427 protein-coding genes, 2 tRNA genes, 5 pseudogenes and 1 riboswitch (1 of these 435 only partly in view) are annotated in these 452,438 nt (G+C 72.0%); of the genes and pseudogenes, 241 read left to right on the forward strand and 193 right to left on the reverse strand.

Features of this window, described 5'->3' with window-relative positions; translation table 11 throughout:
- The 3 genes in view from FB470_RS18015 to mtnA are tightly spaced (at most 60 nt apart) and all read right to left on the reverse strand, a layout consistent with a single transcriptional unit that may run on beyond the window.
- Positions 1-169 carry the 5' portion of a hypothetical protein gene (locus FB470_RS18015; RefSeq protein ID WP_306993025.1) on the reverse strand. It extends 350 nt beyond the left edge of the window, so 169 of the gene's 519 nt are visible here — the first part of the coding sequence; it begins with the start codon at positions 167-169; the stop codon falls past the left edge of the window.
- Between the two features lie 58 nt (positions 170-227).
- Entirely contained in the window at positions 228-2,150 is a 1,923-nt protein-coding gene (locus FB470_RS18020; RefSeq protein ID WP_306993027.1) for a S53 family peptidase, read from the reverse strand.
- 60 nt (positions 2,151-2,210) lie between these two features.
- Positions 2,211-3,230 carry an S-methyl-5-thioribose-1-phosphate isomerase gene (gene mtnA / locus FB470_RS18025; protein ID WP_306993028.1) on the reverse strand — a complete coding sequence of 340 codons (1,020 nt, stop codon included), beginning with the start codon at positions 3,228-3,230 and terminating at the stop codon, positions 2,211-2,213.
- 73 nt (positions 3,231-3,303) lie between these two features.
- On the opposite strand from mtnA, the gene FB470_RS18030 reads away from it, so the two are divergent.
- Together FB470_RS18030 and FB470_RS18035 are read left to right on the forward strand one after the other, a co-directional pair.
- Entirely contained in the window at positions 3,304-4,656 is a 1,353-nt protein-coding gene (locus tag FB470_RS18030; protein ID WP_306993029.1) for a TrpB-like pyridoxal phosphate-dependent enzyme, read from the forward strand.
- Positions 4,653-5,399: a tryptophan 2,3-dioxygenase gene (locus FB470_RS18035; RefSeq protein WP_306993031.1), complete on the forward strand. Its 747-nt coding sequence runs from the start codon at positions 4,653-4,655 to the stop codon at positions 5,397-5,399. Before FB470_RS18030 ends, FB470_RS18035 begins: the two co-directional genes overlap by 4 nt.
- Here FB470_RS18035 and FB470_RS18040 read toward each other — a convergent pair.
- A complete protein-coding gene (locus FB470_RS18040) occupies positions 5,373-6,101 on the reverse strand; it encodes an alpha/beta fold hydrolase (RefSeq protein ID WP_306993033.1) in 729 nt (242 codons plus the stop codon). The genes FB470_RS18035 and FB470_RS18040 overlap by 27 nt on opposite strands.
- Before the next feature lie 153 nt (positions 6,102-6,254).
- Between FB470_RS18040 and FB470_RS18045 the strand changes: the two genes are divergently transcribed.
- Entirely contained in the window at positions 6,255-7,331 is a 1,077-nt protein-coding gene (locus FB470_RS18045; RefSeq protein ID WP_306993034.1) for a Glu/Leu/Phe/Val family dehydrogenase, read from the forward strand.
- Between the two features lie 98 nt (positions 7,332-7,429).
- Here FB470_RS18045 and FB470_RS18050 read toward each other — a convergent pair whose 3' ends face one another.
- Entirely contained in the window at positions 7,430-7,621 is a 192-nt protein-coding gene (locus tag FB470_RS18050; protein WP_306993036.1) for a DUF5302 domain-containing protein, read from the reverse strand.
- A 127-nt stretch (positions 7,622-7,748) separates the two neighbouring features.
- On the opposite strand from FB470_RS18050, the gene FB470_RS18055 reads away from it, so the two are divergent.
- Positions 7,749-8,468, forward strand: a complete 720-nt coding sequence (locus tag FB470_RS18055) for a TetR/AcrR family transcriptional regulator (RefSeq protein ID WP_306993037.1) — start codon at positions 7,749-7,751, stop codon at positions 8,466-8,468.
- 53 nt (positions 8,469-8,521) lie between these two features.
- Here the strand turns inward: FB470_RS18055 and FB470_RS18060 are convergent, their stop codons facing one another.
- Positions 8,522-10,306 carry a VanW family protein gene (locus tag FB470_RS18060; RefSeq protein ID WP_306993038.1) on the reverse strand — a complete coding sequence of 595 codons (1,785 nt, stop codon included), beginning with the start codon at positions 10,304-10,306 and terminating at the stop codon, positions 8,522-8,524.
- Between the two features lie 96 nt (positions 10,307-10,402).
- Between FB470_RS18060 and FB470_RS18065 the strand changes: the two genes are divergently transcribed.
- Positions 10,403-10,903, forward strand: a complete 501-nt coding sequence (locus FB470_RS18065) for a metallophosphoesterase family protein (RefSeq protein WP_306993039.1) — start codon at positions 10,403-10,405, stop codon at positions 10,901-10,903.
- A gap of 405 nt (positions 10,904-11,308) precedes the next feature.
- Here the strand turns inward: FB470_RS18065 and FB470_RS18070 are convergent, their stop codons facing one another.
- The gene (locus FB470_RS18070) at positions 11,309-11,986 is read right to left on the reverse strand and encodes a TetR/AcrR family transcriptional regulator (RefSeq protein WP_306993041.1); all 678 of its coding nucleotides are present in this window, start codon (positions 11,984-11,986) and stop codon (positions 11,309-11,311) included.
- 79 nt (positions 11,987-12,065) lie between these two features.
- Positions 12,066-13,220, reverse strand: a complete 1,155-nt coding sequence (locus FB470_RS18075) for a saccharopine dehydrogenase family protein (RefSeq protein ID WP_306993043.1) — start codon at positions 13,218-13,220, stop codon at positions 12,066-12,068.
- Between the two features lie 34 nt (positions 13,221-13,254).
- Here FB470_RS18075 and FB470_RS18080 point away from each other — a divergent pair, with 34 nt between their 5' ends.
- From FB470_RS18080 to FB470_RS18095, 4 genes are read left to right on the forward strand one after another with little or no spacing between them, the layout of a single operon-like run.
- Positions 13,255-13,605, forward strand: coding sequence for a VOC family protein (locus FB470_RS18080; RefSeq protein ID WP_306993045.1), 351 nt, complete (start codon positions 13,255-13,257; stop codon positions 13,603-13,605).
- Between the two features lie 45 nt (positions 13,606-13,650).
- Positions 13,651-14,163 (forward strand): GNAT family N-acetyltransferase, encoded by a 513-nt coding sequence (locus FB470_RS18085; RefSeq protein ID WP_306993047.1) that lies wholly within the window; start codon positions 13,651-13,653, stop codon positions 14,161-14,163.
- Positions 14,164-14,203: 40 nt separating this feature from the next.
- Complete coding sequence (locus FB470_RS18090) at positions 14,204-14,533, forward strand: WhiB family transcriptional regulator (RefSeq protein ID WP_306993049.1); 330 nt, start codon at positions 14,204-14,206, stop codon at positions 14,531-14,533.
- Positions 14,512-15,495: a TIGR03557 family F420-dependent LLM class oxidoreductase gene (locus tag FB470_RS18095; RefSeq protein WP_306993051.1), complete on the forward strand. Its 984-nt coding sequence runs from the start codon at positions 14,512-14,514 to the stop codon at positions 15,493-15,495. The genes FB470_RS18090 and FB470_RS18095 overlap by 22 nt, the downstream gene beginning before the upstream one ends.
- 191 nt (positions 15,496-15,686) lie before the next feature.
- Here FB470_RS18095 and shbA read toward each other — a convergent pair whose 3' ends face one another.
- Together shbA and FB470_RS18105 are read right to left on the reverse strand one after the other, a co-directional pair.
- Entirely contained in the window at positions 15,687-16,355 is a 669-nt protein-coding gene (gene shbA / locus FB470_RS18100) for an RNA polymerase sigma factor ShbA (protein ID WP_370876488.1), read from the reverse strand.
- A gap of 302 nt (positions 16,356-16,657) precedes the next feature.
- A complete protein-coding gene (locus FB470_RS18105) occupies positions 16,658-17,107 on the reverse strand; it encodes a GtrA domain-containing protein (protein ID WP_306993055.1) in 450 nt (149 codons plus the stop codon).
- A gap of 123 nt (positions 17,108-17,230) precedes the next feature.
- Here FB470_RS18105 and FB470_RS18110 point away from each other — a divergent pair, with 123 nt between their 5' ends.
- Together FB470_RS18110 and FB470_RS18115 are read left to right on the forward strand one after the other, a co-directional pair.
- Positions 17,231-17,626 (forward strand): hypothetical protein, encoded by a 396-nt coding sequence (locus FB470_RS18110; RefSeq protein ID WP_306993057.1) that lies wholly within the window; start codon positions 17,231-17,233, stop codon positions 17,624-17,626.
- A 133-nt stretch (positions 17,627-17,759) separates the two neighbouring features.
- Positions 17,760-18,068 (forward strand): HesB/IscA family protein, encoded by a 309-nt coding sequence (locus FB470_RS18115; protein WP_306993060.1) that lies wholly within the window; start codon positions 17,760-17,762, stop codon positions 18,066-18,068.
- Positions 18,069-18,121: 53 nt separating this feature from the next.
- On the opposite strand, the gene FB470_RS18120 is transcribed toward FB470_RS18115, so the two are convergent.
- Genes FB470_RS18120 through FB470_RS18130 form a run of 3 tightly spaced genes read right to left on the reverse strand, consistent with a single transcriptional unit; the run spans position 18,122 to position 19,999 of the window.
- Positions 18,122-18,814: an HAD family hydrolase gene (locus FB470_RS18120; RefSeq protein ID WP_306993062.1), complete on the reverse strand. Its 693-nt coding sequence runs from the start codon at positions 18,812-18,814 to the stop codon at positions 18,122-18,124.
- 9 nt (positions 18,815-18,823) lie between these two features.
- Positions 18,824-19,798 carry a 2-hydroxyacid dehydrogenase gene (locus FB470_RS18125; RefSeq protein ID WP_306993064.1) on the reverse strand — a complete coding sequence of 325 codons (975 nt, stop codon included), beginning with the start codon at positions 19,796-19,798 and terminating at the stop codon, positions 18,824-18,826.
- Positions 19,799-19,822: 24 nt separating this feature from the next.
- Entirely contained in the window at positions 19,823-19,999 is a 177-nt protein-coding gene (locus FB470_RS18130; protein WP_306993066.1) for a hypothetical protein, read from the reverse strand.
- 86 nt (positions 20,000-20,085) lie between these two features.
- Between FB470_RS18130 and FB470_RS18135 the strand changes: the two genes are divergently transcribed.
- Genes FB470_RS18135 through FB470_RS18180 form a run of 10 tightly spaced genes read left to right on the forward strand, consistent with a single transcriptional unit; the run spans position 20,086 to position 28,007 of the window.
- Complete coding sequence (locus tag FB470_RS18135) at positions 20,086-20,904, forward strand: CoA transferase subunit A (RefSeq protein ID WP_306993067.1); 819 nt, start codon at positions 20,086-20,088, stop codon at positions 20,902-20,904.
- A 35-nt stretch (positions 20,905-20,939) separates the two neighbouring features.
- Positions 20,940-21,668: a CoA-transferase subunit beta gene (locus FB470_RS18140; protein ID WP_306999338.1), complete on the forward strand. Its 729-nt coding sequence runs from the start codon at positions 20,940-20,942 to the stop codon at positions 21,666-21,668.
- On the forward strand, positions 21,668-22,843 hold the full coding sequence (locus FB470_RS18145) for a thiolase family protein (protein WP_306993069.1): 1,176 nt from the start codon (positions 21,668-21,670) through the stop codon (positions 22,841-22,843). The genes FB470_RS18140 and FB470_RS18145 overlap by 1 nt, the downstream gene beginning before the upstream one ends.
- Positions 22,844-22,862: 19 nt before the next feature.
- The gene (pcaH, locus tag FB470_RS18150; RefSeq protein ID WP_306993072.1) at positions 22,863-23,606 is read left to right on the forward strand and encodes a protocatechuate 3,4-dioxygenase subunit beta; all 744 of its coding nucleotides are present in this window, start codon (positions 22,863-22,865) and stop codon (positions 23,604-23,606) included.
- Positions 23,603-24,148: a protocatechuate 3,4-dioxygenase subunit alpha gene (gene pcaG / locus FB470_RS18155; RefSeq protein ID WP_306993075.1), complete on the forward strand. Its 546-nt coding sequence runs from the start codon at positions 23,603-23,605 to the stop codon at positions 24,146-24,148. Before pcaH ends, pcaG begins: the two co-directional genes overlap by 4 nt.
- Positions 24,141-25,475: a 3-carboxy-cis,cis-muconate cycloisomerase gene (gene pcaB, locus FB470_RS18160; RefSeq protein WP_306993077.1), complete on the forward strand. Its 1,335-nt coding sequence runs from the start codon at positions 24,141-24,143 to the stop codon at positions 25,473-25,475. Before pcaG ends, pcaB begins: the two co-directional genes overlap by 8 nt.
- Positions 25,472-26,242, forward strand: a complete 771-nt coding sequence (gene pcaD, locus FB470_RS18165; RefSeq protein WP_306993079.1) for a 3-oxoadipate enol-lactonase — start codon at positions 25,472-25,474, stop codon at positions 26,240-26,242. The genes pcaB and pcaD overlap by 4 nt, the downstream gene beginning before the upstream one ends.
- Entirely contained in the window at positions 26,239-26,643 is a 405-nt protein-coding gene (pcaC, locus tag FB470_RS18170; RefSeq protein WP_306993080.1) for a 4-carboxymuconolactone decarboxylase, read from the forward strand. Before pcaD ends, pcaC begins: the two co-directional genes overlap by 4 nt.
- 10 nt (positions 26,644-26,653) lie before the next feature.
- Entirely contained in the window at positions 26,654-27,451 is a 798-nt protein-coding gene (locus FB470_RS18175) for an IclR family transcriptional regulator (RefSeq protein ID WP_306993082.1), read from the forward strand.
- Positions 27,444-28,007 (forward strand): nucleotidyltransferase family protein, encoded by a 564-nt coding sequence (locus FB470_RS18180; RefSeq protein ID WP_306993084.1) that lies wholly within the window; start codon positions 27,444-27,446, stop codon positions 28,005-28,007. The genes FB470_RS18175 and FB470_RS18180 overlap by 8 nt, the downstream gene beginning before the upstream one ends.
- Before the next feature lie 4 nt (positions 28,008-28,011).
- On the opposite strand, the gene FB470_RS18185 is transcribed toward FB470_RS18180, so the two are convergent.
- Positions 28,012-28,569, reverse strand: coding sequence for a class I SAM-dependent methyltransferase (locus FB470_RS18185; protein WP_306993085.1), 558 nt, complete (start codon positions 28,567-28,569; stop codon positions 28,012-28,014).
- A gap of 78 nt (positions 28,570-28,647) precedes the next feature.
- Here FB470_RS18185 and FB470_RS18190 point away from each other — a divergent pair, with 78 nt between their 5' ends.
- Positions 28,648-29,232, forward strand: coding sequence for a helix-turn-helix domain-containing protein (locus FB470_RS18190; protein WP_306993087.1), 585 nt, complete (start codon positions 28,648-28,650; stop codon positions 29,230-29,232).
- A 39-nt stretch (positions 29,233-29,271) separates the two neighbouring features.
- On the forward strand, positions 29,272-30,141 hold the full coding sequence (locus tag FB470_RS18195) for an AAA family ATPase (protein WP_306993089.1): 870 nt from the start codon (positions 29,272-29,274) through the stop codon (positions 30,139-30,141).
- Positions 30,142-30,371: 230 nt separating this feature from the next.
- Here the strand turns inward: FB470_RS18195 and FB470_RS18200 are convergent, their stop codons facing one another.
- Together FB470_RS18200 and FB470_RS18205 are read right to left on the reverse strand one after the other, a co-directional pair.
- Positions 30,372-31,010 carry a class I SAM-dependent DNA methyltransferase gene (locus FB470_RS18200; protein WP_306993091.1) on the reverse strand — a complete coding sequence of 213 codons (639 nt, stop codon included), beginning with the start codon at positions 31,008-31,010 and terminating at the stop codon, positions 30,372-30,374.
- A gap of 262 nt (positions 31,011-31,272) precedes the next feature.
- Positions 31,273-32,412: an FAD-dependent monooxygenase gene (locus FB470_RS18205; protein ID WP_306993093.1), complete on the reverse strand. Its 1,140-nt coding sequence runs from the start codon at positions 32,410-32,412 to the stop codon at positions 31,273-31,275.
- Between the two features lie 32 nt (positions 32,413-32,444).
- Between FB470_RS18205 and FB470_RS18210 the strand changes: the two genes are divergently transcribed.
- From FB470_RS18210 to FB470_RS18255, 10 genes are all read left to right on the forward strand, one after another.
- Positions 32,445-33,029 carry a TetR/AcrR family transcriptional regulator gene (locus tag FB470_RS18210; RefSeq protein WP_306993095.1) on the forward strand — a complete coding sequence of 195 codons (585 nt, stop codon included), beginning with the start codon at positions 32,445-32,447 and terminating at the stop codon, positions 33,027-33,029.
- Positions 33,030-33,251: 222 nt separating this feature from the next.
- On the forward strand, positions 33,252-34,619 hold the full coding sequence (locus FB470_RS18215; RefSeq protein ID WP_306993097.1) for an MFS transporter: 1,368 nt from the start codon (positions 33,252-33,254) through the stop codon (positions 34,617-34,619).
- 40 nt (positions 34,620-34,659) lie between these two features.
- Positions 34,660-34,947: a hypothetical protein gene (locus FB470_RS18220; RefSeq protein WP_370876490.1), complete on the forward strand. Its 288-nt coding sequence runs from the start codon at positions 34,660-34,662 to the stop codon at positions 34,945-34,947.
- Positions 34,948-34,957: 10 nt separating this feature from the next.
- Positions 34,958-36,067: a vWA domain-containing protein gene (locus tag FB470_RS18225; protein WP_306993101.1), complete on the forward strand. Its 1,110-nt coding sequence runs from the start codon at positions 34,958-34,960 to the stop codon at positions 36,065-36,067.
- Positions 36,060-37,172, forward strand: a complete 1,113-nt coding sequence (locus FB470_RS18230) for an XdhC family protein (RefSeq protein WP_306993102.1) — start codon at positions 36,060-36,062, stop codon at positions 37,170-37,172. The genes FB470_RS18225 and FB470_RS18230 overlap by 8 nt, the downstream gene beginning before the upstream one ends.
- Positions 37,173-37,362: 190 nt before the next feature.
- Positions 37,363-37,905: a (2Fe-2S)-binding protein gene (locus FB470_RS18235; protein ID WP_306993104.1), complete on the forward strand. Its 543-nt coding sequence runs from the start codon at positions 37,363-37,365 to the stop codon at positions 37,903-37,905.
- 1 nt (position 37,906) lies between these two features.
- Positions 37,907-40,345 (forward strand): xanthine dehydrogenase family protein molybdopterin-binding subunit, encoded by a 2,439-nt coding sequence (locus FB470_RS18240; RefSeq protein WP_306993106.1) that lies wholly within the window; start codon positions 37,907-37,909, stop codon positions 40,343-40,345.
- Positions 40,342-41,199, forward strand: coding sequence for an FAD binding domain-containing protein (locus FB470_RS18245; protein WP_306993108.1), 858 nt, complete (start codon positions 40,342-40,344; stop codon positions 41,197-41,199). Before FB470_RS18240 ends, FB470_RS18245 begins: the two co-directional genes overlap by 4 nt.
- 809 nt (positions 41,200-42,008) lie before the next feature.
- Positions 42,009-42,689, forward strand: coding sequence for an SRPBCC family protein (locus FB470_RS18250; RefSeq protein ID WP_306993110.1), 681 nt, complete (start codon positions 42,009-42,011; stop codon positions 42,687-42,689).
- 296 nt (positions 42,690-42,985) lie between these two features.
- Complete coding sequence (locus FB470_RS18255; RefSeq protein WP_306993112.1) at positions 42,986-44,068, forward strand: NAD(P)-binding domain-containing protein; 1,083 nt, start codon at positions 42,986-42,988, stop codon at positions 44,066-44,068.
- Between the two features lie 780 nt (positions 44,069-44,848).
- On the opposite strand, the gene FB470_RS18260 is transcribed toward FB470_RS18255, so the two are convergent.
- Both FB470_RS18260 and FB470_RS18265 read right to left on the reverse strand, forming a co-directional pair.
- Positions 44,849-45,661, reverse strand: a complete 813-nt coding sequence (locus FB470_RS18260; RefSeq protein WP_306993114.1) for an amidohydrolase family protein — start codon at positions 45,659-45,661, stop codon at positions 44,849-44,851.
- Positions 45,654-46,253 carry a TetR/AcrR family transcriptional regulator gene (locus FB470_RS18265; protein ID WP_306993115.1) on the reverse strand — a complete coding sequence of 200 codons (600 nt, stop codon included), beginning with the start codon at positions 46,251-46,253 and terminating at the stop codon, positions 45,654-45,656. The genes FB470_RS18260 and FB470_RS18265 overlap by 8 nt, the downstream gene beginning before the upstream one ends.
- A gap of 88 nt (positions 46,254-46,341) precedes the next feature.
- Between FB470_RS18265 and FB470_RS18270 the strand changes: the two genes are divergently transcribed.
- From FB470_RS18270 to gcvT, 5 genes are all read left to right on the forward strand, one after another.
- Positions 46,342-47,673: a glutamine synthetase family protein gene (locus FB470_RS18270; protein ID WP_306999340.1), complete on the forward strand. Its 1,332-nt coding sequence runs from the start codon at positions 46,342-46,344 to the stop codon at positions 47,671-47,673.
- Positions 47,674-47,725: 52 nt separating this feature from the next.
- The gene (locus FB470_RS18275) at positions 47,726-48,400 is read left to right on the forward strand and encodes a gamma-glutamyl-gamma-aminobutyrate hydrolase family protein (RefSeq protein WP_306999342.1); all 675 of its coding nucleotides are present in this window, start codon (positions 47,726-47,728) and stop codon (positions 48,398-48,400) included.
- A gap of 32 nt (positions 48,401-48,432) precedes the next feature.
- Positions 48,433-49,197 (forward strand): 3-oxoacyl-ACP reductase, encoded by a 765-nt coding sequence (locus FB470_RS18280; RefSeq protein WP_306993117.1) that lies wholly within the window; start codon positions 48,433-48,435, stop codon positions 49,195-49,197.
- A gap of 33 nt (positions 49,198-49,230) precedes the next feature.
- Positions 49,231-49,322, forward strand: a riboswitch (glycine riboswitch).
- Between the two features lie 122 nt (positions 49,323-49,444).
- Positions 49,445-52,267 carry an aminomethyl-transferring glycine dehydrogenase gene (gcvP, locus tag FB470_RS18285; protein WP_306993119.1) on the forward strand — a complete coding sequence of 941 codons (2,823 nt, stop codon included), beginning with the start codon at positions 49,445-49,447 and terminating at the stop codon, positions 52,265-52,267.
- 2 nt (positions 52,268-52,269) lie between these two features.
- Positions 52,270-53,346, forward strand: a complete 1,077-nt coding sequence (gene gcvT / locus FB470_RS18290) for a glycine cleavage system aminomethyltransferase GcvT (protein WP_370876493.1) — start codon at positions 52,270-52,272, stop codon at positions 53,344-53,346.
- 50 nt (positions 53,347-53,396) lie between these two features.
- Here the strand turns inward: gcvT and FB470_RS18295 are convergent, their stop codons facing one another.
- From FB470_RS18295 to FB470_RS18305, 3 genes are read right to left on the reverse strand one after another with little or no spacing between them, the layout of a single operon-like run.
- The gene (locus FB470_RS18295; RefSeq protein ID WP_306993121.1) at positions 53,397-53,783 is read right to left on the reverse strand and encodes an NUDIX hydrolase; all 387 of its coding nucleotides are present in this window, start codon (positions 53,781-53,783) and stop codon (positions 53,397-53,399) included.
- The gene (locus FB470_RS18300; RefSeq protein WP_306993123.1) at positions 53,780-54,436 is read right to left on the reverse strand and encodes an O-methyltransferase; all 657 of its coding nucleotides are present in this window, start codon (positions 54,434-54,436) and stop codon (positions 53,780-53,782) included. The genes FB470_RS18295 and FB470_RS18300 overlap by 4 nt, the downstream gene beginning before the upstream one ends.
- Before the next feature lie 11 nt (positions 54,437-54,447).
- The gene (locus tag FB470_RS18305; RefSeq protein ID WP_306993125.1) at positions 54,448-55,269 is read right to left on the reverse strand and encodes an ABC transporter ATP-binding protein; all 822 of its coding nucleotides are present in this window, start codon (positions 55,267-55,269) and stop codon (positions 54,448-54,450) included.
- Positions 55,270-55,328: 59 nt separating this feature from the next.
- Here FB470_RS18305 and FB470_RS18310 point away from each other — a divergent pair, with 59 nt between their 5' ends.
- Positions 55,329-56,333, forward strand: a complete 1,005-nt coding sequence (locus FB470_RS18310; protein ID WP_306993126.1) for a glycoside hydrolase family 172 protein — start codon at positions 55,329-55,331, stop codon at positions 56,331-56,333.
- 1 nt (position 56,334) lies between these two features.
- Here the strand turns inward: FB470_RS18310 and FB470_RS18315 are convergent, their stop codons facing one another.
- The gene (locus FB470_RS18315) at positions 56,335-56,535 is read right to left on the reverse strand and encodes a hypothetical protein (RefSeq protein WP_017984299.1); all 201 of its coding nucleotides are present in this window, start codon (positions 56,533-56,535) and stop codon (positions 56,335-56,337) included.
- Positions 56,536-56,666: 131 nt separating this feature from the next.
- Here FB470_RS18315 and FB470_RS18320 point away from each other — a divergent pair, with 131 nt between their 5' ends.
- Both FB470_RS18320 and FB470_RS18325 read left to right on the forward strand, forming a co-directional pair.
- Positions 56,667-57,887, forward strand: a complete 1,221-nt coding sequence (locus FB470_RS18320) for an NAD(P)/FAD-dependent oxidoreductase (protein ID WP_306993130.1) — start codon at positions 56,667-56,669, stop codon at positions 57,885-57,887.
- Between the two features lie 43 nt (positions 57,888-57,930).
- Positions 57,931-59,268 carry an FAD-dependent oxidoreductase gene (locus tag FB470_RS18325; RefSeq protein ID WP_306993132.1) on the forward strand — a complete coding sequence of 446 codons (1,338 nt, stop codon included), beginning with the start codon at positions 57,931-57,933 and terminating at the stop codon, positions 59,266-59,268.
- Positions 59,269-59,384: 116 nt separating this feature from the next.
- Here FB470_RS18325 and FB470_RS18330 read toward each other — a convergent pair whose 3' ends face one another.
- Positions 59,385-60,605, reverse strand: a complete 1,221-nt coding sequence (locus FB470_RS18330) for a Bcr/CflA family multidrug efflux MFS transporter (RefSeq protein ID WP_306993134.1) — start codon at positions 60,603-60,605, stop codon at positions 59,385-59,387.
- A gap of 153 nt (positions 60,606-60,758) precedes the next feature.
- Between FB470_RS18330 and FB470_RS18335 the strand changes: the two genes are divergently transcribed.
- Together FB470_RS18335 and FB470_RS18340 are read left to right on the forward strand one after the other, a co-directional pair.
- On the forward strand, positions 60,759-61,073 hold the full coding sequence (locus FB470_RS18335; protein ID WP_306993136.1) for a hypothetical protein: 315 nt from the start codon (positions 60,759-60,761) through the stop codon (positions 61,071-61,073).
- A gap of 69 nt (positions 61,074-61,142) precedes the next feature.
- Entirely contained in the window at positions 61,143-62,357 is a 1,215-nt protein-coding gene (locus tag FB470_RS18340) for a cation:proton antiporter (protein WP_306993138.1), read from the forward strand.
- Here the strand turns inward: FB470_RS18340 and FB470_RS18345 are convergent.
- Positions 62,245-63,246: a MerR family transcriptional regulator gene (locus tag FB470_RS18345; protein WP_306993140.1), complete on the reverse strand. Its 1,002-nt coding sequence runs from the start codon at positions 63,244-63,246 to the stop codon at positions 62,245-62,247. The two genes, FB470_RS18340 and FB470_RS18345, sit on opposite strands and share 113 nt — an antisense overlap.
- Positions 63,247-63,280: 34 nt before the next feature.
- Positions 63,281-63,919, reverse strand: a complete 639-nt coding sequence (locus FB470_RS18350; protein ID WP_306993142.1) for an HNH endonuclease family protein — start codon at positions 63,917-63,919, stop codon at positions 63,281-63,283.
- A 67-nt stretch (positions 63,920-63,986) separates the two neighbouring features.
- Between FB470_RS18350 and FB470_RS18355 the strand changes: the two genes are divergently transcribed.
- On the forward strand, positions 63,987-65,150 hold the full coding sequence (locus FB470_RS18355) for a lactate 2-monooxygenase (RefSeq protein WP_306993144.1): 1,164 nt from the start codon (positions 63,987-63,989) through the stop codon (positions 65,148-65,150).
- Here FB470_RS18355 and FB470_RS18360 read toward each other — a convergent pair.
- Positions 65,083-65,958 carry a phosphotransferase family protein gene (locus FB470_RS18360; protein WP_306993145.1) on the reverse strand — a complete coding sequence of 292 codons (876 nt, stop codon included), beginning with the start codon at positions 65,956-65,958 and terminating at the stop codon, positions 65,083-65,085. The two genes, FB470_RS18355 and FB470_RS18360, sit on opposite strands and share 68 nt — an antisense overlap.
- A 44-nt stretch (positions 65,959-66,002) precedes the next feature.
- Here FB470_RS18360 and hrpA point away from each other — a divergent pair, with 44 nt between their 5' ends.
- The 4 genes from hrpA (at position 66,003) to FB470_RS18380 (ending at position 74,851) form a co-directional block, all read left to right on the forward strand.
- Positions 66,003-69,875 (forward strand): ATP-dependent RNA helicase HrpA, encoded by a 3,873-nt coding sequence (gene hrpA, locus FB470_RS18365; RefSeq protein ID WP_306993147.1) that lies wholly within the window; start codon positions 66,003-66,005, stop codon positions 69,873-69,875.
- Between the two features lie 39 nt (positions 69,876-69,914).
- On the forward strand, positions 69,915-71,582 hold the full coding sequence (locus tag FB470_RS18370) for a bifunctional 3'-5' exonuclease/DNA polymerase (protein ID WP_306993148.1): 1,668 nt from the start codon (positions 69,915-69,917) through the stop codon (positions 71,580-71,582).
- Between the two features lie 1,011 nt (positions 71,583-72,593).
- Positions 72,594-74,222, forward strand: coding sequence for an acyl-CoA synthetase (locus FB470_RS18375; protein ID WP_306993150.1), 1,629 nt, complete (start codon positions 72,594-72,596; stop codon positions 74,220-74,222).
- A 269-nt stretch (positions 74,223-74,491) separates the two neighbouring features.
- Positions 74,492-74,851, forward strand: a complete 360-nt coding sequence (locus FB470_RS18380) for a hypothetical protein (protein WP_306993152.1) — start codon at positions 74,492-74,494, stop codon at positions 74,849-74,851.
- 10 nt (positions 74,852-74,861) lie between these two features.
- Here the strand turns inward: FB470_RS18380 and FB470_RS18385 are convergent, their stop codons facing one another.
- The gene (locus FB470_RS18385; protein WP_306993153.1) at positions 74,862-75,767 is read right to left on the reverse strand and encodes a hypothetical protein; all 906 of its coding nucleotides are present in this window, start codon (positions 75,765-75,767) and stop codon (positions 74,862-74,864) included.
- A gap of 814 nt (positions 75,768-76,581) precedes the next feature.
- On the opposite strand from FB470_RS18385, the gene FB470_RS18390 reads away from it, so the two are divergent.
- The 4 genes from FB470_RS18390 to FB470_RS18405 all read left to right on the forward strand — a co-directional run bounded on the left by FB470_RS18390 (position 76,582) and on the right by FB470_RS18405 (position 79,331).
- Entirely contained in the window at positions 76,582-77,007 is a 426-nt protein-coding gene (locus FB470_RS18390) for a hypothetical protein (RefSeq protein ID WP_306993155.1), read from the forward strand.
- Complete coding sequence (locus FB470_RS18395; RefSeq protein WP_306993156.1) at positions 77,008-77,535, forward strand: DUF3558 domain-containing protein; 528 nt, start codon at positions 77,008-77,010, stop codon at positions 77,533-77,535.
- Between the two features lie 447 nt (positions 77,536-77,982).
- Entirely contained in the window at positions 77,983-78,633 is a 651-nt protein-coding gene (locus FB470_RS35765) for a S8/S53 family peptidase (RefSeq protein WP_370876495.1), read from the forward strand.
- Positions 78,634-78,668: 35 nt separating this feature from the next.
- Complete coding sequence (locus tag FB470_RS18405) at positions 78,669-79,331, forward strand: histidine phosphatase family protein (RefSeq protein ID WP_306993157.1); 663 nt, start codon at positions 78,669-78,671, stop codon at positions 79,329-79,331.
- Here the strand turns inward: FB470_RS18405 and FB470_RS18410 are convergent.
- Together FB470_RS18410 and FB470_RS18415 are read right to left on the reverse strand one after the other, a co-directional pair.
- Positions 79,318-79,938, reverse strand: a complete 621-nt coding sequence (locus FB470_RS18410) for a TetR/AcrR family transcriptional regulator (RefSeq protein ID WP_306993158.1) — start codon at positions 79,936-79,938, stop codon at positions 79,318-79,320. The genes FB470_RS18405 and FB470_RS18410 overlap by 14 nt on opposite strands.
- A gap of 190 nt (positions 79,939-80,128) precedes the next feature.
- The gene (locus tag FB470_RS18415) at positions 80,129-81,184 is read right to left on the reverse strand and encodes a LacI family DNA-binding transcriptional regulator (protein WP_306993159.1); all 1,056 of its coding nucleotides are present in this window, start codon (positions 81,182-81,184) and stop codon (positions 80,129-80,131) included.
- 169 nt (positions 81,185-81,353) lie between these two features.
- Here FB470_RS18415 and FB470_RS18420 point away from each other — a divergent pair, with 169 nt between their 5' ends.
- From FB470_RS18420 to FB470_RS18445, 6 genes are all read left to right on the forward strand, one after another.
- Entirely contained in the window at positions 81,354-81,758 is a 405-nt protein-coding gene (locus FB470_RS18420) for a nitroreductase family deazaflavin-dependent oxidoreductase (protein ID WP_306993160.1), read from the forward strand.
- A 65-nt stretch (positions 81,759-81,823) separates the two neighbouring features.
- On the forward strand, positions 81,824-83,221 hold the full coding sequence (gene lpdA / locus FB470_RS18425) for a dihydrolipoyl dehydrogenase (RefSeq protein WP_306993161.1): 1,398 nt from the start codon (positions 81,824-81,826) through the stop codon (positions 83,219-83,221).
- A gap of 236 nt (positions 83,222-83,457) precedes the next feature.
- Positions 83,458-83,955, forward strand: coding sequence for a zinc-binding dehydrogenase (locus FB470_RS18430; RefSeq protein ID WP_306993162.1), 498 nt, complete (start codon positions 83,458-83,460; stop codon positions 83,953-83,955).
- A gap of 41 nt (positions 83,956-83,996) precedes the next feature.
- Positions 83,997-84,734 (forward strand): SDR family oxidoreductase, encoded by a 738-nt coding sequence (locus FB470_RS18435; protein WP_306993163.1) that lies wholly within the window; start codon positions 83,997-83,999, stop codon positions 84,732-84,734.
- An 84-nt stretch (positions 84,735-84,818) separates the two neighbouring features.
- Positions 84,819-84,892 (forward strand) — tRNA-Arg (locus FB470_RS18440).
- Between the two features lie 1,409 nt (positions 84,893-86,301).
- Positions 86,302-86,526, forward strand: a complete 225-nt coding sequence (locus FB470_RS18445; protein WP_306993164.1) for a hypothetical protein — start codon at positions 86,302-86,304, stop codon at positions 86,524-86,526.
- 414 nt (positions 86,527-86,940) lie between these two features.
- Here FB470_RS18445 and FB470_RS18450 read toward each other — a convergent pair whose 3' ends face one another.
- Entirely contained in the window at positions 86,941-88,257 is a 1,317-nt protein-coding gene (locus FB470_RS18450) for an outer membrane protein assembly factor BamB family protein (protein ID WP_306993165.1), read from the reverse strand.
- A gap of 150 nt (positions 88,258-88,407) precedes the next feature.
- Between FB470_RS18450 and FB470_RS18455 the strand changes: the two genes are divergently transcribed.
- Both FB470_RS18455 and FB470_RS18460 read left to right on the forward strand, forming a co-directional pair.
- Positions 88,408-88,758 (forward strand): cupin domain-containing protein, encoded by a 351-nt coding sequence (locus tag FB470_RS18455; protein ID WP_306993166.1) that lies wholly within the window; start codon positions 88,408-88,410, stop codon positions 88,756-88,758.
- Between the two features lie 114 nt (positions 88,759-88,872).
- Positions 88,873-89,688 (forward strand): NAD(P)H-binding protein, encoded by an 816-nt coding sequence (locus FB470_RS18460; protein ID WP_306993167.1) that lies wholly within the window; start codon positions 88,873-88,875, stop codon positions 89,686-89,688.
- 66 nt (positions 89,689-89,754) lie between these two features.
- On the opposite strand, the gene FB470_RS18465 is transcribed toward FB470_RS18460, so the two are convergent.
- From FB470_RS18465 to FB470_RS18495, 7 genes are read right to left on the reverse strand one after another with little or no spacing between them, the layout of a single operon-like run.
- Entirely contained in the window at positions 89,755-91,611 is a 1,857-nt protein-coding gene (locus tag FB470_RS18465; protein ID WP_306993168.1) for a sialidase family protein, read from the reverse strand.
- 25 nt (positions 91,612-91,636) lie between these two features.
- Positions 91,637-93,610, reverse strand: a complete 1,974-nt coding sequence (locus FB470_RS18470; RefSeq protein ID WP_306993169.1) for a beta-galactosidase — start codon at positions 93,608-93,610, stop codon at positions 91,637-91,639.
- Positions 93,607-94,530 (reverse strand): dihydrodipicolinate synthase family protein, encoded by a 924-nt coding sequence (locus tag FB470_RS18475; RefSeq protein WP_306993170.1) that lies wholly within the window; start codon positions 94,528-94,530, stop codon positions 93,607-93,609. Before FB470_RS18475 ends, FB470_RS18470 begins: the two co-directional genes overlap by 4 nt.
- Complete coding sequence (locus FB470_RS18480) at positions 94,527-95,513, reverse strand: oligopeptide/dipeptide ABC transporter ATP-binding protein (RefSeq protein ID WP_306993171.1); 987 nt, start codon at positions 95,511-95,513, stop codon at positions 94,527-94,529. The genes FB470_RS18475 and FB470_RS18480 overlap by 4 nt, the downstream gene beginning before the upstream one ends.
- Positions 95,510-97,486: a dipeptide/oligopeptide/nickel ABC transporter permease/ATP-binding protein gene (locus FB470_RS18485; RefSeq protein ID WP_306999346.1), complete on the reverse strand. Its 1,977-nt coding sequence runs from the start codon at positions 97,484-97,486 to the stop codon at positions 95,510-95,512. The genes FB470_RS18480 and FB470_RS18485 overlap by 4 nt, the downstream gene beginning before the upstream one ends.
- Positions 97,486-98,445: an ABC transporter permease gene (locus FB470_RS18490; RefSeq protein ID WP_306993173.1), complete on the reverse strand. Its 960-nt coding sequence runs from the start codon at positions 98,443-98,445 to the stop codon at positions 97,486-97,488. The genes FB470_RS18485 and FB470_RS18490 overlap by 1 nt, the downstream gene beginning before the upstream one ends.
- A 16-nt stretch (positions 98,446-98,461) precedes the next feature.
- Positions 98,462-100,063, reverse strand: a complete 1,602-nt coding sequence (locus tag FB470_RS18495; RefSeq protein ID WP_306993174.1) for an ABC transporter substrate-binding protein — start codon at positions 100,061-100,063, stop codon at positions 98,462-98,464.
- Between the two features lie 164 nt (positions 100,064-100,227).
- Here FB470_RS18495 and FB470_RS18500 point away from each other — a divergent pair, with 164 nt between their 5' ends.
- Positions 100,228-100,938, forward strand: a complete 711-nt coding sequence (locus FB470_RS18500; RefSeq protein WP_306993176.1) for a FadR/GntR family transcriptional regulator — start codon at positions 100,228-100,230, stop codon at positions 100,936-100,938.
- Positions 100,939-101,111: 173 nt separating this feature from the next.
- Here the strand turns inward: FB470_RS18500 and FB470_RS18505 are convergent, their stop codons facing one another.
- Positions 101,112-102,074, reverse strand: a complete 963-nt coding sequence (locus FB470_RS18505; protein ID WP_306999348.1) for an acetylxylan esterase — start codon at positions 102,072-102,074, stop codon at positions 101,112-101,114.
- Between the two features lie 142 nt (positions 102,075-102,216).
- Between FB470_RS18505 and FB470_RS18510 the strand changes: the two genes are divergently transcribed.
- Positions 102,217-102,606, forward strand: a complete 390-nt coding sequence (locus FB470_RS18510) for a winged helix-turn-helix transcriptional regulator (protein WP_306993177.1) — start codon at positions 102,217-102,219, stop codon at positions 102,604-102,606.
- A gap of 62 nt (positions 102,607-102,668) precedes the next feature.
- Here the strand turns inward: FB470_RS18510 and FB470_RS18515 are convergent, their stop codons facing one another.
- Genes FB470_RS18515 through FB470_RS18525 form a run of 3 tightly spaced genes read right to left on the reverse strand, consistent with a single transcriptional unit; the run spans position 102,669 to position 105,105 of the window.
- A complete protein-coding gene (locus FB470_RS18515) occupies positions 102,669-104,117 on the reverse strand; it encodes a multicopper oxidase family protein (protein ID WP_306993179.1) in 1,449 nt (482 codons plus the stop codon).
- On the reverse strand, positions 104,114-104,527 hold the full coding sequence (locus tag FB470_RS18520; RefSeq protein WP_306993181.1) for a hypothetical protein: 414 nt from the start codon (positions 104,525-104,527) through the stop codon (positions 104,114-104,116). The genes FB470_RS18515 and FB470_RS18520 overlap by 4 nt, the downstream gene beginning before the upstream one ends.
- Positions 104,524-105,105 carry a hypothetical protein gene (locus tag FB470_RS18525; RefSeq protein WP_306993182.1) on the reverse strand — a complete coding sequence of 194 codons (582 nt, stop codon included), beginning with the start codon at positions 105,103-105,105 and terminating at the stop codon, positions 104,524-104,526. The genes FB470_RS18520 and FB470_RS18525 overlap by 4 nt, the downstream gene beginning before the upstream one ends.
- A 136-nt stretch (positions 105,106-105,241) precedes the next feature.
- Between FB470_RS18525 and FB470_RS18530 the strand changes: the two genes are divergently transcribed.
- From FB470_RS18530 to FB470_RS18540, 3 genes are all read left to right on the forward strand, one after another.
- A complete protein-coding gene (locus FB470_RS18530) occupies positions 105,242-107,278 on the forward strand; it encodes a sensor histidine kinase (RefSeq protein ID WP_306993184.1) in 2,037 nt (678 codons plus the stop codon).
- Positions 107,271-107,942 carry a response regulator transcription factor gene (locus FB470_RS18535; RefSeq protein ID WP_306993186.1) on the forward strand — a complete coding sequence of 224 codons (672 nt, stop codon included), beginning with the start codon at positions 107,271-107,273 and terminating at the stop codon, positions 107,940-107,942. Before FB470_RS18530 ends, FB470_RS18535 begins: the two co-directional genes overlap by 8 nt.
- A 74-nt stretch (positions 107,943-108,016) precedes the next feature.
- Positions 108,017-108,775 (forward strand): dienelactone hydrolase family protein, encoded by a 759-nt coding sequence (locus FB470_RS18540; RefSeq protein ID WP_306993187.1) that lies wholly within the window; start codon positions 108,017-108,019, stop codon positions 108,773-108,775.
- Positions 108,776-108,819: 44 nt separating this feature from the next.
- Here FB470_RS18540 and FB470_RS18545 read toward each other — a convergent pair whose 3' ends face one another.
- Positions 108,820-109,431: an RICIN domain-containing protein gene (locus FB470_RS18545; RefSeq protein ID WP_306993189.1), complete on the reverse strand. Its 612-nt coding sequence runs from the start codon at positions 109,429-109,431 to the stop codon at positions 108,820-108,822.
- Positions 109,432-109,613: 182 nt separating this feature from the next.
- Here FB470_RS18545 and FB470_RS18550 point away from each other — a divergent pair, with 182 nt between their 5' ends.
- Complete coding sequence (locus tag FB470_RS18550) at positions 109,614-110,558, forward strand: ArsR/SmtB family transcription factor (protein WP_306993191.1); 945 nt, start codon at positions 109,614-109,616, stop codon at positions 110,556-110,558.
- A gap of 143 nt (positions 110,559-110,701) precedes the next feature.
- On the forward strand, positions 110,702-111,481 hold the full coding sequence (locus tag FB470_RS18555; RefSeq protein ID WP_306993193.1) for an SAM-dependent methyltransferase: 780 nt from the start codon (positions 110,702-110,704) through the stop codon (positions 111,479-111,481).
- 73 nt (positions 111,482-111,554) lie between these two features.
- On the opposite strand, the gene FB470_RS18560 is transcribed toward FB470_RS18555, so the two are convergent.
- A complete protein-coding gene (locus tag FB470_RS18560; RefSeq protein ID WP_306993195.1) occupies positions 111,555-112,742 on the reverse strand; it encodes an MFS transporter in 1,188 nt (395 codons plus the stop codon).
- A 111-nt stretch (positions 112,743-112,853) separates the two neighbouring features.
- Here FB470_RS18560 and FB470_RS18565 point away from each other — a divergent pair, with 111 nt between their 5' ends.
- Together FB470_RS18565 and FB470_RS18570 are read left to right on the forward strand one after the other, a co-directional pair.
- Positions 112,854-114,317 carry a CYTH and CHAD domain-containing protein gene (locus FB470_RS18565; protein WP_306993197.1) on the forward strand — a complete coding sequence of 488 codons (1,464 nt, stop codon included), beginning with the start codon at positions 112,854-112,856 and terminating at the stop codon, positions 114,315-114,317.
- A gap of 19 nt (positions 114,318-114,336) precedes the next feature.
- Complete coding sequence (locus FB470_RS18570) at positions 114,337-114,732, forward strand: MmcQ/YjbR family DNA-binding protein (protein ID WP_306993198.1); 396 nt, start codon at positions 114,337-114,339, stop codon at positions 114,730-114,732.
- 107 nt (positions 114,733-114,839) lie between these two features.
- Here the strand turns inward: FB470_RS18570 and FB470_RS18575 are convergent, their stop codons facing one another.
- Positions 114,840-115,616: an IclR family transcriptional regulator gene (locus tag FB470_RS18575; RefSeq protein WP_306993200.1), complete on the reverse strand. Its 777-nt coding sequence runs from the start codon at positions 115,614-115,616 to the stop codon at positions 114,840-114,842.
- A 147-nt stretch (positions 115,617-115,763) separates the two neighbouring features.
- Here FB470_RS18575 and FB470_RS18580 point away from each other — a divergent pair, with 147 nt between their 5' ends.
- On the forward strand, positions 115,764-116,480 hold the full coding sequence (locus FB470_RS18580) for a CoA transferase subunit A (RefSeq protein ID WP_306993202.1): 717 nt from the start codon (positions 115,764-115,766) through the stop codon (positions 116,478-116,480).
- A 2-nt stretch (positions 116,481-116,482) separates the two neighbouring features.
- On the forward strand, positions 116,483-117,124 hold the full coding sequence (locus FB470_RS18585) for a CoA transferase subunit B (protein ID WP_306993204.1): 642 nt from the start codon (positions 116,483-116,485) through the stop codon (positions 117,122-117,124).
- Positions 117,125-117,774: 650 nt separating this feature from the next.
- Here FB470_RS18585 and FB470_RS18590 read toward each other — a convergent pair.
- Both FB470_RS18590 and FB470_RS18595 read right to left on the reverse strand, forming a co-directional pair.
- Positions 117,775-118,335, reverse strand: coding sequence for a hypothetical protein (locus FB470_RS18590; RefSeq protein ID WP_306993206.1), 561 nt, complete (start codon positions 118,333-118,335; stop codon positions 117,775-117,777).
- Positions 118,336-118,385: 50 nt separating this feature from the next.
- A complete protein-coding gene (locus FB470_RS18595) occupies positions 118,386-119,345 on the reverse strand; it encodes a GlxA family transcriptional regulator (protein WP_306993208.1) in 960 nt (319 codons plus the stop codon).
- 142 nt (positions 119,346-119,487) lie between these two features.
- Here FB470_RS18595 and FB470_RS18600 point away from each other — a divergent pair, with 142 nt between their 5' ends.
- A complete protein-coding gene (locus FB470_RS18600; RefSeq protein WP_306993209.1) occupies positions 119,488-119,946 on the forward strand; it encodes a hypothetical protein in 459 nt (152 codons plus the stop codon).
- A gap of 23 nt (positions 119,947-119,969) precedes the next feature.
- On the opposite strand, the gene FB470_RS18605 is transcribed toward FB470_RS18600, so the two are convergent.
- The gene (locus FB470_RS18605; protein ID WP_306993211.1) at positions 119,970-120,377 is read right to left on the reverse strand and encodes an STAS domain-containing protein; all 408 of its coding nucleotides are present in this window, start codon (positions 120,375-120,377) and stop codon (positions 119,970-119,972) included.
- Positions 120,378-120,410: 33 nt separating this feature from the next.
- A complete protein-coding gene (locus FB470_RS18610; RefSeq protein WP_306993213.1) occupies positions 120,411-121,373 on the reverse strand; it encodes a sigma-70 family RNA polymerase sigma factor in 963 nt (320 codons plus the stop codon).
- A 64-nt stretch (positions 121,374-121,437) separates the two neighbouring features.
- Between FB470_RS18610 and FB470_RS18615 the strand changes: the two genes are divergently transcribed.
- Both FB470_RS18615 and FB470_RS18620 read left to right on the forward strand, forming a co-directional pair.
- Positions 121,438-122,250: an alpha/beta fold hydrolase gene (locus FB470_RS18615; RefSeq protein ID WP_306993215.1), complete on the forward strand. Its 813-nt coding sequence runs from the start codon at positions 121,438-121,440 to the stop codon at positions 122,248-122,250.
- A 126-nt stretch (positions 122,251-122,376) separates the two neighbouring features.
- Positions 122,377-123,705, forward strand: coding sequence for an MFS transporter (locus FB470_RS18620; RefSeq protein WP_306993217.1), 1,329 nt, complete (start codon positions 122,377-122,379; stop codon positions 123,703-123,705).
- On the opposite strand, the gene FB470_RS18625 is transcribed toward FB470_RS18620, so the two are convergent.
- Together FB470_RS18625 and FB470_RS18630 are read right to left on the reverse strand one after the other, a co-directional pair.
- Positions 123,706-124,695, reverse strand: coding sequence for a YihY/virulence factor BrkB family protein (locus FB470_RS18625; RefSeq protein WP_306993219.1), 990 nt, complete (start codon positions 124,693-124,695; stop codon positions 123,706-123,708).
- A gap of 58 nt (positions 124,696-124,753) precedes the next feature.
- Complete coding sequence (locus FB470_RS18630; protein ID WP_306993220.1) at positions 124,754-125,152, reverse strand: MarR family winged helix-turn-helix transcriptional regulator; 399 nt, start codon at positions 125,150-125,152, stop codon at positions 124,754-124,756.
- Positions 125,153-125,237: 85 nt separating this feature from the next.
- On the opposite strand from FB470_RS18630, the gene FB470_RS18635 reads away from it, so the two are divergent.
- From FB470_RS18635 to FB470_RS18645, 3 genes are all read left to right on the forward strand, one after another.
- A complete protein-coding gene (locus FB470_RS18635; protein WP_306993223.1) occupies positions 125,238-126,662 on the forward strand; it encodes an MFS transporter in 1,425 nt (474 codons plus the stop codon).
- Between the two features lie 176 nt (positions 126,663-126,838).
- Complete coding sequence (locus tag FB470_RS18640) at positions 126,839-127,795, forward strand: ATP-binding cassette domain-containing protein (RefSeq protein ID WP_306993225.1); 957 nt, start codon at positions 126,839-126,841, stop codon at positions 127,793-127,795.
- Positions 127,795-128,574 carry an ABC transporter permease gene (locus tag FB470_RS18645; protein WP_306993227.1) on the forward strand — a complete coding sequence of 260 codons (780 nt, stop codon included), beginning with the start codon at positions 127,795-127,797 and terminating at the stop codon, positions 128,572-128,574. Before FB470_RS18640 ends, FB470_RS18645 begins: the two co-directional genes overlap by 1 nt.
- Here the strand turns inward: FB470_RS18645 and FB470_RS18650 are convergent.
- Entirely contained in the window at positions 128,552-131,677 is a 3,126-nt protein-coding gene (locus FB470_RS18650) for an ATP-binding protein (RefSeq protein WP_306993228.1), read from the reverse strand. The genes FB470_RS18645 and FB470_RS18650 overlap by 23 nt on opposite strands.
- The gene (locus FB470_RS18655; protein ID WP_306993230.1) at positions 131,674-132,078 is read right to left on the reverse strand and encodes an MmcQ/YjbR family DNA-binding protein; all 405 of its coding nucleotides are present in this window, start codon (positions 132,076-132,078) and stop codon (positions 131,674-131,676) included. Before FB470_RS18655 ends, FB470_RS18650 begins: the two co-directional genes overlap by 4 nt.
- Positions 132,079-132,132: 54 nt before the next feature.
- Here FB470_RS18655 and FB470_RS18660 point away from each other — a divergent pair, with 54 nt between their 5' ends.
- Positions 132,133-132,489 (forward strand): ArsR/SmtB family transcription factor, encoded by a 357-nt coding sequence (locus tag FB470_RS18660; protein WP_306993232.1) that lies wholly within the window; start codon positions 132,133-132,135, stop codon positions 132,487-132,489.
- Positions 132,470-132,958 carry an SRPBCC family protein gene (locus FB470_RS18665; RefSeq protein ID WP_306993233.1) on the forward strand — a complete coding sequence of 163 codons (489 nt, stop codon included), beginning with the start codon at positions 132,470-132,472 and terminating at the stop codon, positions 132,956-132,958. The genes FB470_RS18660 and FB470_RS18665 overlap by 20 nt, the downstream gene beginning before the upstream one ends.
- Positions 132,959-133,964: 1,006 nt before the next feature.
- Here the strand turns inward: FB470_RS18665 and FB470_RS18670 are convergent.
- Entirely contained in the window at positions 133,965-134,447 is a 483-nt protein-coding gene (locus tag FB470_RS18670; RefSeq protein WP_306993235.1) for an NUDIX domain-containing protein, read from the reverse strand.
- Positions 134,448-134,451: 4 nt separating this feature from the next.
- A complete protein-coding gene (locus FB470_RS18675; RefSeq protein WP_306993237.1) occupies positions 134,452-135,087 on the reverse strand; it encodes a nitroreductase family protein in 636 nt (211 codons plus the stop codon).
- Positions 135,088-135,372: 285 nt separating this feature from the next.
- Here FB470_RS18675 and FB470_RS18680 point away from each other — a divergent pair, with 285 nt between their 5' ends.
- The gene (locus FB470_RS18680) at positions 135,373-135,588 is read left to right on the forward strand and encodes a dodecin (RefSeq protein ID WP_306993238.1); all 216 of its coding nucleotides are present in this window, start codon (positions 135,373-135,375) and stop codon (positions 135,586-135,588) included.
- Positions 135,589-136,300: 712 nt separating this feature from the next.
- Here the strand turns inward: FB470_RS18680 and FB470_RS18685 are convergent.
- On the reverse strand, positions 136,301-136,717 hold the full coding sequence (locus tag FB470_RS18685; RefSeq protein ID WP_306999350.1) for a CBS domain-containing protein: 417 nt from the start codon (positions 136,715-136,717) through the stop codon (positions 136,301-136,303).
- 116 nt (positions 136,718-136,833) lie between these two features.
- Here FB470_RS18685 and def (FB470_RS18690) point away from each other — a divergent pair, with 116 nt between their 5' ends.
- Positions 136,834-137,463, forward strand: a complete 630-nt coding sequence (gene def / locus FB470_RS18690) for a peptide deformylase (RefSeq protein WP_306993239.1) — start codon at positions 136,834-136,836, stop codon at positions 137,461-137,463.
- Here def (FB470_RS18690) and FB470_RS18695 read toward each other — a convergent pair.
- Positions 137,423-138,802, reverse strand: coding sequence for a CHASE3 domain-containing protein (locus tag FB470_RS18695; RefSeq protein ID WP_306993241.1), 1,380 nt, complete (start codon positions 138,800-138,802; stop codon positions 137,423-137,425). The genes def (FB470_RS18690) and FB470_RS18695 overlap by 41 nt on opposite strands.
- A gap of 446 nt (positions 138,803-139,248) precedes the next feature.
- Between FB470_RS18695 and FB470_RS18700 the strand changes: the two genes are divergently transcribed.
- Together FB470_RS18700 and FB470_RS18705 are read left to right on the forward strand one after the other, a co-directional pair.
- A complete protein-coding gene (locus FB470_RS18700) occupies positions 139,249-139,593 on the forward strand; it encodes a YciI family protein (protein ID WP_306993242.1) in 345 nt (114 codons plus the stop codon).
- Positions 139,590-140,798, forward strand: a complete 1,209-nt coding sequence (locus FB470_RS18705) for an RNA polymerase sigma factor (RefSeq protein ID WP_306993244.1) — start codon at positions 139,590-139,592, stop codon at positions 140,796-140,798. Before FB470_RS18700 ends, FB470_RS18705 begins: the two co-directional genes overlap by 4 nt.
- A gap of 9 nt (positions 140,799-140,807) precedes the next feature.
- Here the strand turns inward: FB470_RS18705 and FB470_RS18710 are convergent, their stop codons facing one another.
- Positions 140,808-142,343 carry an alkaline phosphatase D family protein gene (locus FB470_RS18710; RefSeq protein ID WP_306993246.1) on the reverse strand — a complete coding sequence of 512 codons (1,536 nt, stop codon included), beginning with the start codon at positions 142,341-142,343 and terminating at the stop codon, positions 140,808-140,810.
- Between the two features lie 170 nt (positions 142,344-142,513).
- Between FB470_RS18710 and FB470_RS18715 the strand changes: the two genes are divergently transcribed.
- From FB470_RS18715 to ligD, 4 genes are read left to right on the forward strand one after another with little or no spacing between them, the layout of a single operon-like run.
- Positions 142,514-142,897 (forward strand): hypothetical protein, encoded by a 384-nt coding sequence (locus tag FB470_RS18715; protein ID WP_306993247.1) that lies wholly within the window; start codon positions 142,514-142,516, stop codon positions 142,895-142,897.
- 33 nt (positions 142,898-142,930) lie between these two features.
- On the forward strand, positions 142,931-143,923 hold the full coding sequence (locus FB470_RS18720) for an NAD(+)/NADH kinase (protein WP_306993248.1): 993 nt from the start codon (positions 142,931-142,933) through the stop codon (positions 143,921-143,923).
- Positions 143,924-143,944: 21 nt separating this feature from the next.
- A complete protein-coding gene (locus tag FB470_RS18725; RefSeq protein ID WP_306993250.1) occupies positions 143,945-146,833 on the forward strand; it encodes a helix-turn-helix transcriptional regulator in 2,889 nt (962 codons plus the stop codon).
- 46 nt (positions 146,834-146,879) lie between these two features.
- Positions 146,880-147,836 carry a non-homologous end-joining DNA ligase gene (gene ligD, locus FB470_RS18730; RefSeq protein ID WP_306993251.1) on the forward strand — a complete coding sequence of 319 codons (957 nt, stop codon included), beginning with the start codon at positions 146,880-146,882 and terminating at the stop codon, positions 147,834-147,836.
- Positions 147,837-147,845: 9 nt separating this feature from the next.
- Here the strand turns inward: ligD and FB470_RS18735 are convergent, their stop codons facing one another.
- Positions 147,846-148,733: a DMT family transporter gene (locus tag FB470_RS18735; RefSeq protein ID WP_306993253.1), complete on the reverse strand. Its 888-nt coding sequence runs from the start codon at positions 148,731-148,733 to the stop codon at positions 147,846-147,848.
- A 37-nt stretch (positions 148,734-148,770) separates the two neighbouring features.
- On the opposite strand from FB470_RS18735, the gene FB470_RS18740 reads away from it, so the two are divergent.
- From FB470_RS18740 to FB470_RS18760, 5 genes are all read left to right on the forward strand, one after another.
- On the forward strand, positions 148,771-150,159 hold the full coding sequence (locus FB470_RS18740) for an aminotransferase-like domain-containing protein (protein WP_306993255.1): 1,389 nt from the start codon (positions 148,771-148,773) through the stop codon (positions 150,157-150,159).
- 54 nt (positions 150,160-150,213) lie between these two features.
- Entirely contained in the window at positions 150,214-153,210 is a 2,997-nt protein-coding gene (locus FB470_RS18745; RefSeq protein ID WP_306993257.1) for an ATP-binding protein, read from the forward strand.
- Positions 153,211-153,282: 72 nt separating this feature from the next.
- A complete protein-coding gene (locus FB470_RS18750) occupies positions 153,283-154,680 on the forward strand; it encodes an FAD-binding oxidoreductase (RefSeq protein ID WP_306993258.1) in 1,398 nt (465 codons plus the stop codon).
- Between the two features lie 7 nt (positions 154,681-154,687).
- Positions 154,688-155,326 (forward strand): HD domain-containing protein, encoded by a 639-nt coding sequence (locus FB470_RS18755; protein ID WP_306993260.1) that lies wholly within the window; start codon positions 154,688-154,690, stop codon positions 155,324-155,326.
- Positions 155,327-155,420: 94 nt separating this feature from the next.
- The gene (locus FB470_RS18760) at positions 155,421-156,047 is read left to right on the forward strand and encodes a class I SAM-dependent methyltransferase (RefSeq protein WP_306993262.1); all 627 of its coding nucleotides are present in this window, start codon (positions 155,421-155,423) and stop codon (positions 156,045-156,047) included.
- Positions 156,048-156,231: 184 nt separating this feature from the next.
- On the opposite strand, the gene FB470_RS18765 is transcribed toward FB470_RS18760, so the two are convergent.
- The 3 genes from FB470_RS18765 to FB470_RS18775 all read right to left on the reverse strand — a co-directional run bounded on the left by FB470_RS18765 (position 156,232) and on the right by FB470_RS18775 (position 159,292).
- On the reverse strand, positions 156,232-157,014 hold the full coding sequence (locus FB470_RS18765; RefSeq protein WP_306993264.1) for a cytidyltransferase: 783 nt from the start codon (positions 157,012-157,014) through the stop codon (positions 156,232-156,234).
- 146 nt (positions 157,015-157,160) lie between these two features.
- Positions 157,161-158,648, reverse strand: a complete 1,488-nt coding sequence (locus FB470_RS18770; protein ID WP_306999352.1) for a 4-hydroxyphenylacetate 3-hydroxylase family protein — start codon at positions 158,646-158,648, stop codon at positions 157,161-157,163.
- Positions 158,649-158,749: 101 nt separating this feature from the next.
- Positions 158,750-159,292 (reverse strand): flavin reductase family protein, encoded by a 543-nt coding sequence (locus FB470_RS18775; RefSeq protein WP_306993266.1) that lies wholly within the window; start codon positions 159,290-159,292, stop codon positions 158,750-158,752.
- Positions 159,293-159,404: 112 nt separating this feature from the next.
- Between FB470_RS18775 and FB470_RS18780 the strand changes: the two genes are divergently transcribed.
- Both FB470_RS18780 and FB470_RS18785 read left to right on the forward strand, forming a co-directional pair.
- A complete protein-coding gene (locus FB470_RS18780; protein WP_370876497.1) occupies positions 159,405-160,226 on the forward strand; it encodes an IclR family transcriptional regulator domain-containing protein in 822 nt (273 codons plus the stop codon).
- Between the two features lie 266 nt (positions 160,227-160,492).
- Complete coding sequence (locus FB470_RS18785) at positions 160,493-161,479, forward strand: LLM class F420-dependent oxidoreductase (RefSeq protein WP_306993270.1); 987 nt, start codon at positions 160,493-160,495, stop codon at positions 161,477-161,479.
- Here the strand turns inward: FB470_RS18785 and pip are convergent.
- Positions 161,460-162,434 (reverse strand): prolyl aminopeptidase, encoded by a 975-nt coding sequence (gene pip, locus FB470_RS18790; RefSeq protein ID WP_306993271.1) that lies wholly within the window; start codon positions 162,432-162,434, stop codon positions 161,460-161,462. The genes FB470_RS18785 and pip overlap by 20 nt on opposite strands.
- A 38-nt stretch (positions 162,435-162,472) precedes the next feature.
- Between pip and FB470_RS18795 the strand changes: the two genes are divergently transcribed.
- The 3 genes and pseudogenes from FB470_RS18795 to FB470_RS18805 all read left to right on the forward strand — a co-directional run bounded on the left by FB470_RS18795 (position 162,473) and on the right by FB470_RS18805 (position 164,567).
- On the forward strand, positions 162,473-162,949 hold the full coding sequence (locus tag FB470_RS18795; RefSeq protein WP_306993272.1) for a MarR family transcriptional regulator: 477 nt from the start codon (positions 162,473-162,475) through the stop codon (positions 162,947-162,949).
- A gap of 128 nt (positions 162,950-163,077) precedes the next feature.
- Positions 163,078-163,560 carry a MarR family transcriptional regulator gene (locus FB470_RS18800; RefSeq protein ID WP_306993274.1) on the forward strand — a complete coding sequence of 161 codons (483 nt, stop codon included), beginning with the start codon at positions 163,078-163,080 and terminating at the stop codon, positions 163,558-163,560.
- Positions 163,561-163,669: 109 nt separating this feature from the next.
- Positions 163,670-164,567, forward strand: a pseudogene (locus FB470_RS18805) (IS5 family transposase).
- On the opposite strand, the gene FB470_RS18810 reads toward FB470_RS18805, so the two are convergent.
- The 7 genes from FB470_RS18810 to FB470_RS18840 all read right to left on the reverse strand — a co-directional run bounded on the left by FB470_RS18810 (position 164,564) and on the right by FB470_RS18840 (position 171,339).
- Complete coding sequence (locus FB470_RS18810) at positions 164,564-165,754, reverse strand: RtcB family protein (protein ID WP_306993275.1); 1,191 nt, start codon at positions 165,752-165,754, stop codon at positions 164,564-164,566. The pseudogene FB470_RS18805 and the gene FB470_RS18810 overlap by 4 nt on opposite strands.
- A 66-nt stretch (positions 165,755-165,820) precedes the next feature.
- Positions 165,821-166,228 (reverse strand): hypothetical protein, encoded by a 408-nt coding sequence (locus FB470_RS18815; RefSeq protein WP_306993277.1) that lies wholly within the window; start codon positions 166,226-166,228, stop codon positions 165,821-165,823.
- Positions 166,229-166,807: 579 nt separating this feature from the next.
- A complete protein-coding gene (locus FB470_RS18820; protein WP_306993279.1) occupies positions 166,808-167,965 on the reverse strand; it encodes an MFS transporter in 1,158 nt (385 codons plus the stop codon).
- Positions 167,966-168,044: 79 nt separating this feature from the next.
- Positions 168,045-168,686, reverse strand: coding sequence for a TetR/AcrR family transcriptional regulator (locus FB470_RS18825; RefSeq protein WP_306993281.1), 642 nt, complete (start codon positions 168,684-168,686; stop codon positions 168,045-168,047).
- 22 nt (positions 168,687-168,708) lie between these two features.
- Positions 168,709-170,055, reverse strand: coding sequence for a phenylacetate--CoA ligase PaaK (gene paaK, locus FB470_RS18830; RefSeq protein ID WP_306993283.1), 1,347 nt, complete (start codon positions 170,053-170,055; stop codon positions 168,709-168,711).
- A 13-nt stretch (positions 170,056-170,068) separates the two neighbouring features.
- Positions 170,069-170,458, reverse strand: coding sequence for a hydroxyphenylacetyl-CoA thioesterase PaaI (paaI, locus tag FB470_RS18835; protein WP_306999354.1), 390 nt, complete (start codon positions 170,456-170,458; stop codon positions 170,069-170,071).
- 89 nt (positions 170,459-170,547) lie between these two features.
- Entirely contained in the window at positions 170,548-171,339 is a 792-nt protein-coding gene (locus tag FB470_RS18840; protein WP_306993285.1) for an enoyl-CoA hydratase/isomerase family protein, read from the reverse strand.
- An 82-nt stretch (positions 171,340-171,421) separates the two neighbouring features.
- Here FB470_RS18840 and paaZ point away from each other — a divergent pair, with 82 nt between their 5' ends.
- Genes paaZ through paaE form a run of 6 tightly spaced genes read left to right on the forward strand, consistent with a single transcriptional unit; the run spans position 171,422 to position 177,135 of the window.
- Positions 171,422-173,443 (forward strand): phenylacetic acid degradation bifunctional protein PaaZ, encoded by a 2,022-nt coding sequence (gene paaZ / locus FB470_RS18845; RefSeq protein ID WP_306999356.1) that lies wholly within the window; start codon positions 171,422-171,424, stop codon positions 173,441-173,443.
- Positions 173,443-174,390, forward strand: coding sequence for a 1,2-phenylacetyl-CoA epoxidase subunit PaaA (paaA, locus tag FB470_RS18850; RefSeq protein WP_306993287.1), 948 nt, complete (start codon positions 173,443-173,445; stop codon positions 174,388-174,390). The genes paaZ and paaA overlap by 1 nt, the downstream gene beginning before the upstream one ends.
- Positions 174,387-174,674, forward strand: a complete 288-nt coding sequence (gene paaB, locus FB470_RS18855) for a 1,2-phenylacetyl-CoA epoxidase subunit PaaB (RefSeq protein WP_306993289.1) — start codon at positions 174,387-174,389, stop codon at positions 174,672-174,674. The genes paaA and paaB overlap by 4 nt, the downstream gene beginning before the upstream one ends.
- Positions 174,675-174,681: 7 nt before the next feature.
- Positions 174,682-175,566 (forward strand): 1,2-phenylacetyl-CoA epoxidase subunit PaaC, encoded by an 885-nt coding sequence (gene paaC / locus FB470_RS18860; protein ID WP_306993291.1) that lies wholly within the window; start codon positions 174,682-174,684, stop codon positions 175,564-175,566.
- A complete protein-coding gene (paaD, locus tag FB470_RS18865; protein WP_306993293.1) occupies positions 175,560-176,051 on the forward strand; it encodes a 1,2-phenylacetyl-CoA epoxidase subunit PaaD in 492 nt (163 codons plus the stop codon). The genes paaC and paaD overlap by 7 nt, the downstream gene beginning before the upstream one ends.
- 1 nt (position 176,052) lies before the next feature.
- Complete coding sequence (gene paaE, locus FB470_RS18870; protein ID WP_306993296.1) at positions 176,053-177,135, forward strand: 1,2-phenylacetyl-CoA epoxidase subunit PaaE; 1,083 nt, start codon at positions 176,053-176,055, stop codon at positions 177,133-177,135.
- Here the strand turns inward: paaE and FB470_RS18875 are convergent.
- The gene (locus FB470_RS18875; protein WP_306993298.1) at positions 177,113-177,331 is read right to left on the reverse strand and encodes a hypothetical protein; all 219 of its coding nucleotides are present in this window, start codon (positions 177,329-177,331) and stop codon (positions 177,113-177,115) included. The genes paaE and FB470_RS18875 overlap by 23 nt on opposite strands.
- 184 nt (positions 177,332-177,515) lie before the next feature.
- Here FB470_RS18875 and FB470_RS18880 point away from each other — a divergent pair, with 184 nt between their 5' ends.
- Positions 177,516-178,805, forward strand: coding sequence for an MFS transporter (locus FB470_RS18880; RefSeq protein WP_306993300.1), 1,290 nt, complete (start codon positions 177,516-177,518; stop codon positions 178,803-178,805).
- Between the two features lie 2 nt (positions 178,806-178,807).
- On the forward strand, positions 178,808-179,173 hold the full coding sequence (locus tag FB470_RS18885) for an RNA-binding S4 domain-containing protein (protein ID WP_306993301.1): 366 nt from the start codon (positions 178,808-178,810) through the stop codon (positions 179,171-179,173).
- On the opposite strand, the gene FB470_RS18890 is transcribed toward FB470_RS18885, so the two are convergent.
- Positions 179,161-180,276: an amidohydrolase family protein gene (locus FB470_RS18890; RefSeq protein ID WP_306993303.1), complete on the reverse strand. Its 1,116-nt coding sequence runs from the start codon at positions 180,274-180,276 to the stop codon at positions 179,161-179,163. The genes FB470_RS18885 and FB470_RS18890 overlap by 13 nt on opposite strands.
- Before the next feature lie 25 nt (positions 180,277-180,301).
- A complete protein-coding gene (locus tag FB470_RS18895; protein ID WP_306993305.1) occupies positions 180,302-180,703 on the reverse strand; it encodes a DnaJ family domain-containing protein in 402 nt (133 codons plus the stop codon).
- A 74-nt stretch (positions 180,704-180,777) separates the two neighbouring features.
- On the opposite strand from FB470_RS18895, the gene FB470_RS18900 reads away from it, so the two are divergent.
- Positions 180,778-181,581 carry an acyl-CoA thioesterase gene (locus FB470_RS18900; RefSeq protein WP_306993307.1) on the forward strand — a complete coding sequence of 268 codons (804 nt, stop codon included), beginning with the start codon at positions 180,778-180,780 and terminating at the stop codon, positions 181,579-181,581.
- A 10-nt stretch (positions 181,582-181,591) separates the two neighbouring features.
- Positions 181,592-182,611, forward strand: a complete 1,020-nt coding sequence (locus FB470_RS18905; RefSeq protein ID WP_306993309.1) for a TIGR03617 family F420-dependent LLM class oxidoreductase — start codon at positions 181,592-181,594, stop codon at positions 182,609-182,611.
- A gap of 133 nt (positions 182,612-182,744) precedes the next feature.
- Here FB470_RS18905 and FB470_RS18910 read toward each other — a convergent pair whose 3' ends face one another.
- From FB470_RS18910 to FB470_RS18930, 5 genes are all read right to left on the reverse strand, one after another.
- On the reverse strand, positions 182,745-182,918 hold the full coding sequence (locus FB470_RS18910; RefSeq protein ID WP_306993311.1) for a hypothetical protein: 174 nt from the start codon (positions 182,916-182,918) through the stop codon (positions 182,745-182,747).
- A gap of 65 nt (positions 182,919-182,983) precedes the next feature.
- Positions 182,984-183,316: a YnfA family protein gene (locus tag FB470_RS18915; protein ID WP_306993313.1), complete on the reverse strand. Its 333-nt coding sequence runs from the start codon at positions 183,314-183,316 to the stop codon at positions 182,984-182,986.
- Positions 183,317-183,600: 284 nt separating this feature from the next.
- On the reverse strand, positions 183,601-185,334 hold the full coding sequence (locus tag FB470_RS18920; RefSeq protein ID WP_306993315.1) for a pyruvate dehydrogenase: 1,734 nt from the start codon (positions 185,332-185,334) through the stop codon (positions 183,601-183,603).
- Between the two features lie 149 nt (positions 185,335-185,483).
- On the reverse strand, positions 185,484-185,609 hold the full coding sequence (locus tag FB470_RS18925) for a hypothetical protein (protein ID WP_306993317.1): 126 nt from the start codon (positions 185,607-185,609) through the stop codon (positions 185,484-185,486).
- Between the two features lie 222 nt (positions 185,610-185,831).
- Positions 185,832-188,117: an ATP-binding protein gene (locus FB470_RS18930; RefSeq protein WP_306993319.1), complete on the reverse strand. Its 2,286-nt coding sequence runs from the start codon at positions 188,115-188,117 to the stop codon at positions 185,832-185,834.
- A gap of 163 nt (positions 188,118-188,280) precedes the next feature.
- On the opposite strand from FB470_RS18930, the gene ku reads away from it, so the two are divergent.
- Positions 188,281-189,138, forward strand: coding sequence for a non-homologous end joining protein Ku (gene ku / locus FB470_RS18935; RefSeq protein WP_306993321.1), 858 nt, complete (start codon positions 188,281-188,283; stop codon positions 189,136-189,138).
- A gap of 94 nt (positions 189,139-189,232) precedes the next feature.
- Positions 189,233-189,436 (forward strand): hypothetical protein, encoded by a 204-nt coding sequence (locus FB470_RS18940; RefSeq protein WP_306993323.1) that lies wholly within the window; start codon positions 189,233-189,235, stop codon positions 189,434-189,436.
- Here FB470_RS18940 and FB470_RS18945 read toward each other — a convergent pair whose 3' ends face one another.
- Positions 189,437-190,327, reverse strand: a complete 891-nt coding sequence (locus FB470_RS18945) for a 2-hydroxyacid dehydrogenase (RefSeq protein WP_306993325.1) — start codon at positions 190,325-190,327, stop codon at positions 189,437-189,439. It lies immediately after the preceding gene.
- Positions 190,324-191,607: an MFS transporter gene (locus FB470_RS18950; RefSeq protein ID WP_306993327.1), complete on the reverse strand. Its 1,284-nt coding sequence runs from the start codon at positions 191,605-191,607 to the stop codon at positions 190,324-190,326. The genes FB470_RS18945 and FB470_RS18950 overlap by 4 nt, the downstream gene beginning before the upstream one ends.
- 101 nt (positions 191,608-191,708) lie before the next feature.
- Between FB470_RS18950 and FB470_RS18955 the strand changes: the two genes are divergently transcribed.
- Positions 191,709-192,449, forward strand: a complete 741-nt coding sequence (locus tag FB470_RS18955; protein ID WP_306993329.1) for an IclR family transcriptional regulator — start codon at positions 191,709-191,711, stop codon at positions 192,447-192,449.
- Between the two features lie 377 nt (positions 192,450-192,826).
- Positions 192,827-194,578 (forward strand): proline--tRNA ligase, encoded by a 1,752-nt coding sequence (locus FB470_RS18960; RefSeq protein WP_306993331.1) that lies wholly within the window; start codon positions 192,827-192,829, stop codon positions 194,576-194,578.
- Positions 194,579-194,736: 158 nt separating this feature from the next.
- Here the strand turns inward: FB470_RS18960 and FB470_RS18965 are convergent, their stop codons facing one another.
- On the reverse strand, positions 194,737-195,438 hold the full coding sequence (locus FB470_RS18965; protein ID WP_306993333.1) for an HAD family hydrolase: 702 nt from the start codon (positions 195,436-195,438) through the stop codon (positions 194,737-194,739).
- 105 nt (positions 195,439-195,543) lie between these two features.
- Here FB470_RS18965 and FB470_RS18970 point away from each other — a divergent pair, with 105 nt between their 5' ends.
- Positions 195,544-196,578 (forward strand): ABC transporter permease, encoded by a 1,035-nt coding sequence (locus FB470_RS18970; RefSeq protein WP_370876498.1) that lies wholly within the window; start codon positions 195,544-195,546, stop codon positions 196,576-196,578.
- On the opposite strand, the gene FB470_RS18975 is transcribed toward FB470_RS18970, so the two are convergent.
- Complete coding sequence (locus FB470_RS18975; RefSeq protein WP_306999358.1) at positions 196,563-196,973, reverse strand: secondary thiamine-phosphate synthase enzyme YjbQ; 411 nt, start codon at positions 196,971-196,973, stop codon at positions 196,563-196,565. The two genes, FB470_RS18970 and FB470_RS18975, sit on opposite strands and share 16 nt — an antisense overlap.
- 90 nt (positions 196,974-197,063) lie before the next feature.
- Here FB470_RS18975 and FB470_RS18980 point away from each other — a divergent pair, with 90 nt between their 5' ends.
- Positions 197,064-198,170 (forward strand): LLM class flavin-dependent oxidoreductase, encoded by a 1,107-nt coding sequence (locus FB470_RS18980; RefSeq protein WP_306993334.1) that lies wholly within the window; start codon positions 197,064-197,066, stop codon positions 198,168-198,170.
- Positions 198,167-199,492, forward strand: a complete 1,326-nt coding sequence (locus tag FB470_RS18985) for an NtaA/DmoA family FMN-dependent monooxygenase (protein ID WP_306993336.1) — start codon at positions 198,167-198,169, stop codon at positions 199,490-199,492. Before FB470_RS18980 ends, FB470_RS18985 begins: the two co-directional genes overlap by 4 nt.
- A gap of 71 nt (positions 199,493-199,563) precedes the next feature.
- On the opposite strand, the gene FB470_RS18990 is transcribed toward FB470_RS18985, so the two are convergent.
- Positions 199,564-200,592, reverse strand: coding sequence for a histone-like nucleoid-structuring protein Lsr2 (locus FB470_RS18990; RefSeq protein WP_306993339.1), 1,029 nt, complete (start codon positions 200,590-200,592; stop codon positions 199,564-199,566).
- Positions 200,593-200,676: 84 nt separating this feature from the next.
- Here FB470_RS18990 and FB470_RS18995 point away from each other — a divergent pair, with 84 nt between their 5' ends.
- Both FB470_RS18995 and FB470_RS19000 read left to right on the forward strand, forming a co-directional pair.
- Positions 200,677-202,071 (forward strand): dihydrolipoyl dehydrogenase family protein, encoded by a 1,395-nt coding sequence (locus tag FB470_RS18995; RefSeq protein ID WP_306993340.1) that lies wholly within the window; start codon positions 200,677-200,679, stop codon positions 202,069-202,071.
- Positions 202,072-202,114: 43 nt separating this feature from the next.
- Positions 202,115-202,954 carry an alpha/beta fold hydrolase gene (locus tag FB470_RS19000; RefSeq protein ID WP_306993342.1) on the forward strand — a complete coding sequence of 280 codons (840 nt, stop codon included), beginning with the start codon at positions 202,115-202,117 and terminating at the stop codon, positions 202,952-202,954.
- Here FB470_RS19000 and FB470_RS19005 read toward each other — a convergent pair.
- On the reverse strand, positions 202,951-204,297 hold the full coding sequence (locus tag FB470_RS19005) for a hypothetical protein (protein WP_306993343.1): 1,347 nt from the start codon (positions 204,295-204,297) through the stop codon (positions 202,951-202,953). The two genes, FB470_RS19000 and FB470_RS19005, sit on opposite strands and share 4 nt — an antisense overlap.
- 315 nt (positions 204,298-204,612) lie before the next feature.
- On the opposite strand from FB470_RS19005, the gene FB470_RS19010 reads away from it, so the two are divergent.
- On the forward strand, positions 204,613-205,104 hold the full coding sequence (locus tag FB470_RS19010) for a DUF3145 domain-containing protein (protein WP_306993344.1): 492 nt from the start codon (positions 204,613-204,615) through the stop codon (positions 205,102-205,104).
- A gap of 1,242 nt (positions 205,105-206,346) precedes the next feature.
- On the forward strand, positions 206,347-206,931 hold the full coding sequence (locus FB470_RS19015) for a hypothetical protein (protein WP_306999360.1): 585 nt from the start codon (positions 206,347-206,349) through the stop codon (positions 206,929-206,931).
- A 60-nt stretch (positions 206,932-206,991) separates the two neighbouring features.
- Here FB470_RS19015 and FB470_RS19020 read toward each other — a convergent pair whose 3' ends face one another.
- From FB470_RS19020 to FB470_RS19040, 5 genes are all read right to left on the reverse strand, one after another.
- Positions 206,992-208,239, reverse strand: a complete 1,248-nt coding sequence (locus FB470_RS19020; protein WP_306993346.1) for a beta-ketoacyl-[acyl-carrier-protein] synthase family protein — start codon at positions 208,237-208,239, stop codon at positions 206,992-206,994.
- A 41-nt stretch (positions 208,240-208,280) separates the two neighbouring features.
- A complete protein-coding gene (locus FB470_RS19025; RefSeq protein WP_306993348.1) occupies positions 208,281-208,526 on the reverse strand; it encodes an acyl carrier protein in 246 nt (81 codons plus the stop codon).
- 62 nt (positions 208,527-208,588) lie between these two features.
- Positions 208,589-209,566, reverse strand: a complete 978-nt coding sequence (locus FB470_RS19030; RefSeq protein WP_306993350.1) for a beta-ketoacyl-ACP synthase III — start codon at positions 209,564-209,566, stop codon at positions 208,589-208,591.
- Positions 209,563-210,483, reverse strand: a complete 921-nt coding sequence (locus FB470_RS19035) for an ACP S-malonyltransferase (RefSeq protein WP_306993351.1) — start codon at positions 210,481-210,483, stop codon at positions 209,563-209,565. The genes FB470_RS19030 and FB470_RS19035 overlap by 4 nt, the downstream gene beginning before the upstream one ends.
- Before the next feature lie 140 nt (positions 210,484-210,623).
- Complete coding sequence (locus FB470_RS19040) at positions 210,624-211,835, reverse strand: PucR family transcriptional regulator (protein WP_306993353.1); 1,212 nt, start codon at positions 211,833-211,835, stop codon at positions 210,624-210,626.
- A gap of 248 nt (positions 211,836-212,083) precedes the next feature.
- On the opposite strand from FB470_RS19040, the gene FB470_RS19045 reads away from it, so the two are divergent.
- Positions 212,084-212,713: a nicotinamide mononucleotide transporter family protein gene (locus FB470_RS19045; protein WP_306993354.1), complete on the forward strand. Its 630-nt coding sequence runs from the start codon at positions 212,084-212,086 to the stop codon at positions 212,711-212,713.
- Here the strand turns inward: FB470_RS19045 and FB470_RS19050 are convergent.
- The 4 genes from FB470_RS19050 to FB470_RS19065 all read right to left on the reverse strand — a co-directional run bounded on the left by FB470_RS19050 (position 212,694) and on the right by FB470_RS19065 (position 216,011).
- The gene (locus tag FB470_RS19050) at positions 212,694-214,307 is read right to left on the reverse strand and encodes an L-lactate permease (RefSeq protein ID WP_306993356.1); all 1,614 of its coding nucleotides are present in this window, start codon (positions 214,305-214,307) and stop codon (positions 212,694-212,696) included. The two genes, FB470_RS19045 and FB470_RS19050, sit on opposite strands and share 20 nt — an antisense overlap.
- A 632-nt stretch (positions 214,308-214,939) precedes the next feature.
- Positions 214,940-215,011: transfer RNA gene (locus FB470_RS19055), tRNA-Val, on the reverse strand.
- 41 nt (positions 215,012-215,052) lie between these two features.
- Positions 215,053-215,517: a peroxiredoxin gene (locus FB470_RS19060; RefSeq protein ID WP_306993358.1), complete on the reverse strand. Its 465-nt coding sequence runs from the start codon at positions 215,515-215,517 to the stop codon at positions 215,053-215,055.
- A gap of 62 nt (positions 215,518-215,579) precedes the next feature.
- Entirely contained in the window at positions 215,580-216,011 is a 432-nt protein-coding gene (locus FB470_RS19065) for a DUF3052 domain-containing protein (RefSeq protein WP_306999362.1), read from the reverse strand.
- 369 nt (positions 216,012-216,380) lie between these two features.
- Between FB470_RS19065 and aceE the strand changes: the two genes are divergently transcribed.
- The 4 genes from aceE (at position 216,381) to FB470_RS19085 (ending at position 222,258) form a co-directional block, all read left to right on the forward strand.
- Positions 216,381-219,188 carry a pyruvate dehydrogenase (acetyl-transferring), homodimeric type gene (gene aceE / locus FB470_RS19070; protein ID WP_306993360.1) on the forward strand — a complete coding sequence of 936 codons (2,808 nt, stop codon included), beginning with the start codon at positions 216,381-216,383 and terminating at the stop codon, positions 219,186-219,188.
- A gap of 74 nt (positions 219,189-219,262) precedes the next feature.
- Positions 219,263-220,474 (forward strand): alpha-hydroxy acid oxidase, encoded by a 1,212-nt coding sequence (locus tag FB470_RS19075; RefSeq protein ID WP_306993362.1) that lies wholly within the window; start codon positions 219,263-219,265, stop codon positions 220,472-220,474.
- 94 nt (positions 220,475-220,568) lie between these two features.
- Positions 220,569-221,285, forward strand: coding sequence for an SAM-dependent methyltransferase (locus FB470_RS19080; RefSeq protein ID WP_306993364.1), 717 nt, complete (start codon positions 220,569-220,571; stop codon positions 221,283-221,285).
- 31 nt (positions 221,286-221,316) lie between these two features.
- On the forward strand, positions 221,317-222,258 hold the full coding sequence (locus FB470_RS19085) for an ADP-ribosylglycohydrolase family protein (RefSeq protein WP_306993366.1): 942 nt from the start codon (positions 221,317-221,319) through the stop codon (positions 222,256-222,258).
- On the opposite strand, the gene FB470_RS19090 is transcribed toward FB470_RS19085, so the two are convergent.
- The 3 genes from FB470_RS19090 to FB470_RS19100 are packed head-to-tail and all read right to left on the reverse strand — an operon-like array spanning position 222,194 to position 225,065.
- Entirely contained in the window at positions 222,194-223,036 is an 843-nt protein-coding gene (locus FB470_RS19090) for an alpha/beta fold hydrolase (RefSeq protein WP_306993368.1), read from the reverse strand. The genes FB470_RS19085 and FB470_RS19090 overlap by 65 nt on opposite strands.
- The gene (locus tag FB470_RS19095) at positions 223,033-224,184 is read right to left on the reverse strand and encodes a macrolide family glycosyltransferase (protein ID WP_306993371.1); all 1,152 of its coding nucleotides are present in this window, start codon (positions 224,182-224,184) and stop codon (positions 223,033-223,035) included. Before FB470_RS19095 ends, FB470_RS19090 begins: the two co-directional genes overlap by 4 nt.
- Positions 224,181-225,065 (reverse strand): alpha/beta fold hydrolase, encoded by an 885-nt coding sequence (locus FB470_RS19100; RefSeq protein ID WP_306999363.1) that lies wholly within the window; start codon positions 225,063-225,065, stop codon positions 224,181-224,183. Before FB470_RS19100 ends, FB470_RS19095 begins: the two co-directional genes overlap by 4 nt.
- A gap of 209 nt (positions 225,066-225,274) precedes the next feature.
- Here FB470_RS19100 and FB470_RS19105 point away from each other — a divergent pair, with 209 nt between their 5' ends.
- On the forward strand, positions 225,275-225,580 hold the full coding sequence (locus tag FB470_RS19105) for a PDDEXK family nuclease (RefSeq protein ID WP_306993373.1): 306 nt from the start codon (positions 225,275-225,277) through the stop codon (positions 225,578-225,580).
- Here FB470_RS19105 and FB470_RS19110 read toward each other — a convergent pair.
- Genes FB470_RS19110 through FB470_RS19120 form a run of 3 tightly spaced genes read right to left on the reverse strand, consistent with a single transcriptional unit; the run spans position 225,549 to position 228,600 of the window.
- Positions 225,549-226,367 carry a carbohydrate ABC transporter permease gene (locus FB470_RS19110; RefSeq protein WP_306993375.1) on the reverse strand — a complete coding sequence of 273 codons (819 nt, stop codon included), beginning with the start codon at positions 226,365-226,367 and terminating at the stop codon, positions 225,549-225,551. The genes FB470_RS19105 and FB470_RS19110 overlap by 32 nt on opposite strands.
- Positions 226,367-227,299, reverse strand: a complete 933-nt coding sequence (locus tag FB470_RS19115; protein WP_306993377.1) for a carbohydrate ABC transporter permease — start codon at positions 227,297-227,299, stop codon at positions 226,367-226,369. Before FB470_RS19115 ends, FB470_RS19110 begins: the two co-directional genes overlap by 1 nt.
- On the reverse strand, positions 227,296-228,600 hold the full coding sequence (locus FB470_RS19120; RefSeq protein WP_306993378.1) for an extracellular solute-binding protein: 1,305 nt from the start codon (positions 228,598-228,600) through the stop codon (positions 227,296-227,298). Before FB470_RS19120 ends, FB470_RS19115 begins: the two co-directional genes overlap by 4 nt.
- Positions 228,601-228,757: 157 nt before the next feature.
- On the opposite strand from FB470_RS19120, the gene FB470_RS19125 reads away from it, so the two are divergent.
- Complete coding sequence (locus FB470_RS19125) at positions 228,758-229,777, forward strand: LacI family DNA-binding transcriptional regulator (protein WP_306993381.1); 1,020 nt, start codon at positions 228,758-228,760, stop codon at positions 229,775-229,777.
- Positions 229,774-232,065: a beta-xylosidase/alpha-l-arabinosidase gene (locus tag FB470_RS19130; protein ID WP_306993382.1), complete on the forward strand. Its 2,292-nt coding sequence runs from the start codon at positions 229,774-229,776 to the stop codon at positions 232,063-232,065. The genes FB470_RS19125 and FB470_RS19130 overlap by 4 nt, the downstream gene beginning before the upstream one ends.
- 661 nt (positions 232,066-232,726) lie before the next feature.
- Here FB470_RS19130 and FB470_RS19135 read toward each other — a convergent pair.
- The 3 genes from FB470_RS19135 to FB470_RS19145 form a co-directional block, all read right to left on the reverse strand.
- Positions 232,727-233,914, reverse strand: a complete 1,188-nt coding sequence (locus FB470_RS19135; RefSeq protein ID WP_370876499.1) for an aminotransferase class V-fold PLP-dependent enzyme — start codon at positions 233,912-233,914, stop codon at positions 232,727-232,729.
- Entirely contained in the window at positions 233,911-234,828 is a 918-nt protein-coding gene (locus tag FB470_RS19140; RefSeq protein ID WP_306999367.1) for an asparaginase, read from the reverse strand. The genes FB470_RS19135 and FB470_RS19140 overlap by 4 nt, the downstream gene beginning before the upstream one ends.
- A 101-nt stretch (positions 234,829-234,929) precedes the next feature.
- Positions 234,930-235,502 (reverse strand): TetR/AcrR family transcriptional regulator, encoded by a 573-nt coding sequence (locus FB470_RS19145; protein WP_306993384.1) that lies wholly within the window; start codon positions 235,500-235,502, stop codon positions 234,930-234,932.
- Between the two features lie 164 nt (positions 235,503-235,666).
- Between FB470_RS19145 and dnaE the strand changes: the two genes are divergently transcribed.
- From dnaE to FB470_RS19160, 3 genes are all read left to right on the forward strand, one after another.
- A complete protein-coding gene (gene dnaE / locus FB470_RS19150; protein WP_306993385.1) occupies positions 235,667-239,242 on the forward strand; it encodes a DNA polymerase III subunit alpha in 3,576 nt (1,191 codons plus the stop codon).
- 124 nt (positions 239,243-239,366) lie between these two features.
- Positions 239,367-240,767, forward strand: a complete 1,401-nt coding sequence (locus FB470_RS19155) for an MFS transporter (RefSeq protein ID WP_442320558.1) — start codon at positions 239,367-239,369, stop codon at positions 240,765-240,767.
- A 299-nt stretch (positions 240,768-241,066) separates the two neighbouring features.
- The gene (locus tag FB470_RS19160) at positions 241,067-242,257 is read left to right on the forward strand and encodes a low temperature requirement protein A (RefSeq protein WP_306993389.1); all 1,191 of its coding nucleotides are present in this window, start codon (positions 241,067-241,069) and stop codon (positions 242,255-242,257) included.
- 24 nt (positions 242,258-242,281) lie between these two features.
- Here FB470_RS19160 and FB470_RS19165 read toward each other — a convergent pair whose 3' ends face one another.
- The 3 genes from FB470_RS19165 to FB470_RS19175 form a co-directional block, all read right to left on the reverse strand.
- Positions 242,282-243,034: an SIR2 family NAD-dependent protein deacylase gene (locus FB470_RS19165; protein WP_306993391.1), complete on the reverse strand. Its 753-nt coding sequence runs from the start codon at positions 243,032-243,034 to the stop codon at positions 242,282-242,284.
- A gap of 38 nt (positions 243,035-243,072) precedes the next feature.
- Positions 243,073-244,299: a L,D-transpeptidase gene (locus tag FB470_RS19170; protein WP_306993392.1), complete on the reverse strand. Its 1,227-nt coding sequence runs from the start codon at positions 244,297-244,299 to the stop codon at positions 243,073-243,075.
- 126 nt (positions 244,300-244,425) lie between these two features.
- Positions 244,426-245,295: a patatin-like phospholipase family protein gene (locus FB470_RS19175; RefSeq protein WP_306993393.1), complete on the reverse strand. Its 870-nt coding sequence runs from the start codon at positions 245,293-245,295 to the stop codon at positions 244,426-244,428.
- Positions 245,296-245,359: 64 nt separating this feature from the next.
- Here FB470_RS19175 and FB470_RS19180 point away from each other — a divergent pair, with 64 nt between their 5' ends.
- The 3 genes from FB470_RS19180 to FB470_RS19190 are packed head-to-tail and all read left to right on the forward strand — an operon-like array spanning position 245,360 to position 249,083.
- Positions 245,360-246,388 carry a hypothetical protein gene (locus FB470_RS19180; protein ID WP_306993395.1) on the forward strand — a complete coding sequence of 343 codons (1,029 nt, stop codon included), beginning with the start codon at positions 245,360-245,362 and terminating at the stop codon, positions 246,386-246,388.
- 42 nt (positions 246,389-246,430) lie between these two features.
- A complete protein-coding gene (locus tag FB470_RS19185) occupies positions 246,431-248,356 on the forward strand; it encodes an acyl-CoA dehydrogenase family protein (protein ID WP_306993396.1) in 1,926 nt (641 codons plus the stop codon).
- 19 nt (positions 248,357-248,375) lie between these two features.
- The gene (locus FB470_RS19190) at positions 248,376-249,083 is read left to right on the forward strand and encodes a copper homeostasis protein CutC (RefSeq protein WP_306993399.1); all 708 of its coding nucleotides are present in this window, start codon (positions 248,376-248,378) and stop codon (positions 249,081-249,083) included.
- Between the two features lies 1 nt (position 249,084).
- Here the strand turns inward: FB470_RS19190 and FB470_RS19195 are convergent, their stop codons facing one another.
- The 4 genes from FB470_RS19195 to FB470_RS19210 all read right to left on the reverse strand — a co-directional run bounded on the left by FB470_RS19195 (position 249,085) and on the right by FB470_RS19210 (position 252,408).
- Entirely contained in the window at positions 249,085-249,741 is a 657-nt protein-coding gene (locus tag FB470_RS19195; RefSeq protein ID WP_306993400.1) for a DedA family protein, read from the reverse strand.
- A gap of 101 nt (positions 249,742-249,842) precedes the next feature.
- Positions 249,843-250,844, reverse strand: coding sequence for a lipoyl synthase (lipA, locus tag FB470_RS19200; protein ID WP_306993402.1), 1,002 nt, complete (start codon positions 250,842-250,844; stop codon positions 249,843-249,845).
- Positions 250,845-250,880: 36 nt separating this feature from the next.
- Positions 250,881-251,825 carry an oxidoreductase gene (locus FB470_RS19205; RefSeq protein WP_306993403.1) on the reverse strand — a complete coding sequence of 315 codons (945 nt, stop codon included), beginning with the start codon at positions 251,823-251,825 and terminating at the stop codon, positions 250,881-250,883.
- 73 nt (positions 251,826-251,898) lie between these two features.
- On the reverse strand, positions 251,899-252,408 hold the full coding sequence (locus FB470_RS19210) for a hypothetical protein (RefSeq protein WP_306993405.1): 510 nt from the start codon (positions 252,406-252,408) through the stop codon (positions 251,899-251,901).
- 128 nt (positions 252,409-252,536) lie between these two features.
- On the opposite strand from FB470_RS19210, the gene FB470_RS19215 reads away from it, so the two are divergent.
- The gene (locus tag FB470_RS19215) at positions 252,537-253,130 is read left to right on the forward strand and encodes a TetR/AcrR family transcriptional regulator (RefSeq protein WP_306993407.1); all 594 of its coding nucleotides are present in this window, start codon (positions 252,537-252,539) and stop codon (positions 253,128-253,130) included.
- Between the two features lie 16 nt (positions 253,131-253,146).
- Entirely contained in the window at positions 253,147-254,079 is a 933-nt protein-coding gene (locus tag FB470_RS19220) for an LLM class F420-dependent oxidoreductase (protein WP_306993408.1), read from the forward strand.
- Between the two features lie 56 nt (positions 254,080-254,135).
- On the opposite strand, the gene lipB is transcribed toward FB470_RS19220, so the two are convergent.
- The 5 genes from lipB to lpdA (FB470_RS19245) form a co-directional block, all read right to left on the reverse strand.
- On the reverse strand, positions 254,136-254,879 hold the full coding sequence (lipB, locus tag FB470_RS19225; RefSeq protein WP_370876500.1) for a lipoyl(octanoyl) transferase LipB: 744 nt from the start codon (positions 254,877-254,879) through the stop codon (positions 254,136-254,138).
- Between the two features lie 10 nt (positions 254,880-254,889).
- Positions 254,890-255,522, reverse strand: a complete 633-nt coding sequence (locus tag FB470_RS19230; RefSeq protein WP_306993411.1) for a phosphatase PAP2 family protein — start codon at positions 255,520-255,522, stop codon at positions 254,890-254,892.
- Entirely contained in the window at positions 255,519-256,400 is an 882-nt protein-coding gene (locus FB470_RS19235; RefSeq protein ID WP_306993413.1) for a TIGR01777 family oxidoreductase, read from the reverse strand. Before FB470_RS19235 ends, FB470_RS19230 begins: the two co-directional genes overlap by 4 nt.
- Positions 256,401-256,512: 112 nt before the next feature.
- Positions 256,513-258,309, reverse strand: a complete 1,797-nt coding sequence (gene sucB, locus FB470_RS19240; RefSeq protein WP_306993415.1) for a 2-oxoglutarate dehydrogenase, E2 component, dihydrolipoamide succinyltransferase — start codon at positions 258,307-258,309, stop codon at positions 256,513-256,515.
- A 41-nt stretch (positions 258,310-258,350) separates the two neighbouring features.
- Entirely contained in the window at positions 258,351-259,724 is a 1,374-nt protein-coding gene (gene lpdA / locus FB470_RS19245) for a dihydrolipoyl dehydrogenase (protein WP_306993416.1), read from the reverse strand.
- A gap of 139 nt (positions 259,725-259,863) precedes the next feature.
- On the opposite strand from lpdA (FB470_RS19245), the gene FB470_RS19250 reads away from it, so the two are divergent.
- A complete protein-coding gene (locus FB470_RS19250) occupies positions 259,864-260,205 on the forward strand; it encodes an oxidoreductase (RefSeq protein WP_306993418.1) in 342 nt (113 codons plus the stop codon).
- A gap of 198 nt (positions 260,206-260,403) precedes the next feature.
- Here the strand turns inward: FB470_RS19250 and FB470_RS19255 are convergent, their stop codons facing one another.
- Positions 260,404-261,909, reverse strand: coding sequence for a leucyl aminopeptidase (locus FB470_RS19255; protein WP_306993420.1), 1,506 nt, complete (start codon positions 261,907-261,909; stop codon positions 260,404-260,406).
- Between the two features lie 98 nt (positions 261,910-262,007).
- On the opposite strand from FB470_RS19255, the gene FB470_RS19260 reads away from it, so the two are divergent.
- Positions 262,008-262,985 (forward strand): hypothetical protein, encoded by a 978-nt coding sequence (locus FB470_RS19260; RefSeq protein WP_306993422.1) that lies wholly within the window; start codon positions 262,008-262,010, stop codon positions 262,983-262,985.
- On the opposite strand, the gene FB470_RS19265 is transcribed toward FB470_RS19260, so the two are convergent.
- Entirely contained in the window at positions 262,954-263,262 is a 309-nt protein-coding gene (locus FB470_RS19265; protein WP_306993424.1) for a hypothetical protein, read from the reverse strand. The two genes, FB470_RS19260 and FB470_RS19265, sit on opposite strands and share 32 nt — an antisense overlap.
- Before the next feature lie 60 nt (positions 263,263-263,322).
- Here FB470_RS19265 and FB470_RS19270 point away from each other — a divergent pair, with 60 nt between their 5' ends.
- A complete protein-coding gene (locus FB470_RS19270) occupies positions 263,323-264,426 on the forward strand; it encodes a branched-chain amino acid aminotransferase (RefSeq protein ID WP_306993425.1) in 1,104 nt (367 codons plus the stop codon).
- Between the two features lie 53 nt (positions 264,427-264,479).
- On the opposite strand, the gene FB470_RS19275 is transcribed toward FB470_RS19270, so the two are convergent.
- From FB470_RS19275 to FB470_RS19295, 5 genes and pseudogenes are all read right to left on the reverse strand, one after another.
- A complete protein-coding gene (locus FB470_RS19275; RefSeq protein WP_306993427.1) occupies positions 264,480-265,202 on the reverse strand; it encodes a MerR family transcriptional regulator in 723 nt (240 codons plus the stop codon).
- A 71-nt stretch (positions 265,203-265,273) separates the two neighbouring features.
- Positions 265,274-266,317, reverse strand: a complete 1,044-nt coding sequence (cobT, locus tag FB470_RS19280; RefSeq protein ID WP_306993429.1) for a nicotinate-nucleotide--dimethylbenzimidazole phosphoribosyltransferase — start codon at positions 266,315-266,317, stop codon at positions 265,274-265,276.
- A gap of 15 nt (positions 266,318-266,332) precedes the next feature.
- A complete protein-coding gene (locus FB470_RS19285) occupies positions 266,333-267,322 on the reverse strand; it encodes an aldo/keto reductase family protein (RefSeq protein ID WP_306993431.1) in 990 nt (329 codons plus the stop codon).
- A gap of 47 nt (positions 267,323-267,369) precedes the next feature.
- Positions 267,370-267,495, reverse strand: a pseudogene (locus tag FB470_RS19290) (aldo/keto reductase); the annotation flags it as partial.
- 57 nt (positions 267,496-267,552) lie between these two features.
- Positions 267,553-267,714 (reverse strand): hypothetical protein, encoded by a 162-nt coding sequence (locus FB470_RS19295; RefSeq protein WP_306993433.1) that lies wholly within the window; start codon positions 267,712-267,714, stop codon positions 267,553-267,555.
- Positions 267,715-267,925: 211 nt separating this feature from the next.
- Between FB470_RS19295 and FB470_RS19300 the strand changes: the two genes are divergently transcribed.
- Entirely contained in the window at positions 267,926-268,303 is a 378-nt protein-coding gene (locus FB470_RS19300; RefSeq protein ID WP_306993435.1) for a DUF3558 domain-containing protein, read from the forward strand.
- 120 nt (positions 268,304-268,423) lie between these two features.
- Here the strand turns inward: FB470_RS19300 and FB470_RS19305 are convergent, their stop codons facing one another.
- Positions 268,424-268,873 (reverse strand): winged helix-turn-helix transcriptional regulator, encoded by a 450-nt coding sequence (locus tag FB470_RS19305; protein WP_306993437.1) that lies wholly within the window; start codon positions 268,871-268,873, stop codon positions 268,424-268,426.
- 97 nt (positions 268,874-268,970) lie between these two features.
- Here FB470_RS19305 and FB470_RS19310 point away from each other — a divergent pair, with 97 nt between their 5' ends.
- On the forward strand, positions 268,971-270,152 hold the full coding sequence (locus FB470_RS19310) for a thiolase family protein (protein ID WP_306993439.1): 1,182 nt from the start codon (positions 268,971-268,973) through the stop codon (positions 270,150-270,152).
- On the opposite strand, the gene FB470_RS19315 is transcribed toward FB470_RS19310, so the two are convergent.
- Positions 270,149-270,805, reverse strand: a complete 657-nt coding sequence (locus FB470_RS19315; protein WP_306993441.1) for a DUF3043 domain-containing protein — start codon at positions 270,803-270,805, stop codon at positions 270,149-270,151. The genes FB470_RS19310 and FB470_RS19315 overlap by 4 nt on opposite strands.
- A gap of 172 nt (positions 270,806-270,977) precedes the next feature.
- Here FB470_RS19315 and FB470_RS19320 point away from each other — a divergent pair, with 172 nt between their 5' ends.
- Positions 270,978-271,352, forward strand: a complete 375-nt coding sequence (locus FB470_RS19320; RefSeq protein WP_306993443.1) for a HesB/IscA family protein — start codon at positions 270,978-270,980, stop codon at positions 271,350-271,352.
- Positions 271,353-271,414: 62 nt separating this feature from the next.
- Here FB470_RS19320 and FB470_RS19325 read toward each other — a convergent pair whose 3' ends face one another.
- Complete coding sequence (locus FB470_RS19325; protein WP_306993444.1) at positions 271,415-271,585, reverse strand: hypothetical protein; 171 nt, start codon at positions 271,583-271,585, stop codon at positions 271,415-271,417.
- A gap of 141 nt (positions 271,586-271,726) precedes the next feature.
- Between FB470_RS19325 and FB470_RS19330 the strand changes: the two genes are divergently transcribed.
- Complete coding sequence (locus tag FB470_RS19330; protein ID WP_306993447.1) at positions 271,727-272,713, forward strand: carbohydrate kinase family protein; 987 nt, start codon at positions 271,727-271,729, stop codon at positions 272,711-272,713.
- Positions 272,714-272,797: 84 nt separating this feature from the next.
- On the opposite strand, the gene asnB is transcribed toward FB470_RS19330, so the two are convergent.
- Positions 272,798-274,732 (reverse strand): asparagine synthase (glutamine-hydrolyzing), encoded by a 1,935-nt coding sequence (gene asnB, locus FB470_RS19335; protein WP_306993449.1) that lies wholly within the window; start codon positions 274,730-274,732, stop codon positions 272,798-272,800.
- Between the two features lie 166 nt (positions 274,733-274,898).
- On the opposite strand from asnB, the gene ctaC reads away from it, so the two are divergent.
- Together ctaC and FB470_RS19345 are read left to right on the forward strand one after the other, a co-directional pair.
- Positions 274,899-275,840 carry an aa3-type cytochrome oxidase subunit II gene (gene ctaC / locus FB470_RS19340; RefSeq protein ID WP_306993451.1) on the forward strand — a complete coding sequence of 314 codons (942 nt, stop codon included), beginning with the start codon at positions 274,899-274,901 and terminating at the stop codon, positions 275,838-275,840.
- Between the two features lie 52 nt (positions 275,841-275,892).
- Positions 275,893-276,312, forward strand: coding sequence for a cytochrome c oxidase subunit 4 (locus FB470_RS19345; RefSeq protein ID WP_306993452.1), 420 nt, complete (start codon positions 275,893-275,895; stop codon positions 276,310-276,312).
- Between the two features lie 74 nt (positions 276,313-276,386).
- On the opposite strand, the gene trpD is transcribed toward FB470_RS19345, so the two are convergent.
- From trpD to FB470_RS19360, 3 genes are read right to left on the reverse strand one after another with little or no spacing between them, the layout of a single operon-like run.
- Positions 276,387-277,412: an anthranilate phosphoribosyltransferase gene (gene trpD, locus FB470_RS19350; RefSeq protein WP_306993454.1), complete on the reverse strand. Its 1,026-nt coding sequence runs from the start codon at positions 277,410-277,412 to the stop codon at positions 276,387-276,389.
- Positions 277,413-277,464: 52 nt separating this feature from the next.
- Positions 277,465-277,875, reverse strand: a complete 411-nt coding sequence (locus FB470_RS19355) for a response regulator transcription factor (RefSeq protein ID WP_306993456.1) — start codon at positions 277,873-277,875, stop codon at positions 277,465-277,467.
- Between the two features lie 41 nt (positions 277,876-277,916).
- Positions 277,917-278,342 carry a hypothetical protein gene (locus tag FB470_RS19360; RefSeq protein ID WP_306993458.1) on the reverse strand — a complete coding sequence of 142 codons (426 nt, stop codon included), beginning with the start codon at positions 278,340-278,342 and terminating at the stop codon, positions 277,917-277,919.
- Positions 278,343-278,438: 96 nt separating this feature from the next.
- Here FB470_RS19360 and ctaE point away from each other — a divergent pair, with 96 nt between their 5' ends.
- Genes ctaE through qcrB form a run of 4 tightly spaced genes read left to right on the forward strand, consistent with a single transcriptional unit; the run spans position 278,439 to position 282,777 of the window.
- On the forward strand, positions 278,439-279,068 hold the full coding sequence (ctaE, locus tag FB470_RS19365; protein ID WP_306993459.1) for an aa3-type cytochrome oxidase subunit III: 630 nt from the start codon (positions 278,439-278,441) through the stop codon (positions 279,066-279,068).
- Between the two features lie 54 nt (positions 279,069-279,122).
- Complete coding sequence (gene qcrC, locus FB470_RS19370) at positions 279,123-279,941, forward strand: cytochrome bc1 complex diheme cytochrome c subunit (RefSeq protein ID WP_306993461.1); 819 nt, start codon at positions 279,123-279,125, stop codon at positions 279,939-279,941.
- Positions 279,942-279,946: 5 nt separating this feature from the next.
- Positions 279,947-281,110, forward strand: coding sequence for a cytochrome bc1 complex Rieske iron-sulfur subunit (qcrA, locus tag FB470_RS19375; protein ID WP_306999369.1), 1,164 nt, complete (start codon positions 279,947-279,949; stop codon positions 281,108-281,110).
- On the forward strand, positions 281,107-282,777 hold the full coding sequence (qcrB, locus tag FB470_RS19380) for a cytochrome bc1 complex cytochrome b subunit (protein WP_306993463.1): 1,671 nt from the start codon (positions 281,107-281,109) through the stop codon (positions 282,775-282,777). Before qcrA ends, qcrB begins: the two co-directional genes overlap by 4 nt.
- A gap of 60 nt (positions 282,778-282,837) precedes the next feature.
- Here the strand turns inward: qcrB and FB470_RS19385 are convergent, their stop codons facing one another.
- The gene (locus tag FB470_RS19385; RefSeq protein ID WP_020421862.1) at positions 282,838-283,125 is read right to left on the reverse strand and encodes an Lrp/AsnC family transcriptional regulator; all 288 of its coding nucleotides are present in this window, start codon (positions 283,123-283,125) and stop codon (positions 282,838-282,840) included.
- A gap of 53 nt (positions 283,126-283,178) precedes the next feature.
- Positions 283,179-284,888 (reverse strand): DEDD exonuclease domain-containing protein, encoded by a 1,710-nt coding sequence (locus FB470_RS19390; protein ID WP_306993466.1) that lies wholly within the window; start codon positions 284,886-284,888, stop codon positions 283,179-283,181.
- Between the two features lie 81 nt (positions 284,889-284,969).
- On the opposite strand from FB470_RS19390, the gene FB470_RS19395 reads away from it, so the two are divergent.
- The 4 genes from FB470_RS19395 to FB470_RS19410 all read left to right on the forward strand — a co-directional run bounded on the left by FB470_RS19395 (position 284,970) and on the right by FB470_RS19410 (position 290,481).
- On the forward strand, positions 284,970-286,340 hold the full coding sequence (locus FB470_RS19395; protein ID WP_370876501.1) for an NYN domain-containing protein: 1,371 nt from the start codon (positions 284,970-284,972) through the stop codon (positions 286,338-286,340).
- Positions 286,341-286,486: 146 nt separating this feature from the next.
- Positions 286,487-286,717 carry a hypothetical protein gene (locus FB470_RS19400; RefSeq protein ID WP_306993467.1) on the forward strand — a complete coding sequence of 77 codons (231 nt, stop codon included), beginning with the start codon at positions 286,487-286,489 and terminating at the stop codon, positions 286,715-286,717.
- 1,434 nt (positions 286,718-288,151) lie between these two features.
- Positions 288,152-289,207 (forward strand): C40 family peptidase, encoded by a 1,056-nt coding sequence (locus tag FB470_RS19405; protein ID WP_306993468.1) that lies wholly within the window; start codon positions 288,152-288,154, stop codon positions 289,205-289,207.
- A 119-nt stretch (positions 289,208-289,326) separates the two neighbouring features.
- Positions 289,327-290,481 carry a glycosyltransferase family 4 protein gene (locus FB470_RS19410; protein WP_306993470.1) on the forward strand — a complete coding sequence of 385 codons (1,155 nt, stop codon included), beginning with the start codon at positions 289,327-289,329 and terminating at the stop codon, positions 290,479-290,481.
- Here FB470_RS19410 and FB470_RS19415 read toward each other — a convergent pair.
- Positions 290,468-291,097 (reverse strand): nucleoside/nucleotide kinase family protein, encoded by a 630-nt coding sequence (locus FB470_RS19415; RefSeq protein WP_306993472.1) that lies wholly within the window; start codon positions 291,095-291,097, stop codon positions 290,468-290,470. The two genes, FB470_RS19410 and FB470_RS19415, sit on opposite strands and share 14 nt — an antisense overlap.
- 145 nt (positions 291,098-291,242) lie before the next feature.
- Here FB470_RS19415 and FB470_RS19420 point away from each other — a divergent pair, with 145 nt between their 5' ends.
- A complete protein-coding gene (locus FB470_RS19420; protein WP_306999372.1) occupies positions 291,243-292,463 on the forward strand; it encodes a cytochrome P450 family protein in 1,221 nt (406 codons plus the stop codon).
- Between the two features lie 4 nt (positions 292,464-292,467).
- On the opposite strand, the gene FB470_RS19425 is transcribed toward FB470_RS19420, so the two are convergent.
- On the reverse strand, positions 292,468-292,860 hold the full coding sequence (locus FB470_RS19425) for a hypothetical protein (RefSeq protein ID WP_306993473.1): 393 nt from the start codon (positions 292,858-292,860) through the stop codon (positions 292,468-292,470).
- Between the two features lie 89 nt (positions 292,861-292,949).
- Between FB470_RS19425 and FB470_RS19430 the strand changes: the two genes are divergently transcribed.
- The 4 genes from FB470_RS19430 to FB470_RS19445 all read left to right on the forward strand — a co-directional run bounded on the left by FB470_RS19430 (position 292,950) and on the right by FB470_RS19445 (position 297,724).
- A complete protein-coding gene (locus tag FB470_RS19430) occupies positions 292,950-293,576 on the forward strand; it encodes a MerR family transcriptional regulator (RefSeq protein ID WP_306993475.1) in 627 nt (208 codons plus the stop codon).
- A 329-nt stretch (positions 293,577-293,905) separates the two neighbouring features.
- Positions 293,906-296,209 carry a bifunctional SulP family inorganic anion transporter/carbonic anhydrase gene (locus FB470_RS19435; protein ID WP_306993477.1) on the forward strand — a complete coding sequence of 768 codons (2,304 nt, stop codon included), beginning with the start codon at positions 293,906-293,908 and terminating at the stop codon, positions 296,207-296,209.
- A gap of 50 nt (positions 296,210-296,259) precedes the next feature.
- Positions 296,260-296,982, forward strand: coding sequence for a dethiobiotin synthase (bioD, locus tag FB470_RS19440; protein WP_306993478.1), 723 nt, complete (start codon positions 296,260-296,262; stop codon positions 296,980-296,982).
- 145 nt (positions 296,983-297,127) lie between these two features.
- The gene (locus FB470_RS19445) at positions 297,128-297,724 is read left to right on the forward strand and encodes a DUF2567 domain-containing protein (protein WP_370876502.1); all 597 of its coding nucleotides are present in this window, start codon (positions 297,128-297,130) and stop codon (positions 297,722-297,724) included.
- 58 nt (positions 297,725-297,782) lie between these two features.
- Here the strand turns inward: FB470_RS19445 and FB470_RS19450 are convergent, their stop codons facing one another.
- The 3 genes from FB470_RS19450 to FB470_RS19460 all read right to left on the reverse strand — a co-directional run bounded on the left by FB470_RS19450 (position 297,783) and on the right by FB470_RS19460 (position 299,704).
- Positions 297,783-298,046, reverse strand: a complete 264-nt coding sequence (locus tag FB470_RS19450; RefSeq protein WP_306993480.1) for a WhiB family transcriptional regulator — start codon at positions 298,044-298,046, stop codon at positions 297,783-297,785.
- Between the two features lie 243 nt (positions 298,047-298,289).
- Positions 298,290-299,003, reverse strand: coding sequence for an LON peptidase substrate-binding domain-containing protein (locus FB470_RS19455; protein WP_306993481.1), 714 nt, complete (start codon positions 299,001-299,003; stop codon positions 298,290-298,292).
- A 44-nt stretch (positions 299,004-299,047) separates the two neighbouring features.
- Positions 299,048-299,704, reverse strand: a complete 657-nt coding sequence (locus FB470_RS19460) for an NUDIX hydrolase (protein ID WP_306999375.1) — start codon at positions 299,702-299,704, stop codon at positions 299,048-299,050.
- A gap of 92 nt (positions 299,705-299,796) precedes the next feature.
- Between FB470_RS19460 and nadA the strand changes: the two genes are divergently transcribed.
- The 4 genes from nadA (at position 299,797) to FB470_RS19480 (ending at position 304,646) form a co-directional block, all read left to right on the forward strand.
- Positions 299,797-300,807 (forward strand): quinolinate synthase NadA, encoded by a 1,011-nt coding sequence (nadA, locus tag FB470_RS19465; protein WP_306993483.1) that lies wholly within the window; start codon positions 299,797-299,799, stop codon positions 300,805-300,807.
- Positions 300,804-302,450, forward strand: a complete 1,647-nt coding sequence (locus tag FB470_RS19470) for an L-aspartate oxidase (RefSeq protein ID WP_306993485.1) — start codon at positions 300,804-300,806, stop codon at positions 302,448-302,450. The genes nadA and FB470_RS19470 overlap by 4 nt, the downstream gene beginning before the upstream one ends.
- On the forward strand, positions 302,447-303,295 hold the full coding sequence (nadC, locus tag FB470_RS19475; RefSeq protein ID WP_306993487.1) for a carboxylating nicotinate-nucleotide diphosphorylase: 849 nt from the start codon (positions 302,447-302,449) through the stop codon (positions 303,293-303,295). Before FB470_RS19470 ends, nadC begins: the two co-directional genes overlap by 4 nt.
- A gap of 61 nt (positions 303,296-303,356) precedes the next feature.
- Entirely contained in the window at positions 303,357-304,646 is a 1,290-nt protein-coding gene (locus FB470_RS19480) for a sensor histidine kinase (protein ID WP_306993489.1), read from the forward strand.
- A gap of 91 nt (positions 304,647-304,737) precedes the next feature.
- Here the strand turns inward: FB470_RS19480 and FB470_RS19485 are convergent, their stop codons facing one another.
- On the reverse strand, positions 304,738-305,808 hold the full coding sequence (locus FB470_RS19485; protein ID WP_306993491.1) for a dihydrofolate reductase family protein: 1,071 nt from the start codon (positions 305,806-305,808) through the stop codon (positions 304,738-304,740).
- 103 nt (positions 305,809-305,911) lie between these two features.
- Here FB470_RS19485 and FB470_RS19490 point away from each other — a divergent pair, with 103 nt between their 5' ends.
- Together FB470_RS19490 and FB470_RS35770 are read left to right on the forward strand one after the other, a co-directional pair.
- Complete coding sequence (locus tag FB470_RS19490) at positions 305,912-306,952, forward strand: ROK family transcriptional regulator (RefSeq protein WP_306993493.1); 1,041 nt, start codon at positions 305,912-305,914, stop codon at positions 306,950-306,952.
- Between the two features lie 46 nt (positions 306,953-306,998).
- Positions 306,999-307,622: pseudogene (locus FB470_RS35770) on the forward strand (transposase).
- Positions 307,623-307,699: 77 nt separating this feature from the next.
- On the opposite strand, the gene FB470_RS19495 reads toward FB470_RS35770, so the two are convergent.
- Positions 307,700-308,767 carry a type VII secretion protein EccE gene (locus tag FB470_RS19495; RefSeq protein ID WP_306993494.1) on the reverse strand — a complete coding sequence of 356 codons (1,068 nt, stop codon included), beginning with the start codon at positions 308,765-308,767 and terminating at the stop codon, positions 307,700-307,702.
- Positions 308,768-308,851: 84 nt separating this feature from the next.
- Between FB470_RS19495 and FB470_RS19500 the strand changes: the two genes are divergently transcribed.
- Positions 308,852-309,487 carry a LuxR C-terminal-related transcriptional regulator gene (locus tag FB470_RS19500; protein WP_306993496.1) on the forward strand — a complete coding sequence of 212 codons (636 nt, stop codon included), beginning with the start codon at positions 308,852-308,854 and terminating at the stop codon, positions 309,485-309,487.
- Positions 309,488-309,516: 29 nt separating this feature from the next.
- Here the strand turns inward: FB470_RS19500 and FB470_RS19505 are convergent, their stop codons facing one another.
- Together FB470_RS19505 and FB470_RS19510 are read right to left on the reverse strand one after the other, a co-directional pair.
- Positions 309,517-309,849 carry a nuclear transport factor 2 family protein gene (locus FB470_RS19505; RefSeq protein WP_306993498.1) on the reverse strand — a complete coding sequence of 111 codons (333 nt, stop codon included), beginning with the start codon at positions 309,847-309,849 and terminating at the stop codon, positions 309,517-309,519.
- Positions 309,850-309,863: 14 nt separating this feature from the next.
- Entirely contained in the window at positions 309,864-310,646 is a 783-nt protein-coding gene (locus FB470_RS19510; RefSeq protein WP_306993499.1) for an SDR family oxidoreductase, read from the reverse strand.
- A gap of 80 nt (positions 310,647-310,726) precedes the next feature.
- Here FB470_RS19510 and FB470_RS19515 point away from each other — a divergent pair, with 80 nt between their 5' ends.
- Complete coding sequence (locus tag FB470_RS19515; protein WP_306993501.1) at positions 310,727-311,569, forward strand: MerR family transcriptional regulator; 843 nt, start codon at positions 310,727-310,729, stop codon at positions 311,567-311,569.
- Here FB470_RS19515 and FB470_RS19520 read toward each other — a convergent pair.
- Positions 311,566-312,360, reverse strand: coding sequence for a carbon-nitrogen hydrolase family protein (locus tag FB470_RS19520; RefSeq protein ID WP_306993503.1), 795 nt, complete (start codon positions 312,358-312,360; stop codon positions 311,566-311,568). The genes FB470_RS19515 and FB470_RS19520 overlap by 4 nt on opposite strands.
- 49 nt (positions 312,361-312,409) lie before the next feature.
- Here FB470_RS19520 and hisD point away from each other — a divergent pair, with 49 nt between their 5' ends.
- From hisD to FB470_RS19540, 4 genes are read left to right on the forward strand one after another with little or no spacing between them, the layout of a single operon-like run.
- The gene (hisD, locus tag FB470_RS19525) at positions 312,410-313,735 is read left to right on the forward strand and encodes a histidinol dehydrogenase (RefSeq protein WP_306993506.1); all 1,326 of its coding nucleotides are present in this window, start codon (positions 312,410-312,412) and stop codon (positions 313,733-313,735) included.
- Complete coding sequence (locus FB470_RS19530; protein WP_306993508.1) at positions 313,732-314,829, forward strand: histidinol-phosphate transaminase; 1,098 nt, start codon at positions 313,732-313,734, stop codon at positions 314,827-314,829. Before hisD ends, FB470_RS19530 begins: the two co-directional genes overlap by 4 nt.
- A complete protein-coding gene (gene hisB / locus FB470_RS19535) occupies positions 314,826-315,425 on the forward strand; it encodes an imidazoleglycerol-phosphate dehydratase HisB (RefSeq protein ID WP_167112405.1) in 600 nt (199 codons plus the stop codon). Before FB470_RS19530 ends, hisB begins: the two co-directional genes overlap by 4 nt.
- The gene (locus FB470_RS19540; RefSeq protein ID WP_306993511.1) at positions 315,422-315,580 is read left to right on the forward strand and encodes a hypothetical protein; all 159 of its coding nucleotides are present in this window, start codon (positions 315,422-315,424) and stop codon (positions 315,578-315,580) included. Before hisB ends, FB470_RS19540 begins: the two co-directional genes overlap by 4 nt.
- Here the strand turns inward: FB470_RS19540 and FB470_RS19545 are convergent.
- Complete coding sequence (locus FB470_RS19545) at positions 315,577-317,748, reverse strand: MMPL family transporter (protein WP_306993513.1); 2,172 nt, start codon at positions 317,746-317,748, stop codon at positions 315,577-315,579. The genes FB470_RS19540 and FB470_RS19545 overlap by 4 nt on opposite strands.
- Positions 317,749-317,932: 184 nt before the next feature.
- Between FB470_RS19545 and FB470_RS19550 the strand changes: the two genes are divergently transcribed.
- Positions 317,933-318,520 carry a TetR/AcrR family transcriptional regulator gene (locus tag FB470_RS19550; RefSeq protein ID WP_306993515.1) on the forward strand — a complete coding sequence of 196 codons (588 nt, stop codon included), beginning with the start codon at positions 317,933-317,935 and terminating at the stop codon, positions 318,518-318,520.
- 618 nt (positions 318,521-319,138) lie between these two features.
- On the opposite strand, the gene FB470_RS19555 is transcribed toward FB470_RS19550, so the two are convergent.
- Together FB470_RS19555 and FB470_RS19560 are read right to left on the reverse strand one after the other, a co-directional pair.
- Positions 319,139-319,552 carry a GNAT family N-acetyltransferase gene (locus FB470_RS19555; protein WP_370876682.1) on the reverse strand — a complete coding sequence of 138 codons (414 nt, stop codon included), beginning with the start codon at positions 319,550-319,552 and terminating at the stop codon, positions 319,139-319,141.
- Entirely contained in the window at positions 319,438-319,923 is a 486-nt protein-coding gene (locus tag FB470_RS19560) for an RNA 2'-phosphotransferase (protein ID WP_370876503.1), read from the reverse strand. Before FB470_RS19560 ends, FB470_RS19555 begins: the two co-directional genes overlap by 115 nt.
- A gap of 80 nt (positions 319,924-320,003) precedes the next feature.
- Between FB470_RS19560 and FB470_RS35775 the strand changes: the two genes are divergently transcribed.
- Positions 320,004-320,363, forward strand: coding sequence for a DUF2695 domain-containing protein (locus FB470_RS35775; protein ID WP_370876504.1), 360 nt, complete (start codon positions 320,004-320,006; stop codon positions 320,361-320,363).
- Between the two features lie 546 nt (positions 320,364-320,909).
- On the opposite strand, the gene soxR is transcribed toward FB470_RS35775, so the two are convergent.
- Positions 320,910-321,371 carry a redox-sensitive transcriptional activator SoxR gene (soxR, locus tag FB470_RS19565; protein WP_306993519.1) on the reverse strand — a complete coding sequence of 154 codons (462 nt, stop codon included), beginning with the start codon at positions 321,369-321,371 and terminating at the stop codon, positions 320,910-320,912.
- A 52-nt stretch (positions 321,372-321,423) separates the two neighbouring features.
- Here soxR and FB470_RS19570 point away from each other — a divergent pair, with 52 nt between their 5' ends.
- Together FB470_RS19570 and FB470_RS19575 are read left to right on the forward strand one after the other, a co-directional pair.
- Positions 321,424-322,131 (forward strand): thiamine pyrophosphate-dependent enzyme, encoded by a 708-nt coding sequence (locus FB470_RS19570; RefSeq protein ID WP_306993520.1) that lies wholly within the window; start codon positions 321,424-321,426, stop codon positions 322,129-322,131.
- Between the two features lie 3 nt (positions 322,132-322,134).
- On the forward strand, positions 322,135-323,028 hold the full coding sequence (locus FB470_RS19575) for a transketolase family protein (protein WP_306993522.1): 894 nt from the start codon (positions 322,135-322,137) through the stop codon (positions 323,026-323,028).
- 1,033 nt (positions 323,029-324,061) lie between these two features.
- On the opposite strand, the gene FB470_RS19580 is transcribed toward FB470_RS19575, so the two are convergent.
- On the reverse strand, positions 324,062-324,388 hold the full coding sequence (locus tag FB470_RS19580; RefSeq protein ID WP_306993524.1) for a hypothetical protein: 327 nt from the start codon (positions 324,386-324,388) through the stop codon (positions 324,062-324,064).
- A 110-nt stretch (positions 324,389-324,498) separates the two neighbouring features.
- Between FB470_RS19580 and hisH the strand changes: the two genes are divergently transcribed.
- Both hisH and priA read left to right on the forward strand, forming a co-directional pair.
- Positions 324,499-325,128 (forward strand): imidazole glycerol phosphate synthase subunit HisH, encoded by a 630-nt coding sequence (gene hisH, locus FB470_RS19585; RefSeq protein WP_306993526.1) that lies wholly within the window; start codon positions 324,499-324,501, stop codon positions 325,126-325,128.
- A gap of 34 nt (positions 325,129-325,162) precedes the next feature.
- Positions 325,163-325,903 carry a bifunctional 1-(5-phosphoribosyl)-5-((5-phosphoribosylamino)methylideneamino)imidazole-4-carboxamide isomerase/phosphoribosylanthranilate isomerase PriA gene (gene priA / locus FB470_RS19590; protein WP_306993528.1) on the forward strand — a complete coding sequence of 247 codons (741 nt, stop codon included), beginning with the start codon at positions 325,163-325,165 and terminating at the stop codon, positions 325,901-325,903.
- Here the strand turns inward: priA and FB470_RS19595 are convergent.
- Genes FB470_RS19595 through FB470_RS19610 form a run of 4 tightly spaced genes read right to left on the reverse strand, consistent with a single transcriptional unit; the run spans position 325,887 to position 328,622 of the window.
- Positions 325,887-326,267 (reverse strand): PPOX class F420-dependent oxidoreductase, encoded by a 381-nt coding sequence (locus FB470_RS19595; protein WP_306993529.1) that lies wholly within the window; start codon positions 326,265-326,267, stop codon positions 325,887-325,889. The genes priA and FB470_RS19595 overlap by 17 nt on opposite strands.
- A gap of 19 nt (positions 326,268-326,286) precedes the next feature.
- Positions 326,287-327,018 (reverse strand): ABC transporter permease, encoded by a 732-nt coding sequence (locus tag FB470_RS19600; protein WP_306993530.1) that lies wholly within the window; start codon positions 327,016-327,018, stop codon positions 326,287-326,289.
- Positions 327,015-327,740 (reverse strand): ABC transporter ATP-binding protein, encoded by a 726-nt coding sequence (locus FB470_RS19605; RefSeq protein WP_306993531.1) that lies wholly within the window; start codon positions 327,738-327,740, stop codon positions 327,015-327,017. The genes FB470_RS19600 and FB470_RS19605 overlap by 4 nt, the downstream gene beginning before the upstream one ends.
- A gap of 33 nt (positions 327,741-327,773) precedes the next feature.
- On the reverse strand, positions 327,774-328,622 hold the full coding sequence (locus FB470_RS19610; RefSeq protein WP_306993533.1) for a DMT family transporter: 849 nt from the start codon (positions 328,620-328,622) through the stop codon (positions 327,774-327,776).
- 43 nt (positions 328,623-328,665) lie between these two features.
- Here FB470_RS19610 and hisF point away from each other — a divergent pair, with 43 nt between their 5' ends.
- Both hisF and hisI read left to right on the forward strand, forming a co-directional pair.
- Positions 328,666-329,439: an imidazole glycerol phosphate synthase subunit HisF gene (gene hisF / locus FB470_RS19615; RefSeq protein WP_306993535.1), complete on the forward strand. Its 774-nt coding sequence runs from the start codon at positions 328,666-328,668 to the stop codon at positions 329,437-329,439.
- Complete coding sequence (gene hisI / locus FB470_RS19620; protein ID WP_306993537.1) at positions 329,436-329,789, forward strand: phosphoribosyl-AMP cyclohydrolase; 354 nt, start codon at positions 329,436-329,438, stop codon at positions 329,787-329,789. Before hisF ends, hisI begins: the two co-directional genes overlap by 4 nt.
- Here hisI and FB470_RS19625 read toward each other — a convergent pair.
- Positions 329,786-330,400: a TetR/AcrR family transcriptional regulator gene (locus FB470_RS19625; protein WP_306993539.1), complete on the reverse strand. Its 615-nt coding sequence runs from the start codon at positions 330,398-330,400 to the stop codon at positions 329,786-329,788. The two genes, hisI and FB470_RS19625, sit on opposite strands and share 4 nt — an antisense overlap.
- A 94-nt stretch (positions 330,401-330,494) precedes the next feature.
- Here FB470_RS19625 and FB470_RS19630 point away from each other — a divergent pair, with 94 nt between their 5' ends.
- The 11 genes and pseudogenes from FB470_RS19630 to FB470_RS35780 all read left to right on the forward strand — a co-directional run.
- A complete protein-coding gene (locus FB470_RS19630; RefSeq protein ID WP_306993541.1) occupies positions 330,495-332,057 on the forward strand; it encodes an anthranilate synthase component I in 1,563 nt (520 codons plus the stop codon).
- Positions 332,035-332,586: a Trp biosynthesis-associated membrane protein gene (locus tag FB470_RS19635; RefSeq protein ID WP_306993542.1), complete on the forward strand. Its 552-nt coding sequence runs from the start codon at positions 332,035-332,037 to the stop codon at positions 332,584-332,586. Before FB470_RS19630 ends, FB470_RS19635 begins: the two co-directional genes overlap by 23 nt.
- 147 nt (positions 332,587-332,733) lie before the next feature.
- Positions 332,734-333,543 (forward strand): indole-3-glycerol phosphate synthase TrpC, encoded by an 810-nt coding sequence (trpC, locus tag FB470_RS19640; RefSeq protein WP_306993544.1) that lies wholly within the window; start codon positions 332,734-332,736, stop codon positions 333,541-333,543.
- Positions 333,540-334,760, forward strand: coding sequence for a tryptophan synthase subunit beta (gene trpB, locus FB470_RS19645; RefSeq protein WP_370876505.1), 1,221 nt, complete (start codon positions 333,540-333,542; stop codon positions 334,758-334,760). Before trpC ends, trpB begins: the two co-directional genes overlap by 4 nt.
- Positions 334,757-335,545, forward strand: coding sequence for a tryptophan synthase subunit alpha (gene trpA / locus FB470_RS19650; protein ID WP_306993546.1), 789 nt, complete (start codon positions 334,757-334,759; stop codon positions 335,543-335,545). Before trpB ends, trpA begins: the two co-directional genes overlap by 4 nt.
- 74 nt (positions 335,546-335,619) lie before the next feature.
- A complete protein-coding gene (locus FB470_RS19655) occupies positions 335,620-336,123 on the forward strand; it encodes a DUF3291 domain-containing protein (RefSeq protein WP_306993548.1) in 504 nt (167 codons plus the stop codon).
- Positions 336,120-336,791: an MOSC domain-containing protein gene (locus FB470_RS19660; RefSeq protein ID WP_306993550.1), complete on the forward strand. Its 672-nt coding sequence runs from the start codon at positions 336,120-336,122 to the stop codon at positions 336,789-336,791. Before FB470_RS19655 ends, FB470_RS19660 begins: the two co-directional genes overlap by 4 nt.
- Before the next feature lie 61 nt (positions 336,792-336,852).
- A complete protein-coding gene (locus tag FB470_RS19665; RefSeq protein ID WP_306993552.1) occupies positions 336,853-337,020 on the forward strand; it encodes a hypothetical protein in 168 nt (55 codons plus the stop codon).
- Positions 337,021-337,057: 37 nt separating this feature from the next.
- Positions 337,058-337,996 (forward strand): prolipoprotein diacylglyceryl transferase, encoded by a 939-nt coding sequence (gene lgt, locus FB470_RS19670; protein ID WP_306993554.1) that lies wholly within the window; start codon positions 337,058-337,060, stop codon positions 337,994-337,996.
- 44 nt (positions 337,997-338,040) lie between these two features.
- Entirely contained in the window at positions 338,041-338,364 is a 324-nt protein-coding gene (locus tag FB470_RS19675; protein ID WP_306993556.1) for a hypothetical protein, read from the forward strand.
- Positions 338,365-338,384: 20 nt separating this feature from the next.
- Positions 338,385-338,562, forward strand: a pseudogene (locus FB470_RS35780) (IS481 family transposase); the annotation flags it as partial.
- 45 nt (positions 338,563-338,607) lie between these two features.
- Here FB470_RS35780 and FB470_RS19680 read toward each other — a convergent pair.
- Genes FB470_RS19680 through FB470_RS19700 form a run of 5 tightly spaced genes read right to left on the reverse strand, consistent with a single transcriptional unit; the run spans position 338,608 to position 343,204 of the window.
- Positions 338,608-339,675, reverse strand: coding sequence for an NAD(P)H-dependent amine dehydrogenase family protein (locus tag FB470_RS19680; RefSeq protein ID WP_306993558.1), 1,068 nt, complete (start codon positions 339,673-339,675; stop codon positions 338,608-338,610).
- On the reverse strand, positions 339,672-340,454 hold the full coding sequence (locus FB470_RS19685; RefSeq protein WP_306993559.1) for an SDR family oxidoreductase: 783 nt from the start codon (positions 340,452-340,454) through the stop codon (positions 339,672-339,674). The genes FB470_RS19680 and FB470_RS19685 overlap by 4 nt, the downstream gene beginning before the upstream one ends.
- Positions 340,455-340,474: 20 nt before the next feature.
- On the reverse strand, positions 340,475-341,251 hold the full coding sequence (locus tag FB470_RS19690; protein WP_306999380.1) for an ABC transporter ATP-binding protein: 777 nt from the start codon (positions 341,249-341,251) through the stop codon (positions 340,475-340,477).
- Positions 341,248-342,279: a FecCD family ABC transporter permease gene (locus tag FB470_RS19695; protein WP_306993561.1), complete on the reverse strand. Its 1,032-nt coding sequence runs from the start codon at positions 342,277-342,279 to the stop codon at positions 341,248-341,250. Before FB470_RS19695 ends, FB470_RS19690 begins: the two co-directional genes overlap by 4 nt.
- Positions 342,272-343,204, reverse strand: coding sequence for an ABC transporter substrate-binding protein (locus tag FB470_RS19700; protein WP_370876506.1), 933 nt, complete (start codon positions 343,202-343,204; stop codon positions 342,272-342,274). The genes FB470_RS19695 and FB470_RS19700 overlap by 8 nt, the downstream gene beginning before the upstream one ends.
- A 534-nt stretch (positions 343,205-343,738) precedes the next feature.
- Between FB470_RS19700 and gltB the strand changes: the two genes are divergently transcribed.
- The 3 genes from gltB to FB470_RS19715 all read left to right on the forward strand — a co-directional run bounded on the left by gltB (position 343,739) and on the right by FB470_RS19715 (position 350,863).
- Entirely contained in the window at positions 343,739-348,313 is a 4,575-nt protein-coding gene (gene gltB / locus FB470_RS19705) for a glutamate synthase large subunit (protein ID WP_306993563.1), read from the forward strand.
- On the forward strand, positions 348,306-349,814 hold the full coding sequence (locus FB470_RS19710) for a glutamate synthase subunit beta (RefSeq protein WP_306993564.1): 1,509 nt from the start codon (positions 348,306-348,308) through the stop codon (positions 349,812-349,814). The genes gltB and FB470_RS19710 overlap by 8 nt, the downstream gene beginning before the upstream one ends.
- 110 nt (positions 349,815-349,924) lie before the next feature.
- Entirely contained in the window at positions 349,925-350,863 is a 939-nt protein-coding gene (locus tag FB470_RS19715; RefSeq protein WP_306993566.1) for a trypsin-like serine peptidase, read from the forward strand.
- 4 nt (positions 350,864-350,867) lie between these two features.
- Here FB470_RS19715 and FB470_RS19720 read toward each other — a convergent pair whose 3' ends face one another.
- On the reverse strand, positions 350,868-351,887 hold the full coding sequence (locus FB470_RS19720; RefSeq protein ID WP_306993568.1) for an aldo/keto reductase: 1,020 nt from the start codon (positions 351,885-351,887) through the stop codon (positions 350,868-350,870).
- 107 nt (positions 351,888-351,994) lie between these two features.
- Here FB470_RS19720 and FB470_RS19725 point away from each other — a divergent pair, with 107 nt between their 5' ends.
- Both FB470_RS19725 and FB470_RS19730 read left to right on the forward strand, forming a co-directional pair.
- Complete coding sequence (locus FB470_RS19725; RefSeq protein ID WP_306993570.1) at positions 351,995-352,675, forward strand: TetR family transcriptional regulator; 681 nt, start codon at positions 351,995-351,997, stop codon at positions 352,673-352,675.
- Between the two features lie 69 nt (positions 352,676-352,744).
- A complete protein-coding gene (locus FB470_RS19730; RefSeq protein WP_306993571.1) occupies positions 352,745-354,136 on the forward strand; it encodes a class II 3-deoxy-7-phosphoheptulonate synthase in 1,392 nt (463 codons plus the stop codon).
- A 2-nt stretch (positions 354,137-354,138) separates the two neighbouring features.
- On the opposite strand, the gene FB470_RS19735 is transcribed toward FB470_RS19730, so the two are convergent.
- From FB470_RS19735 to pknB, 3 genes are all read right to left on the reverse strand, one after another.
- Complete coding sequence (locus FB470_RS19735; protein ID WP_306993572.1) at positions 354,139-354,717, reverse strand: 2'-5' RNA ligase family protein; 579 nt, start codon at positions 354,715-354,717, stop codon at positions 354,139-354,141.
- A gap of 32 nt (positions 354,718-354,749) precedes the next feature.
- On the reverse strand, positions 354,750-356,069 hold the full coding sequence (locus FB470_RS19740) for a wax ester/triacylglycerol synthase family O-acyltransferase (protein ID WP_306993573.1): 1,320 nt from the start codon (positions 356,067-356,069) through the stop codon (positions 354,750-354,752).
- Positions 356,070-356,235: 166 nt separating this feature from the next.
- Positions 356,236-358,236 (reverse strand): Stk1 family PASTA domain-containing Ser/Thr kinase, encoded by a 2,001-nt coding sequence (pknB, locus tag FB470_RS19745; RefSeq protein ID WP_306993575.1) that lies wholly within the window; start codon positions 358,234-358,236, stop codon positions 356,236-356,238.
- 124 nt (positions 358,237-358,360) lie between these two features.
- On the opposite strand from pknB, the gene FB470_RS19750 reads away from it, so the two are divergent.
- Positions 358,361-358,729 carry an Rv2175c family DNA-binding protein gene (locus FB470_RS19750; protein ID WP_306993577.1) on the forward strand — a complete coding sequence of 123 codons (369 nt, stop codon included), beginning with the start codon at positions 358,361-358,363 and terminating at the stop codon, positions 358,727-358,729.
- Between the two features lie 39 nt (positions 358,730-358,768).
- Here the strand turns inward: FB470_RS19750 and FB470_RS19755 are convergent, their stop codons facing one another.
- Both FB470_RS19755 and FB470_RS19760 read right to left on the reverse strand, forming a co-directional pair.
- Positions 358,769-359,554: an LLM class F420-dependent oxidoreductase gene (locus FB470_RS19755; protein WP_306993579.1), complete on the reverse strand. Its 786-nt coding sequence runs from the start codon at positions 359,552-359,554 to the stop codon at positions 358,769-358,771.
- A 105-nt stretch (positions 359,555-359,659) separates the two neighbouring features.
- Positions 359,660-360,730, reverse strand: coding sequence for a polyprenyl synthetase family protein (locus FB470_RS19760; protein WP_306993581.1), 1,071 nt, complete (start codon positions 360,728-360,730; stop codon positions 359,660-359,662).
- Between the two features lie 78 nt (positions 360,731-360,808).
- On the opposite strand from FB470_RS19760, the gene FB470_RS19765 reads away from it, so the two are divergent.
- Positions 360,809-361,603 (forward strand): PIG-L family deacetylase, encoded by a 795-nt coding sequence (locus FB470_RS19765; RefSeq protein WP_306993583.1) that lies wholly within the window; start codon positions 360,809-360,811, stop codon positions 361,601-361,603.
- On the opposite strand, the gene FB470_RS19770 is transcribed toward FB470_RS19765, so the two are convergent.
- The gene (locus FB470_RS19770) at positions 361,600-362,037 is read right to left on the reverse strand and encodes a VOC family protein (RefSeq protein ID WP_306993585.1); all 438 of its coding nucleotides are present in this window, start codon (positions 362,035-362,037) and stop codon (positions 361,600-361,602) included. The two genes, FB470_RS19765 and FB470_RS19770, sit on opposite strands and share 4 nt — an antisense overlap.
- Positions 362,038-362,071: 34 nt before the next feature.
- Here FB470_RS19770 and FB470_RS19775 point away from each other — a divergent pair, with 34 nt between their 5' ends.
- The gene (locus FB470_RS19775; protein WP_306993587.1) at positions 362,072-362,797 is read left to right on the forward strand and encodes a helix-turn-helix domain-containing protein; all 726 of its coding nucleotides are present in this window, start codon (positions 362,072-362,074) and stop codon (positions 362,795-362,797) included.
- Here FB470_RS19775 and FB470_RS19780 read toward each other — a convergent pair.
- Together FB470_RS19780 and FB470_RS19785 are read right to left on the reverse strand one after the other, a co-directional pair.
- Positions 362,798-363,730: pseudogene (locus FB470_RS19780) on the reverse strand (DDE-type integrase/transposase/recombinase).
- 28 nt (positions 363,731-363,758) lie between these two features.
- Positions 363,759-364,316, reverse strand: a complete 558-nt coding sequence (locus FB470_RS19785) for a helix-turn-helix domain-containing protein (RefSeq protein WP_306993589.1) — start codon at positions 364,314-364,316, stop codon at positions 363,759-363,761.
- A gap of 68 nt (positions 364,317-364,384) precedes the next feature.
- On the opposite strand from FB470_RS19785, the gene FB470_RS19790 reads away from it, so the two are divergent.
- The gene (locus tag FB470_RS19790; protein WP_306993591.1) at positions 364,385-365,047 is read left to right on the forward strand and encodes an AzlC family ABC transporter permease; all 663 of its coding nucleotides are present in this window, start codon (positions 364,385-364,387) and stop codon (positions 365,045-365,047) included.
- Positions 365,044-365,361: an AzlD domain-containing protein gene (locus tag FB470_RS19795; RefSeq protein ID WP_306993592.1), complete on the forward strand. Its 318-nt coding sequence runs from the start codon at positions 365,044-365,046 to the stop codon at positions 365,359-365,361. Before FB470_RS19790 ends, FB470_RS19795 begins: the two co-directional genes overlap by 4 nt.
- Here FB470_RS19795 and FB470_RS19800 read toward each other — a convergent pair.
- On the reverse strand, positions 365,358-366,215 hold the full coding sequence (locus FB470_RS19800) for a LysR family transcriptional regulator (protein ID WP_306993595.1): 858 nt from the start codon (positions 366,213-366,215) through the stop codon (positions 365,358-365,360). The genes FB470_RS19795 and FB470_RS19800 overlap by 4 nt on opposite strands.
- Before the next feature lie 84 nt (positions 366,216-366,299).
- Between FB470_RS19800 and FB470_RS19805 the strand changes: the two genes are divergently transcribed.
- The 4 genes from FB470_RS19805 (at position 366,300) to FB470_RS19820 (ending at position 371,003) form a co-directional block, all read left to right on the forward strand.
- A complete protein-coding gene (locus FB470_RS19805; RefSeq protein WP_306993597.1) occupies positions 366,300-367,307 on the forward strand; it encodes a bile acid:sodium symporter family protein in 1,008 nt (335 codons plus the stop codon).
- A 59-nt stretch (positions 367,308-367,366) separates the two neighbouring features.
- Positions 367,367-368,251 carry a methylenetetrahydrofolate reductase gene (locus FB470_RS19810; RefSeq protein WP_306993598.1) on the forward strand — a complete coding sequence of 295 codons (885 nt, stop codon included), beginning with the start codon at positions 367,367-367,369 and terminating at the stop codon, positions 368,249-368,251.
- A 31-nt stretch (positions 368,252-368,282) separates the two neighbouring features.
- Positions 368,283-369,944 (forward strand): DUF885 domain-containing protein, encoded by a 1,662-nt coding sequence (locus tag FB470_RS19815; protein WP_306993600.1) that lies wholly within the window; start codon positions 368,283-368,285, stop codon positions 369,942-369,944.
- A 165-nt stretch (positions 369,945-370,109) separates the two neighbouring features.
- Complete coding sequence (locus FB470_RS19820) at positions 370,110-371,003, forward strand: DMT family transporter (protein ID WP_306993602.1); 894 nt, start codon at positions 370,110-370,112, stop codon at positions 371,001-371,003.
- Here the strand turns inward: FB470_RS19820 and FB470_RS19825 are convergent.
- Complete coding sequence (locus FB470_RS19825) at positions 370,988-371,557, reverse strand: GNAT family N-acetyltransferase (protein WP_306993605.1); 570 nt, start codon at positions 371,555-371,557, stop codon at positions 370,988-370,990. The two genes, FB470_RS19820 and FB470_RS19825, sit on opposite strands and share 16 nt — an antisense overlap.
- On the reverse strand, positions 371,554-372,054 hold the full coding sequence (locus FB470_RS19830) for a YbaK/EbsC family protein (RefSeq protein WP_306993607.1): 501 nt from the start codon (positions 372,052-372,054) through the stop codon (positions 371,554-371,556). The genes FB470_RS19825 and FB470_RS19830 overlap by 4 nt, the downstream gene beginning before the upstream one ends.
- A 566-nt stretch (positions 372,055-372,620) precedes the next feature.
- Between FB470_RS19830 and FB470_RS19835 the strand changes: the two genes are divergently transcribed.
- The 4 genes from FB470_RS19835 to FB470_RS19850 all read left to right on the forward strand — a co-directional run bounded on the left by FB470_RS19835 (position 372,621) and on the right by FB470_RS19850 (position 375,861).
- On the forward strand, positions 372,621-373,133 hold the full coding sequence (locus FB470_RS19835) for an SAV_6107 family HEPN domain-containing protein (protein ID WP_306993609.1): 513 nt from the start codon (positions 372,621-372,623) through the stop codon (positions 373,131-373,133).
- Positions 373,130-373,894 (forward strand): maleylpyruvate isomerase N-terminal domain-containing protein, encoded by a 765-nt coding sequence (locus FB470_RS19840; RefSeq protein WP_306993611.1) that lies wholly within the window; start codon positions 373,130-373,132, stop codon positions 373,892-373,894. Before FB470_RS19835 ends, FB470_RS19840 begins: the two co-directional genes overlap by 4 nt.
- Positions 373,895-373,943: 49 nt before the next feature.
- Positions 373,944-374,672, forward strand: a complete 729-nt coding sequence (locus FB470_RS19845) for a VOC family protein (protein ID WP_306993613.1) — start codon at positions 373,944-373,946, stop codon at positions 374,670-374,672.
- A 94-nt stretch (positions 374,673-374,766) separates the two neighbouring features.
- On the forward strand, positions 374,767-375,861 hold the full coding sequence (locus FB470_RS19850; protein WP_306993614.1) for a GNAT family N-acetyltransferase: 1,095 nt from the start codon (positions 374,767-374,769) through the stop codon (positions 375,859-375,861).
- A gap of 873 nt (positions 375,862-376,734) precedes the next feature.
- On the opposite strand, the gene def (FB470_RS19855) is transcribed toward FB470_RS19850, so the two are convergent.
- Together def (FB470_RS19855) and FB470_RS19860 are read right to left on the reverse strand one after the other, a co-directional pair.
- Positions 376,735-377,235 (reverse strand): peptide deformylase, encoded by a 501-nt coding sequence (def, locus tag FB470_RS19855; RefSeq protein WP_306993616.1) that lies wholly within the window; start codon positions 377,233-377,235, stop codon positions 376,735-376,737.
- A 79-nt stretch (positions 377,236-377,314) separates the two neighbouring features.
- The gene (locus FB470_RS19860; RefSeq protein ID WP_306993618.1) at positions 377,315-381,946 is read right to left on the reverse strand and encodes an ATP-dependent helicase; all 4,632 of its coding nucleotides are present in this window, start codon (positions 381,944-381,946) and stop codon (positions 377,315-377,317) included.
- 111 nt (positions 381,947-382,057) lie between these two features.
- On the opposite strand from FB470_RS19860, the gene FB470_RS19865 reads away from it, so the two are divergent.
- The 4 genes from FB470_RS19865 (at position 382,058) to FB470_RS19880 (ending at position 386,045) form a co-directional block, all read left to right on the forward strand.
- Positions 382,058-383,905 (forward strand): Hsp70 family protein, encoded by a 1,848-nt coding sequence (locus tag FB470_RS19865; protein ID WP_306993620.1) that lies wholly within the window; start codon positions 382,058-382,060, stop codon positions 383,903-383,905.
- 159 nt (positions 383,906-384,064) lie between these two features.
- On the forward strand, positions 384,065-384,259 hold the full coding sequence (locus FB470_RS19870; RefSeq protein WP_306993623.1) for a DUF3046 domain-containing protein: 195 nt from the start codon (positions 384,065-384,067) through the stop codon (positions 384,257-384,259).
- A 205-nt stretch (positions 384,260-384,464) separates the two neighbouring features.
- A complete protein-coding gene (recA, locus tag FB470_RS19875; RefSeq protein ID WP_017983956.1) occupies positions 384,465-385,505 on the forward strand; it encodes a recombinase RecA in 1,041 nt (346 codons plus the stop codon).
- Between the two features lie 3 nt (positions 385,506-385,508).
- Complete coding sequence (locus tag FB470_RS19880) at positions 385,509-386,045, forward strand: regulatory protein RecX (RefSeq protein WP_306993627.1); 537 nt, start codon at positions 385,509-385,511, stop codon at positions 386,043-386,045.
- 472 nt (positions 386,046-386,517) lie between these two features.
- Here the strand turns inward: FB470_RS19880 and FB470_RS19885 are convergent, their stop codons facing one another.
- The 5 genes from FB470_RS19885 to edd all read right to left on the reverse strand — a co-directional run bounded on the left by FB470_RS19885 (position 386,518) and on the right by edd (position 393,173).
- Positions 386,518-387,591, reverse strand: a complete 1,074-nt coding sequence (locus FB470_RS19885; protein ID WP_306993629.1) for a pyridoxal phosphate-dependent aminotransferase — start codon at positions 387,589-387,591, stop codon at positions 386,518-386,520.
- Positions 387,509-389,029, reverse strand: a complete 1,521-nt coding sequence (locus FB470_RS19890; RefSeq protein ID WP_306993631.1) for an aminotransferase-like domain-containing protein — start codon at positions 389,027-389,029, stop codon at positions 387,509-387,511. The genes FB470_RS19885 and FB470_RS19890 overlap by 83 nt, the downstream gene beginning before the upstream one ends.
- A gap of 12 nt (positions 389,030-389,041) precedes the next feature.
- Complete coding sequence (locus FB470_RS19895) at positions 389,042-390,484, reverse strand: lipase maturation factor family protein (protein ID WP_306993632.1); 1,443 nt, start codon at positions 390,482-390,484, stop codon at positions 389,042-389,044.
- A gap of 173 nt (positions 390,485-390,657) precedes the next feature.
- The gene (gene eda, locus FB470_RS19900; RefSeq protein ID WP_306993634.1) at positions 390,658-391,281 is read right to left on the reverse strand and encodes a bifunctional 4-hydroxy-2-oxoglutarate aldolase/2-dehydro-3-deoxy-phosphogluconate aldolase; all 624 of its coding nucleotides are present in this window, start codon (positions 391,279-391,281) and stop codon (positions 390,658-390,660) included.
- 23 nt (positions 391,282-391,304) lie between these two features.
- On the reverse strand, positions 391,305-393,173 hold the full coding sequence (edd, locus tag FB470_RS19905; protein WP_306993636.1) for a phosphogluconate dehydratase: 1,869 nt from the start codon (positions 393,171-393,173) through the stop codon (positions 391,305-391,307).
- A gap of 237 nt (positions 393,174-393,410) precedes the next feature.
- On the opposite strand from edd, the gene FB470_RS19910 reads away from it, so the two are divergent.
- From FB470_RS19910 to FB470_RS19925, 4 genes are read left to right on the forward strand one after another with little or no spacing between them, the layout of a single operon-like run.
- Positions 393,411-393,701, forward strand: a complete 291-nt coding sequence (locus FB470_RS19910) for a hypothetical protein (protein WP_306993638.1) — start codon at positions 393,411-393,413, stop codon at positions 393,699-393,701.
- Positions 393,698-394,498: a hypothetical protein gene (locus FB470_RS19915; RefSeq protein WP_306993640.1), complete on the forward strand. Its 801-nt coding sequence runs from the start codon at positions 393,698-393,700 to the stop codon at positions 394,496-394,498. The genes FB470_RS19910 and FB470_RS19915 overlap by 4 nt, the downstream gene beginning before the upstream one ends.
- A gap of 22 nt (positions 394,499-394,520) precedes the next feature.
- Entirely contained in the window at positions 394,521-396,434 is a 1,914-nt protein-coding gene (locus FB470_RS19920; RefSeq protein ID WP_306993641.1) for a fumarate reductase/succinate dehydrogenase flavoprotein subunit, read from the forward strand.
- Entirely contained in the window at positions 396,431-397,186 is a 756-nt protein-coding gene (locus tag FB470_RS19925) for a succinate dehydrogenase/fumarate reductase iron-sulfur subunit (RefSeq protein ID WP_306993642.1), read from the forward strand. The genes FB470_RS19920 and FB470_RS19925 overlap by 4 nt, the downstream gene beginning before the upstream one ends.
- A gap of 79 nt (positions 397,187-397,265) precedes the next feature.
- Here the strand turns inward: FB470_RS19925 and FB470_RS19930 are convergent, their stop codons facing one another.
- Together FB470_RS19930 and FB470_RS19935 are read right to left on the reverse strand one after the other, a co-directional pair.
- Positions 397,266-399,557 carry a GmrSD restriction endonuclease domain-containing protein gene (locus FB470_RS19930; protein ID WP_306993644.1) on the reverse strand — a complete coding sequence of 764 codons (2,292 nt, stop codon included), beginning with the start codon at positions 399,555-399,557 and terminating at the stop codon, positions 397,266-397,268.
- A 122-nt stretch (positions 399,558-399,679) separates the two neighbouring features.
- Positions 399,680-400,843 (reverse strand): ROK family transcriptional regulator, encoded by a 1,164-nt coding sequence (locus tag FB470_RS19935; protein WP_306993646.1) that lies wholly within the window; start codon positions 400,841-400,843, stop codon positions 399,680-399,682.
- A gap of 79 nt (positions 400,844-400,922) precedes the next feature.
- On the opposite strand from FB470_RS19935, the gene FB470_RS19940 reads away from it, so the two are divergent.
- Genes FB470_RS19940 through ggh form a run of 6 tightly spaced genes read left to right on the forward strand, consistent with a single transcriptional unit; the run spans position 400,923 to position 406,434 of the window.
- Positions 400,923-402,077: an ABC transporter substrate-binding protein gene (locus tag FB470_RS19940; protein WP_306999384.1), complete on the forward strand. Its 1,155-nt coding sequence runs from the start codon at positions 400,923-400,925 to the stop codon at positions 402,075-402,077.
- A complete protein-coding gene (locus tag FB470_RS19945) occupies positions 402,004-402,243 on the forward strand; it encodes a hypothetical protein (RefSeq protein ID WP_306993648.1) in 240 nt (79 codons plus the stop codon). The genes FB470_RS19940 and FB470_RS19945 overlap by 74 nt, the downstream gene beginning before the upstream one ends.
- Positions 402,243-403,112 carry a carbohydrate ABC transporter permease gene (locus tag FB470_RS19950; protein WP_306993649.1) on the forward strand — a complete coding sequence of 290 codons (870 nt, stop codon included), beginning with the start codon at positions 402,243-402,245 and terminating at the stop codon, positions 403,110-403,112. The genes FB470_RS19945 and FB470_RS19950 overlap by 1 nt, the downstream gene beginning before the upstream one ends.
- The gene (locus FB470_RS19955; RefSeq protein ID WP_306993651.1) at positions 403,109-403,957 is read left to right on the forward strand and encodes a carbohydrate ABC transporter permease; all 849 of its coding nucleotides are present in this window, start codon (positions 403,109-403,111) and stop codon (positions 403,955-403,957) included. The genes FB470_RS19950 and FB470_RS19955 overlap by 4 nt, the downstream gene beginning before the upstream one ends.
- 9 nt (positions 403,958-403,966) lie before the next feature.
- On the forward strand, positions 403,967-405,046 hold the full coding sequence (locus FB470_RS19960) for an ABC transporter ATP-binding protein (RefSeq protein ID WP_306993652.1): 1,080 nt from the start codon (positions 403,967-403,969) through the stop codon (positions 405,044-405,046).
- On the forward strand, positions 405,043-406,434 hold the full coding sequence (gene ggh / locus FB470_RS19965; protein WP_306993655.1) for a glucosylglycerate hydrolase: 1,392 nt from the start codon (positions 405,043-405,045) through the stop codon (positions 406,432-406,434). The genes FB470_RS19960 and ggh overlap by 4 nt, the downstream gene beginning before the upstream one ends.
- 89 nt (positions 406,435-406,523) lie before the next feature.
- Here the strand turns inward: ggh and FB470_RS19970 are convergent, their stop codons facing one another.
- The 4 genes from FB470_RS19970 to FB470_RS19985 all read right to left on the reverse strand — a co-directional run bounded on the left by FB470_RS19970 (position 406,524) and on the right by FB470_RS19985 (position 409,815).
- Positions 406,524-407,384, reverse strand: coding sequence for an amino acid ABC transporter permease (locus FB470_RS19970; RefSeq protein WP_306993657.1), 861 nt, complete (start codon positions 407,382-407,384; stop codon positions 406,524-406,526).
- Positions 407,381-408,028: an amino acid ABC transporter permease gene (locus FB470_RS19975; protein WP_306993659.1), complete on the reverse strand. Its 648-nt coding sequence runs from the start codon at positions 408,026-408,028 to the stop codon at positions 407,381-407,383. Before FB470_RS19975 ends, FB470_RS19970 begins: the two co-directional genes overlap by 4 nt.
- Before the next feature lie 89 nt (positions 408,029-408,117).
- Entirely contained in the window at positions 408,118-409,029 is a 912-nt protein-coding gene (locus tag FB470_RS19980; protein WP_306993661.1) for a glutamate ABC transporter substrate-binding protein, read from the reverse strand.
- 57 nt (positions 409,030-409,086) lie between these two features.
- A complete protein-coding gene (locus FB470_RS19985; protein WP_306999386.1) occupies positions 409,087-409,815 on the reverse strand; it encodes an amino acid ABC transporter ATP-binding protein in 729 nt (242 codons plus the stop codon).
- Between the two features lie 257 nt (positions 409,816-410,072).
- Here FB470_RS19985 and FB470_RS19990 point away from each other — a divergent pair, with 257 nt between their 5' ends.
- The 3 genes from FB470_RS19990 (at position 410,073) to FB470_RS20000 (ending at position 412,339) form a co-directional block, all read left to right on the forward strand.
- A complete protein-coding gene (locus FB470_RS19990; RefSeq protein ID WP_306993663.1) occupies positions 410,073-410,315 on the forward strand; it encodes a hypothetical protein in 243 nt (80 codons plus the stop codon).
- A 78-nt stretch (positions 410,316-410,393) separates the two neighbouring features.
- Complete coding sequence (gene miaB / locus FB470_RS19995) at positions 410,394-411,878, forward strand: tRNA (N6-isopentenyl adenosine(37)-C2)-methylthiotransferase MiaB (RefSeq protein ID WP_306993665.1); 1,485 nt, start codon at positions 410,394-410,396, stop codon at positions 411,876-411,878.
- The gene (locus tag FB470_RS20000) at positions 411,875-412,339 is read left to right on the forward strand and encodes an Rv2732c family membrane protein (RefSeq protein WP_306993666.1); all 465 of its coding nucleotides are present in this window, start codon (positions 411,875-411,877) and stop codon (positions 412,337-412,339) included. Before miaB ends, FB470_RS20000 begins: the two co-directional genes overlap by 4 nt.
- Here FB470_RS20000 and FB470_RS20005 read toward each other — a convergent pair.
- Positions 412,223-413,221: a LysR family transcriptional regulator gene (locus FB470_RS20005; RefSeq protein WP_306993668.1), complete on the reverse strand. Its 999-nt coding sequence runs from the start codon at positions 413,219-413,221 to the stop codon at positions 412,223-412,225. The two genes, FB470_RS20000 and FB470_RS20005, sit on opposite strands and share 117 nt — an antisense overlap.
- 141 nt (positions 413,222-413,362) lie before the next feature.
- On the opposite strand from FB470_RS20005, the gene FB470_RS20010 reads away from it, so the two are divergent.
- Complete coding sequence (locus FB470_RS20010) at positions 413,363-414,541, forward strand: MFS transporter (protein ID WP_306993670.1); 1,179 nt, start codon at positions 413,363-413,365, stop codon at positions 414,539-414,541.
- 7 nt (positions 414,542-414,548) lie between these two features.
- Positions 414,549-415,277, forward strand: coding sequence for a DinB family protein (locus FB470_RS20015; protein ID WP_306993671.1), 729 nt, complete (start codon positions 414,549-414,551; stop codon positions 415,275-415,277).
- Here the strand turns inward: FB470_RS20015 and FB470_RS20020 are convergent.
- Complete coding sequence (locus FB470_RS20020; protein WP_306993673.1) at positions 415,250-415,828, reverse strand: TetR/AcrR family transcriptional regulator; 579 nt, start codon at positions 415,826-415,828, stop codon at positions 415,250-415,252. The genes FB470_RS20015 and FB470_RS20020 overlap by 28 nt on opposite strands.
- A gap of 62 nt (positions 415,829-415,890) precedes the next feature.
- Between FB470_RS20020 and FB470_RS20025 the strand changes: the two genes are divergently transcribed.
- A complete protein-coding gene (locus FB470_RS20025) occupies positions 415,891-416,895 on the forward strand; it encodes a hypothetical protein (protein ID WP_306993675.1) in 1,005 nt (334 codons plus the stop codon).
- A 59-nt stretch (positions 416,896-416,954) separates the two neighbouring features.
- Here FB470_RS20025 and FB470_RS20030 read toward each other — a convergent pair whose 3' ends face one another.
- Positions 416,955-418,265 (reverse strand): DUF349 domain-containing protein, encoded by a 1,311-nt coding sequence (locus FB470_RS20030; protein WP_306993677.1) that lies wholly within the window; start codon positions 418,263-418,265, stop codon positions 416,955-416,957.
- A 246-nt stretch (positions 418,266-418,511) separates the two neighbouring features.
- On the opposite strand from FB470_RS20030, the gene FB470_RS20035 reads away from it, so the two are divergent.
- From FB470_RS20035 to dapF, 3 genes are read left to right on the forward strand one after another with little or no spacing between them, the layout of a single operon-like run.
- Positions 418,512-419,192: a class III extradiol dioxygenase subunit B-like domain-containing protein gene (locus FB470_RS20035; protein ID WP_306993679.1), complete on the forward strand. Its 681-nt coding sequence runs from the start codon at positions 418,512-418,514 to the stop codon at positions 419,190-419,192.
- A complete protein-coding gene (gene miaA, locus FB470_RS20040; RefSeq protein WP_306993681.1) occupies positions 419,189-420,088 on the forward strand; it encodes a tRNA (adenosine(37)-N6)-dimethylallyltransferase MiaA in 900 nt (299 codons plus the stop codon). Before FB470_RS20035 ends, miaA begins: the two co-directional genes overlap by 4 nt.
- 9 nt (positions 420,089-420,097) lie before the next feature.
- Positions 420,098-420,919, forward strand: a complete 822-nt coding sequence (gene dapF, locus FB470_RS20045) for a diaminopimelate epimerase (protein ID WP_306993682.1) — start codon at positions 420,098-420,100, stop codon at positions 420,917-420,919.
- Here the strand turns inward: dapF and FB470_RS20050 are convergent.
- On the reverse strand, positions 420,825-422,144 hold the full coding sequence (locus FB470_RS20050; RefSeq protein ID WP_306993684.1) for an MFS transporter: 1,320 nt from the start codon (positions 422,142-422,144) through the stop codon (positions 420,825-420,827). The genes dapF and FB470_RS20050 overlap by 95 nt on opposite strands.
- Positions 422,145-422,204: 60 nt before the next feature.
- Here FB470_RS20050 and FB470_RS20055 point away from each other — a divergent pair, with 60 nt between their 5' ends.
- Genes FB470_RS20055 through FB470_RS20065 form a run of 3 tightly spaced genes read left to right on the forward strand, consistent with a single transcriptional unit; the run spans position 422,205 to position 425,233 of the window.
- Positions 422,205-422,702, forward strand: a complete 498-nt coding sequence (locus FB470_RS20055; protein WP_306993686.1) for an ArsR/SmtB family transcription factor — start codon at positions 422,205-422,207, stop codon at positions 422,700-422,702.
- A 43-nt stretch (positions 422,703-422,745) separates the two neighbouring features.
- On the forward strand, positions 422,746-424,179 hold the full coding sequence (hflX, locus tag FB470_RS20060; protein ID WP_306993688.1) for a GTPase HflX: 1,434 nt from the start codon (positions 422,746-422,748) through the stop codon (positions 424,177-424,179).
- A 40-nt stretch (positions 424,180-424,219) separates the two neighbouring features.
- Positions 424,220-425,233, forward strand: coding sequence for an SdiA-regulated/phytase-like domain-containing protein (locus FB470_RS20065; RefSeq protein WP_370876683.1), 1,014 nt, complete (start codon positions 424,220-424,222; stop codon positions 425,231-425,233).
- Between the two features lie 25 nt (positions 425,234-425,258).
- On the opposite strand, the gene lexA is transcribed toward FB470_RS20065, so the two are convergent.
- On the reverse strand, positions 425,259-425,960 hold the full coding sequence (lexA, locus tag FB470_RS20070; RefSeq protein WP_370876684.1) for a transcriptional repressor LexA: 702 nt from the start codon (positions 425,958-425,960) through the stop codon (positions 425,259-425,261).
- Positions 425,961-426,204: 244 nt separating this feature from the next.
- On the opposite strand from lexA, the gene FB470_RS20075 reads away from it, so the two are divergent.
- The 4 genes from FB470_RS20075 (at position 426,205) to FB470_RS20090 (ending at position 431,097) form a co-directional block, all read left to right on the forward strand.
- On the forward strand, positions 426,205-426,663 hold the full coding sequence (locus tag FB470_RS20075) for a LysM peptidoglycan-binding domain-containing protein (RefSeq protein WP_306993691.1): 459 nt from the start codon (positions 426,205-426,207) through the stop codon (positions 426,661-426,663).
- 259 nt (positions 426,664-426,922) lie between these two features.
- Positions 426,923-427,405: a transcriptional regulator NrdR gene (gene nrdR / locus FB470_RS20080; protein ID WP_027936105.1), complete on the forward strand. Its 483-nt coding sequence runs from the start codon at positions 426,923-426,925 to the stop codon at positions 427,403-427,405.
- A 29-nt stretch (positions 427,406-427,434) separates the two neighbouring features.
- Positions 427,435-430,260 (forward strand): vitamin B12-dependent ribonucleotide reductase, encoded by a 2,826-nt coding sequence (locus FB470_RS20085; RefSeq protein ID WP_306993694.1) that lies wholly within the window; start codon positions 427,435-427,437, stop codon positions 430,258-430,260.
- An 84-nt stretch (positions 430,261-430,344) separates the two neighbouring features.
- A complete protein-coding gene (locus tag FB470_RS20090) occupies positions 430,345-431,097 on the forward strand; it encodes an SDR family oxidoreductase (protein WP_306993696.1) in 753 nt (250 codons plus the stop codon).
- A 519-nt stretch (positions 431,098-431,616) separates the two neighbouring features.
- On the opposite strand, the gene FB470_RS20095 is transcribed toward FB470_RS20090, so the two are convergent.
- Positions 431,617-432,447 carry a LysR family transcriptional regulator gene (locus tag FB470_RS20095; protein WP_306993698.1) on the reverse strand — a complete coding sequence of 277 codons (831 nt, stop codon included), beginning with the start codon at positions 432,445-432,447 and terminating at the stop codon, positions 431,617-431,619.
- Positions 432,448-432,662: 215 nt separating this feature from the next.
- Here FB470_RS20095 and FB470_RS20100 point away from each other — a divergent pair, with 215 nt between their 5' ends.
- Positions 432,663-433,970 (forward strand): MFS transporter, encoded by a 1,308-nt coding sequence (locus FB470_RS20100; RefSeq protein ID WP_306993700.1) that lies wholly within the window; start codon positions 432,663-432,665, stop codon positions 433,968-433,970.
- Here FB470_RS20100 and FB470_RS20105 read toward each other — a convergent pair.
- Complete coding sequence (locus FB470_RS20105) at positions 433,919-435,925, reverse strand: prolyl oligopeptidase family serine peptidase (RefSeq protein WP_306993702.1); 2,007 nt, start codon at positions 435,923-435,925, stop codon at positions 433,919-433,921. The genes FB470_RS20100 and FB470_RS20105 overlap by 52 nt on opposite strands.
- Positions 435,926-435,954: 29 nt before the next feature.
- Entirely contained in the window at positions 435,955-436,515 is a 561-nt protein-coding gene (locus tag FB470_RS20110; protein WP_306993704.1) for a TIGR03086 family metal-binding protein, read from the reverse strand.
- A gap of 81 nt (positions 436,516-436,596) precedes the next feature.
- Between FB470_RS20110 and pdxR the strand changes: the two genes are divergently transcribed.
- Together pdxR and FB470_RS20120 are read left to right on the forward strand one after the other, a co-directional pair.
- On the forward strand, positions 436,597-438,021 hold the full coding sequence (gene pdxR / locus FB470_RS20115; RefSeq protein WP_306993706.1) for a MocR-like pyridoxine biosynthesis transcription factor PdxR: 1,425 nt from the start codon (positions 436,597-436,599) through the stop codon (positions 438,019-438,021).
- A 35-nt stretch (positions 438,022-438,056) separates the two neighbouring features.
- Positions 438,057-438,485: a CBS domain-containing protein gene (locus FB470_RS20120; RefSeq protein ID WP_306993708.1), complete on the forward strand. Its 429-nt coding sequence runs from the start codon at positions 438,057-438,059 to the stop codon at positions 438,483-438,485.
- A gap of 4 nt (positions 438,486-438,489) precedes the next feature.
- Here the strand turns inward: FB470_RS20120 and FB470_RS20125 are convergent, their stop codons facing one another.
- On the reverse strand, positions 438,490-439,500 hold the full coding sequence (locus FB470_RS20125) for a DUF2293 domain-containing protein (RefSeq protein ID WP_306993710.1): 1,011 nt from the start codon (positions 439,498-439,500) through the stop codon (positions 438,490-438,492).
- A 600-nt stretch (positions 439,501-440,100) separates the two neighbouring features.
- A complete protein-coding gene (locus FB470_RS20130; protein WP_306993712.1) occupies positions 440,101-441,030 on the reverse strand; it encodes a hypothetical protein in 930 nt (309 codons plus the stop codon).
- Between the two features lie 254 nt (positions 441,031-441,284).
- Here FB470_RS20130 and FB470_RS20135 point away from each other — a divergent pair, with 254 nt between their 5' ends.
- Positions 441,285-442,385 carry a DUF4192 domain-containing protein gene (locus FB470_RS20135; protein ID WP_306993714.1) on the forward strand — a complete coding sequence of 367 codons (1,101 nt, stop codon included), beginning with the start codon at positions 441,285-441,287 and terminating at the stop codon, positions 442,383-442,385.
- A gap of 1,148 nt (positions 442,386-443,533) precedes the next feature.
- On the opposite strand, the gene galE is transcribed toward FB470_RS20135, so the two are convergent.
- From galE to FB470_RS20150, 3 genes are all read right to left on the reverse strand, one after another.
- Complete coding sequence (gene galE / locus FB470_RS20140) at positions 443,534-444,523, reverse strand: UDP-glucose 4-epimerase GalE (protein WP_306993716.1); 990 nt, start codon at positions 444,521-444,523, stop codon at positions 443,534-443,536.
- 93 nt (positions 444,524-444,616) lie between these two features.
- The gene (galK, locus tag FB470_RS20145; protein WP_306993718.1) at positions 444,617-445,789 is read right to left on the reverse strand and encodes a galactokinase; all 1,173 of its coding nucleotides are present in this window, start codon (positions 445,787-445,789) and stop codon (positions 444,617-444,619) included.
- The gene (locus FB470_RS20150) at positions 445,786-446,481 is read right to left on the reverse strand and encodes a metal-dependent transcriptional regulator (RefSeq protein WP_306993720.1); all 696 of its coding nucleotides are present in this window, start codon (positions 446,479-446,481) and stop codon (positions 445,786-445,788) included. Before FB470_RS20150 ends, galK begins: the two co-directional genes overlap by 4 nt.
- A gap of 104 nt (positions 446,482-446,585) precedes the next feature.
- On the opposite strand from FB470_RS20150, the gene FB470_RS20155 reads away from it, so the two are divergent.
- A complete protein-coding gene (locus FB470_RS20155; protein ID WP_306993721.1) occupies positions 446,586-447,755 on the forward strand; it encodes an acetoin utilization protein AcuC in 1,170 nt (389 codons plus the stop codon).
- 700 nt (positions 447,756-448,455) lie between these two features.
- A complete protein-coding gene (locus FB470_RS20160) occupies positions 448,456-451,200 on the forward strand; it encodes a bifunctional acetate--CoA ligase family protein/GNAT family N-acetyltransferase (protein ID WP_306993723.1) in 2,745 nt (914 codons plus the stop codon).
- 561 nt (positions 451,201-451,761) lie between these two features.
- Here the strand turns inward: FB470_RS20160 and FB470_RS20165 are convergent.
- A complete protein-coding gene (locus tag FB470_RS20165) occupies positions 451,762-452,091 on the reverse strand; it encodes a DUF1330 domain-containing protein (protein ID WP_306993725.1) in 330 nt (109 codons plus the stop codon).
- Between the last annotated feature and the right edge of the window lie 347 nt (positions 452,092-452,438).

Consider the following 452,438-nt stretch of genomic DNA (forward strand, 5'->3'; position numbering starts at 1 on the left):
GCACGTCGAACACGTCGCCGGGCCGGCCGATCCACCAGTGGTCCCACTCGCCCTCGCGCGGGGCCGGGCCGCCGTTCACGTCGAACGGGGCCATCGCCTCCTCGAGCGCGGCCCGCAGGTCCTGGTGCGCGTCGGGCGGCAGGCAGACGGTGACCAGCTCGTGGGCCATGTGCTCGAACCCTACCGCGGAGGCCACCGGTTTCCCGGCGGCCTCCACGGCGGCCCCGTTACGGCAGGAGCAGGAACGCCGGGCCGTTGGGCACGCCCAGACCGGTGACGTTGTCGTAACCCGCCGTGGTGTGGATCGACAGGTTCTGCCAGTCCAGTTCACGCGCGGACGTGATCAGGCCGTCGGTGGCGTCCACCGAGTTGGCGTAGTCCACCCGCATCACGGCCCCGTCGACGTGCTGGACGTCGCGCACCGCGGGCGACCGCGAGCCGATCTGGTACAGCACCGGGTTGATGAACCCGTGGTGGAACCCGTCGAGGTTGTCCGACACGGCCATGATCCCGGCCAGCAGCGGCGAGGCCAGGCTGGTCCCGCCGATGCGGTACTGGTCGTAGTACACGCCGTCCGGGAAGGTCTGCGTCTGCCCGATCAGGAACCCGGTGTTCGGGTCGCCGACCGCCGAGATGTCGGGCACCACGCGGCCCTTCGCCTTGCCGTGCTGGTTCTGCGACGCGAGCGCGTCCGGCACGACACCCTTCTGGTAGAAGGGCTCGTCGAACAGCACGCTGGTGCCGCCACCGGAACCGGAGGTGTACGCGGGCGGCGTGTAGACCCCGCCGGTCAGGGTGCTCTTGCCGGTCTCCCACCCGGTTTCGAACAGCGTCCGGCCGTCCTTGCCGATCGCGAGGCTCGTCCCGCCGACCGCGGTCACCCACGAGTCCGACGCCGGGAAGTCCGCCGACGGCGAACCGAGCCTGGCCGCCTCGTCACCGCTGTCGCCGGAGGAGAAGTAGACCCCGATGCCCTCCAGCGCGGCCTGCTGCGCGATCTGCGTCCACACCCGCACCTCGGCGGCCGGGATGTCCTCACCCGCGTCGCCGTAGGAGTTGGAGATGATGTCGGCCCGGTGCCCGGCGACGATCCAGTTCAGCGCCTCGTCGAGCGAGGCGTCCTGGCAGTCGGACCCGCCGACGTACAGGACGTTCGCGCCCGGCGCCATCGCGTGCACGGCCTCGACGTCGAGCGTCTGCTCGCCGTACCAGCCCGCGGCGTCGCACTGGTCCGGCGGCTCCTGGTCCACGTTGGCGGGGAACACCTTCTCCGCGAACTGGGACTGCCGCAGCGGGTGCGACGGGTCGTTGCGCCGGGCGTACTCGGCCGCGTCGGCGTACAGCGTGGGCGAGGCGAAGGCATCCACGATGGCCACCGTGGTGCCGCTGCCGTCGGCGCGGACCTTGTCCAGCCCGTACGCCGAGCGCAGCTGCGCCGGCGTGTAGCCGCACGGCGCGTACGGCCGCTGCTGCCCGTTGTACGCCGGGTCGGTCGTGTCGATCTTCTCGCCGTAGTACGTGCTGCACGGCGGCGCGTTGCGGAAGCCGCCCGGGGGCGGCACGTCCGCCGGCGATCCGTCCGTGGTGTCCGGCTTCATCAGCGCGGTCGCCTGGTCGACCCCGATCACGCCGAGGACGTCGCCCGCCAGCGCGGCCGGAACCGACAGCTCCTTGTCGGCCGCGCGCAGCACCTGGCCCTCGACCCGGTACTTCGCCAGGTCCACGCCGAAGGCCTGCTCCACCTGGCCGGTGGTGCCGGTCGCTTCGACGTAGGCGCGGTTGGCGGGGACGTCACCGATGGCGAACCCGCTGCCGGACAACCAGTTCCGCACCGCACCGAGCGTGGCGTCGCTCGCCGCGAAGGAGTCCCGGACCTGGTCGGGCGAGAGGTAGTGCCGGAAGGAGGGGCTGGACGGGTCGGACACGGCGCGGGCGGCGGCGTCCGCGCCGGCCTGGTCACGCATGGTGAGGTAGACCCGGAAGCTCAGCTTCGCGGACGGGGACGAGTCGGCGACCTTGGACTGCGGGGTCGCCCACAGCGGGTGGGACAGCGGGATCACGGCGCGCCCTTGTGCGGCGGCGGTGGCCGGAGCGGCGAGCACGCCACCCGCCAGCGCCAGTGACGCGACAACGGTCAAAGCTCTTCGCATTGGGCCGAGATTAGAACCGCGTGCCGGAAAAGCCAGGGGGGCGGCGAATTCGTTACCGGGTTACCGAAGAAAGTCGGGAAACCGGCAAATGGGGTTTCCCGGCACCATCGGGCCCTTTTCGGTGACCACCGCGGTGATCAAATCGGCCGGTGTCACGTCGAACGCCGGGTTGAACACTTCCGTTCCGGGCGGTGTGACCGGAATGCCGGAAAACGTGGTGATCTCTTCCGGTGCTCGTTCCTCGATCACGATCGACTCGCCCGACGGCAATTCCGGGTCCACAGTGGACGACGGCGCGACCACGACGAACGGCAGCCCGTGCCGGGCGGCGGCCAGTGCCAGGCCGTACGTGCCGATCTTGTTCGCGACGTCCCCGTTCGCGGAGATCCGGTCCGCCCCGACGACGACGCAGTCCACCATCCCGCGGGCCATCGCCGACGCCGCCGCGGAGTCGGGCAGCACCCGGTGCGGCACGCCCGCCTCGGCCAGTTCCCACGCGGTCAGCCGCGCGCCCTGCAGCAGCGGCCGGGTCTCGTCGGCCAGCACGTACTCCAGGTGCCCGGCCGCCTGGAGGTGCCAGACCACGCCGAGCGCCGTGCCCCAGCCGACCGTCGCCAGCCGCCCGGCGTTGCAGTGCGTGAGCAGCCGCAACGGCCGCCGTTCGCAGTGCTGGAGGATCAGTTCGGTGGCGCGGGCGGACGCTTCGCGGTTGAGCCGTTCGTCCTCGTCGAGGAGGGCGAGCGCTTCCGCGAGCACCGCGTCGGGACCCTCGGCGAGCCGGGACAGCGCCCGCGCGACGCCCCAGCCGAGGTTGACCGCTGTCGGGCGGGCGTTCGCCAGCCGCGCCGCGTCGTCGCGCACCGCGGCCGGGTCGTCGTGGGCGAAGGCCGCGAGTGCCGTGCCGAGCGCACCGGCCCCGCCGAGCGCGGGCGCGCCGCGCACGGCCAGTCGCCGGATCGCGTCGATCAGTTCGTCGACGGTGCTCAACCGCAACGTCCGGTACTCACCCGGCAGGGCGACCTGGTCGATGATCTCGACCGCGCCCTTCACCCAGTCGATGGTTCTGCGCACGCCCTCCATTCAACGCCATCTGGACGCCGCTGCCGACCAGGCCTAACTTGGGGAAACCGCGCGAGGGGAAGGGGTGCCGCCCATGACCGGCCGGACGAAATACCTGCTCGACGAATCGGACCTGCCGACCACCTGGTACAACGTGGTCCCCGACCTGCCGGAGCCGCCACCACCGCCGCTGCACCCGGCCACCCGGGAGCCGGTCGGCCCGGACGACCTCGCGCCGCTCTTCCCGCAGGCGCTCATCGCCCAGGAGGTCACCCAAGATCGTTATGTCGACATCCCAGGCGAGGTGCTCGACGTCTACCGGCTCTGGCGGCCCTCGCCGCTGTACCGGGCGCGGCGGCTGGAGAGGGCGCTGGGCACACCGGCGCGCATCTACTACAAGTACGAGGGCGTCAGCCCGGTCGGGTCGCACAAGCCGAACACCGCGGTCCCGCAGGCGTACTACAACGCGGCCGAGGGCATCCGGCGGCTGACCACGGAGACCGGCGCCGGGCAGTGGGGCAGCGCGCTGGCGTTCGCCTGCGCCACGTTCGCGCTCGACTGCGAGGTCTGGCAGGTGCGCGCCTCCTACGACCAGAAGCCCTACCGCAAGATCATGATGGAGACCTTCGGGGCGACCGTGCACCCCAGCCCGTCGAAGGAGACCGCGGCCGGCCGCGCCGTGCTGGAGAAGGACCCGGATTCGACGGGCAGCCTGGGCATCGCGATCAGCGAGGCCGTCGAGCAGGCCGCCGCCGACCCGGACACCCGCTACGCGCTGGGCAGCGTGCTCAACCACGTCCTGCTGCACCAGACGGTCATCGGGGAGGAGGCGCTGCTGCAGTTCGAGCAGGCCGGGGACAGCCCGGACGTGATCGTCGGCTGCACCGGCGGCGGCTCGAACTTCGGCGGGCTGGTGTTCCCGTTCCTGCGGGAGAAGCTGGCCGGGAAGATCGCCCCGGTGATCCGGGCCGTCGAGCCGGCCGCGTGCCCGTCGCTGACCCGTGGCCGCTACGCCTACGACTTCGGCGACACGGCGGGCCTGACCCCGCTGATGAAGATGCACACGCTCGGTCACGACTTCATCCCGGACCCGATCCACGCCGGCGGCCTGCGCTACCACGGCATGTCGCCGCTGTTGTCGCACATCTACGAGCTGGGCCTGCTCGAGGCGATGGCGGTCGGGCAGCAGGAGTGCTTCGCGGCCGGGGTGCGGTTCGCCCGCGCCGAGGGCATCATCCCGGCACCCGAGCCGACGCACGCATTGGCCGCGTGCGTCCAGGAGGCGTTGCGCTGCAAGGAAACCGGCGAGGAGAAGGCGATCCTGACCGCGCTGTGCGGGCACGCGCACCTGGACCTGCCCGCCTACGCCGCGTTCCTGTCCGGCCGGATGACCGACAACGAGCTGCCCGAGTCGGTGCTGGCCGAGTCGCTGGCGGGGCTGCCGTGACCGACGAGCACGCGTCGCTGACCTACACCTCGTACCTGGCGCTGGACGACCTGCTCTCCGCCCAGCACCCGCGGTCGGCCGAGCACGACGAGCTGTTGTTCATCGTGATCCACCAGGTCTACGAGCTGTGGTTCAAGCAGATGCTGCACGAGCTGGGGTTCCTGCAGGAGAAGCTGGTCGCGGGCGACACCGCGCACGCGATCCGCACGTTGCGGCGAGTGTTGACGATCATGAAGGTGGTGGTCGCGCAGATCGACGTGCTGGAGACGATGACGCCCAGCCAGTTCACCAGCTTCCGCACCCGGCTGGACGCGGCGAGCGGGTTCCAGTCGGCCCAGTTCCGCGAGCTGGAGGCGGTGCTCGGCCGGCGCGACCGCGGGGCGTTCGCGCACTACCCGGAGGGCAGCGAGGCGCGTGGCCGGATCGAGGCGGCCATGGAGCGGCCGTCGCTGTTCGACTCGTTCCTGGCCTACCTGTCGGTGCACGGTTACGACGTCACCGGCGACCGCCGGAAGGTGCTGCTGCGGGTCTACACCGACGACGCCGGCCCGGCGACGGTCGCCGAGCACCTGGTCGACCTGGACGAGGGCGTGCAGGAGTGGCGGTACCGGCACGTGAAGATGGTCGAACGCACGATCGGCGACAAGGCGGGAACCGGCGGGTCGTCCGGGGCGAAGTACCTGAAGGGGACGCTGTTCAAGCCCCTGTTCCCCGACCTATGGGCGGTGCGCGCCGACCTGTAGGCGGTCCAGCAGCGGGTCCAGCGCGGCCGGGTCCTCGACGTGCGCGTTGTGCCCCAGCCCGGGCAGGACCACCGCGTCCGGTGGCAGGTGCCCGGCGGGGCACATCGGGTCGTGCTCGCCCGCCGCGAGGACCACCGGCGCTCGCGCGGCGGCCAGCAGCCCGTCCAGATCCGGTGCGCCCACTCCGAACGCGGCCTGGTCCAGCGCCAGCCGCCGGCCCCCGGCCAGCCCGCTGTCCACGATCGGCGAGTCCTCGGGCACCAGGCCGTCCAGCCCGGACACCTTCAGCCACCGCGCGGCCGCCTCGGCCCGCGACTCGAAGGTCTTCGCCGGGCGCGTCGCCTGCGCGGCCGCGCGCGCCAGCTCCTCGGACGTCCAGCGCACCTTGATGCCCAGACCGCAAGCCCCGCTCACCCGCACGCCGAACCAACCGCTCGCCAGGGTGAGGGCCACCACCCCGCCGAGGGAGTGCCCCAGCACCGCGACCGGCGTCCCGGAGGGCACCTCCGCCGCCACCGCCGCGGCCAGACCGCCGAACGAGTACCGGGGGAGCGGGTCCGACCGCCCGTGGCCCGGCAGGTCGGGCGCGATCCACCGACCCGGCCACCGCTCCACCAGGCCCTCCCACACGGCGCCGGTCGCGCCGAGACCGTGCAGGACGAGCAGCGTCGGCCCGTCCGTACCACCGGTGCGCACGTACATCGTTCGATCTTCCCATGGCTTTTCCGCCGAAGACCGCTAAGTTTTCCAGTGGAAGCCGACGGGAACGACCTTCCCGGCAGCTCCACCACAACCGCACCTCCGCCACGGCGCCACGAACGCCGCCCGGCGGGTCGCAGATGAGGAGTCACCACCGTGACGGATGGAGTGTTCGGCCGCGAAAGCGGTCACGAACAGGTCGTGTTCTGCCAGGACCAGGCGACCGGCCTGAAGGCGATCATCGCCGTCTACTCGACCGCGCTGGGCCCCGCGCTCGGCGGCACGCGCTTCTACCCCTACCGCAGCGAGAGCGACGCGCTCGACGACGTCCTCGCGCTGTCCAAGGGCATGGCCTACAAGAACGCCCTCGCCGGGCTCGACCTCGGCGGCGGCAAGGCCGTCATCATCGGCGACCCGTCGACCACCAAGACCGAGGCGCTGCTACGCGCCTACGGGCGCTTCGTGCAGTCCCTCGGCGGCCGGTACTACACGGCCTGCGACGTGGGCACCTACGTCCCCGACATGGACGTCATCGCCCGCGAGACCCGCTACGTCACCGGACGGTCCCGCGACGACGGCGGCGCGGGCGACTCGTCGGTGCTGACCGCGTTCGGCGTCTTCCAGGGCATGCGCGCCGCCGCCGAGTTCCGGTGGGGCAGCCCCGACCTGGCCGGGCGTCACGTCGGCGTGTCCGGGGTCGGGAAGGTCGGGCACATCCTCGTCGGCCACCTCGTCGAGGCGGGCGCCCGCGTGTCGATCACCGACGTGTCCTCCGCGGCGATCGAGCGCACCCGGGCCGCGCACCCGTCGGTCGAGGTCGTCGCGGACAACGCGACCCTCGTCCGCACCCCGCTGGACGTCTTCGCGCCCTGTGCGCTCGGTGGTGCCCTCAACGACGCCACCGTGCCGGAACTGGCGGCGGAGATCGTCTGCGGCGCGGCGAACAACCAGCTCGCCCACCCCGGGATCGAGAAGTCGCTGGAGGACCGCGGCATCCTCTACGCGCCGGACTACCTGGTCAACGCCGGCGGGGTGATCCAGGTGAGCGACGAGCTGCACGGCTTCGACTTCGAGCGGGCCCGGCGCAAGGCGGCCGGCATCTTCGCGACGACGAAGGCGGTGTTCGAGCTGGCGCGGTCCGAGGGCGTCCCGCCGGCGACCGCCGCGGACCGGCTCGCGGAGCGCCGCATGTCCGAGGTCGGACGGCTGCGGTCCATCCTCGCCGTTTCTTGATCCACTTCGGATCCCCGCGCGGAAAACCGAAACACATTCAGGATTCCTGACGTCCCCCATGTGGCGTGGCGACCCACCGCCACATGGGGGACCGGTGGTCAGCCGCTCTTGCGGCGGAAGGTGCGCTTGCCGGCGGCGGGACCGTGGCCGTGCACGTGGCCGCCCTTGCCGCCGCCGTGGTCCTGGCGTCCGGCGGACCGGGCGCTCGCCTGCTTGCGGTCGAGCGCCTCGCGGAACCTGCGCTTGACGTCGTCTTCCGATTCGCCCGGTGAAGCACTGTCTTCGGACATACGACCTCCTGGGTGTCGCGCTTGCCGGTCCAGCCTCGCAGGCCGGCCCCGCCTTGGCGAGCCGTTTTCGTCACGATTGGCCACCACGCTGACTGGCGGTGGGACACGGGGGAGCTAGTGTTACGCCATGGCGAAGTCTGCTCCCGTGCCCGGCCGCCCGCGATCGCGGGACGCGGCGGGTCTGCCCGCGGTCACCCCGGATCGCATCATCGATGCCGCACTCGAGCTGACCGCCAGGCACGGTGTCGAATCCTGGACGCTGCGCCAGCTCGCCGGCGCGGTCGACGCCTACCCGGCCGTCATCTACCACCACGTGGGTGACCGGGACACCGTCGTCACGGCGGTCGTCGACCGCGTCATCGCCAAGTACGAGCTGCCGCCGGCCGACCTGGAGTGGCGGGACTGGTGGCGGCAGTTCCTGACGAACCTGCGCCTGGTGTTCATGCAGTACCCGGGTGTCGCCCGGCGGGTCGCGCTCAACGGCCCCTCCGTGCAGGCCGGCGGGGCCACTGTGGACCGTGCGATGAGGACACTGCTGGGCGCGGGGTTCGAGCAGGAGGAGGCCACGATGGTGTGCCGCCTGCTGGTCAGCCAGGCCTGCCTGTTCATCTCGCTGGAGGACGACCAGCGCAAGGCCGCCGAGGTGAAGGACCAGATCAAGGGCGGCTGGGGCGCGCCGCCACCCGACCCGGACCTGTCCGGGCTGGCGACCCTCACCGAGGCCGTGCACGAGCGGCTGGAAGACCCGCAGCGCAACACCGAGTACTTCGGCGAGCTGTTCGACTACGCCGTGGACCGGGTGCTGGACGGCGTTCAAAAGCGCCTGGACGAGATCAAGGGCGCCTGAGACGCGACAACGGGCCGCGCCGGAGGAACGGCGCGGCCCGTTCGCGTACCCGGTCAGGGGCAGGTGATCTTCGGCTGCGGGTTGTAGTGCACGGTGCGGGTCTCCCGCTTGACCTCGCGACCGCTCGTCGCGTCGCGCAGCACCCGCGTGTCGCTCGTGGTGAAGCCCGGCGCGCCGGCCGAGGCGTGGCAGTTCTCCGGCGGGCCCGGCTTCTCCTGCGGCGGCACGAAGTCGACCTTCTGGCCCGGGATCGACTCCACCGTGTAGCGCTTGGTGCCCCACAGCTTCACCGTGATCGACGACGGGGTCCAGACCGTCTGGATGGCCACCCCGGTGTCGGAGTCGTTGGTGAACTTCAGGTCGATGACGCTGCTGCCGTTCGGGTTCTGGAACACCGTCGCCTCGCGCGCGGCGGGGTAGCGGCTGATGTAGTAGCTGTGCTCCTTGTGCCCGGCGTCCTTCATCCCGGCGAAGTAGGCCGCGTTGTACAGCGTCGTGGCGAACTGCGAGATGCCGCCGCCGACCTCGCGGGCCGGTGCGCCGTTCTCGATCACGCCCGCCTCGACGTAACCCTGAGCCGCGCCGCGCGGTCCGGTGAAGCCGTTGAGGCTGAACGTCTCGCCCGGCTTGACGATCGCGCCGTTGACCTTCTGCGCGACGGTCCGGATGTTCACACCCGAGTCGGCGGCGAAACCGCCGGTGGTGAACTCGCCGATGACCTCGGTGATGCCGAGCTGGTTGGCCTGCTCGGTGGTCACCTTCGCCGGGGTCGTCTGGTACTTCGCGACGAGCTCGTGGGCGCCCGGGGTCTTGAGGACGTCGAACACCGGCTGCAGGGTCGGGTTCCAGTCGACGCCCTTGCCGTCGACCGACGGCTCCACCGTGGGGCGGCCGCCCTCGAAGACGATCTGCGCGTCCTTGCCCGCCTTCTCGGACGGCTTGAGCTGCGGACCGGCCGCCTCGATGATCTTGTTGTTGTCGACCTTCGGCACGAGGGTGCCGCCGTCGCCGGGCTCGAAGGTCAGCGCCGCGGCGACCGCCTCCGGCTTCAGGGTCGCGTCGGCGCCCTCGCCGCGGATGACCAGCGGGGTGGACACGGCCGGCTTGGCGAAGCCGTCGAGGGTGGCCTGCACGGCCTCGGGCGAGACCTGCACCGGCGTGGTGGTCACGGGCAGGACCAGGGTCTGGCCGGCGGCCCAGTTGCGCAGCACCTCGCGCTCGGCCGCCGCGATGTCGAGCTGCTGGCCCGGCCGTGGCGGCACGGCGACCGGCTGGGCGCCCTCGAAGCGGATCGTGCCCTCGACGGGCAGCCGGTCGGTGCGGGACCGCATGTCCTCGATGGCCGCGGTCAGCTTCGCCTCGTCGGCGTGGGTCACCACGCCGACCTCGCGGTCGCTGAAGAACGACGCGATGCGGGTGAACGGGTTCAGCGGCTGGTCACCCGCCTGGTCCAAAGTGGACGGCCAGTCGAGGGTCAGGCCCGCGGTGCCGGGGTCGATCGCGGCGGTGGCGTCACCGGCGCGCACGGGGATGGTCTGGGTCAGGCGCGGTTCGATCTTCTCGCGGAGCGCGTCCTCGGCCGCGCTGCGCTTGAGCCCGCCGACGTCCACCCCGGCGACGGTCACGCCGCGCGGCACGGTGCCCTGGCTGACCAGCAGGTCGACGGCGTAGAGCGCGGCGAGCACCCCGAGCACCGATCCGGCGATGATCGCGGTGCGGCGGACGGTCTTCTTCTTGCGCGGTGGTTCCTGCGTCACCTTCGGCAGCACGTCGGTGACCGCGGCCATCACTTCGGTCCGCTCGTCGTCGGACGTGGGCCACGCGGGCTCCTGCGTCAAGGCTCACCCCTCCTGATCCGGACAACCCGGATGAAGGTTACGGGCGGCGGTGCCGGCGGCCTGCCCCGGGTGGGGCCCCGTGATACACCGGTGACCATGCGGCTGCTCATCATGTCCGACACCCACGTGCCGAAGCGGGCGCGTGATCTGCCGGAACAGGTGTGGCGGGAGGTCGGGCGGGCCGATGTGGTGGTGCACGCCGGGGACTGGGTGGACGTCGCGCTGCTGGACGAGCTGGAGGCGCGCAGCAGGCGGCTGATCGGGGTGTACGGCAACAACGACGGCCCCGAGTTGCGGGCGCGGCTGCCCGAGGTGGCGCGGGCGGACCTGGACGGCCTGCGGTTGGCCGTGGTGCACGAAACGGGCCCCGCGAAGGGCCGCGAGCAGCGGTGCGCGCGGGAGTACCCGGATGTCGACGTGCTGGTGTTCGGGCACAGCCACATCCCGTGGGACACCGTGGCCGAGGGTGGGTTGCGGCTGCTCAACCCCGGATCGCCGACGGACCGCCGCCGCCAGCCGGAGCACACGTACCTCACGGCGCGGGTCAGTGCGGGGCGGTTGAGCGAGGTGACGCTGCACGCGCTCCCGGCGCGGTGACGCCCCGGCCCGGGATCCGACCAGCCCGCCGCTGCGCCTGCGAGCGGCATCGCGCAGGCGTGGGGTGCGTCGCAGCGCGGTCCGCACGCCGCCGGCTGCCGGGGGCGCCGATCCCCCCCCGGTCCGGAGAGGGCCGCGCTCGCGCGAGGTGGCCGGCCGTTGCGGGGCCTGATTGGCGCTGGCGGTGTGGGGTCCGCGGGCCTGGTTCGGCGAGGCCGGTCTTCGCAGTCGGAGAGGGCTCGGCAGTGCGGACCGGTCTGGCGAGGGGCAACGCCCGCGCAGGCCGCCCAGCCCCTCCGCGGCCGGCACCGCCCGACCGGCGCCCCACCGGCGCCAGACCGGCGCCCCACCGGTGCCCGACCGGCGCCCCACCGGTGCCCGACGGGCGTCGCGGGCTGTGGCCCCTCAGTCCCGGTTCGGGGAGCGGTCGGCGCCCGCGGCGGGCGCGTACGGCCCCGGCGTCCCGTGGCCGCGCGCCTCCGGCACGCTCACCTCCGCCGGCTGGGCCAGCATGCGCACCACCGCGGTGAACGGCTCGACCCCGATACCGGGGTCGGCGGAGCGCAGCAGGCCGAGCCCGACGGTGAGGCTGAACAGCGCGTACGCGGCGTGCCGGGGCTCCATCGGCAACCGCACCCCCAGCCGCCGGGACTGGGCGTCCAGCAGGGCCGTGATCTGCTCGGCGATCTCGGCGTTGCTGCGCGCCAGGCGGGCCAGCAGCTCCGGGTCGCGGCGGCAGTTGAGCAGGTACTCCGTCTCCAGCCGGATCCACTCCGGGTCGCCCGCGCTGCCCTCGGCCCACGACGCGAACACGCGCAGCAGGTCCTCCAGCCCGTCGCTGCCGGACACGGCCGCGCCGACCGCCGCCGTCTTTTCCGCCCGCACCCCCTCGAGGACGGCCAGGCACAGCTCGTCCTTGTTGCGGAAGTTCGAGTACACGGCGCCCTTCGAGTACCCGGCGGCGTCGGCCACGCGCTCCAGTGACGTGGCGGTGTAGCCGTCGCGCAGGAACAGCTCGGTGGCCGTGGCGAGCAGCCGGCGACGCGTGTGAGCCTGACTTTCGGTGCGGGACAGTCGAGCCATGCGATCACTGTAAAGCCCGCTTTGAACTGTGTTTAAGCGGGCCGGGCTTCGTGTCGGCGGTATCCCCCGTCCGGGTGGTTCAGGAGGGGAGCGTGCGGAACGCGAGCCCGGCGTTCTTCAGGCGCGTCAGCAGGGCGTCGCCCATCGCCGCGGCGGGGGAGAGCTGCCCGGCGCGCTCCGGCAGATCGTCCACCGCCAGGCAGAGCGCGGACTCGGCCAGCATCTTCGCCGTCTCGTCGTAGCCCGGGTCGCCGCCGGAGACCTCGGTGACCACCCGCTTGCCGCCGCCGTCGGCGGTGAACCGGACGGTGAACCAGGACTTCGCGCGCCGCTGCTCGCTCGGGCCCTCACCGGGTTTGCGCAGGTTTCCCAACGCCCTGCGCACCGGCGGCAGTTGCACGAGCGCGACCGCCGCCCCCAGCCCGGCCAGCCCGCCGGCCAGCACCGGCAGGTGCTTGACCGCCGCGTAGTGGCTGTAGGTGAAGTCGGGGCCGTACTCCGGCAGCTCGCGGGCCGACCCGACGACGATCTGCGGGTCGATGGTCGGCAGCGGCACCAGCCAGTGGCCGGTCTCGCCGTCGCGCCGCGGGGTGCCGGTCACCGCGCGCACCCGGCGGCCCTCGGGGCGGTGCTGCACCTTCTGACGTTCCCGCGCGGCCTGGATCATCGGCACCAGCCGGGAGGCGGCGCCGAGCGCGGAGGCGTAGGTGCCGCCGGAGAAGGTCGCCCCGACGCGGACCTGCCCGCGCACCCGGATCGGCACGTCGTCGGGCAGTTGCTTGACCGTGTAGTACACGCCGAGGTCGTGCGGGATGGAGTCGAAGCCGCACGCGTGCACGATGCGCGCGCCGGTCTCGGCGGCGCGGGCGTGGTAGCGCACGTACATGAGGTCGGTGAACTCGGGCTCGCCGCACAGGTCGACGTAGTCGGTGCCGGCCTCGGCGCAGGCCGCGACCAGCGGCTCGCCGTACTGCACGTACGGGCCGACGGTCGTGATGACGACCTTGCTCGACTCCGCAACCGCTTTCAGCGAGGCCGGGTCGGTGACGTCGGCGTAGAGCAGCGGCAGGGTCTCGAACCCGGGCCCGAGACCGGCGCGCACGTCCTCCAGTTTGGCGCGGCTGCGGCCGGCGAGCGCCCAGCGGCAGCCCTCGGGGGCGTGCCGGGCCAGGTACGCCGCGGTGAGCCGCCCGGTGAACCCGGTGGCGCCGAACAGAACCACGTCGTGAGCCATGCGGGCCACCCTAACGGCTCCCTACGCTGGGTGGATGATCAACGGCGCTCATGTGATCCTGTACAGCCACGACGCCGAGGCCGACCGCGCCTTCCTGCGCGACGTGCTCGGGCAGCCGCACGTCGACGCGGGCGGCGGCTGGCTGATCGTCAAACTGCCGCCCGCCGAGATCGCGGTGCACCCCACCGGCGGTGCGCAGGTGCACGAGTTCTACTTCCTCTGCGACGACGTGGCGGCGACGGTGCGCGACCTGACCGCGCGGGGCGTCGAGTTCACGGCACCGGTCACCGATGCGGGCTGGGGGCTGCTGACCAGGCTGCGCCTGCCCGGCGGCGGGGAGGTCGGCCTGTACGAGGCTCGCCACGAGCGCGCCGCGGACCTCTGACAGCGGCCGGCGATAATCGGTGGACCGCGGGGCCAGCATGGATCCATGTGGACGATCAAGGCGGTCCCCGTGACCGACCCCGAAGCGCGACAGGTCCTGCGCGACTACTTCGACGACGTGGCCAGCCGGTACTACGGCCGTCCCGTGACGGCGGCCGAACTCGACGCCGCGATGGCCGACGAGCCCAGCGACGACCTCGTGCCGCCCACCGGGCTGTTCCTGCTCGCCCGGTCCCACGATGCGGTGACCGGCTGCGTCGGCATCAGGGTGCTCGACGTCACGACGGCCGAACTGACGCGCCTGTTCGTCCGCCCCTCCGCGCGCGGCCGGGGAGGCGGTGACCAACTGCTGAGGGCCGCCGAAGCCGCAGCTCAACAGCTGGGTGTGCGCCGGATGCGACTGGACACGCGGCGCGATCTGGTGGAGGCTCGTGGGCTCTACGCCAAACACGGCTACCGCGAAATCGAAGCCCCGGCACAGCGCTTGTACGCCGATCACTGGTTCGAGAAGCAGCTGACGTTGCGCCACCCAGGTGTAACCGCCGGAGAACCGGGGTAGTCCGCGCGCAACTTGAGATGGTCGCGGAGGTGAGGTCGAGATGGCGGACACGTCACGGCTCCCGGCGCCGGTTGCCGAAACCTGGGAGTGGCAGCGCCACGGCAACTGCCGGAACTTGGACAGCTCGGTGTTCTTCCACCCGGACGGGGAACGCGGGTTCGCCCGCGCGGACCGCGTGGCGCGCGCCAAGCAGATCTGCATGTCGTGCCCGGTGATCGTGGAGTGCCGGCACCACGCGCTCACCGCGGAAGAACCGTTCGGTGTGTGGGGCGGTCTGGACGAGACCGAGCGGCGGGCGATGATCACGCGGCGCAAGCAGTTGCTGTCGAGCGCTGAGAAGGAGCAGGAGTGCGTTTCGGTTACACCCTGATGACCGAACAGGCCGGGCCGAGGGAACTGGTCCGGCACGCGGCCGCCGCCGAGCAGGCGGGGTTCGCGTTCGAGGTGTGCAGCGACCACTACTCGCCCTGGCTCGACGAACAGGGGCACGCCCCCTACGCCTGGAGCGTGCTGGGCGCGGTCACGCAGGTGACCGGACGCGTCGAGCTGCTCACCTTCGTGACCTGCCCGATCATGCGCTACCACCCGGCGGTGGTGGCGCAGAAGGCCGCGACCATCTCCCTGCTGTCGGGCGACCGGTTCACGCTGGGGCTGGGTGCGGGCGAGAACCTCAACGAACACGTCGTCGGCCGCGGGTGGCCGCCGGTGAACGTGCGGCACGAGATGCTGGGCGAGGCCGTGGCGATCATCGGCGACCTCTTCGACGGCGGTTACGTCAACTACTCGGGCCAGCACTACCGGGTCGACTCGGCGAAGCTGTGGGACCTGCCGGAGCGGCGCACCCCGATCGGGGTCGCCGTGTCCGGCAAGCAGTCGGTCGCGAAGTTCGCCCCGGTGGCCGACGCCCTCATCGCCACCGAACCCAAGCCGGAGCTGTGCCGGGCGTGGGACGAGGAGCGGGCCCAGGTGGGGCAGGACACCTCGCGCAAGTACGCGCAGCTGCCGGTCTGCTGGGACCCCGACCCGGAGGCGGCCAAACAGCGCGCGCACGAGCAGTTCCGCTGGTTCGGCGGCGGCTGGAAGGTCAACGCGGAACTGCCGGGCACGTCGGGGTTCGCCGGCGCGACCCAGTTCGTCACGCCCGACGAGGTCGCGCAGTCCATCCCGTGCGGCCCGGACGTCGAGCCGATCGTGAAGAGCGCGCAGGCCTTCGCCGAGGCCGGGTTCACCGATCTGGCGCTGGTCCAGATTGGTGGTGACCACCAGGACGGGTTCTTCGAGTTCGCCTCCGCGGAGCTCCTGCCCGCCCTGACCGAGGCCTACGGCGGCTAGCTGTAGTGCCCGTGGGCGTTGTTGATGGTGTGGTCGGCGCGTCCGGTTGATCAGGCCGGGCTGGCCGGGTCGTCCCGGTGGTGGGTCCGCGGCCGCGGCAGCGATCAGCACCAGACCGACCGCCGCGCACCCCGAGCGGGATACGAGTACGTGCACTGCGCCCGCCTCGACGACCTCACTGGGCACTACAGCTAGCCGAGCAGGTCTCCTTCGCGGGTGATCATCGCGCGGAGCTTGCCCAGCGCGCGGTGCTGGGTGACGCGGACGTTGCCGGCCGAGATGCCGAGCGCCTCGGCCGCCTCGTTCGCCGACAGCCCGACCGCGATGCGCAGCGTCAGGATTTCCTGCTGCAGCTGCGGCAGCGTCGCCAGCAGCTTCGTCATCCGGTCGCCGAGGTCGACCTCGAGCGCGTGCTTCTCGGGCTCGTTGTCGGCCAGCGGCCGCTCCGGCAGTTCGGCCACCGGGTCCGACCGGTCGCGCGAGACCAGCCGGTAGGCGTCGGCGACCTTGTTCGACGCGATGGCGTGCACCAGGTAGAGGAACGATCCGCCCCGGTCCTGGTACTGCGGCAACGCGTGCAGGACGGCCAGGCAGACCTCCTGGGCGACGTCGTCCGCGGACAGGTAGGACAGATCACGGCCGCCCAGCCTGGCGCGGCAGTACCGGACGGCGACCGGCTTGATCATCTCGATCAGCCGGTCGACGGCTCCGCGCGCGCCGGTCGCGGCTTCACGGACGACCGGGTCGAGCTCTTCTTTCGTCAGCCGCTGTGATGCCCGAGGGAAAGCCTGGGGGGTCAACCCAGGCGGCTCGGGCTCGGTTCTTCCGGCGGCAGCATTCGGCGGGACACTCGTTCGCATGGTCGGCTCCCCAACGACACAACGAAGACCCGTCGACCGGTCGCCGTCGGGGGCCCGCGTTTCGTGTTACTCACGGTGAACGGGTACTCCCTCAGGTCCCTGCCGACCCGTCACCGATGAAACTGTGCGTAATCGTAAGTGGTGGGCGCCCGACAGTCCAGAATTCAACTAGACATCCCGGGTACATGCCCCATTTGCAGCAACTCGGCGCTCGATGGCGCTCCCGGAATGCGTGAACCGAGCACCCACGATCAACGCGGCGCACACGTGACACGTTTGGTCAGCGTGTGACAACGTGCAGGTCATCCCCGGTCGAATACCCACCATCGCAGGAGCGCGAAGCGGAGGATCCCGCCCAGTCCGCTCGTCACCGCGAGTGCGACCGCCTGCAGGGTCGCCGACGGTTCCGCGGTGAACAAGTGCAATGACACCAGGACCAGCGACCCGTAGCCCGCGTAGAAGGCGAATGTGCCGACCGATTGCAGGTGCAGCCGAACGGGTGATGCGGAAATCCCGGCGAACGTCACGCGGCGCTGGAACTCGGTGTTGGCGATCGTGGTCAGCGCGATCGCGACGACGTTCGCCGTGAGGGCGCCCAGGAGCGGCCGCGCCCCGACGAAGAGCAGTTCCTGGAGCGCGGTCGTCAGGGCTCCGGCGACCACGTACCAGACGACCGGGTGGTGGTGCTCGGCCGGACGGCGGGAGTCGGCCGTCCGCCCCGGCGCCGGCCCGCTCATCCACGTCGCGGTCATACCTCGAAATTTACCGACCCTCAGCAATCATTTGTACTGTACAAGCACGTGAGCTTGATCTCGGGTTTGCCCGTTCGACGGCTCGGGTATCGCCACCGCAGCGACAGCAGGTGAGGAGGACCGATGAGTGAGGCTCATGGCCATCCCGTCCCCGACGCGGCGGAGAGCGATCCGGCCGCGCTGAACAGCGCGGAGGACCTCGACGAGGACCGGTTGCGCGTCGACCCGCTCGAGGAGGGCGTCGAGCCGCCGGAGCGGTACCTGGCCTCCGACCGGCACGGCACGACCCCGAACGAGGTCCGCGAGGGCGAGAGTCTCGACCAGCGCCTGGCGGAGGAGCGGCCCGACGTCCGGCCGGAGGACGTCCCGGCCGACGAGGCGGACGCCCGGGACGACACGGGCCGGTACGGCCCCGACGCGGGCCAGAGCCTCGGTGACGCCGAGGACCAGATGGCGGACAACCCGCCGGGCTCGGTCCCGGACGCGATCCGCACCCCACCCGACGAAGACCCGGTGTGACCGCCATCACAGCAGGGGTGACCTGGTGAAACCCAGGGTGATCACCGATGACGGCTGGTGCTGGGCGGCACCGCGGGAAGTGTGCCCCTACGGTCGGAGGTACGAGTGCACGTGACGCGAAGGGACTGACACGATGCTCGCATTGACCGATGCCGCCGCCGAGGCCATCAGCGCCCTGACGGCTCAGGAAGGCCAGACCGACAACGGTGGCCTGCGCTTCGCCGTGCAGGCCCAGCAGGACAGCGGGGCACAGCTGGCGCTGTCCGTCGCCCCGGCTCCCCAGGACGGGGACCAGGTCGTGGGTGCGGACGGGGGCGCGAAGGTGTTCCTGGAGCCGCAGGCCGCGATGTTCCTGGATGACAAGGTGCTCGACGTCCAGCAGGACGAGCAGGGGCAGCTCAACTTCGCCGTCCTGCCGCAGCCGGACGCCCCGACCGCCTGACCAACGACTTCCGCTGAGGGAGGGTGCCGGATCCGGCGCCCTCCCTCAATGCGTCAGAAGTGCCGCAGCAGCTCCCGGAACGAGCCGAGCCGCAGCACCCGCTCGTCGGAGTCGTCGAGCTCGTCGTGCTCGAGGACCCAGGTGTGGGCGTTCGGGATGAACACCGCGTTCAGGCCGGCCGCCCGGGCGGGCCGGATGTCGGACTTCGGCGAGTTGCCGATCATCCACGTCGACTCCGGCGCGAGCATCCGCGCCGACGCCAGGCCCCGGTACACCTCGACGTGCTTCTCCGGCACGATGTGCACCTCCTGGAAGTGCTGCGCCACACCGGAGGCGTCGATCTTGCGCTGCTGCTCCTCGCGGTCGCCCTTGGTCAGCAGCACCAGCTCGTGCCGCGTGCCCAGCTCGCCGAGCGTCTCCGCGACACCGGGGATCAGCTCGACCTCGTGGTGGATCAGCGCGGCGGCCAGCTCCTCGATGCGGGCGCGGTCGGCGGCCGTCGCGGGCCGCTCGTGCAGCTTCTCGAAGCACTCGGCGAGGCTGCGCAGGAACACCGCGGTGCCGTAGCCGTGGGTGACCGCGTTCGCCCGTTCGATGTCGTCCAGGATCCCGCGCACCGCGGCGCGGTCCAGGGTCGGATGGGCGATCCAGTCCAGGTAGTCGTCGATCACCCGCTCGAAGATGACGTTGTTCTCCCACAACGTGTCGTCGGCGTCGAGGATCAGGACCTGGCTGTCGAATCGCACGCGCGAACCCTATGAGCCGCCGCCGGCCGGCCGCACCTCATTAATGGCCGCCTCGCCGGACAGCACCGCTTCCACGTTCCGGGCCGCGAGCAGGGCCATCTCGGTTCGCGTCTCCACGGTCGCGGAGCCCAGGTGCGGGGTGACCACCACGTTGTCCATCTCCAGCAGGCGCGGCTCGACCTCGGGCTCCTTCTCGAACACGTCCAGCCCGGCGCCCGCGATCTCGCGACGCAGCAGCGCGTCCGCCAAAGCGGCCTCGTCCACAACCGGGCCGCGGGTGGTGTTGATCAGGAACGCGCTGTGCTTCATCGCGCCCAGCGCCTCGGCGTCGATCAGATGCCGGGTCTCCGGCGTGAGCGGGCAGTGCAGGGAGACGACGTCGGCGCCGCTGAGCAGGTCCACGAACGGCAGGTAATCGGCCTGCAGTTCCGAAGCCACCTCCGGCTTCGCGCGGGACCGTCCGCTGTAGACGATGTGCATGCCGAACGCGCGGGCGCGGCGGGCCATCGCCTGCCCGATCTGCCCCAGCCCGACGATGCCCAGCGTCTTGCCCTGCAGCCCGGAGCCGAGCATGAACCCGAGGTGGAACGACCAGGGCCGGCGCGCCCGCAGCAGCCGCTCGCCCTCGCCGATGCGCCGGGTCACCGCGAGCAGCAGCCCGAACGCGAGGTCGGCGGTCGCGTCGGTCAGCACGCCCGGCGTGTTCGTCACGGTCACGCCGCGCGCCGCCAGCGCCGGGACGTCGACGTTGTCGTAGCCGACCGCGACGTTGGCCACCACCTTGAGCCGTGGCCCGGCCGCGTCGGCCACCGCGCCGTCGATGCGGTCGTGCAGCATGCTCACCACCGCGTCCGCGCCGCGCACCGCTTCGCGCAGCTCTTCAGGCGTGAGGGGCCGGTCCTCGTCGTTGACCCACACCTCGCCCGCTTCGCGGAGCACCACCATCGCCGCTTCCGGAACCCGCCGCGTCACCACGATTCGCATGGGCTCAGCTTTCCACGCCGGACGTCATCCGGGGTCCATCCCGCCTGGACCGCCCTCACCTCCGGGGGCGGACTCGTCGCTGCCGACGTCGTCGCCGGTGGGGGCCTGGTCGCGATAGGTGGGTTCGGTGTGCTCGTCGCCGACGTCGGCGTCCTGCTGTTCGCTCTCGGCGGTCACCGGGTCGATTTCTGGTGAGTTCATGCATCCACCTTTCCTTGCGCCGCTCTCGTCGGCCAGCTATGTTCATATGAAGAACTTGTGTGCGGAATGCGAACGGAAGCAGCTCAATGGCCGAGATAACGTCACTGCGTGACGCCGTCGCCCAGCTGGTGCACGACGGCGACACGGTCGCCCTCGAAGGGTTCACCCACCTGATCCCGCACGCGGCGGGGCAGGAGATCATCCGCCAGCGGCGCCGGGACCTCACCCTGGTCCGGATGACGCCGGACATCGTCTACGACCAGCTCATCGGCGCCGGGTGCGCGAAGAAGCTGATCTTCTCGTGGGGCGGCAACCCCGGCGTGGGCTCGCTGCACCGGTTCCGCGACGCCGTCCAGAACTCGTGGCCGGTGCCGCTGGAGATCGAGGAGCACAGCCACGCCGGCATGGCCAACCGCTACGTCGCCGGCGCCTCCGGACTGCCGTTCGCGGTGCTGCGCGGCTACCGGGGCACCGACCTGCCCAAGCACACGGACACGATCAAGACGATCACCTGCCCGTTCACCGGTGAGGAGCTGGCCGCGGTGCCGGCCATCAACCCGGACGTCTCGATCATCCACGCGCAGCGGGCCGACCGCGCCGGAAACGTGCAGATGTGGGGCCTGGTCGGCGTGCAGAAGGAGGCCGTGCTGGCCGCCCGGCGCAGCCTGGTCACGGTCGAGGAGGTCGTCGACGAGCTGACCCCGGTGCCGGGTCAGGTCATCCTGCCGACCTGGGCCGTCACCGCGGTCGCGGAGGTCCCGGGCGGCGCACATCCGTCCTACGCGTCGGGGTACTCGGAACGCGACAACGAGTACTACGCGTATTGGGATTCCATTGGGCGGGAGAGGGACTCGTTCCAGCGCTGGCTGGAGGAGAAGGTGTTCACGACGGAGGTGGCCCAGTGACAGCGACGGTTGAGCGGACCTACACGTCCGACGAGATGATGTCGGTCGCCGCGGCCCGCGCCCTCTCCGGTGGCCAGCGGGTGTTCGTCGGCATCGGCCTGCCCTCCACCGCGGCCAACCTCGCGCGCCGCACCCATGCCGGGGACCTCGTCCTCATCTACGAGTCCGGCACCCTCGGCTCGAAGCCGACCCGGCTGCCCGCGTCGATCGGCGACGGCATCCTGGCCGACACCGCCGACGCCGTGATCAGCGTGCCGGAGGTGTTCAACTACTGGCTGCAGCCCGGCCGCATCGACGTCGGGTTCCTCGGCGCGGCCCAGCTGGACAAGTTCGGCAACATCAACACCACCGTCATCGGCACCGACTACGCCGACCCGAAGGTCCGCCTGCCGGGTGCCGGCGGCGCGCCGGAGATCGCCGCGAACTGCCACGAGGTCTACGTCGTGGTGCGGCAGAGCAAGCGCAGCTTCGTCGAGCAGGTCGACTTCATCACCTCCTTCGGCCACGGCCGCGGCAAGGGCGACCGGGAGAAGCTGGGCCTGCCCGGTGCCGGCCCGACCCTGGTGATCACCGACCTCGGCGTGATGCGCCCGGACCCGGACACCGCCGAGCTGGTGCTGACCCAGATCCACGAGGGCGTCACCGTCGAGCAGGTGAAGGAGGCGACCGGCTGGGACCTCAAGGTCGCGCCGGACCTGACCACCACGCCCGCACCCACCGAGGCCGAGCTCACGGCCCTGCGCGAGTTGAAGGCGGCCAAGTGATGAATGAGGCATTCGTTCTCGACGCCGTCCGGACCCCGTTCGGCCGCTACGGCGGTGCGCTGGCGAAGGTCCGCCCGGACGACCTCGCCGCGCACGTGCTGCGTGAGCTCGCCGCGCGCAACGACCTCGACCCGGCGGGAGTCGACGAGGTCGTGCTGGGCGACGCCAACCAGGCCGGTGAGGACAACCGCAACGTCGCGCGCATGGCCGCGCTGCTCGCCGGCTGGCCGACGTCGGTGCCGGGCACGACGGTGAACCGGCTGTGCGGTTCCGGTCTCGACGCCGTGATGCAGGCCAGCCGCACCATCGCCACCGGTGACGCCTCCCTGGTCGTCGCGGGCGGCGTGGAGTCGATGACCCGCGCGCCGATGATCCTGCTCAAGCCGGAGAAGGCGTACTCGCCGGCCACGCAGACGCTGCACTCGAGCACGCTCGGCTGGCGCATGGTCAACCCGGAGATGCCCGAGCAGTGGACGATCTCGCTGGGCGAGAGCACCGAGCGGCTGGCCGAGAAGTACGGCATCAGCCGCGAGGCCCAGGACGAGTTCGCGCTGCGCAGCCACCAGAACGCGGCCAAGGCGTGGGACGCCGGCTTCTACGACGACCACGTGGTGCCCGTCCCCGGCACCGACCTGACCCGCGACGAGGGCATCCGCGCCGACTCGTCGCTGGAGACGCTGGGCAGGCTCAAGCCCGCGTTCCGCAAGAACGGCACCATCACCGCGGGCAACGCCTCGCCGCTCAACGACGGCGCCTCCGCCGTCCTGCTGGGCGACCAGGCCGCGGCCGACCGGCTCGGCAAGACGCCGCTGGCCCGCATCGCCGGCCGGGGCGCGGCGGGTGTCGACCCGGACGTGTTCGGCATCGGCCCGGTGCGGGCGGCGGAGATCGCGCTGGAGCGCGCCGGGATCGGCTGGGAGCAGCTGGCCGCGGTCGAGCTGAACGAGGCGTTCGCCGCGCAGTGCCTGTCCTGCTTCGCCGACTGGCCCAAGCTCGACCCGTCGATCGTCAACGTCAACGGCGGCGCCATCGCGATCGGGCACCCGCTGGGCGCTTCGGGCGGGCGCATCCTCGCCTCGCTCGCCTACGAGCTGCGCCGCCGCGGCGGTGGCTACGGGCTGGCCGCGATCTGCATCGGCGTGGGCCAGGGCCTCGCGGTCGTGCTGGAAGCCTGAGAAGAAAGGAAATCGTGCGATGGCAGCACCGACGAGCAACAAGCTGATCCTGCCGAGGTACCGGCGGGACCCGGAGGGCACGCACCCACCCCTGGACTCGCCGGGCTACCGCTCGACCGCGCTGCGGCACCCGAAGCAGCCGCTCGTTCTGCTGCCGCAGATGCTCACGGAGGTGACCGGGCCGCTGCTCGGGCCCGGCCGCCTCGGTGAGCTCGACAACGACCTGACCCGCCAGCACGCCGAAGAGCCGCAGGGGCAGCGCATCCTGGTGCACGGACGGCTGCTCGACGGCGACGGCCGCGGCATCCCGAACTCGCTGATCGAGATCTGGCAGGCCAACGCGGGCGGCCGCTACCGGCACACCGGCGACAACTGGCCGGCCCCGCTCGACCCGAACTTCGACGGTGTCGGCCGCACGATCACCGACTCGGAAGGCCGCTACGAGTTCACCACCATCAAGCCGGGCGCCTACCCGTGGAAGAACCACGACAACGCCTGGCGCCCCGCGCACATCCACTTCTCCGTGTTCGGGCAGGCGTTCACGCAGCGCCTGGTGACCCAGATGTACTTCCCGGACGACCCGCTGTTCTTCCAGGACCCGATCTTCAACTCCATCCCGGACGAGAAGGCGCGGCAGCGGATGATCTCGCGGTTCGACTACAGCCGCACGACCGACCACTGGGCGCTGGCGTTCGAGTTCGACATCGTGGTGCGCGGCCGTGAGATGTCCGTCTTCGAGAACGAGGAAGAGGAAGACGAATGACCACCCCTTCGCAGACCGTCGGCCCCTACCTCGCGATCGGCCTGCCCTGGGAGGACGGCCCGACCGTGGTGCCCGAGGGCACGCCGGGCGCGGTGTGGATCCGGGGCGTCGTCACCGACGGCGAGGGCAACCCGATCCCGGACGCGATGATCGAGACCTGGCAGGCCGATCCGCGGGGCCGCTTCGACCACCCGGACGACCCGCGCGGCCGGGTTCCGGGGTTTCGCGGTTTCGGCCGCTGCCCGACCAAACCGGACGGCACCTACGAGATCCTGACCCTGCTGCCGGGCGCGATCCCGGGCGAGAACGGCGCGATGCAGGCGCCGCACATCGACGTGTCGGTGTTCGCGCGCGGGCTGCTGAACCGGGTCGTCACGCGGATCTACTTCCCGGAGAACACCGAGGCCAACGCCGCGGACCCGGTGCTGAACTCGGTGCCGGAGGAGCGGCGCGGCACGCTGGTCGCGGACAAGACCGACGACGGGTACCGCTTCGACGTGCGCCTTCAGGGTGGGGCTGAGACAGTGTTCTTCGATGTCTGACCTGTTCGACCCGATGCTGGCCGCCGGCCCGGTCCGCGCCGAGGTGTCCGACACCGCGTGGGTGCGCGGTCTGCTCGACGCGGAGGCGGCGCTGGCGGAGGCGGAGGCGGACGCGGGGGTGATCCCGCGCGAGCACGCGGACCGGATCGCCGAGGTGGCCCGCGCGGGCCGCTTCGACGCCGCCGCGATCGGCGAGAAGTCCGTCGGCGTCGGCAACCCCGCCGCGCCGCTCGTGCGGGAGCTGACCGCCCGGGTGGGCGGCGAGGCCGGCCGGGTCGTGCACCTGGGCGCCACCAGTCAGGACATTGTGGACACCGCGGCGATGCTGGTGTCCGCACGCGCGGTCGACGTGCTGCTCGGCGAAGTGGACGCGTGCGCCGACCGCCTCGCCGAGCTGGCGCGCGAGCACGCCGGGACCGTCCAGGCGGGACGGACGTTGCTGCAGCAGGCGTTGCCGGTGACGTTCGGGTTCCAGGTCGCGGGCTGGTTGTCCGGTCTGGACGCGGCGGCGGACCGGTTGCGGTCGCAGCGCTTCGCGGTCCAGCTCGGTGGAGCCACCGGAACGTTGGCGTCACTGGGTGAGCAGGGGTCGGCCGTGCTGTCGGCGTTCGCCCGTCGCCTGGGGCTGGGGGAGCCGGCCCTGCCCTGGCACACCGAGCGCACCCGGATCGCCGAGCTGGCCGGCGTGCTCGGTGAGGTGTCCGGGGTGGTCGCCGGGATCTCGCGGTCGCTGGTCCTGCTGGCGCAGACCGAGGTCGGGGAGATCGCCGAGGTCGCCGAGGGCAGCGGTGGCTCGTCGACCATGCCGCACAAGCGGAACCCGGTCGCCGCGGTGGCGGCGAACGCGGCCGCGCAGCAGGCGCCCGGGCTCGTCGCGACCCTGCTCGGGGCGATGGCGCAGGAACACCAGCGCGCCGCCGGATCGTGGCACGCCGAGTGGCGCCCGCTCGCGGAACTGTTCCGCAGCACCGGATCCGCCGTGCACTGGCTGCGCACCAGCGTGGACCGGCTCCAGGTCGACGCCGAGCGGATGCGGGCCAATCTGGACATCACGCGCGGTGCCCTGTTGTCCGAGCGCGTCACGACGGCGCTGGCCGCCGAGACCGGACGGCTCGAGGCGCACGACGCGGTCAGCGCGTGCACCCGCCGGGCACTGGCCGGGGAGGGCGAGCTGGCCGACCTGCTGGCCGCGGACGAGCTGGTGGGCAAGCACCTGACCCGCGAGCGCATCGGCGAGCTGCTCGACCCGGCGGGCTACCTCGGCAGCGCGCGGGTGTTCGTCGAGCGCGCACTGGCCGCGCACGAGAAGCGAAAGGGAACTTCGTGAAGGTCCACCACGAGACCACCGGCGACGGCAGTGCCGCCGAGGTCGTCGTCCTGAGCAACTCCATCGGCAGCAACCTGCACATGTGGGACCCGCAGGTGAAACCGTTGACGGAGAACGGGTTCCGCGTCGTCCGCTACGACACGCGCGGGCACGGGAACTCGCCGGTGCCGCCGGGCCCGTACTCGATCGCCGACCTCGGCGGCGACGTCGTCGAGCTGCTGGACACGCTCGGCGTCGAGTCCGCGCACTTCGTCGGCCTGTCGCTGGGCGGCATGACCGGCGCCTGGCTCGGGCAGCACGCGCCGGAGCGGATCCGGTCGCTGGTCCTGACGTTCACCTCGGTGAAGCCGGGCAACACCGACATGTGGACCGGCCGCGCGAAGCAGGTGCGGGCCGAGGGCATGGAGCAGATCGCCGCGGGCAGCATCGGCCGCTGGTTCACGCCGGACTGGATCGCCGCGCACCCGGACCTGGCCGCCGAGCTGCGGCAGATGACCGCGACCACCCCCGCCGAGGGCTACGCGGCGTGCTGCGAGGCCATCGCCGGACTGGACCTGACCGGCGGGCTGTCCACGATCACGGCGCCGACGCTGGTCGTCTCCGGCGCCGACGACGCCGCCCTGCCCCCGTCGCACGGCCAGGTCATCGCCGAGGGCATCCCGGGGGCGCGGTTCGAGGTCCTCGACCACGCCGCCCACCTGGGCAGCTACGAGCAGGCGGACAAGTTCACCGAGCTGGTCCTGGAACACTTGAAGGGGACGCGATGAGCGACGCGCTGTACGACGCCGGGATGCGGGTCCGGCGCGAGGTGCTGGGCGACGCGCACGTCGACCGCGCCGCCGGGAACGCCACCGAGTTCACGCAGAAGTTCCAGGACTACATCACCCGCGCCGCGTGGGGCTCGATCTGGACCCGCGAGGGCCTGGACCGCAAGACGCGCAGCTGCATCACCCTCGCCGTGCTCACCGCGCTGCACTGCCACGGCGAGATCGCGATGCACGTCCGCGCCGCCGTCGGCAACGGCCTGACCGCCGACGAGATCGGGGAGGTCCTCCTGCACGCCGGCGTGTACGCGGGTGTGCCGGCGGCCAACGAGGCGTTCGCCATCGCGCAGAAGACCCTCGCCGAGATGGGAGAGCCCACCGCCCAGCCGCGCACCGCCCAGTAGGTTGTCGGGTATGGCGGAACCGGTCGAGCGCGGCGCGCACCACGTCCAGTCGCTGGAACGCGGCCTGGCCGTGATCCGCGCGTTCGACGCCGGGTCGCCCGAGCTGACGCTGTCCGACGTGGCGCGCTCGACCGGCCTGACCCGCGCGGCGGCCCGCCGGTTCCTGCTCACGCTCGTCGACCTCGGGTACGTGCGGACGGACGGCAAGTACTTCTCGCTGACCGCGCGGGTGCTGGAGCTGGGGTACGCGTTCCTGTCCAGCATGACGTTGCCGGAGGTCGCGCAGCCGCACCTGGAACGGTTGTCGGCGGAGGTGCGCGAGTCCAGTTCGGTGTCCGTGCTGGAGGGCGCCGACATCGTCTACGTCGCGCGCGTCGCGGTGTCGCGGATCATGACGGTCAGCATCAACGTCGGCACCCGGTTCCCGGCCTACGCCACGTCGATGGGGCACGTGCTGCTCGCCGGCCTGGACGACGCGGGCTTCGCCGAGTACCTCGAGCAGGCCGACCTGCAGCGCCTGACCTCGCACACCCTGACCTCCCCGGCGCAGCTGCGCGCCGAGCTGGCCGCGGTCCGGCAGCAGGGCTGGGCGCTGGTCGACCAGGAACTGGAGGAGGGCCTGCGCTCGGTCGCGGCGCCGATCCGGGACCGGCACGGCAAGGTGATCGCCGCGGTGAACGTGTCCACCCACGCGAGCCGGACGTCGCGGGAGACGGTGGTCGAGGAGATGGTGCCGCCGCTGCTGGCCGCGGCGAAGCGCATCGAGGACGACCTGGCCGTCGCACCCGCGCAGGCGCGCCGTGGCTGAGTGCGCCGGCCTGCTGCTCGCGGCCGGCGCCGGGCGCCGGTTCGGCAAGCCCAAGGCGCTGGTCGAGCTCGACGGGGAACCGTTGCTGCGCCGCGCGTTGCGGGTCCTGACCGACGGCGGGTGCGCGCCGGTGCGGGTGGTGGTCGGCGCGCGGGCGGAGGACGTGCGTGCGCTGCTGCCGTCGCCGGACCTGGCGGTCGATTCGCCGGACTGGGCCACCGGGATGGGCGCCTCGCTGCGGGCGGGTCTGCGGGCCCTGCCGGAGGCGGACGCCGTGCTGGTGCACCTGGTCGACCTGCCGGGCGTGGACGCCCGGATCATCGCCCGGCTGCGGGCGCTGGCCGCGCCGGACGCGGTGGCCCGCGCGGCGTACGACGGTGTTCCTGGCCACCCCGTGCTGCTGGGCCGCCGCTGGTGGGCGGAGGTCGCGGACAGCGCCTCGGGCGACCGCGGCGCCCGCGACTGGCTGCGCGGCCGGCCGGACCTGACGCTGGTCGAGTGCGCCGACCTCGGCGGCGGCGGCGACGTCGACCGGCCCGCGGACCTGCGCGCCTGAGGGATCACCGCAGCCGCTGCGCGCGCAGCACGGTGTCGTGGGTGTGGTGCGTCCCGGGCGGTGGGGGCGTGGTGCGCGGCCGGGTTTCGTCGACCAGGACCTTCCACTCGTCGCCGAGGAGCCTGGCAACGTCGGCCGGCTGATGATGGCCGGCGGCGGGCGCGGCCAGGTCGTGGCTGACGACGAGCAGGGTCCCGCCCGGTGCGACGGCCGCCAGGAGGCCGCGGAGCGTGCTGCCCGGCAGCGGGAAGTACTGGGCGGAGACCAGGTCGAACGCGCCCGCCGGAAGTGGCGTGCGGGACAGGTCCGCGCGGCTCCACGCCACGCGACCGGTCGTGTCCAGGCGGGCGGCGCGCTCCAGCGCGGTCCGGGAGATGTCGACCGCGGTGACGTGCCAGCCGTGCTCGGCCAGCCAGCGCGCGTCGGCTCCTTCCCCGCAGCCCACGTCGAGCGCCTGTCCCGGCGAGAGGCCGGTGACCTCGGCGACCAGCACGCCGTTGGGGTTGCCGCTGAAGACCTGCTCGCGGCTGCGGTACATCGCGTCCCAGAACTCTGCGTCCATGCGCCCAACCTGCTCCCGGTGGCGGCGGTTTGACAAAGGTCTTTGCGGAAACCGCAAATCGCGGGGGACAGTGGGGTGATGAGCGACGACTTCGAAGCCGTCCTGGCCGCCGTCGGTCCCCGGCTGCGCGAGTTGCGCCGTCGCAGCGGGGCCACGCTGGCCGAGTTGTCGGCGAGCATCGGGATCGCGATCAGCACGTTGTCCCGGCTCGAGTCCGGGCAGCGCAAGCCGGGCCTGGAACTGCTGCTGCCGCTGGCGAAGGCCCACCAGGTGCCGCTCGACGAACTCGTGGGGGCCCCGGCCGGCGGCGACCCGCGGGTGTACCCGAAGCCGTTCACCCGCAACGGCATGACCGTCGTGCCGTTGACCCGCCACCCCGGCGGGCTGCAGGCGTTCAAGCAGGTCCTCCCGGCCGGCGGGGCCGGCGGCGAGCCCGAACCGCGCTCGCACGAGGGCTACCACTGGCTGTACGTCCTCAGCGGACGGCTCCGCGTCGTGCTCGGCGACCAGGACCTCGTGCTGTCCACCGGTGAGGTCGCCGAGTTCGACACGCACCTGCCGCACTGGTTCGGCAACGCCGATGCGCGTCCGGTGGAGTTCCTCAGCATCCTCGGCCCGCAGGGCGAGCGGTTCCACATCCGGGCCCGTTACCGGCGTGACTGATCCGGGACAGGCACCCGCCGACCCCTTAGGGTGGGAGGGGTGAAGGTCAACTCACCCGAAGAGCTGGCGACGGAGCTGGACCGGGTCGGCTACCTGGCCGACGAGGGCGTCGCCACCGCCGCGTTCCTCGCGTTGCGCATGCAGCGCCCGCTGTTCTGCGAAGGCGAACCCGGGACCGGGAAGACCTCGCTGGCGGTGTCGCTGTCGGAGGCGCTCGGGCTGCCTCTGGTGCGGCTGCAATGCCACGAGGGCATCGACGCGGCGCAGGCGCTGTACGAATGGGACTTCCCGCGCCAGCTGCTGCACCTGCGGGCGCTGGAGGCCGGCAGCGAGCACCTGGACGTGGACACGGCGGAGCAGTCGCTGTTCACCGAGCGGTTCCTGCTCGCCCGGCCGCTGCTGCGGGCGCTGAAGGAGTCGCCGTGCGTGCTGCTGGTCGACGAGATCGACCGCGCCGACGACGAGTTCGAGGCGTTCCTGCTGCAGTTGCTCGACGAGAACGCCGTGACGATCCCCGAGTTCGGCGAGATCCGCGCCGAGCGGCCGCCACTGGTGCTGCTGACCTCCAACCGCACCCGCGAGGTGCACGACGCGCTCAAGCGCCGGTGCCTCTACCACTGGCTGGAGCACCCCGACCTGGCCCGCGAGGTGGCCATCCTGCGTCGGCGCGTGCCCGGCATCGGCGACCGCCTCGCCACCCAGGTGGCGGTGGCCGTGCGCCGGCTGCGCGAGCTGGAGCTGCTCAAACCGCCGGGGATCGCCGAGTCGCTGGACTGGGCGCAGGCGCTGCTGGCCCTCAACCGCGACGAGCTGGACGCCGAGATCGCGGCCCGCACGCTCGGCGCGGTGCTCAAGTACTCCGAGGACCTCGACCGGGTCCGCGCCAAGCTCGACACCGTGCTCGCCTGAGCGTCGCGCCGAGCCCGGCCGGGGGTGCGCGGTGAGCACCAAGCCGGAGACGGCGGACCCGGTCCGCAGCTTCGAGGGCCGCGCCGAGCGCCGCGCAGCTACCCGCGCCAGGAACACCACGGCCACCGGTGCGCGCAAGGCCGCGCCGCGTGAGACCCCGGCCCGGCGCACCACCACTCGTCGCAAGGCGAAGCGGCTCGCGAGTAGCCGCCGTCGTCTTCCGCTGCTCGTCACCGCGCCCGGCGCGCGAGCAGGTAGGCCTGCGGTGTCGTCTCGTACTCGAACGCCGGCTCTCGCACCAGTTGCGCGGTCACCGGAATCCCGGCGTCCGCCAGCAGCTCCGCGATCCGGTCGGGCGGGAGGCGGTACGCGTCGTAGGACACGGTGTGCCCGTAGGCCTGCTCGAGCCGCCTGCGCTCGTCGCCGGCCTGGAACGCCACCATGAGGTGCCCGCCGGGCACGAGGACCCGTGCGAACTCGGCGAACACCGCGGGCAACAGCTCCGGCGGCGTGTGGATGATCGAGTACCACGCGAGGATCCCGCCGAGGCTTTCGTCCGCCAGGGCCAGATCCGCCATCGCGCCGACCTCGAACCGCAGGTGCGGGTACCGCCGCCGGGCCTCCGCCAGCATGCCGGGTGACAGGTCGATGCCGAACACCGGAACCCCCAGCGAGTCCAGGTAGGTCGTCACCCGCCCCGTGCCGCAGCCGATGTCGGCCACCTGCCCGCCGTCCCTGCGCACGTACTCGGCGAACAGCCCCAGCATCGCCAGGTCCTCGGGGGTTTGCTCCAGAAGGCCTTCGAGGAGCCGGGCGTAGTCGACCGCCACGGTGTCGTAGGCCGTGCGGGTGGCATCCAGATACGTCACGCGGCGACCGTAGCGGTCCGCACCGGTCCCGCCGGTGCGACGCGCCGCGGAAACCGTTGGCCCACAAGAAGGTCAGTGTCCCAGGCCGCAGCCGCGCCTCCACCGGGTCCCCGGTCGCGACGTCCTGCCCCGCCGGCCGCCCCCGGACGACGTGCTCCAGCTCGTGGAGCCGGTCGTCGTGCTGGTCGAGGAGAGCGGCGGACCGGGATCGCCCCGACCCTCAAGGCGGGCTCGATCAACCACCAGACGAACCCGCTCGGTCTCACACAGCGGTCAACGGTCCGGGAGGGGTCCAGCGGGCGGCGGCGGTGGACGCGCGGACCGACAGCCGGGCCGGCATGAGCCGGAGCACCGCGTTGCGCGCCGCGACGGCCAGCGGGTTCTTCAGCTGGGCGCCCAGCCGCCCGGCCTGGTCGGACCTGCGCGCGATCGCCTGGCTGCGCGGCCGGCGTTCGCGGTCGTACGCCCTCAGCGCGTCGGCGATCGACGTGTGCCGGACGGTGGCGGCGGCGAGCACGACTGCGTCTTCGATGGCCTGGCAGCCGCCCTGACCCAGGTACGGCGACATGGCGTGGGCGGCGTCGCCGAGCAACGCGACCCGCTCGCGCACGTACGTCGGCAGCGGGGTGCGCAGCGCGAGCAGGTCGTTCTGGAGGAACCGCTCGTCCGGCGTCGCCTCGATCAGGCTCGGCAGCGGTTCCGGCCAGTCGCCGAAGTGGCGCCGCAGGAAGGCTTTCGGGTCCGCGTGCCGGACATCAGGGGACGACTCGCACGCCAGGTACCAGTACAGCCGGCCGCCGGTCAGCGGCAGCATCCCGACCTCGGTGCCCGGTCCGAGGAGACCGGACAGTTCGAGCGGTCCCGGATCGTCGAGGATCGCCCGGAACGCGGTGTGCCCGGTGTGTGCCGGGCCGGGGTGACCGGGCCAGAGCGCCGAGCGGACGGCGCTGTGGACGCCGTCGGCCGCCACGACCAGGTCGGCGGTGAGCTCGCCGCCGTCCCAGCGCACCCGGCCGTCGCCGGTCACCGCGGTGATCGTGGTGCCCGCCCGCAGATCCGCGGCCGGGATGGCGTCGCGCAGCAGGTCGAGGAGCTGGGCGCGGGCGATGCCGAGGAGCGGTTTGCCCAGCGCGCGTTCGAACCGGGCGCCGTCGACCTCGGTCAGCAGGCGGCCGTGGTGGTCCCGCAGCCGTCCGCTGACCTGCGGCACGGCGAGCGGCGCCAGGTCGAGGCCGAGTGTTTCCAGGGCGCGCAGAGCGTTGGGCCACAACGTGATGCCCGCGCCGACCTCGGCGAACCGCGGCGCTCGCTCGAAGACGGCGACCTCCCAGCCCGCCCGGCGCAGCCCGATCGCCGCGCTCAACCCGCCTATGCCGCCGCCGATGACCGCTGCTGTTCTCATGCCGGTGACTCTACACCTGTAGAGTGATCGGCATGAGAGTGGCATCGATCGCGGACGCGGCCATCGAGGTGGTCGCGGCGGACGGGATGCGCGGCCTGACCCACCGGGCCGTCGACAGGGCCGCGGGGCTGCCGCCCGGATCGACCTCGTACTACGCCCGCACCCGGGCGGCGCTGCTGGAACTGGCGGTCACCCGGATCGCCGAACTCGACGACGCGTCGCTGACGGTGGCGGACGACGAGCTGGCGCCGGCGCTCGCGCGTTTCCTGCACAGTGCGATGACCGCTGGCCGCACGCGCCTGGTGGCGCGCTACGAGTTCGCGCTGGAGGCCACGCGACGGCCCGAGCTGCGGGCGATCTACGACCGGGTGGGGCAGCGGTTCCGCGACAGCTGCGCCGAACTGCTTGCGCGCGCGGGCTCCCCGGACCCGGCACGGCACACCCGGATGCTGATCGCCTGGTGCGATGGGGTGCTGTTCGATTCGGTGGCCGGGGCGGGGGCGGCTCGCGCGCCGGAGCCGGCGGAGCTGGAGCTCAGCACGGCGGAGTTCCTGGCGGCGCTGCTGCCTGGGGCGCGTGCTCAGCGTCCGGCAGCTGGGTCTTCCGGTGGGGAGTAGTCCTTCTGTTGATCACTTGGTGCCGTGCGCCTCAGCCCAGGTTGCGCACGCTGCCGAGGCCGAGCCGGACCCAGACGTTCGTTGTCCATGACAGCTATCTGATGCCCAGTCGGCACGAGATGGCAGAAACCACTTTCGGGAGAAGGCGTGGCCCTCACTCACTCGGACCCGGCAGCAGCCTCCGCGGCGGTGCAGCCGCCACCCGGATCCCGTGAGTGGCGTGTGCTGTCCGTGGCGCTCATCGCCGCGTTCATGGCGGTCTTCGACCTGTACGTGGTCAACATCGCCGCTCCGACCCTGCGCAGCGACCTGCACGCCGGCGACGCCTCCCTGGAACTCGTGGTCTCCGGCTACGCGTTCACCTATGCGGCGGGCCTGGTGACCGGTGGCCGGCTCCGCGACCGCTTCGGCTACCGCACGATGTTCGTGGCCGGCATGGCGGCTTTCTCCGCCGCTTCCCTGCTGTGCGCGCTCGCCACGACCCCGGGCCAACTGGTCGCCGCCCGGCTGCTGCAGGGCCTGACCGCCGCCGCGATGGTCCCGCAGGTCCTCGCCCTGATCACCGTCACCTTCCCGGCCGCCCACCGCGCGCGGGCGACCGGCTGGTACGGCGCGGTCAGCGGGCTGGGCGCCCTGTGCGGGCAGATCCTCGGTGGCCTGATCCTCAAGGCGGACCTCTTCGGCCTCGGCTGGCGCGGCATCTTCGTGGTCAACGTGCCCGTCGGGGCGGTCGCGGTGGCGCTGGGACTGGCCGTCCTGCCGCGCACCCCGGCGGCGCAGAGGGCCAAGTTCGACCCGATCGGCGCGCTGGCCGTCTTGTTGGCCCTGGCCCTGGTGCTGGTCCCGCTCTCCCTCGGCCGTGAGTCCGGCTGGCCGCTGTGGACCTGGCTGTGCCTGATCGCCTCCGTCCCGGCGATGTTCGCGGCGATCGCCTGGCAGCGGTCCCTGCTGCGGCGCGGCGGTGCGCCCATCATCAACACCGCCCTGTTCCGCAACCGGCCCTACTCACTCATGCTGTCGGCCGCCTCCGCGTACCAGCTGTACTTCGGCAGCTTCCTCTTCGCCCTCACCCTGGTGGTGCAGAGCTGGCTCGACACCTCCCCCGACCGGGCCGCACTCGTCTTCCTGCTCCAGGGCGTTCTGTTCACGGTCGCGTCCATGGTCGGCGGAAAGCTGGTCGCCCGGTACCGCACCGGTGTGCCGGTCGCCGGAGGCATCCTGGTGATCGCCGGTCTGTTGCTGGTCTCCGGCGAACTGGTGGCGGGCGGGCACGCGTTGTCCGCCTGGTGGCTCGTACCACCGCTGGCCGTGATCGGCCTGGGCAACGGCCTGCTGCTGCCCCCGCTGATCGGCGGTGCGCTGTCCCGGGTGCAGCCGGAGCAGGCGGGCGCCGCGTCCGGAACCCTCAACACCGCCCAGCAGTTCGCCAACTCGCTCGGCGTGACCGTGATCGGCACCGTCTTCTTCGCGCTCGCCGGGCCGGCGCTGCACTCGGCGGGCCACGCCATGGAGATCCTCGACGTGGTGTACGTCGTCCTGACCGCCGCCGTGATCACCCTCGTGAAGCTGGCGGACCGGGCGGGCCGCTGAGGCGCCCGCCGCCCGCCCAGCAGCTCTCGCGGGCCTGTTGGTGGCCCTGCGCGCCCAGGGCGGGACGGCTCCGACAGCGTCATCGTCTCCACGATGTCGGCGATGGTGGCGGCGGGCGCCGGGGGCCCGGGTGGTCAAGCACGGCAACCGTTCCGCGTCCTCCGCCTGCAGCTCGGCCGACGTCCTGGAGAAACCGGGCGTGGTGCTGGACCCGTCCCCGGGGACGTCCGGGATCGCGGCGGCGACCCCGCCCACAACGCCCGGGTGCCCCGCGACCTTCGCGACCTGGTTCGGCACGCGGAACCCCTCACATCGGATTTTCGCGTAACAATGGTCGGGTGAGTACCACTGACCCGCTGGCCGGATTCGTCGGCTTCGCCACCGCCCTGCGCGAGGCGGGCGTGGCCTGCGGACCCCAGCGGGTGCAGGCCTACCTGGACGCTGTCCAGCGGCTCGACGTCGGCGAGGCGGACCAGCTGTACTGGGCGGGGCGGCTGACCCTGTGCTCCGATCCGGACGACCTGATCCGCTACGACGACGCGTTCGCACAGTGGTTCGCCGCCGCGCCGCCCGAACCGCGGCCGGCGACGGTCCGTCGCGAGCAGCGGTCCCGCATCGCGGCGATGGTCTCCCAGCCTGGCGGCGAGGGCGACGGCGACACGGACAACGATGAGCTGCGGGTCGCGGCCACCGATGCGGAGGTGCTGCGCGAGCGGGACCTCGCGGAGCTGACGAAGGCCGAACGGGAGCACCTGCGCGAGCTGATGGCGGTGCTGCGGCCGCAACCACCGAGGCGGAAGTCCCTGCGCAGCAGGCCCGCGCGGCGCGGATCGCTGGACCCGGGGCGGACCCTGCGGGCGATGCTGGCCGGCGGCGGCGAACCGGTCCGGCTCGCCCACCGCCACCGGGCGAACCGGCCCCGCCGGGTCGTGTTGCTGCTGGACGTGTCCGGCTCAATGAGCCCCTACGCCGACTCGCTGCTGCGGTTCGCGCACGTCGTGGTGCGGCGGGCGCCGGCCGCGGTCGAGGTGTTCACCCTCGGCACGCGGCTCACCCGGGTGTCCCGCCAGCTGCGGCAACGCGACCCCGAACGCGCGATGCTGGCCGCCGGCACCGCGGTGCCCGACTTCGCGGGCGGCACGCGGCTCGGCGAGACGCTGCGGATCTTCCTCGACCGCTGGGGGCAGCGCGGGCTCGCGCGCCGCGCGGTCGTCACCGTGTTCTCCGACGGGTGGGAGCGCGGAGACCCCGGGCTGCTCGGCGAGCAGACGGCGCGGATGCGCCGTCTGGCGCACGCGGTGTTCTGGGTCAACCCGCACGCGGGCCGCGAGGGCTACGCTCCGGTGCAGTCCGGCATCGCGGCCGCGCTCCCGCACGTCGACCGCCTGCTGGCGGGCCACAGCCTGGCCACCTTGGAACGACTGCTGCTGGAGATCCGCGATGCATGACGTACTGGACGAGTTGTACAAGCGCTGGCGCGACGGTGAAGCGGTCGGCGTCGGCACGGTCGTGGCGACCTTCTCCTCGGCGCCGCGCGCCCCGGGCGCCGCGATGCTGGTCACCGAGGACGGGACGGCGGTCGGCAGCGTGTCCGGCGGCTGCGTCGAGGGCGCGGTGTACGAGCTGGCCCAGCAGGTCGTGGCCGACCGCGCGCCGGTGCTGCAGCGCTACGGCGTCAGCGACGACGACGCGTTCGCGGTGGGCCTGACCTGCGGCGGGATCATCGACATCTACGTCGAGCGGGTCGACCGGGAGACCCTGCCCGAGCTGGGCGACGTCGTCGACTCCGTCCACAGAGGAGAGCCGGTCGCCGTGGTCACGGTGATCGAGCACGAGGACCCGGAGCGGCGCGGGCGGCACATGATCGTGTGGCCGGACCGCACCGCGGGCACCCTGGGCACCGACCGGATCGACGACGCGGTCGCCGACGACGCGCGCGGCCTGCTCGCCAACGGGCGCACCGGGACCCTCCACTACGGGCTGGAGGGCGAGCGGCGCGGCGAGGGCATGTCGGTGTTCGTCAACTCCTTCGAACCGCAGCCGCGGATGCTGGTGTTCGGCGCGATCGACTTCGCCGCGGCCATGGCGCGCATGGGCGCCTACCTCGGCTACCAGGTCACCGTGTGCGACGCGCGGCCGGTGTTCGCCACCGCGTCCCGCTTCCCGGAGGCCGACGACGTGGTCGTGGACTGGCCGCACCGGTACCTCAAGGCCGAGGCCGAGGCGGGCCGGATCGACCGGCGGACGGTGATCGCGGTGCTCACCCACGACCCGAAGTTCGACGTGCCGCTGCTGGAGGTCGCGCTGCGGCTGGACGTCGGGTACATCGGGGCGATGGGCTCGCGGCGCACGCACGAGGACCGCCTCACCCGGTTGCGGGAGGCGGGATTGACCGAGGACGAACTGTCGCGATTGGCCTCCCCGATCGGGCTCGACCTCGGGGCCCGCACGCCCGAGGAGACCGCGGTCTCCATCGCCGCGGAGATCATCGCGATGCGATGGGGCGGGGGCGGGCAGCGGCTCACGGAGCTGTCCGGGCGCATTCACGGCTGACCCGTTCGCACCTTCACGACTGGACACTTGGTGGAGCCCTGTTCCGCGTTTGCGGTTGTGCACCAGGCGTTTCTCGTGCAGGTGCGATGGACGGGTTGAAGCGTCACCCAACGAGGACTTGTCGGATCGGCACGGACGTAGCACGCTCGCTTGTGAAGCCGATCACCCAGCTCCCACCACTGGAGGCCTCATGCGCATCACCGTCACCGTGGACGGAACCAGCTACACCGACGAGGTCGAACCCCGCACGTTGCTCGTTCACTACCTGAGGGAGACGCTCGGGAAAGTCGGCACCGTGATCGGGTGCGACACCAGCAACTGCGGCGCCTGCACCGTGCACCTCAACGGGCACAGCGTGAAGTCCTGCTCGGTCCTGGCCGTGCAGGCCGACGGTGCCGAGGTCACGACCATCGAGGGTCTGGCTCGCGACGGCGAGCTCCACCCGGTGCAGCAAGCGTTCCACGACAACCACGCCCTGCAGTGCGGTTTCTGCACGCCGGGCATGATCATGCAGTCCATCGACCTGCTGGCCGACAACCCGGACCCGGACGAGCACGCCGTGCGCGAAGGGCTCGAGGGCAACCTGTGCCGGTGCACCGGCTACCAGAACATCGTGCGGGCCGTGCGCGACGCGGCGCAGCGGATGAGCCCGGGCGCGGGTCCGGAGGCCGAGCGCGTGTCGGGTGAAGACGTCACCCGCACGTCCGGCGCGTTCGCGGGCGGGGGTGAATGAGATGACGTCGACGATCGAGCCCGAGGTCGGCAAGGCGCGCACCCGCAAGGAGGACGCGCGGCTGATCACCGGCCGCACCCGCTGGACGGACAACATCACCCTGCCCGGGATGCTGCACGTGGCGATCCTGCGCAGCCCGTTCGCCCACGCGCGGATCAATTCCATCGACACGGCGCCGGCGCGGGACATGCCGGGCGTCGTCGCCGTCTACACCGCCCGCGACCTCGACCCGGACAGCGCGATCGGCATGCCGTGCGCGTGGCCGATCACGCCGGACATGAAGCAGCCGCGGCGGCCCGTGCTGGCCGCCGACCAGGTCAACTTCGCCGGTGAGGGCGTCGCGGTGGTCGTGGCCCGCAGCAAGGCCGAGGCCGCCGACGCGCTCGAGGCCATCGACGTGGACTACGAGGAACTGCCCGTGGTCCTCGGCCTCGAGAACGCCATCGCCGAGGACGCGCCGCTGGTCCACGAGGAGCTCGGCACCAACAAGCAGGCGACGTGGGTCTTCGACTCGGCCGAGGCCGGCACCGGCGAGAACGTCGAGGACGCGCTGTCCAGCGGCGAGGTCGTGCTCAAGCGCCGGTTCCGCCAGCAGCGCCTGGTCCCGGCGTTCATGGAGCCGCGGTCGGTCGTGGTCGACCCGACCGGCACCCAGATCACCATGTGGTCGGCCACCCAGGTGCCGCACATCCTCAAGACGATGACGGCGCTGACGCTGGGCATCCCGGAGCACAAGCTTCGGGTCATCGCCCCGGACGTCGGCGGCGGCTTCGGCGGGAAGATCGCGGTGCTGCCCGAGGAGACCATGGCGGTGCTCATCGCGCAGAAGCTCGGCAAACCGGTCAAGTGGACCGAGACCCGCTCGGAGGCCATGCAGACCGCGCACCACGGTCGCGACCAGATCCAGGACATCACGATCAGCGCGACGCGGGACGGCAGGGTCACCGGCTTGAAGGTCGAGCTGCTGGCCGACATGGGCGCCTACAACGGCCTGGTCGGCCCGGGCGTGCCGATCCTGGGCGCGTTCATGTTCAACGCGATCTACAAGATCCCGGCCTACCACTTCGCCTGCACCAACGTGTTCACCAACACCACGCTCACCGACGCCTACCGCGGCGCCGGCCGGCCGGAGGCCACGTTCGCGATCGAGCGGATGATGGACGAGCTGGCCGCCGAGCTCGGCATGGACCCGCTGGAGCTGCGCGAGAAGAACTGGATCAAGCACGACGAGTTCCCGTTCACCACGGTCTGCGGGCTGACCTACGACTCGGGCAACTACGAGGCCGCCACCGAGCGGGCCAAGGAGCTGTTCGACTACGAGGGCCTGCGCCGGGAGCAGCGGGAACGCCGCGAGCGCAACGATCCGGTGCAGCTGGGCATCGGCATCTCGACGTTCACCGAGATGTGCGGCCTGGCGCCGTCGCGGGTGCTCGGCTCGCTCGACTACGGCGCGGGCGGCTGGGAGCACGCGGCGATCCGGGTGCTGCCCACCGGCAAGGTCGAGGTCGTCACCGGCGCGTCCGCGCACGGGCAGGGGCACGAGACGGCGTGGAGCCAGATCGTGGCCGACCGGCTCGGCGTGGCGTTCGAGGACATCGAGGTCCTCCACGGCGACACGCAGTCCTCGCACAAGGGCATGGACACCTACGGGTCGCGGTCGCTGGCGGTCGGCGGCATCGCGGTGGTCAAGGCCGCCGAGAAGGTCGTCGACAAGGCCCGCACGATCGCCGCGCACCTGCTGGAGTGCTCGCCGGACGACCTCGAGTTCGAGGGCGGCAAGTTCACCGTCCGCGGCACCGACACCTCGACGACGATCCAGGACGTCGCGTTCGCGACGTTCGCCGCACACAACCTGCCGGAGGGCATGGAGCCCACGCTCGACTCCGAGGCCGTGTTCGACCCGGAGAACTTCTCGTTCCCGCACGGCACGCACCTGTGCGCCGCCGAGGTGGACACCGAGACCGGGCGGGTGCGGTTGCGGTCGTACGTGTGCGTGGACGACGTCGGCAAGGTGGTCAACCCGCTGATCGTGGAGGGTCAGGTGCACGGCGGGCTCGCCCAGGGCATCGCGCAGGCCCTCTACGAGGAGGCGGTGTTCGACGAGAGCGGCACGCTGACCACCGGCACGTTCGCCGACTACCTGCTGCCCTCGGCAGCCGACCTGCCCTCGTTCGTCACCGACCGCACGGAGACGGCGGCGACGTCCAACCCGCTGGGCGTCAAGGGCGTCGGCGAAGCCGGCACCATCGCGTCCACCCCGGCCGTGGTCAACGCGGTCGTCGACGCCGTGCGGCACTTCGGAATCAACGACATCGAGATGCCGTGCTCGCCCATGCGGGTGTGGTCGGCGATCCACCGCGGCCGTGCCGATGCCGGTGGCGTCGGCGCGGAGGCCGGCGGCGGACTGGGTTCCATCGACGCTTCGGGAGGTGCGCAGTGATCCCCGCTGCCTTCGACTACGTCGCTCCATCCACTGTGGATGAGGCGGTGCAGGCGCTGGCCTCGGCCGGCGAGGACGCCAAGATCCTGGCGGGCGGGCAGAGCCTGCTGCCGGTGCTGCGGATGCGGCTGGCCGCGCCGACGACGGTGGTGGACCTGGGCAAGGTCAGCGAGCTGCGTGGCGTCCGCGAGGACGGCGACGCGATCGTGATCGGCGCGATGACCACGCACTACGACGTGCAGCGCGACCAGCTGGTCGCCGAGCACGCCGCGTTGCTGGCCAGGGCGACCGACACGGTGGCCGACCCGCAGGTGCGGCACCGCGGCACGTTCGGCGGTTCGATCGCGCACGCGGACCCGGCGGGCGACCTGCTGGCCCCGGCGCTCGCGATGGACGCCGAGATGGTGATCGCGAGCAGCAGCGGCCGGCGGACGGTCCCGGCGGCGGAGTTCTTCCAGGACTTCTTCACCACGGCCTTGGGGCCGGGCGAGATCCTGGTGGAGGTCCGGGTGCCGAAGCACACCGGCTGGAAGGCGCACTACGAGAAGTTCAACCGGGTCGCCCAGGCCTGGTCGATGGTCGCGGTGGCGGCCACGGTCCGCACGGACGGCGACTCGATCGCCGAGGCTCGTGTCGCGCTGACGAACATGGCCTCGGTGCCGGTGCGCGCCACCGCGGTGGAGGAGGCCCTGATCGGCCGCCCGGCCACAGCCGAGTCGATCCGCTCCGCGGCGGCCCACGCCGCCGAGGGAACCAGCCCGACAGCGGACGGCAACGCGGACGTCGAGTACCGGCAGGAGCTGGCCAAGGTACTGACCGGCCGGGCGGTCTCGGCCGCCCTGGCCGCCGTCTAACACCCCCCACCCCGCGGCCAGCCGGCGAGCCCCCGGCCGGCCGCGGGGCACGGCCAGCCCACCCCGGCCGGAGGCGGGCACGGCCGGCGCACCCCGGTCGGCCGCGGGGCTCGGCCAGTCCACCCCGGCTACGGGCACTACTGGCCCGCCCCGGCCGCCGGGCGCGCCCCGTTCCACCCCGGGCAGTCGCGGGGCCGCGGCCAGTCCACCCGGTCGGCCACGGGGCGCGCTCCGTTCCACCCCCCCGCTGGAACGGGCGAGCTCCATTCACCTTGGGCACGGCGGGCTCCACCCCCTGCCGGGGCGATAGCCAGCCCCCACTGCACGAGCAGCCACCCACGCGGATTCCGCACGGCAGCGGCCTCACATCGCAGCTCGCTCCGCGCGGGCCGTCGACAGGGCGCCGTCCGGCTCGGCGACGGGCACTACCGGCCCATCCCGCCCGCGGGGCGCGCCCCGTTCCACCCCGCCGGTGGGACGGGGCGAGCTCCATTCACCGTGGGCACGGCGGGCTCCACCCCCTCCCGGGGCGACAGTCAGCCCCCACTGCACGAGCAGCCACCCACGCGGAGTCCGCACGGCACCGGCCTCACATCGCGGCTCGCCCCGCGCGGGCCGCCGACAGAGCGCCGTCCGCCCCGGCCGGTCTCCCCGTGATTGCCGCCCCGGGACACACCAACGTGATCAACGACCCCGTTTTCCGCCTCGCCCACAACGGGCACTGGTGCTTCGGAATCACCCACATGCCCGTTCCGGCACTAAGGTGGCTCAGAGGGACTTGAAGCTGTCTGGAGAAGGGAGGTCGGCCCGTGCGGCTCGACCATGAATTCACCGTTCCGGCCCCGCCTGCCGAAGTGTGGAAGGCGGTCACCGACCCGGAGCGCGTTGCCCCCTGCATGCCGGGCGCGACCCTGACCAAGGTCGAGGGCGAGACGTTCACCGGCACGGTCAAGGTGAAACTGGGGCCGATCTCCCTGCTGTACAAGGGCTCCGGCGAGTTCCTGGAGACCGACGAGCAGGCCCGCAAGATCGTGATCAAGGCGTCCGGCAAGGACTCCCGAGGCGCCGGTACCGCGGCGGCCACCGTCACGGTGACCCTGTCCGAGGAGAACGGCGGCACGAAGGGCACGGTGGCCACGGACCTCAACGTCACCGGCCGCCCGGCGCAGTTCGGCCGCGGCATGATTTCCGAGGTCGGCGGCAAGATCCTGGACCAGTTCGCCACCAACCTCGCCGACCGCCTGGGCTCCGCGGAGACCCCGTCGGCCCCCGCGACCGAGGACAAGCCGGCCGAGTCCGGGGTGACCACCGAGCCGGCCCCGGAGAAGCCCAAGCTCGAAACGGTGAAGCCCCAGGCCCAGGAAGCCGAGGCGATCGACCTCTTCGAGTACGCCGGGAGCTCCATCACCAAGCGGCTGGCGCCGGTGCTGGCCGGACTCGCCGCGGTGCTCGGCGTGGTCGCGATCGTGCGCTTGCTTCGCCGCCGCTAGTCGCGCGGGAGGCCTCGTCGGCGCGCCAGACTGCGCGGGTTCGCCGCGGTCGCGGCGCGGTGGCGCTCGTCGGTCTGGTCCGCCGTGGTCGCGCCTGGGGTGGGCGCCGGTCGTGGTGAGTGGCTCCGCGGTGTGCGGGGTTCGTTGCCGTGCTCGGCGAGCGCCCCGGCCCCGCTTGGTCCGACAGTGCCTCGCGAACGAGCCGTCGCCACATGCCCCGCGCCACGGTGGCGAAGCGGCGGTGCCCTGCGCCACGGGTGGGGAAGCGGCGCGCCCCCTGATCGGTTGTACTGGGCGTGCACAGCGAGACGGATGTGGTGGTCATCGGGGCGGGGCAGGCCGGGCTGTCGGCCGCCTACTTCCTCCGGCGGGCCGGCCTGCGGAACGGCTCGGGGTTCGTCGTGCTCGATCACAATCCCGCGCCGGGCGGGGCGTGGCAGCACCGCTGGCCCTCGCTGCGCCTGGACAAGGTCCACGGGTTCCACGACCTGCCCGGCCTGGCCTTCGACGAGCACGACGAGCACCGGAAGGCGTCCGACGTCGTCGCCGAGTACTTCGCCCGCTACGAACGCCTCTTCGACCTGCCGGTCCGGCGCCCCGTGGAGGTGCTCGCCGTGCGGGACGGGGGTGCGCGCCTCCTCGTCGAGAGCGCCGACGACACCTGGGCCGCCCGCGCGGTCATCAACGCGACGGGCACCTGGGGCCGCCCCTTCTGGCCGCACTACCCGGGCCAGGAAACCTTCACCGGCCGCCAGCTGCACACCGCCGACTTCCGCGACGCCGAGGAGTTCCGCGGCAAGCACGTCCTCGTCGTCGGCGGCGGCACCTCCGCCGTGCAGCTCCTCATCGAGATCGCCGACTTCGCGAGCGGCACCACGTGGGTCACCCGCCGGCCGCCGGTCTTCCGCGACGTCGAATTCGGTCCCGAGCTGGGCCGCGAGGCCGTCGCGAAGGTCGAGCGCCGGGTGCGGGCCGGCCTGCCGCCGATGAGCGTCGTGAGCGTGACCTGCCTGATTCGGACGCCGCAGGTCCGCGCGGCCGAGGCCCGCGGAATCCTCGACCGTAAGCCGATGTTCGACCACATCACCCCGACCGGCATCGTCTGGCCCGACGGTAGTGAGCAGCGCGTCGACGTGATCCTGTGGGCCACCGGTTTCCGCGCCGCCCTGGACCACCTGGCGCCGCTCCACCTGCGTGAACCCGGCGGCGGCATCCGCATGGACGGTACCCGCGTGGTCAAGGAGCCCCGCCTGCACCTGGTCGGCTACGGCCCCTCGGCGAGCACGATCGGCGCCAACCGCGCGGGACGCACCGCCGTACGCGAGGTCCGGCAGCTCCTGGCCGCGACGCAGGCGGACCAGGTAGCGGCCGCGAGCTGAGGCGCCGCCGGCTCGGCGGGTGGTCACGCGCTCCAACGCGCCGCGCGAGGCGTCCCAGCCTCCCGCGCGTGGGCTGGGTGGCCGGAGCGGATGCGTCGAGCTGGCGCCTGGGGTACTGCAAGGGCGGGCGGCGTGGCCGGGTCTGGGGTGCCGCCCGCGCATCCGCTGGGTGGGCTGGGTGGCCGGAGCGGATGCGTCGAGCTGGCGCCTGGGGTACTGCATGGGCAGGCGGCGTGGCCCGGTCTGGGGTGCCTCGCGTGCGCTGGGTGGCTGCGGTGACCGGAGCGGATGCGTCGAGCTGAGGCGTCGGGTATCGCACGGGCAGGCGGCGTGGCCGGGTCTGGGTGCCTCCTGCGCGTGCGCCGGGTGGCGGCGGTGACCGGAGCGGATGTGTTGAGCTGGCGCCTGGGTGCCGCACGGGCAGGCGGCGTGGCCGGGTCTGGATGCCTCCTGCGCGTGCGCCGGGTGGCGGCGGTGACCGGAGCGGATGTGTTGAGCTGGCGCCTCGGGTGCCGCACGGGCAGGCGGTGTGGCCCGGTCTGGGGTGCCTCCCGCGTGCGCCGGGTGGCCGGGGTGGCCGGAGCGGATGTGTCGAGCTGGCGCCTGGGTGCCGCACGGGCAAGCGGTGTGGCCTGGTCTGGGTGCCTCCCGCATCGGCTGGGTGGCCGGGGTGGCCGGAGCGGTTGCGTCGAGCTGGCGCCTCGGGTGCCGCACGGGCAGGCGCCGTGGCCCGGCCTGGGGTGCCGCCCGCGCATCCGCTGGGCGCAGGCCCGCCCCGGTCTAATTCGGCAGTGCGAACACCTTCCGGGCGTTGCCGCCCAGGTACAGCTCGCTCGCGGTCGCCCCCAGCTCCAGGTCCGGGAGCCGCTTCAGGGCCCCGGCCGGGGTCAGCATCGGGTAGTTGCTGCCGAACAGCACGCGCCCCCGCCCCCGTCCCCGCATGAACTCCACCAGCTCGCCGGGCAGCCGGTGCACCGCGTAGGCCGACGTGTCCACGTAGAAGTTCGGGTACTTCGTCGCCAGGGAGAGGACCTCCGCCATCCACGGGTAGCCCACGTGCCCACCCACCACGACCAGCTCCGGGAAGTCCAGCAGCACCTCGTCGAGGTACGGGATCGGCCGCCCGGGCTCCGACGGGCACAACGGCCCGGTGTGCCCGATCTGCGTGCAGAACGGCACGTCCTCCTCGACGCACGCCACGTACACCGGGTAGTAGCGCCGGTCGTTCGGCGGCAGGTTCCACAGCCACGGCACCACCCGCACCCCGACGAACCCGTTCCGCACGCACCGCCGGATCTCCCGCACCGCCCGCACCGGGTCGGTCAGGTCCACCGAAGCCAGCCCGGCGAACCGGTCCGGGTGCGCCGACACGATCTCCGCCACTTCGTCGTTCGAGATCAGCGCCCCACCGGGCCCGTGCCACGCCGACAGCAACCCGACCCGCACCCCGGCCTCGTCCATCGCGTCCAGAGTCGCCTGCAGCCGGGGAGCGCGGCGCGACATGTCCGTCCACCGCAGCAGCGTCTCCAGCCACGGCTGGTCCATGAAACGCTGGTTCGGCTGCTGCATCCACACGTCGATCACGTCAGCCATCGGTTCTCCCTCCACTGGTCAACAAGGTGTGCGCGGCGCGGGCCACCAGATCCGCGACGGATACCGGCGGGGGACGGCCCTGCGCCAGGTAGCGCCGGACAGCGGCGTAGGGCAGGTCGATCAGCACCAGCAGCAGCTCGTCGGTGCCCAGCCCGGTCGTCGCGCGCAGCGGCCGCAACGCCGTCCGCAGGATCCGGCCGAGCTCCTCGTCGGTCCGGTCGCACGCGGCCCGGTCGTCCGGCGACCAGGCGTCCTCGCCGAGCACCCGCTTGCCCGCGTACAGCACCTGCGCCTGCCCGGGGTTCTCGCGGCACCAGCGCACCACCGACGCCGTCGCCGCGACCACGTCCGCCGCCGACGGCTCCTCGCCCAGCACGGCGCGGTAGTCGTGCTGGAACCGCCGGACCGTGCGCAACCACAACGCGGCCAGCAGCGCGGGCCGCCCGGCGAACCGGTGGTACACCGATCCGCTCGGCGCTCCCGCCTCCCGCGCGACGGCCGACATGGTCACCGCCTCCGTCCCGCCCGTGGCGAAGAGGCGGACGGCCGCGTCCAGCAGGTCGTCCGCCGAAAACCGCGGTGGCCTCCCCATGATATTGGAGACTACTGTCCAAAACCGGGGTGTCAACCGCTTGACAGCGTTCCGCCCGCCCTCAAAGGTTTGTCCCATGAACAAGGGCATGCTCACGCTCGACCAGCTCCGGGAACTGGTCGAGGAGGGCGCCGTCGACACCGTTCTGGTCGCGATGACCGACATGCAGGGCCGCCTCCAGGGGAAGCGCTGCGCGGCCCCGTACTTCCTCGACGAGGTCGTCTCGCACGCCACCGAGGCCTGCGACTACCTCCTCGCCGTCGACGTGGACATGAACACCGTCGACGGCTACGCGATCTCCTCGTGGGAAAGCGGTTACGGCGACTTCGTCCTGCGGCCGGACCTGTCCACGCTGCGCCGCGTGCCCTGGCACGAGGGCACCGCCCTGGTGCTCGCCGACGTGGAGCACGTCGGAGGTGGTGAGGTGAGCGTCTCGCCGCGCCAGGTCCTGCGCCGCCAGCTCCACCGGCTCGCGCAGCGGAACCTCGCCGCCTACGTCGGCACCGAGCTGGAGTTCATCGTCTTCGACGACACCTACGAGCAGGCCCGGCAACGCGGCTACCGCGACCTCGAACCCGCCAATCAGTACAATGTGGACTATTCGTTGCTCGGCACGGCGCGGCTGGAACCGTTGCTGCGCCGCATCCGCAACGGCATGACCGGCGCCGGCATGTACGTCGAGTCCGCGAAGGGCGAGTGCAACCCCGGCCAGCACGAGATCGCGTTCCGCTTCGACGAGGCCCTGCGCACCTGCGACAACCACAGCATCTACAAGACCGGCGCCAAGGAGATCGCCGCCCAGAGCGGCCGCAGCCTCACCTTCATGGCGAAGTACAACGAGCGCGAGGGCAACTCCTGTCACATCCACCTCAGCCTGCGCGGCACGGACGGTGCTCCGGTGTTCGGCGAAGATCCCGCGCTGATGCGGCACTTCATCGCCGGGCAGCTGGCCTGCCTGCGCGAGCTCACCTGCTTCCTCGCCCCGAACATCAACTCCTACAAGCGTTTCGTGCCCGGCAGCTTCGCGCCGACCGCCGTCGCGTGGGGCACCGACAACCGCACCTGCGCGCTGCGTGTCGTCGGGCACGGGCCGTCACTGCGGGTGGAGAACCGGGTGCCGGGTGGGGACGTCAACCCGTACCTCGCCGTCGCCGCGCTCGTCGCCGCCGGACTGCACGGCATCGACAACGAGCTGCCGCTGGAGGACGAGTTCACCGGCAACGCCTACCGCTCGGACAAGCCGACCGTGCCGGCCACACTCCGGGAGGCGGCGGAGCTGCTGGCCGACAGCAAGGTCGCCCGCGAGGCGTTCGGCGAGGACGTCGTCGAGCACTACCTCAACGCGGCGCGGGTCGAGCTCGCCGCCTTCGATGCCGCCGTCACCGACTGGGAGCGCCGGCGTGGGTTCGAACGACTCTAGGCCCGCCACCACGCGCAACGGAGGCGACGGGCGCCGCTGTTCTCGACCGGTCATCGGCATCACCTCCTACCTGGAGAAGGCGAGCTGGGGCGTCTGGCACACCGACGCCGCCCTGCTGCCGCGATCCTATGTGGACTCCGTGCGCAACGCGGGCGGCGTCCCCGTTCTCCTGCCGCCGGCCGGCGAGGACGCCGACGTCCTGTCCGCGGTGGACGCCCTGGTCCTCGCCGGGGGAGCGGACGTCGAGCCGGAGCGCTACGGACAACCGGCCCAGGGCAAGACCGTGACCCGCCCGGAGCGGGACGCGTTCGAGTTCGCCCTGGCGCGGGCCGCCCTCGACCGCGGTCTGCCGGTCCTCGGCGTGTGCCGCGGCATGCAGGTCCTCACCGTGGCCCTCGGCGGCAGCCTGATCCAGCACCTGCCGGACCGCGTCGGCCACACCGGGCACCAGCCCGCGCCCGGCGTCTACGGGCCGAGCCGCGTCGCGCTCGCCGGGGGCAGCCGCCTGGCGGGGATCCTCGGCACCGAAACCAAGGGCCAGTGCTACCACCACCAGGCCGTCGACCGGCTCGGCGACGGCCTGGCAGCGGTCGGCTGGGCCGCCGACGGCACGATCGAGGCCGTCGAGCTGCCCGGCGACGACTTCGTGGTCGGCGTGCAGTGGCATCCGGAGCAGGACACGCAGGAGGTCCGGTTGTTCGCGGCGCTGGTGGCGGCATGCCGCTGACCGGCCCGCCCGAGGAGCACGGAGGTACAGGGATGCGGCGGTTCGACGGCCGGGTCGTGGTCATCACCGGCGGCGGCAGCGGGATCGGCCTGGCGACCGCGCGCCGCCTGGCGACCGAGGGCGCCACGGTGGTGGTCGCCGACGTCGACGCCGAGGCGGGCAAGGCCGCGGCGGACGAGGTCGGTGGCGAGTTCATCGCCACGGATGTGACCAGCGAGGAGCAGGTCGAGGCCCTGTTCGCGACCACCGTCGACCGCTTCGGCTCGCTCGACGTCGCGTTCAACAACGCCGGGATCTCGCCCCCGGAGGACGACTCGATCCTGACCACCGGCATCGACGCGTGGCAGCGGGTCCAGCAGGTCAACCTGACCTCGGTGTACCTGTGCTGCAAGTACGCCATCCCGCACATGCGGCGGCAGGGCCGGGGCTCGATCGTCAACACCGCGTCGTTCGTCGCCGTGATGGGTGCGGCGACCTCGCAGATCTCCTACACGGCGTCCAAGGGCGGGGTCCTGGCGATGACCCGTGAGCTGGGCGTGCAGTTCGCCCGCGAGGGGATCCGGGTGAACGCCCTGTGCCCCGGACCGGTGAACACCCCGCTGTTGCGCGAGCTGTTCGCCGAGGACCCGGAGCGCGCCGCCCGCCGTCTGGTGCACGTGCCCCTGGGCCGGTTCGCCGAACCGGAGGAGATCGCCGCCGCCGTGGCGTTCCTGGCCAGCGACGATGCGTCGTTCATCACGGCGTCGCAGTTCCTGGTGGACGGCGGTATCTCGGGCGCGTACGTTACCCCGCTGTAGACTGAAGCCGGACAACTGAACACCAGGCCGTCACGAGCCGGAGCGGGAGAGTCCCCAGGTCACTGGGGCACCGAAGGAGCAACTTCCCCGTCAATCTCTCAGGTACCAGTTACCGCTCCGCGCCAGGCCACTCTGGAAAGCAGGCGCGCATCGCGCCTCACCCAAGGTGAAAGCCGCGAGCGCGGTGAAACTCTCAGGTGCCGATGACAGAGGGGGAGTTCCCGCACCCGTAGATGAGGAGCTCCCGATGTCCTTCGCCGATCGTCACATCGGACCTTCCGAGCACGAACAGGCCAAGATGCTCGCCGAGTGCGGGTACGGGAGCCTGGACGCCCTGGTCGAGGCCGCCGTCCCGGCGTCCATCCGCACCACGGGTGCGCTGGACCTGCCCCCGGCCTCCGAGCAGGAGGCGACCGCCGAGCTGCGGGCGCTCGCCGCGAAGAACCGCCGGATGACGCAGATGATCGGCCTGGGCTTCAGCGACACCGTCACCCCGCCGGTCATCCGCCGCAACGTGCTGGAGAACCCGGCCTGGTACACCGCGTACACGCCGTACCAGCCGGAGATCTCGCAGGGGCGGCTCGAGGCGCTGCTCAACTTCCAGACCATGGTGTCCGGCCTGGCCGGCCTGGACATCGCCAACGCCTCCCTGCTCGACGAGTCCACCGCGGTCGCCGAGGCCGTCCTGCTCATGCGCCGCGTGTCGAAGGCGAAGTCGTCGCGCGTCGTCCTGGACGCCGAGTGCCTGCCGCAGACCATCGCGGTGGTGCGGACGCGGGCCGAGGCGGTCGGCATCGAGGTCGACGTGCGCGACCTGGGCACCGGGCTGCCCGAGGACTTCTTCGGCGTCGTCGTGCAGTACCCCGGCGCGTCCGGCGTGCTGCGCGGCCGGGGCTTCTACGAGGCGATCGGCACGGTCGCCAAGGACGCGGGCGCGCTCTACACCGTGGCCGCCGACCTGCTGGCGCTGACGCTGGTCACCGCGCCGGGGGAGTTCGGCGCCGACATCGCGGCCGGCACCACCCAGCGCTTCGGCGTGCCGCTCGGCTACGGCGGCCCGCACGCCGGGTACCTCGCGGTGCGCAAGGGCCTGGAGCGGTCGCTGCCCGGCCGCCTGGTCGGCGTCTCGGTCGACGCGGACGGCAACACCGCCTACCGGCTCGCGCTGCAGACCCGCGAGCAGCACATCCGTCGCGAGAAGGCGACCTCGAACATCTGCACCGCGCAGGTGCTGCCCGCCGTGCTGGCCGCGATGTACGCCGTCTACCACGGGCCCGAGGGGCTCACGGAGATCGCGCAGCGGGTCCACGGCCTGGCCGCCGGGCTCGCCGGCGCGCTGCGGTCGGCGGGCGTCGAAGTCGTGCACGAGGGCTTCTTCGACACCGTGCTCACCCGGGTGCCGGGCCGCGCGGCCGCGGTGGTCGCCGCCGCCCGCGAGTCGGGCATCAACCTGGGCCGGGTGGACGACGACCACGTGCGGATCGCCTGCGACGAGGTGACCACTGTGGACATCGTGGACCGGGTGCTGCGGGCCTTCGACGTCCGGCCGGGCATCGCCGGCGACGCGACCGCGCTGCCCACCGGGCTCGCGCGGACCAGCGAGTTCCTGACGCACGAGGTGTACCACACCCACCGCTCCGAAACGGCGATGCTGCGCTACCTGCGCATGCTGTCCGATCAGGACTACGCGCTGGACCGCGGCATGATCCCGCTCGGCTCCTGCACCATGAAGCTCAACGCGACCGCCGAGATGGAGCCGATCAGCTGGCCGGAGTTCGCGGGCCTGCACCCGTTCGCCCCGGCCGAGGACGCGGCGGGCTACCGCGAGCTGATCGACCAGCTGTGCGGCTGGCTCGCCGAGGTCACCGGGTACGACGAGGTGTCGCTGCAGCCCAACGCGGGCAGCCAGGGTGAGCTGGCCGGCCTGCTGGCCATCCGCGCCTACCACCGGGCCAACGGCCGGCCGGAGCGCGACGTGTGCCTGATCCCGTCGTCGGCGCACGGCACCAACGCCGCGTCCGCCGTGCTGGCCGGGATGCGCGTGGTCGTGGTCGCCTGCAATGACGACGGTGACGTGGACCTCGACGACCTGAAGTCCAAGGTCGACGCCCACCGGGACACGCTGTCCGCGATCATGGTGACCTACCCGTCGACGCATGGCGTTTACGAGGAGGGCATCGGCGAGATCGCCCGCATCGTGCACGAGGCCGGTGGTCAGGTCTACGTGGACGGGGCGAACCTCAACGCGCTGCTGGGCCTGGCCAAGCCGGGCGAGTTCGGCGGCGACGTGTCGCACCTGAACCTGCACAAGACGTTCTGCATCCCGCACGGCGGTGGCGGCCCCGGCGTCGGCCCGGTCGCGGTGCGCGCGCACCTCGCGCCGTACCTGCCCAACCACCCGCTGCTCGACGGTGCGGGCCCGGCGAGCGGGGTCGGCCCGATCTCCGCGGCGCCCTTCGGGTCGGCGTCGATCCTGCCGATCTCGTGGGCCTACATCCGCATGATGGGCGGCGCGGGGCTGACGAGCGCCACCAAGGTCGCCGTGCTCGCGGCGAACTACGTCGCCGCGCGGCTGTCCCCGCACTACCCGGTGCTCTACACCGGGCGCAACGGGCGGGTCGCGCACGAGTGCATCCTCGACCTGCGCGCGCTGACCAAGCGCACCGGCGTGACGGTCGACGACGTCGCCAAGCGCCTGGTGGACTACGGGTTCCACGCGCCCACGATGTCGTTCCCGGTCGCCGGGACGCTCATGGTCGAGCCGACCGAGAGCGAGGACGTCGGCGAGCTGGACCGGTTCTGCGACGCCATGATCGCCATCCGGCGCGAGATCGAAGAGGTCGCCGACGGTGTCTGGCCGGTCGAGCAGAGCCCGCTGCGCAACGCACCGCACACCGCGGAGATGCTCACCGCCGACTGGGACCTGCCCTACGACCGCCAGACCGCGGTCTTCCCCGCGGGGGTTTCGCCGAAGAACAAGTACTGGTCCCCGGTCCGCCGCATCGACGGCGCGCACGGCGACCGCAACCTCGTCTGCTCGTGCCCGTCCATCGAAGCCTACGGGAGCTGACCATGCGCACCGCACTGCACTCCGTCCACAAGGGACTGGGCGCGCTGTTCACCGACTTCGCCGGCTGGGAGATGCCGGTGCGGTACGGCAGCGAGCTGGCCGAGCACCGCGCGGTGCGCGAGGCGGCCGGGCTGTTCGACCTCTCCCACATGGGCGAGATCGAGGTGTCCGGGCCGCGGGCGGCCGACGCGCTCGACTTCGCGCTGGTCGGCAAGCTGTCCGCGGTCAAGCCGGGCCGCGCGCGGTATTCGATGATGTGCACGCCCGAGGGCGGGGTGGTCGACGACCTGGTCGTCTACCGGCTCGAGGACGAGAAGTACCTGGTGGTGGCCAACGCGGGCAACGCGCCCACGGTCGCGGCCGAGCTGACCTCGCGGGCGTCCGGGTTCGACGCGCGGGTCACCGACCGCTCGGCCGACGTCGCGCTGATCGCGGTGCAGGGCCCGAAGGCGGTCGACGTGGTCGGCGCGGTCACCGACGCGGACCTGGCGGGCCTCAAGTACTACGCGAGCATGCCGGCGACCGTGAAGGGTCACGAGGTGCTGCTCGCCCGCACCGGCTACACCGGTGAGGACGGCTTCGAGCTGTACCTGCCGGCCGGTGAAGCGGCTGAGGTGTGGCACCTGCTGACCGACGCCGGGCAGCCGCACGGGCTGGTGCCGGCCGGTCTCGCGTGCCGCGACACGCTGCGGCTGGAGGCCGGGATGCCGTTGTACGGCAACGAGTTGTCCACCGAGCGGTCGCCGTTCGAGGCGAACCTGGGGCGCGTGGTCAAGTTCGACAAGCCGGACTTCGTGGGCAAGGCGGGGCTCGAGGGGCGGCAGGAGCCGTCCGAGGTGCTGGTCGGGTTGCGCGGCGGCGGACGACGCGCGCCGCGGCACGGGTACCGCGTGCTCTCCGGTGACCAGCCGGTGGGCGAGGTGACCAGCGGCGCGCTGTCGCCGACGCTCGGCTACCCGGTGGCGATGGCCTACGTGCCGGTCGCGCTGAGCGAGCCGGGTACGGAGCTGGCGGTCGACATCCGCGGCCGGGTGGAGCCGGTCGAGGTGGTCGCGCTGCCGTTCTACCAGCGCGGCTGAGGTCCGGCCTCGGCGCGGGAGGGCCCACCCGCGCCGAGGCCGCGCAGCCGCTAGGAAACCTGCCCCGCAGAGTGCAGCGAGTCGAGCACGAGCTGAAAGGCCCGGGACCCCCGCTCCCGGTCCGCGTACCCCAGCCAGGCCACCTCGGCCACCTCGGCGGACGGCGTCAGCACGCCGCGGTACTCGGCCGTGTAGCAGGTCATCCGCACCACGTCGGCGCGCCCGTCGGCTGGTGCTTCGAACACGCCGGCCGGCTCCGCCGTCTCCGGGTCGAGCGCGACGGCCAGCTCTTCGGCGACTTCACGCACGAGCGTCTGCACATCGCTCTCGCCCGGCTCCCGCTTCCCGCCAGGCAGGTACCACGCCGTCTTGCCGTGCGAGCGCGCCGCGAGGACCCGGCCACCCTCCACTCGCAGCCAGGCCACCTTGTCGATCACGACGTCACCAGCGCCAGCGTGAAGCCGTCGTACCCCTTGGCGCCCACGGTCTGCACGGTCGTCGCCTCGACCCGCGGCTCCGCGGCGATCAGCTCGTGCATCTCCCGGGTCGCCACGACAGCCGGATCGGAAGTCCCCGGATCCGCGACCGCGCCGTCGCGCACCACGTTGTCCACGATGATCACCGAACCGGGTCGCGCCAGCCGCAGCCCCCAGCGGAAGTACTGCGGGTTGTTGACCTTGTCGGCGTCGACGAACACCAGGTCGAACGGGCCGTCGAGCGTCGGGAGCGTGTCCAGCGCCGGCCCGACCTTCACCTCGACGATCTCGCCGAAGCCGGCGGCGTCGAGGTTGCTCTCGGCCACCTGCGCGTGCTTGCGGCTCGCCTCGAGCGTCACCAGCCGCCCGTCCGGCGGCAGGGCCCGGGCCAGCCAGATCGTGCTGTACCCGCCGAGCGTCCCGATCTCGAGGATCGACCGGGCGCCGTGCATGCGGGCCAGCAGGTGCAGCAGTTTGCCCTGCGCCGGCGACACCGAGATCTGCGGCAGGCCCGCGTCGGCGATCGCGGCCAGCGCGTCGTCGAGCGCCCGGTCGGACGGCACGAACGTGGCGTTGATGTAGTCGTCGACCCTGTTCCACACGTCCTGGCTCACAAGAGCCGAAACTACCTGCGTGCCTTGGGGATCACCAACGGAGTGCCGGTCTCCGGGTCGGGGATGACCGAACACGGCAGGTCGAAGATCTCCTCGACGCGTTCGGCGGTGACGACCTCCTCCGGCGTGCCCGTCGCCAGCACCTCGCCGCCGCGCATGGCGATCAGGTGGGTGGCGTAGCGGGCCGCGTGGTTGAGGTCGTGCAGCACGGCGACCAGGGTGCGGCCCTGCTCGGCGTGCAGTTGCGCGCACAGGTCGAGGATGTCCATCTGGTGCGCGATGTCCAGGAACGTCGTCGGCTCGTCGAGCAGGAGCAGCTCGGTCTCCTGCGCGAGCGCCATCGCCAGCCACACGCGCTGCCGCTGCCCGCCGGACAGCTCGTCGACCATCCGGTCGGCCAGCTCGGTGACCCCGGTCGCGGCCATCGACCGCTCGACCACCTCGGCGTCCTCGCGCGACCACTGGCGCAGCAGCCGCTGGTGCGGGTACCGGCCGCGGGAGACCAGGTCGGCGACCGTGATGCCGTCCGGCGCGATGGAGCTCTGCGGCAGCAGGCCCAGCTTGCGCGCGACGTGTTTGGCCGGCAGCGACGTGATGACCTCGCCGTCCAGGTAGACCGTGCCCCGCCGCGGCTTGAGCAGCCGGCTCAGCGCCCGCAGCAGCGTCGACTTGCCGCACGCGTTCGGACCGACGATGACGGTGAACGACTGGTCGGGGATGGTGACCGAGAGATCTTCGGCGACGACCCGTCCGTCGTAACCCAACGTCAGACCGTCCCCGTGCAGTCGGGTACCCGTGGTCGGCTCGGCGACGAGATCAACGGTCTGGGCCATACAGGTTAGGCTAACCTACAAGTCTGGCGATCGGTAAGGACCGTGCTTACCTTGGCAGGGTGTTCGACGTCACGGATCTGACCAGGGTCACGCCCGTGCTCGACTCGCGGGCCGTCACGTTCGAGAACCCGACCGGTGAGCGCGGCGCGGGTGGCCGGGCCGGCGGCGGTCGCAAGGGCGCCCCCAGCCGGGTGATCGAGGGCGGCCAGCGCGTCACCCTCGCGGACCTGGCCGGCCCCGGCACGATCCGGCACATCTGGATGACGTTCCCGCCGGACAAACCGGTGCGGATGCGCTCGGTCTACCTCGAGGTCCGCTACGGCGGCCTGTCCTACCCCAGCATCTCGGTGCCGTGCGTGGACTTCTTCGGCTCGCCGCACGGCCGCCCGGTCGCCTACTCCAGCGCGCTGACCAGCATGCCCGAGGCGCGCGGGTTCAACAGCTACATCCCGATCGCCTTCGGCGAGCGCGTCCACGTCGACCTGGTCAACGGCAATCCCGACCCGATCGTCCTGTACTTCCAGATCGACTACACGCTCGGCGAGTCCGGGGCCGGGCGGCTGCACGTCGGCTTCCGGCGCGAGAACCCGACGGTGTCGAGGCGGGATTTCGTGGTCACCGAGGGGTTGCGCGGGCCAGGCCGGTTCCTGGGCTGGGTCGGCGGGGTGCGGCCGATCGACGGCGGCCAGTGGTACGGCGAGGGCGAGGTCAAGATCTACCGCGACGGCGACCGCGAGCTCCCCACGATCTGCGGCACCGGACTGGAGGACTACGTCGGCTCGGCGTGGGGGATGGGCCCGCACGCCGGCCTCTACGCGGGTGCGCCGCTGGAGGTGCCGGGGCGGGGGCCGATCCCGAAGTTCGTCGGCTTCTACCGGTGGCACGTGCCGGACCCGGTCATGTTCAGCACCGATCTGCGGGTGACGCTGCAGCAGATCGGGGCCGACCGGGGCGGGCTCGTCGAACGGGTCGACGACTACTGCGCGGCCGCGTTCACGGTGTGCGAGAACGCCCAGCCGGTGCCGCCGGTGGACGTCGCCGCGGCCGTCGCGGATCTGGAGTGACCTACTGGGACCGTTCGCCCACCACGACCACGGCGTCGCGCAGTGCCGCGCGCAGCCGGCCGACGTCGAGTGGTTCGAGCACCGCGGCTTCGCCGGGCGGTGCCACGAGGACCACCCGCCCGCTGCTCACGAACACCGTCAGGTCTCGTCGCCTGCCGGCCAGGTCCCGGCAGCTGATCGACCATTCGTCTCGAGCCGCCACGTCCGTCGCCTTCCTTCGGTTGAGGTGCAGGTGACAGAGGGACTCCCGGGCGGTCGCCGCGTGACGCGCTGGCGCGAAAAAAATGTCCGCAGTAGCGTCAGGTGACCCCGATCACACGGATGGAGTGGCTGATGCCCGAGCCGAAACGGATCCTGATCATCGGCGCCGGCCTGGCCGGTGCCTCGGCCGCCGCCGCGCTGCGGGAGAACGGCTTCGACGGTGCGGTGACGGTGCTCGGCGCCGAGGCGCACCCGCCCTACGAGCTGCCGCCGCTGTCGAAGAAGATCCTGCTGGGCGAGGCGGACGAGCCGGACTGGGTGCGCGACGCCGGTTTCTGGCGCGAGCACGACGTCGACCTGCGGTCCGGCACCAGCGCGTCCCGCATCGAACTCGGCTCGAAAGCGGTGCTCGACGCGCGCGGCGAGCGGCACGAGTACGACCGGCTGTTGCTGGCGACCGGTTCGCACCCGCGCACGTTGCCCGTGCCGGGGGTGGACCTGCCCGGCGTCTACACGCTGCGCACCCTGGACGACGCGCTCGCGCTGCGGTCGGCGTTCTCCGGTTCGCCGCGCGTGGTGGTGATCGGCACGGGCTGGATCGGGACGGAGGCCGCCGCGGCGGCCCGTCACCACGGCGCCGACGTCACGATGGCCGACCTGCTGCCCGGTCCGCTGTGGGCGCTCGGCCCGGAGATCAGCCGGGTGTTCGCCGACCTGCACACCGAGCACGGCGTGCGGTGGAAGCTGGGCAGCGGGATCGAGCGCGTCACCGGCGGCCCGGGCGGGGTCACCGGGGTGCGGCTGGCCGACGGGACCGAGCTGCCCGCGGACGTGGTGCTGGTCGCGGTCGGCGCGGCGCCGCGGGTCGGGCTGGCGCACGCGGCCGGCCTGGAGCTGTCGGACGAGGGCGGGGTGGCGGTGGACGCCGCGCTGCGCACGTCCGCGCCGGACGTGTACGCGGCGGGCGACATCGCGGCGCAGTTCCACCCCCGCTACGGGCGCCGCGTCCGCGTCGAGCACTGGGCGAACGCGAAGAACCAGGGCACGCACGTCGCGGCCAACCTGGCGGGCGGGCACGAGCAGTACACGCGCCGCCCGTACTTCTTCACCGACCAGTACGACCTGGGCTGCGAGTACCGCGGACTGGCCGACCCGGGTAGCGACGAGCTGGTCGTGCGCGGCGACCTGGCCAAACGCGAGTTCACCGCGTTCTGGCTCCGGGAGGGCCGGGTGATGGCCGCGATGAACGTGAACATGTGGGACGACGGCGACGCCCTCCAAGCCCTCGTCGACGGCGACGCGCAGGTGACGCCGCAACAACTGCGCGAAGGAGACCTGGCGTCACTCGGGTGACTGCGCGGTTGTCCCCACCACGACGCGGAGCTACCGTCCCCCGATGAGGTTCGTCGTCGCCGGTGGCGGCGTCGCGGGACTGGCTTCGGCGCTCGCCCTGGCCCGGGCGGGCCAGGATGTCGTCGTGCTGGAGCGGGACGCGCCCGACCCCGCCGGACCTCCGCAGAGCGCGTTCGCGGTGGACCGCCGTGGCATCCCGCACTACTTCCAGCCGCACGCGTTCCTGCCCCGCGGGCGGAGGCTGCTCGCCGAGTGGGCGCCGGACGTCCTCGACCTGCTCACCGAGGCCGGCGCGGCGCCCCAGGACCTGGCGGAGAAGCTGCACGGCCCGCGCGAGCCCGGCGACGAGGACCTGGTCTACCTGTGGGCGCGGCGGCCGCTCATCGAGTGGGCGCTGCGGCGCGTGGTCGCGGGGGAGCCGTCGGTCGAGCTGCGCGGTGGGTCCCGGGTGGACGGTCTGACCGAGGACGGTCTCGTGGTGGCCGACGGCAACCCGGTGCCCGGCGACGTCGTGGTCGACGCGCTCGGCCGCTACCGCCGTCCGCCGGGGTGGCCCGAGGCCGGTGGCGAGCCGACCGACTGCGGCGCGGTCTACTACTGCCGCTACTTCCGCCTCGAACCCGGCGTGGACTACCTGGACGCGCCGGTGCTCAACCCGCGCGGCGACCTGGGTTACCTCGGGTTCAACACGTTCCGCGGGGACAACCGCACGCTCGCGGTGATCGTGCTCGCGCCGGCCGCGGACCGGGAGCTGCGCGTGCTGCGGTACGACGCGGCGTGGCTGGCCGCGTGCGCGGCGATCACGCCGTTGAACGTGATGACCGCGCCGGACTTCGCCCTGCCGATCACGGACGTGATGCCGATGGGCGGGCTGCGGAACGTCGACCGGACTCGGGCGGCGGCGCTGATCGCGGTCGGGGACGCCTTCTGCCACACCGATCCGGCCTTCGCCTACGGGTTGTCCTTCGCCCTGGTGCACGCGCAGGCACTGGCGCAGGCCGCGGTGGAGGCGCCGGACGCGCTCGCCGAGTGCTACCACGCGAACGCCGGCCCGGAGTCGCGCGAACGGCACGCCCTCGCCTGCGCGATGGACGCGGACCGCTCGGCGCGGTGGCGCGGCGAACCGGTGGACCCGTCGCGGCGGGACGGCAGTTATCCGCTGTTCTCGTTCGCCGGTGCACTGGCCGCGGCGCCGCACGACGACGTGGTGCTCAGGCGCACCCTCCGGCGGATCGGGCTGCTGGACCGGGTCGCGGTGTTCGACGACGACCCCGGCCTGCACGCCCGGATCGAACGGATCCTCGGGGAGCTGGGGCCGCCGCCGTCACCCGGCCCGCCGCGCGACGAACTGCTGGCCCGCCTCGCCGAGGTCGTGGGCTGAGCCCGGATCTTCACGGTCTCCTTGCCGGTGCCCACGCGCGGGTGGACGCGGCGCGGGTGGACGCGGCGCTCGCGGCGGAAACCGCACGACACCGCGGCCGACGGCCCGGGCGCGCGCTAAGCCGCCCGCCGGCGGGTCAACGTGGCGAACGTCAGCAGCGCCACCACCGCGAACGAGGTCATCACCGCGCCCATCGGCACGGCGCTCGTGTCGCCGCCGATGCCGACCAGCGGCGTGGCCAGCCCGCCGACCACGAACTGCATCACCCCGAGCAGCGCGGACGCCGACCCGGCGTGGTGCGGGTGCTCGGCCAGCGCCAGGGACGACGCGTTCGGCATGACCAGCCCGATGCTCGACACCATCACCAGCAGCGGCACCAGCAGCACCCCCAGCGGCACACCGGTCAGCGCGGCCAGCAGCACACCGGCCCCGCCGGCCGCCGAGGCGCACAGCCCGGCCGTCAGCAGTGCCCGTTCCCGCACCCGGCCCACGATCCGCCCGTTGACCTGCCCGGCGATCACGATCCCCAGCCCGTTCGCGCCGAACACCAGGCTGTACTCCTGCGGGCTGAGCCCGTAGACGCCCTGCAGCACGAACGACGACGCCGAGATGTAGGCGAACAACCCGGCGAACACCAGCCCGGCCGAGGCCGAGTAGCCGAGGAACGACCGGTCCCGCAGCAGGCCCGCGTAGCCGCGCAGGGTGGCACCGATCCGGGCCGGCCGCCGCCGCTCCGCCGGCAGCGTCTCGGGCAACGCCACCGCGGCCGCGATCAGCAACACCGCGCCGAACACGGCCAGCACCACGAACACCCCGCGCCACGACGTCAGCCGCAGCACCTGGCCGCCGACCACCGGCGCCAGGATCGGCGCCAGCCCGCTGACCAGCATCAACATCGAGAAGAACTTCGTCATGGCCGAGCCGCTGAACAGGTCGCGCACGCACGCCCGCGCGATCACGATCCCGGCCGCCGCGCCCAGCGCCTGCACGCACCGCCCCGCGATGAGCAGCTCGGCCGACGGGGTCACCGCGCACAGCACCGACGCCACGGCGTACAGCGCGAGCCCGGCGAGCAGCGGACGGCGGCGGCCGAGCGAGTCCGACAGCGGCCCGGCGATCAGCTGCCCCACGGCCAGCCCGATGACGAACGCGGTCAGCGTGAGCTGCAGCGTCGGCGCCGAGCTGTGCAGGTCAGCGGCCATCCGGGGGAGCGCGGGCAGGTACATGTCGATCGACAGCGGCGCGAACGCCGACAGCCCGCCGAGGATGAGCGCGTACCGCAGGGTTCCGGGTGTCCGTCCGGTCTTCGCCGTCGCCGTCACCGCTGCCGTGCTCACACCGCCTCCTCCACGCGTGAAACCATCCCGCCGACGCAACAACGGTCCCCGGACGCGCATTCCCGGGGTGAGCGGAACCGCGCATCCCAGGCTGTCCATTGTGGACAAAATTGTCTGGTACAGTGGACACCGGCCCGCGTCGAGGGGAGAAGTGTGCGGCGGAAGCTGGGGACCACTTCCCGGCACCGGTCCGTCCGCAGCCTCGCCGTGCTGGTGCTGTTGCTGCTCAGCCTCACCACGCCGACCACCGAGACCGTCCACCCGCACCTCACCGGCGGCGTCGCCGCGCTCGCGGCCGAGCCGTTGCCGCACGCGACGGTCACGGCGTTGCCGGCCGCCGACCTGCCGCCCGCCGCGGTCGCCGACCCGCCGGCCGGTCCCGTCCGGACCCCGCCGCCCGCCGAAGGTCCCGCCACCTCCCGCGACCCGGGCACCACCGTCGGCGCCCGCGCGCCGCCCTCCAGGTAACCGCCCCGGACTCGTCCAGCACACCGCCTCGCCGCGGTGCGCTTCGCCCTGCCCTGGAGGGACACACCCATGCACACCGGACACGCCCTGCTCGCCGTCGGCGGCGCCTTCCTCGCCGCCGGCGTGCTGGCCAGAGCCGGCGCCCGGATCGGGCTGCCCACGATTCCCCTGTTCATGCTGGCCGGGTTCATCTTCGGCCCCAACACACCCGGCCTGTCACTGGTCCACGACCCCGGTGAGCTGAGCGTGCTCGCCGGGCTCGGCCTGGTCTTCCTGCTCTTCTACCTCGGCCTGGAGTTCTCGCTCGACGACCTGGCCCGAGGCGGCCGCAAGCTCGTGCTCTCCGGCCTGGTCTACCTCGCGCTCAACATCGGCGGCGGGATCGCGTTGGGGTTCCTGCTCGGCTGGGGCACCAGTGAAGCGCTGGTGATCGCGGGCGCGATCGGGATCTCGTCGTCGGCCATCGTGACGAAACTGCTCGTTGAAACCGGCCGGATGCGGCGCCCGGAATCGCGCCTGGTCATGGGCATCATCGTGATCGAGGACCTGTTCCTCGCGCTCTACCTGGCGCTGCTGCAGCCGGTGCTCTCCGGCGCCGGATCGTTGTGGCCCGCGCTCGCCGACTTCGGCAAGGCGCTCGGCTTCCTGCTGGCTCTGGCCGCAATGGCCCGCTGGGGCGGACGGGTGGTGTCGAAGCTGTTCGGGTCGGCCGACGACGAGCTGCTGACCGTGTGCTTCGTCGGTGTCGCGGTGCTGGGCGCCGCGATCGCCGAGGAGCTGGGTGTCTCCGACGCGATCGGCGCGTTCATGGTCGGCATGATGCTCGGCGGGTCGAAGGTCGCGCCGCGCATCCACAAGCTGGTGCTCCCGCTTCGCGACGCGTTCGGCGCGTTGTTCTTCTTCATCTTCGGGCTGAGCATCGACCCGGGCGCGGTCGGCACGGTCGTGGTGCCGGTGCTGATCGCCGTCGCGCTGACGATCGTGCTCAACTTCGCCGCCGGCGCCGTCGCGGCGAAACTGCACTCGTTCGACGGGCAGGCCGGGGTGGACATCGGGCTGACCGTCCTCACCCGCGGCGAGTTCTCGCTGGTCCTGGCCACCCTCGCGACCGCGGCCGGCCTGGACCCGCGGGTCGCGCCGTTCGTCGCGGGCTACGTGCTGCTGCTGGCGATCATCGGCCCGCTCGCGGTGCTGCGGTCGGAGAACCTGGCCCGGCTGCTGCGAGTGGCACGGGCATCACCAGCGTCTCGAACGACCCCTGATCGGCAGAGCGAACGCGCGTGACGTCCGCCGGACCGGCGAATTCGAGGAGGACGTCGGGTCCGACGCTCGCCTCCAGCGCGGCGCCCAGCACGGCGGGGTCGAAGCCGATGCGCAGCGGCCCGTTGCCGATCGCGGGGAGGGCGGCGCCGCCGACCGTCAGCCGGTCCGCGCTCACGACGAGTTCGACCGGGCCGGACTCCGGCAGGGCGTCCCGCAGTGCGGCGCGGTCGACGACGACCCGGTGCCGCGGGGCGGGCAACGCGTCGAGCACGGCGCGGTAGGCCGGGAACTCCACGTTCAGCAGGTCCAGCGGCCGGGAGTCGCCGTCCGCGTGGAGGGCGCCCTCGGCGAGGGTCACCTCGTCGTGGCGCGCCGCCCACGGGCCGAGCGCGGCCAGGTTCGGTGCGGGCACCACGAACCGCCCCGTGCCCGGGTGCCGCGGGCGCAGGACCCGCAGCGCGAGGCGGTATCGGTCGGTGGCGACGAGGCGGACCTCGTCGCCGTCGGCCTCGATCAGGACGAAGTCCACCGGCGCGCCCGCGGTGGGGGTGACCTGCCGGATCGCGCTCGCCAGGTCGAGGCCGGCCAGGCGCACCGGCCCCGGCAGCAACCGGCCGACCGCGCGCGACGCGGCGTCGAAGTCCTCCCGCAGCCGTCGCCGGTGGGCCTCCAGGACGGCCCGCGCGTCCTCCGGCGGGCCGTCGAGCACGGTGGTGACCTGCGCCAGCGGGAGGCCCGCCGCGCGCAGCTCCCGCAGCCGGACGGCCCGGCCGACCTGGTCCTCGCGGTAGTAGCGGTAGCCCGTGACGTCGTCGACGCGGGCGGGCGGGAGAACCCCGCAGTCGTCGTAGAACCGCAGTGCGCTGGGCGTGAGCCCACAGCGGCGGGCGAACGCGCTGATGGTCAGCATGGTGCCGATTCTGTGCCGCCGCCTCGCCGATCGGTCAACAGTGGTTCAGCATGTCGTTCAGGGCCGCCTGCTCCGCGGTCGTCACGGAGAGCTGGTAGTAGTGCTTCACCGCGATCCAGTCGGTGGCGTAGGTGCACCAGAACGACTCCAGCGGCGGCTTCCACTCGTCCGGCGCCTTGTCGCTCTTGGACTGGTTGACGTTGTCGGTCACCGCCCACAGCTGCGGGCGCTCCAGGTCGTTGGCGAACGCCTCGCGCTGCGCCTGGGTCCACGCCGAGGCGCCGCTGACCCAGCTCTGCGCGAGCGGCACCATGTGGTCGATGTCCACATCGGACGGGCTGGTCCACGTCGCCCCGTCGTAGGGGCTCACCCAGGTGCCCGAGGTCGGTGCGCAGTCCTTGCCCACCACCACGTTCGTGCCCGCGCGCTTGAGGACCTCCTCGCGCGTGTTGCAGGCGCCCTCGACCGTGTCCCAGTGCGGGTACTTCTCCCGCGAGTACCCGTTGAGCGTGCCCCGCGGCTTGACCGCCAGCTCGGCCAGCTGCTGCCGGGCCACGCCGGGATCGGTCCCCGGGTTCGCCTTCGACGGGGCCACCTCGCCCGACCGCCACACCACCACCAGCGCCGCGATCGCCACCACGACGACCAACGGCAACCACATCCGCACCTTCACGCGCCGAGGCTATGTGATCGACTTCCGGCGGTAGGCTGCGGTCTCCGGCGTCGACGAGGAGGAGCGTGTGGCCGAGCGGTTCGGTGGCTACCAGAACGAGATCTACCTGCACGGACTCGGCGGGACGAAGCCGCCGTTCACGACCGACCCGACGCGGCTGGCGGAGTCGGCCCGCGAGGTGCTGACCCCGGAGGCCTACGGCTACGTCGCCGGTGGCGCGGGCTCGGGCGCCACGATGGCGGCCAACCGCGCGGCGTTCGACCGCTGGAAGCTCGTGCCGCGCATGCTCACCGACGCCACCGCGCGCGACACCTCGGCCACCGTCCTCGGCGCCGCGCTGCCCGCGCCGGTGCTGCTCGCGCCGGTGGGGGTGCAGTCGATCGTGCACCCGGACGCCGAACTGGCGACCGCGCGGGCCGCCGCGGCGCTGGGCCTGCCGATGATCCTGTCCACCGCCTCGTCGAAGACGATCGAAGAGGTGGCCGAGGCCTCCGGCGAGGGGCCACGCTGGTTCCAGCTGTACTGGCCCGCGGATTCGGACGTCACGGCCAGCATGCTGACCCGCGCGAAGGAGGCCGGCTACACCACGCTCGTCGTCACGCTCGACACGTGGACCCTGGCCTGGCGCCCGCGTGACCTGGACGCCGCCTACCTGCCGTTCCTCACGGGCGAGGGCCTGGCCACCCCGCTGTCCGACCCGGCCTTCCGCGCGCTGCTGGACAAGGCGCCCGAGGACGACATGCCCTCGGCCATCCTGCGGTGGGTGTCGCTGTTCACCGGCACCGACCACAGCTGGGACCAGCTGCCGTTCCTGCGGGAGCACTGGGACGGCCCGATCGTGCTCAAGGGCATCCAGCACGTCGACGACGCGCGGCGCGCGGTGGACGCCGGGGTGGACGGCATCGTGGTGTCCAACCACGGCGGCCGCCAGGTCGACGGCGCGATCGCGTCGCTGGAGGCGCTGCCGCCGATCGTCGGCGCGGTCGGCGACCGCGTCGAGGTGCTGTTCGACTCCGGCGTGCGGACCGGCGCGGACATCCTCAAGGCGCTGGCCCTGGGCGCGAAGGGCGTGCTCGTCGGACGGCCCTGGGTGTACGGGCTGGGACACGCGGGCGAGGACGGCGTGCGGCACGTGCTGCGCAGCCTGCTCGCGGACCTCGACATCAGCCTCGCCCTGACCGGTCACCGCTCGATCGGCGAGCTGGGCCCGGAGTCGCTGCAGCGGTCCTGATCACACCCAGCAGCCGCGAGGCGAGCGGCTCCTGAGGCGGACGCGTGAGGAAGTCCGCGAGCGCGAACAGGTCCAGCGCGCGGGCCGCTTCCCGCCAGCCCTCCGGCCGCGGGCCGAAGCCCTCCACAACGCCGTCGGTGAACGGGGTGTCCCCGAACCGCAGGACGTTGCCGAGATCGGTGAGCGGGCTGCCGCTGTGCGCGAACTCCCAGTCCAGCACGGTGACCCGCCAGCCGTCGCCGGTGCGGGCGGCGAGCAGGTTCTTCGGGTTGAAGTCGGAGTGCACCAGGCGCGCCTCACCGTCCGGCACCAGCGGCGCCCGTTCGCGAGCCCGCACGAGGAGCCCGCGCACTTCCGCCTCGGTGAGCCGCCAGCCCGGATGCAGCCGCGCCAGGCAAGCCGCCACGAACACGGCGAGATCGCCCGGCATCCCGCCCAGCCGCAGCTCGTGGTCGAGGAACCAGCCCGGTCCCGTGAAGTGGATCTCGCCGATCCGGGCGAGGGTGCGCCCCGCCGCGACACCCAGCTCGCGGGCGTCGGCGGGACCCAGGCGGGACAGCAGCACCTCGGCGCTCACACCGGGCACGAACGTGGACACGGACGCGCCGTTCGTGACAGCGATCACCTCGGGCGCGATGCCGGGCAGCAACCGGGCGAGCGCGGCCTCCACCGCGGGCCGTCCGCCCACCTTGAGCACGAACCGGTCGCCCAGCGACCAGGCCGCGTTCCGGTATCCGCCGGACAGCTGCCGCCGGGGCAGACCGCCCAGGCCCAGCTCGTCGAGCCACTCCAGGTGCGGTGCGGGCATATTCGCAGGCTAGCCGGATCACGCGGAGCTATCCTGGAAACCGTATGTCTACGCGATCCCCCCTCGAGGACCTCCGGGCCCGGCTGCCCGGCTTGATGCTGCGCGACGAGCACCGGCTCCGCCGCCGGCTCGACGGTGCCCGCAAGGCCCGCGACCGGGACCGCGTCGCGCGGGAGATCGCCGCCGACATCGAGGCCGCCGAGGCCCGCGTCCAGCGCCGCCGGGCGCCGGAGATCCGCTACCCCGACGAGCTGCCGGTCAGCCGGCGCCGGGACGACATCGCCGCCGCGATCCGCGACCACCAGGTCGTGATCGTCGCCGGCGAGACCGGCTCGGGCAAGACCACCCAGCTGCCGAAGATCTGCCTCGAGCTGGGCCTGGGCGTGCGCGGCCAGATCGGGCACACCCAGCCGCGGCGGCTGGCGGCGCGCACGGTCGCCGAGCGCATCGCCGAGGAGCTGAAGACCGAGCTGGGCAGCACGGTCGGCTACAAGGTGCGGTTCACCGACTCCTCCGGCGACGACACGATGGTCAAGCTGATGACCGACGGCATCCTGCTCGCCGAGATCCAGGGCGACCGGATGCTGCGCCGTTACGACACGCTCATCATCGACGAGGCCCACGAGCGCAGCCTCAACATCGACTTCATCCTCGGCTACCTCAAGCAGCTGCTGCCCAGGCGGCCCGACCTGAAGGTGATCATCACCTCGGCGACCATCGACCCGGAGCGGTTCTCGAAGCACTTCGACGACGCGCCGATCGTCGAGGTGTCCGGCCGCACCTACCCGGTCGAGGTCCGCTACCGCCCGATCGTCGACCCGGACGACCCCGAGTCGGAGGACCGCGACCAGGTCACCGCCATCGCCGACGCCGTCGAGGAGCTGTGCGCCGAGGGCCCGGGCGACATCCTCGTGTTCCTCTCCGGCGAGCGGGAGATCCGCGACACCGCCGACGCGCTGAACAAGCTGGACCTCCCGGGCACCGAGGTGCTGCCGCTCTACGCGCGGCTGTCCGCGGCCGACCAGCACCGCGTGTTCAGCCGCCACGCCGGGCGCCGGATCGTGCTCGCCACCAACGTCGCCGAGACGTCGCTGACCGTGCCGGGCATCAAGTACGTCATCGACCCCGGCACGGCGCGCATCTCCCGCTACAGCCACCGCACCAAGGTGCAGCGGCTGCCGATCGAGCCGGTGTCGCAGGCCTCGGCCAACCAGCGCAAGGGCCGCTGCGGCCGCACCTCCGACGGCATCTGCATCCGGCTCTACAGCGAAGAGGACTTCCTGTCCCGGCCGGAGTTCACCGACCCGGAGATCCTGCGCACCAACCTCGCGTCGGTCATCCTGCAGATGACCTCGCTGGGGCTCGGCGACCTGTCCGCGTTCCCGTTCGTCGACCCGCCGGACCGCCGCCAGGTCACCGCCGGCGTCCAGCTGCTGCAGGAGCTCGGCGCGCTGGCGGAGTCCACGAAGGAGCGGCGGCTCACCGAGATCGGCCGTCAGCTCGCGCAGCTGCCCGTCGACCCGCGTCTGGGCCGGATGGTGCTGGAAGGCGCGCGCACCGGGTGCGTGCGCGAGGTGATGATCATCGCCGCCGCACTGTCCATCCAGGACCCGCGCGAGCGCCCGGCGGACAAGCAGGAGGCCGCGGCCCAGCAGCACGCCCGCTTCGCCGACAAGTCGTCGGACTTCCTGGCCTACCTGAACCTGTGGGAGTACCTGCGGGAACTGCAGAAGACGCTGTCGAACAACCAGTTCCGCAAGCGCTGCAAGGCCGAGTTCCTCAACTACCTGCGGGTGCGGGAGTGGCAGGACATCTACAGCCAGCTGCGCCAGCTCGCCAAACCGCTGGGCGTGACGCTCAACTCCGAGCCGGCCGACCCGCAGCGCGTGCACACCGCGCTGATCGCCGGGCTGCTGTCGCACATCGGGCTCAAGGACCCGGAGAAGGGCGACTACCTGGGCGCCCGCGGCACCCGGTTCTCGATCTTCCCCGGGTCGTCGCTGTTCCGGAAGCAGCCGCGCTGGGTCATGTCCGCCGAGCTGGTGGAGACCTCGCGGCTGTGGGGCCGGGTCAACGCGCGCATCGAGCCGGAGTGGATCGAGCCGCTCGCCGGGCACGTCGTCAAACGCACCTACTCGGAACCGCACTGGGAGCGCAAGCGCGGCGCGGTGATGGCGTCCGAGCGGGTGACGCTCTACGGGGTGCCGCTGGTGGCCGGGCGCAAGGTCAACTACGGGCGCATCGACCCCGCGCTGTCGCGGGAGCTGTTCATCCGCCGCGCGCTCGTGGACGGCGACTGGGACACCAACCACCGGTTCTTCACGGAGAACCGGGCCCTGCTCGACGAGGTCGAGGACCTGGAGAACCGGGCGCGCCGCCGCGACCTGCTGGTCGACGACGAGACGCTGTTCGAGTTCTACGACCAGCGCGTCGGCGACGAGGTCGTCTCCGCGCGGCACTTCGACAGCTGGTGGAAGAAGGTCCGCGGTGAGCAGCCGGACCTGCTCAACTTCGAAAAGGCCATGCTGCTCAACGAGGCCGCCGGGCAGGTGTCCGAACAGGACTACCCGGACAGCTGGACGCAGGGCTCGCTGCGGTTCCCGTTGACCTACCAGTTCGAGCCGGGCGCCGACGCCGACGGCGTCACCGTGCACATCCCGGTCGCGGTGCTCAACCAGGTGACGCCGGACGGGTTCGACTGGCAGGTGCCCGGTCTGCGCGAGGAGCTGGTGACCGCGCTGATCAAGTCGCTGCCCAAGCAGCTGCGGCGCAACTTCGTGCCGGCGCCGGACACCGCTGGGCAGGTGCTGTCCCGGGTCGGCCCGGCCGACGGTCCGCTGCTCGACGTGCTGGCCCGCGAGCTGGAGGCGTTGCGCGGGGTGGCCGTGCCGTTCGACGCGTGGCAACTGGACGCGGTGCCCGACCACCTGCGGATGACGTTCCGGGTCGTCAACGACCGGGGCCGGAAGATCGCCGAGGGCAAGGACCTCGCGGTGCTGAAGGACGAGCTCAGCGGCGAGGTGCGGGCGACGATCTCCGCCGCCGCGGACAGCATCGAGCGCGAAGGCCTGACCACGCCCGCGTTCGGGGAGCTGCCGCGGGTGTTCGCCGGGAAGCGGCGCGGGCACCAGGTCAAGGCGTACCCCGCGCTGGTCGACGAGGGCGAGACGGTCGCCGTGCGGATGCTCGACACGCCGGTGCAGCAGCGGCAGCGGATGTGGCAGGGCACGCGCAAGCTGCTGCGGCTGAACCTGCCGTCGCCGATGAAGTTCATCAACCGCAGCCTGACCAACCAGGCGAAGCTCGCGCTCAGCCGCAACCCGCACGGCAGCGTGGCGGCGCTGCTGGAGGACTGCGTGGACTGCGCGGTCGACAAGCTGATGGCCGCCGCGGGCGGACCGGCCTGGGACGAGACCGGGTTCGCGGCGCTGCTGGACAAGGTGCGGGGCGAGCTGAACCCGACGGTGCTCGACGTGCTGTCCGAGGTCGAGAAGATCCTGACGGTGGCCAACGAGGTCGAGGCGGCGCTCGAGGGTGCCCGCGGTCCGGCGGAGTCGCTGGCCGACATGCGCCAGCAGCTGTCGCGCCTGGTGTACCCCGGTTTCGTGAGCGGCACGGGCTTCGACCGGTTGCCGCACGTGGCCCGCTACCTGCGGGGGATCGGCCGGCGGCTGGAGAAGCTGCCGTCGATGGGCGCCAAGGACGTCGAGTTGCTGCGCGACGTCGAGTGGGTGACGGGCGAGTACGAGGCGGCCGTCGCGGCGCTCCCGCCGGGTGTCGAGCCGGGGCCGGAGCTGCTGGACGTGCGCTGGATGATCGAGGAGCTGCGGGTGAGCTTCTTCGCCCAGACGCTCGGCACGGCGCACCCGGTGTCGTTGAAGCGGGTCATCCGGGCGCTGGACAAGGCCGCCGCGTAGGTCGCCGGAACTGTCGGTGCCGCGGCGCACAATGGGACCGTGCAGGTGATCGTCGCCCGGGAGGATGAGGGTGTCTTCGTGGTGCTCGATTCCTCCGGGCGGCGTGCGCTGCCGGAGGCGGGCTTCGTCGAGTACCTGACCAGGGTCGAACGGGCGGACGCGCCGCGGTGGGTGTTCCCGTCCGTCGACCGGCTGTACCCGGTGCTGCTGCGTGCCGGGCTGCGCATCAGCCGGTGCCACGACCTGTCGCTGACCGAGGGGCTGTTGCTCGCGGCCGAGGGGAGGGCCGGTCAGCCGAAGGCGCTGCCCGCGGCCTGGGCGCGCCTCCACGGTCTGGAACCGCCGCCGGACGAGCCGTCGGCGGCCGATGCCCAGCCGGCGCTGTTCGAGACGCGCGGGTCCGGCCTGCCGGCCGGGGTGGGCGTCGCCGAGGCGGCGCGGGAGGTCCTCGCGGACCAGGACCGGCGGATGAAGCGCGTCGAGCACCCGGAGCGGTTCCGGTTGCTGGCCGCCGCCGAGTCGGCGAGCGCGCTCGTCGCGGCCGAGATGCGGGCCGACGGGTTGCCGTGGCGGGCGGACGTGCACGACGCGTTGCTGACGGAGCTGCTCGGGCCGCGGGTGCCGGCCGGTCAGCGGCCGAAGAAGCTCGTGGAGCTGGCGGCGCGGATCAGCGAGGCGTTCGGGGGCAAGGCGGTGAACCCGGACAGCCCGCAGACGATCGTGCGCGCGTTCGGGCGGGAGGGGATTTCGATCCCGTCGGCGCGGGCGCACGTGCTGCGGAAGGTCGATCACCCGGCGGTTCCGCTGCTCATCGAGTACCGGGAACTGGCGCGCCTGCACTCGGCGAACGGGTGGGCGTGGCTGGACGAGTGGGTCGCCGAGGGGCGGTTCCGGCCGGCGTGGGTGGTGGGCGGTGTGGTGTCCGGGCGGTGGGCGAGTTCGGGCGGCGGGGCGTTGCAGATCCCGAAGACGTTGCGGGTGTGCGTGCGGGCCGATCCGGGGTGGAAGCTGGTCGTGGCCGACGCCGCCCAGTTGGAGCCGCGGGTGCTGGCGGCGTTGTCCGGGGACCGCCGGCTGGCGGAGGCTTCGGCGTCGACGGACCTGTACGCGCGGCTGTCGGAGGCGATGTTCGCGGGGACGATGAGCGCCGAGGAGGGCCGGCCGCGGGCGAAGATCGCGATGTTGTCCGCGATGTACGGCGGCACGGCGGGGGAGGCCGCGTCCCTGCTCGCCCTGCTGCGCCAACGCTTTCCGGACGCCGTGTCCTATGTGGAGCATGCGGCGCAGGCGGGCGAACGCGGTGAGCGGGTGCGCTCCCGGCTCGGCCGGGTGTCGCCCGCGCCGTCGGAAGCGTGGCGAGCCCTGACCGGCGGCGCGAACGACGACTCGGCGACGGAGAGCCGAGCCCGCCAGGCGGCCCGCAACTGGGGCCGGTTCACGCGGAACTTCGTCGTCCAGGCCAGCGCGGCCGACTTCACGGCCGTGCTGCTCGCCACCCTGCGCCGGAAGCTGCCCGAGCCCGCGCAGCTGGTCTTCTTCCAGCACGACGAGGTGATCGTGCACACGCCCGGGCAGCTGGCCGCGCAGGTGGAGGCCGCCATCGCGGAGTCGGTGGCGGAGTCCACGGCGCTCACCTTCGGCCCAGCGTGCCCCGTCCACTTCCCCATGCCCGCGGCGACAGTGACCACGTACGCCGACGCCAAGTGATGACGGCGCGGCTGTGAAGATCAAGGGCTGTCCTCGCCGGACGGCCTCAGGCGGCGGGAGGACCACCCAGCATCTTCTTGATGGCAGCGGCGTGTCCGCTGAGGCGCGGCGCTGGCGCGTCGCGCCCGTGACCCACCTGCGCCCCCGCCCGACCATCCGCGCCCACCCGCCAGCCACCCGTCCCCCATCACCGGGTGCCCCTGCCGAGCCGCCGCTGTCCCGCGTGGAACCCCGCTTAGCCGTCCCCGACCCATTACCCGAGCCACCGCGCCCCAGCATCCAGCCACCCCTGGCCCGCGACCCCACCCGCGCCCATCACCCAGCCTCACCGTTGCGGGGCCTGGCCGGTCACCCCGCCCGGGCCGATCGTCGGGGCTCGCCGTTGCGGCGCCTGGCCCGCCACCCGCGCGCGTCCATCACCCCGGCTCACCGTCCCGGCGCCTGGCCCGTCGCGCGCGCCCGCGCCCATCACCCAGGCTCACCGTTCCGGCGCCTGGCCCGTCGCGCGCGCCCGCGCTCGTCGCCCAGTTTCACCGTCGCGGTGCCTGGCCCGTCACCTCGCGCGCGCCGATCACCCAGGCTCACCGTCCCGGCGCCCGGCCTGTCACCCCCACTCGAGCCCATGCTCACCGTCCCGGCGCCCGGCCTGTCACCCCCACTCGAGCCCATCACCCAGCCCCACCATCCCGGCGCCTGGCCTGGTCACCCGCGCCCGCGTCCATCACCCAGGCTCACCGTCCCGGCACCCGGCCTGTCACCCCACCCGAGCCCATCACCCAGCCCCACCATCCCGGCGCCTGGCCTGGTCACCCGCGCCCGCCACCAGCTGCCGACCACCATCCAGCCACGGCGCCCACCACCCGGTCACCCGGCCCCACCGGCCGCCGCATCAGCCGAGCCCCACCAGCCGCACCCGCTCGAGCCCGCCGCTGGCGCACTACCTCGCTGGTCGGCTACTGTCCAGTAACAACACATACTGCCAGTACGGCCGGCCCAATGGAGGTGCTGTCCATGCGTATGCCGCCCCACCTGTCCGAGCTTCCCGGCAAGCTGGCGGAGACCGCCCGCGGCCTGGAGGTCATGTGGCGCGCCGGGCTGGTCCCGTTCCCGCGCCTCGACGAGGGGCTGCGCAGTGTGCTGGCCACGCGCAGGGTCGGCCCGTTCGCCGCCGCGGCGCAGACCTCCGCGCGGCGTGATCCGGACGCGATCGGCATCGTCGACGAGCTCGGGCCGCTCACGTTCCGGGAGCTGGACCTCCGTTCGAACGCCCTCGCGCGCGCCTGGCGCGACCGCGGCGTCGAACCGGGAACCGTGATCGCTGCCCTGTGCCGCGACCACCGGGGTCTCGTGACGGTCATGATCGCCGCGGGCAAGGTCGGCGCGCGCCTGCTCCTGATGAACACCGGATTCGCGAAACCGCAGCTCACCGACGTCGCCGCGCGCGAGAAGGTCCAGGCGCTCGTCTACGACGAGGAGTTCACCGGCCTGCTCTCCGGCATCCCGGACACCGTCGATCGCTACCTGGCCTGGGTGGACCACCCCGACCCCGACCACGGGATCCCCGTCCTCGACGAGCTCATCGCCAGCACCGACGACCGCCCCCTGCCGGCCCCACCGCGGCGCGGCGGGTTCGTCCTGCTCACCAGCGGCACCACCGGCACCCCGAAGGGCGCCCCGCGCGAGCGGACCTCCGTGCTGGCCACCGTCCAGTTCCTCGACCGCATCCCGTTGCGCGCGGGTGAAGCCACATTCCTCGGCGCGCCGATCTTCCACGGCACCGGCATCTCGCAGTTCATCCTGTCGTTCGCGCTCGGCTGCAAGGTCGTGCTGCGGCGCCGGTTCGACCCCGAGGCCACGCTGAAGGGTGTCGCCGAGCACCGGTGCACCGCGCTGGTCCTCGTGCCGACCATGCTGCAGCGCATCGTCGACCTCGGGCCCGAGGTGCTGGCCAAGTACGACACGTCGTCGCTGCGGATCATCTTCGTCGCGGGCTCGGCCCTGTCACCCGACCTGGGCAACCGGGCCACCAAGGCGTTCGGCGACGTCATCTACAACCTCTACGGCTCCACCGAGGTCGCCGTGGCCACCGTCGCCACCCCGGAGGACTGGCGCAAGGCCCCCGGCACCGTGGGCCGCCCGCCGGTGACCTGCAGGGTCCACCTGTACGACGAGCAGGGCAACCGCATCACCGAGCCGCACGTGACCGGGCGCGTGTTCGTCGGCAGCGGCCTGTCCTTCGAGGGCTACACCGACGGCAGGCACAAGGAGGTCATCGACGGCCTGCTCTCCACCGGCGACGTCGGTCACTTCGACGAGGACGGTCTGCTGTTCATCGACGGCCGCGACGACGAGATGATCGTCTCCGGCGGTGAGAACGTCTTCCCGGTCGAGGTGGAGAACCTGCTGGTCGAACACCCGGACGTGCTGGAGGCCGCGGTCATCGGCGTGCCGGACGACGACTTCGGCCAGCGCCTCAAGGCCATCGTCGTGACCACGAAGGACTCCAAGCTCGACGCCGACGCGGTCCGCCAGTACGTCAAGGGCAACCTCGCGCGCTACAAGGTCCCGCGCGACGTCGAGTTCGTCCCGGAGCTTCCCCGCAACGCGACCGGGAAGGTGCTGCGCAACAAGCTGAGCTGACGGTCCACGGCGGAGGAGAACCGCCCGGTCGGCGCGCTGGCATGGTCGTCCTGGCCGCTCTCACCTGATCGGGGACCGCAAATCTACCGAGACGAGCCGTTCGGCGACGCGATCTGGCCGGTGGGCGCTCAAACCCCGCGATGCCGTGACGGTGCCGAGCCGGATAGGCACTATGAGTGAGGACGCGGCATGCCGCGACATGCAGCGCGGCCCCCTGCTGCCACAGGGAGCCGCGTGGTTGTTGAGCATCCGGAGAGGGAGGCAACAACGTGACCACCGTACAGCCGCCGCGGGACACGTCGCAGGAACGGCACAGAATCGTGCTCGACGAACAGTTCTACGCCGCCCTCGACCCGGCCGCCGCGGACCCCCAACCGGCCCGTCGCCGCGGTGCGGGGCGGTGGCGTTTCCTGAACCGGTCCGCGGAGAGCTGGGTGCGGGTGTGGCACGTCGTGCTGCTGGGGATGACGGCGGTGTCGGCGCTGGCGATGATCACGTTCGCCCTGATGAAGGCGATCCCGTCGACGGCGCTGTGCATGCTCGCGCTCGTCGCCGTGAAGATCGCCGACCACTGGAACTCCCGACGGGTGAGCGTCCAGTCGCGCGCGTCCGCCCGGCGAGCCCGCTGACCGACGCCGGTCACTCCCAGGAGATGCCGAACACCCCGGGCCCGTAGTCCAGCGCCACCGCGTGCACCCCGCCCGCGGTGTCGAGGTGCAGTTCGCGACGCTCCTCGCTCTCGGCGTTGCCCCGGCGCGCGTACTGCCAGCACCCGCGCAGCGCGTCGGCCTCGTCGAAGCGGATCTCCAGCAGGTACTCGCGGATGGGGCGGCGGAACTCGCGGTAGTAGGTGTTCTCGCAGTCCGGGTAGGGCGGCCCGCTGTTGGTCAGCGTGTACTCGATCAGGCACGTCTCGCCGCGGTTGATCGGGCGGTCGAACAGCAGCTCGGCGACGGTCAGGCCGTGCTCGGGGTCGATCTCGACCCGACCGCTCCGGCAGTTGCGCAGCTCGTGCAGCGTCGGGGCGGGGGCGCCACCGTGGTCGTAGACCAGGATCCACCGGTCCTGCTGGTCGGCCGTCGCCTGGAACACCGACCGCGTGGTCAGCGACCGCTGGCGTCCGCCGGCCGCGATCTCGCACCGGTCGTGCAGGTTCAGCAGGTTCAGGCGGTGCTGCTGCTCGAGCGCGTGCGGCGCGCCGACCCGCTCCAGCAGCAGGCGTAGCGCCTCCATCGGGAACTGCACGACCCCGTCGGCCTGTCGCCGGGACGGCAGCCCGCGTGGCCGGGGCGGCGGGAGCAGCGACAACAGCTCGCCGCGCTGCAGGCCGAGGACGTCTTCGAGGACGCGGACGGCCGAGATCGAACTCTGCCGCTCCGGCTGCCGCTTCCCGGACTGCCAGTAGCTCAGGGCGGTGACGCTGATCGGCACCCCGCCGGCCTGCAGGCGCGCCTGGATGCGGTCGAGGCTCAGCCCGCTACGGGCGATCGCGGAGCGGAGGGTCTTGGCGAACGGGCTCGGCACCGCGCGCTCGGACGTGGACACCTGCTACCACCTGGAAATCGACTTCGCCACCGCCGATGGTAGCAGTCAGTGACCTCTACCCGTAGGAGAATGGCGATCAAGGTGTCACCCTTTCAGGTGGATCTTCCATAACTCGTCCAGGCGAGTACTGGTAACTGTGGATCGTGGTCCTCCTCGCGGGGCACGAACCTTGACTTGACCTGGGGATTTGTGGGTACAGGGTCGTGAGCGTGTGGGCGGGCCGCGAGGCTGTATGGATATCGGGCTGCCGGGTCGAGCGCTGCCAAGATCACCCGATCGGGTGTGGACTACGTCGCGCTCTCGGCTCACCGAGGAGACCGAGATCGACCGGAGCCTCTCTTGGTCTCAAACCGCCCAAGCTCGATACGCAGATCGCAGATACCTTCACCGATGATCGGTGTACGGCCGCGTTTGAAGCATGTCAGGGTTACATTGCGGACCCGCGGGACGAAGTTGTCGAGATGATGGTGCGGACCCGGAACTGGATGGCCACGAATTTTGACGAATCTCAATCTTCGCACCGAGACTGCCGTGATTTCCGGCCGAAGAACCGCGCCGAGTGCCCTAACGGCGTGAACCGCGCGATTTTTCCGGCGCGACCTGGTGGGCCCAGTTGGCTAACACCGACGGGTTCGCCGCATCGGAGTAGCTGTTGGCGCCGCATGACGAGTGGGTTGCGCGCTTCCGCCTCACGCCGGGGCCAGGCGTGCTCGGCCGAGGGGCGAGGACACTGCCACTTCGTGCCGACGGTATGTGCGGAATCTGCTATCGTGCGTGCCGTAAGACTCAGCGCACCGGGGGGAGCGGTCGAACCATGACAGACTGGACCGGTGCGGGTCTGGCCAGCGCCTTGGGCGATCGGGAACAGATCAAAGCGATGGGAGACCAAGCGCGGCGATTACTGGCCGACGCCAAGTCCCGCGGCTGGGCAGTGGATGAAGAGACTGGGACGCATCTTCGCAACGCGATCACGCAAGCCGAGGACCGACTCTCGCGAATTTCGCTCAACATCGAGCGATTGCGCCGCAAACCCAAGTTTGGGAATGACGACTATGCTCAACGGGCCGCGGCGCATTTTCAGGCAGCTATGGACTCCGATGATCGGTCACTAATTCCGGTCTATCAGACGGTTTTGGAAAACCTGAAGCCCGTCAGAGAAGCGCTCGACATCGCTATGAGTAAGTATGACGCGTCGAATGATTCGGCGACGCAGTACCTTGGCAAACCCAAAGAGGACTGAGTGTTGCAAATCAGTACGCGAGGCGGCTTTGTGGTAACTTCGTCCGCAATTCTCGCCGCGGTAGTGGTCGGATGCACGTCCACGGTGCAAGGCACACCTTCACCCGCGACAAGCGGGACACCGACGTCGGCGAGCGCCGTTGATCCGTTTGTCGGTTTGGTCGCGTGTCAGGTGCTCGACCAACTCAATGCCGGACAAGGTTTCAACCCCGGTGACAATATCAGCCATCGCAACGAGTGCACGGCAACGAAACCTGGTATCGGTAGTAATGGACTGGCACTCGATCCTGTGCAAGGGCTGGCCGAATTCCGCGAAACCGATCCGGGTGCGACTGAAACGACCGTCAACGGCCGGAAGGCGTTGGAGGTGCAGAACGCCCTCGGATGCACCGTCGCATTCGAGGTGAAAGAGCACGCCCGTGTCCTCGCTCAGATGGCAATGTCCCAGCCCGAGAACAATTCGCAGGCATGTCCGCTGGCGCGAAACCTGGCGGACCGGGTGGAGGCGTTGCTACCGAGGATACGGTGATTGATCTCCGGGCAATGGGGGCCCGGTGCGCCTCGTATGGCCGGAGGGGTACTCCAGGCTCCGGGGAGACCTCACGGTCGGTCGAATCCGCCTTCCTTTCCCGCTGCCGTTCGCCGGTGACCCCACGTGTTTCCGCATCAAAAGCTCTCTACGAGCACATCAAGAAGTTGTGCGAATGGTCCGGCCTGGGGTGATTACAGCAGGTGCATCCGGAGCGGCTGTAACTCTCATGTGGGTGAAACGCGCAGTGTCGGATCATCTTCCGGAAGTAGAGGATGCCTGCTGGTAAGCCGTTGCGCCCGGTGATCTCACCTTCCCCGTTGCCGCTGGTCAGAGTGCTGTGAGGCAAGTCGCCGGCTGGTTGGTAACTGTGAATCGTTGCCCCCGCTCTGGCCGCGGGATTACCTGTGTTCGAACCACCCGGTCGGGGAGAGGAGAGGGCGGTCCATGCGGATGCGCGCGATGTGGCCCGCGGCGACGCCGGCCTGTGCCGGTCCCGCGCGGGCCCGGGAGGGGCAGGTGCTGGAAGCCGGCACGCCGGGATCGGTCGCGGGCAGCTGCCTCGTGGTCCTCCAGCAGACCGCCACCTCGCGGGCGGACGACCTCGCCGGCCGCTACGTCGCCGCCGCGACGCGCGGGACCCGCTGTCGTGGGGGCTGGACCGGATCGACCAGGCGAGCCCGCCGCTCGGCTCGTGCTACAGCCACGCCACCACCGCGGCCACCGTCACTCGACGACGCCGTCCGCGGCGCGATCGCCAAGGGCGTCAACTCCGCTATCCCCGCCGCTAACGAGGGCACCGACGCCGGCAACGATTCCCCGGCGCGGGTCACCGAGGCGATCACCGTCGCGGCCAGCGATGATCTGGACCGGCTGGCCGCCTTCCCCCACTACGGCAGCGTCGTCGACCTGTACGCGCCGGGCGTGGACACTACCCCGCACGTCGCCGGCGCCGCCGCGACGCGCACGTCCGGCGCCGGGCACCCGGGCGCGAGCCCAGCACAGGTGTCCGACGCCCTGGTCAACGCGGCCATCCCGGGCAAGATCAGCAACGCAACCGCGGGTACGCCCAACCGTCTCCTGTTCGCCGCTGGCTAGGCTGCGGGCGGGGACGGCGAGCGAAAGGACGGCCGATGGGTGCCATCTACCTGATCCGGCACGGCCAGGCCTCCTTCGGGGCGGCCGACTACGACAAGCTGTCCGGCACCGGGGTCGAACAGGGTTCGGTGGTAGGGGCGGAGTTGCTGCGCCGCAAGATCCGGTTCACCGAGGGACGGACCGGGTCGATGGCCCGTCAGCGCGCCACCGCCGACCTCGTCCTGGACTGGCTCGGCGCGGACGCCGTGGCCAAGGAGGACCCGCGCTGGAACGAGTACGACCACGTCGACATCGTCGCCCGGCACGGCGGCGGGGTGCCGCAGCAGGCGGGCGATCCGCGGGGCTACCAGGAGGTGCTCGACGCGTCGCTGGCCGCGTGGGTCCGCGCCGGTGAGACCGGTCCGTGCGCGGAGACGTGGCCGGCGTTCGCCGAGCGGGTGCGCAGTGCGCTGGCCGACCTGGTCGCCGTGCTGCGCAAGGGCGAGAGCGCGGTGGTGTTCACCTCCGGCGGGGTCATCGGCACGCTCGCCGGGCACCTGCTCGGCAACCCGGAGATGGGGTTGCTGCAGCTCAACCGGGTGACGGTGAACGGCGGGATCACCAAGCTGGTGTCCGGGCGCGGCGGGGTCACGCTGGTGTCGTTCAACGAGCACGCGCACTTCGAAGGCCGCGCGGCCCGGCTGCTCACCTACCGCTGACCGCGGGGAAGACGTCCTCGATCAACGTCACCAGCGACCGGGACAGCAGGGTGTGGACCTGCTCGCGGTCGAGGTCGCCGCGCAGCAGCCACTCGCGGCCGGCGGCCTTGACCATGCCGCCGTAGGCGCGGACGAGGGCGTTGAACGTCTCGGCGTGGGCGGTGTCGACCTTGACGCCGAGGGCCTCCAGCACGCGTGCCGCCGAACGCCGTTCGGCTTCGACGAGGATCTGCTCGACCTCCGGATCGCTGCCGAGCCCCTCCGGCGCGGTCGCCACCAGCCACGTCCGGCCCTGTTTCGTGACGAGCGTCAGGAACCAGTCGACGGCGACCCGGACTTTCTCCTCGAGGGGCCCGTCGGTGATGACGTCGAGCGCGGCGCCGGGAATCGTGACCGTTCGGCGCAGCACGGCCAGGTAGAGCTGCCGCTTGGTGCCGAAGTAGTGGTTGATCAGCCCGCGGGCGACCCCCGCCGACGCGGCGATGTCTGATGTGGACACCTCCGCGTAGGGGCGCTCGCCGAACAGCCGGGCCGCGCAGGTGAAGATCTGTTCCCTGCGTTCGTCCGGTTCGAGTCTTCGCCACCGGGGCTCGGAGTCCGACGTCATGGGCGACATGCTGGCACGGGTCACCCTGCGGAGTTGTTCTTTTCCGACAAGTCGGCGACTACGTCATTCGATCGGAGGCACGTGTCGAGGGCGTCGTCGGCTGCGCGGGGTCGCCAGAGCATGCGCGACCCACCTCCGGCGCCCTCACGCCACCTACGAACAACCCGCCGCCGCTCCCGAGCAGCTCCACCTACCGGCGCCGTCGCCGCCGCGGCTTCGCCGTGCTCTCGCGCAGCAGGACCTCCCCGGCCAGCCTCCGGACGCGGCCCCGCGCACCACCGCCGCCGGCGCTCGTGTCCAGCGCCAGCTCCATCGCCTCCTCGCCGAGCCGTTCCAGCGGCAACGCCACCGTGGTCAACGGCGGAGTCAGGTCCCGGACCAGCGGCACGTCGTCGAAACCGGTGACCGACACGTCGTCGGGCACGGACACCCCCGCCGTGCGCAGCGCGGCCACCACGCCGACCGCCATCACATCCGACGCGGTCAGCACGCACGTGGCCTTGTGACCGGCGTCCAGCAGCTCCTCCGCCGCCCGAAACCCGCCGTCCCGGTCGAACGAGCCCTCGAAGACGTCCCGTTCGGACAGTTCGACCCCCAGTCCGGCCAGTCCGTCGCGGAACCCGGCGACCCGGTCGGCCACTGTGGTCAGTCGCGCCGGGCCCGCGACCACCGCGAACCTCCGGTGGCCCAGCCGGTGCATCGCCTCGGCCATCGCCCGCGCGCCCGCCCGGTTCTCCGGCGCCACCGTGTCCGCCTTGAGCGACCGGTGCCGCGTCACCACGGCCACCCGTCCACCACCCCGCCGGTACGGGTCCAGCTCCGCGGCCATCGCCCGCTCCCAGGCCCGGTCCTCGAACGCCGAACCGGTCAGCACGATCGCCGACGCCCGCTGAGCCCGCAGCGTCGACACGTACGCCAGCTCCCTGTCCGGATCCGCGAACGTGCCGGCGAGCATCACGAGCAGGCCGTTGCGGTCGGCCACCCGCATCACTCCGCGGGTGACGGCGGCGAAGTAGGGATCACTGATGTCGTGGCAGATCACGCCCACCGTCCTGCGCGAAGCCCCGGCAAGCGCTTGCGCGTGCGCGTTGGGCGTGTAGGCCAGCTCCGCGGCGGCGGCCAGCACCCGGTCCCGCAGGTCGTCGCGCACTCTCGTGGTGCCGTTGAGCGCGCGGGACGCCGTCGCGAGCGAGACCTCCGCGGTCCTCGCCACGTCCTCGAGCGTCACATGTGGCCGGTCGCTCATCGTCCCTCCCGCGGTCGGCGTTGGGCCGAATTCTAGGTTGAATTCCGGCTTTTGCCTGGTCAGGACCACCCGAGCGAGTGGCAGTCACCGAAAGTGTCGAAGGAAATACCGACGGCCTCCTCCGCGTTGGGCCCCTACGGAGACGTCTGTGCCCACGAAAGGAGCGCGCATGCTGTTCGGCGATGAACACGTCCGCCGGTACGAGGAGACCGATGGTGAAGTCGGTCACGACTGGGAGAAGGGCGCCCCGATCCTGATCCTCACCACCACCGGCCGCAAGACCGGGCAGGAGCGCAAGTTCGCCCTGATCTACCAGGAGCACGAGGGCGCGTACGTGATCGTCGCGTCCAAGGGCGGCGCGCCCCAGCACCCCGGCTGGTACCTCAACCTCCAGGCCCACCCCGAGGTCAAGGTGCAGGTCAAGGCCGACAAGTTCACCGCCAAGGCCCGCACCGCCACCGACGCCGAGCGCGAGGTGCTGTGGCCGAAGATGGTGCGGGTGTGGCCGGACTACGACGAGTACCAGAAGAAGACCGACCGGAAGATCCCCGTCGTGATCCTCGAGAGGTCCTGATCACGGCCGGTCGCGGGGCCGGAGCACCCACGACCGGCCCCTCCGGGAGGGCATAGGGTGGCGGTATGAGTGCGCATTTCGACGTTGTGGTGCTGGGTGCCGGGCCCGGCGGGTATGTCGCGGCGATCCGGGCGTCACAGCTCGGCCTGAAGACGGCGATCGTCGAGGAGAAGTACTGGGGCGGCGTGTGCCTGAACGTCGGGTGCATCCCGTCGAAGGCGCTGCTGCGCAACGCGGAGCTCGCCCACCTGGTCACCAAGGAGGCGAAGACCTTCGGGATCAGCTCGGACGGGCCCATCACCTTCGACTACGGCGCCGCGTTCGACCGCAGCCGCACGGTCGCCGAGGGCCGCGTCAAGGGCGTGCACTTCCTGATGAAGAAGAACAACATCCAGGAGTTCACCGGGCGCGGCAAGTTCACCGACGCGCACACCATCGAGGTCACCGGTGAGAACGGCAGCGAGACCGTCACCTTCGACCACTGCATCATCGCCGCCGGCGCCACCACCAAGCTGCTGCCGGGTACGCAGCTGTCCGAGCGCGTGGTGACCTACGAGGAGCAGATCCTCACCCGCGACCTGCCCGGCAGCATCATCATCGCCGGCGCGGGCGCGATCGGCGTCGAGTTCGCCTACGTGATGCACAACTACGGCGTCGACGTGACGATCGTCGAGTTCCTGGACCGGATGGTGCCGCTCGAGGACGCCGACGTGTCCAAGGAACTGGCCAAGCGCTACAAGAAGCTCGGCATCAAGGTCCTGACCGGCACCAAGGTCGAGAGCATCGACGACAGCGGCGACAAGGTCAAGGTCACCGTCTCCAGCGGCGGCAACCAGCAGACCCTGGAGGCCGACAAGGTCCTGCAGGCGATCGGCTTCCAGCCGCGCGTCGAGGGCTACGGCCTGGAGAACACCGGCGTCGAGCTGACCGAGCGCCGCGCCATCGCGATCGACGGCCGGTGCCGCACCAGCGTGCCGCACATCTACGCGATCGGCGACGTCACCGCGAAGCTCATGCTGGCCCACGCGGCCGAGTCGATGGGCATCGTGGCGGCCGAGACGATCGGCGGCGCGGAGACCATGGAGCTGGACTACACCATGATCCCGCGCGCGACGTACTGCCAGCCGCAGGTCGCCAGCTTCGGCCTGACCGAGGCGCAGGCGCGCGAGCAGGGCTACGACGTGCAGGTCGCCAAGTTCCCGTTCACCGCCAACGGCAAGGCCCACGGCCTGGCCGACTCGGGCGGTTTCGTGAAGATCCTGTCCGACGCGAAGTACGGCGAGCTGCTGGGCGCGCACCTGATCGGGCCGGACGTGACCGAGCTGCTGCCGGAGCTGACGCTGGCGCAGCAGTGGGACCTGACGGTGCACGAGGTGGCACGGAACGTGCACGCGCACCCCACGCTCGGCGAGGCGGTCAAGGAGGCCATCCACGGTCTCGCGGGCCACATGATCAACTTCTGATCGTCGACGAACTCCCCGCGTCTGCGGACGCGGGGAGTTCTCTTTTCGCGGCTCAATTGGAGCTCCCGGATACGCAGGCGGGTCCGGGTCCGCGTGCGCGCGGCGGGCGTGCAGCCGTTCGACGCGGTGGTGCGGGCGGGCTGGGAGCCGCCGTACGCGACGGGGCTGGCCTGGCCGCGCATCCCGGGTAACGAGTTCGCCGGCGGGAGGACCAGGTCACCGCGAAGCCGGCTGGCATGCCGAGGACCGTCGCGGGCGCGTTCACCGCCGGGACCCAGACGGCGTACCTCGCGCTGCGGCAGCTGGGCGTTTCGGCCGGTGACACGGTGCTCATCCACGCCGCGGCGGGTTCGGTGGGCACGGCCGCGGTGCAGCTCGCGCGGCGGTGGGGCGCGACTGTCATCGGCACGGCGAGCGAGGCGAACCAGTCGTACGTGCGTTCCCTCGGCGCCGCGCCGGTCGTCTCCGGCGAGGGCTTGGCGGAGCGTGTGCGAGCGCTTTCACCCGGTGGTGTGCACGCGGCCCTGGACGGTGCGGGCGGGGAGGCGCTGGACGTTTCACTCGCCCTGGTGAAGGAGCGCGGTCGCGTGCTCACCCTGGTGGACCACGACCGGGCCGAGGCGCTGGGTGTCCAGCTGGTGCGGGGGCAGCGCTCACAGCTGGACGAGGCCGCGCAGGCGCACCGGGACGTCGAGACCGGGCACGGGCGTGGCAAGGTCGTGTTGACTGTGTAGGTGCGTGCCGATCACGCGGTCGCGGGCAGGAGGTGGTGGTGATGGGTGGGGTCGCCGTCGTGACGGGCGCCGGTTCCGGCATCGGGCGGCAGGTGGCCCGCGCGCTGCTGGGCGACGGCTACCGCGTGGCCCTGGTCGGCCGCAGAGCCGCGGCACTCGAAGAGACCGCCGACGGCGTTGCGGACGCGATGGTCCACCCGGCCGATGTCACCGATCCCGCCCAGGTCAGGGCCGTGTTCGAGGCCGTCGCGTCCCGCTGGGGCCGGGTCGACGTGCTGTTCAACAACGCCGGCACCTTCGGCCCGGCGGGCGATCCGGACGAGATCGACGTCGAGGCCTGGCACCAGACGGTGGCGGTCAACCTGACCGGTGCGTTCCTGTGCGCGCGAGAGGCGTTCCGCCAGATGAAGCGCCAGGACCCGCGTGGCGGCCGGATCATCAACAACGGCTCGATCTCCGCGCACGCGCCGCGCCCCGGGAGCGTCGCGTACACGGCGACCAAGCACGCCATCACAGGTCTGACGAAGTCGTTGTCGCTGGACGGGCGCCCCCACGACATCGCGTGTGGCCAAATCGACATCGGCAACGCGGCGACGGAGATGACGGCGGGCATCGCGCGGGGCGCCCGCCAGGCCGACGGCCGTGAGCTGCCGGAACCGACGTTCGACGCGAGACACGTCGCGGAGGCCGTGCGGTACATGGCGGGCCTCCCACTGTCCGCGAACGTGCAGTTCATGACGGTGACAGCCACCAAGATGCCGTTCATCGGCAGAGGCTGAAACGTTCCCCCGTCGTCTGGCGATAGGGGAAGTGACGTTGACTAAACTGCAGGTCAGGACGGCCTGCGGGGTCGTCGGCGCCAGGCCCTCGTAGCTCAGCCGGATAGAGCAAGAGCCTTCTAATCTCTAGGTCGCAGGTTCGAGTCCTGCCGGGGGCACTTCTTGGCTGGTCAGGACCCCGATATCCGATCAAGGCCCTGACCGGCCCGTGCTCAACCCTCTTTTCGGCGACTGGATCGCCGGTCGGGTTTTCAGAGCCGGCCCTGCCTGCTCACCCACGACCGCGTTCCACGTAGGCACCACCGGAAGCTGCTCACCATGCGCTCGTCGAGCGTCGGCCGGTGTCCGAGGTGCCCTGGGCGTCCTCGCCACTGACGGCGCGTACGAGACGTGACCGACGTTGGGCCTAACCGACTGGCCGGCGGTCGCCCACGCCGATCCCAGCGAGCTTGCCGTCATCCTCGACTGCTGCCAGCAGTGGGAACGGGACGAGGACCCCGACGCGCGCCAGTTCCCCAGCCAAGCGGCATGACGACAAGGCGATCGCAGCCGTAGGGCTCCACGCCTGGTTTCCTTACTTGTTCAAGGCGGGGCCGCTGATCCGGCCCTCATCCTGTCGAAGCGCCAAACGCGGGCGTGCGGCTGGCGGTTCCACGGAGGCCGGGCGGCCCTGCAGCTGCCGCGACAGCAAGAGAAAGATGCCCTCGCCGGGCAGGCAGGCTCCGGGATGACCGGGGATTGCAGGCCCGGTTGCGCTGGCAGGGTGGGCGCTTGGTGGTCATCCCGTCGCCTGATCTGATGGCTATCACGCCGCGCTGGGACCGCAAGGTTGGCAAGTTCGGCGGCGGTTGAGTACGGAGGTTGCGGCCCCAACACGGCGTGATCGAGACGCCATCAGGCGACGGGATGACCACCAAGCAGCAGCGGGTGCAAAGGCAAGGGCGGTGGCGCGTCCCCTGCAGACACACCACCGCCCAATGCACACTGCTGCGCTACGCCAGCCGGATGAGCCGCCAGGTGACCGCCCGATTGTTGTACGGCGGGATGACGTTGCCCTTTGCGATAGGCGCGCTGGTGCTCGGCGTACCTACCACCTCCCAGACTCCGCTCACGGGGCAACGCTCCCCAGTCCGAGCGGTGGTTCCGATCTGTGTCGTCATTTAAGGGGGCTCCCTTGTTCGCGAGTGCCGTGAACCTGCGCCACAGCCCCTCCACTTTCGAGAATTACAGCCATGGAAGATCGACTACAGAGCGTCTCGACAACCGGTCAAACCGGGACGTTGAACGGCGCACGCACTCCACAGAGTGACCAGCGACGGTGCATTCGATCTACCCTTGGTCGAACATCTGATCGGACGAACGGTCGGCGGCCAGTGCGCCGGGTGGTTCGCCGATCCATGCCACATTTGCGCCACATGCACCAGGCAGGGACGGCAAACGACAGTGATCAACAAGCACCCGAGTCGCAGGCCGGGCAACTCGTCGTGGTGGTCCTTATATCGAAGCGACTTCCCTGTGAATGCCGTCGAAGCCGAAAGCGTGCACGACCCCGCCGTAGCATCAGCGGGTGCTGAAGCTCGTCGCAAGTGATCCGCGGCTGGTCCTGGATGAGAACCAGGTGCGGCGACTGCGGTACTGGATCCTGGAGATCCTCCCGTCCAGCGACTACTTGATCGAGCCAGGGCCGGGCGCCGTCATCACGGCATACGACCGGACGCCCGATGAGTTGGCCCCAGCGCTGCGGGCCAAATTCGAGGAGATTGCGGGGTGCCACTGGCTCGACGCGCCTTGAGGTGCGGCCACGCCCACGCTTTACCCCACCAATTGATGAGAAACCACCTCAGCTGCTGGGCAACTTGGTGCATTTGCGCTCGTGAATCATGCAGGTCACGGTGAACGTCATCGAGGTATGAGTGGCATCGGCAGACCTTCAGCGCAAACCTCCAGGTCGCAGGTTCGAGTCCCGCCGGGGCCCACAACAGAGGGGTACCGCAGCCCGACTCGCCAGGTGTCTCGTCCTTCGCGTTCCGTAGCCCACGGCCGGGGCGAGTCGTGGGCGAGGATGCAGCCGTGGCGTGGCCACGCGGTGCCCGGGTTCGGGGATGACCGCGGCGCACACCAGCAGCATCAACCGATCCCGCGAATCGCGGCGGGGGTACCGGGGTGGACAGGCTCGTGGCGCGGGGTCGGGCCGCCGCCGGTGGGCTCACTTCTTCACGGGGTACGCGACGGGTGTGCCGTCGTCGTCGGCGGTGATGCCTGCGTACTTGCTGACCTGGACCGGCGCGGCGCCGGCTTCCGTGGACCTGTCCTTGCCCGTCTTGGCGTCCAGCACGATCGGCGTGCCGCCCTGCGTCGTGCCGTACACGGCACCGTGCCAGGCGACGGTCACGCTCGCGGGCGCGACGCGGTTCGCGGCCTCGTCGGGCAGGCTCCACAGCTTCTGGGCGCTCTTCGCGTCGTACCCGGTGAGCACGCCGTCCTGCTGGCACAGCAGCACGGACTGCTGGTCGTAGAGGCACTCGCCGTACGCGCTCGACCCGAAGCCGCCCTCACCGGCGATCTTGGCCTTCTCCGCACCCGTCGCCGGGTCGAGGAACAGCAGGAACGGGTGGCCCGTGCCGTAGTCGGTGCGGTTGACCACCACCAGCGCCGGGTCGGCGGGGATCATGGTGAGCTGGCTGGACTGGAGTGCGCCGACCCACTTCTGCTGCCCGCTCGCCACGTCGAGCGCCGTGGCCTGCGTCATCGAGGAGTTCTCGGGCACGTCGTAGTCGGTGCCGACGACGATGTCACCGTGCACGCTGCCGGCGTCGTAGTCCTTGCGTTCCCACAGGGTCGCACCGGTGGCGGGGTCGAGCCCGACCGTGACGTGCTCCTCGTCCTGGTGGCTGAAGTTCGCGATGACCGCCTTGTCGGTGACCGCCACGACCTGGGTCACCGCGTTCTGCGCGTCGGCGTACGGGCTGTCGGACACCTGGATGTCCACCTGCCACTTCTTGGTGCCCTTGGCCGCGTCCGCGGCGACGACCGACAACGCGACGGACGCCGGCGTGGTGCCCTTCTCCGGCAGCACGACCGGCACCGCGGCGACGGCGAGCTCGTCGGTGACGGCCGGCGGGCGCGGACCGGTGGGGTTGACGAACGGCCCGCTCTGCCCGTTCGGGTCGCCGGGCTCGCCCTCGATCGGCACGGTCCAGTTCTGCCGCCCGGTGAGCACGTCCACCGCGCTCATCTCCGTGGGCGTGATGATGTAGGCCGTCCGATCACGGAGGGTGACGAATCGGGACACCACCGAGCCGGCGACGTTGGTGCGCAGCGCGGTGGCGGGCAGGGCGACGGCGCCGTTGACGTCGAACGCCATGGGCGGGTCCGCGGTCTTGGCCTCGGGCGCGGCGGACGTCGACGAGGGCGCGCCCGGTACCGAGGTCGGCCGCGACGCCGGGTCGTCGCCCGGCCCACCGCAACCACCGGCCGTGACCACCACACCGAGGCACGCCACAGCCGCCAGAGTTCGCCGCACGTGTGTCCACCTTCCCCCAAGACGAGTCGCCGGTGAACCTTAGCGAACAGCGCGGCGAGGTGGGGCCGGTTTCACACAAACGCGGCAATCCCGAAGGGGCTGGGGTCTACCGTGGTGAGCGGCAAGGGAGCCTGGGGAAAGGAACTCGCCATGTCCGTGCGCGAACTCGTCGTCAGCCGCCGGGACGGGGGTACCGGCGGGGAGGACTGGACCGAGAACTTCGAGGACCTCCCCGGTGGTGCGGGGATTTCGATCATCCTCGAGTCCACCTCGCGCGCCGGGGTGGGGCCGCGGCTGCACAAGCACCCCTACGCGGAGACGTTCGTCATCAAACGGGGCAGCGCGACCTTCACCATCGGCACGGAGGAGATCGTCGGCGAGGCCGGTCAGGTGCTCGTCGTTCCCGCGGAGACGCCGCACAAGTTCGCCACGGGGCCCGATGGGTACGAGGCGGTGCACATCCACGCCGCTCCGCGGTTCGTCACCGACTGGCTCGAGTGACGGGCGCGCCTGTGGTCCCGGTCACCCCACCCCCCACTTTCCTCTAGGTACCTACTACCCCGGCGTCAGTAGCGTGCTCGTGTCTTCACAACGCCGAACACGAGGAGCACGAACATGATCGTGGTAACCGGGGCGACCGGGAACGTCGGGCGGGCGCTGGTACGCGCCCTCGCAGGGGAGCGGGTGACCGCGGTGTCGCGCAGGGCCGCGGAGGTGCCCGCGGGCGTCCGGCACGTGCGGGCGGACCTGGCCGATCCGGCGAGTCTGGAGCCGGCCCTCGACGGGGCCGGCGCGCTGTTCCTGCTCACATCGGGCGAGTTCCTGGGCACTGGCGGAGACCTCGGTGCGGTCGTCGCGCTGGCGCGCACAGCCGGGGTGCGGCGGCTCGTTCTGCTGTCCTCGCTCGGGGTCGCGACCGGGCGGCACCCGGACGCGCTCGAGGCGTCCGTCGAACACTCGGGTCTCGAGTGGACGGTGCTGCGGGCGGGCGGCTTCCACACCAACACGTTCGCGTGGGCGGACGTGGTTCGCGCGCAGCGGATGGTGGCGGCGCCGTTCGCGGACGTCGCGCTGCCGGCGGTCGACCCCGCGGACATCGCGGAGGTCGCCGCCACCGTGCTGCGCGAGGACGGCCACCACGGCCGGACCTACGTGCTGACCGGACCGGAACCCGTCTCGCCGCGGCAGCAGGCCGCCGCGATCGCGGAAGCGCTGGGTGAGCCGGTCCGGTTCGCGGAGCTCAGCCGGGACGAGGCCAGGGAGCGGATGCTGCGGTTCATGCCCGAGCCGGTGGTGGAGTCCACGCTGGACATCCTCGGCGCGCCGAAGCCGGTCGAGCAGCGGGTGAGCGGGGACGTGGAGCGGATCCTGGGACGGCCGGCGCGCCGCTTCGCCGAGTGGGCCGCGGACAACGCCGCGGTGTTCAAGTGAACCGCAGCCGGCACGACTGAGAGAGGTCCCGCCCCCACGGCCGGGGGCGGGACCTGGCAAGCGAACTCAGAACGGCAGCCGCAGCACCAGACCGTCCCGCACGGGCTCGTTCGCCACCCGCACGGCGTCCAGTTCGGACGGTGACAGCGCCCGGCGGTAGAGCCGGACGTCGTCCAGCGACCCGTCGAGGCCGAAGGCGCCGTCGAGGCGGCGGCCCAGCCAGAACTGGAACGACACGGTCTGCGTCACCGAACCCGCCGCGGCCGGGCCGGACGCCACCTGCGTCCCGTCGACCCACAGCAGCAGCTGCCCGCCGGTGCGCTGCAACGCCACGTGGTGCCACTGCTGGTCCGCGTAGGCGCCCACCGACGTCACCTGCTTCGTGCCGGCCGTGGTGGTCATCGACGCGATCAGCCGGTTCGCCGCGGGCTCACCGCGCAACCAGATCTGCGGCGCGGTCGAGCCCATGCCGCCCATCCAGAAGAACACCTGGTTGCCCGTCGAGGCGCCGTAGTTCACCCAGCCCGTCCAGGTGAAGTCCTCCGAACCGACCAGCTGCGAGCTGTCGTAGGGCACCCGGACGAAGTCGTCCACACCGTCCAGCTCGAGCGCGTCACCGTAGCGGCCCGGTACCGGAACCGGCCCGCCCACCAGGTAGGCGTCCGACCGCTGACCCGACACGTCCCGCGTCGTCGGGCCCGCCGGGTTGTGCCAGCCGAGCACGTTCTCGTCGAAGCGCGCGAACCGGATCTCGTCACGCGCGTCGACCGGTCCGCCCTCGTACATCAGGCCGATCTCGGTCGTCCGGTCGAACCGGCCGCTGATCTGCACCATGTCGGAGTAGCCCGACCAGTCGTCGGTCACCCGCGTGCCCTGCTCGGCGTTCTCCCAGCTGCGGCCGCTGTCGTAGGACGAGCGGATCATCATCCAGCGCCGCCGGTCGGTGTCCGACGGCGAGGAGAACAGGACGCGGTCCGGCCCGGGGCGGTCCAGGCGCAGCAGCGAACCCTGCACCATCGGCGTCACCAGGTCGGGGATCGTGGTGAAGTCCGCGCTGAACGTCTCCCCGCCGTCCCGGCTGATCGCGTAGTCGCGGTTGCCGATGTCGGTGCCGCTCTGCTCCCGGCCCCCGGCGTAGATCGAGCCGTCGGCGAGTTCGACCACGCTGATCTCGGACGGCTTCTGCGAGAACGGTCCCTTGGCGGTGAACGGGTAGCTGTCGACGGCGCCGATGTGCCAGCTCTGGCCGTGGTCGTCGCTGTAGACGAGGGCGCCGTGGTTCACCACCGAGTCGGTGCCCTGCGCGGTCTCCGCGTTCACGCCGAACACCAGGCGCCCGCGGTGCGGGCCCTGGGTGAGCTGGATCCCGTGCACCGGACCGGAGGCGTACCAGGCGTCCCACTCGGGCCGGCTGGCCTGCGCGCTGATGTCGACGGGAGTCGACCAGGTGAGGCCGTCGTCGTCGCTGTACTGCACGTGCGGGGTCCGCGGGCACGGTACGGCGCAGCCCTTGCCGTCGGTGCGGCCGGGGTTGTAGGTGGTGATCAGGACGATCCGTCCGGTCGTCGAGTCGACGATCGGCACCGGGTTGCCGTGGGTGTCGCCGTCGCCGGAGTTGATCACCTGCAGCGGCGACCAGGTCTTGCCGCCGTCGGTGGACCGCTTGAGCACCAGGTCGATGTCACCCGCGTCGCCGCAGTCGTTGACCCGGCCCTCCGCGAAGGCGAGCAGGGTGTTGTGCGTGCTCTTGACGATGGCCGGGATGCGGAAACAGGAGTACCCCTGCTCCTGCTTGGGGTTGAACAGCGCCTGCTGGTCGAACCCGGGTTTGGCGGTGTCGGCGGTGGCGGTGCCCCCGAGCAGTCCGGCGAGCAGCACCGCTACCAGGAGCGGGACCGTGCGCCACGCTGCGGACGATCTCATGTGCCTTCCCTTCGATGGGTGGGGATCAGCGGATTCGCACCACGGCCACGCCGCGGGGCGCCAGGGTGTGCCGGGCCGAGGTCCGGCCGGTGAGCAGGTCGGGCGCCGGGGACGGCAGGTCGACGGCGACCTCGCCGCTGTCGTGGTTGAGCAGGAACAGGAACTCGCGGTCCGGACCCTCCCGGCGCACCGCCTGGACCCCGGCAGGCAGGCCCTCGAGAACGGGCGCGACACCCGCCCCGGCCGCGATCCGGTCCACCAGCCGGCGCATCTCGCCCGGTTCCGGCCGGGTGCCCAGGTACCAGGCCACGCCGTCGCCGTACTCGTGACGCGTGATCGCCGGCGCGCCGGCCAGGTCACCGGAGGCGAACGACGCGACGACCTCCGCGCCCTGGAGCGACATCGCCTCCGACCACAGCGTGCCCGCCGAACCGGAGCTCAACGCCACCGAGGTCCCCGGTGCCAGCGGCCAGAACTCCTCCACGCGCACCCCGAGCGCCTCCCGCAGCGGGGCCACCGGGTAACCGCCCAGGTGGGCGCGGTCGGCCGAGTCGACGATGCCGGAGAAGAACGACACCACCAAGTGCCCGCCCGACTCCACGTAGCGGCGCAGCCCGTCGGCCACCTCCTCGTCGAGCAGGTACAGGTTGGGCACCACGACCAGCTTGTACGCCGAGAGGTCACCGGTCGGTGGCAGCACGTCGCAGCTCACCCCGGCGTCGAAGAACGGGGCGTAGTGCGCGAGGTGCGAGTCCAGCTGCGTGACGTCCTGCGACGGGTGCGCGTCCAGTTCCAGTGCCCACCAGCTGTTCCAGTCGTGCAGGAAGGCCACTTCGGACCGCACGCGGGTACCGGCCACATCGGACAGTGCGGCCAGGTCCTGGCCGAGCGAGCACACCTCGGCGAAGATCCGGGTGTCCGCGCCGGCGTGCGGCACCATCGCCGAGTGGAACTTCTCCGCGCCGCCCCGGCTCTGCCGCCACTGGAAGAACAACGCGGCGTCGGCGCCCCGCGCGACGGCCTGCAGCACACCCTGCCGCATGACGCCGGGCGCCTTGGCCCCGTTGTGGGTCCGCCAGTTCACCGCGCTCGGCGCGTGCTCCAGCAGCAGCCACGGCTTGCCGTCCTTGAGCGAGCGCACGACGTCGTAGCCGAACGCCGCCTCGACATGCCCGCGCGGGTCGTAGGGCTCCGGGTACGAGTCGAGCGAGACGACGTCCTCGTGCGCGGCCCACGAATGCCAGTCCAGCGCCTTCTGCACCAGGCCGACGAAGTTCGTGGTGAGCGGGACGCCGGGCGTCACCCGGCGCAGGATGTCCGCCTCGGTCCGGTAGCAGGCCAGGATCGCGTCCGAGGAGAACCGCTGGAAGTCCAGCTGCTGGGCCGGGTTCCGGAACGACGGCGCGACCCGCGGTGGCTGGATCTCCGCCCACTCCGAGTAGCCCTGCGACCAGAAGGTGGTCGACCACGCCGCGTTCAGCGCGTCCAGCGTGCCGTACCGGGCGCGCAGCCAGGTGCGGAAGTCAGCGGCGGAGGTGTCGCAGTAACACTGCCGGATGTGGCAGCCGTACTCGTTGCCGACGTGCCAGATCGTCAGCGCCGGGTGGTCGCCGTACCGCGCCGCGACCTGCTCGACCAGCCGGGCCGCGTGGTCCCGGTACACCGGGCTGGACGGGCAGTACTGCTGGCGCGAACCCGCCGACAGGCGCGTCCCGTCCTCGCGGACCGGCAGCACCTCCGGGTGGCGGTGGGAAAGCCACGGTGGCGGCGAGGCGGTCATCGTCGACAGGGACACGCCGATGCCGTGCGCGGCCAGCTTGTCCATCACCGCGTCGACCCAGCCGAAGTCGAACTCGCCCGGCCGCGGCTCTACCTTCGCCCAGGAGAAGATGCCGAGGCTGACCAGGTTGACCCCGGCCTCGGTCATCAGTTTGACGTCTTCGTCCCAGACGTCCTCGGTCCAGTGTTCGGGGTTGTAGTCGGCGCCGTAGCGGATCACAGCAGTCCCGCCTCCGTCAGGGTGCCCTTGATGCTCAGCAGTTCTTCGTCGTTGAGGGGCAGCTGCGGCGGCGCCATCACCGAGTTGTCGATGAAGCCGCGCATCTTCATGGCCGCCTTGAACGCGCCCAGCCCGGCCGACCCGCGGCCCATCCGCTCCGGCGGCGCCGCGCTGGTGATCGCGAACAGCCGCAGCAGCCGCTCCTGCTCCCGGCGGGCGCCGTCGAGATCTCCCGCGCGCACCCGGTCGAAGATCGACACGTACCCGGCCGGGTCCACGTTGGCCAGCCCGGGGACCGCGCCGTCGGCGCCCATCCGCAACGCGAGGTCGACGACCAGCTCCGAGCCGGTGAACACCGCGAGGTCGGTCAGCCCGCGGTCGCGCCGGCCCAGCAGCAGGGCGCTGAACCCGGCCTCGTCGCCGCTGGAGTCCTTGACACCCGACAGGACGCCGTCCCCGGCCAGGCGCAGGATCATCGCCCGGTCCAGCTTCGTGTGCACCGCCATCGGGATGTCGTAGGCGAAGATCGGCAGCTCGGTCCGCGACCGCAGCAGCCGGAAGTGCTGCTCGATCTCCGCGGTGTGCGTCCGCGTGTAGTAGGGCGCGGTGACGACCAGCGCGTCCGCGCCGGCCTCCTCGGCGACGCGGATGTGCTCGGCCACGCGCAGGGTGGTCATGTCGATGCACCCGGCGAGCACCGGGACGCGGCCGGCGACGTGCGCCACCGTCGTCTCGATGACCACGCGCCGCTGCCGGTCGGGCAGGAACGCCACCTCGCTCGACGAGCCGAGCACGAACACCCCGTGGATGCCGGCCGCCAGCTGGACGTCCAGGTGCCGGCGCAGCGAGTCGACGTCGATCGTGAAGTCGTCCCGGAACGGTGTGCACAGCGGGGGGATGATGCCGGTGAATCGTGTCATCGCACACTCACTTCGATGGTGTCGGGGACCTCGGGATGGATGCAGTGGTAGAGGTGACCGTCGCCGGCCGTCGACGCGGGCGGCACCGCCAGCGCGCACTCGTCCGTCGCTTTCGGACAGCGGGTGCGGAACGCGCAGCCGGTCGGCGGGCTGACCGCCGAGGGCACCGGGCCGGTCAGCACGATCGGGTCGTTCGGGTTCAGCAGGCTCGGCGTGGCCGAGAAGAGCGCGCGGGTGTAGGGATGCCGGGCGGCGCCGGGGATCGCGGCCGCCGGGGCGTCCTCCACGATGCGCCCCAGGTACATCGTGACGATGCGGTCGCTCATCTTCCGCACGGTCTGGATGTCGTGCGACACGAAGATCATCGCCAGGCCCAGCCGCTCCCGCAGGTCGAGCAGCAGGTTGAGGATCTGCGCCCGCACCGACACGTCCAGCGCCGACGTCGGCTCGTCCGCGACCAGCAACGCGGGCTCCAGCGCGAGGGCGCGGGCGATCGCCACGCGCTGCCGCTGGCCGCCGGAGAGCTGGCCCGGCACCGCGTCCGCCACACTGGACGGCAGGCCGACCAGGCCCATCAGCTCGCGCACCCGGTCCGCGTGCTCGGCCGGGGTGCCGACGCGGTGCACGTCGAGCGGGTCGCGCACGATCCGGGCGATCGACATCCGGCGGTTGAGCGCCGTCGACGGGTCCTGGAAGACCATCCCGATGTCGCGACCGAACTCCCGGCGGCCGGTCCCGCTGTCCCACAACGACTTCCCGCGGTGCCGCACGGTGCCGCTGGTGGGCTTCTGCAGGCCCACCACGACCTTCGCCAGCGTCGTCTTGCCGCACCCGGACTCGCCGACCACCCCGATCGTCTCGCCGGGGTGGACGGTCAGCGTCGCGTCGGTCAGCGCGTGCACCGAGTCGTGCCCGAACAGCCCGGACGAGCGGATCTTGTGCACGACGTGCACCTGGTCGAGTTCCAGCAGCGGGGCGGTCACGCCGGGGCTCCCTTCGCCAGGACCTCCGGCCGCTCGGCCGGTTCCGCGGGGTGGTGGCACGCGACGAGGTGGTCCATCGCCTCGCCGTCGACGACCGGCGGTTCGGTCCGGCAGTGCGCCCGCGCGGCGGGGCAGCGGTCGGCGAACCGGCAGCCGGGCGCGAAGTCGGCCGGGGCCGGGACCACACCCTTGATCTGGGTGAGCCGGGCGTCGTTCTCCTCCAGCGACAGCACCGCGCTGAGCAGACCCCGGGTGTAGTGGTGCCGGGGCGCGCCGACGACCTGCGCGGTCGTGCCGGCCTCGGCCACCTGCCCGCCGTACATGACGACCACGCGGTCGGCGACGTCGGACACCAGCGCGAGGTCGTGCGACACCAGGACGAGGGCGAAGCCGAGCTCCTCCTGCAAGCGCAGCAACAGCGAGATGACCTGCGCCTGCACGGTCACGTCGAGCGCGGTGGTCGGCTCGTCGGCGATGATCAGCTTCGGGCTGCGGGACAGCGCCATCGCGATCAGCACGCGCTGCCGCTGCCCGCCGGACAGCTCGTGCGGGTAGGCCCGCAGCGTTCGGTCCGGGTCGAGGTTGACCAGCTCCACCAGCTCGCGCGGGGTCCGGGTGCCGCCGCGCCTGGTGAACTGCTTGAGCTGCGCGCTGATCGTCATCGCCGGGTTCAGCGAGCTGAGCGCGTCCTGGTAGATCATCGCGATGTCGCGGCCGAGGTGGCGGCGCCGCTCGGACGGCTTCATGCTCAGCAGGTCCGTGCCGTCGAACACCAGCCGCCCGGACAGCCGGGCCGTGCGCGGTTGCAGCCCCACGACCGACAGCGCGGTGAGCGACTTGCCGCAGCCCGACTCGCCGATCAGGCCGAGCACCTCGCCCGGCTGCACGGTGAACGACACGTCGTCGACCACGTTCACGCCGTTGTGCCGCTCCGGGAAGGAGATCGTCAGACCCTCCACCGACAACAACGGCTCGGTGCCGGCGAGGGGCCGTGAGCGGCGCATCAGCCGCTCGCCCACTTCGCGCAGGCCGCGGATCGGCAGCACCGGCGCGACGTTCTCGGCGGCCTCCTCGGCGACGACCGCCTTCGCCACCTCGGCGGCCTTGGCGGTACGGGCCGAGGGCGCCGCCCACGCGTCGGAGATCCCCTCCGACATCACGTTCAGCGCCAGCACGGTGATCAGGATCATCAGGCCCGGGAACAGCGTGGCCCACCAGCCACCGGTCAGCACCATGTCCTTGCCGTCGGACAGGATCGAACCCCACGACGGGTCGGGCGGCTGGATCCCGGCGCCGATGAACGACAGCGACGCCTCGAACACGATGGCGTCGGCCACCATCACCGTGCAGTAGACCAGGATCGGCGCGGCGCAGTTCACCGCGACGTGCTTGACCAGGATGAAGAACCGGCGGGCGCCGATGATGTGCTCGGCCGCCACGTAGTCCTCGCTGTACTGCGCGAGCACGTTGGCGCGCACCACCCGCGCGACCGGCGGCACGTTGACGAACGCGATCGCGAAGATCAGCACCGAGATGCCGCGGCCGAACACCGCGACCAGGACCGCCGCCAGCGCGATGCCGGGGAAGGCCATCAGCACGTCCAGCACGCGCATGATCACCGCGTCCACCGCGCGCCGGGACGTGGCGGCCACCGAGCCGATCAGCGCCCCGGCGACCAGTGCGACCGCGGCCGCGCCGAGGCCGATCGCCAGCGACCAGCGGGTGCCGTGCACGACCCGGGAGAAGATGTCCCGGCCGGAGGCGTCGGTGCCGAACCAGTGCACGGCGTTCGGGCCGGTGATCTCGGTGCCGATCGCGTACGGATCGCTGACCAGCAGCGGCCCGATGAGCGCCACCAGCGCCAGCAGGACCAGCAGCACCACCGCGACCCAGGACGCCGCGGAGAGCCGGCGGAACCGGATACCCGGCCGGGACAGCCGCTTCGTGAGCCCCGGCCGGTACAGCTGCCGCATCACGACCGGCTCCGCAGGCGCGGGTTGGCGATCAGGTACAGCACGTCGACGATCAGGTTGACCAGGACGAACCCCACCGCGATGGTGATCACGAAACCCTGGACCTTCGCGGTGTCGCCGTCCTTGACGGCCTGGATCATGTTCTGTCCCATCCCGGGCAGCGCGAACATCGTCTCGATCACGACGGCGCCGCCCAGCAGGTAGCCGACCCGCAGGCCGAGCACGGTGAGGGGGTTGATCAGCGCGTTGCGCAGCACGTTGCGGCCGACCACCACCACCGGTGGCAGCCCGCCGCCGCGCGCGGTGCGGACGTAGTCCTTGTCCAGCTCCTCGACCATCGACGTGCGGATGATCCGCGTCAGCTGCGCGGCCACCGGCAACGCCAGCGAGATCGCCGGCAGGGTCAGCGAGTTCAGCCAGCCGCCGAACGAGTCGGCCGGGCTGACGTAACCGCTGGTCGGGAACAGGCCCTCGCCGACCGCGAGCCACTGGACGAGCAGCACGGCGATCCAGAACGCGGGCGCGGCCACACCGGCCAGCGTGACGATCCGGATCAGCTGGTCCGGCCAGCGGTCGCGGAACAACGCCGAGGTCACGCCGAGCACCAGCCCGGCGACGACCGCGATCAGCAGGCCCAGCACGGTCAACTGCACCGTCAGCGGCAGCGCGGTGGCGATGGTCTGCCCCACCGGTTCACGGGTGATCACGCTCGTGCCGAAGTCCCCGTGCAGCAGGTGCCACACGAAGTGCACGTACTGCAGGGGCAGCGGGTCGAGCAGACCGTTGTCCCGGCGGAACTGCTCGAGCTGCTCCTGCGTGGGGTTGCTGTCGCCCAGCGCGGCCACCGCGGTGTCCACGGGGGAGAACTGCATGACGAGGAACACGAACAGGATGACGCCGAGCACCAGCGGGACGAGGGCGAGGATGCGGGCGATCAGCATCCGGGCGACGACGGCCATGGACGTACTCCCCGGGTCAGGCCGGCTTGGCCTGGTTGAGGTAGATGCCCGGGTAGCCCTGCGCCCGCACGCCGCTGATGTGCCGGGCGTCCCACGCGGTGCCGAGCTGCGTGAAGACCACCGGGTAGATGACGGCGTGCTCGGAGATCATGTCCAGCAGCTGCTTGGTGAGCTGCTTGCGCCGGGTCTCGTCGGTCTCGGCGGCGGCCTGGTCCTGCAGCTGCAACAGCGCCTGCGCCTCCGGCCCGGACCAGCGCGCGTAGGTGTTCATCTGCACCGAGGTCGACGAGTAGTAGTACCGGGTCAGCAGGTCCGGGTCGTTGCCGAACTGCAGCGGATTGTTGGTGGTGGCCACGACCTGGAAGTCCTTGCCGCTGTCCAGTTTGGAGAACAGCGCCTTGGTGTCCTGCGAGTCCAGCGTGGTGGTCACGCCGATCGCGTCCCAGCCCTCCTTGATGACCTTGACGCACTCGGACACCAGCGAGGTGTTGGTGGTGGACAGCGTGACGGCGAGGCCGCTCACCCCGGCCTGCTGCAGCAGCTGCCTGGCCTTGTCCGGGTTGTAGGTGAAGTCGTTGGCCGCCGGCTGCGACGCGGGCAGCTTCGGGTTGATGAACGACGTCGCCGCGGTACCCGCGCCCTGCAGCCCGATTTGGATCATCTTCTGCTTGTCGATCGCGTAGTGCAGGGCCTGCCGGACGAGTTTCTTGTCGAACGGCGGGTGCGCGGTGTTGAACATCAGGAACAGGTTGTTGCCGCCGTCGGCGAACTCCACGGTGCGGCCGGCCTTGCGCAGCTGGTCGGCATTGGCCGCCGGGATGTTCTCCACGATCTGGGCCTCGGGGTTGGCCCCGGAAATCGCCGCGACGCGGGGCGCCGCGTCGACGATCGACTTCCACAGCATCGTCTGGTAGGCGGCCGGGCGCGAACCGTTGTAGTCGGGGAACTTCTCGAACCGGGTGTAGGACAGCGGCGCCTGCTCGACCACCTTGTACGGGCCGGACCCGACGACCTTGCCGCCGGCCGCGTCGGCCCACTTGCCCTCGAAGACGTGCTTCGGGCAGATCTTCGCCGACTGGATCCGCTGGAGCGCGTAGGGGAAGGGGTGCTTGAGCACGAACTCGACCGAGTTCTCGCCGGTCTTGCGCACCTCCTGCAGCCAGTCCGCGAAGAAGCTGTGGACCAGCACCTTCTCCTGCGGGTCGAGCACCCGGTTGTAGGTGAACACGACGTCGTCCGCGGTGACCGGGGTGCCGTCGTGCCACTTGGCGCCGTCGCGCAGCTCGAACTTCAGGCTCGTCCCGGACAGATCGGCGGGCAGCGCCTTGGCCAGGCCGGGGAACGGGTCCCGGGTGATCGGGTCGCCCTCGACCAGCGATTCGTAGGTGTGCAGGATCGCGGCCATCGAGAAGGCGGAGGCGGTCTGCAGCGGGTCCCAGGTCTGGTTGTTGCCGTAGCCGATGACCGCGGTGAGGGAGCCGGTCGGGTTGCCGGTGCTGTTGGTGGAGGCCGGGCCGCCGCAGGCCCCCAGGGTGACCGAGAAGGCCGCGGCCGTCCCGGCCAGGCCGGTGTACCGCAGGAAGTCGCGGCGGCTGTGGCCGGACATGCTGTGCGACATGGCGTCTCCTGACTGGTGCGTCGTTGAATCAGGTCGGAGGAACTGGTAGGACGTAGGACGTCCTGCGTTCGGGTGACTGTAATGAGCGGCCGCCCCGGTGGTCAAGGGATCGACGTAGGATGTCCGGAAACCCAGGCGGCTTCGAGTTCAGGGGGGAGAAGTAGGTGGCACGCGCACAGCTCGGCGACGAGATCAGCAAACGGATCATCGACCTGATCATCGAGCGGGAGCTCCCGCCGGGTACGCCCATGCCCACCGAGCTGGACCTGATGGCCGACATCGGGGTCAGCCGCAACTCGATCCGCGAGGCGATCCGCGCGCTGCGGGCGCTGGGCATCGTCGAGGTGCGGCACGGGTACGGCACGTTCGTCGGGTCGGCCGGGTCGGAAGCCCTGCGGACGTGGTTGCTGTTCCGCACCCGCACGCCGGGCGCCGGCACGACCGGCCGGCTGCGGGACCTGCTCGAGGTGCGGGAAATGCTGGAGACCGAGCTGACGCGGCGGGTGGCGCGGCGGCACCGGCCGGAGCTGATCGCTGACCTGCAGGCCTGCGTGGCCCGGATGCGGCGCAAGGGGCCGGACAGCGCGGCCGCCGACCGGGAGTTCCACGATCTGATCTGCGCCGAGGCCGGGTTCGACCTGGCGCGCGAGCTGACCCGCCTGTTCTGGGACGTCTACCGCGCGGCGGAGTCCGAGCTCGGCGGCCCGGCCGGCTCGGCGGTCAGCACGGCCAAACGGCACCAGGCCATCGTCGACGCGCTGGTGTCCGCGGATCCCGACGCCGCCGAGGAAGCCGTGCACCGCCACTTCGACGAGGTCCGCAAGCGTGCGAAGGCCGGCGAATACGGCGGTTTCGGCGCGGCCGCACCGGAGTAGTTCCCAGGCCGGACCGCCGCCGCCCGGGCCGAGCGGGATCGGGGAGGCGGCGGCCGCCCGGCAGGGAATGGTGACCCTTCTCCCGGTTCCGGGGTAGCGAAGCCGGCGCTGTCAGCCGCGCCCACCGCGCTATTCCCTTCGGGGCAGGCCGAAAACCGGCGCGAGAGAACGGCCTACAAGATCCGCGCCAGGAACGAAGCCTGCTCGGCCACCTGAGCCGATTGACCGCCTTCGTGCTCGTTCCACTCCCAGACCCGGATCTCCCGCTCCCCGCCGTACCGGTTGTAGGCCGCGAACACCGTCGACGGCGGGCACACCGGATCCCGCAACGCCACGCTGAACAACGCCGGCGCGCTCGCCCGCGACGCGAGCACCGCGTTGTCGAAGTACCGCAACGTGGCGAACGCCTCCTCGGCCCGCAAGCGGTGCGCGGCCAGCCACGTCACCAGTTCCAGGTAAGGCCCGTCGCCCGCGATTTCCGCGCCCCGGCGGAAATGGCACAGGAACGGCACATCCGGCAGGGCCGCCGCGATCCCCGGCGCCAAGGCGGCCGCGGCCAACGTGATCCCGCCGCCCTGGCTGCCGCCGGCGACGACGATCCGGTCCGCGTCGATCTCCGGGTGCGACCGCGCGGCGGCCACGGCGCGGACCGCGTCGACGTAGACCCGGCGGTAGAAGTACTGCGCCGGGTCGAGGATGCCCAGCGTCATGAACCCGGGCACGTGCGGGCCCGGCGCGGCGGGCATCAGGTCCGCCGTGGTGCCCGGCAGGGTCTTGCCGCCCTGGCCGCGGGTGTCGACGACGAGGTGCGCGTAACCGAACGCCGACCAGGTGAGGAAGTCGTGCGGCAGGCCGCGGCCCAGGTTGTACCCCAGGTACTGCACGACGCACGGGGACTCGGCCGGTCGCTGCCGGGGCAGGATCAACCACGCCGACACGCGCTGGCCGCCCGAGCCGGTGAACGAGGCGTCGAACACCTCGACCGTGCGCAGCAACGTCTCGTGTGGACGGAACACCGGGTCGAGGGGCAGCGCGTCCGCCTCGGCCAGCGCGGTGGCCCAGAAGGCATCCAGATCGGCGGGCTCGTCCAGCGGCGGCCGGTACTCGGACAACTCGGCGAGGGGGAGGTCGTACATCGTCGTCACGGCAACGACTTTAGCGCCGACGACCCGCTGGCGGCGGAAATCTGTCCACTCCGGACAAGAGTGGGTTTACCCGGGCGGCCCGCCCACGCTACTGTCCAGGGGTGAGTGGGTATCCGGAGGGAAGTGACCGATCATGAGCGGTACCGCAGGGGAGATCGCCCCGGAACTGGCGTGCCCGATCTCCCCCGTCGTCGACCTCGTCTTCAGCCGGTGGACGACGCCGATCCTGTGGACGCTCAACGAGTACGGCCGGCTCCGGTTCGTGGAACTGGAACGGCGCATCGCCACGATCACGCCGAAGGTCCTGACGCAGCGGCTGCGCCAGCTGGAACGCGACGGTCTCGTGGTCCGCACCTACCACCCGGAGGTGCCGCCCCGCGTCGAGTACGAGATCAGCGAGCTGGGGCGCAGCCTCGCGCCGCTGTTCGCGGCGGTGTCCGAGTGGTCGGTCAACCTCCCCGAGGTCGACCGGGCCCGGGCGGCCTACGACGCGAAGCAGCGGGCCGGGAAACCCCGCCGCTGAGCTGCCACCGCGCCCGAGTTGTCCTTGGCCATCAGGTTGGTGGTGGGTGGGTGGTCGTCCCGTCATCGCGTGGTGAAGGCCGCCATCATCGCCATGTCCTCGTGCTCCAGGTTGTGGCAGTGCACCACGTAGCGGCCCGCGTAGTCGGTGAAGCGGACGGCCAGGTCGACGTACTCGTGCGGCCGGACGTCCACGGTGTCCTTCCACCCCGCGTCGGACGGAGACGGTGGGTGGCCGCGGCGCGCGAGCACCTGGAACGGGTTCAGGTGCACGTGGAAGGGGTGGTGCGCGTCGCTGACGATGCGCCAGATCTCGATCTGCCCGAGCAGCGGTTCGGCCTGCGGCCGGTCGGGGGCGAACCGGTCGCCGTTGACCGTCCACAGGTGCCGGTCGCCGTGGTGCTCCAGCGAGAACCGCCACTCGCGCGTCCGCACGGCCCGACCCGGGTCGAGCCGCTCGACCCGGCTCAGCACCGGTGGCACCGCGCTGTCGTCGGTGGCCGTGCGGACCACCCGGAACCGCATGACGTCGGAGGTCGTGCCGTCGCCCAGCAGGTTCCGCAGCGTCACGTCGCTGCCCGGCGCGAAGCCCGCGAAGTCGACCACGACGTCGAACCGCTCGCCCGGCGCGACGGGCAGTTCGGTGTGCGTGACCGGTGCGTCGAGCAGACCGCCGTCGGACCCGATCTGCACCAGCGGCGCGCCAGGGCGCAGCGCGAGCAGGTAGCGGCGCGCGTTGGAGGCGTTGAGGATCCGGAACCGGTAGCGGACGGCGTCGACCTCCAGCACCGGCCACGGCGCGCCGTTGACCAGGACGACGTCGCCGAGCACGCCCTCCATGAAGTCCTCCGCGACGCCCGGCCGCCGCAGCTCCGGATCGAGCGAGGGGTAGGCGAACGACCCGTCCTCGGCGAAGGCTCGGTCGGTGATCATCAGCGGGATCTCCCGGTCCCCGCGCGGGAGCGGGAGCGCGTCCTCCTCGTCGTCGCGCACCAGGTGGAACCCGGCGAGACCGCGGTACACCTGCGGACCGGTGAAGTCCATCCGGTGGTCGTGGTACCAGAGCGTGGCGGCCCGCTGGGTGCCCGGGTAGACGTAGTCGTGCCGGTCGCGCACCAGGTCGGTGGGGTACCCGTCGTGCTCGGGCGGGGTGTGACCGCCGTGCAGGTGCACCGCGACCGGCACCGGCAGGTCGTTGACGTGCGTGACCACCGTCGGCCGGCCGGCGCGGCTCACCACGGTCGGACCGGGCCAGCGCCCGTCGTAGCCGAAGATCGGGGTGCGCAGCCCGGGCAGGATCTCCTGCTCCGCCTGCCGCTGGGTGATCGTGACGCGGTCACCGGTCACCTGGGGCGGGATCGGCAGGGGCGCGGTGAACGGCCGCGGCAGCCGCGCGGTGCTGCGCAGGAGTTCCGCGGTCTGGTTCGGCGTGGCCAGCAGCGGCCCGAACCCGGCCGCCCCCAGCCCGGCCAGGCCGAGCGCGCCGAGGAAACCGCGCCGGGTGATCCTCACCGGGACCGCCTCCGGGCGGCGGAGTCCCGGAACAGCCACACCGTGAGCAGGGACTGCGTGGCGACCACGACCACCCCGAGCGGGATGTGGACCGCGACGTCGCCCTCGTACCCGAATCCCGACTGGACCTGCTCGACGAGGGCGATCGCGACCGACGCGGCCAGCGGCCAGAACCGCCCGTGCCCGGCCCAGACGTAGACGACCGCGGCGATCACCTGGACCACGCCGAGCCCGCTCACGATCATGGAGTTCAGCTCGTGCAGGCCGAGTGCGTCGATGTCGCCGGCCAGGTACTCCCCGGCGAGCACCGGCTGCACGACCACCGCCACCACGTGCAGCGAGGTGACCACTCGCAGCGCCGCCAGCGTCCGGCGCGGGCCGGCGACCGTCGTCTCGGCCGTCGCGGTCATCGCCGGCTCCCCAGCCGCGCCAACATCAGCGACCAGACCGGCAGGCCGAGCCAGCCGATCGCGCCGAGGGCCAGCCCGAGGCCGCCGACCGCGTACTGCGCGGGCGACTTCGACGGCAACGCCAGCGCACCCCAGACCAGGAGCCCGCCCGCGGGATAGGCGAGGGCGACCACTGTGCCGCAGCGCGCGACCGTCCGCGGCAGGCCGCGGCTCACCACCAGCACCCACGCGAACACGAACAGGAAGCAGCCGGTCACCCACCACACCTGCGTCCCGAACTCCAGCACGCCCGCCAGCAGCAGCGCCTGGAGGACGACCACACCGGTCATCCCCGCCAGCCCGGCGAGCCGGGCGCGGGTCCGCAACGCGATCGCCACCGGAACGAGCGCGGCGAACTGGACGGCGACGAGGACGTCGTTCACCGGTCCCGTCCAGGACAGCGCCCCCGGCTCGTCCCGCCAGGCCGCACCGGAGGCGAAGAACACGATCAGCAGCAGGTTGGCGGCGATGCCGGCGACGCCCGCCGCCAGGGCGAACCGGCCGGCGTCGAGCCGGCGTGCGGTCCGGGTCTCGGTCATGGTGCCTCACCTCGTTCCACAGGGGGTCCCTGGACGCTAGGAGCGGCCGTGGCGCGCCGGAACGGGGCCAACCGCGGGGTGCGGGGCGCGGCCTTCCACGATGGACTCGGCGTGGCGGGCGGCCGACAATGCTGTGATGGTCCAGTGGTCCGCGGTCCTGAGGTGGACGGGCATCCTGCTCGGCACCGCCGGGCTCGCGGCGGCCCTGTGGTGGGCCGTGGTCGTGCCGGGCGCCGACACCGGCAGCCTCGGCTGGCTCGCCTTCGGGGTCGTACCGCTGTTCGCCGTCGGCGTCTGGCTGGTGCGGCGCAGGCCCGACCACCCGCAGGCGCGGCGGCTGCTGCTGATCGGCAGCACCCTGGCGGTCAACGCGGGTCTCGAGGCCCCGATCCGCTCCGCCTACCTGGCGCACGGGCCCGGCGGCTGGTTCTGGGCCGCGAACCTGCTGTGGCAGTACACCGCGGTGCTGTCCCTGATCGGCGGAGTCCTGCAGCTGGCGTCCTACCCCGACGGGGTGGTCGAGAAGCGCTGGCAGCGGGTCGCGCTGCGGCTGATGTGGCTGCACCTGCTGCTGCCGCCGCTGCTGCTGCTGTCCCGCCCGGACCTGGTCATCGACCCCTACCTGCTCGACCCGTCGCCCGTCGTGGCGAGCCCGTTCGCGGTCTCGTGGCTGTTCTGGCTGGGCGGGCCGCTCGCCGCGATCCTCAACGGCAACTACGGCCTGGTGGTCGCGGTGATCCTCTTCGTCCGGTTCGCGCAGGCCGGGCGGGAGCAGCGGGCCCGGATGCGGCTGCTCGTCGTCGTGACCGCGCTGCTGCTCGTGTGCTACCCGCTCCTCATCGTGCTCCAGGGCCTGGTGGGCGATCCGGATCCGGTGTGGCTGCGGCTGCTCGGCTGGCTCGCGATCGGCCTCATGGCGATGATCCCGGTGGCCGTCGTCATCGGTGTCGTCCGGTACCGGCTGTTCGACATCGAGCTGGTGCTGCGCCGTTCGGTGGTGTTCGCGGTGCTGTCCGCCGGCATCGCGGCCGTCTACTTCGGACTGGCTGCCGCGCCGGGACTGGCGCTGGGTGACCGGGTTCCGGTCGAGCTGGCCGTGCTGCTGACGATCGTCGCGACGATCGCCTTCCAGCCGGTGCGCCGGGGCCTGGAACGGCTGGCGGACCGGCTGGTGTTCGGCGAACGGGTCAACCGCTACCAGCTGGTGACCGACTTCGGCGTCGCCCTGGAGCACACGCTCGACCTCGCCGAGCTGCTGCCGCGCCTGGCCGGGACCGTGTGCCGCGGGCTGTCCGCCCCGTGGGTCCGGGTGGCTGTGCCCGGCTCGGCCGCGACCGCCGGCGACCCGGCCGGGCCGCCCGCGCTGCGGCTGCCGCTGGAACGCGGGGGTGAGGTGATCGGGCACATCGAGTGCGGGCCCCGTGACGGCGGCTACGACGACGCGGACCGGGACCTGCTCGCCACGCTGGCCCGGCAGGCCGCGACGGCGATCGCCAACGTCGGGCTCACCGCGCGGCTCGCCGAGCAGGTCGCCGAGCTGGGGCGCTCGCGCGCGCGGATCGTCGCCGCCGAGGACTCCGAGCGGCGCCGGATCGAACGCAACATCCACGACGGCGCGCAGCAGCAGGTGGTCGCGTTGATCATGAAGCTGCGGCTGGCCCGCAACCAGGTCACGCGCGGTGACCGGGAGCCGGCGGCGGTGCTCGAGGAGTTGCAGCGCGACGCGAAGGACCTGCTCACCGACCTGCGCGAGCTCGCGCACGGCATCCACCCGCCGGTGCTGAGCGACCAGGGCCTGGTCGCGGCGGTCGAGGCGCGCGCGGACCGGTTGCCGCTGGAGGTCGCCGTGCGGGCCGGCACCGCATTGCGCGGCGAGCGGCTCGGGCCGGAGGTCGAAGGCGCGGCGTACTTCGTGATCTGCGAGGCGCTGACGAACGTGGTCAAGCACGCCGCCGCGCGCAGCGCCGACATCGATCTGGCCCGGCACAACGGGACGCTCGTGGTGCGCGTGCACGACGACGGGATCGGGCTGGCGCCCGGGGAGAGCGGCCACGGCCTGACGAACCTGCGGGACCGCGTCGAGGCGATCGGCGGGCGGCTGAGCGTGGACAGCGCGACGGGCGCGGGCACCACGGTGTGCGCGGAACTGCCGGTGGGGGCGGGCCATGCCTGAGCGGCTGCGGATCGTGCTCGCGGAGGACAACTACCTCGTCCGGGAGGGCACCCGCCGCCTGCTGGAGGACTCGGGGGAGGTCGAGGTCCTGGCGGCGGTCGGCGACGCCGCGGAGCTGCGGGACGCCGTGCGGCGCCTGCGGCCCGACGCGGTGCTCACCGACATCCGGATGCCGCCCGGCCACCACATGGAGGGGATCGAGGCGGCGCACGCGATCCAGACCGAGCACCCCGGCGTCGGGGTGGCGGTGTTGTCGCAGCACACCGACGAGAGCTACGCGTTCGCCCTGCTCCGCAACGGGACCGCGGGGCTGGCGTACCTGCTCAAGGACCGGCTCGGTGACCTGGAGGACCTGATCCGGGCGCTGCGCGCGGTCGCCCGCGGCGACTCCGTGATCGACCCGCAGGTGGTGGAGGCGCTGGTGGCCCGCCGCACGCGGACGGTCACGTCACCGCTGACCACGCTGACGCCGCGGGAGCTGGACGTGCTCCGGGAAATGGCGCAGGGCAAGACGAACGCGGGCATCGAGCGCAGCCTGCACCTGTCGGCGTCCACACTGGAGAAACACGTCAACTCGATCTTCGGCAAGCTCGGCCTCGCGGAGGAACCGGTGCACCGCCGGGTCGCCGCGGTCCTCACCTTCCTGCGCGAGCACCGCGAGTGAGACCGCGCCGGAAAACGGCTGGCCCGGGAAGACGGCCCCGCCGTAGTGTGCGCAGACCCTCCCGAAAGGATCCCATGCGATCTGTCTGCTTCACCGCGGTGGCTTCGTCGGACGGCGTCGTCGAACGCGACTTCACCGTGGGCGAGGTCCCCGGTGTGCTCTTCTCGCCCGCGTCCGGCGGCGATCACGCGCCCCTGGTGCTGATGGGGCACGGTGGCGGTCTGCACAAGAAGACACCGGCGCTCGTCGCCCGCGCCCGCGACGCGGTGACCAAGTGGGGGTTCACCGTGGTCGCCGTCGACGCGCCCGGACACGGCGACCGTCCGCGCTCGGCTGCGGACGAGCGGGCCCGCACCGACCTGCGGGAGGCGATGACGACGGGGGACGCCGGCGGCGTCCGGGCGGTCAGCGCCCGCTACGGCGCCGCGCTGGCGGAGCGTGCCGTCCCGGAATGGCAGGCGGTTCTCGACGCCCTGCAGGAGCTGCCCGGGATCGGCACCGAGGCGCCCGTCGGGTACGGCGGCGGCATCACGCTGGGCACGGCGATCGGGATCCGGTTGGCGGCGATCGAACCGCGGATCACCGCCGCCATCTTCGGCGGCGGGTTCGTCGTGGACCAGGCACTGATCGACGCGGCGCGGCGGATCACCGTCCCGGTCCAGTTCCTGCTCCCGTGGGACGACGAGCACGTCGACCGGGAGTCCGCGCTCGCCCTGTTCGACGCCTTCGCCTCGACGGAGAAGACGTTGCACGCGAACCCGGGCGACCACCGCACCATCCGCTGGTCCGGGGTCGACGACGGGTTCCTCGCCCGGCACCTCGGGGTGAACTGACGAAGCGCCGGGTGCCCGCGGGCACCCGGCGCCTGCTCAACCGGTCAGAACCACCACTGGTTGTTGTGCCCGGCCAGGTAGTCCCACAGCTGCACGACGGTGCCGTTGCGGAAGCTGGTGTTCAGGTCCGCGTCGAGGTAGCGGCCACTGCGCACGTTCTGGAAGCGGGTGTAGCCCTCGGGGATCGCCGCGGCGGCGAACCACTGGTTGCTGCCGCCGGCGACGTAGTCCCACAGCTGGAGCTTCGTGCCGTTGCGGTTGATCGTGTTCAGGTCGGCGTCGAGGTAGCGGCCGCTGTACACGTTCTGGAACCGGTAGTAGCCCTCGGGGATCTGGCGGATGTACCAGGCCTGGTTGGCCGCGTACTCGTTGCAGTCCCACAGCTGCACCTTGGTGCCGTTGCCGTTGATCGTGTTCAGGTCGGCGTCCAGGCAGCGGCCCGGGTCCGACACCGGGCCGAGCAGGTAGGCCTGCTCGTCGGCCTGCAGGTCGACGCCGCCGGGCTTGACCGGGTGTGCGGGCCGCAGGACCAGGCCGTCGATCGACGTCACCGCTTCGCCGGCTGGCTGGGCCGCGCCGGCGCTCGGCGCGACGGCGAGCGTGAGCAGCCCGGCGAGCAGGGCCGCGGCCGCGAACGGCCGCTTGAGTCTTCTCATTCAAGTCCCCATTTCCGTGACGGGGCGCGGTTCCCTCGCGCCGCACCCCGGGGAAAAGATCTTCCCCACGGGGTGAGGTCGGCGTCGACAAGTTTTCCCCGTCCGGCAACAACGCTGTTCAACGCTGTAACGGACCGGCAACGCCCGCGATCATCCTGGTGTCCCCACGGAAAGGATCGCCGGTGCGCCTTGAACTGAAGCCGCGCGATCTCACCCGCGTGGGGCTGGCGGGCGCCGCCGATCCGTGCTTGGAGCTGGCCTGCAGCGTGCGGCTGCTGGGCGGCGAGGACGGGGCGTTCGGCTGGTGGCGCCGCGGCGTGCGCGGGCGGCTGCCGGAGTCGTTCCCGGTGCTGCGGTGGCTGTACTGCTCGGGCGAGGTGGCGGAGTTCCTGCTGCCCGCGGGCGGCGATCTCGCCGCCGGGCTCGCGTCGATCCTGGAAACCCCGCCGGACCGGGTGCGCTCCGCGCTCGCCGGGTCGCCACGGGCGACGGGGCTGCCGCCGTGGGCGGCGGCACTGCGTTCCGGTGACGGCGCCGCGTTGTCCCGGCTGGTGCAGGCCCTGCGCGAGTACTTCGCGGCGGCGATCGCCCCGCACTGGGACACCGTCCGCGCCCGGGTCGAGGCCGACCGGCGGGCCCGGGTCCGCGCACTCGCCGAGGGCGGGGTGGACGGGCTGCTGGCCACGCTGCGCCCGATGCTGCGGTGGGACCCGCCGTACCTGGTGACCGGGGTGGCCGGGCCGGAGACCCCGCGTGGGACGGCCGGGGTGCTGATGGTGCCCGTGTACTTCACGGCGCAGCCGTGGATCGTGCCGGACACCGGCCCGGTGCGCCTGGCCTACCCGGCCTCGGCCGAGGACCCGCGGACCCGGCGCGGCCCGCACGCCACGCCCCGCGCGCTGGCCGCTCTGCTCGGCCCGACCCGCGCGGCCGCGATGACGCTCGTCGCCGCCGGGTGCAGCACCTCCGACCTGGCCACGCGCCTGGGCGTGACGCCGTCCGCGGCGAGCAAGCACATGTCGGTGCTGCGCGCGGCGGGCCTCATCGCCAGTCACCGGCACCGCAACACGGTGCGGCACTCGCTGACCGCGCTGGGCCTGGCGCTGGTGGAGGGCGCCTCGGCGTGACCGGGCGCCCGGCCGCCGAACAGGATCCGTATTGCAGAGTCGTGGTGAACACCGGACCACTCGAGAGGGCCTAGACGGAGTGGTGACTCCGTACTTAGGGTTTCCCGGGGATACTTCCGGGTCTGCGAAGGAGATGTCCTGGCTTGACCAGCGACGACAAGAGGCCGAGCGCGTCGCGGTTGTACAACCTCTACCTCGGCGGAAGGCATTACGGCGAAGTCGAGAAGGATTTCGCCGAGAACACGGTCTACCCGCTGATTCCGTTCATCGTCGAATGGGCCCTGCTGAGCCGCGGTTTTCTGCGCCGCGCGGTGGGGTTCTGCCACGAGCAGGGGATCCGCCAATTCATCGACGCGGGGGCCGGTTATCCGGCCCCGGACGGAAACGTCCACGAGATCGCGGCCGACGCCCGCGTGGTCTACCTCGACCACGACCCGGGCGTGGTGGCCGCGTTCGCCGATCTCGCCGGGGACGATCCCCGGGTCCGCGTGGTACGCGGTGACGTGCGCGAACCTTCCGCCGCTCTCGCGCGCGTGCGCGAGTTCCTCGATCTGTCGCAGCCGACCGCGCTGCTCATGAACGCCGTGCTGCACTTCCTCGACCAGCCCGGGCCGCTGGTGCGGGAGTGGGTCGAGGCGCTGGCACCGGGGAGCTACCTCGTCATCTCGCACGGGTCGGTCGACGACACGCCGGCGGGCCCCGACGACCGCGCCGAGCTGGTCCGGCGTTACCGGCGGAACTCCGCGACCCTCATCCCCCGGACGGCCGAGCAGATCGGAGAGTTCTTCCGGGGCCTCGAGCTGGTACCGCCCGGACTGGTGCCGGCCGCCGACTGGCGGTCCGACGTCCCGCCGGTGCTCCACGACCAGCGGGCACGGCACGGCATGCGGGCCGGTGTCGGTTACAAACGCACTGGACGGTGAAGGCCGACACGTCCACCGGGTAGCTCGGGTGAGGGTGCGCAGTACCAGGTGGATCCGGCCGCACGAGCCCGGCTTACGCGGCAGGGGTGTCCGTGGTTGCCCGGCGGCGGAGGAAAACCGGGACCACGGCGATGACCGCGCCGAGGGCGCCCGCGAGGACGAAAGTGGTGCCCAGCCCGACCCCGGCGACCACCGGTTGCGCGACCAACGGCGAGGCGAACTGGCCGAGGAACAGCGCGGAGGTCAGCGTCCCCAGCGCACGGGTGCGGTCCGCGGGGTCGACCGAGGCGACCACCCAGCCGTTGATCACCGGGTTCTGCAGGCCGATGCCGAGTCCGGTGATCAGCATGCCGAGCGCCGCCGTCCAGATCCCGCCCGCCAGGCCGAGGACGACCAGGCCGCCCGCGTAGGCGACGAAGATCGCCGTGGCGAGGACGGGGAAGTCCCAGCGGGCGCGCAGCCGCCGGAAGTTCAGCCCGACGATCGTCATGACCAGGTTCAGGGCGGCCATCAGCACGCCGACCACGGCCGGGCCGGCGCCGGTGACCTCGCTCAGCCAGAACGGGGCCTGCGTGGGAACGGTGTAGAAGACGATGACGCCGAGGAACATCAGCGCGTACAGGCCGAACAGCCGCGGTGTCCGGTGTGGACGGTCCGGTGCCCGCTCGGTGTCCCGGGGTGCTTCGGGCACGAACCGGAGGACGAGCACGAGCATCGGCAGGGCGAGCAGGTAGATCGCGAACGGGCCGCGCCAGCTCAGGTCGGCGAGGACACCGCCGAGCAGCAGGGCCACGACGCCGCCGAACCCCATCGCCGCGCCCTGCAGGCCGAGGACGCGGCCGTGCTCGGTGACGGGGTAGTGGTCGGCGAGCAGGGCGGTCGAGGTGACCATGATGCCGGCGATGCCCGCGCCCAGCACCGCGCGGCCGGCCAGCAGGCCGGGTAGCCAGTCGAGGACCAGGCCCGATCCGCCGCCGATCACGTAGAGCACCAGTGCGCCGGCGAGCACGCGAACCCGCCCGGCGCGACCGGTGAGCCGGGCGAGCAGCGGCGCCGTGAGCACGATCGCGAGACCGGGAAGGGTGAGGACGAGGCGGACGAGGAGCGCGGCGTCCGGGGTGCCGGCGAAGTGGCGTTCCATGCCCGGCAGGGCCGGGGTGATGGTGGCGCTGGCCATGATGGTCATCGTGCTCACGCCGAGGAGCGTGAGCAGCAGGGTTCTCGGGGGCAGCCGCACCCCTCGTGCGGTCGTGTCGGTCATGATCGTGACGGTAGAACCTCTAGTTACCTCGAGGTCAAGCGTCCGGAGGCGTTGCGGTGCCGGAGGGCTCCGCGGGAGTTTCCACCGCGCGCACCGCGGGAACTCCTGGTCATGGGCGCGACGACGGTGACCGAGCGGGAGCGGAAGTTCGATTTCGACGACGGCAGGCCGGTGCCCCGGCTGGCGGGTGTGGGTCCGGTGGCGGAGCAGGCGCCGCCGCGCGAGTCCCGCATCGACAACACCTACTTCGACACCCCCGACCTCCGCCTGGCGCGCGCCGGTGTGACCCTGCGCAGGCGCGTCGGCGGGGAGGACGCGGGCTGGCACCTCAAGCGACCCTCCGACGGTGGCGCCCGGCAGGAACTCCGGTTCCCGCCGGGGGACCCGATGCCGGACGAGCTCGTCGAGGCCGCCCGCGAGTGGACCGGTGGTGCGGACCTCGTGGAGGTCGCGCACCTGCGCGTCGACCGGTTCAGCCACGACCTCACCGGCTCCGACGGCCGTCGCCTGGCCGTGCTGACCGACGACCACGTCCACGGTGAGCGGGCCGGCGCGCAGGCGCACCTCGACCGGTGGCGGGAGCTGGAGGTCGAACTGGACGCCGGCCACCCGGACCTCCTGGAGACCCTCACCAGCGCCCTGCTGGCCGACGGTGTGCGGCCCGCGCACTGGCCGTCCAAGCTGCGCCGCCTGCTCGCCGCCGACCTGGCCGCGGACGCCGAGCGCGGCAACGCCGGCGAGGCCGTGATGACCTACATCCGCGCGCAGGTCGAGGCGATCCGGCAGCACGACGAGGGCGTCCGGCGCGGCGACGACGACTCGGTGCACCGGCTGCGGGTGTCGCTGCGCCGGTTGCGAAGCGCGTTGCGCGGTTACCGGCGCCTGTTCGTCCGCGACCGGGCGAAGACGCTGGCCGCGGAGCTGAAGTGGGCCGGGCGGGCGCTGTCGCGGGCGCGGGACGGCGAGGTGCGGCGGGAGACCCTGCTGGACGAGCTGGCGAAGTTCCCGCGCGACCCGGAGATCGAGCACGCGCGCCGCACCCTGCTGTCGCATTTGGACGAAACGGCCGAGCGGGACCGGGAGGCGCTGCTCGCGGCGCTGAACAGCGAACGGTACGCGCGGTTGCTGGGCGCGCTGGACCAGTGGGTCGCGGAACCGCCGCTGACGACGTCCGCGGAGTCCGGGCGGAAGGAGCTGCGCCGCGCCGTTCGCCGCGCCGAACGACGGTTGTCCGCGGCGGTGGGGGCGTTGCGGGACGCGCCGGACCCGGACGCGGCCCTGCACGAGGTGCGCAAGAAGGCCAAGACGGCCCGGTACGTGGCGGACGCGGCGCGCCCGGTGCTGGGCAAACGCCTCCGGTCGTGGCGGCGGGCGGTGAAGTCGGTGCACCGTGACCTCGGCGAGTACCACGACCTGGTCAGCGCGGGTGAGCTCGTGCGGGAGCGGGCGGGTGACTCGGCGAGCGCGGCGGACGCGTTCGTGTTCGGCCGGTTGTACGAGCGGGCGCGGATGCGGTGCACGGGGCTCCGGAAGGACTTCGAACGTGCGCGCCAGGACATGCCCGGCGCCCCGTGAACGGCGCTACCGTGGACCGATGGCGACCGTTGACGACGTGGCACGGCTGATCTCCGCCCTGCCCGAGGTGACCGAGGGCGAGCGGTACGGCCACCGCACGTGGTTCGTCCGCGGGAAGGCGTTCGCCTGGGTGCGCCCGTTCAGCAAGGCCGACCTGCGGCGCTTCGGCGAGGAAACACCGCCCGGCGGGCCGATCCTCGCGATCAAGGTGGAGGACCTCGGCGAGAAGGAGGCGATCCTGGCCGCGAACCCGGACGCCTTCTTCACGATCCCGCACTTCGACGGGTACCCGGCGGTGCTCGTCCAGCTGCGCGAGGTCGACCGGAAAGCCCTCCGCGACGCCCTGACCGACGGCTGGCTCGCCGTCGCGCCCGCCAAGCTCAGGACGGCACTACCCGGGTACCCCGCGAGCTGATGGTCGGGACCACCGACCGCGGCATCGCCCAGGAACCGGTGGACGGCGGCCCGGCGCGTCAGCGCGCGGGTGGACCGCCTGTCCCGTGTGGACGCTCCCGGTGACACTCAGATCGCGGTGCGCTGCCGGTCCGCGCGCAGTGCCGTCGTGAGCGCGTGGGCTTCCTTGAGCAGCAGCGCACCCATCTGCGCCCGGCGCGGCTCGCGGAAGCGCGACTCCACCCCCGTCAGCGTCAGCGCCCACGCGGGCTCGCCGGACGAGCCGAACACCGCCGCCGCCATGCCCCAGCTGCCCTCGACGACGAGCCCGGGGTTGACCGAGTAGCCGCGTTCCCGCGTCTCGGCGATCCGCTCGCGCAGGGGGCCCGGGGCGTGCGCGGCGCCCCACCGCCCGGTCAGGTCGACCCGCGCCAGGTACTCGTCGATCTCCCGGTCGGACAACAACGACAGCACGACCAGCCCGGCGGACACCACGCCCAGCGGGAACCGCGCGCCCTCGTAGAGCACGAACGAGCGGATGGGGAAGTCGCCGTCCTCACGCAGCAGGCACACCGTCTCGTCGCCGCGGCGGGCGGAGAAGAACGCACTCTCCCCGGTCGCCGCCGCGAGCCGGTGCACGCTGGCCCGGGCGTGCTGGGTGACGTCGTAGCGGGCGGCGGCCGACTCGCCCAGCAGGTACAGCTCCGGGCCGAGGTACCACTGCCCGCTGCGCTGGTCCCGGTCGACGAACCCCTCGTCCGCCAGCGCGGCGAGCAGCCGGTGGACCGTCGGCCGCGCCAGACCGGTCATCCGCGCCACCTCCGAGGTGGACGCACCGGGCTCGCCGGTGGTGGACAGGGCGCGCAGCACCAGGGCGGCGCGGCCGATCAGGTGGTCCGGGGGCATGCGCGCATTGTACGTCCACTCAGTGAACGCCTTGGCGCGAGTCGTTCATCAGACGAGAGATCCCGATCGCTCGCTTGACGGTGTTTCCGCAGGTCGGATTCACTGCGACGTAGTGCTCATCCCACGGACGCTCGAAGGAGAGTTCACGTGTCCAAGGTGTTCGGCGAGGCCGCCGACGCGATGGCCGGCGCGCTGCGTGACGGCATCACGATCGCGGTCGGCGGCTTCGGTCTCAGCGGTGTGCCCTACGACCTGATCGAGGTCGTCCGCGATTCCGGCATCCGCGACCTGACGATCGTGTCGAACAACATGGGCGTGGACGGCAAGGGCCTCGGACTGCTGCTGGAGAACAAGCAGGTCCGCAAGGTGGTCGCGTCCTACGTCGGCGAGAACAAGCTGTTCGCGCAGCAGTACCTGGACGGCACGGTCGAGGTCGAGTTCGCGCCGCAGGGCACGCTGGCCGAACGGATGCGCGCCGGTGGCGCCGGGATCCCGGCGTTCTACACGAAGACCGGCGTGGGCACGCCCGTCGCGGAGGGCAAGCCGCACGCCGAGTTCGACGGTGAGACGTACGTGCAGGAACGCGGGATCGTCGCCGACCTCGCGCTGGTGCACGCCCACACCGCCGACCGCGAGGGCAACCTCGTGTACCGGATGGCCGCCCGGAACTTCAACCCCGTCGTCGCCACCTGCGGGCGGGTGACCGTGGTGGAGACCGAGGTCCTGCTCGGCGGGTTCGTCGACCCCGATCTGGTGATCACCCCGGGTGTGTTCGTCGACCGCCTGGTGGTGGCGACGCCGCGGGAGAAGGAGATCGAGAAGCGCACGGTGCGCCCGCGGGCGCTCGCCGGAACGGAGGCGTGACGATGGGCTGGAGCCGCGACGAGATGGCCGCGCTGGCGGCGCGGGAGCTGCGTGACGGCGACTACGTGAACCTCGGCATCGGGATCCCGACACTGGTGGCGAACCACATCCCGGACGGCGTGCGGGTGACCCTGCAGAGCGAGAACGGGATCCTCGGCCTGGGCCCGTTCCCGGTCGAGGGCGAGGAGGACGCCGACCTGATCAACGCGGGCAAGCAGACGGTGACCGTCCTGCCCGGCGCGAGTTTCTTCGACTCGGCGACGTCGTTCGCGATGATCCGCGGCGGGCACGTCGACCTGGCGATCCTCGGTGCGCTGCAGGTGGCCGCCAACGGCGACCTGGCGAACTGGACCGTGCCCGGCGCGCTGGTGAAGGGCATGGGCGGCGCGATGGACCTGGTGGCCGGCACCAAGCGGATCATCGTCATCACCGACCACGTCGCCAAGGACGGCAGCCCCAAGATCGTCGAGAAGTGCACGCTGCCGCTGACCGGCGCCGGGGTCGTGGACCGGATCATCACGGACCTGGCGGTGCTCGACGTGACCCCGGAGGGCCTCCGCCTGGTGCGCACCGCCCCCGGGGTGACGGCGGAGGAGCTGCGGGAGAAGACGGGTGCGGAGGTGCTGGCGCCGGTGGCGGCCTGAGGCGGGTTGGCTGCGGCGGTTGGGCGGAGTTGCGCGGGAGTTCGGCTCGGGCTGGCCGTGCGGTGCGGGTGGCGTCGGTCCGGGCGCGCCGCGCGCCCCTGGCCCATTGCTCCCCCTGCGAAGCGGGCACGTCCGCCGTCCAGCGCGGCGCCCGTCCCGCCCAGCGCTGCGCCCTCCTGCGCGGCGCGCCTCCTGTCGAGCACGGCGCCGGTCCTGCCCAGCGCTGCGCCCGTCCTGCCCAGCGCGCCTCCTGTCGAGCCCGGCGCGGTAGTTCCGCTCGGCGCGCCTCCGGCCTGCCGCTTCCCGGTGCCCGGCGCGGTAGTTCGGCCCGCCGCGCCTCCGGCCTGCCGCTTCCCGGTGCCGGCGCAGCAGTTCCGCCCGCCGGCCCGGTGCCCGGCGCGCCTCCGGCCCGCCGCTTCCCGGTGCCCGCCGCGCCTCCGGTCCGGCGCTTCCCGGTGCCCGGCCCGGCAGTTCCGCTCGGCGCGCCTCCGGTCCAGCGCTTCCCGGTGCCCGGCGCAGCAGTTCCGCCCGCCGGCCCGGTGCCCGGCGCGCCTCCGGTCCGCCGCTTCCCGGTGCCCGCCGCGCCTCCGGTCCGGCGCTTCCCGGTGCCCGGCGCGGCAGCTCCGCCCGCCCGCCGGGCGCCGGCGCCCCTACTTGCGCCAGATCAGCGGGTTGGCGCTGTAGTCGTTGCCGTCGTACTTGACGGCCACCACCGTGTCCCCCGCGGCGGCGGCGTCCAGGTCGAACGTCTCGTACTTCGCGCCGGGGTGGTCGAAGTCGCCGGGGGACATGCGTGGCGAGCAGCTCGGGATGCCGCCGGTGATGAACGTTCCCGTCGTCTCGCCGTTGCCGAGGAGGGCGTCGAGCTGCGGGCCGTTCTTCGTGCCGAAGTCGGCGCCGCTGAGGTTCTCCACCGTGTAGTGGGTGCAGTACGGGGTCAGGCCCTCGGCGTCCGAGCCGAACTTGGCGCGGAACTCGGCCTGGTCGGCCTGGTCGATCGACGTCACGGTGATCGCCAGCTGCCCCTTGTTGAGCCCGTCGTCGTAGTCGACCACCGCCCGCTGCCCGAGGGCGAGTGACGTCCCCGGCGGCGTGACGGGCTCGGCGACCGGCGGCGGCGCACTGCTGCTCGCACTCGTGGTGGCCGGCGCGGCACTGTCCGAACCGGACTCACCGCACGCGGTGGCGGTGAGCGCGACCGCCGCCGTCATCACTGCCAGTGCAAGGTTTCCACGCTTCACGGCCGTAATATGCCATGCGGTCACACGGTTGCCGGACCCGGGCGCCGGAACGCCGCGCGGTAGGCGTTCGGCGTGGTCCCGACCACGCGGCGGAACCGTTCCCGGAACGCCGTCGGGGACCCGAAACCCACCTGGCCGGCGATGCGGTCCACCGGGTGCCCCGTCGTCTCCAGGAGGTACTGCGCCTGCCGGATCCGCTCCCGGTGCAGCCACTGCACCGGTGTCGTCCCGGTGTGCTCGCGGAACCGGCGGTTCAGCGACCGCGTGCTGAGCCCCGCGCGCGCCGCGATGTCGGCCAGCGTCAGCGCGTCCCCGAGGTGGTCGGACATCCACCGCAGCACCGGTTCCAGCACCGAACCGCGCGGCACGGGCGGCTGGTCGTGCACGATGAACTGCGCCTGACCGCCCTCCCGTTCCAACGGCATCACCGACAACCGTGCCGCGTCGGCGGCCACCGCGGACCCGTGGTCGCGCCGCACCAGGTGCAGGCACAGGTCCAAGCCGGCCGCCGCCCCCGCCGACGTCAGGAACTGGCCGTTGTCGACGTAGAGCACGTCCGGGTCGACCTCGACCTCCGGGAACCGTTGCGCCAGCAGGTCGGCGGCCAGCCAGTGCGTGGTGGCGCGCAACCCGTCCAGCAGCCCGGTGGCGGCCAGGACGAACGCGCCCGAGCAGATCGACGCCAGCCGCGCCCCGTTCGCGGCCGCCTTGCGCAGCTCGTCGAGCACCTCCTCCGGCACCGGCACCGCGGGGTCCGCGCAGCCGGGCAGGACGATCGTGTCCGCGTCGGCGAGGGCGTCGAGCCCCCACTCGGCCCGCAGCGAGAACGTGCCGGCGTCGACCGTCGGCGTCGGCGCGCAGACCCGCACCCGGTAGGCGGGGCGGCCGTCGGGCAGCCGGGTGCGGGTGAACGCCTCGATCGGGGTGGCCAGGTCGAACGGGACCACCCCGTCCAGCGCCAGCACGGCGACGGTGTGCATGGCCACAACATAGGTCCTCGCCACGACCCCCGGCCAGGCGTGTCGCGGGAAACGCCTGCTCGCAGCGGTTGGCCAGAATCCGTGGGAAGGTGGCAATCCCGCCACTTCCGGCGATCACCGGCGGTCGTTACCGTCCGGGCCCGTGACGAAAGTTCTGCTCTCCCTCCACGTGCTCGCGGCCCTGATCGCGATCGGTCCGGTCGCCGTCGCGGCCAGCATGTTCCCCGCCGCCGCCCGCCGCGCCACCGGTGGCACCGACCGCGATGTCGCCGTGCTGCGCACGCTGCACCGCATCTGCCGGGTCTACGCCGCGATCGGCATCGCGATCCCGGTGTTCGGGTTCGCGACGGCCGGAAGCCTTGGCGTGACAGGGGATGCGTGGGTGGTGGTGTCCATTGTGCTCACCGCGATCGCCGCCGCCGTGCTGGTGCTGGTGATGTTGCCGCGCCAGCAGGGCATCCTGGACGGGATCGGCGAAGGCACCGGACCCGGCCGCCGTGCGCCCGCCCGGCTGGCGATGTACACCGGGATCTTCAACGTCCTGTGGGCCGCCGTCACCGTCCTGATGATCGTCCGCCCGGGCTCCACGACCAGCGCCTGACCGGCCCGGGCCGACGCCGGCGCTCAGCCCGCGGCGTCCGGAAGGTCACGGCCGGCTGCTTCGCGGGCCTCGTCGAGGGAGGCGGCGACCGTCAGGATGCGGTCGAGCCCGGTCATCTCCAGCGGCCGCGTCACGACCGGGGTGGGGCAGACCAGCGCGAGCGCCTGCTCGGCGGAGTGGCATTCGGCCGCGGTCTCCACCAGCACGGCCAGCCCGACGGAATCCAGGTGCTCGACGTCGGACAGGTCGATGATGAGCGTGGTCAGCGGGACGGGCGCGGTGCTGTCCCGGGCGTCCTTGACGGCTTCGCGGACCCGGGGGGCCGTCGTGAGGTCGACGTCTCCGGCGACGGTGACGATGGCTTCGCTTCCCTCGCGCGTCCACCGGGTGGCGAAGGCCTGCGGCACGGATTCCTCCATCGTCGTCCTCATCAGGCCGACCAGCTTATCGGCTCACGGCATTCGTCACCGCACCACGGGTGGCAGGCCGAACGCCGGAAAGTGCTCCGGGCCGATGAACGACGTGATTTCCGCTATCCGGCCCCGCCGCGGGGTGAGCACGTTGATCGACCACCCCCGGAACGGCCCGCCCGCCGGGGAGCGCAGGTAGGAGGCCACCGCGGGCTGCCCGTTGGCGCTGGTCAGGCGGTGCCGCCAGTCGCCGCACGAGCTCAGCGGGTACCGGCGGGCGAAGGACATCACCGCGTCGATCCCGCGGTACCAGTGCGGCATCGGTGGCATCGACCACGTGACGTCCTCGGTCAGCAGCGCCACCAGCGCGTCCGCGTCACCGCGTTCGAGCGCGCTGGCGTAGTCCGACGCGAGCGTGCGTACCCGCGCGTCGCCGGACGTCTCCGCGGGCGCGGGCATGACCCGCCGGGCGCGCTGCAGGGCGGAGTTCACCGACGCCGTCGACGTCTTCATCATCTCCGCGATCTCGGCCGCGGAGAAACCCAGGACCTCGAACAACACCAGCGCCGCGCGCTGGTTGCCCGGCAGGTGCTGCAGGGCGGCCACGAACGCCAGCTCCACCGCCTCCCGCCGCTCCGCTCGCGCGTCCGGCTCCGTGGGGTAAGGGCCCAGCCAGGCGACGTCGGTGCGTGGGACGTCGCCGGGTACCACGTGATCGCTCGAGGGCCCGAGGTCGACCGGCAGTGCCCGTCGGCCGCGGCCTTCGGCGGCGTCCAGGCAGACCCGGGTGGTCACGGTGTAGAGCCAGGACCGCAGCGACGCCCGCCCCTCGAACCGGTCCAGCCCGCGCCACGCCCGCAGCAGCGCTTCCTGCAGGGCGTCGTCGGCGTCGTGCACCGAGCCGAGCATCCGGTAGCAGTGCGCGTGCAGTTCCCGGCGCAGCGGCCCGACCAGCCGCGTGAACGCCGCGTCGTCCCCGGCGCGCGCCCGCTGGAGATCTGCGGCGATTTCGGTCACGAGCGATGATTCTGCCCGACGGCGGCGGTCACACCCTCGAACCCACTCGCGATCAGGAGGAACCATGAACCGGATCGTCACCGCGGGGACACTGCGCGTGCCCGGGGCCGAGCTGTACCACGAGAGCCGCGGCACCGGCCCGCTCGTGGTGCTCGTCGGCGCACCGATGGACGCGCGGCCGTTCGCCCCGCTCGCCGAGCTGCTCGCCCTCGACCACACCGTCCTCACCACCGACCCGCGCGGCATCAACCGCAGCCCGGTCGACGACCCGGACCAGGACTCGACGCCGGAGACGCGCGCCGACGACCTGGCCCGGCTCATCACGCACGCCGACGCCGGTCCCGCCGTCGTGCTGGGTTCCAGCGGCGGCGCGGTGAGCGTGCTCGCGCTCGCCCAGGCCCGGCCCGACCTCGTGCGCACGGTCATCGCGCACGAACCGCCGTTGTCCGAGCTGCTCCCCGACCGCGACCGGCTGCGCGAGCAGGGTGAGGACGTCATCGCCACGCATTTCGCGGGCGACCGCACCGGTGCGATGCGCAAGTTCCTGGCCATGGCGGAGATCGACCTGCCCGAGCCGGTCTTCGCGGCGGTGTTCGGCCAGGAGCCGAGCCCGCAGGACCGGGCCGACGCGGACTTCCAGTACGCCCACATGTACCGGCCCACCACGCGCTGGCTGCCCGACGCCGGCAAGCTGCGTGCGCTCGGTGACCGCCTGCTGATCGGGCTGGGCGAGGAGTCCGGCGGGCAGCTGTGTGAGCGCACTTCGGCGGCTCTCGCGGGTCTGGTGGGCCTCGAGCCAACGCTGTTCCCCGGCGGGCACACCGGCTTCGCGGAGGCTCCCGAGGCGTTCGCCGCGCGGTTGCGGGAGGTGCTCTGACGCCCGAGGTCTCAGGACGGTAAAGGTCTGCGACCGTCACTGGCTTTCCGGCATGGTGGGGATCTAGGTTGCCAGGGAACTAGTCAAACCTTTGATCTTCTTTCCAACGGCGGGAAGGGACGGCCCATGACGCAGACCCCCGAGGCACAGGCGAGCCGCACGCACGACGCGGGGCAGCTCCGCCGCGTCGTCGGTGCGAGCCTCGTCGGTACGACGATCGAGTGGTACGACTTCTTCATCTACGCCTCGGCCGCGAGCCTGGTGTTCGGCAAGCAGTTCTTCCCCTCGCTGGACGGCACGGCGGCGCTGCTGGCCTCGTTCGCGACGCTCGGCGTGAGCTTCGTGGCCCGGCCGATCGGCGGGATCGTCGCCGGTCACCTGGGCGACCGGCTGGGGCGCAAGGCGGTCCTCGTCGCGACCCTGCTGCTGATGGGGCTGTCCACGATCGGCGTCGGGCTGCTGCCCGGCTACGACTCCATCGGCGTCGCCGCGCCGATCCTGCTCGTCGCGCTGCGCCTGCTGCAGGGTCTGTCGGCCGGCGGCGAGTGGGGCGGCGCGGCGCTGATGTCGGTCGAGCACGCCCCCGCGGGACGGCGCGGCTACTTCGGGTCGTTCCCGCAGATCGGCGTGCCGATCGGGCTGCTGCTGGCGAACCTGGTGTTCTTCACCGTGTCCGCCGTGACCACCGACGACCAGTTCGCGCGGTGGGGCTGGCGCATCCCGTTCCTGCTCAGCGTCGTGCTCATCGCGGTCGGGTTCTTCGTGCGGGCCCGGGTGTCGGAGAGCCCGGTGTTCAGCGAGCTGCGCGCCCGACGCGCCCGCAGGTCCGCGCCGCTGGCCGAGCTGCTGCGCACCAACCGCCGCGAACTGGTGATCGCGATCGGCCTGTTCATCGCCAACAACATGGTCGGCTACATCCTGATCGCGTTCATCAACTCCTACGGCACCCGCACGCTCAAGCTGTCCAGCACGACGATGCTGTTCGTCGGCATGGTCGGGGCCGTCGCGTGGGGCGTGTTCACCATGCTGGCCGGTGCGTGGTCCGACCGCTGGGGCCGGCGGCGCACCTATCTCGTCGGCACGATCGCGATGGCGGCCTGGACGTTCCCGTTCTTCCTGCTGTTCGACACCCGCTCGCTGCCGCTGATGCTGCTGTCGGTGATCGCGCTGGCGTTCGGGCTCGGGCTCACCTACGGCCCGCAGGCCGCGGCCTACAGCGAGCTGTTCCCGGTCGGCATCCGCTACAGCGGGGTCTCCTTCGCCTACGCCTTCGGCGCGATCCTCGGCGGCGGGTTCGCGCCGCTGGTGTCGACGTGGCTGGTGGGGGAGACCGGCACGTCGCTGTCGGTGTCCGCGTACATGCTGCTGGCCTGCCTGGTGACCCTGGCGGCGGTGCTGGCGCTGCGTGAGAAGCCGGCCGCCGAGCGGGAGGCGTTCGTCACCGGCGCCGCGTAGTCAGCGGCGCCGCTCGGGCGGGAACTCGGTGTCCACCCGCTCCTCCTCGTGGTAGGTGCGCTCCTCCGCGTAGGCCTCGTAGGCGCGGTGGTCGGCCTCGGTCTCCGGTGGGCCGACCAGCGCGCGGGGGTGCAGCCGGTCCTTGAGGACGACGTTGAGCTGCGCGCCGAGCAGGGTCACGATGGCCTGCAGGTAGAACCACCACAGCAGCGTGATGACGGTGGCGAAGGTGCCGTAGGTGTTCTGCGCGCTGCTCAGGTAGCGGCTGATGATCAGCGACGAGAGCGTTTGCATGATCCAGAACAGCACGCCGGACAGCACGGCGCCGGGCAGCACGTCGCGCAGCGTGATCTCCCGGTCGGTCAGGATCCGGAACGCGGCGACGAACAGCCCGATGTCGAGCACGATCGCGATGGCGTAGCCGGCGATCCGGCCCAGCCAGCTCACGTGCAGCAGATCCGTGCCGCTCGAGACGAACCCGGTGACCACCGTGCTGGCCACCAGTCCGACGCCGACGGTCGCGAGCACGAGCACGCTGCGGCCGATCTGCCTGGGCAGGCTCGGCCGCGCGTGGTAGGGCAGTTCCCACACCGCGTTGAACGCGGTCTGCGTCGCGCGCACCACCGCCAGCCCGCTCCACAGTGCGGTGACCAGCCCCAGGATGAGCGCCCACCAGGAGCCGCCGAGTCCCTGTATCGACGACGGGTCCAGCAGCGGGAGCATCGAGCGGAGGTGCCCCAGGACGTCGCCCTTGACGTTGTCCGGCACGAGGAACCCGAGCAGCGTGATCAGGACGAGGAACAGCGGGAAGATCGAGAAGAACGCCCAGAAGGCGATCATGGCCGCCATGCGCGTCGACTGGTCCTCGAGGAACTTGCGGATCACCGCGACCGGCACCGACAGCGACTTGTACTCCTGCTGCACCGCGTCCGCGCGCTCGAGACCGGCTCTCGCCCGGCTCACCACGGTTTCCCTGCCCTGCTCGCTCACGGTCGGCTCCCCACCGTCGGCGTTCGCTCGTGGCGGTGGCTACCCCGGATGCGGCGCGTCAACCAGCCGTCGACAGGCGCGCGTCGCCCAGCGTTTCGCGCAGCACGGCGCGGTGCGTCGGCTTCGCCTCCTCGTAGCGGCGCCGGCCGGCGTCGGTGAGCGTGACGAAGATGCCGCGCCGGTCCTGCTCGCACATCGCGCGCTCGACCAGCCCTTCCTTCTCCAGGCGGGCGACCAGGCGCGAGGTGGCGCTCTGGCTCAGGTGCACGGCCTCGAGGAGGTCGGCGGAGCGGCACTTGCGGTCGCAGGTCGCCAGCCGCTCCAGGGCCTCGAACTCGCTCACCCCGATGCCGTGCGCGTCCTGCAGGCGGCACTCCAGTTCGCCGGAGACGGTGGCGTGCAACGCCAGCAGCTCGTGCCACTGGCGCACGACCGTGCTTTCGGCGACGTCACCCATGGCGACACCATAGCATGCACGCGAATCTGATGCAAACACATTAAATCCTCTTGCATTAGATGCGCGTGCATGTATTCTGGCTGCCATGACTTCTCCTGCGCACCTGTCCACCTCGTCGACGCGGTGGGACGCACGGCTGTGGGCCGTGCTGTTGACCGTGTCCGTCGTCGTGGGCCTGGACGCCCTCGACGTGTCGATGGTCGGCGTCGCGCTGCCGTCCATCCAGGCCGACCTCGGCCTGTCCACGAGCGCGCTGCAGTGGGTCGTGAGCGGGTACGTCCTCGGCTACGGCGGGCTGCTGCTGCTCGGCGGCCGGACCGCCGACCTGCTGGGCCGCCGCCGGGTGTTCCTGGTCGCGGTGGCCGTGTTCGCGGTCGCCTCGCTGCTCGGCGGCCTCGTCGACGACGGCGCGCTGCTCATCGCGAGCCGGTTCGTCAAGGGGCTCGCGGCCGCGTTCACCGCGCCGGCCGCGCTGTCCATCATCACCACGACGTTCCAGGAGGGCCCGGCCCGCAACCGCGCGATCAGCATCTTCGCGGTGTTCGGGGCGAGCGGGTACTCGGCGGGCCTGGTGTTCTCCGGGCTGCTGACCGAGGTCGGCTGGCGCTGGACGTTCCTGCTGCCGGTGCCGATCGCGCTCGTCGCGCTGGTGTCCGCGATCAAGGTCGTGCCGCAGTACGACCGGGACCACTCGGTGGGCGGGTACGACCTGCCCGGCGCGATCACCGGTGCCGCCGGTTCGCTGCTGCTGGTGTTCGGGGTCGTGGAGGCGCCCGATGCCGGATGGGCCTCGCCGCGGACGCTGATCACCTTCGTCCTCGCGGTGGCGCTGCTGACCGCGTTCGTGCTGATCGAGAAGCGCAGCAGCCACCCGCTGCTGCGGCTGGGCATCCTGCGGTCCGGACCGCTCGCGCGGGCGAACCTCGGCGCGGCCCTGTTCTTCGGGGCCTACATCGGGTTCCAGTTCGTCGTGATGCTGTACCTGCAGGACGTGCTGGACTGGTCGGCGCTGCAGACCGCGCTCGGGTTCCTGCCGGCCGCGCTGATCGTCGCGTTCGCCTCCCCGCGGATCGAGCCGCTGATCGACCGGGTCGGCACGCCGCGCACCATCCTCGGCGGCGTGGTGGCGCACGTGCTCGCGTATGCGCTGTTCCTGCGGATCGACGAGCACTCCGGGTACGCGGGTTCGGTGCTGCCGAGCATGATCCTGCTCGGCATCGGCTTCACGCTGGCGTTCTCGTCGCTGAACATCCAGGCGACGACCGGGATCAGCGACCACGAACAGGGGCTGGCCGGCGGGCTGCTGAACACGTCACTACAGGTCGGTGGGGCGATCGGGCTGGCGATCGTGACGGCGGTGCTCACCGGCAGCGGTGAGGGTTCGCTGCTGACCGGGCTGACGCCGGCGCTGGTGGTCATCACCGGCATCGCGGCGCTGGGGTTGCTGGTCGCGATCTCCGGCGCCGTGCGGCCCCGCCGTGCCGCGGAGCCGGAGCTCGCGCGGGTCTGACGGCACGGGGTTGCCGGGGGCCCGTCCTCGGGGACGGGCCCTGCTCGCGCGAGAGGCGGTCGGCGCGGGGCAGGCGGTGCCAGGACCGCCGACCCCTGAAACCGCGGTGAAGCCCTGCTGAAGCCGCCCCCTCCGAAGCTGGTTCCACCACACCAGCTCACACCGAGGAGGGGGCGTTGACCACCACCACGACCACCCCGGCCATCGAGGTCGCCGGGTTGCGCAAGGCGTTCGGGGACAAGGTCGTGCTCGACGGGATCGATCTGCGCATCCCGGCGGGCTCGATCTTCGCCCTGCTCGGGCCCAACGGCGCGGGCAAGACGACCGTGGTCCAGATCCTGTCGACCTACCTGCGGGCCGACTCGGGCGGCGTCCGCGTCGCCGGGCACGACGTCGCGAAGGCCGCCGACGACGTGCGCGCCGCCATCGGCGTCACCGGCCAGTTCTCCGCCGTCGACAACAAGCTCACCGGCGAGGAGAACCTCCGGCTGATGGCGGACCTGCACCACCTGCCGCGCGCCGAGGGCCGTCGACGGGCCGCCGATCTGCTCGAGCGCTTCGACCTTCTCGAGGCGGCGAAGAGGCTCGCGTCCGTCTACTCCGGGGGCATGCGCCGCCGCCTGGACCTCGCCATGAGCCTGATGGGCGAGCCGCGCGTCATCTTCCTCGACGAGCCGACCACCGGCCTCGACCCGCGCAGCCGCCACACCATGTGGGACATCATCCGCGATCTCGTCGCGCGCGGCGTCACCGTCTTCCTCACCACCCAGTACCTCGAGGAGGCCGACGAGCTCGCCGACCGCATCGCGGTGCTCGACCACGGCGTCCTCGTCGCCGAGGGCAGCCCGGCCGAGCTCAAGCGCCGCATCCCCGGCGGGCACGTCCAGCTCACCTTCGCCGACGCCCGATCCCTCGACATCGCCGCCCGCACCTTCGGCGAGGTGTCCCGCGACGATGAAGCGCTGACCCTGCAGATCCCCGGTGACGGCGGCGTCCGCTCGCTGCGCGCCCTGCTCGACCGGATGGACCACGCCGGAATCGAGCCCGAGGGCCTGTCCGTCCACACGCCCGACCTCGACGACGTCTTCTTCGCCCTGACCGGCCACCCCACCGAAGAGAAGGTCTCCCGCTGATGCACGCGCTCACCGACTCGGCCACCATGCTGCGGCGCAACCTCCGCCACGCGCTGCGCTACCCGTCCATGACGTTCGGCGTCGCCGCCACCCCGATCATCATGCTGCTGCTGTTCTACTACGTCTTCGGCGGTGCGATCGGCGGCGGGCTCACCGGTGCGCCCGCGGGCGGCGACTACCTCGCCTACCTGGTGCCCGGGATCCTGCTCCTGACCGTGGGGTCGGCCACGATGCCCGTCGCGGTGGCGATCCGCACCGACCTGACCGAGGGCATCGTCGCCCGCTTCCGCACCATGGCCATCGCCCGCGCGTCCGTCCTCACCGGACACGTCGTGGGCAACGTGATCCAGACCGTGATCAGCGTGGTGCTGGTGCTCGGCGTGGCCCTGCTGATGGGGTTCCGCACCTCCGCCGGGTTCGCCGACTGGCTGCTGGTGGCCGCCGTCCTGCTGCTGCTCTCGCTCGGCCTGAGCTGGTTGTCCGCCGCGCTCGGCCAGATCTCCAAGACGCCCGAGGGCGCCAGCAACGTCGTGCTGCCGATGACGTTCCTGCTGCCGTTCCTGTCCAGCGCGTTCGTGCCCGTGGACTCGATGCCCGCCGGCATCCGCTGGTTCGCCGGGTACCAGCCGTTCACCGCGGTGATCGAGACGCTGCGCGGGCTGCTGGCCGGCAGCCCGGTCGGCTGGTACGGCTGGGCGGCCGTGGGCTGGGGTGCGGGCATCGCGGTCTTCGGCTACGCCTGGTCGAAGGCCCTGTTCAACCGCGAACCGGCTCGCTGACCAGGTCCAGCGCCGCCGCGAGCAGGTCCGCGGGCCCCAGGCCGGCGTAGGCCGACACCGCGTCGGAGTACGCCGGCCCGTCCGCGTTCTCGGCCGCGGCCCGGATCCCGGCCGGGCTCATCGTCGGCTGGAAGTTGCGCAGGAACCCCAGGCGCTCGCCCAGCGCGATCAGCCGCACGCCGCTCGTGTCGCCGCGGTCCAGGGCCACCATGCCCGCCGCCACGAGCACCGCCCCGCGCACCGGCATCCCGATCAGGTAGGCGGGCAGCTTCGCCGCCCGGTCGCTGAACAACGGGGGGATCAGCGCGGGGAGTTCGCCGACCAGGTCCGCGACCAGGTCCAGCCGTCCGTGCTGCGCGTGCGCGACGACGGTGACCGAAATCAGCTCCAGCGTCCAGGAGTCGAGGCCGGCCGCGTCGCGCAGGCCGAGGAAACCGCTGTCGCGCTGCCGGGCGAGGGCCTGCCGCCACAGCGCGAGACCGCGCTCGACCTCGTTGCGGGCCAGCGCGACCTCGGCGCGCACGCCCATGTCGAAGATGAGCACGTCGAACCGGTCTTCCACGCCCGCGGAGCCGGACCCGGCGAGCAGCCGTTCGGCCTCGTCGACCTCACCCGCCTGCAGCGCCGCGAGCATCAGGCCCCACCGGATCCCGAGCGTGTCGGGCCAGGGCGTCAGATCCTCGAGCAGCCGCGTGGCCACCCGCAGGTGCCGCGCGGCCGACGCCGCGTCGCCGCGTTGAAGGTACAACTCGCCGACGCGGGCGTGTGCCATCAGCCGCAGCCACGAACCGCCCGCGTCCTCGGCGGCTTCGAGCATGCGCAGGGCCGCGGCGAGCGCCTCGCCCGCGTCGCCCTCGGTCTCCCACCGGTAGCTGTCCACAGCCCGTGCGGCATAGGCGAGAAGCGGGAAATCGCTGTCGCACAAGGCGTTCAGCGCACGCCGGTCGGCGAGCATGATCTCGGGGAACGCGCACAGCACGGTCGACAGCGCCCGGATCACGGTGGTGGGTGGCGCCGCCGGCAGCCGCCGCAGGACCACCAGCGAGCGCACCGCGCGGGGCCCCCGGAGCATGAAGGTCGCCGACGTGCAGACCGCGGCCGCGGTGCGGGTCACCTCGACGAACTCCGGCTGCGGGCGGAAGCGTGCCAGCACGTCCGGGACCTCGACGGTCAGGCCGGCCAGCCGGTTGAAGTTGGAGTCGAACACCCACAAGGCGCCCAGGGCCGCGGTGGTGGCCGCGACCGTCGGGCCGTCGGCGCGCTCGAGGCCCAGCCGGAGCGCGGCCGCGAGGTTGTCCCGTTCGGCCCGGATCCGTTCGGTCGCCCCGGCGGGGTCGTCCACGAACACCGGTTCGTGGTGCGCCAGACCGAAATCCCGGGCCCAGGCCAGGAAATCGCCGGTGACGCGGGCGGTTCCGCCGGCCTCGGCGAGGCGGGCGGCGGCGAACTCGCGCACCGTCTCCAGCATCCGGAACCGCGTGCCGGTAGCGGTGTCGCTCACCTTGAGCAGGGACTGCCGGGACAGCTCGTCGAGGACGTCGAGCGTGTCACCCTCGCCCAGCAGGTGCCGTGCGGAGTCCTCGGTGAACCCGCCGGGGAAGACCGACAGCGCGCGCAGCGCGGCCTGCGCGGGTTCGTCGAGCAGGTGCCAGCTCCAGTCGACCACCGCTTCCAGCGTGCGGTGCCGCTGCGGCGCGTCACGCGGGCCGCCGCGCAGCAGGGCGAAACGGTCGGTGAGCCTGCGGGCGATCTCGGTGACCGACAGGACCCGCACCCGCGCGGCGGCGAGCTCCACCGCCAGCGGCAGCCCGTCCAGGCGGCGGCACAGCTCGGTCACCGCGCCTTCGGGCAGGTCGGCATCCGGGCGCGCGGCGCCGGCGCGTTCCGTGAACAGCTCGACGGTGGCGGACAGGTCCAGCTCCGGCAGCGGGTAGACCGATTCCGACGACAGGGCCAGCGGCGCGCGGCTGGTGGTGAGCACCCGCAGGTCGCGGGTCATCGAGACCAGCGACCCGACCAGCTCGGCGACGCCGTCGAGGACCTGCTCGCAGTTGTCCAGGATCAGCAGAGCCGGCGCGGCGCCGAGGACCTCGGCGATCCCGGTCAGCTCGTCGCGCGGGACCGGGGACGGGGACCGGCGCAGCCCGCCGACCCCGAGCGCGGTGGCGACGTGGCGCACCACGTCCTCGTCGGCGCGCACGGCGGCCAACGGGACGAAGTGCACCACCGGCTGCTCGGCGGCGCGGCCGACGGCGTGCGCGACACGGGTCTTGCCCAGCCCGCCCGGGCCGGCGATCGTGGTGACCCGCGACCGCCGCAGCAGGTTCCGGATCGCCGCGAGATCGTCGGCCCGGCCGAGCAGCGGATTGGGTTCGTGCGGGATGCCGTGCCGCGCGACCGGCGCGCTCGCGGCGAGCGTTTCCCGGTGCCACGCCTGGAGTTCCGCACCGGGATCGGTGCCCAGGTCGTCGCGCACGGCCCGGCGGTAGGTCTCGTACCGGGCCAGCGCGGCGGACGGTCCGGCCGTGGCGGACTCCGAGCGCAGCAGCTCCAGCAGCACCTCCTCGTCGCGTGGTCGCTCGCGCGCGGCTTCGGCCAGCGGCTCGGCCGCCTCGGCGTGGCGGCCCAGCCGGGACAGCGCCAGCCCACGGGCGCGCACCAGGAACCGGTGTGCGGGACGGTGTTCGCGGCGCAGCGCGGACAGCGGGCCGAGGCCGTCGTCCGCCGAACCGTCCCACAACCGCAGGCCGGCCTCGGCCTCGGCGAGCGCGGTCCGGGGATCGCCGGAGCGGGCCGCCGCGGCGTGCTGGTGGAGAGCGGTCGCGTCGACCTGGTCCGGCCTCAGCGTGAGCCGGTACCCGGTCGGCGTGCTGGCGATCAGGTCGGCGCCCAGCTGCGCACGCGCCCGCGAGACGAGGATCTGGAGCGCCTTCACCGGGTTCTCCGGCTGCTCGTCCGGCCACAGCCCGTCGACGAGACGCCCGGTGCCGCACCCGGCAGGCAGGTCGGCGGCGAGCAGCGCGAGGAGGTCCCGCAGGCGCCGCGCGGTGATCTCCCGGCCGCGGCAGGTCACCTGCGACAACAGGCGCAGCTCGACGGTCACCCCGGTAGGTTGGAACGTCCGCGGGGCGCCTTCTCCTGGCTCAGCGCGGCCCAGTGGAGTTTCTCCTGTTCCCGCCGCGGCAGGCCGGCGACCACGAGGTCGTAGGAGTCCTCGACCATCTCCCGGACCAGGTCGTCGGGCACCGAGCCGTCCAGGACGACGGTGTTCCAGTGCCGCTTGTTCAGGTGGTAGCCGGCCGAGATCGCCTCGTGGTCGCGCCGCAGCTGCACCGCCAGGTCGGGGTCGCACTTCAGGCTGACCCGCAGGGGGCGGGAGTTCAGCGGGCTGAGCGCGAACATCTTGCCGGCGACCTTGAACACGCTGTTGGCCTCGTCGAACGGGAACTCCTCGCGGGCCCCCGGGAACGTCAGGCACAGCTCCTTCAGCTCGGCAGGCGTCATGTGCCCAGACTAGCGAGGGGTTGACACATTCCCATATGGGTATATATTTGGGTCATGGCAAGGGCGGCGACGACAGCGGACGCGTTCAACGCGGTGGCCGAACCGCGGCGGCGGCAGATCCTCGACCTCCTGGCGGACGGGGAGAAGCCGGTGAACGACCTGGTGTCGGTGCTCGGGCTGGCTCAGCCGCTGGTGTCGAAGCACCTGCGGGTCCTGCGGGAGGTGGGTCTGGTGGAGGTGCGCGACTCGGGGCGTCAGCGGGTGTACCGCCTCAACGCCCGCCCGTTGAAGGACATCCACGACTGGGTCAGCGGGTACCGGCGGTGGTGGTCCGAGCGCTTCGACCGCATGGACGTGGTTCTGGCGGAACTGAAGGAATCGGAGGACGGAGATGAGCACGGTGACGAGTAGCGGTACGGCAGTGGTGACGCTCCCGGCGGACAACCAGATCCTGATCACGCGGGAGTTCGACGCGCCGGCGCGGCTGGTGTGGAAGGCCTGGACGACGCCGGAGCTGATCAAGCGCTGGTGGGCGGGTGAGCGGGGCGAGGTGACCTCCGTCGAGGTCGACCTGCGGGTCGGCGGGCGGTGGCGGCACGTGATGGTGGCCGACGGTGGGTTCGAGGTCGCCTTCCACGGTGAGTACCGGGAGATCGTGGAGCACGAGCGGATCGTGTCGACGGAGGTGTTCGAAGGCATGGCGGGCGCGCACTCGCTGAACACGCTGACCCTGACCGAGCGCGACGGGCGCACCACGCTGACCGTGCTGGCCGAGTACCCGAGCAAGGAGGTGCGGGACGGTCACATCGAGTCCGGGATGGAAGGCGGGATGCAGGAGTCGCTCGACAAGCTCGAACAGGTGGCGGCTTCGCTCGGCTGAGGGCGGGTCGCCGGTGGGGGCCACGGGCGCGTGGCCCCCACGGTTGCGGTTGCGGCCGGGGCCGTCGGGCGGGGGCGCGGGTGCGGCGGGGGTGCCGCGGGCGCCTCGGTCGGCCCGCGATGGGTGCTGGCAGGCTCGCGAGGTGGTGCTGCGCCGGGCGGTCCTCGCGGGGAGTCGACAGGCCGGGGGACGCTGGCAGGCCGTGCGGGGCGGTACTGTGCCGGGAGGTCCGCGCAGGGCGCCGCGTCAGGTGTGCGCCGGCAGTGGATGGCCCCAGCGTGCGGCGCGAGCGGCCGCCAGCGCCCAGCCCGGGTGCGCGCAGCCCGCGAGTGCCCGGCCCCGCAAGGACCGGGGCTGCGAGCGCTGGCCCGCGACCGCGGCGCGCGCCCGGCGACGGACCGCGTGGCCTGCGCGCCCGGCCCGCAGCGTCCGGTCCGCGAGCGCCCGCCCGCCCGCGAGCGCCCGGTCCGCGCCGGCCGGCGTCGGGCCCGCGAGCGACTGGCCCGCGAGCGACTGGCCCGCGAGCGCCTGCCCGCGAGCGCCCGGTCCGCGCCGGCCGGCGTCCGGCCCGCGAGCGACTGGCCCGCGAGCGCCTGCCCGCGCGCGAGCGCCCGGTCCGCGGCCGCCGGCGTCCGGCCCGGGCCCGCTGGCGTCCGGACCCCGAGCGCCCGGCCCGCGAGTGTCCGGGCCGCCAGTGTCCGGTCCGTGTCCGGCCCGCGAGCGTCTGGGCTGGGGAGCGCGGTGCGGGCAAGCGCCCAGCGGGGGTGCCGGTTGCGCGCATGCTCGGCTCGGTGCCCAGCTCGGCCGATGTCTGGTCCGGCGGGTGCTTGGCCCGCGAGCGCGGGTGAAGACGCGGATTCCCGGCCCACCCGCGTCTTCACCCGCGAACGCGCCGCCCGCGAGTGCCGTGCCGGGGGCCTGGCCCCGCAGGTGCGCGGCCCGCGACCGTCCGGTCCACGGTCGGATTCGGAACTCGGTGGGGGCGGCGTGGGTGCGGCCCCCACCGTCACGAGTCCAGAACGCCTTGCGCCACCAGCGTTTCCCGCAGGCGCTCCACGATGGGCACCTGTCCCTTCACGAGCAGCTCGGCGGCCCGGTGCGGGTCCGTCCACTCGATACGGTCGACCTCCGGGAACTCCTGCACCCGGCCGGAACCCTTGGGCCACTCCATCTCGAACGTGTTGCTCGCGAAGTGCGCCGGGTCGAAATCTCCCTCGGCGGCGAAGGTCGTGATGACCTTGCCGCTCGACTGGCGGAACTCGCCCAGCTCCAGGATGTCGCCGGTCAGCACCGGTTCACCGACCTCCTCGGCGAACTCGCGGCGGGCCGCGGGCAACGGGTCCTCGTCGGTGTACTCGCCCTTCGGGATAGACCAGGCGCGCTCGTTCTTGCGCGCCCAGAACGGACCGCCCATGTGGGCGATGAGCACCTCCAGCCGCCGGTCGCCGGTCAGCCGGTAGAGCAGGAACGCGGCGCTCTTCCTGGGCACCGGGTCACCACCGGTCGTGGTGGAGGACCTCGGACAGCGGCTGGCGCTTCGCCGGCTTGAACGTCTCGCCGGTGTAGAAGGCGGTCGGGATCAGCGCGGCCTGGCGGACGTGGTCGGGGATGCCCAGCAGCTCCGCGGCTTCCTGCTCGTAGACCAGGTGCAGCGACGTCCAGGCCGTGCCGAGGCCGAGGCTGCGCGCGGCCAGCATGTAGCTCCACACCGCGGGCAGGATCGAGCCCCACAGGCCGGCCTGATTGCCCTCGGGCAGCTTGCCGCCGGGGACGTGGATCGCCGGGACGAGCAGGACCGGCACCTCGGCCATGTGCTCGGCCAGGTAGTCGGAGCTGCTCATGACCCGGTGCTGGGTCGCCGCGCGGTCCGCGTCGTCCCGGTAGCGCTCCTCCGGGGAGGGCCCGCTGGCGCGGTAGGCGCGGTAGGACTTCGCGTACAGCTCAGCCAGCCCGGCCCGCAGACCCGGGTCGGTGACCACGATCCAGTGCCAGTCCTGCCGGTTCGACCCGGTCGGCGCCTGCAACGCGAGGGTGATCGCGCGCTCGATGAGCTCGTTCGGCACCGGGCGGGACAGGTCCAGCCGCTTGCGCACGCTGCGGGTGGTGGTCAACAGCTCCTCTGGTGTCATGCCCCCGATCCTGGCATGCGGGCGGTGCCGCTGGGGGTGGGCCCGCTGGGGTGGCGCGTGGCGGCCGGGTCTGTCGTGGATGGGCTTGTGGCGGTGGGTAGTGGTTCGGCGGCCGGTGTGGTTGCGCTGAAGATGAGGCCGCGCTGCCGGTGGTGGTGCCGGGGCGGATCGCGCTTCCCGGCGCCGCGAGCGGGGGCGGCGGCCGGCGGTGGTGCGGGATGCGCGCGGGGACGCGGCAGGTGACAATGCCGTGGCCGGTATCCGCTGAGGGCAAGGAGGCCTGACATGGCCGGGCACACCTATCGCGTCACCGAGATCGTCGGCTCGTCGAGTGAGAGCCTCGAGGCGGCGATCCGCGGGGGCATCGAGCGCGCCTCGCAGACGTTGCGCGAACTGGACTGGTTCGAGGTGACGGAGATCCGAGGCCACATCGAGAACGGCGCGATCGGGCACTTCCAGGTCGGCATGAAGGTGGGTTTCCGCCTGGAGGAAGCGGACTGACCGGACCCGGGAGACGGTGCACGGGACGGCCCGCGCCTTGCGCGGGCTGTCCCGCCGGGGGCGCGGATCGAGCGGGCAGGGTGTGCGCGGGGGCCACTGGTTGCCTGATTGGTCGGCGCCTGGTGGCTGGGTTTCGCGGATGTTGGTGTGGTGCGGCGTGTGCCCGTCGAGCGGGGAGGGCGTGGTGGTTGCGCGATTGTCCTGATGTGGCTGGGGGTGATGTGCCGGGGTTTCGCGGGGCACTGGCGTGGGCGGGGGTCAGCCGGGAAGGCCGAATCCTGGGGGGTTCGGACGCCGTTGGGCCTGCGGGGCCCATGCGGAATCCCCGTGTGGGCCGGCCCGTCCGGCCGAGCACGGCGACCGTCCACTTGAGACCCGCGACTACTCTGGTGACGACTCCGAGATCCATGCCATCACCGTAGGAACAACCCCCGACAAAAACCGGGCTCCGGCCGGGGAATTGCCACCCGATCGAGTCGTTCGTGGCTCTTCACCCGGCCGGAGCAGGGGAACCTCAGTCAGTCGAGACGGCCTCCAGCAGGGCGCCTCACGCGGGTCGAGAGAGCCGGTACCCCAGGGCGCCTCGGGCGGTCGCGGGGGCCGGTGCCCCAGGGCGCCTCAGGCGGTCGAGGGGGCCGGTGCCCCAGGGCGCCTCACGGCGGTCGAGAGGACCTCTACATCAGAGCGCGCAAGTTGGCGGAATCCTCCAGCCTCAGTCGGTGGACAGGGCCTGTACCAGGTCGCCCACCTGGGGATCCTTGAGGGCGCGGGCGACGTCCGCCTGCGCGACGATCCCGACCAGGTCGTGGCCGTCGATCACGGGCAACCGCCGCACCTTGTGGTCCGACATGGTGCGCAGGATCTCCTCGGCGTCGTCGTCGGCGCCGATCGTGACCGCCTCCCCCTGGGCCAGCTCCCCGGCGTTCACCGCACGCGGGTCCTTGCCCTGCGCTAGCACCTTGACCACGATGTCGCGGTCGGTCAGCATGCCCTTCAACCGGTTGTCCTCACCGCAGATGGGCATCGCCCCGACCTGCAGTTCCGCCATGCGCTTCGCGGCGTCGAGCACGGTGTCGCTCGAGCGGACGCACTCGGGGTCGGACGTCATGATTTCGCGAGCCTTGGTCATCTTCTTCGCCTGCCTCCGGTCCACGTCGAACTGGGCACTCCCCGCATACCCGGCCGGATCGGAGGCAAACGCGTCCACCCGCCGCTGCCGGCGCGGCCCGTTGGTTTACTCGACGCATGCCCGACATCGAGATCCACTACGACATCGCGACCGGCGGTGACCTGGACGCCCACTACGCCCGCGGCGAGTCGCGGCCCATCACGGTCGTCGGCAACCCCGTGCTGCACGAGCCCTGCGCCGACGTCACCGACTTCGGCGACGACCTCGCCCGCCTCGTGTCCGACATGTTCGTCAGCATGCGCACCGCCCGCGGTGTCGGACTCGCGGCCAACCAGATCGGCGTGCCGCTGCGCGTGTTCGTCTACCTCTGCCCGGAGAGCTACGACCGGGCCGACGACGAGGTGTGGCACGCCGGTCACGTCGTCAACCCGGTCGTCGAGGTCACCGGCGGCGCCACCGGCGCACACGCCGAAGGGTGCCTGTCCGTGCCCGGCGCGCAGGCGGTCCTCCCGCGGGCCGCCCACGTCACGGTCCGCGGCTTCGACCTGGCGGGCAACCCGGTCGCCGTGCCCGGACGCGACCTGCTCGCCCGCTGCTTCCAGCACGAGACCGACCACCTGGGCGGCCGCCTCTACATCGACCACCTCACCCCCGAGGCCCGCGAGACGGCCCTCGGCGAGATGAGCGAACCCGCCTACCCGGTCGTCACGAATCCGGTCGCAGCGGACGGCTCCACTCGACCGTGAAGTGTCCCGGCGCCGGCCGCACGACCGCGTCGCCGGAGACCTCCGCCACCGCCGCTCGCAGGGCCGCCACCTGGTCGTCGGACACCGCGCCGACGACACGCAGCCGGATCGCTCCCCGAGCCGGCGCGAGCTCGACCTCCTCCGCGCCGCCGCCGGGCACCGCCACGGCGTGGAGGAGGTCGCGCAGCACCTGGACGACCTCCGCGACGACGTCGTCGGGCGGCTCGTCGTCGAGGTCTCCGGCGAGCACCAGGCCGGGTGCCGAGCCGTGTACCGACTCCAGCTCCCCGACCACCTCGCTGACCTGCGCCCGCAGCGTCGGCCGGGTGCCGGGTGCCGCCGGGCCGTAGACGGAGGTCCGCAGCGCCGAGATCGTGCGGTCGATCCCGGTGATCGCCGTGGCCATGGCCGACCCGGACCGGGGGAACCGCGCCGCGGCCGACTGCAGGTCGAGCGTGATGCCGTAGAGCCGCCGGATCGCGGTGTCGCCGAGACGCCGCGCGATCCGGTCGGTCTCCTCCAGCCGTGCGATGCGGTTGGAGGCCGCGGCCACCTGCTCCGCCTCCGACAGGATCCGCGTCCGCATCGCCTCGACAGCCTCGCCCAGTGCGGCCAGTTCCTCCGGCCCGCTCGCCTCCACCTCGCGCCGCAGGTCGCCGCCGGACACCTCGCGCACCTGGGAAACCAGCCGGTCCAGTGGCACCACGAGCGACCGGCGCAGCAGGAACACGCTCGCCGCGCCCAGCACGAGCGCGAGACCCACGCACACGGTCGCGATCACGTCGGCCGTGCCGCTCGCTCTGTTCGACGAGGCCAGCCCGGCTGAGATCAGCTCGTCGACGTGGTTCTGCAGCTCCGCGATCCGGGTGCGCAGGGTGTCGAACAAGGCCTTGCCGGGCACGCCGTCGGCGATCACGCCGTCCGCGCGGGCCAGCGCGATCGCCGGGTCCGCAGCCTGGGTGCGCCAGGCCGTGCCCGCGGCATCGACGTCGGCGAGCAGGGCGACCGATTCCGGTTCGCCGTCGAGCAGGCGGGCGATGCGGTCGCGGGCCGCGCCGACCGCCGCCGAGCCGTTGTCGTAAGGCTCGAGGAATTGCGGATCACGGCTCAGCAGAAAACCCCGTTCGCCGGTTTCCATGTCCACGTAGCCCTTCGCGAGATCGGCCGCCGCCGTCTGCGCCGGGCGCAGCGTGTCCCGCACCCGCGAGTCGGCTTCCGTGACGTGGACACGCGACACGGTGGTGGCGATCGCCGTGATCAACAGCAGTAGCAGGAGCCCGCTGACGAGGAGGAAGACCCGCCACCGCAACGTCCGCGGCCAGAATCGCGGAATGGCCACGAATCACGATAACGCGGTTCGGGAAAACGCGAGCCCCGATTTTCCCTCGCCGACGGCAGGCCGCTCAACGCGGGGTGGGTGCGGCTCGTGTCCGGTGGCGGAGTGTGGGTCACGCGGGGGAAATTCCTTGCTGCTGCGGACGTTCCGCGCTGCGCCGGCAGCCGCGACGCGGCGCGCGCCGTGTGGTCTCCCCGGCCGGCGCGGCATCGGTCCGCGCCGGCCGGGGGCGGCCCGCGGTGTGGGCGGGCCCGCGAACGCACGCCACAGCGAACCGGACCGGGCGCGCGGTGTGGAGCCGGTGCACCGGAACGGGCGGGCGAGCGTTGGGGTTCGTGCTGCCAGGGTCACCCGGCGGGTGGCCGCGCGTCAAACATTTTTCGCGCGGGCTGTCGATGTGCGGGGTCGCCGTTCGTGTGGACCATGAGAACCGATCCGAGGAGGACGTGATGCCCGACTACCTGCTGACGATCTACCAGCCCGACGGCGAACCGCCCGCGCCCGAGGTCCTCGGCCCGATCATGGCGAACGTGACGGCCTTCGAAGACGAGTTGCGGGCGGCGGGCGCGTGGGTGTTCACCGGCGGCCTGCACCCGCCGGAGACCGCGACCGTGGTCCGGCCGCGGGGCGACGACGTGCTCGTCACCGACGGGCCGTACCTCGAGGGCAAGGAACACGTCGGCGGCTTCACCGTCATCCGCGCCGCCGACCTGGACGAGGCGCTGGAGTGGGGGCGGAAGGCGGCGCGCGCGACCACCCTGCCCGTCGAGGTCCGGCCGCTGGCGGACGGTTGAGCGAGGAGATCGCGCGCGTCTTCCGCGAGGAGTACGGACGCGCCGTGGCCGTCCTGGTCCGCGTTTTCGGCGACATCGACATCGCCGAGGAAGCGGTCCAGGACGCGTTCGCCACCGCGGTGCGGCGGTGGCCGGAGGACGGCGTACCGCCGAGCCCGGCGGGCTGGATCATCACCACCGCCCGCAACCGCGCCATCGACCGGTTGCGGCGCGAGGCCACCCGCGACGACCGGCAGGCGCACGCGGCCCTGTTGCAGGTGCGGGACGAGCCGATGGAGGAGGGTGCGGTGCCCGACGAACGGCTCCGGCTGATCTTCACCTGCTGCCACCCGGCGCTCGCCCCGGCCGCGCGCGTCGCGCTGACGCTGCGGCTGCTGGGCGGCCTGACCACCGCGGAGATCGCGCGGGCGTTCCTGGTGCCGGAGAAGACGATGGCGCAACGGATCGTGCGCGCCAAGGCCAAGATCCGCGCCGCGCGCATCCCGTACCGGGTGCCGCGCGAGGCGGACCTGCCCGACCGGCTGCGGGCCGTGCTCGCGGTGCTGTACCTGGTGTTCAACGAGGGGTACACGGCCAGTGCGGGTGACGAGCTGGTGCGCGCGGACCTGTGCGCCGAGGCGATCCGGCTGACGCGCGTGCTGGCCGGTCTCATGCCCGACGAGCCGGAAGTGCTGGGGCTGCTCGCGCTGATGCTGCTGACCGAGTCGCGGCGCGCCGCCCGCACGGCGCCGGACGGTTCCCTGGTGCTGCTGGCCGACCAGGACCGGTCCCGGTGGGACCGGGAGCTGATCGCCGAGGGGCAGGCCCTGGTGCGGCGGTGCCTGCGGCGCGGGCGGCCCGGGCCGTACCAGATCCAGGCGGCGATCAACGCCGTGCACAGCGACGCGCCGACCGTCGCGGACACGGACTGGCGGCAGGTGGTGACGCTGTACGACCAGCTGATGGCGATCGCGCCGTCCCCGGTGGCGGCGCTGAACCGGGCGGTCGCGGTGGCGGAGGTCGCCGGCCCCGCGGCGGGGCTCGCCGAGGTGGAGTCGCTCGAGCTGCGGGAGTACTACCTGTTCCACGCGATCCGGGCAGACCTGCTGCGGCGCGCGGGGCGGGTCAGGGAGGCAGCGCGGGCCTACCGGGCGGCGCTGGCGCTCACGGAGAACCGAGCCGAGCGGGAGTTCCTCACCCGCCGGCTGCGCGAGGCCGGCGGGTGAGGACGCGGATCAGGCCTGCTGCGCCCCCGCGCGGCCGGCTTCGATCACGAACCGCGCGCGGTCCTGGATCGGCGCGCCCGGGCGGTTCACGTAGTCCACCACGCGGTAGTCGGCCGTCCACGACTCCCTCGTGATCGTGTTCCGCACGTAGCCCCGCTTGCGGTTGATGAACTTGATGTGCGGGTTCTCCCGCAGCTGCACGGCGTCCCCGGCGTTCTGGTCCGTGCCGTTGCCGCCCGAGGTGATGGACGTGCCCACCAGCTCCGTCGCCACCGTCGCCGACGCCGGGTCCTCGAAGTCGGCCTTCACGTCCACCACGTAGCTCGCGTGCACGTCACCCGTGATGACCACCGGGTTGCTCGCCCGGGCGAGCCGGTCGCGCACGAGGTTCCGCTCCACGGGGTAGTCGTCCCACGCGTCGTCGCTGAACGAGTCGGCCGTGCCGGAGGTGAAGTCGCGCTGCGAGAAGAAGACCTGCTGCGCCAGGATGTTCCAGCGCGCCGTCGGCCCGGCCAGGTTGCCCAGCAGCCACTCCTTCTGCTGCGCGCCCAGGATCGTGCGCGACGGGTCCAGCCGCGCGTCGCCGGCCACCTGGTCGTCGCGGTACTGCCGGGTGTCCAGCAGGTGCACGTCCACCAGGTCGCCGAAGGTGAGCCGGCGGAAGATCCGGATGTCCGGCCCGCTCGGGCGCTGGGCGCGGCGCAACGGCATGTGCTCCCAGTAGGCCTGGAACGCCTGCGCCCGCCGCTGCCGGAACACCGCCGGGTCCTGGTCGGGCTCGGTGTCGGGCTGGGAGATGTCGCCCGCCCAGTTGTTCTCCACCTCGTGGTCGTCGAACACGACCGCCCACGGGAACGCGGCGTGTGCGGCCTGCAGGTCGGCGTCGCCCTTGTACTGCGCCAGGCGCACCCGGTAGTCGGCGAGCGTGAACGTCTCGGCGGCCGGGCTGTGCCCGCGGCCGATGCTGCCCTGCGCGCTGCCCTCGTAGATGTAGTCGCCGAGGAACGCGACCAGGTCCAGGTCCTCCTGGGCCAGGTGCGCGTGTGTGGTGTAGAAGCCCTCCGGGTAGTTCTGGCAGCTGGCGAACGCGAACGAGAACTCGTCCAGCCGCGCGCCGGGCCGCGGCGCCGTCTTCGTCCGCCCGACCGGGCTGATCTGGTTGCCGACGCGGAACCGGTAGAAGTACTCGGCCCCGGGCCGCAGGCCGGACACCTCGGCGTGCACCGCGTGCGCGGACTCGGGACGGGCGATCTCCGCGCCCGCGCGGACCACCTGCTGGAACCGCTCGTCGGCGGCGACCTGCCACTCGACGGGCACGACCTTCGACGGCATGCCGCCCAGGCCGTCCGCGGCGAGCGGGTCGGGGGCGAGCCGCGTCCACAGCACCACGCCGTCGGGCAGCGGGTCGCCCGAGGCGACGCCCAGCGTGAAGGGGTCGCGGACGGGGCTGGCGGAGGCGGTGCCGAACCCGGAGACGGCGGCCACGCCGAGAGCGGCGGAACCGGCGATCAAGACCTGGCGGCGGGTGGGGGAGCGATCGGACATGCGTCACCTTTTCGGGGGTTCGGGAGGAAAGGCGCGCACACGCTAAGTTCGCCACATTGCCGGCGCCCGAATCCCCGGTGGACGGCGGGTGGAAGATCGCGCGCGGCACATCACGGTTCGATCACCTGACGTAGCGGACTGGCCCGGACGGGCGATCAGCGGGTGTGCGCGTGTTGATCGAGGTGGCGGTACTGGTGGTGGCCGTGGTGACGGCGTTCGGGCTGGGCCGGCGTTCGGCCGGGCGACGGCCCCGCACGGGTGCGCCGGTGCCCGCGTTCGGCCTCGAGGCCCTGCCGCAGCAGTGGTTCCGGCTGACCAACACCGGCGCCGTGCCCGCCACGGAGGTGCGAGTCGAGCTCGGTGAGGGCTACGACCGCGCCCTCACCCGGCGGCTGCCCGACCTCACCGACCTCGGTCCGGGCGAGTCGGTCACCTTCCTCATGCTCGCGACGTGGGCGACGCCGCGGCCGGCCGAGGTGCGCGTGAGCTGCGCCGAACTGCCCAGACCGGCCGCCGTCGCGGTGCCGGAGAGCGCCCAGCCGCTCGCGTCCTGACGCGCCCGCCCCGGCCCTGGTACGAAGGAGGACATGGCTTCGGTATCCCGCATCGGCCTGGTCGTGCACGGCGGCAAGGAGGCCGCGCGGCGCACGGCTGGTGAGGTGCGCGCCTGGGCGGCCGGCCGGGGTGTCCAGTGCACCGACATCGACGTGTGGGACGACTTCGACGGACACCGCCGGCACGCCAAGGAGGAGGCCGAGCGCGCGGGCAACCCGGACCTGATCGTCACCGTCGGCGGCGACGGCACGTTCCTGCGCGGGGTGCGCGTCGCGGCACCGGCGGAGGCGCTGGTGCTCGGGATCAACGTCGGCCGCGTCGGGTTCCTCACCGAGGTCGCGACCGAGGACGTGATCACGGCGCTGGAGGCGGTCAACGACGGCGCCTTCCACGTCGACTCCCGCATGACGCTGACCATGTGCGCGTCCCGCCCGCTGAGCATCCCGAAGGGCATCGAGCCGATGCTGCGCTACGGCCGTGGCCCGGCGCTGCCGCCACCGACCGCGCGGCGGGAACTCGCCGACGGCGCGGGAATCCAGCTGGACGTGCTGGGCCTCAACGACATCGTGGTGGAGAAGCTGGCCCGCGACCGCCAGGCGAGCCTCGCCGTCTACGTCGACGGCACGCAGTTCGCCGTCTACTCGACGGACGCGTTCGTGGTGGCCTCCTCGACCGGGTCCACCGCCTACAGCTTCTCCGCGGGCGGCCCGATCGTCTCGCCCGGGCTGGACGCGCTGGTGTTCACGCCGGTCGCGCCGCACATGGTGTTCAACCGCAGCGTCGTGCTCGCGCCGCAGCAGCGGGTCGGCATCCGGGTGCTCGAGCAGTCCGGCGAGGCCGCGGTGAGCGTCGACGGGCAGTTGCGCGGGGTGCTGGAGCCGGGCGACTGGATCACCGTGCAGGCGGCGAGCCGCCGGGCGCGGCTGGTCCGCTTCGACGAGCCGGACTTCCTGTGCCGGGTGCGGGACCGCTTCGGGCTGGCCGATTCGGCGGCCGCGCTCGCCGACGAACGGCGGCCGCGGTGACCACCCGTGGGAGTATGAGCTGTGCCTCGCCTCGGAACTTCGATCCCGCTGCTCGGCCGTGAACCCGAACTGGGCACCCTGCGCACGGCGCTGCGCCGCGCCGGATCGGGGCAGGCGGGCGCGGTGCTGCTGGCCGGTGACGCGGGCGTCGGCAAGTCCCGGCTGCTGACCGAACTCGTCACCGAGGCCGAGCGCGACGGCGTGACCGTGCTGTCCGGCCGTTGCCTCGACGTCGGGGAAGCCGGCCTGCCGTACCTGCCGTTCGTGGAGGCGCTCGGCCGTCTCGGCGCGGAGCAGCGGGAACTGGCCGCGCAGTGGCCCGTGCTCGGTCTGCTGCTGCCCGCACTCGCGTCGCCGGAGCAGGCGGGCCAGGCGATGGAGCGGTTGCGGCTCTTCGACGCGGTGCACGGGTTGCTCAGCGAACTCGCCGCGCGTCACCCGGTGCTGCTCGCGCTCGAGGACCTGCACTGGGCCGATGTCTCGACGCGGGACCTGGTGCTGTTCCTGCTGTCCCGGTTGGACACCCAGAACCTGCTCGTGGTGGCCACCTACCGGACCGACGACCTGCACCGCCGGCACCCGCTGCGGCCGCTGCTCGCGGAGGTGTCCCGGCTGCCCGCCGTCGGCCGGATCGAGCTGGGCCCGTTCAGCGCCGCGGAGGCGGTCGCGTTCGTGTCCGCGCTCGCCGAGGGCGCCCTGCCCGACACGACCCTGCACGCCGTGGCCGAGCGTTCCGAGGGCAACGCGTTCTTCTGCGAGGAGCTGACCGCCGCCGCGCAGCGGGGCGCGAGCCTGCCCGGCGGGCTCCTGGAGCTGCTGCTGGCGCGGGTCGAGCGGTTGAGCCCGGAAACCCGGCGGGTGGTGCGCGCGGTTTCCGGCGCCGCGCAGCTCAGTGAGCACGCGTGCCTGCGTGAGGTGTGCGGCCTCGACGACACCGCGCTGGAGACGGCGTTGCGGGAAGCCGTGCTGCACAACGTCCTCGTGCCCGCGGAGGACGGTTACGCGTTCCGGCACGCGCTGCTGCGTGAAGCGGTCTACGACGACCTGCTGCCCGGCGAACGGGTCCGCCTGCACGCCGGCTTCGCGCGGGTCGCCGGGCGGATCGGCACCCCGGCCGCGCTGGCGTACCACAGTTTCCGCAGCCACGACCTGCCGACCGCGCTCGCCGCGTCGGTGCGCGCCGCCGACGAGGCCACGCGGATGCACGCACCGGGCGAAGCGCTGCAGCACCTCGAACAGGCCCTGCAGCTGTGGGACGCGGTGCCCGGGCCGGAGGGCGTGGCCGGCCGGGACGAGCTGGCGCTGCTGTGGTCGGCGTCCGGGATGGCGTTCGCCGCCGGCGAGATCGACCGGGCCGTCACCTACGCCCGGTCCGCGGTCACCAGGGCGGACCTGCGCAACGATCCCGAGCTGGCGGCCGACGCACGCCACCAGCTGGCGACCGCGCTGATCCCGTTCGACACGCGCCGCGCCGAGGTCTCCCAGGCGGTCGGCGAGGCCTGGGACCTGGTGCGCGACCGCCCGGCGAGCGTCGTCCGCGCGAAGGTGCTGGCCCTGCGGGCCCGCGCGTGGGTGTGGGGCGTGCCCGACCTGGACGTGGACGAGCTGAGCGGCCACGTGGAGCAGGCCATCGCGGACGCGCGGGCGGCCGGGGCACCGGACGTCGAAGCCGACGGGCTGGTCACGCTCGCCGCGTTCGAGTCGTGGCGGGAGCGGACGGCTCGATCGATCGAGCTGGGCACGGCCGCCGCGGAACGGGCGGCCGCGATCGGCGCGACCCGGGTCGAGCTGCGCGCGCTGCACAACATCACCAGCAACCTGCTGATCAGCAGGGACGTGCGCGGGGCGGCGCGGATGTCCGCGCAGGTGTGGCAACGCGCGGAGCGCGCCGGGCTCGGCTGGAGCGACGTCGGCGTCGAGGGGCGCACCAGCGAGCTGTTCGACCTCTACGTGCTCGGCGACTGGGACGATGCGCTGGCCCGGGCCGAGGTGACCGGCGCGCCCCGCTTCGCGCGGGCGCGCATCGGCGCGTACTCGGCGCCGATCCTGGTCGCCCAGGGCCGGTTCGCCGAGGTCGAGGACCTCGCGGCGCGCCTGGCCGACCAGCGCGACGACGCCCGCACCGACGTCGTGTTCGGCATCGCGCTCGCCGAGGCCGCGCAGTGGCGCGGTGACCCGCTCGCGGCCGTCGCCGGGGCCCGGTCCGTGCTCGACCGGATCCGCGCGATGTCCCGTTCCAGCGTGGCCGACATCCGGTGGGCCGCCGCGACGGGTGTGTCGGCGCTGGCCGACCTCGCCGAGCAGGCCCGGCGCCGCGGGGAGGACACCGGCGAGCTGGCCGGTGCGGGGGAGGAGCTGGCCGCCACCGAGCCTGCCTCATTGCTGCACGTCCGGCTGGAGGCACGCAGCCCGGACACGCTCGCGCCCACCGCCCGGCTCACCGCCGACCTGAACCGCCTGCGCGGGCAGGACGATCCGGATGCCTGGGCGCACGCGGTGAAGGAGGCCGAGGCGCTGCCCTACTGGCAGCTGCTCGCCCGGTGGCGGTGGGCCGCGGCCCTGCTCGCGCACGGCGATCGGGATGCCGCCGCCGAGCAGATCCGCCTCGTGCACACGGCGGCGACGGAACTGGGTGCGCGGCCGCTGCGGTCGGCGGTCGACGACCTGGCGCGCCGTGGGCGCCTGACCGTCGCCGGCGGATCCGCGCCGGAGGACGACGTGCTGACCCCGCGCGAGCGGTCGGTGCTGGAACTGGTGGCCGGCGGGCTCACCAACCGCCAGGTGGGCGAGCGGCTGTTCATCAGCGAGAAGACGGCGAGCGTGCACCTGTCGCGGGTCATGGCCAAGCTGGGCGCGGGGAGCCGGGCCGAGGCCGTCTCACGCGCGCACCAGCGCGGACTGCTCGGTTAGCGCGACCGACTGGCGGGCGCACGTGATCGGGCGCAGCATCGGGGGCATGCCGCTGCCCGAGCCCGTCGCCCCGATGCTGGCCGTCCCCGGACCCGTGCGGGACAGCGAGGGCTGGGCGTTCGAGTGGAAGTACGACGGGGTCCGCTGCCAGGTCGCGCTGTCCGGTGGCGAGGTGCGGCTCTACTCGCGGCGCCTGCGGGACGTCACCAGCAGCTACCCGGAGCTGGCCGTGCTGGGCTCGGACCCGCGCACGCTGCTGATCGACGGTGAGGTGGTCGCCCTCGACGAGGACGGCAGGCCCGATTTCGGGCGCCTGCAGCAGCGGATGAACCTCGCCGCGCCGACGCCCGCGCGCCTGTCCGCGGTTCCGGTGGTGTTCTTCGCGTTCGACCTGTTGCGCGACGGGTCGCTGGACTGCACCGGCCTGCCCTACGAGGAGCGCCGCGACCGATTGCTGGGCCTGGGCATCGACCGGCCCGAAGTGCGGGTGCGCCGGCATTTCCGCGCCGGCGAGGTGGAGGGTGCGGAGCTGTTGCGCGCGGCCAGGGAGGTCGGGCTGGAGGGACTGGTGTCCAAGCGGCTCGACTCGCGCTACCAGCCGGGCCTGCGGTCGCCGGACTGGGTGAAAACCCCGCTGACGCGCACCCAGGAGGTGGTGATCGCGGGCTGGACCAGCGGGGAGGGCCGCCGGGCGGGCACGTTCGGCGCGCTGCTGCTCGGCCTGCACGACGAAACCGGGCTGCGCTTCGCCGGGCACGTCGGGACCGGGTTCACCGACCGCACGCTCGACGACGTGCTGGCCCGCCTGCGCCCGCTCGCGCGGCGGACCAGCCCGTTCGACACGCCCGTGCCACGGGAGTACGCGCGCCACGCGCACTGGGTGGAGCCGGAGCTGGTGGGTGAGGTCGAGTTCCGCCAATGGACCTCCGACGGCCGCCTGCGGGCGCCCTCGTGGCGCGGGCTGCGGCCCGATCGGCGGCCGGAGGAAGTGACGCTCGCCTGAGCGCTAGGCCTACGCCGTCTTGAGCCGGGTGCGCACGGCGATCCCGGCGCACGCGATCACGGCGACCGCGCCGAGCACGGTGGGCCAGGTGATCCGCTCGCCCAGCAGCACGGCGGCCCAGCAGATCGTCATCACCGGCTGGACCAGCTGGATCTGGCTGACCCGGGCCATCGGGCCGATCGCCAGCCCGCGGTACCACGCGAAGAACCCGAGGAACATGCTCACCACACCGAGGTAGGCGAACGCGGCCCACCCCGCGCCGGTGCCGGACGGCGGGTGCCGCCACACCGTCAGTCCGGTGAGGACGGTCATCACCGGTGCGGACAGGACGAGTGCCCACGAAATCGTCTGCCACGAGCCCAGTTCACGGGCGAGCAGGCCGCCTTCGGCGTAGCCCGTCCCCGCCGCGAGGACCGCACCGAGCAGGAGCAGGTCCGACCACTGCGGGGCCCCCGACCCGCCGCCCTGCACCGAGGCGAACACCACCGCCGCGATCGCGCCGAGGGCCGCCGGTGCCCAGAACGACCGCGGGGGCCGTTCGTGTCCGCGGAGCACGGCGATCACCGCGGTCGCGGCCGGCAGCAGCGCGATCACGACAGCGCTGTGGCTCGCGGACGCGGTGGTTAGCGCGAAGGAGGTCAGCACCGGGAAGCCGATGACCACGCCACCGGCGACGACCGCCAGCCGCGCCCACTGCACGCCGCGGGGCCGGCGCTGCCGCGTGATCGCCAGCGCGGCGGCCGCGAGGAGCGCGGCGACCACGGCCCGGCCGCAGCCGACGAACAGCGGCGACATCGCACCCCCGCCGACCGCGATGCGCGTGAGCGGGACGGTGAACGAGAACGCCGCCACCCCGAGCAGACCCCACCACACGCCGGCCGACGAGGTGGATAGCACCGGCCGCTCTAGGCGAGTAGCGCTACTGTTGTGCCTCATGTCCGACGATAGCAGCTCGCGGATCGCGGCCCACCTGCGCGAGTGGATCGCCACGGCCGCACCGGGCGCGCAGCTGCCGTCCACGCGTGCCCTGGTCGCGCGGTTCGGCGCGAGCCCGGTGACGGTGCAGAAGGCGCTGCGGGAGTTGGCGGCGCACGGGCTGGTGGAAAGCCGTCCGGGCGTGGGGAACTTCGTCCGCGCGAGCCGTCCCGCACGGCCCGACGACCACGGCTGGCAGACGGCCGCACTCGGTGCGCGACGCGGCACCTCGTGGCTGTCCACGGCGTTGCGCACGGTGCCGAACGACGTGATCGCCCTGCATTCCGGCTACCCGGACCCGAGCCTGCTCCCCGAGCGCCTGGTCCGGGCCGCGTTCACGCGCGCCGCGCGCAGTGCCGCCGCGGTCGCCCGCCCACCGGTGGCCGGCCTGCCCGAGCTGCAGGCGTGGTTCGCGGTCGAGCTCGGGACCGCGACGGCGGCCGACGTGGTCGTGTTCCCGGGCAGCCAGAGCGGGCTCAGCACGATCTTCCGGTCGGTCGTCGGAGCGGGCCATCCGCTGCTGGTCGAGTCGCCGACCTACTGGGGCGCGATCCTCGCCGCCGCCCAGGCCGGCGTGCAGGTCGTCCCGGTGCCCAGCGGCGCGGGCGGACCCGATCCGGACGAGCTCGCGCGCGCGTTCCGGCAGCACGCCGCCCGCGCCTTCTACGCGCAGCCGAACTTCGCCAACCCCACCGGTGCGCGGTGGTCGCTGGGCCTGGCCGAGGCGGTCCTCGGGGTCGTGCGCGAGCACGGCGCGTTCCTGGTCGAGGACGACTGGGCGCACGACTTCGGCATCTCCGCCGATCCGGTGCCGGCCGCCGCGCGGGACGAGCGCGGGCACGTCATCCACCTGCGGTCGCTGACCAAGAGCGTCTCGCCGGCCGTCCGCGTCGCCGGGGTCGTCGCGCGCGGCCCGGTGCGCGACCGCATCCTGGCCGGGGCGCAGGCGGAGTCGATGTACGTCAGCGGGATCCTGCAGGCGGTCGCCCTCGACGTCGTGACCCAGCCCGCGTGGCGCACCCACCTGCGGGGCCTCCGCCGTCAGCTCGCCACGCGCCGGGACCTCCTCGCCGGGGCGCTGCGGGAGCACGTGCCCGCCGCGCGGGTGGAAGCCGTGCCCGAGGGCGGGCTGAACCTGTGGGCCCGGTTGCCCGACGGCACCGACCTGCCGCGCCTGGTCCGGGACTGCGAGGCCGGCGGCGTCCTCGTCGCCCCGGGGGACGAATGGTTCCCCGCCGAACCCGCCGGCGCCTACCTGAGGCTGAACTACTCCGGCCCGGACCCCGGCGCCTACCCCGACGGCGCCCGCGTCATCGGGCGGGCACTGGCGGAGCAGGGCGTGCGGTAGATCCGGGCGGATTTCGTCGTCGAAGGCCCGCCGGTCGCGGTCTAACCTGTCCAGATGCGGCAGGTCTCCCTCCTGGGAGAACAGGCGATCCTCGACGAGGCGGACGGAGTGGTGGTGACCCGTTCGCCAAGATCCGTCGCGCTCGTGGCGTTCCTGGTGGTGCACGCGGGCGTGCCGCAGCCACGGCAGCGCATCGCCGCGCTGTTCTGGCCGGACTCGACCGAAGCGCAGGCGCTCACGAACCTCCGCCGCGAACTGCACCACCTGCGCCACGCCATCGGCGGCGAAAGCCTTGTGGCGACGGGAAAAGACCTGTGCTGGCGGGACACCCCCGCGGTCCGGGTGGACGTCCGTGACCTCGAACTCGCCCACCGCGCCGCGATCACCGGTGGCGACGACGCGGTGCTGGCGCACGCACCGGCCGCGATCGCCGGCTACCGCGGTGAATTCCTGCCGGGAATCGCCGACGAGTGGGTCGTCCAGCCCCGCGCCGAGCTCGAATCCCGGTGCGTCCGGCTGTGCGACCTGCTGTGCGAAGCCCGCCGCGGCCGGGGCGATCTGCCGGGCGCCGCCGAGGTCGCGCGCCGCCGCATCCACCTCCGCCCGCTCGAGGAACACGGCTACCGCACGCTGATGGAACTGCAGGCGGCCATGGGGGATCGCGCCGGCGCGGTGAGCACCTACCACCACTGCGCCTCGATCCTGGAGCGCGAACTGGGCGTCGTGCCGGACGAAGCGACGCGCAAGGTGCTGCGGCGCCTGCTCGCGCGGCCCTCCGGCGGCCCGCGTCCGGGCACGGCCGGGCTCGTCGGGCGGTCCCGCGAACTGCGGCACCTGCTGGGCATCTGGCAGAACGCGGCTGCCGGACGAGCCGGGCTCGTGCTGGTGCGCGGTGGCGCCGGAGTGGGCAAGAGCCGGCTGCTCGACGAAGTCGCCGGAACCGCCCGCGCGCACGGGGCCGTCGTCGCGACCTCACAGTGCTTCGGCACACCCGGACGCCTGCCGCTCGCGCCGGTCGCCGACTGGCTACGCGCCCCCGCCGTCCAGGCGGCGACCACGAACCTGGACCCGGTGTGGCGCGCCGAGGTCGACCGGCTCGTGCCGTCCGGCCGTTCGCGCGACGGGCCGGACACCGGCACCCGCGCCATGGTCGACGCCTGGCAACGGCACCGCTTCTTCGAGGGCCTGGCCCGCGCCCTGACCGGCACCGGGCGGCCCATGCTGCTGGTGCTGGACAACCTGCAGTGGTGCGACCAGGAAACCCTGGCGTTCCTGACGTTCTGCCTCGGCCTGAGGCCGGACGCGCCGGTCCTCGTCGCCGCCACCCTGCGCACCGACGACTTCGACGAGTGGTCGGAGACCGGAGACTGGGTCGCCCGCATGCGGGCCACCGGCCTGCTCACCGAACAGGCGCTGAACCCGTTGGAGCCAGGCGAAACCGCGCGGCTGGCCGAACTGCTCGCCGGGCAGCCGCTGGCCCCCGGCGACCGCGAGCTGCTGCAGGCCACCACCGGCGGGTTCCCGCTCTACGTCGTCGAAGCCGTCCGCGGGAAGGCGCTGCCCGGCAGCGACCTCACGGCCGTGCTGCGCAACCGCGTGGAACAGGCCGGTTCCGCCGCGCGCAGGGTCGCCGGGCTCGCCGCCGCCGTGGGCCGCGACTTCACGCTCGCCCTGCTCACCGAGGCCAGTGACCTCGAACCGGACACCGTCGTGCGGGCGGTGGACGAGCTGTGGCGCCGCCGCATCTTCCACGAGTGCGGCGACGGCTACGACTTCAGCCACGAACTGCTGCGCGACACCGCCTACCGCCTGGTGAGCCCGCCGAACCGGTGGCTGTTGCACCGCCGCATCGCGCAGGCGCTGGAAATGCTGCACGCCGGCGACACCGACCCGGTTTCCGGACGGCTCGCCGAGCAGTACGCGCGCGGCGGGCGCCCGGACCGCGCCGTGAGCTTCTACCGGCGGGCCGCGGCCTTCGCGTCCAGCACGTTCGCCCACGCCGAGGCGATCCGGCTGCACCAGGAGGCGCTCGACCTCGTGCGCGCCCAGCCGGACAGCCGCGAATCCGCCCGCGCCGAACTGTCCATCCTGGAGACGATGGCGGCACCGCTCAACGCCCGCTACGGGTACGCCTCACCGCAGGTGCAGCACGCGCTGGAGCGCACGATCGACCTGGCCAGGCAGCTGGGGCGCCGGGACTCGGCGCTCACCGCGATGGTCGGGCTGTGGGCGTCGCGGTTCGTGCAGGGCCGCACGGGCGAAGCCTACGAACTCGCCACGACCGTGCTGAACCTCGTGGACCCGGATTCCGAGCTGCGCGGCGCCGCGCACTTCACGTTCGGCGGATCCGCCACGAGCCTCGGCCGTCCCGCCGAGGCGCTGCAGCACTTCGACCTCGCCGTGAAACTGAGCGGGGACGCCCCGTTGCTGACCGTCGGCACCCGCCTCGACGTGCACGCGACCGCGTGGGCCGCGCACCCGCACTGGCTGCTCGGGCACACCGGTGAGGCGGTGGCCGCGGCCGTCGACGCGATCGGCCTGGCGCGCGCCATCGACCACCCGTACAGCCTGGCCGTGGCGCTCGCCTACGCCGGCATCACCTACCAGATGTGCGACGAGAAGGTCCGCCTCGGCGACGTGGTCGGCGAGCTGGGCGAGCTGTGCGACCGCTACGGCTTCGCCTACTACCGGGAGTGGGGGCTGGTGCTGGGCGGCTGGCGTGCCGGGCGGATCGACACGGCCCGGCGCGGCATCGACAACCTGCGCGCCGAGGGGTCGTTCGCGCGGATGCCGTACTGGTTGTCCCTGCTCGCCGACCTGTCCGGGCCGGAGTCCGCGCGCGCCACGCTGGACGCGGCGATCGTCGCCGGGCAGGCGCGCGACGACGTGTGGTGGATGCCCGAGGTGATGCGCAGGCGGGCGGCGCTCGACGAGCCGGCGACGGCGGTGTCGCGGCTGCGCTCCGCGGTCCGGCTCGCCACGGCGCAGGGCAGTGTCGCGCTGCGCCGGCGGTGCGAGCACGACCTCGGCGTTCGGGGCGGCGTTCGGTGACCCCGCGCGGGCGAACGCTGCGCGAACGCCCGCTCCCTAGCGTGGTGGCGATCCACCCGAGGAGGAAGTGCCATGACGACCATCGCCACCGCACCGTACGAGGAGCTCGCCGCTGCCCTGCGCGGGGACCTCGTCCGGCCGGAGGACCCGAACTACGACTCCGCCCGCGCCGTCTACAACGGGATGATCGACCGCAGGCCCGCGGCGATCGTCCGGGTGCGCGACACCGCCGACGTCGTCGCCTGCGTCCGGTTCGCGCGGGCGCACGACATCACGATCGCCGTCCGCGGCGGCGGCCACAACGCCGGCGGTCTCGGCGTCGCCGACGACGCGCTGGTGATCGACTTCGCGTTGCTGCACAGCACGACCGTCGACCCGGAGCACCACACCGTCCGCGTCGACGCGGGGTGCACGTGGGCCGACGTCGACCACGCCACCGTGCCGTTCGGGATGGCCGTGCCGTGCGGCTTCCTCGGGTCGACCGGTGTCGCCGGGCTGACGCTCGGCGGCGGGATCGGTTACCTGGCCCGCAAGTTCGGGCTGACGGTCGACAACCTGCTGTCGGCCGACGTGGTCCTCGCCGACGGCACGCTGGTGACCGCGAGCGAGACCGCGCACCCGGACCTGTTCTGGGCGCTGCGCGGCGGCGGCGGCAACTTCGGCGTCGTCACGTCGTTCACCTTCCGGGCGCACGACATCGGTGAGCACGGCGTCATCATCGGCGGGCCGGTCCTGTACGACCTGGCCGACACCCCGGACGTGATGCGCTGGTACCGCGAGCTGCTGCCGTCGCTGCCCGAGGAACTGTCCGGCTGGTTCGGGCTGCTGACCATCCCGCCCGCGCCGCCGTTCCCGGAGGAGCTGTGGGGCCGCAAGGCGTGCGGCATCGTCTGGTGCTACACCGGTCCGCACGACCGCGCGGACGAGGTGCTGGAGCCGGTGAAGACCTACGGGTCACCGCTGGTGATGGGCCTGCAGGAGATGCCGCACAACATCCTGCAGACGGCGTTCGACGCGCTGTACCCGGCCGGGCTGCAGTGGTACTGGAAGGCCGACTTCTTCTCCGAGATCACCGACGAGGCGATCGACGTGCACGTCAGGTACGGGCAGATGCTGCCGACACCGTTCTCCACGATGCACCTGTACCCGATCGACGGCGCCGCCGCGCGCGTGCCGGCCGAGGCGACGTCGTTCGGCTACCGCGACGGCGGCTGGGCCGGGGTGATCGTCGGGGTGTCCCCGGATCCGGCCGACAACGACCGCATGTCGCGCTGGGCGAAGGACTACTGGTCCGACCTGCACCCGGCCTCCGCCGGTGCCGCCTACATCAACTTCATGATGGACGACGAGGGACAGGACCGCGTGCGGGCCGCGTACCGGGAGAACTACGACCGCCTGGCCCGGATCAAGGCCAAGTACGACCCGGACAACGTCTTCCACGTCAACCAGAACATCCGTCCCGCGCGATGATGGGTGTATGCAGACCGAGTGGGTGAGCGCCGTGCGGGCGCTCGGGGGTGCGGAACCGGTGGCCCGGGCCGCGGCCGGGGAACTGGCGGCCCGGTACGCCGAACCGCATCGCCGGTACCACGACGTGGCGCACGTGCACGCGGTGCTGCGGGACTCCGCCGAGCTGGCCGCGGACCTGCGGCTGCCGGAAGAGGAACGCGCGGTGCTCACCCTGGCCGCCGCCGCGCACGACGTCGTGTACGACGGCCGGCCGGGCGAGGACGAACGGCGCAGCGCCGAATGGGCCGGTTCCTGGCTGCGCCGGGCCGGCCTCGCCGAACGGCACGTCGTGCGGGTGGCGGAGCTGGTGCTGGCCACCCTCACGCACGCCGCGCCGCGCGGCGATCCGGCCGCCCTGGCCCTGCTCGACGCCGACCTGGCGATCCTCGGCGCGGACGAGGCCGCCTACGAGCGGTATCGCGTGGCGGTGCGCGCCGAGTACGCCGCCGTGAGCGAGGACGCCTGGCGAGCGGGGCGCTCGGCGGTGCTGGCGGACCTGCTGGCGCGCGAACCGCTCTACGCGACGGCCGCCGCGCGGGGACGGTGGGAGACCGCGGCGAAGGCGAACCTCGCGCGGGAACTGGCTTCGCTCACCGGACCGGCCTGAGCGCGCGCCCGCCGCGGCTCGCCGAGCGGGACGGCCGGTCGTCTCCTCCGCACGGCGGTTGCCCGCCGGAGCCGCGCCGTGGTCCCGTTGACCGATGCAGAACCGCTTCTTCGCCTGGCTGTTCGCGCGCATCGGTGCGCGCAACGAGGCTCGTGGCAACGCCGACCTGCGCCGCGAGCTGCTCGCCGGTGCCCGGGGCCGCGTGCTGGAGGTCGGCGCGGGCACGGGGCTCAACTTCCCGCACTACCCGCCCGGTGTCGAGGTCACCGCCGTCGAACCGGAACCGACCCTGCGCGCCCACGCCACCAAGGCGGCCGAAGGGACTCACATCACCGTGGTCGAGGGGCTCGCCGACGACCTGCCGCTGTCGGACGCCTCCGTCGACGAGGTGGTCGTCAGCGGGGTGCTGTGCTCGGTCCCGGACCCGGCCGCCGCGCTCGCCGAGTTCCGCCGGGTGCTCAGACCGGGCGGACGGCTGCGCTTCTACGAGCACGTCCGCGCCCGGACCGGCCCGCGCGCCCGGTGGCAGGACGTCGCCGCGCTGGTGTGGCCACGCCTGATGGGCGGCTGCATGCCCAACCGCGACACGCGTGCCGCGATCGAGCGAGCCGGGTTCGCCGTGTCACACTGTCGTGACTTGATCTTCCCGCCCGGGGCGCGGATATCGGTTGTCGCACCGCGCGTTCTGGGAGTCGCCGTGTCCCAGGAGCACCACCAGTAACTCCCGTCGCACAACGAGGGTGCACCTCGTCAGCCTTCTCCCGGGTGTGGTTAGTCTTCGCCAGCGAATGTCGTCGAGACCGTCCCGGGGGGTCAGGTGCGCAAGACCAGTTCACGGCCGTGGCAGCGCCGCCCACCGACCCCGCAGCGGCCGCCGAGCAAGCCGCAGCCGATGCCGGGCCGCATCAGCCGCTGACGCCGAGGAAGTCCACCGCCGCCGGCCCCGTTCGCGGCCGCGCCGCCCGCACCACCACCGCGCCGGTCTCGGTCACCTCCACGACCACGTCCTCGCCGTCGGTGAGCCGTCCGCGGTAGAGGCCCGGCGCGGGCACCGCCGTTCCCGGTTCCACGGACAACTGCCCGCGGGCGCCCAGCACGCCCTGCACGCGGTGCGGCCGCCCGAGCGCCCTTGCCGCCCCGTCCACGTCGCCCGATCGCAGGCAGGACCGGATGTGCGTGGAGGAACACGGCGTCCCGGCCAGCGGCAGCAGGTCGACCGGGTGCGTGGTGAAGCCGTAGTTGTGCCCGAGCCGCCGCAGCGTGTCCGGCGTGCCGGCACCGCGGTGGCCGAACGTGAAGTTCCCGCCGACCACCACGGCCGCGGCCCGCAGCCGCCCGGCCAGGATCCTGGCCACGAAGTCCAGGGGAGACATTGCCGCCAGCTCCCGTGTGAAGGACAGGACGCACACCGCGTCGACACCCAGTTCCCCGGCCAGTTCGGCCCGCCGCTCGACGGTGCTGAGCGCGTCGGTGCAGCGCGGTGGCCCGACGACCCGCGCCGGGTGCGGGTCGAAGGTGACGAGGACCGTCGGCAGGCCGCGGTCACGGCCGATGCCGACGGCCTCGCCGATGAGCCGTGCGTGCCCTCGGTGTACCCCGTCGAACACCCCGAGGGTCACCACGGTGGGTCCCAGACCGCCGGGCACGGTCCCGCGCCACACCGGTGTGCGCCGTAGCATCACGGTCATCCCAGCTCCTCAGCACTGTTCGGCAGCACCGGGTGCGGCGCCCCGGGGGGAGAGGCGCCGCACCCGGCGCGGTCGCGCCGGCGCGAGCACCGGCTTGGTGGCCCGGGCGACCCCGTTGTCATCCCGGGCCCCGCTTCGGGGAGCCGTCAGCGCCGGCCGTCCGGGTTGAACAGGTCGGGCACGGTCCAGCCGTCCAGGTCGTACTCGGCCATGCACTGCTCGGCGAAGCCCTTCATCGCGTCGGCCTGGCCGGACTGCTGCGCGGCGAAGAGCAGTTCCGCCCGCACGCCTTCGTGGTTGCCGGAGTAGTTGCGCTCGTACAGCTCGTGACGGCCGCCGAACTCGCTGCCGATCGAGTCCCAGATCAGCTTCATCAGCTTCACGCGCTCGATGGCGTCCATGCCGTTCGACCCGCGCACGTACTGGTCCAGGTAGGGGCGGATCTCCGGGGACTTGAAGTCGTCGGCGTGCGAGGGCAGGTAGATCAGGCCGGACCCGAGGTCCTGCATGATGATCTCGCGCACGCGCGGGTAGCCGACGGTCATGAACCAGCGGTAGGCCAGGCCGTAGTCCAGGTGCGGCAGCACGGCGCCGTCGATCCAGGAGTCCGGGTTGGCGGCCATCGCGTCGGACAGGGCCCAGAACATGTTGCGCCACCCGATGACCTCGCCCACGCGGGTCTGGATGCCGCGGAAGTCCTTGGTGCCGGTGGCCTCCACGCCCTTCATCAGCAGGCCGGCGATGAAGTCGAGCTTGACGGCCAGGCGCGTCACGCCGTGGAAGGTGAAGCGGTGCAGGAAGCCCGAGCCGGGGAAGAAGGTGCTGGCCTTGTCGGCGTCGCCGTAGATGAACACGTTCTCCCACGGGATCTTCACCTTGTCCAGGATGAAGATCGTGTCGTTCTCGTCGAAGCGGGAGGACAGCGGGTAGTCGAACGCGCTGGTGGCGTTCTGGGCGTAGGACTGGCGGCAGATCAGCTTCATGCCCGGCGCACCCATCGGCACCGTGCACACCAGGGCGAACTCGCGCTTCTTGATGGGCAGGCCGTAGTGGGCGATGAAGTTGTAGTTGGTGATGGCCGACCCGGTCGCGACGACCTTCGCTCCCGACACGATGAGGCCGTCGTCCTTCTCCTCCTCGACGTGGATGAAGATGTCCTTCACCTCGTCGGGATTGCGGTCGCGGTCCACCGGCGGGTTGATGATCGCGTGGTTCCAGTACAGGACCTTCTCCTGCGACTCGGCGTACCAGCGGCGCGCGTTGTCGGCGAAGGGCTCGTAGAAGTCGGAGTTCGCGCCGAGCGTGCCGAGGAAGGCGGCCTTGTAGTCGGGGCTGCGGCCCATCCAGCCGTAGGTCATGCGGGCCCATTCGGCGATGGCGTTGCGGTCGGCGAACAGGTCCTGGCTCGACTTGGGCGTGCGGAAGAACGGGTGCGTGAACCCGCTGCTGCCGGTGTCGGTCGGCGCGGTCAGCACGTCCTGCTTGGCCGGGTCGTGCAGCGCGTCGTAGAGGCGCGCGGTCATCCGCACGGAGTTCCGGAAGGCCGGGTGCGTGGTGACGTCGTCGACCTTGTCGCCGTAGATGAAGATTTCGCGGCCGTCGCGGATGCTTTCGATGTACTCCTCGCCGGTCATCGGGCGGGTGGTCCGGGCCGGGGCCACGGTCTCGTCGGGCTGGTGGATCGCCACGGGATTGGTCCCTTCGTCGTTGAACGGGATCGGGTGGTGGAACGGGATCAGACGGCCGCGGACGAGATCGGGAACCAGCCGATCTCGGGGCAGTCCAGTGAGACGGCCCAGTGCGAGCCGTCGTCGGCCGGGCCGAGGTTGCGGAACCGGCCCGAGTAGAACAGCAGTGGCTCGGCGTCGGTGAGGTCGAGGTCCACGACCTCACCGAGCACGATCAGGTGGTCCCCGCCGTCGTAGGTGCGCCACGGCAGGCAGGAGATGGTGGCGGCGTTGCCCTGCAGCACGGGTGCCGTCGGGCCGGTGCTCCAGCGCGGGCCCGGTTCCTTCGGCCGGCCGGCGAAGTGCATCGCCGTGTCGAGCTGGTCCGCGGCGAGGATGTTCACCGCGAACGGGGCGCCGTCCAGGTACTGGCACGCCTTCGAGGAGCGGGTCAGCGTCACCTGGCAGAGCGCGGGCTCCAGGGAGACCGCGGTGAACGCGTTCACGGTCGCGCCGTGGGGTTCCCCGGCGCTGTTCCGGCAGGTCACCACCGTGACACCGGTGGCGAACCGGCCGAAGCCGGTGCGCAGTTGCCGCTGGTCGAGCGTCATCGTTGACACCTCCTGTACGCTATGCGTACTAGCTGTCCGCTTTGCGTTCACGAGAAGGGTGCCTCGTGGTGGGCGAGCGAGTCAATACCTCAGGTGCGGGAAGATGGCGGCCATGACCACCGAGGGGAATCCGCGCGATCTCATCCAGAGCCTGGAGCGGGGCTTCGCCGTGCTGCAGGCGTTCGACGCCGACCGGCCGAACCCGACCCTGGCCGAGCTCGCCGGCGCGACGAAGCTGTCCCGTCCGGCGGTCCGGCGGATCCTGCTGACCCTGCAGCACCTCGGTTACGTGCGCGGCGGCAACGGACGCTGGTCGCTCACGCCGCGGGTGCTGAGCATCGGGCAGCACTACTCGGCTTCGCACGGCATGATCGAGCTCGCGCAGCCGCACCTGCTCCGGCTCGCCGAGCAGACCGGCGAGTCCGCGTCGCTGGCCGCGCTGGACGGCAACGAGGTCGTCTACGTGGCGCGCGTGCCGGTGCGGCGGATCATGAGCATCAACGTCTCGATCGGCACGCGGGTGCCGGCGCACTCGACGTCGATGGGCCGCGTGCTGCTGGCGTGGGCGCCGGACGACGTGGTGGACGAGGTGATCGCGGCCGGGCTGCCGCGCCACACCGAGCACACGATCACCGACCCGGAGGAGTTCCGGCGGCACCTGCGCGACGTCCGGTCCCAGGGGTACTCGGTGGTGAGCGAGGAGCTGGAGAAGGGCCTGCTGTCCGCCGCGGCGCCGGTGCGGGACTCCTCGGGCGCGGTGGTGGCCGCACTGGCGTCGTCGACGTCGAGCGGGCGTTCCACAGTGGAACAGCTGCGGGCCGACGTGGTGCCGCTGCTGGTCCGGACGGCGGACCGCATCAGCGCCGACTACGGTCACCGCCAGGGCCCCGACGCCGCGGCGAACGTCCTGAAAGGACACGAAGGTTTCTTCTGACCGTCACTCCTTGTGCGGCTGGGCTGTTCGCGCGGACCGCGCCGCCAGGGGGTGCCGGTGCTGGCCGCCTTGACCGCGCCCACGACCGGGCCGACCACGCCCGCACCGCAGCCTTTCTGCGCCGCGCGCACGCCTGGTGCGGCGGCACGCCTTCCCCGACTGGCTGGGACTGGTACAACCACCACCGACCCCACACCGGGATCGGCGGCAACACCCCAGCCAGTCGCGCCACCAACCGCACCGAACAACACGGCTAGGCTGTTCGCATGCGCTTCGGAATCTTCGTCCCACAAGGATGGCGGCTGGACCTCGCGGGCATCGAACCCGCCCGGCACTGGGAAACGATGCTGGACATCGCCCGGTTCGCGGAGAACGGCCCGTACGAGTCGATTTGGGTGTACGACCACTTCCACACCGTCCCGGCACCGGTGGCGGAGGCGACGCACGAGGCGTGGTCGCTCATGGCGGCCCTCGCCGTGACCACCAGCCGCGTGCGGCTGGGCCAGATGTGCACCTGCATGAGCTACCGCAACCCCGCCTACCTGGCGAAGGTCGCCGCGACCACGGACGTCCTGTCCGGCGGCCGCGTCGAGATGGGCATCGGCGCCGGCTGGTACGAGCACGAGTGGCTGGCCTACGGCTACGGCTTCCCGTCGGCGGGCGAGCGGATCGGCCGCCTCGACGAGGGCGTGCAGATCATGCGGCAGATGTGGCGCGACGGCTCCGCGACCCTGGACGGCAGGTACTACCAGGTCGACGGCGCGCTGTCGTACCCGCTGCCGTTGCAGGACGGCGGGATCCCGCTGTGGATCGCCGGCGGCGGTGAGAAGAAGACCCTGCGGATCGCCGCCCGGTACGCGCAGTACACGAACTTCGTGGGCGACGCCGAGGGCTTCAAGCACAAGTCGGAGGTCCTCGCCGCGCACTGCAAGGAGGCCGGCACCGACTTCGACGCGATCGTCCGCACGGCGAACTACAACGTGATCGTCGGCGAGACCGAGAAGGACGTCCAGGACCGCCTGGCGTGGATCCGGTCGCACTACGAGCCGCACGTGCCCTCCGACGTGCTCGAGCGGACCGTTCAGCAGTTCGCGAACGGTCCGCTCGTCGGCACGCCGGAGCAGGTCGCCGAGAAGCTCACCGAGCTGCGCGGCCTGGGCATGACCTACGCGATCGGCTACTTCGCCGACATCGCCTACGACCGCACCTCCGCGCGGCTGTTCACCGAGAAGGTCATCCCCGAGCTGGCCTGACCGCGAACCCGTCCAGGGCGGCGCGCATCGCCGCCCGCATCGCGTCGCTGCCGGTGTGGCCGGAGTCGTCGATCACGATCAGTTCGGCGTCCGGCCACACCTTGGTCAGCTCCCACGCGGTCTCGACCGGGCCGGACAGGTCGAGCCGGCCGTGGATGAGCTTGCCGGGGATCCCCGTGAGCCGGTGGGCTTCCCGGAGAAGCACGCCCTCTTCCAGCCAGGCTGCGTTCGAGAAGTAGTGCGCGCAGATCCGGGTCATCGCGAGAAGATCGCGGGACGGCCGGTCGCTGTAGGAGTTCGGCACGCCGTGGGGTTCCAGCGAGATCGCGGCGTCCTCCCAGGTGCTCCAGTCCCGCGCGGCCTTGGCCCGCACGCCGGGATCCGGATCCCCGAGCAGGCGCGCGTAGGCGGCGAGGATGTCGAAGGTGTCGCCGTCGACCTCGCCGGCGCCGGCCCGGAACCGCTCCAGCTCCGCTGGGAAGAACCGGCCGACGCCGTTGTACAGCCAGTCGATCTCGCGGCGGCGGGTCGTGGTGACGCCGGCGATCACGATCTCGCTTACCCGTTCGGGGTGCCGTTCGGCGTAGGCGAGTTGCAGTGTCGACCCCCAGGAACCGCCGAAGAGCAGCCACTGCTCGACGCCGAGGTGCTCGCGCAGCAGTTCCATGTCCGCGATCAGGTGCTCGGTCGTGTTGTGGGTCAGGTCGGTGGCCGGGTCGCTGGCGTGCGGTGTGCTGCGGCCGCAGTTGCGCTGGCTGAACAGGATGATCCGGTACCGCTGCGGGTCGAAGTAGCCGCGCGAGCTGGACCAGGCGCCGGAGCCGGGGCCGCCGTGGACGACCGCGACGGGTTTGCCGTCCGGGTTGCCGCACTCCGCCCAGTGGATCCGGTTGCCGTCGCCGACGTCCAGCATGCCTTCGGTGTGGGGTTCGACGGACGGGTGGAGCTGGGTCATGGTCCCTCCAGATGCAACAGTGCTGTTATATTAGCGCTGTGACAATCGCTCGGTCCGACCTGCTCGGCACACGTCTGCGCCACCTGCTGGATCTGCTGGACGGCGACGTGGCCGCGGTCTACGCCGATCTGGGGCTGGCGTGGTTCCGGCCGCGGTTCACGCCGATCGTGCGGTCGCTGGCCGCGTCGGGCCCGCAGCCGATCCGGGACCTGGCGGAGGCCATCGGCGTGACGCATTCGGCGGCGAGCCAGACGGTCGCGCAGATGGTCAAGGCGGAACTGGTGACCCTGAGCCCGGGTGCGGACGCGCGGCAGCGGATCGTCCGGCTGACCCGGAAGGCGGAGGAGCTGCTGCCGGTGCTGAACGCCGAATGGGCGGCCACCACGGCCGCGGCGAAGGAGTTCGAGGCGGGACTGGCGTACCCGCTGAGCCGGCTGGTCGACGAGGCGATCGAGGAGCTGCGGCGCAAGCCGATGCGGCAGCGGATCGCCGAGGTCGCGCCCGACCTCGGGTGACCCGAGCAGGACTGCTGTACCGGCGACACGCGCACTATCCACTGAGGACGAGCGCGCAGAGCACCGCCGCAGCGGGAGCCGGGGTACCGTGATGCTTCGAAGGGCGAACCGTACGAGGGCAGGATCTGATGGATTCCGCAGTGTCCGGCGACGCGCGGCGCCGCAGACGGCTGACCGCCGGCATCAAGGAGTCGCTGCGTGAGCTGAACATCCAGCTGTCCCTGCTCAACCACCGCGTCGGGGCGCGGGTCGACCTGCGCGACGTCGACCTGGACTGCCTCGACCTGATCGGCAGGCACGGCCCGCTCGGCCCGACCACGCTGGCGCGGCGGGCCGGCCTGCACCCCGCCACGATCACCGGCATCCTCGACCGGCTGCAGCGCGGCGGCTGGATCGTCCGCGAACGCGACCCCGCCGACCGCCGCGCGGTGCTGGTGCGCGCGCTCGAGGACCGCAACACCGAGCTGTTCCGCCTCTACGCCGGCATGAACGCCGCGATGGACGCGCTGTGCGGCGGCTACGACGAGACCGAACTCGAGGTGATCGAGAGCTTCCTGCGCCGCACCGCCGCCGCCGGGCGCGCCGCGACGGACGAGCTCGGCTCGGACTAGCGCCCGCCGCGACGGACGAGCACCGCGTGGTGGTCGCCGTGTCGTCCCGCTTGCGCCACTAGGGCGTGTCTGACAAAGGTTGTGCTTGGCGGCTGGGATGCTGCTGGTTGTGTCGCGGTTTCAGTTGCTCTCGGATGAGCAGTGGGCGTTGATCGAGGACTTGCTGCCGATGCGGACCGGTAAGCCGGGCAGGCCGTTTTCGGACGCGCGGGCGATGGTCGAGGGCATCATCTACCGGTATCGGTGCGGGATCGCGTGGCGGGATGTGCCGCCGGTGTTCGGGCCGTGGCAGACGATCTGGACCTGGCATCGCCGGCTGGCCGGTGAGGGCACCTGGGATGTGGTGCTGCAGCGGTTGCTCGCGGCGGCGGACGCGGCGGGCGAGATCGACTGGGGCATCGCGGTGGATTCCACCATCGCTCGAGCGCATCAGCACGCCACCAACATCACCCGCCACGCGGGGGGCTTCGTCGAATTACACGAAACCCGGGAGCGAGCCGCCTGACCATGCGCTGGGCCGCTCACGGGGTGGGCTGTCGACCAAGATTCATGAACTCGTCGATGGGAACGGGCGGCCGCGGGTGGTGTTGCTGACGGCGGGGCAGGCTGGGGATTCACCGATGTTCCTGCCCCTGATGCACCATCTGTCCGTGCCCCGGTTGACCGGAGGACCAGCGCGGACACGGCCGAGCCGGGTCCGCGGCGACAAGGCGTATTCCTCGCGCGCCATCCGAACGCACCTGCGCAACCGCAAGATCAGGGTGGTGATCCCCGAACCCGCCGATCAGGTCGGCCACCGCACACGCCGTGGTTCCCGTGGCGGCCGGCCTCCCGCCTTCGACGAGATCGACTACCGCAGCCGCAACGTCATCGAACGCTACTTCAACCAGCTCAAACACTGGCGCGGCATCGCCACCCGATTCGACAAACTCGCCACCGTCTACCGAGCAGCCATCGTCCTCCACGCCGTGATCATCTGGACCACAACATTGTCAGACATGACCTAGCCCTTCACGCACACCACCTGCTTCAGGTGCGCCACCACCTCGACCAGGTCCGTCTGCGCCTTGATCACCGAGTCGATGTCCTTGTACGCGGCGGGGATCTCGTCGACCACTCCGGCGTCCTTGCGGCACTCCACGCCGTCGGTCTGCGCGGCGAGGTCCGCGGCGGTGAACGTCTTGCGCGCCTTGGTCCGCGACATCCGCCGCCCGGCTCCGTGCGACGCCGAGTGGAACGACGTCTCGTTGCCGAGCCCGCGCACGATGTACGAACCGGTGCCCATGCTGCCCGGGATGATGCCCAGGTCACCGGATCCGGCCCGGATCGCACCCTTGCGCGTCACCAGCACGTCGACGCCGTCGTAGGTCTCCTCGGCGACGTAGTTGTGGTGGCACGAGATCGGCTCGTCGAACCGCACGCCGGGCACCGTGTCGGCGAGTGCCTGCTGGACCAGCGCGACCATCGTGGCCCGGTTGCGGGCCGCGTACTCCTGCGCCCAGAACAGGTCCCGCCGGTAGGCCGCCATCTCCGGCGTGCCGGCGACGAACACCGCCAGGTCACGGTCCGGCAGGTCCGCGTTGTGCGGCAACTTGCGGGCGATGTCGATGTGCCGCTTGGCCAGCTCGTTGCCGATGCCCCGCGATCCGGAGTGCAGCATCAGCCACACCCGGCCGGCGTCGGGACCGCCCTGCTCGAGGCACACCTCGATGAAGTGGTTGCCGCCGCCGAGGCTGCCGACCTGCGCCCGTGCCCGGTCGCGCAGGTTCTGCACTCCCTGGTGCAGGTGCCCGAACGCCGACCAGAACGCGTCCCAGCCACCGGTGCCGGGCACGCGCGCCGGGTTGACCGGGGTGCGGTGCATGGCGAACCCGACCGGCACCGCGTCCTCGATGCGCCGCCGCAGCTTGCCCAGGTCGTCGGGCAGATCCGCGGCGGTCAGCGAGGTGCGCACGGCGCTCATGCCGCAGCCGATGTCCACGCCGACGGCGGCGGGGGAGACCGCGTCGCGCATCGCGATGACGCTGCCGACCGTGGCACCCTTGCCGTAGTGCACGTCCGGCATCACAGCCAGACCGTGCACCCACGGCAGGTTGGCGACGTTGTGCAGCTGACGCATCGCGGCGTCCTCGATGGTCGCCGGGTCGGCCCACATGCGGATCGGCACCCGTGCGCCCTCGACGGCGGTGAACATCCCGAGATCCTTTCGCTTCGGCGGTTCCCCAGGGTTACCCGCGGGAACCGCCGGAGCAACCGGATTTCAGTAGTCGTCGCGGCCGGTGAGCTGCTCCTCGAGCAGCTCGGCGGAGCTGGTGACCAGCGCCAGCGGGTCGACGAACTCGTTGAGGTCGAGGTTGGCCAGCGGGAGCGAATGGCGCAGCACCAGGTACTCGCCCATGACGACCACCCCGCCGACGACCGTCGTGTGCCCCACCTCGGCCAGCACACCGACCACATCCACCTCGTCCACGCGCGCGAACGGCGTCGCGATCTGGATCCACTCGTCCCGGCGGTCGAGCACCTCCCGCGCGATGACGACGATCTGCGTGCGTTCCTCCTCCTCGGGATCGGACTGGAAGCGGATGCGGATGCGCAGCTCGTCCGGCTCGTCGCGCACCACCTTGTACTGCTGCCGGATGAACGTTGCGAGATCGCGCCAGCTCGTCACCCCAGTGGTTCCCTTCTCGTGGCCATACGGTCACGGGAAGTGAAGCACAGCAGCCCAGGCAGCTGGCAACGCCAGGCGAGCTGCGACCTCCCCGCACCCCGAGGCGCCCGGCGACGCACGGCGAGGTGCGACGTCCCCAGACCTCCCCCGCCCCCGATCCCCAGCCCGTCTTTGGTCGCCGACCAGGCGTGTCAAGGTACTCTTTCCCGCCTTGACACGCCTGCTCGGCGACCGAAAACACTCCACCCGGAGGGGGCGGGGGAGGTCGAGCCCAAGGCGACCGTTCGGCGCCGTGAGGCGCCCTGCCGCGAAGCGGCGGGAAAAGATCAAAAGAATGTCCTCGCCGGACGGGCAGGCTCCGGGATGACCGGGGAATGCAGTCATCTCACCTCATGCAGGTGGTCGCTGGGTGGTCATCCCGTCGCCTGATCGAGGCCTATCACTGTGAGCCAGGCCCGCACGCTTTGTGTTCTTCGGCCGCCGGTGAGCGAGCAGGGTGCGGGCCTGGCTCACAGTGATCTGACGGCCTCAGGCGACGGGATGACCACCCAGCTCTCTTTGGGGCACGGGCGCTTCCCGTCAGGCTGTGAGGGCCGGTAGGCGTCGTGCGCGTACGGTCGACACCGACCAGATCGCCAGCCCGATGAGCGGCAGGGCCGCGCCGAAAAGGCAGGGGCCGATCCACCCGAAACCGTCGTACAGCGAGCCGGCCAGGGCCGACGCCAACGCGCCGCCCACGAAGATCGTCGTCATGAAGACCGTGTTGATGCGGGCCCGTGCGTCGGCGCGCAGGCCGTAGATCTCCCGCTGGCTCAGCACCTGGTGGCTCTGCACCGCGAGGTCCAGCACCACCCCGGCCAGCGCCAGCACCACCAGCGAACCCGCGCCCAGCCACGCCACGACCATGGCCACCGCCGCCAGCCCCAGTGCGATCCCGCTGCCGATCCGGCCGTGCCCGCGGTCGCCGAGCCGTCCGGCGAGCGGCGCCGCCGCCGCACCGGCCGCCCCGACCAGGGCGAACACCCCCACCTCGGTCTGCGTCAACCCGTGCCGTCCGACCAGCTCGAACGTCACCGACGTCCAGAACGCGCTGAACGCCCCGAACATCAGCGCCTGGCACACCGCCCGCCGCCGCAACGCGGGCTCCTCGCGCGCCAGCGTCAGGATCGAACCCATCAGCCGCCGGTAGCCCTGGTCGTGCGGAGGCCGGTGGCGCGGCAGGACCCGGCGCACCAGCACCGCCACGACGACCATCAGCACCGCCGACACGAAGTAGATCGTGCGCCACCCGAACGCACCCGCGACCAGGCTGGACAGCGTTCGCGCCAGCAGGATCCCCAGCAGCAGCCCGGTCATGACGGTCCCGACGAACCGGCCCCGCTGCTCCTCCGGCGCGAGGTGCGCGGCGAACGGGATCAGGATCTGCGCCACCACCGACGTCACCCCGATCAGCACGGACGCGGCGAGGAACAACCCGAACTCCGGCGCCACGGCCGCGACGAGCAACGCCAGTGCGGTGAACACCAGCGTGCGCGAGGCCAGCGCCCGGTTCTCCACCAGGTCCCCGAGCGGCATGAGCAGCGCGAGCCCGGCCGCGTAACCGAGCTGCGTCAGCGTCACCACCAGCGCGGCGCTGCCCTGGCTCACGCCGAACCCGGTCGCGATCTCGGCCAGCAGCGGCTGACCGTAGTACAGGTTCGCCACGGTGGTGCCGCACGAGAACGCGAGCACCACCATGATCAGCCGTAGGCTGCGGGTTGGGGGCATGTCAGTGCCGACACGCGATCACGTCGCGACATTCCCGGTGTGACCGCGTTCACGCCACGGGAAGGTCCTCGGCAGAGCGGATCCGCAGCCCGTCGAACGCGACGGCGGCCACCGTGTCCGCCAGCTGCTCGCCGCTCTGCCCGCCACGCGGCCGGTACCACTCGATCAGCGAGTTGACCATGCCGAACAGCAGCCGCGCCGCGGTGGGCGGGTCGATGTCGGGCCGCAGGTCGCCCTCGTCGACGGCCTTGGTGACCAGCTCGGACACGATGTGGTCGAACTCACGGCGCCGGGCGAGAGCGTCCCGCTCCACCTTGGTGTTCCCGCGCACCCGCAGCAGCAGGGTCACGAACGGCAGCCGGTCGACCAGCACCCGCACACTGCCGCGCACCAGGTACTCCAGCCGGTCCACCGCGCGCCCGTCCACCGAGTCCAGCTCGGCCACGATTTCGAACAACCCGTCCAGCGCGCGGTTCACCGCCAGCCGCAGCAGTTCCTGCTTGCTCGGCACGTGGTGGTAGATGGCGGACTTGGTGATCCCGAGCTTGCGGGACAGGTCCTCCATGCTGGTGCCGTCGTAGCCGCGCTCGTTGAACAGCTTGACCGCGACCGCCAGCAGGGACTCCAGGTCGTAACCCGGCCTGCCGCGCCGGGCGGGCCGGCCGGAGGTCTTCTCGGGCGCGGTCGTCATGGCCCCAGTATCCCAAGCGATCTCAGGCCGGCGGCCGCTGGTCGATCACGCGGCGCAGCTTGCCCATCGACCGCTCCAGGGTGTCCGGGTCGAGTACCTCCACACCGACGCTGACCCCGACGCCGTCCTTGATCCGCGTGGCGATCTCCGCGGCGGCACCTCGCCTGCGGTCGGACGAGGTGTCGTGCCGGGCTTCCACCAGGACGGTGAGGTGGTCCATCCGGTCCTTTTTGGTCAGCTTCAGCTGGAAGTGCGGCGCCAGTCCCGCGGTGGCGAGCACGATCTCCTCGATCTGCGTGGGGAACACGTTGACCCCGCGCAGGATGATCATGTCGTCGCTGCGGCCGGTGACCTTGTCCATGCGCCGGAAGGACGGCCGCGCGGTGCCCGGCCGCAGCGCGGTGAGGTCGCGGGTGCGGTAGCGGATGATCGGCAGCGCCTGCTTGGTGAGCGAGGTGAACAGCAGCTCGCCGGTCTCGCCCTCGGCCAGCACCTTCTCCTCGACCGGGTCGATCACCTCGGGGTAGAAGTGGTCCTCCCAGATGTGCAGGCCGTCCTTGGTCTCCACGCACTCCTGCGCGACACCGGGGCCCATCACCTCGGACAGGCCGTAGATGTCCACGGCGTGCAGGTCCATCCGCTGCTCGATCTCGCGGCGCATCTGCTCGGTCCAGGGCTCCGCGCCGAAGATGCCCACGCGCAGCGAGGAGGACGCCGGATCGATCCCCTGGCGTTCGAACTCGTCGAGCAACGTGAGCATGTAGGACGGGGTCACCATGATGACCTCGGGCCGGAAGTCGGTGATGATCTGCACCTGCCGCGCGGTCATGCCACCGGACGCGGGAATCGCGGTGCAGCCGAGCTTTTCGACGCCGTAGTGCGCGCCGAGCCCGCCGGTGAACAGGCCGTAGCCGTAGGCCACGTGCACCTTGTGCCCGGGCCGCCCGCCCGCGGCGTAGATCGAGCGGGCCATCACGGTGGCCCACGTGTCGATGTCGGCCTCGGTGTAACCCACGACCGTCGGCTTGCCGGTGGTGCCGCTGGAGGCGTGGATGCGGCGCACCTGCTCCTGGGGCACGGCGAACATGCCGAACGGGTAGTTGTCGCGCAGGTCGTGCTTGGTGGTGAAGGGGAACTTCGCCAGGTCCGCCAGCTCGCGGCAGTCGTCCGGGTGCACCCCGGCCTCGTCGAACTTGCGGCGGTAGAACGGCACGTTCCGGTACGCGTGCCGCAGTGTCCACTGCAGACGCTCCAGCTGAGTGGCCCGCAGTTCGTCGACGCTCATCCGCTCGGCGGGGGTGAGGTCGTCGGGCGCCGGCGCGCTGCCGAGGCGCTTCGCGGAGGGCACATCGCTGTGCATGGTCGTCATGGGGGCCGGCTCCTCAGTTCTCGACTTGCCCGATGGTGCGGCTGCGGCCGCGGAATTCGGCGATCACCTCGCGCCCGGCGTCGGTCTCGCGGTGCACCGTGACGTCGTAGATGCCGTTGCGGCCGTAGCGGGTGCGTTCCTCGGCCGTGGCGACCAGGCGGTCGCCGAGACGGGCGCTGGCGACGAACGAGATCTCCGCGCCCGCCGCGACCGTCACCGGGCCGTGGCTGTTGCACGCGCAGGCGAACGTGGTGTCGGCCAGCAGGAAGAGGTAGCCGCCGTGGGCGATCGCGTGACCGTTCACCATCTGCTCGGTGACGGTCATCCGGGCGACCGCGCGGCCGTCCGCCGCCTCGACGAGTTCGATGCCGAGCGATTTCGACGCGACGTCGTCGGCGAACATCGCCTGCGCGGCTTGGGACACGGCGGTACTGCCTCCCGTCGTTACTGACCGAATGGACGGTTAATAATGTGCGCCTCGCGGCGGCACTGTCAAGACCCGTGGAAGACCGGTTCCGACTTGCCCAGGAAGGCTTCCACGGCGCCCCGGTGGTCCGCGGTGAGTCCGAGGCGGGCCTGGGCCTCGCCTTCCAGGCGCAGGACCTCGGGCAGCGGCGCACCCCAGGACGCGGCGAGCGCGCGCTTGGCTTCCGCGTAGGCACGGGTCGGCCCGGCGGCGAGGCGGGCGGCCAGCGCTGCGGCCGTCGACGCGACGTCACCGGCGGGGACCACGCGCCCGGCGATACCCCACTCGGCCGCCTGCGTCGCGGTGAACGCCTCGCCGAGCAGGATCAGCTCGCTCGCCCGCGCCGCACCGACGGCCCGCGCGAGCGTCGCGGACAGCCCGGAGTCGCAGGTCAGGCCGATGCCGGTGAACGCGGTGCCGAACTTCGCGGTGTCCGCGGTGACGCGCAGGTCGCACGCGAGCGCGAACCCGAGCCCGGCGCCGACGCACGTGCCGTTGATCGCCGCCACCACCGGCTTCGGCATGGTCGCCAGCGCCGTGACGATCGGGTTGTAGTGCTCGTCGATCGTGGCGAACGCGGTCGCCGGGTCGGCGCGCAAGGCCTCAGCGTGCTCGCCCAGGTCCTGGCCCACGCAGAACGCCCGGCCGGTGCCGGTGAGCACGACGGCGCGGACCGCGTCGTCGGCGGCGATCCGCTCCAGCGCGTCGCGCAGATCGGTCTTCAGCTCACTGGTCAGGGCGGGCCGGAGCAGGGTCACGGTGGCCACGGCGCCTTCGTGCGAAACGGAAACATCCCCGTTGGTGCTTTCGTCAGCCATGCCGAGACGCTACCATGACTTCCTGAACGTTCGGTTGGTTAATCCGGGGAAGCGAGGAACGATGGCCCAGCAGTCGACGAGGATGCTGCGCAGCTACGTCAGCGGCGGCTGGCAGACCGGCGAGGGTGAAGGCGTGCCCCTGCACGACGCCGTGACCGGTGCCGAGGTCGCGCGGATCTCCTCCGCGGGTATCGACATGGCCGCCGCGCTCGACCACGGCCGCCGGGTCGGCGGCCCGGCCCTGCGCGAGCTGACCTTCCACCAGCGGGCCGCGCTGCTCAAGGCCGTGGCCTCGCACCTGCGCGAGCACCGCGACGAGCTGTACGAGCTGTCCGCGAAGACGGGCGCCACGCTGGGCGATTCGAAGTTCGACGTCGACGGCGGCATCGGCGTGCTGTTCGCCTACTCCTCCAAGGGCAAGCGTGAGCTGCCCAACGACACGGTCTACGTCGACGGCAACGTCGAGCCGCTCAGCAAGAGCGGCACGTTCCTCGGCCAGCACATCGCCACTCCGCTGCGGGGTGTCGCGGTGCAGATCAACGCGTTCAACTTCCCGGTGTGGGGCCCGCTGGAGAAGTTCGCCCCGGCGTTCCTCGCGGGTGTGCCCAGCCTGGTCAAGCCGGCGAGCCAGACCGCGTACCTGACCGAGCGGGTCGTCGAGCTGATCATCGAATCCGGTCTGGTCCCGGAGGGCGCGCTGCAGCTGATCTCCGGCAGCGCCGGCGACCTGCTGGACCACCTCACCGAGCAGGACCTGGTGTCGTTCACCGGGTCGGCGTCCACCGCGCAGAAGCTGCGCACGCACCCGGTGGTCGTCCGCCACGCAGTGCGCTTCAACGCCGAGGCGGACTCGCTGAACTGCTCGATCCTCGGCCCGGACGCCACGCCCGGCACGGCCGAGTTCGACCTCTACGTCAAGCAGCTGGTCACCGAGATGACCGTCAAGGCGGGTCAGAAGTGCACCGCGATCCGCCGCGCGTTCGTGCCGGCCGACCTGCTCGACGCCGTCGCCGAGGCCGCCGCCGAGCGCCTGGCCAAGGTCAAGATCGGCAACCCGGCGTCCGAAGGCGTCCGCATGGGCGCCCTGGCCAGCCTCGAGCAGCGCGAGGAGGTCCGCCGCTCACTCAAGGCCCTGCAGGACGCCTCCAGCGTCGTCTTCGGCGACCCGGAGCGGGTCGAGGTGGTCGACGCCGACGCCGAGCGCGGCGCGTTCATCTCGCCGGTGCTGCTCAAGGGTGACCCCGAGCGCGCCGAGCCGCACGAGGTCGAGGCCTTCGGCCCGGTCTCCACGCTGATGCCCTACGACTCGGTCGAGCAGGTCATCGGTTACGCGGCGCGTGGCCAGGGCAGCCTGGCCGGGTCGGTCGTCACCGCCGACGCGCGGTTCGCCCGCGAGGTCGTCCTCGGCGTCGCGCCGTGGCACGGCCGTCTGCTGGTGCTCGACTCCGACGACGCGAAGGAGTCGACCGGCCACGGCTCGCCGATGCCGCAGCTCGTGCACGGCGGCCCGGGCCGCGCCGGTGGCGGCGAGGAGATGGGCGGCATCCGCGGCGTGCTGCACCACATGCAGCGCACCGCCGTGCAGGGCAGCCCGAAGGTGCTGACCGCGGTCACCGGCCGCTGGGTCGAGGGCGCCCCGCGCGCGACCGGGGACGTGCACCCGTTCCGCAAGTCCCTGGCGGAGCTGAAGATCGGCGACTCGGTGGTCGCCGGCCCGCGCCCGGTGACGCAGGAGGACGTGGACCACTTCGCCGAGTTCACCGGCGACACCTTCTACGCCCACACCGACCCCGAGGCCGCCGCGGCCAACCCGCTGTTCGGCGGCATCGTCGCGCACGGCTACCTGGTCGTGTCGTTCGCCGCCGGCCTGTTCGTCTCGCCCGAGCCGGGCCCGGTGCTGGCCAACTACGGCCTGGAGAACCTGCGCTTCCTCACCCCGGTCAAGCCCGGTGACGAGCTGACCGTGACCCTGACCGCCAAGCAGATCACCCCGCGCGAGAACGCCGACTACGGCGAGGTGCGCTGGGACGCCGACGTGACCAACCAGAACTCCGAGTCCGTCGCGAAGTACGACGTGCTCACGCTCGTGGCCAAGGAGAAGTGATGACCGCGACCCTGTCCGAAGAGGACCTCGAACGGCACTTCGAGCACACCATCGACAAGGACCAGCGGATCGAGCCGCGGGACTGGGTTCCCGAGGGCTACCGCAAGACGATGATCCGGCAGATCGCGCAGCACGCACACTCCGAGATCATCGGCATGCAGCCGGAGGGCAACTGGATCACCCGCGCGCCGTCGTTGCGGCGCAAGGCGATCCTGCTGGCCAAGGTGCAGGACGAGGCCGGGCACGGGCTGTACCTGTACTCGGCGGCCGAGACGCTGGGCGCGGACCGCACCGACCTGACCGAGAAGCTGATCAGCGGGCGGCAGAAGTACTCGTCGATCTTCAACTACCCGACGCTGACGTTCGCCGACGTCGGCGCGATCGGCTGGCTCGTCGACGGCGCGGCGATCTGCAACCAGGTCCCGTTGTGCCGCAGCAGTTACGGCCCCTACGCGCGGGCGATGATCCGGATCTGCAAGGAGGAGTCCTTCCACCAGCGGCAGGGCTACGAGCTGCTGATGACGATGATGAAGGGCACCCAGGCGCAGCGCGACATGGTGCAGGACGCGGTGAACCGGTTCTGGTGGCCGTCGCTGATGATGTTCGGCCCGCCCGACGCCGAATCGGCCAACACCGCGCAGTCGATGGCGTGGAAGATCAAGCGGCACACCAACGACGAGCTGCGCCAGCGGTTCGTCGACATGACGGTGCCGCAGGCCGAGGCGCTCGGCGTGACACTGCCCGACCCGGAGCTGAAGTGGAATCCCGAACGCGGGCACTACGACTTCGGCCCGGTGGACTGGGACGAGATGAAGCAGGTCGTCGCGGGCAACGGCCCGTGCAACGCCGAGCGCATGGCCCGGCGGCGGCAGGCGCACGAGGACGGCGCGTGGGTCCGCGAGGCCGCGGCCGCGCACGCGCGCAAGATGGCGGAGGCGAAGGCGTGAGCAAGAGCGAGTGGCCGTTGTACGAGGTGTTCGTGCGCGGCAAGCGGGGACTCAACCACGTGCACGTCGGGTCGCTGCGCGCGGCCGACGACCAGATGGCCCTGCACAACGCGCGTGACCTGTACACGCGGCGCAACGAGGGTGTGAGCATCTGGGTGGTCAAGGCGTCGGACATCACCGCGTCCTCGCCGGACGAGAAGGACCCGTTCTTCGCGCCGTCGGGCGACAAGGTGTACCGGCACCCGACGTTCTACGACATCCCCGACAACGTCCCCCACATGTGAGCCGATCATGTCCTTCGACAACGCTTATGAGTCACTGATCGACGCGCACGACGATTCGCGGTGGGCGTTCGGCACCGGGTTCGAGGACCCGCTGGCCGGGGTGGACACCTCGGTTCCGTCCGGTGTGGACGGTGCGGACCTCGCGCAGTACTGCCTGATGCTGGGCGACGACGCGCTGGTGTTCTCGCACCGCCTGCAGCAGTGGTGCACCCGGGCGCCCGAGCTCGAGGACGAGGTCGCGATCGCCAACATCGGCCTGGACCTGCTGGGCCAGGCCCGGCTGCTGCTCGCCCGCGCGGGCAAGTCCGACGGCAGCGATCGCGGTGAGGACGCGTTCGCGTTCTTCCGCGACGAGCACGAGTTCCGCAACGTCCGGCTCGCCGAGCTGGAGCGCGGCGACTTCGGGCAGCTCATCGCGGCCCTGCTGGTGTTCTCCACCTGGCGGCTGGCGCTGTTCCAGCGGCTGCGGTCCTCGGTGGACCCGGTGCTGGCCGCGATCGCCGACAAGGGCGTCAAGGAGCTGACCTACCACCGCGACTACGCCGCCCAGTGGGCGGTGCGGCTGGGCGATGGCACCGCGTTCTCGCACGAGCGCATGCAGGCGGGGCTGGAGCGGGTCTGGCCGTTCGTGGCCGAGCTGTTCGTGCCGCACGAGATCGAGTCGCGGCTGGCCGCGGCGGGCGTCGCGGTGGACCCGGCCGCGGTCCGCGAGGAGTTCGACGGCGTGCTGGCGCAGGTGCTCGGCGCGGGGACGCTGACGCGGCCCGAGGTGAGCGGCAAGGCCGGGGTCAACGGCCAGACCGGGCGCGGCGGCCGGCACACCGAGGCGATGGGCTACCTGCTGGCCGAGCTGCAGAGCGTGGCCCGCGCCCACCCGGAGGCGACATGGTGAGCGCCCGCGCCGTCGCGGAGACCGTCCGCGACCCCGAGCTGCCCATGCTGACGCTGGCCGACCTCGGCGTACTGCGCGAAGTGTCCGAATCGGACGGTGCGGTGACGGTGTCGATCACTCCCACCTACACCGGGTGCCCGGCGATGGACACCATGCGCGACGACCTGGTCCACGCACTGCAGGGCGCCGGGTACTCGCGCGTCGAGGTCCGCACGGTGCTGCAGCCGGCCTGGAGCACCGACTGGATCAGCGAGCGCGGCCGCCGCGCGCTGGCCGAGGCGGGCATCGCGCCACCGGGCAGCGCGCCGCGACAGGCGTCCGGGCCGATCCCGCTGACACTGGGCCCGACGGTGCGGCGCGTGTCCTGCCCCCGCTGCGGGTCGGCGGACACGGAGCTGGTGTCGCGGTTCGGGGCCACCGCGTGCAAATCATTGATGCGGTGCCGGTCCTGCGACGAACCCTTCGAGCACGTCAAGGAGATCTGAGGTGACCGCGAGCACCAAGTCCAGGCTGCGGGGCGACTTCCACACGCTGACCGTGGCCGAGGTGACGCCCCTGTGCGACGACGCCGTCGCGGTCACCTTCGCCGTGCCGCCGGAACTGTCCGACACCTACGCGTTCCGCGCCGGGCAGTCGTTGACGTTGCGGCGCACGATCGACGGGCGCGAGGAGCGCCGGTCGTACTCGATCTGCTCGCCGGAGGGCAGCGCGCCGCGCATCGGCGTGCGCGAGGTGCCCGACGGGTTGTTCTCGACGTGGCTCGTGCACGACGTGCGGCCCGGCGACGAGATCGAGGTGGGCACCCCGACCGGGAACTTCACGCCCGACCTGTCCACACCGGAACACCACGTCCTGATCGCGGCGGGCTCGGGCATCACGCCGGTGCTGTCGATCGCGTCGACGGTGCTGCGCGACCCGGCCGCGACGGTCACGGTGCTGTACGGCAACCGGCGCACGGACACCGTGATGTTCGCCGACGAGCTGGCCGACCTGAAGGACCGTTACCCGGACCGGCTCGAGCTGGTGCACGTGCTCTCCCGCGAGCCGCGCGAGGCGGAGCTGTTCACCGGCCGCCTGGACGGCGACAAGCTGACCGCGCTGCTGGCGTTGTTCCCCGACGTGTCGGCAGTCGGCCACTGGTGGCTGTGCGGTCCGTTCGGGATGGTCACGGTCGCGCAGGAGCGGTTGCGCGCGGCGGGCGTGCCGTCCGGGCGGATCCACCAGGAGCTGTTCTACGTGGACGACGTGCCGCCGGAGCCGGTGCGGCACGAGGAGAAGGCGCTCGGCGGGGTCGTCACCCAGGCGACGATCGTCCTCGACGGACGGTCCACGACGGTCGCCGTGCCGCGGGACGTGCCCGTGCTCGACAGCGCGCAGAAGGCCCGGCCGGACCTGCCGTTCGCCTGCAAGGGCGGCGTGTGCGGCACCTGCCGCGCGAAGGTCACCAGCGGCAAGGTGGACATGCGCCGCAACTTCGCGCTGGAGGACAACGAGGTCGACGCCGGTTTCGTGCTGACCTGTCAGTCGATGCCGGTCTCGGACGAGCTCACGATCGACTTCGACGTGTGATCGGCATCGCCTTCGCCGCGGCGGCCAGCGACGCCGCCGCGGCGATCGCGAGCACGATCGCCAGGATGCCGGACGACCACACGGACATGGCGAGCGCCAGGTAGACCTGCACCGCCGCGGTCGCCGCGAAGACCAGCGACAGGACGAGCCAGACCGGGCGGTCGGTGACCGGTGTCTTGGACTGGCCGAAACCCACTGCGAAACCCCTCCCGCGTAGTTCGGATACTGCTGGTATCGCCTCGCGGGTCCTCCGGGTTACCGCGGCGCCGGATCAGTGAGCTTGTCAACATTTGCCAGTTGGTCACTGCGTGTCGACCGCGGAGTGACGCCGTTCACCCGGCCGGGCGGCTCGGTTCACCGGGCTCGTGCAGAATCATGCGGTGACCGTGATCGCCAACGCCTCGCCGAGCAGCCGCCGCGCCGTGCTGAGCTGGGCATTGTGGGACTGGGGAGCCTCGGCGTTCAGCGCCGTCATCCTCACCTTCGTCTTCACCGTCTACCTCACCGAGGGTGTCGCCGCCGACACCGAAAGCGGGTCCCAGGCGCTGGGCGTCGCCACGACCATCGCCGGTGTCGTGGTCGCGCTGCTGGCCCCGGTCACCGGGCAGCGCAGCGACGCCGGCGGCCGTCGCAGGCTCTGGCTCGGCGTGCACAGCGCGATCGCGATCCTCTGCACGGCGGGCCTGTTCTTCGTCGAGAACGACCCGTCCTACCTGCTCGCCGGCCTGGTCCTGCTGGCCGTGGGCAGCGTGTTCTTCGAGTTCGCCGAGGTCAACTACAACGCGATGCTCGTCCAGGTCTCCACGCCGAAGACGATGGGCCGGGTGTCCGGCTTCGGCTGGGGCATGGGCTACTTCGGCAGCGTCATCGCGCTGGCGATCGTGCTGTTCGCGTTCGTGCAGCCGGACGTCGGCCTGTTCGGGGTGACCTCCGAGGGCGGCCTGAACATCCGCGTGGTCGCGCTGTTCGTGGCGGTGTGGTTCGCGGTGTTCGCGCTGCCGGTGCTGCTGTTCGTGCCGGAGAACCCGCCGTCGGGGGAACGGCGGCGCTCGAACTTCTTCTCCGGCTACGTGGTGCTGGCCAAGCGGCTGGCGGAGCTGTGGCGCACCGACCGCCGCACCCTGTGGTTCCTCGCCGCGAGCGCCCTCTACCGGGACGGGCTGACCGCGATCTTCACCTTCGGCGGCGTGGTCGCCGCCGGGACGTTCGGGTTCAGCCAGACCGAGGTCGTGCTGTTCGCGATCGTGGCGAACGTGACGGCCGGGATCGGGGCGGTCGGCGGTGGCCGCCTGGACGACCGGGTCGGCCCGAAGACGGTGATCGTGACGTCGCTGATCGCGCTGGTGGTGATCGGCGCGGCGCTGTGCGCGCTGCCCGGCAAGGCGACGTTCTGGGTGTGCGGGCTGTGCCTGTCGGTGTTCCTCGGGCCGGCGCAGGCGGCGAGCCGGACGTTCCTGGCGCGCATCGTCGAGCCGGAACGGGAGGGCGAGGCGTTCGGCCTCTACGCCACCACCGGCCGGGCCGTGAGCTTCCTCGGTCCGCTGGCGTTCAGCGGGTTCATCACGATCTTCGACAGCCAGCGGGCCGGCATGGCGGGGATCGTGCTGATCCTGGCCGCCGGGCTGGCCGCGATCCTGCCGGTGAAGGCCCCGGCCGGGCACAATGGATGACCATGGAGTCCACCCGCGTGGACCGCTGGCTGTGGGCGGTCCGGCTGACGAAGACCCGATCGGACGCCGCCGCGGCCTGCCGCGGCGGGCACGTGCGCGTCAACGACCGCCCGGCCAAGCCCGCCACGGGTGTGCACCCCGGCGACACGGTGCGGGCGCGCGTGCATGACCGGACGCGGATCGTCGAGGTGGTGCGGGTGATCGAGAAGCGGGTCGGCGCCCCGGACGCGGCCACCTGCTACATCGACCGCACGCCCGCCCCGCCGCCGGAGGCGCTGATGCCGGTCGCCCGCCGCGAGCGCGGCGCCGGCCGCCCGACGAAGCGCGATCGACGGCTGCTGGACCGGTTGCGCGGTCAGAGCTGGTAGACGCGCCGGGCGTTGTCCCGGGCGACCAGGTCCACCACCCGCCGCGCGTCGGCCTCCGACCAGTCGCCGTCCGCCACCCACCGGCCGAACGTGGCCGCCACGGCGCGCCGCCACAGCAGCGCGCCCAGGTAGTGCAGCTCCGGCGGGCCCCACGCGTCCGAGGAGTACAGCTGCTTGGCGAACGGCGCCAGCTCGAACGACTCCGCCACCACCGCCGCGCTGCGCACCCCGGTGTGGTTGATGCCCAGCCCGACGTCGAAGTGCACGTTCGGGAACGCCTGCGCCAGGTACCCGGCCTCGCGGTGGTAGGGGTAGCAGTGCAGCAGCAGGACCGGCACGTCCGGCACCGACCGCAGGAAGTCCATCAGGTGCAGCGGGTTGACGCGGCGCAGGTCGAGGTCGCGGTCGCCGAGCCCGGTGTGCAGTTGCAGCGGCAGGCCGCGCGCGATGGCGGCGTGCAGTCCGAACCGGATCAGCACCTCGTCGTCCAGCCGCTCGCCGCCGCTGTCGAGCCAGCGGCTCGCGGCCTGAACGACCTCGGCCGGCTCCGGCGCGGTCAGGTCGATGTCGAACCCCGTGCGGTAGGCGAGGATCGACTTGGTCCCCACGGCGTTTTCCGTGCGTGCCGACAGGCGTGCCGTGAAGGCGTCGGCGTAGTCGCGTCCGGTCACGTTCTCCCGCGCCAGCTCTTCGGCCAGCGCCTCGAGCCGCACCACCTCGTGCGCCCGCCCGCCGGAGGCCGACTCGATGCCGTGCACGCCCAGCAGCGAGCCGGTGGCATGTCCGGTGTCGACGATCCAGTCGCTCACCCCGGCGTCGCCGAGGAACCGTCGGGTCACCTCGCCCACGCCCAGTTCGGTGCGCCGCTTCCAGTACTCGTCGGCGGGGGCGTGCGCGGGCAGGTCGAGCACCGGGGCGCACCACCGCCGCACCGCGAACCCCAGCTGCGAGTCGAACTGCGTCATCCACGGCGGGATCGGATCGGGCGAGCCCTCGTTGAGGTGCCCCTCGAACTCGGCGCGCTCCAGCTCGACCGTGAACGCGCCGTGCACGTGGTGGTCCACGAGCGGCACCGCCGCCACGTGCTGGTCGAGCGCGGTCACCACGGGCACCTCCTCGCCGTCGGGGTCAGGGTTCCCGCCGCGCGCGCCATTCACGCACGATGTGCTCCACGTCGAACGGGGCGAGGTTCAGCGGCGGACCCGGCGGGGGCCGCCGGATGGCCGCGACGATCTCGGCGTTGATGTCGTCCAGGATGCGCCGCACCTCGGCCTCGGAGGCGGCCTCGGCGGCCGCCGCACGCGCCTGTGCCGCCCTCTTGCGCAGTGCCAGCGACGGCGGCAGGTAGGTCACGTTCTCGCGCGCCAGCTTGTCCCGCAGCCACGCGTTCTCGTCGTGCGGCTTCTTCAGCCATGCCAACGGTTTCCCGGCACCCGGCAGGTTCTCGAACTCGCCGCGTTCGGCCGCCTCGCGGATCTGCTTCTCCACCCAGGTCTCGAAGCTCACGCCCGGGGGCTTGCGCTCGGTCACGGCGAACCTCCTCCCGCTGTGATACCTGTCTACCACCGGCCGCGCGCGGCCGGTTCCTGTATTACCGTGCGGTAATGCACGCCGTCAGCGAGAAAACGGTGGGCGAGCCCACCCTGGCCGACCTGCTCGACCTCGAGGAGATCGACCGCGACCTCTACCGCGCCAGCCTCGTCTTCGACGACCCGTTGCCGCTCTACGGCGGTCAGGTCGCCGCGCAGGCCCTCATGGCCGCCGGCCGCACGGTGTCCGAGGAGCGGTTGCCGCACTCACTGCACGGCTACTTCCTGCGGCCCGGTGACGCGACGCGCCCGACGATCTTCCACGTCGAACGCGACCGCGACGGCGGTTCGTACTCGGCCCGGCGGGTGGTCGCCGTGCAGAACGGCGAGGTCATCTTCAACATGTCGGCGTCGTTCCACCGCCGCGAGGAGGGCGTCGACCGCGAGGCCCACCCCGAGCGGCCCGAGGGCGACCCGGAGCAGCTGCCCGGCGGCGGCATGCCGCGGCTGTTCTCGATGGAGGGCCGCCTGCCCGAGCAGCCCTACCCGGACGGCCAGTGGCCCACGCGGTTCTGGGGTCGTTGCTCGCTGACCCTGCCGGACGACCCGTTGACCCACGCGTCGGTCCTGACCTACCTGTCGGACATTTCCTCCGGGGTGGCCGCGTTCGGCAACGAGGAGGCCGCTTCCGGGGCCAGCCTCGACCACGCGGTGTGGTTCCACCGGACCGGGCGGCTCGACGACTGGGTACAGCTCGATCTCGTGCCGCAGTCCGTCGCGGGCGGGCGCGGCTGGTACACCGGCACCGTGCGCACGCGGGACGGTGTGCTGCTCGCGAGTCTCGCGCAGGAGTGCCTGTTCCGGAACCGCAGGCGGTAACGTTCGCCGCGTGAAGGTCGATTTCGCGGTTCCGTTCGAGACCCCGGCCGACTGCCGCGAGCAGGTGCGGCGCGCCGAACGCGACGGGTTCGACGGGGTGTGGACGACCGAGGTCAAGCACGACCCGTTCCTCCCGCTCGCGCTCGGCGCCACGGTGACCGAGCGGGTCGAGCTGGGCACGGCGATCGCGGTGGCGTTCGCGCGCAACCCGATGACGGTCGCGCAGGCGGCCAACGACCTGCAGGAACTGTCCGGCGGCCGGTTCGTGCTCGGTCTGGGCACGCAGGTGAAGACCCACGTCACGCGACGGTTTTCGATGCCGTGGTCGCAGCCGGCGGCCCGGATGCGCGAGTTCGTCCTGGCGCTGCGGGCGATCTGGGAGTGCTGGGAGAGCGGGACCCCGCTGCGGTTCCGCGGCGAGTTCTACACGCACACGGTGATGACCCCGATGTTCACCCCGGCGCCCCACGCGTTCGGTGCGCCCAAGGTGTTCCTGGCCGGGGTGGGGACCGGGATGACGCGGGTCGCGGGCGAGGTGGCGGACGGGTTCCTGTGCCACGGGTTCACCACCGAGCGGTACCTGCGGGAGGTGACCATTCCGGCGCTGACCGCCGCGCGCGGCTCGCTCGACGGGTTCGAGCTGGCCGGTTCGCCGATGGTGGTGACCGGGCGGACCGACGAGGAGCTGGCCGGGGCGGTGGCGGCGACGCGACGGCAGATCGCCTTCTACGGTTCGACGCCGGCTTACCGGGGTGTGCTGGAGCTGCACGACCGTGCCGCCCTCGGCGACGACCTGCACGCGCTGTCCCGCCGCGGCGAGTGGGAGAAGATGGGCACGCTCGTGGACGACGAGTTGCTGCACGCGATCGCCGTGGTGGGCCGGCCGGACGAGGCCGCCGCGGAGGTGCGCCGCCGTTACGGCGACGTGTTCACGCGGGCGACCCTGTACACGCCGTACGAGGCGGATCCGGCCCTGGTCGCGGAGGTCGCCGCGGCGGTGCGTGGTCAGGGCGCGGTTCCGCGTGCGTGATGGCCCCGCGGACCGCCCGTGCAGAGGTGGCGGGGTCTGACCACCCGCTGCGCCGGTGCTCCGCGTGGCCGGGACGCGCGGAGGTGTGTCGCCGTCCGAGACCCGGCCGCTCCTCCAAGCGCGGGCGGGGCGGTCAGGAGGGCGAGAAGTGGTCGTCGTCCTCCTGGTGCGGTGGGTGCTCGGCCGGGGCGCCCTCCTGCTCGGCCTGCTCGTGCGGGCGGGTCAGGTGCGCGGCGCGGGCGGCCTCCTTCGCCTCGGCGATCGCCTGCTTGGACTCCGCCAGGTCGTTGTGTTCGTCCTCCGGCATGATCTTCTCCCTTCTCCGGTCCCGGCTACCACCCGCGCGAATCCGCAAACCCGCTCCGAAGTGGCTCAGCCGCGCGGGGCGTACATGATCAACGCGACACCGGCGAGGCAGATCAGCGCGCCGATGACGTCGAAGCGGTCGGGCCGGTAGCCGTCGGCGACCACGCCCCACGCCAGCGACCCCGCGACGAAGACGCCCCCGTACGCGGCGAGGATGCGGCCGAAGCTGGCGTCGGGCTGCAGGGTGGCGACGAAGCCGTACAACCCGAGCGCGATCACACCGGCGCCGATCCAGATCCACCCGCGGTGCTCGCGGACTCCCTGCCAGACGAGCCACGCACCACCGATCTCGGCCAATGCCGCCAGCACGAACAACCCGATCGACCGCAGAACCACCACGGACCGACCCTAGCCGGGACGGGGCCAGGCCCTCGGCGGCAAGGCCCGTGCCGAATGCCCGGACCGGTGTCGCACACGGCGCGAGCTTGTCCGTGTTCCCCGCTTTCCCGGTGACCCCAAGGTCACTCAGGGCAGGTGTCCGCGCTACGGGGACAAGCTCAGCGCGAGCCGGCAGGACGTGCTCGATGCCGGGGGATTGCGGTGCGGCAGCGCGGGTGCCGCGGGTTGCGGCTGGATGTGGCAACTCGCGCGAGTCCGGACCGGACCGCGCGGTGTCCTCCCCGTCAGGGGCGCGGGATGTTGCGCAGGTTGCTGCGCGCCAGCTCGACCATCTTTCCCACGCCGCCGTTCAGGACGGTCTTGCTCGCGGCCAGTGCGAAGCCCCGGAGCATCTCGCTGGTGATCTTGGGCGGGATGGACATCGCGTTGGGGTCGGTGGTCAGCTCGACCAGTGCGGGGCCTGGTTGCTCGAACGCCTTGGTCAGCGCGGCGCGGATCTCGGCCGGGTGGTCGACCCTGGTGGCCGGGATGCCGCACGCCGCGGCGATCGCGCTGAAGTCGACCGGCGTGTGGTCCGTGCCGTAGGAGGGCAGGCCGTCCACCAGCATCTCCAGCTTCACCATGCCGAGCGAGGCGTTGTTGAACAGCACCACCTTCACCGGCAGGTCGTACAGCGACAACGTCAGCAGGTCGCCCATCAGCATCGCGAGCCCGCCGTCGCCGGAGAGCGAGACGACCTGGCGACCCGGGCAGGCCAGCGCGGCGCCGATCGCGTGCGGCAGCGCGTTCGCCATGCTGCCGTGCCGGAACGAGCCGATGACGCGACGCCGGCCGTTGGGCGTCAGGTACCGGGCCGCCCACACGTTCCCCATGCCGGTGTCCACAGTGAACACCGCGTCGTCCGAGGCGACCTCGTCCAGGATCGCCGCCGCGTACTCCGGGTGGATCGGCGTGTGCCGCTCGATGTCCCGCGTGTAGGCGTCGACCACCTTCTCCAGCCGCCGCGCGTGCTCGCGCAGCATCCGGTCCAGAAAGGACCGGTCGGTTCGCCGCCGCAACCGCGGGAGCACCGCCGCGAGCGTTTCCTTCACCGAGCCGTGCACGGCGAGGTCGAGCGGCGTCCGGCGCCCGAGGTGCGCCGGGTTCGTGTCGATCTGGACGGTGTGCGCCTGCGGCAGGAACCCGTCGTAGGGGAAGTCGGTGCCCAGCAGCACCACCCGGTCCGCCTCGTGCATCGCGCCGTAGCAGGCCCCGTAGCCGAGGAGCCCGCTCATGCCGACGTCGAAGGGGTTGTCGAACTGGATCCACTCCTTGCCGCCCAGCGAATGCCCCACCGGCGCGAGCAGCGTGCCCGCCAGCGCCATCACTTCGTCGTGCGCGTCCCGGCAGCCCGCGCCCGCGAACAGCATCACCTTCTCGTCGCTGTCGAGCACCTCGGCCAGTTCGGCGATCTGCGCCTCCCGCGGCACCACCGGCGACGGCTCGACCACGTGCACGGTCTCGGCGCCCGACCCCGCGGCGCGGCGCTCGGACACGTCGCCCGGGATGGTCAGCACCGACACCCCGCCCCGCCCCACCGCGGTCTGCATCGCGATCCGCAGCAGGCGCGGCATCTGGTCGGCCTGGGACACCAGTTCGCTGTAGTGGCTGCATTCGGCGAACAACTGATCGGGATGGGTTTCCTGGAAGAACCCGGTGCCGATCTCGGTGGACGGGATGTGCGAGGCGATCGCGAGCACCGGCGCGCCGCTGCGGTGTGCGTCGTAGAGCCCGTTGATCAGGTGCAGGTTGCCCGGGCCGCAACTACCCGCGCACACCGTGAGCCGCCCGGTGACCTGCGCCTCCGCGGCCGCCGCGAACGCCGCCGTCTCCTCGTGGCGCACGTGCACCCAGTCGATGCCCGGCGTGCGCCGCACGGCGTCGACGATCGGGTTCAGACTGTCGCCGACGATCCCGTAGATGCGGCGAACGCCGCAATCCCGCAGGATCCGCACCATCTGCTCGGCCACTGTCGCCATTTGCCCACCTCTCTCGGGTCCGGGACCCAGGGTCCTCTCGGAGCGGTGCGGCCGTCCACCCAACTTCACTCGTTACGGGCAGAAATCCGTTTTGCCACCATCGGGCCGCCGGGCCGGGACCCGCGCGGCACCGGGACCCGGCGAACAGGTCACCCGAGCCCGCCGTCGGCGCGCAACGCCCCGAACCGTCCACCGACGACCGGCCCGACGGCCCGGTCGACCGCCGGCAGCAGGTCGCCCGAGCCGCCGTCGCGCCCGCTGCGTCCCCGTACCAACGGACAGCGGCTCGTGGTGCTCCAGCACCAGCAGCGGCCCATGCCGCGGTGATCCGGAGCCCGCGACCCGGACCGCCCAGCGCGTCGACCCGCACCCCCGGCAGCTCGCCCAGCCGGCCGGCCCCGGACGCGGCCGCGCGCGTGTCACGACGCGGTACCGGCTCGGGTGAGGTGACCCGCGTGTGGTCGTGGCCGGCCGCCGCGCCCGCAGGTCCTCCGGCGTCAGGTGTCGTTGGCCGTGATCCAGGCCGCGATCTGGCTGCGGGAGGTGAATCCGAGCTTCGCCAGGATGTGTTCGACGTGGGTTTCCGCCGTGCGCTGGGAAATCACCAGCTGCCCGGCGATCTGCCGGTTGCTCAGGCCCTTCGCGACGAGCCCGGCGATCTCGGACTCGCGGGCGGTGAGCGGGTTGCGCGAGTTGGTCTCCGGAGCGGCGGGCGCCCGCCGCTCGTCCAGGGCGAAGGCCACCGCCTTCTCGAACGACATCGCCGCCCCGCGCGCGTGTTCCTGTTCGAACGCCGCCCGTCCCAGCGCCTCGCGGGCCGGGAGCGCCGCCTCGGTCTCCGACACCTGCTGCAGCGCCGGTTCGATGCGCCCGGCGCCGGAGAGCCGCCACGCGGTCGCGGCCGCGCCGAGCAGGCGGGCGGCGCGGGTGAACCGCCGGTCCGCGGCCGCGCACCACGCCAGCGTCTCCAGGCTCAACGCGATACCCGAGTGGTCGCCGGCCGGCTCGCGCAGGCGGATCGCGTCGCGCTGCAGCCGTTCCGCGCGCCGCAGGTCGCCGCGCCGCCACACCGCCAGCCCCAGCACCCACCGCGCGAGCGCGGTGTACCAGGGCGGGTCGCCGTGCGCCGCGCACAGTTCGACCGCCTGCTCGCCCGCCTCCTCGGCGTTCGGTTCGCCGAGCACGAAGCGGGCCAGCGCGAGGTAGGGCAGGATCTGCAACGCCAGCCCGTCGGACCCGAGCCTGCGGCACGCCTCGTGCGCCTCCTCCAGCAGGGCGCAGCTCCGCTCCGGATCGCCCAGGAAGTACCGGGACACGCCCTCGCACACGAGCAGTTCGGCGTCGACCACCGGGTCGGCCAGATCGGCGGCGACGCTCCGGTACTCCCGCAGCCGCCCGGCGAACCCCTTGCGCACTCCCAGCCACGTGCAGGTCAGCAGCGAGGCGTGCAGCGCGCGGGCCCGTTCCACCGAGGGGCCGCCGTCGCGCTCGAGCACGCGGTTCAGCCACCGGCTGCCCTCCACCAGGTGCCCGCCCGCGATCCAGAACGTCGACAGGTTCCCGGCCATCTCCAGCGCGGGCCGCGGATCCGGCTCCTCGAGCCACGACTCCAGCGCGGCGCGCAGGTTCGCGTGGTCGTCCTGCAGCCGCGTGATCCAGTCCTGCTGGCGCGCCGTGATCTTCTCCCGCGTGAAGCGCCGGGCGAGCTCGCGGTAGTAGTCGCGGTGCCGCCGGGCCGATTCGGCCGGGGTGCCGGTGTCGGCCAGGCGGGCGGCCGCGAACTCGGCGAGCGTCTCGAGCATCCGGTAGCGCGCGCTGTGCCCGTACGTCTCCCGTTCGCGTACCAGAACCGATTTGTCGACCAGTCCGGCGAGCAGGCTCAGCACCTCGCCGCCGTCGATGCCGTCGCCCACGCACACGTACTCCGCGGCGGGCAGGTCGAAGCCGCCGCGGAACACCGAAAGCCGCTCCCACACCCGCTGTTCGGCGGGCAGGCACAGCCGGTAGCTCCAGTCGACCAGTGCCTCCAGCCCCTGCTGGCGCGGCGGCGCGGTCCGGGAGGCCTCGGTGAGCAGCGCGAAGCGGTCGGCGAGGCGGTCGTTGAGCTCGGTCAGCGACAGCGTGCGCAGCCACACCGCGGCCAGTTCGATGGCCAGCGGCAGACCCTCGACGCGACGGCAGATCGTGGCGATCAGCTCCTCGGTCCCGGCGTCGACCGCGAACCCCGGCGACACCGCCGCCGCGCGGTCGGCGAACAGCGAGATCGCATCCCAGCCGTTCGACCCCTCGGCGGCACCGGCCGGTTCGGGCAGGCTGAGCGGCTCCACCGGCAGCAGGTGCTCGCCCTCGACGGACAGCCGCTGGCGGCTGGTCGCCAGCACCCGCAGGCCGCTCGTCGCGGCGAGCAGCTTGCCCAGCAGGGTCGCGCACGCGTCGGTGACGTGCTCGCAGTTGTCCAGGACCAGCAGGACCTGCCGGTCACCGATGAGCTGGGCGAGCCGGTCGGCGGGCTCGACGGCCTCGTCCCGCAGGCCGAGCGCGGCGGCGACGGTCTGCGGCAGCAGCGCCGGGTCCTCGAGGGAGGCCAGTTCGGCGAAGTGGACGCCGTCCGGGAAGGCGCGCTTGAGCCCGATGGCCGCCCGCACCGCGAGCCGGGTCTTGCCGACCCCGCCGAGCCCGGTGAGCGTCACCAGGCGCGCGGTGGAGAGCAGCCGCCGGATGTCGGAGAGCTCCTGCCGACGTCCGACGAAGCTCGTGAGCTCGCTCGGAAGTGTGCCCGCCACCGCAACAGCCTAGTTCGCGAGGCCGGTGATCGGCGCGGTCGTGACGCTGAGAAAAAGTTGCACCGGGTCAGTAGCCGGGGCCGGTTCGCCGCCTGGTGGCGGGCTCGCTTGTCGCGTAACGTCCGACCTGCGGTTATGTCGGCAGGAGCGGAGGGCCCCGGCGATGCGATCGATGTGGAAGGGCTCGGTGTCGTTCGGGCTGGTCACGATTCCGATCAACCTGTACGCGGCCACCGAGAACAAGAACGTGTCGCTGCGCCAGGTGCACGTCACCGACGGCGGCCGGATCCAGTACAAGCGCTTCTGCACGATCGACGGCGAAGAGGTGCCCTACGCCGACATCGCGAAGGGCTACGAGACCGACGACGGCGGCATGGTGGTGCTCACCGACGAGGACCTGAAGGACCTGCCGCTGTCCAGCTCCAACGCCATCGACGTGCTGGAGTTCGTGCCGCTGGAGGCGATCGACCCGCTGCACTTCGACCGGCACTACTACCTCGAGCCGCAGAAGGCCGCGGTCAAGCCGTACGTGCTGCTGCGCGACGCGCTGCACAAGTCCGGGCACGTGGCGATCGCCAAGGTCGCCCTACGCCAGCGGGAGACGCTCGCGCTGCTGCGCGTGCACGCGGACGTCATGGTGATGACGACGATGCTGTGGCCGGACGAGGTGCGCACCCCCGACTTCGGATTCCTACGCGACGAGCTGCCGCAGGTGCGGCCGCAGGAGCTCAGCATGGCCGGCTCGCTCATCGACTCGCTGTCCGAGCCGGTGTTCGACCCGGACAAGTACACCGACTCCTACCGCGAGGCCCTGGAGGCGGTCATCGACGCCAAGGTCGCGGGCAGGAAGACCACGAAACCGGCGGGCCGCTCGCCGAAGACCGACGTCGTCGACCTCATGGCGGCGCTCGAGGCCAGCGTCAGCGAGGCGAAGAAGGCCCGCAAGCCGGCCAAGCGCACCCCCGCCAAGAAACCCGCTTCGACCTCGACGCGGAGCCGTCGCTCGCCCAAGAGCGCGTGACCCCACTCCGACACGCCGGGGCCCTCCTCCCACCTTCCGGTGAAGCGTGGTGGTACCAAGGTGCCGCAACGCCCATCCCCGGAAGGTGTCAGACATGGAGTGCCCCAGCTGCGCACGTGACCTCGACCACTGCCACGGCACCCTCGTCCTGCACGTCGACGCCACCGTCGAGTGCACCGAACCGGACTGCACCGACACCGACCTGGTGCGGCACAGCCTGACGGTCCGGTGCGAAGAGGTCGACGGCGAGTGCTTCTGCACGGCCGACTACGTCGTCGAGTACGCGCAGGCGTCCTGATCACCGCACCACGTTGACCAGCGGCTCGCCCCGGGCGAAGCGGGCCAGCTGCTGTTCGGCCAGCTTCTTCGCCCGCGGGTAGAACGAGTCGGAGCCGCCCGCCACGTGCGGGGTGATGATCGCTCCCGGCAACCGCCACAGCGGGTGCTCCGGCGGCAGCGGCTCCGGGTCGGCCACGTCCAGCGCGGCCCGCAGGCGGCCCGCCGCGACCTCCGCCGTCAGGGCCGCGGTGTCGATCGCGGTGCCCCGGCCGACGTTGACCACCAGCGCGCCGTCCGGCAGCGCCGCCAGTTCCCGGGCGCCGATGACGCCACGGGTGGCGGGGGTGCCGGGCAGCACCAGGATCACGATGCTCGCGTCCGGCAGCAGGTCCGGCAGCTCGCCGATGCCGTGCACGCCCTCGCGTGCGGTGCTCGCCACGCGCACGACGTCGGCCTCCCCGGCGACGAGGTACCGCTCGACGGCCTTGCCGATCGAGCCGTACCCGACGAGCAGCACGCGCTCGTCGGCCAGCGAACGGGTGTGCTCGCGGTCCCAGGAGCCGGTCTGCTGCTGCCGGAACCAACGCGGCAGATCGCGCTGGGCGGCCAGGACCAGCGCGAGCGCGTGCTCGGCAACGCTGAGGTCGTGCAGGCCGCGCCCGTTGGCCAGCGTGACACCCTCCGGGATCAGGGGCAGCAGGCTCTCCACCCCCGCGGACAGGGACTGCACGGCCTTGAGGGACGGCATCTCCGCGATCAGCTGCGGCGGTTCGGGGCCGCTGTCGTAGGGCAGCACGTAGAACTCGACGGCGGAGACGTCCGGCGGGGTGCCGGTGCCGTCGTAGACCGCGGCCTCGACACCGTCGGGGACGGCGATGTCGGGCCAGGGCAGCAGAACTCGAGGCGTCATGCGACCTTCCTCTTCGGCGGACGGACGGCGAACAGGACGAGGGCCGAGGCGGCCATCGTGCCCGCCAGCATCAGGAACGCCGCGGCGTCGGTGCCGGTGGCGGTGCGCAACCAGCCCACCAGATACGTGCCGAGGAAGCCACCCAGCGCGCCGGCGGCGTTGACCAGCGCGACGGCGACACCGGCGGTGCGGCGGGGCAGCAGCTCCGGGATCATCGCGAAGAACGGGCCGTAGGGTGCGTACATCGCGATCCCGGCGAGGACCAGCAGCGGGAACGACAGCCAGAAGGCGTCGTGCCCGGCCAGGTAGGAGCCGTAGAAGGTGACCGCGCCGCCGAACAGCGACGGCCAGACGTAGCGGATGCGCCGGGTCGTCCGGTCGGAGCTGCGCGAGTTGAGCAGCATCGCGACGACGGCGAACGCGTAGGGCACGGCCGAAAGCAAGCCGGTGGCACCGATACCGGCGGACGAGCCGGCCTTGACGATCGAGGGCAGCCAGAACACGAACCCGTAGACGCCGACGCTCCACAGCAGGTACTGCACGGCCAGGACCAGCACGGTGGGGGAGCGCAGCGCTTCGGCGAGGGGATGCCGGGTGCCGGTTTCGGCGAGCTCGGCCTGCTCGCCGGCGATCGCGGTGTCGACGGCCGCGCGCTCGGCCGCGTCGAGCCAGGGCGCGTCGGCGGGCCGGTCGCGCACCTGCGCGCGGAAGAAGAACGCCCAGATCAGGGCCGGGACGCCCTCGATGATGAACATGCCGCGCCAGCTGGTGGCCTCGATCAGGTAGCCCGAGGCGGCGGACAGCCACATGACGGTGACCGGGTTGCCCAGGATGAGGAAGGCGTTGGCGCGGCCGCGCTCGGCCTTGGTGAACCAGCGGGCGAGCAGGACGACGAGCGCGGGTAGTACGGCGGCTTCGACCGCGCCGAGCAGGAACCGGACGACGATCAGCAGCGTCACCGAGCTGAGCAGGCCCTGCAGGGTGGCGAGCGCGCCCCAGGCGAGGACCGACCAGAAGATCAGGTCGCGCACGCTGCGGCGGTCGGCGTAGAGCACGCCCGGCACCTGCAGCAGGAAGTAGCCGGCGAAGAACGAGGCCCCGATGAGGCCCGATGTCGAACTCGTGATGCCCAGGTCCTCGGCCATGCCACCGGCCGCGGCGATCGAGAAGTTCGAGCGGTCGAGGTAGGCGAGGCTGTAGGTGACGAAGACGATCGGGATCAGGCGCAGCCAGCGCTGTCTGCCGAGCGTCGTCGTCCCGGCCAGTGGCGGGCTCTCCATGGCGGCCTCCTTGCCGTGCTTTCCGTGATGTGGAAAGCTATTCCGTATTGTGGTGCCCGGAGAGTGTGGAGTGTTGACCGGACGACGTCAAGGGGCCGTGCATGGCTGACATGGTGGGCAAGGCACTGCGGGTGCTGTCCCTGCTCGGGGAGCACCCGGACGGCGTGGGGTTGTCCGAGCTGGCCCGCCGGGCGGGCTACCCGGTGAGCACGACCCACCGGTTGCTGAGTTCCTTGCAGGACCAGGGTTTCGCGCGCAGCGACCCGGGGTCGAAGCGGTACGTGCTGGGGTTGCGGCTGTTCGAGCTGGGGCAGCGGGTGTCGCACGCGCGGGGTTTCGCGGGGGTGGCGTTGCCGGTGCTGCGGTCGTTGACCGAGCAGACGGGCGAGCCGACGCTGATGGCGGTGCTGGACGGGCATGAGCAGGTCTACGTGCATTCGGTGCACGGGCCGCGGCAGATCCAGATCCGGGGTGAGCCCGGCCGCCGGGGGCCGCTGCACTGCACGTCGATGGGCAAGTGCCTGGTGGCGTTCTCGCCGCGGCGGGAGGAGCTGGTCTCGGAGCTCGAGCTGGCGCCGCTCGCGCCGCGGACGATCACCGCGCGGGACGAGTTCGCGCGAGAGGTCGAATCGGTGCGCGCGCGGGGCTACGCGGTGGCCGACGAGGAGCACGAGCCGGGGATCCGGGCCGTCGGAGTGCCCGTGCTGGGGCCCGACGGGTTCGCGATCGCCGCCCTGTCCACCGCGGCGCCGGCGTACCGGATGAGCATGGGTGAGCTGGAGGCCTTCGTGCCGGCCCTCCGCGCCGCGGCGCGTGAGCTGGGCGCCGTGCTGCCTCGTTGACGTTGGGCCCTGGTTGTGGTGCGGGGCTTCGCCGGCGGTGCGGTCTCGGGCGCTTCGGCGCCGGGTCTCCGGTGGGGCGCGCCGTGCGTCGTGCGCCTTGTTGGGGCGGGCGTGGGGGGTCGGCGAGTTCGACCGTGGTGGCCGGGGTCGCCCAGGCCGTAATCAGCTGTGCCTTCGCACGTCGCGGCCCAGGTTCGCCCGGCCTCAATGCGACGAGCCACCTCGGGCAGGGCCGCACCAGAACCGGCCATCTGCCGCGGACCGGCGCGGTCCACGGGCACCCGGCGGTGCGCGGGCGCGCGGACAACCGGTTGAAGGGCCCGCGCCCCGGTTGACTACCCTGGTCACACCGTGTTGCAACCTTGAGGAGCACCCCAGTGATCACCAGGATGTCGTCGTTGTTCCTTCGCACCCTGCGTGAGGATCCGGCGGACGCCGAGGTTCCCAGCCACAAGCTGCTGGTGCGCGCCGGCTACGTGCGGCGGGTCGCGCCGGGCGGGTACTCCTGGCTGCCGCTGGGCCTGCGGGTGCTGCGCAACATCGAGAAGGTCGTCCGCGAGGAGATGGACGCGATCGGCGGGCAGGAGATCCTGTTCCCCGCGCTGCTCCCGCGCGAGCCCTACGAGGCGACCGGCCGCTGGACCGAGTACGGCGACGCGCTGTTCCGCCTCAAGGACCGCAAGGGCGCCGACTACCTCCTGGGCCCGACGCACGAAGAGCTGTTCGCCCTCACCGTGAAGGGCGAGTACAGCTCGTACAAGGACTTCCCGGTCATCCTGTACCAGGTCCAAACCAAGTACCGCGACGAGGCGCGCCCCCGGGCGGGCATCCTGCGCGGCCGCGAGTTCGTGATGAAGGACTCCTACTCCTTCGACCTCGACGACGAGGGCCTGTCGCGCTCCTACCAGCTGCACCGCGACGCCTACATCCGGATCTTCGACCGGCTGGGCCTGGAGTACGTGATCGTCGCGGCCACGTCGGGCGCGATGGGCGGTTCGGCGTCCGAGGAGTTCCTCGCCGTCGCCGAGACCGGTGAGGACACCTACGTCCGCAGCACGGGTTCGGACTACGCCGCGAACGTCGAGGCCGTGGTCACGCCTCCGCCGCCCGAGCAGTCCGTCGAGGACAAGCCCGAGGCGCAGGTGCACCACACGCCGAACACGCCGACCATCCAGACGCTGGTCGACTTCCTCAACACCCGGACCGATCTGGGCCGCACCTTCACCGCGGCGGACACGCTGAAGAACGTGATGGTGAAGGTCCGCCAGCCGGGGGAGAAGGACTGGCAGATCGTCGGCATCGGCATCCCCGGTGACCGCGAGGTCGACCCGAAGCGGCTGGAAGCCTCGCTGGAGCCGGCCGAGGTCGCGCTGCTCGAGGAGGCCGACTTCGCCGCCAACCCGTTCCTCGTCAAGGGCTACATCGGTCCGAAGGCGTTGCAGGACAACGGGATCCGCTACCTGGTCGACCCGCGGGTGGTCACCGGCACGGCGTGGGTGACCGGTGCGGACAAGGCCGACCACCACGTCGTCGACCTCGTCGCCGGCCGTGACTTCCGTCCGGACGGGTTCGTCGAGGCCGCCGAGGTGCGAGAGGGCGACGCGTCGCCGGACGGCCGGGGCACCCTGGTCGCGGCGCGCGGCATCGAGATCGGGCACATCTTCCAGCTGGGCCGCAAGTACACCGACGCGTTCCAGGTGGACGCGCTGGGCGCCGACTCGAAGCCGGTCCGCATCACGATGGGCTCCTACGGCGTCGGCGTGTCGCGCCTGGTGGCCGTGATCGCCGAGCAGAGCCACGACGAGCTGGGCCTGGTGTGGCCGCGCGAGGTGGCGCCGTACGACGTGCACGTCGTGATCGCGGGCAAGGACGAGTCGATCGCGGCGGGTGCGGAGAAGCTGGCCGCCGACCTGGACGCGGCCGGGGTGCAGGTCCTGCTGGACGACCGGAAGGCCACGCCGGGCGTCAAGTTCGCCGACGCGGAGCTGGTCGGGGTGCCGACGATCCTGGTGGTGGGCCGCGGCCTGGCGAAGGGCGTGGTCGAGGTGAAGGACCGCAAGTCGGGCGAACGCGAGGAGATCGCGGTCGACGCGGTGGTCGACCACCTGGTGAAGCTCATCCGCGGCTGAGACAGCTTTCGCGGAACCGGCCCGGCGCGGGATGGCGCCGGGCCGTTCCTGTCTGATCAGCAGGGCCGCCCGGCGACAACCGTTCACGGCGAGCGCTGGGTGCTGTCGGCCCGCGCGGTGGTTGAGGCGCCGCGGTCGTCGGGAGTGGCGAAGCGGCCTCAGCCGAACACCGCGGCCAGCACCCGGTCGGTGTCGCTGAGATCGCGCAGCACCACGTGCGCCCCGGCCTCGCGCAACGCCGCCGAGTCGAAGCGGCCCGTCGCGACCCCCACCGCCACCGCGCCGTGCGCGCGGGCCGCGTCGATGTCGTGGGGCGTGTCGCCCACGACGATCACCGACGTGGGCTCGAACGGCGTCCCGTGCGCGGCCTGCGCCCGGTCCACCGCGTACGCCACCAGGTCCGGCCGGTGCGCGGACAGGTCGCCGTAGCCGCCGATCTCGAAGTCCAGGTGCGTGTGCAGCCCGAACGCGGACAGCTTGTGCCACGCGATCTCCCGCAGGTTCCCCGTCACCAGCGACTGCAGCGCCCCGCCCGCGCCCGCCACCGCGGCCAGCGCCGCCGCGGCGCCCGGGAGCGCCAGACCCCGCTTGCCGAGCTCGGGCAGGGCCAGCTCCGACACCGCCGTCAGCGCCGCCCACATCTTCCGGATCAGGTCCTCGGTCGGCTCGATTCCGTGCAGGGTCAGCACCTCGGCGGTGATCGCCCGTTCCGTCCGGCCGAAGAAGTCCGGCATCCCGGTCATCGCGACACCGGTCACCTCCTCGAGCACCTGCCGGTACCAGCCCCGGCCGGCTCCGCGCAGGTCGATGAGCGTCTGGTCGATGTCCCACAGCACCAGCCGGTGCGCACTGCTCGTCACGTCCGCCGACGCTACCAACACCGTTATTCATCACGCGTTGACTTCTGTCGCCGAACCGGTCTACCCTCTGAATTCAACGGAGGAAGAATTAAACCGGAGGTCCCCATGGCCGGAACATCCCGAAGGCCCGCGGCCGGGCTCGCGGCCCTGGCCGGCGCGCTGATCGCGGTGGTGCTCGGACTGCTCACGGTCGGCGTGCAGGCCTCGGTCGAGCCGCACGGACTACCCGTCGCGGTCGCGGTGCCCGACAACGGCCCGCCGCAGCTGAAAGCCGCCGCGCAACGCGTCTTGACCCAGGGCGGCGAGGCGTTGAGCTGGCGCGTCACCTCGCCGGGGGAAGGCCGGCGGCTGCTGGCGGACAAGGACGTCTACGGCGTCCTGGACCTGAGCCCCGGACAGGTCGGCGTCGTGGTCTCCGGCGCCATCAACCCGAGCGGCACCCAGGTCGTGCAGCAGGCCCTGACCGGAGCCGGGCAGGCTCTGGCGGCCGCGATGGCACAGGCGACCGGCACGGCCGCGCCCCCGGTGCGCGTCGAGACCCTGCACCCGGCGACCCCCGCGGGCCGGATCGCGCCGCTCGCGGTCAGCGTCCTCGCCTGGATCGGCGCCCTCGCCGCGGGCGCGCTGCTCGTCGTCCTCAGCGAACGCGCCGGCCGGCGAGTCGGCCCGGCGGCCCGGCTCACCCAGGTCGCCACCACCGCCGTGCTGATCACCGGTGTCGCCGCCGGCTTCCTCGCGCTGTGGGACTCGTCGCTGCCGCTGGGATGGGACGTGCTCGGCTTCATCCTGCTGACCGCGGCGGCGTTCGCGTCCGTGCAGGCCGCCCTGCTGCGGCTGCTGGGCATCCGGGCGATGGCGATCCTCGGGCCGTTGTACCTGCTCGCGCCGAACGTCGCCGGGCAGGTGCCGGAGCTGCTGAACCCGGCCTACCGGATCCTGCTGTGGTCGTGGACGCCGTTCCGGTTCTCCACCGAGGGCACCCGCAGCCTGCTGCAGGGCACGCCGGGCGCGCCGGATGTCACCACCGGCATCTGGGTGCTCGGCGCGATGCTGGTGGCCGGGCTCGTGGTGGCCCTCTGGCCTCCGCGCGCGAAGCGGCCCGAGCCCGTGACAACGCCGGAGCTTCAGCCGGCGAGGTAGCTGAACCGCACGTGCCGCACCGGGTTGTCGATGTTGGTGTCCACCAGGCAGATCGACTGCCAGGTGCCCAATGCCGGCGACCCGCCCAGCACCGGCACGCTCGCGTACGGCGGCACCAGCGCGGGCAGCACGTGGTCGCGTCCGTGGCCCTTGCTGCCGTGCTGGTGCCGCCACCGGCTGTCCCGCGGCAGCAGCTCGTCCAGCGCGGTGAGCAGGTCGTCGTCGCTGCCCGCACCGGTCTCCAGGATCGCCAGGCCCGCGGTGGCGTGCGGCACGAAGACGTGCAGCAGCCCGTCGGCCGCCTCCGCCTCCGCCAGGAACGCCCCGGCCTCCTTGGTCAGGTCGTGCACGACGGCACGGCCGCCGGTGTTCACCTCGATCTCCTTGGAGTACATGCCTCCCACCGTAAGCGTCCCAACGGGTGGTACGCGAAATAGCGCGCGCCACCCGTTCGCTGGAGTGGGTGGAGGCGAAAGGAGCGAGGCATGCATCTCGCGGTGGCACTGGAGGGCGCGGGCTGGCACCCGGCCGCGTGGCGGGAGCCGGACGCGCGCCCGGACGAGCTGTTCCGCCCGCGGTACTGGGGCGACCTGGTGATCGAGGCCGAACGCGGCCTCCTGGACTTCGTGACGATCGAGGACTCCCTGGGCGCGCCACGGGACGGGCGCACCGACCGGGTGGACGGGCGCCTGGACGCGGTGCTGGTCGCGTCCCGCGTCGCGCCGCTGACCCGGCACATCGGGTTCCTGCCGACCGCGGTCGCCACGCACACCGAGCCGTTCCACCTGTCCAAGGCGATCGCCACGCTCGACTACGTCTCGTCCGGCCGCGGCGGCGTCCGGGTCCGGATCGCGAGCAGCGCCGAGGACGCGAAGCACTTCGGCCGCCGCGAGTTCCCGGTACCCCTGCCCGACCTGGCCGAGGAGGCCGGCGACTGGGTGGAGGTGGTGCGGCGGCTGTGGGACAGCTGGGAGGACGACGCCGAGATCCGCGACGTCGCCACCGGCCGGTTCATCGACCGCGACAAGCTGCACTACATCGACTTCGCCGGCCGGTTCTTCAGCGTCAAGGGCCCGTCGATCACGCCGCGCCCGCCGCAGGGACAGCCGCCGGTCGCGGTGCTCTCGCACATCACCGAGATCCACCGCCTCGCCGCGCGCTCGTCGGACCTCGTGTTCGTCACCCCGCACGACAGCGACGAGGCGCGGGCTCTGTCCGCGGAGATCCACGGGTTGCGGCCGGACCTGCTCGTCTTCGGTGACGTCGTGGTGTTCCTCGACGAGACCGAGCGCGCCGCCCGCGACCGCAGGGCACGCCTGGACGATCGCGCCGAGTACGCCCCGGACGCCCTGATCTTCACCGGTACCCCCGCCCAGCTGGCCGACCACTTGCTGGCCTGGCGCGACGCCGGGTTGTCCGGCTTCCGGCTGCGGCCGGCCGCCCTGCCGCACGACCTGACCGCCATCACCCGCGGGCTGGTGCCCGAACTGCAGCAGCGCGGCGGATTCCGCCGCGAGTACGAGGCCACCACGCTGCGGGGCCTGCTCGGACTCGAGCGCCCCGCGAACCGGTACGCAGGAGCGATGCGATGAAGCAGATCCACCTCGCCGCGCACTTCCCCGGCGTCAACAACACCACGGTGTGGAGCGACCCGCGGGCCGGCAGCCACATCGAGTTCTCCTCGTTCGTGCACCTCGCGCAGACCGCCGAGCGCGCGAAGTTCGACTTCTTCTTCCTCGCCGAGGGGCTGCGGCTGCGCGAGCACGCGGGCGAGATCTACGACCTCGACGTGGTGGGCCGCCCGGACACCTTCACCGTGCTGGCCGCGCTCGCCGCCGTCACCGACCGGCTCGGCCTGACCGGCACGATCAACTCGACGTTCAACGAGCCCTACGAGGTCGCCCGCCAGTTCGCCAGCCTCGACCACCTGTCCGAGGGGCGCGCCGGGTGGAACGTGGTGACCTCGTGGGACGCGTTCACCGGCGAGAACTTCCGCCGCGGTGGTTACCTGCCCGAGGAGCAGCGCTACCAGCGCGCGAAGCTGTTCCTCCAGACGGCGTTCGAGCTGTTCGACTCCTGGGGCGACGACGACATCGCCGCGGACAAGGAGTCCGGCGTGTTCCTGCGCAACCCGCGCGCGGGGACGTTCGAGCACCGCGACGCGCAGTTCGACATCGCCGGCCGGTTCAACGTGCCGCGCGGGCCGCAGGGCAGGCCGGTGATCCTGCAGGCCGGTGACTCGGACGAGGGGCGCGAGTTCGCCGCGGCGACGGCCGACGCCATCTTCACCCGCCACGGCACGCTCGAGGCGGGGCAGAAGTTCTACGCCGACGTGAAACGCCGGATGGCCGCGTACGGGCGCGAGCCGCACCAGCTGCTGGTGCTGCCCGCGGCGACGTTCGTGCTCGGCGACACCGACGCCGAGGCCGAAGAGCTGGCGAACGTCGTGCGGTACCAGCAGGTCAGCGGCCAGACCGCGATCAAGTTCCTCGAGCAGGTGTGGAACCGCGACCTGTCCGGCTACGACCCGGAGGGCCCGCTGCCCGACGTCGAACCGGTCGTCGGCTCGGGGCAGCTGGCGAAGGGGCGCGCGCAGACCCGCATGTACCGGGATCCGGTGGCGACGGTGCGGGAGTGGCGCGAGCTGGCGGAGGCGAAGAAGCTGTCGATCCGCGATCTGGTGGTGGAGGTCAGCGGGCGGCAGACGTTCGTCGGCGCCCCGGGGACCGTCGCCGAGGCGATCAACACCTACGTACAGGAGGACGCGAGCGACGGGTTCATCCTGGTCCCGCACGTCACGCCCGGCGGGCTGGACCCGTTCGCGGACAAGGTGGTGCCACTGCTGCAGGAACGGGGCGTGTTCCGCACCGAGTACAGCGGCACCACGCTGCGGGACCACCTCGGTGTCGGGTAGCGGGCCCCGCGGCGGCGCCGTGTGGCACCGCCGCGGCCCGCGCGCCGGGGTGGGGGCGGTACCGGTGCTGGTCAGCTGCCCGCCGCGGAGAACACCACGGGCGGCGCCTTGCGCACCGGCCTGCGGGGCGCCTTCTCCGCCGCGGTGACCTTCTTCGCGGCCGGCTTCTTGGCGCTGGTGTTCTCGGCGGCCGGCTTCGTGGTGGTGCCGTTCTCCGTGGCCGGCTTCGGCGTGGCCGTGCTCGGGGTGGCGTTGTTCGCGGTGGCGGTGTTCTCGGCGGCCGCTGCCGGAGTGGCCGGCTTCGCCTTGGCGCGCGAGGACTTCGTGGCCGTCTTGGCTTCGGTGCCCGCGGCGCCGGCCTTCGCGGTCGCCTTGGCCTGGCTCTTCGTCGCCGTCTTCCGGCTCGCGGCGGCGGCCGGCTTCGTGCCGGACTTCGCGGCGGTCGCCTTGGCGCCGGTGGCCTGTGCGGTAGCGGTCTTGGCAGCAGCCGCCTTGGTGCCGGTGGACCGGGTGGCCGCCGTCTTGGCCGTGGCGGTCTTGGCGCCGCCGGACTTGGCGGTGGCGGTCTTGGCGCCGGTGGCCTTGGCCGCAGCCGTCTTCGCACCGCCCGGCTTCGCGCCGGCAGCCTTGGCGCCGGCGGAGCCGGCCTTCCCCGTCGCCTTGCCAGCCGACTTCGCGCCGGCCTCGGTCTGCCGTCCGGCGGTCCGGGCGGCGCTCTTCGCGCTCACCCGCTTGCCGGTGGCCGCCGCAGCGCTCGTGGTCCCGGCCGGCTTCGCGGCGCGGGTGCGTTTCGCCTCGGCGCCGGCCGAGCGGGTGGACCGCGCCGGGGCAGCCTTCTGATCCGCGGTTTTCGCCGTGGTGGCAGGGGTTTTGGCCCGGCGGGCGCGCTTCGGCGGGGTCAGGCGGCGCGGCGGGCGCTTGCGGCCACCCGTGCGGCGCCCCGCCCGGACGTAGGTGCCCAGCAGTTCACGCAGGCCGTCCGCGTTCGAGTCGGAGAGGTCGATGTCGTACTCGACGCCGTCCAGCCCGAACCGCACCGTCTCCGCGGCCGGTTCGCCGTTCAGGTCGTCCAGTAGTTCCACCGCGGTGTTCTTCGCCACCGATTACCTCCAGTACTCACGAGTCGCGTGCCGAGAATACCCGTCCCACTTGCGCTGGGCGCCGGGCTGGTGTGCGCTGTGCCCATGTCCGAGGAGACTTTTGACGTCATCGTGATCGGTGGCGGACCGGTGGGGGAGAACGCGGCGGACCGGGCGGTCAAGGGCGGCCTGTCCGCGGCGCTGGTCGAGCAGGAGCGGTTCGGGGGCGAGTGCTCGTACTGGGCTTGCATCCCGAGCAAAGCGTTGCTGCGACCGGGAAACGCGCTCGCGGCGGCACGCCGCCTGCCCGGCGTGCCGGTGGGCGGCGCCCTCGACCCGGTGAAGGTGTTCGAGCGCCGCGACGCCTTCACCAGCAAGGGCGACGACAGCGGTCAGGTCGAGTGGGCCCGCGGTGCCGGCATCGAAACCATCCGCGGCCGCGCCCGCATCACCGGTGAGCGCGAGATCACTGTGGACGGCGGCCGGGTGCTGCGCGCGCGGCACGCTGTGGTGGTCTGTACCGGTAGCGTGCCGAAGACCCCGCCGATCCCGGGACTGGACGAGGTGCCGACCTGGGGTTCCCGCGACGCCACGGCCGGCAGCACGGTGCCCGGACGGCTCGCGGTGGTCGGCGGCGGCGTGGTCGGCGTCGAGATGGCGCAGGCGTGGGCCCGCTTCGGTGCGCAGGTCGATCTGATCATCACCGGTCCGCGCCCGTTGCCGCGGTACCCGGACTTCGCCGGTGACGCCGTGGCCGAGGGGCTGCGCGCGGACGGCGTCCGGGTGCACGCGAACTCCGGCCTCGAGCGTGCCTCCGAAGTGGACGGTGCGGCCCGGCTGGAGCTCACCGGCGGCCAGGTTCTCACGGCCGACGAGGTGCTGGTGGCCACCGGGCGGCGGCCCGCGACCGACGACCTCGGGCTGGAGGTCGTGGGCCTCGCGCCCGGTAAGCCGCTCACCGTCGACGACAGCGGGCTGGTGTCCGAAGTGGACGGCGAATGGCTGTACGCGGCGGGCGACGTCACCGGCCGGGCGCTGCTGACGCACCAGGGCAAGTACGCGGCCCGCGTGGTGGGCGACGTGATCGCCGCCCGCGCGGCCGGCAAGCCGGTGGACACCCGCCCGTGGGGCAAGCACAGCAGCACCGCGGACCACTACGCGGTACCGCAGGTCGTGTTCACCGACCCGGAGGTCGCCGCGGTGGGGCTGACCGAGCCGGAACCCGGCGCGCCGCACCGGGTGGTGGACATCGACATCGCGGTGGCCGGGTCGTCGCTGCACGCCGACGGCTACGCGGGCAAGGCCAGGATGATCGTCGACACCGAGCGGGAGGTGCTGGTCGGCGTCACGTTCGTCGGCCAGGACGTCGCCGAGCTGCTGCACTCAGCGACGGTCGCCGTCGCGGGCGAGGTGCCGGTCGGGCGGTTGTGGCACGCGGTCCCGTCGTTCCCCACGATCAGCGAGGTGTGGCTGCGGCTGCTCGAGGAGTACGGCCTCTGATTTTCCCTTGCCCGCCAGCGCGGGAGTGATCGATGCTGCGCTCGTGCCCAGTGATCGTGAACTGTCCCTGCCGGACGGCCGCACCCTCGCCTGGTCCTCGACCGCACCCGCGGACGGCACGCCCGTGCTGTTCCTCGCCGGTGCCGCCACCGGCCGTTCGATGACCTTCGGCTCGGCACATCTCGCCGAGCTCGGCGTCCGGCTGGTGACGGTGGACCGTCCCGGTCTGGGCGGCTCGACGCACGATCCGCGGCGGTCGGCCGGTTCGACCGCCGCGGACCTCGCGTGCCTGGTCGCGCGGCTCGGCGGTGCGGTCCCGGTGGTGGCGAACTCGCAGGCCGCGGTGTTCGGGCTCGCGCTCGCGGAGCGAGGGGACGCGGCGCGGCTGTTGCTGGTGTCCCCGGCGGACGAGGTCGCTGATCCCCGGGTCTTCGCACGCTTGCCCGCGTCCGTGCGGCAGGTCGTGACGATGGTCCGCGACGACCCCGCCGCGGCGCGGGCGCTCTTCGCCGCGCTCGGCCCCGAGGGCCTGGAACGGATGGTGGTCGACGGCGCCGGCCAGGCCGACCGTGCGGTGTACACCGACCCGGCCTTCCTGGCCGCGTTCCGCGCCGCACTGGCCGAGGGGTTCGCCAACGACGGCGCGGGTTACGCGACCGACACGGTCCTCGCGATGACGAGGTGGCCGCTGGACTGGCCGAGCATCCGGACACCGGTCGAGGTGTGGTTCGGCGAGGCGGACCGCACCCATTCGCCGGACCTGGGGGAGTTGCTGACGTCGCGCATCCCCGGCGCCGTGCGCCGTGTCGTGGCCGGAGCCGGTGGGGCTCTCCTCTGGACCCACGCGAAGGACGTCCTCGTCGCGGCACTGGCCGGGGGTTAGGAGATCCGCACGCCCAGCGCGGCGCCCGCGGCGCGGAGGAGAGCGGGGTCGTCCGGGGTGGACCGGCCGTCCAGGTAGGCGGCGAGGACGAGCCGGACGGCCGCGGCCGAGATGGCGCTCTGGTAGGCGGCCCCGTCGAGGTCCGGTTCGCGGGTCCACTGGTGGGTCTCGGTCGCCAGATCGGTGATCCCGCCGCTGCCCGGGGTGTCGGCGAGCTGCTTGAACGCGGCGGCCTGCTGCTCGTCGGCGAAGGTGAGGACGGCGACGGACACCGCGACGGCGCGGCCGTCCACGAGCGCCTCGAAGCTGCCGCGTTCCATGCCCGCGCAGCCGCTGACCTGCAGGCGCGCCTGGAGGTCGCCGTAGGCGCGGGCGGCGCAGGTGCGTTCGGTGCCGGAGGCGCGCTTGGTGAACTCGACGCCCGCCACGGCCTCGCGCGCCGGGGCGACCGCGGTCGTGGCGGTGGGCGGGGCGGTCGCCGGTTCGTCGTCCCCACCGGTGACCGTCAGCACGACCACGGCGACCACCAGCACGAACACCACGGCGATCACGGCGACCGGCCGCCACGGGACCGGCGTCGGCGCGGGCGGCTTCCGGACCGGTGCGGCGGTGGAGACCCGCGGGACCGGCATGGTCACTTCGGCGGGCGGGACGAGCGGGGGAACCCGGGCCGGTTCCGGCGGGCGCTGCCGCCGGGCGCGTGGTTTCACCGGCCGCAGCTTCTCGGTGGCCGACTCCTCGGTCGCGGTGAAGCCTTCCGCGGCGAGGATGTCGCCGGTGAGGCCGGCGTCCGGCGCGAGCTTGCCGATCAGTGCGTGGGCCTGGGCCGGGGTGCACGGCCACGGTGCCGGGGTGAGCGAGGCGAACGCGGCCAGCAGGCTGTTCTGCGTCGGGAACAGGACCCGGACGTGGCCGGCGAGGTCGGGCGCCGGCTGTTCGATCTCCTCGACGAACGGGCCGACGGCGATGATCGTGGCGATCGGCACGTGCTCGGGGACGTCCGGGCGGAGCCGTTCGGTGACGGCGTCGGCGAGCGCGAGGGCGTCCGTGGCGGGGTTGGGGGCCGGGCCGTCGGCGACCAGGGGCCAGCCGTCGGCCTTCCACTGGCCGGCGAGGGGGGCCTCGAGGCGGATGGCCGGGTCCGGCAGGTCGACGCCGATGACGACGAGCACGAGCCGGGGCAGGACGACGATCGCCTCGACCGGCGGCCGGCCCGGCAGGGGCCGCGCCCCGGCGAGCGCGATGCCGCCCGCGAACTCGTCACCGCGCCCGAGCGCGGCGAGCGCGGCCCGCACGTCCGCGGCGACCCGCGAGGGTTGTGGTTCCAGGCGGATCAGCCGCACCCCGCACCTCCCCGGTCGTGTCCGCGTGCGGCCATACGCTAGCGCGCAGGGCGGCTCGCGCCACTCGATGGTGTGAAAATCACCCGCCGCTGCTGCCGGTTCGGTGATGTACGGTGATCGCCGTCACCCGTCCGCGCGGGTCCCGGGGTGGTCGGTCGCGGGTGATCGCCCGGGTGGGACTTCTGAGGTTCCTGTGGCGAAATGCCACGGAGGGGGTGCACAATATGGTCACGTCAAGGAGGCGCACGGCAGGCGGTGCCGGTGCTCGCGAGGTCGTAGGGGAAGACGCCCCTCGTCGAGTAGCGGAGGTCAGCAGTGAGCACCCGTGGCGTGGTTTACGTCCACTCGTCGCCGTCTGCGGTGTGCCCGCACGTCGAGTGGGCGATTTCGGGCACCCTGGGTACCCGAGTGGATCTGAAGTGGACGGCGCAGCCCGCCGCCCCGGGGCAGCTTCGTGCCGAGTGCACGTGGAGCGCGCCCGCCGGAACCGGCGCCAAGCTGGCGTCCGGTCTGAAGGCGTGGCCGATGCTGCGCTTCGAGGTGACCGAGGAGCCGAGCACCGGCGTCGACGGTGAGCGGTTCTGCTACGTGCCCGGGCTGGGCCTGTGGCGCGGCCGGACGAGCGCCAACGGAGACATCGTCGTGGGTGAGGACCAGTTGCGGACCCTGGTCGCGACGTGCCGCGCGGCGGAGCAGCTGGCGCACCGGCTGGACGAACTGCTGGCCTCCAGCTGGGACGAGGCACTCGAGCCGTTCCGGCACGCGGGGGACGGGGCGCCCGTGACCTGGCTGCACCGAGTCGGGTGAGGATCGGGTTCTTGGGGGTCTTCGGCAGGTTTTGCTGATGGGCCTTTGGTGGGTTCGCCGGTGGGTCCTTTGGTGGGTTCGCTGATGCGCCTTTGGTGGGCTTGCTGGTGGGTTCTTCGCTGGGTTAGGTGGGGTCCTTCGGTCGGAGCGCTGGCGGTTCTTTGGCGCGGTTCGCCAGTGGCTCGTTCGGCGGGGTTCGCCGGTCGGTTCTTCGGCGGATTCGCTTGGATGCCTGTGGCGGGTTAGCCGGGGGTCGTTCGGCTTCGCTGGCGGGCTTCTTGGTGGTTCGCCGGTGCGGTCTTTGGCGGGTTCCCTGATGGCTGAGGTCTGCCGGGCCGGCCGACTGCCCGTCTTTCGCGGCGGCGGCATACTCCGCTTGAACGCGCGCGAGATGCACTTCGTGCCGTTGCCAGTGGCGCCTGCGCGTGGGGGTGCGTCGTGTGCCGTGAACGGGTCGTTCGGGCGTTTGCGAGTGGCGGCCTCGCGTGGTCCCCAGTGGTGGCTGGGCGCGGGGGCCGGTGGTGGGGCGTTGAATGGTCCGTTCACGCCTGCGTGAGCGGCGCCTTCGCGTGGTCGCCAGTGGCGGCTGTGCGTCGCGGCCGGTGGTGGGGCGATGAACGGTCCATTCACGCCCCCGCGAGAGGCACATCGGCTCGGACACGACTGGCACCGGCGCTCGAGGGACGCAGGCGCACCAATGAATGGACCGTTCATGCCCCCGCGAGAGGCACATCGGCTCGGACACGACTGGCACCGGCGCTCGAGGGACGCAGGCGCACCAATGAATGGACCGTTCATGCCCCCGCGAGAGGCACGTTCGCGCCCTCCCCGACGGCGCCCGCCGACCGGGCCATGCCTCGTTTCGGTCCCACACCGGCCCAACCCTGTTGATCACGCACAGCGAACTACGCACAGCACCTCGTTGCCGTCCCGCACCGGGCCGATCGTGTTGATCACGCACGGCGAGCCACGCACAGCCAGCCATGCACCGCGAACCACGCACAGCGCCTCATTGCCGTCCCACCCCGGGCCGACCATGCCAACCACCCACCGCAAACCCCGCACAGCCAACCACGCACATCGCTCCACGCACAGCCAGCCGAGTAGCAGCACGATCGCGCCCAGCGCTCGATGGTCACCCGCATGAGGCTCTCGTCCTACCGCAAAAGAGGGGCCCCAACACGCCTCCGACGTGGCACAGCGCTCCGTAACGATCACTACTACGCTGCCGATGTGACAGCCATGTCGGCGCCCCCCGTTGCGCGGCCGCGCTGGCTCGCGCCGGTCGTCATCGTCGTGGTGTCGATCATGGTCGGTGGCGGGCTGCTGGCCCGCGAGCTCTACCGGCTCCCCGAGACGACCCCGGACGCGATCCTCGCCCAGTCATCCGCTGCCCGGCCCCTCGAACAGCAACCCGGCCCCGGCACCGTCGAGCTCACCCCGGACGCCGCGGCCCACCCGCAGAACGCCGCGGTCCGCACGCTGCTGCAGTCCTACTTCGACGCCATCAACAACCGCGACTACGACCTGTGGAAAACGGCCGTCACGCGCGAGCGCTCCCAGGCCAAACCGCGCAGCACGTGGCTCGCCGACTACAGCACCACCCGCGACGGCAGCATCCTCGTCTACCGCATCGACGCGGTCAACGACAAGGAAATGCGCGTCCTGGTCGGGTTCACCAGCACCCAGGACCAGAAGTCCGCCCCGGCCGAGCTCCCCGAACCCTGCGTGCACTGGCGGCTCGTCCTGCCGGTGACACTCGAATCCTCGGCGTGGAAGGTCGACACCGTCACCGGCTCCAACACACCCGAACTGTCCCGCTGCTGACCACGAAGAAACGGACCCCGGCGCCCGCGAAACGGGGGCCGGGGTCCGGACAGCCCGAACTCACTCGCCGGTGAACAGCAGCGCCGTGTTGTGCCCGCCGAAACCGAACGAGTTGCTCATCGCCGCGGTCAGCTCCACCTTGCGCGGCTCACCCGCCACCACGTCGAGCCCGACCTTCGGGTCCAGGTTCTCCAGGTTCAGCGTCGGCGGCACCAGCCCGTGGTAGATCGACAGCAGCGTGAGGATGCCCTCGACCGCCCCGGCGCCACCCACCAGGTGACCCAGGGCCGACTTCGGCGCGGTCACCACCGGGTGCTCGCCGACGGCCTTGCGGATCGCGTTGGCCTCGCCGATGTCGCCGACCACCGTGGACGTCGCGTGCGCGTTCACGTGCCCCACGTCGGCCGAGGTGAGACCCGCCATCGTCATCGCGTTGGCCATCGCGGCGATCTGGCCGATGCCCTCCGGGTGGTTGCCCGTGATGTGGTGCGCGTCCGACGTGATGCCGTACCCCGCCAGGCGACCGTAGATCCGCGCGCCGCGGGCCTTGGCCCGGTCGGCCCGCTCCAGCACGACCACACCCGCGCCCTCACCGAGCACGAACCCGTCGCGATCGGTGTCGAACGGGCGCGACGCCCGCTCCGGCTCGTCGTTGCGAGTCGACACGGTCCGGGCCTGGGCGAACCCGGCCACGGTGATCGGGTGGATGCACGACTCCGCACCGCCCGCCACCACGACGTCGGCCCGGCCGTTCTGGATCATCTGGTAGCCGTTGGCGATCCCCTCGGCACCGGAGGCACACGCCGAAACCGGCGAGTGCACCCCGGCCCGGGCCTTGAGGTCGATCCCGACGTGCGCGGCCGGCCCGTTCGGCATCAGCATCGGCACGGTCAGCGGCGAGACCTTGCGGATGCCTTCCTGCTCGAGCAGGTCGTCCATCGCCAGCAGCGTCAGCGGCCCGCCGATGCCGGTGCCGATGGACACGCCGAGCCGCTCCGGGTCGACGTCGGTGCGCTCGTCGGACGGCTGCTCGAAACCGGCGTCGGCCCACGCCTGCCGGGCGGCGATGAGCGCGATCTGCTCACACCGGTCCAGCCGGCGCGCCTGCACGCGCGGCAGCTTCTCCGCCGGATCCTCGGCGAGCGTGGCGCCGATCTTGACCGGCAGGTCGAACCGCTCGACCCAGTCGGCCTCGATCCGCCGGATGCCGCTGCGGCCGGCGAGCAAGCCCTCCCACGTGGACGCGACGTCCCCGCCGAGTGGCGTCGTCGCGCCGATCCCGGTGATCACGACGTCGATGTTGCTCATGAGGAGTCTCCCCGAGGTTCGGACGAAGATGTATCAGCTCGTTACTTGGCGTTGGCGGACACGTAGTCCACCGCGTCGCCCACGGTCTTGAGGTTGGCCAGCTCGTCGTCCGGGATCTTGACCCCGAACTTGTCCTCGGCCTGCACCGCGATCTCCACCATCGACAGCGAGTCGATGTCCAGGTCGTCGACGAAGGACTTCTCCAGGCTCACGTCGTCCTGCGCGACACCCGCGACCTCCTCGACGATCTCGGCGAGGCCGCTGAGGATCTCCTGCTTGTCCGCCACGGTGGTGTTTCCTTTCTGAGGGGTTGATACCGGCAGGCCCGCGCCTGCCGGCGATAGTGGTATCACGGGCAGATGACGACCTGTCCGGCGTAGGACAGGCCCGCACCGAATCCAACCATCAGCACCACGTCACCCGATTTGACGGTGCCCGCTTTCCGCATGTGGTCCAGCGCCATCGGGATCGACGCGGACGAGGTGTTGCCGGAGTGCACGATGTCGTCGGCGACGACGAGGTCCTCCCGCGCGCCCTTCGCCTTGAGGCGCTTGGCGATCGCGTCCACGATGCGCAGGTTCGCCTGGTGCGGGATGAGCACGTCGACGTCCGACAGCTGCAGCCCGGCCAGCTCGACCGCCCGCATCGCGATCGGTGCGATCTGCGTGGTCGCCCATCGGAAGACCGACTGGCCCTCCTGGTAGATGTAGCGGTGCTCGCGCATGTAGATGGTGTCGACGAGGTCGCCCGCGCTGCCCCACGCGACGGGCCCGATGCCGGGCTCCTCGGACGGACCGACCACGGCCGCGCCCGAGCCGTCGGCGAAGATGATCGCGTTGGCGCGGTCCACCGGGTCGACCACGTCGGTCAGCTTCTCCGCGCCGATCACCAGCACCTTGCCCGCCGAGCCGGCACGCACCAGGTCGGAGGCGACGCCGAGGCCGTAGCAGAACCCGGCGCACGCGGCGTTGAGGTCGAACGCGCCGGCCGCCTTGATCCCGATGCGGTCGGCCACCTGGCCCGCGGCGTTCGGGATGGGCGAGGGCATCGTGCAGTTCGGCACGATCACGGTGTCCACTTCGGCCGGTTCGAGGCCCGCGTCGGCCAGCGCCGCGTGACCCGCCTTGACGGCCATGTCGACCAGCAGCTCGTCCTTTTCGGCGAAGCGGCGCTCGACGATGCCGACCCGCTCGCGGATCCACTGGTCGTTGGTGTCCATGATCTGAGACAGGTCGTCGTTGGTGACGACGCGGTCCGGCTGGTAGCTGCCGACGCCGAGGATTCGCGTGGCGGCCGGTCCCTGCTTCTGGTGCAACACCGGGCTCACAGGATCTCCTTCGCGGCGGGCAGGTCGGCGGGGGTCTTCAACGCGACGGTCTGCGTGACGGTGCCCTTGAGCTGGCGCTTGACCAGCCCGGTGAGCGTGCCGGCCGGCGGCAGCTCGACCGTGGAGGTCACGCCCAGTTCGACGAGACCGTCCATCGTCAGGTCCCAGCGCACCGGGCGGGTCACCTGCTTGACCAGGCGCTCCAGGTACTCGGCGCCGCTGGTGACGACGGTGCCGTCGGCGTTGGACAGCAGCGGGCGCACCGGGTCCTTCGGCGTGATCGACGCGGCGTGCGCGCGCAGGGCCTCCTCGGCGGGGGCCATGTAGCGGGTGTGGAAGGCGCCGGCGACCTTGAGCTGCCGGACCTTCGTGCCCTCCAGCGGCTCCGCGACGATGCGCTCGATCGCGTCGGCCGCGCCCGAGGCGACGATCTGGCCGGCGCCGTTGCGGTTGGCCGCGGTCAGGCCCTGGCCCTCCAGCCACGCGACGACCTCGTCCGGGTCGCCCAGCATCACGGCGGCCATCGAGGTCGGTTCGATCGCGCACGCCTTGGCCATCTCCGCGCCGCGGACCGCGGCCAGCGCCACGGCCTCCTCGGCGGTGAGCACCCCGGCCGCGGCGGCGGCCGCGAGCTCGCCGACGGAGTGCCCGGCGACGGGCGCGTCGTGCGGGACGTCGCCGAGGGCGTCGAAGGCCAGCAGCGAGAGCGCGACGATCAGCGGCTGCGTGATCGCGGTGTCCTGGATCGTCTCGGCGTCGGCCTCGGTCCCGAGGTGGACCAGGTCGAGCCCGGTGCGCTCGGACCAGCGCGCGAGCTTGTCGCGGGTGCCGTCGAGTTCGAGCCACGGGGAGAACATGCCGGGCGCTTGGGAGCCCTGTCCGGGAGCGAGCACTGCTGTCACGCCTCTAGGGAACATCCTGCTCCGGCGTGGCCGGGATGCCGCCGGTCACCAAGTCCGAGCGGCGATCTTGTAGAGGGCCTACAAAAATGCCGCCCGCGGGCCCCCGTCCAGCGCTGATGTGTTGTCGATTCCGGGCAGGCGGGAAGTGAAACCGGTCACCACAGGCCGCGGGCCCTGGCCAGCCTGCCGACCGTCAGCGCGACCCGCAGCACCAGTGCGTCCCGCGGCTCGGTCGCGTTGCGGCCGGTCAGCTCGGACGCGCGGCGCAGGCGGTACCGCACCGTGTTGGGGTGCACGAACAGCTTCTTCGCGCACGTCTCCAGCACGCCGCCGGACTCGAGGTACTCGTCGACGGTCTGCAGCATGGTCGGCCCGGCGGCCTCCAGCGGCTGCGCGATCTCCTCGATCAGCAGCCGCTCCGCCTCGGCGTCGCCGGACAACGCGCGCTCCGGCAGCAGGTCCGACGACCGGACCGGACGCGGCGCGCCCGGCCAGCCCACCACGGCCCGCAGCCCGGACAGCGCTTCGGCCGCGCTGCGGTGGGCTTCGGCGAGGCTGCCGACCGTCGGCCCGGCCACCACCGGACCCTCGCCGAACGCGCCGGCCAGCTTGGCGAGCACCTCTTTCTGCTTGGCGTCGCCGTCGGTCGGGCCGCCCACCACGATGATCAGCCGCGATCCCTGCACGCTCAGCAGCACCGGGCGGCCCAGCCGGGCGGCCAGGCGCCGCACCTCGAACACGACCGTCGGCGGGTCGTCCGAGGGCGGTGCCCCCGCGAGCACGGTCGCCATCGCCGACGGCTCCCAGCCCAGCGCGGCGGCCCGGGACAGCACGGCCTCCTCGGCGTCGCCGCGGACGATGCCGTCCACGACCAGCGCCTCCAGCCGGGCGTCCCACGCGCCGCGGGCCTCGGCGGCCGCCGCGTAGGAGTTGGCCGTTGCGAACGCGATTTCGCGGCCGTAGCGCAGGATCCCCTCGATCAGCGCGGCGTGCTCGGCCTCGGTGGCGGCGAATTCCGGCAGCTGCTCCTCGAACACCTCGATCGCCAGCCGCACCAGACCGACGGCCTGCCGCAGGCTGATCCACCGGGACAGGTCCTCGGGTGCGCCGCGGAAGGCCTCGGTGGTGAGCTTGAGGGCCTCCTGCGAGTCGCGGAGCCAGTCGACGAACCCGGCCGCGCCGGTCTGGGTGATCAGCAGGATGCTGGCCCGCTGCTCGGCGGGGAGCCGGCCGAACCACGGCAGGCGCTGCTCCATCGCGGCGACACTGGCCGAGGCGAGCCGCCCGGAGGCGTGCTCCAGCCGGCGCAGCGTCTTCGCCGAGAGGCCGTGGTGCTTGGCCGGCCGCCTGCCATTGGTCTGGGTCATCGCAGCTCAGACTGTAACCGGCCGCCCGGTGAACGCGAGGCCGCCCGGCGCATCGCGGTTCTCGCAGCGCCGGGCGGCCTCATCTCCCCGGTCCCCACCGGTACGTCCACTATGGACCTTGTGGATCTTTTTCCGCCAGTGTTCTCACCCGATCGTGCAAGTAATTTTCGAACGATGTAGCAAGCCTCACCCCGCGTGAAGGAATGGGGTCGATCCGTGGCAGGTTGACCTGTCGGACGGGAGGCGCCATGCACGTTCTGTTGCAGCACGGATTGTCCGTTTTCGGGCAGTGGATCTCCATCGCGGAGCTGGTGGGGCAGCTGTGCGCCCTGGCCGTCGTGTTCCTCGCGCAGCGGCGCACGCTGTGGACGTGGCCGGTGCAGGTCGGCGCGACCGTCCTGCTCTTCGCCGTCTACGCCTCCGCTCACCTGGGCGGGCTCGCGGCCCGGCAGGTGGCGATCCTGCTGATCTCGGTCTACGGCTGGTGGGCCTGGTCGCGGCGCCGAGACCCGGTGTACGGGGTGGTGGTCCGGGGCGGCCGGGCGGTCGAGCGGGTCGTGATGGCCGCCGCGTTCGTCGCCGGCACCGTGGTCATGGCGCTGGTGCTCGACGCGCTGAACGCGTCGTGGGCACCCTGGCCGGACGCGGCGATCTTCGTCGGGACGCTGGTGGCGTTCGCGGCGCAGGGGCGCGGTCTGGTCGAGTTCTGGCTGGTGTGGCTGGTGGTCGACGCGATCGGCGTGCCGCTGCAGATCTCGTCGGGCCTGTACTTCTCGGCGGCGATCTACCTCGTGTTCGCCGTGCTGGTCGTGCACGGCTGGTGGAGCTGGCACCGCGCGGCCGCCACGCGCCCGGAGCTCACGGCAGCATCCCGCTGAGGAAAGTGGCCTGCGCCACCACGATCAGGCACATCACCACCAGCAGTCCCGCGCTCCACGGCAGCACCTTCCGCAACAGCGTGCCCTCCTCGCCGGGCAGCATCGCCGCGGCGCAAGCGATGCTGAGGTTCTGGGGCGAGATCATCTTGCCCAGCACGCCACCGGAGGAGTTGGCCGCCGCGAGCAGCTCGGCCGGCAGCCCGGCCTGGTGCGCCGCGGTCACCTGCAGTGCGCCGAACAGCGCGTTGGCCGAGGTGTCGGATCCCGAGACGGCGACCCCGAACCACCCCAGCACGGGCGAGAGGAACGCCAGGCCCGCCCCGGCTCCCGCGATGAAGTAGCCGATCGTGGTGGCCTGGCCGGACAGGTTCATCACGTAGGCCAGCGCGAGCACGCTCGTCACGGTCAGGATCGCGAAGCGCAGTTCGTGGACCGTTCCGCCCCACTCGCGCGCGGCGTCGCGAGCCCTGACGCGGAGGAAGAGCGCGGTGAGGACGCCGGCGACGAGCACGAGGGTGCCACCGGTGTTGAGGAACGGCAGCGAGAAGGTGTTGCCGGAGACCGGTTTGCCGGACGAGTTCGCCACCGACAGCGCGGGCCAGTCGAACTTCCACGTCGCCGCGTCCAGCAGCCGCTTGACCGGCGGCAGCTGGCCGATCGAGAAGATCGCGATGATCAGCGCGTAGGGCAGGTAGGCGCGGACGACCTCGCCGCGGTCCTCGGGCCGGTCGAGCGTTTCGGTGGCGGCACCGGTGAGCACGGAGGTGCGGACCTCTTCGCGTGCCGGTGTGCGCGCCGCGGGCAGGGCGACGAGCGCGGCCGCGCCGGCGAGGGCCGCGCCGATGTCGGCGAGCTGGGCGGACACGAAGTTGGAGGCCGCGAACTGCACGACGCCGAACGCGACGCCGCACACCAGCGCGGGTTTCCAGGTCTCCCGCAGTCCGCGACGCCCGTCGACGATGAAGACCAGCAGCAGCGGCACGAACAACGCGAGGATCGGCGTCTGGCGGCCGATGATCGACGACACGGTGCCCAGCGGCAACCCGGTCACCTGCGCCAGCGTGACGACCGGTGTGCCCATGGCGCCGAACGCGACCGGCGCGGTGTTGGCGACCAGTGCGACGACCGCCGCCCGCACCGGGGTGAACCCGAGCGCCACCAGCATCACCGAGCTGATCGCGACGGGCGCGCCGAACCCGGCCAGCGCCTCCATGAGGGCGCCGAAGCAGAACGCGATGATCAGGGCCTGGATGCGCGGATCGTCGGAGACCCGGCCGAAGGACCGCCGGAGCACGTCGAAATGGCCCGTGCGGACGGTGATCCGGTAGATCCACAGGGCGTTGACGACGATCCACATGATGGGGAAGAGGCCGAACGCGGCTCCCTGGAAGGCGCTGGAGACCGCCTGGCCGGCGGGCATGCCGTAGATCGTGATCGCGACGACCAGGGCGACGAGCAGGCCGATCAGGCCCGCGTGGTGGGCCTTCATGCGCACGACGCCCAGCAGCACGAGGACGGTGGCCAGGGGTAGCGCCGCGACCAGCGCGGACAGGCCGAGTGAACCGGCCAGCGGGGCGAGCTCCTGCACGAACATGCCGACCTCGATTCCACATCGCGGAAGTGATCTTCCGAACAGTGAGGTGGAATGGTCCTGTGCCGCGCGGGGGTGGTCAAGCGGCGTGTTCCACTGATCGAGATGTGCGCGGCTAGGGGGCCCGCGCATCCCGGCAACCGACCGCGACGTCACCTCGCCGGCCACAGCTCCCGGGGTGTGACGTGGATGAACACGGCGCCGGCCCGCGTGCGCGTACCTGTCGGCCTGCCGGTTGCGGAGGTAGCGGGTGAGCCCCTGGCCGGGACGGGTTCGTGCCGGTCAACCGCAGTTGTGTGGGCGCAGCGGGGTTCGAACCTGCGACCCCCTCCTTGTTGCCGCGGCGCCGGGGTACGTGGGCGATGCCGTTCGCGGTCAGCGGGCCCCGGTTGTCTCGCCAAGCCACAGCTGGCCCGTGTGCGCGTACCTGTCGGCCTGTCGCATCCGGAGTTACCCGGTGGGTTGGCGATTTTCGGTCTGTTCCTCGGCGAGTAGCCAGTTGCACCACTGCTTGAGTGCCCGTCGGCGGACCGAGCTGCCGTAGTTCTCGATGGCCCTCGAGCTTGTGTCGGCGGCCTCGAGGTCACGCAGCCGGTCGCGAAGGGACGAGTTCGTGCCGGTCAACCGCAGTTGTGTGGGCGCAGCAGGGTTCGAACCTGCGACCCCCTCCTTGTAAGGGAGGTGCTCTTCCGCTGAGCTATGCGCCCTCGGCCGGCGGCACCCGGATCGGGCACCGCCGGCGGGAGGATCATTTCGGCAGCTCGGCCACCGCTCGCTTCCAGGCGAGCTGGTCGCGCGGCTCGCCCGGCTGGTTGACCTCGGCGAAGCGCACCACGCCGCCCTTGTCGATCAGGAAGGTGCCCCGGTTGGCCAGCCCCGCGCCCTCGTTGAAGACGCCGTACAGCTTGGCCACCTCGCCGTGCGGCCAGAAGTCGGACAGCAGCGGGAACTGGTAGCCCTGCTGCTCGGCCCACGCCTTGAGCGAGAACGGTGTGTCGACGGACACACCGATGACCTGGACGCCCTGGCCGTCGTACTCCGCGAACTCGTCGCGCAGCTGGCACAGCTCGCCCTGGCAGATCCCGCTGAACGCGAACGGGTAGAAGACCAGGAGCACCGGCTTGTCGCCCCGGAACGACGACAGCGTGACCGGCTGCTTGTTGTAGTCGTTCAGGGTGAAATCCGGAGCAGCTGAACCGACCTCGACCGCCATCGAAGCACCTTTCCGCATCGCCAACGTTGCTCTTCCGCACGCCTACCTTAGCGTGCGGGGTCTCAGCGCTGCTTCGACTTCGATTTCGGCGAGACCAGCTTCGTGCCGGACCAGTTGGGCCCGACGCTGATGTTGGAGGTCTGCGCGAGCCCGACGGTGGGCACCGCCTCGGCGATCTCGCTCGGCTCCACGTGCCCGGGCTGCCCGGTCTTGGGCGTCAGGACCCAGATGATGCCGTTCTCGTCCAGCGGCGACCGCGCGTCCATGATCGCGTCGACCAGGTCCCCGTCGTCCTCCCGCCACCACAGCAGGACCACGTCGATGACCTCGTCGGCGTCCTCGTCGAGGAGATCGCCGCCGATATGTTCTTCGATCGCGGCACGCAGGTCGTCGTCGACGTCCTCGTCCCACCCGATCTCCTGAACCACCATGTCCGGCTTGATGCCAAGCCTCTCGGCGACGCTGCTGTACTCAGCGTCTCCCGCGGCGACCACTGCAGTCACTCCTCCAACTCACGACGCGAACGGCACGGTGCCGCCCGCTCTCGACATACGGATGGGGCTAGCGAACACGCCCGGAGCCTCCGGCGCAACCGTCCACACCGGATCTCTGTCAACTCGTAGCGCAGCGTAGGGCCGCGCGGGCTGTGTTCGCGACCGCAAAACGACCCTCGACGGGACCACTCCGGGCACACCTGGCCTAGTGTGGTCATAACGCGCGCGCGTGCGCGCGCGGACTGAGGTGAACGTTACCGCCCAGTAGCGATGACGGGAAGCCCCGATCAGACGAACATGACAGAGAGGGCACGGCGACCAGACGCATCCGTGTCCCGCAACGCGAAGTGAGAACGGCGAGGAGATCCCTTGGCCCCCCAGAACGACCAGGCCGCAGGCACCGGTGCCGGCACCGATCGGGCTCCGGCCCGGGTCCGCGTCATCCGTGACGGGCTGGCGGCCCACCTGCCCGACATCGACCCCGAGGAGACCGCCGAATGGCTGGACTCCTTCGACGAGGCACTCGCCCGGGGTGGCCAGCAGCGCGCCCGCTACCTGATGCTGCGGATCCTGGAACGCGCCCGTGAGCGCAACGTCGGCGTGCCGCCGCTGACCGCGACGGACTACGTCAACACCATCCCCACGGAGAACGAGCCCTGGTTCCCCGGCGACGAGGAGATCGAGCGCCGCTACCGGGCCTACATCCGCTGGAACGCGGCGATCATGGTGCACCGGGCGCAGCGCCCCGGTGTGAGCGTCGGCGGCCACATCTCCACGTACGCGTCCTCGGCCGCGCTGTACGAGGTCGGCTTCAACCACTTCTTCCGGGGCAAGGACCACTCCGGCGGCGGCGACCACGTCTACATCCAGGGCCACGCCTCACCCGGCATCTACGCCCGCGCCTACCTCGAGGGACGGCTGTCGGAGCAGCAGCTGGACGGGTTCCGCCAGGAGCTGTCGCACGCCGGCGAGGGCGGCGGCCTGCCGTCGTACCCGCACCCGCGGCTGATGCCGGGCTTCTGGGAGTACCCGACGGTCTCGATGGGCCTGGGCCCGATGAACGCGATCTACCAGGCCCGGTTCAACCGGTACCTGCGCGACCGCGGCATCAAGGACACCTCCGACCAGCACGTGTGGGCGTTCCTCGGTGACGGCGAGATGGACGAGCCGGAGTCGCGCGGCCTGATCCACGTGGCCGCCGGTGAGGGCCTGGACAACCTGACCTTCGTCATCAACTGCAACCTGCAGCGGCTCGACGGCCCGGTGCGCGGCAACGGCAAGATCATCCAGGAGCTCGAGGCCTACTTCCGGGGCGCGGGCTGGAACGTGATCAAGGTCATCTGGGGCCGTGAGTGGGACGCGCTGCTGCACGCCGACCGCGACGGCGCCCTGGTCAACCTGATGAACGTCACGCCGGACGGCGACTACCAGACGTACAAGGCCAACGACGGCGCCTACGTCCGCGAGCACTTCTTCGGCCGCGATCCGCGCACGAAGGACCTCGTCAAGGACCTCACCGACGCCGAGATCTGGAACCTCAAGCGCGGCGGCCACGACTACCGCAAGGTGTACGCGGCGTACAAGGCGGCGATGGAGCACCACGGCCAGCCGACCGTGATCCTGGCCCACACCATCAAGGGTTACGGCCTGGGCCCGGCGTTCGAGGGCCGCAACGCCACGCACCAGATGAAGAAGCTGACGCTCGACGACCTCAAGCTGTTCCGGGACGCGCAGCGCATCCCGATCAGCGACGAGGAGCTGGAGCGCGACCCGAAGCTGCCGCCGTACTACCACCCCGGCGCCAACTCGCCGGAGATCGAGTACATGCTCAGCCGCCGCAAGACGCTCGGCGGGTTCGTGCCGGAGCGGCGCAACCGGGCCAAGCCGCTGGTGCTCCCGGGTGACAAGGTCTACGAGGCCGTCCGGAAGGGCTCGGGCAAGCAGGAAGTCGCCACCACGATGGCGTTCGTGCGGCTGGTGCGCGAGCTGGCCAAGGACGGCGAGATCGGCCACCGGATCGTGCCGATCATCCCGGACGAGGCCCGCACCTTCGGCCTGGACTCGATGTTCCCGACGGCCAAGATCTACAACCCGCAGGGGCAGACCTACACGTCGGTGGACGCCAACCTGATGCTGGCGTACAAGGAGTCCGAGCACGGCCAGCTGCTGCACGAAGGCATCAACGAGGCCGGGTCGACGGCGTCGTTCACGGCGGTGGGCACGTCCTACGCCACGCACGGCGAGCCGATGATCCCGATCTACATCTTCTACTCGATGTTCGGCTTCCAGCGCACCGGCGACGGCCTGTACGCGGCGGCGGACCAGATGGCGCGCGGGTTCGTGCTCGGCGCCACGGCCGGGCGCACCACGCTGACCGGTGAGGGCCTGCAGCACGCCGACGGGCATTCGCTGCTGCTGGCGCACACCAACCCCGCCGTGGTGGCCTACGACCCGGCGTGGTCGTTCGAGATCGCGCACATCGTCCGGGACGGCCTGCGCCGCATGTACGGGGAGGGCGGCCCGGAGGGCAACGGCGAGAACGTCTTCTACTACGTCACGATCTACAACGAGCCCTACCGGCAGCCGGCCGAGCCGGAGAACCTGGACGTGGCCGGGCTGCTCAAGGGCCTCTACCGGTACGCCGAGGCCCCGGCCGGCGACGGCCCGGAGGCGCAGATCCTGGTCTCCGGTGTCACGATGCCGGACGCGCTCAAGGCGCAGGCGAAGCTGGCCGAGGAATGGGGCGTACGCGCGGCCGTGTGGTCGGCGACGTCGTGGTCGGAGCTGCGCCGCGAAGCGGTGGAGATCGACCGGGACAACCTGCTGCACCCGGCCGATTCGCCGCGCGTGCCGTACGTGACGCAGGCCCTGTCCGGCGCGGCCGGTCCGGTCGTGGCGGTCTCGGACTGGATGCGTGCCGTGCCCGACCTGATCCGCCCGTGGGTCCCGACCGACATGGTCACCCTCGGCACGGACGGGTTCGGCTTCTCCGACACGCGTCCGGCGGCGCGGCGGCACTTCCTGGTCGACGCCGAGTCGATCACGGTCGCCACGCTGGCCGCGCTCGCCAAGCGCGGTGAGGTGCCGCAGGACAAGGTCGTCGAGGCCGCCCGCAAATACCGGATCGACGACGTGTCCGCGGCCGGCCCGCAGCTGACCGACGCCGGCAACGCCTGATCCGTTCCGTTTACCGTGAAGGCCACTCCCACCGCGGGGGTGGCCTTCACGGTCCTGAGCGTGAGGATGTCCCGATGACGCGACGCCGACTGCCCAAGCCCAGTGAGCTGCGGGAGATCCTGCGGCCGAAACCGGTGAAACTGAACCCGACCGAACGCCGTCTGGCGAACGCGCACACGATCGCCGACCTGCGCACCGTCGCCCGCCGCCGCACGCCGCGCGCGGTGTTCGACTACACCGATGGCGCCGCGGAGCTCGAGGACAGCCTGCGCCGCGCCCGCCAGGCGTTCCGCAGCGTGGAATTCCACCCCAACGTGCTCCGCGGAGTGTCCGATGTGGACACCAGCGTGTCGATCCTGGGCGAGGAGTCGGCGCTGCCGTTCGCCTTCGCGCCCACCGGGTTCACGCGGATGATGCACCACGAGGGGGAACGGGCGGTGGTCCGGGTGGCGCAACGGGAACGCATCCCGTACGCCCTGTCGACGATGGGCACCACCTCGATCGAGGACGTCGCCGAGGCCGCGCCGCACGCGCGGAAGTGGTTCCAGCTCTACGTGTGGCGCGACCACGCGGCGGGCCGGGAGCTGATGCAACGAGCCGAGGCGTGCGGGTACGACACGTTGTTGCTCACCGTCGACACCCCGGTTGCCGGAGCGCGGATGCGGGACGTGCGCAACGGCCTGACCATCCCGCCGACGCTGACGCTGCGCACGTTCCTGGACGGCGCGACGCACCCGGCGTGGTGGTTCAACCTGCTCACCACCGAGCCGCTGAAGTTCGCCTCGTTCGGTTCGTGGAACGGGACCGTCGCGGAGCTGATCAACGCCCTCTTCGACCCGACGCTCAGCTTCGACGATCTGGCGTGGGTGCGGGAGACGTGGCGCGGCAAGCTGGTCGTGAAGGGGATCCAGAACCCCGACGACGCCCGTGACGTGGTGAAGTGCGGCGCGGACGCGGTGGTGCTGTCCAACCACGGCGGCCGGCAGCTGGACCGCGCGCCGACGCCGCTCGAGCTGCTGACACCGACGCTGGACGCGGTGGGCGGCGACGCCGAGGTGTGGGTGGACACCGGGATCCTGTCGGGCGGCGACATCGTGGCGGCGTTGGCGCGCGGCGCGTCGGCTTGCTTGATCGGGCGGGCCTACCTGTACGGCCTGATGGCGGGCGGCGAGCGCGGCGTCCAGCGCTGCGTGGACATCCTGCGGGCCGAAATCGTGCGCACCATGCAGCTGCTGGGTGTGCGGACGGTCGCCGACCTCCAGCCGACCCACGCCACCCTGCGCTGACGGGGGACCCGGCCGCGGTCCGACGGCCGCACGGCAAGGTGCCCGTCACCGATAACGGGGTGCGGTGGGGAGCGGACACCGGCAAGCTCGCCCGGTGGATCGTGATCTCGTTTCGCGCCTGGCGCACTCCGACCATCCCATCGCGGCGCCGCTCGGTGACGATGCCGTCGCCGCCCTGCTGGGCCGTGCCGTGCCCGCCGAGGGCGCCCGCGTTCTGGACCTCGGCTGTGGCGGCGGCGAGTGGCTGCTGCGCGCCCTGGAGCTGCGGCCCGCGGCGCGGGCCGAAGGCGTGGACGTCGCCCGGGTGGCGCTCGACCACGCACGGCGCGAGGCCGGCCGGCGGGGACTCGCGGACCGGCTCGTGCTGCGGGAGCTGGACGCGGCCACCTTCACCGCCGACGAGCCCTTCGACGTCGTGCTCTGCGTCGGTTCCACGCACGCCTTCGGGGGTCTCCTCCCGGCCCTCGGCGCGGCTCGCAAGCTGCTCGCGCCGGGCGGGCGGGTCATCGTCGGCGAGGGGTACTGGGAACGCGACCCCAGCCCGCAGGCCGTGGAGATCTTCGGCGACCTCGCGGACCTGCCCACGACCGTCGACGCGGTGACCGACGACGGCTGGGTCCCGGTGTACGGGCACCTCAGCACGCGTCACGAGCTGGACGACTACGAGTGGTCCTGGACCGGCTCGCTCGCCGCGCGGGCCCTCGACCAGCCGGACGTGCTCGCGACAGCGGCCGAGCACCGCCACGAATGGTTGCGCGGCTACCGCGACAGCTTCGGCTTCCTCACCCTGGTGCTCACGCCCCTGCCGTGACGCACGACCACCAGACCCGTCCCCCGCTACCATGAGCGCGGTGAGGGAACGCGCGCTCGCGGCACTGGCGGGGCTGGCCATCGGCGACGCGCTGGGCATGCCGACCGAAGGCCGATCGCCCGCGGAGATCGAGCCCGTCACCGGCTTCGCGGCCGCGCGGGGCCTGCCCGCGGGCGGGGTCACCGACGACACCCAGCAAACGGTCATCATGGCCCGCCTCCTCATCGAGGGGGACGGGCACATCGACCCGCACCGGCTCGCCGACGAACTCCTCGCTTGGGAACGCGACCTCCGGCGTCGCGGCATCAACGGCCTCCTCGGGCCCTCCACGCGCGCCGCGCTGCACGCCGTCGCCGCCGGGGAACCCCTCGAGAAAGCCGGGCGGTACGGCACCACGAACGGCGCGGCCATGCGGATCACGCCCGTGGGCATCGCGAACCCGCCCGACCTGCCGGACCTCGTCGACAAGACCGTCGAAGCCAGCTGGGTCACGCACAACACCGGCGTCGCCCTCGCCGGAGCAGCCGCGGTCGCCGCCGCCGTCAGCGCGGGCATCGACGGCGCCACCGTGCGCGAGGCCACGGACCTCGCCGTCGCGGCGGCGGAATCCGCCGCCCGGCGCGGGAACTGGGCCGCCGCCGGGGATGTCGCCGCGCGGATCGGCTGGGTGCGCACCCTGGACCTGGCCGACGTCGCGAGCCTCATCGGCACCAGCGTCGCGACCCAGGAGTCCGTGCCCGCCGCGTTCGCGGTGCTCGCCCACCTCGACGACCCCTGGGAGGCCTGCAAGTTCGCCGCGAGCATGGGCGGCGACACCGACACGATCGCCGCCATCGTCGGCGCCGTCGCGGGCGCCTGCACCGGGCAGCGGGCGTTCCCCCGCGAAGCGGTGCGCACCGTGTCGGAGGTCAACGACCTCCCGCTGCCGGAGCTGGCCGACGGTCTGCTGGAACTGCGCGCCAAAACCCGGTGAGCGCCGCGGCCGTCTCCTGTGGACGGTCCAGCTGCACGCAGTGCCCGGCGCCCGGGACGCCGACCGCGTCCCGGCCGAACCGCTTCGCCAGCCGCTGGTACTCCGCGTGCGAGCCGGTGAACTCGTCGTCCATCCCGTGCACGAACAGCAGTGGCACCCCGGAGCCCGCCAGCTCGCCGATCCCCGCGCGCGGACCGCACAGCAGCCGGGCGAACCCGATGAGGTGCCCGGCCCGCGTGGTCGACAACCGGGTGGTCATCAGGTCCAGCCGGTCCGGTTGCTCCCGCGCCCAGTGCTCGACGAGCGTCGCCAGGCCCGCCGGGCCCTCCGCCGCCACCGCGTCGGCGCACCAGGTCAGGAACCCGGTCTCCCGGTCCGAACCGGACAGCAGGCTGCCCAGCGACGTCAGGCTCCGGACGGATCGGGGACAGGCGACGGCCGCCGCGTGCGCGACCGCGGCCCCCGCGCAGTGCGCGACGACGTGCGCCGGTGCGCCCTCGCCGACCTGGTCGACCACGGCCAGCAGGTCCTGGGCCATCGCGGACAGCGTGTAGGCGCTCGGATCGTCCGAACCGGGGCTTTCGTGCTGGCCGTGGTGGTCCACCGCCCACGCCGCGAACCCGGGCTCCGCCAGTACGGGCAGCAACGGCGCGAAGTCCTCTTTGGACCCGAGGTACCCGGGGACGAGCACCACCGGTTCGCCCTCGCCGGCCCGCAGCGCGGCGAACCGCCCGCGGTCGGTCTCGAGCAGAACGCTCGCGTCCGCCACCGTGGTCACAGCGCCGCCCCTTCCCGGACCGCGGCCTTCTCGATCACGTCGGCGGCCGCGGCCGCACCACCGTACCCCCGCACGATCCCGGACATCTCCCGCACGTTCGCGCCGATCCGCGAGTCGGAGGTGACCTCCAGCACCGCGTTGTGCAGGGCTTGCGCCGTCACGTCCGCGCGGTCGAGCGTGACGCCCAGCCCCAGCTCGGCCAGGCGCGCCGCGTTCAGCCGCTGCTCGGCCATCTGCGGCACCGCCACCATCGGCACCCCGTGGTACAGCGATTCCAGCAGGCTGCCCATCCCGGCGTGGGTGACGAACGCCGACGCCGCGGCGAGCACGTCCAGCTGCGGCACCATCGGTGCGATCTCCACGTGGTCCGGCACCGGTCCCAGCTCGGCGGGGTCGATGTGGCGGCCGATCGCCATCACGGTGTGCCAGCCCAGCCCCGCGGCCACGTCGGCGCAGGTGCGGAAGAACTCCGGCTGGTCGGTGAAGCACGAACCGAGGGACACCAGCAGCACCGGCCTGTCCGACGGCGGCCGCCAGCCGCCCTCGGGCGCGCGCAGGGCCGGGCCGGCGAAGGTGTGCTCCGGGCCGAGCAGTTCCGGCGACATCTGGATCTCCCGCGGCACGAACACGACCTTGGGGTCGGTCACCGCCTGGAACTCCTCGACCGTGCAGCCCAGTCCGCGGGAGTCCAGGAACCGCTGGAACCGTTGGTACACGGGCAGTTCCGCCAGGGTGTCCACGCCGAACGCGACGCGCTCCCAGCCCGGGAACAGCGCGTGCGTGGGGGACAGCTGCACCATCGGCAGACCGCGCTCGCACGCCAGGATCTTCCCGGCGAAGGCGACGAAGTCGTAGGCGACCACGTCCGGCGGCTCGTCGTCGCACGCCGCCGCCAGCACCGGGAGCGCGGCCTCGGCGTCGCGGTGGTACATCTCCACGCCCGCCATCAGGTCCTCCGGAGGCGGCCCGGGGTCGCGCACCCCCGGCAGCACCACCGGTTCCGCCCCGGCCGCGCGCACCTGCGGCACGAAATCCTCGCCCACCGCGTAGCTGACGCGCCAGCCGCGGGACACCAGCTCGCCCACCACCGCCAGCGTCGGGTTGACGTGACCGTGGTCCGGCGCGTTGACGAACAGCACGTGCCTCATCGCGCCACCCCGCAGACGACGTGCTCGACCGGCGCGCAGTACGGCAGGCCGGACAGCGGCTGTCCGGCGAAGAACCGCAACGCCAGGTCCACGATCTCGGCGGGCCGCTCCAGGTGCACGAGGTGGTCCGCGCCGTGAATCGTGGTGAACCGCGCGTCGGCGCAGCGCGCCGCGGCTTCCCGGCTCAGCCGCGGTGTGGTCAGCGGATCGTGTTCGCCGGTGGTGACCAGCACGGGGACGGGCAACACGGAGCCGTCGTCGCCCGGGTGGTCCAGCAGCCGCCGCGTGTTGTCGAGGTACTTGGCGACATCGGCGTCGGTCATGGTGTTGACCAGACCGCCCACGCACCGCCGGACCGCGGCCTGCCGCCGCACACCCGGTTGTCCGCTCAGCATCAGGTCCAGCACCTCCGCGGTGAACTCCTCGTGGCGCCCCTGCTCGGCCAGCTCGACGCTGCGCGAGATGCGCTGGCGCAGCCGTCCGGTCACGTGCGACATGGTGCCGACCAGCAGCAGCCGCCGGACCCGTTCGGGCCGCAGCTGCGCCCACCGGTGCGCGACGCCGCTGCCGTACGAGGCGCCGACCATGTGCACCGGACCGGGGGCGACGTGGTCGAGGAGGTGGTCGAGCGCGCCGGCGAGGAAGTCCACCCCGTACTCCGGCGGCAGCCGGTCGGCGGTGCCCCAGCCCGGCAGGTCGACGGTGATCACGTCGGCCTCCGCGAGGAGCTCGCGTTCGATGCGGCCCCACGCGTCCTTGTGCTGGAACGCGCCGCCGACCAGGACGACCGGCTCGAGTCCGCCGCCCGATCCGTACACTTTCCTGCCCTCGTAGGCGAATCCGCCGAACGTGAGCGGGACGATCTCCTGCCGGGTGGTCATTGCCGTCACAGCGAAGTTCCTTGGTCTCGGTTTCGGGCCCGCCACGTAACCACGTCGTCGCCCGTTCGCGCGCCGCGGAAACTCGATGGAGCCAACATCTCCACACGCACGTGTGACCGGCTTCCGTGATGCGAAACCGTGCCGCGGCCGGGCTGCCGCCGGCGGGGCGTGGTGCGGGGACACTGATCCCGGCCCGGTTGGATGGACCCATGACCGTGACGTTCCTGCTGCTCGTCCGGCTGTCCGAGGACGGGGCGGCCGCCTTCGACGCCTACGAGGATTCGGTGCTGCCGCTGCTGGCCGAGTACGGCGGGCGCCTCGAGCGGCGGGTGCGCTCCCTCGACGACCGCACCGAGGCGCACCTCGTGTCGTTCCCCGGCGAGCAGGAGTTCGGCGCCTACCGCGACGATCCCCGGCGCGCCGCCGCCACGCCGTCGCTGGCGCGGTCGGGCGCGGTGGTCGAACTCCTGCCCGTCCGGGACCTCACTTCCCGAAGCCGGCCGTCAGGCCGCTGACCAGCTGCCGCCGGCCCAGGACGTACAACGCCAGCACCGGCAGCGTGGACAGCACGACCGCCGCGAGCACCGCCGGGATGTTGACCCGGAACTGCCCCTGGAACGACCACAGCGCGAGCGGCAGCACCCGCTGGTCCGGGCTCTGCGTCAGGATCAACGGGAACAGGAACCCGTTCCACACGTTGAGCCCGTCGTACACCGCGACGGTGATCACCGCGGGCCGCGTCATCGGCAGCACCAGGCTGAGCAGCATCCGCCAGTCCCCGGCGCCGTCCACCCGCATCGACTCGAACAGCTCGTTCGGCACGTCGCGCAGGAAGTTCGCCAGGATGACCACCGACAGCGGGATCGCGAACGCCACCGACGGCAGGATGATCGCCAGCAGCGTGTCGTACAGCTTCGCCCGCGTGATCAGGTAGTAGACCGGGATGATCGTGGCCTGCAGCGGGATCGCCAGCCCCAGCAGGAAACCGCGGTAGGTCATCCGCGAGAACCAGCTCGTGCCGCGCACCACGTAGTAGGCCGCCATCAGCGACACCGCGACCGCGATCGCCACCGTCGCCGCGGTCACCACCACGCTGTTGAGGAAGTAGCGCCAGAAGTCGTTCTCCAGCACCAGTTCGTACGCGCTCGCGGTGGGCGGGGACGGCAGGGACAGGGGATTGGAGTCGTAGAACCCGCGCTGGTTGCGCAAGCTCGTCACGACCACGTAGTAGACCGGCACCAGCACGATGCCCAGCCAGACCAGCCCGGCCAGGCCACCCGCGAAGTTGGGACGGGTCCGCATCACGCGCCCTCCAGCTGACTGCCCCGGCGGAAACTCGACAGCTTCGACAGGCCCAGCGACAACGCCAGTCCGGCGACGACCAGCAGCACGGCCAGGGTGCTCGCGCGGCCCATGTCGTTGCCGGAGAACCCGGACAGGTACATGTCCAGCGGCAGCAGGCGGGTCGCGTCGCCCGGTCCGCCGCCGGTCAGCACGAACACCAGGTCGAAGTAGGTGAGCGACCCGACCGTCATCAGCGTGGACGACGTGATGATCGTGTACCGCAGCTGCGGCAGCGTGATGTGGAAGAACTGCCGCACCCGCCCGGCGCCGTCCAGTTGCGCCGCCTCGTACAGCGACGCCGGGATCTGCCGCACGCCGCCCTGGTAGAGCAGGGTGTGGAACGGCACGAACTGCCACGCGATCACGAAGACCACCACGTACAGCGCCAGGGTCGGGTCGCCCAGCCAGTCCTGCGACAGCACGTCGAGCCCGAACGCGCGGCTCATCCCGAAGTTCGGGTCCAGCAGCGCCTTGAACGCGATCGCGATGGCCGCCGCGGACAGCAGCATCGGCAGGAAGTACAGCACCCCGAGCACGGCGCGGAACCGGCCGCGCCCGGCGATCAGCACGCCGAGCAGCAGCGAGATCGGCGTCTGCACCAGCCAGCTGAGCACCATGACCTGCACCGACAGCCAGATCGCGTGGTAGGTGGCCGGATCGGTCAACGCCGCGGCCCAGTTGGCCAGCCCGGCCCAGGACGGGTCGCCGATGCCGTCCCACGCCATGAAGCTGAGCACCGCGACCCCGCCCAGCGGCACGACCGCGAACACCGCGAAGAAGGCCAGCGCGGGCACCGCCATCAGCGGGCTCGGCCCGGTGCGACGGCGGGCCCGGCCGGGCGCCGGCGTGCGTGCCGGCGCCCGGTGCCGCTTCTCGAGTACGGTGCTCACTGCCCGATCGTCGCGTTCATGTTGGCGGAGAACTGTTCCGGCGTGATCTGCTTGAGGAACAGCTGCTCCAGGTTGGTCAGCAGCGCGTCGGCCTGGCCCGGCGAGAGCGCCTGGTCCCAGGACAGCTGGAAGTTCGGCGCCCCGCTGGCCATGTCGTAGATGTAGGACAGGTACTGCGGGTCCTCGGACTTGGCGAGCTTGTCCTCGATGCCGGTGACGGGCGGCACCGAACCGCCGGCGAGCAGCGAGTCGACGTAGGCGTCGTTCATCATCCCGTCCCGCAGGTACTGCAGCGCGGCCTGCTTCTGCCCGTCGCTCGCGGTGGCCGAGATCGACCAGTAGTTGGCCGGGTTGCCGACGATGTTCTTCGGGTCGCCGGTGCCGCCGGGCACGGTGGGGAAGGTCGTCCAGCCGAGCTTGCCGTCGGTGATGAACCCGGGGTCGGCCTGCTTGATCGTCGGGAAGGCCCACGAGCCCATCAGGTACATCGCGGCCTTGCCGGTGAACAGCAGCGCGGTGTCGGCGTTGCTGTCGGTGGCGATCGAGTTGAAGCCGCGGACGAACCCGCCCGCGTCGACGAGCTGCTGGATCATCGTGTTGGCGCGGATGATCGCCGGTTCCGACCACGCGCCGGGCTTGTTGGCGGCGACGGCGTTGAACACCTCGGGACCGCCGATGCGGTCGACGAGGTACTCCTCCCACATCAGCTGCGGCCACTTGCTCTGCCCGCCCAGCGAGAACGGCGCGATGCCGGCCGCGTTGAACCGCGGCACCAGGGCCATCAGGTCGTCCCACGTCTTCGGCGGCTGCGCGCCGATCCGGTCGAACAGTTCCTTGTTGTAGAACAGGACGACCGGCTGCATGCCGTTGTTCGGGACCGCGTAGGTCTTGCCGTCGAGCACGCCGGTCCTGGCGACCGACGGCAGGAAGCGGTTGACGAAGGCGGGGTTGTTCGCGGCCTCCTGCGACAGGTCCATGATCTTGCCGGAGTCCACCCAGGACCGGAGCAGGCCGCCGCTCCAGCTGAAGACCAGTGTCGGGGCCTCGCCCGCGCCGATCGCGGTGCGGATCTTCTGCTTGTAGGCGTCGTTGCCGAAGTACTGCGCGTCGATCGCTGCGCCGGGGTTGCTCTGGCTCCAGGTCTCGAACGACGTGCGGAACGTCTGCTCGTCGCCGCCGGTGAGGGCCCAGGCCGTGGCGCCGCTGCCGCCGGCGGGACCGCTGGTGCCGCAGGCGGTGAGGGAGAGAACCGCGGCCATCCCGGCCGCGATCACGGCGGTGCGCCGCTTGACCAGTGTCATGATGCGCCTTCCCCATCGAAGGTCCGAAAGTTTTCGGAAACACTCTGGTGTGTGTCGGAAGATATGCCGAGGCGACAAGCCGGTCAAGAGCTGTTTTCACGTCAGTGAGCGGGTTATAGTCGCTTGAAACTTTTCGGCAACATCAATGGAGGTTGCGGTGCCGGCGGGTTCTCAGCGGGCGACCCTCGCGATGGTGGCGGAGGTCGCGGGGGTGTCGCTGCCGACGGTCTCCAAGGTGCTCAACGGTCGCGGCGACGTGGCCGCCGCGACCCGGGAGCGGGTGCAGGAGGTCATCCGCGAGCTGGGGTACGTCCCGCAGCCCGGACGGCGCCCGGCCGCCCCCGCGCGGGTGGTGGACCTCGTGTTCGACGACCTGGTCAGCCCGTATTCGCTCGAGGTGCTGCGCGGGGTCACCGACGCGGGCGTGGAGAGCGGCGTGGACGTCGTGGTCGGGCGCCTGCCGGAGCGGGAGGACGACGACTGGGCCCGCCGCCTGCGCGTCGCGGGGCGGGAAGGGCTGATCGTGGTCACCTCCGAGCTGACCCGCGCCCAGGTCGAGGGCTTCGCGCGCGCCGGGCTGCCGCTGGTCGTGATCGATCCGCTGAACCTGCCGCGCGTTGAGGTGACCAGCGTCGGCGCGACCAACTGGAACGGCGGCGTCGCCGCGACCGAGCACCTGCTGGGCCTGGGGCACCGGCGCATCGCCTACGCCGGCGGCCCGGTGCAGGCGTCGTGCAGCCAGGCCCGCCAGCACGGTTACCGCGCGGCACTGGAGAACGCCGGGGTCGCCGCCGATCCGGCACTGATCCTGCACGGCGCGTTCGGCTACCCGGACGGCCTGGAGATGGGCGGGCGGCTGCTCGACCTGCCCGAACCGCCGACCGCGGTGTTCGCCGGCAGCGACGCGACCGCGCTGGGCGTCATGGAGGCGGCCCGGCGGCGGGGACTGCGCGTGCCGGAGGACCTGTCCGTGGTCGGCTTCGACGACACCATGCTCGCCGAGCTGGCGACCCCGGCGCTGACCACTGTCCGGCAGCCGCTGCAGGACATGGGCCGCGTCGCCCTGCGCACGCTGCTGCGGCTGGCCGCGGGCGAAACCCTCGACTCACATCACGTGGAGCTGGCCACCCATCTGGTGGTGCGCGATTCGACGACGAACCTGCAAGGAGCACCATGACGCAGCCGACCTGGCGTGACCGCGCCCTGTCCCCGGAGAGCCGGGCGCAGGCCCTGCTGGCGGAGATGACGCTGGAAGAGAAGGTGGCGCAGCTGGGCAGCGCGTGGCCGGGCAACGAACAGCTCAACGGGAACGTCGCGCCGATGCAGGACGTGTTCGCGCGCGGCGGGGTGCCGTTCGAGCAGGCGCGGGAGAACGGCATCGGGCACGTGACCAGGGTGTTCGGCACGGCACCGGTCAGCGCCGACGACGGTGCGGCGCGGATCGAGGCGCTGCAGCGGGAGATCGTCGAGGAGACCCGGCTGGGGATTCCGGCGATCGTGCACGAGGAATGCCTGACCGGATTCACCACCTACGGCGCCACCGTGTATCCGACGGCGCTGGCATGGGCGGCGACGTTCGACCCGGAGCTGGTCGAGCGGATGGCCGCGGCGATCGCGGACGACATGCGCGCGGTCGGCGTGCACCAGGGGCTGGCGCCGGTGCTGGACGTCGTGCGCGACTACCGCTGGGGCCGGGTCGAGGAAACCCTGGGCGAGGACCCGTACTTGGTCGGCGCGCTGGGCACGGCGTACGTGAAGGGCCTGGAACGCACCGGGATCGTCGCCACCCTCAAGCACTTCGCCGGGTACTCGGCGTCGCGCGCGGCGCGCAACCACGCGCCGGTGTCGATCGGGCCGCGCGAGCTGCGGGACGTGATCCTGCCGCCGTTCGAGATGGCACTGCGGGAGGGCGGCGCGCGGGCGGTGATGAACGCCTACGTCGACCTCGACGGCGTGCCCGCGGCGGCGAACCCCGAGCTGCTGACCGGGATCCTGCGCGACGAGTGGGGTTTTCCGGGCGTCGTGGTGTCCGACTACTGGGCCGTCGCGTTCCTCAAGAGCATGCACCGGGTCGCCGACAGCGTCGGGCAGGCCGGGGCGCTCGCGCTGGCCGCCGGGATCGACGTCGAACTGCCGGACACCCTGTGCTACGGCAAGGAACTCGTCGAGCTGGTGCGCTCCGGCGAGGTGCCGGAGTCCCTTGTGGACCGGGCGGTCGCGCGGCTGCTGCGCCAGAAGGCGGAACTGGGCCTGCTCGACCCGGACTGGGTGCCGCGGGCGCGGCCGGTGGACCTGGACTCGCCGCGCAACCGGGCGATCGCGCGGGAGGTGGCGGAGAAGTCGGTGGTGCTGCTGGCCAACGACGGCACCCTGCCGCTGACCGCGCGGCGGATCGCGGTGGTCGGGCCGTGCGCGGACGATCCGCTGGCCTTCATGGGCTGCTACTCGTACCCGAACCACGTGCTGCCCCGGTATCCGGAGTACGGCATCGGGGTCGCGGCGCCGTCCCTGCTGGAGTCGCTGCGGGCCGAACTGCCGGACGCCGTCGTGACTTCGGCGGCCGGGTGCCCGATCCGCGTCGAGGATCGGTCCGGGTTCGCCGAGGCCGTCGAGGTGGCGCGTTCGGCGGACGTGTGCGTCGCGGTGGTCGGCGACCGGGCGGGCCTGTTCGGCGAAGGCACGTCCGGTGAGGGCTGCGATGCGCCGGACCTGCGGCTGCCCGGGGTGCAGGACGAGCTGCTGCGTGAGCTGCTGGCCACCGGCACGCCCGTGGTCGTGGTCGTGGTGTCCGGGCGGCCGTACGCCCTCGGCGACCACCCGGCGGCGGCGCTGGTGCAGGCGTTCATGCCCGGCGAGGAGGGCGGTCCGGCGCTCGCCGGTGTCCTTTCCGGACGGACGAACCCGGGCGGGCGGTTGCCGGTCCAAGTGCCGCGGGTGGCCGGTGCGCAGCCCAGCACGTACCTGCAGCCGCCGCTGGGCGGCAACAGCGAGGGGATCAGCAACCTCGACCCGAGCCCGCTGTTCCCGTTCGGGCACGGCATCTCCTACACGACGTTCGAGTACTCGGAGCTGACGCTCAGCGCGGGCGAGGTCCCCACCGACGGTGCGGTCGAGATCTCCGCGGTGGTGCGGAATTCCGGTGCCCGGACCGGCGACGAGGTGGTGCAGCTCTACGTGAGCGACGTGCAGGCGCAGGTGACCCGCCCGGTGCGGCAGCTGGCCGGGTTCGCGCGGGTGACCCTCGACCCGGGCGAGAAGACCACCGTGACGTTCCGCCTGCACGCGGACCGGCTCGCGTTCACCGGCCTGGACCTGCGCCGGATCGTGGAACCCGGCACGATCGAGGTCTTCGTCGGGCGCTCCGTGGACGACCTGCCGTGCCGCGGCGCGTTCGAGCTGACCGGCCCGGTGCGCGAGGTGGGACACGACCGCGTGCTGACGACCCCCGTCAGCTGCCGGCCGTGACGAGACCCGTCTCGTAACCCAGCTCAGGCTCGGCTGCGGGCACGGTCCGGCCTGCTGATCGCCGTCGTGGACGGCGCGCCAGCGCCCTGCCCCAAAGTGAGCTGGGTGGTCATCCCGTCGCCTGAGGCCGTCACATCACTGTGAGCCAGGCCCGCACCCCCGGCACCCGCGCGAGATGACATGCCAAGCTTGCGGGCCTGGCTCACAGTGATAGGCCTCAATGCAGGCGACGGGATGACCACCCAGCGACCCACTGCATGAGGTGAGATGACTGCATTCCCCGGTTATCCCGGAGCCTGCCGGTCCGGCGAGGACATCTTTTGATCTTTTCCCGCCGCTTCGCGGCAGGGCGCCTCACGGCGCTGGGTGGTCGCCTTGGGTGCCGACCTCCCCCGCCCCCTCCGGTTGGAGTGTTTCGGTCGCCGAGCAGCGGCGTCAAGGCGGGAAAGAGTACCTTGACCCCGCTGATCGGCGACCAAAGGCGGGCTGGGGATCGGGGGCGGGGGAGGTCTGGGGACGTCGCACCTCACCTCGCGTTGCCGGGCGCCGGGAGGTCTGGGGAGGTCCCCGGGTCGGCTTGCGGCGCAGCCTTCCGGGGTGGGTGGTGGTCCCGCCTCAGTGTGCGTCGCCCGCTGCTTGGGGGCTGCGTGTGCGGGCCGCGCTAGGTGAGCTTCTCCACGGTTTCCACCAGGGTTCGCAGCTCGTCTTCGGTGTTGTAGTAGTGCACCGATGAGCGCACCATCGCCGGCAGGCGCCGGACTTCCTGGTCGTACTGGTAGGACTCGGCGTGGGTCGTCGATGTGTTGATCGTCGCCGCGGAGAGGTGGTTCTTCACCTCGGCCGCGTCGATCCCGGCCACGCTGAAGGTCACGATGCCGCACCGGCGCCGGCCCTGGTCGTGCACCGTGACGCCGGGGACCTGCGACAGGTCCGCCCGCAAGCGCGCGGCCAGCGCCGTCACCCGTTCCTCGATCGCGGGCAGTCCGACCGCCATCGCGTAGTCCACCGCGGCCCCGAGACCGAGCACGAGACCGTAGTTGCGTTCCCAGGTCTCGAAGCGGCGGCCGTCCGGGGCGACCTCGTACCTGTCGGGCGCGGTCCACGTCGCGGAGTGCAGGTCGAGCATCGCGGGCTCGATCCGCTCACGCAGCCTCGGGTGCACGTACAGGAAGCCGGTGCCGCGGGGCCCGCGCACGTACTTGCGCCCGGTGCCGGACAGCGCGTCGCACCGGAGGCGGCGCACGTCCAGGTCCAGCTGGCCCGCCGACTGGCACGCGTCGAGCAGGAACGGGATCCCGGCGCGCTCCGCGATCGCCCCGACCTCCTCCGCCGGGTTCACCAGCCCGCCCTGCGTCGGCACGTGCGTGATCGCGATCAGCTTCACCCGGTCGTCCACGCGGCGCTCCAGGTCGGCGACGTCCAGCTGCCCGCTCGCGTCGTCCTCGACGACCTCCACCAGGGCGCCGGTCCGGCGCGCCACCTGCAGGTAGGCGATCGCGTTGCTGGCGTACTCCGAGCGGCAGGTCAGGATCCGGTCGCCGGGCTGGAACCGCATCGCGTAGAACACCGCCTGCCACGAGCGGGTCGCGCTGTCGGTCACCGAGATGTCCGCGGCGTCCGCGCCGAGGAACCGGGCGATCGAGCCGTACACGCCCTGGATGCGCTCGGCGTGCGCGGCGGCGGTCTCGTAGCCGCCGCGCACGGACTCCTCACGCAGGTAGTCCAGCACGGTGTCGGTGACCTGGGTGGGCGGCAGGGCCGACCCGGCGTTGTTGAGGTGGATGACGTCTTCGGTGCCGGGGGTGTCGCGGCGGAACCGGTCGACGTCGTCTGCGCGCAATGTCGTCACAGACCGACGATATGGGGATCGCGCAGGGCCGGACACCGCTTTTCGATGTCGTCCCATTCGTACTCCGGGGCGACCCGCCGCAGGGCCGCGAGCGTCGCGGGCATGCGGCCCCGCGCGGAGCCGTCGGCGATCTTGACCGCGACCGTGGTGCCGTCCGGCAGGACCGCGATCTGCACGGCCTCGGCGCCGTCCTTGGCGATCAGCCCGGGCACGGCACGCATGAGCTGGGTGACGTCCCGGTTCGGCCCGGCGACCATCTCCGGGTGCTTGCGCATGGCCTCGGCCACGCGGTGCTCCGGCGTCCCGTGCGGGGCGGTCGCGACACGCTGCACGGCGGTGGCCAAGCCCCGCAGGGAGATCGCGAACAGCGGCGCGCCGCACCCGTCGAGCGCGGTGTGCGCGACCGGCTCACCCGCGAGCTCGGCGACGGTCGCGGCCAGGGCGGTCTGCACCGGGTGCCCGGGATCCAGGTAGCCGCCGGTCGGCCAGCCGTTGAGCTTCGCGGTGGCGAGCATCGCGGAGTGCTTGCCGGAACAGCAGTGGGCGAGGCGCCGCGGGACGCGGCCCCCGGCGAGCCAGACGTCGTGCAGGACCGGGTCGTGCGGGAGGTGCGCGGGGCACCCGAGGTCGTCCTCGGTGAGGCCGGCGTCACCGAGGATGCGCAGCACCCCCGCGAGGTGGAACTCCTCGGCGGAGTGGCTCGCGGCGGCGAGGGCAAGCAGGTCGGGCGGGAGGTCGAGCCCGAGCCGCACCAGGCCGGCGGCCTGCATGAGCTTGGCCGTCGAGCGGGGGTACCCCGGCTCGTCGACGTCACCCGACGCCTCCAGCACCTCACCACCAGGACCGAGCACCATTCTCGATCCGAAGTGGACACTTTCCGCACGCCCGCCGCGGAGCACCTGAACCAGGGGGATCACCACGTTCGCAGGCTCGCCGGGCCACGCGGGGCCTGTCAAGCGGACGCTCGTCACTCCGGGTGGCCGCCCGCGCTCGGCCGCCCTTTCTTGACCTTGCGTTACAAAATCCGCAACGCCGTCTCGGCCAGGTTCGCGAGCCGTCGCGGGTCGGGGTCGGCCTTGGCCAGCACCCGGATGCCGGTGACGGTCGTGAGGAGGAACGCCGCCACCGCGCCGGCGTCGGCCGCGGGGTCGATCTCGCCCGCCCGCTGCCCCTCCTCGACGGTGCTGCGGAACGCCGCCTCCTGGCGCTCGAAGGTGCGCCGGACGAGGTGGTTGACCACCTCGTCGGCCTCGCCGAACTCGACCGCCGCGTTGGCCATCAAGCAGCCCCGGCGGTCTTTCCGGGCTTCGTCGACGACCAGTTCGAGCGCGCTCCGCAACCGCTCGCGGGCGGAACCCGGGCCGTCCAGGATCTCGATCAGCCGCACGCTCTCCCGCTCGTGGTAGCGCCGCAGCGCCCGCTCGTACAGAGCGTGCTTGCCGTCGAACGCGTTGTACAGGCTGCCGCGGCCGATGCCCAGCGCGTCGACCAGCCGCTGGGGTGTGGTGCCCGCGAAGCCGCGCGCCCAGAAGACGTCCATCGCCTTGTCGACGGCCTCGTCGACGTCGAAGGCCTTCGGTCTCGCCATGCCGTGAACGTAGGCCATACTGGAACCAGAGGTCAAATAAAGTCGCCTCGGCACGTCGGCGTTTTTTCCCGCCCGCCGCGAGCTAGGCTGATCCTCCGGACCGGTGCCCGCGCGCGGCGCGTGCGGCCGGCGAAGCCACGAAGTCGCAGGGGAGGTTCTTGCTGGTGTCGAACGATTCCTTCGTCCACCTGCACGTGCACACCGAGTATTCGATGCTCGACGGTGCGGCGAAGATCGCCCCGCTGTTCGCGGAGGCGAAGCGCCTGGAGATGCCGGCGGTCGGCATGACCGACCACGGCAACATGTACGGCGCGGACGAGTTCTACCAGCAGGCGAAGAAGGCCGGGCTCAAGCCGATCATCGGCATCGAGGCCTACATCGCGCCGGAGTCGCGGTTCACCAAGAAGCCGGTCTTCTGGGGGCAGGCCAGCCAGCGCGGCAGTGACGAGTTCGGTGAGGGCGGGGACGTCTCCGGCGGCGGTGCCTACACCCACATGACGATGCTGGCCGAGAACGCCACCGGCCTGCGCAACCTGTTCAAGCTCTCCTCGCTGGCCAGCATCCAGGGCTACTACCGCAAGCCGCGGATGGACCGGGAGCTGATCGCGGAGAACGCCGGGGGGATCATCGCCACCACCGGGTGCCCCTCGGGTGAGGTGCAGACCCGGCTGCGGCTGGGCCAGAAGCAGGAGGCCATCCAGGCCGCGTCGGACTACAAGGACATCTTCGGGGCGGACAACTTCTTCCTCGAGCTGATGGACCACGGCCTGCCCATCGAGCGGTCGGTGCGCGAGGGGCTGCTGGAGATCGGCAAGCTGCTCGACCTCAAGCCGCTGGCCACCAACGACTCGCACTACGTCACCAAGGACCAGGCCGACTCGCACTCGGCGTTGCTGTGCGTGCAGTCGGGCAAGACGCTCAACGACCCGAACCGGTTCAAGTTCGACGGCGACGGCTACTACCTGAAGTCGGCCGCGGAGATGCGCGAGTACTGGGACGCCGAGGTGCCCGGTGCCGCCGACAGCACGCTGCTGATCGCCGAGCGCGTCCAGTCCTACGAAGACGTCTACACCCACAAGGACCGGATGCCGGTCTTCGAGGTGCCGGAGGGGCACGACGAGGCGTCCTGGCTGCGTGCGGAGGTCGACCGCGGTCTGGCGTGGCGATTCCCCGACGGCGCGCCCGAGGGCTACCGCGAGCGGCTCGACATGGAGCTCGAGGTCATCATCGGCAAGGGCTTCCCGGCCTACTTCCTCGTGGTCGCCGACCTGATCAACTACGCCCGCAAGGTCGGCATCCGCGTCGGCCCCGGCCGTGGTTCGGCGGCGGGTTCGCTGGTCGCCTACGTCCTGGGCATCACCAACCTGGACCCGATCCCGCAGAAACTGCTGTTCGAGCGGTTCCTCAACCCCGAGCGCGTCTCGATGCCCGACATCGACATCGACTTCGACGACCGCCGCCGCGGCGAGATGATCCGCTACACCACCGAGAAGTACGGCGCGGACAAGGTCGCCCAGGTCATCACCTTCGGCACCATCAAGACGAAGGCGGCGATCAAGGACTCCGCGCGCGTGCACTTCGGCCAGCCGGGCTACGCGATCGCGGACAAGATCTCCAAGGCGCTGCCGCCGCCGATCATGGCCAAGGACATCCCGCTGTCGGGCATCGTCGACCCCCAGCACGAGCGCTACGGCGAGGCCGCCGAGGTGCGCACCCTGGTGGAGACCGACGAAGAGGTCTCCACGATCTTCAACACCGCCCGCGGTCTGGAGGGCCTGATCCGCAACGCGGGCGTGCACGCCTGCGCGGTCATCATGTCCAGCGAGCCGCTGATGGACGCGATCCCGCTGTGGCAGCGGGACGACGGGTCGATCATCACCGGGTGGGACTACCCCTCCTGTGAGGCCATCGGCCTGTTGAAGATGGACTTCCTGGGCCTGCGCAACCTCACCGTCATCGGTGACGCGATCGACAACATCAAGGCCAACCGCGGCATCGACATCGACCTCGACACGCTCGACGTCGACGACCCGGAGACCTACAAGCTGCTCTCCCGCGGTGACACGCTCGGCGTGTTCCAGCTGGACGGCGGGCCGATGCGGGACCTGCTGCGCCGCATGCAGCCGACGGTGTTCGACGACATCGTGGCGGTCGGCGCGCTGTACCGCCCCGGCCCGATGGGCATGAACGCCCACAACGACTACGCCGACCGGAAGAACGGGCGGCAGCAGGTCAAGCCGATCCACCCGGAGCTCGAAGAACCCCTGAAGGAGATCCTGGCCGACACCTACGGCCTGATCGTCTACCAGGAACAGATCATGCACATCGCGCAGAAGGTCGCCGGCTACTCGATGGGCCGAGCGGACGTTCTGCGGCGCGCGATGGGCAAGAAGAAGAAGGAGGTCCTCGACAAGGAGTTCGAGGGCTTCCACGCCGGGATGAAGGCCAACGGCTTCTCCGACGAGGCCATCCAGGCGCTGTGGGACACGATCCTCCCGTTCGCCGGGTACGCGTTCAACAAGAGCCACGCGGCCGCGTACGGCCTGGTCTCGTACTGGACCGCCTACCTGAAGGCGAACTACACCGCGGAGTACATGGCCGCGCTGCTGACGTCGGTCGGTGACAACAAGGACAAGTCCGCGGTCTACCTGTCCGAGTGCCGCCGGCTGGGCATCAAGGTGCTGCCGCCGGACGTGAACGAGTCGGGCCAGCGCTTCGCCGCGGTCGGCAACGACATCCGGTTCGGCATGGGCGCCGTGCGCAACGTGGGCGCCAACGTGGTGGAGTCGATCATCAAGACCCGCCAGGAGAAGGGCAAGTACACCTCCTTCACCGACTTCCTGGACAAGTCCGAGCTGGTGGCCTGCAACAAGCGGGTCATCGAATCGCTGATCAAGGCCGGCGCGTTCGATTCGCTGGGCAACACGCGGCTGTCGATGATCCAGGTGCACGAGGACGCGGTCGACGCGGTCGTGCCGCTCAAGCGCCAGGAGGCGATGGGCCAGTTCGACCTGTTCGGCGCGTTCGGCGCCGACGACGCCGGTGCCGAGCCCGCGCCCTCGTCGTCGCCGCTGGCGCACCTGAAGTTCGGCGACGAGGAGTGGCCGCGCAAGCAGCTGCTGGCCTACGAGCGGGAGATGCTGGGCCTGTACGTGTCGGCGCACCCGCTGGACGGCGCCGAACGGATCCTGCGCAAGCACGCCCCCCGCCCGATCGCCGCGATCCTGGACAACCCGCCCAAGGAAGGCGAACTGGTCATCTCCGGGCTGATCACCTCGCTGGAGCGCCGGGTCAACAAGAAGGGCGAACCCTGGGCGATCTGCACGGTCGAGGACATGGACGCCTCGCTCGAGGTGCTGTTCTTCCCCAAGGCCTACGCCATGTTCTCGGCCGACCTGGTCGAGGACAACGCCGTGCTGGTCAAGGGCCGGGTGAACTGGCGCGAGGACAAGATGTCCGTCTTCGGTGGTGGCCTCGTGCCGCTCGACCTGTCCGAGATCGGCAACGGCGAGGACGACCCCCCGCTGGTGCTGCGCTGCACGGCCGAGCGCCTGGACAAGAGCGTGGTCGGCGAACTGAAGTCGACGCTGCTCGCCCACCGCGGTGACACGCCGGTCCGGCTGAAGCTGGTCGGCAACCAGCGCGAGACGACGTTCGCCCTGTACGACTACCCGGTCAAGGTCAGCAGCATGCTCATGGGCGAACTCAAGGGCATCCCCGGCATCACCGCCGGGACCTGAGGTGCCCGGGCGGCGATAGCGCGCGGCCCGGGCGGGTAGCGGCGACCATGGACGGGTGACCCCGACGCCACCACCGGACCCCCGCCGCTGGAAAGCACTCGCCGTCACCCTCACCGCGGGGTTCATGAGCCTGCTCGACGTCAGCATCGTCAACGTCGCGCTGCCCTCCATCCAGAAGGGCATCGGCGGCGAGGCGGGCACGGCGCAGTGGGTCGTTTCGGGTTACGCGCTCACCTTCGGCCTCGTCCTCGTCTCCGGCGGGCGCCTCGGCGACGCGCTCGGCCGCCGCAAGATGTTCCTGATCGCGCTGGCCGCTTTCGTCTCGATGAGCGCGTTCGCCGGCGCGGCGCCCACGGGTGACGTCCTGGTCGTCGCGCGGCTCCTCCAGGGCTGCGCCGCCGGCCTGCTGACACCCCAGAACTCGGGCCTGATCCAGGACCTGTTCCACGGCGACGAGCGCGGCAAGGCGTTCGGCGCGTTCGGATCGGTGGTCGGGATCTCCACGGCGGTCGGGCCGGTGCTGGGCGGCGTGATCCTCGCGTTGTTCGGCGAGGACAACGGCTGGCGGTGGGTGTTCTACGTCAACGTGCCGATCGGCGCGCTCGCGTTCGTGCTCGCCCTGCGGTTGCTGCCGCGCGCCGAGGGCCGCCCGGCGCGGCTCCGCTCGGAGATCGACTTCCTGGGCGTGCTGCTGCTCGGGCTGGCGGTGCTGTGCGTGCTGCTCCCGCTCGTGGAGTCCGAACAGGACGGTGTGCGCCGCCTGTGGTGGCTGTTCCCGGTCGCCGTCGCGTTCGGGCTCGGTTTCGTGCGCTGGGAACGACACGTGGTGCGGCACGATCGTCCGCCGCTGATGGACATCCGGCTGTTCACCGAGACGCCGGGGTACTCGCCGGGCGCGGCGATCGGTGCGGTCTACTTCTGCGGGTTCACCGGCATCTGGCTGGTGTTCGCGATGTTCTTCCAGCTGGGCCTGGGGTACACGCCACTGGAGTCGGGGCTGGCGGTGACCCCGTTCGCGGTCGGCTCGGCGGTGTCGTCCGCGGCCGCGGGGCGGCTGGTGGGGCGCTGGGGCCGTCGCCTCACCGTGACCGGCCTGTCCCTCGTCGCGGCGGGGCTGGGCGCCGTGGCACTGCTGGCGTGGCTGGCGCACGGTCCGCACCTCGGCGTGGTCGTCGCGCTGCCCCTGCTGGTCGGCGGGATCGGTGGCGGCATGGTGATCTCGCCGAACACGACGCTGACCCTGGAGTGCGTGCCGACGAGCACGGCCGGGGTCGCCGGGGGAGCGCTGCAGACCGGCCAGCGGATCGGCACGGCGATCGGCACCGCGGTGCTGGCGTCCGTCTTCCGGGCGATGCTTTCCGGCTCCGGCAACGACTTCCCGTCGGCGCTGTCCGTGTCCATGGTGTGCGCCGTCGGGTTCATCCTGGTCGCGTTGACCCTCGGGATCGCCGAACTGCGTGCCCGGCGAGCACGCGCGACGAGCGATCAACTACTCAACGCGACTACTGCTGCTCCATATGAGTGATCGTTGCACGAAGGTGCTAGATCTACGGAGAGCGACCGGGTAAACCTTGTCTAGCCTTCACGGCACGGGTATCAGCTACTCACAGTGGCGATGCGGAGCGGGTTCCGGGGATGGGGACCGAGCTCCGGGCTCTCGAGATCGGACACTCAGGGTCACTCCCGGGTCGAAACCGCCGGCGCCAGCGGGGGATCGTGCGGCGGTACGAGGGCACCCACGTGGGTGGGCCCGGACGAGGGGGAGCCGGGCCCACCCATTGTGTGTGCTGGGATGGGCGGGCAGGCCGAGTGGAGGGAGGCGGCATGTCCGTGGCGCCGGCGAACCGCCGGTACCGGGTCTGGTACCGGCCGATGACCTCACGGGATCGCGACGAGCGGCACCGCGCGGCAACGCCGCTGGAGTTGTTGTTCGACCTGTGTTTCGTCGTCGCCGTGGGGCAGGCGGCGTCGGAGTTGCACCACCAGTTGTCGGAGAACCACGTCGCGCACGGCGTGCTGAGTTTCCTGCTGGTGTTCTTCGCGATCTGGTGGGGCTGGGTGAACTTCACCTGGTTCGCGTCCGCGTTCGACACCGACGACGGTCCGTACCGCCTGCTCACACTGGTGCAGATCGGTGGTGCGCTGGTGGTCGCGGCCGGGGTGGGAAAGGCGTTCGGCGACGACTTCACGGTGATCGTGATCGGCTACGTGCTGATGCGCCTGGCGATGGTCGGGCAGTGGCTGCGCGCCGCGGGGAGCGTCCCGGAGCGCCGGCGGACCGCGCTGCGCTACGCGGCCGGGATCGCGATCGTGCAGGTGGCGTGGATCGCGCGGCTCGCGCTGCCGCGGTCGTGGCTGCTGCCCGCTTTCCTCGTGCTCGCCGTGGCCGAGCTGCTGGTGCCGGTGTGGGCGGAGTGGCGCGCCGAGACGAGCTGGCACCGGCACCACATCGCCGAGCGGTACGGGTTGTTCACGCTGATCGTGCTGGGCGAGACGGTGTTCAGCGCCACGAACGCCGTGCGCGACGCGATCGACTCCGGTAGCGACGTGATCGATTTCGTGTTCGTGGCGCTGGCCGGGCTGCTGCTGGTGTTCTCGATGTGGTGGCTGTACTTCGACCAGCCCGGCCACCAGCGGCTGGCGCAGTTCCGGCTGGGCTACACGTGGGGGTACGGGCACTACCTGATCTTCGCGTCCGCGGCGGCCGTCGGCGTGGGCATCGAGGTGGCGCTCGACCACCAGACGCACACCGGCCACGCGCCGGAGCTGGCCGCCGCCTTCGCGACGACGCTCCCGGTGGCGGTTTTCGTGCTCAGCGTGTGGCTCCTGCACGTCGGCCCGCGCAACGAATGCCGCCCGATCGCGATCGGCTTCCCCCTCGCGGCGGTGCTGGTGCTGGCGGTGTCGTTCACGCCCGCGCCGGTGTACCTGACGGCGCTGATCATGGTGGCCCTGGTGGCGACCAGGGTGATCGCCAGCCACGGTGAACCGGTGAAGACCACGCTCGGCGACTGAGGGCGGTGGCCGCCTCGCCGGGCCTCAGCGGACCAGCGCCGGCAGCACCTCGGCCAGCGGCTCCCGCAGCACGACGGTCGCGATGTCGTCGTACGGGGTTTCCGACGCGTTCGCGATGATCACCGGCGCGCCGGCCGCCGCCGCGAGGTCCACCAGCCCGGCAGCCGGGTGCACGGTCAGGGAGCTGCCCAGCGCGAGCATCAGGTCGCAGCTCACCGCCGCCTCGCGCGCCCGGTCCACGACGTCCGGGTCGAGCATCTGCCCGAACGAGATCGTCGCCGACTTGAGGATCCCGCCGCAGATCTCGCACTCCGGGTCGGACTCGCCTGCCCGCACCCGGTCGAGCGTTTCGTGCATGTCGCGCCGGTCGTCGCAGGACAGGCAGATCGTCTCGGCCATCGTGCCGTGCAGCTCGATCACCCGGTCCTCCCCGGACCCGGCCTTCTGGTGCAGCCCGTCGATGTTCTGCGTCAGGATCGCCGACAGCCGGCCCTGCCGTTCCAGCTCCACCAGCGCGAGGTGCGCGGCGTTGGGGCGCGCCCACCACCCGGGGTGGTCCAGCCGCGCCCGCCAGGACTGTTCACGCACCTCGCGGCTGGCGACGTAGTCGTCGATGTGCGACAGCTTCTCCGCGGCCGGGTTCTTCGTCCACACGCCCTGCGGCCCCCGGAAATCCGGGATGCCCGAATCGGTGGAGACACCGGCACCGGTGAGCGCGACGATCCGCGAAGCGTCCTTCACGAGCCGCCGCGCCTGATCGAGTTCCGGGGCAGTCATGGCCTCCATGGTGCCCCGGAACCGCGATCACCACACAGTCACTTCAGCGCACTGCCCTGCTGCCACTTGTCCCACGACAGCGCCCAGTCGCCGTAGAGGTCCCACACCGGCAGCTGCTGGCCGCCCGAGTTGGTGACCTCCACGACGTCCCCGAGGCCCAGGTTGTTGAAGAACCACTGGGCGTTCTCGGCGTTGAGGTTGATGCACCCGTGCGAGACGTTCGAGTTGCCCTGCGACCCGACGCTGTTCGGGTTCTCGTGGACGAACTCGCCGTCGTTGGAGATGCGCTCGGACCACTTCTCGTCGGAGCTGTACCAGTTCGGATCGCCCTTGCAGACGCCGTAGGTGCACGAGTCCATGTGGTAGGTCTCGGCCTTGAACGAGATGACGTGCGCGCCGAGGTGCGTCGGCGTCGCGTCCTTGCCCATCGAGATCGGCATGGTCTTCACGACCTGCCCGTTGTGGAGGATCTGCATCTGCTCGGTGTTGCCGTCGGCCTTGGCGATCCACGAATCGTGCACGTGGTAGGTCTCGGTGCGGTCCTCCGCGCCGTAGACGCCACCGCCGAAATCGACGCCGTAGACCTTCGCCGAAACCGTCAGCGTCGTGCCCGGCTGCCAGTACTCCTTCGGCCGGTAATGCACGTTCTTGTCGTCGATCCAGTACCAGCTGCCCTCCTGCGGCGGATTCGACACCACCGACAGCTGCTTTTCCACATCGGCCTTGTTCTTCACCGGGTAGCTGAACTGGAAGACGATCGGCTGGCCGACGCCGACACCGGTCTGGGCGACCGCGCCGGGTGCGGGGATCATGTTCGGGTTGGCCTGCTTGGACGGCGACACGGTGGTGACCTCGCCGTGCTGCTCGACGGTCTTGCCGGCGCTGTCGGCGCCGTGCGCGTCGACCGAGTAGGTGCTGCCGTAGCCCAGCGGCTCCGACGAGGTCCAGGTGGTCTTGTCGGCCGAGAAGGTGCCCTTCACCGTCGTGTGCTTGGCGGTGTTCTGCACCGTCACGTCGGTCAGGGTGCCGCGGGACGCCTTCACCACGATCGGCGTGATCGGGCTGACGTTCTTGGCGTCGGCGGCCGGCTCGATGGACACGGTCACCGCGGGGGCCTGGTTCGCGCCCGACGGCGCTGCCGTGCCCCCATTGCTCGAATTGCCCGAATCGCCGGAACTGCACGCCGAGAGAAAGAGCGCCACCGCGAGCAGTCCGGCCGCGATGGGCGCCCTGCGGGTCGAAAGTAAAGTCTTCTTGACTGTCATGTGGTCTCTTTGTGAGAAATGGTCTGGGTGCGAGGGGGAACGCTCAAAACTACCGTGCCCGGATAGACGCCGTGCCACCCGGTTTGTTGTGCGGAAGTGGCCCGCGTCACCACGCCTTTTCCGGCTTCACGCGACCTTCACCCCGGGGCCGCCGTACAGGCCGGGGCCGTCGATCGTGAGCCCGTCGAGGTAGATCCGGGCCGCCTCGTGGGCGGCGTTCGTCAACTCGTCGGTGCGGCTGAAGTCCAGCGGGCTCAGGCGGACCGGGCGCGGGCCGGGCAGGTACACGACGGGCACCTCGGCGGCGGCGAACGGCGCCTCCAGCACGGCCTGGTTCCGCATGCTCACCATCGCCGTGTACATCAGCACCTCGGCGAACGTCTGCGGCGGCGACGGGATCTGGCCGGGGAACGCGCAGTCCAGCACGACGAGCGACCGCGCGCCCATCGACAGCGCCTGCCGCATCGGCACGTTCGCCACCAGGCCGCCGTCGTAGAGCAGATGGCCGTCGTGTTCCACCGGAGGGTAGATGCCCGGGATCGCCGCGCTGGCCAGCAGCGGTGGCCGCAGGGCGCCGGAGGTGAACAGCCGGGGCTCGGCGGTGTCCACGTCGGTGGCCACGACGCCCAGTGGCAGCGCGAGGTCCTCGAACGTCGAACCGGGGCCGAGGTGCTCGTCGACGATCGCGGCCAGGCCGATGTTGGGGAACAGGCTGGTCTTGGTGTTCCGGAGGGTGCGGACCTGGCTGAGCACGCCGCCCGGGAACGCTTCGTGGCGGGTCATGTGCGCCCACGTCTTGCGCAACCGATCGCCGGCGTCGTCCGGGTCGAGCGCGAGGACCGCGCCGTTGAGCGAGCCCACGGACGTGCCGACCACCAGGTCCGGCCGGATCCCGGCCTCGTCGAGCGCGCGCAGCATGCCGACCTGCATCGCGCCCAGGCTGCCACCGCCGCCGAGCACGAAGCCGACCGGTCGCGGCAGGTCCACCACGGGCATGGGATCACCTCCACCCGCATGGTGCGCCGCGCCGGTGGGTGCCGCCAACGGAGAGCGGGCGGATGTGAGCAAGACTGCGCCGGTGTTCCCCGTCCGGCCGGCCGCCACGTTGCCGGCACTCGATTGCGACAGCACCGGCCTGCACTTCACCCGCCTCGCCCAGCGAGGCGCCGTGTCGCGGCGGTGGCTGGTGCGTGCCGGGTTCCTGCTCGTGGCCCAGCTGTTCGTCACGCCGTGGCCGGAGGGCCCGCTGACCGCGGCCGCGGGGCTGACCCTCGGCCTGGGCTGGACCGGTGCGCGGTGGTGGCGGTACGGCCGGTGGGCGAGGGCGGTGGAGCCGTTGCTGCGGTGCTCGTGGCGCGAGGTGCCGGCGACGCTGCACGGGCGGCGCGTGCGGGCCGGTGGTGACGTGTTCGCCCTGCGCGGTGTGCCGACGGAGGTGCGAGCGGTCGTCGCGCGCACCGGCCGGGTGTGGCTGGCGGGCCCCGGCGAGCGCGGCTTCGCGGCCGTGCGCATCGCCGGGTCGGGGGCACCGTGGCCCGCCGTTCGCCGCGTGCGAGCCGGTGCGCGAACCCCCGCCCGGCCGATCGACCACGTCCGCCGGTACCGGCGGGCGTGGCGGTGGTGGTCCATCGCCGTGGCGGGCTTGGTGGCGGCCCTGGCCGCGGTGATCGTGGCGACCGTGCGGAACCCGGCCTGGACCGCCGCCGATGTCGTGGGCGCGATCCTGCTGCACCTGCTCGTGCTGGTGCCGCTGGGCAAGGCGCTCGCCCGGCAGGCGGACGCTCGGTGGATCCTCCGGTGGCATCAGCGTCCGTGGACCCGGCTCCACGCGGCCGTTGCCGAGTGTGACTGGACCGGCAGGCGTCGCGCCCCGGTTCACGGATGGGCGGTCCTGCCCGGCGGGGAACCGGCGGTCTTCCGCATCGACGACTGTCCCCTCGACCTGTACACCGACATCTTCTTCCGCAGGTCCCTGTGGCTGCGGGGCGAGCCGGGCGAGGGGGAGTTCGTCGTCGGGATGCCGGATTTCCCCGTCCTCACCCGGGCGAGTATCGGCCGCAGGTCTTCCACTCGCACTACCCGTGAGTAACACTGGTCACAAAGTCTTGACGGCGTACCGCGGAGGTGTCCGGTGGTTGAGCAGCCGAAGGTGACGGAGAAGGAGGCCCGCGCGGTCGCCGAGGAGGCCAGGGAGAGCGACTGGCGCAAGCCGTCGTTCGCGAAGGAGCTGTACCTCGGCCGCTTCCGCCTCGACCTCGTCCACCCGCATCCCCGGGCCGAACCGGCCGCCGCGGCGAAGGCCGAGCGGTTCCTCACCCGGTTGCGCGAGTACGCCGAGACGCTCGACGGCACCGTCATCGAACGGGAGTCGCGCATCCCGGACGAGTACGTCAAGGGGCTGGCCGAGCTGGGCTGCTTCGGCATCAAGATCCCCGAGGAGTACGGCGGTCTCGGGCTGTCGCAGGTCGCCTACAACCGCGCTCTGGCGCTGCTCGGCTCGGTCCACCCGACGCTGGGCGTGCTGCTGTCGGCGCACCAGTCGATCGGCGTGCCCGAACCGCTCAAGCTGGCCGGCACCCCCGAGCAGAAGGCCAAGTTCCTGCCCCGCTGCGCGAAGGGCGCCGTGACCGCCTTCCTGCTCACCGAACCCGACGTCGGCTCCGACCCGGCCCGCCTGGCGACCACGGCGACGCCCACCGAGGACGGCGACTACCTGCTCGACGGCGTGAAGCTGTGGACGACCAACGGCGTGGTGGCCGAGCTGGTCGTGGTGATGGCGCGGGTACCGCGCAGCGAGGGGCACCGCGGCGGCATCACCGCGTTCATCGTCGAGATGGACTCGCCCGGCATCACCGTCGAGCGGCGCAACGCGTTCATGGGCCTGCGCGGCATCGAGAACGGCGTCACCCGCTTCCACCAGGTGCGGGTGCCGAAGGACGCGGTCGTCGGCGGCGAGGGCAAGGGGCTGAAGATCGCGCTCGCGACGCTCAACACGGGCCGCCTGTCGATCCCGTCGATGTGCGCGGGCGCGGGCAAGTGGTGCCTCAAGATCGCCCGCGAGTGGTCCGCCGCGCGCGTGCAGTGGGGCAAGCCGATCGCCGAGCACGCGGCCGTGGCCAACAAGATCTCGTTCATCGCCGCGACCACGTACGCGCTGGAGAGCGTGCAGGAGCTGTCCGGGCACATGAGCGACGAGGGCCGCAACGACATCCGCATCGAGGCGGCGCTGGCGAAGCTGTACGCCAGCGAGATGTCGTGCAAGATCGCCGACGAGCTGATGCAGATCCGCGGCGGCCGCGGGTACGAGACCGCCCAGTCGCTGGCGGCGCGCGGCGAGCGGGCGGTCGGTGTCGAGCAGCTGGTCCGCGACCTGCGGATCAACCGGATCTTCGAGGGTTCGACCGAGATCATGCACCTGCTCATCGCCCGGGAGGCGGTCGACGCGCACCTGTCCGCCGCGGGCGCGCTCGCGGACCTGGAGGCGGACCTGCCCGCCAAGGCGAAGGCCGCCGCGAAGGCCAGCGGCTTCTACGCCAGGTGGCTGCCCCAGCTGGTGACCGGGCGCGGGCAGGTGCCGACGTCGTTCACCGAGTTCGGGCAGCTCGCCCCGCACCTGCGTTACGTCGAGCGCACGGCCCGCAAGCTGGCGCGGTCCACGTTCTACGGCATGGCCCGCTGGCAGGCCGGGCTGGAGAAGCGGCAGGGCTTCCTGGGCCGGATCGTGGACATCGGCGCGGAGCTGTTCGCGATGTCCGCCGCGTGCGTGCGCGCCGAGATGCAACGCGAGGACGACGTGCGCGAGGGCGAGGCCGCCTACGAGCTGGCCGACGTGTTCTGCCGCCAGGCGCGGGTGCGGATCGAGACGCTGTTCGACGGGTTGTGGCGCAACACCGACGACGCCGACCGCCGGATCACCGACCGCGTGCTCGACGGCGCCTACACCTGGCTCGAGGAGGGCGTCCTGGACCCGAGCGAGGGCACCGGACCGTGGATCGCCGACTGGCGCGCGGGCGCGTCCACCGAGGACAGTGTCGCGCGGAGGTACGCGACCGGGTGAACCGTGGTAGGACTCGGCGGTGGTGATCGTCGAGCTGAGCACGGACACGGTGGACGGTGCGGTCGCGGCCGACCGGCTCGGCGCGGACCGCGTCGAGCTGTGCGCCGCGGGTGCGCTGGGCGGGCTGACGCCCGGGCCGGGGCTGCTGGCCGCCACCCTGGCGCGGTGCACGCGTGCCGCCGTGCACGTGCTGATCCGCCCCCGGGACGGCGGTTTCCGCTACACCCCGGCCGAAGTGGACGCGATGCTCGCCGACGTCCGGCACGCCGTCGGGGCCGGGGCGGCGGGCGTGGTCGTCGGCGCGCTCACCGCCGGCGGAGCCGTCGACCGGGTCGTGGCGGGCGAGCTGATCGCGGCGGCCGCCGGCCGGGAGGTGACGTTCCACCGCGCGATCGACGTCTGCGCGGACCCGCTGACGGCGCTGGACACGTTGGCCGGGCTGGGGGTGTCGCGCGTGCTCAGCTCCGGTCAGGCCCCGACCGCGCTGGACGGCGCGGTGGTGCTGTCGCGGATGACCGCGGTCGCCGGGGACCGGCTGACGGTGATGGCGTGCGGCGGGATCCGGTCGCACAACGTGCGCCAAGTGCTGGACGCCACCGGGGTCCGGCACGTGCACGCCGCGCCCCGGCGGCCCGCGGGGCAGACCTCGGCGAGCGCCGTGGACTTCGGTGCCCACGCGACGCTCGACGAGGCGGCGGCGCGGGAGCTGATCGCCGCCGTCCGGTGAGTCACTCGGCGTTGCTCGGTTCCGGCGCGGACTGCTCCAGCTTGCCCATCGCCTTCCTCTTCTTCCACCGCAGCAGGAAGAACAGGCCGACCGCGGCCAGCACGCCGATCACGATCAGGCCACCGGTGTTCAGGATGCCCTCGATGCGCTTGGCCGCCTCACCGAGCGCCGCGCCGAGGCTGATGTGCAACAGCGACCAGGAGGTCGCGCCCGCCGCCGCGGCGGGCAGGAACTTGCGGAACTCCAGGCCGGACGTCCCGGCCGCCGCGGGGGTCAGCGTGCGGATCACCGGCAGGAACCGCGCGAAGAACACCGCCCACGCCCCGCGCCGGTGCAGCACCCGGGTCGCCTTGTCCCAGGCGTCCGTGCCGTACTTCTGGATGATCTTCGTCTCGCGCAGCCGCGGGCCGAACCTCCGGCCGATCGCGTAGCCCAGCGAGTCGCCGACCGTGGCGCACACCGCCACCACCGCCCACAGGATCAGGAACCGCGGCACGCTGGTCGCGGTGGTCGCGGCGATCAGCAGCCCCGACTCGCCGGGCGCGATGAAACCCAGCCCGATCGTGCACTCGGCGAACACGAGCGCGCCCGTCGCGCCGACCAGCGCAGGCTGCGGCAGTGCCTGCAGCCACTCCAGGATGTCGGTTACCAGCGCCACGAGCGATTCCCCTGTCCGTTATGTCCCGCCTTGACCCCTTCAAGCTACCGTGCACGGTATCGGGCCCGCGGGACACTTTCGTCAGGGGAATCCCCGGACTTTCAGCGCGTGAGCAGGCTGCTGGCCTCCTGGGCGGCGGGTCCGGCCTCGGCCAGGTGGGCCAGGTTCTCCGGCAGCTCCTCGCCGCGGTGCCGCTTGGTCTGCGCGTAGAGCCGGCCGGCGCGGTAGGACGAGCGGACCAGCGGTCCGGCCATCACCCCGGCGAACCCGAGCGCCTCGGCGACCTTCGAGTGCTCGACGAACTCCTCCGGCTTGACCCACCGGTCCACCGGGTGGTGCCGCACCGACGGGCGCAGGTACTGGGTGATGGTCAGGATCTCGCAGCCCGCGTTCACCAGGTCGCGCATCGCCGGCTCGACCTCCTCGGGGGTTTCCCCCATGCCGAGGATCAGGTTCGACTTGGTGACCAGCCCGGCCTCGCGGGCCCGGGTGATGACCTCGAGCGAGCGCGCGTAGCGGAAGCCGGGGCGGATGCGCTTGAAGATCCGCGGCACGGTCTCGACGTTGTGCGCGAGCACCTCCGGCGCGGAGCCGAACACCTCGGCCAGCTGGGCGGGGTCGGCGTTGAAGTCCGGGATCAGCAGCTCGACGCCGGTGCCCGGGTTGAGCGCGTGGATCTGGCGGACGGTCTCGGCGTAGAGCCACGCGCCGCCGTCTTCGAGGTCGTCACGGGCGACACCGGTGACGGTCGAGTAGCGCAGGCCCATCGCCTGGACGCTCTCGGCGACCCGGCGCGGCTCCTCGCGGTCCAGCGCGGCGGGCTTGCCCGTGTCGATCTGGCAGAAGTCGCACCGGCGGGTGCACTGGTCACCGCCGATGAGGAACGTCGCCTCCCGGTCCTCCCAGCACTCGTAGATGTTGGGACAGCCCGCCTCCTCGCAGACCGTGTGCAGGCCCTCCCGGCGGACCAGGCCCTTGAGCTCGGTGAACTCCGGCCCCATCTTCGCGCGGGTCTTGATCCAGGACGGCTTCTTCTCGATCGGCGTCTCACTGTTGCGGACCTCGAGACGCAGCAGTTTCCGACCTTCAGGCACAACAGTCACGCGCCCCAGCGTACGCCCTCGAGACCGGCGGATGACCTACGCCGGGTCGGGGGTCACGCTGGTCAGCTTGGCCGTCAGCTCCCACAGCTTCCGGCCGGTCTCGCGGTCCAGCGCCGGGCGCAGCGGCGGCACCACGGCCGGGTTGCCGCGGATGCCGCGCAACAGGCGCGGGCCGATGTAGTCACCGCCGTTGACGTCCGGCGCGGTGGCCGCGATCAGCGACGGCAGGGCACCCGTGCGGACCCCCTGCGCGATCAGCAGGTCACCCAGGAACGTCACACCGCCGACGACCGCGCGGACGACCGGGTGGCCCTGCGCGTTCGCCGTGTTCGAGGTGAGGTTGGTGGCCGTGTAACCGGGGTGGGCGGCCACGCTGATCACGTCCTCACCGGCCGCGCGCAGTCGCCGGTCCAGTTCGAGCGCGAAGATCTGGTTGGCGATCTTCGACTGCGCGTACGCGACGGCCGGGTTGTAGCGGCGGTGCTCGAAGTTGGGGTCGTCGAAGTCGACGCGTCCGCCGGTGGCGGCGAGGCTGGACAACGTCACGACGCGCGCGCCGGTGCCCCGCCGCAGGGCGGGCATGAGCAGCCAGGTCAGCGCCGCGTGTCCCAGGTGGTTGGTGCCGAACTGCAGCTCGAAGCCGTCCTTGGTCCGCCTCTGGGGCGCCGCCATCAGGCCGGCGTTGTTGATCAGGACGTCGAGCTTCCCGCCGGTCAGCTCCTGCACGCGGCTCGCGGCGGCGCGCACGGACGCGAGGTCGGCGAGGTCGAGTGAGACCAGCTCGGGCGAAGTGCCGGCGACCGCGGACACCGAGCGCAGCGCCTGCTCGCCCCGCTCCCGGTTGCGGCAGGCGAGCAGCACGCGGGCGCCCTTGCCGGCGAGCACGAGCGAGGTTTGCAGACCGAGGCCGGAGTTCGCGCCGGTGACGAGCACCGTGCGGCCCGTCTGGTCGGGGATGTCGCCCTCGGCCCAGGTTTTCATGCCCGCGATAGTAGAGCGACGCGAAGCGTCACCGTCGAGGGTGGCGGTGGGAGACGGGGGCGACCACAGAGGATCAAGCGCTGGGGGCCAGCATCCGCCGCAGGCGGTCGAAGGGACGGGCCGGCCACAACCGGGGACCGTCGGTCAGCAGCGCCTCGAAGGCGGCACCGACCTTGGCGACCTCGCCGACCGGCTCGTCCGGTTCGGCCAGGCCCGCGGACACGGCCAGCATGGCCTGCTCGGCGCGGTGCGCGGCCCGCAGCGCCGGGTACTCGTCGCGGTGCGCGGAGACCACCTCGTAGAGCACCGGGTTGCGCCGCACGGCCGCGGCGAACGCGCGCTTGACCGCGCCGACGTGGTCGTCGTGCTCGTCGTGCTCGTCATGGACCTCGGCGCGCAGGTGACCGCTCAACGTCCGGGTCCAGTTGTAGTGCAGCGCGAGCATGAGCTCCTCACGCGATCCGAAGACCTCCTCGGCCCCGGGAACGGTCTCGAAGGGCAGCGGCCCCCGCGGATCGCGGGCTGCCGCGGTCAGGACGGCGTCCAGGACGTCGCGCCGTCGGTAGAAGTCGTTCCAGCTCATGGGTCCTCCCCACTTGTGACCCCGGCCATACTCTGAGTTTGAAGCATACCGTCGGTATGGTCCCGACACGACGAACATACCACGGGTATGGAAACGGAAACCGGCGTAAGCTCGTGATCGTGGTGACAATGCGGTCCAGGCGTCTCGACTATTCGGAGTCCACGCGGTCGGCCCTGGTGAACAGCGCGGTGGACCTGTTCACCAAACGGGGTTACGCGAGCACGTCGCTGGACGAGATCGCCAAGCGCGCGCGGGTCACCAAAGGTGCCCTCTATCACCATTTCAGTGGAAAGCAGGCGCTCTTCGAAGCCGCGTTCGAGAAGGTCGAGAGCCAGGTCTTCGGGCGGCTGGAGGAGATCGTCGGCGGGGACGGCTCGCCGTGGGAGCGCGCGCTGGCCGGGCTGCGCGAGTTCATCTCCAGCTGCCTCGACCCGGCCTACCAGCGCATCGCGATCCACGAGGCGCCGGTGGTGATGGGCTGGGAGCGGTGGCGCGAGGCCGAGGACAGGGCCAGTTTCGGGCTGATCCGGCGGAGCCTGGCGGACCTGATCGAGGCGGGCGAGGTCGACGAGGTGCCGGTCGAGATCACCGCGCGGCTGCTGTTCGGTGCCCTGCACAGCGCGGCGACCGAGATCGCCAGCTCACCGGACCCGAAGAAGGTCGGCGCGCAGATCGAGGCCGTGATCGTGCAGCTGCTCCACCGCGTCCGGCGGACGCCGTAGTCATTACGCTGAACACGTGGACTTGAGGATCTTCACCGAACCCCAGCAGGGCGCGAGCTACGACGACCTCCTGCGCGTGGCCAAGGCGACCGAGGACAACGGCTTCGACGCCTTCTTCCGTTCCGACCACTTCCTGAAGATGGGGTCCGCCTCCGGGCTCCCCGGGCCGACCGACGCGTGGGTCACCCTCGGCGCGCTGGCCCGCGAGACCTCCCGCATCCGGCTCGGCACGCTGGTGACCGCCGCGACGTTCCGGCACCCGTCGGTGCTGGCGATCTCCGTCGCGCAGGTGGACCAGATGTCCGGCGGCCGCGTCGACTTCGGGCTCGGCTCGGGCTGGTTCGACGCCGAGCACCGCGCCTACGGCATCCCGATGCCGGAGGTGCGGGAGCGGTTCGACCTCTACGCGGAGCAGCTGGAGATCATCACCGGCCTGTGGGAGACCCCCGAGGGCGAGACGTTCTCCTTCGACGGCAAGCACTACCAGCTCGCCGACGCGCCCGCGCTGCCGAAGCCGGCGCAGTCGCCGCGCCCGCCGGTGATCATCGGGGGCAGCGGCAAGAAGCGCACGCCCGCGCTGGCCGCGCGCTTCGCTAACGAGTTCAACCTGCCGTTCGCCGACGTGGCCGCCGCGAGCGCCCAGTTCGAGCGGGTGGACGCCGCGTGCCGCGAGATCGGGCGCGACCCGAAGGAGATCACGCGCTCGGTGGCCCAGGTGGTCGCGATCGGCAAGGACGAGGCCGAGTTCGCCCGCCGCGCCGCCGCGATCGGCCGCGATCCCGGTGAGGTGCGGCAGACCGGGCTGGCCGGTACCCCCGCGGAGGTCGTCGACAAGATCGGCCGCTACCGCGAGGCCACCGGCATTACGCGGCTCTACCTGCAGGTGCTGGACCTGTCCGACCTGGACCACCTGGAGCTGATCGCGTCCGACGTGGCGCCCCAGCTCTGACGAGCCGTCCTCCGGCCCTGGACGCAGGGCCGGAGGACGAGCCGGCGCCGGAACCCTCAGGGGCGGAGCGCGAAGGTGACCCCGGGCGCCGACGGTGCCGAGTCCGCCTTGCGCAGCCACCGGTTGTCCGACACGGGCAGTTCCCCGTCCAAAGCGGCCAGCACGGCGTCGCGGGCCAGGGGGAGTGCCTCGGCGACCGGGACGTCCCTGTCCAGCTCCTGCGACAGCGACGTGGTGCCCGCGTCGCGGATCCCGCAGGGGATGATCTTGTCGAACGCCGACAGGTCCGCGTTGCAGTTCAGCTCGAAACCGTGCATCGTCACGCCGCGCTGCACCCGGATCCCGATCGCGGCGATCTTGCGCTCGGGCCCGCGCTCGTCGGCGGGCACCCACACGCCGCTGCGGCCCTCGACCCGTCCGGTGTAGACACCGAACTGGTCGCATACCTTGATCAGCGCCTCCTCCAGCCGCCGCACGTAGTGCACCACGTCGATGGGGTCGCCCAGCTTCACGATCGGGTACCCGACCAGCTGCCCCGGACCGTGCCAGGTGATCTTGCCGCCGCGGTCGACGTCGACGACCGGCGTGCCGTCGGTGGGCCGGTCGGAGTCCTCAGTGCGCTTGCCCGCCGTGTAGACCGACGGGTGCTCCAGCAGCAGCAGGGTGTCCGGCGCCTCGGCGCAGTCCGCGCGCGCGTTCACCAGCTCCCGTTGCAACTCCCAGGCTTGCAGGTAGTCGATCGTCCCGATGTTCTTGACGCTGACGGGACTGCTGGTGGCGCGGCAGGACTTCGGACTCACACCAGGCACATTACGCCGACGGCGTCGGCGAAGGCACGATCTGTGGCGGTAGCAACCGCACCGCCCACGCCGTGAGAATGCCCACCCCCAGCACCCCCAGCACCGCGCCCACCGTGTCGCTGAGCCAGTGCACCCCGAGCACCACCCGGCTCGCCGCGCACAGCACCGTCGCGACCGAGAAGCACACCACCACCCACCGCGTCAACCGCGGCGCCAGCCACACGCACAACAGCGTCGCCGCCAGGCCCGTGCCGCAGATCGACACCACGTGCCCGCTCGGGTAGCTGAACTCCGGGTAGGCGCGCGGCCGGTCGCGCACGAACAGCGGTTTGAACACGACGCTGACCAGCCGGGTCGCGGCCAGAACCGCGAGCACTCGCAGCGACACCCCCGCCTGGAACCGCAGGCCGCGCCGCCAGCACACGACGATCCCGACCGCCAGCGCGATCGCGAACACCGCGGGCACCACCGGCCCGAAGGCGTCGCTGACGACCTGCGCGACCCGCCCCGGCGTCCCGCGCCACCAGCCCTGCACCCAGCCCGCCACGGTCAGGTCGACCGCCGACGGCGGCCCGGAGACGACCACACCCAGCCCGAGGAACAGGATGGTGAACACGCCGCCGATCGAGAGCCACCTGCTCACACGGCGACCGCCAGCGCGCCGTCGAGATCGGTGTGCACGAACGTGAACCCGGCCTTCTCCAGCACCGCGGGCACGGCGCGCTGCGAGATCAGCGCCATCTCGTCGGCCACCTCGCCGAGCGCCGCCCGCAGCGCGAACCCCGGCACCCACCACGGCGCCGGCCGCCGCAGCGCGTGCGCGAGCGCGCGCGTGAACTCGGCGTTGGTCGCCGGTTCCGGCGCGCACAGGTTCACCGGGCCGGACAGCGTCTCGTGCTCGAGGAGGAACCGGACCGCGGACACGTGGTCGCGCAGGCTGATCCACGGCATGTACTGCCTGCCGTCGCCCAGCCGCCCGCCCAGGCCGAGCCAGAACAGCGGTTTCAACGGCCCCAGCAGCCCTCCGCGGCCGCCCAGCACGAGACCGGTGCGCAGGTTCACCACGCGCGAGCCGGCCTCGGCCGCCGCGGTGGTCGCCGCCTCCCACGCCTCGCACAGCTCGGCCAGGAACCCCTCGCCGCGGGGCGCGGTCTCGGTCACCACCGTGTCGCCGGTGTCGCCGTAGTAGCCGATGCCGGACGCGTTGACCAGGCTGGGGATCCGGTACTCGGCGACGGCCTCGGCGAGCACCTCCGTCGGCTCGAGGCGGCTGTCGCGGATCATCTGCTTGCGGGCCGCGCTCCACCGCAGCCCCATCGGCGACCCGCACAGGTTGACCACCGCCGAGACGTCCTCGAAGGCGCGGTCGTCGATCCGCCCCGCGGGCGGATCCCACGAGTGTTCGTCGGCCGCCCGGGCTTCCCGGCGCACCAGGCGGCGCACGTCGTGCCCGCAGTCGCGCAACGCGGCGACGAGTGCCGAGCCGAGGAGCCCGCTGGAACCGGCGATCAGTACGCGCATACCCCGATCGTTGCTCACGCGGCCCCTGCGCGCACGTTCCCCCACCGTGGGCGGGAAAAACGACGGCCCCCTCCTCCGCCGGGGCGGGGGAGGGGGCCGTCCGGTCCTGCGGTCAGAGACCCAGCTCGTCCTCGAAGTGGCCCTCTTCCAGGCGGTGCTTGATGGTGGTCAGGAACCGCCCGGCGTCGGCGCCGTCGATCAGCCGGTGGTCGTAGGTCAGCGCCAGGTAGGCCATCGACCGGATAGCGATGGTGTCCTGCCCGTCGGCGTCGGTGACCACGACCGGCCGCTTCACCACCGCGCCGACGCCCAGGATCCCGGACTGCGGCTGGTTGATGATCGGCGTGTCGAACAGGGCGCCGTTGCTGCCCAGGTTCGTGATCGTGAACGTGCCGCCCGACAGCTCGTCCGGCTTGATCTTGTTCGCGCGGGTGCGGGCCGCGACGTCGGCGATCGCCCTGGCGAGGCCGGCCAGGTTCAGCTCGCCCGCCTTGTGGATCACCGGCGAGAGCAGACCGCGGTCGGTGTCCACCGCGACGGCGAGGTGCTCCTCGCCGAAGTAGGTGATCTCCTTCTTGTCCTCGTCGAGGTAGGCGTTGACGTTCGGGTGCTGCTTGAGCGCCTCGACGGTCGCCTTCGCGAAGAACGGCAGGAACGTGAGCTTCACGCCTTCCCGCTCCTGGAACGCCGCCTTCGCCTGCTGGCGCAGCCGGGCGATCTTGGTGACGTCCACCTCGAACACCTGGGTGAGCTGCGCCGAGCTCTGCAGCGACTCGCGGGTGCGCTGCGCGATGACCTGGCGGATCCGGGTGGCCTTCTGCACCGTGCCGCGCAGGGCGGCCAGCTCCGGCGACACCGGGGCGGACGCCTTGGCCGCGGGGGCGCTCGGCGCGGCGGCCGGGGCCTGCTGCGCGGCCGGAGCCGGAGCGCTCTGCTTCTGCTTCGCCTCGGCCGCCGCCAGCACGTCCTGCTTGCGGATACGGCCGCCGACCCCGCTGCCGGTCACCGACGCCAGGTCGATGCCGTGCTCGGAGGCCAGCTTGCGGACCAGCGGGGTGACGTACGGGCCGCTGCCGTTGCCGTCGCCCGCCGCCGGGGCCGCCTGCTGCTGCGGAGCCGCCTGCTGCGGTGCGGGCTGCTGCGGAGCCTGCGGCTGCGGGGCGGGGGCCTGCGCGGCCGGGGCCGGCGTGGGCTCGGGCTTCGGTTCCGGCTTCGGCTCGGGCTTGGGCTCCGGCGCCTTCTGCTGTTCCGGCTGCGGGGCCGGCTGCTGCGGCGCGGGAGCGGCGCTCGCGTCACCGATCACCGCCAGCGTGCCACCGACCTCGACCGTCTCGTCCTCCTGCACGCTGATCTCCAGCAGGGTGCCGGCGATCGGCGAGGGGACCTCGGTGTCGACCTTGTCGGTGGAGATCTCCAGCAGCGGCTCGTCCACCTCGACCTTGTCCCCGACCGACTTCAGCCAGCGGGTGACGGTGCCCTCGGTGACGCTCTCACCCAGCTCCGGCAGCGTGACCGGCGTGCCCTGGGCGGATCCGCTCGGCGCGGGCTGGGCCTCGGGCTGCGACTGCTGCTGCGGCGCGGGCTGCTGCGGCGCGGGCTGCTGCGGCTCCCGCTCGGGCTGGGCCTGCTGCGCGGGCGCCTGCTCCTGAGCGGGGGCGGAACCCCCGCCCGAACCGTCGTCGATCACGGCGAGCTCGCCGCCGACCTCGACGGTCTCGTCCTCCTGGGCGACGATCTTCTGCAGGGTGCCGGCGACCGGCGACGGGACCTCGGTGTCGACCTTGTCGGTCGAGATCTCCAGCAGCGGCTCGTCGACCGCGACCGTGTCGCCTTCCTGCTTCAGCCACCGGGTGACGGTGCCCTCGGTAACGCTCTCCCCGAGCTCCGGCAGTGTGACGGAGAAGGCCATCGTGAATGAACTCCCTTGAATCTTGTCGGCTGCGGTCCGGCTCAGCTGTGCACGTGCAGTGGCTTGCCGGCCAGGGCAAGGTGCGCTTCGCCGAGGGCCTCGGTCTGGGTCGGGTGGGCGTGGATCAGCGGAGCGACGTCCTCCGGGAAGGCCTCCCAGTTGTAGATCAGCTGGGCCTCGCCGATCAGTTCGCCGACCCGGTCCCCGACCAGGTGCAGGCCGACGACCGGCCCGTCCGGCGCCTTGATCACCTTGATCGCGCCGGAGGTCTTGAGAATCTGGCTCTTGCCGTTGCCGGCGAGGTCGTACGTGAAGGTCTTCACGTCGGAGCCGTAGCGCTCCTTGGCCGCCGCCTCGGTGAGGCCGACGGAGGCGACCTCGGGGTGGCTGTAGGTGACGCGCGGGATGCCGGCCTCGTCGATCGCCTTCGGCCGGAGCCCGGCGATCTCCTCGGCCACGAAGATGCCCTGCGCGAAGCCGCGGTGCGCGAGCTGCAGGCCGGGCACGATGTCGCCGACCGCGTAGACGTTCGGGAGGTTGGTGCGCAGGCGGTCGTCGGTGAGGACGAAGCCGCGCTCCATCTTGACGCCGGACTCCTCGTAGCCGTGGCCCGCGGTGTTGGGGCCGCGGCCGACCGCGACCAGCAGCAGGTCGGCCTCCAGCGTCTCGCCGGACTCCAGCGACACGGTGACGCCGTTGTCGTCCTGCTTGACGCCGGTGAACTTCACGCCGGTCTTGAAGGCGATCTTGCGGCGGCGGAAGGCGCGCTCGAGCTGCTTGGAGGCGAACTCGTCCTCGTTGGGCACCAGCCGCGGCAGGGCCTCGACGATGGTGACGTCCACACCGAAGGAGGCCCAGACGCTGGCGAACTCGACGCCGATGACGCCGCCGCCGAGCACGACCACCTTCTCCGGGATCCAGTCCAGGGTGAGCGCCTCGTCGCTGGCGATGACCCGGCCGCCCAGCTCGAGACCCGGCAGGGTCTTGGAGTACGACCCGGTGGCCAGGATCAGGTTCTTGCCCGTGTAGCGGGTGCCGTCGACCTCGACCGTGGTGCCGCCGACGAACGTGCCGGTGCCCTCGACGACCGTGACCTTGTGGGCCTTCGCCAGGCCCTGCAGCCCCTTGTAGAGACGGCTGATGACGCCGTCCTTGTACTTGTGGACGCCGGCGATGTCGACGCCCTCCAGAGTGGTCTTCACGCCGAACTGCTCGCCGTCGCGGGCGCTGTCGGCGACCTCGGCCGCGTGGAGCAGGGCCTTGGTCGGGATGCAGCCGCGATGCAGGCACGTCCCGCCCAGCTTGTCCTTCTCGATCAGGATCACGGACTGGCCCAGCTCCGCGGCGCGGAATGCCGCGGCGTAGCCGCCGGATCCGCCACCGAGGATCACCAGGTCGGCGCCAGCGTCGCTCACGTCACTTACTCCTCGTTTTACGTCCAAACCCTCATCATCTTGTCACTAAGGAGTCGGGCCCTGCGAGGTAGCCGGGGTGTGTTAATCGGCGCACTTCTGATCGCCGGGATAATGGCAGGGGAGGGCAGGCGGAGATGAGGTGGTCGAGGTGGGTCTGTTCGACGGGCTGAAGCGCAGACGCGGCGGCGGGAAACCGGGCACGCTGCGCCGCCCCAGCGACGCTGACCTGCGGCATCTGGAGGGCTGGGCGGCCGCGCGGCACGGGGTCGAGGCCTACGTCGAGCCGCGCACGACGGTCACCGAGGCCACCGTCGTCCTGATCGCGCACGACGGCGAATGGACCCGCCGCCGGATCGGCAGCCTGGACGCCGCCCAGCAGTTCGGGCGCAAGCGTTCGATCCCGGTATACGAGGTCGCGAAGGTCGGTTACCCGAAGCGCATGCGCGAATACACACAGCGGCAGAAACGGCAGCAGGGCTGACTTCGGTCCAGGTCGGACTGATCGAGGACGACGCGGTCGCGGAGTCGTTGCCCGCGAGGTGGTGCAGCGGCTCGTTCACCATGCCGGCGGTCGCGGGCCGGGTGGTCCCGGTCAGCGACGTCCACGCCGCGACCGCCGGGGAGCCCGGCGACGTCCACGACCGCCGCCGGGCTCTCCTCCGCGAAACCGTCCTTCGCTCTAGCCCTGGTCGGCGATGTCGGCCAGGACGGCGGCGATGGTCCGGACCGGGACGCCGGTGCCGCCCTTGCCGGTGTAACCCCACGGCGCGCCGGTGTTGAACGACGGGCCCGCGATGTCGATGTGCGCCCACGGCAGGCCCTCGGCGACGAACTCGCGCAGGAAGATGCCGGCCGCGAGCATGCCGCCCCAGCGGTGCCCGGTCACGTTGGCCAGGTCGGCCAGCCGCGAGTCGAGGTCGGCGCGCAGCTCGTCGGGCAGCGGCATCGGCCAGCCGCCCTCACCGGTCGCCTGCGCGATGGCCGCCACCCGGTCGCGGAACTCGTCGGAGCCCATGATCCCGGCGGTCCGGTTGCCCAGCGAGACCATCTGGGCGCCGGTCAGCGTCGAGGTCTCGATCAGGTAGTCCGGGTCGTCCTCGGCGGCGCGCACGATCGCGTCGGCCAGCACCAGGCGGCCCTCGGCGTCGGTGTTGAGGACCTCGACGGTCTTGCCGCCGTACATGCTGAGCACGTCGCCGGGCCGGTAGGAGGTGCCCGAGGGCAGGTTCTCCGCGAGCGGGATGCTGGCGGTCACCTCGAGCGGGTACTTCAGCTTGGACGCGAGCACGACCGACGCGAGCACCGCGGCGGCGCCGGACATGTCCGAGGTCATGTGGTCCATGTTCGCGGCGGGCTTGATCGAGATGCCGCCCGAGTCGAACGTGATGCCCTTGCCCACCAGCGCGACCTTCTTGCCCGCCTTGGGGCCCCGGTAGGACACGCGCACCAGCCGCGGCGGGCGGGACGAGCCGCCGCCGACGCCGAGGATGCCGCCGAAGCCCTTGCGCTTGAGCTGCTTCTCGTCCAGCACCTCGAACTCGAGGTCGTTGGCCTCGGCGAGCTTGCGGGCGCGCTCGGCGAAGGAGGCCGGGAACAGGTCGTTCGGCGGGGTGTTGATGAGGTCGCGGGCGATGATCACGGCTTCGGCGATGGCGGTCGCGGCCTTCAGGGTCGCCGTGTGCGCCCGCTTCGCGCCCTCGGCCGGCGCGGTGAAGTCGACCGCGGCCACCGGGGCGTCACCCGGCTCGGATTTGTACTCGGTGAACTTGTACGCGCCCAGCGCGGTGCCCTCCACCGCGGCCTGCAGGTCCACAGCGGACAGTGTGGACACCGCGCGCGCGGTACCGGCCAGCGCGCGTCCGGCGGCACCCGCGGCGCGCCGCACCTGCTCGGCGGTCACGGTGCCGTCGGCGTCCGCGCGGCCCAGGCCGACGGCCAGCACGACCCCGGCGGGCAGCTTGCCCAGCGTCGGCAGCTTCACGACCTCCTCGGCCTTGCCGGTGGCGCCCAGCGTCGCCAGGACCTCGGCGAGCGTCCCGTCGAAGGCCTCGTCGACCGCCTCGGCGCCCGGCGCCGGCGACACGGCCTTCTCGCCCTGGAGGGTCCCGATCACGACGACCTCCGCGCGGCTCTTGCCGAGCGCGGCGCCGGTGTTCTCGATCAGGGCAAACTTCGGCACGGTCACTTGTGGCTCCTCGCGCATCTGTCGACGGTCGTGCCGGGCGAGTACCCGCCCGGGTAGTGAGCCATGCTAATGACGAGCGAGCCCGGCGGGAGAGGCAGGTGGTGGGCGTGCGGCTGGCGGCGGGACTGCTGATCGCGCTGGCCGTGGGGGCGCAGGCGGGCGGCTGGTGGCTGCTCGGCGGAGCCGTGGTCGCGGCGCTGCTGGCGTGGTCCGCGCCGGAGCCGCCCGGCCTGGCGCCGAACCCCGCTCGCCTGCTGGCGTCGGCCCGGCTGGTGTCGCGGCTGACGCTGGTGCCGGTGTGCGCGGCGGCGTTCGCCGCCTACCTGTTCCCGCGGCAGCCGCTCGCCGGCGCGGCCGTCGCGCTGGTGGTCACCGCCGCGGACGCGGCCGGACTGCGACTGGCGCGCTACGCCCGCGCGTGGCTGCTGGGCATCCTGCTGGTGGCCGGTGCCGGGTTCGTGGTGTTGTGCTTCGCGATCGACCCGGCCCAGCCGGTCACCGCCCCGGAGGGCACGATCGGCGGGCTGTTCGCCTCCGCCGCGGTCGTGTTCCCGTTGCTGCCGCGCGGGAAGCCGGCGTGGCTCGCCGGCTCGGCAGCGGCCGTCCTGGCCGTCGGGGCGGGCGCGCTGTACCAGCTCGGGCCGGTGCGGCTCGCGTTGTCCGGGGTGCCGGTGCGGGACGCGCTCGCCGCGCTGGACGGGCAGGTGCTCGATCCGTTGCTGGGCGGCGTGGTCGTCCTGTCCACTGTGCCCGCCGCGCTGCTCGCGATGCGCGAGACGCGCGCGGAGCTGGCCTGGCCGCGGGCTTCCGTCGCTTGTGGACTCGTGGCCGCCGTCGTGGCGGTGGTGCTCGATCCGGACCAGGCGCTGCTGCTGGCCGCCGCGGCCGCGCTGGCCGAGGTGCTGGTGACCGCGGTGCTGTCGATGATCGCAGGCATCACCGTGCGCGCGGTGATCGCCGCGGTACTGGCCGTGACCCTGCTGGCCTGGCTGCCGCCGCTCTATCTACTGGGGACGGTCGTGGCGGTCGCCGCCGGCGCCGCCCTCACGCGACGATCAGGAACGCCAGCAGCGTGATCGCGGCGGTCACGACGGCGAGGATGACCACCGACTTCGTCGGCAGATCGCGCGGAAAGGCCTTCTTGTCGTGGAGGCTGCGCCACCACACGACGCCGAAGACGGCGCCCACCAGGCCGATGATGCCGCCGAACACGCCGAGCAGGGCGTAGCCGAGCAGCATCAGCTCGCCGGCGGCGAAGGTCAGCAGGCCGGCGGCGAGGAAGGTGCGGACGTCGGAGGCGGGGCCCGCGGACACCGAGTTCGGGGTCGCGCGCTGCGGCGTGTTGGCGGTCACCCCGCCATGGTAGGGGAGACGGCGATTCTCGGACGTCCAACTAACAGTTATCCTGGTCGAATGACGACCACGTTGCCCTTCACCCGTACCCCGCACCCGTCTCCCGCTTCGGCGGAGCGCGTAGCCGAGGTACTGGCGAAGCCGGGCTTCGGGACGTTCTTCACCGACCACATGGTTTCGATCCGCTACAGCAAGGACCGCGGCTGGTACGACGCGGGCGTCGGCCCGTACGAGCCGATCACGCTCGACCCGGCCACCTCGGTGCTGCACTACGCGCAAGCGATCTTCGAGGGGCTCAAGGCCTACCGGCAGCCGGACGGGTCCATCGCGGCCTTCCGCCCGGACGCCAACGCGGCCCGCTTCCGCCGTTCGGCGGCTCGGATCGCGATGCCGGAGCTGCCCGAGGAGCTGTTCCTCGGCTCGCTGCAGGAGCTGGTCGCGGTCGACGGCCGCTGGGTGCCCACCAACCCGGGCGACTCGCTGTACCTGCGGCCGTTCATGATCTCCACCTCGGTGGGGCTCGGCGTGAACGCGCCCGCCAGCGAGTACCTGTACCTGGTGATCGCCTCGCCGGCCGGCTCGTACTTCACCGGCGGCGTCAAGCCGGTGAGCGTGTGGCTGTCCACCGAGTACGTCCGGGCGGCCCCCGGTGGTACCGGTGCGGCGAAGTTCGCCGGCAACTACGCGGCGTCCTTCGTGGCCCAGTCGCAGGCCGTCGAGCGAGGCTGCGACCAGGTGGTGTGGCTGGACGCGGTGGAGCGCCGCTACGTCGAGGAAATGGGCGGCATGAACCTGTTCTTCGTGTTCGGCTCGGGCTCGGACGCCCGGATCGTCACGCCGGAACTGTCGGGTTCGCTGCTGGCCGGCGTGACGCGCGACTCGCTGCTCAAGCTGGCCGCCGACCACGGCCTGTCCATCGAGGAGCGTCGCATCTCCACCGACGAGTGGGAGAAGTCGGCCGCCTCGGGTGAGCTGACCGAGGTGTTCGCGTGCGGCACCGCGGCGGTCATCACGCCGGTGGGCCGGGTCAAGCACGCGGGCGGCGAGTTCACCATCGCGGGCGGCGAGCCCGGCGAGGTGACGATGAAGCTGCGCGCCGAGCTGACCGGCATCCAGGAGGGCACGCGCCCCGACCCGCACGGCTGGATGCACAAGCTCTCCTGACCACCTCGTCCGTGAGGCCACCCCGCCGGTTCGTCCGGCGGGGTGGCCCTTTTTCAGGACGCGGCGTTCGCGCGCCGGATGAAGTCCAGCTGCTCCGGCGACGGGCCGCCGTGCTCCCGCCGGATCCGCTCGCTGTTGTCGGCCTGCATGCGGTAGAGCGAGTCCCGGAGGCCGGGGTCACCGCCGTGGAACGCCTCCAGCAGCGACATCCACTCGGCCGCGAGCGCCCGCCCGGCGGTCGAAGCCGGGTCGGTCCCCGTGTCGATCGCCCGCTGCACCCGCGGGATCAGGTCCTGCCACTTCCGCTGGACGTCCTCCTGCCCGCCGAGCCGCGACCGGCGCTCGGCCAGTTCGGCCAGCTGGGCCTCGCTGAAGTACTGCTTCACCGTCTCGTCCACGGTGGTCACCTCCCGGATCAGAGCCAGGAAGTCGGTGACGCCGACCCCGTCGTCCAGGGTCGCGAGCATCGTGGTGAGGTGCGCGTGCAGGGTGCGTATCGCCACCAGCTGCCGGTCCAGGTGCTCCCGGTGCCGCGTCAGCAGCTCGCCGAGACCGGACGTGCCGGCGAGTGCGGCGCCGATGTCCTCGAGCGGCAGGCCCAGTTGGCGCAGGGCGAGCACCGCGTACAACCGCCGGACGTCGGACTCGTCGTAGAGCCGGTGCCCGGAGGCCGTCCGCCCGGAGGGGCGCACGAGCCCCACGTGGTCGTAGTGGTGCAACGTCCGCACGGTCAGACCGGTCGCCTTCGCCAGCTCGCCGACCTTGTGGCTCGTCATGCCGTTCACCTACTTCCACCAGCGCTCGTGCGCCGGTGAGAACGACGCTATGACCTGACGCGACGTGAGGATCAAGCCCGCGGTGGGGTGACCGCGGCCACCTCGTAGGTGGGCAGGTCCGTCAGCAGCCGGGCGGCCGTGACCAGCAGGGGCAGCGCCGTGGCCGCACCGGTGCCGTCGCCGAGACGGAGGCCCAGGTCGACGATCGGCTTCAGGTCGAGGTGCTCCAGCACCATCCGGTGCGCGGGTTCGGCGTCCGCGTGGGCGGCCTGCCACCACGAGCGCGCACCCGGCGCCAGTTCCTCGGCCACCAGGGCGGCGGCCCCCACGGCGAGCCCGTCGAGCAGCACCGGTGTCCGGCGCACGGCGGCCTGCGCGAGGAACCCGGTCAGCGCGGCCAGATCCGCCCCGCCCGCCGTGCGCAGCAGCGCGACCGGGTCGGGCAGCACCGCGCGGGCCCGGCGCAGCGCGTCGCGGACCGCGACGGCCTTGCGCATCCAGCCGCGGTCGTCGATGCCGGAACCGCGGCCCACCACGGCGACCGGTTCGGCCCCGGTCAACGCCGCGACCAGCACCGCGGCCGGGGTGGTCGCGCCGACGCCGACGCTGCCCGCCACGAGCAGGTCGGCGCCCTGGTCCACCTCCGCGTCGGCGATCGCCGCGCCGGCCCGGAGCGCGGCCGCGACCTCGTCGTCGGTGAGCGCGTCCTCGACGTCGATGGACCCGGAGCCGGCGCGCACCTTGTACTCGGCGACCGGCGTCTCGCCATTGACGGCGATGTCGACCACGCGCAGACCGGCGTCGGCGACCGACGCGGCGACGGCGACCGGCCCGAGGCCCTTGAGCAGGTTGTCCACCAGCTGGCCGGTGACCTCCGGCCGGTGGGCGGAGACGCCCTTCGCGGCGATGCCGTGGTCCCCGGCGAACACGATCACCCGCGGCCGCTGGAACCGGCGCGGCGGCACCTGGCCCTGGCAGGCGGCGACCCACGCGCCGAGCACCTCCAGCTCACCCAGCGAGCCGGCCGGCTTGATCAGCTCCGCGTGCCGCCGCAACGCCCCGGCGCGGGCGGGTTCGTCGGGGTGGGGGACATCGGCGAACGACACGTCAGTCACCGCGCCAACCTATCGTCAGCCCGCCCGGGCGGTCAGGCGCGGATCGTCCTCGACGACACCCAGCAGGACCGAGTCGACCTCGGTCAGCAGATCGGCGTCCAGCTTCACACCGGCCGCCTTGACGTTCTCGTGCACCTGCTCCGGACGCGAGGCGCCGACGATCGCGGAGGCGACGTTCGGGTTCTGCAGCACCCACGCCACCGCCAGCTGCGCCAGGGTCAGGCCGGCCTGGTCGGCCAGCGGCTGCAGGCGCACCACGCGCTCGAGGACCTCGTCGCGCAGGAACCGCTGCACGAACCGCGAGCCGTTCTCGTCCGTCGCGCGGGACCCGGCGGGCGGCGGCTGGCCCGGCTTGTACTTGCCGGTGAGCACCCCCTGCGCGATCGGGGACCAGACGATCTGGCTCAGCCCTTCGCGCTCGCTGGCGGGGATCACCTGCGGCTCGATGACGCGCCAGAGCATGTTGTACTGCGGCTGGTTCGAGACGAACGGGATGCGCAGTTCACGGGCGAGGGCGGCGCCGCGGGTGATTTCCTCGGCGTTCCACTCGGACACGCCGATGTAGAGGACCTTGCCCTGGCGGACGAGGTCCGCGAAGGCCGACATGGTCTCCTCGAGCGGCACGGTCGGGTCGAAGCGGTGTGCCTGGTAGAGGTCGATGTGGTCGGTCTGCAGCCGCTCCAGCGACGCGTGGCAGGACTCGAGGATGTGCTTGCGGCCGAGGCCGCGGTCGTTGGGGCCGCCGGGCCCGGTGGGCCAGAAGACCTTGGTGCAGATCTCCAGGCTCTCGCGCCGCTGGCCGGCGAGACCACGTCCGAGAACCGACTCGGCAGCCGTGTTGGCGTACACGTCGGCCGTGTCGAACGTGGTGATCCCCGCGTCCAGCGCGGCCTTGATGCAGGCCTGGGCCTGGTCCTCCTCGATCTGGGAACCGTGGGTGAGCCAGTTGCCGTAGGCGATCTCACTGACGGACAGGCCACTGCGGCCGAGGCGGCGAAATTCCATGGACGGCAGCGTACCCGGAAATAATTCGCGTTGCTAACGACCTGACGTCGCTCCAGCGACGCGTGGCAGCACTCGAGGATGTGCTTGCGGCCGAGGCCGCGGTCGTTGGGGCCGCCGGGCCCGGTGGGCCAGAAGACCTTGGTGCAGATCTCCAGACTCTCGCGCCGCTGACCGGGCACGCTCATCGGATGGCGCTGAGCTCCTGACGGCTTTGCGTTCGAGCGATCGTGTCAGAGCAGCTGAAAGCTATGGGTGCTCAGGTCCAGCGGATGCTGGATGCGGCGCGAGCCGGCGGTTGGGCCGTCGACGAGGAGACCGGCTCGCATCTCCGGCGAGCGCCGAAGTTCGGCACTGATCACTACGCGCAGTTGGCCGCCGACCATTTTCTGCAAGCGATGGATGCTCGTGCACAATTTGGACAGCCTCGTACAGGCGATTGACGAGGCGGTCGCTCGGTACGATGCGTCCGACGAGGCCGCGACGAAGTACCTTGGGAAGTTCGAGGACTGAGGCTGCACCTCGACGGTCGCAGGTGCGCCCTCGCCTGCTCCTCGATCGTCCCTGGCGCCTTCGTCCGCAGCGGGTCAGGATGCGTTCGCGGGTATGAACGCCTGTCAGGTTCTCGATCAACTCAATGCTGGACGAGGGTTCGAGCCGGGCCGGAACATCAGCAAGCGCAACGAGTGCACGGCTTCCAAATACGAATATGGTGCGAACGGCCTGGCGCTGGATCCGGTCCAAGGGCTCGCGGAATTCCGGCAAACCGATCCAGGTGCCACCGAGATGAGCATCAACGGCCGGAACGCTCTTGAGGCCTTTGGTGAGATCGGTGGATGCGCCATTGCGGTCGAGGTTGGCCCTCATGCGCGCGCTGTGATCAACGTCAATATGGCTTCTCCCCGGAACAATCCGCAGGCGTGTCCGGATGCTCGGGAGCTGGCCGAGCGGGTGGAACCGTTACTTCCGAAAGTGCCTGCCTGACCCGGACCGCCGGTTGTTGCTGTTACACGTCGGCTGTGTCGAACGTGGTGATCCCCACGTTCAGCGCGGCCTCGATGCAGGCCTGGGCTCGCTCGGCGTACCCGGAAATAATTCGTGTTGCTAACGACCTGACGTCGCTCCAGAAGGCTCGTCCCTGCGCACGAGTTCCACGTCCTGCGTCCGGACGGGCTCGCCGCAGTGGGCGCACACCGTCTGCGGGTGCAGCTCCTGCCCGCAGCTGTGCCGCCACACCGTCGGCGGCTCGCCTTCCGTCACGTACCGGTCGCCCCACTCCATCAGGGTCAACAGGACCCCGTGCAGCGCCCGCCCGGCGTCGGTCAGCAGGTACTCGTAGCGCGGCGGGTGGTCCTCGTACCGGCGCCGCTCCAGCAGGCCCGTCTCGACGAGCTTGCGCAGCCGCGCGGTGAGGATGTCCCGGCTCGCGCCCGTGTTGCGCACGATCTGGTCGAACCGGTGCACGCCGAAGAACACCTCCCGCAGCGCGAGCAGGCTCCAGCGTTCGCCGACCACGGCGAGGGCGTTGGCGATCGAACACTGCCGGGGAGCCATCGGCGCGCCTCCTGGGTTACTCGCCGGTACGAACCGTCTTGATTTCCAACTTACCAGGTGGGACAGTGGGTTGGAGAATCCAACTAAGGAGGATGTCATGCATGACGCGGTGATCGTCGATGCGGTTCGCACCCCGATCGGCAAGGGCAAGCCGAACGGGTCACTGCACCCGGTTCACCCGGTGGAGTTGTTCGCCGGTGCCATCCGCGAGCTCGTCGACCGCACGGGCGTCGACCCGGCGCTGATCGACGACGTGATCGGCGGCAGCGTCGACCAGGTCGGCGAGCAGGCGATGAACACCACACGCTGGGCCGCCCTGTCCGCCGGCCTGCCCGACACGGTCCCGGCGACCACCGTCGACCGGCAGTGCGGCAGCAGCCAGCAGGCGGTGCACTTCGCCGCACAGGGTGTGCTCGCCGGGGCCTACGACATCGTCATCGCGGGCGGCGTGGAGTCGATGAGCCGCGTCCCGATGGGCTCGAACGTCCTGCCCGGCACCGACCCGTTCGGTCCCGGCATCGCCCGCCGCTTCCCCGACGGCCTGGTGCCGCAGGGCATCAGCGCCGAGCTGATCGCGGCGAAGTGGTCACTGAGCCGGGAGGCGCTCGACGAGTTCGCCTCCGAATCGCACCGGCGCGCGGCGCAGGCCACCGCGGACGGGCTGTTCGCGAACGAGATCGTCCCGGTGCGGGTGGGCGACCGGCTGGTCGGCGCGGACGAGTCGATCCGGCCGGGCACCAACCCCGAGGTGCTGGCCGGTCTGCGCCCGGCGTTCTACGACCCGGCGATGGCCGAGCGGTTCCCGCAGATCGCCTGGTCGGTCACCGCGGGCAACGCGAGCCCGATCAACGACGGCGCCTCGGCGGTGCTGATCACGTCGAGCGACACCGCGGCGCGGCTGGGCCTGACCCCGCGGGCGCGGCTGCACAGCTTCGCGGTCGCCGGATCCGACCCGCTGCTCATGCTCACCGCGATCATCCCGGCCACCGAGAAGGTGCTCAAGCGCGCCGGACTGGGGCTGGCGGACATCGACCTGTTCGAGGTCAACGAGGCCTTCGCCAGCGTGGTGCTCGCGTGGCTGCAGGAGACCGGCGCCGACCCGGCGAAGGTCAACGTCAACGGCGGCGCGATCGCCATCGGCCACCCGCTCGGTGCGAGCGGCACCCGGCTGATGACGACGTTGGTCAACGCGATGGAACAGCGCGGGGCGCGTTACGGCCTGCAGACCATGTGCGAAGCGGGCGGCCTCGCGAACGCGACGATCCTGGAACGCCTCTAGTTGACGGCTTCGCCCACCTTGACCCGCGGCTTCGGCATCCGGAGCTTGCGGATCTGGCTCGCCCGCACGAAGGCGTACCAGCCGATGGAACGGCCGCTGATGGTCTCCTTCGGGAACTTCGCGCGGGCGAGCCGGGCGATGCGGCGGCCGTTGAAGTAGCCCTCGATGGCCATCACGACCAGCGCGGCCATGCACAGCAGCGTGACGTACTGCTGGATCACCGGGAACGGCACCAGCAGGACGATGAACACCAGGATCGCCAGCGGCATGAACGCGCCGAGGAAGTGGCGGCGCGAGTCCACCAGGTCCCGCACGTACGCCTTGACCGGGCCGCGGTCGCGGGGCAGCAGGTAGCGGTCGTCGCCCGCGGCCATGCGCTCCTGGCGCTCCTTGGCCGCGCGGCGGCGCTCCTCCTTGCTCGCCGGGTTCGCCTTGCGCAGCTCCCGGTTGCGCTTCATCGCCTCCCGCATGGTCCTCGGCGGGGGAGCGACGGGGCCGCGGCGCTTGCCCTCGGCCTCCTTGCGCTTCGGCGTCGGCCTGCCCTTGCCCGGCGTGTAGCCCCGGGTGTGAGATTCGACGCTTTCGGCCACCTCGGCCGCCTCGATCTCGGGGCTGTCTTCGGTGGTCGTGCTGCTACGACGGAGAAACCTCACCCAAGCAGCTTATTCCAGACAGCGGCGCGCGTGTTCAACCCCCTTCCGGATGTGCCACCATGGGAGCGAGCGCCAAGGCGGGAACCAGCCCGGAACAGATCGGGTGTCCCAGGTGTTCCACCAGGGAGGAGCACCCACCACCCGGTGCACGGCAAGACCCCGAGGGAGAGCTATGACTACCGCTGAGCAGACCGGCACGCAGGCCGAAGCTGGCGAGGCCACCCACGGCGTGACCTTGAGCGACGCCGCGGCCAGCAAGGCCAAGGCCCTGCTGGAGCAGGAGGGCCGCGACGACATGCACCTGCGCATCGCGGTCCAGCCCGGTGGTTGCGCGGGCCTGCGCTACCAGCTGTTCTTCGACGAGCGCACGCTCGACGGCGACCTGTTCCGCGAGTTCGACGGCCTGCGCGTGGCCGTCGACCGGATGAGCGCGCCGTACGTCGAAGGCGCCGTGATCGACTTCGTCGACTCGATCGAGAAGCAGGGCTTCACGATCGAGAACCCGAACGCCACGGGCTCCTGCGCCTGCGGCGACTCGTTCCACTGAGTCCTGACGCGAAACGGGCGCCGGTCGGATTCCGACCGGCGCCCGTTTCGCTGTCCACGTAACTAATAGTCCTCCAGCCCGACTACCTGGGCGTGGCAGGCGTCGTCGACGGACCAGCCCCGCGGCGCGGGCGGGCGGGGGGCCGAGGCCTGCGGCGCCCGCAGTTCGGCGGGGATGCCGGCGCAGTCGTCGATCAGCTCGGCGAGGGAATCGGGTTCGGTCAGGGTGTTCACGCAGCCGACGCTAGGGCGAGGCGACCGCGCCGGACAGGTCTACCAGCTAGTAGTGTCGGTCAGCGGGTCAGTTTTAGCTCCGACGGGGTATTCCTCGCCGGTAACTTGAGTTCGAGCCAGCCAGAGGAGCAGGGAGCACCGGTGGCCATCAACGCCCGCATCGCGGTTTCCGGCAGCATCGCAACGGACCATCTCATGCACTTCCCGGGCCGGTTCGCCGAGCAGCTCGTGGCCGACCAGCTGCACCGCGTCTCGCTGAGCTTCCTGGCCGACGACCTGGTGGTGCGCCGGGGTGGCATCGGCGCCAACATCGCCTTCGGCCTGGGCGTGCTGGGCGCGAACCCGGTGCTGGTGGGCGCGGCGGGCGCGGACTTCGCCGACTACCGGTCCTGGCTGGAGCGCCACGGTGTCGACACGGCCGGCGTGCTGATCTCCGAGCTGGCCCACACCGCGCGGTTCGTCTGCACCACGGACGACGACCTCAACCAGATCGCCACGTTCTACGCGGGCGCGATGGCCGAGGCCCGCAACATCGAACTGGGCCCGATCGCGGACCGCGTCGGCGGGCTCGGCCTGATGCTGATCGGCCCGGACGACCCGGACGGCATGCTCCGGCACGCGGAGGAGTGCCGCCAGCGCGGGTACCCCTTCGCGGTGGACCCGTCGCAGCAGCTGGCCCGGATGAACGGTGAGCAGGCGCGCCGGTTCGTCGCCGGCGCCGACTACCTGTTCACCAACGACTACGAGTGGGAACTGCTGCTGCAGAAGACGGGCTGGACCGAGGCCGACGTGCTCGACCACGTCGGCATCCGGGTCACCACCCTCGGCGAGAAGGGGGTGGAGATCGTCGGCAAGGACGGGCTCGCCCTGGAGGTCGGCGCGGTGCCCGAACTGACCAAGGCCGACCCGACGGGCGTCGGTGACGGCTTCCGGGCCGGATTCCTGGCGGGGCTGAACGCGGACCTGAGCCTGGAGCGCGCGGCCCAGCTGGGTTCGATGATCGCCGTCCTGGTGCTCGAGACCGTGGGGACGCAGGAGTGGACCCTGAACCGGGAATCGGCCCTGTCGCGGATCGGCGAGGCGTTCGGTCCCGACGCGGCGGCGGAGATCGCCCCGGCGCTGCCCTGACCCACGCCGGGCCGAGCGCGGCTCGACGGATCACGGGACGCCCTCGCCGGACGGGGCCGGTGCGCCGGCCCCGTCCGGCACCACTCAGATCCGCACGGGGTAGACCGGCTCCGGGATCTCGGGCTTGATGCGGTTCTCGATGAAGATGCCGTGCCAGAGCATGAACACCAGCAGCGCCCAGATGCGCCGGCTGTGGTCCAGCGTGCCCGCCTTGTGCTCGTCCAGCAGGCGCTGCACGGCCTGCTTGTCGAGCAGTTCGCCGGTCCGCGAGTCGGCGATGATGCCGCGCGCCCAGTCGTACATCTCGTCGCGCAGCCACAGCCGGATCGGCACCGGGAAGCCCAGCTTGCGGCGGTTCAGCACGTGCGCCGGCACGATCCCGTCCAGCGCGCGGCGCAGCGCGTACTTCGTCGTCTCCTTGGTGATCTTCTGGTCGAGCGGGATACCGGCCGCGACCTTGAACACCTCGGCGTCCAGGAACGGCACCCGCAGCTCCAGAGAGTTCGCCATCGTCATCTTGTCGGCCTTGACCAGGATGTCGCCGCGCAGCCAGGTGAACAGGTCCACGTGCTGCATGCGGGCGACCGGGTCCCAGCCCGCCGACGTGCGGTAGTGCTCCGCGGTGACGTCCTTGTGCCCGACGCCCTCCTGGAACGTCTTCAGGACCCCGCGCAACTGGTCGTCGCGGAAGATGCGGGCGTTGCCGTAGTACCGCTCCTCCAGCGGGAGCGCCCCGCGGCGCAGCAGGTCCTTGCCCCGCGTGCCCTCCGGGATCCGCTCCGACACCTTGCCGATCACCTTGCGCAGACCGCCGGGCACCTTCTCGAACGGCGCGAGCGACAGCGGCTCGTTGTAGATGGTGTAGCCGCCGAACAGCTCGTCCGAGCCCTCGCCGGACAGCACCGCCTTGACGTGCTTGCGCGCCTCCCGCGCGATGAACCACAGCGGCACCAGCGCCGGGTCGGCCACCGGGTCGTCGAGGTACCAGACGATGAGCGGCAGCGCCTCCATCATCTCGTCCGCCGACACCGTGCGGATGACGTGCTTCACGCCGATCGCCGCCGCCGACTCGGCCGCCACGTCGACCTCGGAGTACCCCTCGCGCTCGAACCCGGTGGTGAACGCGATCAGGTTCGGGTTGTGCTCCTTCGCCAGGGCGGCGATGGCCGTGGAGTCGATGCCGCCGGAGAGGAACGTGCCGACCGTGATGTCCGGGTCGGCGATCATGTGCTTGCCGACCGAGTCGCGCATCACGTCGCGGATCCGCTCGTGCAGGATCGTCGCCTCGGCGGTGCCGTGCACCGGCTTGGCCGCGAACTCGGGGAAGAAGTACCGCTCGATCTTCGGCGTGCCGCCCGGGGAGACCGTGAACGACGTGCCCGACTCGATGCGGCGGATCTGCGTGTGCAGCGACTCCGGCTCCGGCACGTACTGCAGGGTCAGGTAGTGCTGCAGCGCCGTCCGGTCCAGTTCCCCGGTGATTCCGAGCACGTCGGACAGTTCCAGCAGCGACTTCTTCTCGCTGGAGAACGCCGTGCCACCCGGGCCGGAGGCGTAGAACAGCGGCTTGATGCCGAACGGGTCACGTGCGCCGAAGATCACCTTCTCGTCGGCGTCCCAGATCAGGAAGGCGAACATCCCGCGCAGCTTGGCCACCGCCGAGCGGCCCCAGTAGTGGTAGGCCGCGACGATCGCCTCGCCGTCGCCTTCTGTGGCGAACTTCGCACCGTGCTCCGCGGTCAGCTGTTCGCGCAGCTCACGGTAGTTGTAGATCTCGCCGTTGAAGTTCAGCGTGTAACGGTTCGGCGACTCGGGCGGGCCCCAGGTCAGCGGCTGGTGGGCGTGCTCGACGTCGATGAACGCGAGCCGGTTGAAGCCGTAGACGACCTCGGCGTCGGTCCAGGTGTCGCGCTCGTCGGGACCGCGATGCCGCTGGCAGCGCATGGCCTCGCCGACGGCTTCGCGCGCCTTGACCGCGTCGTTCTCAGTGGCACACACCAGTCCAAGCAGGCCGCACACGGATATTCACACCTCGAGGTCGTGGCCGGATGTCGAGCGCCCAGTATGCCCGCCGCCCCGGTCGTGAACGGTCACCCCTTGGGCTGCGGATCGCGGTAGCTCGGCTAGGCTCCCGCTGGTAAGCCAGAAATCGTCAAGGAGGCCTGGGTTGAAAGGGCGCTGCGCAGTGGGCAGGGATGAGCGCACTCCGGCATCACGTTCGGCGAAAGTGGGTAAGGTCGCCGCGCTGGCCGGGCTCGTCGCGCTCTTGGCGACCGGGTGCTCCGGTGACGAGGTGCTGCGGTTCGGGTGGCCCGTCGGTGTGACCAAGCAGTCCGAGGACATGCGCGTCCTCTGGACCTGGTCGGTCATCGCCGCGCTCCTGGTCGGCGTCGTCGTGTGGGGCCTGATCTTCTGGGCCGTCGCGTTCCACCGGAAGAAGAAGACCGACAAGCCGGGCGACCTGCCGCGGCAGTTCCAGTACAACGTGCCGCTCGAGCTCTTCTGCGTCGTGCTGCCGCTGGTGATGGTCTGCGTGCTGTTCTTCTTCACCGCCACCACCGAGAGCAAGGTGCTGGCCAAGGAGCCGAACCCGGACGTCACGGTCGACGTGATCGCGTTCCAGTGGAACTGGGAGTTCGACTACCCGAACGCCCCGAAGGACGCCAACGGCCAGGTCATCAAGACCATCGGCAACTCCAGCGAGATCCCGATCCTGGTCCTGCCGACCGGCCGGACGATCCAGTACAACCTGCGGTCCGCCGACGTCATCCACTCCTTCTGGGTGCCGGAGTTCCACTTCAAGCGGGACGTCTTCCCGGACCCGGACAAGAACAACCAGGACCCGTCGTTCCAGAACACGATCGACCGGACCGGGGCGTTCGTGGGCCGCTGCGCCGAGCTGTGCGGCACCTACCACTCGGGCATGAACTTCGAGGTCCGCGCGCTGCCGGGCGACCAGTACGACCGCTACATCCAGCTGCGCACCCAGATCAACCCGGCCACCGGGCAGCCGAACACGACGTCCGAGGCGCTGGCCGCGCTGAACTGCGGCGAGCTGTGCGCGCCGCAGGCGACCACGACGAAGCCGTTCAACACCGACCGCACGCTGCGGACGCAGTCCGGCTGAGCCTGCGACGGTCAGTGGGTTCTGCAAGCATGAACACAGTGAGGACAGCGTCATGAAGGTCGAAGCCCGGATTTTCGACTTGGTCACGGCTTTCGCGTTCTTCATCGCGATCGTCTACGGCGTGTGGACCGGCCTGGGCACCGACTACGGTGTCGAGCCGGTCGGCCTGGTCGCCCTGATCCTGACCGGCGGGCTCTCGCTCCTCGCGGGCAGCTACATGCGGTTCGTGGGGCGGCGCATCGAGCCGCGCCCGGAGGACCGGGACGACGCCGAGATCAGCGACGGCGCGGGCGAGATGGGCTTCTTCAGCCCCGGCAGCTACTGGCCGATCGGCCTGGCCGGTGCGGCCGCGTTCGTCGGTCTCGGCCTGGCGTTCTTCCACATCTGGATGCTCGTCGTGGGCGGCGTCCTGATCCTGACGATGGTCGGCGGCCTGGTGTTCGAGTACCACACCGGCCCCAACCACGAATAGGCACAGCACACGGGAAACGGGCCCGCCGGCACCACCGGCGGGCCCGTTTTCGTCGGTTCAGCGGAACCGCGTCGTCAGCGGAACTGGGCCCAGCGCGCCAGCAGATCGGCCGCGGCGCCGGAGTCGATGGCCTCGGCGGCCTTCCCCATCGCCGCGGACAGGTCGTCGATGAGGGAGCCGCTGAAGCCGGCGTAGGCGGCCAATGCGCCGGCGGCGTTGAGCAGCACGGCGTCCCGCACCGGGCCCGGCTTTCCGGCCACCAGCTCCCGCACGACCTCGGCGTTGACCGCCGGGCCACCGCCGCGCAGGTCCTCCGCTGTCGCGCGCGCGATGCCCAGGTCCGCCGGGTCGAGGCGGTCGGCCCGCACCTCGCCGCCCGACACGACCCACACCGAACTGGTCGTGGTGGTGGTCAGCTCGTCGAGGCCGTCGTCACCGCGCACCACGAGCGTCGAGGTGCCGCGCCCCGCGAACACCCGCGCCAGCACCTCCGTCTTGTCCGGGAACGCGCACCCGATCAGTCCGGCGCTCGGCTGGGCCGGGTTCGTCAGCGGCCCGAGGAGGTTGAACGCGGTCGGCACACCCAGTTCCCGCCGCGGCGCACCGGCGTGCCGGAACCCGGGGTGGAACACCGGGGCGAAGCAGAATCCGATGCCCAGCTCGCTCAGGCAGCGCTGGACGCCCTCGGGCGGCAGGTCGATGGCCACGCCCAGGGCCTCCAGGACGTCGGCCGTGCCGGACTTCGACGACGCCGCGCGGTTGCCGTGCTTGACCACCGGCACCCCGGCGGCGGCGGTGACCAGCGAGGCCATCGTCGAGATGTTCACCGAGCCGGACCGGTCGCCACCGGTGCCGACGATGTCGACCGCGGGCCGGTCGATGCGCAGCCGCTTGGCGTGGTCGAGCATCGCGGCGGCGAGACCGGTGATCTCGGCGGGCGTCTCACCCTTCGCGCGCAGGGCGACCAGGAAGCCACCGACCTGGGCGGAGGTGGCCTCGCCGGACATCACCTGGTCCATCGCCCACGCCGTGTCCTCCGCCGAGAGGTCGGTGCCGGCGATCAGCTGGTTGAACAGCGTGGGCCAGTTCTGCGTGCCCATGGTCACCTTTCTGCGGCCGGATCGGAGACCGGCCTGGAATCGTCGCGGCGCCTCAGCCCCGGACGACCGGGACCCGGTGGGCCCGCAGCACGTCCGCGACCGTCTCCGCCGCGGTCAGCGGGTCGAGCGGATGGACCAGGACGGCGTCGGCCTGGGACCAGGTGGCCAGCCAGCGGTCGTCCTTGCGCCGCACCGCGATCACGATCGGCGGGCAGTCGTCGATCTCGTTCTTCAACTGCCGGCACAAGCCGATGCCGCCGGTGGGCTGGGCCTCGCCGTCCAGGATCGCCAGATCGACTTCGCCCGCGTCCATCTCCGCCAGCACGTCGGCGACGCCGGCGGCCTCGACGTAGTCGACCCGGCCCAGGTCGGTGGCGGGCCTGCGGCCGACCGCCGTGATGATCGACTCCCGGACTTCGGGACGGTGGCTGAACACCAGGATCCGCGTGGACTGTTCGGACAAGTCGACCCTCCGGCTTCGTCGCTGTACTGGTCGTGTTGATGCTAGCCGTCCTGCCCGGTTCCACCCAGGCCCATCGGTTGTAGCGCGTCCCAGCCCAGCCAGTCGCCGTCCAGGCGCTGGGCCAGCCCGGCCATTCGCGCGCGTTCCTGCGCGCAGTGCAGGGCGTCGAGCTTCTGCACCCGCAGCGCGTGCACCCGGCCGGGTTCGTCGCCGTCGGGCCTCAATTCCCACCCGTCCTGGGCGAGGACCGAGGCCGCCTCGGTGACCCGATGCGGTGGCAGAACGAGGTGATGGCGCAGAATCGCCGGTTCGTCCGGGCGCCAGAGGTGTGATCTCCCCAGCACGGCGGAGTCGGCCTCGGCGACGTCGAAGGCCTCGGCCACCACGGCGACACCCTCGGTGTCCAGGGTGAGCACCGGCTCGCCACGCTTTCGTAGCAGGTCACGCACCCGATCGAAGAAACTCACGTCCTGATCCTCACCCTCCGCGTTCGTCGCTGTGACCAACACCCCCGGCGCGGCGTGCCGGACCCGACCAAGCAGGTCGCACGACGCCGAGACATAATGCGACGCGTGACAACGGCAGCTCCCACCATCAGCCAGCGGGTGCACTCGCTGAACCGGCCGAACATGGTCAGTGTCGGCACGATCGTGTGGCTCTCCAGCGAGCTCATGTTCTTCGCCGGGCTGTTCGCGATGTTCTTCACGGTCAAGGCGCAGAACGCCACGGGGATCTGGCCGCCGATCAACCCGGCGACCGACGAGCCCATCCACCTCAACATCCCGTACGCGCTGCCCTTCACCATCATCCTGGTGGCGTCGTCGTTCACCTGCCAGCTCGGTGTGTTCGCGGCCGAGCGCGGTGACGTCTACGGGCTGCGCCGGTGGTACGTCATCACCCTGATCATGGGCGCGATCTTCGTCGGCGGTCAGGCCGGCGAGTACGCGAACCTGATCAGCGAGGGCGTGACGATCCCGTCCGGCCCGTGGGGCACCGTCTTCTTCCTGGCGACCGGCTTCCACGGTCTGCACGTGATCGGTGGTCTGGTCGCCTTCGTCTTCTTGCTCATCCGCACGAAGCTGAGCAAGTTCACTCCCGCGCAGGCGACCTCGGCGATCGTCGTGTCCTACTACTGGCACTTCGTCGACATCGTGTGGATCGGCCTGTTCGCGGTCATCTACATCATCCCGTGACCGCGCCAGCCACCCCATGGACCGGCCTGAACTGACAGCAAGGGTTGCCGAGAAATGACCACCAGCAAGAACTCCTCCAGGCGCCGCTTCGGCGCCCGCACCAAGCTGCGCCGCCGCCTCGCGGGCGCGCTGGCGCTCGGTGTGGCGCTGGTCGGCGCCGGCCTGGGCTACGCGCTCCTGGTGCCGCAGCCGCAGACGGCGCAGGCGCAGGGCGATCCGGCGCAGCTGCGCCTGGGCCAGCAGGTCTACAACAACAGCTGCATCAGCTGCCACGGTGCGAACCTGCAGGGCGTGGAGGACCGCGGGCCGAGCCTCATCGGCGTCGGCGACGCGGCCGTGTACTTCCAGACCTCGACCGGCCGGATGCCGGCGGTCCGCCAGGAGGCCCAGGCCGAGCGGAAGCCGCCGAAGCTGACCCCCGAGGAGATCGACGCCGTCGGCGCCTACATCCAGGCCAACGGCGGCGGCCCGACGCGGCCCGCCCAGACCGGCGAGGCGCTGCGCGGGGACAACCCGGCGCGCGGCGGTGAGCTGTTCCGGCTCAACTGCGCGTCGTGCCACAACTTCACCGGCCAGGGCGGCGCCCTGTCGGCCGGCAAGTTCGCGCCGGAACTGGGTCCGGCCACCGAGGACCAGATCTACACGGCGATGCTGACCGGCCCGCAGAACATGCCGAAGTTCTCCGACCGTCAGCTCACGCCGGAGGAGAAGCGGGACATCGTCGCCTACGTCAAGTCCGTGTCCGAAGGGAACAACAACCCGGGTGGTCTCGGTCTGGGCGGTCTCGGGCCCGCCTCCGAGGCGCTCGTCGCGTGGATCGTCGGCATCGGCGCCATCGTCGGCGTGACTTTGTGGATTGGATCGAGGGCATGACTAGCATGGAAGAGCACCCGGGGGCGGGGCGCGAGCCTGGGGTTTCCCAGCCTTCCGAGGCCGAACTGGCCGAGATGGACCGTGACCAGCTGGTGAAGCTGGGCACCAAGCTCGACGGCGTCGAGCTGGTCGACTACCCGGACCCGTGGCCCGTCAAGGGCACCCGCGCCGAGAAGCGCGCCGAGCGGGTCATCGCGTTGTGGTTCACCATCGCCGCGCTGGCCGGACTGGGCTTCCTGGTCATCCTGTGCTGGCCGCAGTGGTGGGAGTACCGGGCTCCGGACACCGGCCAGTACGTGAAGTACGCGCTGTACACGCCGGCGCTGGGCATCACGCTCGGCATCTCGATCCTCGCGCTGGGCATCGGCGTGCTGCTCTACACCAAGCGGTTCATCCCGAGCGAGCTCGCGGTGCAGGAGCGGCACGACGGCGACGGCGACGGCTCGGCCGAGATCGACCGCAAGACGATCGTCGCGCAGCTGGCCGACTCCGGTAGCCGCAGCACCATCGCCCGCCGCTCGCTGGTCAAGCGCACCGCGGGCCTCGGTGCCGGCGTGATGGGCCTGGGCCTGGTCGGCCTGCCGATCGCGTCGTTCATCAAGAACCCGTGGGCCGAACCCGAGTCCAAGGACAACCTGGCCCACACCCCGTGGAAGCCGGAACACCCCGGTGAGGTCGTCTACCTGCGCCGCTACACCGGCAAGTCGGACGAGATCGTGCTGCTGCGCCCGGAGGACCTGGACGCGGGCGCCATGGAGACGGTCTACCCGTTCCGGGAGAGCGAGCGCGGTGACCACCGGGCGCTGTCGGCGGTCTTCATGCGTGCGGACGCCCCGGTCATGCTGATCCGCCTGCGCCCGGAGGACGCCCAGCGGGTCGTCAAGCGCGAGGGCCAGGAGGACTTCAACTTCGGCGACTACTACGCCTACACGAAGATCTGCAGCCACGTCGGATGCCCGACCTCCCTGTACGAGCAGCGGACCAACCGGATCCTGTGCCCGTGCCACCAGTCGCAGTTCGACGCCCTGCACTACGCCAAGCCCATCTTCGGCCCGGCGACCCGCGCGCTTGCGCAGTTGCCCATCACGGTCAACGATGAGGGGTACTTCGTGGCGCGGGGAGACTTCATCGAGCCGGTCGGCCCCGCCTATTGGGAGCGCAAGTCATGAGTTCACTCACCACGCCGACCCGGGGCTCCAGCATGCTGGAGCGGCAGGCCGCCGAGGCCGCGAACAACATGGATCAGCGGTACCGCCTGGCCAAGGGCCTGCGGCACCAGATGAACAAGGTCTTCCCGACCCACTGGTCCTTCCTGCTCGGCGAGATCGCGCTCTACAGCTTCATCGTCGTGATCATCACGGGTGTCTACCTCACCCTGTTCTTCGACCCGTCGATGGCCGAGGTCGTCTACAACGGGCCGTTCAAGAACCTGCAGGGCGTCGAGATGTCCCGGGCGTTCCAGACGACCCTGCAGATCTCGTTCGAGGTCCGCGGCGGTCTGTTCGTGCGCCAGCTGCACCACTGGGGCGCGCTGGTGTTCGTCGCGGCGATGATGGTGCACATGTTCCGGATCTTCTTCACCGGAGCGTTCCGCCGGCCGCGTGAGGCCAACTGGATCATCGGCGCCCTGCTGCTGATCCTGGGCATGTTCGAAGGCTTCTTCGGCTACTCGCTGCCGGACGACCTGCTGTCGGGCACCGGTATCCGCGCCACCCTGTCGGGCATCGTGCTGTCGGTGCCGATCATGGGCACCTGGCTGCACTGGGCGCTGTTCGGCGGGGAGTTCCCCGGCGACCAGATCGTGCCGCGCATGTACGCGCTGCACATCCTGCTGTTGCCGGGCATCATGCTCGCCCTGGTGGGGGTGCACCTGGCGCTGGTCTGGTACCAGAAGCACACCCAGTTCCCGGGTGTGCGGCGCAAGGAGACCAACGTCGTCGGCGTGCGCATCATGCCGGTGTTCGCACTCAAGGCCGGTGCGTTCTTCGTCATCGTCACCGGTGTCCTGTCGATCATGGCGGGCGTGTTCCAGATCAACCCGATCTGGAACCTCGGCCCGTACAACCCGGGCCAGGTGTCGGCGGGTTCGCAGCCGGACTGGTACCTCGCCTGGGCCGACGGCCTGCTGCGGATCTTCCCGGCCTGGGAGCTCTACCTGGGCAACTACACGGTCCCGGCGGTGTTCTTCGCCGGCGCGGTCTGGATGCCGATCCTGTTCGCGCTGCTCATCGGTTACCCGTTCATCGAGCGGAAGCTGTCCGGCGACACCGCGCACCACAACCTGCTGCAGCGCCCGCGTGACGCACCGGTCCGCACCTCGATCGGCATGATGGCGCTCGCGTTCTTCGTGGTCATCGAGCTGTCCGGCTTCAACGACATCATCGCGGACAAGTTCATGATCTCGCTGAACGCGACCACGTGGGCCGGCCGCATCGGCATGCTGGTGCTGCCGCCGCTGGCGTACTTCGTCACCTACCGGATCTGCCTGGGCCTGCAGCGGTCCGACCGCGAGGTGCTGGAACACGGCATCGAGACCGGCATCATCAAGCGCCTGCCGCACGGTGAGTTCATCGAGATCCACCAGCCGCTGGGCGGTGTGGACGAGCACGGCCACGCCATCCCGCTGGAGTACCAGGGCGCCTCGGTGCCGAAGAAGATGAACAAGCTCGGCGCGGCCGGGCGTGCGGTGCCGGGCACGATGCTGGCGCCGGACCCGGTGGAGGAGACCGCGGCGCTGGACCGCGCCCGCGGCGACGGCCACGGCAACGGTCACGTCCCCGGCGAGCTGCCCGACAAGGGCGAGGTCCCGGCGGGCTGGCACACGCCGGACCACTAGTCCACGGACACGGAAAAGGGCCCCCGGAGCGATCCGGGGGCCCTTTTCCGTGTCGTGTCGTCAGTCGGCGTCCTCGACCCCGATCGCGAAGGCGGACTCGGTGTCGGCGGTCGAGTAGGACCGGAACGCGATGTGCGTGTCGGTGTCGATCACCCCCGGCACCTTGCCGATCTTGGCCGGGATGAGGTCGGCGAGCTCTTCGTGGGCGTGCACGCGCACGATCGCGATCAGGTCGACGTCGCCGGCGCACGAGTACACCTCCGCCACGCCGTCGATGTCGGCGATCGCCTGCGCGGTCTCCGGGATGCTGTCCGCCACGGCGTGAATCAGCACGATCGCGGTGATCACTCGCGTCCTCCTCGCATGAATTGGGTAGCGCGGCGATCGTAGCTCCCGTGCCGTCACCCGGCCTGCTCGAGCGACACGGCCGTCGACACCTGCTCCAGCCAGCCGCGCCAGGGCCCGGCGCCGCGCGCGGGCTCCGACCACGGCACGGCCGTGCGCACCAGCCGCACGCCGGGCCGGGTGAGCCAGCGCAACAGGATCGACGTCTCCTCCGCGGGCGCCCCGTAGAGCGGGCCGGGACCGGGCTCGACGGTCTCCGCGGAGGCCACGAGCTGGTCCACCACCGGCATCGGCGGAACACCCCGGCGCGCGACGCCGGCCGAAGCCAGCCTGCCGTGCCGGATCACCGCGAACTCCCACCCGCGGTTGCCGTCCGGCGCCGCGGCGACCAGCTCGGGGATCGCGGCGAGCGCGGACAGCCGGTGCGCCCGGTCCACCGCGCGCACGAGCACCGCGAGTTCGTCCCGCCGCCGCGCGGCCTGTTCGAAGTGCTCGGCGCCGGCCAGCTCGTCGAGCTGACGCCGCGCCGAGTCCAGGGGCCGGGTGCCGCGGCCGGAGACCAGGTCGACGATCGCGTGCACGCTCGGCGTGTACTCCTCGACGCTCTGCCGTCCCGCGCAGGGCGCGCCGCAGCGGCCCAGCTCGGCCAGCGCGCACGGCCGGCCGGACGGCGTGTGCGCGGAGATCCGTTGCGTGCAGGTGCGCAGGCCGGTGGCGCTCGCCAGGGCGTCGGCGGCGATCTTGGCCGTCACCTGCGAGGAGAACGGGCCGAGCGCGCCGTCCTTGGGCAGCCGCACCACCGACAGACGCGGGAACGCCTCGTCGGTCAGCACGATCCACCACGATTTGCGCGGGTTCTTCGACCGCCGGTTGTACGACGGCCGGTGCGCCGCCAGCAGCCGCAGTTCGCGGATCTGGGCCTCCAGTGCGTGACTGCACTCGATGCCGTCCACCCGCTCGGCCAGAGCGACCATCTCGCGGATGCGGCCACGGCTCTCCGAGCCGGTGAAGTACTGGCGCACCCGGCGGCGGAGGTTGCTCGCCGTGCCCACGTACAGCACCTCGTCGCCCGGCCCGCGGAACAGGTAGACGCCCGGCCGTTCCGGCAGGTGGGCGGCCATCCCGCGCTTGCGCCGCTGCGCGGGAGTGACCTCGGGCAGGTAGTCGAGCAGCTCCTCCAGCGACTGCACGCCCACGTTGCCGACGCGCTCCAGCAGCGCGTGCAGCACGTGGACGGTGGCACGGGCGTCCTCCAGGGCGCGGTGGTTGGGCGTGACCGGCGAGCCGAAGAGGGCGGCCAGCGCGGAGAGGCGGAAACTGGGGCTGTCCTGCCGCGTGAGCACCCGGCGCGCGAGCCGGACGGTGCACACCACCGCGGGCTTGGGCCACGCGTAGCCGTGGTGCAGGCAGGCCGCGCGGATGAACGAGGTGTCGAAGGGCGCGTTGTGCGCCACCAGCACCGCGCCGCTGGCGAACTCCAGGAAAGCGGGCAGTACCCGGTCGATCCGGGGAGCGTCGTGCAGCATCGCCGTCGTGATGCCGGTGAGCGCGACGATCTGCGGCGGGATCGGCATTCCCGGGTCCACGAGGGTGGCGAACTCGCCCAGCACCTCGCCGCCGCGGACCTTGACCGCGCCGATCTCGGTGATCCCGTGCGGGCCCGGTTTCGTGCCGGTGGTCTCCAGGTCGAACACCACGAACGTGGTGTCCCGCAGCGGCGTGCCGAGCTCGTCGAAGGTCAGTTGCGCGCCGTCCGCCAGTTGCATGATCGGCACCTTAGGGAGGGGGTCCGACATTCCCGGGCGGGACGACCGGTGATCGTTACCGAACCGGACTACCCTGAACGGATGTTTCCCTCAGTGCACGCCGAAGAGCCCGAAGACCCCGGTCTCCGGGCTGCCGCGGCGGGCCCGGGTCAGGAACCGGATGATCGGTCCGTGACCTGGCGCGAGCTGCCCGAGCCGGTGCGGGCCCGGCTCGCCGAGCTGGCCGCGGAGGCACTGGGGAAGATCCCGCGCATCGACATCCCGCAGCAACTGCGGCCCGTGGCGAAGTTCGCACCCGCCAAACGGGCCAAGCTGGGCGGAGCGGCGTTGCTCACCACCCTGGAGGACTCGACCGCGTTCCGCGCCGCCGTCCTGGAGTGGGTGCGTGAGTACCGGCCGGACGCGCTCGACCCGAATGACCCGGACCCGGTCGCCGCGGCGGTCGCGGCGGTCCTGTTGGGTGAGTCGAGCGCCGCGACGCGCGTGCGGCTGGTGGTCAAGAACGCGGCGGAGACGGCGTTGCGGGCCGAGCGCGATGCGGCGGTGGCGCGCAGCCAGCGGCTGGAGGCGGAGCTCGCCCGTGTGCGCGAGGAGCTGGCGGAGGCGCTGGAGGCGGTCGAGGGCGTGCGGCGGGAGCGGGAGGCTGAGCTGACCAAGCTCCGCAACCGGCTCCGGGAGCAGGGCACGCAGCTGCGGCAGGCCAAGGACGCGGCCGAGGAGATCCGTGAGCGCCTCGCGGGGGCCGACGTGCGGCGGGAGCAGGAGGTCGCTGCGCTGACCGCGCAGCTGGAGCGTGAGCGCCAGCGGGCGGCTGCCGAGCGGACGCGGGCGGAACGGGCGGCCGCGGACGCGGAGATCGCGCGCCAGTCCGCGAAGGAGGCCCGCGAGGCCGACGAGGTGCGGCTGGCGTTGCTCGTGGACACGCTGCAGGGCGCGGTCTCCGGGCTGCGGCGGGAGCTGGCCCTGGACACCAGTTCACGGCGCCCCGCGGACAGCGTGCCGGGTGCTTCGTCGGGCACCGGTGCCGGCCGGCAGGTCCGGGACCCGGCGGTGCTGGAACGGCTGCTCGCGCTGCCCAGCGTCCACCTCATCGTCGACGGCTACAACGTGACCAAGACCGGCTACCCCGAGCTGGCGCTGGCCGACCAGCGCAACCGGCTGGTCCAGCAGCTCGCCGCGCTCGCGGCGCGCACGGGCGCGGAGATCACGGTCGTGTTCGACGGCGCTGAGGTGATGTCGGTGCCGACCGTGAGCGCGCGGGGGGTGCGGGTGCTGTTCTCCGACCCCGGCGTGATCGCCGACGACGTCATCCGGTCGCTGGTGGCGGCCGAGCCGCAGGGGCGGCCGCTGGTCGTCGCGTCGACGGATCGCGGGGTGGCGGATTCGGTGCGCCGATCCGGTGCGCATCCGGTCGCTTCAGCGGTGTTGCTGGCCCGGCTGGGGCGGGTCTGAGAATTTTTTTTGTGGCCGGTTTCCGCTGGTCACAAGGTTCTGGGTGCGCGAATGGTCCATTCGTTCGATACGCGAGCCCGGAATTGTCGGTGGTGACTCGTACCGTGCATCCCAGCAAGAGCGGACAGGCCGCGAGGAGGCTGGAAATGTACGACAACAGCGTGATCATCGACTGCAACCGCTGCGCGCTGCGGGGCCGCGCGTGCGGCGAGTGCGTGCTGAGCGCCGTGGTCGACGCACCCCCGGTCGTCGAACTCGACCACGAGGAACTCACCGCGGTCGAGTTGCTGGCCGACGCGGGGCTCGTCCCGCCGATCCGGATGACCACCCGCGGGCGGCGCCCGCACGTCCGGCTCCCCGAGCGCCGGGCCGGCTGAGGAGCCTCCCGCCGGCCGACTGCGGCTGGGCGCCGCCGGCCGGCTGCTGAGCGTGCCGCCGGCCGGCTGAGGTGGGCCAGCGCCCGGGCACCGCCGGCTGTCCCAGCGCAGCCGGCCCGCGCCAGCGCTCCTGCCCACAGCCGGGTGCGCGTCGGTGGGCGCCGGCTGGGCTGGTTGCGTCTGGGCGCGGGCAGGTTGCGTCTGGGGTCGGTCCCGGGTGAGGCGGCTGCTGCTGGCGCGGGCAGGTTGCCGCTGGGTCGGTTGGTCCACTGTCGCTGGGCGCTGGCCGGTCGCTGCTGGGGCGAACGTGCGAGCTGCGCCGAACGTGAGCTTCGACGGTCCACCGCCGGAGCGCAGCGCGGACCAGGTGAGGCGCGGTGGCTAGTGGGTCGGGAATCTCATCCGGAGCGGTCGAGGACGCCGTCCCACCCATCACCACCCGAACCGGAAGCCGGCAACGCAAGTCGGCACACAGCCTCCCCAGACCTCCCCTGCAGCCCCCCGGCGGCCGGCAACGCGAGGCGAGGTGCGGCCTTCCCAGACCTCCCCCGCCCCCGATCCCCAGCCCGCCTTTGGTCGCCGATCAGGCGTGTCAAGGTACTCTTTCCCGCCTTGACACGTCTGCTCGGCGACCGAAACCCTCCTCCCGGAGGGGGCGGGGGAGGTCGGCACCCCAGGCGACCACCCAGCGCCGCAGGCGCCCTGGCCGAAGGCCAGAGAAAAAGATCAAAAGATGTCCTCGCCGGACGGGCAGGCTCCGGGATGACGGGGAATGCAGTCATCTCACCTCATGCAGTGGGTCGCTGGGTGGTCATCCCGTCGCCTGGCCGAGGCCTATCGCCGTGAGCCATCGCACCCACTTCTCCGCACCCTCCCGCCGCAAGCCAACGCGAACGTCTGGACGGCCGTCGCGCACCGTGCCCGTCGCGCACCGGGCCGTCGGGTGCCGACACCCAGAGCGCGGCCCCGGCTCCGATCAGCCCGGCTCCGATCAGCCGGAGGCGCCAAGCCGACAAACGGTCGCTTTCATCGGCAAACGGTCAGTAGTCGTGATCCTGCTTACTGTTGCCCTGGTCACACCCACAGGGGAACTGCTGGTCCGAACGGGGTCGGAGGTGATTACGCAAAGTTTTTACCGGTGCCTGGTGGACGCGACGGCGGCGTTTTCGTAACCTAGCCGAGATCTCGCGCCCGGCAGCCGTCACGCCCGTGGCGGCGACGCGAGATCGCCGCCGGAAGCAGCTTGTCGGGGAGCTGTGCCGGACCCACGCATGGACCCAGATGCGCTACCCCCTGCGTTCTGGACATGCCGGGTTACCGCCGTAGGCCGGCTCGGGTGCTTGTGTCCGCCCGTGCCCGGTCCCGTGTGGAGGGTCCCCCGACCTCCCGACGGCGGCCGGCTGGCGGCATGAGTGCAAAGGAGACACGCGCGGCGTGCAGTCGCAACCCATCAAGCGCGTGGTCGCAGGAGCCCTGGCCGCCGCCGCGGTACTCGCGGTGGGAGGTCTCCCCACGGCTCCGGCCGGCGCGGTCCCCATCCCCGCCCCGCAGCAGCCCACCAACTCCGCGGACGCCCTGGCGCAGTACCGGCAGCTCGCCGCCCAGGCCGAGCAGCTGAACCAGGAGGCCATGCAGGCGCAGGCCGACCTCGACGCCAAGCAGGCCGACCTCGACCGGGCCAACGCCGACCTGGCGGCCGCCCAGACGGCGGGCCAGCAGGCGCTGGCCGCCAAGGAGCAGTACCAGGGCGTCGTCGACCAGTTCGCGGACGCCTCGTTCGTCGGCGGGGTCCAGTTCAACAAGCTGTCCGCGTTGCTGAACGGCACGTCGGCGCAGGACTTCCTCGAGCGCTCCTCGGCTCTGGAGGTGCTCGCCGACGAGAAGAACAAGGCGCTCACCGACTACAACAACGCGATCCAGCAGGCGGCGGCCGCGCAGGCGGCGGCCGCGGACGCGCAGACCCGGTCGCAGGCCGCCAAGGACGCCGCCGCGGCGCTCCTGAACGACCTGCACGCGCGGCAGGCCGCGCTGAACGCCCAGCTCGCGCAGCTGGACCAGGTCCGTCAGCGGCTCACGGCGTCCGAGCGGGCGTCGCAGAAGGACGTCGGCGGCAGCGCGCCGAACCTGCCCGCGCCGACGGCGGCCGCCCAGACGGCGGTCAACGTCGCGCTGAGCAAGCTCGGCAGCCCGTACGGCTGGGGCGACACGGGCCCGAGCTCGTTCGACTGCTCGGGCCTGACGATGTACGCCTACGGCAAGGCCGGCATCAGCCTGCCGCGCACGAGCCAGTCGCAGGCCACGGTCGGCCTCGCCGTGTCGCGGTCGCAGCTGCAGCCGGGCGACCTGGTGTTCTTCGGCTCGCCGATCCACCACGTCGGCATCTACCTGGGCGACGGCAAGATGGTGCACGCCCCCGAGACCGGGGACGTGGTCAAGGTCTCGCCGCTGCAGAACGACTACGTGGGGGCCCGCCGCGTCGCGGTGAACTGATCCCCCGCAGGTCCCAGGGGCGGCGTCGCGATCGCGGCGCCGCCCCTGTGCGTTCGTGGCCGTGCGCCTGGGGCCGCGTCCGTCCCACCGCCGGAACCCGGCCTAGTAGTCTCCAGCCCGTGCTTCGGACCCTGCTGGTGACCAACGACTTCCCGCCACGGCCCGGGGGGATCCAGAACTACCTGAACTCCTTCGCGCGCCTGCTGCCGTCCGACCAGCTCGTCGTCTACGCACCCTCCTGGGACAAGCCCTCCGGCTCCCACCCCGAGTTCGACGCCGCCGCGCCGTTCGAGGTGGTACGCCACCCCACGTCGTTGATGCTGCCCACCCCCGACGTGCTGCGCCGCGCCAAGGAGATCATGCGCGCCCACGACTGCCAGGCCGTCTGGTTCGGCGCCGCCGCGCCGCTGGCCCTGCTCGCGCAGCCGTTGCGCGCCGCGGGTGCGGAGCGGGTCGTCGCGAGCACCCACGGCCACGAGGTCGGCTGGTCGATGCTGCCCCTGGCCCGGCAGGCGCTGCGCCGCATCGGCGGCACCACCGACGTGATCACGTACGTCAGCAAGTACACCCGCGGCCGGTTCGCCTCCGCGTTCGGCCCGTCGGCCGGGCTGGAGCTGCTGCCACCCGGCGTCGACCCGGACGTGTTCAAACCCGACGACGCCGCGCGCGCCGAGATCCGCGCCCGCCACGGCCTCGGCGACCGCCCGACGGTCGTGTGCGTGTCCCGGCTGGTGCCGCGCAAGGGCCAGGACATGCTCATCCACGCCCTGCCCGAGCTGCGCCGCCGCGTCCCGGACGTCGCGCTGCTGCTGGTCGGCGGCGGACCGTACCGGAAGTCGCTGGAACGCCTCGCCGACGGTCTCGGTGTCGCGGCCGACGTCGTCTTCACCGGCTCGGTGCCGTGGCCCGAGCTCGCCGCCCACTACGCCGCCGGGGACGTCTTCGCGATGCCCGCCCGCACCCGCGGCAAGGGCCTCGACGTGGAGGGGCTGGGCATCGTCTACCTGGAGGCCTCGGCCACCGGGCTGCCGGTGATCGCGGGCAACTCGGGTGGCGCGCCGGAGACGGTGGTGGACGAGGTGACCGGGCACGTGGTCGACGGCCGGGACGTCCACCAGCTCGTCGAGACGCTCACGCCGCTGCTCACCGACCCGGCGCGAGCGCGCAAGATGGGCGCCGCCGGCCGGGACTGGGTGACCGGGCACTGGCGCTGGGACCTGCTGGGCGCCCGCCTGCGCACCCTCCTCAGCGGTGAACGGGTCACGACCCCCTGACGCGTTCGAGCAGCGCCGGATGGCGGGGGTCGTCGGCGCGCACCACGACGTCCGCGATGTCCGCGGGCCGCACCTCCTCCTCGTAACGTTCGAACGCCGGCAAGGCCCACGTCTCGTCTTCGGGCAGGCGCCGCCGCAGCGCGCCGGGTGACAGCTGCAGGTGCACCGTCAGCTCGAAGGGGAGACCGCGCCCGAGCAGCATCTCGCCGTCGGCGATCAGCACACCCGGCGCGGGCAGCTCGACCCGCGCCATCCGCGTCGCCCGGTCACGGGTCGCGTCCCACAGCGCCGGCAGCACCCGCCCGCTTCCGTTGTCCCCCAACGGGTCCAGCACTTCGCGGCGCAGCGCGCCCTCGTCGAGCCACGACCAGTACCGTTCGTCCGGGTTCTGCCTGCCGAATTCGAACCGCAGCGAAGCCGGCCGCAGGAAATCCACAGTGGACACCCGCTGCACGGCGCGGCCGCCGATGCGCAGCGGGTCGACCAGCGCGTCGGCGAGCCCGGCCGTGCCGGCCGGCCCGTCGACGGCGACGCGCACCCACGGCCGCGGCAGCGCGAGCACCCGCTCCGCCAGCTCGTCCACGAGACGCTCGAAGGTGATCGGCCGGTATCGCACGATGTCCCATCGTGCCCCATCGACGGGCCGGAACGGGCGGTGCCTCCTCGCCACGCCGGCGAGCCGGCGGCGCGGCGGGCACGAATCACGGGCGTGGTCCGTTGATCCCATGCCGGAGCACGAACGTCACTGGGAGGACCACGAGATGCCCGTGGTGGACGAACCGATCAGGCTCGACGAGGCCATCATCCAGGACCCGCACGCCCTGTACCGGAAGCTGCGCGAGGACGGGCCGGTCCGCCCGGCGATCATGCCGCACGGCATGCGCGTGTGGCTGGTCTCGGGATACGCGGAGGCCAAGGCGCTGCTCGCCGATCCGCGTCTGAGCAAGGACGCGAACCGGGCGCAGGAGCTGTTCCGGGACCGGATCACCGCGGCGGGCGGCGAACCCGGGCCGGACCCGTCGGGCGCGCTGCTGCGGTTCCACATGCTCAACACCGACCCGCCGGACCACACCAGGCTGCGCAAGCTGGTGAACAAGGCCTTCACCGCGCGCACCGTGGCCCGGCTGCGCCCGCGCATCGAGCAGATCACCGACGACCTCCTGGACGCGATGGCCGCGCGCGGGCGGGTGGACCTGCTGGACGCGTTCGCCTATCCGCTGCCGATCACGGTGATCTGCGAGCTGCTCGGCATCCCGGAGTCCGAGCGCGGCGACTTCCGCGAGTGGTCCAACACGCTGCTCAACTCGGGCCCGCAGGAGAACTTCCACGACGCGGCCCGCGCGATGGCGGCCTACCTCACGGCCCTGGTGGAGGCCAAGCGGGCCGAGCCGACCCAGGACCTGCTGTCCGACCTGGTGCACGTCTCGGACGAGGGCGACCAGCTCTCGCACGAGGAACTGGTGGCGATGGCGTTCCTGTTGCTGGTGGCCGGTCACGAGACGACGGTCAACCTGATCGGCAACAGCGTGCTGGCGCTGCTGCGCCACCCGGACCAGCTCGCGAAGCTCCGTGCGGACCCCTCGCTGCTGCCCGGCGCGGTCGAGGAGTTCCTGCGGTTCGAGGGGCCGATCAACATCGCGACCCTGCGGTTCACCGCGGAGCCCGTGCCGATCGGGGACGTCGAGATCCCGGCGAACGAGTTCGTGATGATCTCGCTGGTCGGTGCCAACCGGGACGGCGACCGGTTCGACGAGCCCGATCGTCTCGACGTGACCCGCCCGGCCGGTGGTCACCTGGCGTTCGGGCACGGCATCCACTACTGCGTCGGCGCGCCGCTGGCCCGGCTCGAAGCCGAAGTGGCCCTGGGCCGCCTGTTCGAGCGCTTTCCCGGGATCGAGCTGGACGGCGACCCGGGCGGACTCCGCTGGCGGGAGAGCACCCTGGTGCACGGCCTCGACGCGCTGCCGGTCGCGCTGCGCTGAGACGTCAGTGGCGATGGCGGTACACGACCACCGCCATCGCCACGCCCATCAGGCCGTGACCGACACCCATGAGCGCGCCACCGGTGATCAGGCCGGCCCAGTAGGGCACCAGCAGCAGGGCGAACGGCACGTACATCCACGCCGTCATCTCGATGATCGGGCGACGGCCGTGCCCGCGGAACCGCATCCACCCGGCCATCGGCAACGCCATCTCGGTCGCCATGATCAGGGCCCGCCAGCCGGTGTCGTCGAGCGCCGCGGACCAGCCGATCGCGGTCAGCCCGAGGCGGACGAGCGGGCCGAGAACGGTCATGCCCAGCCCCATCGCGATCCACATCTCGAGGTAGTGCAGCACGGCGCGGCGGGTGGCCGGCGAACGCCAGGTCAGTGCGGTCATCGCGGTCGCCTCCCTAGTGGATAGCTGAACTATCTATAATGGGAAGCTACCCTACCCATCAGGGGTACGTCCAGAGGAAGGGACGCCGCATGCGGATGGCCGAGCTGAGCCGGGAGTCAGGGGTTCCGGTCGCGACGATCAAGTACTACCAGCGCGAGGGGCTGCTCCCGCCCGGCGAGCTGACCAGTCCGAACCAGGCGCGCTACGGCGCGGCGCACGTGCGGCGGCTGAAGCTCGTCCGGGCCCTGCTGGAGATCGGGGGCCTGTCGATCGCGGCGGTGGGGGAGGTGCTGGCGGCGATCGACGAGCCGGCCACGTCGACGCACGACATCCTCGGCCTGGCCCAGCACGGCCTGCCGGCGGCCACGCAGGAGGTGACCGACGAGGAGCGGGCATGGGCGATGGGTCGCATCGAGGCGATGGCCGGGCGGCGGGGCTGGGAGGTGCACGCCGGGTCGCCGGTGGTCGAATCACTGGCCGGGGTCCTGTGCGCGTTGCGCCAGGTCGGTCACGAGTGGGTCCTGGACGAACTGGACACCTACGCCGCAGCCGCGGACACCGTCGCCGAGGCGGATGTGACCGCTGTGGCGAAGCTGGGGGCCACCGAGGCGGTCGTGGAGGGCGCTGTCGTCGGCACGGTGCTCGGCGACGCCCTGCTCGCCGCGCTCCGGCGGATGGCGCACGCGCAGGTTTCGCGGCGGCAGTTCTCCGTGTAGCCCGGGCATCTCGCCACCGGACAGCTCACTCGGTGACAATTCACCCGATCCAGGGTGAGCTGGACCACGGGCTCGATGGCTGACCACGAAAAGTGATCACTCGGGTCGATCTTCGATCAGACAAGTGACTTGCGCCCGGTGTGCCGCCGGCCATCCGTCACCACGCCTTGCCGTCTCTGTGATGACCCATTGTGAACAAAACGTGAGGATTTCTTTGCATATCGGACATCCAGGGCGTTTTTCGGTATCTGTGAAGCTACCGGCCGTCACTGCCGTCGGCCCGCTCGGTTCCTCCGCCCGTCGCGGAACTTCTCTTCACGGAGGCTTGAATGATCGACAACTCGGCTCGGGAGCGTGAGCACGCTCCGCCCCGCTCGTGGCGGTCCGCGCTGGACAACCTCCGCCACGACGCACCGGCCTCGCTGGTCGTCTTCCTGGTCGCGATCCCGCTGTCCCTGGGCATCGCGCTGGCCTCGGGTGCGCCCATCGTCGCCGGCCTGATCGCCGCGATCGTCGGTGGCGTCGTCGCCGGCGCGCTGGGCGGGTCACCGCTGCAGGTCAGCGGACCCGCGGCGGGGCTGACCGTTGTGATGGCGGACACGATCAACGAGTTCGGCTGGGCCGCCACCTGTGCGATCACCATGCTGGCCGGCGCACTGCAGATCCTGCTCGGGCTGAGCCGGATCGCGCGCGCCGCGCTCGCGCTCTCCCCGGCGATCGTGCACGGCATGCTCGCCGGCATCGGCGTCACGATCGTGCTATCGCAGCTCCCCATCGTCTTCGGCGCCACCGCGCGGAGCTCGCCGATCGACAACCTGCTGGCGCTGCCCGCGCAGATCCTCGACCCGCACGGCCCCGCGACCCTGATCGGCGTGGTCGCGCTCGGCATCGTGCTCGTGTGGGGCAAACTCCCCGCGGCGGTGCGGAAGGTGCCCGGCCCGCTGGCCGCGATCGTGATCGCGACGGTGCCGTCGGTCGTGGCGGGCATGAACGTGTCCCGTGTGGACGTTCCGGAGAACGTGCTGGACCTGACGTTCGTCCCGGAGTTCCCCGGCACGCGCTGGTTCGACTTCGCCGTCGCGGTCGTCACCATCGCGCTCGTCACCAGCGTCGCGAGCCTGCTCTCCGCGGTGGCCGTGGACAAGATGCACACCGGCCCGCGCGCCAACCTCGATCGCGAGCTGGTCGGCCAGGGCGCGGCGAACGTGGTGTCCGGCGCGTTCGGCGGTCTGCCGGTCGCCGGCGTGATCGTGCGCAGCTCGACGAACGTGCAGAGCGGCGCGCGGACGCGGGTTTCGGCGATCCTGCACGGCCTGTGGGTCCTGCTCTTCGTCGCGGTGCTTGCCGGGCTGCTGCGCAACATCCCGCTGGCGGCGCTCGCCGCGCTGCTGGTCCACGTCGGCGCGAAACTCGTGAACCCCGACCACATCAAGGAGTTGCGCCGCCACGGCGACCTGCCCGTGTACCTGGTCACCCTCGCCGGCGTGGTCGCGATCGACCTGCTCACTGGTGTCCTGATCGGTGTGGCGGTGGCCGCGCTGGTCATGCTGCGCCGTCTGCTGTGGTCCGGCATCCACGCCGAGCGCGACGGCGACCGGTGGCGCGTCGTCGTGGAGGGGGCGTTGTCCGCGCTCTCGATCCCGCGCCTGACCACAGTGCTCGGCGGCATCCCGCGCGGGACGACGGTGACCCTCGAACTCGTCGTGGACTACCTCGATCACGCCGCGTTCGACGCGCTGTCGGCCTGGCAGCACTCCCACGAGGAGGCCGGCGGTCAGGTGATCGTGGACGAGATCGGGCACCCCTGGTTCGAGCGGGGCAAGGCCGGCGAGCCGACCGTCCACAAGGGAAAGGCGCAGCGGATCGTGCCGCGCTGGTTCGCGCCCTGGTCCGAGTGGCAGCAGGCGTCCGCGGAGCCGCCGGTCGAGGTGCCGCGGCAGCGCCGGGGGCGGGACAGCTCGATGCGGCGCGGCATGCTCGAGTTCGAGCGGCGCACCTCGGAGCTGGTGCGGCCGATCCTGGGCAGGCTGGCCGACACCCAGCACCCGGAGACGCTGTTCATCACGTGCGGTGACGCGCGGATCGTGCCGAACCTGATCACCAGCAGCGGCCCCGGCGACCTGTTCACCGTCCGCAACATCGGCAATCTCGTGCCCGACCACGTGACCTGCGCGGACGGTGCGGACGCGTCGATCGGCGCCGCCGTCGAGTACGCGGTGGGGGTGCTGAAGGTGCGCGAGATCGTGGTCTGCGGCCACTCCTCGTGCGGGGCGATGAAGGCGCTGCTGACCGGCGCCCCGGACGGCGCGCCCGCGCTGCGGTCGTGGCTCAGGCACGCCGAGCCGAGTGTGGAGCGGGCCAGGACCCACCCGCCGATCCGCGTCGGGGACTCGCCGCCGGTGTCCGAGGCAGACCGCCTCGCGCTGCACAACGTCCTGCAGCAGCTGGACCGGCTGCGGGAGTACCCGGCGGTCGCCGCGGCCGAGGCCCGCGGCGAGGTCGACCTGGTCGGCATGTACTTCGAGGTCGGGGCCGCGCGGGTGCACCTGTACGACCCGAAGGCCGGCGCGTTCGTCTCCGCGGACGGCCTCGTGGCCGAACACGAGGAGGGCAACCCGATGGTCACGGGCTAGCCATACACCGGAAAGCCGCACGGCCGGCGCCGGTATTAGTGTCGAATCCCGTGAGCGTGCTGGTGGTGACCGGGACCGGGACCGGCGTCGGCAAGACCGCGGTGACCGCGGCCCTCGCCGCGCTCGCGCGCGCCGAGGGGCGGCGGGTCGCCGTGCTGAAACCCGCCCAGACCGGCGTGGGCCCGTCAGATCCCGGGGACGTGGACGAGGTGGCCCGGCTGGCCGGGGACGTCACGACACGCGAGCTGCGCCGCTACCCGGATCCGCTCGCCCCGGACGTCGCCGCGCGCCGCAGCGGTATCGCGCCGGTCGGTCCGGCGGAGGCGGCGCGGGCGGCGAGCGAGCTGGCCGAGTCCCACGACCTGGTGCTGGTCGAGGGCGCGGGCGGGCTGCTGGTCCGGTTCGACGCCGGCGGTGCGACCCTCGCCGACGTCGCGTGGGCGCTGTCGGCGCCGCTGCTCGTGGTCGCCGAAGCCGGCCTCGGGACGCTGAACGCTACGGCGCTGACCGCGGAGGTGGCGACCGCGCGCGGGCTGAACGTGCTCGGCGTGGTGATCGGGTCGTGGCCCGAGCGGCCGGACCTCGCCGCGCTGTGCAACGTCAGCGACCTGCCGGTGGCCGCAGGCTCGCCCCTCCTCGGCGCGCTGGCCGAGGGAGCGGGCGGCCTGGACCGGGCCGGGTTCCTGGAGGCCGCACGGGCGGGCCTGTCGCCGTGGTTCGGCGGTGATTTCGACGCCGAACGCTTCGACAAGGGCCTGTCCTCGCAGACGTGAGGCGCGCGGCACCCAGCGCCCGTCGTGGGTGTGCCGGTGACGGCGCCGGGCTGGACAGCGCGACGCGGCCGACACGGTGAGTACACGGGTGAGGCGACCGGCTAACCTCGTGGCGGCGGATCCACGCGGACGGAAAGGGGGCGCGGTGGCCGACTCGTCGCCGGTGCAGGCCAGGCCCGGAGCAGGCGGCCCGGAGCTGCCTGCCGTGCTGTTCGCCCGCAGGCCGCCACGCCCGCGCGTGGTCGTGAAGGCCGACCTGCTGCCCGCGGTCAGCCTGCTGTCGCTGATCGGGATCCTCGGCATCCCGCTGGGCTGGCTGTGGTCCCGCCTCGCGCCGCCGGAGCGGGTGCGCGTGTTCGACGCCGGCCAGCTGGTTCCGTTGCAGCTGGAAAGCTGGCACCGCTTCGACGCGCTGGCGGTCTACGCGCTGCTGGGGTTGGCCACCGGGCTGATCACCGGAGTCGCCGTGTGGATGCTGCGGGAGCGCCGCGGGCCGGTGGTGCTGATCGCCGCCGTGCTGGGCGGGCTGCTCGCCGCGTGGCTCGGCACGCAGATCGGGGTGGCGTTCGCCAACGGCCACTACGCCGTCACCAGCACACCGGCCGTCGGGGACGTGATCTCGCGGGCCCCGCGCATCGAGTCGATGTGGGTCCTGGTGGCCCAGCCGCTGGGCACCGCGCTGGCCTACGGGCTGCTCGCGGGGTGGAACGGCCGCGAGGACCTGGGCCGCAGGCTGGGCTGAACCACCCCGGAAAACGCGAACGGCCGGGACCCTGTCGGAGTCCCGGCCGTCCGGTGTCTCAGGCCGCCTCGGCGCGCCGGCGGGTCTGGCGGATCAGGCTCCGCCGCTCCCGCTCGGTCGTGCCGCCGAAAATGCCGTTGTCGAGACCGGCGTCCAGTGCGTAGGCCAAGCACTCGGCGCGCACCGGACAGCTCGCGCACACCGCCTTGGCCCGTGCGACCTGCCGGGCGCCCGGGCCCATTTCGGACACGGGGAAGAACAGCTCAGGGTCCTCGTCCCGGCAGGCGGCACGAGTACGCCAGTCGATCGCGTCACGGTTCATGGCGTGCCGCCTCCTCTCATGCGTTTGCGTGGTGCACCGGCGCTGGCGCGCCGGCACGGTGATGAGCGCACAACAGGGCCCATCTCGTTGTTCTCGCGATATCTGGGGTTGCCACACCGGGCGTGGATCAATCACCTTGATCCGCCGGGCCGGTGGCAGGGGCTGTTTGCAGCGCCGAAGGTCCAACGGTACCAGTGAGATCGTTGTTCCCCGGCGACCTGCGAAAACCTTGTGGCCAGCGTCTCAGTTCAGGCTGGCGGGCAGGCCCAGCTGGATCAACTCGGGCGGGGGAGCGGGCACCGCGCGCAGCTTCCGGAGGAAGCCGGCCTCGCGGCGCAGCATCTGGCTGACCATGCGCAGACGCCGCAGCGGCTGGGTCTCCTCGAGCAGCATCTGCCGGTCGGCGAGTGGCAGCAGGCAATCGGCCGCCAGCAGGTACGACAGCGGTCCGGGGCCGGTCTCGGGGCCGGGGGTGACCCAGTTGTCGCGGTGCCACGCCGCGTCGCAGTAGGCGGCGTGCGCGGACAGCGCGGCGTTGCGCAGGCCTTCCACCGCCCGCGCGGCACCGGCCGGCACCGGGGCGTCGTCGACCCACTCGATGGTGCCCACGAGGTAGGGCGCGCGGGCGTTGTCGATCTCCAGGACGCGGAACCGGCGCTCGCCGCGCGTGATGATGTCGAACCGGCCGTCGGGCAGCCGTTCGCTGTCACCGAGCAGGGCCGCGCACCCGATCCCGTGCACGTGGCCGAGGTCCTCCACCTCGCGCACGGCGGAGGTCCGGATCGCGACGATCCCGAATCGGCGATCCGGTACCGTCCCGGTCAGCAGGTCGACCGCGAGCTGCCGGTAGCGCGGCTCGAACAGGTGCAGCGGCAGCGTGGCGCCGGGGAGCAGGACGGTCTGCAGCGGGAAAAGGGGGATGATCTCTGTCGCTCTTTCCTGCCGCTCCGCATCCACGGCTACACGGTACGTCGATCCGGTGGTTCTCGCTCAGCGTCGGTTCAGCGCCGCCGGGGCGGCGGGCGGAACACGGCGAACGGGTCGGTCACCTGGATCCCCTTCCCCGTGAAGGAGAACAACGCGGCGGGACGGCCGCCGCTGCGGCCGGGCGCGGCGGTGTGGCCGGTGGCGGAGAGCAGCCCGCGGCGGGACAGCACACGCTGCAGGTTCGTGGCGTCCACCTTGTAGCCGAGCGCGGCCGAATACAGCTCGCGCAGGGCCGAAATGGTGAATTCCCGGGGCGCGAGCGCGAAGCCGACGTTGGTGTAGGACAGCTTGGAGCGCAGGCGGTCACGGGCGCGCAGCACGATGTCGTGGTGGTCGAACGCGGTGCGCGGGAGGTCGCCGACCGGGTGCCAGCGGGTGTCCTCGGGCACCTCCGGGTCGACGTCGGAGGGCACCAGGCCGAGGAACGCGGTGGCGACCACGCGCGGGCCGGGCACCCGGTCCGGTGCGCTGAACACCGCGAGCTGCTCGACGTGGCTCAACTGCCGGATGTCCACTTTCTCCGCGAGCTGGCGGCGGATGGAGGTCTCCACGTCCTCGTCGGGCCGCAGCCGCCCGCCGGGCAGTGACCAGCGTCCCACGTGCGGATCCAGCGCCCGGCGCCACAGCAGCACCTGCAGTGTGGCGGAACGCACTTGGAGGACCGCCGCCAAAACCTCGTGTGCCAGGGGGGCGCTGCTGTTAATATGGCTTCGCACGGTTTTCGATTGTAAGGCGAAAACCAGCGACGGGTCCAGGAGGGCCGATGACTGCAGCGACTGTGCAGGAGATGACCCCGTACGGCGGTGTCGAGCCGGACGAGGCGTGGGCGGAAGAGGTGCGCGAGCTGGCGCGGCAGCGGGATGCCGTGCTGCTGGCGCACAACTACCAGGCGCCGGCGATCCAGGACATCGCCGACCACACCGGGGACTCCCTCGCGCTGTCCCGGATCGCGGCGGCGAGCGACGCGTCGACGATCGTGTTCTGCGGCGTGCACTTCATGGCGGAGACCGCGAAGATCCTGGCGCCGGAGAAGACGGTGCTGATCCCCGACGCGCGCGCGGGCTGCTCACTGGCCGATTCCATCGACGCCGCCCAGCTGCGCGCGTGGAAGGCCGAACACCCCGGCGCGGTGGTGGTGTCCTATGTGAACACCACGGCCGAGGTCAAGGCGGAGACCGACATCTGTTGCACGTCGTCCAACGCCGTCGACGTGGTGGCCTCCATCCCGGCCGACCGCGAGGTGCTGTTCTGCCCGGACCAGTTCCTGGGTGCGCACGTCAAGCGCAAGACCGGGCGCGAGAACCTGCGCATCTGGGCGGGCGAGTGCCACGTGCACGCCGGCATCAACGGCCCCGAGCTGGCCGAGCGCGCCGCCGCGAACCCGGACGCCGACCTGTTCATCCACCCCGAGTGCGGCTGCGCCACCTCGGCGCTCTACCTCGCCGGGGAGGGCGCGGTGCCCGCGGACAAGGTGAAGATCCTGTCCACTGGCGACATGGTGCACGAAGCCCGCGCCACCAGGGCGAAGTCGGTGCTGGTCGCCACCGAGGTGGGCATGCTGCACCAGCTGCGCAAGGCGGCGCCGGGCATCGACTTCCGCGCGGTGAACGACCGCGCGTCCTGCGCGTACATGAAGATGATCACGCCGGCCGCGCTGCTGCGCGGGCTGCGCGAAGGCGCCGACGAGGTGCACGTCGACCCGGAGACCGCCGCCAGGGCCCGCGCCTCGGTGCAGCGGATGATCGAGATCGGGCAGCCCGGCGGCGGCGAATGACCCGCCCGGTTATCGACGATCAGACGAAAACCCCGTGCTGGGAGGCTCGCGCGGATCTGGTGGTGCTCGGCAGCGGCGTCGCCGGGCTGACCGCCGCGATCCGCGCGCAGGAGCTCGGCCTGCGGGTGCTGGTCGTGACGAAGGCGGCGGTCGGCGACGGCAACACGCGCTGGGCACAAGGTGGTGTCGCCGTGGTGCTCGAGGGCGAGCACGACGAGGGTGACTCCGTCTCCCGGCACGCCGACGACACGGTGATCGCGGGCGCCGGCCTGTGCGACGCCGACGCGGTCGATGCCGTCGTGTCCCGCGGTCCCCGTGCCGTGTCCTGGCTGCGGTCGTCCGGCGCGCGGTTCGACCCCGGCGCGAGCGGGCTGCTGGCCCGCACCCGCGAGGGCGGGCACAGCGCGTTCCGGGTCATCCACGCCGGCGGCGACGCGACCGGCGCGGAGGTCGAGCGGACGCTCGTCGCCGAGGCCACCGGGCGCCGCCTGCCAGTGCTGGAGCGGCACATCGCGGTCGACGCGTTGCGCACGCCGCGCGGCGACGTCGCCGGGGTGACCGTGCTCGACCCGGAGGGGCGGCCGGGCGTGCTGCGCGCGCCCGCGGTCCTGCTCGCCACCGGCGGCATGGGCCAGCTCTACCAGGCCACCTCGAACCCGGAGATCGCCACCGGCGACGGCGTCGCGCTCGGGTTGCGGGCCGGCGCGGTCGCCGCCGACCTCGAGTTCGTGCAGTTTCACCCGACCGTGCTCTACACGCCGGGTGCGCGGGGCCGTTGCCCGCTGGTCACCGAGGCCGTGCGCGGCGAGGGGGCGGTGCTCGTCGACGGAGCGGGGGCGTCGGTCATGCAGGGCGTGCACCCGCTGGGCGACCTCGCGCCGCGCGACGTGGTGTCCGGTGCGATCACGCGGCGGCTCGCGTCCGCACCGGGCGGGATCGACGACCACGTGTTCCTCGACGCCACGGGTGTGCCCGGGTTCGCGCACCGGTTCCCGACGGTCTTCGCGGCCTGCCGGGCCATCGGTGTCGACCCCGCGCGGGACCCGATCCCGGTGACCCCGGCGGCGCACTTCGCCTGCGGCGGGATCGTGGCCGGCACGGACGGCCGCACCGGTGTCACCGGCCTGTACGCGGCCGGTGAGGTCGCGCGGACCGGCTTGCACGGCGCGAACCGGCTGGCGTCGAACAGCCTGTTGGAGGGGCTGGTCACGGGAGGGGCCGCCGCGGAGGCGGTGGCCGCCGACCTCGCCGCGGGCCTGCTGGGCGACCCGCGGCAGGCGTCCGCACCGGCGTGGGGGTGGGTGCGGATCGCCGAGCGGGACGCGCTGCAGCGCGCGATGAGCCGGTACGCCGCGATCGGCCGGGACGCGGAAGGGCTGGCGGTGGCCGGTTCCGTCCTCGACCTGTCGGCATCGGACGGTCCACTGCGGACGCACGCGGACGTCGAGAACGCGGCGCTCACCCTGGTGGCCCAGGCGTTGCTCGCGGCCGCGGCCCGCCGCGAGGAGTCGCGCGGCTGCCACGTGCGCAGCGACCACCCGCACCGCGACGACGTGCGGTGGCAGCGCAGCCAGCTCATCCGCCTCAACCCGTCGGGCCAGCCGGTGCTGGCCGACCCCGTCTGCACCGAAGGAGTGGCATGACCCTGGACCTGGAGGACGCCCGCCGCGTCGTGGAGGTCGCGCTGGCCGAGGACCTGCGGTACGGCCCCGACGCGACCACCGCCGCGACCGTGCCGGCCGAGACGACCGCGGTCGCCGAGATCACCCCGCGCGCCGACGGCACCTTCGCCGGCGGCCCGGTGGCGCTGATCGTGTTCGACGCCGTGCTCGGCTCCGGTTACCAGGTGCTCGACCGCGCCGAGGACGGCACCCGGCTGGTGGCGGGCAAGCCCGCGCTCGTCGTGCGCGGGCCGGTGCGCGGGTTGCTCACGGCCGAACGGACCGCGCTGAACCTGCTGTGCCACCTGTCCGGTGTCGCCACCGCGACGGCCGCGTGGGTGTCCGCTGTGGACGGTACCGGGTGTGCGATCCGGGACTCCCGCAAGACGTTGCCGGGCCTGCGGCTGCTGGAGAAGTACGCGGTGCGCTGCGGTGGCGGCGTGAACCACCGGATGGGCCTCGGTGACGCCGTGCTCATCAAGGACAACCACGTCGTCGCCGCGGGTTCGGTGACGGCCGCGCTGGCCGCCGCGCGCGAGCACGCGCCCGGGCTGCCGTGCGAGGTCGAGGTGGACACGCTCGACCAGCTCACCGAAGCGCTCGAGGCGTCCGCCGACGAGGTCCTGCTCGACAACTTCACCCCCGAGCAGTGCGCGGAAGCGGTGCGCCGCAAGGACGAGCTGTCGCCCAAGACCCGGCTCGAGGCCTCCGGCGGCCTGCGGCTGCCCCACGCGCGCGCCTACGCCGAGACCGGCGTGGACTACCTGTCGGTCGGCGCGCTGACCCATTCCTCGCCCGCGCTCGACCTCGGGATGGATCTCCGCTGAACCTTGTCCCTCCTTCCCCGGGCTTGCTATGACTAGGGGTCCGGGGGAGGAAGGAACGGGCATGGCGGCCAACTTCCTGCTGACCTTGCTGAGCAAGGGTGCGGGAGTGCTGGCGTCCACGCCCCCCGAACTGCCGGACGAGATCGACGATCCGGAGCCGGTGTCCGCGCTCCGGCGGATCGGCGCCGTCGCCGCGAGCAGCACCGACGGTCCGCGGTCGTCACTGATGGTGCGCGCGACGCGCTACGCCGTGCTGCTGCCGCTCGTCTACCGCATCGGGACGCTGCCGATCGCGTGGGTGTGGCTCGTCGCCGCCTACGGCCCGCTGCCCGCGGCGACGATCGTGGCGTGGGTGGGGGTGGTGGCGAACCTGGCCGGGCTGGTGTGGGTGCTGCGGGTGCCCGACCGCGACGGGCGCACGACCCGGCTGGTGCTGGGCGCGGATCTGGTGTTCGCGCTGGCGGGCGGGGTGCTGGTGAGCGCGGTCGCGCCGGCGTCGCTGTACTGGGCGGCGGCGTGGATACCGTTCCTGAACTGGACCGGGACGGTCGGGCTGTGGACGATGTGCCGCGGGGTGCCGGCGGGGGTGACGCTGGTGGTGCTGGGCGTGCCGGTCCAGCTGGGACTGCTCGCGCTCGGCGGCCAGCTGCCGATGTGGGTGCCCGCGCTCATCGGCGGTACGGGCACGGCGCTGGTTGCGGTGGTCGTGGCGGCCGGGACGCTGGTGCTGCTGGGCGTGGCGACGCGGCTGGCGCTGGCGATCGGCATGCGGCTCGGGGTGTCCGGCGAGCGGGCGCGGACGGAGCGCGCGCTGCACGACACGGTGTTGCAGGCGCTCGAAGCGATGGCGATGCGCGGCCCGGGTGACGCGGACGATCCCGCGGGCGCGCTGGCGCGGGTGCGTGCGCAGGCCCGGGCACAGGCAGGGGAGGTGCGTCGCGGGATCGGGGCACCCGGTGGGCAGGGCGAGGGGCTGGCCGCGGAGCTGACCGGGCTGGCGACCGAGATGGCGCGAGAGGGGCTGCGGGCGAAGCTGGCGCTGACCGACCTGGCCGGCGACACCCTGACCGAAGCCCGGCGAGCGGCCGTCCGCGACGCGGCCCGCGAGGCGCTGCGGAACACGCTGAAACACGCCGGCACCCGGGAAGTCGTGATACGCCTGGCCGAACACGACGGCGGGATCGCCGTGGTGATCCGCGACCACGGCGTCGGCTACGACGAGGACCAGCGACCCGCGGGCTTCGGGGTGAGCTCGTCGATGAAGGCGCGGCTCACCGAGGCCGGCGGCTGGTGCCGGATCGACTCGAAGCCTGGGCACGGCACGCGGGTGACGTTGTGGGTGCCGCGGTAGCTGCGGCGCGGGTGTCGCCCTTCTCGTCCGGCAGGACCTCGGAGTAGGCCAGCCGGGAGTCTTTTCACGTCCCTAGCGCATTTCGCCCGCGCTACCAGGGCAGGTGCGCGTTCGTCTGCTTGACCAGCTCCGCCAGCTCAGGCAGTTCCCGCACCTCGCGGCCCGCGGCGCGCAGCGTTTCCGCCCCGACGCAGTCCACGAACAGGTTCGGCTCGCGCCAGGCGAACACCACCCGCGGGATGCCGGCGTCGAGGATGTGCTGCGTGCACGAAACGGGCCGGGAGGCCCGCGCGCTGCACGGTTCCAGCGACGTGTAGATCGTCGCCCCGTCGAGCGGGTCGCCGGGCCGCAGCTTCGCGATCGCCACTTCTTCCGCGTGGTCGTGCGGGTCCGTCTCGCCCGAATAGCCCGTGGCCAGCACCTCGTCGTCCGCGGAGACCACGATCGCTCCCACGCGGAACGTCGTCGACGGCGGGCACCGCTCCGCCAGTGCGATCGCCTCCCGCAGCCGCGCGTGATCCCTCGCCGCCTGGCCCAGGTGGTAGCGCATGAACACCACGTCACCGATCCGGCGCGTCTCGGTCAGCTGCAGGCGCCCCGGCGGGAACCGGCCGGGGCCGACGAACCGCGGCGCCGCCGCCTCGCCCACGAACACCGGCGCGATCGCCAGGTGCAGCTCGTCGACCACGCCCGCCGTGAGGAACAGCGTGTGGACCGCCCCGCCGCCCTCCACCATCAGCCGCTCCACGCCGCGCCCGGCCAGATCGGCCAGCACGTGGTGCAGGTCGAGGGGATCACCGCCGTCCACGACCGTCGCCACCGCGCCCAGCCGCGAGCGCACCCCCGGAACCGCCGCGGACGGGGTGTAGACCAGCTTCTCGACGTCCCCGGTGGTGAAGAAGTTCGCCGCGGGGTCGAGGTCGCCGCTCTCGGTGATGGTGACCTTCGCCGGGGTCGCGCGCCCGGACCGCACCAGCAGCCGCGGGTTGTCGGTGCGGATCGTGCCCGCGCCCACCAGGATGGCGTCCACGCTCGCGCGCACGTCGTCGACGCGCGCGAAGTCCTCCTCGTTGGACAGCAGGAGCCGCCGGTCGCTGGTGTCGTCGAGGTAGCCGTCCAGGGAGACCGCCGCGGAGGCGAGGACGTAAGGTCGCCGGGTCACCTGCCGGAGTCTGCCATCCCGGATGGCGGACCGCGTTGACACCGGAGTCCGCGGGCACTTTCGTGCAGGGTGGAACCGTTCACCGGGCGCTGGGGGTCGAGCTGTGTCGAACGCCGCCGCGGTGTTGGCCGCGATCAGGCGCGAGGGACCGTTGTCGCGCGCCGCGATCGCCGAGCTGACGTCGCTGAGCATGCCGACGGTCAGCCGTCAGGTCGCCGCGCTCACCGAGGCCCGGCTGGTCCGCGACGTGCCCGACCTGGCGCGGGTCGGCGCGGTCGGCCGCCCGCGGGTGCCGGTCGACATCGACGACACCGTCCTGGCCGCGTGCGGGGTGCACGTCGGCGTCCGCACCACCACGTTCGGTCTCGTCGACCTGCGCGGACGGCTGGTCGGCAGCGAGCGGGTCTCCACGCCGCGGGGCAGCGCCGAAGACGGTCTGGCGTTCCTCGCCGCGAAGGTCCGCGCGTTCCTGCGCCGCTGGCGGGACCGCCGGGTCGTCGGGCTGGGGCTCGCCACCGGCGGCCAGGTCGACGTCGCCCGCGGGCTGGTCACGCACGAACGGCTGGGCTGGCACCGCGTCCCCGCCGGCACCGTGCTGTCGCGCGGGACCGGGCTGCCGGTCCACGTCGACGGTCACGTGCCCGCGATGGCGCACGCCGAACTGCTCTTCGGCGAGGGCAAGCAGTACCCGAGCCTGCTCTACTTCTACGCCCGCCAGGTGGTCGGCGCCGCGATCGTCGTCGACGGCGTCCTGCACCGCGGGCCCGGCCAGGCCGGGACGATCGCGCACCTGCCGATCGGCGGCGACGTGCGGTGCCCGTGCGGGCGCACCGGCTGCCTCGAGGCGACGATCAACGCCCAGACCGACCGGGGCGCCTTCGCCGAGCGGGCCGCGACGATGGGCCGTGCGGTGGCGATCCTGCGCGACCTCGTCAACCCCGACCACGTCGTCCTCGGCGGCCAGAACATCACCGACGCGCCCGAGCACCTGGCGACCCTGCTGCACACCTTCGCGGCGACGACGGCGCTGCCCGGGACCGACCTGGTGACGGTCACCAGGTTCGGCCCGGACGTGCAGGCCGTCGCCGCGTGCACCGGCGTCCTGGCCGGCGTCTACACCGACCCGACCCCGTTGATGGACTAGGTGATGCCCTCGAAGTCGGTGATTCGACCTGGTTTGATCTTGGGTTGTGGTGCGTCGGCATGAGTTGTCTGATGAGCAGTGGCAGGTGATCGAGCCGTTGCTGCCGGTGTCGGAGACGAAGGGACACAACCGGTTCTGGCGCTGGTCACGCACCGGCACTCTGTCCGCCCTGGTGGGCGCAGGTTCGTGTGATCGCCGAGGCGGTTGACGAACTCGACCGCGAGGTCTCGGTCGATTCCAGCATCGTGCGGGCGCATGAGCACGCTGCCGATCCACCTCGCCTGCGACGGCCACGGACGGTCCTTGTCGATCCTGTTGACCGGCGGCAACGTCTACGACTGCACCCTGTTCCCGCAGGTCAGGGCAGGCATCGACGTCCGCCGGCCGGGCCCGGGCCGTCCGCCGACCCGGTCGAGCAGGGGTCTGGCCGACAAGGGCTACTCCAGCCGCGCCATCCGCTCTTACCGGCGCCGACGGCGCATCCCAGCGACCATTCCCGAACGCCGGGACCAGCAGGCCAACCGGCCGCGCTGCCTACACACGCCGCACCATCATCGAACGATGCGTCAACCGCCTCAAACAGTTCCGCGCCATCGCCACCCGATTCGACAAGACCGCCACCTCCTACCGGAGCACGATCGACCTGGCCACACTGCTCAGCTGGCGTTGAGGACAGGGCCTAGGGGTACCGGCGCAGGTGTCCCCCTTCTCGTCCGGACCGGCGACGGCGCCGATCTTCACGACCGGTCAGCGGGGCAGCGCGAGCGGCAGCGTGCGCCGCACGGCGGAGGCGTGCCGCCCGTACAACGGGACGACCGGCACGTCGAGGTCGCGGGCGCGCGGCGGGCGCCGCGTACCGGCCATCCGCAGCGTCACGTCCTCGGCCAGCCGCCCGAAGCGGGTGCGCCGCAGCGTGCAGGAGGCGACGGTCATCGCCGCGTCCGCTGCGGTCGCCGTCAGCAGCACGGGCACGTCGTCCCGGGTCAGCGGCGCGAACCCGGCCTGGGCCGCGCTGCCCGCCGACCACGCCCGCCAGCCGTCGGTCACCCGGGTGCGGGCCGGGAACTCCGTGCCGAGGCTGGCGCGCAGCTCGGTGGCCAGCTCGCCGACCTCCAGCAGCGTGCTCCCGTACCCGGCCTTGGCGAGCGCACCCATCAGCGCCAGCGCGGCACGCGTGGTGGCCCGCAGCTCGCCTGGCTCGCCCCCACCGCGAGCCAGCGCGGCCAGCGGGGCCTCGCTCGACCGGTACCGCACCGCCACCAGGTAGGTGCGCTCGCCGTAGCTGGTGCGCACCAGCAGTTGCGCACCGGCCAGCGGGATCTCCGGGTTGTCGCACGCCGCGCGCATCAGGTCGAGCACCTTCGCGACATCGGGCTCGACCCCCTCACGCAGCCGGATGACCGCCGTCCAGCCGTCCCCGACCCCGGCCACCCCGAACCGGTTGCCCGCGCGGTCGACGTGCTGCCGGAGCCGGAAGTCGTGCGCGAGCACGCGCAGCGGGTCCGGAGCCAGGCGGCGTTCGTCGTGCTGCAGCAGCCGGAACGACACCCAGGTCAGCGCCCACCCGGCGAGGTGCCTGCCGGCGAACCGGACCGAGGTCGCGGCGATCACCACCAGCGCCAGGACGGTGACGACGACCTTCGCGGGCAACGCGTCCTCGACCGCGAGCAGCACCGCGATCAGCGCGCATTCCCACACCGCGACCTGGGCGAAGGAGATGGGCAGCAGGAAGGGCGCCAAGGTGGTCCGGCGGGGCCGGTGTGCTCGGGGTCCCGTCCCGCCACCGGCGGAGACCCCCGCGTCGGCAGCGGTCAACTCGCTTCTCCTTGCTCCTGGTACAGAATAACCGGGGAACCGGCTTTCGCTGCCGGGAAAAATGCCCACAGGGAGCGAGGCGACATGGCCGCGAGCGAGGGCGGGCCCATCCGGGTCGGCGTCGTCGAGGACCACCCGCTGTACCGCTACGCGGTCGCGAACGTCCTGTCCGAAGCGCCCGGCATCGAACTGGGGCCCGTCGCGGAGTCGGTCGCGGACTTCGCCGCGGCGCACGAGCCCGCCGGGTGCGTCGTCGTGCTCGACCTCAAGCTGCGCGGCGTCACCGACTCGCAGGCGGTCCAGGAGATCGTGCGCCTGGGGCACAACGTGCTCGTGGTGTCCGCGCACGCCGGGCAGGAGGAGGTGCTGGGCGCGATCTCCGCGGGCGCTCGCGGTTACCTGTCCAAGGACGCCGACGGCGACGACATCGTGCGCGCGGTCCGCGAGATCGCGGCGGGCAACTCCTACGTCTCGCCGACGCTCGCGTCCTACCTGCTCGACTCGACGCGCCCGCGGGCGGGCGTGAAGAGCGTGCTGTCCGACCGGGAGCGGCAGGTGCTGTCGCTGGTCGCGGCGGGGGAGCGGGACGCCGACATCGCCGAGGCCATGTCGATCAGCGTCCGCACCGTCCGCAGCTACCTGGACCGGATCCGCGACAAGACGGGCCGCCGCCGCCGGCCGGAACTCACCCGCCTGGCGATCGAGGAAGGGATGGCCTAGCGCCGGTCTCCGCGGTGATCGGCCTCCGATCAGGGCTCGATGACCAGGGCGGCGATCCTTCCCTCCCGCAGGGTGAAGCGGTACCGCAGGTCGACGACGTTGCCGGGGAAGTCGCCCTCCAGACGGTGGGTCGCCACGTAGTGGTCGTCGTCGACGCGTTCGGTGGCGATGAGCGTGGTGGTGTAGGTGTACCCACCGCCCGCCCGCTGGAGCCAGTCGCGGATCTCGGCCGGTCCCCGGTGGATGTGGCCCTCGTCGGTGACGGTCGCGTCGTCGGTGAACCGTCCCAGCGCGGTCTCGGTGTCGCGGGAGGAGTGGGCGGCCAGGTACGAGGTGATCACTTCGGGAAGTGCGATGGTCATGACTGCTCCGTTCGTCAGCCGACGGTGGGGACGGTCCCGCCGTCGATGGTGTATTCGCCGCCGGTGATGGCGGCCGCGCGGTCGGAAACGAGGAACGCGACGAGTTCGGCCACCTCGGCGGGCTCGGCCGGGCGGCCGAGCGGGATGCCGCCGAGGGAATCCATGAGCCGCGACAGCGCCTGCTCCGGGGAGCAGCGGTGCGCGGCGGACATCCGTTCGATCAGGGCGTCGGCCGCGCTCGTCCGGATGAACCCGGGCGAGACGACGTTGACGCGGACACCCCGCGGGCCGACCTCGTTGGCGAGTCCCTTGCTGTAGGTGGTGAGCGCGGCCTTGGCGGCGGCGTACCCGAGTGTCCCGTCGTACAACGGAAGGCGCCGCTGGATGGACGAAACGTGCACCACCGCGCCGCGGCCGGCCTCCAGCATCGCCGGGAGCAGGGTGCGGTCCAGGCGGACGGCGGCCAGCAGGTTGAGCCGCAGCTCGGTGTCCCAGTCCCGGTCGGTGAGCACGGCGAACCCGCCGGGCGGCGCGCTGGACCCGCCGAGTGTGTGCACGAGGATGTCCACCCCGCCGAGCTCCTGGCGCACACCCTCGGCGACGGTGGCGATGCCTTCCGGGGTGGTGAGGTCGGCGCGGCGGAACAAGCCGGCGCCGGGCGGGCGGGTGCGCGCGACCGAGAGGACCGTCGCCCCGCGGTCGCGCAGGCGGGAGGCGATGGCGGCGCCGGTGCCCTTGCTCGCGCCGGTGACGACGGCTCGCCGGCCGTCGAGCCGTTCGGTTGTCGGGTTCGTCATGCCCCGAGCGTGTGGTCTCTCCCGGGGCGAGGGTCAAGCGCGGTCGACTCTCCCCCGGGGAGAGGGTGCACAGTGGCGGTATGCGCCGTGGCCTCACGATCGGGGAATTCGCCCAGCTCACGCACCTGAGCGTGCGCACCTTGCGCCGTTATCACGAAGCCGGCCTGCTCGAACCGGCTTCGGTCGACGCGGCGACCGGCTATCGCTACTACGCCACCGCGCAGATCCCGGACGCGCAGGTGATCCACCGGCTGCGGGAGCTGGACATGCCGCTGGCCGACGTGAAGCGGATCCTGGCCACGGAGGACCCGGAAGCCCGCGCCGAGCTGACCGCGGAGCACCTGCGGCGGCTGGAAGCGCAGCTGGACCGGACGCGGGCCGCGGTCGCGTCGTTGCGGCAGCTGTTGCGGCCCGACGTCGAGCGGCTGGCGGTCGAGCTGCGGTCGGTACCGTCGCGCACCGTCGCCGCCGTCCGCGGAACCGTCGCCAGGGAGGACGTGCTGACGTGGTACGCCGAGGCGATGTCCGAACTCGACGCGGCCGTGGCCGGGCACGAGTGCGGGGGACCGCCCGGTGGCGTGTACGACAACGAGTTGTTCACCACGGGCCGCGGCACGATGGTGATCTACCGGCCGGCGTCCGGCTTCTCGCCCGGCGGACGCGTGATCCGGCACGTGCTGCCCGCCACCGAGCTCGCGGTCGCGGTGCACCGGGGGCCGCACGACGACATCGACGTCACGTACGGCCGGCTCGGTGCCTGGGTCGTGGAGCACGCGCTCGCCGTCGACGGGCCGGTTCACGAAACCTACGTTCGCGGCCCCCGTGACGACGCTGCCCCGGAGACCTGGCGCACCGAGATCGGCTGGCCGGTCTTCCGGCTCTCACCCGTCTCCGGGACCCCGCAGCGCCCCGGCCACAACTAGAGCCGCCGGTTCGCCAGCGCACCGGTCGCGTTGCGGGCCTTGTCCGCGACCGCCGGGTCGATGTCCACGACGACCGACTCCGGCCCCGCGCCCAGCTGCGCGTGCACGCGCCCGAACCCGTCCGCCACCGTCGAGTACCCGATGCCGGTCGGCGCCTTCGGGTTCACCTCGACACCGGCCGCGACCGGGTCGGCCTGGCCGCAGCCCAGCACCCAGCAGCCGGAGTCGAGCGCCCGCGCCCGCACCAGCACCTCCCACTGGTCCCGCTTGCCCTCGCCCGCGCCCCACGACGTCGGCAGCAGGACCGCGGACGCGCCCCGGTCGGCCAGTGCGCGGAACAGCTCCGGGAACCGCACGTCGTAGCAGGTGGCGAAGCCCAGGGTGACACCGTCGACCTCGACGGTGACCGGCGAGGAGCCCGGCGCGACCGTGTCCGACTCGCGGAACCCGAACGCGTCGTAGAGGTGGATCTTGTCGTAGCCGAGGTGGTGCCCGAGCCCGGTGATGAGCAGCGTGTTGCGCACCCGCCCGTCGTCGTGGGGCGTGAACATGCCGGCGACCACGAGCACGCCGTGCTCGTCGGCGATCGCCGCGACCGACTTGGCCCACGGGCCGTCCAGCGGTTCGGCGACCGGACCGAGCGGCACCCCGAACCGCGCCATCGCCGCCTCCGGGAACACGACGACCCGCGCCCCCTCGCCCGCCGCGCGCGCCACGCCCTCGCGGATCGGGGCGAGGTTCTCCGCGGGCTCGGCACTCGATGTGAGCTGGCACAAGCCGATCCGGAGCACGGGCTACCTCCCTGGTCGTCGTCAACGTTCCAACTCGTACCCTAGACCCATGTTGAACCGCATCGACCTGCGTGGACGCGTGCCGTCCGCCACGGAACTCCGAGCCACGCTCCCGCGTGCCGAGATCGACGTGGACGCGGCGCTGCATCAGGTCCGCCCGGTGGTCGAGGCGGTCCGCGAGCGCGGGGTCGAGGCGGTGCTGGAGTACACCGAGCGCTTCGACAAGGTGCGCCCGGCGGGCGTCCGCGTGCCGCGCGCCGAGATCGAGTCCGCGCTGACCACGCTCGACCCGGCCGTGCGCGCCGCGCTGGAGGAGTCGATCGACCGGGCCCGCAGGGTGCACGCCGACCAGCGCCGCACGGACGTGACCACGACGGTCGCCGAGGGCGGCACGGTCACCGAGCGCTGGGTCCCGGTCGAGCGCGTCGGCCTCTACGCGCCCGGCGGCCTGGCGGTGTACCCGTCGAGCGTGGTGATGAACGTCGTCCCGGCGCAGGTCGCGGGCGTCGGCTCGCTGGTGCTGTGCTCGCCGCCGCAGGCCGAGTTCGGCGGCTTGCCGCACCCGACGATCCTGGCCGCGGCGGCGCTGCTGGGCGTCGACGAGGTGTGGGCGGTCGGCGGCGCGCAGGCCGTCGCGCTGCTGGCCTACGGCGGCACCGACACCGACGGCGCCGAGCTGGTCCCGGTCGACCTGGTCACCGGCCCCGGCAACATCTACCTGACCGCCGCCAAGCGCCTGCTGCGCGGCCTGATCGGCATCGACTCCGAGGCGGGCCCGACGGAGATCGCGATCCTGGCCGACGAGACGGCCGACCCGGTGCACGTGGCGGCCGACCTGGTGAGCCAGGCCGAGCACGACCCGCTCGCCGCGAGCGTGCTGGTGACCACGTCGGAGGAGCTGGCCGACGCCGTCGACAAGGAGCTCGCCGTCCGCGTCGCCGCGACCAAGCACGCCGAGCGCATCGGCGAAGCGCTGCGCGGCAAGCAGTCCGGTACCGTGCTCGTGTCCACTGTGGACGAGGGGCTGCGCGTCGTGGACGCCTACGCGGCCGAGCACCTGGAGATCCAGACGGCCGACTCGCGGGCGGTCGCCGCGCGCGTGCGCAACGCGGGCGCGGTGTTCGTCGGCCCGTACGCGCCGGTCTCGCTCGGCGACTACTGCGCGGGTTCGAACCACGTGCTCCCGACCGGCGGCTACGCGCGGCACTCGTCGGGCCTGTCGGTGCAGAGCTTCCTGCGCGGCATCCACGTCATCGACTACAGCGAGGAGGCGTTGCGCGAGGTGGCCGGCAAGGTCGTCTCGCTGGCCAACGCCGAAGACCTGCCCGCACACGGGGAAGCGGTCACCGCCCGTTTCCCGGGAGGAGCCGCGTGAGTTCCGACGACGTCCGTCTCGAGGACCTGCCGCTGCGCGAGGACCTGCGGGGCCGCAGCCCCTACGGTGCGCCGCAGCTCGACGTCCCGGTCCGGCTCAACACCAACGAGAACCCCTACCCGCCGCCGCAGGCCCTGGTCGACGACGTCACCGAGGCCGTCCGCGAGGTGGCCGCGGGCCTGCACCGCTACCCGGACCGCGACGCGATCGCCCTGCGCCAGGACCTCGCCGCGTACCTGTCGGGCGCGACCGGGGTGCGGCTGACCGAGCGGAACCTGTGGGCTGCCAACGGGTCCAACGAGGTGCTGCAGCAGATCCTGCAGGCCTTCGGCGGCCCCGGCCGTAGCGCGCTGGGCTTCGAGCCGTCGTACTCGATGCACCCGATCATCGCGGCCGGCACCCGCACCGACTGGGTCGCCACCCCGCGGCGCGACGACTTCACGCTCGACACCGAGGCCGCGGCCCGGATCGTGCGCGAGCGTCAGCCCGACGTCGTGTTCGTCACCAGCCCGAACAACCCGACCGGCGGGTCGATCCCGTTCGGCGAGCTGGAGCTGGTGCTGCGCGCCGCGCCGGGCATCGTCGTGGTGGACGAGGCGTACGCGGAGTTCTCGTCGCAGCGCAGCGCGGTCGAGCTGATCGAGGCCTACCCCGCGCAGCTGATCGTGTCCCGCACGATGAGCAAGGCGTTCGCGTTCGCCGGCGGCCGGCTCGGCTACCTCGCGGCCGCTCCGGCGGTGATCGACGCGCTGCAGCTGGTGCGCCTGCCCTACCACCTGTCCCTGCTGACGCAGGCGGCTGCGCGCGCGGCGCTGCGGCACGCGGACGAGACGCTGGCGTCGGTCGCGAAACTCGCGGCCGAACGCGAGCGGGTCGTCGAGGGCCTGCTGGGCCTGGGGTTCACCCCGGTGCCCAGCGACGCCAACTTCATCCTGTTCGGCCGCTTCGCCGACGCGCGCGCGAGCTGGCAGGCCTACGTGGACAACGGGGTGCTGATCCGCGACGTCGGCATCGAAGGGCACCTGCGGGTGACCGTCGGCACCCCGGAGGAGAACGACGCCTTCCTGGCGGCGAGCAAGGAGGTCCCGCGGTGAGCCGCGTCGGCAAGGTTTCCCGGACCACCAAGGAGTCCTCGATCACCGTGGTGGTCGACCTCGACGGCACCGGCCAGGTGGAGGTGTCCACCGGGGTGCCGTTCTACGACCACATGCTCAACTCGTTCGGCGTGCACGGCTCGCTCGACCTGAAGATCGACGCGACCGGCGACATCGAGATCGACGCGCACCACACGGTCGAGGACACCGCGATCGTGCTCGGGCAGGCGATCCGCCAGGCGCTCGGCGACAAGTCGGGCATCCGCCGCTTCGGCGACGCGTGGATCCCGATGGACGAGACGCTGGCCCACGCCGCGATCGACGTGTCCGGGCGTCCGTACTGCGTGCACGTGGGCGAGCCGGAGCAGTTCAACACGTTCACCATCGGCGGGAACTACCCGTTCGTGCTGACCCGGCACGTGTTCGACTCGCTGTCGTTCCACGCGCAGATCGCGTTGCACGTGCGGGTCGTCCACGGCCGCGACCCGCACCACATCGCCGAGGCGCAGTACAAGGCGGTCGCCCGTGCGCTGCGCGCCGCGACCGAGCCCGACCCGCGCGCGGGTGGCATCCCGTCGACGAAGGGTGTCCTGTGAGCAAGGAGCTCGTGGCCGTTCTCCTGCTCGCGCTGGGCGGTTTCCTCGTCGGCGGTGTTTACAGCACGTGGAAGACGGCCAAGGTGCTCGCGACCCTGTTGCTGGTCGCGGCACTCCTGGCCGTCGGTGGCGCCATCGCCTGGCTGGTCAGCTAGCTGCGCGCCCCTTGCAGCTCGCGCCGGTCGTCGAGGTGCTTCTTCAGGTTCTCGCCCTCGACGTCCACGTTCGGCAGCACGCGCTGCAGCCACTTCGGCAGCCACCACGCGTGCTTGCCGAGCAGCGTCATCACCGCGGGCACGATCGTCATCCGCACCACGAACGCGTCCACCGCGACGCCGAACGCCAGCGCGAACCCGATCGACTGGATCAGTGACAGCTCCGCGGCGACGAAGCCGGCGAACACGCTGATCATGATCAGCGCGGCGGCGACCACGACCCGCGCACCGTGCCGGAACCCGCTGACCACGGCGTCGCGGGCGTCGGCCCCGTGCACGTAGTCCTCGCGCATGCGGGTCACCAGGAACACCTGGTAGTCCATCGCGAGGCCGAACAGCACACCGATCAGCAGGATCGGCAGCATGCTCATGATCGGGCCGGTGGACTTCACGCCGAGCAGGTCGTTGAGCCAGCCCCACTGGAACACCGCGACCACCGCGCCGAACGTCGCCACGACCGAGCCGAGGAAGCCCAGTGTCGCCTTCAGCGGCACGACGATCGAGCGGAAGACCAGCATCAGCAGCAGGAACGCGAGCCCGACGATCAGCCCGAGGTAGGGGAGCATCGCGCCGGCGAGCTTCTCGGACACGTCGATCTGCAGCGCCGTCTGACCGGTGACCGACAGCTTCGCGCCGGTGGCGCCGGAGAGCCGGTCGGACTGGTCACGGATGCTCGCCACCAGCCGCTCGGTCTGCTCGCTGCTCGGGCCGCTCTTCGGGATCACCGTGACCAGCGCGGTGTCGCCCTCGACGTTGAACTGCGCCTTGGTCACCGCGGCGACGTCGGGCAGCCGGGAGATCGAATCGGTGGCCTCCGTCGCGGCCAGGCGCGGATCGCGGGCCTGCGAGGAGTCGATGACGACGATGAGCGGTCCGTTCATGCCCTCGCCGAAGCCGGCGCTGATCATGTCGTAGGCCTTGCGCTGCGTCGATTCGGGCGCGGCGGTGGCGTCGGTGGGCAGCCCGAGCTGCATGTTCAGCGCGGGAATCGCGACGACGGCGAGCCCGGCCACGGCGGTGACCAGCACGGGCACGCGGTGCCGTCCGACGTGGCGGGCCCAGCGCTCGCCCATCGCCGGCTTGCCGGTGTGCTTCGGGCGGGTGCGCTTGCCGACCACCTTGCGCCCGGCGAACCCGAGCAGCGCGGGCAGCAGGGTCAGGGCGATGAGGACCGCGACGGCCACGGTCACCGCGGCCGCGATGCCCATCTGGCCGAGGATCGGGATGCCGACGACGGTCAGCCCGACCAGCGCGATGATCACCGTCAGGCCGGCGAACACCACGGCGGACCCGGCGGTGCCGACCGAGCGCGCGGCGGCTTGTTCCGGCTCGTGGCCTTCGGCGAGCTCGTGCCGGTAGCGGGATACGATGAACAGGGCGTAGTCGATGCCGACCGCGAGGCCGAGCATCAGCGCGAGGATCGGGGTGTTGGAGTTCAGCTCGACGAACCCGGACACCGTCATCACGCCCGCCATGCCCACGCCGACGCCGATGAGCGCGGTGAGCAGCGGCAGGCCGGCGGCCACGACCGAGCCGAAGGTGATCGCGAGGACGATGGCCGCGACGATCACACCGACGCCTTCGGTGGCCTCCGTGGCGGGGATCCCCTGAATCGCGTCGCCGCCGAATTCGACGGTGAAACCGGCGCTCTTCGCGGCGTTGGCCGCCGATTTGAGCGCTTCGCGGTCACTGTCGGTCACTTCCGGGGCGGGGACTTTGTAGCTGACCTGGGCGACGGCGACGCGTTCGGAGACGGTGCCGCTCTGGTACGGGTCCGTGACCGCGACGACGTTGGGCGCCTTCTGCAGCTTGCCGACGAGGTCCTCGACGGTGACGCGGGTGGCGTTCTCGGACAGCTTCTGCCCGGCGGGTGCCTCGATCGCGACGCGCGCGGTCGCGTTCCCGGCCGCGGCCTGCGGGAACTTGTCCTTCAGGTGGTCGATGGCCTGCTGCGCCTCCGTGCCGGGGATGGTCACCGAGTTCGTCATCTGGCCGGACAGCGTCAGCGCGCCGCCGCCGAGGACGAGCAGGATCGCCGTCCAGGCGGTCGCGACGAGCCAGCGCCGGCGGAACGAGAACCGGGCTAGGCGGTACAGCAGGGTGGCCACGTACTCGGCTCCAATTCAGTCGAGTGACATCCGATCCGGTGACTTCGAAGCTAGCCGATCGGCAAGTGCAGTTACAAGCCGATCGGCTAGTGTGTGAGTAGCCGCACGGCTAGTGCCTGACAGGTTTGCCGGGGGATTTCCGGTCGCGTACTCTTCGGCTGCTGACGAGGAGGTTCACCAGTCGATGGCAGCCGTGGCCGGTCACGAGGACACCCGTACGCGCCTGCTCGCCACGGCGTTGAAGCTGTTCACCGCGCATGGCGTGGAGGGCACGTCGCTGCAGATGATCGCCGACGAGCTCGGCGTCACGAAGGCCGCGGTGTACTACCACTTCAAGACCAAGGACGAGATCACCGAGGCCGTGGTGGAGCCCGGGTTGCGCGAGCTGGAGGCGACGGTCGAGGAGGCGGCGCGGGAGCGCCGGCCGGGCGCGCGGATCGATCACCTGCTGGCCGGGTTCGTCGATGTCGTGGTGCGGCACCGGGCGCTGGTGGCGCTGTTCTCGAGTGATCCGGGGGTGGCGCGGGCGCTGGAGAAGCACTTCTTCGGCAAGGAGAGCTTCATGGTGGGGATGATGACGATCCTGACGGGCCCCAACCCCGACCCGGCGCGCGTGGTGGCGGCGCACGCGGCCGTCGCGGGCATCGCACTGGCCGGCGGGTCGCCCGAGCTGGCGCACTACGGAGACGACACGTTGCGCTCGTCGCTGCTCGAGGTGGGCCGCAAGCTCCTCGGACGCCCCCGCCGTCGCGGCGAACACCCGGTCGGCTGAGGACTTTCTTCGCGGCCGGCCCCCGCCGGCGCTCGACCCGACTCGCCGAGGCTCGAACCCCAGCCTCGCTGAAGCGCGCACCTCCTCGGCCCCGCTCGCGTCTCGATGAGGAGGCGCTCGTCTTGCCTGCTCTGTCCGGCTTGTGTCTGCGGCTTGCGCCTGTCGGTTGCTCCGGCCTTCTGATCTGCGTGACGGTCGTCTTCACGGCCGTCGCCGTCGTCGCTTGGCCCGCCTGCCGTAGGGGCTCGTCTTGGGTGCCCTGTCCGGCTTGTGCCCGCGACGTGTTCCCGTCGGTTGCTCCGGCCTTCTGATCTGGGCGTCGGGTGCCTTCATGGCCCGGTTCGCCTTCGGTGCTTGGAGCGCCTGCCGTTGAGGGGGCTCGTCTTGCCTGCTCTGTCCGGCTCGTGCCCACGGGGCCCGGCGCCCGTCGAGTGCCCCCGGCCCGCATGCCTCATCTGAGCGGCGGGCGCCATCGCGGGCCTGCCTGTTCGGCCCGGCCCGCAGCCCTCCCTGTCGACCCAGCCCGCCGCCCGGCCTCGGCCCTCGTGCCGCCCCGCCTTCCCGCGCGCGAGTCCCCGTTCCGCCGGCACCCTCCCGGCCGGAGCGTGCCCCGGCTCCTCACGTCAGCGGCAGCGTCAGGCAGTTGGAGACCTCGGTGAACCCCCGCCGCTCGAAGTAGCCCCGCGTGCGCCGGGCCACGACGATCACCTCCACCGCTCCCGCCTGCCGCGCGCGATGCACGATCGCGTCGACGAGTTGCCCGCCGATGTCCCGTCCGCGGTGCGCCGGCGCGACCGCCAGCTCCAGCAGCTGGCTGACCGGCCCATTGGCGTACAGGGACAGGACCCGCGTGGCGAGCGCGTACCCGACCACCTCGCCATCGGCCTCCGCGACCAGGAAGTCCGTGTCGTCGTAGGTCATCGCCGCGATGATCTGCTCGTAGTTGCGGTCGAAAGCCGGGCGCCGGGCCCCGTGGGACTCGTCGAGCACCGTGAAGACGGCTTCGGCGTCGGTGACATCGGCTGGCCTGATCCGCACACCCTCATTGTGGTCACTCGGTGATGGGCCAGGTACTCCGAAGGCACCACCCGGGTGAGCCACACCCCGTTCGCACTCACCTGGAAGTGGTACCCGTGGCGGGTCATCGCCGCGGCGTCGACAGTCAGCACGACCGGTGCGCCGTGCCGCGAGCCGACCCGGACGGCGGTCTCGAGGTCACGCGAAAGGTGCACGTCGTGCCGCGACTGCGGGCGCAGCGAGCAGGAACTGTTCAGCGGTGCCGTGGAACAGTTCGTCCGGCGGCGTGGCGTCCGGCAAGCCGGGGTCCACCGCCAGTGTGCGGCTCGGATCAGCGTGCCGCTCTCGTCGAACGCGAAGCGTTGTTTGTCGTTCCCCGCCACCACTTCAACGGCGTAAGCGGCGCAACGGTTTTGTCGGTGGGTGCTGGTAAGCAGGAAGCACGAACCGGAAGGGGACGATCTCCATGCGCCACACCGCCAGCGCCCTGCTCGATCTGTGGACCGAGCCGCAGGACGGGGAATGCCTGCCCTGCTACGTGACGCGAATGCTGACCGACTTCGGCTGCGACGGCACTCCGCGCTGGACGCGGCATTGGCGCGCTCTCCGCGCTCCGGAAGTGAAGACGCTCGACCGAACGCTGCGCGCCATCCCGTGCGACTGCGGAGTGCCCGCCGCGCTCGGCGGCGCGTCGCCACCGGCGGGAAGTCACGCGCCGCCGGTGCATGGAACCCCTGTCGCACCGGGGCCGCCCGCACCGTGTCGCGGAGTCCGCCGCGGCTCGACGAAACCCTGCTCCGCCCACGGCCGCCCGCCGCCCGGTTGAGGACAAACCCCGACGCCTGCCCGCCGATACGTCCATTTGTCGATGAGACCGGTGCAGGAACGGAGGCATCTCGGGAACCGAAGCACCCCGGCTGGCGGCACACCCGCGTGTCCGCGGATCTGCCGCGCCGGAATGCCGTGAACCTCGTGGGTGCGGGGCAGGACTGCTCGCCGCCGAGGCGGAGGTGAGACCTCGGCGGACACGGCCGACGCACGTCCGCAGCTCGCCGCCGCGGCAACTCTCGGCGAGCACGACTGGACTGTGGTGGTCTGCTCAGCCGTCAGCGCGGTGGCGAGCACGGTATTCGCTATGCGCAGGCCTGCCTGCCGGCGGCACACGAGCGGACCCCAGACACGCGTGCCCTGCTCGCAGATGGTGGTGGCTCAGCGAACGACCGCAGAGGAAAGACCGTGCTCGCTTCCGGGCAACCGGCTAGCCACGCCGCCGCAGCCCAGCTTGCTCACCGACAGCGGCAGCCCCTGGCAACGTGGCCGGCGCAGTGGGGCGTCGCGGCCGGGCGAGTAGAACCACGGGCCGGTGACCCGCCTACGCGCCGCCCTCGACGGCGGGCTTCAGGCCGCGCGCGCCGGGCCCGTACTGCGCCATCCGGTCGTCGGTGTTGTAGAGGCCGCACACGCGCAGCGACAGGCATCCGCAGCCGACGCAGCCCGTCAGCCGGTCGCGCAGCCGCTGCAGTGCGTCGATCCGGGCGTCCAGTTCGTCCTGCCATCCGCGGGACAGCCGGGCCCAGTCGGCCTTCGTCGGGGCGTGGTCGCGGGGCAGGGTGTCCAGCGCGTCGTGGATCTCCTCGAGGCTGAGGCCCACCCGCTGCGCGGCACGGATGAACGCGATCCGGCGCAGTACCGACCGCGGGTAGCGGCGCTGGTTCCCCGCGGAGCGCTCGGACGAGATCAGGCCACGGTCCTCGTAGAAGCGCAGCGCCGTGTGCGGCACGCCGCTGCGCTCCGCGACCTGGCCGATGGTCAGGTGGTCGGCAAGCTTGGTCACGGCGTCAGCCTAGCCTTGACTTCAACTTAAGTCGAGGTTGCACGGTCGGTGCATGAGAACAGGTGACGCCCCGACGAGGGCACTGGGCTACGCCGACCTGCCGCGGCTGATCGCCGCCATGCGAGGCGACGAGAAGCACTCCGGGGCCGCGGAGTCCACAGTAGATGTCCTGTGGGTGCTGTACGACCGGGTGCTGAACGTCTCACCCGCCACCGCGGACGACCCCGCCCGCGACCGGTTCCTGCTGTCCAAGGGCCACGGGCCGATGGCCTACTACGCGGTGCTGGCCGCGAAGGGGTTCCTCGACCCGGCGGAACTGCCCGGCTGGGCAGGCTCGGACTCGAGGCTGGGCATGCACCCGGACCGGGTGCTCGTCCCCGGCGTCGAGATCTCCAGCGGGTCGCTCGGGCACGGGCTGGCGCTGGGCGCCGGCATGGTGTTCGGCCTGCGCGCGCGGGGACTGACGGAGCCGAAGGTGGTGGTGCTGACCGGCGACGCCGAACTCGACGAGGGCTCCAACCACGAGGCGATCGCGCTCGCCGGACGGGCGTCGATGGCCCAACTGACCGTCGTCGTGGTCGACAACCAGTCGGCCACGCACGGGTGGCCCGGCGGCATCGCCCAGCGCTTCGCCGTCGAGGGCTGGGCCACCCGCACTGTGGACGGACGCGACCACGACGCGCTCCACGACGCCTTCACCACGCCCCACCCGGACCGCCCGCTGTGCGTAGTCGCGGTCGTCGAGCCGAAGGGAAGTTGAGCCATGCCCGGAATGCGCGAGGCATTTTTGTCCACAATGGATCGGATGCTCGACGAGGATCCGCGCGTCGCGGTGGTCTTGGCCGACATCTCGGCGGCGTCGCTGGCGGATGCCGCGCGGCGGCACCCGGACCGCGTGATCAACGTCGGCATCCGCGAGCAGGCCCTCGTCGGTGTCGCCGGTGGCCTGGCGCTGGCCGGGATGCGGCCGGTGGTGCACACGTTCCCGTCGTTCCTCGTGGAACGGCCCTACGAGCAGGTCAAACTCGACCTGGCGCACCAGGGCGCAGGTGCGGTCCTCGTCTCCTGGGGCGGGTCGTACGACATGCCCACCGCCGGCCGGACGCACCAGTCGCCCGGTGACGTCGCGCTGATCGACACCATCCCGGGCTGGACCGTGCACGTGCCCGGCCATCCCGACGAAGCTGTCGCGGTGCTGCGTGATGCGCTGCCCGGCGACGACATGGTCTACCTGCGGCTGAGCGGCCAGTCGAACGCGCATCCGCGCCCGGGCCCGGGCATGCAGGTCGTCCGGGAGGGCACGCGCGGGGTCGTGCTCGCCGTCGGCCCGATGCTCGACCGGGTGCTGGCCGCGACCGACGGGCTCGACGTGACCGTGCTCTACGCCACGACGGTCCGGCCGTTCGACGGCGCGACGCTGCGGTCCGCGGTGACCGGGGCTGCGGACGTGGTGCTCGTCGAGCCGTACCTGGCCGGCACGTCGGCGCACCAGGTGAGCGAGGCCCTGTCCGACGTGCCGCACCGCCTCCGCGCGCTCGGCGTCCGCCGGGACGTGGAGGTCCGCCGGTACGGCGACGTGGCCGACCACGACCTCGCGCACGGCCTCGACGAGGCGAGCATCGCCGCGGCGGTGAAGGCGTTCCTCGACAGAGCGTGACTCTGCGTCGCTCGATCGACGAGCGCATCGCGGATCAAAGCCACCCAGGTGGGTCTCACCCGGCCGGGTCACCTCCAGTCCGCCCAGCCGCCGCCCGGAAGTGGGGCGGGTCGCTGACACCCGGCCCGCGTGCCGCGCTTCCCGGGATGCCGAACGCGCGGCGGAAGTACCGGAGCCGGGCACCGGCAGCGCCGGCCGCGACCGACGCTGGACGTGGCCCCTGGCCGCGGTCGCTGGTCGGGGCGGACCACTCTGGGGTGGGCCGCTGGTCGGGCCGCCCGCCCCGGACTGCGGAGCCCAGCCAGGCCAGCCAGGCCCGCCCGATGAACCGGGGGAGGACGGCCAAGGCCGCTCCGCGGAACCGCGGGAGGCGGCCAGGCCGGCGGCCCCGCACCCCGCGGGCGGCAAGGCCATCCCGGCGGTGAGGCGATCCGGGTGGTGAGGTCATGCGGGTGGCGAGCCACGCGGGGCGGGAGGTCGTGCGCGTGGCGAAGCCAGGCGGGCGGTGAGGCCGCGTGGGCGGCGGGGCCAGGCGGGCCGGGGCGACGCGGGCCGCGAGGCCATCCGGGCGGCCATCCGGGCGGCGAGGCCAGGCGGCGAGACCAGGCGGCCCGCGGACCACGCATGCTGCGAGGCCGCGCGGGCGCCGCCACGGCTGCGAGGCCGCGTGGGCTGCGAGGTCAGGCGGGCGGTGAGGCCACGCGGGAGGCGAGATGATCCGGGCGGTGAGACCACCCGGGTGGTGAGGTCATGCGGGCCGTGAGGCCGCCCGGGTTGCGAGCAGGCTGCGACACCATGCGGGCGGCGAGACCAGGCGGGCGGCGAGACCACTCGGGCGGTGAGGGCGCGTGGGGCCGTAAGGCCGCCCGGGTTGCGAGCAGGCTGCGAGACATGGCAGCGATGAGGCCACCCGGGCCACGAGACCACGCGGGCTGCGAGACCAGGCGAGCTGCGAGACCGCCCGGGGCCACGGCACCACCCGGGGCCACGACACCACCCGGGCTACGAGACCACCCGGGCCGCGAGGCGGATCTCACCCGCTGCCCGGCGCGTGTTCCGGCAGCAGCCGGCACAGCGCCTCGACCCCGACTTCGAGGTCCTCGGCCGCCGCGGCGGCTTGTTCCAGCTTGCTGTGGATCGTCTGGTACGCGAGAAGTCCCAGCTCGTGTTCCCGCTCCCGCAGCACCGGGCACGCCCGCAGGTCGTCCAGCACGCGGGTCACCGCGGCGGCCACCGTGGCCAGCCCTTGGAGCAGGTCACGCACCTCGTCCCCGCCCAGCCGGGCGCTCTGCAACTCCTCCAGCGACTTGGCCAGCCGCGGGGCCAGATCGGCGGGCCGGGCTTCGCTCTGCGACGGCATCGTCACTCCCTTGTGCGGCGCCCCTGCGCCCACATTCCCCCTCCACCAGCCATCAAACGCCCCCGAGCCGCCCGGCGGAACGGCCCGTGCGAAACCTCTAGACTGGTCAGGTGGCTCGCGTCGTGATTCTGGACTACGGATCGGGGAACTTGCGCTCCGCCGAGCGCGCCGTGCGGCGCGTCGGCGCCGAGGTCGAGGTGACCGCCGACCCGCATGCGGCGCTGGAGGCCGACGGCCTCGTCGTGCCGGGCGTCGGCGCGTATGCGGCCTGCATGGCGGGCCTGCTGTCCGTCGGCGGCGAGAAGATCATCGGCAGCCGCCTCGCCGGCGGCCGCCCCGTGCTGGGCATCTGCGTCGGCATGCAGATCCTCTTCGAACGCGGCGTCGAGCACGGCGTCGAGACCGAGGGCACCGGCGAGTGGCCCGGCACGGTCGAGCGCCTGCACGCCGACGTCGTCCCGCACATGGGCTGGAACACCGTCCGCGCCCCCGCCGGCACCCAGCTGTTCGCCGGCCTGGGCCCCGACGCCCGGTTCTACTTCGTGCACTCCTACGCCGCCCGGCGCTGGGAGCTCGACTCGGGCCTGCCCGGCCAGCAGCCCAAGGTCACCTGGTCGCACCACGGCGAGGACTTCGTCGCGGCGGCCGAGAACGGCCCGCTGTGGGCCACCCAGTTCCACCCGGAGAAGTCCGGCGACGCGGGCGCCCACCTGCTGGAGAACTGGCTGCGCACCCTCTGACCAGGCAGGCGCCACTGCTCCTTATAGTGGCCGCGTGACGTTCACCCTGCTCCCCGCTGTCGATGTGGCCGATGGCCAGGCCGTGCGTCTCGTCCAGGGCGAGGCAGGCACGGAAACCTCCTACGGCAGCCCGCTGGAGGCGGCTCTGGCCTGGCAGCGGGACGGTGCGGAGTGGATCCACCTCGTCGACCTCGACGCGGCGTTCGGCAAGGGCGACAACAAGGAACTGATCTCCCGCGTCGTCGGCGAGCTGGACGTCCAGGTCGAGCTGTCCGGCGGCATCCGCGACGACGCCTCGCTGGAGGCCGCGCTCGCCACCGGCGCCCGCCGCGTCAACCTGGGCACCGCGGTGCTCGAAGACCCGGAGTGGACCGCGAGGGTCGTCGCCGCCTACGGCGACCGCGTCGCGATCGGCCTCGACGTCCGCATCACCGAGCAGGGCCACCGCCTCAAGGGCCGCGGCTGGACCAGCGACGGCGGCGACCTGTGGGAGGTCCTGGAACGCCTGGACCGCGACGGCGCCTCCCGCTACGTGGTCACCGACGTCAGCAAGGACGGCACGCTCAAGGGCCCGAACCTCGACCTGCTCGCCGAGGTCGCGGCCCGCACCGACGCACCGGTGATCGCGTCCGGCGGGGTGTCCAGTTTGGACGACCTGCGCGCGCTGGCCGGCCTGGCCACCGACGGCGTCGAGGGCGCCATCATCGGCAAGGCGCTCTACGCGGGCGCGTTCACCCTGCCGCAGGCCCTCGAAGCGGTCAGTCCCCGAGCTTGATCGCCAGCCCGACGGTCCGCCGACGACCGCGCAGCCGGCTGAAGAACATCGTCACCTGGCCGACGATCCCGTACTTGCGGGCGATCACCTTCCGCACCCGCTCGGTGGCCTCGTCGTCGAGGATCCGCGCCCGCCCGGTCACCACCGGGCCGTGGGTGGAGTTCCCGCGGAAGTCGCAGCCCTGCACGGTGACCTCGGGATTGTTGCGGATCCGCTTGACCTTGCCCGCGGTGCGCTCGCTCCAGACCACGATCTCGCCGGCGTCGCCGGCCGCCCAGACCGGCGTCGGCACGGGCGTGCCGGACTTGCGGAACGTGGTCAGCAGGAGGAACTTCTCGGCGGCCATCCGCTCGAATTCCGACATGCGGTCACAGTAGCGCGGATCACGGCGTGCGACGGCGGAGCGTGACGGCTCCCAGCACGAGCGCGAGGAACACGCAGCCACCGACGACCAGCACGTCCCGCACCGTCGTGGCGTCCAGTGTGGACGATGTGGTGACACGGCCGAGGGCCTCCACCGCGTAGGACAGCGGCATCGCGTGCGAGAGCCAGTTCAGCACCCAGCCCATCTCGTCACGCGCCGCGAACAGCCCGCACAGCAGGAACTGCGGCAGCACGAACACCGGCATGAACTGGATGGCCTGGAACTCGGTGCGGGCGAACGCGCTGACGAACAACCCGAGCGCCATGCCGAGCAGCGCGTCGAGCACCGCGATCAGCAGCAGCACCCCGAACGAGCCCGCGACGTGCAGCCCCTGCCACAGGCTCACCCCGGAGGCCACCGCGACCTGGACGACGGCGAGCAGGCCGAACGCGAGCGCGTACCCGAACAGCAGGTCGAGCTTGCCCAGCGGCGTGGTCATCAGCCGCTCCAGCGTGGTGCTGGTGCGTTCCCGCAGGGTGGCGACCGAGGTGATCAGGAACATCGTCAGGAACGGGAAGACGCCCAGCAGCGCCGGGGCGATGCGGTCGAACTGCGCCGGCGAGTTGAACACGTACCGGAGGAGCACCATCAGCACCGCGGGCACGGCCACGAGCATCACGACGGTGCGCGGATCGTGCCGCAGCTGGGTGAGCACCCGCCGGGCGGTCGCGAGGGTGATGGCCGGGTTCACGATATCGCCGCCTCCCGGTCCCGGATGAGCCGCAGGAACGCCTGCTCCAGGTCCGCCGCGCCGGTGAGGTCGCGCAGCGCGGCCGGCGTGTCGTCGGCGAGCAGCGCACCTTCGCGCATCAGCAGCAGCCGGTCGCAGCGCGCGGCCTCGTCCATCACGTGGCTGGACACGAGCAGCGTCGTGCCCTGCCGCGCGAGCCGGGCGAACAGGTCCCACAGGCTGTCGCGCAGCACCGGGTCCAGCCCGACCGTCGGCTCGTCCAGCACCAGCAGCCCGGGCCGCCCGAGCAGCGCGACCGCGAGGTTCGCCCGGCTGTGCTCGCCGCCGGAGAGGGTGCCGATGACCGCGTGCGCGTGGTCGGTCAGGCCGACCTCGGCGATCACCCGGCCCACGTCGGCGGCCGGCGCGTCGAGGATCGCGGCGAAGTACCGCACCGCTTCGGTGACCGTGAGGTCGGTGTAGATCGCCGGGTTCTGCGTCGCGTAACCGATCTTGCGCCGCAGCGCCGGACTGCCGGCCGGGTGACCGAGCACGGTGACCGCGCCGCCCGCCACGATCTGCACGCCCACGACCGCGCGCATCAGGGTCGTCTTGCCGCAGCCGCTCGGCCCGAGCAGGCCGGTGACCGTGCCGCGGGGCACTGTGAACGTCACACCGCGCACGACCTCGCGGCCACCCCGGACGACCCGCAGGCCGTCCACCTCGACGGCGTAATTGGTCACGTGTTGAATTCTGCGCCCGCCGGTGACGCGGCGTCAAGACCGGGCCGCTGTCTGTTGTGGACTGTCGATCTCGCCGAACCGGGCCAGCGCCAGCGCCGCCGCGACCGCGAGCACGAACCCGGTGACCGCGAATACCGCGAACCCCGGCCGCGTCGCGTCGCCCAGCACGAGCACCCCGATCAGCGACGGCACCACGGTCTCGCCGACCACCATCAGCGCGGTGGCCATCGTGACGCTCCCGCGCTGCAGGGCCGAGGTGTAGAACAGCATCGCGACGACACCCGCCGCGGCGAGCGCGTAGGCGGCGGGATCGGTCAGCACCGCCGGCACGCTGCTCGCGTCCAGGACCCGGCCGGCGAGCGCGACGACGCCGAAGCACAGCCCCGAGATCAGCCCGAGCGCCGGTGTGCGCACGCGTTCCGGCGCCCGCCCGGCGATCCAGCCCACGCCGGCCAGGACCGCGACGACCACCAGCAGGCCGACGTGGAACCCGGTTGCGGCGGGACGTGAACCCTCGCTCTCGGCCGACACGCCCAGCAGTGCGAGCCCCGCGCACACCACGGCGACGGCACCCCACTCGCGGCCGCGCAGCCGCACGCCCAGCGTGAGCGCGGCCACCGCCGTCACCGCGAGGCTCGCCGCCAGCGCGGCCTGCACCACGAACAGCGGCAGCACCCGCAACGCGACCAGCTGCGCCACGAACCCCAGCAGGTCGAGCCCGACCCCGAGCACGAACCGCCACTGCCGCAGCACGCGCACCAGCAGCCGCGGATCCACACCGGACGCGCCCTCGTCCACCGCACGCGCCGCGACGGCCTGGAAGACGGAGGCGATCCCGTAGGCGACCGCGGCGGCCACCGCGCAGAGCAACCCCCACCACACGGCATCCACTCTAGGCCCGGCACCGGTCATCTAACCTGGTGACATGGGTGTAGCGGTCAGGGTGATCCCGTGTCTGGACGTCGACGCGGGCCGGGTGGTGAAGGGCGTCAACTTCGCCGACCTCAGGGACGCCGGCGATCCGGTCGAGCTGGCGCGGGCCTACGACGCGGAGGGCGCCGACGAGCTGACCTTCCTCGACGTGACCGCGTCCTCGGGCAATCGCGAAACGACGTTCGACGTGGTGCGCCGCACCGCCGAGCAGGTGTTCATCCCGCTCACCGTCGGCGGTGGCGTGCGCGCCTGTGACGACGTCGACCGCCTGCTGCGCGCCGGTGCGGACAAGGTGAGCATCAACACCGCGGCGATCGCCCGCCCCGAGTTGCTGCGCGAGGCCTCGCGCCGGTTCGGCGCCCAGTGCATCGTGCTGTCGGTGGACGCGCGCCGCGTGCCCGAGGGCGAGGAGCCCACACCGTCGGGGTTCGAGGTGACCACGCACGGCGGGCGCCGCGGCACCGGGATCGACGCCGTCGAGTGGGCCGCGCGCGGCGAGGAGCTGGGCGTGGGCGAGATCCTGCTCAACTCGATGGACGCCGACGGCACCAAGGCCGGGTTCGACCTCGAGCTGATCGAGATGACCCGCAAGGTGGTCACCGTGCCGGTGATCGCCAGCGGGGGAGCGGGCGCGGTCGAGCACTTCCTGCCCGCCGTCCGGGCCGGGGCGGACGCGGTGCTCGCCGCCAGCGTGTTCCACTTCGGACAGCTGAAGATCGGTGCGGTGAAGGACGCCCTGCGCGCCGGTGGGGTCGAGGTCCGGTGAGCCTGGCACCCGAACTGGCCCAGCGGCTCAAGCGCACCGCCGATGGCCTGGTGTGCGCCGTGGTGGTCGACCACGCGACGTCCGACGTGCTGATGGTGGCGTGGATGAACGACGAGGCGCTGGAGCGCACGCTGACCACGCGGCGTGGCACGTACTTCTCGCGCAGCCGTCAGCAGCTGTGGGTCAAGGGCGAGACGTCCGGGCACGTGCAGCACGTGCGCGAGGTCCGCCTCGACTGCGACGCCGACACGCTGCTGGTGCGCGTCGACCAGACCGGCCCGGCCTGCCACACGGGCACGCGGACCTGCTTCGACGGCGCCGACCGGCTGCTGCTGGCCGACGAGGGCTAGCCGATCTCGCCGGTCAGGTACCGCTGCAGCGTCGGCCCGATGGCGGCCGCCAGCGTCTCGATGTCCGTGGTCGAGAACGGCTCGAACCTGGCCACGTACCGGGCCATCCCGATGCCCACCATCTGGGACGCGCACAGCGACGCGCGCAGTTCCGGCCGGTCCGGCGACACGTGCGAGACCACGTTGTCCAGCACGTGCCGGATCAGGAAGTCCTTCAGGCTCAGCGCCGCCTGGTCGTGGCTGGCGATGCTGCGCACCAGGGCCGGGAACGCGCCACCATCGGTCGCGTCCCACACGGTCAGGAACCGCCGCACGATGCGTTTCCCCAGCCCGTCCACCGGCCCGTCCATCAGTTCGGACACCAGCTGGACCGGGTCGAACGGCAGCTGCAGCACGGCCTGCGCGAACAGGCCCTCCTTGCCGCCGAACCAGTGGTTGACCATGGCCGCGTCGACGCCGGCGCGCCGGGCGATCGCGCGTACGGTGGCGCCCTCGTAGCCGCTTTCGCTGAAGACCTCGCGCGCGGCGGCCACGAGCGCGGCCCGGGTGTCCTGGCCGCCGGGCCGCCGGCCGCGCCGCTTGGCGGGCGTAGGCTGTTCCGCGGTACTCACCCATCCATGATGGCCCGTTCCGGGGTAAAATTCAACGCGACGTGAATTAGTGCCCGGTGCGAAGAGTGTCGGTCCCGCGCGGCACAATGGCTCCATGGTCAGTGCGAATCCCACCGACGGCGGCCTCGGTTCGGTGAGCCCCGCACGCGACGAGTTCCGCGCCCTCGCCGAGGGCCGTCGCGTGATCCCGGTGGTCCGGCGGCTCCTCGCGGACGGCGAGACGCCCGTCGGGGTCTACCGCAAGCTCGCGGCCGACCGGCCGGGCACGTTCCTGTTCGAATCGGCCGAGAACGGGCAGTCGTGGTCGCGCTGGTCGTTCATCGGCGTGCGCAGCCCCGCCGCGCTGACCGTGCGTGACGGCCGGGCGGTGTGGGAGGGCACTCCGCCGGTGGGCCTGCCGACCGAGGGCGACCCGCTGACCGTGCTGCGCGAGACCGTCGCCGCACTGCACACCGAGCCGCTGCCCGGCCTGCCGCCGCTGACCGGCGGGATGGTCGGCTACCTCGGCTACGACGCCGTCCGCTGGCTGGAGAAGCTGCCCGAGCTGGCCGAGAAGGACATCGACATCCCCGAGCTGACCATGCTCCTGGCCACCGACCTGGCGGCCGTGGACCACCACGAGGGCACGGTCACGCTCATCGCGAACGCGGTCAACTGGGACGACTCCCCGGAGCGGGTCGACGCGGCCTACGACGACGCGGTCCGCCGGCTCGAGGACATGACCGAGCGCCTCGGCGCCGCCGCGCCCGCGACCGCCGCGGTGTTCGAACGGCCCGCGCCCGAGTTCGAGCGCCGCCGCAGCCAGGCCGACTACTTCGCGGCCGTGGAGAAGGCGGTCGAGGCGATCAAGGCCGGCGAGGCGTTCCAGGTCGTGCCTTCGCAACGGTTCGAGATCCCCACCCAGGCCGACGCGCTGGACGTCTACCGCGTGCTGCGGACGTCGAACCCGAGCCCGTACATGTACCTCGTGCGGCTGGACGGGTTCGACATCGTCGGATCCAGCCCCGAGTCCCTGGTCACGGTCCGCGACGGCCGCGCCACCACGCACCCGATCGCCGGCACCCGCTGGCGCGGCGCGGACCCGGAGGAGGACGCGCAGCTGGCCAAGGACCTCCTGGCCGACGAGAAGGAGCGCGCCGAGCACCTGATGCTGGTCGACCTCGGCCGCAACGACCTGGGCAAGGTGTGCCGCCCGGGCACCGTGCGGGTGGTCGACTTCTTCACGATCGAGCGGTACAGCCACGTGATGCACATCGTGTCGACCGTCACCGGCGAGCTGGCCGAGGGCAAGACGGCCTTCGACGCGGTCGCGGCGTGCTTCCCGGCCGGCACCCTGTCCGGCGCCCCGAAGGTGCGCGCGATGGAGCTGATCGAGGAGCTGGAGCCGACCCGCCGCGGGCTCTACGGCGGTGTCGTCGGCTACCTCGACTTCGCCGGCGACGCCGACACCGCGATCGCCATCCGCACCGCGCTGATCCGGGACGGGATCGCGTACGTGCAGGCCGGCGGCGGGGTCGTCGCCGACTCGGTCCCGGAGTACGAGGACAACGAATGCCTGAACAAGGCCCGCACGGTGCTCTCCGCGGTCGCCGCCGCGCAGACCCTGGTGCCACCGCGGAAGCTGGACCCGGCCGATGACGTCGCCACCGTCCAGTAAGCGTCCACTGTGGATGGTCGTGGCCGCCCTGCTGCCGGCCGCGGCCGCGCTGTGGGGTTCGTCCCGGCTGGTGTGGTCCGCCGAGCTGCGGGACGCCGGCGTGCGCGGCATGGTGCTCGACAAGCACACCGGTGCGGAGACCACGGGTGCGCTGGTGCCGCTGGCCGTGCTCGCGCTGGCCGGCGTCGCCGGGCTGATCGCGGCGAGCGGGTGGCTGCGGCGCGTGCTCGGGATCGTGATCGCGCTGGCCGGGATCGCCGCCGGCTGGCTGGCGATCGACGGCTGGCGCTTCGGTGGTTTCCCCGAGGGTGCTCCGGCCGGGCAGATCTTCGCCGGCCGGGGACTGGCCCTGCTGGCGGGAATTCTCATGCTCGTCGCCGGGTTGATCGCCGGTAAGGGCGCCGGGCGCATGGCGAAGCTGGGTGCCCGGTACGAAGCTCCGGCCGGCCGCAAGAAGGCGGCCAAGGACCCCGACACGGAACTCTGGGAGGCGCTCTCCGACGGCGAAGATCCGACTACTGATCGGTAGCGGCGGGCGATTTCGCTGCTGGACAAGGCAAGTCCGACCCGGAACCGGTCCGCGCAGGTGGGCGGGTTAGCATCTTTTCTGCGGGAAGGGGAAGGTGTTTGTGAGCCAGCTTTCGAGTGAATGTGCGACAACCGGTGAGGTTGCGCCGTGACCGTTCTCGAAGACATCGTCGCCGGCGTCCGGGAGGATCTCGCCGAGCGTGAGAAGGCGCTCCCGTTCGACGACCTGAAGCGGCTCGCCGCGCAGGCGCCGCCACCGCGGGACGCCCTGTCCGCGCTGCGTGACTCGTCCATCGGCGTCATCGCCGAGGTCAAGCGCCGCAGTCCGTCCAAGGGCTCGCTCGCCGACATCCCCGACCCGGCCGCCCTCGCCAAGGACTACGAGGCCGCCGGCGCGCGCGTCATCAGCGTGCTCACCGAGCAGCGCCGGTTCGGCGGCTCGCTGGCCGACCTGGACGCCGTCCGCGCCGCGGTGGACATCCCGATCCTGCGCAAGGACTTCATCGTCAGCCCCTACCAGGTGCACGAGGCCCGCGCGCACGGCGCCGACCTGGTTCTGCTGATCGTCGCCGCGCTGGAACAGAACGCCTTGATGGCGCTGCTCGACCGGGTCGAGTCGCTGGGCATGACCGCGCTGGTCGAGGTGCACAACGCCGAGGAGGCCGACCGGGCCCTCGAGGCCGGCGCCAAGGTCATCGGCATCAACGCCCGCAACCTGCACACCCTCGAGGTCGACCGGGACGTCTTCGGCCGCCTGGCGCCGGGCCTGCCGTTCGACACGGTGAAGGTCGCCGAGTCCGGTGTCCGCGGCCCCGGTGATCTGATGGCCTACGCCGGCCACGGCGCCGACGCGGTGCTGGTCGGCGAGGGCCTGGTGGCCTCGGGCGACCCGAAGGGCGCCCTGATGAAGCTGGTCACCGCCGGATCGCACCCCGCCTGCCCGAGGCCGAGCCGATGAACGAGCACCCGCACCACGACGAGCACGACCCCGACGAGCGCGGCTACTGGGGCCCCTACGGCGGCCGGTTCATGCCCGAGGCGCTGGTCGGTGTCGTCGACGAGGTGTCCGCCGAGTACGACAAGGCCCGGCTCGACCCGGACTTCGAGGCCGAGTTCAAGCGGCTGCTGCGCGATTACGCCGGACGGCCGTCGCTGCTGACCGAGGCGGAGCGGTTCGCCGAGCACGCGGGCGGCGCGCGGATCTTCCTCAAGCGCGAGGACCTCAACCACACCGGGTCCCACAAGATCAACAACGTGCTGGGTCAGGCGCTGCTCACCAAGCGGATGGGCAAGAAGCGGGTCATCGCCGAGACCGGCGCGGGCCAGCACGGCGTCGCCACCGCCACCGCGTGCGCCCTGATGGGCCTCGAGTGCGTGGTCTACATGGGTGAGGTCGACACCGAGCGGCAGGCGCTGAACGTCGCGCGGATGCGGCTGCTGGGCGCCGAGGTGGTGCCGGTCAAGAGCGGGTCGCGCACGCTGAAGGACGCGATCAACGAGACGCTGCGGGACTGGGTCGCCAACTCCGACACCACGCACTACATCTTCGGCACCGCCGCGGGCCCGTACCCGTTCCCGTTGATGGTGCGCAACTTCCACAAGGTCATCGGCGAGGAGGCGCGCGCGCAGATCCTCGAGCAGACCGGCCGGCTGCCGGACGCGGTCGCGGCCTGCGTCGGCGGCGGTTCCAACGCGATCGGCATCTTCCACGGCTTCATCGACGACCCGGACGTCCGGCTCGTCGGCCTGGAGCCCGGCGGCGAGGGCCTCGACGGCAACCGGCACGGCGCGACCCTGACCAAGGGCACGCCCGGCAACCTGCACGGCGCGGTGTCGTACCTGCTGCAGGACGAGGACGGCCAGACGGTCGAGTCGCACTCGATCTCCGCCGGACTGGACTACCCGGGCGTCGGTCCCGAGCACGCGTGGCTCAAGGACAGCGGCCGCGCCGAGTACCGGCCGATCACCGACGCCGAGGCGATGGAGGCGTTCGCGCTGCTGTCGCGCACCGAGGGCATCATCCCGGCGATCGAGTCGGCCCACGCGCTGGCCGGCGCGATCCAGCTGGGCCGGGAGCTCGGGCGCGCCGGGCTGATCGTGGTCAACCTGTCGGGCCGCGGTGACAAGGACATGGACACGGCCGCGAAGTACTTCGGATTGGTGGACAAGTCGTGAGCCTGCCGGAGCTGTTCGCCCGGACGAAGAGCGAGGGCCGGGCGGCGCTGGTCGGCTACCTGCCCGCCGGCTACCCGACCGTGCCGGGGTCGAAGGACCTGTTCGCGGCCATGCTGGACGCGGGCGCGGACCTCGTCGAGGTCGGCGTGCCCTACTCCGATCCGGTGATGGACGGACCGACCATCCAGCTCGCCGCCGACGCCGCGCTGAAGAACGGCTTCCGCCTGCGCAACGTGTTCGAGGTCGTCGAGTCGGTCGCCGCCCGCGGTGGCCGCGCCGTCGTGATGACCTACTGGAACCCGGTGCGGCGGTACGGGGTCGAGGCGTTCGCGCGGGACCTCGCCGCCGCCGGTGGCCTGGGCATGATCACGCCGGACCTGATCCCGGACGAGGCCGGCGAGTGGCTGGCCGCCTCGGAGCAGCACGGTCTGGACCGCATCTTCCTGGTCGCGCCGTCCTCGTCCGAGGAGCGGATCGACCTGACGGTCAGGGCGTGTTCCGGATTCGTCTACGCGGCGGCCGTCATGGGCGTCACCGGCGCGCGCGACCAGGTGAGCGGGGCCGCCGCCGACCTGGTGCGCCGGACGCGGGCCCACACCGACCTGCCGGTCGGCGTCGGGCTGGGCGTCAAGTCGCGTGAGCAGGCCGCCGAGATGGCCGGGTTCGCGGACGCGGTGATCGTGGGCTCCGCCCTGGTGTCCGCGGCGGCGGGGGGAACGGAGCCGGTGCACGCGCTGACCGGTGAGCTCGCCGAGGGCGTCCGGCAGGCCGTCGCCACCGCCTGATCTTCCGGGGCCACCGCGCCGGCTTCGTCGGAAACAGGTAGCCGTCGCCGGGCTTGATCGGCAGACTGGCGGGCATGCCCTACGAACTCGCGCAGGTGAACGTCGGCCGTCTGGCGGCGCCGTTGACCTCGCCCCAGCTCAAGGACTTCGTGGACGCGCTGGACCCGGTCAACGCACTCGCCGACGCCGCACCCGGGTTCGTGTGGCGGCTGCAGACGGAGGAGGGCAACGCGACCGCGGTGCCGGCGTTCCAGTGGGACGCGGGCGGCAGCGCGGGGGTCATCGTGAACATGTCGGTGTGGCGGTCGGTCGAGGACCTGGCCGCCTACGTGTATTCGGGGGAGCACCGGGAGGTCCTCAAACGCCGGCGCGAGTGGTTCGAGCGGATGCGTGAGGCCTTCACCGCGCTGTGGTGGGTGCCCGAGGGGCACCGGCCGAGCACCGACGAGGCCGAAGAGCGCGTGCGGCACCTGCGGGCGCACGGGCCGACGCCGTACGCCTTCACGTTCCGGGACACGTTCGGGCCGTCCGGTTCGGCGGCCTCCCCCGGCCGCGCGGACCGGGCCGGCAAGGCATGAGCGCGGGGAAGGTGCTGTCGGTCAACGTCGGGGCCGAGCGGGAGCTGCGGGACGCCGATCTGGGCGTCACCGGGATCGACAAGCGACCCGTGGCGGGCCCCGTGTTCGTCGCCGCGCCGGGGCCGCGCGGCTCCGGAGCGAGCGGCGTGGCCGGTGACGTGATCTGCGACCTGCGCCACCACGGCGGCGACGACCAGGCGGTGTACGCGTACGCGCGGGAGGACCTCGACGTCTGGGCGTCCGAGCTGGACCGCGACCTGCCGCCCGGTGTGTTCGGCGAGAACCTGACCACCACGGGCCTCGACCTCACCGGCGCGCTGATCGGGGAGCGGTGGCGGGTCGGGTCGTCGCTGGTGCTGGAGGTGACGTCGCCGCGCATCCCGTGCCGCACGTTCGCGGGCTGGCTGGGCGAGCGCGGATGGGTCAAGACCTTCACGCGGCGCGCGGTGCCGGGCGCGTACTTCCGGGTGCTCGAACCGGGACCGGTGCAGGCCGGGGACGCCGTGCAGGTGCTGTCCCGGCCGGGCCACGACGCCACGATCGCCCTCGCGTTCCGGGCGTTCACCACCGAGCCCGCGCTGTTGCCCCGGCTCGCCGGTGTGGAAGCCCTGCCGGAGTACGACAAGCGCAAGGTGCGCCGCGCCCTGGAGCGGCAGTCCGCGGATTAGGACGTCGTCGACCGCCACCCTCGACCTCGGCTGCTGCGGCCGGCGTGAAAGGCTGGGGCCCGTGGCCCGGCCTTCTCCGCTTCAGGTGCGCAACCTCGTCATCGCCGTGGTGGCGGCTCTCGTGGCCGTCTGGAACGTGACACAGGGTGGCCCGTGGTACCTCACCGCGATCTTCGGCGTCGGGTGCGTTCTCGCGGTCGGCTCGGCGTTCCTGAACCGCCCGGGCTGATCCCCGCGCCGCTCGCCCCGCAGGTTACGGTGACCACGTGAATTCCGCCTCGGCTGTGTTCCTCGCGACGATCCCGAGCCCGGACCGCGGCGTCTGGCACCTGGGACCGATCCCGATCCGCGCCTACGCCCTCTGCATCATCGCGGGCATCGTCCTCGCCATCTGGTGGGGCGACCGGCGCTGGGTGCAGCGCGGCGGGACCAAGGGCACGGTCGTGGACATCGCCGTGTGGGCGGTGCCGTTCGGCCTGGTCGGGGGCCGGCTCTACCACGTCATCACCGACTCGTGGCGCTACTTCGGCGAGGGCAAGGACCCGGTCAAGGCGCTCTACATCTGGGACGGCGGTCTCGGCATCTGGGGCGCGATCGCCCTCGGCGCGGTCGGCGCGTGGATCGGCTGCCGCCGCAAGGGCATCCCGTTGCCGGCGATGGCCGACGCGATCGCGCCCGGCATCGTCGCCGCGCAGGCCATCGGCCGGCTCGGCAACTACTTCAACCAGGAACTCTACGGCGCCCACACCACGCTGCCCTGGGGCCTGGAGATCTACCAGCGCTTCGACCCGAACAACCCGAGCATCCCCGACCAGGGGCCGAACGGCATCGCGTTCGGGCACATCCCGCTCGCCGACAGCCCGGTGCACCCCACGTTCCTGTACGAGCTGATCTGGAACCTGCTCATCGCCGCACTGGTCGTGTACGCCGACCGCAAGCTGCGGCTGGGCCACGGCCGGGCGTTCGCCCTGTACGTCGCCGGCTACACGCTGGGCCGTTTCTGGGTCGAGCTGATGCGCACCGACGACGCGAGCCACATCCTCGGGCTGCGGGTGAACACCTGGGTGTCCGGGCTCGTCTTCCTCGGCGCCATGGTCTACTTCTTCGCCGCCCAGCGCCGCGGCCCGCGCGAGGAGCCGGAACGCTTGCGGAGCAAGGACGCGGAGCCCGTGGACGACGACGGCAAGGTCACCGACCGCAAGTAGTTCTACTCAGGCGCGAGCGCGTCCGGCTCGGCGAGACTGGGACCATGACCGAACCCGACTCCGGCCGGCCGCGGCCCGGGGTGGCCTTCCTCGGATTCGCGCTCGGTGCCGGGCTGCCGGCCGCGGTCGTGGTCGCCCTCGCGCGGGACGCGCTGGCGGACCTCGGCTGGCGCGGGGGCGAGTACACCTACGCGTTCCTCGGCGTCGCGTGCGGCGCGGTGGGCGCCGGGTGCCTCTGCAGGCTCGCCCGGCCGCCGCGGCGCTCGTTCGGGACCGGCCTGATCCTCGGCGGCGTGCTCGGTTTCGCGGCGGCCATCGCGGTCGCCGTGGTGCTCTACCTCGCCCTGGTGAGGTGGGGGCAGTTTTAGGTGTCGGCGGCAGGATGAGTGGTGGCTGTCGCGTCCACGGCGAAGGCAGCGACCAGGACCGGCAGGTCGCCCGCGGCAAAACCCGAGGCCAGCGGCCCCGCTACACCTACCTGCACTCCGCCATCGACGGCTACTCCCGCCTGGCCTACCGAAGCCCTGCCCGACGACACCGCCCGGACCGCGATCGAGTTCGTCCACCATCCCGGCTCCACACCGGCGTCCCAACGCCACGGCCTCCTACGCCTAGCCGGCCAGGCCGCGCCCGGTGATCAGCGGCAGGTCCAGCGCCGTCAGCAGCCCGGGCGGCGCCGCCACCACCGCCGGGATCGCGTTGACCAGCCGCATGGCCGTCGCCTTCAGCCCGGCCGTGTTGTGGTCGCCGTCCGTGCCCACCAGCCGCAGGTCCAGCGTGTAGTTCGGCTCGCCCGTCACCTGCACCCGGTAGCAGCCCCGCCCGGACGGTTGCGGCCAGTCCGGCCCCAGGTCCGCGCGCAGCCGCGTCACGTGCTCCAGCACGCACACCGGACGGCCGCCGCGCATGCCGCGCACCTCGAACCGCAGCGCCGCCGCGGTGCCCTCGCGGATCGTTCCGCACGAGATGTCGAACGTCGACGGCGCGGGCAACCGCTCGAAGCTCTCCGCCACGGAATCCAGCTCGACGCCCAGCCCGGCCGCCAGCTGCCGCACCACGCTGCCCCACGCCAGCGACAGCACGCCCGGCTGCAGCAGCATCGGGGTCTCGTCCAGCGGCGCGCCGAAGCCCATGATGTCGAAGACGACCTTGCGGTTGTCGTAGGTCGAGTAGTCCAGGATCTCGTAGCAGCGCACCTCGTCGATCCGCTCGCACACCCCGGTCAGCACCAGCGGCAGCCAGTCGTTGGCGAACCCCGGGTCGACGCCGTTCACCCACAGCGACGCGCCGCCCTCGGCCGCCGCGGCGCGCACCGGCCCGGACACCTCTTCGGGTACCACCCCGTCCGGGAACTGCAGGAACACCGGGCTGCTCGACACCACGTTCACGCCCGCCCGCAGGATCCGCCGCAGATCGGCCAGGGCCTCCGTCAACCGGTCGTCCGCCATCGCCGTGTAGACCACGCAGTCCGGTTCCAGCGCCAGCAGCGCGTCCGCGTCGGTGGTCGCCTGCACACCCAGCGAGCGGCCCAGCCCGGCCAGCTCACCCGCGTCGCGCCCGGCCTTGTCCGGGTTCGACACCCACACCCCGGCCAGCTCCAGCTCCGGATGCGCGTCGATGCCCGCGATCGCGTGCCGCCCCACGTTGCCGGTGCTCCACTGCACCACCCGGTAGGTCACAGGTCCGGCAGTCCGAGCTCGAGGTTGGGCGCCTGCAGTCCACCGTCCACTTCCAGCACCTTTCCCGTGACGAACGAGCCGGCGGGCGAGGCCAGGTAGACGATCGCGGCGGCGACGTCGGAGACCTCCCCGAGCCGGCGCAGGGGCGTGTCGCCCTCCATCTTCGCCTTGATCTCCGGGTTGTTCACCACCACTTCCAATGCCGAGGTGGCCACCGACCCGACGGCGATCGCGTTCACCCGGATCCGCGGTGCGACGTCGTAGGCGGCCAGCCGTGTGTAGTGCGCGAGCGCGGCCTTCGCGGTGCCGTAGGCGGCGAACCCGCGCCCGGCGACGCGGCCCATGTTCGACGAGATGTTCACGATCGCGCCGCCGTCGGTCATCAGCGGCACGGCGGCGGTGGTGAGCGCGTGCGCGGTCGAGACGTTGAAGCGGAACGCCTCCTCCAGGAACTCCGGCGTGGTCTCCAGCAACGGACGCGGGTAGGTGCCGCCGACGTTGTTGACGACGATGTCGATCCGGCCGAACTCACCGACCGCGGCCTGGGCGAGCGCGGCCGCGGCCGTGGGATCGCTGAGATCGGCGGGCACGACGTGCGCGCGACGCCCGGTTTCGGCGACGCGCGCGGCGACGGTGTCGAGGTCGGCCTTCGTGCGGGAGGAGATCACCACGTCCGCACCGGCTTCGGCCAGCGCGATGGCGGCACCCGCGCCGATCCCGCGCCCGGCGCCGGTGACGACGGCGACCTTGCCGTCCACCCGGAAACGCTCGAGGATCATGCGGCCGACTGTAACAGGTTCTAGTTCTTTTCGGGACGGGTCGGAAGCACCGCCAGCTCGCCCCGTTCCGTCGTGAACACCTCCGCCGTCGCGCCGTAGTACCTCGCCAGTGCCCCGGCCGTGAGCACTTCGGTGGGCGGCCCGGCGGCGACGGCCGACCCGCGGTCGAGCAACAGGACCTGGTCGGCGTACTGCGCCGCGAACGTCAGGTCGTGCAGCGTCGACACGACCGTGATGCCGTCCTCGTGCCGCAGCCGGTCGATCAGCTCGAGCAGGGCCTGGGCGTGGCCGAGGTCCAGGCCCGTCGTCGGTTCGTCGAGGAGCAGCAGGCTCGCCCGCTGGGCCAGCACCCGCGCCAGCACCGCGCGCTGCCGTTCGCCGCCGGAGAGCATGTCCATCCGGCGGCCCGCCAGCGCGGAGAGGTCGAGGCGCGCCAGCACTTCTTCCACAATGGACAGATCGTGGCGGCTCTCCCGCGCCAGCAGGCCCAGGTGCGGGGTCCGGCCGAGCAACACGTAGTCGGTGACCGTCAGCCCGGCCGGCAGCGACGGGTCCTGCGGTGCGTACCCGACGATCCGCGACAGGTCCTTTCGCGACAGACGAGTACGTCCGTCGATGCGCACTTCGCCTTGTGCGGGCAGGAGCCCGGCCACCGTTTTGAGCACAGTGGACTTACCGGCCCCGTTGGGGCCGACGATGGCCAGCCAGCCGCCTGCGGGCACCTCGACCGAAACCCCGTGCACCACCGGGCGGTCTCCGTAACCGGAGCGCACCGAACGCAGCGACAACGCCGTCATGACACCCGCCGCCGCGACGAGCGCAGGATCCACGCGAAGAACGGCGCCCCGGTGAACGCGGTGACCACGCCCAGCGGCAGTTCGCCGGGCATGATCGTGCGGGCCAGCTGGTCGGCCAGCACCAGGAAGGCCGCGCCGCCGACCAGCGACAACGGGATCACCACGCGGTAGCTCGCCCCGGCGAGCATCCGCACGACGTGCGGGACCACGATCCCGACGAACCCGATCAGCCCGCTCACCGACACCGCCGCCGCGGTCGCCAGCGACGCCGCCGCGAGCACCACCAGCCGGATCCGGCCCGGCCGCAGGCCCAGTGACGCCGCCTCCGCGTCGCCGAGCGTGAGCACGTCCAGCAGCCGCGCGGACAGGCACAGCACCACCGCGGCGACCGCCACGTACGGCACCGCGATCGCCACCTCCCGCCAGCCGCTCACGTTCAGCCCGCCCAGCATCCACGTGTAGACCTGCCGGATCGTCTGCGTGTTCAGCTGCTGGGCGAACGTCTGGATCGCGGTGAGGAACGACGCCACCGCGACCCCGGCGAGCAGCAGGGTGCTCGTGCCCCCGCCGCCGGCCGAGCGGCCGACCAGCCAGCTCAACCCCACCCCGCCGAGCGCCCCGGCGAAGGCGGCCGGCGGCAGCGGGCCGATGACCCAGCCGGTGACCGACGGTGCCAGCACGACCACGAGCGTGGCCGCCATGCCCGCACCCGCCGCCGCACCGAGCAGGTACGGGTCGGCGAGCGGGTTGCGGAACACACCCTGGAACGTCGCCCCGGACACCGCGAGCGCCGCGCCGACGATCGCCGCCAGCAGCACCCGGGGCACCCGCAGCTGCCACACGATCGCCGCCTCACGCGCGGACAGCGGCGACTGCCCGCCGGTGACCTGCGCCCACATCTCGGCGAGCACGCGCTGCCAGCCGAGGTCGCTCGCGCCGGCGAGGACCGCGGAGACCAGGACGGCCACGAGCGCCAGCAGCCCGACGATCAGGACCGGTGCCCGCAGCCGCGTCCGGGTGTCAGGCACCGGCGTCGGCGATCGTGTCGGCGACGGTCCGGACGAGATCCACGATGCGCGGGCTCCAGCGTGACGCGATGTCGTCGTCCAGCGCCACGACGTGGCCGCGCGCCACGGCGGTCAGGGTGTTCCAGCCGGGCCGGGCGGCCACGGTCTGCGCGTTCTGCCCGCAGCACTTGCTGTCCGCCAGGAAGATCAGGTCGGGGTTGGCCTGCAGGATGCGCTCGGCGGACAGCTGGGGGTAGCCGCCGGAGGCGGCCGGGTCACTGCCGTCGGCGATGTTGGTCAGACCGAACCGCGTGAGCACCTGGCCGACGAAGGTCGCCGACGTGACGCTGTAGTACGTCTGGTCCAGCTCCCAGTAGTAGGACAACGGCCGCGCCGGCTTCGGGGTGTCCGCGACGATCTTGTCGATGTCGTCCTTCGCCTGGCGCGCCAGGCTTTCCCCCTCGGCCTGGTGCCCGGTCGCCTTGCCCAGCGCGACGAACTGGGCGTAGGCGTCGTCGAGGGTCTTCGCGTCAGGCATCACCAGCGTCTTCGTGCCGGTCTTCGCGAGCGCGTCCGCCAGGCCGGTCGTGTCGGCGTAGACCACGACGAGGTCCGGCCGGTAGGCGGCGATCGCCTCGGGGTCCGGGCTGAGGCCGGACAACTGGGTCTTCGGCGCCTGCCCGGGGTAGTCCGACGCCGAGTCGACGGCCACGACCTGCGGCCCGGCGCCCAGGGCGAACAGCGTTTCGGTCGCCGAGGGCGACAGCGACACGATCCGCTGTGGCTGACGGTCGAGCGTGACCGCGGGCGCACCGGGCGCGGACACGGTGACGGGGAAGGTGCCCCCGGTTTCGGGTGGGGCGGCGGAGTCGGTGTCGGACGGGCGCGTGGCGCACCCGGTCAGGACGAGCAGGACCGCCAGCAGCGGTGCGAAACGACGGAACACAGGAAAACCTCGGGTTTCCGGCCGGCGTCACGGGGCCCCGTCCCGCACCCAGGCGTAACGGACGCCGCACCCCTGAGCCGGGGGCGAAAGGCGTCGGCGCGGCGGCAGGCGACCTGGCTCGACCGGGCGTGCACGCAGCGCACCCGAGTCATCACAGTTGCGGCACAGCACCGGGTTCCCACCGGTTTCGCGACCACCGCACCACTGGCCGGCAAGCCGCTGACCAGCGTGAGGAACGCTACCACCGGCGAATCTGGCCTTTCCCGGCAACGCTCACGTAATCTTGTCGGGATCACGCGGGGCACCGCCGCGCGTAGACTCGCCTGAGGCGCACCGAACGCAGCCCATCAAGAACGACGTCGTTCCTCGCAGCCAGATCGTTACCGATCGGATGAGAAAATCCACACTCCGAGAGGGTGCCGTCATGTTTCCTGGGTGTTAAGGTCGCGCTAATCCAAGGGCCATCGTCGTCCCTGCAGCAGTACCGGGGGAACTTTCCGAACTGAGCACAGAGACGACGAAGGAGGTCCCCGCATGATCTTCTCCGCCAACCCGGGTAAGCAGGGCCTGTACGACCCTGCCCAGGAGCAGGACTCCTGCGGTGTGGCGATGGTGGCCGACATCCAGGGCCGCCGCACGCACGCCATCGTCACGGACGGGCTGACGGCGCTGATCAACCTGGACCACCGGGGCGCCGCGGGCGCCGAACCGACCTCCGGCGACGGTGCCGGGATCCTCGTGCAGCTCCCGGACCGGCTGCTCCGCGAGGAGGCCGGGTTCGAGCTGCCCGAACCGGACGCGCGGGGCCACCACCGCTACGCCGCCGGCATCGCGTTCCTGCCCGCCGAGGAGGAGGCGCGCGGCAAGGCCGTCGCGCTGATCGAGCGCCTCGCCGAGGAGGAGGACCTCGAGGTGCTGGGCTGGCGCGAGGTGCCGGTCGACGCCGACGGGGCGGGCATCGGCCCCACCGCCCGCTCGGTGATGCCGCACTTCGCCATGCTGTTCGTCGCCGGACGGCCGGACGCCGAGGGCGCGCGCCCATCCGGGCTGGAGCTGGACCGCCTCACCTTCTGCCTGCGCAAGCGTGCGGAGAACGAGAGCGTGGTCGCCGAATGCGGCACGTACTTCCCGTCGCTGTCCTCGCGCACGCTGGTGTACAAGGGAATGCTCACGCCCGAGCAGCTCCCGGCGTTCTTCGCCGACCTGCGCGACCCCCGGCTGACCAGTGCGATCGCCCTGGTGCACAGCCGGTTCTCCACCAACACGTTCCCGTCGTGGCCGCTGGCGCACCCGTTCCGGTTCGTCGCGCACAACGGTGAGATCAACACGATCCGCGGCAACCGCAACCGCATGCGGGCCCGCGAGGCCCTGCTCGACTCCGGTGTCATCCCGGGCGACCTGACGCGCCTCTACCCGGTGTGCTCGCCGGACGCCTCGGACTCGGCCTCGTTCGACGAGGTCCTGGAGCTGCTGCACCTGGGCGGCCGCAGCCTGCCGCACGCGGTGCTGATGATGATCCCGGAGGCCTGGGAGAACCACGCCACCATGGACGCGCAGCGTCGCGCGTTCTACCAGTTCCACGCGAGCCTGATGGAGCCGTGGGACGGCCCGGCCTGCGTCACCTTCACCGACGGCACGCTCGTCGGCGCGGTTCTGGACCGCAACGGCCTGCGCCCGTGCCGCTGGTGGCGCACCGCCGACGACCGGATCGTGCTGGCCAGCGAGGCCGGCGTGCTGGACGTGCCGCCGGACCAGGTGGTCGCGAAGGGCCGGCTCAAGCCGGGCCGCATGTTCCTGGTGGACACCGAGGCCGGCCGCATCGTCGCCGACGACGAGGTCAAGGCCCAGCTGGCCGCGCAGCACCCGTACGAGGAGTGGCTGCACGCCGGCCTGCTGCAGCTGGCCGACCTGGCCGACCGCGACCACGTCACGCAGAGCCACGACTCGGTGCTGCGCCGTCAGCTCGCCTTCGGCTACACCGAGGAGGAGCTGAAGATCCTGCTCGCGCCGATGGCCGAGAAGGGCGCCGAGCCGCTCGGGTCGATGGGCACCGACACCCCGCCCGCCGTGCTGTCCAAGCGTTCGCGTCAGCTCTACGACTACTTCAAGCAGGGCTTCGCGCAGGTGACCAACCCGCCGCTGGACGCGATCCGCGAGGAGCTCGTCACCTCGATGAGCCGGATCATGGGCCCGGAGCGCAACCTGCTCGACCCGGGTCCGGCGTCCTGCCGGCACATCCAGCTGCCCTACCCGGTGATCGACAACGACGAGCTGGCCAAGCTCATCCACATCAACGACGACGGCGACCTGCCCGGCTTCGCCTGCACCGTCCTGTCCGGACTGTTCGAAGTGGACGGCGGCGGCAAGGCGCTGGCGGAGGCGATCGAGCGCGTGCGCCGTGAGGCGTCCGAGGCGATCGCGGCCGGCGCCCGCACGCTCGTGCTGTCCGACCGGGACTCCGACCACAAGATGGCGCCGATCCCGTCGCTGCTGCTGGTCTCCGCGGTGCACCACCACCTGGTGCGCACCAAGGAGCGGCTGCGCGTGGCGCTGGTCGTGGAGAGCGGCGACGCGCGCGAGGTGCACCACATCGCGCTGCTGCTCGGCTACGGCGCCGCGGCGGTGAACCCGTACCTGGCGTTCGAGACGATCGAGGACATGATCGCGCAGGGCGCGATCACCGGGATCGAGCCGCGCCAGGCCGTGCGCAACTACGTGAACGCGCTCGTCAAGGGCGTCCTGAAGATCATGTCCAAGATGGGCATCTCGACCGTCGGCGCCTACACCGCGGCGCAGGTGTTCGAGTCCTTCGGGCTGTCGCAGGAACTGCTCGACGAGTACTTCACCGGCACGGTGTCCAAGCTCGGCGGCGTCGGTCTCGACGTGCTGGCCGAGGAGGTCGCGGTCCGGCACCGCCGGGCCTACCCGGACAACCCGACCGACCGGGTGCACCGCCGCCTGGACTCCGGTGGCGAGTACGCCTACCGCCGCGAGGGCGAGCTGCACCTGTTCACGCCGGAGACGGTGTTCCTGCTGCAGCACGCCAGCAAGACGCGTCGTGACGAGGTGTACCGCCGCTACAGCGAGGAGGTGCACCGCCTCAACCGCGAGGGCGGCGCGCTGCGCGGGCTGTTCAAGTTCCGCAACGAAGGCCGCGCACCGGTGCCCATCGAAGAAGTCGAGTCGATCGAGTCGATCTGCAAGCGGTTCAACACCGGCGCGATGTCCTACGGCTCGATCTCGGCGGAGGCGCACCAGACGCTGGCGATCGCGATGAACCGCATCGGCGGGCGCTCCAACACCGGTGAGGGCGGGGAGGACCCGGAGCGCCTCTACGACCCGGAGCGCCGCAGCGCGATCAAGCAGGTCGCCAGCGGCCGCTTCGGCGTGACGAGCGAGTACCTGGTCAACGCCGACGACATCCAGATCAAGATGGCGCAGGGCGCCAAGCCGGGCGAAGGCGGTCAGCTGCCGCCGAACAAGGTGTACCCGTGGATCGCCCGCACCCGGCACTCGACGCCCGGCGTCGGACTGATCTCGCCGCCGCCGCACCACGACATCTACTCGATCGAGGACCTGGCGCAGCTGATCCACGACCTGAAGAACGCCAACGAGCAGGCCCGCGTGCACGTCAAGCTGGTCAGCTCGCTGGGCGTCGGCACGGTCGCGGCCGGGGTGTCCAAAGCCCACGCGGACGTCGTGCTGATCTCCGGTCACGACGGCGGCACCGGCGCCTCGCCGTTGAACTCGCTCAAGCACGCGGGCACGCCGTGGGAGATCGGCCTGGCCGAGACCCAGCAGACCCTCATGCTGAACGGGCTGCGCGACCGCATCACGGTGCAGGTCGACGGCGCGATGAAGACCGGCCGCGACGTCGTGGTCGCCGCGTTGCTCGGGGCCGAGGAGTACGGCTTCGCCACCGCGCCGCTGGTCGTGGCCGGCTGCATCATGATGCGCGTCTGCCACCTCGACACCTGCCCCGTCGGTGTCGCGACGCAGAGCCCGGAGCTGCGCAAGCGGTACACCGGGCAGGCCGAGCACGTGGTGAACTACTTCCGGTTCGTCGCGCAGGAGGTCCGCGAGCTGCTGGCCGAGCTCGGTTTCCGCACGCTCGACGAGGCGATCGGCCGGGCCGACGTGCTGGACACCGACGACGCCATCGAGCACTGGAAGGCCGCCGGGCTGGACCTCGAGCCGATCTTCGAGATGCCCACCGACACCCCCTACGGCGGTGCGCGGCGCAAGATCCGCGAGCAGGACCACGGTCTGGAGCACGCCCTGGACCGCACGCTCATCCAGCTGTCCGAGGCGGCGCTGGAGGACGCGCACCCGGTGCGCCTGGAACTGCCGGTGCGCAACGTGAACCGCACCGTGGGCACGCTGCTGGGGTCGGAGATCACCCGCCGCTACGGCGGTGAGGGCCTGCCCGACGGCACCATCCACATCCGGCTCGTCGGGTCGGCGGGCCAGTCGCTGGGCGCGTTCCTGCCCCGCGGCGTCACGCTGGAGATGGTCGGCGACGCCAACGACTACGTCGGCAAGGGCCTGTCCGGCGGCCGGATCATCGTGCGCCCGCACCCGGACGCGACGTTCGCCGCCGAACGTCAGGTCATCGCGGGCAACACGCTCGCCTACGGCGCCACCGCGGGGGAGATGTTCCTGCGCGGGCAGGTCGGCGAGCGGTTCTGCGTACGCAACTCGGGCGCCACCGTCGTCGCCGAAGGGGTGGGCGACCACGCCTTCGAATACATGACCGGTGGCCGGGCCGTGGTGCTCGGGCCGACCGGGCGCAACCTCGCCGCGGGCATGTCCGGCGGCATCGGCTACGTCCTCGACCTCGACCGGGGCAGTGTCAACCCCGAGATGGTCGAGCTGCTCCCACTGGAGCCCGAGGATCTGAACTGGTTGAAGGACATCGTGACCCGTCACCACGAACTCACCCGCTCGACGGTCGCCGCGTCGCTGCTCGGTGACTGGCCCCGCCGGTCGGCGAGCTTCACCAAGGTCATGCCGCGCGACTACAAGCGCGTGCTGGAGGCGACGAAGGCCGCCAAGGCCGCGGGCCGGGACGTCGACGAGGCGATCATGGAGGTGGCGTCTCGTGGCTGACCCCAAGGGCTTCCTGAAGTACGAGCGGGTCGAGCCGCGCAAGCGCCCGTTGCAGGACCGGGCCGGGGACTGGCGCGAGGTCTACGCCGACCTCGAGCCGGCCGAGCGCGACCAGCAGGTGCGCACCCAGGCCACGCGCTGCATGGACTGCGGCATCCCGTTCTGCCACTCGTCGAGCTCGGGCTGCCCGCTGGGCAACCTGATCCCGGAGTGGAACGACCTGGTGCGCCGCGGCGACTGGGCCGCCGCCAGCGACCGGCTGCACGCGACCAACAACTTCCCGGAGTTCACCGGCAAGCTGTGCCCGGCGCCGTGCGAGGCCGGCTGCACGCTGTCCATCTCGCCGCTGTCCGGTGGGCCGGTCGCGATCAAGCGCGTCGAGGCCACGATCGCGGAGAAGGCGTGGGAACTGGGCCTGGCCCAGCCGCAGGTCGCCGAGGTGGCCAGCGGTCAGCGCGTCGCCGTGGTCGGGTCCGGCCCGGCCGGGCTCGCCGCCGCCCAGCAGCTCACCCGCGCGGGGCACGACGTGACCATCTTCGAGCGGGACGACCGGCTCGGCGGGCTGCTGCGCTACGGCATCCCCGAGTTCAAGATGGAGAAGAAGCACCTCGACAAGCGGCTGGCGCAGCTGAAGAAGGAAGGCACGCAGTTCGTCACCGGCTGCGAGGTCGGCGTCGACATCACCGTCGAGGAGCTGCGGTCGCGCTACGACGCGGTCGTGCTCGCGGTGGGCGCGCTGCGCGGCCGGGACGACACCACCACGCCCGGCCGGGATCTCGCGGGCATCCACCTGGCGATGGAGCACCTGGTGCCGGCCAACAAGCAGTGCGAGGGCGACGGGCCGTCGCCCATCCACGCGGCCGGCAAGCACGTCGTGATCATCGGCGGCGGGGACACCGGCGCCGACTCCTACGGCACCGCGGTCCGCCAGGGCGCGGCCTCGGTCACCCAGCTGGACCAGTACCCGATGCCGCCGACCACGCGGGACGACGAGCGCTCGCCGTGGCCGACGTGGCCGTACGTGCTGCGCACCTACCCGGCGCACGAAGAGGGCGGCGAGCGGAAGTTCGGTGTCGCGGTGCGGCGGTTCGTGGGCGACGAGACCGGGCACGTGCGCGCGATCGAGCTGCAGCGGGTCAAGGTCAGCAAGGACCCGGAGACCGGGCGCCGCGAGGTCGTGCCGGTTTCGGGCGAGGTCGAGGAGATCCCGGCCGACCTGGTGCTGTTCGCGATCGGTTTCGAGGGCGTGGAGCACATGCGGCTGCTCGACGACCTGGGCATCTCGCTGACCAGGCGCGGCACCATCTCGTGCGGTCCGGACTGGCAGACCGAGGCGCCGGGTGTCTTCGTCTGCGGCGACGCCCACCGTGGCGCGTCGCTGGTGGTGTGGGCGATCGCGGAGGGCCGCTCGGTGGCCAACGCGGTCGACGCCTACCTGACCGGCGCGTCCGACCTGCCGGCGCCGGTGCACCCGACCGCGCTGCCGCTCGCGGTCGTCTAGTTCGCTGCCCCTCGGCCGTTCGGGCTCACCCAGGGCCCGAACGGCCGATTGTTCACCCCGTCGTGGCCGCTTAGCTTTCCCGTAGCGACGACGACGAACGGGTGGGCGGCATGAAGCGAACAGGTCTCCGGGCAGCAATCCTCGCGGCGGTCGCCGCACTCGCGACAGCCGTGCTGTCCACTCCGGCCACCGCGGCCCACGCGGCGTCGGGCCCGGCCGTGCACCCGCTCGGCGGCGGCGCGGCCGAGTACTGGACCCCGGAGAAGATGCGCTCCGCCAGGCCGCTGGACGGTCTGATGGCCGACGCGAAGAACCTCGCCGCCGACGTCACGGCCGGTGTGCCGCGGCTGCTCCCGTCGCGGACGTCGAAGGTGAGCACCGGTGCCCCGTGGACCGGTGGCGGTGCCGTCACCCACACCGCGGGCCGGGTCTTCTTCACCTTCAACGGTTCGCCGGCCTCGTGCAGCGGCGACGCGGTCACCAGCGCCAACCGCAGCGTCGTGATCACCGCCGGGCACTGCGTGAAGTACCAGGGCAGCTGGCACACCAACTGGGTCTTCGTGCCGGGCTACGACAACGGCAGCGCGCCCTACGGTGAATGGGCCGCGACCGCCACGCTCACCACGCCGCAGTGGCAGGCGAGCGAGGACCTCAACTACGACGTCGGCGCCGCGGTGGTGGCCCCGCTCAACGGCCAGTACCTCACCGACGTGGTGGGTTCCCAGGGCATCGCCTTCAACCAGGCGCGGGGACGGGCGATGTACAGCTTCGGCTACCCGGCCGAGCCGCCCTACGACGGCCGCAAGCTGACCTACTGCGCCGGCAGCACCTTCAACGACACGTTCGGCAGCAACGACCTCGGCATGCGCTGCGACATGACCGGCGGTTCCAGCGGCGGGCCGTGGTTGCTGAACTTCAACACCGCGACCGGCGCCGGCGTGCAGAACTCGGTCAACAGCTTCGGCTACACGTTCCTGCCCGGCGTGATGTTCGGACCGTACTTCGGCTCCGACGCCGAGGCGCTGTACGACACCGCGCAGGCCCGCTGACCCGTCACCGGCGCGGCAGTACGGCGAGGTCGCCGTACTGCCCGCCGCGCACCCGGTCCGGCGCGAACAGCCCGGCCAGTTCGGCGAGGTCGTCCGCGCTGAGCGGCACCCCGGTGGCGGCGACGTTCTCCCGCACGTACTTCGCCCGCTTGGTGCCCGGGATCGGGGCGATGTCGTGCGGCTGGGCGAGCAGCCACGCCAGCGCGACCTGGCCGGGTGTGTGCCCGCGGGCTTCGCTGAACTCCTTGAGCGCCTCGACCAGGCGGAGGTTCTCGGCGAAGTTCTCGGCGCGGAACTTCGGCAGGGTGGCCCGGAAGTCGTCGGCCGGGAAGGATGTGCCGGCCGAGAAGGTGCCGGCGAGTGCGGCCCGGCCGAGCGGGCTGAAGGGCACGACGGTGATGCCCAGCTCCCGGCACGCGGGCAGCACTTCCCGCTCGATCCCCCGCTCCCACAGCGAGTATTCACTCTGCAGCGCCGAAATCGGGGCAACGGCCGACGCCCGCCGCAGGATGTCCGCACCGACGTTGCTGAGGCCGAGCACGCGCACCTTGCCGGCCTCGACGAGTTCCGCCATCGCCCCGACGGTCTCCTCGACCGGCACCCGCTCGTCCAGCCGGTGGGCGTAGTACACGTCGATGTGGTCGATGCCCAGGCGTCGCAGGCTGGCGTCGCACGCCTGCTTCACGTACTCCGGGCGCCCGTCGATCTCGATGCCGTTCCCGGTGGGGCGGGCACCGAACTTGGTGCCGATCACCACCTCGTCCCGGCGGTCCCGCACGGCCCGGCCGAGCAGCCGCTCGTTGTGCCCGAACCCGCGCTGTTCCTGACCGGTCGCCGCGCCCGCCGCCCCGTAGACGTCCGAGGTGTCGAAGAAGTCGACACCGGCATCGAGGGCCGCGTGGATGGTCGCGACCGACTCGTCCTCGTCGGCCGGGCCGTAGAACTGGGACATGCCCATGCAGCCCAGCCCGATCGGCCGGATGCGGATGTCGCTGTGTCCCAGCGTGATTCGTGCCGTGCCCATGTCGCCCTTCCCAGCCGCGAATTAACAGTCCGGTGGACCGCTAACTTCGACAATAGCAGTCCGGTGGACCCATGACCAAGACCGGTGGACCGTTAGGATGCGACGCCATGAGCCCGCCAGCGGATTTCCAGCGCGCGCGCAGGCCGGAACAGCGGGAGCAGCGCCGGCGCGCCATCCTGGACGCCACCGAGGCGCTGCTGGCCGAGGTCCCCGTCGAGGACATCAGCCTGCGTGAGCTGAGCCGGCGGCTGGGCACCTCGAAGACCAACGTCGTGCGCTACTTCGAGACCCGGGAAGGCGTGCTGCTCGCCCTGCTCAACCGCACCCGGTCCGCCTGGCTGGACGAGCTGGACGAGCGGTTGCCGCCGGGACCGGTGCACGCCGATGAACTCGTCACGATCTGGGCGGACTCACTCGCCGAACGGCCGTTGCTGTGCCAGTTGTGGAGCCTGTTGCCGACGGTGCTGGAGCGGAACGTGTCGGCCGCGTCGGTCCGCTCCTACAAGCTCACCGACCTCGACCACCGCACGCGGCTGGCGCGGCTGGTCAGCGAGCGGGTGCCCGCGCTCGACGAGGCGACCGCCCTGCACCTGACGCGCATCGCCGTCGTCGCGCTGACCGGCCTCTGGCCGTTCTGCACTCCCACCCCCGCCATCGTCGAGGCGACCAGCGATCCGCGACTGCGGGAATCCTGCGTCGAATTCGCCACGGCGTACACCGACATCCTGCGCATCACGACCGCGGGCCTGCTCGCCCGCGGCGAGGGTTCGGCGGCGCCGGGCGCGTGAGTTCGGCCCCGGGGGCCGGCCCCGCCACCTCGGGGCGGATCGTCCCAGCGCACCCCATATCCTGGGGTGGTGAACTGGACCGTGGACGTGCCCGTCGACACCCTCCCCGAGCTGCCGCCCCTGCCGCCGGAGCTGCGCGCCAAGCTGGACGACGCCCTGTCCCGCCCGGCCGCCCAGCAGCCCGAGTGGCCGGACGCCGGCGCGGTGAACCGGGTCCGCCACCTGCTCGAAGCCGTCCCGCCGATCACCGTTCCCGCCGAGATCGACCGGCTCCAGGACCGGCTCGCGATGGTGGCCCGCGGCGAGGCGTTCCTGCTGCAGGGCGGGGACTGCGCCGAGACGTTCGAGTCCAACACCGAGCCGCACATCCGCGCCAACCTGCGCACGCTCCTGCAGATGGCCGTCGTGCTCACCTACGGCGCCAGCCTGCCGGTCGTGAAGGTCGGGCGCATCGCCGGCCAGTACGCCAAGCCGCGCTCCAACAACACCGACGCGCTCGGCCTGCCCGTCTACCGCGGCGACATCGTCAACTCGCTCGTCGCCAAGCCCGAGCTGCGCGTCCCCGACCCGGGCCGGATGATCCGCGCCTACGCCAACTCCGGCGCGGCGATGAACCTGGTCCGCGCCCTCACCGGCGCCGGCATGGCCGACCTGGCCCAGGTGCACGACTGGAACAAGGACTTCGTGCGCACCTCGCCCGCGGGCGAGCGGTACGAGGCGCTGGCCGGCGAGATCGACCGCGGCCTGCGGTTCATGTCCGCCTGCGGCGTCACCGACACCTCGCTGCACTCCACCGAGATCTTCGCCAGCCACGAGGCCCTGCTGCTCGACTACGAGCGCGCCATGCTGCGCATGGACAACGCCAACGCGGCCAACCCGAAGCTGTACAACCTCTCGTCGCACTTCCTGTGGATCGGCGAGCGCACCCGCCAGCTCGACGGCGCCCACATCGCGCTCGCCGAGCTGCTGGCCAACCCGATCGGCGTCAAGATCGGCCCGACCACCACCCCCGACCAGGCGGTGGAGTACGTCGAGCGGCTCGACCCGCGCAACGAGCCCGGCCGCGTCACCCTGATCTCCCGCATGGGCAACGGCAAGGTCCGCGAGGTGCTGCCGCACATCGTGGAGAAGGTCGAGGCCACCGGCCACAAGGTCATCTGGCAGTGCGACCCGATGCACGGCAACACCCACGAGTCGCCCAGCGGCTACAAGACCCGCCACTTCGACCGCATCATCGACGAGGTCCAGGGCTTCTTCGAGGTGCACCACAAGCTGGGCAGCTACCCCGGCGGCATCCACATCGAGCTGACCGGCGAGGACGTCACGGAGTGCCTCGGCGGCGCGCAGGAGATCTCCGACTCCGACCTCGCCGGCCGCTACGAGACCGCCTGCGACCCGCGGCTGAACACGCAGCAGTCGCTGGAGCTGGCGTTCCTGGTCGCGGAGATGCTCCGCGGCTGACGTCAGACCGCGAAGCTGTCCTCGGCCGCCTCACGCGGCCGCTGCAGGGGGGCCGGGAGCTCGAACTCGGCCACCGTCCGCCACGGCACGTGCTCGTCGTCGCCCGCGACCAGGCGGACGCAGTCGATGCGGGCCCGGATCGGCAGCGCCGCCGCGAGGTCGGCCGCGGCCCGGCGGCGTGCCCGCGCGTCGCCCGTGCGGTGGTCGGCCACCGTCAGGTGGGGGACCGTGTCGGGGTGCTCACCGCCGTAGGGCTGGTGCGCCGGGAACCGCTCGCACACCGCCCGCGTCAACGCCCGGAAGTGGTCGTCCGGCTCCGGTGCGAGCCACACCACCTCCTGACCGAACCAGCCGACCTGGGAGAACGCGCAGTCGAACGCCTCGATCCCGATCAGGGCCGCCTCCAGGTCCGCCACCGTCCCGGCGTCGATCTGCCGCGGCGGCACGAACGGGTACAGAACGGTCACGTGAGCCGGTACGGTGCGCCGGTGCCGGGTGACCAGGTGGTCGGTTTCCGGGACGGGGACGATGATGGCACTCTTCGTGGCACGGCGGAGCCACGGCGCGTCGGGGACCGGCATGGCTTCATCATGACTGAAGCGGGCGGAGAAGTTTAGATCGACCGCTCGTACAGAGCAGCGGCCGACTTGAGCACGGCGTCCCGCAGCGACCCCGTGTCCGGCACCGTGTCGCCGTTCAGCTGTAGTCCGATGTGGACGTGGTCGCGGTAGGTCGCGGCCGCGATGCCGACCGCGTGCCGCGGCGCCAACGGGACGAACGGGTAGATCTCGCACAACCGTGCCCCGTCCAGCGACAGGTCCAGCTTCGGCAGCGGCACGTTCGTGATCACGGTGTCGAACAGGGCGCCGGCGGCGCGTCCGGTCACCTTCGCCGCCATCCGGTGCAGCACCGGCGGCAGCCGGTCGGCAAGCACCGGCAGGGCACCGGCGCCGCGCTGCGGTCCGGCCGCCTTGTTCCGGTCCATCGACCACCGGATCTCCCGCAGCCGCCGCACCGGATCGTCCAGGTGCACCGGCAGATCGCACAGGTAGCCGGACAATTGGTTGGAACCCCAGCCGCCGTCGCGCGCCCGCGTGCTGACCGGGATCAGTGCCCGCAGCGTGCGTGCGTCCGGCCGCTGCCCGCGGTTGATCATCCAGTCCCGCAGCGCGCCGGCCAGCACGGCGAGCACGACGTCGTTGGGGGTACCGCCGTGCGCGCCGCGGATGGTGCGGATGTCCGACAGCGGCAGCCGGACGAACCCCAGCCGGCGGGCGGCCGAATCCGGGGCGCTCAGCGGCGACGACGGGTACGGCCGCGCGGCCCGCAGGATCGCCGACGCGATCGCCGCGTTCTCACCGGCCTGGCCGATCGCGCCGGTCACCCCGTCGCGCAACGCCTCCAGCGGCGACCGCGGGTCGGCCGGAGGGTCGGCCGCGTCGACGAGCATCCGGGTGATCGGCAGTTCGTCGAGCAGGCCGGCGGCCACCGCGAAGGCGCCCGCGCCGTCGGTGAACGCGTGGTGCAGCTTGAGCAGCAACGCGAACCGGTTTTCTGCAAGACCCGTCACCAGGTGGACGTCCCACAACGGCCGGTCCATCGGCAACGGCTGCTCGATCCACTCGGCCGCGTACGCCGCCAGCGGGTCGTCGGCGTAGAACCCGGTGAGCCGGTGGACGTGAACGTGGTCGTGCGGATCGAACTCCGGGTCCTCGGCCCAGGACGCGCCGCCCGGCGGGAACAGCGACGGCCGGACCCGCCGGCGCAGGCGGGGGATCCGGGCGGCGCGGCGCGCCAGCAGCGCGGCCAGCGCCCCGGGGTCGACCGGCCCGTCCGGTTGGAGGATCACCGCCGCCCCCATGTGCATCGGGGTGGATTCTCCTTCCAGGCAAAGGAAAGCCACGTCCAGCCCACTGAGCTGACGGCCAGCCATAGACGACCCCTCTACGGTCGGTGACACGGGATTGCCTGCTACTCGAGCAAACGGACGTGACGAAACGGTAGTCCATTTGTTTCGGCAGCGCTAACGGCTCCCAATTCTCACTCGAATGGGGTATCGGTCCTTTGTGGACGGCGGTGGTGGGTGTTCTCCCCGTTGATCAAGGAAATACTTGCAGTTTCACCTTTTTGCCGCGTTCCACCCGTTCACCCGGCTCGGGATCCTGCCCGATCACGATGGAGAAGTTGCGCGCCTTTCCCTCGACGTCGGCCTGCAGGCCCGCGTCCGAGAGCAGCTGGATGGCGTCCGGCACGGGGCGTCCGATCACCGACGGCACGTCGACCGCCGTGGAGGTGTAGACGCCGACGCGCTTAGCACCCTGGCCGTCGATGGTGGTTCCGGCTGCCGGAGTGGTGCGGGTGACGCTGCCGCCCGGCACGTCCTCGGAGAACTCGGTGCCGGCGTCGTAGGGCTCGAACCCGGCGTTCCGCAGCCGCTGGAAGGCGTCGTCGCGGCTCAATCCGGCGACACTGGGCACCGGCGTCGGCGGCGCGCCCTTGGACAGGGCGATTTTCACCGCCGAGCCGATCGGCAGCTGCGTTCCCGGCTGCGGGTCCACCGACAGCACCTTGCCGGCCGGCACCGAGGTGCTGTAGCCGTCGGCACCCGCGTCCCGTTGCGGCGTGAGCCCGGCCTCCTTGACGGCCGCCTCCGCCTGCTCGAGGCCGGTGCCCTGGGCGATGTCGGGCACGGTGGGTCGGCCGGCCGACAGCTTCACGGTGACCGTGCTGCCCTTCTTCGCCGACGCCCCGGCCATCGGGTCGGTGGCGATCACCTTGCCCGCCGGCACGGTGTTGTGCCGCTCGCGCACCACCGTCGACGACAACCCGGCGTCGTGCAGGGTCTTCTCGGCGGTGACCTGGTCGAGCCCGGCGAGGGACGGGACGGCGACCGTCTCGGCCGCGTCCTGGCCGACGGTGAACCACCAGACGCCGGTGCCGAGCACGGCGGCGAGCAGCACGGCGATCACGGTCCACAGCACGACCGGGCGGCGCCGGACCAGCGCGGGCCGCTCGTCGCGCGGCGGAGCGGGCGGTGGCGGCGGCACGGGCGCGCCCTGCGGCCGGATCAGCGCCTGGGTGCCGCGCGGCCCGGTGGCCGGGGTCGCGGTGACCACCGGTGAGAACGCGGGCACGGTCTGCTCCGGGTCGGCCGGCGCGGGCGCGGTCTGCTTGGCGGGCGCCGGCGGGACCTCCTTGGCGGGCAGGACCGGGATCGGCGCGGGCGCGATGCCCAGCGCCGCCCGCACGCGCCGCAGTTCCTGCAGGAAGGTTCCGGCATCCGCGGGCCGGGCCTGGAGATCGCGTCGCGTCGCGCGCAGCACCAGGTCGTCCAGCGCCGCGGGGATTCCCGGCTCGATCGCGCTGGGAGCCGGGACGTCGTCGTTGACGTGCCGGTAGGCCACCGAGATGGCCGTGTCACCGGTGTAGGGCACCTGGCCGGTCAGCATCTCGTAGAGCACGATGCCGGCCGAGTAGACGTCGCCGCGCTCGCCGGCCGCCCCGGTCGTGACCTGCTCGGGTGCCAGGTAGGAGACGGTGCCGAGGATGATGCTCGAACTCGTGGTGCCCGCGCTGGCCACGGCGCGCACGAGGCCGAAGTCGGCGACCTTCACCACCCCGGCCGGCGGGTGGCCGGCGTGACCGATGAGCACGTTCTCCGGTTTCACGTCCCGGTGCACGAGCCCGGCCTGGTGCGCGGCGGAGAGGGCGGAGAGCATCTGCTCGGCCACGCTCAGCGCCAGCGGCACGTCCAGCTTGCCCCGCTGGTCGAGCAGGTCCCGCAGCGTGCCGCCGTCGACCAGCTCCATCACCAGGAACACGTGCGAGCGGTCGCCGGCCACGTCGACGCCCTGGTCGTGCACGGTCACCACGTTCGGGTGGTGCAGTTTGGCCGCCAGCCGCGCCTCGCGCTCGAACCGCTCGACGAACGACCGGTCGTCGGCGAACCGCGGGTCCATGATCTTGATGGCGACCGGCCGGTCCAGCCTCGTGTCCGAGCCCCGGTAGACGGCCGACATGCCGCCCCGCGCGAGGAGGCCGTCGACCCGGTAACGCCGCTCCAGGAGCGCTCCGGCCAGGCTGGTTTCCGTGCTCGTCACGCGCCCGATCGTACGGACTTCGGCGAAGCCGGTGTCCCCGCCCCGGGCGCGGCCGGTTGAGGTTTCGTTACGCCGTTCGCATGAGATTGCGGACAACCAGGCCAGATGTGGCACCCTGTCTTGCGTGAGTGCGATCCCAGTCGCTGATGACGTTCTCGACGCCGGCGTTCCCGTGCTGGAGCTGGCGCAGGTCGCCCGGGAGATCGGGCTGTCGGTGAACAAGGTCCGGCAGTTGCTGCGGGACGGTCAGCTGCTCGCGGTGCGCCGCGACGGCGACCTGATGGTGCCCGCCGACTTCCTGGTCGACGGCCAGGTCGTCAAGGGCCTGACCGGCCTGCTGACGGTGCTCGCCGACGCGGGCTTCAGCCGCACCGAGATGCTGCGCTGGCTGTACGAGGCCGACGAGTCCCTCCCCGGCACCACGCCGATCAACGCCCTGCGCACCAACCACGGCACGGAAGTGAAGCGCCGCGCGCAGGCGATGGCGTTCTAGTGGCCGGGGGCGGCGCCGGACCGCGCCGCCCCCGCCCGCTCAGCCGTTCTGGGCGTCGCGCCAGGAGATCCACTTCTGCAGCGCGCCCAGGTCGTAGTCCGGGCCGCCCACGCCGACGGTGAAGGTGCTCACGCCCAGCTCGCGCAGCCGCGGGCCGACCTCCTCCGGGTCGCCCTGGGTGCCGACCGAGATCTCGATCTCGGCGAAGTCGCGGCCCACGTCCTGGCAGTGCTGCCGCAGGATGCCGACCTTGCGCTCGACGGTCTCGGCGTCGCCGAAGCCGTGCCAGATGTCGGCGTGCTTGGCGACCAGGCGCAGCGTCTTCTTCTCGCCGCCACCGCCGATCAGCACCGGGATCTTGCGGGTGGGTGCCGGGTTGAGCTTGCTCAGCCGGGACTCGATGCGCGGCAGCGCCTCGGCCAGGTCGTCCAGCCGCCCCCCGGCGGTGCCGAACTCGTAGCCGTACTCGGTGTAGTCCTTTTCGAACCAGCCGGAGCCGATGCCCAGGATCAGGCGGCCGTCGCTGATGTGGTCGACCGTGCGGGCCATGTCGGCGAGCAGTTCCGGGTTGCGGTAGCTGTTGCAGGTGACGAGCGCGCCGATCTCGACCCGCGAGGTCGACTCCGCCCACGCGCCCAGCATCGTCCAGCACTCGAAGTGCTTGCCGTCGGGGTCGCCGTACAGCGGGTAGAAGTGGTCCCAGTTGAAGACGATGTCCGCGCCCAGGTCCTCGGCCGCGGACGCGGTGCTGCGGATGGTCTTGTAGTCGGCGTGCTGGGGCTGGAGCTGCAGCCCGATCCGGATCGGTTTGACGGAAGCGGTCATGGCGCCAGCCTAGCCACATCGGTTCCGGCCTGCGCGTCGCCGCGAAGCCTTGTCCCGCACGGACTTCCACCTGGATCGCGCTCCAGGTGGAAGTCCACTGTGTACTCAGGAGGTGCGCTGGGTGGCGAGCTCGGCGAGCTCGGCGAGGCGGCTCGCCGCGGGTTCGGCCAGCTCGGCGCGTTCCAGCGCGGTCAGCGCGGTCCCGGTGAGCGCCGTGATGCGCTCCTCGACCGCGTCGACGGCGCCGACCTCGGTCAGCGTCCGGCGCACGGTGTCCACCTCGGCGTCGCTGAGGTCGGCGCCGACCGCGTCCGCGATGAGCTTGTGCCGTTCCGGGTCCTCGGCCAGCTGCAGGCCGAGCGCGACCAGCAGCGTGCGCTTGCCCTCGCGCAGGTCGTCCCCGGCGGGCTTGCCGGTGACCGACGGGTCGCCGAACACGCCGAGCAGGTCGTCGCGCAGCTGGAACGCCACGCCCAGGTCGTCGCCGAACTCGCGCAGCCGCGCGATCCGGTCGTCGTCCGCGCCGGCCAGCGCGGCGCCGAGGTGCAGCGGCCGCTGCACGGTGTAGGCCGCGGTCTTGAGGCGGCACACCCGCAACGCGGCCTCGGGCGAGATGTCGCCGGTGGCCTGCGTGCGCACGTCGAGGTACTGGCCGGCCAGCACCTCGGTGCGCATCGCGCGCCACGCGGGGCGGGCGGCGGCCAGCGTCCCGGCGGGCAGCGGCGCGCCGGCGAACATGTCGTCCGCCCAGGCCAGCGCGAGGTCACCGATGAGCACGGACGCGGCCAGCCCGAACGTCTCCGGCGCGCCCAGCCAGCCGTTCGCCCGGTGCTCGCGGGCGTAGGAGACGTGCACCGTGGGACGGCCGCGCCGCGAATCGGAGGAGTCGATCAGGTCGTCGTGGATCAGCGCGCACGCCTGCACCAGTTCCAGGCTGGCGACGGCCTGGAGCACGCCTTCCGCGTCCGGGCCCTCCGGGTCGCCGCCCGCACCGCGCCAGGCCCACCAGGCGAACGTCGGCCGCAACCGCTTGCCGCCGCCGAGCACGAACGCGGTGAGGGTGTCGACGCCGGATCCGAACGCGGGCTCGTCCGCCCGGACGGCCGCGCCCGCCTCGGTCAGGAACGCGGCCAGGTGGCGTTCCAGGTGCTGGGGCAGGTCGGCGTCGAAGTCCATGCGCCTATCGTCGGTGACCGCGGCCGGGCGCGCTGGGCGGGGTGGCCGCGATGTGATCGGCGCCCGTAGGCTCGGCACGTGGCCACCTTGGTGACATTTCACGCCCATCCCGACGACGAGTGCATCGCCTGCGGCGGGGTCATGCGCAAGGCCTTCGAGGAGGGGCACCGCGTGGTGCTCGTCGTCGCGACCCGCGGCGAGCACGGTGAGGTCCCGCCCGGCTTCCTGGGCGACGGCGAACCGCTGTGGCAGCGGCGGGTCGAGGAGACCAGGGCAGCGGCCGAGATCCTCGGCGCGAAACGGCTGGAGTTCCTGGGCTACACCGACTCCGGGATGATGGGCACCCCGGAGAACGACCTGCCCGGCTCCTTCTGGCAGGCGCCGGTGGAGGAGGCGGCCCAGCGGCTCGCGGCGATCCTGCGCGAGGAGAACGCCGACGTGCTGACCGTGTACGACGACTACGGCACCTACGGCCACCCCGACCACATCCAGGTGCACCGCGTCGGGATGCGCGCGGCCGAGCTCGCCGGCACGCCGCGCGTGTACCAGAGCACGGCCAACCGCGACCACGTGCGCGCCGGGCTCGAAGTGTTCGCCGCCCGTGCCGCAGACACCGGCGTCCAGATCCCCGGTGTCGACGGCCTGGCCGAGCTCGGCAAGCCGGCCGCGGAGATCACCGCCGCGGTCGACGTGACGCCGTGGCTGGGCGTCAAACGGGCGGCGATGCGCGCGCACGCGAGCCAGATCAGCGAGCAGTCGCTGTTCCTGGCGATGCCCGACGACGCGTTCGCCCACACCTTCGGCACCGAGTGGTTCATCCGCGCGGGCCAGGGCCCGGGCATCACCGAGACGGATCTGCTGGCCGGTCTCTAGGGTTCGACGAGCCCGATCCGCACCCGGCCGTCCGCGTCCACCGACCAGCCGGAGTTGTGCGCGATCTCCCAGATCAGGCCGATCGGGTCGCGGAAGTGGCCGTGGTAGCCCCCGAACGCGGCCTTCTGCCCGGGTTTCAGGATCGTCGCCCCGGCCTCCGCCGCGGCGTCCAGGCAGCGGTCGACGGCGTCGGGGCCGGGCAGGTTGTGCGACAGGGTCAGCCCGGCGGGGCCGGTGACGCCGGTGGTGTTCAGGTCCTCGGCGAACTTGACGGCGTCGAACAGGCCGAGCGCGACGCCGGGGGCGACCTGGAAGAACAGGATCTCGCCGGGCACGTCCAGCAACGGCTCCCAGCCCAGGCCGCTCACGTAGAACTTCCGCGCGGCGTCGAGGTCCCTGGTCGACACCGTGATGATCTGCACGCTTTGCTCCATACTCGGCAGCATGGCAGCCGGGCCCGGTGCGGTCTTGAACGAAACGGACGCCTATCGCGAATGGGCGGCCTCCGGTGCCGTGCGCTGCTGGTGGGCGCAGCGGGCGGGGGACGACCACCTGCAGCGCGTGGTGCCCGACGCCGCGGCCGACGTGATCGTGTCCTCGACCGGTGCGGCGTACCTGGTGGGGCCGACCCTGCGGCCCGCCGTGCACCTGGTGCCGCGGGGATCGCAGCTGCGCGGACTGCGGGTGCGCACGTCGGCGGTGGCCGCGGTGCTCGGGCTGCCCGGGCACGAGGTGCGGGACGCGGTGGTGCCGTTGACGGCGCTGTTGCCGGACGCGGCGGCGCGGTCGGCCGCGGAATCGGTGTGGCGCGGGGAGTTCCCGGACGCGTTGCGGCCCACGCCCGGGGACGGGCGGGTCCGGTACGCGGTGCGCCGGATCTGGAGCGGAGTGGCGCTGGACGACGTCACGGCGGAGATCGCGGTCACCGGCCGCCAGTTGCGCCGGCTGTTCACCGAGCACGTCGGCCTCGGCCCGAAGGCGCTGCAGCGGGTCGCCCGGTTCCAGCGGTTCGTCCGGTCCGCGGACGCGCGCCCGGTCCCGCTGGCCGCCGCGGCGATCGCGGCCGGGTACGCCGACCAGGCCCACCTGACGCGCGAGACGCGGGAGCTGGCCGGCGTGACGCCGTCGGTGCTGGTGCGCGAGCGGCGCGGCCTGGTGGTGCCGGACGGCGAGGGTGCGCTCGCGCTGTTCTAGCTAGGTGTATGAGGTCGTGACGTTGGTGATGCCGGTGTGGGGCTTGGATGCCGGTTGCCGGTTGCAGTGTGGCCGATGGTAGTTGTCGCTGGTCCAGACGTGGACGTAGAGGAACTCTTCGGCCAGGATCCAGTTGTAGCGCTCGATTGTGCCGTTGTGCCGTTGTGGCGTGGGGTGTAGGGCGTGATCCGCTGGTGGCGGGCGTCGCGGAGCATGGTGGCGAAGTCGCGGGCGCGGTAGCAGGCGCCGTTGTCGGTGACCACGCGGTGGATGTGGGTGATGCCGTGGCGGGCGAAGAACGCCCGCGCGCGGTGGACGAACCCGATCGCCGTGCGGGCTTTCTCGTCGGGCAGGGCTTCGGTGTAGGCCAGGCGTGAGTAGCCGTCGATGGCGGAGTGCAGGTAGGTGTAGCGGGGCCGCTGGCCTCGGGTTTTGACGCGGGCGACCTGCCGGTCCTGGTCGCTGCCTTTGCCGTGGACGCGCCAGGCGCCGCCGTCGGGGATTTGGCCGGTCTTTTTTCACATCGAGGTGGACCATGTGACCGGGCCGGCGGGCGATGATGCGCCGCGGGGCCCGATTGGTGGGGTCGAGGAACCGGCGCCGGTTGAGACCGAGTTGCAGTAGGTGGTGGCCGACGGTGCGAACCGAGATGGTGATGCCATCGGCGGTGAGTCAGGTGGCGATGCGAGGGCGGAGTATTTCCACTTTCGGCGCAGCTGCTCGATCCGGGTTACCACCTCGGCTGGGGTGGCGGTGGGCTGGGCGTGCGGGACGCTGGGCCGGTCGAGCAGACCCGGCCTGGCCGTAGCGGCGCCAGCGGTTGACCCGCTTGGACGCGCACTGGCGGGAAATGCCCATCTCCGCGGTGTTGCGGGCGATCGGGCGGGTCTGGCACCGCGCGACGAGCCGGCCCCCTGTCTCAGACCCCCTCAGCCGACACCATCGTCATGACCCGCAACAGCTAGGTGTGCTCGGAGACCAGCACCGCGCGGGTGCCGGGTTCGAGCGCCTGGAAGATGTGCTCGACGTCGCCGGGGTAGGCGATGTAGTCGCCCGGGGCGAGTTCGACCGGCTCGCCGGCCAGGCCGACCAGGGCGCGTCCGGCGCTGAGCACGACGTGTTCGACCACGCCGGGCATGTGCGGGTCGGAGCGGCGCGGCTCGCCGGGCTCGGCGGCGATCCGGAACAGGTCGCGGCGCGCGTTCGGCGGGCACGACGCCACCAGCGTCGCCACGTAGTCGGAGCGTTCCGAGTAGAACGTGGGCCCCTCGTCGGCCCGGATGACCTGCACCTGCGGCCGCCGCGGCTCGACGAGCCGGGCGAACGGCACGTCGAGCACCACGCTCAGCGCCCAGAGCGTCTCCACGCTCGGGTTGCCGCTGCCCGCCTCCAACTGGGACAGGGTCGACTTGGCGATACCCGCGCGCTTGGCGACCTCGCTGAGCGACAGCCCGGTGCGGGCGCGTTCCCGCCGCAGGGAAGCCGCGATGACGTCCAACGGTGCACCGCGATCGGCCATGTGTTCGCTCCATAAGTCCAGTCGTTCGGATTGACGAACGGTTCGCCCGTCGTTCAGTATAAGAGGCGATGCGTACGATCTACCGAACACTCGACCGGCGCCTGATGCGCGACGTGGCGCTGGTGGCGCTCGCGGACGGCGTCGTCGGGGTCTCCTACGGCGCGATCAGCACGGGGTCCGGGTTCGGACCGTGGCTGCCGGTGGTGTTGTCGCTGGTGGTCTTCGCCGGCGCCGCCCAGTTCCTGTTCGTCGGGCTGGTGGCGGCCGGGGGCAGCCCGTTCGCCGCGGCGGTCGCCGGATTGCTGATCAACAGCAGGCACCTGCCGTTCGGCATGGCGGTCGCGGACGTGCTCGGCGGTCGCGGGCGCGTGCTGGGCAGCCACCTGATGACCGACGAGAACGTCGCGTTCGCGATGGCGCAGGAGGACGCGGGGCGGCGGCGTACGGCGTACTGGGCGTGCGGCATCGGGATCTTCGTGTGCTGGAACGTGGGTGCGCTGGCGGGGGCGTTCGCCGGCACCGTCATCGGCGACACGGACGCGTTCGGGCTCGACGCCGCGTTCCCGGCCGTGCTGCTCGCGCTGGTGCTGCCGTCGCTGGAGGACCGGTCGACGCGGCATGCCGCGCTGGCCGGCGCGGCGGTCGCGCTGGTGGTGACGCCGTTCCTGCCCGCCGGCCTGCCGGTGCTGCTCGCGCTGGCCGGGCTGCTCGTCCTGGTGGGGCGGCGATGACGGTCCCGTTGCTGATCGCGATCGCGGTGCTGGCCGCGGGCACCTTCGCGTTCCGGTTCGCCGGCCCGCTGCTGCGCGCGAAGATCCGGGTGCCCGACCGGGTGCAGAAGCTGATGGGCATCGCGGCGGCGGTCCTGCTGACGGCCGTCGTCGCGACCAACGCCCTGGCCGAGGGTCACTCCTTCGCCGGTTACGCGCGGCCCCTGGGGGTGGCCGTCGCGGGGGTGCTGGCGTGGCGGAAGGCGCCGTTCCTGGTGGTCGTCGTGTCGGCCGCGGCCGTCACCGCCCTCCTCCGGCTGGCCGGAGTGCCCTAAGAGCTGTGCAGGCGATTGGCCTCGGTGCGGATCGTGTCCGAGAGTGCCGCGGTCGGGCCGCGCGGGGTGGCCGAGCGGGTGGACAGCAGGAATTCCACTTCACCCGGGTCGGGGAGGTTCTGGCTCGGCGGGAGTTCCACCAGGCCGGCCGGGATGAGGCTGCGGGCGAAGACCACCACCCCCAGGCCGGCCAGCGCGGCGGCGCGCAGGCCGTTCAGGCTGCCGCTCGTGCACACGATCCGCCACGGTTTTCCGTTGCTCTGCAACGCTTCCAGCGCCCTGGCGCGGGTGATGCTCGGTGGCGGGTAGGCGATCAGCGGCACCGGTGCCTCGTCCTCCACCGCGAAACCCTCGCGGCCCACCCACACCAGCGGGTCCGTCCACAACGGACTGCCCGTCTCGTCGCCGGGACGGCGCTTGCCCAGCACCAGGTCCAGCTCACCGGCGCGCAGCTTCTCGTACAGCACACCGGACAGGTCCACGGTCAGTTCCAGGTCGACCAGCGGGTGCGAACGCCGGAACTCGCGCAGGATCTCCGGCAGCGGCCCGACGACGAAGTCCTCCGAAGCGCCGAACCGCACCCGGCCACGCAGCTCCGGGCCGGTGAAGTACGCCAGCGCGCGTTCGATGTCCTCCAGGATCGTGCCGGCGAACCCGATCATCGCCTCGCCGTCCGGCGTCAGCTCGACCGAGTGCGTGTCACGCAGCAGCAGTTGCTGCGAGGTGAGTTCCTCGAGCTTGCGGACGTGCTGGCTGACCGTCGACTGCCGCAGCCCGAGCCGCTGCCCGGCCCGGGTGAAGCTGCGGGTCTCGGCCACCGTCAGGAAGGTGCGCAGCCACACGGGATCCAGCACCGCCACCTCCATCGCGATCCGCGATAGCAGTTATGTTGCTCATCATACTTCACAATCGTCGAGGGCCGGCGGACGATGGATTGCGTGATGTCTCCCTTCGCGCTGCTGGCCAAGCTCCGGATCGACCCGTTCATCGTCGGCATCCTCGCCGCGGTCGGGGTCGCCTGCCTGGTACCGGCGCGCGGGCAGGGAGCCGAGGTCGCGGACTGGGTGACCACGATCGGCGTCGGCGCGCTCTTCTTCCTCTACGGCGCCCGCCTGTCCACCGCCGAAGCGATGGCCGGCCTCAAGCACTGGCGGCTGCACCTGGTGATCCTGGCGTCGACGTTCGTGCTGTTCCCGCTGCTCGGGCTGGCCTCGAAGCTGCTCGTGCCCGCCGTGCTCACCCCGGCGCTCGCGGCCGGTGTGATCTTCCTGTGCACGCTGCCCTCGACGGTGAACTCCTCGATCGCGTTCACCTCGATCGCCAAGGGCAACGTGGCCGCGGCGATCTGCGCCGCCTCGTTCTCCAGCCTGCTGGGGATCATCGTCACCCCGCTGCTGGTCGGCCTGCTGCTGCAGAGCACCGGTCACGGGTTCTCGCTGGACGCCGTCACGTCGATCGTGCTGCAGCTGCTCGTGCCGTTCGTCGCCGGGCAGATCGCGCGGCGCTGGATCGGCGGATTCATCACGCGCCACAAGAAGATCCTCGGCCGCGCCGACCGCACGGTGATCCTGGCGGTGGTCTACACGGCCTTCAGCGAGGGCGTGGTCGCCGGGATCTGGCACCAGCTCACGCCGCTCGCGCTGGGCGGGCTCGTGGTGGTCAACCTCGCCCTGTTCTACGTCGTGTTCTGGATCCTCAAGCTCGTCACGCCGAAACTCGGCTTCGACCGCGCGGACCGCGCGGCGATCATCTTCGCCGGCTCGAAGAAGAGCCTCGCCAGTGGTCTGCCGATGGCCGCCGTGCTGTTCCCGGCGCAGACGGTGGGCTTGATCGTGCTACCGCTGATGCTGTTCCACCAGGCCCAGCTCATGATCTGCGCGGTGCTGGCACGCCGCTGGGGCGCGCAGGCGGAGGCCGGTCAACCCGCTGTCGCCGGGGTGCGTTAACGGTTCCCAGGAGGCGGACCTCGTTTCCCACGTTTCGGACGCCGGTTACCATTGCGCGCATGACGTCGGTGATCGAGCGCCTGCGAGGGGAGTCCCCGGCGTTCTCCATTGAGTTCTTCCCGCCCCGCGACGCGGCCGACGAGGCCGTGCTGTGGCGGTCGGTGCGCGAGCTGGAGCCGCTGGACCCCGCCTACATGTCGATCACCTACGGCGCGGGCGGGTCGAGCCGCGACGGCACGATCCGCAGCATCGCGCGGGTGGCGACGGAGACCACGCTGGTCCCGATGGCGCACCTCACCGCGGTCGACCACTCGGTCGCCGAGCTGCGCAACGTCATCGGCTGGTACGCCGCGGTGGGCGTCCGCAACATCCTCGCCCTGCGCGGCGACCCCCCGGGCGACCCCTATGGCGAGTGGGTGCCGCACCCGCAGGGCCTGCGCTACGCGGAGGAACTGGTGTCGCTGGTGCGGTCGCTGGGCGACTTCTGCGTCGGCGTGTCCGCGTTCCCCTACGGCCACCCGCGCTCGCCGGACCTGGACACCGACACCAAGTACCTGGTGCGCAAGTTCCGCGCGGGGGCGGACTTCGGGATCGCGCAGCTGTTCTTCGAGGCCGAGGACTTCCTGCGGCTGCGCGACCGGGTCGCCGCCGCGGGCTGCGACGCGCTGGTCATCCCCGGTGTGATGCCCCTGACCACGCCCCGCACGCTGCACACGACGATCCGGCTGTCCGGTGCGCCCGCGCCCCGGCGGCTGCTGGACCGCCTCGAGCCGCTGGCCGGTGACCCCAAGGCGTTCCGCGCCGAAGGGCTGGACGTGGTCACCGAGCTGTGCGAGCGGCTCATCGCCGAAGGCGTGCCCGACCTGCACTTCTACACGTTCAACCGGTCCAAGGCCACGCGTGAGGTCGTGCGCAGGCTCGGCCTGGTCCCCGCGCGGGCATAAAGGCGTTGCCCCGGTTCGGTAGGTTGCGTCCATGGGTGTGCACCAGATCTGTGACCGGTTCGTCGAGGACTTCGCCGCCGCGCACCCCGTCGCGGCGACCGAGATGGGCATCCCGGGCTACGACGACCAGCTGACCGACTACTCCCCGGAGGGTCACGCCGCCCGCGCCGCGATCGCCCGGCGCGCGCTGGACGCGGTCGCCGCCGCGGAGCCCGCCGACGCGGGTGAGCGGGCCGCGAAGGCCGTCTTCACCGAGCGCACGGGCCTGGACCTGGAGATGCACGACGCCGGGCTGGACGTGGCGTCGTTCAACGTCATCGCGAGCCCGGTGCAGGACCTGCGCATGGTGTTCGACCTCATGCCGACCGACACGCCGGAGCAGTGGGCGGCCATCGCCCAGCGACTGGGGAAGGTGCCGGAGGCGGTCGACGGCATCCGCGCTTCGCTCCTGGCCGCCGTCGAGGCGGGCAACGCGCCCGCGCTGCGCCAGGTCACCAAGGTCGCCGACCAGGCCGAGACGTGGGCCGGGCTGTCCGGCGAGACCGGGTACTTCGAGAACCTGGTCGCCGGCGCGCCGGACGGTGCGGTGCGCGCGGATCTCGACCGCGGAGCCTGCGCCGCCCAGGAGGCCTACGCCGAGCTGGCCGGGTTCCTGCGCGCCGAGCTGGCGCCGAAGGCCCGGGTCAAGGACGCCGTCGGCGAGGACGCCTACCGGCTCTGGTCGCGTTACTTCATCGGCGCGAGCCTCGATCCGCGCGAGGCCTACGAGTGGGGCTGGACCGAGTTCCTGCGCCTGGAGGCCGAGATGAAGGCCGTCGCCGCGCGCATCGCGCCGGGGGGCTCGCTCGCGGACGCCGCCGCGGCGCTGGACGCGAATCCGCGCTACCGCGTGCAGGGCCGTGAGGCGTTCCAGCGGTGGATGCAGCAGCTGTCCGACACCGCGCTGGCCGACCTGCGCGGCAAGCACTTCGACATCCCCGACCCGCTGATGGCCCTGGAGTGCCGGATCGCGCCGCCGGGCGGCGGTGCGGGCGCGTACTACACGGGCCCCAACGAGGACTTCACCCGCCCCGGCCGCATGTGGTGGTCGCTGCCGCCGGGCCGCGACGAGTTCTCCACGTGGCGCGAGGTCAGCACCGTCTACCACGAGGGCGTGCCGGGGCACCACCTGCAGATCGCGACGGCCGTGTACGAGCAGTCGCTCAACCGGTTCCAGCGGCTGCTGGCGTTCACGTCGGGCCACGGCGAGGGCTGGGCGCTCTACGCCGAGCGGCTCATGCAGGACCTCGGTTACCTCTCCGACGACGGCGACCTGCTCGGCATGCTGTCCGAGCAGCTGTTCCGGGCCGCGCGGGTGGTCGTCGACTTCGGGATGCACCTGGAGCTGGAAATCCCGTCCGGCACCGGGTTCCACGAGGGTGAGCGGTGGACCCCCGACCTCGGGCTGGAGTTCATGCTGACCCGCACCATCACCGACGAACCGCTGGTGCGGGACGAGATCGACCGCTACCTCGGCTGGCCGGGCCAGGCCCCGGCGTACAAGCTGGGGGAGCGGCTGTGGATCGAGGCCCGCGAGGACGTGCGCAAGCGCCAGGGCGACGCGTTCGACCTCAAGGACTTCCACACGAAGGCCCTCCGCCTCGGCGGCATGGGACTGGACACGCTGCGCGAGCAGCTGGCCGAACTCGACTAGCGAGGAGCACGTGATGCACCGGGTCTTCCTGGTCACGCCGCCGCCCCCGGCCTAGCGGGGCGGTCCACTCCACACACCACACGGCATCCCGCAGCCCGGCGTGATGCCGCACCGCCCCGCGTCCTGGGCATGTCTGTCCATTCCTGACGCTGGAGCGGTTTTCCCATGTCTGTTTCCGTCGACGCGCCCGCCCGCGCTCGATCGTCGTTGATCCTGTTGCTGTCCGGTGTCCTCTGGGGCACCGGCGGGCTGGCCGGGTCGCTACTCGCCCGCCGCGCCGGGCTGAGCCCGGTTTCCGTGGCCACGTACCGGTTGCTGCTCGGCGGCGCCGCGGTCGTGCTGTTCGTGTGGCTGTCCGGCGGCCTGCGCGGCGTGGTCTGGACCAGGCCGGTGCTCCGCCGGATCGCGGTGGCCGGCGGCCTGCTCGGCTCGTTCCAGGCCGCGTACTTCGCGGCGGTGGCGCTGACTTCGGTCGGCATCGCGACCATGGTCACCATCGGCAGCGTTCCGGTGTTCGTCACGGCGGCCACCGCGGTCCGCGCCCGCCGGCTGCCCGCGCCGGTGACCCTGCTGTCGGTCGCGCTGGCGGTGGCCGGTCTGGCGCTCCTGTCGTCCACACCCGGTCCGGGCGGCTGGCGCCTGGCCGGCGGTGTGACGTGCGCGCTCGCCGCGGGCGCCGGGTTCGCCACCCTGACGCTGGTGATGCGCCGCCCGGTCGAGGGCCTGGACTTCCAGCGGACCACCGCGTTCGGCCTGCTCGCCGGCGGGGCGCTGCTGCTGCCCGCCGGACTGTTGTTCGGGATGGGGATGCCGGTGCGCGCCGACGTCGTCGCGATCGCGCTCTACTTCGGCATCGTGCCCACCGGGCTGGGGTACGCGGCCTACTTCCGGGTCCTGGGCGCCGCGTCCCCCGTGGTCGCGGCGCTGGCGACCCTGCTGGAGCCGCTGACCTCCGCGCTCATCGGCGAGGTTCTGCTGCACCAGCACCTGGGGCTGCAGGGCTGGTGCGGCGCCGCGCTGCTGGGCGCCGGGCTGCTGGTGGGCTACCTGCGGTCCTGAGGCTCCAGGGGCAGGGTGCGGCCGAGGATGGCGAACGGGCGTGGGTCACCGGCGAAGTGGTAGTCGCGCAGCGCGTCGACGAACCCCATGCGCCGGTACAGCTTCCACGCCCGGCTCGGGCCCTCCGGTGTGGACAGCAGCACGTGCCGGTTGGGCACGCCGTCCAGCAGCCGGCGCAGCAGGTCCTCGCCGATCCCGCGGGCCTGGCTCGCGGGACGGACGTGGATTTCGGTCAGTTCGAAGTAGTCGGTCAGCCACTGGTCGGCGAACTGCTCGCCGCCGGACTTCGCCAGCCCGCGCCGCACCTGCTCGTGCCACCACTGGCCGGGCGCGCCCCGGTAGCCGTAGGCGATGCCGAGCATCGTGTCGTCGGCGTCCAGCGCCGCGATGCACCGCCAGCCTTCGCGCAGGGCGTGCGTGAGCCACATCGGCGCGCGCTGCTCGGCCGTGCCCGGCGGGTAGCGCATCGCGTCGACGTAGATCGCCAGCGCCTCCCGCAGCCGGGTGCGGAAGTCGTCGGCGGACAGCTGGGCGTAGTGCAGGGACGTCGTCATGCGGCCACGTCCGCGGGCTGTCCGCCGGTGACGGCGACGAGGTCGGCGAAGGTGGTCGGGAAGACCGACTTCGCGTGCCCGGCCGCGGCCCACACGGTGTCGTAGGCCTGCAGCGCGGTGTCGACGAGGGTGAGCATCGGCGCCGGGTGCCCGACCGGGGCGACGCCGCCGATGGCCTGGCCCGTGTGCGTCCGCACGAACTCCGGATCGGCCCGCTCGACCGACTCCGCGCCGATCAGCGCGGCCAGGGTGGTGGTGTTCGCGCGGTGCGCACCCGAGGTGAGGGCGAGCAGCGGCGCGGTCCGGTCGGCGAACACCGCGCGGAAGACGAGGCTGTTGGCGATGGCGCCGACTTCGACCCCGAGTGCTTCGGCGGCCAGTGCGGCGGTGCGTACCTCGGCCGGCAGGATGCGGATGCCGGCGGCGGCTTCGTGGCGGCCCGCCTCGGCGAGCGCGGCAGCGACCTTGGCCACCGCCGGATGGTCCAGGCTGCTCATACCGATATGAGATCACGGACGGCCACCGCGGGCGACGAGTATCCCCGCTCGGTCGCGGTCACGGTCGCCGCAACGGCCGCACAACGGCTTTCGGCGACCCCGCCCTCGGGTGTGGGCGGGGCGCCCGGCGACCGTGCACCGGCGGTCGCGCACCGAATGATGGCCCGCGGCCATGGGCGCGACGATCGGCGGCCGTCCCGCGGCGCCGCGGGTCCCCTGATGGCAAACCGGTTCACCGGTCGTTCGTCGGGGTGGGTGTGACACCGGGCAGGTGGGCTGGGCGGCGGACCGGCCCGGCGTGACGTCGTGCAGGTCGCCGGGCCCCCGGGCGGTGGTTCCGGGGAATTCTCGTTCGGACCCGATCGTGTGAGCGAAGGCGTTGACGTGCGGCACACCACGTCAATCGAGGACTTGAACGAACACGTGTTCGAAGCTACTCTGGAACTCGCTCGAACAAGAGTTCGACATCCGGTGAGCGCTCGCCGGTCAGGTCATCCGGTGCCGGGGCGGGGGAAGCGCCTCGGCACCGGATGCCACCACCGCACGTTGTCCGCAAGGGAGGGGCAATGTCCATTGCCGTCGCATCCCGCGCCGAGGAGAGGCAGCCGGCGCTGCCGCTAGCGGTCCGTCCGCCGGCGGCGCCCGCCGCCACGGCCCTGCTCGCCGACGCCCGGCGGGGCATCGTCGAAGCCCGGCACGCCGCCCAGCCGTCGCCCCGGTTCATCGCGGCCTACCTGGCCGCACTCCGCGCCGGAGCCGCGGTGCTCGCCGCGCGCGGCCGTCCGCACCGCGGCCGGGCCCGCCCGGCCAGCGTCTGGGTACTGCTCGAAACGGCGGCGCCCGAGCTGAACGAGTGGACGGCGTACTTCGCCGCGCATTCGGCCGCCCGCGCCGCCGCCCAGGCCGGCAACACACGCCGGATCACCCCGGACAAGGCCGACGAACTCCTGCGCCAGGCGGCGCTGTTCGTCGAGCTCGCCCGCGATCTCGTGCACGGCCGCGAGCCGGCCGGCAAGCCGAGCCGAGTTCGGCAGTGCGACGCGCCCCCGGCTCTGGGGAAGGCGCCCCGAAGGCGATGACCGGGCAAGCGCTCATCGACCACGGCCGCCTGCTGGACGTGCTGGGCATCGAGGTCGAGCTGCTCACCTCGACCGCCCGGTCGGTGCCTGCGGACACCCCGGTGCCGACCACGCCCGGTCTCACCACAGGTGAGGTGGTCCGGCACGTCGGCGGCGTCTACCGCGTCGCCACCGGCTGGATGACCGAAGGGCACCGCCCACGGGACTGGCAGGAGGACCCGGCCCCCGGCCAGAGCGGCGAGGAGTACCTGCGGGAGGGGCTGGCGGCGTTGCACCGCGAGCTCACCTCGCACGACTGGGACGATCACGCGGCCACGTGGTGGCCCGCCGACCGCACCTACGGGTTCTGGTGCCGCCGCATGGCGCACGAGACGACCGTGCACCGGATCGACGTCCAGCGCGCGGCGGACGTGATCGTCGACGAGGCCGGTGACGACGTGGCGATCGACGGTGTGGATGAGGTCCTGGCGTTGTGGTTCGCACAGCGCCTGCCGATGCTGGGGCTGTCCGGCACTTCGGCGGGAACGGTCGGGATCCGCACCGGCGGGCACAGCTGGATCGCACGGGCGGGGCCCGGCGAGACCCTCGCCCGGCGCTGCTCCGAGGAGGAGGCCGGCCGGGCCGACGGCACGGTCACCGGATCGCCCGTGGCGGTCTACGAGTGGCTGTGGGGCCGTCGCGGCCACGCGGGGGTCACCTGGGACGGCAGCGACGACGCGATCGGCCAGTTCTGGGCGCTGCTGCGCCTGGCGACGCGGTAGGGGCGGAAAGTCCAGGACGTGGGGAAGCGTTGCTGGATATCGTCCCGTCATGACGACGCGACTGGACAGCCTCGTGATCAACGCGAACCGGCCCCGGGAGCTGGCCGGCTTCTGGGCGGAGTTGCTGGGCTGGACGATCACGCGCGAGGTCCACGACGAGGTCCACGTCGATGCGCCCGGGGTCGACGGGCTGCTGCTCGTGTTCGGCACGGTCCCGGAGGTCAAGGAACCGGGCGTGAAGAACCGCGTGCACCTCGACCTGGCCAGCGCGTCCGCTGACGACCAGGCCGCCACGGTGGAGCGGGCCCTGGCCCTGGGCGCGCGCGAGCGCGACATCGGCCAGGGCGCGGTCCCCTGGGTGGTCCTGGCCGATCCGGAGGGCAACGAGTTCTGCGTGCTGGAGCCCCGCGCGGCCTACACGACGACCGGGGCCGTCGCCGCGGTCGTGCTGGACGCCCGCGACCCGCTGGCGCTGGCGACGTTCTGGGCCGAGGCGACGGGGTGGCGGATCGGCAGCCGGCACCCGGAGATCGTCGGGTTGCGCGCGCCGACCGGGCGCGGGCCGTGGCTGGAGTTCCTGCGCAGCGCGGAGCCCAAGGATCGCAAGAACCGCCTGCACCTGGACGTGGCGCCGTTCGCGGACGGCGACACCGCGTCCGAGTCGGACCGGTTGTGCGGCCTCGGTGCGCGGCGCATCGACATCGGGCAGGGCGAGGTCAGCTGGGAGGTGCTGGCCGACCCGGAGGGCAACGAGTTCTGCGTGCTCTCGCCGCGGTGAGTGTTTCGGCTCCGTTGCGGGTGCGGCGCGGGCGCTGACACGGGTGATACACATCCGTCCACGACCGGCAACACACGTGCGCGATCGTGGCCGGATGGAGATTCGCACCCGAAGAACGCTTCCGGTGGTCGTGGATGAGACGGCGCTCGCCGTCTGGCGGGTCCGCATCCGGATGGAGGACCGCCCGGGCGCGCTCGCCCGCATCGCGATCCGGATGGCCGATCTGGAGTGCAACATCCTGGGGTTGACGGTGCTCCCGGTGCCGGGCGGTGTGCTCGACGAGATCGTGATCCGGCCGGCGACCGGGTTGACCAAGGACCAGCTGGTGACGGCGATCCAGGCCGAGGGGTGTGAGTGCAGCTGCCTCGCGGGCGTGGACATGAGTTCGCTGGTCGACGCCTCCGCAGCGGTGCTGACCGCGGCCGGCCGCGCGGTCGACGACCCGGCGCGCCGCGCCGAGGTGCTGCGCGAGGTGCTGACCGCCGACCTCGTGACGGTGGTGCCGCTGGCGGAGGCCAACCCGGCGCGGGTCGAGGGCGGTCACCGGGCGGTGTTCGCGGTCGGCGAGGACAGCGCGTTGGTGGCCCGTCGCCGGTGGGCGCCGTTCGTGCAGCTGGAACTGGCTCGTGCGGAGGCGCTGCTGGGGCTGATCGAGCGGTCGCGGCGCAACGTGTCCGCCCCGGCGGCGGCGACGTGTGCGGACGGCGCGGCGATCGTGCTGCGCGAGGGCAAGCCCGCTGACGCCGAGGCGGTGTCCGCGATGCACGCCCGATGCTCGTCGAACACGCTCTTCGCGCGCTACCACACCGGCATGAGCAGGATGCCGCGCCGCTGGCTGCACCGGCTGCTGGTGCCGCCGCGGGGGATGAGCCTGCTCGCGGTGTGCGGGCGCGAGGTCGTCGGGCTGGGACAGCTGATTCCGGGCCCGGCCGGCGAGATCGCCGAGGTGTCGCTGCTCGTCGAGGACGCTTGGCAGCGCAACGGCGTAGGCACCGCGCTGATGGCGCGCGTGGCGGAAATCGCGGCGGCGGGCGGATGCCGCCGGCTGGTGGCGGTGTCACTGCCCGGGCGGGACGCGATCTACCGGACCGCGCTGTGCGCGGGGCTGGCGCCGGATCCGCCGGAGGAGGAGGGCCTCCTGCGGATCGACCTGCACCGCGCGGAGCCCCGCGTGCTGAGCGAGCTGTGACGGCTGCGCTCCCGGAGCGGCCGGCGGTGGTGGGAAAGCCCGATTTGCCGGGGCGGCCGCTGCGGTGGGGCGCGGGGCGTGCTGGTGGGGGCGGTGGGTTGCGGGTGCCGGGCCGGCTGGAGGGGATGGTGGGTTGCGGGTGCCGGGCCAGCCGGTGGGGTCGGTGGGTTGCCGGTGCCGGACCAGCTGGAGGGGATGGGTGGCTTGCGCGTGCGTGGGTAGCTGGTGGGGGTGGTGGGTCGCGGGTGCCGGGCCAGCCGATCGGGGCGGTGGGTTGCCCGTGCGGGCCAACCGGTGGGGCGATGGGTTGCCGGCGCCGGGCCAGCCGATGGGGGTGGTGGATTGCGGGTGCCGGGCCAGCCGGTGGGGGACGGCGGGTTGCTCGTGCGGGCCCAGCCGGTAGGGCGATGGGTTACCGTGCCGGGCCAGCTGGAGGGGTCGATGGGTGGCGGGTGCGGGCCAGCCGGTGGGGCGATGGGGGCAGATCCCGCTCGGGGGCCAGTGGGCCAGGCGAGCCGGGTCGGTCGGCGGAGGTCGCTGTGCTCGCGCAGGCGGTCCAGCGGAAGGGCTCTGCGTCGGCCGCAGGTGAGTTGCCGTCCGCGGGGCGGCCTTCTCCACTCCGTCGGAGTGAGGGGTCGTCACCGAGCGGTGTGTGCCACCACGGTCGAGGCCTCCGCCGCGGTCGACGCCCTCATCGCGGACGAATCCACCCATCGCCGTCGAAGCTCCACTGCGCTCGAAGCCCACTGCGGTCGAGGCCCACTGCGGTCGAAACCTCCGCCGCGGTCGAATCCGCCCATCGCACTCGAAGCCCCAATGCAGTCGAAGCCCCATCGCGGGGCGGAGCCTCCACGGCGGCTGGAGGGAGCCGCGTCAGCGGGACCAGAACCAGTCCTTCTCCCGGGCCTGCTTGAGCGCCTCGCGTTTGCGCTCCTTCTCCAGGCGGTCCAGGTACAGCATGCCGTCGAGGTGGTCGGTCTCGTGCTGGAGGCACTGCGCCAGCACGCCCTCGCCCTCGACGGTGACCGGCTCGTTGTGCAGGTCCACTCCGCGCACCACCGCGCGCTTGGCCCGGCGGGTCGGGAACCACAGCTCCGGCACGGACAGGCAGCCCTCGTTGATCTCGTGCGTCTCCTCGGACAGCTCGACGATCTCCGGGTTGATCACGTACCCGAACAGGTTGTCCACCTCGTAGCTGAACACCCGCAGGCTCACGCCGATCTGCGGCGCCGCCAGCCCGGCGCGCCCCGCCGGCCGCACGGTGTCCAGCAGGTCGGTCACCAGCCGCTCCAGTGCAGTGTCGAACTTGGTCACGGGGTCGCAGACCGTCTTGAGCACCGGGTCGCCGAAGTACCGCAGCTCCCGCAACGCCATCGGGTCGTCCTCTCACTCGTTCGGGCTACGAAGAGTAAATCGTGTTCGCCCGCGGTGAGCCAACGGAGGGGAGGTGATCTCAAGCTCTCAACCGCAGCCCCTTCGGTGTCGCGCGGAACCCGGCGTCGCGGAGCACGTCGGCCAGCGCCGAGGTCAGGGCCTGCTCCCCGTCGGCCCGCTGCACCGCCAGCTGACCCAGCCAGCCCTCCCGGACGGCGCGCGACAGGGCGTGCGCGGCGGCCTTCAGCGCCGGCTCGTCCTCGGTGAACGACAGCAGCGACCGCCCGCCCCGTTCGACATACAGCGCCGGCACCCCGTTCACGAGCACCACCAGCGCACCGGCCTTGCGCGCGGGCCGGTGCTTGGTGTCGCCCAGGGCGGCCGGCCAGGACAGCGCCGCGCCGTACGGCTGTGCCGGATCGGTCGCCGCGAGCACGACCGCGTCCGCCATCGGGTCTCCCCGGCGGGTCCCGCCCGGATCCGACAGCGCCCGCAACCGGTCCACCGCGCCACGCGCGGCGAACTGCGCCGCGCCCAGGCCCTCCACGACGTAGCCGCGGATCACCTGCCCCGAGTCCTCCATCGCGCGCAGCACCTTGTAGATCCCGGAGAACCCGCCGGTGACCCGCTCGGTCTCCAGCGCACCTCGCGTGAGCACACCGTGCCGCTCCAGGAAGGCCTCCGTCCGCGCGTGCGTGCGGCGCGTCGGATCGGACTCGCGCAACGGCGTCAGCGCCCACCGGCCCGCCACCGTCGGCGGACCGGTGCGCGAGGGCATCGCCGGACGGCCCGCGCGCATCCGCCCGTACCGGCTGCGCGGCGTCGCCTGTCGCGGCTTGTGGGCCGCGCCCTTGCCCGACACGAGCGCCCGCAGCGGCGCCAGCGTGTCGCCGGTAACCGTGCCGGCCCACACCAGATCCCACAGCGCGCCCACCACGTCCGCGTCGTTCGGCGCGCTGTCCACCAGCGGTGTCACCCGGTCGACCAGCTGGCGGAAGAACAGTGCGCCGCCCTCCAGCGCGGAGAGGATGGCCTCGTGCAGCGGGCTCGTCGGCGCCTCTTCGTCGATCTCCGGCAGCAGCAGATCCGCCACGTCCGCGGGCGCGAGCGACACCCAGCCGTCGCCCCCGGCCAGCGCTCCCGCACCGCACCAGACGACCTCTCCCGCGGTCATCAGCTCGTCCATCAGGGCCGGGTAGTAGCCCGGCAGCCGGCTCGGCAGGATGAGCGACTCCAGGGCGCTCGCCGGCAGCGGCGCGCCCGCCAGCTGCTCGACCACCGACAGCACGTCGTCGACGCTCGGTGCGGCCCGCATCCGCGCGCCGATCCCGTGCCACGACGGCAGGAACCGGCCCAGCGCGGCGGGCTCCACGGGTTCGACCTCGGCCCGCAGTCGTGCCAGCGACGCCCGCCGCAACCGCCGCAGCACCGCCGCGTCGCAGTACTCCGTGCCCGCGCCGTGCGTCTCCGGATGCCCGACCGGGCGCAGCTCGCCCCGCACCAGGCGCCCCTCGGCCGTGAGCCGGTCGAGCACCCCCGTCACCACGGCGGGGCCGAGCCCGAACCGGCTCGCCGCCTCCTGCGCCGAGAACGGACCGCGCGAGCGGGCGTAGCGGGACAGCAGGTCACCGAGCGGGTCGGCCACCGGCTCGGTGAACGCCTCCGGCACCCCGATCGGCAGCGCCACGCCGAGCGCGTCCCGCACCCGTCCCGCGTCCTCAATGGACAGATTGCGGTCGTCGCCCGCGATCCGCACCCGGATCACCCGGCGCTGCGCGATCAGCTCGTCCAGCCACTCCGGCCGAACCCCGCGCGCCGCGGCCTCCTCATCGGACAGATCACCCAGGAACCGCAACAGGTCCGCGGCCTCCTCGGCGTTGCGCGCGTGCCGGTCCGGTTCGAGCCGCTGCAGCGACCGCTCGACCTCGTCGACCACCTCGGCGTCCAGCAGCTCCCGGATCGCCTCGGTGCCCAGCAGTTCGGCCAGCAGGGTGGAGTCCAGCGACAGGGCCGCCGCGCGGCGCTCGGCCAGTGGAGCGTCCGTCTCGTACAGGAACATGCCGACGTAACCGAACATCAGGCTGCGCGCGAACGGGGACGGCGACGGGGTCTCGACCTCGGCGACCTTCACCCGCCGGGCCCGCACGTCGGCCATCAGCTCGCGCAGGCCGCCGACGTCGTAGACGTCCTGCAGGCACTCCCGCATCGCCTCCAGCACCACCGGGAACCGCTCGTACTTGGCGGCCACCGACAGCAGTTGCGAGGCGCGCTGACGCTGCTGCCACAACGGGGTGCGCCGCCGCGGATCGCGCCGCGGCAGCAGCAGCGACCGCGCCGCGCACTCCCGGAACCGTGCGGCGAACAGGGCCGAGCCGCCGACCTCGGCGACGATGATCTGCTCGACCTCCTCCGGGTCGATCAACACGTCGTCGGTGCCGACCGTCACCTCGGCGCCGTCGCTGTCCAGCGCCTCCGGCAGGCGCAGCACGATGCCGTCGTCGGAGTGCATCACCTGCGCGTCCACGCCGCGCTGCTCGCGCAGCCGGGCCGCGATCGCCAGCGCCCACGGCGCGTTGACCTGCGCCCCGAACGGCGAGTGCAGCACCACCCGCCAGTCGCCCAGCTCGTCGCGGAAGCGTTCGAGCAGGATCGTCCGGTCGTTGGGCACGTGCCGGGTCGCCGAACGCTGCTCGGCCAGGTAGGTCAGCAGGTTGTCGCACGCCAGCTCGTCCAGCCCGGCCCGCTGCGCTCGCGCCCGTGCCTTCTCGTCGTCCGAACTGGACAGTTCACGGACGAACGCGCCCAGCGCCCGGCCCAGTTCCAGCGGACGGCCCGGCGCGTCGCCCTTCCAGAACGGCATCCGCGCCGGCTCGCCCGGCGCCGGGACGACGATGACCCGGTCGTGCGTGATGTCGGTGATCCGCCACGACGACGTGCCGAGCAGGATCGTGTCGCCCACCCGCGACTCGTAGACCATCTCCTCGTCCAGCTCACCGACCCGGGACCCCGGGCTGCCGTCGCTGCCCGGCGTCATCACTGTGAACAGCCCGCGGTCGGGGATCGTGCCGCCGGAGGTGACCGCGAGCCGCTGCGAACCCGGACGGCCGCGCAGCTCGCCCGACACGCGGTCCCACGTGATGCGCGGGCGCAGCTCGCCGAACTCCTCGCTCGGGTACCGCCCGGCCAGCATGTCCAGCACGGCCAGCAGCGCGTCGTCCGGCAGCGCGGTGAACGGCGCCGCCCGGCGGACCGTCGCCGCCAGGTCCTCCACCGACCACGGCTCCAGCGCCACCATCGACACCACGTGCTGCGCCAGCACGTCCAGTGGGTTGCGCGGGTAGCGGACCGCCTCGATCGCGCCCGCCGTCATCCGTTCCGACACCACCGCGCACGACACCAGGTCGCCCCGGAACTTCGGGAACATCACCCCCGTCGACACGGCTCCGACGTGGTGCCCGGCGCGGCCCACGCGCTGCAGACCGGACGCGACCGTCGGCGGGGCCTCGATCTGCACCACCAGGTCGACCGCGCCCATGTCGATGCCCAGCTCCAGCGACGACGTCGCGACCACGCACGGCAGCTGCCCGGACTTCAGCTCCTCCTCGACCCGGGTGCGCTGCTCGCGCGACATCGAACCGTGGTGCGCCTTCGCCACCGTGGCCTCGGCGCCGGTGGTGAGGCCGGACTCGCCGATGGCCTCGGCCGGGAACCGCTGCTCGGCGGTCAGCTCGGTCTGCTCGGCCGCCAGCTCGTTGAGCCGGGCCGTCATCCGCTCGGCCAGCCGCCGCGAGTTGGCGAACACGATGGTGGACCGGTGCTGCCGGATCAGCTCCAGCACGCGCTGTTCGACCGACGGCCAGATGGAGGGCCGCCGGACCGCCGCGCCCCCGATCTCCTCCTGCGTGCCGATACCGCCCTCCGAGGGCAGCATCGCGTCCAGCCGCTCCAGCGGGCTCGGCGCGGGCGCGTCCAGGTTCGCCATGTCCTCGACCGGGACCTCGACGCGCACCTCGATCGTCTTCGCCGTCTTCGGCTGCACCACCCGCACCGGGCGGCCGCCGGTGAGGAACGAACTGACCTCGTCGACCGGGCGCACCGTGGCGGACAGACCGATGCGCTGCGCCGGCTTCGGCAGCAACGCGTCCAGCCGCTCCAGCGACAGCGCCAGGTGCGCGCCACGCTTGCCGCCGGCCACGGCGTGCACCTCGTCGAGGATCACCGTCTCGACCCCGCGCAGGGATTCGCGCGCCGAGGAGGTGAGGATGAGGAACAGCGACTCCGGTGTGGTCACCAGGATGTCCGGCGGGGTCTTGAGGAACGTGCGGCGCTCGGCGGGGGAGGTGTCGCCGGTGCGCATGCCCACGGTGATGTCCGGCGGGGTCTGCCCGAGGCGGTGGCTGGCCTGCCGGATGCCGGCCAGCGGGGCCCGCAGGTTGCGCTGCACGTCGACCGCCAGCGCCTTCAGCGGCGAGACGTATAGGACCCGGCAGCGGCGCTGCGCGTCGGCCGCCGGAGGTTCGACCGCCAGCCGGTCCAGCGCCCACAGGAACGCGGCGAGGGTCTTGCCCGAGCCGGTGGGCGCCACGACCAGCGCGTGCTCGCCCGCCTGCGCCGCGCGCCACGCACCCTCCTGCGCCTGGGTGGGCGCGGCGAAGGCACCCGCGAACCAGTCGCGGGTGGCGGGCGAGAACTGCTCGAGCACTGCGGTCACGCAACCATGATGACCGGGGGGTACGACAATTTCTCGCGGGTGCGCACGCGGGGCACCGGCGAGCGTGGCAGCATCACGTCCTGACCTGGGTGGTTCGTGAGGGGAAGAGCTGTGCGCATCCTGTCGGTGGATCTCGGTACGTCCAACACCGTGGCGGTACTGTCCGCGCACGGCCGGCCGCCGCGGGTGGTCGAGGTGGACGGCTCGGCCACCATGCCCTCGGCGGTGTTCGCCGAGGAGAACGGCACCCTCGTCGTCGGCCGCGACGCCGAGCGCCGCGCCCGCCTCGACCCGACCCGGTTCGAACCCAACCCCAAGCGCCGCGTCGACGAGCAGACCCTGCTGCTCGGCCAGGACGTCGTGCCGGTCAACGAGGCGCTGGCCGCCGTGCTGCGCCGCGTGCTCGACGAGACCACCCGCCAGCTCGGCGGCGAGATGCCCGACGAGATCAGGCTCACCCACCCCGCGCAGTGGGGGCCGACGCGGCGCAACGTGCTGCTGTCGGCGGCCCGGCTGGCCGGGATGACCGGTCCGCTGCTGCTCGTGCCCGAGCCGGTCGCCGCGGCCGCGCACTTCGCGTCACTGGCCGGCCGCGCGCCCGCGCCCGGCCAGGCGCTCGCGGTCTACGACCTGGGCGCGGGCACCTTCGACGTGGCGGTCGTCGGCGCCACGGGCACCGGCTTCGCGGTGCTGGCCGAGGACGGCCTGCCCGACCTCGGTGGCCTCGACGTCGACCAGGCGCTGATGGTGCACGTCGGGCGCGAGGTCTCGCACTCCGACCCGCAGCGCTGGCAGCGGCTGCTGCGCCCGGAGTCCACGGCGGACCGGCGCACGCGCCGCGCCCTGCAGGAGGACGTGAAGGCCGCCAAGGAGGCCCTGTCCCGGCTGCCGCAGACCGAGGTGCCGATGCCCGAGCCGTTCAGCGACGTCCTGGTGACGCGCGGCGAGCTGGAGGCGCTGGTCCGTCCGGCGCTGCTGCGCAGCGTCGAGCTGCTCGGCCGCACGATCGCCGCGGCCGGGCTGTCGCCGGACCGGCTGGCCGGCATCTACCTGGTCGGCGGGTCGAGCCGGCTGCCGCTGGTCGGCTCGATGATCGCGGAGAAGCTCGGCGTCGTGCCCAGCAGCCTGGACCAGCCGGAGACCGCGGTGGCGCTCGGCGCGCACCACGTGGCGCGCGACGGCATCAACATGCGCACGCAGAACGTCGAGGGCCAGGTCGCCGCGACCGGCGTGCCCGCCGGGTTCCCGCCGCCCCCGGTCGCCACGGTGCCGGGCACGCCGCCGGGTGGCTACCCGGGCGCGGCGCCCTACCCGCAGGCCGGGTTCCCGCCGCCGTCGAACTTCCCGACGCTGCCCCCGGCCCGGCCCGCGGCGCCGAAGAACCGGAAGAAGCTGATCACCGGTATCGCCGCGGCCGTCGTCGTGCTGCTGGCCGCCGGCGCCACCTACCTCCTCTGGCCGTCCAGTTCGTCCGCCACCACCTTCAGCGCCGCCGACTGCCAGCAGCCGGGCGCGGCCGACCCGCAGGGCTTCACCGGCTGCCTGCGCCAGCTGGCCGGGACGATCGCCGACGGCCAGTGCGCGCCGGGCGCGGGCAGCGGGGACATCGCGCCCCCGGAGAACGCCGACATCGGCGTGCTGGCCACCTGCTCGGCGCCCGCGCTGGCCGGCGCGCAGATCACCTACCTGCACGGGGTGTCGGCCGAGGAGGTCAAGGACTACACCGACCGGCTGCTCGGCGCGGTCGGCGGCAACCAGGTGCAGGCCGCGTGGAAGGGCAACGGCCTGGACGGCAGCTACTCGTCGGCGTCCGGGCGGACCTCCGCGGTGCTGGTGTTCAAGGTCGCCGACCGGCCGCTGGCCGGGGTGATCTACCAGAAGGTGGGCACCGGGCAGACCCCGCTGACGGCGGCGCAGCTGGCCACCTACTTCGAGCAGAACGTCCAGCCCGGGGAATGACTAGCGCCGGTTGCGCATGTGCCAGAGGGCGCGCAGCGCGACCACGATCACCGCGACCAGCACCGCGATCGAGGCCGCGGTCATCAGGGCCGGTCCCCAGGAGGGCATGCCGCCACGGTACCCGCGTCCCGGTCCGCGCCGGTCGCTACGCTGGGTCCGATGCGCATCACCGTGTTCCGCAAGCTGATGGCCGACGAGTTCGGGCCCGGCCGGTCCGAGATGCTGGCGAAGGACCACGTCTTCAGCGGCCTGGGCGGGCGCACCGTCGAGGAGGCGCTGGCCCAGGGTGTCCCGGCGAAGGAGATCTGGCGGGAGGTCTGCGCCGAGTTCGACGTGCCGCCGGAGCGCCGGTGAGCCCCGTGCGGAAAGTTCGCACCTGCAGGTGTGTCGCTCTTGCCTCGAACACGTGTTCGGCTATTCTGTTGTCCACATCGGGGTCAACGATCCACAGCTTCGTCTCGGCGCCCGGAATTGTCGGACCCCGCCCGTAGTGTCGGGCCCACAGCGAACAAACCCGAATACCAGCCCCACAGGCTCCGAAACGACGAGGTGGATTTCCATGCCAGCAGCACCCGACAAGGACAAGGCGCTCGAGCTCGCCCTGGCCCAGATCGACAAGCAGTACGGCAAGGGCTCGGTCATGCGCCTGGGCGAGGAGACCCGCCCGCCCATCGGCGTGATCCCGACCGGCGCCATCGCCCTCGACATCGCGCTCGGCATCGGCGGCCTCCCGCGCGGCCGGGTCATCGAGATCTACGGCCCGGAGTCCTCGGGTAAGACGACCGTCGCCCTGCACGCGGTCGCCAACGCCCAGAAGGCCGGCGGCATCGCGGCGTTCATCGACGCCGAGCACGCGCTCGACCCGGAGTACGCCAAGGCGCTCGGCGTCGACACCGACGCGCTGCTGGTGTCCCAGCCGGACACCGGCGAGCAGGCGCTGGAGATCGCGGACATGCTGATCCGCTCCGGCGCGCTCGACATCCTGGTGATCGACTCGGTGGCCGCGCTCGTGCCGCGCGCCGAGATCGAGGGCGAGATGGGCGACTCGCACGTGGGTCTGCAGGCCCGGCTGATGAGCCAGGCGCTGCGGAAGATCACCGGTGCGCTGTCCAACTCGGGCACCACCGCGATCTTCATCAACCAGCTGCGCGAGAAGGTCGGCGTCATGTTCGGCTCGCCGGAAACCACCACCGGTGGCAAGGCGCTGAAGTTCTACGCCTCCGTCCGGCTCGACGTGCGCCGCATCGAGACGCTCAAGGACAGCGGCGAGGCGGTCGGCAACCGCACCCGGGTCAAGGTCGTGAAGAACAAGGTCGCGCCGCCGTTCAAGCAGGCCGAGTTCGACATCCTCTACGGCGTCGGCGTGTCCCGCGAGGGCTCGCTCATCGACATGGGCGTCGACCAGGGCATCCTGCGCAAGTCCGGCGCCTGGTACACCTACGAGGGCGACCAGCTCGGCCAGGGCAAGGAGAACGCGCGGAAGTTCCTGCGCGACAACCCGGACATCGCCAACGAGATCGAGAAGCGCATCAAGGAGAAGCTCGGCATCGGGCCGCAGGTCGACGCCGAAGCGGCCGAGCCGGCGCCCGTCGACTTCTGATCGATGCCCAGGTTCGATCCGGCGGAGCTGTCCCGGGACGAGGCGTGGAAGAAGGCCAAGGAGGTCTGCTTCGACCTCCTGGCCATCCGTGCCCGCACCAAGGACGAGCTGCGGCAGGCGTTACGGCGCAAGGGTTTCGACGACGAGATCCGCGAGCAGCTGCTCGGCAAGCTGGACGACGCGGGCCTGATCGACGACGCGGCGTTCGCCGAGCAGTGGGTGCGGTCCCGCCACGCGTACCAGGGGCTGGCGCGCACCGCGCTCGTCGCCGAGCTGAAACGCAAGGGTGTCGACGCGGAGGTGGCCGCGCAGGCGGCGGGGGAGATCGACCGCGAGTCCGAGGAGCAGCGGGCGCGTGAGCTGGTGCGCAAGCGGCTGCGCTCGATGACGTCGCTGGACGAGCAGACCGCGACCCGCCGGCTGCTCGGCACGCTCGCCCGCAAGGGCTACCCGCAGGGCCTAGCGTACACCGTGGTGCGCGACGAGCTGCGCGCAGCCGGTGCGGACGAGACCCCCTTGGACGACGCCACCCTGGACTGACCAGCGGCGTGCGCTGGTGCTCGCGGTCGCTTCGGTGCGCGGGTGTTCGTGGGGGCGCGGTCGGTGGTCGTGTGGTGGGTTCGGCGCGGTCGTCTCGTGGCGGTGCCTGCGGGCGTCGGGGTGGCGAGTTCCGGGCTCTCGCCTCCCCCTCTCGGTGAGGTTTGGCGAACACCGCAGTGCGCGGGCGGGGGCCACGGTTGTGGCCCTGCGGGTCCCACCTGTGCTGGCGAATCATCATTCGGGCGAGTGGGTTCCGCATTCGTGCAGGGCGCAGCCGGAGGGGGGTCGCACGCTTGGGAATGGCGGGCCGGTGCTCGGGTGGCGTCGGCGTTGCGAGTCCCGCCTTTCGGCGAGGGTCCACGGTCGCCGCCCGTGGGATCTGCTCGCGCTCGTGAAGCCCACCGTGCGGAGGTTGCGGGCCGGCGCTGCGAGTCCCGCCTTTCGGCGCGTGGTGGGACTCGCGTGGGCAGGCTCAGCTGGTGAGGGCGTTGCTCATCAGCGCGAGCGCCTCGCGCAGGCGCTCGATTGGTTCGTGGCCGAAGCCGAGCCGGAAGAGGGCCGGGTCGTCGCCGAACCAGGCGCCGGGGGCGACCGCCACCCCACGAGCGGACAGCCGCTCGTAGAACTCCCCGGCGCCGGAATCCAGTCGCACGCAGCAGAAGGCTCCCGCGTCGGGCCGGATCCAGCTCACCCGGTCCGCGTGCCGCTCCACCCACCGCGACACCACGGCCAGCCCCGCGGCGACCCGCGCCCCTTTCGCGGCCAGCACGTCGTCCACGCGGCGCAGCAGCTCCAGCGCCAGGAACTCGTCCAGCGTCCCGCACGACACCGCGGTCGTGAACTTGGCCCGCCGCAGCTGCTCGTACCACTCGGGGTCCCGCACGGTCAGCCACCCGATCCGCACCCCGGGAACACCGTGGGCCTTCGAGAACGACCCGCACGTCAGCACCCGCGGGGACACCGTGGCGAACGACTCCACCGGCGAATACGCCGCCTCCCGGTAGTTCTCGTCGACCAGCAGCACCGCCTCCGGGCACACCTCGGCCATGGCCGACAACGCCGACGAGACCTCGTCCCGTGTGAAGGCCACCCCGCTCGGGTTCTGGGGCGTCGCGAGCATCACCAGCCGCGTCCGCGGCGACAACGCCTCCCGCAGCGCCGGCACGTCGAGCCGGTACCCGTCGTCGAACCGCAGCCGCACCGTCCGCACCGGCTCCCCGAGACCCCGCACCGCCCCGAGCATCGGCGGATAACCGGGCTGCACCACGACGGTCTCACCCGCCGCCACCAACGCGACCAGGAACAGGGCCGTGCCGGCGCCCGTCGTGACCAGCACCTCATCCGCGGACACCCCGAGTCGTGCGGCCAGCAGCGTCCGCAGCTCGGGATCACCGGCCGAGGTGCCGTACCCGAGTTGGAACTTCGCGAGGCCGCCCGCGTCCACCAGATCGGCGACCGTCAGATCACCGCAGGTGCTCTCGGCGAGGTCGTACCGGGGAGCCCGGTCCAGCAGGCCCGTCATCGCGCTGGGCGGAAAACGTCGCATGCCCGTCAGCCTCGCGCACGCCACCGTCCCGCTCCAGAGCCAATGCGGCGCCATTGGCCCCCGGGAAGTCGGCCCAGGCCTTCCGCAACCGCCGCACCGCCTCGGAAAGCGCATCTCGCGTCGGTGTGAACGGCAACCTGATGTGTTCACCGCTGGACTCGTGAGCCGCCAGCGAGGTGCCTTCCAGCAACGCCACGCCATAGCGCAAGGCGAACTGCGCGAACCGCCGCGAGTCCACCCCCGGCAGGCGGACCCACAACGTCTGCCCGCCCTCCGGCACCCGGAACTCCCACGACGGCAACGAAGCCCGCAGGTCCCGCACCACCTGGTCCCGGCTCGCCCGCAGCTCACGGCACCGCTGCGCGCGCAGCGAGTCGAGCCGCTCGAACAACCCCAGCCCGATCGCCTGCGCGACGACGTCGGTCCCCAGGTCGGCGACCGCCTTGAGCCGGGACAGATCGGCCGCCGTCCGCTCGTCGGCCCGGATCCAGCCGATCCGCACGCCGCCCCAGATCAGTTTGCTCAGCGACCCCACGCTGATCACCGGCCCGTACCGGGCCAGCGGCGCCGGGCGGGCACCGTCCAGGGCCAGGTCCGCCAGCACGTGGTCGTCGATCAGCGGCACCCCGTGCGCTTCGCACAGCGCCACCACGCGCCGGCACGACGCGGCGGGCAGCACCGCGCCGGTCGGGTTGTGGAACGCCGGCACCAGGTACACCATCCGCGCCCGCGGGACGACCTCCGCCAGACCCGCCACCGACGCCCCGTCCGGCGTCAACGGCACACCCAGAATCCGGGCCCCGCTGCCGCGGAAGGCGTCCAGCGCGCCGGGATAGGTCAGCTCCTCGGCGGCGACCACGTCGCCGGGGCGCAGGAAAAGCTGTGTCAGCAAGGAAATCGCCTGCTGTGCGCCGGAGGTGACGACGACCTGGCCGGCCGTCGTCGGCACACCGTCGGCGGTGTAGCGGTCCGCGATCGCCTGCCGCAACTCCGGGATGCCGGACGGGTAGTAGCCGATCCCGAAGTCCGCGACCCGTTCCGCCGCCCCCGCGACGACCTCCGGGAGGTACGCGGGCTGGGGCGGCGCCGCGCAGGTGAGGTCGATCAGGTCGGGCACCGGGTCGAGCAGGTGGAGGAACATCGGGTTGAACTCGCCGACCACCCCGCGTCCCGGTCGCGGCGGCCGCCGCACGAACGTGCCACTGCCGCGTCGCCGCTCCACCAGGCCGTGGTCGCGCAGCACGTCGTACGCCGCGACCGCCGTGTTGCGGCTGATCGCGAGTTCCGCCGCCAGCGCCCGTTCGGTCGGCAGCTGCCCATCCGCCGGGATCTCGCCGCGTTCGATCAGCCTTTCCAGCCGCCCGGCGAGTTTGAGGTAGAGCGCGTCGGTGCCGCTGGACCACCGCCCGAGCAGCTCCGCGAGCCGTCCAGCGTGCATGCGACGTCCTCCTCAGTCGACGGCGATGACGGTGCCGTCCGCGCCCAGCCGGGCGGTGCGCAGCGCCGGGCCGCGGGCTTCGCGCACCCACCACGCTCCAGTCTCCCGGCGTTCGCGCGGCGTCGTGAAGCGGTACCGGTAGAGCTGGGCCCGCAGGTACGTCGGCCGGGCGCCGTCGAAGGGGTCGTGCCGCAGCAGTTTCAGCGTGGCCGGGTCGGCGGCCAGCAGCTTCTCCGCCAGCGCCGGCAGCCACGACTGCGCGTACCGCGTGGACAGCGCGGCGAACCACATCAGCCAGTCCAGCCGCAGGTGGTAGGGCGCGAACTGGGGCGGTCGCCGCCGCGGGTCGCCCGGTTTGCCCTTGAACTCGTACTCGCGCCACACCGTGTCGCCGGTCAGGACCGGATCGTCGGTCGCCTCGATGACGATCTCGTGCCGGACCTTGGTGACGCTGCCGAACGCGCCGTAGGTGTTGACCAGGTGCAGCCGGTCGAAGCTGGTGTTCATCACCTGGCGGCGCGACACCAGGTTCCGCGCCGGCCGGTAGCTGAGCACCACGACCAGGACGGTCAGGCCGATCACCAGTGCCTGGTGCCACACCGGTGGTTGCGCGAGTTCCGGCACCGGGAGTCCCACCACGGAACTGTCCACAACGGACACGGCGAGCGTGATGGTGAGGAAGTTCAGCCACGAGAAGTTGCCGCTGGCGACCAGCCACAGCTGCGTCAGGATCATCAGCAGGGCGGCCGCGCCGGCGACGGGCTGCGGCGCGAACAACGCGAACGGCGCCACGAGCTGCGTGAAGTGGCTCGCCGCCGCCTCGACCCGGTGGAGCGGCTTGGGCAGGTGGTGGAAGTACCAGCTCAGCGGACCGGGCATCGGCTGGGTTTCGTGGTGGTAGTACAGGCAGGTCAGGTCGCGCCAGCACTCGTCGCCGCGCAGTTTGATCAGCCCGGCGCCGAACTCGAGGCGGAACAGGACCCAGCGCAGCAGCCACAGCACGAGCACCGGTGGCGCCGTGTCGGCCGGGCCGAGGAAGATCGCCAGGAAGCCGACCTCGAGCAGGAGTGATTCCCAGCCGAAGGAGTACCAGATCTGGCCGACGTTGACGATCGACTGGTACAGCAGCCACGGCACCAGCCACGCGAGCATCGTCGCCCACACCGGCGTGCGGTCGAACAGGCCGAGCACGAGCGCGGCCGCCACGACGACGCCGGCCCAGGCGACGGTCGCGAACAGACGGTCCGAGTAGCGCCAGTGGAACAGGCTCGGCGCGCGGCGGAACGGAACCCGGCGGACGAACCGCGGCACCGGCAACATCCCGTGCTCGCCGAGGAGCGCGCGGAACTGCAGCGCGGTGGCGAGGAAGGCCACGAGGTACAGCGCGGCGAGCAGACGCTGGAACAGCAGCCGGGAGGCCCAATAGCCCGGATCGGTGAACCAGTCCCATCCCACGACGTTCTCCCTGGAGGCGAGCTCGCCGTCAGGGTAGTGGGCCGGTGGGGCCGGTGCAGCGTGCGCGGGCAGGTCCGCGGGCCGGGGCTGGGCGCACTGCGCGCGGGGCCGGCCCCCGGCGCCGCCCGATGGTCCCGGCGCGGCGGGGCGACGCCACGACCGGGACCACCACCTCAGCGCAGTGCCGCGGCCTCCCGCGCCAGCTGCTCGATCCGGTCGAAGTCGCCGGCGGCGACGGCGTCCGGTGGCGTCAGCCACGAGCCCCCGACACAGCCCACAGTGGACAGAGCCAGGTACGCGGGCGCGTTCGAGATCGACACGCCACCCGTCGGGCAGAACCGCAGCTGCGGCAACGGCCCGCCCAGCGCCTTGAGGTAGGCCACCCCGCCGCTGGCCTCGGCCGGGAAGAACTTCAGCGCGGTGACGCCGTGCTCCGCCACCCGCATCGCCTCCGACACCGTGCTGACGCCCGGCAGGAACGGCAGCCCGGTCGCCGACACCGCCTCCAGCAGCGCGTCCGTGCAACCCGGCGTCACCAGGAACGCCGAACCCGCGTCCGCCGCCTGCTTCGCCTGTTCCGGACTCACCACCGTGCCCGCCCCGACCACGATGTCCGGCACCTCGGCCGCCACCCGCTCGATCGCGGCCAGCCCGGCGGGCGTGCGCAGCGTCAGCTCGATCGCGCGGATCCCGCCCGCGACCAGCGCCCTGGCCAGCGGCACCGCGTCGGCGGCGGAGTCCACCACGACCACCGGCAGCACCGGCGACAGCTCGAGCACGTCATGCCCAGTCTTCACGTCTCTCCTCACACTCGCGCGAATCACACCCGCGCCGGGGCGCCGAAGTGCCCCGGGGTCATCGGCCCGAACACCCCGGCCCCCTGGTCGGCCGGCCCGACGGCGCGGCGCAGCGCCGTGAACAGCTCGCGGCCGGTCCCCGTCCAGGATGCCTCGTCCGGCGGCGCGTCCCGCAGTGGCCGGGCGGCCAGTTCGGCCTCGTCGACCAGCACGTCCAGCCGTCCGGCGACGGCATCCACCACCACCAGATCGCCATCCGACACGCGTGCCAGCGGACCACCCGCGGCGGCCTCCGGCGTCACCTGGATCGCGGCCGGGATCTTGCCCGACGCGCCGGACATCCGGCCGTCGGTGACCAGCGCGACCCGGTGCCCGCGGTCCATCAGCACGCCCAGCGCGGGCGTGAGGCCGTGCAGCTCGGGCATGCCGTTGGCCTGCGGCCCCTGGTGGCGGATCACCACGACGACGTCACGGTCCAGCTCGCCGGCCCGGAACGCCTCGGTGAACCCTTCCTGACTGGTGAAGACCCGCGCCGGCGCCCGCACGACCCGGTGTCCGGGCGCGACCGCCGACACCTTGATCACCGCCCGTCCCAGGGTGCCCGAGAGCATCCGCAGGCCGCCGTCGGGCGCGAACGGGTCGTCCACCGGCCGCAGCACGTCCTCGTCGAGGCTGCGTGACGGCACCTCGCGCCAGGTCAGCCGGCCGTCGTCCAGCACCGGCTCCGACCGGTACCGCGACAGCCCGTCCCCGGCGACCGTGCGGACGTCCTCGTGCAACAGCCCGGCGTCCAGCAGCGTGCCGACCAGGAACTGGACGCCCCCCGCGGCGTGGAAGTGGTTGATGTCGGCGCTGCCGTTGGGGTAGACGCTGGCCAGCAGCGGCACGACCGACGACAGGTCGGCGAAGTCGTCCCAGCTCAGCGCGATGCCCGCGGCCGCGGCGATCGCCACCAGGTGCATCGTGTGGTTGGTGGACCCGCCGGTGGCCAGCAGGGACACCACGCCGTTGACCACCGAGCGCTCGCTGATCACCTCGGCCAGCGGCGTGTACTCGTCCGCGCGCGACAGCGCCACGACGCGCCGCGCGGCCTCCTCGGTCAGCGCCTTGCGCAGCGGCGTGCCCGGGTGCACGAAGCTCGCGCCGGGCAGGTGCAGGCCCATCACCTCGACGACCAGCTGGTTGGAGTTCGCGGTGCCGTAGAACGTGCAGGTTCCGGCCGAGTGGTAGGACGCCGACTCGGCCGCCAGCAGGTCCTCCCGCGTCGCGCGGCCCTCGGCGTAGAGCTGCCGGACGCGCGCCTTCTCCTTGTTCGGCAGGCCCGACGTCATCGGCCCGGCCGGCACCAGCAGGGCCGGCAGGTGACCGAACGACAGGGCGCCGATCAGCAGGCCGGGCACGATCTTGTCGCACACGCCGAGCAGCAGCGCGCCGTCGAACATCTCGTGCGACAGCGCGATCCCGGTGGCCATGGCGATGACCTCGCGGCTGAACAGGGACAGCTCCATCCCGGCGCGGCCCTGGGTGATGCCGTCGCACATGGCCGGCACGCCGCCGGCGAACTGGGCGACCCCGCCCGCCTCGCGCGCGGCGTCCTTGATCCACGCGGGGAACTCGTCCAGCGGCTGGTGGGCGGACAGGAGGTCGTTGTAGGCGGACACGATCGCGATGCCGGGCTTGCGCAGCCCGCGCAGGGCGATGCGGTCGGCTCCGCCGCACGCGGCGAAGCCGTGGGCGAGGTTGCTGCACGCCAGTCCGGCCCGGGCGGGCCCTTCGGCGCGGGCGGCGGCCATGCGCGCCAGGTAGGCGCTGCGGGTGGCGGCACTGCGCGCGGCGATGCGTGCGGTGACTTCCTCGACGACGGGGTGGACGGGTGTTCGGGCTTCGCGCACGGGAGAACCACCTGGAACTCGTCGGCTGGGTCCGGCTGACGACTTCGCTGGCGTCGCACGGTCGTGACAGTGGACACAGTAGCGGCCGGAACGCTCGGGACAAAATCGATTAAGAAGATCGTTTCAGGTGACCCCGATCACAACATCCACCTGGAGTGTGCTACTTGTCACATTGCATGCGGAACGGCAGAGTCGGTAGCAACCCCGGCTCGCCGCCGAACTGACCCGGAGGTAGCAATGACCACCACCGAACTCGCCGAACTCCGCCGCACGATCGGCCAGCTCAAGCAGTGCGTCGGTGCCCTGCGATCGCGCTACGGTGACGCCTCCGCGGTCCGCCGCCTGGCCAACGACATCGAGCGGCTGGACATCGACGCGGGTGATCTGGAACAGCCCGCGGTGCCCGCGCAGCCGAAGCCGCTGGACCCGTCGGCGGTCGTGAAGATCCCCGACGGCCCGTACGACCCGGCCCTGTGGCAGGGGGCCGACGACGAAGGGGTCGGCGGATACCACCGTGACCAGCGGTGAGCGCACCCGCGACGGAGGCCGGACGCGCCCGCGTCGCCGGGCGCACGCTGCGCACGGACCGCTGGTGGGTCCCGCCGCTGATCACCACGCTCGGGCTGGCCACGTTCGTGATCTACGCCGGCATCCGCTCGTTCGTGCGCAGCGCGTACTACGTGCCGGAATACCACTACCTCACGCCGTTCTACTCGCCGTGCCTGAGCGATTCGTGCGTGCCCGGGTCGAGCCACTTCGGCACGCCGTTCGGTGAGCTGCCGGGCTGGATCCCGCTGGCGTTCCTGTCCCTGCCGTTCCTGCTCGGGTTCCGGCTGACCTGCTACTACTACCGCAAGGCCTACTACCGGTCGGTGTGGTTCTCCCCGCCCGCGTGCGCGGTCACCGAGCCGCACGGCCGCTACACCGGGGAGACCCGGCTGCCGCTGATCCTGCAGAACGCGCACCGCTACTTCTTCTACGTGGCCGCGATCATCTCCGTCATCAACACCTACGACGCGATCGTGGCGTTCCACGGGAGGACCGGCGGGTTCGGGTTCGGGCTGGGGAACCTGATCCTGCTCGGCAACGTGATCATGCTCTGGGCCTACACCGTGTCCTGCCACTCGTGCCGGCACGTGGTCGGCGGGCGGCTGAAACACTTCTCCCGCCATCCGGTCCGGTACTGGATGTGGACCCAGGTGACCAGGCTCAACAACCGGCACATGATGCTCGCGTGGATCACCCTCGGCACGTTGGTGGTCACCGATCTGTACGTGATGCTGGTGGCGAGCGACGTGATTCCCGACTTGCGTTTCATCGACTGACAAGGGCGTTAGGTGGCGTTGAATGACCGAGGTCGAGCGGCACAGTTATGACGTGGTGGTGATCGGTGCCGGCGGCGCCGGTCTGCGGGCGGTGATCGAGGCGCGGCAGCGCGGGCTCTCGGTGGCGGTGGTGTGCAAGTCGCTGTTCGGCAAGGCGCACACCGTCATGGCCGAGGGCGGGTGCGCCGCCGCGATGGGCAACGCCAACGAGCGCGACAGCTGGCAGGTGCACTTCCGGGACACCATGCGCGGCGGCAAGTTCCTGAACAACTGGCGCATGGCGGAGCTGCACGCGAAGGAGGCGCCGGACCGGGTCTGGGAGCTGGAGACCTACGGCGCGCTGTTCGACCGGACGCCGGACGGCCGGATCAGCCAGCGCAACTTCGGCGGGCACACCTACCCCCGCCTGGCCCACGTGGGCGACCGGACCGGGCTCGAGCTGATCCGCACGATGCAGCAGAAGATCGTCTCGTTGCAGCAGGAGGACCTGCGCGACTTCGGCGACTACGAGGCCAAGCTCAAGGTCTTCGCCGAGTGCACGATCACCGAGCTGCTCAAGGACGGCGACCGGATCGCCGGCGCGTTCGGGTACTGGCGCGAGAGCGGCCGGTTCATCCTGTTCGAGGCGCCCGCCGTGGTGCTCGCGACCGGCGGCATCGGCAAGTCGTTCAAGGTCACGTCGAACTCGTGGGAGTACACCGGCGACGGGCACGCGCTCGCGCTGCGCGCCGGGGCGAAGCTGATCAACATGGAGTTCGTCCAGTTCCACCCCACGGGGATGGTCTGGCCGCCCAGCGTCAAGGGCATCCTCGTCACCGAGGGCGTGCGCGGCGACGGTGGCGTGCTGAAGAACTCCGAGGACAAGCGGTTCATGTTCGACTACGTGCCGGACGTGTTCAAGGGCCAGTACGCCGACTCCGAGGAAGAGGCCGACCGCTGGTACACCGATCAGGAGAACAACCGCCGCACGCCGGACCTGCTGCCGCGCGACGAGGTGGCGCGGGCGATCAACTCCGAGGTCAAGGCGGGGCGCGGATCGCCGCACGGCGGCGTGTTCCTGGACATCGCCAGCCGCCTGACGCCGGAGGAGATCCGCAAGCGGCTGCCGTCGATGTACCACCAGTTCCGGGAACTGGCCGATGTGGACATCACCGCCGAGCCGATGGAGGTCGGGCCGACCTGCCACTACGTGATGGGCGGCATCGAGGTCGACCCGGACACCGCGGCCTCCAGCGTGCGCGGGCTGTTCGCCGCGGGCGAGTGTTCCGGCGGGATGCACGGGTCGAACCGGCTGGGCGGCAACTCGCTGTCCGACCTGCTGGTGTTCGGGCGCCGCGCGGGTCTCGGCGCGGCGTCCTATGTGGAGGGCCTGCAGACCCGGCCGTCGGTGGCCCAGTCCGATGTCGACAAAGCGGCCCGGACGGCGCTGGTCCCGTTCGACCCGCCCGCGGAGGGGGTCGAGGAGAACCCGTACACCCTGCACAGCGAGCTGCAGCAGTCGATGAACGACCTCGTCGGCATCATCCGCAAGGCCGAGGAGATCGAGCAGGCGCTGGCGAAGCTCGACGAGATCAAGAAGCGGATCCGCAACGTCACCGTCGAGGGCCACCGGCAGTTCAACCCCGGCTGGCACCTCGCCGTGGACCTGCGGAACATGCTGCTGGTCAGCGAGTGCGTGGCGCGGGCGGCGCTGATGCGGACCGAAAGCCGCGGCGGGCACACGCGCGACGACTACCCGCAGATGGATTCCCGGTGGCGCAACACCCTCCTGGTGTGCAGCGCCTCCGGCGACGACCCGCTCGCGCTCGAGGTCGACGTCAAGCCCAAGGAGCAGGAGCCGATGCGGCCCGAGCTGCTGGAGCTGTTCGAGCTGAGCGAGCTGGAGAAGTACTACACCGACGAAGAGCTGGCGGACCACCCCGGGAGGCAGTCGTGAGCTACAAGGCCTCGTTCCGCGTGTGGCGCGGCGATGCGTCCGGCGGTGGCCTGCAGGACTTCACCGTCGAGGTCAACGAGGGCGAGGTCGTGCTCGACATCATCCACCGGTTGCAGGCCACCCAGGCCTCGGACCTGGCCGTGCGGTGGAACTGCAAGGCCGGCAAGTGCGGGTCCTGCTCGGCGGAGATCAACGGCCGTCCGCGGCTGCTGTGCATGACCCGCATGTCGGTCTTCGCCGAGGACGAGGTCGTCACGGTCACGCCGATGCGCACGTTCCCGGTGATCCGCGACCTCGTCACCGACGTCTCGTACAACTACACGAAGGCGCGCGAGATCCCCGCGTTCACGCCGCCGCCGGAGCTGAAACCGGGCGAGTACCGGATGAAGCAGGTGGACGTCGAGCGCTCGCAGGAGTTCCGCAAGTGCATCGAGTGCTTCCTGTGCCAGAACACCTGCCACGTGATCCGCGACCACGAGGAGAACAAGGAGCACTTCGCCGGGCCGCGGTTCCTGATGCGGATCGCCGAGCTGGAGATGCACCCGCTCGACGTGGCCGACCGCCGTCACGCCGCCCAGGACGAGCACGGGCTCGGGTACTGCAACATCACCAAGTGCTGCACGGAGGTCTGCCCGGAGAACATCCACATCACGGACAACGCGCTGATCCCGATGAAGGAGCGCGTGGTGGACCGCCGTTACGACCCGGTGGTGTGGCTGGGCAGCAAGATCTTCCGCCGCAAGGGCGAGTAGGAAGGGGACAAGCGCGGACTATCGGTCCGCGCTTGTCCCCGCGGGCCTGATCGGTGTTCCGGCAGCTCAAGGTGCGAGGTTACGCCCCCCAACGCGTACCTATGTATTCGTGCGCTTCGGAGATGCCCAATTGCCTGGTCGTGTTGTTGGCACGCACGAAGAAAGCTTCGTCGTTCTTGGTGACACGGGCGAACACCGGCTTCGAAGATGGGCTGACGTCGATCACTACGACCCACTCGCCTTCGGCCTTCTCCGCTCGTGCCCGGGTGTGCAGGGTCACTGGGCCGGCCCCACACGCACTCACCAAACCCGAAGTGACGGCGTTCAAGTACTTGTCCACGTCCATACCCGAAGCGTCGAAATCCGATGCCAAACCGAGTATCCGCTTGTCGTCGGTGATGCCGATTGCGAGCGTCCCGCCGGTACCGCTGTTGAGGAACGCGGCGACGGTCTTGATGACCGCATCACTGGGGAACTTGGCCTTGCCCGAGTCGGCCCGTTGACCGATTCCGGTCTGTTTGAACTCGACTTCGAACGACTCTTCCTGGGACAGGAGTTCCTGGACCGTGTGACCGGTCCACGCTCTTTCACCGCTTCCAGGAACTGCGGCCGTACCGGTCCGCAGCTTTTCGAAGGCGGTCTTGATCACCAGGGCGAGATGCTTGCGCCGTCGGTCGAGAAACTCTTCGTACTCGAGCTGCTCCCAGCCTTCGGGGAGCCCATGGAGGAAGCGCGTCTTGTCCTGCTGCTCCTCAGGGACGTATGATTCCCACAGTTTGGGAAAGTAGTCCAGTGGTGATTCCGTGCTCGGTTTCTTGCCGGCGGGCCATTCGAGGATCGCATAGTTCGCCAGCTGGTTGAGGCGACTGACACCGTGTATCCCTGTCGACTCGAGGTACTTCCGCCGGAAGAGCTGGTAGCGGTCCGCTGAGGTTTTCTTTGGCTTCGTGGAAGGGTCCAGCAAGTCGCTCACGGGCATCGAGGTGAAGAGAACGTTGGCTTCGAGCAAGGTCAGCGAGGCGTGGTATGCGAAGAGGCTGGGGGAGTAGCTCGCCGATGTTGCGAGTAGGTCCGGAAGCGCGACGTCCCAGAAGTCGTTGGTCAGCTGAGTGTTGATCACACCGTCGAGGATGGAGATGAACTCCTCGCCTGTCCGTGCCTCGGCGAACCGCCGTAGATCCTGTTCCATCCGGCTTTCGGAAGATCCGGTGTACCTCCCGGTCAACGAGCACATGAAGAACCATCGCGCGATGACCGGCTTCAGGTCGGTGTAGCTTATGTCGTAGTCGCTCTTCGCGATCAGGAACGCGATGTACGAGAAGACGATCGTGAATCGCGACGTGATCATCGCGCCGCTGCGGTAACCCGCGTGACGAAGTGCTCCGAGGAACTCGTGCCAGTTGTCGAGGTCAAGCGCTTCCCGTTGTGCCGCCCGGAGCAGGTCGAACTGTCGCTCTCTGGCGTCGGGCGAGATCCGCCCGGTGTCCAGCTCCTTGCCGCGCAGGACCGGATAGACGGCTTGGAGTCGCGCGCGACGCAGCCCCAGTCCGACGGTCACCCGCAGGAGTTCATCCGGGTTTGGTATGAAGAAGTTGTTGTAGGGAGTACCGCTGGCGGTCTTGGGGTGGCGGGCGGAGTAGCAGAACTGCTCGAGCTCTTGACGGCCGGCGTCCCAATGGACCGACATGAGCGTGAGGATGAAGTCTGCCTGCTTGAGTTCGACCCCTTCGGAGTTGATCCGCACGAAGATGTCGGCAACTTCCTCCTCCGAAGCACTCGCCGACAGCTCGAGCGCGGTGAACGGGTAGTCGCGGAGGTCGTAGAGCCTATCGATCGCCTCGATGATGTGATCTTCCTCTGCCGGGCTCACGTCCCGACTACTGCGGAGGCGGTCGATGAACTCGGTCTGGAATCTGTGGCGAGACTTCGGGCCCGACCACAGGTGTGAAATGTTCGAGATGTACTCAGGATCTTTGTCTATTGCTGCATCGGGTACGGCGAAGCGGCGGTCCCGGGGGCGGAACGCGATGGTCAGTCGTGACTGTTGATATTCATCATCCAGGACGGGGCGATCCTTGATCACCGAGTAAAGCGATGTCAGCCTCTGCTGGCCGTCGACTATCAGGCGGCGCGCGACCTGCTGCTTCTCGTTGAACCCGATCTGCCGCGTCGTAGCAGGGTTCGCCGGGTTCTCCCAGAACAGGAAATAGCCGACTGGGAATCCGCGATACATCGAGTCGAACAGGTCGCGCACCTTGGTGCGGGACCACACGAATGGACGCTGGATCTCAGGTAATCCGATATCGCCGTCTTCGATCTCCGCCAAAAGCTTCGACAGCTGGTAGTTTACTTCTCGAAACAGCGCCTTCACCAGGCGCCTCCCCTCAGATGCGTCCGCTGCTGTAACGGCCTGTCGTAGATCGCACCGTTTCCGTAACTCCCGCGGGGAGATCGATACCGTTTCGTGTCCTACCGTGGTCGAGCCTTCGGTGTCTACCGCTGCGCCATCGCGTCGATGGTCGCCGGGTCTAGCACCTCGTCGGCGACCAGCCCGGCCACACCCGTCAGCGTGGTGTTCACGCCGATCGCGCAGGGGCCGATGTCGAGGTGGTCCAGCGAGCTGGTGTGCGCGCCTGCCAGCACCACCTCGCGCAGGCCCTCCAGGAACGGCGGCAGCACCCCGATGGCGCCGCCCACCCGCAGGAACCGCGGGTTGATGATCGTCACGACGGTGGCCAGCACGGTGCCCACCAGCCGCCCGGCGTCCCGTGTCACGCGGACCGCCTCGGCGTTCCCGGCACGCACCCGGCGCAGCACGTCCTCCGCCGTGCGGACGCCGGACGGCCGCAACGACCTGATCACCGCCTGCCCGCTCGCGATCGCCGACACGCATCCGCGCCGGCCGCAGTCGCAGCGCAGGTCGGAGCCTTCGATGCGGATGTGGCCGACCTCGCCCGCGCACCCGGTCTCGCCGCGGTGCACCCGCCCGGAGATCACCATCCCCGCGCCGATTCCGGTCCCCACCTTCACCCCGACCAGCGCGGCCCGTGGCCGGTCCAGTTCGCAGTAGGCGCCGAACGCCAGCGCGTTCGCGTCGTTCTCCAAGATCACCGGCACCGACAGGGCGTCCTCGAAACCGTCGCGCAGCCGGACGCCCAGCCACTCCGACATCGACGGCGGCGCGATCGTCGTGCCGGTGTCGTGGTCGATCTGGCCGGGCACGCTCAGGCCGACCGCGCACAGGCTGTCCGCTCGTCCCTCGCGGGCCAGCAGCTCGCGCCCGGTGGCCAGCACGAACGACAGCGTCTCGCCGGGCGGGTGCCCGGACGGCAGCGGGCGGTGGACCTGCCCGAACACCGTGCCGCGCAGGTCGGTGACCGCGATCGTCGCGTGCCGCTGCCCGATGTCGGCCACCAGCGCCGTGCGGCCCGTGTCGTTCGCGGCGAGCACCTCCGCCGGCCGGCCGCCGCTGGACGCGCGGTGCCCCTCCTGGCGCAGCAGCCCGAGCCGGTGCAGCACGTCCAGCCGGTCGACCATCGTCGCGCGGGACAGGCCGACGCGGTCCTGCAGCTGCTGCCGCGTGAGCGGGCCCTCCGCACGCAGGAGGGCGAGGATGTGGCCGGCCGAGGTGGGCGAGCCGGTGCGTACCGGGGGCATGTTGACAGGGTCTCTCGGGAGCACTTATGTTCAATGACCAGACAGAAGTCTAGACGTCGACCACTGGGGTGTGAACTGGATGTGCGCGGCCCGCCTTCCCGGCAGCGGCCCCAGCCGTCGTACCGTCCTCCAGGGGGTCTTCCTGGCCGGCGCCGCGTCGATGGCCGCCGGGTGCGTCGGGTTCGCGACCACGGGCGGCGGGGGCATGGTCTTCCTGTCCACGCAGTTCCGGCCGGTCGCGGAGGCCGAGCGCTTCCGCGGGTTCCTCGCGAAGACGTTCCCGGGCTCGGTCAGCTACGTCACGATCGAGGAGGGGCCGTTCGCCAGCCAGGTGCAGAGCCAGGTCGGCGCCGGACGCACCCAGGTCGGCCTGCTCGGCGGGTCGCACAGCGACCTCGCACCGCTCGCGGGGGAGTACCTGGAGGACGTCTCCGGCGTCCCGGCCGGGCAGGGCTACCCCGCGGAGTTCCTGACGCTGGCCAGGGCCGGTACGCGGCAGTCCTGGTACGTCCCGTGGGCGCAGGCCGGCTTCGTGCTCGCCGCGCACGAGGACGCCCTGCAGCACCTGCCGCCGGGCGCGGACCCGGACACCCTGACCTACGACCAGTTCCTCGACTGGGCCGTCGCCGCGCGCCGCGCCAACGGCAACCGGCCGATGCTGGGCCTGCCGTGCGGGCCGAAGGGGCTCTACCACCGGTTCCTGCAGGGCTACCTGCTGCCCTCGTTCACCGGCGGCCAGATGACCACGTTCCGCTCGCCCGAGGCGGTCACCGCGTGGCAGTACCTCAAGGAGCTGTGGGCCAACACCAGCCCGTCCAGCACCACCTACGACTTCATGCAGGAACCGCTGCGGGCCGGCGCGGTGCGGGTCGGGTGGGACCACGTCGCACGCCTGGTCGACGCGCCCGGTGACGAGCCGGGGCGCTGGCGCATGCTGCCCGCACCCCGCGGCCCGCGCGGCCTGGGCCACATGGCCGTCGTGCTCGGCCTCGCCATCCCCCGGGGCAGCACCGACCGCCACCAGGCCGAGCAGGTGATCCAGGCCCTGTCCACGCCGCGGGCGCAGGTCGAGCTGCTGCGGTCCAACGGCTTCTTCCCCGGTGGTCGACGCGCCGATCCCCGGCGACCTGCCGCCCGCCCTCCAGCTGGAAGCCGGGGCGGTGCGGCGGCAGCGGGACGCGCCCGGCGCGATCCTGTCGCTGCTGCCGGTCGGCCTCGGCACCCGCGAGGGTGAGGTCACCAAGGCGTTCAAGGACTCCTTCCAGGCGATCGTCCTCGACGGTGCCGACATTCGGTCCACTCTGGACAGTCAGGCGAAGGTGCTGCAGAAGGTGTTCGACGACCTGAAGGTGCCGTGCTGGGCACCGGACCCGCCCGCGGCGCGTTGCGAGGTGGCCTGATGGCGGTGGCCGTTCTGGAGGCGGGGAAGAGGCGCCGCCTGGCCGGTTCGCCGTGGCTGCTGCTCGCGCCCTCGGTCGTGTTCATGCTGGCGCTGTTCGGCTGGCCGGTGGTCCAGGCGCTGATCTCGGCGTTCACCGACGAATCCGGGTTCACGCTCGCCGCGTGGGACCGGCTCTTCGGCGACCCGTACTTCCTGAAAGCGCTGCGCAACACGCTGCTGCTGATCGCCATCGTGGTGCCGGTCCAGCTGGTGCTCGCCGTCGCGATGGCGCTGCTCGTGCAGGCCCGGCCGAAGTTCCTGTCCGGCCACTTCTACCTGTGGACGATCCCGCTCGCGGTGTCCGAGCTGGCCGCCGGCCTGGTGTGGCTGTCGGTGTTCGACAGCCGCGGCTACCTCAACTCGCTGCTGGTGTCCTGGGGCCTGTCCGGGACCGGTGTGCAGTGGCTGAGCTACACGAACACCGGCACGATGCTGCTGGCCGTGGTGATCGCGGAGATCTGGCGCGCCACGTCGCTGGTGTTCGTCATCGTCGTCGCCGGCATCCAGATGGTGCCCAAGGACTTCGACGAGGCCGCGCAGGTGTTCGGCGCGAGCGCGTGGCAGCGGCTGTGGCACGTGACGCTGCCGCAGCTGAAGCCGAGCCTGCAGGTCGCGCTGATCCTGCGCACCATCCTGGCCATGCAGGCGTTCGCGGTCGCCCAGGCGCTCACCGGACGCGACTTCCCGCTCCTGGTCGGCGAGACCTACCAGTGGTACGTCAACCTGCAGAACCCGGCCGTCGCCAGCGCCGCCGCACTGGTCGTGCTGGCGCTGTCGCTGGTCACCGCGCTGTTCTACCTGCGCACCATGCGGCAGGAGGCGAAATGACGACGACGCTGCCGCCGGTCGACCGGGCACCCCTGCGCCGCCGTCGCCGCCGCGCGATCGGCGTCCAGATCGCCTGCGTCCTGGTCAGCCTGTTCATGGCCGTGCCGATGATCCTGATCGGCCTCGCCGCGGTGTCCTCGCCGCGGGCGCTGCTGGAGTTCCCGAAACCGCTGGTCCCCAGCGGGTTCTCCGCCGACACGCTGCTCGCGTTCGTCCAGGCCACCGGAACCGTCCCGGCGCTGGGGAACTCGTTGCTCGCCGGCGTATACACGATGGTGCTGTCGCTGCTGGTCGGCGCGCCCGCCGGGTACGCGCTGGCGCGCCAGGTCTTCCGCGGCAACGACGCCTACCAGGTGTTCATGCTGCTCGCGCGGGCGCTGCCGATCGTCGTGCTGTCCGTGCCGCTGGCCACGATGTTCCTCCGCTTCGGGGTGTACGACACGGTGTTCTCGGTGACGCTGCTGCACACCACGCTCGCCCTGCCGACCACCGTGCTGATCAGCGCGAGCATCTTCGTGTCGGTGCCGGCCGACGTCGAGGAGGCGGCCCGGGTGTTCGGCTGCGGCCGGTTCGAAGCCGCGCGCCGGGTCGTGTTCCCGCTCGCGCTGCCCGGTCTGGCGGCGTCCTCGATCTTCACGTTCGTGTTGTCCTGGAACGAGATCCTCGGTGCGGCCGTGATCACGCTCGGGCACCGGACGTTGCCCGCCCAGGTGCTGGCCTCGCTCGGGGAGGCGCCGCAGGCCTACCGGTTCGCCGGCGGCTTCGCGCTGATCCTGCCCGCGCTGGTGTTCATCCTCGTGATGCGCCGGTACCTGGTGAACATGTGGGGGACGACGCTGCGATGAGGGAGCGGAATGGCTGAGGTCGTCTTGCACGAGCTCGTGAAGACCTACCCGGGCGGCACCGCGCGTGCCACCGACGAGGTGTCGCTCGAGGTGGCCGACGGCGAGTTCATGGTCCTGCTCGGCCCGTCCGGCTGCGGCAAGACCACGCTGCTGCGGATGGTCGCCGGGCTGGAGACGCCGGACGCCGGCCAGATCGTCATCGGCGGTCGCGACGTCACCTACCTGGAACCGCGGCGGCGCAACCTGTCCATGGTCTTCCAGTCCTACGCGGTGTTCCCGAACAAGAAGGTCGCCGACAACATCGGGTTCGGCCTGCGGGTGCACGGCGTGCCGGCGGACGAGGTGCGCAAGAAGGTCGAGTGGGCCGCGGAGCTGCTGCAGCTGACGCCCTACCTGGACCGGTACCCGGCGAAGCTGTCCGGCGGGCAGCGGCAGCGCGTCGCCGTGGCGCGGGCGATCGTGATGGACGCCGACGTGCTGCTGATGGACGAGCCGCTGTCCAACCTGGACGCGCTGCTGCGGCTGTCCTTCCGCGCCGAGCTGAAGAAGCTGGTCAACGAGATCGGTGTGACCACGCTCTACGTGACGCACGACCAGGTCGAGGCGCTGTCGCTGGGGGACCGGGTCGCCGTCATGCGGGAGGGACGCATCGCGCAGTGCGGCGACCCGGTCGCCGTGTACACCGACCCGGCCGACGAGTTCGTCGGCGGGTTCCTGGGCAGCCCGCCGATGAACTTCCTCACCGGAGCCGTCACCGAGGACGGCGAGCGGATCGACCTGGGCGGTCAGACGCTGCCGGTTCCGCGCGCGCTCGAGTCGTTCCGGGGCCGCCACCTGCGGCTCGGCATCCGGCCCGAGTCGATCTCCCTCGACCTGGACGGCGACGGCCTGCGCTGCGAGGTGCAGGTGTTCGAACCGCTCGGCTCGTCGACGCTGCTCACCACCAGCTGTGCGGGCAGGTGCTCAAAGTGCAGGCGCCGGCGGGTTTCCGCGCCGAGCCCGGCCAGGTGCTGCGTCTGGGCCTGCCGCCGGAGCAGTGCCGGTGGTACGACCCCGACACGCAGCTCCGCTTGGAGGCGAAGTAGATGACCGTCGACGTCACGAGTCCCCCCGACGGAGCCGCCGGCGGCAGAAGACCGGTCCGCTACGCCAGGCCCACCCTGGCGGCGCGGGCCGCCCGAGTACTGAGGGACAACGACACCGGTGCCGTGATCACCGCGGCGCCGCGGCTCTACCCGCACATGTGGAGCTGGGACGCGGCGTTCATCGCGATCGGCCTGGCCCGGCTGGACCTGCCGCGCGCCGTGGCCGAGCTGGAGACCCTCTTCCGCGCGCAGTGGCGCAACGGCATGGTGCCCCACATCGTCTTCACCGACGACGACGCGTACTTCCCGGGGCCGGACCGCTGGGGCACCGACTCGGCCGTCGACGGCCCGCACGGCGTGCGCACCTCCGGCATCTGCCAGCCGCCGGTGCACGCGATCGCCGTGCAGCGGATGCTGGAGATCGCCCGCACCTCGTCACCCGAGGAGCGCGCGGGCGCGGAGCGGTTCGCCCGGTCGATCTGGCCCGCCCTGTACTCGTGGCACCGGTGGCTGGTCGAGTACCGCACACCGGGGCCGAGCGGGCTGATCGCGATCGTGCACGGCTGGGAGTCCGGAATGGACAACTCGCCGCGCTGGGACGTGCCCTACGCGGCGGTCGACCCCGGTGACGAGCTGCCGCCGTACGTGCGCAAGGACGTGCGCATCGTCGGCGACGCGAGCGAGCGGCCGACCGACAAGGAGTACGACCGCTACCTGTGGCTCATCGAGGAGATGCGCCGCGCCGGCTACGACCAGAAGGAGGTCGTGCGCAGCTCGAGCTTCCTGGTCGGGGACGTGTTCATCACCGCGCTGTTCGCGGTGTCCTGCGACGTGCTGATCGAGCTGGGCACGGAGTTCGGGCAACCCGGTTCGCGGCTGGCCGACCTGGCGGAGTGGGCGGCGCGGGCTCGTGACGCCGTCGCCGGCAGCTGCCATTCGGTCTCCGGCATGGCCCGGGACCGCGACCTGCGGGCCAACCGCTGGCTGGACACCCAGACCATCGCCGGGTTCTCGCCGCTGCTGTGCGGGGGAGCGCCGGACGAGGTGCAGATGCGGCTGTTGTCGCTGCTGGACAGCGACCGCTGGTGCGGCCACCCCGGCCTGCTCGCGCCCGTGCCGCCGTCGGTGTCGCCGATGCGTCCCGGCTTCAACCCGCGCCAGTACTGGCGAGGTCCGCAGTGGCCGGTGGTCAACTGGCTGTTCGGGTGGGCCTTCGCACGCCGCGGCTGGCACGAACGCGCCCGCAAGCTGCGGGAGGCCGGGTTGCGGCTGACCGACGACGGCGCGTTCGGCGAGTACTACGAACCCTTCACCGGCGAGCCACTGGGCAGCACCGACCAGAGCTGGACCGCGGCCGTCGTACTGGACTGGCTCTGCACCGACGCCGACTGAGGACGCTCGCGTCCGGTGGCGGGAGCCCGGCGGACGACAAAGGGGGCGTGGCGATCGCTCGCCACGCCCCCTGCTCGTCGGCCCCCGGATCAGGCCACGCCGACCATGTCCTCCGTCGGCTGCGGTCGTTCCGTTTCCACGTGCTTCTTGCTGCGCCGCTGGCGGCGTTCGAGGTAGTTCGCCAGGGCCGTGAGCAGCAGGCACAACGCGATGTAGATCGCGGCGACCACGATCGTCGACGGCACGATCGGCCGTCCGAACGCGCCCTGCGACCCGATGTAGCGCGCGTAGTACAGCAGCTCGGGGTAGGTCACCAGGAAGCCCAGCGCGGTGTCCTTGAGCAGCACCACGAGCTGGCTGATGATCGTCGGCAGCATCGACCGGATCGCCTGCGGGATCAGGACCAGCGTCATCACCTGGGTTTTGCCCATGCCCAGCGCGTAGGCCGCCTCGCTCTGGCCCTTCGGCAGCGCCTGGATGCCGGCGCGGAACACCTCCGCGAGCACCGACCCGTTGTACAGGGTCAGGCCCAGCACCACCGCGGCGAACGGCGGCAGGGAGATCCCGAGCGCCGGCCCGCCGTAGTAGAACAGGAACATCAGGATCAGCAGCGGGATGGCGCGGAAGAACTCGACCACGAACGTCGAGATGCCGCGCAGCCACGCGTGATCGGACAACCGCCCGGCGGCGAAGATCGCACCGAAGACCAGCGCGAGCACGGCGCCGAGCGCGAACGCCTCCAGCGTCGCCACCACCGCGTTCCCCAGGTCGCGCTGGACCTGCGCGAACTGCAGCCACTCCCACTTGCGCGCGGTGAACTGCCCGCTGTCGATGAAGCGGTAGACGATGTAGGCCAGCACCGCGGCCACGGCCAGGATGCCGAGGCCGGCCAGCACGCGGTGGCGCGCCCGCGCCTTCGGGCCGGGGATGTCGAACAGGACGTTGCTCATCGCGCCACGCTCCAGCGCTTCTCGAGGGCCCGCTGGATCAGCGACAGCACCGCGACCAGGATGATGAAGCCCAGCGCGACCCACAGCAGGCCGATCAGCTGGTTGTCACCGCGCTCGGACAGGTACTGCCGGATCGCGCCGGCCTCGGCGACCGAGAACCCGGCGGCGATGGTGGTGTTCTTCAGCAGCGCGATGAGCATGCTCATCAGCGGCGGCACCACCGACCGGATCGCCTGCGGCAGCACGATCTGGCCGAGGATCTGGGTGAAGGTGAGACCCAGCGCCCGGGCGGCCTCGGCCTGCCCGACGGGCACCGTGTTGATGCCCGACCGCACCACCTCGCAGATGAACGCCGACGTGTACAGCGTCAGCGACACCACGGCGGCGGTGAAGTAGGAGAGCTCGAGGATGTCGAGCAGCGGATAGGCGAACACCAGGAACACGAAGATCAGCGTCAGCGGCGTGTTCCGCAGCAACGTCACGTAGGTGGCGCCGACCGCCCGGAACACCGGCACCGGGCTGACCCGCAGGCCGGCCAGGAACGTGCCGAAGATCAGGCTCGCCACTCCCGAGATCAGGAACAGCTTGATCGTGGTCCAGAAGAACGGACCGTAGAGGTCCAGGTTGTCGAGCAGGACGTCCATCGGGCCTTCCCCGCCGCGGTTGTGTGAGGAACGAGTGGAAAGGGTGTGGCCGGTGAACGCGGAGCGCGCTCACCGGCCACAGAGGAGGATCAGTAGCGCTGGATGGTGGGCGGCTGCGCCGAGGAACCCGACTTGCCCAGCGTGGCGTCGTAGATCTTCTGCCATGTGCCGTTGTCGATCGCGGCCTGCAGCAGGTCGTCGATCTTGGCGCGCAGGGCGGCGTCGTCGTGGTTCAGGCCGATGCCGTAGGGCTCCTGCGAGAACGTCTTGCCGACGACCTTCAGGGTGTCCGGCTCCTGCGCGGCGAAGCCCTTGAGGATCGCGTCGTCGGTGGTGACGGCGTCGACCTCCTTGGTGCCCAGCTTCTCGACGCACTGCGAGTACTTCTGGAACTCGACGATGTTCTGCGGCTCGGTCAGCTGCTGGTCGCGGACGCGCTGGATCGGCGTGGACCCGGTCACCGAGCAGACCTTCTTGCCCTTCAGGGTCTCCGGGCCGGTGATCGACTTGTCGTCGGCGCGCACCAGCAGGTCCTGCCCGGCCATGAAGTACGGGCCGGCGAAGGACACCTGGGTCTTGCGCTTGTCGGTGATGGTGTAGGTACCGACGTAGTAGTCGACGTTGCCGTTGGTGATCGCGGCCTCACGCGCGGCCGAGTCGACCGTGGTGAAGGTGATCTTGCTTTCGTCGAAGCCGAGGCCCGCGGCGACCATCTTGGCGATCTCGACGTCGAAGCCCTCGAACTTGCCGGTGGTCGGGTTCTTCAGACCCAGACCGGGCTGGTCGTCCTTGACGCCGATGGTGAGCTTGCCTGCGGCCTTGATCCTGTCGAAGGTGGGCGAGCCCGCGACCGTGACGTTCTGGGCCACCGTGTAGGTCGGCAGCGCGGCGGCGTTGTTGCCGCCCGCCCCGCCGGTGTCCGTGGGCGAGCCCTCCTTGCCGCAGGCGGTCAGCGTCAGCGCGCCGACGAGCAGCCCCGCTGCCAGGGTGCGGATCTTCATCTGGATTCCTGTTCTCCCGGGGTCGGGCGACGCCGGTCCGGCGCCGCGGGAACTGAACTAGTGCGTCAGGATCTTGCCGAGGAAGTCCTTCGCGCGGTCCGACTTCGGCTTGGTGAAGAAGTCGTCCGGAGTCGCGTCCTCGACGATCTCCCCGTCGGACATGAACACCACGCGGTTCGCCGCGCGCCGGGCGAAGCCCATCTCGTGCGTGACCACGAGCATCGTCATGCCCTCCTTGGCCAGCCCGGTCATCGTGTCCAGCACCTCCTGGACCATTTCCGGGTCCAGCGCCGAGGTGGGCTCGTCGAACAGCATCACCTTCGGCTTCATCGCCAGCGCTCGCGCGATCGCCGCGCGCTGCTGCTGACCACCCGACAGCTGCGCCGGGTACTTCTGCGACTGGTTGGCGATGCCGACCCGGTCCAGCAGCTCCATCGCCATCTTGCGCGCCTCGGCCTGGCCGACCTTGCGGACCTTGACCGGCGCGAGCATCACGTTCTCGACGATCGTCTTGTGCGCGAACAGGTTGAACGACTGGAACACCATGCCGACCTCGGCGCGCAGGGCGGCCAGCGCCTTGCCCTCGGCGGGCAGCGGCTGCCCGTCGACCGAGATCTCGCCGGAGTTGATCGGCTCCAGGCGGTTGATCGCGCGGCACAGGGTGGACTTGCCGGAACCGGACGGTCCGAGCACCACCACGACCTGGCCCTTGGGCACCTCGAGGTTGATGTCCTTGAGCACGTGCAGGTCGCCGAAGAACTTGTTCACGCCCGCAGCCCTGATCATCGGTGGTGCTGACGTAGCTGTGGTCATCTGCCCTCCATTGCCCGGCTCACTCGGCGATCTAACACCGAGACGCGGCCCCGCGCCCGCAAATCGAATCAAACGCAACCCAGGTGTCATCCGTTCTGCCCGATTCCGACATACGGTGAGCCCGGGTGCCGGTAACTGTAGTCAGGCCGACTGCCCAGCTCGGACGGGGTCGGTTAGCACGAAAGGGGCATACCCCTGCGCTCGGCGTTGTCACGGTCGATACTCGGGTCGTGACCGCACGCAACCTTCGCACTCTGGCCGCCGGGCTGGTGCTGGCCGCCGGTCTGGGGACGCTGGCCGCCCCGGCGCAGGCCGCCCCCGCCGACGGGGTGAGCCTCAAGGCCGGCCCCTATCCCACGCAGGCGGACTGCCAGGCGGTCCTGCCGTCCTGGCCCGGCCACGTCTGCACGTTCATCCCCGATCTCCTGCCGGGGCCGATCCCCGAGGGCTGGTACGTCGCGCTCGAGACCTGACGCGCGCGAAAGCGGGCAACCCGCGGGAGTTACGCTGGGAGCCGTCATGGCTTGTCCTACCAGCGAACACGGTGCCCGATGAACGGTGGCAAAAAGTACCAGATCCGCACGTTCGGGTGCCAGATGAACGTGCACGACTCCGAGCGGCTCGCGGGGCAGCTGGAGGAGGCGGGTTACGTCCCGGCGGGCGCGTCCGACGCGCCCGATCTCGTCGTGTTCAACACGTGCGCGGTGCGGGAGAACGCCGACAACAAGCTCTACGGGACCCTCGGGCACCTGCGCCCGGCCAAGGACGCCAACCCCGGCATGCAGATCGCGGTCGGCGGCTGCCTGGCCCAGAAGGACCGCGGCGAGATCGTCAAGCGCGCCCCGTGGGTCGACGTCGTGTTCGGCACGCACAACATCGGGTCGCTGCCGGTGCTGCTGGAGCGCGCGCGGCACAACGCCGAGGCCGAGGTGGAGATCCTCGAGTCGCTCGAGACGTTCCCCTCGACGCTGCCCGCCCGGCGCGAGTCGGCCTACTCGGGCTGGGTCTCGATCTCGGTCGGCTGCAACAACACCTGCACCTTCTGCATCGTGCCGTCGCTGCGCGGCAAGGAACGCGACCGGCGGCCCGGCGAGATCCTGGCCGAGGTCGAGGCGCTCGTCGCCGAGGGCGTGCTGGAAGTGACGCTGCTGGGGCAGAACGTCAACTCCTACGGCGTCGAGTTCGGCGAGCGGGACGCGTTCTCGAAGCTGCTGCGCGCGTGCGGGGCGATCGACGGGCTGGAGCGGGTCCGGTTCACCTCGCCGCACCCGGCCGCGTTCACCGACGACGTCATCGACGCGATGGCCGAAACGCCCAACGTGTGCCCGCAGCTGCACATGCCGCTGCAGTCCGGTTCCGACCGGGTGCTGCGCGAGATGCGGCGTTCCTACCGGTCCACCCGGTTCCTGTCCATTCTGGACAAGGTGCGGGCCCGGATCCCGGACGCGGCGATCACCACCGACATCATCGTCGGGTTCCCCGGCGAGACCGAAGAGGACTTCCAGGCCACGCTCGACGTGGTGCGCGAGGCGCGGTTCTCCAGCGCGTTCACCTTCCAGTACTCCAAGCGGCCCGGCACGCCGGCCGCCGAGCTGCCGGACCAGCTGCCCAAGCAGGTCGTGCAGGAGCGCTACGACCGGCTGGTCGAGCTGGTCAACGAGATCGCCTGGGACGAGAACCGCAAGCTGGTCGGCCGGAAGGTCGAGCTGCTGGTCGCCGAGGGCGAGGGCCGCAAGGACGCCGAGACGCGGCGGATGAGCGGCCGGGCCCGTGACGGCAGGCTGGTGCATTTCACGCCCACCGGGCCGGCCGTCGACGGATCGGTGCGGCCGGGTGACGTCGTCGAAACGGTGGTCACCTACGGCGCGCCGCACCACCTGGTCGCCGACGGTGACCTGCTCACGCACCGGCGCACGCGCGCCGGGGACAACGTGGAGGCGGGCCGCCGGCCCAAGACCGACGGGGTCAGCCTCGGGCTGCCCTCCTTCGGCCGTCCGGCGCCCCAGCCGGTGACGACGGGCGGGTGCGGACTGTGAGCGACAGCGACTACGACCGGGAGCTGGCCGAGGACGTCGACCAGGTCGTGACCAAGGCGTCGCGGACGGTCGAACTGGGCCGCCGCGGGTTCGTCATCGCGGTGCTGGTGTTCGTCCTGCTGGTCGGGCAGCTGCTGCCGTGGGTCGGCGACCACGTCGGCTGGCAGGTGCTGCTCGGGCAGGGCGGCGGCATCCCCCAGCTGTTCGCCACCACCTCGACGGTCATCGGCGTGCTGGCCTCGGCGCTGACGCTGATGACGCGGCGCTGGTGGCTGTCCTGGGTGTGTGCGATGGGCGGCTGGTTCGCCTCGGTCGACGGGCTGCTGGCGATCTGGTCGCAGCAGTCATCGGTGGCCAACGGTGCGGCCGGCCGCGGGCCGGGCATCGGCATGGTGCTCGCCCTGATCGCCATGATCCTGCTGGCCGCCCAGTGGATGCGCACCGCCTGGTCCCGCACCTGACGCGAAGCGCGGCGCGAGCGCGAGCGCCAGCCGGCGGAACAGGGTGACGTCCGGGTTGCGGTCCCCGGTGCGGGTGGCGAGCACGCTGTGGTCCCACGGCGCGTCCACCACCGGCACGCACAAGGTGCCCGGCCAGCGGTAGAAGCGCGCGAACGAGTGCAGCGCCGAGCCCGCGCCACGGCCGGCCGCCGCGCTCATCAGCACCTCCTGCGGCGTCACCGCGGAGTCCGGGCCGGGGCGCGGGGCTTCGCCGCCGCGGGCCTCGGTGAAGTACAGGTAGTCGGTGAACGGCCGCGGTGTGTGCGGCGGCAGCGCGACGAACGGCAGGTCGAGCACGTCGGCGAGCCGCAGCTCCCCGGCGGCCGCCAGCTCGGAGCGGGCCGGGATGACGACGATGCGGGCCTCGGTGGTGAGCACGTCCACCGTGATGCGGTCGTCGGTCACGGCGGGGCGCACGAACGCCACGTCCACGCGGTGCTCCAGCAGCGCGCTGGTGTGCTGGGTGAACGTGAGCGCCTCCAGGCGCAGCTCCACGTGCGGCCGCAGGTGCCGGAACGCGGCGATGACGGCCGGGGTCAGCTCCGCCGAGCCGTGCCCCATCACCCCGACCCGCAGGACGTTCGCGTCCGCGGCGAAGGCGGAAAGGTCCTCGAGCGCGGCGTTGGTGGCCTCGACGAGGCTGCGTGCGTGACCCAGGAACCGGTGCCCGGCGGGTGTGAGGCACACGGGGGAGCGTTCGAACAGCGGCACGCCGAGCTCGCGTTCCAGCTGCTGGATGTGCGCCGTGACGGCCGGCGGGGACAGGAACAGGCGCGCCGCGGCCCGGCCGAAGTGTCCTTCTTCGGCCACCGCCAGGAACGACGAGAGGCGGCGCAGATCCACGGTCCGACGGTAGGCCGGGACCGCCGGGTTCGCCAAGGTGATCTGCGCCGGCCTGCCGTCCGGGGACGTCGTGGTGCGCGAGCCGTTCGGGAATCGTGAACGATCTGGTTCACGCGCGCCCGTGCGGGTTACAACCGGGGCATGACCGAGTGTGCCGTGGTGCCCGTTCGGCGGGCGTGGCCGAGGGCGGCCTGGCTGATCACCGCCGCCGGCTGGGGCGCCAACCAGTTCTCGCCGCTGCTCGGGGCCTACCGGCGGGAAATGGGCCTGTCCGCGGCGACGGTGACCGGGCTGTTCGCGATCTACGTCGTCGGGCTGGTGCCCGGGCTGCTCATGGGCGGTCCCGGCGCGGACCGGTACGGGCGGCGCCCGGTCGTGATCGGCGCCGTGGGCCTGTCGCTGCTCGCCACCGGCGCGCTGCTGCTCGGCGAGGTGGGCGTGGTGTGGCTCGGCGTCGGCCGGTTCGCGTCCGGGTTCGCGATGGGCGCGGTGCTCGCGGCGGGCAGCGCGTGGGTCAAGGAGCTGTCCCACCCGCCCCACGACGACGCGGTCGAGGGGACCGGGGCGCGGCGGGCGAGCCTGTTCCTGTCCGCCGGGTTCGGCGTCGGCGGGCTGGTCGCGGCGCTGATCGCGCAGTGGGCGCCGCTGGACGTCGCTTACCTGCCGCACCTGGTGCTGTCCGCGGTCGTCCTGGTCGCCGCGCTGCGGGTGCCGGAGACGGCGCCGGCCGTGGTGGCCGGCAAGCGGGAGACCGGGATCCGGGACCCGCGGTTCCGGCGGATGGTCGTGCCGGTCGCGCCGTGGGTGTTCGCCGCGCCCGCGACCGGGTTCGCGGTGCTGCCGCTGCTGGTCGAGTCGCGACTCGGGCGCGGCGAGACCGTGTTCGCCGGGGTGGCGATCGCCGTCGTGCTGGGGTGCGGGCTGCTGATCCAGCCGGTCGGGCGGCAGCTCGCGGCTCGCTCGATCCTGCTGCCCGCGCTGATCGGGCTCGCCGCCATCGGGACCGGGATGCTGCTCGGCGTCGCGGCGGCGGTGACCGGGCAGCCCGCGCTCGCGCTGGTCGCCGACGCCGCGCTGGGCTGCGGTTACGGCCTGTGCGTGACGTTCGGGCTCACCGAGATCGCGCGGATCGCCCCAGCGGGCGGCCTGGCGCGGCTGGCGTCGGTGTTCTGGGCGCTGACCTACATCGGGTTCTGCGCGCCGTACGTGTTCGCGCTGCTGACCGAGATCACGACCCCGGCGGTGATCCTGGGGTGCGCGGCCGCGCTGGCGTTCCTGACCGGCGCGGGTGTGGCGGTGCGGCACCGGACGGCGTCATGATGTCCGGATGGACGTCGAGAACGCCGACCTGACCGGCTCGACGTTCCGCGCCTGCGACCTGAGCCGTCTCAAGGTCGTCGATTCGCGCCTGTCCGACGTGTCGATCTCCGGCGACCTGCGCCGGTTCGTGGTCAACGACGTGGACGTGACCGGGTTCGTGGAGGCCGAGCTGGACCGGCGGCACCCGGAGCGCGTGGCGCTGCGCGAGATGCGCACGGCGGCCGACTACCGGGCGATGTGGACGATGATCGAAACGTTGTGGGCGGCCACGGTCGATCGCGCGTCTCGGCTGTCTCCGGAGCTGGTGCACGAGCGGGTCGACGGCGAGTGGTCGTTCGTGGAAACGTTGCGGCACCTGATCTTCGCGACGGACGCGTGGGCGGCCCGGACGATCCTCGACGCGCCGATGCCCTATCACCGGTTCGCGCTGCCCCAGACGTCCTACCCGGCTCCGGAGGCGCTCGGCGTGGACGTCGGAGCCCGCCCGCAGCTGGACGAGGTCCTCGCGGTCCGCGCCGAGCGACTCGCCCTGGTGCGCCGCATAGTCGGAGGACTGTCCGACGAAGACCTCGCCCGGCCCTGCAAGCGCTCACCGGCACCGGGCTACCCGGAGGAGCCCCGTCCAGTGGGGCGTTGCCTGCGCGTGGTGATGAACGAGGAGTGCGAACACCGCCGCTACGCCGTGCGCGACCTGGCGGTGCTGGAACGTCACTTCGCGCGCACCAGCGGCAGGTAGACCTCGTCGACGATCTCGGCCAGGACGTCGTCCGGCGCGGTGGGGACGCCACGGACGACGAACTCGTTGCGCAGCAACACGATCGCCACCGTGGCCACCCGCGGGCGCAGCGCCCGCGGTGACGCTTCCCCGCGCTCGACGGCCCGTTCGAGGATGGTCAGCCACGGCCCGGCCGCGTCCTCGCCGGGGTCTTGCAGCTGGGACAGGAGTTCCGACGCGCCCCCGGCCGCGGAGATCAGCTCGCGCAGGATCGTGCCGAGCGGGGAGCTCCAGTGGCGGTTGGCGCCGCGGAGCAGTTCGAGTGCGTCCTCGCGCAGGTTGCCCGTGTCCGGCAGCGGCACGGACCTGGTGAGCCGCTGGTAGGCGGCGACCCCGAGGGACAGGCGGTTCGGCCAGCGGCGGTAGATCGCGTTCTTGTTGGTGCCGGCGCGCGCGGCGACCTTGTCCATGGTCAGCGCGCCGAACCCGGACTCGGTCAGCTCGTCCGCCGCCGCGCGCAGGATCGCGTCCTCCAGCGCGGTTCCCCGTCGGCGTGTCCTCGGCACATCCATGGGTACGCACAGTACCTTATTTCTGATAGGGTACTTCACGTACCCTGTTTGAGGAGCCGACCATGCGAGCCAAGGGCATCAGCTACGACACCGGTTTCGTGCACAACGGGAAGTTCTCCCGTGTTCGGTTCGACCCGGCGGTGGTCGAACGGGAGCTGCGGATCATCCGGGACGACCTGCACTGCACCGCCGTGCGGATCATGGGCGGCGACCCGGACCGCCTGGAGTTCACCGCGACGTGCGCCGCCGACCTGGGGCTCGAGGTCTGGTTCTCGCCCTACCCGCTGGAGCTGACCGAGGAGGAGATGCTCGAGCTTTTCGCCGACTGCGCCGAGCGCGCGGAGCGGATCAGACGGCGGGGAGCCGAGGTCGTGTTCGTCGCGGGCGCGGAGCTGAGCCTGATGAACAAGGGGTTCCTGCCCGGCAACGGCATCCGCGACCGGATCGGGGAGCTGCTGGGCAACCGCGAGCAGGTCCTCGCAGCCGGTGGCCGGGTCGGCGAATTCCTCGCCGAAGCGGTCCCCGTCGTCCGGGAACGCTTCGGCGGCAAGGTGACGTACGCGTCGGTGCCGTTCGAACGTCTCGACTGGGCGCTGTTCGACTTCGTGTCGGTGGACCTGTACCGGACGGCCGAGATCGCCGGCCAGTTCGCCGACGGTGTCCGGACCCTCGTCACGCAGGGCAAGCCGGTCGCGATCACGGAGTTCGGCGCCGCGACCTACCGCGGCGCGGGTGATGTGGGCGCCGGCGCCCTGGAGGCGGTCGAGTACGACGAGGACCGCGGCCCGGTCCGGCTGAACGGGGTGTACGAACGCGACGAGGACGGCCAGGCCGCGTACGTGCGCGAGCTGCTGGAGACGTTCGACGCCACCGGAGTCGACAGCGCGTTCGTGTTCACCTTCGCGCTGTACGACCACGTGCACCGGCCCGGTGGCGACCCGCGGGAGGACCTGGACCTGGCCAGCTACGGGGTGGTGAAGGTGTTCTCCGACCGCGACGGGGACGGCCTGCCCTGGGAACCGAAGGCCGCGTTCACCGCGATCGCCGACTACTACCGGCAGCACTGAGCTCCGCCAACGACAACGGCCCCTCCGCGCGCAGGGGAGGGGCCGTCACCACGAAAGCCTCAGCGGTCCGCGACCGCCTGCTCGGCCGCCTGCATCCACTCCCGCCACTGGGCCGCCTGCTCCTCGGCCTTCTTGGCGCGCCGCTCGTCGCCAGCGGCGCGGGCCTTCGCAGCCTGCGCCTCGAACTGCTCGACCCGCTCGCGGAACTGCGCGGCCCGCGCCTGGGCCTCCGGGTCGCTGCGGCGCCACTGGCTGTCCTCGACCTCGCGGATCCGGTCCTGCACCGCCTTCAGCCTGCCGTCCAGCTCGCGGATCCGCTCCCGCGGCACCTTGCCGATCTCGTCCCACTGCTCCTGGATCCGCCGCAGCTGCGCCTTCGCCGCGTCGAGGTTCGCGCCCGGGTCGATCTTCTCGGCCTCGACGAGCAGCTCCTCCTTGCGCGTGGCGTTCGCGGCGAACTCGGCGTCCCGCTCGGAGAAGGTCGCCGACCGGCGCGAGAAGAACGCGTCCTGCGCGGCGCGGAAGCGCTGCCACAACGCGTCGTCGGCCTCCTTCGGCGCGCGGCCGGCGGCCTTCCACTCCGCCATGAGCTCCTTGTAGCGCCCGGCGGTGGGGCCCCAGTCGGTCGAGTCGGCCAGCGCCTCGGCCTCGGCGATCAGCTCCTCCTTGCGCGCCTTCGCCGCCGCGCGCTGCTTGTCCAGCTCCGCGAAGTGCGACCCGCGGCGGCGGTTGAACGCCTCACGCGCCTTGGAGAAGCGCTTCCACAGTTCGTCGTCCGTCTTGCGGTCGACGCCCTTGATCGTCTTCCACTCGTCGAGGATCGCGCGCAGCCGGTCGCCCGCGGCCTTCCACTGCATCGACTCGGCGGCGATCTGCTCGGCCTCCTCGGCAAGCGCCCGCTTCCGCCCGACCGCGGCCGCGCGGGCCTCCTCGCGCTCCTGCTTCGCCGACGCCAGCGCCTTTTCCGCGTGCGCCACGATCTGCTCGATCCGGGCCGACAGGGCCGACAGGTCACCGACGACCGCCGCGGTCGGCAGGCTCTCCCGCAGCTGCGTGGCGGTGGCGAGCGCGTGCTTGGGGTCGCCCGCCCCGGACGACAGCCGGGTGCCGAGCAGTTCGACCTCCGTGCGCAGGTCGTCGAAGCGCCGCGCGTAGTGCAGCAAGCCCTCCTCCGGCGAGCCGGCCTGCCACACCCCGACGGCGCGTTCCCCGTCCTCGGTCCGGACGTACACGTTGCCCTCGTCGTCCACCCGGCCCCAGCGGGAGGGGTGCGGCTCCGCCGGAGGGACCGGCGCGCCGTGACCGGCGGTGGGCGTGTGGCCGTGAGGCACCTGGTGGGGTGCCGGGGTGCCGGTGTTCTCGTCGGACATCGCAGGCTCCTTATCGCCTGTCGGCCCACCTGGTGGCGGGCGCCCCGCGGGCGGGCGGGGCCGGGTCATGCGGGTAACGATCCTCTGGCCGCATTCAAGCAGTTCAGCGCCGCTCGTGGTACTCGGTTGGGGAGTCGGAGCGGGTGATTCTACTTTCCGGCGGCGTGGGATCGCCGTGATCATCGTTCTCGCTGCTCTCCGTGTCCGGCGGTTGCCCGAGAGTGGCTGCCGGTAACCTCGACGGGTGTGATCGTGCAAGCCGTCGTGGTACCGCAGCCCCCGTTGCTCGTGCCCGCCCTGTCGCCGGGGGTCAACGCCGAGCTGGAGGCCCTGCGCGCGGCGTGCCGCACGGCGGTCGGGCGCCTGGCCGCCGTCACCCGTGAGTGGGTCGCGATCGGCGCCGGTGACCACGAACGGGTCCTCGAGGCCGCGTCCGGATCCTTCCGTGGATACGGAGCCGACGTTCCGGTCCGCCTGTCCCGCGACGCCGTCACACCCGCCGACCTCCCACTGTCCGCCCTCGTCGCCGGCTGGCTGCGCGAGCAGGCGGGGGCCGACTCGGTGCGCGTGCACCTCGTGGACGGCGACCCGGCCGAGTGCGAGCGCCTGGGCAAGCACCTGGCCCACGGCGACCGGACCGGGCTGCTCGTGCTGGCCGACGGCTCCAACCGGCACGGCCCGAAGTCGCCGGGCAGCGAGGACGAGCGCGCACCCGGCTTCGACGACGCGGTCGCCCGCGCACTGGCCACCGCCGACACCGCCGCCCTGCGCGCGCTGGACCCGGCGCTGGCGGCGGAGCTGGGCGCCGGTGGCCGTGCGCCGTGGCAGGCGCTGGCCGGCACGGGCGACGACTGGCGAGCCGAGCTGCTCTACTCCGCCGCGCCGTTCGGCGTCGGCTACCACGTGGCGGTCTGGGAGCGCGGGTGAACCCGATCGCCGTCGTCGGCCCCACCGCGACCGGCAAGTCCGCGCTCGCCATCACGATCGCACTCGCGGTCGGCGGCGAGGTGGTCAACGCCGACGCCCTGCAGCTCTACCGCGGCATGGACATCGGCACCGCGAAGGTCACCGAGGAGGAGCGCCGCGGCGTACCGCACCACCTGCTCGACGTCCTCGAGGTCACCGAGACGGCCTCGGTCGCGGCCTACCAGCGCGACGCCCGGGCCGTCATCGAGCGCCTGCTGGCGGAGGGCAAGGTGCCCGTGCTGACCGGCGGATCGGGCCTCTACGTGCAGGCCGTGCTCGACGACCTGCGCTTCCCCGGCACGGACCCCGCGGTGCGGGCACGGCTGGAGAGCGAGGCCGCCGAGGTCGGCGCCGCCGCGCTGCACCACCGCCTGACCACGCTCGACCCGGTCGCGGCCGCCGCGATCCTGCCCACCAACACGCGCCGGATCGTGCGCGCGCTGGAGGTCATCGAGATCACCGGACAACCGTTCTCCGCGAACATGCCCGAACCCGGCCCGGCGCGTTACGGCACCGTGATGGTGGGCATCGACCGGGACACCGAGGACCTCGACCGCCGCGTGGAGCTGCGGGTGGACCGCATGTTCGCCGCGGGCCTGGTGGACGAGGTGAAGTCCCTCGTGGGGCGCGGGCTGCGGGAGGGCAAGACCGCGTCGCGCGCGCTGGGCTACCAGCAGGTGCTCGCCGAACTGGACGGCGACGGGGACTTCGCCGCGGCAGCCGAGGCGACGAAGCAGGCGACGCGGCGATTCGTTCGCCGGCAACGATCCTGGTTCCGCCGCGACGCCCGGATCCGGTGGTTCGACGGTGCTGATCTTGACGTGGCCGAGCGGGTGCTCTCCGTGGTGGCCCAGTAGTCTGATCGTGTGGCAATCGAGTTCCTCAAGGGGCATGGCACCCAGAACGACTTCGTGGTGCTTCCCGACCCCGACGGCCGGCTGGACCTGACGGCCGGCCGGGTCGCGGCGCTGTGCGATCGGCAGCGTGGGCTCGGTGCGGACGGCGTCCTGCGGGTGGTCCGCAGCGAGGCCATCGGTCTTCCGGCGGGCGGGGAGTGGTTCATGGACTACCGCAACGCCGACGGCTCCATCGCCGAGATGTGCGGCAACGGGACGCGAGTGTTCGCGCGCTACCTCGTCGAAACCGGCCTGGTGCCGCAGCGCGAGTTCGTCATCGGCACCCGCGCCGGTGACCGGCCGGTGGTGGTGCACCCCGACCTGTCGGTGACCGTGCAGATGGGCCCGGCCGCGATCACCGGCGCGTCGGTGGCGATCGTCGACGGGCGCAACTTCTCCGGGGTGGCGGTCAACGTCGGCAACCCCCATCTGGTGTCCGTTGTGGACGAAGACATCGACGAGCTCGACCTCACCCGCCCGCCCCGCTACGACAGCGACTTCTTCCCGGACGGCGTCAACCTGGAGTTCGTCAACCCGCTCGGCGAGCAGCGCCTCAAGATGCGCGTGTACGAGCGGGGTGTGGGCGAGACCCGGGCGTGCGGCACCGGCACGGTGGCGGCCGTCGCGGCCGCGCTGCACCTCGCCGGCACCGACACCGGGAAGTCCGCTGTGGACATTCCCGGCGGCCGGGTCGAGGTCACGGTGGAGCGGGGGGCGTCGACCCTGACGGGCCCGGCGGAGTTCGTGGCCCGGGGTGAACTGGATCCCCGGTGGTGGGAGCAGGCGGGCTGACCGGGAGGTCCCGCATCGTCCGCAACGGCGACAGCAGCACCGGCAGCATCGTGATCGCCATGAGCGCGCATCCGGCCCAGACGGTGGGCCGGATGCCGATCAGCTCGCCGAGCGCGCCGCCGGCCAGCCCGCCGAGGGGCATCGTGCCCCACACGACGAACCGCACGGTGGCGTTCATGCGCCCGAGCAGCCGGTCCGGGCAGATCGCCTGCCGGTAGCTCACCTGCGCCACGTTGTAGACGACGATGCCGTAGCCGCTGGCGACCATGCCCAGCACGCCGAGCGCGACCGACCACCCCGGCTGCGACAGCGGCAGCAGCAGCTGCAGCGGCCAGGTGACCAGCGGTACCAGCCAGATGGCCCGCGCCTGCCCGATCACCCGCGTCCAGAACCCGGCCGTCAGCGCGCCCAGCACCGCGCCGCCGCTGCCGACGGCCAGCACCAGACCGACCGCGGACGGGCTCAGCCCGAGGACCCGGGTCAGGAACAGGACCTGCATCGAGATCACGATCGTGCCGGCGAAGTTGCCGGTCGACGTGCACAGCGTGATCGCCCGCAACGCCGGGTTGCCGAACACGAACCGCAGCCCCTCGCCGATCTGCGCCCGCAACGGGGTGCCGTCGTGCGGCTCGGGATCCGGTTCGGGCGTGCGGATGCGCAGCAGGAACAGGCCGGACGCGAGGTAGCCGAGCCCGGTGGCCAGCACCGCGTTCGCCGCGTCGGCCAGCTGCACCAGCCCGCCCGCGATGCCCGGCCCGGTCACCTGCGCGACCGACTGGCTGGTCTGCAGCTTCGCGTTGCCCTCCAGCAGGTGCTCCCGCCCGACCAGCGACGGCAGGTACGACTGGTAGGCGATGTCGAAGAACACCGTGCCGGCGCTGACCAGCAACGCGACCACCACCAGCTGGGCGAGCGTGAGCCGCCCGGCCCACCAGGCCACCGGGATGGTCAGCAGCAGTGCGGCGCGGGCGAAGTCCGCGCGCAGCATCAGCGGGCGGCGGCGCAGGCGGTCCACCCAGACCCCGGCGGGCAGCCCGATCAGCAGGAACGCGGCGTTCTCGGCCGCGGTGAGCAGCCCCATCTGGCCCGGCGTCGCGGCCAGGACGGTCGCGGCGAGCAGGGGGAGCACGGTCTGCCCGATGAAGGTGCCCGCCTGGCTGACGGTGTCACCCGCCCACAGCAGGCGGAAGCCCGGGTGGAACCACAACGAGTCTCTTCGGCGCACCCCGTCAGGGTGCCCGAGTGATTGGAATCCGTCAATCACTGTTCGTCGTAAGCTGAACCGGTGCGAGAACGCCGTCCCGCCAGCGAGGCCGAAGCGGGTGCCCTGGCCTCCGGAATACGCCTGCGCATCATCCGGTTGACCTATGCGGAGGCGCTCACCAACAAGGAGATCGCGGAGCGCCTGGGGCGGGACCCGGCGACCACGCTGTTCCACGTGCGCAAGCTGGTCGAGACCGGTTTCCTGGCCCCGCAGCCGGTGCGGAAGGGCAAGCGGGGGGCGAAAGAGATCCCCTACCTGTCGACCGGTCTGTCCTGGGAGCTGAGCGGCGGGCCCGACAAGGCGCTCTCCGAAGCCATGCTGGAGGCCTACCTCGCCGAGATCGCCGACCTGGACCCCGGTGAGCTGGACCAGTCCCGGCTGGTCGTCCGGATCGACCCGGACGAGCGGACCGAGTTCGAACGCCGGCTCGCCGAGCTGCTGGACGAGTTCCGGAACCGCTCCCGGCCGGACGCCGGCGAGCACCTCGCGATCTACGTCGCCACCTATCCGAGCCGCTAAAGGATTCGGCCAATCCCGCGAACCGTGGGACCATGGAAGGACGATGACAGAACTGACGTACACAGACCTCGCCGACCTCGACCCCTCGACGGGCGAGCTGGAACTCTCCGACCGCGCCTCGCTGCGCCGCGTCGCGGGACTGTCCACCGAACTGTCGGACATCACCGAGGTCGAGTACCGGAAACTCCGCCTCGAACGCGTGGTGCTGGTCGGTGTGTGGACCGAGGGCACCGCCGAGCAGTCCGAGGCCTCACTGGCCGAACTCGCGCGCCTGGCCGAAACGGCCGGTTCCGAGGTGCTCGAGGGTCTCGTCCAGCGCCGCAACAAGCCCGACCCGGCCACCTACATCGGCTCGGGCAAGGTGCGGGAGCTGTTCGACATCGTCGTCGCCACCGGTGCTGACACGGTCATCTGCGACGGTGAGCTCTCGCCCGGCCAGCTGCGCCAGCTGGAGGAGCGGCTCAAGGTCAAGGTGATCGACCGGACCGCCCTGATCCTGGACATCTTCGCCCAGCACGCGCGCTCGCGCGAAGGCAAGGCGCAGGTCGAGCTGGCCCAGCTGCAGTACCTCATCCCGCGGCTGCGGGGCTGGGGCGAGTCGCTCTCGCGCCAGGCCGGTGGCCGCGCCGGCGGCGCGAACGGCGGCGTGGGCCTGCGCGGTCCCGGTGAGACGAAGCTGGAGACCGACCGCAGGCGCATCAACAAGCGCGTCGCGAAGCTGCGCCGCGAGATCGCCGCGATGGACACCATCCGCGCCACCAAGCGCGGCCGCCGCGTGGCCAACGAGGTGCCCAGCGTGGCGATCGTCGGCTACACCAACGCCGGCAAGTCGAGCCTGCTCAACGCCCTCACCGGAGCGGGTGTGCTGGTGGAGAACGCCCTGTTCGCCACCCTGGACCCGACCACCCGTCGGGCGGTCACCCCGGAGGGGCGCACGTTCACGCTGACCGACACGGTCGGGTTCGTGCGGCACCTGCCGCACCAGCTGGTCGACGCGTTCCGCTCGACGCTGGACGAGACGGCGGGCGCCGACCTGCTGCTGCACGTCGTGGACGGGTCGGACCCGGCCCCGGAGGAGCAGGTGAACGCGGTCCGCGAGGTGCTCGGCGAGATCACCGCCCACCACGAGGGCCCGCTGCCCCCGGAGCTGGTCGTGATCAACAAGGCGGACGCGGCCGACGAGCTGTCGCTGGTCCGCCTCCGGCACCTGCTGCCGGGCGCGATCGTGGTGTCGGCCAAGACCGGCGAGGGCATCGCCGAGCTGGTCCAGGCGCTGGCGGAGCGGCTGCCGAGGCCCGACGTGGTGGTGGAGGCGCTGGTGCCCTACACCCGCGGCGAGCTGGTGTCGCGCGTGCACGCCGAGGGCGAGGTCCTCGGTGAGGAGCACCTGCCCGAGGGCACCCGCCTGAGCGCGCGCGTCCGGCCGGACGTGGCGTCCGCGCTGGAGGCCTACGTCGTGAACGGTTCGCCGGCCTGAACTCGGTACCTTGGCCCGTGTGAGCCTTGGTCGTGCTGCGGTGGTCCCGGTCCTGACCGTCCTGTTCCTGATCGGACCGGGCGGGGGGCCGGCCGGCGCGGCGCAGGTGCCGGCACCCGAGCCGGTGTGCTCGGTGACCGACAAGCGGATCACCGAACTCTCCGGCCTGGTCAGTGACGGGTCGCGGTGGTACGCGATCAACGACGGCGGCACCAGGGTGCAGATCTTCGTGCTGGGCCGGGACTGCGCCGTGCAGAAGGTGATCACCGGCTCGACCGATCCCTACGACGTCGAGGACCTGGCGCGGGCCGCGGACGGCACGTTCTGGCTGTCCGACACCGGCGACAACCGCAAGCAGCGCGACACGGTGGCGCTGCTCGCCGTGACCCCGCAGGGCAAGGTGACGCTGTACCGGCTGACCTATCCCGACGGGCAGCACGACGCCGAGGCGCTGCTGCTCGACGCGTCGGGGACGCCGTACCTGGTGACGAAGAACCCGCTGGGCGAGGCGGGGATCTACCGGCCCGCGAAGGCGCTGAGCAGCCCGGGCCCGACACCGCTCGAACGGGTCGGCTCGCTGAACGTCAAATCCACGGACACGCCGGGCGGCCCGGTGGCCAGTTTCGGGTCCGTGCTGGTCACCGGCGGTGCGGTGAACGCGGACGGCACGGTGGTCGCGCTGCGGACGTACACCGACGCCTACCTGTTCCCGGCCCCCGACCGGGACGTGGCGGCCGCGCTGCGGCGCGAGCCGGTGCGGGTCCCGCTGCCCGACGAGAAGCAGGGCGAGGCGATCGCGTTCGAACCCGACGGCACACTGCTGTCGGCGTCCGAGGGTTCCGGGCCGGTCCGCGCGGTGCGGGGCGCCGCGTCCCTGGTCCGGAGCGCGGAGCCGGGCGACGGCGGGCAGGCGCCCGCCGCGGGCGGGGAGGCCACGGGCGGCTCGTCCGGCCGTGACGGCGTCCCGCCGGTACCCGCACTCCTGCTCGCCGTGGTGGTGGCGGGCGGTGCCGTGTTCGCCTGGTCGAAGCTGCGGAAGCGGCTCGGGCGTTGATCGTTTCGAACGCCCGAGCGGCCGCCTAGAGGCGGCGAATGACGGCGACGACCTTCCCGAGAATGGTCGCTTCGTCGCCCGGGATCGGCTCGTAGGCCTCGTTGTGCGGCATCAGCCACACGTGCCCGTCCTTCTGCTTGAACGTCTTGACCGTCGCCTCGCCGTCGATCATCGCGGCCACGATCTCGCCGTTGTTGGCCGTCGGCTGCTGGCGCACGACCACCCAGTCGCCGTCGGTGATGGCGGCGTCGACCATCGAGTCACCGGTGACGCTCAGCAGGAAGACCTCGCCCTCGCCGACGATGTCCTTGGGCAGCGGGAAGACGTCCTCGATGGACTGCTCGGCCAGCACGGGCCCGCCCGCGGCGATGCGGCCGACCAGCGGCACGTAGGCCGGCTTGGGCATCGGCGTGGTCTCGGCCTCCGCCTGGGCGGTCAGCACGCCCACCGCGCGCGGGCGGTTGGCGTCGCGGCGCAGGTACCCCTTGCGCTGCAGCGTCCGCAGCTGGTGCGACACCGACGACGTGGACGTCAGCCCGACCGCCTCGCCGATCTCCCGCACGCTGGGCGGGTAGCCGAAGCGCTCGATCCAGGCCTTGATGACCTCGAGGATCTGCTGCTGGCGAGGGCTGAGGCCCTCTTCGACGTCCTCCGGCTCAGGCAGGGGGTGGACGTTCCCGAACCTGCCTCCGGGCCTGCGGATCGTCTCGCCCGTCTCCTGCGCCACCGTGCTGCCTCCCAGCTGTTCCGCGGCCGGGACGCGCACCCGCGCGAGCCGGCGCTGTCCGCCTCTGCTGGTCACCCACAGTAGTGCAGCCGACAGCAAACATCAAACAACTGTTCGACGACACGCCGGGGTGCGCTCGATTTTGTCGTACCCGGGTGGTACACATTCGCACGGAGGTTCGATAGAACGGTTGTTCGACCGGCGGCGCGCCGTCGCGGGTCGGGATCTGCGAGGAGGTTCCGCCATGTCGGTTCTGACACACCAGGAGCGGGCGGTCCGGCGCGCGCCGGAGGTCGCCGGGCGCACGCCGCTGCGGCCGCGCCGTCCGGAGGTCCGGCGCCCGCCGACGCGCGCCCGCGTCGTGGCCGGCCGCCGCCCCGGCCCGGTCACCGCGTGCCCGCGGCGGGTGGCGCCGCGCTGGCCGTGGCTCGCCGTCATCGGGGTCGCGATCGCGCTCGCCGTCACCGGGTTGGGTGTTTTCGCCGGTTCGTTCGCGCCCGCCGTCCCGGATCGGACCGCCACGGTGGCGGTCGAGCCGGGGGAGACGATGTGGGACCTGGCGCGCCAGTACGCGCCGGGCAGCGACACCGGTGCCGTGGTCGACCGCATCGAGGAGCTCAACCACCTGTCTGCCGAGTCGGTCGTGCCGGGCCTGTTGCTCACTGTGCCGGTCGAATCCGGCTCCGTGATCACCGGCTCGTGACGGGCGCTGCCATACCGCATCACTCGCTCGTGTCGCTTGCGCCCCGCCTGCGCGCGATCTAAGGTCCACCGCTATATCTAGTAGTTACATGGCTGTAGTTGGTCCACAAGTTGGGGTAGACTGAGGACGAGTTGTCCACAGGCGGTGGGCGTTCACCCACCGGATATCCACATGTTGATCACCAGGTTCGAGCCGTAGCGTGGCGGCGCGGGCCGGGGTGGATGTCGCCCGCGGGACGAGAGGGGAAGGTGTTCGGAAGATGCGATGCCCGTTCTGCCGTCACGCCGACTCCCGGGTCGTCGACTCGCGGGAAGTGGACGAGGGGCAGGCCATCCGCCGCAGGCGGTCCTGCTCGGCATGCGGTCGCCGGTTCACCACGTCCGAGACGATGGTGCTGGCGGTCGTCAAGCGTTCCGGGGTCACCGAGCAGTTCAGCCGGGACAAGGTGGTCCGGGGCGTCCGCCGCGCCTGCCAGGGCCGGCCGGTCGACGACGACGCGTTGCAGCAGCTCGCCCAGCGGGTCGAGGAGTCGATCCGCGCGGCCGGGGTCGCCGAGATCCCGAGCCACGAGGTCGGACTGGCCATCCTCGGGCCGCTGCGGGAACTCGACGAGGTCGCCTACCTCCGGTTCGCCAGCGTCTACCGCTCCTTCTCCTCGGTCGAGGACTTCGAGAAGGAGATCGCGGACCTGCGCAAGGCCATGGCAGACAAGCACGGCGACGAAAGCGCGGCCGGGGCGTGAGCCCGGCGCGCAGCGGGAGGGACGAATTCATGACCGAGACCGTGGGTGCGAGCACGGCGAGCGGCAAGGCGGCCAAGCGGGGCAAGCGGGGGCTGAAGATCAGCCGGGTGTTCACGACCGAGGGCGTGCACCCGTACGACGAGGTCACCTGGGAGCAGCGTGACGTCGTCATGACCAACTGGCGTGACGGGTCCATCAACTTCGAGCAGCGGGGCGTCGAGTTCCCCGAGTTCTGGTCGATGAACGCGACCAACATCGTCACCAGCAAGTACTTCCGCGGCGCGGTGGGCAGCCCGCAGCGCGAGCGCAGCCTCAAGCAGCTCATCGACCGCGTCGTGAAGGCGTACGTGACGGCCGGCACCGAGCACGGCTACTTCGCCACCGGCACCGACGCCGAGATCTTCGAGCACGAGCTCACCTGGATGCTGCTGCACCAGGTCTTCAGCTTCAACTCGCCGGTGTGGTTCAACGTCGGCACCTCCTCCAAGCAGCAGGTGTCCGCCTGCTTCATCCTCGCGGTCGACGACACGATGGAGTCGATCCTCGACTGGTACAAGGAAGAGGGGATGATCTTCCGCGGCGGGTCCGGCGCGGGCATCAACCTCTCCCGCATCCGCTCGTCCAAGGAGCTGCTGTCCTCCGGCGGCACCGCGTCCGGCCCGGTGTCGTTCATGCGCGGCGCCGACGCCTCCGCGGGCACCATCAAGTCCGGTGGCGCCACCCGCCGCGCCGCGAAGATGGTCGTCCTGGACGTCGACCACCCGGACATCGAGGAGTTCATCGCGACGAAGGCGCGCGAGGAGGAGAAGATCCGCGTCCTGCGTGACGCGGGCTTCGACATGGACCTCTCCGGCGCCGACATCACCTCGGTGCAGTACCAGAACGCGAACAACTCGGTCCGCGTCAGCGACGAGTTCATGCGCGCCGTCGAGTCGGACTCGGAGTTCGGCCTGCGCGCCCGGCTCACCGGCGAGGTCATCGACACCGTCGGCGCCAGGAAGCTGTTCCGCTCGATGGCCCAGGCGGCGTGGGAGTGCGCCGACCCCGGCCTGCAGTACGACGACACGATCAACGACTGGCACACCTGCCCCGAGTCGGGCCGGATCACCGCGTCGAACCCGTGCAGCGAGTACATGCACCTGGACAACTCCAGCTGCAACCTCGCGTCGCTGAACCTGCTGAAGTTCCTCTCCGACGACGGCACGTTCGACGGTGAGCTGTTCGTCAAGGCGGTCGAGTTCGTCATCACCGCGATGGACATCTCGATCTGCTTCGCGGACTTCCCGACCGAGTCGATCGGCGACACCACCCGCAAGTTCCGCCAGCTGGGCATCGGCTACGCCAACCTGGGCGCGCTGCTGATGGCCACCGGGCACGCCTACGACTCCGACGGCGGCCGCGCGCTCGCCGCGAGCATCACCTCGCTGATGACCGCCGCGTCCTACCGCCGCTCGGCGGAGATGGCCGGCGTGGTCGGCGCGTACGAGGGCTACAGCCGCAACGCCGAGGCGCACCAGCGCGTCATGCGCAAGCACGCGGCGGCCAACGACGCGATCCGCACGATGCACACCAACGACGTCGCGATCCGCGACCTGGCCACCCGCGAGTGGCAGAAGGGCATCGAGATCGGCACGAAGAACGGCTGGCGCAACGCGCAGGCCAGCGTGCTGGCGCCGACCGGCACCATCGGCTTCATGATGGACTGCGACACCACCGGGATCGAGCCGGACTTCTCGCTGGTGAAGTTCAAGAAGCTCGTCGGCGGCGGGTCGATGCAGATCGTGAACCAGACGATCCCGCGCTCGCTGAAGGCCCTGGGCTACCAGGACGAGCAGATCGAGGCGATCGTCGAGTACATCGCGGAGCACGGCCACGTGGTCGACGCGCCGGGCCTGCGCCCCGAGCACTACGAGGTGTACGACTGCGCGATCGGTGAGCGGTCCATCGCCCCGATGGGCCACGTGCGGATGATGGCCGCGGTGCAGCCGTTCCTCTCGGGCGCGATCTCCAAGACGGTCAACATGCCGGAGTCGGCGACCGTCGAGGACATCGAGGAGATCTACTTCCAGGGCTGGAAGCTGGGCCTCAAGGCGCTGGCGATCTACCGCGACAACTGCAAGGTCGGCCAGCCGCTGTCGAGCGCGAAGAAGAAGACCGAGACCGCCGACGCCGTCCAGCCGGAGAAGGTCGTCGAGTACAAGCCGATCCGCAAGCGGCTGCCGAAGAAGCGCCCGAGCCAGACGCTGTCGTTCACCGTCGGCGGTGCCGAGGGTTACCTGCACGCCGGTTCGTACCCGGACGACGGCCTGGGCGAGATCTTCGTCAAGCTCGGCAAGCAGGGGTCGACCCTGGCCGGTGTCATGGACGCCTTCTCGATGTCGATCTCGGTGGGCCTGCAGTACGGCATCCCGCTGGAGTTCTACGTCTCGAAGTTCTCGAACCTGCGCTTCGAGCCGGCCGGGATGACGGACGACCCGGACATCCGGATCGCCACCAGCGTGCTGGACTACCTGTTCCGCCGTCTCGCGCTGGACTACCTGCCGTACGAGAAGCGGGCCGAGCTGGGCATCTTCACCGCCGCCGAGCGGGCCGCCCAGGTCGAGACCGGCTACGGTTCGCAGCCCGCCGAGCAGGAGAACGTCGACCTGGAGGAGCTGCGCAGCTCCGTCGACGCCAGCGCCAGCGAGAAGCCGGCCGAGCAGCCCCACGCCGCGCACAGCACGGCCGAGCTGATGGATCTGCACCTGGGTAAGGCCGCCGACGCCCCGCTGTGCATGACCTGCGGCACCAAGATGCGTCCCGCGGGTTCGTGCTACGCCTGCGAGGGCTGCGGCGCCACCTCCGGCTGCAGCTGATCGACCAAGTGACGTGAGAGGGCCGGGCGCTCGCCCGGCCCTCTTGCGTTGTCACGTTCCGGTGGATCATCCAGTCTGGTCGGTATGCCTGGAACCAACCTCGTCACCGGCGGCACCGGCGTGCTCGGCCGGGAGGTCGCCCGCCGTCTCCTCGCGCCGGGCCGGGAGGTCCGTGTGCTGAGCCGCCGTCCGGCGCCGGACGGTTCGCCCTACGCGTGGCGAACCGGCGACCTCCGCACGGGCACCGGGATCGGCGCGGCGGTCGAAGGAGCCGAGGTGATCGTGCACTGCGCGACGACACTCGGCGGGAAGGACGTGGCGGCCACGAGGACGCTGATCGACGCGGCCCGGTCCGGCATGCCGCACCTGGTCTACGTCTCGATCGTCGGTGTCGACCGCATTCCGCTGCCCTACTACCGGGCGAAACTCGCGGCGGAGGAGGCCGTGGTGTCCTCGGGTCTGCCATGGACGATCCTGCGTGCGACCCAGTTCCACACCCTCATCCGGCTCGTCGTGGACCTCCAGCGCCGGCTCCCGGTCGTGTTCCGCCCCGCCGGTTTCCGCTTCCAGCCGGTCGATCCGGGCGAGGTCGCGGCGCGTCTGGCCGAGCTCGCGCTGGAGGGCGCCGCCGGACGCGTGCCGGACATGGGCGGGCCCGAGGTCCGTGACTTCCGCGACCTCGCGCGGGCAACCCTGCGCGCCGCCAACCGCCGCCGCCCGATGATCCCGGTCCCGATCCCCGGCGCGATCGGCCGCGGCTACCGGGATGGCCACCACCTGACGCCGAACGCGGCCGGCCGCGTCACGTTCGAGCAGTTCCTCGGTTCGGGGAGTTAGGCCCGTGAGCCGAGGCGGCAGCCGAAGACGGACGACCGCTTGGGCCGTGTCCGGCAAGTCATCGGAGCCAGAGGGTGATGGCGGCGATGGTGAGTTCGGCGTTGAAACAGCGTTCGACCACGTTGCGCCGCTTGCAGGCCTCGGCGTCGAAGGCGGACGGGCGCCCGCCCGCGACGGGAGCCCTGGGCCGTGCGGCGGGCAATCTGATCCTCGCGCTCACGGTTGACGAACCGGATCCGCCGGTCCGCATCGCCTGCCAGGTTGAAGGGTGCGATACGCCTTGTCCGCGACCACCGCATCGGGTCGGCACCGTGGTCGACCCGGTCCTATCCCGGCGACCGCGATCCCGTCGAGCCCCGGCACCAGCTGCGGATTGTCCCCGGCGTGGCCCCGCATCGTCGTTGACGATCACCTCGTCCCGCAACCGCTCATGCGCCGTCTTCCGCGGCCCATCCGTTCGGGCAGGTCACGACACGGCGCACCGGTGCCGCCGACGACCACGACTGGCCGAGTCGCGCATCAGGCCGCCATGGCGTAGAGCACGTCACGCAGGTCGTCCTCGCGGTCCGTGCGCCACACGACCCGCAACGCCAGCTCGGCGCTGTCTGCCATCGGTAATGACACGAGGGTCCCGTCCGCGAGGTCGCTCGCGACCGCGAAATCCGGCAGCAGCGCGATGCCCAGCCCCTGGGTCACCCAGGCGCGGATAGTCGAGACGCTGTCGAACTCCAGCCGTCTGCCGTGTGCACCCAGCAGCCGGTCGGCGGCCATCCGGAACGAGCACCCGTCGGGCGTCACCAGGAGGACGTCGTCGCCGGTCCGGCCGGGCTTGGACACCAGGAACAACCGCACGGTCTCGATGTCCACGAAGGACAGATCGCCGCCGTCGAAACCCAGGGTGCCCAACGCTGATCCGGTGTCCAGCAGCAGTCCGGCGTCGAGTTCGCCGTCGGCGACCGCCTGCAGCAGGGGTTGCCGCATCAGTGATCGCACCGCCAGGTCGAGGTCCGGCCGCCGGTCGCCGAGGCGGGCGACCACGGCCGGCAGCCGCGTGGCGACGAGCGTCTCGAGCGCACCGACCGCGAACCGCGTGCGCTCGTCGCTCACCAGCCGCCGGATCGACTCGGCCTGGTCGAGCAGCCGTCGCGCCTCGGGCAGCAGCAACCGCCCCCGCTCGCCGAGCACCATGCCGTTCGGCTTCCGCTCGAACAGCACCAGGCCGAGCGAAGCCTCGAGCGAGCGCACGTGTTCCGACACGGTCGCCGGCGACAGGCCGAGCCGTTCGGCCGCACCGGTCACCGTCCCCACCGAGGCGACCGCCACGAACGCCCGCAACTGCCGCAGTTCCATGAGTTCAGCCTAGCGAGCGAGCATTCGGAAAACCCGAAAGCCGCAGGCTGCGGCGCTTCCGGTGGGGAGATTCAACAGCCGTGACGCGCCTACCGGCTCGCCGGGGCACCGAGCCTGTCCGCGAGACCGGAGAGCCGCCCGCATCCGGAAATCCCGAACACCGCATGCGGATCGGCCCGTTGAGCGACCCCGGCCATACCCGGAGAGTCGCCGCCGTGACGACAACCGCTACCCGGGGCAGCCTGCTCGGCGTCTCCCTCGCGTACTTCCTGGTCCTGCTGGACACCACCGTGCTCACCGTCGCGCTGCCGGACATCCGCGACGACCTCGGCGGGTCGTTCGCCGGCCAGCAGTGGGTGGTCAACGGCTACACCGTCTCGTTCGCCGCGTTCCTGCTCGGCGGAGGCGCGCTCGCCGACCGCGTCGGCCCGCTGCGCGTGTTCCGCTGGGGTGTGGCGGGTTTCGGCGTGCTCTCGCTGGTCTCCGCGGCCGCGCCGACGCTGCCCGTGCTCGTCGTGCTGCGCGTGCTGCTCGGGATCGCCGGTGCGGCGTGCCTGCCCAGCTCCCTCTCCCTGATCAGCCGCCTCCACCCGGACCCCGCCGCGCGGGCGAAGGCGCTCGGGGCGTGGGCCGCGATCACGGGCGTCGCGCTCGCGACCGGGCCGATCGTCGGCGGACTGCTGGTCGATCTGGCGGGGTGGCGCGCGGTGTTCGTGGTCAACGTGCCGTTGGCGGTCCTAGGGCTGGCCCTCACCCGCGGCCGCGAAACCACGACGGGCGGTCGTGGTTTCGACGTGAAGACCCAGCTCGCCGCCTGCGTGGTCCTCGGGCTGGTGACCGAGGCGATCGTCGACTCCCGGCCGCTCGCGCTCGTCCCCGCCGCACTCGTGGCCGCGGTGTTCCGGTTCTGGGAGCGCCGTTCCGCGGCCCCCGCCGTGCCACCCGTGCTGGTACGCACCCGGGCCGTGGCCACGAACCTGTTCGCCGGCGCCGCGGTCAACTTCGTCCTGTCCGGGACGTTGTTCGCCGTGACGCTGCTGCTGCGGAACGAGCGGCACCTCGACCCGGTCCAGACCGGCCTGGCCTTCCTGCCGCTCACCCTGCCCACCGCGTTCAACCCGTTGCTGACCAGCCGGATCGTCGTCGCCCGTGGTCCACGGCTCCCCGTCGTCGCGGGCCTGACGCTGCTGACCGCGGGCGCGCTCGTCCTCGCGGCGGGGACCCGTGCGCCCTACCCGGTGCTCGCGTGCGGACTGCTCCTGCTCGGGTTCGGTGTCTCCCTCGCACTGCCCGCGCTGGTCACCGGTGTGGTGACCGCGGCGCCCGACGGGTACGCCGGAACCGCCGGTGGCCTGCTCAACGCCGTCCGCCAGGTCGGGGCGACCGTCGGCGTCGCGGCGATGGGCAGCGTGGTGGCCACCGGCGGGTTCGGCTGGGCGTTCCTGCTCGCCGCCGCGCTGACGGCGGCCGCTCAGGCGGCGAGCTTCCGCCAGAGGAACTCGAACAGCAACGCCCACTTGTAGGCCAGCTGCTCGTTGTCCGCGGCGGCGCCGTGCCCGCCCTCGATGTTCTCGTAGTACCGCACGTCGTGGCCCTGTTCGAGCATGCGCGCCATCATCTTGCGCGCGTGCGCCGGGTGCACGCGGTCGTCGCGGGTGGACGTCATGAACAGCGTGGGCGGGTATTTCCGTCCCGGGTGGACGTTCTGGTACGGCGAGTACTTCGAGATGTACTCCCATTCCGCGGGGTCGTCCGGGTCGCCGTACTCGGCCATCCACGACGCACCGGCCAGCAGCAGGTGGTAGCGCTTCATGTCCAGCAACGGGACCTGGCTGACGATCGCCCCGAACAGCTCGGGGTACCGGGTCAGCATGACACCCATCAGCAGGCCGCCGTTGCTGCCGCCCTGGATGCCCAGGCCTTCCGGCGTCGTGATGCCGCGGTCGGCGAGGTCCGCGGCGACCGCGGCGAAGTCCTCGTAGACGAGGTGGCGGTTTTCCTTGATGGCACCGGTGTGCCAGCCGGGGCCGTACTCGCCGCCGCCACGGATGTTGGCCAGCACGTAGGTGCCGCCGCGCGCGAGCCACCCGCGCCCGATCACGCCGCTGTAGGCGGGCAGGCGGGACACCTCGAACCCCCCGTAGCCGGTGAGCATCGTCGGGCCGTCCCCGTTGCGCGGGCGCACCACGAAGTACGGGATCCGCGTGCCGTCCTTCGACGTCGCGAAGTGCTGCTCGACGGTGGTGTCCGTGGCGTCGAAACGGGCCGGGGCCTGCTTGAGGACCTCGGTCGCGCCGCCGACGTGCCCGTAGGACAGGGTCGAGGGCTGGGTGAAACCGCTGGTGTTGAGCAGGTACTCGTCGCTGTCGTCGGGATCGGTGTCGATGATCTCGGCGGTGCCCAGCTCCGGCGCGCCGGCCAGCGGCTGCCTGCGCCAGCCCTCGCCGGGGGTGAGGACGTGCAGCTCGGTGTGCACGTCGGCGAGGGTGGTGAGCAGCAGGTGGTTCCGCGTCCAGTCCCAGGACTCCAGTGAGGTCCGGCCGTCCGGCTCGAACAGGACGGTCAGGTCGCGGGCGCCGGCCAGGTAGTCGTCGAACCGCGCGGCGAGCAGCGTGCCCGGGGCGTACTCGCGGCCGCCGACGGTCCACGCGGTCCGCGTGCGGATCAGCAGCCACTCGCGGTGCGCGCTCGCGTGCGCATCCTCTGGCACGTCCAGCTTGACCAGCCCGTCGGGCGTGCGGAGGAACTTCTCGGTGCGGTAGAAGTCGATGGCCCGGCCGACGAAGTCGCGCTCGAACCCGGGAGTGGGATCGTGGTACGCGAACACCGCCACGTCGTCCGGCTTGCCCTCGAACACCGTGACGGCCTCGGACAACGGCGTGCCCCGGCGCCACTCCTTCGTGATCCGGGGGTAGCCCGAGGCGGTCATCGACCCGGGTCCGAAGTCGGTGCCGACGTAGATCAGGTCCTCGTCGATCCAGCCGACCCGGCTCTTGGCCTCCGGCAGTTCGAAACCGCCCGCGACGAACTCGCGCGTCTCCAGGTCGAACTCGCGCACCACGGCCGCGTCCGCGCCGCCGCGCGACAACTCGGCCAGACCACGGCGGTACGACGGCCGCAGCACCGCCGCGCCCTGCCAGACCCAGTTCTCGCCCTCGGCTTCGGCGAGCGCGTCGACGTCGAGCAGGACGTCCCACTCCGGGCGCTCGGTGCGGTAGGAGTCGAGCGTGGTCCGCCGCCACAGACCGCGCGGGTGCGCCGCGTCCTGCCAGAAGTTGTAGAAGTACTCGCCACGCCGGCGGATGTAGGGGATCCGGTCGTCGGCGTCGAGCACCTCGCGGGCCTCGTCGCGCAGCTGCTCGAACCGCGTGCTGCCGGTGAGCTCGGCGACGGATTCGGCGTTGCGCTGCCGAACCCAGTCGAGCGCCCGCTCACCGGTCACGTCCTCGAGCCACAGGTACGGGTCTTCGTCAGCCATGTCCCCATCCTGCCAGGTGGGGATGGTTTTCAACGCCAGGCGGGGTCCCGGCCGGTCAGCGCGAGGAACCGGTCGAGCTCGCCGGCGTCCGGACCGACCTCGAGCACCGGTGCGAAGACGTCGTCGTCGGGACGCGGCCGGGCGCGCATTCGCTCGGCGAACCGCAGCGCGACGTGCACGGCCTCGGCGTCGGGCTGGTAGGGCACGCCGAAGGTGCGGGCGAGGTCCCAGCCGTGGGCGACCGAGTCGACCAGGTGCATGGTGAGCGCGACCGAACCGGGGAAGGTGCCGAACTCGCGCACGGTCACCTCGCGGGTCAGGACGGCGTCGTCGGCCGCGGCGGACAGGAAGGCGTCGACCGAATCGGCGTAGGCGCGGTACGGATCGTCGCCGAGCGAACCGCTGTGCCAGTCGGCCGCGGACCCCTCCCGCAGCGCCACGGCGAACCCGTGATTCTCACTCACCTGGTGGATGAGCAGGTCGCCCAGCGTCCAGCCCGTGCACGGGGTGCGCAGGCCGAGGTCGGTGGTGCCGGAGACGATCTTGTCGACGGTGCGGAGAACGCGGCGGTCCAGGTCACGGATGTCCATGCCGCCCACGCTAGGCCGGAAAGTGGCCCGGTCGAAGGTCCAAAGATGGGCAGAGCGAGGTGGGCCAATTAGGCTCGGGGAATGGACATCCAGATCGAACTGGGGGCCGGCCGTGGCCGGCGGGATGCCATCTACCGCCAGATCCGCGAAGCGATCCTCGACGGGCGCCTGCGTGCGGGTGACGCGTTGCCGCCGACGCGGGAGCTGGCGCAGCGTCTCGTGGTTTCGCGCAACACCGTGAGCGCCGCGTACGACCGGCTGGTCGCCGAGGGATTCCTGGAGGCCAGGGTGGGGTCGGGCACCTTCGTGGGAGCGGGCGCCCGGCGGGACGGTGCCGGCCCGGGTGAGCGGGCGGCGGCCCTGACCGCGTCCGCCGCCTGGGACGACGTACCCCGTCCGCCGCGCCGGTTCGCGGAACGGCCGGAGTACGACTTCCGCTCCGGCGCCCCGGACGTGTCGCTGTTCCCGTTCGAGACCTGGCGGCGGCTGATGACCCAGCAGCTGCGCCGGTCCCACCACGACCTGCTCACCTACGGCGACCCGCAGGGGCACGCCGGTTTGCGCGCCGCCATCGCGCGGCACATCGGAGTCTCCCGCGACGTCCGCGTCGCCGCCGACGACGTGCTCGTCACCAACGGCTCGCAGCAGGCGGTGGATCTCGCCGCCCGTGTGCTGCTGGAGCCGGGTGACCGGGTCGCGGTCGAGGAGCCCGGTTACCCGCCGCCGCGGCAGCTTTTCGCGACGCTGGGTGCGCGGCCGGTCGGGGTGCCCGTCGACGAGGAGGGGATCGTCGTGGACGCCATCCCCGACGGCTGCCGCCTGGTGTACGTGACGCCGTCGCACCAGTTCCCGCTCGGGGTCCCGATGTCGATGGCGCGGCGCCTGGCGCTGATCGAATGGGCGTGCCGCAACGACGCGGCGATCCTCGAGGACGACTACGACACCGAGTTCCGCTACACCGGACGTCCGCTGGAACCGTTGCGCAGCTTGGATTCCAGCGGTCGCGTGCTCTACATCGGATCGTTCTCGAAGGTGCTGCTGCCCGGCCTCCGCCTCGGATTCCTCGTCGCGCCACCGGGTCTGCGCCCGGCGCTGGCGAAGGCGAAGTACCTCACCGACTGGCATTCGGCGAGCCCCGCGCAGGCGGCGCTCGCGGAATTCATGGACACCGGCGAGTACGCCCGGCACATTCGCCGCACGCGGCGCGAGTACGCCGCGCGGCGGGACGTGGTGCGCGGCGTCGTCGAGCGGGACTTCCCGGAGCTGCGGCTGATCGGGTCCTCGGCCGGGCTGCACGTCAGCGCGATGAGTTCGGCACCGGTCCGCCCGATGGTGCTCGCCGCGCGGAAGGCGGGGGTGCGGATCTACGCGCTCGGTGATTTCACCCGGCCGCGGGACGCGCTGGAGGGCCTGGTCTTCGGCTTCGGGGCGATCCCGCGCGAGCGCATCGAACGGGGGCTGCGTGAACTGCGGGCTTTCGCGGACAGCGACCGGGCACTAACCTGATGTGAGCCGGGTCACGTCCAGCTGGGAGGCTGCCGATGCGGATCGCCGACTTACTGCGGAACAAGGGCCACTGGGTCGCGACGGTGCGACCCGAGTCGTCCATCACCGATCTGCTCGCCGGTCTGGCCGAACACAACGTGGGCGCCATGGTCGTGGCCGGCGAGGACGGCATCGCGGGCATCGTCTCCGAGCGCGATGTGGTGCGCAAACTGCACGAACGCGGACCGGCCCTGCTGGAGCGGCCGGTGTCGGAGATCATGACGACGGTGGTCGCGACCTGCACGCCGCGTGATTCGGTGGACGACCTGAGCGTGCTGATGACGCAGCGGCGCGTGCGGCACGTGCCTGTCGTCGAGGGTGGGCGGCTGGTCGGGATCGTCAGCATCGGCGACGTGGTGAAGACCCGGATGGAGGAGCTGGAGGCGACGCAGCAGCAGCTGGCGGCCTACATCGCGCAGGGTTGAGGCGTCAGGCCCGTTGCCAGCGTGCCAGGACGCGGTCGAGGTCCGGTCGGATCCGTTCGCGGGCTTCGGCGCGCGGCACGCCGTCCATGAGCATCCGGTCGTAGGCGGTGTCGAGGTGCCGGACGGAGGCGATCACCGCGAGGCGCACCGCATTCTCGTCCAGGGCCCGCCCGGCGGCGGACCGCCCGACCCGGCCGCTGCCGCGGGTCCCGGCGTGCTCGGCGATGAGGTGTGCCCGTTCGGCCGGGCAGCCCGGGTAGAGCTGCTGGATGCCGGCGGCGAAGGCGGCCTGGAATTCGACGTCCTGCACCGCGCGGCGTTGTGCGTCGCGTTCCCGCCGCCGGGCGCGGACGTCCTCGTCGGCGAGGCACTGTCGTTCGGCCCGGTCCAGCGCGTCCGCCTCGACGAGGATCCCTTGGCGTTCGTAACGTTTGCGCCGCCGGTTGAAGCGCTGGACCAGGACGCAGAGGGTGCTTTCCCGCCTGGCGCGGCGGGACAGCGCGGCGTTGCCCGCGGGCAGCAGGACGAGGTGGTCGAAGTCCGCGCAGGTCAGGCAGAGGGGGCCCGCGGGGAGGACGAGGTCGCCGGGCTCGCCCGGGTCGCCGCAGCCGGCACAGCTCCAGGCGCGGTCGGCGGTGTTCACGGTCAGGTCGGGTGCCTTGTTCTGCCGTTCGGCGAGACGGGCCCGCTGCTTGTCGGACAGGTCGGCGGAGAGCCAGTGGGTGCGGCAGAGCGCGTCGAGGGTGTCGTCGTCGGTGAACCGCAGATCGCGGCGGTCCCGGGTGGCGGCGGTGTAGGTCGTGCCGGCCGGGGTGAGCCCGTTCTCCTTGGCCCAGTCGTGGAGGCAGCGGAGCGCTTCGGTGATGCGCTCGTTGTCGACGGGCAGCGCTTCGGTGAGCGGGCTGAAGCGCCCCTGCCGCCACGCTTCGACGCGGTGAGCGGGCACCCATCCCAGCGAGACGAACACCTCGACCGGAGCAACGTACTTGCGCTGGGCAAGCGAAGCAGCCGCCACGGAGGCCACGCGGCCACGCAATTTCCCACCCATCGGGCGGAAAGTGTAGCCAGTGTTCGTCGGCCCACGGCCGTGGACGGGCCCTTCGGCGCCTGCTGTGGACCTTGGCGCGGGATCGTTGCGTCCCCTTCCGCTGGGCCGCCGCCCCGGCCGTTTGCTCCCGCCTCGCAGCCGTTGGGGCTCTCTGACACCCCCGAACCGCTCAGCTTGCCCCCGCGTCTGGGTGATCGGCGCCGGCTGGGAGCCCGTTTCCGCAAGGGCTCGCGGTCATCACCCGGAACGGCTCAGCCTGCCCCGCGTCTGGGCGATTGGCGCCGGCCGGAAGGCCGCTCCCGCAAGGGCTCACAGTCGTCACCAGACGGCTCCCTGCCCGGGGTGAACGCAGCGGCTTCGACCGTGCCTGTCCCGATCCGCTCACCGACTCCGCAGCCGAGAGGCTGCGTGCCGCAAAGCCTGTGGTCTTTGACAACCGTCCCGGCCAACTCCGCGCCCGGCCCCGCGTCCAGTGACATCGCCCGCGGCACCTCGTCGCGTGCCCGTCCCCGCCCAACACTCCGTCGGACCAACCCGCTGGTCCCGGCACCGACCACTGCTGTCACATCAGGGCAATCCGGCCACCGTCGGCCGCAGGGCGCTGATCCCGGCCGTCAGCGCGACGCGCCCGCTGGCGAAGGTGGTCCCCCGCGGCAGTTCGGTCAACAGCACCGCGATGTAGCGGTAGTCCCGGCCGGCCAGCCCGGTCGTGTTCAGCACCACCGCCCGGCTGATCTCCATCCAGCCCTGCTTCACCGCGCGCGGCTGCCCCGGCAGACCGTCCGGGATGCCGAAGTGCTGCGGGAACCCGTCCGAGGCCGTGCTGCGGATCGCCGCCAGCCCGTCGAGGATCGGCTGCCGCGCCTCCGGCGGGACCTGGGTGGTCAGGTAGCGGTAGACGGCGACGAGGTCGTTCGGCGTCGTCCTCGTCATCTCCCACTGCTCGGAAATCCGCGGTGGACGGGTGTTCGGCAGATGCATCAGATCGGCCATGCGGGTGATGATCGCCCCGCGTCCGCCCGAGTTCCAGTACGACTCGGCGTCGCCGTCGTGGCTCAGTGACAGCATCTCCACGATGCGGGCGCGCTGGGTCTCGCTCGGCGCGTGCCAGCCGCCGGTGTGCAGCACGTCCAGCGCCATCAGGAGCTTGACCACGGAGGCGGCGTAGAACTGCCGGTCCCCGTGGGCCGAGGCGAGCAGCTCGCCGGTGGCCGTGTCGTACAGCGCCAGGCCGACGGTGGTGCCGGAGACCTTGTCGTTCACCGCATCCGTGACCGCGCCGGCGAGGCGATCGCGCTCGCCTTGGTTGAGTGTCGAATGGGCGGTGCTGACCGGGACGCTGGACGACGTCGTCACCGTTGTCGTCGTGACCGCGGTGGACGTCGGCCCGGCGACGGACACGGTGTCGGTGTCCGCTCGACCGGCGGTCAGCGAGGTGACGACCACGGCGATGGCGACTCCCGCGCCCAGGCCGGCGAGCACGAGGCGCCATTTCATGTCCCGCATAACGTCCGTCCCCGTGAAACCGTGCCCATCATGATCACTGTACGGGACAGCCACTCAATTCTCGTATGGATCTTGATCAGGTTTCTACTGTGGACCGGCGCGCGGGGACGCGCACTTTAGCGCATACCTCCGACAAAACCGGGCCGCTCGCCTGAGAACCCGGCGAGTTGTCCACATCGTCCTCAACCATCCACAGAATTCCGTTCTGTTCCTGGGTGATCCGTTTCCTGCCGCATAGTGGAGTCATGACATCGACCACCACCCACACCGGCACGGACGGCCGCGTCACCGTCCGCATCTCCGATCCCGGCGAGCTGATCGCGGCGGTGCCGCACCTGCTTTCGTTCCGGCCCGGGCCGTCCGTCGTACTGCTCAACCATGCGGGCGCGAAAGAGCGGCGAATCCTCCCGGTGATCCGCGCGGATCTCCCCGACGAGAGCTTCGAGCCCGACGCGGTGCGCGAACTCGTGCGCCGCCTGCTCCGACATCCCGGCGCCGGGGTGACGGTCGTGATCATCGGCTGTCGTCCCGGGCACCGGGCACCGCCGGGGGAGGTGCCGCACAAGCAGCTGGCCGGCCTGCTGGTCCGCGCGCTCGACGACGTCGGCCGGCCGGTCGACCACGCGTTGTGGGTGCCGGAGATCCGTGCCGGCGTGCCGTGGAGGTGCTACCTCGACGACTGCCCGCCAGGTGTTCTGCCGGACGACCGGGACACCGTCATGGCCGCGGCGATGGCGACCCGCGGCTGGGTGACCTACGACAGCCGCGAGGAGATGTCGCGACTGCTGGACCCGGACGATCCAGCGGCGATCGAGCGACGGCAACGCATGCTGGACGCGGCGGTGGACAGGCTGGCGGAAGCACCCGCACCGGAAGCCATCGCCGCCGCGATGGGTCATTTCGGCGCCGAGGAGTCCGCGGCGCACCTGTCCGTCGTGCGTGCCGCGCTGGCTCGCGCCGAGGCGGGTGACCTCGACCTGAGCGACGAGGACGTCGTGTCCCTGGCGATGGCCTTGTCGAACCTCGAGGTGCGGGATCGGTGCCTGAGGACCGCCGAGCCGCCCGGCGAGCCGGCGTCGAACGCGGCGGAGCGCCTGTGGCTCGAGCTGGTGCGCCGCACGCCACCGCCGGAGCGCGCCGAGCCGGCCGTCTTGCTGGGCTACTCGGCCTACCGCCGCGGCGACTGCGTCCTGGCCGGCCTGGCGTTCGACAACGCCCTGACCGCCCGGCCCGGCCACCGCCTCGCCGAGCTCCTCGACCTGTGCCTGGACCGCCAGATCCCACCCGCCGCGCTGAGCAGACTGAGCCACCCGAACGGAGGTGCCCCGATGGCGAACACCCCCTAGCCCCGGCCGGGCGACCAGCTCAGAACCGGCCAGCCCGCGCCCGGCGACCGGCTCGTCGTGCGCCGGCGCACTGGTGCACCCCGCCCGCGGACCGGCCGCGGAGTGCCGCAGGACCGATCAGCTGAGCCCGCTGACCGGCGCGCGGTGCCTCGGAGCTCCGGTCCGTGCCCAGCGCCCGGCTTCCGGCCTGCGGTGGCCTGGAGCCCGGGGGCCGTGCCCAGCGCCCGGCTTCCGGCCTGCGGTGCCCTGGAGCCCGGGGGCCGTGCCCAGCGCCCGGCTTCCGCTCCGCGGTGTCCCGGCGCCCTGGGTCCGTGCCCAGCGCCCGGCTACCGGCCGGTCGTCCGCTGGTGCATGGGTCCACCGCTCCACGTGACCAGCCTGCGGAGTGCCGCAGTCCGGGTCCGCTGAGCTGGCTGGCTGGCCGTGGTGCCGGTGCACTGGTTCACGGCACCCGGCGGCCAGCCTGCGGTGCGCCGCAGCCCCGGTCCGCCGAGCCTGCTGACCAGCCTGCGGAGTGCGGCACTCCCGGTCCGGGCCCGGCGACCGGTCCGCGGTGTCCCGCACGCCCGGTCCGTGCCCAGCGTCCGGCACGCGGCGTGCCGCAGCCCCGGTCCGCCGAGCCCGGTGACCAGCCTGCCGGACTGCGGCCGTCCCGGCCCGCGTCCGGCGACCGGTCCGCGGTGTCCCGGAGCCCCGGTCCGTGCCCAGCGCCCGGCACGGGGTGCGCCGCAGCCCCGGTCCGCCGAGCCCGCTGACCAGGCCGCGAAAGCCCCAGCACTGGCCGACCGAGCCCGGTGGCCTGCCCACGGAGTGCTCCAGCGCCGGTGCACCGAGCCCTGCACCCGGCTGGCGCACCGGCGCACGAGCCGTGACCGCCGCAGCCCCGGCGGCCCCTCCACTGAGCGCCCGATGCCGGTCCGGTCCCGAGCAGCATCTGGTGGACCACCACAGGATGTGCCCGGGCCGAGCATCGGGAGCCGCATCGGCGCGACACGGCCACCGGCTCCCCCACGGAGTCCAGCGCCGACCGGGAAGCCCGCGGGGGCACCAACGGCTCGCCGCCGCCCGTGCAGCGCCGGAGCCACCGGCGTCGCACGCACCCGCCACCAGGAGCCGGCGTCACGACGCAGCCGGGACGGCAGGCAGCGTCAGCTGTCGAGGGCCCGCCGGTCCTGCGTGAAGCGCCACGCGTCGCTGACGATGGCCTCGAGGTCGGCGCGCTCGGGCTTCCAGCCGAGCTCCTCGCGGGCCCGGTCGCTGGCCGCCACGAGCACGGCGGGGTCGCCGGCCCGCCGGGGCGCCACCTCGGCCGGGATGGGGTGACCGGTGACCGCCCGGCAAGCCTCGATGACCTGGCGCACGGAGAACCCGGTGCCGTTGCCCAGGTTGTAGATGCGGTGCTCACCCGGGCGTGCGTGGGTGAGGGCGAGCAAGTGCGCGTCGGCGAGGTCGGCGACGTGGATGTAGTCGCGGATGGCGGTGCCGTCGTCGGTGGGGTAGTCCTCGCCGAAGATGCTCACCTGCGGGCGGTCCCCGGTGGCGACCTGCAGCACCAGCGGGATGAGGTGGGTCTCGGTGGTGTGCCGCTCCCCGAAGCGGCCGTAGGCGCCGGCGACGTTGAAGTACCGCAGGCTCACGGCGGCCAGCCCGTGCGCCCGCGCGTAGCTGGTGATCGCGTGGTCGATGGCCAGCTTGGAGGCACCGTAGGTGTTGGTGGGCATCGTGGGAGCGGTCTCGGGGATGGGGCTGCGCTCCGGCTCCCCGTAGGTCGCCGCCGTGGAGGAGAACACCAGGCGGGGCGTGCCGTGCGCACGCATCGCATCGAGCAACCGGATGGAGGTGAGCACGTTCCCGTGCCAGTACTTGGCCGGGTCCTGCATCGACTCGCCGACGAGGGACTTCGCCGCGAAGTGCAGCACGCCGTCGAAGCCCTCGCCGAGCAGGGAGGCCGTCGCGTCGGCGGCGTCGCCCTCGACGAAGCGCGCGCCGTCGGGGACGGCGTCCGCGTGGCCCGTGGACAGGTCGTCGACCACGACGACCTCGTGCCCCGCTTCCAGCAGGCGGGCCGTGCAGACACTGCCGACGTAGCCGGCACCACCCGTGACGATCAGCTTGAGGCGCGAGGAGTCGGAAGCCATGGTCTCGTCGAAGGCCTTTCTCGAGAACGAAGGAGGTGTCCGCCAGTGTGGACCATCAACCTGTGAGTCCCGCACCGGTCCCGCCCCGCCGGGTCACAGCTCGTCGCGCCGCGCTCCCGGCGACGGGACCGCCACGAAGGCACGCGGCGCGCGGTAGCCCGCGCGGGCGAAGGCCGCGGCGACCGCCGTTTCCACTGTGTCCACAGCGGACTCCGGCACGAGCGCGATCGCGGTGCCACCGAAACCACCGCCGGTCATGCGGGCCCCGAGGGCGCCGGTCTCGTTGGCCACGTCCACCGCGAGGTCCAGCTCCGGGCACGAGATGCGGTAGTCGTCGCGCATGCTGAGGTGCGAGGCGGTCAGCAGCGGGCCGATGTCGCCGATGCGGCCGTCCCGCAGCAGCGCGACGACGTCGAGCACGCGCTGGTTCTCCGTCACGATGTGCCGGACCAGCGGCCCGAGCTCGCCGGGCAGCCGGTCGACGGCGCTGTCGAGGTCGTCCGGGCCCACGTCCCGCAGGGCCTTGACGCCCAGCAGGTCGGCGGCGCGCTCGGTGCCCCGGCGCCGCTCGCCGTAGCCGCCTTCGCTGTGGGCGTGCTTGACGCGCGTGTCGATGGCCAGGATGCGCAGGCCCGCGGCGGCCGCGTCGAAGGGCACCTGCTCCATCTCGCCGGAGCGCACGTCGAGGAACAGGACGTGACCGTCGATGCAGCACAGCGCCGCGGTCTGGTCGAGCACGCCGGTGGGGGCGCCGACGAAGTCGTTCTCGGCGCGCTGGGCCCAGCGCGCGATCTCGGAGCGGCGGTCGAGGTCGGGGTCGTCCTCCCCGGCGAGCCCGAGCAGCGCGAGGGCGACCGCGCACTCCAGCGCGGCGGACGAGGACAGCCCGGCACCGGTGGGCACGTCGCCGGCCAGCACGATGTCGGCGCCGCGCTCGACGCCGTGGTCGCGCAGCACCCAGGCGACGCCGGCCGGGTAGGCGGACCAGCCCTCGACACTGCCCGGACGCAGGTCCGGGATGGTCATCGGGGCGGCGTCCTGGATGCGGCCGTCCGAGCCGAGGGTCGCGACGGTGAGCACCTGGTCGCTCCGCGGGGACGCGGCGGCGGCGAGCCGGTGCGGCAGGGCGAACGGCAGCACGAAGCCGTCGTTGTAGTCGGTGTGCTCCCCGATGAGGTTGACCCGGCCCGGGGCCGACCACACGCCTGCCGGGGGCCGGCCGTGCACCGATCGGAACGCCTCCGCGGCTGCGCGCGCGGAGTTCACTTGGCCTGCGCCAGAACCGCGTGCAACACCGACATGGGCACCTGGACGGCACCGAGCTCGCCGGTCACCTCCGCCGTGCCGCCGCCGTCGGCGCGGCGCACCGACACGATGCTGCCGGGGGCGATCCCCGCCCGCTTCATGTCGACCATCAGCTTCTCGTCGAGCTGGATGTGCTCGGCCAGCCGGCGGATCTCCGCCTTGCCGCCGCCGGAGCGCGCGAAGTCGTCGAGCCGCACGAGGTCGGCCTCGGCCGGCGGCGCGGGCTGCCCGCCCTCGCCGAGCTTGTCCAGACCGGGGATCGGGTTGCCGTAGGGGGAGGTGGTCGGGTGGTCCAGCAGCCGGACCAGCTTGCGCTCCACCGCTTCGCTCATGACGTGCTCCCAGTGGCACGCCTCGGTGTGCACGTGCTCCCACTCCAGCCCGATGACGTCCAGCAGCAGCCGCTCCGCGAGGCGGTGCTTGCGCATGACGGCGATCGCGAGCTCGCGGCCGTGGTCGGTGAGCTGGAGGTGGCGGTCGTCGGCCACGCGCACCAGCCCGTCGCGTTCCATCCGCGCCACCGTCTGGCTGACCGTCGGACCGCTCTGCTGCAGGCGCTCGGCGATTCGGGCGCGCAGCGGTACGACACCTTCCTCTTCGAGCTCGAAGATGGTCTTCAAGTACATCTCTGTGGTGTCGATGAGATCGTTCACGATGTCCCCTTCGTCCGCGACAATCCATGGTAGTCGTTCCGGGCGACGGTCACCCCAGGTGACCGGGAGGATAATCCCGCTCCTCACGGCTACCATCGGACGTCATGCAGCCCGCCGTCGTCTGGGATCCCGCCCTGCTCGGTTACGACCTCGGCGGAGACCACCCGTTCAACCCGGTCCGGCTTGATCTGACCGTCCGGCTCGCCACTGAACTCGGGGTTCTCGACGGGGTCGAGATGCTCGTGCCCGAGCCCGCCACCGACACCGAGTTGTACCGCATCCATTCTGAGGAGTACCTGGCGGCAGTGCGGCTCGCGCCGACCGCGGGCTGGGACGTCGGTCACGGCCTCGGCACCGCCGACAACCCGGTGTTCAGCGACATGCACGAGGCGTCCGCCCTCGTCGTCGGCTCGACTCTGCTGGGTGCCCGCAAAATCGCTGACGGTGAAGCCCGGCGAGCGGTGAACATCGCGGGCGGGCTGCACCACGCGATGCGCGACCACGCCTCGGGGTTCTGCGTCTACAACGACTGCGCCGTCGCCGTCTCGTGGCTGCTCGACCACGGATTCGACCGCATCGCCTACATCGACACCGACGTCCACCACGGCGACGGAGTCCAGGCCGCCTTCTACGACGACCCGCGCGTGCTCACCGTGTCCCTGCACCAGCACCCGTTCACCCTGTGGCCGGGCACCGGTTACAGCGCCGAGACCGGCTCCGGCGAGGCCGAGGGCACGGCGGTGAACGTCCCGCTGCCCCCGGGCACCCGCGACGGCGGCTGGCTGCGCGCGTTCCACGCGGTCGTGCCGTCGCTGCTCGAGGTGTTCCGCCCGCAGATCCTGGTCACCCAGTGCGGTGTCGACTCGCACGAGGAGGACCCGCTGGCGGACCTGTCATTGTCCGTCGACGGACATCGTACGATTTACGCTACTCTGCGTGACCTCGCCGAGCGGTACACCGAGGGTCGCTGGCTCGCCGTCGGCGGTGGCGGCTACCAGCTGATCCGGGTGGTGCCGCGCTCGTGGACGCACCTGCTGGCGACGGTGCTCAACCGGGACGTGAAGCCCGAGACCCCGCTGCCGCCGGGCTGGGTCGGCACGGTCCTGCGAGCCGCGCCGAGCGCCGAACTGCCGCCCGAGATGACCGACGGGCGCGACACGACGTACCGGCCGTGGGGCGACGGGGCCGACGACCCGGTCGACGTGGCCATTCGCGACACGCGGCGCGCATTGTTCCCGCTGCACGGCCTGGACCCGGACGACCCGCGGGACTGACCCGACACCACCGAGGAATCGACGTGAGATGAGCACCACCGACAAGCCCGGCGAACCGTACGAGGAACCCGGCGCCCGGGTTGGCGGCGCCGCGGACGGGACGGGGCAGAACCGGACCGTGAGCGAGGCGGGTGCCGACCAGGCCCGGGAGGGCCAGGCGGCCGGGGCGGGCCAGGGCCGCCCGGACCAGCCCGTCGGGCCGGGGCCGGGTAAGGCCGCGGCAGCGAGCCGCCGGAACCAGCCTGCCGGCGCAGGACCGAGTGACCCTGCGGCAGCGAGCCGCCAGAACCAGGCTGCGGGCTCCGGGCGGGCTGATGCGGCGGCAGCGGGCGGCCAGAATCAGGCCGCGGGTTCCGGGCAGGGTGGTGCGGCAGCGAGCCGCCAGAACGGGCCCGCCGGTTCGGGACCGGATGACGCCGAGGCAGCGAGCCACCCGGATCGGCCTGCCGGTTCCGGACGGGGTGCCGCTGCGGCCGCGAGCCGCGAGCCCGAGCCCGCCGGCTCAGGACGAGGTGCGGCCGCAACGCCGAGCCACCAGGACCAGCCTGCCGGCCCGGCGCGCGGCGAAGCCGTGGCAGCAGGTCCCGCGGCGGGCCACGATGACCAGCCCGCCGGCAGGGCGCGCGGCGAAGCCGCGGCAGCAGTTCCCGCTGCGGGTCACGAGGACCAACCGGCCGGCGCGGGGGAGCAAGGCACCGCGGTGGCGGATCCCGCGGCACCCGATCAGGGCCGAGATGCCGAGCCCGGCCGGGAGCGTCCGGACGAGCACCCCGCCCGCGACCCCTACCACTACCCGCGCCACTGGGAGGCCGACGTCCTCCTCAGCGACGGCGGCACCGTCCACTTGCGACCCATCGTGCCGAGTGACGCGGACGCCCTGGTCTCCTTCCACGCCAAGCTCTCCGAGCGCACCCGGTACCTGCGCTACTTCGGCGCGTACCCGCGCATCCCGCAGCGCGACCTGGAGCGGTTCTCCGTCGTGGACCACCACGATCGCGTCGCGTTCGTGGCTCTGCTCGGTGACGACATCATCGCGGTGGGACGGTACGAGCGGCTCGGGCACGGGCCGTCCGCCGAGGTGGCGTTCGTCGTCGACGACGCGCACCAGGGCCGCGGCGTCGGGTCGATCCTGCTGGAGCACCTGGCCGCGGCCGCGTCCGAGTGCGGTCTGCGCCGGTTCGTCGCCGAGGTGCTCGCCGAGAACGCCGCCATGGTGCGGGTCTTCCGGGACGCCGGCTACCAGGTCAGCCGCGCCATCGAGGAGGGCGTGCTGCACCTGGAATTCGACATCGACCCCACCGAAGAATCCCTGGCCGTCGCCCGGGCGAGGGAACAGGCCGCCGAGGCCCGCAGCGTCCACAACCTGCTGCACCCGCGCTCGGTCGCCGTCATCGGGGCCTCCGCCGACCCCACCAAGGTCGGCTATTCCGTCCTGTCGAACCTGCTGGCCGCGGACTTCGCCGGCACCGTCTACCCGGTCAACCCGGAACACCGCTCGGTGCGCGGTGTACGGGCTTACCCGTCCGTTGTGGACATTCCGGATCCGGTTGACCTCGCGGTGGTCGCGGTGCCGGCCGACCAGGTCGAGTCCGTTCTGGACGGTGCGCTCGCCAAGGGTGTCAAGACCCTGCTCATCGTCACCGCCGGGTTCGGCGAGGCGGGACCGCATGGCCTGCACGCCGAGCTGCGCCTGGTCGGCGAGGCGCGGGCGCACGGCATGCGCGTGGTCGGCCCGAACGCGCTCGGCGTGCTCAACACCGATCCCGCGGTCCGGCTCAACGCCACGCTCGCGCCACGCCTGCCCAAACGCGGCCGCGCCGGGTTCTTCTGCCAGTCGGGCGCTCTGGGCACGGCGATCCTCGCCGACGCCGAGGCCCGCGGGCTGGGGTTGTCGACGTTCGTCTCCGCCGGTAACCGGGCTGACGTCTCGGGCAACGACCTGCTGCAGTACTGGGAAACCGACCCGAACACCGACCTCGTCCTGCTCTACCTGGAATCGTTCGGCAACCCGCGCAAGTTCGCCCGGCTGGCGCGGCGGCTCGGCCGCAACAAGCCGATCGTCGCGGTGAAGTCCGGGCGGCACGCGGTGCGACCGCAGCTGGCCGCCACCTCCGCCGAGGTCGACGAGGCGAGCGTGCAGGCGCTGTTCGAGCAGGCCGGCGTGGTGCGGGTGGAGACGCTGGCGCAGCTGTTCGACACCGCGCTGGTGTTCGCGCACCAGCCGTTGCCCGCCGGGCCGCGGATCGGCATCGTGGGCAACTCCAGCGCCATCGGGCTGCTGGCCGCCGACACCGCGCGGGCGCAGGGGCTGCGTCTGGCCTTCGACCCGGTCGACGTCGGCCCGCAGGCCGGCCCGGACGACTTCGCCGCCGCGGTGCGGGAGGCGCTGAACAACCCCGAGACGGACGCGCTGGTGGCGGTGTTCGTGCCGCCGCTGTCGATCCCGGGCAGCACGTACGCACGGGCGTTGCGGGAGGCGGCGCAGGATCTGGACCAGCGCAAACCGATCGTCTCGACGTTCCTGGCCGCCGAGGGCGTGCCGGACGAGCTGGCGGTGCCCGGGCCGGACGGCGCGCCGGGGCCCGGGTCGATCCCGTCGTTCCCGAGCCCCGAGCGGGCGGTGAACGCGCTGGCGAAGGTTGTCCGGTATGCGGCGTGGCGGCAGCGCCCGCAGGGGACCCTGATCCGGCCCGATGGGCTGCACGTCGAGCAGGCGGAGCAGGTCGTGGGGGAGATCCTGGCGGGCGGCGACAAGAACGTGGTGCTCGAGGACAGCGACATCGTGCGCCTGCTCGGGTGTTACGGCATCGACGTGGTGCCGTTCCGGGTGGTGTCGAGCGCGGACGGTGCGGTGGCGGCCGCCGAAGAGCTGGGGTACCCGGTGACGGTGAAGGCCGTGGACGAGCGATTGCGCGGACGGCCGGACCTCGCGGGCGTGCGACTGGACCTGGCGTCGCCCGACGCGGTTCGGCGCGGCTACGAGGATCTGAGCGAGGTGTCGGGGGAGCAGGACGTCTACGTCCAGAAGATGGCGCCGAAGGGCATCTCGTGCCTGATCGGCCTGCAGGACGACCCGTCGTTCGGCAGCCTGGTGTCGTTCGGGTTGTCCGGGCTGGTGAGCACGCTGCTCGGGGACCGGGCCTACCGGGCGGTGCCACTGACCGACGTGGACGCCGCGACGCTCATCCGCGAACCGAAGACGGCCCCGCTGCTGACCGGCTACCGCGGCGACGAGCCCGCGGACCTCGCGGCGTTGCAGGACCTGGTGCTGCGGGTGGCGGCGCTCGCGGAGGATCACCCGGAGGTGCGGGCGCTGACCCTCGACCCGGTGATGGCCTCGCCGGAGGGGGCGTTCGTGGCCAACGCGCGCATCGTGCTGGGGCCGCCGCCCGCGCGCCCGGACACCGGACCGCGCCGCTTGCGGCCGATCAACGCGGGCTTCTGACACTGAGCGTTGAGCGCGGTCTTGCTGGTGGTGGCCTGTCTCGCTGGGCCGGTGGTAGGTGGGTGAGTGGTCCATTGGTGCGGCGGTGGGCGCCGGTGCGCCGATGGGTCAGTGGTGCGCACACGAGTGGACCGTTGGCGTGGCGCGCGCCGGCTGGCGTGCGCGTGGCGGGGGCCACGCCCGGGGCGCGAACGGTCCATTCGGGCGGTGGTGAGCGCGAGTGGATCGGTGGTGTGTTGGTGAGGGGACCGTTGGCGGTGGGGAGCTGATGGACGCGTGGCGGGCGTGCGAGTGGGCCGGTCGTGGGGAGGCGAAGGGGCCAGCGGTGTGGTGGCGAGCGCGGGTTGACCGGTGGTGCGGGTGGGCGGCCGTTGGCGGTGGAGGCGGTGGAGCTGATGGACCAGCGGTGAGAGCGCGGACGGACCGTCGATGTGCTGGGGAGCGCTGATGGACCAGTGGTGTGGCCACGAATGGACCATTGGTGCCCTCGCCAGCGCTCCCGCGACCACTGGGCCCCCGCGGCGTGTGGGCGACGGAGACGGCGCCCGTCGGGAGGCGGGTTTACTCGGCCGACTTGAGGATCGGGCGCAGGTCGTCCATCTGGTCGAACAGGTGCCAGATGTAGGAGGACGTCCCGTGTTCGCGGTGGGGGTGGAGGTCCGCCAGCGCCGGGTCGTCGCGATAGCTCGCGAACGCTTCGGGCGACTCCCACTCCACCAGGATCATCACCTGCCGCGGGGCGATGTCCCCGGTGGCGCTCTCACGGAACTTTCCCAGCGCGACGACCCGCCCGCCGTGGGCGGCGACCTCGGCCGCGGACCGGCGCGAGTACGCCAGGTACTCGTCCCGGTCGGCGACGTCGAACAGGTTCAGCGCATAGACCTTGCCCATCAGTGCAGCTTAGAACCCGATCACCCGCCCGGGGGCGGGTTAGCCGGTATACGCCTTCGGGCGGCGAGTGGCGGGTGCCCTGCGAGGCGGGTGTACACAGGCGGGCGGGTGGTGCCCTCCGACCGGCGTCTATATCGGCGGGGAGCGAGCCCCAGGCTGGCGGCGGTCGGCGGCCGGCGGGCAGCGGGCGGGTGGTGCCCAGCGACGCGGGTGATCCGCGGGCGGCGAGCCCCGGCGGCGAGCAGCGGGCGGCGAGCGGCGGGTGCCCCTACGACGCGGGTGCACCCAGGCGGGCGGGTGGTGCCCTGTGACCCGCATCTGCATCGGCGAGTGGCGAACCCCCGGCG

Origin of the sequence: Amycolatopsis thermophila, assembly GCF_030814215.1 — a bacterium.
Taxonomy (GTDB): Bacteria; Actinomycetota; Actinomycetes; order Mycobacteriales; family Pseudonocardiaceae; genus Amycolatopsis_E; species Amycolatopsis_E thermophila.

Excerpts from the sequence above, each read along its gene's own strand:
- FB470_RS19595 (WP_306993529.1), bottom strand. The coding sequence starts at position 326,267 with ATGTCGGAATTCGAGCGGATGGCCGCCGAGAAGTTCCTCCTGCTGACC.
- FB470_RS19480 (WP_306993489.1), top strand. The coding sequence starts at position 303,357 with ATGGCGGCCAACTTCCTGCTGACCTTGCTGAGCAAGGGTGCGGGAGTG.
- FB470_RS18950 (WP_306993327.1), bottom strand. The coding sequence starts at position 191,607 with ATGGAGAGCCCGCCACTGGCCGGGACGACGACGCTCGGCAGACAGCGC.
- FB470_RS18390 (WP_306993155.1), top strand. The coding sequence starts at position 76,582 with ATGACAGACTGGACCGGTGCGGGTCTGGCCAGCGCCTTGGGCGATCGG.
- FB470_RS19755 (WP_306993579.1), bottom strand. The coding sequence starts at position 359,554 with ATGACCGCTTCCGTCAAACCGATCCGGATCGGGCTGCAGCTCCAGCCC.
- FB470_RS18630 (WP_306993220.1), bottom strand. The coding sequence starts at position 125,152 with ATGGGTGACGTCGCCGAAAGCACGGTCGTGCGCCAGTGGCACGAGCTG.
- FB470_RS18660 (WP_306993232.1), top strand. The coding sequence starts at position 132,133 with ATGGCAAGGGCGGCGACGACAGCGGACGCGTTCAACGCGGTGGCCGAA.
- FB470_RS20105 (WP_306993702.1), bottom strand. The coding sequence starts at position 435,925 with ATGGCTGACGAAGACCCGTACCTGTGGCTCGAGGACGTGACCGGTGAG.
- FB470_RS18775 (WP_306993266.1), bottom strand. The coding sequence starts at position 159,292 with ATGACGCTCGACCAGCGGCAACTGCGCACCGGCTTCGGCCGGTTCGCC.
- FB470_RS18955 (WP_306993329.1), top strand. The coding sequence starts at position 191,709 with ATGGCTGACATGGTGGGCAAGGCACTGCGGGTGCTGTCCCTGCTCGGG.
- FB470_RS19100 (WP_306999363.1), bottom strand. The coding sequence starts at position 225,065 with ATGACCACCCGGCAGGAGATCGTCCCGCTCACGTTCGGCGGATTCGCC.
- FB470_RS18465 (WP_306993168.1), bottom strand. The coding sequence starts at position 91,611 with ATGAGATCGTCCGCAGCGTGGCGCACGGTCCCGCTCCTGGTAGCGGTG.
- FB470_RS18605 (WP_306993211.1), bottom strand. The coding sequence starts at position 120,377 with ATGAGGACGACGATGGAGGAATCCGTGCCGCAGGCCTTCGCCACCCGG.
- FB470_RS19675 (WP_306993556.1), top strand. The coding sequence starts at position 338,041 with ATGACCGAACCCGACTCCGGCCGGCCGCGGCCCGGGGTGGCCTTCCTC.
- FB470_RS19425 (WP_306993473.1), bottom strand. The coding sequence starts at position 292,860 with ATGACCGCACTGACCTGGCGTTCGCCGGCCACCCGCCGCGCCGTGCTG.
- FB470_RS18800 (WP_306993274.1), top strand. The coding sequence starts at position 163,078 with ATGGATTCCGCAGTGTCCGGCGACGCGCGGCGCCGCAGACGGCTGACC.
- FB470_RS20075 (WP_306993691.1), top strand. The coding sequence starts at position 426,205 with ATGTCGGTTCTGACACACCAGGAGCGGGCGGTCCGGCGCGCGCCGGAG.
- FB470_RS19785 (WP_306993589.1), bottom strand. The coding sequence starts at position 364,316 with ATGGCCGATCGCGGTGCACCGTTGGACGTCATCGCGGCTTCCCTGCGG.
- FB470_RS19960 (WP_306993652.1), top strand. The coding sequence starts at position 403,967 with ATGGCTGAGGTCGTCTTGCACGAGCTCGTGAAGACCTACCCGGGCGGC.
- FB470_RS18460 (WP_306993167.1), top strand. The coding sequence starts at position 88,873 with ATGATCGTGGTAACCGGGGCGACCGGGAACGTCGGGCGGGCGCTGGTA.
- FB470_RS19160 (WP_306993389.1), top strand. The coding sequence starts at position 241,067 with ATGTCCGTGGCGCCGGCGAACCGCCGGTACCGGGTCTGGTACCGGCCG.
- FB470_RS18020 (WP_306993027.1), bottom strand. The coding sequence starts at position 2,150 with ATGCGAAGAGCTTTGACCGTTGTCGCGTCACTGGCGCTGGCGGGTGGC.
- FB470_RS18700 (WP_306993242.1), top strand. The coding sequence starts at position 139,249 with ATGCCCGACTACCTGCTGACGATCTACCAGCCCGACGGCGAACCGCCC.
- FB470_RS20090 (WP_306993696.1), top strand. The coding sequence starts at position 430,345 with ATGCCTGGAACCAACCTCGTCACCGGCGGCACCGGCGTGCTCGGCCGG.
- FB470_RS19300 (WP_306993435.1), top strand. The coding sequence starts at position 267,926 with ATGAACGCCTGTCAGGTTCTCGATCAACTCAATGCTGGACGAGGGTTC.
- FB470_RS18665 (WP_306993233.1), top strand. The coding sequence starts at position 132,470 with ATGAGCACGGTGACGAGTAGCGGTACGGCAGTGGTGACGCTCCCGGCG.
- FB470_RS19810 (WP_306993598.1), top strand. The coding sequence starts at position 367,367 with ATGACGTCGGTGATCGAGCGCCTGCGAGGGGAGTCCCCGGCGTTCTCC.
- mtnA (WP_306993028.1), bottom strand. The coding sequence starts at position 3,230 with ATGGAGGGCGTGCGCAGAACCATCGACTGGGTGAAGGGCGCGGTCGAG.
- FB470_RS19935 (WP_306993646.1), bottom strand. The coding sequence starts at position 400,843 with ATGCCCCCGGTACGCACCGGCTCGCCCACCTCGGCCGGCCACATCCTC.
- FB470_RS18995 (WP_306993340.1), top strand. The coding sequence starts at position 200,677 with ATGTCCGAGGAGACTTTTGACGTCATCGTGATCGGTGGCGGACCGGTG.
- FB470_RS18535 (WP_306993186.1), top strand. The coding sequence starts at position 107,271 with ATGCCTGAGCGGCTGCGGATCGTGCTCGCGGAGGACAACTACCTCGTC.
- recA (WP_017983956.1), top strand. The coding sequence starts at position 384,465 with ATGCCAGCAGCACCCGACAAGGACAAGGCGCTCGAGCTCGCCCTGGCC.
- FB470_RS19580 (WP_306993524.1), bottom strand. The coding sequence starts at position 324,388 with ATGCCGTCGCAGAGCGAAGCCCGGCCCGCCGATCTGGCCCCGCGGCTG.
- FB470_RS20165 (WP_306993725.1), bottom strand. The coding sequence starts at position 452,091 with ATGGGCAAGGTCTATGCGCTGAACCTGTTCGACGTCGCCGACCGGGAC.
- FB470_RS19850 (WP_306993614.1), top strand. The coding sequence starts at position 374,767 with ATGGAGATTCGCACCCGAAGAACGCTTCCGGTGGTCGTGGATGAGACG.
- FB470_RS18495 (WP_306993174.1), bottom strand. The coding sequence starts at position 100,063 with ATGTCGCACAGCATGTCCGGCCACAGCCGCCGCGACTTCCTGCGGTAC.
- FB470_RS18030 (WP_306993029.1), top strand. The coding sequence starts at position 3,304 with ATGACCGGCCGGACGAAATACCTGCTCGACGAATCGGACCTGCCGACC.
- FB470_RS19105 (WP_306993373.1), top strand. The coding sequence starts at position 225,275 with ATGACCGTGACGTTCCTGCTGCTCGTCCGGCTGTCCGAGGACGGGGCG.
- hisD (WP_306993506.1), top strand. The coding sequence starts at position 312,410 with ATGTTGAACCGCATCGACCTGCGTGGACGCGTGCCGTCCGCCACGGAA.
- FB470_RS18840 (WP_306993285.1), bottom strand. The coding sequence starts at position 171,339 with ATGGCTGACGAAAGCACCAACGGGGATGTTTCCGTTTCGCACGAAGGC.
- trpD (WP_306993454.1), bottom strand. The coding sequence starts at position 277,412 with ATGGGCACGCAGAACTGGCCCACGCTGTTCAACCAGCTGATCGCCGGC.
- FB470_RS18135 (WP_306993067.1), top strand. The coding sequence starts at position 20,086 with ATGGCCGAGATAACGTCACTGCGTGACGCCGTCGCCCAGCTGGTGCAC.
- FB470_RS18985 (WP_306993336.1), top strand. The coding sequence starts at position 198,167 with ATGAAGCAGATCCACCTCGCCGCGCACTTCCCCGGCGTCAACAACACC.
- FB470_RS19505 (WP_306993498.1), bottom strand. The coding sequence starts at position 309,849 with ATGACCATCGCACTTCCCGAAGTGATCACCTCGTACCTGGCCGCCCAC.
- FB470_RS18345 (WP_306993140.1), bottom strand. The coding sequence starts at position 63,246 with ATGCTGACCATCAGCGCGTTCGCCCGCCGCTGTGGGCTCACGCCCAGC.
- FB470_RS19175 (WP_306993393.1), bottom strand. The coding sequence starts at position 245,295 with ATGCCCGTGGTGGACCTGCCGCGACCGGTCGGCTTCGTGCTCGGCGGC.
- FB470_RS19980 (WP_306993661.1), bottom strand. The coding sequence starts at position 409,029 with ATGAAGATCCGCACCCTGGCAGCGGGGCTGCTCGTCGGCGCGCTGACG.
- FB470_RS19120 (WP_306993378.1), bottom strand. The coding sequence starts at position 228,600 with ATGACACTGGTCAAGCGGCGCACCGCCGTGATCGCGGCCGGGATGGCC.
- FB470_RS18115 (WP_306993060.1), top strand. The coding sequence starts at position 17,760 with ATGCTCGCATTGACCGATGCCGCCGCCGAGGCCATCAGCGCCCTGACG.
- FB470_RS18485 (WP_306999346.1), bottom strand. The coding sequence starts at position 97,486 with ATGCGGCAGCTGTACCGGCCGGGGCTCACGAAGCGGCTGTCCCGGCCG.
- FB470_RS20095 (WP_306993698.1), bottom strand. The coding sequence starts at position 432,447 with ATGGAACTGCGGCAGTTGCGGGCGTTCGTGGCGGTCGCCTCGGTGGGG.
- FB470_RS19510 (WP_306993499.1), bottom strand. The coding sequence starts at position 310,646 with ATGACGAACCCGACAACCGAACGGCTCGACGGCCGGCGAGCCGTCGTC.
- FB470_RS19420 (WP_306999372.1), top strand. The coding sequence starts at position 291,243 with ATGCCCGTGGTGGACGAACCGATCAGGCTCGACGAGGCCATCATCCAG.
- hisF (WP_306993535.1), top strand. The coding sequence starts at position 328,666 with ATGGGTGTAGCGGTCAGGGTGATCCCGTGTCTGGACGTCGACGCGGGC.
- FB470_RS19215 (WP_306993407.1), top strand. The coding sequence starts at position 252,537 with ATGCGGTCCAGGCGTCTCGACTATTCGGAGTCCACGCGGTCGGCCCTG.
- FB470_RS20010 (WP_306993670.1), top strand. The coding sequence starts at position 413,363 with ATGACCGAGTGTGCCGTGGTGCCCGTTCGGCGGGCGTGGCCGAGGGCG.
- FB470_RS19830 (WP_306993607.1), bottom strand. The coding sequence starts at position 372,054 with ATGAGCAGCCTGGACCATCCGGCGGTGGCCAAGGTCGCTGCCGCGCTC.
- FB470_RS20135 (WP_306993714.1), top strand. The coding sequence starts at position 441,285 with ATGACATCGACCACCACCCACACCGGCACGGACGGCCGCGTCACCGTC.
- FB470_RS18595 (WP_306993208.1), bottom strand. The coding sequence starts at position 119,345 with ATGCACACCGTCGCCGTGCTGGCGCTGGACGGGGTGGTCCCGTTCGAC.
- FB470_RS19060 (WP_306993358.1), bottom strand. The coding sequence starts at position 215,517 with ATGGCGGTCGAGGTCGGTTCAGCTGCTCCGGATTTCACCCTGAACGAC.
- FB470_RS18680 (WP_306993238.1), top strand. The coding sequence starts at position 135,373 with ATGGCCGGGCACACCTATCGCGTCACCGAGATCGTCGGCTCGTCGAGT.
- FB470_RS18070 (WP_306993041.1), bottom strand. The coding sequence starts at position 11,986 with ATGGCTCGACTGTCCCGCACCGAAAGTCAGGCTCACACGCGTCGCCGG.
- FB470_RS18205 (WP_306993093.1), bottom strand. The coding sequence starts at position 32,412 with ATGAGAACAGCAGCGGTCATCGGCGGCGGCATAGGCGGGTTGAGCGCG.
- trpB (WP_370876505.1), top strand. The coding sequence starts at position 333,540 with ATGAACGAGCACCCGCACCACGACGAGCACGACCCCGACGAGCGCGGC.
- FB470_RS19275 (WP_306993427.1), bottom strand. The coding sequence starts at position 265,202 with ATGACGAGCCACAAGGTCGGCGAGCTGGCGAAGGCGACCGGTCTGACC.
- FB470_RS19630 (WP_306993541.1), top strand. The coding sequence starts at position 330,495 with ATGGTCAGTGCGAATCCCACCGACGGCGGCCTCGGTTCGGTGAGCCCC.
- FB470_RS18145 (WP_306993069.1), top strand. The coding sequence starts at position 21,668 with ATGAATGAGGCATTCGTTCTCGACGCCGTCCGGACCCCGTTCGGCCGC.
- FB470_RS18505 (WP_306999348.1), bottom strand. The coding sequence starts at position 102,074 with ATGTACGACCTCCCCCTCGCCGAGTTGTCCGAGTACCGGCCGCCGCTG.
- FB470_RS18760 (WP_306993262.1), top strand. The coding sequence starts at position 155,421 with ATGCAGAACCGCTTCTTCGCCTGGCTGTTCGCGCGCATCGGTGCGCGC.
- FB470_RS18125 (WP_306993064.1), bottom strand. The coding sequence starts at position 19,798 with ATGCGAATCGTGGTGACGCGGCGGGTTCCGGAAGCGGCGATGGTGGTG.
- FB470_RS18540 (WP_306993187.1), top strand. The coding sequence starts at position 108,017 with ATGCGATCTGTCTGCTTCACCGCGGTGGCTTCGTCGGACGGCGTCGTC.
- FB470_RS20015 (WP_306993671.1), top strand. The coding sequence starts at position 414,549 with ATGGACGTCGAGAACGCCGACCTGACCGGCTCGACGTTCCGCGCCTGC.
- FB470_RS18530 (WP_306993184.1), top strand. The coding sequence starts at position 105,242 with ATGGTCCAGTGGTCCGCGGTCCTGAGGTGGACGGGCATCCTGCTCGGC.
- paaC (WP_306993291.1), top strand. The coding sequence starts at position 174,682 with ATGTCCTTCGACAACGCTTATGAGTCACTGATCGACGCGCACGACGAT.
- pcaH (WP_306993072.1), top strand. The coding sequence starts at position 22,863 with ATGGCAGCACCGACGAGCAACAAGCTGATCCTGCCGAGGTACCGGCGG.
- FB470_RS19450 (WP_306993480.1), bottom strand. The coding sequence starts at position 298,046 with ATGAACCGTGACGCGATCGACTGGCGTACTCGTGCCGCCTGCCGGGAC.
- gltB (WP_306993563.1), top strand. The coding sequence starts at position 343,739 with ATGATCTTCTCCGCCAACCCGGGTAAGCAGGGCCTGTACGACCCTGCC.
- FB470_RS18635 (WP_306993223.1), top strand. The coding sequence starts at position 125,238 with ATGACTTCTCCTGCGCACCTGTCCACCTCGTCGACGCGGTGGGACGCA.
- FB470_RS19825 (WP_306993605.1), bottom strand. The coding sequence starts at position 371,557 with ATGACGACGTCCCTGCACTACGCCCAGCTGTCCGCCGACGACTTCCGC.
- FB470_RS19310 (WP_306993439.1), top strand. The coding sequence starts at position 268,971 with ATGCATGACGCGGTGATCGTCGATGCGGTTCGCACCCCGATCGGCAAG.
- FB470_RS18655 (WP_306993230.1), bottom strand. The coding sequence starts at position 132,078 with ATGACGCCTGCCGAGCTGAAGGAGCTGTGCCTGACGTTCCCGGGGGCC.
- FB470_RS18405 (WP_306993157.1), top strand. The coding sequence starts at position 78,669 with ATGGGTGCCATCTACCTGATCCGGCACGGCCAGGCCTCCTTCGGGGCG.
- FB470_RS18235 (WP_306993104.1), top strand. The coding sequence starts at position 37,363 with ATGCGCATCACCGTCACCGTGGACGGAACCAGCTACACCGACGAGGTC.
- FB470_RS19210 (WP_306993405.1), bottom strand. The coding sequence starts at position 252,408 with ATGAGCTGGAACGACTTCTACCGACGGCGCGACGTCCTGGACGCCGTC.
- FB470_RS19760 (WP_306993581.1), bottom strand. The coding sequence starts at position 360,730 with ATGGACTTCGACGCCGACCTGCCCCAGCACCTGGAACGCCACCTGGCC.
- FB470_RS18645 (WP_306993227.1), top strand. The coding sequence starts at position 127,795 with ATGCACGCGCTCACCGACTCGGCCACCATGCTGCGGCGCAACCTCCGC.
- FB470_RS19870 (WP_306993623.1), top strand. The coding sequence starts at position 384,065 with ATGCGCATCACCGTGTTCCGCAAGCTGATGGCCGACGAGTTCGGGCCC.
- FB470_RS19320 (WP_306993443.1), top strand. The coding sequence starts at position 270,978 with ATGACTACCGCTGAGCAGACCGGCACGCAGGCCGAAGCTGGCGAGGCC.
- FB470_RS19400 (WP_306993467.1), top strand. The coding sequence starts at position 286,487 with ATGTACGACAACAGCGTGATCATCGACTGCAACCGCTGCGCGCTGCGG.
- sucB (WP_306993415.1), bottom strand. The coding sequence starts at position 258,309 with ATGGCCTTCTCCGTCACACTGCCGGAGCTCGGGGAGAGCGTTACCGAG.
- FB470_RS19430 (WP_306993475.1), top strand. The coding sequence starts at position 292,950 with ATGCGGATGGCCGAGCTGAGCCGGGAGTCAGGGGTTCCGGTCGCGACG.
- galE (WP_306993716.1), bottom strand. The coding sequence starts at position 444,523 with ATGGCTTCCGACTCCTCGCGCCTCAAGCTGATCGTCACGGGTGGTGCC.
- FB470_RS20110 (WP_306993704.1), bottom strand. The coding sequence starts at position 436,515 with ATGGACATCCGTGACCTGGACCGCCGCGTTCTCCGCACCGTCGACAAG.
- FB470_RS18910 (WP_306993311.1), bottom strand. The coding sequence starts at position 182,918 with ATGCCGGAGGACGAACACAACGACCTGGCGGAGTCCAAGCAGGCGATC.
- FB470_RS20020 (WP_306993673.1), bottom strand. The coding sequence starts at position 415,828 with ATGGATGTGCCGAGGACACGCCGACGGGGAACCGCGCTGGAGGACGCG.
- FB470_RS18130 (WP_306993066.1), bottom strand. The coding sequence starts at position 19,999 with ATGAACTCACCAGAAATCGACCCGGTGACCGCCGAGAGCGAACAGCAG.
- FB470_RS19795 (WP_306993592.1), top strand. The coding sequence starts at position 365,044 with ATGACGGTCCCGTTGCTGATCGCGATCGCGGTGCTGGCCGCGGGCACC.
- FB470_RS19970 (WP_306993657.1), bottom strand. The coding sequence starts at position 407,384 with ATGAGCAACGTCCTGTTCGACATCCCCGGCCCGAAGGCGCGGGCGCGC.
- FB470_RS19035 (WP_306993351.1), bottom strand. The coding sequence starts at position 210,483 with ATGTTCCCTAGAGGCGTGACAGCAGTGCTCGCTCCCGGACAGGGCTCC.
- FB470_RS19205 (WP_306993403.1), bottom strand. The coding sequence starts at position 251,825 with ATGAAAACCTGGGCCGAGGGCGACATCCCCGACCAGACGGGCCGCACG.
- FB470_RS19655 (WP_306993548.1), top strand. The coding sequence starts at position 335,620 with ATGCCCTACGAACTCGCGCAGGTGAACGTCGGCCGTCTGGCGGCGCCG.
- FB470_RS18090 (WP_306993049.1), top strand. The coding sequence starts at position 14,204 with ATGGCGGACACGTCACGGCTCCCGGCGCCGGTTGCCGAAACCTGGGAG.
- FB470_RS19790 (WP_306993591.1), top strand. The coding sequence starts at position 364,385 with ATGCGTACGATCTACCGAACACTCGACCGGCGCCTGATGCGCGACGTG.
- FB470_RS19735 (WP_306993572.1), bottom strand. The coding sequence starts at position 354,717 with ATGCCGGTCCCCGACGCGCCGTGGCTCCGCCGTGCCACGAAGAGTGCC.
- FB470_RS18920 (WP_306993315.1), bottom strand. The coding sequence starts at position 185,334 with ATGGCGACAGTGGCCGAGCAGATGGTGCGGATCCTGCGGGATTGCGGC.
- FB470_RS18710 (WP_306993246.1), bottom strand. The coding sequence starts at position 142,343 with ATGTCCGATCGCTCCCCCACCCGCCGCCAGGTCTTGATCGCCGGTTCC.
- FB470_RS18675 (WP_306993237.1), bottom strand. The coding sequence starts at position 135,087 with ATGACACCAGAGGAGCTGTTGACCACCACCCGCAGCGTGCGCAAGCGG.
- paaZ (WP_306999356.1), top strand. The coding sequence starts at position 171,422 with ATGCTGCGCAGCTACGTCAGCGGCGGCTGGCAGACCGGCGAGGGTGAA.
- FB470_RS18825 (WP_306993281.1), bottom strand. The coding sequence starts at position 168,686 with ATGACGACCGCGCCCGAGAAGACCTCCGGCCGGCCCGCCCGGCGCGGC.
- FB470_RS18545 (WP_306993189.1), bottom strand. The coding sequence starts at position 109,431 with ATGAGAAGACTCAAGCGGCCGTTCGCGGCCGCGGCCCTGCTCGCCGGG.
- FB470_RS18520 (WP_306993181.1), bottom strand. The coding sequence starts at position 104,527 with ATGACCGCGACGGCCGAGACGACGGTCGCCGGCCCGCGCCGGACGCTG.
- pcaC (WP_306993080.1), top strand. The coding sequence starts at position 26,239 with ATGAGCGACGCGCTGTACGACGCCGGGATGCGGGTCCGGCGCGAGGTG.
- FB470_RS19955 (WP_306993651.1), top strand. The coding sequence starts at position 403,109 with ATGACGACGACGCTGCCGCCGGTCGACCGGGCACCCCTGCGCCGCCGT.
- FB470_RS19835 (WP_306993609.1), top strand. The coding sequence starts at position 372,621 with ATGTCCATTGCCGTCGCATCCCGCGCCGAGGAGAGGCAGCCGGCGCTG.
- ggh (WP_306993655.1), top strand. The coding sequence starts at position 405,043 with ATGACCGTCGACGTCACGAGTCCCCCCGACGGAGCCGCCGGCGGCAGA.
- FB470_RS19550 (WP_306993515.1), top strand. The coding sequence starts at position 317,933 with ATGGCAGCCGTGGCCGGTCACGAGGACACCCGTACGCGCCTGCTCGCC.
- paaI (WP_306999354.1), bottom strand. The coding sequence starts at position 170,458 with ATGTTCGCCGACGACGTCGCGTCGAAATCGCTCGGCATCGAACTCGTC.
- FB470_RS19660 (WP_306993550.1), top strand. The coding sequence starts at position 336,120 with ATGAGCGCGGGGAAGGTGCTGTCGGTCAACGTCGGGGCCGAGCGGGAG.
- FB470_RS19050 (WP_306993356.1), bottom strand. The coding sequence starts at position 214,307 with ATGTTCGTGCAGGAGCTCGCCCCGCTGGCCGGTTCACTCGGCCTGTCC.
- FB470_RS20130 (WP_306993712.1), bottom strand. The coding sequence starts at position 441,030 with ATGAAATGGCGCCTCGTGCTCGCCGGCCTGGGCGCGGGAGTCGCCATC.
- FB470_RS18265 (WP_306993115.1), bottom strand. The coding sequence starts at position 46,253 with ATGGGGAGGCCACCGCGGTTTTCGGCGGACGACCTGCTGGACGCGGCC.
- FB470_RS19020 (WP_306993346.1), bottom strand. The coding sequence starts at position 208,239 with ATGAGCAACATCGACGTCGTGATCACCGGGATCGGCGCGACGACGCCA.
- FB470_RS18475 (WP_306993170.1), bottom strand. The coding sequence starts at position 94,530 with ATGACACGATTCACCGGCATCATCCCCCCGCTGTGCACACCGTTCCGG.
- FB470_RS19110 (WP_306993375.1), bottom strand. The coding sequence starts at position 226,367 with ATGCGGACCCGTCCCAACTTCGCGGGTGGCCTGGCCGGGCTGGTCTGG.
- FB470_RS19130 (WP_306993382.1), top strand. The coding sequence starts at position 229,774 with ATGACGCAGCCGACCTGGCGTGACCGCGCCCTGTCCCCGGAGAGCCGG.
- qcrB (WP_306993463.1), top strand. The coding sequence starts at position 281,107 with ATGAGTTCACTCACCACGCCGACCCGGGGCTCCAGCATGCTGGAGCGG.
- FB470_RS19435 (WP_306993477.1), top strand. The coding sequence starts at position 293,906 with ATGATCGACAACTCGGCTCGGGAGCGTGAGCACGCTCCGCCCCGCTCG.
- FB470_RS18375 (WP_306993150.1), top strand. The coding sequence starts at position 72,594 with ATGCGTATGCCGCCCCACCTGTCCGAGCTTCCCGGCAAGCTGGCGGAG.
- hflX (WP_306993688.1), top strand. The coding sequence starts at position 422,746 with ATGACAGAACTGACGTACACAGACCTCGCCGACCTCGACCCCTCGACG.
- FB470_RS18415 (WP_306993159.1), bottom strand. The coding sequence starts at position 81,184 with ATGAGCGACCGGCCACATGTGACGCTCGAGGACGTGGCGAGGACCGCG.
- FB470_RS18105 (WP_306993055.1), bottom strand. The coding sequence starts at position 17,107 with ATGACCGCGACGTGGATGAGCGGGCCGGCGCCGGGGCGGACGGCCGAC.
- FB470_RS18900 (WP_306993307.1), top strand. The coding sequence starts at position 180,778 with ATGCACGCCGTCAGCGAGAAAACGGTGGGCGAGCCCACCCTGGCCGAC.
- FB470_RS18420 (WP_306993160.1), top strand. The coding sequence starts at position 81,354 with ATGCTGTTCGGCGATGAACACGTCCGCCGGTACGAGGAGACCGATGGT.
- FB470_RS19920 (WP_306993641.1), top strand. The coding sequence starts at position 394,521 with ATGACCGAGGTCGAGCGGCACAGTTATGACGTGGTGGTGATCGGTGCC.
- FB470_RS19570 (WP_306993520.1), top strand. The coding sequence starts at position 321,424 with ATGAGAACAGGTGACGCCCCGACGAGGGCACTGGGCTACGCCGACCTG.
- FB470_RS18740 (WP_306993255.1), top strand. The coding sequence starts at position 148,771 with ATGTCCGACGATAGCAGCTCGCGGATCGCGGCCCACCTGCGCGAGTGG.
- def (WP_306993239.1), top strand. The coding sequence starts at position 136,834 with ATGCCCGACATCGAGATCCACTACGACATCGCGACCGGCGGTGACCTG.
- FB470_RS19470 (WP_306993485.1), top strand. The coding sequence starts at position 300,804 with ATGACCCGCCCGGTTATCGACGATCAGACGAAAACCCCGTGCTGGGAG.
- FB470_RS18305 (WP_306993125.1), bottom strand. The coding sequence starts at position 55,269 with ATGGCCCAGACCGTTGATCTCGTCGCCGAGCCGACCACGGGTACCCGA.
- FB470_RS20025 (WP_306993675.1), top strand. The coding sequence starts at position 415,891 with ATGCGAGCCAAGGGCATCAGCTACGACACCGGTTTCGTGCACAACGGG.
- pdxR (WP_306993706.1), top strand. The coding sequence starts at position 436,597 with ATGGACATCCAGATCGAACTGGGGGCCGGCCGTGGCCGGCGGGATGCC.
- nadC (WP_306993487.1), top strand. The coding sequence starts at position 302,447 with ATGACCCTGGACCTGGAGGACGCCCGCCGCGTCGTGGAGGTCGCGCTG.
- FB470_RS18230 (WP_306993102.1), top strand. The coding sequence starts at position 36,060 with ATGCATGACGTACTGGACGAGTTGTACAAGCGCTGGCGCGACGGTGAA.
- FB470_RS19170 (WP_306993392.1), bottom strand. The coding sequence starts at position 244,299 with ATGACAGTCAAGAAGACTTTACTTTCGACCCGCAGGGCGCCCATCGCG.
- FB470_RS19390 (WP_306993466.1), bottom strand. The coding sequence starts at position 284,888 with ATGCAACTGGCGGACGGCGCGCAACTGACCTTCGACGAGCTCGGCACG.
- FB470_RS19305 (WP_306993437.1), bottom strand. The coding sequence starts at position 268,873 with ATGGCTCCCCGGCAGTGTTCGATCGCCAACGCCCTCGCCGTGGTCGGC.
- FB470_RS19635 (WP_306993542.1), top strand. The coding sequence starts at position 332,035 with ATGACGTCGCCACCGTCCAGTAAGCGTCCACTGTGGATGGTCGTGGCC.
- FB470_RS18770 (WP_306999352.1), bottom strand. The coding sequence starts at position 158,648 with ATGACCGGCGAGGAGTACATCGAAAGCATCCGCGACGGCCGCGAAATC.
- FB470_RS18490 (WP_306993173.1), bottom strand. The coding sequence starts at position 98,445 with ATGGCCGTCGTCGCCCGGATGCTGATCGCCCGCATCCTCGCCCTCGTC.
- FB470_RS18510 (WP_306993177.1), top strand. The coding sequence starts at position 102,217 with ATGAGCGGTACCGCAGGGGAGATCGCCCCGGAACTGGCGTGCCCGATC.
- nrdR (WP_027936105.1), top strand. The coding sequence starts at position 426,923 with ATGCGATGCCCGTTCTGCCGTCACGCCGACTCCCGGGTCGTCGACTCG.
- FB470_RS18175 (WP_306993082.1), top strand. The coding sequence starts at position 26,654 with ATGGCGGAACCGGTCGAGCGCGGCGCGCACCACGTCCAGTCGCTGGAA.
- FB470_RS19500 (WP_306993496.1), top strand. The coding sequence starts at position 308,852 with ATGGCCGCGAGCGAGGGCGGGCCCATCCGGGTCGGCGTCGTCGAGGAC.
- FB470_RS18050 (WP_306993036.1), bottom strand. The coding sequence starts at position 7,621 with ATGTCCGAAGACAGTGCTTCACCGGGCGAATCGGAAGACGACGTCAAG.
- FB470_RS19235 (WP_306993413.1), bottom strand. The coding sequence starts at position 256,400 with ATGCGCGTACTGATCGCCGGTTCCAGCGGGCTCCTCGGCTCGGCACTC.
- FB470_RS18210 (WP_306993095.1), top strand. The coding sequence starts at position 32,445 with ATGAGAGTGGCATCGATCGCGGACGCGGCCATCGAGGTGGTCGCGGCG.
- pcaG (WP_306993075.1), top strand. The coding sequence starts at position 23,603 with ATGACCACCCCTTCGCAGACCGTCGGCCCCTACCTCGCGATCGGCCTG.
- FB470_RS19690 (WP_306999380.1), bottom strand. The coding sequence starts at position 341,251 with ATGACGGCGTTGTCGCTGCGTTCGGTGCGCTCCGGTTACGGAGACCGC.
- FB470_RS19815 (WP_306993600.1), top strand. The coding sequence starts at position 368,283 with ATGGGTGTGCACCAGATCTGTGACCGGTTCGTCGAGGACTTCGCCGCC.
- FB470_RS18560 (WP_306993195.1), bottom strand. The coding sequence starts at position 112,742 with ATGACCGACACGACCGCACGAGGGGTGCGGCTGCCCCCGAGAACCCTG.
- FB470_RS18240 (WP_306993106.1), top strand. The coding sequence starts at position 37,907 with ATGACGTCGACGATCGAGCCCGAGGTCGGCAAGGCGCGCACCCGCAAG.
- FB470_RS19575 (WP_306993522.1), top strand. The coding sequence starts at position 322,135 with ATGCCCGGAATGCGCGAGGCATTTTTGTCCACAATGGATCGGATGCTC.
- FB470_RS19910 (WP_306993638.1), top strand. The coding sequence starts at position 393,411 with ATGACCACCACCGAACTCGCCGAACTCCGCCGCACGATCGGCCAGCTC.
- paaD (WP_306993293.1), top strand. The coding sequence starts at position 175,560 with ATGGTGAGCGCCCGCGCCGTCGCGGAGACCGTCCGCGACCCCGAGCTG.
- FB470_RS18190 (WP_306993087.1), top strand. The coding sequence starts at position 28,648 with ATGAGCGACGACTTCGAAGCCGTCCTGGCCGCCGTCGGTCCCCGGCTG.
- FB470_RS18455 (WP_306993166.1), top strand. The coding sequence starts at position 88,408 with ATGTCCGTGCGCGAACTCGTCGTCAGCCGCCGGGACGGGGGTACCGGC.
- FB470_RS19950 (WP_306993649.1), top strand. The coding sequence starts at position 402,243 with ATGGCGGTGGCCGTTCTGGAGGCGGGGAAGAGGCGCCGCCTGGCCGGT.
- FB470_RS18615 (WP_306993215.1), top strand. The coding sequence starts at position 121,438 with ATGAACCGGATCGTCACCGCGGGGACACTGCGCGTGCCCGGGGCCGAG.
- FB470_RS18980 (WP_306993334.1), top strand. The coding sequence starts at position 197,064 with ATGCATCTCGCGGTGGCACTGGAGGGCGCGGGCTGGCACCCGGCCGCG.
- FB470_RS19720 (WP_306993568.1), bottom strand. The coding sequence starts at position 351,887 with ATGGGCACGGCACGAATCACGCTGGGACACAGCGACATCCGCATCCGG.
- FB470_RS18435 (WP_306993163.1), top strand. The coding sequence starts at position 83,997 with ATGGGTGGGGTCGCCGTCGTGACGGGCGCCGGTTCCGGCATCGGGCGG.
- FB470_RS20085 (WP_306993694.1), top strand. The coding sequence starts at position 427,435 with ATGACCGAGACCGTGGGTGCGAGCACGGCGAGCGGCAAGGCGGCCAAG.
- FB470_RS18080 (WP_306993045.1), top strand. The coding sequence starts at position 13,255 with ATGATCAACGGCGCTCATGTGATCCTGTACAGCCACGACGCCGAGGCC.
- FB470_RS19845 (WP_306993613.1), top strand. The coding sequence starts at position 373,944 with ATGACGACGCGACTGGACAGCCTCGTGATCAACGCGAACCGGCCCCGG.
- FB470_RS19740 (WP_306993573.1), bottom strand. The coding sequence starts at position 356,069 with ATGGCTGGCCGTCAGCTCAGTGGGCTGGACGTGGCTTTCCTTTGCCTG.
- FB470_RS18780 (WP_370876497.1), top strand. The coding sequence starts at position 159,405 with ATGACCACCGAGGGGAATCCGCGCGATCTCATCCAGAGCCTGGAGCGG.
- FB470_RS19885 (WP_306993629.1), bottom strand. The coding sequence starts at position 387,591 with ATGCGACGTTTTCCGCCCAGCGCGATGACGGGCCTGCTGGACCGGGCT.
- FB470_RS18575 (WP_306993200.1), bottom strand. The coding sequence starts at position 115,616 with ATGCCCCCGGACCACCTGATCGGCCGCGCCGCCCTGGTGCTGCGCGCC.
- FB470_RS18410 (WP_306993158.1), bottom strand. The coding sequence starts at position 79,938 with ATGACGTCGGACTCCGAGCCCCGGTGGCGAAGACTCGAACCGGACGAA.
- paaK (WP_306993283.1), bottom strand. The coding sequence starts at position 170,055 with ATGACGACCATGCACAGCGATGTGCCCTCCGCGAAGCGCCTCGGCAGC.
- gcvT (WP_370876493.1), top strand. The coding sequence starts at position 52,270 with ATGCGCACCGCACTGCACTCCGTCCACAAGGGACTGGGCGCGCTGTTC.
- FB470_RS20155 (WP_306993721.1), top strand. The coding sequence starts at position 446,586 with ATGCAGCCCGCCGTCGTCTGGGATCCCGCCCTGCTCGGTTACGACCTC.
- FB470_RS19085 (WP_306993366.1), top strand. The coding sequence starts at position 221,317 with ATGAGCGCGGTGAGGGAACGCGCGCTCGCGGCACTGGCGGGGCTGGCC.
- FB470_RS19145 (WP_306993384.1), bottom strand. The coding sequence starts at position 235,502 with ATGGCGAGACCGAAGGCCTTCGACGTCGACGAGGCCGTCGACAAGGCG.
- FB470_RS18320 (WP_306993130.1), top strand. The coding sequence starts at position 56,667 with ATGCCCGAGCCGAAACGGATCCTGATCATCGGCGCCGGCCTGGCCGGT.
- FB470_RS19985 (WP_306999386.1), bottom strand. The coding sequence starts at position 409,815 with ATGATCAGGGCTGCGGGCGTGAACAAGTTCTTCGGCGACCTGCACGTG.
- FB470_RS18590 (WP_306993206.1), bottom strand. The coding sequence starts at position 118,335 with ATGACGGCGGCGGTCGCGCTCACCGCCACCGCGTGCGGTGAGTCCGGT.
- paaA (WP_306993287.1), top strand. The coding sequence starts at position 173,443 with ATGACCGCGACCCTGTCCGAAGAGGACCTCGAACGGCACTTCGAGCAC.
- FB470_RS18340 (WP_306993138.1), top strand. The coding sequence starts at position 61,143 with ATGCACACCGGACACGCCCTGCTCGCCGTCGGCGGCGCCTTCCTCGCC.
- FB470_RS18570 (WP_306993198.1), top strand. The coding sequence starts at position 114,337 with ATGGCGACCGTTGACGACGTGGCACGGCTGATCTCCGCCCTGCCCGAG.
- FB470_RS19165 (WP_306993391.1), bottom strand. The coding sequence starts at position 243,034 with ATGACTGCCCCGGAACTCGATCAGGCGCGGCGGCTCGTGAAGGACGCT.
- FB470_RS19395 (WP_370876501.1), top strand. The coding sequence starts at position 284,970 with ATGTTTCCCTCAGTGCACGCCGAAGAGCCCGAAGACCCCGGTCTCCGG.
- FB470_RS18055 (WP_306993037.1), top strand. The coding sequence starts at position 7,749 with ATGGCGAAGTCTGCTCCCGTGCCCGGCCGCCCGCGATCGCGGGACGCG.
- FB470_RS18720 (WP_306993248.1), top strand. The coding sequence starts at position 142,931 with ATGGCTTCGGTATCCCGCATCGGCCTGGTCGTGCACGGCGGCAAGGAG.
- FB470_RS19770 (WP_306993585.1), bottom strand. The coding sequence starts at position 362,037 with ATGGAGCAAAGCGTGCAGATCATCACGGTGTCGACCAGGGACCTCGAC.
- FB470_RS19345 (WP_306993452.1), top strand. The coding sequence starts at position 275,893 with ATGAAGGTCGAAGCCCGGATTTTCGACTTGGTCACGGCTTTCGCGTTC.
- shbA (WP_370876488.1), bottom strand. The coding sequence starts at position 16,355 with ATGCGAACGAGTGTCCCGCCGAATGCTGCCGCCGGAAGAACCGAGCCC.
- FB470_RS18970 (WP_370876498.1), top strand. The coding sequence starts at position 195,544 with ATGGCCGGAACATCCCGAAGGCCCGCGGCCGGGCTCGCGGCCCTGGCC.
- FB470_RS18040 (WP_306993033.1), bottom strand. The coding sequence starts at position 6,101 with ATGTACGTGCGCACCGGTGGTACGGACGGGCCGACGCTGCTCGTCCTG.
- FB470_RS19890 (WP_306993631.1), bottom strand. The coding sequence starts at position 389,029 with ATGCACGCTGGACGGCTCGCGGAGCTGCTCGGGCGGTGGTCCAGCGGC.
- lpdA (WP_306993161.1), top strand. The coding sequence starts at position 81,824 with ATGAGTGCGCATTTCGACGTTGTGGTGCTGGGTGCCGGGCCCGGCGGG.
- FB470_RS19515 (WP_306993501.1), top strand. The coding sequence starts at position 310,727 with ATGCGCCGTGGCCTCACGATCGGGGAATTCGCCCAGCTCACGCACCTG.
- FB470_RS35775 (WP_370876504.1), top strand. The coding sequence starts at position 320,004 with ATGCGCCACACCGCCAGCGCCCTGCTCGATCTGTGGACCGAGCCGCAG.
- FB470_RS18565 (WP_306993197.1), top strand. The coding sequence starts at position 112,854 with ATGGGCGCGACGACGGTGACCGAGCGGGAGCGGAAGTTCGATTTCGAC.
- FB470_RS18360 (WP_306993145.1), bottom strand. The coding sequence starts at position 65,958 with ATGCCCGCACCGCACCTGGAGTGGCTCGACGAGCTGGGCCTGGGCGGT.
- ligD (WP_306993251.1), top strand. The coding sequence starts at position 146,880 with ATGCCGCTGCCCGAGCCCGTCGCCCCGATGCTGGCCGTCCCCGGACCC.
- FB470_RS18975 (WP_306999358.1), bottom strand. The coding sequence starts at position 196,973 with ATGTACTCCAAGGAGATCGAGGTGAACACCGGCGGCCGTGCCGTCGTG.
- FB470_RS19285 (WP_306993431.1), bottom strand. The coding sequence starts at position 267,322 with ATGGAATTTCGCCGCCTCGGCCGCAGTGGCCTGTCCGTCAGTGAGATC.
- FB470_RS18525 (WP_306993182.1), bottom strand. The coding sequence starts at position 105,105 with ATGACCGAGACCCGGACCGCACGCCGGCTCGACGCCGGCCGGTTCGCC.
- FB470_RS18140 (WP_306999338.1), top strand. The coding sequence starts at position 20,940 with ATGATGTCGGTCGCCGCGGCCCGCGCCCTCTCCGGTGGCCAGCGGGTG.
- FB470_RS18065 (WP_306993039.1), top strand. The coding sequence starts at position 10,403 with ATGCGGCTGCTCATCATGTCCGACACCCACGTGCCGAAGCGGGCGCGT.
- ctaE (WP_306993459.1), top strand. The coding sequence starts at position 278,439 with ATGCGACGCGTGACAACGGCAGCTCCCACCATCAGCCAGCGGGTGCAC.
- miaB (WP_306993665.1), top strand. The coding sequence starts at position 410,394 with ATGAACGGTGGCAAAAAGTACCAGATCCGCACGTTCGGGTGCCAGATG.
- FB470_RS19820 (WP_306993602.1), top strand. The coding sequence starts at position 370,110 with ATGTCTGTTTCCGTCGACGCGCCCGCCCGCGCTCGATCGTCGTTGATC.
- FB470_RS19880 (WP_306993627.1), top strand. The coding sequence starts at position 385,509 with ATGCCCAGGTTCGATCCGGCGGAGCTGTCCCGGGACGAGGCGTGGAAG.
- FB470_RS18785 (WP_306993270.1), top strand. The coding sequence starts at position 160,493 with ATGCGCTTCGGAATCTTCGTCCCACAAGGATGGCGGCTGGACCTCGCG.
- FB470_RS19975 (WP_306993659.1), bottom strand. The coding sequence starts at position 408,028 with ATGGACGTCCTGCTCGACAACCTGGACCTCTACGGTCCGTTCTTCTGG.
- FB470_RS20030 (WP_306993677.1), bottom strand. The coding sequence starts at position 418,265 with ATGTCCGACGAGAACACCGGCACCCCGGCACCCCACCAGGTGCCTCAC.
- def (WP_306993616.1), bottom strand. The coding sequence starts at position 377,235 with ATGGCGTTGCGGGAGCTGCGGTACTTCGGCGACCCGGTGCTCAAGACG.
- FB470_RS19940 (WP_306999384.1), top strand. The coding sequence starts at position 400,923 with ATGTGCGCGGCCCGCCTTCCCGGCAGCGGCCCCAGCCGTCGTACCGTC.
- FB470_RS18075 (WP_306993043.1), bottom strand. The coding sequence starts at position 13,220 with ATGGCTCACGACGTGGTTCTGTTCGGCGCCACCGGGTTCACCGGGCGG.
- FB470_RS18885 (WP_306993301.1), top strand. The coding sequence starts at position 178,808 with ATGGAGTCCACCCGCGTGGACCGCTGGCTGTGGGCGGTCCGGCTGACG.
- FB470_RS18430 (WP_306993162.1), top strand. The coding sequence starts at position 83,458 with ATGCCGAGGACCGTCGCGGGCGCGTTCACCGCCGGGACCCAGACGGCG.
- FB470_RS19270 (WP_306993425.1), top strand. The coding sequence starts at position 263,323 with ATGACGACCACGTTGCCCTTCACCCGTACCCCGCACCCGTCTCCCGCT.
- FB470_RS20120 (WP_306993708.1), top strand. The coding sequence starts at position 438,057 with ATGCGGATCGCCGACTTACTGCGGAACAAGGGCCACTGGGTCGCGACG.
- FB470_RS18325 (WP_306993132.1), top strand. The coding sequence starts at position 57,931 with ATGAGGTTCGTCGTCGCCGGTGGCGGCGTCGCGGGACTGGCTTCGGCG.
- FB470_RS19045 (WP_306993354.1), top strand. The coding sequence starts at position 212,084 with ATGCACGTTCTGTTGCAGCACGGATTGTCCGTTTTCGGGCAGTGGATC.
- FB470_RS19685 (WP_306993559.1), bottom strand. The coding sequence starts at position 340,454 with ATGATCCTCGAGCGTTTCCGGGTGGACGGCAAGGTCGCCGTCGTCACC.
- FB470_RS18820 (WP_306993279.1), bottom strand. The coding sequence starts at position 167,965 with ATGGTGGTGCTCGCGTTCTCGTGCGGCACCACCGTGGCGAACCTGTAC.
- pcaB (WP_306993077.1), top strand. The coding sequence starts at position 24,141 with ATGTCTGACCTGTTCGACCCGATGCTGGCCGCCGGCCCGGTCCGCGCC.
- FB470_RS18085 (WP_306993047.1), top strand. The coding sequence starts at position 13,651 with ATGTGGACGATCAAGGCGGTCCCCGTGACCGACCCCGAAGCGCGACAG.
- FB470_RS18585 (WP_306993204.1), top strand. The coding sequence starts at position 116,483 with ATGGGCTGGAGCCGCGACGAGATGGCCGCGCTGGCGGCGCGGGAGCTG.
- FB470_RS18945 (WP_306993325.1), bottom strand. The coding sequence starts at position 190,327 with ATGACGCCTCGAGTTCTGCTGCCCTGGCCCGACATCGCCGTCCCCGAC.
- FB470_RS18755 (WP_306993260.1), top strand. The coding sequence starts at position 154,688 with ATGCAGACCGAGTGGGTGAGCGCCGTGCGGGCGCTCGGGGGTGCGGAA.
- FB470_RS19155 (WP_442320558.1), top strand. The coding sequence starts at position 239,367 with ATGAGCCTGCTCGACGTCAGCATCGTCAACGTCGCGCTGCCCTCCATC.
- gcvP (WP_306993119.1), top strand. The coding sequence starts at position 49,445 with ATGTCCTTCGCCGATCGTCACATCGGACCTTCCGAGCACGAACAGGCC.
- FB470_RS19040 (WP_306993353.1), bottom strand. The coding sequence starts at position 211,835 with ATGACCCAGACCAATGGCAGGCGGCCGGCCAAGCACCACGGCCTCTCG.
- FB470_RS19725 (WP_306993570.1), top strand. The coding sequence starts at position 351,995 with ATGAGCCCGCCAGCGGATTTCCAGCGCGCGCGCAGGCCGGAACAGCGG.
- FB470_RS18745 (WP_306993257.1), top strand. The coding sequence starts at position 150,214 with ATGCGGCAGGTCTCCCTCCTGGGAGAACAGGCGATCCTCGACGAGGCG.
- FB470_RS35765 (WP_370876495.1), top strand. The coding sequence starts at position 77,983 with ATGCGGATGCGCGCGATGTGGCCCGCGGCGACGCCGGCCTGTGCCGGT.
- FB470_RS18620 (WP_306993217.1), top strand. The coding sequence starts at position 122,377 with ATGACGCAGACCCCCGAGGCACAGGCGAGCCGCACGCACGACGCGGGG.
- nadA (WP_306993483.1), top strand. The coding sequence starts at position 299,797 with ATGACTGCAGCGACTGTGCAGGAGATGACCCCGTACGGCGGTGTCGAG.
- FB470_RS18185 (WP_306993085.1), bottom strand. The coding sequence starts at position 28,569 with ATGGACGCAGAGTTCTGGGACGCGATGTACCGCAGCCGCGAGCAGGTC.
- FB470_RS18110 (WP_306993057.1), top strand. The coding sequence starts at position 17,231 with ATGAGTGAGGCTCATGGCCATCCCGTCCCCGACGCGGCGGAGAGCGAT.
- hrpA (WP_306993147.1), top strand. The coding sequence starts at position 66,003 with ATGTCTACGCGATCCCCCCTCGAGGACCTCCGGGCCCGGCTGCCCGGC.
- FB470_RS19715 (WP_306993566.1), top strand. The coding sequence starts at position 349,925 with ATGAAGCGAACAGGTCTCCGGGCAGCAATCCTCGCGGCGGTCGCCGCA.
- FB470_RS18765 (WP_306993264.1), bottom strand. The coding sequence starts at position 157,014 with ATGACCGTGATGCTACGGCGCACACCGGTGTGGCGCGGGACCGTGCCC.
- FB470_RS19075 (WP_306993362.1), top strand. The coding sequence starts at position 219,263 with ATGACGCGACGCCGACTGCCCAAGCCCAGTGAGCTGCGGGAGATCCTG.
- qcrA (WP_306999369.1), top strand. The coding sequence starts at position 279,947 with ATGGAAGAGCACCCGGGGGCGGGGCGCGAGCCTGGGGTTTCCCAGCCT.
- FB470_RS19095 (WP_306993371.1), bottom strand. The coding sequence starts at position 224,184 with ATGAGGCACGTGCTGTTCGTCAACGCGCCGGACCACGGTCACGTCAAC.
- qcrC (WP_306993461.1), top strand. The coding sequence starts at position 279,123 with ATGACCACCAGCAAGAACTCCTCCAGGCGCCGCTTCGGCGCCCGCACC.
- FB470_RS18810 (WP_306993275.1), bottom strand. The coding sequence starts at position 165,754 with ATGTTCACCGCCGTCGAGGGCGCACGGGTGCCGATCCGCATGTGGGCC.
- FB470_RS18280 (WP_306993117.1), top strand. The coding sequence starts at position 48,433 with ATGCGGCGGTTCGACGGCCGGGTCGTGGTCATCACCGGCGGCGGCAGC.
- pip (WP_306993271.1), bottom strand. The coding sequence starts at position 162,434 with ATGACCCAGCTCCACCCGTCCGTCGAACCCCACACCGAAGGCATGCTG.
- FB470_RS19840 (WP_306993611.1), top strand. The coding sequence starts at position 373,130 with ATGACCGGGCAAGCGCTCATCGACCACGGCCGCCTGCTGGACGTGCTG.
- FB470_RS18270 (WP_306999340.1), top strand. The coding sequence starts at position 46,342 with ATGCTCACGCTCGACCAGCTCCGGGAACTGGTCGAGGAGGGCGCCGTC.
- FB470_RS18260 (WP_306993114.1), bottom strand. The coding sequence starts at position 45,661 with ATGGCTGACGTGATCGACGTGTGGATGCAGCAGCCGAACCAGCGTTTC.
- FB470_RS18940 (WP_306993323.1), top strand. The coding sequence starts at position 189,233 with ATGGAGTGCCCCAGCTGCGCACGTGACCTCGACCACTGCCACGGCACC.
- ku (WP_306993321.1), top strand. The coding sequence starts at position 188,281 with ATGCGATCGATGTGGAAGGGCTCGGTGTCGTTCGGGCTGGTCACGATT.
- FB470_RS19015 (WP_306999360.1), top strand. The coding sequence starts at position 206,347 with ATGTCGGCGCCCCCCGTTGCGCGGCCGCGCTGGCTCGCGCCGGTCGTC.
- FB470_RS18685 (WP_306999350.1), bottom strand. The coding sequence starts at position 136,717 with ATGACCAAGGCTCGCGAAATCATGACGTCCGACCCCGAGTGCGTCCGC.
- FB470_RS18750 (WP_306993258.1), top strand. The coding sequence starts at position 153,283 with ATGACGACCATCGCCACCGCACCGTACGAGGAGCTCGCCGCTGCCCTG.